Annotated in this window: 360 protein-coding genes, 1 tRNA gene, 16 pseudogenes and 1 riboswitch (1 of these 378 only partly in view); of the genes and pseudogenes, 156 read left to right on the forward strand and 221 right to left on the reverse strand. The window is 71.2% G+C overall.

Annotated features, from left to right (window positions below):
• Positions 1 to 166: 166 nt before the first annotated feature.
• Positions 167 to 1,420: a phosphodiester glycosidase family protein gene (locus LNW73_RS01775; RefSeq protein WP_250988568.1), complete on the forward strand. Its 1,254-nt coding sequence runs from the start codon at positions 167 to 169 to the stop codon at positions 1,418 to 1,420.
• 31 nt (positions 1,421 to 1,451) lie between these two features.
• Here the strand turns inward: LNW73_RS01775 and LNW73_RS01780 are convergent, their stop codons facing one another.
• From LNW73_RS01780 to LNW73_RS01810, 7 genes and pseudogenes are all read right to left on the reverse strand, one after another.
• Positions 1,452 to 2,882, reverse strand: a complete 1,431-nt coding sequence (locus tag LNW73_RS01780; protein ID WP_250988569.1) for a GH1 family beta-glucosidase — start codon at positions 2,880 to 2,882, stop codon at positions 1,452 to 1,454.
• A gap of 79 nt (positions 2,883 to 2,961) precedes the next feature.
• On the reverse strand, positions 2,962 to 3,891 hold the full coding sequence (locus LNW73_RS01785; RefSeq protein ID WP_250988570.1) for a carbohydrate ABC transporter permease: 930 nt from the start codon (positions 3,889 to 3,891) through the stop codon (positions 2,962 to 2,964).
• Positions 3,888 to 4,850, reverse strand: coding sequence for a carbohydrate ABC transporter permease (locus tag LNW73_RS01790; RefSeq protein ID WP_250988571.1), 963 nt, complete (start codon positions 4,848 to 4,850; stop codon positions 3,888 to 3,890). The genes LNW73_RS01785 and LNW73_RS01790 overlap by 4 nt, the downstream gene beginning before the upstream one ends.
• Positions 4,851 to 5,007: 157 nt before the next feature.
• Positions 5,008 to 6,318 carry an ABC transporter substrate-binding protein gene (locus tag LNW73_RS01795; RefSeq protein WP_250988572.1) on the reverse strand — a complete coding sequence of 437 codons (1,311 nt, stop codon included), beginning with the start codon at positions 6,316 to 6,318 and terminating at the stop codon, positions 5,008 to 5,010.
• 407 nt (positions 6,319 to 6,725) lie between these two features.
• A pseudogene (locus tag LNW73_RS01800) lies at positions 6,726 to 6,983 on the reverse strand (substrate-binding domain-containing protein); the annotation flags it as partial.
• 184 nt (positions 6,984 to 7,167) lie between these two features.
• A complete protein-coding gene (locus LNW73_RS01805) occupies positions 7,168 to 7,380 on the reverse strand; it encodes a hypothetical protein (RefSeq protein WP_250988573.1) in 213 nt (70 codons plus the stop codon).
• A gap of 73 nt (positions 7,381 to 7,453) precedes the next feature.
• Positions 7,454 to 7,840, reverse strand: a complete 387-nt coding sequence (locus LNW73_RS01810) for a hypothetical protein (RefSeq protein ID WP_250988574.1) — start codon at positions 7,838 to 7,840, stop codon at positions 7,454 to 7,456.
• 265 nt (positions 7,841 to 8,105) lie between these two features.
• Between LNW73_RS01810 and LNW73_RS01815 the strand changes: the two genes are divergently transcribed.
• The 3 genes from LNW73_RS01815 to LNW73_RS01825 all read left to right on the forward strand — a co-directional run bounded on the left by LNW73_RS01815 (position 8,106) and on the right by LNW73_RS01825 (position 9,791).
• Positions 8,106 to 8,309, forward strand: coding sequence for a hypothetical protein (locus LNW73_RS01815; RefSeq protein WP_250979052.1), 204 nt, complete (start codon positions 8,106 to 8,108; stop codon positions 8,307 to 8,309).
• A gap of 115 nt (positions 8,310 to 8,424) precedes the next feature.
• The gene (locus tag LNW73_RS01820; RefSeq protein WP_250988575.1) at positions 8,425 to 8,670 is read left to right on the forward strand and encodes a hypothetical protein; all 246 of its coding nucleotides are present in this window, start codon (positions 8,425 to 8,427) and stop codon (positions 8,668 to 8,670) included.
• A gap of 551 nt (positions 8,671 to 9,221) precedes the next feature.
• Positions 9,222 to 9,791: a TetR/AcrR family transcriptional regulator gene (locus tag LNW73_RS01825; protein WP_250988576.1), complete on the forward strand. Its 570-nt coding sequence runs from the start codon at positions 9,222 to 9,224 to the stop codon at positions 9,789 to 9,791.
• A 51-nt stretch (positions 9,792 to 9,842) separates the two neighbouring features.
• On the opposite strand, the gene LNW73_RS01830 is transcribed toward LNW73_RS01825, so the two are convergent.
• The 12 genes and pseudogenes from LNW73_RS01830 to LNW73_RS01885 form a co-directional block, all read right to left on the reverse strand.
• Positions 9,843 to 10,886 (reverse strand): alpha/beta fold hydrolase, encoded by a 1,044-nt coding sequence (locus LNW73_RS01830; RefSeq protein WP_250988577.1) that lies wholly within the window; start codon positions 10,884 to 10,886, stop codon positions 9,843 to 9,845.
• Positions 10,887 to 11,042: 156 nt separating this feature from the next.
• On the reverse strand, positions 11,043 to 11,843 hold the full coding sequence (locus LNW73_RS01835; protein ID WP_250988578.1) for an ABC transporter ATP-binding protein: 801 nt from the start codon (positions 11,841 to 11,843) through the stop codon (positions 11,043 to 11,045).
• The gene (locus LNW73_RS01840; RefSeq protein ID WP_250980432.1) at positions 11,840 to 12,805 is read right to left on the reverse strand and encodes a FecCD family ABC transporter permease; all 966 of its coding nucleotides are present in this window, start codon (positions 12,803 to 12,805) and stop codon (positions 11,840 to 11,842) included. The genes LNW73_RS01835 and LNW73_RS01840 overlap by 4 nt, the downstream gene beginning before the upstream one ends.
• Before the next feature lie 94 nt (positions 12,806 to 12,899).
• Positions 12,900 to 13,964 (reverse strand): ABC transporter substrate-binding protein, encoded by a 1,065-nt coding sequence (locus LNW73_RS01845; RefSeq protein ID WP_250988579.1) that lies wholly within the window; start codon positions 13,962 to 13,964, stop codon positions 12,900 to 12,902.
• A 90-nt stretch (positions 13,965 to 14,054) separates the two neighbouring features.
• On the reverse strand, positions 14,055 to 18,500 hold the full coding sequence (locus tag LNW73_RS01850; RefSeq protein WP_250988580.1) for an amino acid adenylation domain-containing protein: 4,446 nt from the start codon (positions 18,498 to 18,500) through the stop codon (positions 14,055 to 14,057).
• Positions 18,487 to 18,768, reverse strand: a complete 282-nt coding sequence (locus LNW73_RS01855; RefSeq protein ID WP_250988581.1) for a phosphopantetheine-binding protein — start codon at positions 18,766 to 18,768, stop codon at positions 18,487 to 18,489. The genes LNW73_RS01850 and LNW73_RS01855 overlap by 14 nt, the downstream gene beginning before the upstream one ends.
• A gap of 43 nt (positions 18,769 to 18,811) precedes the next feature.
• Complete coding sequence (locus LNW73_RS01860; RefSeq protein ID WP_250988582.1) at positions 18,812 to 20,419, reverse strand: long-chain-fatty-acid--CoA ligase; 1,608 nt, start codon at positions 20,417 to 20,419, stop codon at positions 18,812 to 18,814.
• Between the two features lie 72 nt (positions 20,420 to 20,491).
• Positions 20,492 to 21,025: a (2E)-enoyl-ACP glycyltransferase gene (gene scoD / locus LNW73_RS01865; protein ID WP_250988583.1), complete on the reverse strand. Its 534-nt coding sequence runs from the start codon at positions 21,023 to 21,025 to the stop codon at positions 20,492 to 20,494.
• 4 nt (positions 21,026 to 21,029) lie between these two features.
• Positions 21,030 to 21,923 (reverse strand): (3R)-3-[(carboxymethyl)amino]fatty acid oxygenase/decarboxylase, encoded by an 894-nt coding sequence (gene scoE / locus LNW73_RS01870; protein WP_250988584.1) that lies wholly within the window; start codon positions 21,921 to 21,923, stop codon positions 21,030 to 21,032.
• A 4-nt stretch (positions 21,924 to 21,927) separates the two neighbouring features.
• Positions 21,928 to 22,200, reverse strand: a complete 273-nt coding sequence (locus LNW73_RS01875) for an acyl carrier protein (protein WP_250992772.1) — start codon at positions 22,198 to 22,200, stop codon at positions 21,928 to 21,930.
• Positions 22,201 to 22,239: 39 nt separating this feature from the next.
• Positions 22,240 to 23,187, reverse strand: a pseudogene (locus LNW73_RS01880) (beta-ketoacyl-ACP synthase III); the annotation flags it as partial.
• 230 nt (positions 23,188 to 23,417) lie between these two features.
• Positions 23,418 to 24,869, reverse strand: coding sequence for an MFS transporter (locus tag LNW73_RS01885; protein ID WP_250988585.1), 1,452 nt, complete (start codon positions 24,867 to 24,869; stop codon positions 23,418 to 23,420).
• Positions 24,870 to 25,725: 856 nt separating this feature from the next.
• On the opposite strand from LNW73_RS01885, the gene LNW73_RS01890 reads away from it, so the two are divergent.
• Together LNW73_RS01890 and LNW73_RS01895 are read left to right on the forward strand one after the other, a co-directional pair.
• Positions 25,726 to 28,089, forward strand: a complete 2,364-nt coding sequence (locus LNW73_RS01890) for a heavy metal translocating P-type ATPase (RefSeq protein ID WP_250988586.1) — start codon at positions 25,726 to 25,728, stop codon at positions 28,087 to 28,089.
• A complete protein-coding gene (locus LNW73_RS01895) occupies positions 28,086 to 28,616 on the forward strand; it encodes a copper chaperone PCu(A)C (protein ID WP_250988587.1) in 531 nt (176 codons plus the stop codon). The genes LNW73_RS01890 and LNW73_RS01895 overlap by 4 nt, the downstream gene beginning before the upstream one ends.
• 32 nt (positions 28,617 to 28,648) lie before the next feature.
• Here the strand turns inward: LNW73_RS01895 and LNW73_RS01900 are convergent, their stop codons facing one another.
• From LNW73_RS01900 to LNW73_RS01910, 3 genes are all read right to left on the reverse strand, one after another.
• Positions 28,649 to 29,401 carry an aspartyl/asparaginyl beta-hydroxylase domain-containing protein gene (locus tag LNW73_RS01900; RefSeq protein WP_250988588.1) on the reverse strand — a complete coding sequence of 251 codons (753 nt, stop codon included), beginning with the start codon at positions 29,399 to 29,401 and terminating at the stop codon, positions 28,649 to 28,651.
• Entirely contained in the window at positions 29,398 to 30,144 is a 747-nt protein-coding gene (locus tag LNW73_RS01905; protein WP_250988589.1) for a sigma-70 family RNA polymerase sigma factor, read from the reverse strand. The genes LNW73_RS01900 and LNW73_RS01905 overlap by 4 nt, the downstream gene beginning before the upstream one ends.
• A 272-nt stretch (positions 30,145 to 30,416) precedes the next feature.
• Positions 30,417 to 31,151: a hypothetical protein gene (locus tag LNW73_RS01910; protein ID WP_250988590.1), complete on the reverse strand. Its 735-nt coding sequence runs from the start codon at positions 31,149 to 31,151 to the stop codon at positions 30,417 to 30,419.
• A 301-nt stretch (positions 31,152 to 31,452) separates the two neighbouring features.
• Here LNW73_RS01910 and LNW73_RS01915 point away from each other — a divergent pair, with 301 nt between their 5' ends.
• Positions 31,453 to 33,522, forward strand: coding sequence for a phosphocholine-specific phospholipase C (locus tag LNW73_RS01915; RefSeq protein ID WP_250988591.1), 2,070 nt, complete (start codon positions 31,453 to 31,455; stop codon positions 33,520 to 33,522).
• 26 nt (positions 33,523 to 33,548) lie between these two features.
• Here the strand turns inward: LNW73_RS01915 and LNW73_RS01920 are convergent, their stop codons facing one another.
• Positions 33,549 to 34,367 carry an AfsR/SARP family transcriptional regulator gene (locus LNW73_RS01920; RefSeq protein ID WP_308407627.1) on the reverse strand — a complete coding sequence of 273 codons (819 nt, stop codon included), beginning with the start codon at positions 34,365 to 34,367 and terminating at the stop codon, positions 33,549 to 33,551.
• 189 nt (positions 34,368 to 34,556) lie between these two features.
• On the opposite strand from LNW73_RS01920, the gene LNW73_RS01925 reads away from it, so the two are divergent.
• Positions 34,557 to 35,306, forward strand: a complete 750-nt coding sequence (locus tag LNW73_RS01925) for a peptidoglycan-binding protein (RefSeq protein WP_308407628.1) — start codon at positions 34,557 to 34,559, stop codon at positions 35,304 to 35,306.
• 114 nt (positions 35,307 to 35,420) lie between these two features.
• On the opposite strand, the gene LNW73_RS01930 is transcribed toward LNW73_RS01925, so the two are convergent.
• From LNW73_RS01930 to LNW73_RS01945, 4 genes are all read right to left on the reverse strand, one after another.
• On the reverse strand, positions 35,421 to 37,481 hold the full coding sequence (locus LNW73_RS01930; protein ID WP_250988594.1) for a restriction endonuclease: 2,061 nt from the start codon (positions 37,479 to 37,481) through the stop codon (positions 35,421 to 35,423).
• A gap of 124 nt (positions 37,482 to 37,605) precedes the next feature.
• Entirely contained in the window at positions 37,606 to 38,142 is a 537-nt protein-coding gene (locus tag LNW73_RS01935; RefSeq protein WP_250988595.1) for a flavin reductase family protein, read from the reverse strand.
• The gene (locus LNW73_RS01940) at positions 38,139 to 40,223 is read right to left on the reverse strand and encodes a tetratricopeptide repeat protein (RefSeq protein ID WP_250988596.1); all 2,085 of its coding nucleotides are present in this window, start codon (positions 40,221 to 40,223) and stop codon (positions 38,139 to 38,141) included. Before LNW73_RS01940 ends, LNW73_RS01935 begins: the two co-directional genes overlap by 4 nt.
• A 114-nt stretch (positions 40,224 to 40,337) precedes the next feature.
• Entirely contained in the window at positions 40,338 to 41,540 is a 1,203-nt protein-coding gene (locus tag LNW73_RS01945) for a hypothetical protein (RefSeq protein WP_250979031.1), read from the reverse strand.
• Between the two features lie 638 nt (positions 41,541 to 42,178).
• Here LNW73_RS01945 and LNW73_RS01950 point away from each other — a divergent pair.
• The 3 genes from LNW73_RS01950 (at position 42,179) to LNW73_RS01960 (ending at position 44,770) form a co-directional block, all read left to right on the forward strand.
• Entirely contained in the window at positions 42,179 to 42,595 is a 417-nt protein-coding gene (locus tag LNW73_RS01950; protein WP_138352587.1) for a helix-turn-helix domain-containing protein, read from the forward strand.
• Positions 42,596 to 42,758: 163 nt separating this feature from the next.
• Positions 42,759 to 43,337, forward strand: coding sequence for a ParH-like protein (locus tag LNW73_RS01955; protein ID WP_250979030.1), 579 nt, complete (start codon positions 42,759 to 42,761; stop codon positions 43,335 to 43,337).
• Positions 43,334 to 44,770, forward strand: a complete 1,437-nt coding sequence (locus LNW73_RS01960; RefSeq protein ID WP_250988597.1) for an MAB_1171c family putative transporter — start codon at positions 43,334 to 43,336, stop codon at positions 44,768 to 44,770. Before LNW73_RS01955 ends, LNW73_RS01960 begins: the two co-directional genes overlap by 4 nt.
• Before the next feature lie 76 nt (positions 44,771 to 44,846).
• Here LNW73_RS01960 and LNW73_RS01965 read toward each other — a convergent pair whose 3' ends face one another.
• From LNW73_RS01965 to LNW73_RS01980, 4 genes are all read right to left on the reverse strand, one after another.
• Positions 44,847 to 46,934 carry an APC family permease gene (locus LNW73_RS01965; RefSeq protein WP_250988598.1) on the reverse strand — a complete coding sequence of 696 codons (2,088 nt, stop codon included), beginning with the start codon at positions 46,932 to 46,934 and terminating at the stop codon, positions 44,847 to 44,849.
• 120 nt (positions 46,935 to 47,054) lie between these two features.
• Positions 47,055 to 47,462: a (2Fe-2S) ferredoxin domain-containing protein gene (locus LNW73_RS01970; protein ID WP_138352546.1), complete on the reverse strand. Its 408-nt coding sequence runs from the start codon at positions 47,460 to 47,462 to the stop codon at positions 47,055 to 47,057.
• Between the two features lie 111 nt (positions 47,463 to 47,573).
• Positions 47,574 to 48,356 (reverse strand): CbtA family protein, encoded by a 783-nt coding sequence (locus LNW73_RS01975; RefSeq protein ID WP_250979027.1) that lies wholly within the window; start codon positions 48,354 to 48,356, stop codon positions 47,574 to 47,576.
• A 15-nt stretch (positions 48,357 to 48,371) separates the two neighbouring features.
• Positions 48,372 to 48,593 carry a CbtB domain-containing protein gene (locus LNW73_RS01980; protein ID WP_138352543.1) on the reverse strand — a complete coding sequence of 74 codons (222 nt, stop codon included), beginning with the start codon at positions 48,591 to 48,593 and terminating at the stop codon, positions 48,372 to 48,374.
• A 264-nt stretch (positions 48,594 to 48,857) separates the two neighbouring features.
• Between LNW73_RS01980 and LNW73_RS01985 the strand changes: the two genes are divergently transcribed.
• The gene (locus LNW73_RS01985) at positions 48,858 to 49,430 is read left to right on the forward strand and encodes a histidine phosphatase family protein (protein ID WP_250988599.1); all 573 of its coding nucleotides are present in this window, start codon (positions 48,858 to 48,860) and stop codon (positions 49,428 to 49,430) included.
• A gap of 67 nt (positions 49,431 to 49,497) precedes the next feature.
• Here LNW73_RS01985 and LNW73_RS01990 read toward each other — a convergent pair whose 3' ends face one another.
• Positions 49,498 to 50,976: a hypothetical protein gene (locus tag LNW73_RS01990; RefSeq protein ID WP_250988600.1), complete on the reverse strand. Its 1,479-nt coding sequence runs from the start codon at positions 50,974 to 50,976 to the stop codon at positions 49,498 to 49,500.
• 102 nt (positions 50,977 to 51,078) lie between these two features.
• Positions 51,079 to 51,220: riboswitch (cobalamin riboswitch) on the reverse strand.
• Between the two features lie 303 nt (positions 51,221 to 51,523).
• Here LNW73_RS01990 and LNW73_RS01995 point away from each other — a divergent pair.
• The 7 genes and pseudogenes from LNW73_RS01995 to LNW73_RS02025 all read left to right on the forward strand — a co-directional run bounded on the left by LNW73_RS01995 (position 51,524) and on the right by LNW73_RS02025 (position 61,572).
• Entirely contained in the window at positions 51,524 to 54,292 is a 2,769-nt protein-coding gene (locus LNW73_RS01995; protein ID WP_250988601.1) for a prenyltransferase/squalene oxidase repeat-containing protein, read from the forward strand.
• Positions 54,292 to 55,272, forward strand: coding sequence for a hypothetical protein (locus LNW73_RS02000; protein WP_250988602.1), 981 nt, complete (start codon positions 54,292 to 54,294; stop codon positions 55,270 to 55,272). Before LNW73_RS01995 ends, LNW73_RS02000 begins: the two co-directional genes overlap by 1 nt.
• Positions 55,269 to 56,543: an energy-coupling factor transporter transmembrane component T gene (locus LNW73_RS02005; RefSeq protein ID WP_374118024.1), complete on the forward strand. Its 1,275-nt coding sequence runs from the start codon at positions 55,269 to 55,271 to the stop codon at positions 56,541 to 56,543. Before LNW73_RS02000 ends, LNW73_RS02005 begins: the two co-directional genes overlap by 4 nt.
• A pseudogene (locus LNW73_RS02010) lies at positions 56,540 to 58,230 on the forward strand (ABC transporter ATP-binding protein). The gene LNW73_RS02005 and the pseudogene LNW73_RS02010 overlap by 4 nt, the downstream one beginning before the upstream one ends.
• A gap of 56 nt (positions 58,231 to 58,286) precedes the next feature.
• Positions 58,287 to 59,075, forward strand: coding sequence for an ECF transporter S component (locus LNW73_RS02015; RefSeq protein ID WP_250980429.1), 789 nt, complete (start codon positions 58,287 to 58,289; stop codon positions 59,073 to 59,075).
• A gap of 165 nt (positions 59,076 to 59,240) precedes the next feature.
• Complete coding sequence (locus LNW73_RS02020; protein WP_250988603.1) at positions 59,241 to 60,632, forward strand: S53 family peptidase; 1,392 nt, start codon at positions 59,241 to 59,243, stop codon at positions 60,630 to 60,632.
• 181 nt (positions 60,633 to 60,813) lie between these two features.
• The gene (locus LNW73_RS02025) at positions 60,814 to 61,572 is read left to right on the forward strand and encodes an ANTAR domain-containing protein (protein WP_250988604.1); all 759 of its coding nucleotides are present in this window, start codon (positions 60,814 to 60,816) and stop codon (positions 61,570 to 61,572) included.
• 61 nt (positions 61,573 to 61,633) lie between these two features.
• Here the strand turns inward: LNW73_RS02025 and LNW73_RS02030 are convergent, their stop codons facing one another.
• Positions 61,634 to 62,611, reverse strand: coding sequence for a LuxR C-terminal-related transcriptional regulator (locus LNW73_RS02030; RefSeq protein ID WP_239069621.1), 978 nt, complete (start codon positions 62,609 to 62,611; stop codon positions 61,634 to 61,636).
• Positions 62,612 to 63,325: 714 nt separating this feature from the next.
• Here LNW73_RS02030 and LNW73_RS02035 point away from each other — a divergent pair.
• The gene (locus tag LNW73_RS02035) at positions 63,326 to 63,547 is read left to right on the forward strand and encodes a hypothetical protein (protein ID WP_138352537.1); all 222 of its coding nucleotides are present in this window, start codon (positions 63,326 to 63,328) and stop codon (positions 63,545 to 63,547) included.
• 40 nt (positions 63,548 to 63,587) lie between these two features.
• Positions 63,588 to 64,271, forward strand: a complete 684-nt coding sequence (locus LNW73_RS02040; protein ID WP_250988605.1) for a response regulator transcription factor — start codon at positions 63,588 to 63,590, stop codon at positions 64,269 to 64,271.
• Between the two features lie 23 nt (positions 64,272 to 64,294).
• On the opposite strand, the gene LNW73_RS02045 is transcribed toward LNW73_RS02040, so the two are convergent.
• The 8 genes from LNW73_RS02045 to LNW73_RS02080 form a co-directional block, all read right to left on the reverse strand.
• Positions 64,295 to 65,860, reverse strand: coding sequence for a SagB family peptide dehydrogenase (locus LNW73_RS02045; protein WP_250988606.1), 1,566 nt, complete (start codon positions 65,858 to 65,860; stop codon positions 64,295 to 64,297).
• 21 nt (positions 65,861 to 65,881) lie between these two features.
• The gene (locus tag LNW73_RS02050; RefSeq protein ID WP_250988607.1) at positions 65,882 to 68,212 is read right to left on the reverse strand and encodes a TOMM precursor leader peptide-binding protein; all 2,331 of its coding nucleotides are present in this window, start codon (positions 68,210 to 68,212) and stop codon (positions 65,882 to 65,884) included.
• 22 nt (positions 68,213 to 68,234) lie between these two features.
• A complete protein-coding gene (locus tag LNW73_RS02055) occupies positions 68,235 to 71,642 on the reverse strand; it encodes a type 2 lanthipeptide synthetase LanM (protein WP_250988608.1) in 3,408 nt (1,135 codons plus the stop codon).
• Position 71,643: 1 nt separating this feature from the next.
• Positions 71,644 to 73,935 carry an ATP-binding cassette domain-containing protein gene (locus LNW73_RS02060; RefSeq protein WP_250988609.1) on the reverse strand — a complete coding sequence of 764 codons (2,292 nt, stop codon included), beginning with the start codon at positions 73,933 to 73,935 and terminating at the stop codon, positions 71,644 to 71,646.
• On the reverse strand, positions 73,932 to 76,274 hold the full coding sequence (locus LNW73_RS02065) for an ATP-binding cassette domain-containing protein (RefSeq protein ID WP_250988610.1): 2,343 nt from the start codon (positions 76,272 to 76,274) through the stop codon (positions 73,932 to 73,934). The genes LNW73_RS02060 and LNW73_RS02065 overlap by 4 nt, the downstream gene beginning before the upstream one ends.
• Positions 76,271 to 77,131, reverse strand: coding sequence for an HlyD family efflux transporter periplasmic adaptor subunit (locus LNW73_RS02070; RefSeq protein ID WP_250988611.1), 861 nt, complete (start codon positions 77,129 to 77,131; stop codon positions 76,271 to 76,273). The genes LNW73_RS02065 and LNW73_RS02070 overlap by 4 nt, the downstream gene beginning before the upstream one ends.
• 5 nt (positions 77,132 to 77,136) lie before the next feature.
• Positions 77,137 to 78,372, reverse strand: a complete 1,236-nt coding sequence (locus LNW73_RS02075; RefSeq protein WP_250988612.1) for a cytochrome P450 — start codon at positions 78,370 to 78,372, stop codon at positions 77,137 to 77,139.
• Between the two features lie 233 nt (positions 78,373 to 78,605).
• Positions 78,606 to 78,767, reverse strand: a complete 162-nt coding sequence (locus tag LNW73_RS02080; RefSeq protein WP_164292920.1) for a hypothetical protein — start codon at positions 78,765 to 78,767, stop codon at positions 78,606 to 78,608.
• A 281-nt stretch (positions 78,768 to 79,048) separates the two neighbouring features.
• Between LNW73_RS02080 and LNW73_RS02085 the strand changes: the two genes are divergently transcribed.
• Both LNW73_RS02085 and LNW73_RS02090 read left to right on the forward strand, forming a co-directional pair.
• Positions 79,049 to 80,020, forward strand: a complete 972-nt coding sequence (locus LNW73_RS02085) for an ABC transporter ATP-binding protein (RefSeq protein WP_250988613.1) — start codon at positions 79,049 to 79,051, stop codon at positions 80,018 to 80,020.
• Positions 80,017 to 80,826, forward strand: coding sequence for an ABC transporter permease (locus LNW73_RS02090; RefSeq protein ID WP_250988614.1), 810 nt, complete (start codon positions 80,017 to 80,019; stop codon positions 80,824 to 80,826). The genes LNW73_RS02085 and LNW73_RS02090 overlap by 4 nt, the downstream gene beginning before the upstream one ends.
• 44 nt (positions 80,827 to 80,870) lie before the next feature.
• On the opposite strand, the gene LNW73_RS02095 is transcribed toward LNW73_RS02090, so the two are convergent.
• From LNW73_RS02095 to LNW73_RS02110, 4 genes are all read right to left on the reverse strand, one after another.
• Positions 80,871 to 81,884: an alpha/beta hydrolase gene (locus LNW73_RS02095; protein ID WP_250988615.1), complete on the reverse strand. Its 1,014-nt coding sequence runs from the start codon at positions 81,882 to 81,884 to the stop codon at positions 80,871 to 80,873.
• On the reverse strand, positions 81,884 to 86,311 hold the full coding sequence (locus tag LNW73_RS02100; RefSeq protein ID WP_250988616.1) for a type I polyketide synthase: 4,428 nt from the start codon (positions 86,309 to 86,311) through the stop codon (positions 81,884 to 81,886). The genes LNW73_RS02095 and LNW73_RS02100 overlap by 1 nt, the downstream gene beginning before the upstream one ends.
• A complete protein-coding gene (locus LNW73_RS02105; RefSeq protein WP_250988617.1) occupies positions 86,304 to 88,079 on the reverse strand; it encodes a fatty acyl-AMP ligase in 1,776 nt (591 codons plus the stop codon). Before LNW73_RS02105 ends, LNW73_RS02100 begins: the two co-directional genes overlap by 8 nt.
• 98 nt (positions 88,080 to 88,177) lie before the next feature.
• On the reverse strand, positions 88,178 to 89,725 hold the full coding sequence (locus LNW73_RS02110; protein ID WP_250988618.1) for an acyl-CoA carboxylase subunit beta: 1,548 nt from the start codon (positions 89,723 to 89,725) through the stop codon (positions 88,178 to 88,180).
• 228 nt (positions 89,726 to 89,953) lie between these two features.
• On the opposite strand from LNW73_RS02110, the gene LNW73_RS02115 reads away from it, so the two are divergent.
• The 3 genes from LNW73_RS02115 to LNW73_RS02125 all read left to right on the forward strand — a co-directional run bounded on the left by LNW73_RS02115 (position 89,954) and on the right by LNW73_RS02125 (position 93,614).
• Positions 89,954 to 91,390 carry an MFS transporter gene (locus tag LNW73_RS02115; protein WP_250988619.1) on the forward strand — a complete coding sequence of 479 codons (1,437 nt, stop codon included), beginning with the start codon at positions 89,954 to 89,956 and terminating at the stop codon, positions 91,388 to 91,390.
• Positions 91,391 to 91,496: 106 nt separating this feature from the next.
• Entirely contained in the window at positions 91,497 to 92,687 is a 1,191-nt protein-coding gene (locus LNW73_RS02120) for a PucR family transcriptional regulator (RefSeq protein ID WP_250988620.1), read from the forward strand.
• Positions 92,688 to 92,864: 177 nt separating this feature from the next.
• Positions 92,865 to 93,614: a DUF4232 domain-containing protein gene (locus LNW73_RS02125; RefSeq protein WP_250988621.1), complete on the forward strand. Its 750-nt coding sequence runs from the start codon at positions 92,865 to 92,867 to the stop codon at positions 93,612 to 93,614.
• A 48-nt stretch (positions 93,615 to 93,662) separates the two neighbouring features.
• Here the strand turns inward: LNW73_RS02125 and LNW73_RS02130 are convergent, their stop codons facing one another.
• The 19 genes and pseudogenes from LNW73_RS02130 to LNW73_RS02220 all read right to left on the reverse strand — a co-directional run bounded on the left by LNW73_RS02130 (position 93,663) and on the right by LNW73_RS02220 (position 115,603).
• Positions 93,663 to 94,523 (reverse strand): ABC transporter permease, encoded by an 861-nt coding sequence (locus tag LNW73_RS02130; protein ID WP_250979001.1) that lies wholly within the window; start codon positions 94,521 to 94,523, stop codon positions 93,663 to 93,665.
• On the reverse strand, positions 94,483 to 95,457 hold the full coding sequence (locus tag LNW73_RS02135) for an ATP-binding cassette domain-containing protein (protein WP_250988622.1): 975 nt from the start codon (positions 95,455 to 95,457) through the stop codon (positions 94,483 to 94,485). Before LNW73_RS02135 ends, LNW73_RS02130 begins: the two co-directional genes overlap by 41 nt.
• Positions 95,454 to 95,909: a MarR family winged helix-turn-helix transcriptional regulator gene (locus LNW73_RS02140; protein WP_250988623.1), complete on the reverse strand. Its 456-nt coding sequence runs from the start codon at positions 95,907 to 95,909 to the stop codon at positions 95,454 to 95,456. Before LNW73_RS02140 ends, LNW73_RS02135 begins: the two co-directional genes overlap by 4 nt.
• Positions 95,910 to 95,955: 46 nt before the next feature.
• A complete protein-coding gene (locus LNW73_RS02145) occupies positions 95,956 to 96,630 on the reverse strand; it encodes a class F sortase (RefSeq protein ID WP_250988624.1) in 675 nt (224 codons plus the stop codon).
• Positions 96,631 to 96,636: 6 nt separating this feature from the next.
• Positions 96,637 to 97,512 carry a DUF4397 domain-containing protein gene (locus LNW73_RS02150; RefSeq protein WP_250988625.1) on the reverse strand — a complete coding sequence of 292 codons (876 nt, stop codon included), beginning with the start codon at positions 97,510 to 97,512 and terminating at the stop codon, positions 96,637 to 96,639.
• A 123-nt stretch (positions 97,513 to 97,635) separates the two neighbouring features.
• Positions 97,636 to 98,511 (reverse strand): hypothetical protein, encoded by an 876-nt coding sequence (locus LNW73_RS02155; protein WP_250988626.1) that lies wholly within the window; start codon positions 98,509 to 98,511, stop codon positions 97,636 to 97,638.
• Between the two features lie 686 nt (positions 98,512 to 99,197).
• Positions 99,198 to 100,742: an ABC transporter substrate-binding protein gene (locus tag LNW73_RS02160; RefSeq protein ID WP_250988627.1), complete on the reverse strand. Its 1,545-nt coding sequence runs from the start codon at positions 100,740 to 100,742 to the stop codon at positions 99,198 to 99,200.
• Between the two features lie 40 nt (positions 100,743 to 100,782).
• Positions 100,783 to 101,784, reverse strand: a complete 1,002-nt coding sequence (locus LNW73_RS02165; protein WP_250988628.1) for an ABC transporter ATP-binding protein — start codon at positions 101,782 to 101,784, stop codon at positions 100,783 to 100,785.
• Positions 101,781 to 103,706, reverse strand: coding sequence for a dipeptide/oligopeptide/nickel ABC transporter permease/ATP-binding protein (locus tag LNW73_RS02170; RefSeq protein ID WP_250988629.1), 1,926 nt, complete (start codon positions 103,704 to 103,706; stop codon positions 101,781 to 101,783). Before LNW73_RS02170 ends, LNW73_RS02165 begins: the two co-directional genes overlap by 4 nt.
• Positions 103,703 to 104,650, reverse strand: coding sequence for an ABC transporter permease (locus LNW73_RS02175; RefSeq protein ID WP_250978993.1), 948 nt, complete (start codon positions 104,648 to 104,650; stop codon positions 103,703 to 103,705). Before LNW73_RS02175 ends, LNW73_RS02170 begins: the two co-directional genes overlap by 4 nt.
• Positions 104,651 to 104,997: 347 nt before the next feature.
• Complete coding sequence (locus LNW73_RS02180) at positions 104,998 to 105,825, reverse strand: PaaX family transcriptional regulator (RefSeq protein WP_250978992.1); 828 nt, start codon at positions 105,823 to 105,825, stop codon at positions 104,998 to 105,000.
• A gap of 130 nt (positions 105,826 to 105,955) precedes the next feature.
• Positions 105,956 to 106,696, reverse strand: a complete 741-nt coding sequence (locus LNW73_RS02185; protein ID WP_250992774.1) for a maleate cis-trans isomerase family protein — start codon at positions 106,694 to 106,696, stop codon at positions 105,956 to 105,958.
• A 98-nt stretch (positions 106,697 to 106,794) separates the two neighbouring features.
• The gene (locus LNW73_RS02190) at positions 106,795 to 107,700 is read right to left on the reverse strand and encodes a fumarylacetoacetate hydrolase family protein (RefSeq protein ID WP_250988630.1); all 906 of its coding nucleotides are present in this window, start codon (positions 107,698 to 107,700) and stop codon (positions 106,795 to 106,797) included.
• A 239-nt stretch (positions 107,701 to 107,939) separates the two neighbouring features.
• Entirely contained in the window at positions 107,940 to 109,052 is a 1,113-nt protein-coding gene (locus LNW73_RS02195) for a cupin domain-containing protein (protein WP_250988631.1), read from the reverse strand.
• Entirely contained in the window at positions 109,049 to 110,110 is a 1,062-nt protein-coding gene (locus LNW73_RS02200; RefSeq protein WP_250988632.1) for a carbon-nitrogen hydrolase family protein, read from the reverse strand. Before LNW73_RS02200 ends, LNW73_RS02195 begins: the two co-directional genes overlap by 4 nt.
• 64 nt (positions 110,111 to 110,174) lie before the next feature.
• Entirely contained in the window at positions 110,175 to 112,595 is a 2,421-nt protein-coding gene (locus LNW73_RS02205) for a bifunctional salicylyl-CoA 5-hydroxylase/oxidoreductase (protein ID WP_250988633.1), read from the reverse strand.
• Positions 112,596 to 112,716: 121 nt separating this feature from the next.
• Entirely contained in the window at positions 112,717 to 113,187 is a 471-nt protein-coding gene (locus tag LNW73_RS02210; protein ID WP_250992775.1) for an acyl-CoA thioesterase, read from the reverse strand.
• Positions 113,164 to 114,789 (reverse strand): annotated as a pseudogene (locus tag LNW73_RS02215) (AMP-binding protein); the annotation flags it as partial. The gene LNW73_RS02210 and the pseudogene LNW73_RS02215, both read right to left, overlap by 24 nt.
• Before the next feature lie 178 nt (positions 114,790 to 114,967).
• Positions 114,968 to 115,603, reverse strand: coding sequence for an ATP-binding protein (locus LNW73_RS02220; protein ID WP_250988634.1), 636 nt, complete (start codon positions 115,601 to 115,603; stop codon positions 114,968 to 114,970).
• A 403-nt stretch (positions 115,604 to 116,006) separates the two neighbouring features.
• Here LNW73_RS02220 and LNW73_RS02225 point away from each other — a divergent pair, with 403 nt between their 5' ends.
• Positions 116,007 to 116,957: an alpha/beta hydrolase fold domain-containing protein gene (locus LNW73_RS02225; protein ID WP_250988635.1), complete on the forward strand. Its 951-nt coding sequence runs from the start codon at positions 116,007 to 116,009 to the stop codon at positions 116,955 to 116,957.
• Positions 116,958 to 117,123: 166 nt separating this feature from the next.
• The gene (locus LNW73_RS02230; protein WP_250988636.1) at positions 117,124 to 117,822 is read left to right on the forward strand and encodes a phosphatase PAP2 family protein; all 699 of its coding nucleotides are present in this window, start codon (positions 117,124 to 117,126) and stop codon (positions 117,820 to 117,822) included.
• 13 nt (positions 117,823 to 117,835) lie between these two features.
• Here the strand turns inward: LNW73_RS02230 and LNW73_RS02235 are convergent, their stop codons facing one another.
• From LNW73_RS02235 to LNW73_RS02255, 5 genes are all read right to left on the reverse strand, one after another.
• Positions 117,836 to 118,849 carry a LacI family DNA-binding transcriptional regulator gene (locus LNW73_RS02235; protein ID WP_250988637.1) on the reverse strand — a complete coding sequence of 338 codons (1,014 nt, stop codon included), beginning with the start codon at positions 118,847 to 118,849 and terminating at the stop codon, positions 117,836 to 117,838.
• 87 nt (positions 118,850 to 118,936) lie between these two features.
• A complete protein-coding gene (locus LNW73_RS02240) occupies positions 118,937 to 120,469 on the reverse strand; it encodes a carboxylesterase/lipase family protein (RefSeq protein WP_250988638.1) in 1,533 nt (510 codons plus the stop codon).
• A gap of 201 nt (positions 120,470 to 120,670) precedes the next feature.
• Positions 120,671 to 121,690: a TolB family protein gene (locus LNW73_RS02245; protein ID WP_250988639.1), complete on the reverse strand. Its 1,020-nt coding sequence runs from the start codon at positions 121,688 to 121,690 to the stop codon at positions 120,671 to 120,673.
• Between the two features lie 88 nt (positions 121,691 to 121,778).
• Positions 121,779 to 123,086: an MFS transporter gene (locus LNW73_RS02250; protein WP_250988640.1), complete on the reverse strand. Its 1,308-nt coding sequence runs from the start codon at positions 123,084 to 123,086 to the stop codon at positions 121,779 to 121,781.
• A 164-nt stretch (positions 123,087 to 123,250) separates the two neighbouring features.
• Positions 123,251 to 124,168 carry a glycosyltransferase gene (locus tag LNW73_RS02255; protein WP_250988641.1) on the reverse strand — a complete coding sequence of 306 codons (918 nt, stop codon included), beginning with the start codon at positions 124,166 to 124,168 and terminating at the stop codon, positions 123,251 to 123,253.
• Positions 124,169 to 124,971: 803 nt separating this feature from the next.
• Here LNW73_RS02255 and LNW73_RS02260 point away from each other — a divergent pair.
• From LNW73_RS02260 to LNW73_RS02295, 8 genes are all read left to right on the forward strand, one after another.
• Complete coding sequence (locus tag LNW73_RS02260) at positions 124,972 to 126,072, forward strand: Gfo/Idh/MocA family protein (protein WP_250988642.1); 1,101 nt, start codon at positions 124,972 to 124,974, stop codon at positions 126,070 to 126,072.
• A 52-nt stretch (positions 126,073 to 126,124) separates the two neighbouring features.
• Positions 126,125 to 127,141 (forward strand): NAD-dependent epimerase/dehydratase family protein, encoded by a 1,017-nt coding sequence (locus LNW73_RS02265; protein WP_250988643.1) that lies wholly within the window; start codon positions 126,125 to 126,127, stop codon positions 127,139 to 127,141.
• Positions 127,138 to 128,325 carry a DegT/DnrJ/EryC1/StrS family aminotransferase gene (locus tag LNW73_RS02270; protein ID WP_250988644.1) on the forward strand — a complete coding sequence of 396 codons (1,188 nt, stop codon included), beginning with the start codon at positions 127,138 to 127,140 and terminating at the stop codon, positions 128,323 to 128,325. The genes LNW73_RS02265 and LNW73_RS02270 overlap by 4 nt, the downstream gene beginning before the upstream one ends.
• Positions 128,322 to 128,945 carry a PglD-related sugar-binding protein gene (locus LNW73_RS02275; protein ID WP_250988645.1) on the forward strand — a complete coding sequence of 208 codons (624 nt, stop codon included), beginning with the start codon at positions 128,322 to 128,324 and terminating at the stop codon, positions 128,943 to 128,945. Before LNW73_RS02270 ends, LNW73_RS02275 begins: the two co-directional genes overlap by 4 nt.
• A gap of 5 nt (positions 128,946 to 128,950) precedes the next feature.
• Complete coding sequence (locus LNW73_RS02280; RefSeq protein ID WP_250988646.1) at positions 128,951 to 129,124, forward strand: hypothetical protein; 174 nt, start codon at positions 128,951 to 128,953, stop codon at positions 129,122 to 129,124.
• Positions 129,121 to 130,236: a DegT/DnrJ/EryC1/StrS family aminotransferase gene (locus LNW73_RS02285; protein WP_250988647.1), complete on the forward strand. Its 1,116-nt coding sequence runs from the start codon at positions 129,121 to 129,123 to the stop codon at positions 130,234 to 130,236. Before LNW73_RS02280 ends, LNW73_RS02285 begins: the two co-directional genes overlap by 4 nt.
• Before the next feature lie 185 nt (positions 130,237 to 130,421).
• Positions 130,422 to 133,715: a DUF4082 domain-containing protein gene (locus LNW73_RS02290; protein WP_250988648.1), complete on the forward strand. Its 3,294-nt coding sequence runs from the start codon at positions 130,422 to 130,424 to the stop codon at positions 133,713 to 133,715.
• Between the two features lie 143 nt (positions 133,716 to 133,858).
• Entirely contained in the window at positions 133,859 to 134,905 is a 1,047-nt protein-coding gene (locus LNW73_RS02295; protein WP_250988649.1) for a glycosyltransferase family 2 protein, read from the forward strand.
• A gap of 38 nt (positions 134,906 to 134,943) precedes the next feature.
• Here the strand turns inward: LNW73_RS02295 and LNW73_RS02300 are convergent, their stop codons facing one another.
• Positions 134,944 to 135,627, reverse strand: coding sequence for a hypothetical protein (locus LNW73_RS02300; protein WP_250988650.1), 684 nt, complete (start codon positions 135,625 to 135,627; stop codon positions 134,944 to 134,946).
• A gap of 158 nt (positions 135,628 to 135,785) precedes the next feature.
• Here LNW73_RS02300 and LNW73_RS02305 point away from each other — a divergent pair, with 158 nt between their 5' ends.
• Both LNW73_RS02305 and LNW73_RS02310 read left to right on the forward strand, forming a co-directional pair.
• A complete protein-coding gene (locus LNW73_RS02305) occupies positions 135,786 to 137,849 on the forward strand; it encodes an O-antigen ligase family protein (protein WP_250988651.1) in 2,064 nt (687 codons plus the stop codon).
• Positions 137,849 to 138,805 (forward strand): glycosyltransferase family 2 protein, encoded by a 957-nt coding sequence (locus LNW73_RS02310; RefSeq protein ID WP_250988652.1) that lies wholly within the window; start codon positions 137,849 to 137,851, stop codon positions 138,803 to 138,805. Before LNW73_RS02305 ends, LNW73_RS02310 begins: the two co-directional genes overlap by 1 nt.
• Positions 138,806 to 138,818: 13 nt before the next feature.
• Here LNW73_RS02310 and LNW73_RS02315 read toward each other — a convergent pair whose 3' ends face one another.
• The 10 genes from LNW73_RS02315 to LNW73_RS02360 all read right to left on the reverse strand — a co-directional run bounded on the left by LNW73_RS02315 (position 138,819) and on the right by LNW73_RS02360 (position 150,268).
• Complete coding sequence (locus LNW73_RS02315; protein ID WP_250988653.1) at positions 138,819 to 139,640, reverse strand: glycosyltransferase family 2 protein; 822 nt, start codon at positions 139,638 to 139,640, stop codon at positions 138,819 to 138,821.
• The gene (locus LNW73_RS02320; RefSeq protein WP_250988654.1) at positions 139,637 to 140,848 is read right to left on the reverse strand and encodes an acyltransferase family protein; all 1,212 of its coding nucleotides are present in this window, start codon (positions 140,846 to 140,848) and stop codon (positions 139,637 to 139,639) included. The genes LNW73_RS02315 and LNW73_RS02320 overlap by 4 nt, the downstream gene beginning before the upstream one ends.
• 1 nt (position 140,849) lies before the next feature.
• Positions 140,850 to 141,740 carry a hypothetical protein gene (locus LNW73_RS02325; RefSeq protein WP_250988655.1) on the reverse strand — a complete coding sequence of 297 codons (891 nt, stop codon included), beginning with the start codon at positions 141,738 to 141,740 and terminating at the stop codon, positions 140,850 to 140,852.
• 329 nt (positions 141,741 to 142,069) lie between these two features.
• Positions 142,070 to 143,659: a lipopolysaccharide biosynthesis protein gene (locus LNW73_RS02330; RefSeq protein ID WP_250988656.1), complete on the reverse strand. Its 1,590-nt coding sequence runs from the start codon at positions 143,657 to 143,659 to the stop codon at positions 142,070 to 142,072.
• Between the two features lie 39 nt (positions 143,660 to 143,698).
• Positions 143,699 to 144,580, reverse strand: a complete 882-nt coding sequence (locus LNW73_RS02335; RefSeq protein WP_250988657.1) for a chain length determinant protein — start codon at positions 144,578 to 144,580, stop codon at positions 143,699 to 143,701.
• A gap of 199 nt (positions 144,581 to 144,779) precedes the next feature.
• On the reverse strand, positions 144,780 to 145,904 hold the full coding sequence (wecB, locus tag LNW73_RS02340; protein ID WP_250988658.1) for a non-hydrolyzing UDP-N-acetylglucosamine 2-epimerase: 1,125 nt from the start codon (positions 145,902 to 145,904) through the stop codon (positions 144,780 to 144,782).
• A gap of 4 nt (positions 145,905 to 145,908) precedes the next feature.
• On the reverse strand, positions 145,909 to 147,168 hold the full coding sequence (locus tag LNW73_RS02345) for a nucleotide sugar dehydrogenase (RefSeq protein ID WP_250988659.1): 1,260 nt from the start codon (positions 147,166 to 147,168) through the stop codon (positions 145,909 to 145,911).
• Entirely contained in the window at positions 147,168 to 147,935 is a 768-nt protein-coding gene (locus tag LNW73_RS02350; RefSeq protein ID WP_250978962.1) for a WecB/TagA/CpsF family glycosyltransferase, read from the reverse strand. Before LNW73_RS02350 ends, LNW73_RS02345 begins: the two co-directional genes overlap by 1 nt.
• Positions 147,932 to 149,095: a hypothetical protein gene (locus tag LNW73_RS02355; protein ID WP_250988660.1), complete on the reverse strand. Its 1,164-nt coding sequence runs from the start codon at positions 149,093 to 149,095 to the stop codon at positions 147,932 to 147,934. Before LNW73_RS02355 ends, LNW73_RS02350 begins: the two co-directional genes overlap by 4 nt.
• Positions 149,096 to 149,668: 573 nt before the next feature.
• Positions 149,669 to 150,268, reverse strand: a complete 600-nt coding sequence (locus LNW73_RS02360; protein WP_250978960.1) for an acyltransferase — start codon at positions 150,266 to 150,268, stop codon at positions 149,669 to 149,671.
• A 324-nt stretch (positions 150,269 to 150,592) separates the two neighbouring features.
• Here LNW73_RS02360 and LNW73_RS02365 point away from each other — a divergent pair, with 324 nt between their 5' ends.
• The 4 genes and pseudogenes from LNW73_RS02365 to LNW73_RS02385 all read left to right on the forward strand — a co-directional run.
• Entirely contained in the window at positions 150,593 to 153,490 is a 2,898-nt protein-coding gene (locus LNW73_RS02365) for a glycosyl hydrolase family 95 catalytic domain-containing protein (protein WP_308407629.1), read from the forward strand.
• 116 nt (positions 153,491 to 153,606) lie between these two features.
• Entirely contained in the window at positions 153,607 to 154,182 is a 576-nt protein-coding gene (locus tag LNW73_RS02375; protein WP_250978959.1) for a DUF421 domain-containing protein, read from the forward strand.
• A gap of 115 nt (positions 154,183 to 154,297) precedes the next feature.
• Positions 154,298 to 154,612 (forward strand): annotated as a pseudogene (locus LNW73_RS02380) (LysR family transcriptional regulator); the annotation flags it as partial.
• 218 nt (positions 154,613 to 154,830) lie between these two features.
• A pseudogene (locus tag LNW73_RS02385) lies at positions 154,831 to 155,151 on the forward strand (NAD(P)-dependent oxidoreductase); the annotation flags it as partial.
• Positions 155,152 to 155,223: 72 nt separating this feature from the next.
• Here LNW73_RS02385 and LNW73_RS02390 read toward each other — a convergent pair.
• Positions 155,224 to 157,443, reverse strand: coding sequence for an NADP-dependent isocitrate dehydrogenase (locus tag LNW73_RS02390; protein WP_250978958.1), 2,220 nt, complete (start codon positions 157,441 to 157,443; stop codon positions 155,224 to 155,226).
• A gap of 292 nt (positions 157,444 to 157,735) precedes the next feature.
• On the opposite strand from LNW73_RS02390, the gene LNW73_RS02395 reads away from it, so the two are divergent.
• The 3 genes from LNW73_RS02395 (at position 157,736) to LNW73_RS02405 (ending at position 161,835) form a co-directional block, all read left to right on the forward strand.
• Positions 157,736 to 158,554 carry a S1 family peptidase gene (locus tag LNW73_RS02395; RefSeq protein WP_250988661.1) on the forward strand — a complete coding sequence of 273 codons (819 nt, stop codon included), beginning with the start codon at positions 157,736 to 157,738 and terminating at the stop codon, positions 158,552 to 158,554.
• Between the two features lie 142 nt (positions 158,555 to 158,696).
• On the forward strand, positions 158,697 to 159,563 hold the full coding sequence (locus tag LNW73_RS02400) for an Fpg/Nei family DNA glycosylase (RefSeq protein WP_250988662.1): 867 nt from the start codon (positions 158,697 to 158,699) through the stop codon (positions 159,561 to 159,563).
• 193 nt (positions 159,564 to 159,756) lie between these two features.
• The gene (locus LNW73_RS02405) at positions 159,757 to 161,835 is read left to right on the forward strand and encodes an APC family permease (protein WP_250988663.1); all 2,079 of its coding nucleotides are present in this window, start codon (positions 159,757 to 159,759) and stop codon (positions 161,833 to 161,835) included.
• Here LNW73_RS02405 and LNW73_RS02410 read toward each other — a convergent pair.
• The 6 genes from LNW73_RS02410 to LNW73_RS02435 all read right to left on the reverse strand — a co-directional run bounded on the left by LNW73_RS02410 (position 161,787) and on the right by LNW73_RS02435 (position 169,442).
• Positions 161,787 to 162,500, reverse strand: a complete 714-nt coding sequence (locus LNW73_RS02410; protein ID WP_250988664.1) for a response regulator — start codon at positions 162,498 to 162,500, stop codon at positions 161,787 to 161,789. The genes LNW73_RS02405 and LNW73_RS02410 overlap by 49 nt on opposite strands.
• Before the next feature lie 142 nt (positions 162,501 to 162,642).
• On the reverse strand, positions 162,643 to 163,308 hold the full coding sequence (locus tag LNW73_RS02415) for a potassium-transporting ATPase subunit C (RefSeq protein WP_250988665.1): 666 nt from the start codon (positions 163,306 to 163,308) through the stop codon (positions 162,643 to 162,645).
• Between the two features lie 4 nt (positions 163,309 to 163,312).
• Positions 163,313 to 165,442: a potassium-transporting ATPase subunit KdpB gene (gene kdpB / locus LNW73_RS02420; RefSeq protein ID WP_250988666.1), complete on the reverse strand. Its 2,130-nt coding sequence runs from the start codon at positions 165,440 to 165,442 to the stop codon at positions 163,313 to 163,315.
• The gene (gene kdpA, locus LNW73_RS02425) at positions 165,439 to 167,103 is read right to left on the reverse strand and encodes a potassium-transporting ATPase subunit KdpA (RefSeq protein WP_250988667.1); all 1,665 of its coding nucleotides are present in this window, start codon (positions 167,101 to 167,103) and stop codon (positions 165,439 to 165,441) included. The genes kdpB and kdpA overlap by 4 nt, the downstream gene beginning before the upstream one ends.
• 8 nt (positions 167,104 to 167,111) lie before the next feature.
• On the reverse strand, positions 167,112 to 167,201 hold the full coding sequence (kdpF, locus tag LNW73_RS02430; RefSeq protein WP_078075662.1) for a K(+)-transporting ATPase subunit F: 90 nt from the start codon (positions 167,199 to 167,201) through the stop codon (positions 167,112 to 167,114).
• 387 nt (positions 167,202 to 167,588) lie between these two features.
• Positions 167,589 to 169,442, reverse strand: coding sequence for an APC family permease (locus tag LNW73_RS02435; protein WP_250988668.1), 1,854 nt, complete (start codon positions 169,440 to 169,442; stop codon positions 167,589 to 167,591).
• A gap of 303 nt (positions 169,443 to 169,745) precedes the next feature.
• On the opposite strand from LNW73_RS02435, the gene LNW73_RS02440 reads away from it, so the two are divergent.
• Together LNW73_RS02440 and LNW73_RS02445 are read left to right on the forward strand one after the other, a co-directional pair.
• Positions 169,746 to 170,306, forward strand: coding sequence for a hypothetical protein (locus LNW73_RS02440; protein ID WP_250988669.1), 561 nt, complete (start codon positions 169,746 to 169,748; stop codon positions 170,304 to 170,306).
• Between the two features lie 281 nt (positions 170,307 to 170,587).
• Positions 170,588 to 171,556 (forward strand): Ppx/GppA phosphatase family protein, encoded by a 969-nt coding sequence (locus tag LNW73_RS02445; protein ID WP_250988670.1) that lies wholly within the window; start codon positions 170,588 to 170,590, stop codon positions 171,554 to 171,556.
• A 3-nt stretch (positions 171,557 to 171,559) separates the two neighbouring features.
• On the opposite strand, the gene LNW73_RS02450 is transcribed toward LNW73_RS02445, so the two are convergent.
• On the reverse strand, positions 171,560 to 172,105 hold the full coding sequence (locus LNW73_RS02450) for a helix-turn-helix domain-containing protein (protein WP_250988671.1): 546 nt from the start codon (positions 172,103 to 172,105) through the stop codon (positions 171,560 to 171,562).
• 145 nt (positions 172,106 to 172,250) lie between these two features.
• On the opposite strand from LNW73_RS02450, the gene LNW73_RS02455 reads away from it, so the two are divergent.
• Positions 172,251 to 173,201, forward strand: a complete 951-nt coding sequence (locus LNW73_RS02455) for an alpha/beta fold hydrolase (RefSeq protein WP_250988672.1) — start codon at positions 172,251 to 172,253, stop codon at positions 173,199 to 173,201.
• A gap of 92 nt (positions 173,202 to 173,293) precedes the next feature.
• Here LNW73_RS02455 and LNW73_RS02460 read toward each other — a convergent pair whose 3' ends face one another.
• From LNW73_RS02460 to LNW73_RS02475, 4 genes are all read right to left on the reverse strand, one after another.
• Positions 173,294 to 174,085, reverse strand: a complete 792-nt coding sequence (locus LNW73_RS02460; RefSeq protein WP_250988673.1) for an ABC transporter permease — start codon at positions 174,083 to 174,085, stop codon at positions 173,294 to 173,296.
• A complete protein-coding gene (locus LNW73_RS02465) occupies positions 174,082 to 175,101 on the reverse strand; it encodes an ATP-binding cassette domain-containing protein (RefSeq protein WP_250988674.1) in 1,020 nt (339 codons plus the stop codon). Before LNW73_RS02465 ends, LNW73_RS02460 begins: the two co-directional genes overlap by 4 nt.
• Positions 175,102 to 175,201: 100 nt before the next feature.
• Positions 175,202 to 176,047, reverse strand: coding sequence for a DUF4097 family beta strand repeat-containing protein (locus tag LNW73_RS02470; RefSeq protein WP_250988675.1), 846 nt, complete (start codon positions 176,045 to 176,047; stop codon positions 175,202 to 175,204).
• Positions 176,048 to 176,130: 83 nt separating this feature from the next.
• The gene (locus tag LNW73_RS02475; protein WP_250988676.1) at positions 176,131 to 176,649 is read right to left on the reverse strand and encodes a hypothetical protein; all 519 of its coding nucleotides are present in this window, start codon (positions 176,647 to 176,649) and stop codon (positions 176,131 to 176,133) included.
• Positions 176,650 to 177,016: 367 nt separating this feature from the next.
• Between LNW73_RS02475 and LNW73_RS02480 the strand changes: the two genes are divergently transcribed.
• The 3 genes from LNW73_RS02480 (at position 177,017) to LNW73_RS02490 (ending at position 181,129) form a co-directional block, all read left to right on the forward strand.
• A complete protein-coding gene (locus LNW73_RS02480; protein ID WP_250988677.1) occupies positions 177,017 to 177,931 on the forward strand; it encodes a hypothetical protein in 915 nt (304 codons plus the stop codon).
• A 355-nt stretch (positions 177,932 to 178,286) separates the two neighbouring features.
• A complete protein-coding gene (locus LNW73_RS02485; RefSeq protein ID WP_250988678.1) occupies positions 178,287 to 180,041 on the forward strand; it encodes a serine/threonine-protein kinase in 1,755 nt (584 codons plus the stop codon).
• A 74-nt stretch (positions 180,042 to 180,115) separates the two neighbouring features.
• Positions 180,116 to 181,129 (forward strand): hypothetical protein, encoded by a 1,014-nt coding sequence (locus LNW73_RS02490; RefSeq protein WP_250988679.1) that lies wholly within the window; start codon positions 180,116 to 180,118, stop codon positions 181,127 to 181,129.
• Positions 181,130 to 181,174: 45 nt separating this feature from the next.
• On the opposite strand, the gene LNW73_RS02495 is transcribed toward LNW73_RS02490, so the two are convergent.
• Positions 181,175 to 181,684, reverse strand: coding sequence for a mycothiol transferase (locus LNW73_RS02495; protein ID WP_250978922.1), 510 nt, complete (start codon positions 181,682 to 181,684; stop codon positions 181,175 to 181,177).
• A 167-nt stretch (positions 181,685 to 181,851) separates the two neighbouring features.
• Here LNW73_RS02495 and LNW73_RS02500 point away from each other — a divergent pair, with 167 nt between their 5' ends.
• From LNW73_RS02500 to fusA, 3 genes are all read left to right on the forward strand, one after another.
• The gene (locus tag LNW73_RS02500) at positions 181,852 to 182,076 is read left to right on the forward strand and encodes a hypothetical protein (RefSeq protein WP_187145353.1); all 225 of its coding nucleotides are present in this window, start codon (positions 181,852 to 181,854) and stop codon (positions 182,074 to 182,076) included.
• Positions 182,077 to 182,156: 80 nt separating this feature from the next.
• Entirely contained in the window at positions 182,157 to 183,515 is a 1,359-nt protein-coding gene (locus tag LNW73_RS02505) for a hypothetical protein (RefSeq protein WP_250988680.1), read from the forward strand.
• A gap of 452 nt (positions 183,516 to 183,967) precedes the next feature.
• Positions 183,968 to 186,082, forward strand: a complete 2,115-nt coding sequence (fusA, locus tag LNW73_RS02510) for an elongation factor G (protein WP_250988681.1) — start codon at positions 183,968 to 183,970, stop codon at positions 186,080 to 186,082.
• 66 nt (positions 186,083 to 186,148) lie between these two features.
• Here the strand turns inward: fusA and LNW73_RS02515 are convergent, their stop codons facing one another.
• The 4 genes from LNW73_RS02515 to LNW73_RS02530 form a co-directional block, all read right to left on the reverse strand.
• Positions 186,149 to 187,051 (reverse strand): oxidoreductase, encoded by a 903-nt coding sequence (locus LNW73_RS02515; protein WP_250988682.1) that lies wholly within the window; start codon positions 187,049 to 187,051, stop codon positions 186,149 to 186,151.
• A gap of 290 nt (positions 187,052 to 187,341) precedes the next feature.
• Complete coding sequence (locus LNW73_RS02520) at positions 187,342 to 189,654, reverse strand: terpene synthase family protein (RefSeq protein WP_250988683.1); 2,313 nt, start codon at positions 189,652 to 189,654, stop codon at positions 187,342 to 187,344.
• A gap of 228 nt (positions 189,655 to 189,882) precedes the next feature.
• The gene (locus LNW73_RS02525; protein WP_250988684.1) at positions 189,883 to 192,273 is read right to left on the reverse strand and encodes a phosphoketolase family protein; all 2,391 of its coding nucleotides are present in this window, start codon (positions 192,271 to 192,273) and stop codon (positions 189,883 to 189,885) included.
• A 131-nt stretch (positions 192,274 to 192,404) separates the two neighbouring features.
• A complete protein-coding gene (locus tag LNW73_RS02530) occupies positions 192,405 to 192,896 on the reverse strand; it encodes a Crp/Fnr family transcriptional regulator (protein ID WP_250988685.1) in 492 nt (163 codons plus the stop codon).
• A 336-nt stretch (positions 192,897 to 193,232) separates the two neighbouring features.
• On the opposite strand from LNW73_RS02530, the gene LNW73_RS02535 reads away from it, so the two are divergent.
• On the forward strand, positions 193,233 to 193,655 hold the full coding sequence (locus LNW73_RS02535; protein WP_250988686.1) for a DUF1003 domain-containing protein: 423 nt from the start codon (positions 193,233 to 193,235) through the stop codon (positions 193,653 to 193,655).
• A 19-nt stretch (positions 193,656 to 193,674) separates the two neighbouring features.
• Here LNW73_RS02535 and LNW73_RS02540 read toward each other — a convergent pair whose 3' ends face one another.
• Entirely contained in the window at positions 193,675 to 194,484 is an 810-nt protein-coding gene (locus tag LNW73_RS02540) for a maleylpyruvate isomerase family mycothiol-dependent enzyme (RefSeq protein ID WP_250988687.1), read from the reverse strand.
• 358 nt (positions 194,485 to 194,842) lie between these two features.
• Here LNW73_RS02540 and LNW73_RS02545 point away from each other — a divergent pair, with 358 nt between their 5' ends.
• Positions 194,843 to 195,244, forward strand: a complete 402-nt coding sequence (locus LNW73_RS02545; RefSeq protein ID WP_250978913.1) for a hypothetical protein — start codon at positions 194,843 to 194,845, stop codon at positions 195,242 to 195,244.
• Between the two features lie 74 nt (positions 195,245 to 195,318).
• Positions 195,319 to 195,966, forward strand: coding sequence for a DUF1707 domain-containing protein (locus LNW73_RS02550; RefSeq protein WP_250988688.1), 648 nt, complete (start codon positions 195,319 to 195,321; stop codon positions 195,964 to 195,966).
• Positions 195,967 to 195,996: 30 nt separating this feature from the next.
• On the opposite strand, the gene LNW73_RS02555 is transcribed toward LNW73_RS02550, so the two are convergent.
• Positions 195,997 to 198,486 (reverse strand): SpoIIE family protein phosphatase, encoded by a 2,490-nt coding sequence (locus LNW73_RS02555; protein ID WP_250988689.1) that lies wholly within the window; start codon positions 198,484 to 198,486, stop codon positions 195,997 to 195,999.
• Between the two features lie 195 nt (positions 198,487 to 198,681).
• The gene (locus tag LNW73_RS02560; RefSeq protein ID WP_250988690.1) at positions 198,682 to 200,040 is read right to left on the reverse strand and encodes an FAD-dependent oxidoreductase; all 1,359 of its coding nucleotides are present in this window, start codon (positions 200,038 to 200,040) and stop codon (positions 198,682 to 198,684) included.
• Positions 200,041 to 200,204: 164 nt separating this feature from the next.
• Between LNW73_RS02560 and LNW73_RS02565 the strand changes: the two genes are divergently transcribed.
• A complete protein-coding gene (locus LNW73_RS02565) occupies positions 200,205 to 200,558 on the forward strand; it encodes an ArsR/SmtB family transcription factor (protein ID WP_250988691.1) in 354 nt (117 codons plus the stop codon).
• Positions 200,559 to 200,568: 10 nt separating this feature from the next.
• Here the strand turns inward: LNW73_RS02565 and LNW73_RS02570 are convergent, their stop codons facing one another.
• On the reverse strand, positions 200,569 to 201,330 hold the full coding sequence (locus tag LNW73_RS02570; RefSeq protein WP_250988692.1) for an SDR family oxidoreductase: 762 nt from the start codon (positions 201,328 to 201,330) through the stop codon (positions 200,569 to 200,571).
• A gap of 103 nt (positions 201,331 to 201,433) precedes the next feature.
• Between LNW73_RS02570 and LNW73_RS02575 the strand changes: the two genes are divergently transcribed.
• Positions 201,434 to 202,318, forward strand: coding sequence for a sigma-70 family RNA polymerase sigma factor (locus LNW73_RS02575; RefSeq protein ID WP_250988693.1), 885 nt, complete (start codon positions 201,434 to 201,436; stop codon positions 202,316 to 202,318).
• Positions 202,319 to 202,455: 137 nt separating this feature from the next.
• Here the strand turns inward: LNW73_RS02575 and lanL are convergent, their stop codons facing one another.
• Together lanL and LNW73_RS02585 are read right to left on the reverse strand one after the other, a co-directional pair.
• The gene (lanL, locus tag LNW73_RS02580; RefSeq protein WP_250988694.1) at positions 202,456 to 205,065 is read right to left on the reverse strand and encodes a class IV lanthionine synthetase LanL; all 2,610 of its coding nucleotides are present in this window, start codon (positions 205,063 to 205,065) and stop codon (positions 202,456 to 202,458) included.
• A 78-nt stretch (positions 205,066 to 205,143) separates the two neighbouring features.
• Entirely contained in the window at positions 205,144 to 205,299 is a 156-nt protein-coding gene (locus tag LNW73_RS02585) for an SflA family class IV lanthipeptide (RefSeq protein WP_250988695.1), read from the reverse strand.
• Between the two features lie 344 nt (positions 205,300 to 205,643).
• Between LNW73_RS02585 and LNW73_RS02590 the strand changes: the two genes are divergently transcribed.
• Positions 205,644 to 206,951, forward strand: a complete 1,308-nt coding sequence (locus tag LNW73_RS02590; RefSeq protein WP_250988696.1) for a serine hydrolase domain-containing protein — start codon at positions 205,644 to 205,646, stop codon at positions 206,949 to 206,951.
• Between the two features lie 81 nt (positions 206,952 to 207,032).
• Here the strand turns inward: LNW73_RS02590 and LNW73_RS02595 are convergent, their stop codons facing one another.
• The 4 genes from LNW73_RS02595 to LNW73_RS02610 all read right to left on the reverse strand — a co-directional run bounded on the left by LNW73_RS02595 (position 207,033) and on the right by LNW73_RS02610 (position 211,551).
• Positions 207,033 to 208,289 carry an MFS transporter gene (locus LNW73_RS02595; RefSeq protein WP_250988697.1) on the reverse strand — a complete coding sequence of 419 codons (1,257 nt, stop codon included), beginning with the start codon at positions 208,287 to 208,289 and terminating at the stop codon, positions 207,033 to 207,035.
• An 80-nt stretch (positions 208,290 to 208,369) separates the two neighbouring features.
• Complete coding sequence (locus tag LNW73_RS02600; RefSeq protein ID WP_250978903.1) at positions 208,370 to 209,608, reverse strand: cytochrome P450; 1,239 nt, start codon at positions 209,606 to 209,608, stop codon at positions 208,370 to 208,372.
• Between the two features lie 160 nt (positions 209,609 to 209,768).
• Entirely contained in the window at positions 209,769 to 210,968 is a 1,200-nt protein-coding gene (locus LNW73_RS02605) for a cytochrome P450 (protein WP_250988698.1), read from the reverse strand.
• A gap of 172 nt (positions 210,969 to 211,140) precedes the next feature.
• Positions 211,141 to 211,551 carry a Fur family transcriptional regulator gene (locus LNW73_RS02610; protein ID WP_250978901.1) on the reverse strand — a complete coding sequence of 137 codons (411 nt, stop codon included), beginning with the start codon at positions 211,549 to 211,551 and terminating at the stop codon, positions 211,141 to 211,143.
• 194 nt (positions 211,552 to 211,745) lie between these two features.
• Between LNW73_RS02610 and LNW73_RS02615 the strand changes: the two are divergent.
• The 3 genes and pseudogenes from LNW73_RS02615 to LNW73_RS02625 all read left to right on the forward strand — a co-directional run.
• A pseudogene (locus LNW73_RS02615) lies at positions 211,746 to 211,946 on the forward strand (transcriptional repressor); the annotation flags it as partial.
• Between the two features lie 76 nt (positions 211,947 to 212,022).
• Entirely contained in the window at positions 212,023 to 214,254 is a 2,232-nt protein-coding gene (gene katG, locus LNW73_RS02620; protein WP_250988699.1) for a catalase/peroxidase HPI, read from the forward strand.
• 310 nt (positions 214,255 to 214,564) lie between these two features.
• A complete protein-coding gene (locus LNW73_RS02625) occupies positions 214,565 to 215,335 on the forward strand; it encodes a transposase family protein (RefSeq protein ID WP_250988700.1) in 771 nt (256 codons plus the stop codon).
• Between the two features lie 122 nt (positions 215,336 to 215,457).
• Here LNW73_RS02625 and LNW73_RS02630 read toward each other — a convergent pair whose 3' ends face one another.
• The 3 genes from LNW73_RS02630 to LNW73_RS02640 form a co-directional block, all read right to left on the reverse strand.
• Positions 215,458 to 216,840, reverse strand: coding sequence for a VWA domain-containing protein (locus LNW73_RS02630; protein ID WP_250988701.1), 1,383 nt, complete (start codon positions 216,838 to 216,840; stop codon positions 215,458 to 215,460).
• A 103-nt stretch (positions 216,841 to 216,943) separates the two neighbouring features.
• Positions 216,944 to 218,644, reverse strand: coding sequence for an acyl-CoA dehydrogenase (locus tag LNW73_RS02635; RefSeq protein ID WP_250988702.1), 1,701 nt, complete (start codon positions 218,642 to 218,644; stop codon positions 216,944 to 216,946).
• A 22-nt stretch (positions 218,645 to 218,666) separates the two neighbouring features.
• A complete protein-coding gene (locus LNW73_RS02640; RefSeq protein ID WP_250988703.1) occupies positions 218,667 to 219,218 on the reverse strand; it encodes a PadR family transcriptional regulator in 552 nt (183 codons plus the stop codon).
• Between the two features lie 196 nt (positions 219,219 to 219,414).
• Between LNW73_RS02640 and LNW73_RS02645 the strand changes: the two genes are divergently transcribed.
• The 3 genes from LNW73_RS02645 (at position 219,415) to LNW73_RS02655 (ending at position 224,199) form a co-directional block, all read left to right on the forward strand.
• Positions 219,415 to 220,272, forward strand: coding sequence for a class I SAM-dependent methyltransferase (locus tag LNW73_RS02645; protein ID WP_250988704.1), 858 nt, complete (start codon positions 219,415 to 219,417; stop codon positions 220,270 to 220,272).
• A gap of 103 nt (positions 220,273 to 220,375) precedes the next feature.
• Positions 220,376 to 222,718: an FUSC family protein gene (locus tag LNW73_RS02650; RefSeq protein WP_250988705.1), complete on the forward strand. Its 2,343-nt coding sequence runs from the start codon at positions 220,376 to 220,378 to the stop codon at positions 222,716 to 222,718.
• A 266-nt stretch (positions 222,719 to 222,984) separates the two neighbouring features.
• Positions 222,985 to 224,199 (forward strand): acyl-CoA dehydrogenase family protein, encoded by a 1,215-nt coding sequence (locus LNW73_RS02655; protein WP_250992777.1) that lies wholly within the window; start codon positions 222,985 to 222,987, stop codon positions 224,197 to 224,199.
• 60 nt (positions 224,200 to 224,259) lie between these two features.
• Here LNW73_RS02655 and LNW73_RS02660 read toward each other — a convergent pair whose 3' ends face one another.
• Genes LNW73_RS02660 through LNW73_RS02680 form a run of 5 tightly spaced genes read right to left on the reverse strand, consistent with a single transcriptional unit; the run spans position 224,260 to position 227,953 of the window.
• Positions 224,260 to 224,820: a GAF domain-containing protein gene (locus LNW73_RS02660; RefSeq protein WP_250988706.1), complete on the reverse strand. Its 561-nt coding sequence runs from the start codon at positions 224,818 to 224,820 to the stop codon at positions 224,260 to 224,262.
• A gap of 25 nt (positions 224,821 to 224,845) precedes the next feature.
• Positions 224,846 to 225,439, reverse strand: a complete 594-nt coding sequence (locus tag LNW73_RS02665) for a GTP-binding protein (protein WP_250978893.1) — start codon at positions 225,437 to 225,439, stop codon at positions 224,846 to 224,848.
• The gene (locus LNW73_RS02670; RefSeq protein ID WP_250978892.1) at positions 225,414 to 225,794 is read right to left on the reverse strand and encodes a DUF742 domain-containing protein; all 381 of its coding nucleotides are present in this window, start codon (positions 225,792 to 225,794) and stop codon (positions 225,414 to 225,416) included. Before LNW73_RS02670 ends, LNW73_RS02665 begins: the two co-directional genes overlap by 26 nt.
• Positions 225,791 to 226,219, reverse strand: coding sequence for a roadblock/LC7 domain-containing protein (locus LNW73_RS02675; RefSeq protein ID WP_250978891.1), 429 nt, complete (start codon positions 226,217 to 226,219; stop codon positions 225,791 to 225,793). Before LNW73_RS02675 ends, LNW73_RS02670 begins: the two co-directional genes overlap by 4 nt.
• A gap of 36 nt (positions 226,220 to 226,255) precedes the next feature.
• The gene (locus tag LNW73_RS02680; RefSeq protein ID WP_250988707.1) at positions 226,256 to 227,953 is read right to left on the reverse strand and encodes a sensor histidine kinase; all 1,698 of its coding nucleotides are present in this window, start codon (positions 227,951 to 227,953) and stop codon (positions 226,256 to 226,258) included.
• 787 nt (positions 227,954 to 228,740) lie between these two features.
• Between LNW73_RS02680 and LNW73_RS02685 the strand changes: the two genes are divergently transcribed.
• Genes LNW73_RS02685 through LNW73_RS02705 form a run of 5 tightly spaced genes read left to right on the forward strand, consistent with a single transcriptional unit; the run spans position 228,741 to position 233,383 of the window.
• Positions 228,741 to 229,820 (forward strand): ABC transporter substrate-binding protein, encoded by a 1,080-nt coding sequence (locus LNW73_RS02685; protein ID WP_250988708.1) that lies wholly within the window; start codon positions 228,741 to 228,743, stop codon positions 229,818 to 229,820.
• Positions 229,821 to 229,825: 5 nt separating this feature from the next.
• Entirely contained in the window at positions 229,826 to 230,713 is an 888-nt protein-coding gene (locus tag LNW73_RS02690; protein ID WP_374118025.1) for an ABC transporter permease, read from the forward strand.
• Complete coding sequence (locus LNW73_RS02695; RefSeq protein WP_250988709.1) at positions 230,689 to 231,450, forward strand: ABC transporter ATP-binding protein; 762 nt, start codon at positions 230,689 to 230,691, stop codon at positions 231,448 to 231,450. Before LNW73_RS02690 ends, LNW73_RS02695 begins: the two co-directional genes overlap by 25 nt.
• Positions 231,450 to 232,043 carry a flavin reductase family protein gene (locus tag LNW73_RS02700; protein WP_250988710.1) on the forward strand — a complete coding sequence of 198 codons (594 nt, stop codon included), beginning with the start codon at positions 231,450 to 231,452 and terminating at the stop codon, positions 232,041 to 232,043. The genes LNW73_RS02695 and LNW73_RS02700 overlap by 1 nt, the downstream gene beginning before the upstream one ends.
• Positions 232,040 to 233,383 (forward strand): LLM class flavin-dependent oxidoreductase, encoded by a 1,344-nt coding sequence (locus LNW73_RS02705; RefSeq protein ID WP_250988711.1) that lies wholly within the window; start codon positions 232,040 to 232,042, stop codon positions 233,381 to 233,383. The genes LNW73_RS02700 and LNW73_RS02705 overlap by 4 nt, the downstream gene beginning before the upstream one ends.
• Positions 233,384 to 233,417: 34 nt before the next feature.
• Here the strand turns inward: LNW73_RS02705 and LNW73_RS02710 are convergent, their stop codons facing one another.
• Positions 233,418 to 233,846, reverse strand: coding sequence for a nucleoside deaminase (locus LNW73_RS02710; protein WP_250988712.1), 429 nt, complete (start codon positions 233,844 to 233,846; stop codon positions 233,418 to 233,420).
• Positions 233,843 to 234,705: pseudogene (locus LNW73_RS02715) on the reverse strand (LLM class flavin-dependent oxidoreductase). The gene LNW73_RS02710 and the pseudogene LNW73_RS02715 overlap by 4 nt, the downstream one beginning before the upstream one ends.
• 94 nt (positions 234,706 to 234,799) lie before the next feature.
• On the opposite strand from LNW73_RS02715, the gene LNW73_RS02720 reads away from it, so the two are divergent.
• Positions 234,800 to 235,267 carry an Lrp/AsnC family transcriptional regulator gene (locus LNW73_RS02720; RefSeq protein WP_250978884.1) on the forward strand — a complete coding sequence of 156 codons (468 nt, stop codon included), beginning with the start codon at positions 234,800 to 234,802 and terminating at the stop codon, positions 235,265 to 235,267.
• 139 nt (positions 235,268 to 235,406) lie between these two features.
• Positions 235,407 to 235,814, forward strand: a complete 408-nt coding sequence (locus LNW73_RS02725) for a DUF4440 domain-containing protein (RefSeq protein WP_374118026.1) — start codon at positions 235,407 to 235,409, stop codon at positions 235,812 to 235,814.
• 128 nt (positions 235,815 to 235,942) lie between these two features.
• On the opposite strand, the gene LNW73_RS02730 is transcribed toward LNW73_RS02725, so the two are convergent.
• Both LNW73_RS02730 and LNW73_RS02735 read right to left on the reverse strand, forming a co-directional pair.
• Complete coding sequence (locus LNW73_RS02730) at positions 235,943 to 236,422, reverse strand: iron chaperone (protein WP_250988713.1); 480 nt, start codon at positions 236,420 to 236,422, stop codon at positions 235,943 to 235,945.
• Positions 236,423 to 236,587: 165 nt separating this feature from the next.
• On the reverse strand, positions 236,588 to 237,043 hold the full coding sequence (locus LNW73_RS02735) for a carboxymuconolactone decarboxylase family protein (protein ID WP_250978881.1): 456 nt from the start codon (positions 237,041 to 237,043) through the stop codon (positions 236,588 to 236,590).
• A gap of 187 nt (positions 237,044 to 237,230) precedes the next feature.
• On the opposite strand from LNW73_RS02735, the gene LNW73_RS02740 reads away from it, so the two are divergent.
• The gene (locus LNW73_RS02740; RefSeq protein WP_250988714.1) at positions 237,231 to 239,681 is read left to right on the forward strand and encodes a tetratricopeptide repeat protein; all 2,451 of its coding nucleotides are present in this window, start codon (positions 237,231 to 237,233) and stop codon (positions 239,679 to 239,681) included.
• Positions 239,682 to 239,768: 87 nt separating this feature from the next.
• On the opposite strand, the gene LNW73_RS02745 is transcribed toward LNW73_RS02740, so the two are convergent.
• The 4 genes from LNW73_RS02745 to LNW73_RS02760 all read right to left on the reverse strand — a co-directional run bounded on the left by LNW73_RS02745 (position 239,769) and on the right by LNW73_RS02760 (position 248,205).
• The gene (locus LNW73_RS02745) at positions 239,769 to 244,019 is read right to left on the reverse strand and encodes a molybdopterin-dependent oxidoreductase (RefSeq protein ID WP_250988715.1); all 4,251 of its coding nucleotides are present in this window, start codon (positions 244,017 to 244,019) and stop codon (positions 239,769 to 239,771) included.
• Positions 244,020 to 244,326: 307 nt separating this feature from the next.
• Positions 244,327 to 246,330, reverse strand: coding sequence for an ATP-binding protein (locus tag LNW73_RS02750; RefSeq protein WP_250988716.1), 2,004 nt, complete (start codon positions 246,328 to 246,330; stop codon positions 244,327 to 244,329).
• Between the two features lie 133 nt (positions 246,331 to 246,463).
• The gene (locus LNW73_RS02755) at positions 246,464 to 246,856 is read right to left on the reverse strand and encodes a nuclear transport factor 2 family protein (protein ID WP_250988717.1); all 393 of its coding nucleotides are present in this window, start codon (positions 246,854 to 246,856) and stop codon (positions 246,464 to 246,466) included.
• Entirely contained in the window at positions 246,853 to 248,205 is a 1,353-nt protein-coding gene (locus LNW73_RS02760; protein WP_285390486.1) for a cytochrome P450, cyclodipeptide synthase-associated, read from the reverse strand. The genes LNW73_RS02755 and LNW73_RS02760 overlap by 4 nt, the downstream gene beginning before the upstream one ends.
• Positions 248,206 to 248,889: 684 nt before the next feature.
• Here LNW73_RS02760 and LNW73_RS02765 point away from each other — a divergent pair.
• The 3 genes from LNW73_RS02765 (at position 248,890) to LNW73_RS02775 (ending at position 253,411) form a co-directional block, all read left to right on the forward strand.
• The gene (locus LNW73_RS02765; RefSeq protein ID WP_250988718.1) at positions 248,890 to 250,359 is read left to right on the forward strand and encodes an MFS transporter; all 1,470 of its coding nucleotides are present in this window, start codon (positions 248,890 to 248,892) and stop codon (positions 250,357 to 250,359) included.
• An 80-nt stretch (positions 250,360 to 250,439) separates the two neighbouring features.
• The gene (locus LNW73_RS02770) at positions 250,440 to 251,804 is read left to right on the forward strand and encodes a carotenoid oxygenase family protein (protein ID WP_250988719.1); all 1,365 of its coding nucleotides are present in this window, start codon (positions 250,440 to 250,442) and stop codon (positions 251,802 to 251,804) included.
• 125 nt (positions 251,805 to 251,929) lie between these two features.
• The gene (locus LNW73_RS02775) at positions 251,930 to 253,411 is read left to right on the forward strand and encodes an alpha/beta fold hydrolase (protein ID WP_250988720.1); all 1,482 of its coding nucleotides are present in this window, start codon (positions 251,930 to 251,932) and stop codon (positions 253,409 to 253,411) included.
• Positions 253,412 to 253,547: 136 nt separating this feature from the next.
• On the opposite strand, the gene LNW73_RS02780 is transcribed toward LNW73_RS02775, so the two are convergent.
• The 6 genes from LNW73_RS02780 to LNW73_RS02805 form a co-directional block, all read right to left on the reverse strand.
• A complete protein-coding gene (locus LNW73_RS02780; RefSeq protein WP_250988721.1) occupies positions 253,548 to 255,698 on the reverse strand; it encodes a nuclease-related domain-containing DEAD/DEAH box helicase in 2,151 nt (716 codons plus the stop codon).
• Between the two features lie 107 nt (positions 255,699 to 255,805).
• Entirely contained in the window at positions 255,806 to 256,714 is a 909-nt protein-coding gene (locus LNW73_RS02785; RefSeq protein WP_250988722.1) for a hypothetical protein, read from the reverse strand.
• Positions 256,711 to 258,747 carry a hypothetical protein gene (locus tag LNW73_RS02790; RefSeq protein WP_250988723.1) on the reverse strand — a complete coding sequence of 679 codons (2,037 nt, stop codon included), beginning with the start codon at positions 258,745 to 258,747 and terminating at the stop codon, positions 256,711 to 256,713. Before LNW73_RS02790 ends, LNW73_RS02785 begins: the two co-directional genes overlap by 4 nt.
• Positions 258,744 to 259,652, reverse strand: a complete 909-nt coding sequence (locus tag LNW73_RS02795; RefSeq protein WP_250988724.1) for a hypothetical protein — start codon at positions 259,650 to 259,652, stop codon at positions 258,744 to 258,746. Before LNW73_RS02795 ends, LNW73_RS02790 begins: the two co-directional genes overlap by 4 nt.
• A gap of 210 nt (positions 259,653 to 259,862) precedes the next feature.
• On the reverse strand, positions 259,863 to 260,543 hold the full coding sequence (locus LNW73_RS02800) for a Crp/Fnr family transcriptional regulator (RefSeq protein WP_308407630.1): 681 nt from the start codon (positions 260,541 to 260,543) through the stop codon (positions 259,863 to 259,865).
• Positions 260,544 to 260,655: 112 nt separating this feature from the next.
• The gene (locus tag LNW73_RS02805; RefSeq protein WP_250988726.1) at positions 260,656 to 262,815 is read right to left on the reverse strand and encodes an MMPL family transporter; all 2,160 of its coding nucleotides are present in this window, start codon (positions 262,813 to 262,815) and stop codon (positions 260,656 to 260,658) included.
• A 407-nt stretch (positions 262,816 to 263,222) separates the two neighbouring features.
• On the opposite strand from LNW73_RS02805, the gene LNW73_RS02810 reads away from it, so the two are divergent.
• From LNW73_RS02810 to LNW73_RS02820, 3 genes are all read left to right on the forward strand, one after another.
• A complete protein-coding gene (locus tag LNW73_RS02810; protein WP_250988727.1) occupies positions 263,223 to 264,296 on the forward strand; it encodes an AI-2E family transporter in 1,074 nt (357 codons plus the stop codon).
• Positions 264,297 to 264,921: 625 nt separating this feature from the next.
• Positions 264,922 to 266,961, forward strand: coding sequence for a hypothetical protein (locus LNW73_RS02815; protein ID WP_250988728.1), 2,040 nt, complete (start codon positions 264,922 to 264,924; stop codon positions 266,959 to 266,961).
• 150 nt (positions 266,962 to 267,111) lie between these two features.
• The gene (locus LNW73_RS02820; protein WP_250988729.1) at positions 267,112 to 268,005 is read left to right on the forward strand and encodes an RICIN domain-containing protein; all 894 of its coding nucleotides are present in this window, start codon (positions 267,112 to 267,114) and stop codon (positions 268,003 to 268,005) included.
• A gap of 82 nt (positions 268,006 to 268,087) precedes the next feature.
• Here LNW73_RS02820 and LNW73_RS02825 read toward each other — a convergent pair whose 3' ends face one another.
• Genes LNW73_RS02825 through LNW73_RS02835 form a run of 3 tightly spaced genes read right to left on the reverse strand, consistent with a single transcriptional unit; the run spans position 268,088 to position 287,820 of the window.
• Positions 268,088 to 283,105: a hypothetical protein gene (locus tag LNW73_RS02825; protein ID WP_250993135.1), complete on the reverse strand. Its 15,018-nt coding sequence runs from the start codon at positions 283,103 to 283,105 to the stop codon at positions 268,088 to 268,090.
• Positions 283,106 to 283,141: 36 nt separating this feature from the next.
• Complete coding sequence (gene eccCa / locus LNW73_RS02830) at positions 283,142 to 287,308, reverse strand: type VII secretion protein EccCa (protein WP_250988730.1); 4,167 nt, start codon at positions 287,306 to 287,308, stop codon at positions 283,142 to 283,144.
• A 59-nt stretch (positions 287,309 to 287,367) separates the two neighbouring features.
• Positions 287,368 to 287,820, reverse strand: a complete 453-nt coding sequence (locus LNW73_RS02835; protein WP_250988731.1) for a WXG100 family type VII secretion target — start codon at positions 287,818 to 287,820, stop codon at positions 287,368 to 287,370.
• A gap of 193 nt (positions 287,821 to 288,013) precedes the next feature.
• Between LNW73_RS02835 and LNW73_RS02840 the strand changes: the two genes are divergently transcribed.
• Positions 288,014 to 288,628 carry a hypothetical protein gene (locus LNW73_RS02840; RefSeq protein ID WP_250988732.1) on the forward strand — a complete coding sequence of 205 codons (615 nt, stop codon included), beginning with the start codon at positions 288,014 to 288,016 and terminating at the stop codon, positions 288,626 to 288,628.
• Between the two features lie 22 nt (positions 288,629 to 288,650).
• Here LNW73_RS02840 and LNW73_RS02845 read toward each other — a convergent pair whose 3' ends face one another.
• The 6 genes from LNW73_RS02845 to LNW73_RS02870 form a co-directional block, all read right to left on the reverse strand.
• On the reverse strand, positions 288,651 to 288,974 hold the full coding sequence (locus LNW73_RS02845) for a WXG100 family type VII secretion target (protein ID WP_250988733.1): 324 nt from the start codon (positions 288,972 to 288,974) through the stop codon (positions 288,651 to 288,653).
• Positions 288,975 to 289,083: 109 nt separating this feature from the next.
• Complete coding sequence (locus LNW73_RS02850; protein WP_250988734.1) at positions 289,084 to 291,873, reverse strand: right-handed parallel beta-helix repeat-containing protein; 2,790 nt, start codon at positions 291,871 to 291,873, stop codon at positions 289,084 to 289,086.
• A 43-nt stretch (positions 291,874 to 291,916) separates the two neighbouring features.
• Positions 291,917 to 293,263, reverse strand: coding sequence for an EsaB/YukD family protein (locus tag LNW73_RS02855; protein ID WP_250988735.1), 1,347 nt, complete (start codon positions 293,261 to 293,263; stop codon positions 291,917 to 291,919).
• 108 nt (positions 293,264 to 293,371) lie between these two features.
• On the reverse strand, positions 293,372 to 293,686 hold the full coding sequence (locus LNW73_RS02860) for a WXG100 family type VII secretion target (protein WP_250978856.1): 315 nt from the start codon (positions 293,684 to 293,686) through the stop codon (positions 293,372 to 293,374).
• A gap of 49 nt (positions 293,687 to 293,735) precedes the next feature.
• Positions 293,736 to 294,068, reverse strand: coding sequence for a WXG100 family type VII secretion target (locus tag LNW73_RS02865; protein ID WP_250978855.1), 333 nt, complete (start codon positions 294,066 to 294,068; stop codon positions 293,736 to 293,738).
• Between the two features lie 361 nt (positions 294,069 to 294,429).
• Positions 294,430 to 295,605 (reverse strand): agmatine deiminase family protein, encoded by a 1,176-nt coding sequence (locus LNW73_RS02870; protein WP_308402069.1) that lies wholly within the window; start codon positions 295,603 to 295,605, stop codon positions 294,430 to 294,432.
• A 251-nt stretch (positions 295,606 to 295,856) separates the two neighbouring features.
• Here LNW73_RS02870 and LNW73_RS02875 point away from each other — a divergent pair, with 251 nt between their 5' ends.
• The gene (locus LNW73_RS02875) at positions 295,857 to 296,504 is read left to right on the forward strand and encodes a TetR/AcrR family transcriptional regulator (protein WP_250988736.1); all 648 of its coding nucleotides are present in this window, start codon (positions 295,857 to 295,859) and stop codon (positions 296,502 to 296,504) included.
• A 97-nt stretch (positions 296,505 to 296,601) separates the two neighbouring features.
• On the opposite strand, the gene LNW73_RS02880 is transcribed toward LNW73_RS02875, so the two are convergent.
• The 9 genes from LNW73_RS02880 to LNW73_RS02920 form a co-directional block, all read right to left on the reverse strand.
• Positions 296,602 to 297,471, reverse strand: coding sequence for an ABC transporter ATP-binding protein (locus LNW73_RS02880; RefSeq protein ID WP_374118027.1), 870 nt, complete (start codon positions 297,469 to 297,471; stop codon positions 296,602 to 296,604).
• On the reverse strand, positions 297,464 to 298,495 hold the full coding sequence (locus tag LNW73_RS02885; protein ID WP_250988738.1) for an ABC transporter ATP-binding protein: 1,032 nt from the start codon (positions 298,493 to 298,495) through the stop codon (positions 297,464 to 297,466). The genes LNW73_RS02880 and LNW73_RS02885 overlap by 8 nt, the downstream gene beginning before the upstream one ends.
• On the reverse strand, positions 298,492 to 299,346 hold the full coding sequence (locus LNW73_RS02890; protein WP_250988739.1) for an ABC transporter permease: 855 nt from the start codon (positions 299,344 to 299,346) through the stop codon (positions 298,492 to 298,494). Before LNW73_RS02890 ends, LNW73_RS02885 begins: the two co-directional genes overlap by 4 nt.
• Complete coding sequence (locus LNW73_RS02895; protein WP_250988740.1) at positions 299,343 to 300,302, reverse strand: ABC transporter permease; 960 nt, start codon at positions 300,300 to 300,302, stop codon at positions 299,343 to 299,345. The genes LNW73_RS02890 and LNW73_RS02895 overlap by 4 nt, the downstream gene beginning before the upstream one ends.
• The gene (locus LNW73_RS02900; RefSeq protein WP_250988741.1) at positions 300,299 to 301,966 is read right to left on the reverse strand and encodes an ABC transporter substrate-binding protein; all 1,668 of its coding nucleotides are present in this window, start codon (positions 301,964 to 301,966) and stop codon (positions 300,299 to 300,301) included. The genes LNW73_RS02895 and LNW73_RS02900 overlap by 4 nt, the downstream gene beginning before the upstream one ends.
• Before the next feature lie 127 nt (positions 301,967 to 302,093).
• Positions 302,094 to 303,182, reverse strand: a complete 1,089-nt coding sequence (locus LNW73_RS02905) for an agmatine deiminase family protein (RefSeq protein WP_250988742.1) — start codon at positions 303,180 to 303,182, stop codon at positions 302,094 to 302,096.
• Positions 303,183 to 303,291: 109 nt separating this feature from the next.
• Positions 303,292 to 305,040 carry an urease subunit alpha gene (locus LNW73_RS02910; RefSeq protein WP_250988743.1) on the reverse strand — a complete coding sequence of 583 codons (1,749 nt, stop codon included), beginning with the start codon at positions 305,038 to 305,040 and terminating at the stop codon, positions 303,292 to 303,294.
• The gene (gene ureA / locus LNW73_RS02915; protein ID WP_250988744.1) at positions 305,037 to 305,789 is read right to left on the reverse strand and encodes an urease subunit gamma; all 753 of its coding nucleotides are present in this window, start codon (positions 305,787 to 305,789) and stop codon (positions 305,037 to 305,039) included. Before ureA ends, LNW73_RS02910 begins: the two co-directional genes overlap by 4 nt.
• 431 nt (positions 305,790 to 306,220) lie before the next feature.
• Positions 306,221 to 306,802 carry a TetR/AcrR family transcriptional regulator gene (locus LNW73_RS02920; RefSeq protein ID WP_250988745.1) on the reverse strand — a complete coding sequence of 194 codons (582 nt, stop codon included), beginning with the start codon at positions 306,800 to 306,802 and terminating at the stop codon, positions 306,221 to 306,223.
• A gap of 259 nt (positions 306,803 to 307,061) precedes the next feature.
• Between LNW73_RS02920 and LNW73_RS02925 the strand changes: the two genes are divergently transcribed.
• Positions 307,062 to 307,688 carry a TetR/AcrR family transcriptional regulator gene (locus LNW73_RS02925; RefSeq protein ID WP_250988746.1) on the forward strand — a complete coding sequence of 209 codons (627 nt, stop codon included), beginning with the start codon at positions 307,062 to 307,064 and terminating at the stop codon, positions 307,686 to 307,688.
• A gap of 330 nt (positions 307,689 to 308,018) precedes the next feature.
• Here the strand turns inward: LNW73_RS02925 and LNW73_RS02935 are convergent.
• Both LNW73_RS02935 and LNW73_RS02940 read right to left on the reverse strand, forming a co-directional pair.
• Positions 308,019 to 308,210, reverse strand: a pseudogene (locus LNW73_RS02935) (acyl-CoA carboxylase epsilon subunit); the annotation flags it as partial.
• 8 nt (positions 308,211 to 308,218) lie between these two features.
• A pseudogene (locus LNW73_RS02940) lies at positions 308,219 to 309,574 on the reverse strand (acyl-CoA carboxylase subunit beta); the annotation flags it as partial.
• Between the two features lie 205 nt (positions 309,575 to 309,779).
• Between LNW73_RS02940 and LNW73_RS02945 the strand changes: the two are divergent.
• Entirely contained in the window at positions 309,780 to 310,364 is a 585-nt protein-coding gene (locus LNW73_RS02945) for a SigE family RNA polymerase sigma factor (protein WP_250978841.1), read from the forward strand.
• Positions 310,361 to 311,134, forward strand: a complete 774-nt coding sequence (locus tag LNW73_RS02950) for a hypothetical protein (RefSeq protein ID WP_250988748.1) — start codon at positions 310,361 to 310,363, stop codon at positions 311,132 to 311,134. Before LNW73_RS02945 ends, LNW73_RS02950 begins: the two co-directional genes overlap by 4 nt.
• A 91-nt stretch (positions 311,135 to 311,225) precedes the next feature.
• Here the strand turns inward: LNW73_RS02950 and LNW73_RS02955 are convergent, their stop codons facing one another.
• Both LNW73_RS02955 and fdxA read right to left on the reverse strand, forming a co-directional pair.
• Positions 311,226 to 311,879, reverse strand: a complete 654-nt coding sequence (locus tag LNW73_RS02955; RefSeq protein WP_250988749.1) for a hypothetical protein — start codon at positions 311,877 to 311,879, stop codon at positions 311,226 to 311,228.
• A 64-nt stretch (positions 311,880 to 311,943) separates the two neighbouring features.
• Positions 311,944 to 312,324 carry a ferredoxin gene (gene fdxA, locus LNW73_RS02960; protein WP_250988750.1) on the reverse strand — a complete coding sequence of 127 codons (381 nt, stop codon included), beginning with the start codon at positions 312,322 to 312,324 and terminating at the stop codon, positions 311,944 to 311,946.
• Between the two features lie 92 nt (positions 312,325 to 312,416).
• Between fdxA and soxR the strand changes: the two genes are divergently transcribed.
• Positions 312,417 to 312,881: a redox-sensitive transcriptional activator SoxR gene (gene soxR / locus LNW73_RS02965; protein WP_250978838.1), complete on the forward strand. Its 465-nt coding sequence runs from the start codon at positions 312,417 to 312,419 to the stop codon at positions 312,879 to 312,881.
• 218 nt (positions 312,882 to 313,099) lie between these two features.
• Here the strand turns inward: soxR and LNW73_RS02970 are convergent, their stop codons facing one another.
• The 6 genes from LNW73_RS02970 to LNW73_RS02995 all read right to left on the reverse strand — a co-directional run bounded on the left by LNW73_RS02970 (position 313,100) and on the right by LNW73_RS02995 (position 319,428).
• Positions 313,100 to 313,633, reverse strand: a complete 534-nt coding sequence (locus LNW73_RS02970) for a YbaK/EbsC family protein (RefSeq protein ID WP_250988751.1) — start codon at positions 313,631 to 313,633, stop codon at positions 313,100 to 313,102.
• Positions 313,634 to 313,790: 157 nt separating this feature from the next.
• On the reverse strand, positions 313,791 to 314,858 hold the full coding sequence (locus tag LNW73_RS02975; RefSeq protein WP_250988752.1) for an outer membrane protein assembly factor BamB family protein: 1,068 nt from the start codon (positions 314,856 to 314,858) through the stop codon (positions 313,791 to 313,793).
• A 251-nt stretch (positions 314,859 to 315,109) separates the two neighbouring features.
• Positions 315,110 to 315,943 carry a PIG-L family deacetylase gene (locus LNW73_RS02980; RefSeq protein ID WP_250988753.1) on the reverse strand — a complete coding sequence of 278 codons (834 nt, stop codon included), beginning with the start codon at positions 315,941 to 315,943 and terminating at the stop codon, positions 315,110 to 315,112.
• Positions 315,944 to 316,428: 485 nt separating this feature from the next.
• A complete protein-coding gene (locus tag LNW73_RS02985) occupies positions 316,429 to 318,435 on the reverse strand; it encodes a hypothetical protein (protein WP_250988754.1) in 2,007 nt (668 codons plus the stop codon).
• A gap of 152 nt (positions 318,436 to 318,587) precedes the next feature.
• Complete coding sequence (locus tag LNW73_RS02990) at positions 318,588 to 319,178, reverse strand: DUF4240 domain-containing protein (RefSeq protein ID WP_250992779.1); 591 nt, start codon at positions 319,176 to 319,178, stop codon at positions 318,588 to 318,590.
• 106 nt (positions 319,179 to 319,284) lie between these two features.
• Complete coding sequence (locus tag LNW73_RS02995) at positions 319,285 to 319,428, reverse strand: hypothetical protein (RefSeq protein ID WP_250988755.1); 144 nt, start codon at positions 319,426 to 319,428, stop codon at positions 319,285 to 319,287.
• A 232-nt stretch (positions 319,429 to 319,660) separates the two neighbouring features.
• Between LNW73_RS02995 and LNW73_RS03000 the strand changes: the two genes are divergently transcribed.
• The 14 genes from LNW73_RS03000 to LNW73_RS03065 are packed head-to-tail and all read left to right on the forward strand — an operon-like array spanning position 319,661 to position 335,059.
• The gene (locus tag LNW73_RS03000) at positions 319,661 to 320,638 is read left to right on the forward strand and encodes a hypothetical protein (RefSeq protein ID WP_250988756.1); all 978 of its coding nucleotides are present in this window, start codon (positions 319,661 to 319,663) and stop codon (positions 320,636 to 320,638) included.
• Positions 320,635 to 321,861, forward strand: a complete 1,227-nt coding sequence (locus LNW73_RS03005) for a hypothetical protein (protein WP_250978832.1) — start codon at positions 320,635 to 320,637, stop codon at positions 321,859 to 321,861. The genes LNW73_RS03000 and LNW73_RS03005 overlap by 4 nt, the downstream gene beginning before the upstream one ends.
• A gap of 23 nt (positions 321,862 to 321,884) precedes the next feature.
• On the forward strand, positions 321,885 to 322,334 hold the full coding sequence (locus tag LNW73_RS03010; RefSeq protein ID WP_250988757.1) for a hypothetical protein: 450 nt from the start codon (positions 321,885 to 321,887) through the stop codon (positions 322,332 to 322,334).
• 22 nt (positions 322,335 to 322,356) lie between these two features.
• Positions 322,357 to 322,680 carry a hypothetical protein gene (locus LNW73_RS03015; RefSeq protein ID WP_250988758.1) on the forward strand — a complete coding sequence of 108 codons (324 nt, stop codon included), beginning with the start codon at positions 322,357 to 322,359 and terminating at the stop codon, positions 322,678 to 322,680.
• 4 nt (positions 322,681 to 322,684) lie between these two features.
• Positions 322,685 to 325,909: a hypothetical protein gene (locus LNW73_RS03020; RefSeq protein ID WP_250988759.1), complete on the forward strand. Its 3,225-nt coding sequence runs from the start codon at positions 322,685 to 322,687 to the stop codon at positions 325,907 to 325,909.
• Complete coding sequence (locus LNW73_RS03025) at positions 325,906 to 327,357, forward strand: hypothetical protein (RefSeq protein ID WP_250988760.1); 1,452 nt, start codon at positions 325,906 to 325,908, stop codon at positions 327,355 to 327,357. The genes LNW73_RS03020 and LNW73_RS03025 overlap by 4 nt, the downstream gene beginning before the upstream one ends.
• Positions 327,357 to 327,848 (forward strand): hypothetical protein, encoded by a 492-nt coding sequence (locus LNW73_RS03030; protein ID WP_250978827.1) that lies wholly within the window; start codon positions 327,357 to 327,359, stop codon positions 327,846 to 327,848. Before LNW73_RS03025 ends, LNW73_RS03030 begins: the two co-directional genes overlap by 1 nt.
• The gene (locus LNW73_RS03035) at positions 327,845 to 328,387 is read left to right on the forward strand and encodes a hypothetical protein (RefSeq protein ID WP_250978826.1); all 543 of its coding nucleotides are present in this window, start codon (positions 327,845 to 327,847) and stop codon (positions 328,385 to 328,387) included. Before LNW73_RS03030 ends, LNW73_RS03035 begins: the two co-directional genes overlap by 4 nt.
• Complete coding sequence (locus tag LNW73_RS03040; RefSeq protein WP_250988761.1) at positions 328,371 to 330,380, forward strand: hypothetical protein; 2,010 nt, start codon at positions 328,371 to 328,373, stop codon at positions 330,378 to 330,380. The genes LNW73_RS03035 and LNW73_RS03040 overlap by 17 nt, the downstream gene beginning before the upstream one ends.
• The gene (locus LNW73_RS03045) at positions 330,380 to 330,880 is read left to right on the forward strand and encodes a hypothetical protein (protein WP_250988762.1); all 501 of its coding nucleotides are present in this window, start codon (positions 330,380 to 330,382) and stop codon (positions 330,878 to 330,880) included. Before LNW73_RS03040 ends, LNW73_RS03045 begins: the two co-directional genes overlap by 1 nt.
• The gene (locus tag LNW73_RS03050; protein ID WP_250988763.1) at positions 330,873 to 332,318 is read left to right on the forward strand and encodes a baseplate J/gp47 family protein; all 1,446 of its coding nucleotides are present in this window, start codon (positions 330,873 to 330,875) and stop codon (positions 332,316 to 332,318) included. The genes LNW73_RS03045 and LNW73_RS03050 overlap by 8 nt, the downstream gene beginning before the upstream one ends.
• A gap of 10 nt (positions 332,319 to 332,328) precedes the next feature.
• Entirely contained in the window at positions 332,329 to 334,326 is a 1,998-nt protein-coding gene (locus tag LNW73_RS03055; protein WP_250988764.1) for a hypothetical protein, read from the forward strand.
• Positions 334,263 to 334,706 carry a hypothetical protein gene (locus LNW73_RS03060; RefSeq protein WP_250988765.1) on the forward strand — a complete coding sequence of 148 codons (444 nt, stop codon included), beginning with the start codon at positions 334,263 to 334,265 and terminating at the stop codon, positions 334,704 to 334,706. The genes LNW73_RS03055 and LNW73_RS03060 overlap by 64 nt, the downstream gene beginning before the upstream one ends.
• On the forward strand, positions 334,703 to 335,059 hold the full coding sequence (locus tag LNW73_RS03065) for a hypothetical protein (protein ID WP_250988766.1): 357 nt from the start codon (positions 334,703 to 334,705) through the stop codon (positions 335,057 to 335,059). The genes LNW73_RS03060 and LNW73_RS03065 overlap by 4 nt, the downstream gene beginning before the upstream one ends.
• 62 nt (positions 335,060 to 335,121) lie before the next feature.
• Here the strand turns inward: LNW73_RS03065 and LNW73_RS35815 are convergent, their stop codons facing one another.
• Positions 335,122 to 335,250: a hypothetical protein gene (locus tag LNW73_RS35815; protein ID WP_285390505.1), complete on the reverse strand. Its 129-nt coding sequence runs from the start codon at positions 335,248 to 335,250 to the stop codon at positions 335,122 to 335,124.
• Positions 335,247 to 335,777, reverse strand: a complete 531-nt coding sequence (locus LNW73_RS03070; protein ID WP_250988767.1) for a hypothetical protein — start codon at positions 335,775 to 335,777, stop codon at positions 335,247 to 335,249. Before LNW73_RS03070 ends, LNW73_RS35815 begins: the two co-directional genes overlap by 4 nt.
• 186 nt (positions 335,778 to 335,963) lie before the next feature.
• Between LNW73_RS03070 and LNW73_RS03075 the strand changes: the two genes are divergently transcribed.
• The gene (locus tag LNW73_RS03075) at positions 335,964 to 337,760 is read left to right on the forward strand and encodes a beta-propeller fold lactonase family protein (RefSeq protein ID WP_250988768.1); all 1,797 of its coding nucleotides are present in this window, start codon (positions 335,964 to 335,966) and stop codon (positions 337,758 to 337,760) included.
• A gap of 212 nt (positions 337,761 to 337,972) precedes the next feature.
• Here the strand turns inward: LNW73_RS03075 and pdxR are convergent, their stop codons facing one another.
• Positions 337,973 to 339,397, reverse strand: coding sequence for a MocR-like pyridoxine biosynthesis transcription factor PdxR (gene pdxR / locus LNW73_RS03080; RefSeq protein WP_250988769.1), 1,425 nt, complete (start codon positions 339,395 to 339,397; stop codon positions 337,973 to 337,975).
• 82 nt (positions 339,398 to 339,479) lie between these two features.
• On the opposite strand from pdxR, the gene LNW73_RS03085 reads away from it, so the two are divergent.
• The 3 genes from LNW73_RS03085 (at position 339,480) to LNW73_RS03095 (ending at position 341,965) form a co-directional block, all read left to right on the forward strand.
• Complete coding sequence (locus LNW73_RS03085) at positions 339,480 to 340,052, forward strand: TIGR03086 family metal-binding protein (RefSeq protein WP_250988770.1); 573 nt, start codon at positions 339,480 to 339,482, stop codon at positions 340,050 to 340,052.
• Complete coding sequence (locus LNW73_RS03090; RefSeq protein WP_250988771.1) at positions 340,049 to 340,816, forward strand: SGNH/GDSL hydrolase family protein; 768 nt, start codon at positions 340,049 to 340,051, stop codon at positions 340,814 to 340,816. Before LNW73_RS03085 ends, LNW73_RS03090 begins: the two co-directional genes overlap by 4 nt.
• A 180-nt stretch (positions 340,817 to 340,996) precedes the next feature.
• Positions 340,997 to 341,965: a GlxA family transcriptional regulator gene (locus LNW73_RS03095; RefSeq protein ID WP_250988772.1), complete on the forward strand. Its 969-nt coding sequence runs from the start codon at positions 340,997 to 340,999 to the stop codon at positions 341,963 to 341,965.
• Positions 341,966 to 342,022: 57 nt separating this feature from the next.
• Here the strand turns inward: LNW73_RS03095 and LNW73_RS35820 are convergent, their stop codons facing one another.
• Positions 342,023 to 342,157, reverse strand: coding sequence for a hypothetical protein (locus tag LNW73_RS35820; protein WP_285390510.1), 135 nt, complete (start codon positions 342,155 to 342,157; stop codon positions 342,023 to 342,025).
• A 348-nt stretch (positions 342,158 to 342,505) separates the two neighbouring features.
• Positions 342,506 to 342,829: a hypothetical protein gene (locus LNW73_RS03100; RefSeq protein WP_250988773.1), complete on the reverse strand. Its 324-nt coding sequence runs from the start codon at positions 342,827 to 342,829 to the stop codon at positions 342,506 to 342,508.
• A 357-nt stretch (positions 342,830 to 343,186) separates the two neighbouring features.
• On the opposite strand from LNW73_RS03100, the gene LNW73_RS03105 reads away from it, so the two are divergent.
• From LNW73_RS03105 to LNW73_RS03120, 4 genes are all read left to right on the forward strand, one after another.
• Complete coding sequence (locus LNW73_RS03105; protein ID WP_250978811.1) at positions 343,187 to 343,975, forward strand: ferritin-like domain-containing protein; 789 nt, start codon at positions 343,187 to 343,189, stop codon at positions 343,973 to 343,975.
• Entirely contained in the window at positions 343,972 to 344,772 is an 801-nt protein-coding gene (locus tag LNW73_RS03110) for a ferritin-like domain-containing protein (protein ID WP_250988774.1), read from the forward strand. The genes LNW73_RS03105 and LNW73_RS03110 overlap by 4 nt, the downstream gene beginning before the upstream one ends.
• A gap of 72 nt (positions 344,773 to 344,844) precedes the next feature.
• On the forward strand, positions 344,845 to 345,297 hold the full coding sequence (locus LNW73_RS03115) for a cupredoxin domain-containing protein (protein WP_250988775.1): 453 nt from the start codon (positions 344,845 to 344,847) through the stop codon (positions 345,295 to 345,297).
• Positions 345,298 to 345,346: 49 nt separating this feature from the next.
• Positions 345,347 to 345,802: a hypothetical protein gene (locus LNW73_RS03120; RefSeq protein WP_250988776.1), complete on the forward strand. Its 456-nt coding sequence runs from the start codon at positions 345,347 to 345,349 to the stop codon at positions 345,800 to 345,802.
• Between the two features lie 187 nt (positions 345,803 to 345,989).
• On the opposite strand, the gene LNW73_RS03125 is transcribed toward LNW73_RS03120, so the two are convergent.
• The 4 genes from LNW73_RS03125 to LNW73_RS03140 form a co-directional block, all read right to left on the reverse strand.
• Positions 345,990 to 346,307 (reverse strand): hypothetical protein, encoded by a 318-nt coding sequence (locus tag LNW73_RS03125; protein WP_250988777.1) that lies wholly within the window; start codon positions 346,305 to 346,307, stop codon positions 345,990 to 345,992.
• A 47-nt stretch (positions 346,308 to 346,354) separates the two neighbouring features.
• Positions 346,355 to 348,163: a HoxN/HupN/NixA family nickel/cobalt transporter gene (locus LNW73_RS03130; RefSeq protein ID WP_250988778.1), complete on the reverse strand. Its 1,809-nt coding sequence runs from the start codon at positions 348,161 to 348,163 to the stop codon at positions 346,355 to 346,357.
• Positions 348,160 to 349,473 carry a tetratricopeptide repeat protein gene (locus tag LNW73_RS03135; RefSeq protein ID WP_250988779.1) on the reverse strand — a complete coding sequence of 438 codons (1,314 nt, stop codon included), beginning with the start codon at positions 349,471 to 349,473 and terminating at the stop codon, positions 348,160 to 348,162. Before LNW73_RS03135 ends, LNW73_RS03130 begins: the two co-directional genes overlap by 4 nt.
• 154 nt (positions 349,474 to 349,627) lie before the next feature.
• Complete coding sequence (locus tag LNW73_RS03140) at positions 349,628 to 351,028, reverse strand: DUF4331 domain-containing protein (protein ID WP_250988780.1); 1,401 nt, start codon at positions 351,026 to 351,028, stop codon at positions 349,628 to 349,630.
• Between the two features lie 404 nt (positions 351,029 to 351,432).
• On the opposite strand from LNW73_RS03140, the gene LNW73_RS03145 reads away from it, so the two are divergent.
• Positions 351,433 to 351,864: an SRPBCC family protein gene (locus tag LNW73_RS03145; RefSeq protein ID WP_250988781.1), complete on the forward strand. Its 432-nt coding sequence runs from the start codon at positions 351,433 to 351,435 to the stop codon at positions 351,862 to 351,864.
• Positions 351,865 to 352,274: 410 nt separating this feature from the next.
• Here the strand turns inward: LNW73_RS03145 and LNW73_RS03150 are convergent, their stop codons facing one another.
• Positions 352,275 to 352,820 (reverse strand): class F sortase, encoded by a 546-nt coding sequence (locus tag LNW73_RS03150; RefSeq protein WP_308407631.1) that lies wholly within the window; start codon positions 352,818 to 352,820, stop codon positions 352,275 to 352,277.
• A gap of 190 nt (positions 352,821 to 353,010) precedes the next feature.
• A complete protein-coding gene (locus LNW73_RS03155) occupies positions 353,011 to 353,799 on the reverse strand; it encodes a hypothetical protein (RefSeq protein ID WP_250988783.1) in 789 nt (262 codons plus the stop codon).
• A 325-nt stretch (positions 353,800 to 354,124) separates the two neighbouring features.
• Between LNW73_RS03155 and LNW73_RS03160 the strand changes: the two genes are divergently transcribed.
• Both LNW73_RS03160 and LNW73_RS03165 read left to right on the forward strand, forming a co-directional pair.
• Positions 354,125 to 354,610, forward strand: a complete 486-nt coding sequence (locus LNW73_RS03160; protein ID WP_250988784.1) for a hypothetical protein — start codon at positions 354,125 to 354,127, stop codon at positions 354,608 to 354,610.
• A 34-nt stretch (positions 354,611 to 354,644) separates the two neighbouring features.
• Positions 354,645 to 355,046 (forward strand): annotated as a pseudogene (locus tag LNW73_RS03165) (alpha/beta fold hydrolase); the annotation flags it as partial.
• A gap of 100 nt (positions 355,047 to 355,146) precedes the next feature.
• On the opposite strand, the gene LNW73_RS03170 reads toward LNW73_RS03165, so the two are convergent.
• From LNW73_RS03170 to LNW73_RS03185, 4 genes are all read right to left on the reverse strand, one after another.
• Positions 355,147 to 357,480: a cytochrome P450 gene (locus LNW73_RS03170; protein WP_250988785.1), complete on the reverse strand. Its 2,334-nt coding sequence runs from the start codon at positions 357,478 to 357,480 to the stop codon at positions 355,147 to 355,149.
• Between the two features lie 293 nt (positions 357,481 to 357,773).
• Positions 357,774 to 358,172, reverse strand: a complete 399-nt coding sequence (locus LNW73_RS03175; RefSeq protein ID WP_250988786.1) for a hypothetical protein — start codon at positions 358,170 to 358,172, stop codon at positions 357,774 to 357,776.
• Entirely contained in the window at positions 358,166 to 358,765 is a 600-nt protein-coding gene (locus tag LNW73_RS03180) for an LD-carboxypeptidase (protein ID WP_250988787.1), read from the reverse strand. The genes LNW73_RS03175 and LNW73_RS03180 overlap by 7 nt, the downstream gene beginning before the upstream one ends.
• 305 nt (positions 358,766 to 359,070) lie before the next feature.
• The gene (locus LNW73_RS03185) at positions 359,071 to 360,687 is read right to left on the reverse strand and encodes a M4 family metallopeptidase (protein ID WP_250988788.1); all 1,617 of its coding nucleotides are present in this window, start codon (positions 360,685 to 360,687) and stop codon (positions 359,071 to 359,073) included.
• A gap of 669 nt (positions 360,688 to 361,356) precedes the next feature.
• On the opposite strand from LNW73_RS03185, the gene LNW73_RS03190 reads away from it, so the two are divergent.
• Positions 361,357 to 362,856 (forward strand): FAD-dependent monooxygenase, encoded by a 1,500-nt coding sequence (locus LNW73_RS03190; protein ID WP_250988789.1) that lies wholly within the window; start codon positions 361,357 to 361,359, stop codon positions 362,854 to 362,856.
• A 433-nt stretch (positions 362,857 to 363,289) separates the two neighbouring features.
• Here the strand turns inward: LNW73_RS03190 and LNW73_RS03195 are convergent, their stop codons facing one another.
• Both LNW73_RS03195 and LNW73_RS03200 read right to left on the reverse strand, forming a co-directional pair.
• Positions 363,290 to 364,504, reverse strand: a complete 1,215-nt coding sequence (locus LNW73_RS03195; protein WP_250988790.1) for an alpha/beta hydrolase family protein — start codon at positions 364,502 to 364,504, stop codon at positions 363,290 to 363,292.
• Positions 364,505 to 364,610: 106 nt separating this feature from the next.
• Positions 364,611 to 365,027, reverse strand: a complete 417-nt coding sequence (locus LNW73_RS03200; protein WP_250988791.1) for a nuclear transport factor 2 family protein — start codon at positions 365,025 to 365,027, stop codon at positions 364,611 to 364,613.
• 135 nt (positions 365,028 to 365,162) lie between these two features.
• Between LNW73_RS03200 and LNW73_RS03205 the strand changes: the two genes are divergently transcribed.
• Positions 365,163 to 365,618, forward strand: coding sequence for a MarR family winged helix-turn-helix transcriptional regulator (locus tag LNW73_RS03205; protein WP_250988792.1), 456 nt, complete (start codon positions 365,163 to 365,165; stop codon positions 365,616 to 365,618).
• Between the two features lie 164 nt (positions 365,619 to 365,782).
• On the opposite strand, the gene LNW73_RS03210 is transcribed toward LNW73_RS03205, so the two are convergent.
• Complete coding sequence (locus tag LNW73_RS03210; protein WP_250988793.1) at positions 365,783 to 367,021, reverse strand: L,D-transpeptidase; 1,239 nt, start codon at positions 367,019 to 367,021, stop codon at positions 365,783 to 365,785.
• Between the two features lie 271 nt (positions 367,022 to 367,292).
• Between LNW73_RS03210 and LNW73_RS03215 the strand changes: the two genes are divergently transcribed.
• Positions 367,293 to 368,567 carry a transcriptional regulator gene (locus LNW73_RS03215; RefSeq protein ID WP_250988794.1) on the forward strand — a complete coding sequence of 425 codons (1,275 nt, stop codon included), beginning with the start codon at positions 367,293 to 367,295 and terminating at the stop codon, positions 368,565 to 368,567.
• A gap of 299 nt (positions 368,568 to 368,866) precedes the next feature.
• Here the strand turns inward: LNW73_RS03215 and LNW73_RS36240 are convergent, their stop codons facing one another.
• From LNW73_RS36240 to LNW73_RS03240, 5 genes are read right to left on the reverse strand one after another with little or no spacing between them, the layout of a single operon-like run.
• Positions 368,867 to 371,317 carry an ATP-binding protein gene (locus LNW73_RS36240; RefSeq protein ID WP_250988795.1) on the reverse strand — a complete coding sequence of 817 codons (2,451 nt, stop codon included), beginning with the start codon at positions 371,315 to 371,317 and terminating at the stop codon, positions 368,867 to 368,869.
• A complete protein-coding gene (locus LNW73_RS03225; protein ID WP_250988796.1) occupies positions 371,314 to 374,562 on the reverse strand; it encodes a hypothetical protein in 3,249 nt (1,082 codons plus the stop codon). Before LNW73_RS03225 ends, LNW73_RS36240 begins: the two co-directional genes overlap by 4 nt.
• Positions 374,559 to 378,275, reverse strand: a complete 3,717-nt coding sequence (locus LNW73_RS36245; RefSeq protein WP_250988797.1) for an AAA domain-containing protein — start codon at positions 378,273 to 378,275, stop codon at positions 374,559 to 374,561. The genes LNW73_RS03225 and LNW73_RS36245 overlap by 4 nt, the downstream gene beginning before the upstream one ends.
• Positions 378,276 to 378,312: 37 nt before the next feature.
• The gene (locus tag LNW73_RS36250; protein WP_250988798.1) at positions 378,313 to 382,440 is read right to left on the reverse strand and encodes an AAA family ATPase; all 4,128 of its coding nucleotides are present in this window, start codon (positions 382,438 to 382,440) and stop codon (positions 378,313 to 378,315) included.
• Positions 382,437 to 383,882: a lipase/acyltransferase domain-containing protein gene (locus LNW73_RS03240; protein ID WP_250988799.1), complete on the reverse strand. Its 1,446-nt coding sequence runs from the start codon at positions 383,880 to 383,882 to the stop codon at positions 382,437 to 382,439. The genes LNW73_RS36250 and LNW73_RS03240 overlap by 4 nt, the downstream gene beginning before the upstream one ends.
• 133 nt (positions 383,883 to 384,015) lie before the next feature.
• Here LNW73_RS03240 and LNW73_RS03245 point away from each other — a divergent pair, with 133 nt between their 5' ends.
• Positions 384,016 to 384,972, forward strand: coding sequence for a hypothetical protein (locus LNW73_RS03245; protein ID WP_250988800.1), 957 nt, complete (start codon positions 384,016 to 384,018; stop codon positions 384,970 to 384,972).
• A gap of 117 nt (positions 384,973 to 385,089) precedes the next feature.
• On the opposite strand, the gene LNW73_RS03250 is transcribed toward LNW73_RS03245, so the two are convergent.
• Entirely contained in the window at positions 385,090 to 385,701 is a 612-nt protein-coding gene (locus tag LNW73_RS03250) for a TetR-like C-terminal domain-containing protein (protein WP_250988801.1), read from the reverse strand.
• A gap of 113 nt (positions 385,702 to 385,814) precedes the next feature.
• On the opposite strand from LNW73_RS03250, the gene LNW73_RS03255 reads away from it, so the two are divergent.
• Positions 385,815 to 387,017, forward strand: a complete 1,203-nt coding sequence (locus tag LNW73_RS03255) for an alpha/beta hydrolase family protein (protein WP_250988802.1) — start codon at positions 385,815 to 385,817, stop codon at positions 387,015 to 387,017.
• A 32-nt stretch (positions 387,018 to 387,049) separates the two neighbouring features.
• Positions 387,050 to 387,376, forward strand: a pseudogene (locus LNW73_RS35840) (TMEM175 family protein); the annotation flags it as partial.
• A gap of 806 nt (positions 387,377 to 388,182) precedes the next feature.
• Here LNW73_RS35840 and LNW73_RS03265 read toward each other — a convergent pair.
• The 5 genes from LNW73_RS03265 to LNW73_RS03285 all read right to left on the reverse strand — a co-directional run bounded on the left by LNW73_RS03265 (position 388,183) and on the right by LNW73_RS03285 (position 392,011).
• Positions 388,183 to 388,683, reverse strand: a complete 501-nt coding sequence (locus tag LNW73_RS03265) for a hypothetical protein (protein ID WP_250988803.1) — start codon at positions 388,681 to 388,683, stop codon at positions 388,183 to 388,185.
• Positions 388,684 to 388,730: 47 nt separating this feature from the next.
• Complete coding sequence (locus LNW73_RS03270) at positions 388,731 to 389,993, reverse strand: outer membrane protein assembly factor BamB family protein (protein WP_250988804.1); 1,263 nt, start codon at positions 389,991 to 389,993, stop codon at positions 388,731 to 388,733.
• Between the two features lie 321 nt (positions 389,994 to 390,314).
• On the reverse strand, positions 390,315 to 390,842 hold the full coding sequence (locus LNW73_RS03275) for an SMI1/KNR4 family protein (RefSeq protein WP_250988805.1): 528 nt from the start codon (positions 390,840 to 390,842) through the stop codon (positions 390,315 to 390,317).
• Positions 390,843 to 391,052: 210 nt separating this feature from the next.
• Positions 391,053 to 391,127 (reverse strand) — tRNA-Trp (locus tag LNW73_RS03280).
• A gap of 224 nt (positions 391,128 to 391,351) precedes the next feature.
• On the reverse strand, positions 391,352 to 392,011 hold the full coding sequence (locus LNW73_RS03285; RefSeq protein WP_308407632.1) for a tetratricopeptide repeat protein: 660 nt from the start codon (positions 392,009 to 392,011) through the stop codon (positions 391,352 to 391,354).
• 265 nt (positions 392,012 to 392,276) lie between these two features.
• On the opposite strand from LNW73_RS03285, the pseudogene LNW73_RS03290 reads away from it, so the two are divergent.
• Positions 392,277 to 392,666: pseudogene (locus tag LNW73_RS03290) on the forward strand (NAD-dependent epimerase/dehydratase family protein); the annotation flags it as partial.
• Here LNW73_RS03290 and LNW73_RS03295 read toward each other — a convergent pair.
• Positions 392,567 to 392,860: a hypothetical protein gene (locus LNW73_RS03295; RefSeq protein WP_250988807.1), complete on the reverse strand. Its 294-nt coding sequence runs from the start codon at positions 392,858 to 392,860 to the stop codon at positions 392,567 to 392,569. The pseudogene LNW73_RS03290 and the gene LNW73_RS03295 sit on opposite strands and share 100 nt — an antisense overlap.
• A gap of 389 nt (positions 392,861 to 393,249) precedes the next feature.
• Entirely contained in the window at positions 393,250 to 394,140 is an 891-nt protein-coding gene (locus LNW73_RS03305) for a helix-turn-helix transcriptional regulator (RefSeq protein WP_250988808.1), read from the reverse strand.
• 299 nt (positions 394,141 to 394,439) lie between these two features.
• Here LNW73_RS03305 and LNW73_RS03310 point away from each other — a divergent pair, with 299 nt between their 5' ends.
• The 8 genes and pseudogenes from LNW73_RS03310 to LNW73_RS03345 all read left to right on the forward strand — a co-directional run bounded on the left by LNW73_RS03310 (position 394,440) and on the right by LNW73_RS03345 (position 400,266).
• Positions 394,440 to 394,811 carry a DUF2255 family protein gene (locus tag LNW73_RS03310; protein WP_250988809.1) on the forward strand — a complete coding sequence of 124 codons (372 nt, stop codon included), beginning with the start codon at positions 394,440 to 394,442 and terminating at the stop codon, positions 394,809 to 394,811.
• Positions 394,812 to 394,889: 78 nt separating this feature from the next.
• A complete protein-coding gene (locus tag LNW73_RS03315) occupies positions 394,890 to 395,927 on the forward strand; it encodes an alcohol dehydrogenase catalytic domain-containing protein (RefSeq protein WP_250988810.1) in 1,038 nt (345 codons plus the stop codon).
• Positions 395,924 to 396,724, forward strand: coding sequence for a carboxymuconolactone decarboxylase family protein (locus tag LNW73_RS03320; protein WP_250988811.1), 801 nt, complete (start codon positions 395,924 to 395,926; stop codon positions 396,722 to 396,724). Before LNW73_RS03315 ends, LNW73_RS03320 begins: the two co-directional genes overlap by 4 nt.
• Complete coding sequence (locus LNW73_RS03325) at positions 396,721 to 397,560, forward strand: SDR family oxidoreductase (protein ID WP_250988812.1); 840 nt, start codon at positions 396,721 to 396,723, stop codon at positions 397,558 to 397,560. The genes LNW73_RS03320 and LNW73_RS03325 overlap by 4 nt, the downstream gene beginning before the upstream one ends.
• 100 nt (positions 397,561 to 397,660) lie before the next feature.
• A pseudogene (locus tag LNW73_RS03330) lies at positions 397,661 to 398,282 on the forward strand (aldo/keto reductase).
• 81 nt (positions 398,283 to 398,363) lie between these two features.
• Complete coding sequence (locus LNW73_RS03335) at positions 398,364 to 399,341, forward strand: aldo/keto reductase (RefSeq protein WP_250988813.1); 978 nt, start codon at positions 398,364 to 398,366, stop codon at positions 399,339 to 399,341.
• A 47-nt stretch (positions 399,342 to 399,388) separates the two neighbouring features.
• Positions 399,389 to 399,808 carry a (R)-mandelonitrile lyase gene (locus LNW73_RS03340; RefSeq protein ID WP_250988814.1) on the forward strand — a complete coding sequence of 140 codons (420 nt, stop codon included), beginning with the start codon at positions 399,389 to 399,391 and terminating at the stop codon, positions 399,806 to 399,808.
• A gap of 20 nt (positions 399,809 to 399,828) precedes the next feature.
• Positions 399,829 to 400,266, forward strand: coding sequence for a hypothetical protein (locus LNW73_RS03345; RefSeq protein WP_250988815.1), 438 nt, complete (start codon positions 399,829 to 399,831; stop codon positions 400,264 to 400,266).
• Here LNW73_RS03345 and LNW73_RS03350 read toward each other — a convergent pair.
• Entirely contained in the window at positions 400,256 to 400,429 is a 174-nt protein-coding gene (locus tag LNW73_RS03350; RefSeq protein ID WP_250988816.1) for a CsbD family protein, read from the reverse strand. The genes LNW73_RS03345 and LNW73_RS03350 overlap by 11 nt on opposite strands.
• A 97-nt stretch (positions 400,430 to 400,526) precedes the next feature.
• The gene (locus LNW73_RS03355; protein ID WP_250988817.1) at positions 400,527 to 400,751 is read right to left on the reverse strand and encodes a DUF5133 domain-containing protein; all 225 of its coding nucleotides are present in this window, start codon (positions 400,749 to 400,751) and stop codon (positions 400,527 to 400,529) included.
• 433 nt (positions 400,752 to 401,184) lie between these two features.
• On the opposite strand from LNW73_RS03355, the gene LNW73_RS03360 reads away from it, so the two are divergent.
• The 4 genes from LNW73_RS03360 to LNW73_RS03375 all read left to right on the forward strand — a co-directional run bounded on the left by LNW73_RS03360 (position 401,185) and on the right by LNW73_RS03375 (position 405,965).
• Positions 401,185 to 402,048: an RNA polymerase sigma factor SigF gene (locus LNW73_RS03360; protein ID WP_250988818.1), complete on the forward strand. Its 864-nt coding sequence runs from the start codon at positions 401,185 to 401,187 to the stop codon at positions 402,046 to 402,048.
• Between the two features lie 642 nt (positions 402,049 to 402,690).
• A complete protein-coding gene (locus LNW73_RS03365; RefSeq protein WP_250988819.1) occupies positions 402,691 to 403,617 on the forward strand; it encodes a class I SAM-dependent methyltransferase in 927 nt (308 codons plus the stop codon).
• Positions 403,614 to 405,098, forward strand: a complete 1,485-nt coding sequence (locus LNW73_RS03370) for an MFS transporter (protein WP_250988820.1) — start codon at positions 403,614 to 403,616, stop codon at positions 405,096 to 405,098. Before LNW73_RS03365 ends, LNW73_RS03370 begins: the two co-directional genes overlap by 4 nt.
• A 39-nt stretch (positions 405,099 to 405,137) precedes the next feature.
• Positions 405,138 to 405,965 carry an SGNH/GDSL hydrolase family protein gene (locus LNW73_RS03375; protein WP_250988821.1) on the forward strand — a complete coding sequence of 276 codons (828 nt, stop codon included), beginning with the start codon at positions 405,138 to 405,140 and terminating at the stop codon, positions 405,963 to 405,965.
• Positions 405,966 to 406,436: 471 nt separating this feature from the next.
• On the opposite strand, the gene LNW73_RS03380 is transcribed toward LNW73_RS03375, so the two are convergent.
• Complete coding sequence (locus LNW73_RS03380) at positions 406,437 to 407,336, reverse strand: alpha/beta hydrolase (protein ID WP_250988822.1); 900 nt, start codon at positions 407,334 to 407,336, stop codon at positions 406,437 to 406,439.
• A gap of 80 nt (positions 407,337 to 407,416) precedes the next feature.
• On the opposite strand from LNW73_RS03380, the gene LNW73_RS03385 reads away from it, so the two are divergent.
• A complete protein-coding gene (locus LNW73_RS03385) occupies positions 407,417 to 407,869 on the forward strand; it encodes a MarR family winged helix-turn-helix transcriptional regulator (RefSeq protein ID WP_250988823.1) in 453 nt (150 codons plus the stop codon).
• A gap of 112 nt (positions 407,870 to 407,981) precedes the next feature.
• Here the strand turns inward: LNW73_RS03385 and LNW73_RS03390 are convergent, their stop codons facing one another.
• The 3 genes and pseudogenes from LNW73_RS03390 to LNW73_RS03400 form a co-directional block, all read right to left on the reverse strand.
• Positions 407,982 to 408,119 carry a hypothetical protein gene (locus tag LNW73_RS03390; protein ID WP_250988824.1) on the reverse strand — a complete coding sequence of 46 codons (138 nt, stop codon included), beginning with the start codon at positions 408,117 to 408,119 and terminating at the stop codon, positions 407,982 to 407,984.
• A 271-nt stretch (positions 408,120 to 408,390) separates the two neighbouring features.
• Complete coding sequence (locus tag LNW73_RS03395; RefSeq protein WP_250988825.1) at positions 408,391 to 408,747, reverse strand: hypothetical protein; 357 nt, start codon at positions 408,745 to 408,747, stop codon at positions 408,391 to 408,393.
• Positions 408,748 to 408,907: 160 nt separating this feature from the next.
• Positions 408,908 to 409,080 (reverse strand): annotated as a pseudogene (locus LNW73_RS03400) (transposase); the annotation flags it as partial.
• A gap of 383 nt (positions 409,081 to 409,463) precedes the next feature.
• Here LNW73_RS03400 and LNW73_RS03405 point away from each other — a divergent pair.
• Positions 409,464 to 409,700: a hypothetical protein gene (locus LNW73_RS03405; protein WP_250988827.1), complete on the forward strand. Its 237-nt coding sequence runs from the start codon at positions 409,464 to 409,466 to the stop codon at positions 409,698 to 409,700.
• Positions 409,701 to 410,007: 307 nt separating this feature from the next.
• A complete protein-coding gene (locus LNW73_RS03410; protein ID WP_250988828.1) occupies positions 410,008 to 410,295 on the forward strand; it encodes a hypothetical protein in 288 nt (95 codons plus the stop codon).
• Positions 410,296 to 410,713: 418 nt separating this feature from the next.
• Here LNW73_RS03410 and LNW73_RS03415 read toward each other — a convergent pair whose 3' ends face one another.
• The 3 genes from LNW73_RS03415 to LNW73_RS36605 all read right to left on the reverse strand — a co-directional run bounded on the left by LNW73_RS03415 (position 410,714) and on the right by LNW73_RS36605 (position 413,923).
• Positions 410,714 to 412,930: a SpoIIE family protein phosphatase gene (locus LNW73_RS03415; protein ID WP_250988829.1), complete on the reverse strand. Its 2,217-nt coding sequence runs from the start codon at positions 412,928 to 412,930 to the stop codon at positions 410,714 to 410,716.
• Positions 412,931 to 413,238: 308 nt separating this feature from the next.
• Positions 413,239 to 413,361, reverse strand: a complete 123-nt coding sequence (locus tag LNW73_RS35845; RefSeq protein WP_285390522.1) for a hypothetical protein — start codon at positions 413,359 to 413,361, stop codon at positions 413,239 to 413,241.
• A 46-nt stretch (positions 413,362 to 413,407) separates the two neighbouring features.
• Positions 413,408 to 413,923: an alcohol dehydrogenase catalytic domain-containing protein gene (locus tag LNW73_RS36605; protein ID WP_374118028.1), complete on the reverse strand. Its 516-nt coding sequence runs from the start codon at positions 413,921 to 413,923 to the stop codon at positions 413,408 to 413,410.
• A gap of 263 nt (positions 413,924 to 414,186) precedes the next feature.
• Between LNW73_RS36605 and LNW73_RS03420 the strand changes: the two genes are divergently transcribed.
• From LNW73_RS03420 to LNW73_RS03435, 4 genes are read left to right on the forward strand one after another with little or no spacing between them, the layout of a single operon-like run.
• A complete protein-coding gene (locus LNW73_RS03420; RefSeq protein ID WP_250988830.1) occupies positions 414,187 to 415,242 on the forward strand; it encodes an acyl-CoA dehydrogenase family protein in 1,056 nt (351 codons plus the stop codon).
• Positions 415,239 to 416,003 (forward strand): PIG-L deacetylase family protein, encoded by a 765-nt coding sequence (locus LNW73_RS03425; RefSeq protein WP_250988831.1) that lies wholly within the window; start codon positions 415,239 to 415,241, stop codon positions 416,001 to 416,003. Before LNW73_RS03420 ends, LNW73_RS03425 begins: the two co-directional genes overlap by 4 nt.
• Entirely contained in the window at positions 416,000 to 416,617 is a 618-nt protein-coding gene (locus LNW73_RS03430; protein ID WP_250988832.1) for a class I SAM-dependent methyltransferase, read from the forward strand. The genes LNW73_RS03425 and LNW73_RS03430 overlap by 4 nt, the downstream gene beginning before the upstream one ends.
• Positions 416,614 to 417,351, forward strand: coding sequence for a glycosyltransferase (locus tag LNW73_RS03435; RefSeq protein ID WP_250988833.1), 738 nt, complete (start codon positions 416,614 to 416,616; stop codon positions 417,349 to 417,351). Before LNW73_RS03430 ends, LNW73_RS03435 begins: the two co-directional genes overlap by 4 nt.
• Before the next feature lie 79 nt (positions 417,352 to 417,430).
• Here the strand turns inward: LNW73_RS03435 and LNW73_RS03440 are convergent, their stop codons facing one another.
• Both LNW73_RS03440 and LNW73_RS03445 read right to left on the reverse strand, forming a co-directional pair.
• A complete protein-coding gene (locus LNW73_RS03440) occupies positions 417,431 to 417,769 on the reverse strand; it encodes a PRC-barrel domain-containing protein (RefSeq protein WP_285392285.1) in 339 nt (112 codons plus the stop codon).
• Positions 417,770 to 418,151: 382 nt separating this feature from the next.
• Complete coding sequence (locus tag LNW73_RS03445) at positions 418,152 to 418,325, reverse strand: CsbD family protein (protein WP_250978703.1); 174 nt, start codon at positions 418,323 to 418,325, stop codon at positions 418,152 to 418,154.
• A 198-nt stretch (positions 418,326 to 418,523) separates the two neighbouring features.
• Between LNW73_RS03445 and LNW73_RS03450 the strand changes: the two genes are divergently transcribed.
• Positions 418,524 to 418,694: a hydrophobic protein gene (locus tag LNW73_RS03450; protein ID WP_138355290.1), complete on the forward strand. Its 171-nt coding sequence runs from the start codon at positions 418,524 to 418,526 to the stop codon at positions 418,692 to 418,694.
• A gap of 117 nt (positions 418,695 to 418,811) precedes the next feature.
• On the opposite strand, the pseudogene LNW73_RS03455 reads toward LNW73_RS03450, so the two are convergent.
• Positions 418,812 to 418,967 (reverse strand): annotated as a pseudogene (locus LNW73_RS03455) (DJ-1/PfpI family protein); the annotation flags it as partial.
• A 266-nt stretch (positions 418,968 to 419,233) separates the two neighbouring features.
• On the opposite strand from LNW73_RS03455, the gene LNW73_RS03460 reads away from it, so the two are divergent.
• Complete coding sequence (locus LNW73_RS03460) at positions 419,234 to 420,382, forward strand: lactonase family protein (protein WP_250988835.1); 1,149 nt, start codon at positions 419,234 to 419,236, stop codon at positions 420,380 to 420,382.
• 162 nt (positions 420,383 to 420,544) lie between these two features.
• Here the strand turns inward: LNW73_RS03460 and LNW73_RS03465 are convergent, their stop codons facing one another.
• From LNW73_RS03465 to LNW73_RS03495, 7 genes are all read right to left on the reverse strand, one after another.
• The gene (locus tag LNW73_RS03465) at positions 420,545 to 420,979 is read right to left on the reverse strand and encodes a class I SAM-dependent methyltransferase (RefSeq protein ID WP_308407775.1); all 435 of its coding nucleotides are present in this window, start codon (positions 420,977 to 420,979) and stop codon (positions 420,545 to 420,547) included.
• Complete coding sequence (locus tag LNW73_RS03470) at positions 420,915 to 421,610, reverse strand: class I SAM-dependent methyltransferase (RefSeq protein ID WP_250988836.1); 696 nt, start codon at positions 421,608 to 421,610, stop codon at positions 420,915 to 420,917. Before LNW73_RS03470 ends, LNW73_RS03465 begins: the two co-directional genes overlap by 65 nt.
• A gap of 164 nt (positions 421,611 to 421,774) precedes the next feature.
• Positions 421,775 to 422,767 (reverse strand): sigma-70 family RNA polymerase sigma factor, encoded by a 993-nt coding sequence (locus LNW73_RS03475; protein WP_250988837.1) that lies wholly within the window; start codon positions 422,765 to 422,767, stop codon positions 421,775 to 421,777.
• Between the two features lie 163 nt (positions 422,768 to 422,930).
• The gene (locus tag LNW73_RS03480) at positions 422,931 to 423,512 is read right to left on the reverse strand and encodes a hypothetical protein (RefSeq protein WP_250988838.1); all 582 of its coding nucleotides are present in this window, start codon (positions 423,510 to 423,512) and stop codon (positions 422,931 to 422,933) included.
• On the reverse strand, positions 423,509 to 424,960 hold the full coding sequence (locus LNW73_RS03485) for a molybdopterin-dependent oxidoreductase (RefSeq protein ID WP_374118029.1): 1,452 nt from the start codon (positions 424,958 to 424,960) through the stop codon (positions 423,509 to 423,511). The genes LNW73_RS03480 and LNW73_RS03485 overlap by 4 nt, the downstream gene beginning before the upstream one ends.
• A 157-nt stretch (positions 424,961 to 425,117) precedes the next feature.
• Positions 425,118 to 425,834 carry a flavodoxin family protein gene (locus tag LNW73_RS03490; protein WP_250988840.1) on the reverse strand — a complete coding sequence of 239 codons (717 nt, stop codon included), beginning with the start codon at positions 425,832 to 425,834 and terminating at the stop codon, positions 425,118 to 425,120.
• 127 nt (positions 425,835 to 425,961) lie between these two features.
• Entirely contained in the window at positions 425,962 to 426,558 is a 597-nt protein-coding gene (locus LNW73_RS03495) for a CGNR zinc finger domain-containing protein (RefSeq protein WP_250988841.1), read from the reverse strand.
• A gap of 109 nt (positions 426,559 to 426,667) precedes the next feature.
• Here LNW73_RS03495 and LNW73_RS03500 point away from each other — a divergent pair, with 109 nt between their 5' ends.
• Entirely contained in the window at positions 426,668 to 427,210 is a 543-nt protein-coding gene (locus LNW73_RS03500) for a carboxymuconolactone decarboxylase family protein (protein ID WP_250988842.1), read from the forward strand.
• A gap of 387 nt (positions 427,211 to 427,597) precedes the next feature.
• A complete protein-coding gene (locus LNW73_RS03505) occupies positions 427,598 to 427,924 on the forward strand; it encodes a nuclear transport factor 2 family protein (protein WP_250988843.1) in 327 nt (108 codons plus the stop codon).
• Between the two features lie 174 nt (positions 427,925 to 428,098).
• Here the strand turns inward: LNW73_RS03505 and LNW73_RS03510 are convergent, their stop codons facing one another.
• On the reverse strand, positions 428,099 to 429,841 hold the full coding sequence (locus tag LNW73_RS03510; RefSeq protein ID WP_250988844.1) for a hypothetical protein: 1,743 nt from the start codon (positions 429,839 to 429,841) through the stop codon (positions 428,099 to 428,101).
• A gap of 705 nt (positions 429,842 to 430,546) precedes the next feature.
• Here LNW73_RS03510 and LNW73_RS03515 point away from each other — a divergent pair.
• From LNW73_RS03515 to LNW73_RS03525, 3 genes are all read left to right on the forward strand, one after another.
• Positions 430,547 to 434,275, forward strand: a complete 3,729-nt coding sequence (locus LNW73_RS03515) for an nSTAND1 domain-containing NTPase (protein WP_250988845.1) — start codon at positions 430,547 to 430,549, stop codon at positions 434,273 to 434,275.
• A gap of 278 nt (positions 434,276 to 434,553) precedes the next feature.
• Positions 434,554 to 435,414, forward strand: a complete 861-nt coding sequence (locus LNW73_RS03520) for a C40 family peptidase (RefSeq protein WP_250988846.1) — start codon at positions 434,554 to 434,556, stop codon at positions 435,412 to 435,414.
• A gap of 59 nt (positions 435,415 to 435,473) precedes the next feature.
• A complete protein-coding gene (locus tag LNW73_RS03525; protein WP_250988847.1) occupies positions 435,474 to 435,854 on the forward strand; it encodes a hypothetical protein in 381 nt (126 codons plus the stop codon).
• Positions 435,855 to 436,322: 468 nt separating this feature from the next.
• On the opposite strand, the gene LNW73_RS03530 is transcribed toward LNW73_RS03525, so the two are convergent.
• Complete coding sequence (locus LNW73_RS03530; RefSeq protein WP_250988848.1) at positions 436,323 to 437,009, reverse strand: alpha/beta fold hydrolase; 687 nt, start codon at positions 437,007 to 437,009, stop codon at positions 436,323 to 436,325.
• 236 nt (positions 437,010 to 437,245) lie between these two features.
• Between LNW73_RS03530 and LNW73_RS03535 the strand changes: the two genes are divergently transcribed.
• From LNW73_RS03535 to LNW73_RS03545, 3 genes are read left to right on the forward strand one after another with little or no spacing between them, the layout of a single operon-like run.
• A complete protein-coding gene (locus LNW73_RS03535; RefSeq protein ID WP_250988849.1) occupies positions 437,246 to 437,608 on the forward strand; it encodes an ArsR/SmtB family transcription factor in 363 nt (120 codons plus the stop codon).
• Positions 437,605 to 438,138, forward strand: coding sequence for an SRPBCC family protein (locus tag LNW73_RS03540; RefSeq protein ID WP_250988850.1), 534 nt, complete (start codon positions 437,605 to 437,607; stop codon positions 438,136 to 438,138). Before LNW73_RS03535 ends, LNW73_RS03540 begins: the two co-directional genes overlap by 4 nt.
• A gap of 2 nt (positions 438,139 to 438,140) precedes the next feature.
• Positions 438,141 to 438,698, forward strand: coding sequence for a TIGR03086 family metal-binding protein (locus LNW73_RS03545; RefSeq protein ID WP_250988851.1), 558 nt, complete (start codon positions 438,141 to 438,143; stop codon positions 438,696 to 438,698).
• A 248-nt stretch (positions 438,699 to 438,946) separates the two neighbouring features.
• Here the strand turns inward: LNW73_RS03545 and LNW73_RS03550 are convergent, their stop codons facing one another.
• The 11 genes from LNW73_RS03550 to LNW73_RS03600 form a co-directional block, all read right to left on the reverse strand.
• The gene (locus LNW73_RS03550; protein WP_250988852.1) at positions 438,947 to 439,276 is read right to left on the reverse strand and encodes a hypothetical protein; all 330 of its coding nucleotides are present in this window, start codon (positions 439,274 to 439,276) and stop codon (positions 438,947 to 438,949) included.
• A 73-nt stretch (positions 439,277 to 439,349) separates the two neighbouring features.
• Positions 439,350 to 440,219: an IS5 family transposase gene (locus tag LNW73_RS03555; RefSeq protein WP_250988853.1), complete on the reverse strand. Its 870-nt coding sequence runs from the start codon at positions 440,217 to 440,219 to the stop codon at positions 439,350 to 439,352.
• Between the two features lie 54 nt (positions 440,220 to 440,273).
• Positions 440,274 to 441,479: an MFS transporter gene (locus LNW73_RS03560; RefSeq protein WP_250992781.1), complete on the reverse strand. Its 1,206-nt coding sequence runs from the start codon at positions 441,477 to 441,479 to the stop codon at positions 440,274 to 440,276.
• Positions 441,446 to 442,276, reverse strand: coding sequence for an NmrA family NAD(P)-binding protein (locus tag LNW73_RS03565; protein ID WP_250988854.1), 831 nt, complete (start codon positions 442,274 to 442,276; stop codon positions 441,446 to 441,448). The genes LNW73_RS03560 and LNW73_RS03565 overlap by 34 nt, the downstream gene beginning before the upstream one ends.
• Positions 442,273 to 442,914: a hypothetical protein gene (locus LNW73_RS03570; RefSeq protein WP_250988855.1), complete on the reverse strand. Its 642-nt coding sequence runs from the start codon at positions 442,912 to 442,914 to the stop codon at positions 442,273 to 442,275. The genes LNW73_RS03565 and LNW73_RS03570 overlap by 4 nt, the downstream gene beginning before the upstream one ends.
• The gene (locus LNW73_RS35850) at positions 442,911 to 443,837 is read right to left on the reverse strand and encodes a zinc-binding dehydrogenase (RefSeq protein ID WP_285390531.1); all 927 of its coding nucleotides are present in this window, start codon (positions 443,835 to 443,837) and stop codon (positions 442,911 to 442,913) included. Before LNW73_RS35850 ends, LNW73_RS03570 begins: the two co-directional genes overlap by 4 nt.
• A gap of 14 nt (positions 443,838 to 443,851) precedes the next feature.
• Positions 443,852 to 444,007 (reverse strand): hypothetical protein, encoded by a 156-nt coding sequence (locus LNW73_RS03580; protein ID WP_250988856.1) that lies wholly within the window; start codon positions 444,005 to 444,007, stop codon positions 443,852 to 443,854.
• A gap of 156 nt (positions 444,008 to 444,163) precedes the next feature.
• Positions 444,164 to 444,922, reverse strand: a complete 759-nt coding sequence (locus LNW73_RS03585) for an SDR family oxidoreductase (protein ID WP_250988857.1) — start codon at positions 444,920 to 444,922, stop codon at positions 444,164 to 444,166.
• Between the two features lie 79 nt (positions 444,923 to 445,001).
• Positions 445,002 to 445,919, reverse strand: a complete 918-nt coding sequence (locus tag LNW73_RS03590; protein WP_250988858.1) for a LysR substrate-binding domain-containing protein — start codon at positions 445,917 to 445,919, stop codon at positions 445,002 to 445,004.
• Between the two features lie 97 nt (positions 445,920 to 446,016).
• Positions 446,017 to 448,104 carry a BTAD domain-containing putative transcriptional regulator gene (locus LNW73_RS03595; RefSeq protein ID WP_250988859.1) on the reverse strand — a complete coding sequence of 696 codons (2,088 nt, stop codon included), beginning with the start codon at positions 448,102 to 448,104 and terminating at the stop codon, positions 446,017 to 446,019.
• Positions 448,104 to 448,382, reverse strand: a complete 279-nt coding sequence (locus LNW73_RS03600; RefSeq protein ID WP_250988860.1) for a hypothetical protein — start codon at positions 448,380 to 448,382, stop codon at positions 448,104 to 448,106. Before LNW73_RS03600 ends, LNW73_RS03595 begins: the two co-directional genes overlap by 1 nt.
• A gap of 176 nt (positions 448,383 to 448,558) precedes the next feature.
• Here LNW73_RS03600 and LNW73_RS03605 point away from each other — a divergent pair, with 176 nt between their 5' ends.
• Entirely contained in the window at positions 448,559 to 449,326 is a 768-nt protein-coding gene (locus LNW73_RS03605; RefSeq protein WP_250988861.1) for an SDR family oxidoreductase, read from the forward strand.
• A 195-nt stretch (positions 449,327 to 449,521) separates the two neighbouring features.
• Positions 449,522 to 450,184 carry a hypothetical protein gene (locus LNW73_RS03610; RefSeq protein ID WP_250988862.1) on the forward strand — a complete coding sequence of 221 codons (663 nt, stop codon included), beginning with the start codon at positions 449,522 to 449,524 and terminating at the stop codon, positions 450,182 to 450,184.
• A 296-nt stretch (positions 450,185 to 450,480) separates the two neighbouring features.
• On the opposite strand, the gene LNW73_RS03615 is transcribed toward LNW73_RS03610, so the two are convergent.
• Positions 450,481 to 451,323: an endo alpha-1,4 polygalactosaminidase gene (locus LNW73_RS03615; RefSeq protein ID WP_250988863.1), complete on the reverse strand. Its 843-nt coding sequence runs from the start codon at positions 451,321 to 451,323 to the stop codon at positions 450,481 to 450,483.
• A gap of 1,673 nt (positions 451,324 to 452,996) precedes the next feature.
• On the opposite strand from LNW73_RS03615, the gene LNW73_RS03620 reads away from it, so the two are divergent.
• The 7 genes from LNW73_RS03620 to LNW73_RS03650 form a co-directional block, all read left to right on the forward strand.
• A complete protein-coding gene (locus tag LNW73_RS03620; RefSeq protein WP_250988864.1) occupies positions 452,997 to 454,508 on the forward strand; it encodes an aldehyde dehydrogenase family protein in 1,512 nt (503 codons plus the stop codon).
• A 32-nt stretch (positions 454,509 to 454,540) separates the two neighbouring features.
• Positions 454,541 to 456,217, forward strand: coding sequence for an ABC transporter substrate-binding protein (locus LNW73_RS03625; RefSeq protein WP_250988865.1), 1,677 nt, complete (start codon positions 454,541 to 454,543; stop codon positions 456,215 to 456,217).
• Positions 456,214 to 457,158 carry an ABC transporter permease gene (locus LNW73_RS03630; protein ID WP_250988866.1) on the forward strand — a complete coding sequence of 315 codons (945 nt, stop codon included), beginning with the start codon at positions 456,214 to 456,216 and terminating at the stop codon, positions 457,156 to 457,158. The genes LNW73_RS03625 and LNW73_RS03630 overlap by 4 nt, the downstream gene beginning before the upstream one ends.
• Positions 457,143 to 458,063, forward strand: a complete 921-nt coding sequence (locus LNW73_RS03635; protein WP_250988867.1) for an ABC transporter permease — start codon at positions 457,143 to 457,145, stop codon at positions 458,061 to 458,063. Before LNW73_RS03630 ends, LNW73_RS03635 begins: the two co-directional genes overlap by 16 nt.
• Positions 458,060 to 459,058, forward strand: a complete 999-nt coding sequence (locus LNW73_RS03640) for an ABC transporter ATP-binding protein (RefSeq protein ID WP_250988868.1) — start codon at positions 458,060 to 458,062, stop codon at positions 459,056 to 459,058. Before LNW73_RS03635 ends, LNW73_RS03640 begins: the two co-directional genes overlap by 4 nt.
• Entirely contained in the window at positions 459,055 to 459,930 is an 876-nt protein-coding gene (locus LNW73_RS03645; protein ID WP_250988869.1) for an ABC transporter ATP-binding protein, read from the forward strand. Before LNW73_RS03640 ends, LNW73_RS03645 begins: the two co-directional genes overlap by 4 nt.
• Before the next feature lie 251 nt (positions 459,931 to 460,181).
• Positions 460,182 to 461,373: the 5' portion of a phytoene desaturase family protein gene (locus LNW73_RS03650; protein WP_250988870.1), read on the forward strand. Its footprint extends 383 nt past the window's final position; only the first 1,192 of its 1,575 coding nucleotides appear in the window; the start codon lies at positions 460,182 to 460,184; its stop codon lies beyond the right edge, outside the window.

Genomic DNA, 461,373 nt, shown 5'->3' on the forward strand with positions numbered 1-461,373 from the left:
GCACTTCGTGACTGGGCCGATCGTGGCCCGTCGCGGGCGGGCGGGTGTTTCTCCCCGCCGTTGCGGTTAGGCCGACCGGCGAAGGGTTAAAGCGTATTAAATTACTCATAACGTGACTGTTCCGGCGTGACGCAATCCGCACGGAACGGCCGGGAGAAGGAGCGTCATGACGCAAGGGGCGGGCGGACAGATCACGGACCTCCACGAAACGGCGGAGCACGGTGGCATCGCCGGTGACGACGTGGCCGAGAACGGTGGCAGGCGACGGCGTCTGCTGCCGTGGAAGCACCGGCGGGATCTGACGCCCGCCCAGCTGCGCCGGAGACAGGCCGTCACCCGGGGCGGCCTCGCCGTCGGGCTGGTGTGCGTCGGCACGGTGGGCTGGTCGGTGGGGCAGGCCCTCACCTACCCGGGCAAGGACAGCGTGATGGCGCGGCTCGCCGAATGGAGCCGCGACCACCGGATGGGCGTGGTCGTCGACAAGCTGGAGGACCTCCAGTACCAGCTCGACCCGCCGGAGGTCGGCGGCACCCTGCCGCCCGACGCGCTGGCCCGCATGAAGGCGACCACTCCCGCGACCGTCCATCAGCCCGGGCTGCCGCTGCGCGAGCCGATGGAGCCCGTCGTCAGCCCGGGGCTGCCGGGCGAGGGCGTCTGGCGCGCGGTCGCCAGCTCCCACGGGCTGCCGATCGTGCAGGCGACCTATGTGCGCCCCGACGACGCGCACACCTCGTACCAGGCGGCGATCGCCTGGATCAGCGCGAAGCACGCGCGCTTCCAGCTCCACCCGGGCTTCCGCGAGCCTGGCGGCACCTTCTCCGTTCCGCCGACCATTCCCCCTGGCCAGCGGACCGGACTCGTCGCGACCTGGAACGGTGGCTTCCGGGTCACCGACGGCGGGTCCAACGGCGGCTTCTACCTCAACGGCAGGACCGCCGGTGAGCTGCGGGACGGCGCCGCCTCCGAGGTCTTCTACCGCGACGGCTCCATCAGGATCGGAGTGTGGGGCCGCGACGTCTCCATGACTCCGGACGTCGTCGGCGTCCGGCAGTGCCTGGAGCTGATGGTCGACAGCGGCCAGGTCGTACCGGACATCGGCAACGACGCCAAGTGGGGCGTCACCGACCAGAGCAGGATGTACGTGGAGCGGTCCGGTGTCGGGGTCACCTCCTCGGGCGACATCATCATGGTCGTCGGACAGGCGCTGACCGCCCGCACGCTGGCGGATCTGATGCAGCGGGCCGGCGCGGTCCGCGCCATGCCGCTGGACATGAACCGCGCCTGGCCCTCCTTCATGGCCTACAACGGCAGCCGCGACCCGGCCAACCCCATCCCCACCAATCTCCTCGACTTCGAAAACCCGGCGGACCGCTACTACGTCAAGGCGACGCGTGACTTCGTGGCCGTCTACGGCAGGTAGTTCACGCCGTTCTGCCCCGCGCGGCCCCGCGTCAGCGGGCTGCCGATGCCTCCTCGTCCCCGTCGGCCGGCAGCCCGCCGGCGCGGATGACCTCGGCATACCATCGCGCGCTGTCCTTCAGGGTGCGCTGCTGGCTGGCGAAGTCGACGTGCACAATGCCGAAACGCTTGCTGTATCCGTACGCCCACTCGAAGTTGTCCAGCAGCGACCAGAGGAAGAAGCCGCGGATGTCCGCGCCTTCCGCGATGGCCCGGTGGACGGCGGCGAGGTGGGCGCTCAGATAGGAGATGCGCTCGGGGTCGTGGACGTCGCCCGACGGGTCCCGGTAGTCGTCGTACGCGGCGCCGTTCTCCGTGATGAGGACGGGCACGTCGGGCAGTTCCGCGCGCAGCCGGGTGAGGATCTCGTGCAGCCCGCTCGCGTCCACCGGCCAGTCCATGGCGGTACGCGGGCCCGGGGCGGCCACGAAGCGGGCGTGCTTCTCGGCCCCCGGCCAGGCCGACGGGATGGCGCTGGTGCCTGCGGCGACGACGGTGGGGGTGTAGTAGTTCAGGCCGAGCGAGTCGAGCGGCCGGGAGATCGCGGCGAGGTCACCGTCGCGTACGAAGTGCCAGTCGGTGAGCGCGGCGGTGTCGTCGAGCAGGTCCTGGGGGTAGCTGCCGTGGAACACCGGGTCGAGGAAGACCCGGTTGGCGAGCGCGTCGATACGGCGTGCCGCGTCCAGGTCTGCCGCCGACCGGGTCAGCGGCCGGACCGCGGCGAGGTTGAGCGTGAGGGAGACCTCCGCCGTCGGCGGCAGCAGGTCCCGCAGTACTCCGACGGCCCGGCCGTGCGCGAGGTTCAGATGGTGCGCGGCGCGCAGCGCGGCGGTGGGCTCGGCGCGGCCCGGCGCGTGCACGCCCTCCGCGTACCCCAGGAAGGCACTGCACCAGGGCTCGTTGAGGGTCGTCCAGGTCGGCACCCGGTCGCCGAGGGCGCCGGCGACGATCGCCGTGTAGTCGGCGAACCGCTCGGCGGTCTCGCGGACCGGCCAGCCGCCCGCGTCCTCCAGCTCCTGCGGCAGGTCCCAGTGGTACAGCGTCAGGACGGGCCGGATGCCCTTGCCCAGCAACTCGTCGACGAGGGAGCGGTAGAAGTCCAGGCCCTTCTGCAGGGCGGGGCCGCGCCCGGTGGGCTGGACGCGCGGCCACGACACCGACAGCCGGTAGTCGGTCAGGCCGAGGCCGGACATCAGGGCGACGTCCTCCGGCATCCGGTGGAAGTGGTCGGCGGCGATGTCACCGGTGTCGCCGTTGCGGACCCTGCCAGGGGTGTGGCTGAAGGTGTCCCAGATGGACGGGGTGCGGCCGTCCTCCCGGGCCGCGCCTTCGATCTGGTAGGCGGCGGTGGCCGCGCCCCATCGGAAACCCGGAGGGAAGGTGAGGGCGGTGGCGGCTTCCGGGCGCGCGTCGATGGCGGTCATCAGGAAAATCTCCCAACACGGTCGTGAGGATTCGGGGTGGTGGCACGGAGCGGAGCAGGGGGCAGCGGCGGTGGGCGGCTCACCCCTTGACGGCGCCGTGCATGATGCCGCCGACGATCTGCCGTCCCAGCAGCCCGAAGACCAGCAGTACGGGGAGGGTGCCGAGCAGCGTGCCGGCCATGATCACCGACTGGTCGTGCACGTATCCGCCGCCCAGCTGGCGCAGCGCGACCTGCACGGTGGGCTCCTGGGAGGTGAGGGCGATGACCGGCCAGAAGAACTCGTTCCAGGAGGCCATGAAGGTCAGCATGCCGAGCACCGCCATCCCGGGCCGGGCGATGGGCACGACGATGCTCCAGAAGATCCGCGCGGTGGACGCGCCGTCCACCCGGCCGGCCTCGATGAGCTCGTCCGGCAGCGCCTGCACCAGGTACTGCCGCATGAAGAACACCCCGAACGCCGAGACGAGGCCGGGCAGGATCACCGCCTGCAGCTGATTGATCCAGTGCAACTTGGCGATCAGCATGAACAGCGGGATGACGCCCAGCTGCGGCGGGATCATCATCGTGCCGACGGTGATCGCGAGCAGCGGGTTGCGGCCCCGGAAGCGCAGCTTGGCGAAGGCGAAACCGGCGAGCGTCGAGCACAGCACGGTTCCGACGGTCACCGAGCCCGACACGATGAAGGAGTTGAGCAGCGCCTTGCCGATGTCCGCCTGGTCCAGCACCTGCTGGAAGTTGTGCATCAGGTTCGGCCCCGGCAGCAACGAGGGCGGGCTCTGGGCCAGTTCGGCGTTGGACCGGGTCGCCGCGACGATGGTCCAGTAGAACGGGAAGGCGGAGAGCAGCGCGGCGACGATGAGGATCGCGTAGGCGAGCCGGCCCGCGTGGTGCTGGCGGCCGGCGCCGGTGGACCGGTGGCGCCGTGCGAGCCCGCGCCGTCCGGCGGCCGGGCGGTCCTGGTCGTCCTCGGAACCTGGGCGGCGCGCGGGTGCGGTGAGTGAGGTCATCGGCCGGCCTCCTTACGGGTGCGCCGGCGGGCGACGGCGGCGTTGACGCTGACCAGCAGCAGGATGAGGACGAACATGATCCAGGCGATGGCCGCGGCGCGGCCGAGGTGGAAGTAGCCCCAGCCCTGCTCGTACATGTAGAGGCCCAGCGTCTGGTACTGGTGCGAGATACCGCCGGAGATGCTGCCCTCGAACAGCAGCGGCTCGCCGAACAGCTGCGTCGCGCCGATCGTCGAGACGACGACGGTGAACAGGATGGTCGGACGCAGCCCGGGCAGCGTCACATGCAGGAACTGCCGCCAGCGCGACGCCCCGTCGATCTGCGCGGCCTCGTACAGTTCGCAGGGGATGGACTGCATGCCCGCGAGATAGATGAGCGCGTTGTAGCCGGTCCAGCGCCAGGTGACGATGGTGGACACGGCGATCTGCGAGGCCACCGTGCCGGACTGCCAGTCGACCGGCGAGAAGCCGACCAGTCCGAGAGCCCAGTTGATCAGACCGAAGTCGCGGCCGAAGAGCTGGGCGAAGACCAGGGTCGCCGCCGCGACGGACGTCGCGTACGGCAGCAGCACCGCGACCCGCAGGAACGTCCGGCCGCGCAGCTTGTAGTTGAGGAGATGGGCCAGCCCCAGGGCCATCAGCAGCTGCGGCACGGTGGAGAGGACGCCGATGCTGAAGGTGTTGCGCAGCGCGGTCCAGAAGTAGCTGTCGCTCAGCAGCGCGGTGTAGTTGTCGAGGCCGCGCCACTCCATCTGGTCCGGGGTCTGCAGCTCGACCCGGTACAGCGAGACATACGCGGTGTAGATCAGCGGGAAGAGCCCGAAGGCGGCGAAGAGGGTGAAGAACGGGGCTATGTAGACATACGGCGACACCCCGCGCAGCAGCCGGGTGCGACGCTCGGCGCGGGGCCGTGGCGGGGGTGCCGTCCGGGCGGGCGGCGTATCGACGGACACGGTCATGTGCCAGGCCTTCGTATCGGGGAACGGTGCTGTCGTACCGGGGACGGTGCTGTCGTACCGGGGAGCGGGTGACGGCGACGGGGTGGTGGTGCGCCGGGTCCGGGCGCGGGCGTCGGGAGGTGGATGCGTCCGGACCCGGCACGTCAGGCCGTCCGGGTCAGCCGAGGGCGTTCTTCACGCCCTTCTGCGCGTGGCTCCAGGCCTCGTCGGACGAGGTGCCCTTGCGCTCGACCTCACCCAGGGCGTTGGTGATCTGGGTGTTCACATCGTTGTCGCGCAGCCCCGGCACCTGGACCGGCGCCTGCTCGGCCGCCGTGCCGAAGACCGTGCCGATGGGCGCGTCGCTGAAGTAGGGGTCCTTCACGTCCTTCACCAGGTCGATCGCACCGAGGTTGGAGGGAAAGCTGCCCTGTTTGGTGAAGAGCTTGGCCTGCTGCTCCTTGGCGGTGATCCACTTGATGAAGACGAAGGCCTCCTTGGTGTGCTTGGCACCCTTGGGGATCGACAGGTACGAGCCGCCCCAGTTGCCCGCGCCGCCCGGCAGGGCCGCGACGTCCCACTTGCCCTTGCCGGCGTCGGCGGCCTGGCCCTTGATGTAGCCCAGCATCCAGGCGGGGCAGGCGATGGTGGCGAAGGAGCCGCTACTGAAGGCCTGGTTCCACTCGGGGGCCCACTGGGCGAGCTTGGCGCTCAGACCGTCCTGGGCTGCCTTCACCGAGGCGTTCCAGGCCGCCTTCACGGCGGGGTTGGAGTCGTAGATCAGCTTGCCGGACGCGTCGTAGTAGCGCTCCTTCTGCTGTCCGACCATCACCGAGTAGAGGCTGGCGATGCTGTCCATCCAGTGGCTCTTGGCCGGTGCCTTGGCGGCGTACTGCTTGCCCAGCGCGAGATAGCCGTCCCAGGTCGCCCACTGCTTCGCGAGCTCGACCCGGTCGGTGGGCAGCCCGGCGGCCTTGAACAGGTCGGAGCGGTAGCAGAGCGCCTCGGGTCCGGTGTCGGTACCGAGACCCAGCACCCGCCCGTCGGGCGCGGTCGCGGCCGACCACTTGGACTGCGAGAACTGCGCCTGCAGGTCCTTGGCGCCGAGAGCGCCCAGATCCTCGAACTTGTCGGCCTGCTGCCGGGTCACCGAGGCGATCCTGCCGACCTCGACCCCCTGCACGTCGGCGAGGCCGCCACCGCCGGCGAGACGGGTCTGCAGCGCCTTCCAGTAGTCGGCCTCGTTCTCGGTGTCGCTCTCCTTGATCGTCACATTCGGGTGGAGCTTCTGGTACTCGGCGTAGAGGCCGGCCTCCTTGTAGCCGAAGGTGCCGAAGAGGTCGACGGTGAGCGTGACCTTGCCCCCGTCGGCGCTGTCCGCGGAACTGCTCCCCGAAGAGCTGGATCCACAGGCGGCGAGCAGTGCCCCGGCCAGTGCGACCGCCCCGAATCGAATGGCGACGTGTCTGGCGGCTCGGGCAACGGGCATGGAAGCCTCCCATGGCTTCAGGACGGACGTGATGTCTTGAGAGCGCTCTCAAGCAATGGCCAGGAGAGTGCCCGGACATCGGGTCGGCGTCAAGAGTTGAAGCGGAAATGCCTCGCGGCGGCGCGGCGGGAATTCCTGACGGCCCGCCAGAACGGCGGTCCGAATCGCCTGCCCGAGGCGTTCCGACGGGGCGGTCGGCAGCGCCGGGGCGTGGGCCGCGGGCCCCGGAGGGCCACGCGGAACCGTCACAACCGGCGACGGACGCGCCCGTCGGAGCGGCTTCCCGCGGTCGGCCGCGGAGATCCGCGCCATCAGGCGTCCCGAGACGCGCCGGAGACGGTCGGCGTCAGGCCGAGACGCGCGTAAGCGCTCGGCGTCAGGCGGAGACGCGGCGTAGGCGCTCGGTGTCAGGCCGAGACGCGGCGGATGAGGCGGGTCGTGGTGATGACCGGGGACGGTTCCGCCGGCGTTCCGCTGCCGGGGGGCGAGGGGGCGAGGCCGCGGAGGAGCAGCCGCGCCATCAGGCGTCCCATCTCCTCGACGTCCTGCCGCACGGTCGTCAGCGGCGGGTCGGCGTACTCGCCCACCCGCGCCGTGTCGTCGAAGCCGACGACGGCCACATCGCGCGGCACCGAGCGCCCCCGCGCGCGCAGGACGCGCAGGGCGGGCCTACGGGTTCCCGTACGACGACATCAACGACCAGTCGTCCGTCCAGATCCTCAACAACGCGAACCCGCCGACCGCCCTGACACTCGGCATCGGCTGGTGAGCCACGCCCGGCGGTGCCCGGCCGGCCTCCGAAGCCGCCCGGTCACCGCCGGTCATCCGTCCCCGATCGAACGGCCCAGGTCAGGCGCCGTCACTCGGGGTGGGTGCGACGGAAGGGCGCTCGGGGGCGTCGTACGTGTCGTGCGCGTCAGGGACGGCGGGCTGCCGGGGCTCGGACTCCGGCGCGGCGGCACGGGTGACTTCGGAGCGCGGGACTTCGGCGCGGGTCACTTCGGCGCGGGTGACTTCGGCGCGCAGCATGGCGTTCAGGGCCGCGAAAGGGTCGATGGGCATGGGGGTCCTCCAGGACGAGAAGTGGGGTGTGCGTGCGGAGCGGAGCGGGGCCGGGAAGGGGCCCCTGGACCGGTCAGCAGCGCAGAACCACACAGCTCAGCCCCAGGAGGCCGGCTCCCGGGCGCCCGTCGCCCGGCACGGGGTCACGGCGCGGCAGCGCGGCCGGGGCCGGACGGATACCGCCGCGGGTCGCGTCCCGTACCGCACGCGACGACTCAGCGGCCCGCTGGGCCCGGGCCGCCCGTACGGTGGTGGCCGCCTCGTCCGGGTGCTCGTCGCCCGCGGTGGACAGCGGCTCCGAGACCGCTGTCGTGGATCGGGCTCCCCGGTCGGCCATCAGCTCCGGTGACAGCGCCCCGCCCAGCAGCAGGACCAGTGTGAGGAGCGCCAGCAGGGCGTCCAGGGCAGCGTCGGGCCCGCTGCGGCGCTGAGCGCGGCGGCACGGGAAAACGGCACCCATGGATCGGACCTCCTGGACACGGGTCCTATCCGCATTCGGTCCGCCGATCACCGGGAAGCGGCCCGCGTCCCCCGCTTGGCCTGCGGTTTCATTCGAACCGGTGAGCCGTGGCACACACCGGGTGACGGGCCCGTGCCCCGGCGGATACCCACGCGGAACGCTCCACGTGGGATGCTGGTGGGAGACGGCCGCCCTTTCAGGCCGCGATCGCCACCGTCTGGTCCATTCCGGGTGGCCCCGTTTTGCGAAACCCGACGAAGGTGCCATGACCACGCTGTTCTCCAACCCTGATCCCTCGATGCCGGTCGCGGCCCACACCTCGCCGATCCCGTCGACCGACCCCTTCCAGCAGGCCGACCTGGGTGACGAGCCCGACGATCTGGACGAGGACGAGGAAGAGACCGCTCCCCCGGCGCCGCCGGCCCAGGCCCGGCCCCGGCGTACGCCCAGGGCCGCCGCCAGGCGGTAGTCCGCTCGAAGAACCGGTGGTCCGCCGGCCGCTCGGAGCCGGGGACCGGTCGGCACGGTGTCCGGCGCGCCCGCGGAACCTACGGAGTGTCAGACCCACACGGCAGACTGTGCACATGGACGCCGAAGACGACGAACTCGCCATCCTGCAAGCCCTGCACGCGCACGCCCGTGCCGAGGACGAGGATCCGGGCCTGGTCGAGGACCTGATCGACCTCGTGCGGGGCTTCGGCTCGCTCGATGCCGCCGCCGAGGCGTCGGAGCAGGCCGAGCGCCGTACGGACACCCAGGCCCGGGAGCTGTCCGCGACGATCGACCTGTGGTGCAACCTGCCCGACGCCGACCGCAGCAGGCACCGGTAGCGGTGTGAATCCAGGGTCGGGCCTTCTGCCGGGCCCGCTCGGGACATGCGTCGGCCCCGCGCCCGAGGGGGATGGGCGCGGGGCCGACGGAGCCGGGTCAGCGCCCTCACAAACGCTGCCCGGCGGGGGCACGCCCGGGAACCAGTCGGGCGGTGCTGGTCCGCGCGCGGCCCGGCCGGTGTCCACGGCGGACGGGGGAAGACCGCCGGGATGTCGGTACGGGCCGCGCAGTTCCATGGTGGGGCCGCGGGCCCTCCTGCCCAACCCGCACTCTCCCCCTGACTGCTGCCCGCCCGACCCCTGATCATTCCCGGGGAGCGACGGGGCCTCTGGCGTGTCCCCATCCTGATGGAAACTTCAGTCATGGTCCCCGGGTCGCACCCTCCAGCCCGTTCGACGCAGGGTCCACGAGCGACGTCCGGACCTCGCTGCAACGCGAGAATCGGCGGTGCTCGCGGCATGGCCGGTCCGTACGAGGCAGCCCGAGGTCGCTGAAGTTCCGGTCAGGAAAGGGAGCCGGGTCACGGGCCGGGACCGGTAGGGTCTGGCCTGTGGCAGACCGTCGAACAGCAATCCTGGAAGCCGCCACACGCGTCATCGCGCGGCGTGGCGTGCGTGGCCTGCGCGTGGAAGAACTCGCGACCGAGGCGGGGGTGTCGACCTCGCTGATCTACTACCACTTCACCGACCGCGCCGGGGTCCTCCGCCGGACGCTGGAGTTCATCAGCGAGCGCGCCGAGCGCTACACCACCGACCGGCCGGCCGACGCCCAACCCCTCGATCCGCGCGAGGAGTTGCGGCAGACCCTGCTGCTGGAGTTCCAGGACACCCCCGCCGTACGGGAGAACAGCACCGCCTGGGGTGAGTTGCGGGCCAGCGCCGTCTTCGACCCCGAGCTGCGCGAGGACCTCGCCAAGGCCACGCTGGAGTGGGTGCAGGAGATCGCCGAGCTGCTCGGCCGCGCCCGCCCTTCCGGCACCGCCACCGGCTACGCCGCGTCCGCCGAGCGGCTGACCGCACTCCTGGAGGGCCTCAGCGTCCGCTGGCTGAGCGGCTCGCTCCCGCTGGCGCACGCGCGCGAGCTCATGGCGTCCGCCATCGAGGCGGAACTGCGCGAATGAACGGTACCGGCGGCGGGCGGCGGCCGGAAAGGTCGGGACCGGGCAACCGTTTCAGGTCGCGCTGCGTTCGCTCGCTTCCCTGATCTCCCGCCCGGTGAGGCGGTCGGCCGTGTTCCCCGCCGGACCGGCCTTCGCTTCCCCGCGGCGGCCGGCTCGCAGCAGGTCGCGCCACTGCTCACTGCTCAGACTGCCCGGCTCGGTCGTCGCGATGAAGTTCTCGACGAGCGCCAGGAAGCGGATGGGATCGGTGTGGAAGGGGAAGTGGCCCGCCCCTTCGAAGACCTCCAGCCGGCTGCCGGGCATCGCGCTGTGCGCGTCATGGGCGTGCCGTACCGGCAGCACGCTGTCCCGCGATCCCCACAGCAGCATGGTGGGCATGCCCCGCACCAGATAACAGCGGTCGAGCATGGTGACCACCTGGCCCCGCCAGTCGACCACCGCCCGCAGGGTCCTGATGAAGGCGCTGCGGGACGTCGCATCGGGCAGGGCGTCGACCAGGTTGAGCAGATCGGGCGCGTCCTGGCCCAGATCGGTGTCCAGGAACTTCATCAACTGGACGAAGGCGCGGGTCTGCAGGCCCATGGTGGGCAGCTTGAGCAACGAGAGCATCAGGTCCGCTCCCGGCAGCGAGACCGCGCGCAGGACGGGGTTGACCTCCCTGCCCACCCCACCGGTACTGACCAGCACCAGCCGCTCCGTGCGCTCGGGGAACTGGTACGCGAACTGCATCGCCACCCCGCCGCCGAGGGAGTGGCCGATCAGGGTGGCCCGCTCGATGCCGAGGACGCCGAGCAGATCCCGCATGCCGTTCGCGTAGGCGGCCACCGAGTAGTCGGCGCGGGGTTTGTCCGAGGCGCCGTGGCCGAGCAGGTCCGGGGCGATGACCGTGTTGTGGCGGGCCAGGCCGGGGATGAGGTCCGCCCAGGTGGCGGAGGAGTCGCCGATGCCGTGGATGAGCAGGATCGCCGGGCCCTCCCCGGCGATCCGGTAGGCCCTGCGGTAGCCGTGCACTACGTGGTGGCGCAGTTCGACGTCCGGGAGGGACACCGGGCGGAGTCTGCCCTCTCGGGGACTCGGCCTGGGGGTTCCGCTCATGGGCCCGCCTCCTGTTCACCGTGCGCTCATGTGCGTGCCGACCGGGCGTACCGCACCTGCACCGAGCCTAGGAACGCCCGCCGCGCGCGGGGTTTCCGGAAGGTTTCCCCGCCGCAACAACGCCCGCTCCCTCGGAGAGGCCCGCGGGAGAGCGGATCACCCGGCGGCGGCCCGTTCGACGAGTTGCAGCGCGAGCGGGTCGGCGGCGTAGACGATCCGCACGACGCCGTCGGCGTGCCGGTCCGCGCTCGCGGCTACGCCGAAGACGTCGCGCAGCACCGCCGGGGTGAGCACGTCCAGTACGGGGCCGGCCGCGACCACGGCGCCCTGCTGGAGGACGACGAGGTGGTCGCAGAGCCGGACGGCGAGGTCCAGGTCGTGCAGGACGGCCAGCGTGGTGGTGCCGATGGCGCGGATCAGGGAGAGCAGTTCGAAGCGGGCGCGGATGTCGAGGTGGTTGGTGAGTTCGTCGAGGACGAGCAGGTGCGGGCGCTGGGCCAGCGCGCGGGCCAGCAGCACCCGTTGCCGTTCGCCGCCGGAGAGCGAGGCGAAGTCACGGTCGGCCAGCGGGCGCGCGCCGCACTGGTCCAGCGCACGGTCGACCGCCTCGTGGTCCTCGGGGCCGTCCCGGCCGAGCAGTCCGTGGTGCGGTGTGCGGCCGAGCGCCACGATCTCCCGGACGCACAGCCCCGTCGCATGACCGACGTCCTGGAGGACCGCGGCGGTGCGGCGGGCGGCGGCGCGGGCGGGGAGCGTCCAGATGTCGTCCCCGTCGACCCGTACCGCCCCGCCCTCCGGCCGCAGTGAGCGGTAGACGGCGCGGAGCAGCGTGGACTTGCCGCTGCCGTTGGGCCCGACGAGTCCGACGATCTCGCCCGGGCCCACCTCCAGGCACACGTCCCGCAGGATGGGCCGGCGGTCCAGGGTGATGTCGAGCTGGTCGACGCTGAGTCTCATACGGAATCCAAGCTCTTGTTCCGGCGCAGCAGCCACAGGAAGAACGGTGCGCCGAAGAGGGCGGTGAGGATGCCGAGCGGCAGTTCGTTGGGCCGGTCCAGGGTGCGGGACAGGAGATCGACGACGACGAGGTAGATCGCACCGGTCACCGCGGCGAGCGGGAGCAGTCTGCGGTGGTCGGCGCCGACGGCGAGCCGCACCAGGTGCGGGATCATCAGGCCGACGAAGCCGATGCCGCCCGCGACCGCGATGATGGTGCCGGTCAGCAGCGAGGACAGCACCAGCAGCGCGGCCCGCAGCCGGTGCACCTCCACCCCGAGCGCGGTCGCTGACTCGTCCCCGGCCAGCAGCGCGTTCAGCTGCCTCCCGTACAGCGCGAGGACCACGGTCGTCCCGAGCACCGCGCCGCTCACCAGCGGCAGTTGGCTCCACTGCGCCCCGGCGACGCTGCCGAGCATCCAGAACATCACCGAGCGCAGCTCGTTGGGGGTGGCCCGCAGCTGCAGATAGCTGGTGGCCGCGAGGAACAGATAGCCGATGGCGACACCGGACAGCACCAGCCGGGTGGGCGCCAGCCGGCCGCCGCGCTGTCCGAGGAGGAAGACGAGCGCGACGGCCGCGACGGCCCCGGCGAACGCCGCCGAGGAGACGCCGAGGCCGCCGAGGGCGCCGGTGGTCAGTGTCATGACCAGTACGGCGCCCAGCGAGGCCCCGGAGGAGACCCCCAGGACATAGGGGTCGGCCAGCGGGTTGGCGACGACCGCCTGCAGCACGACTCCGGCGACGGCGAGGCCGCCGCCCGCGAGCGCGGCGAGCACCACCCGGGGGATGCGGAAGTTCCAGACGATCTGGTCCTGGACGGGATCGCCGGCGTAGGTGCCGCCGCCCAGGTGGGCGAGGACGATGTGCCAGATGTCCCCGAGGGGCACGTTCACGGCTCCGATGCCGACGGCCACCATCATCACCAGGACGAGCAGCGCGAGGAGGACGGGCAGGAGCACCAGGACGGACAGCGGGGAGCGGGGGCTGAGTGCGCGTGGGGTCATCTGCGGCGCGTCAGAGGGCGTCGGGGTGCAGCATCCGGGCGATGCGCTCGACGGCGAGGTCGTTGCTGGGCCCGAGATAGATGGAGTCCGACAGGACGGTGTATCTCTTGTCCCGGGCGGCGTTCCACTGCGGGAACTGCGCGAACAGCTTGCGCGCGTAGGCGTCGGGATCCGGGTCGTGATAGCTGACGACGACGAGTGCGTCCACCTGCGCGGCGGCGACCTTCTCCTTGCTCAGGTCGGCGAAGGAGTTGCTGGTGACGGAGGCGAACGCGTTGGATCCCGCGGCCTTGGCGAGGATGTCGTTCCAGATGCCGACGCCCGCGATCGAGCTGAACTCGTTCGCGCCCATCGACATGTTGGAGAAGATCACCATCACCTTCGACGGCTGCGCGGTGCCGGCCGACGCCTTGAGCTTGGTGGTGACCTTGGCGCTGATGGCGGCGATGCGCGCGCGGGAGTCCGCGATCAGCTTCTCGGCGCGGGCGCTGACGCCGAAGATCCTGCCGAGGTCGCGCAGCATCGAGTAGCTGTCGTCGATGGACGGCGGGCCCTTGACGGAGCTGGCGTCGTCGCAGCCCTTGACCGGCATGTAGGTGTGCGCGCCGATCGACGCGAGGTCCTTGCGGGTGGCGTAGCCGTTCTTGGGGTCGAAGCCGAACCCGGTGGTGGACAGCACGAAGTCCGGACGGAGGTTGAGCATCGCCTCGCGCGGGATGTCCTGGATGTCGTTGAGCTTCACTCCCCCGGTGGGCAGCTTCGCGATCGCCTGGACCCGCCCTGGCACCTCCGACATGCCGTAGGACTGGGCGTTGGCGACGATGCGGTCACCGAGCCCGAGCGCGAGCATCGAGGACACCTCGGCGACGGACGCGCCGTTCATGACGACGACGCGGCTCGGCGCCTTGGTGTACGTGGTGGTCTGCCCGCAGTCGGTGACGGTGACGGGATAGCCGGGCCCCGGTGGTTCCGCTTTCCCCGCGGTCGCCGCCGTCCCTGCCGAGGTGCCACAGGCGGCGGTGGCCAGACAGAGTGCTCCGACCGCGAATGCGGCGGTTTGCCGTTTCCATGACATGCGGGCTCCTCAGGGTGGTGCGGACTCCGCTTCAGTAGTCGGAGCGGAGTCCGCCCGGGTTCCCGGATGCCGGGAATGAGATCTTCCGGATCAGCGGCGGGTTTGTCGGGGGATGCGGTTCCGCCAGTGAACGGGCGGCGGCAGCGCCCCTGTCGCGACGCAGCGCTCCAGGTATTTGAAGACCAGCGCCCGGTCGATGGGCGGGCAGGAGATCCCGCTGCCGTCGAGCCCGCGCATCAGGTTGTCGGCGACGATCCGGCCGAGCCCCAGCTCGGGTTCCGCGCTCTCGGCCACCGTGTCGTCGTCACCGTTCCAGGAGTCGAAGAACGCCAGGGTGGTGGCGGCGACATCGGCGGCGCGGGGCAGTTCCGCCCGCCACCTCGCGAGCGGCATGCGTTCCACCGGATAGCCGAACTCCCGTGTCCAGGAGTAGACGTCGGCCAGCCGGACGGTCGGCACCGGCGCGTAGTTGTACACCGGCCGCCCGGCCGGAGCGGTCGCCGTCACAGCGGAGGACAGCCGTACGACGGCCTGGGCCACGTAGTCGACCGGCGTCCAGACCTCGGCCTCGAACAGGTCGGGCACGATGCCGGCCGGGATCCCGGCGCGCAGCACGCTCCACAGGAAGTCGCGCTCGTTGACGTAGCCGGTGCCGGCCGCGCCGACGACCCGGCCGAGCCGGTGCACGGTGACGGGCAGCCCGCGTTCCGCGGCCTGTTCGACCAGCCGCTCCGAGGCCCACTTGGACTGCTGGTAGCCGTGGACGAGGCCTGGATGCGGGGGCAGGAACGTCTCCGCGACCTCGGGGCTCGCTCCGGCGGGCGGCGCGACGGACAGCGTGGAGACGAGATGGAACGGTGTCGAACGGGCCGCCGCCATCCGCAACAGCTGCCGGGTGGACTCCACGTTGGGCCCGCGCAGGCTGCCGTACTCGCGCATGATGCTGACGGTCGCGGCGTTGTGGTAGATCGCGTCGCAGCCGGCCGCCAGCTCCGCGAACCGCGCCTCGGTGAGGCCGAGGAGCGGGCGGGCGAGATCGCCCGGCTCGGCGATGACGCGGCCCTCGGATCCGGGCGGGAGGGTCAGTTCCTGCTCCGCGAGCGCCCGGTGGATCCGGTCCTCGGCCGCCGCCCGGTCCCCGGCACGCACCAGGCAGACGACGTCCGCGTCGGTGGCCGTCAGCAGTTCGGTGAGCAGCTGGGCACCGACGAAGCCGGTCGCCCCGGTGAGCAGCACCCGGCGCGGCGGCGTCACGGCCACGGCGGCAGGCCCCGCGGTGGGCCCGTCGGCGGGACGGACGGTGATGTCGTCATCGAGGACGGAGTCGGCGAGCACGGCGTCCGGTAGCGATCCGCTCGAAGCAGCACCGGTTTCGCCCGGACCGCGCTGGTCGTCCAGATGACGGGCGAGTTCGGCGGCCGTGGGGTACGTGAAGAGCCAGGCGACGCGCACATCGGTCTCCAGCTCCACACCGAGCCGGTTGGCGACCTGGATCGCCTGCAGGGACTGGGCGCCGAGGTCGAAGAAGTCGTCCTGCGGGGCGATGTCCGCGGTGCCGAGGATCCGCGCCCAGGCGGCGATGATGACCTGTTCCGTACCGTTGGCGGTCGCGTCGGCGACCACGTCGGCGGCCGGCCGGGCGGGCTCTGCGACGGCCGGTGCCGCGAGCGCGTTGCGGTCGATCTTGCCCGCGCCGGTGCGGGGCAGCCGGTCGGTGAAGACGACGGCGGACGGGATCATCGCGGCGGGCAGGGTCGCCCGCAGATGCTCACGGACCTCGGCGGCGGCCGGTACCGGCCGGTCGGCGACGACATGCGCGACCAGTCGGCGCGTACCGTCCGGCAGCACCTGCCCGACGACCGCCGCCTCCCGTATCCCCTGATGCGTGAGCAGGACGGTCTCCACCTCGGCGGGCTGCACCCGGTGCCCACTGATCTTGAACTCGCCGTCGGCCCGCCCCACGAACCGGAGCTGGCCGTCCGCTCCGAGCCGTACGAGGTCGCCGGTCCGGTACGCACGCGGTCGGTCGGGCAGCTCCGGCAGCGGCTGGAACCGGGAGTCGTCGGCGCCCGCACCTCCCCGGTATCCCCGGGCGAGCGCGTCGCCGACGAGATACAGCTCGCCGGTGGAATCCGTGCTTCCGTCGTTCGCCGGCGACGTGACGACGACGGCTCTCGTGCCGGCCAGCGGGCGTCCGATCGGGACGTCCCCGCGCGCCAGTTCCGGCGCGTGCAGCTCCGCCACGGTGGCCACGACGGTCGTCTCCGTCGGCCCGTAGGTGTTGAACAGCCGCACCGAGGACCCGACCGCGTCGCGCCAGCGGTCCACCCGCTCCGGCAGCGCCGTCTCGCCGCCGATGATGACGGTGCGCAACCCGGGCGGCAGGTCCGCGGCCCCGGTCGAGACCGCGTACGCCAGCTCGTGCCAGTACGCCGTCGGCAGGTCGAGAACGGTGATCCCCAGCCGTTCGCACGACCGGGTCAGCACCGGAACGGACTCGGTCATCGCGTCGGTGCGCACCACGAGCGCGGCGCCGGCGCAGAGCGTCAGGAAGATCTCCTCCACGCTGGCGTCGAAGTGCAGCGGCGCGAACTGCAGGACGCGGTCGTCCGCGCCGATCCCGTACCGGTCGGTCGCCCCCGCCACGAAGTGGGCCAGCGCGGCATGGCTGATCTCCACGCCCTTGGGCCGGCCGGTGGAGCCGGAGGTGTGGATGACGTAGGCGAGCCGGTGCGGGTCGGGGTTCGGCGCGGCAGCGGTGGAACCCCCGGTGTCCACTCCGTCCAGCAGCAGCTGCGGCAGACCGCCGCCCGTGAACCGGTCGGCGTACCGCGCCGTCGTGATGACGGCCCGCGCCCCGGATTCGGCGCACAGCGTCTCGATCCGCGCGGCCGGGGCGCCGGGGTCCACCGGGCAGTACGCGGCGCCCGCGAGGAGGACTCCGAGGATGGCGGTGATCGCCTCGATGCCGCGGGGCAGCGCGACGATCACCAGGTCTCCGGGAGCGGTGCCCGAACCGGCCAGCCGCCCGGCCACACCGTGCGCGGCGGCCAGCAGTCCGGCGTAGCTGAGGGTGGCGCCGTCGAACTCGACGGCGGTCGCGTCCCCGTGGGTGGCGGCGTGCTCGGCCATCAGGTCGAGGACGGGACGCGCGGGGCGGGGCAGCGGCCCCCCGTCGAGGGTCACCGCGGTCCTGGCGGGCCGGGTGGTCCGGCGGGAGCCCGGTTCGCCCAGCGGGCGGTCCGGTGCGGCCGTCGCGTCGTTCAGCAGGGCCAGCACCGCGTACTGGTGCCGGGCGAGTTCGGGCTCGCTGTACAGCTCCGGGTGCGCGTCGAAGGCGAACCGCAGGCCCGCGCCCTCGGCCCGGTCGTAGACGTTGACGGACAGGTCGTCGACCGGTCCCGCCGACACGTTGTGGACGGTGCTGCGGTGCCCGGCGAAGCGCAGGTCGTACTCGAACGGCATGATGTTGACGCCGGGACCCGACAGACGGCGCTTTCCGCCGACCAGCTTGAGTTCCCTGCGCAGGTGCTCGTACCGGTAGCGCTGGTGCGGCAGCCCGGCGCGCAGCTCCGCCGAGACGCGGCCGGCCAGGTCGCGCAGCGTGTCGCCGTCGCCGACCGCGATCCGCAGCGGCAGGACGTTGCGGACCATGCACGGCACCCGCAGCGACACCGAGCCGAGCCGGCCCATCGCGGGCAGGCTCAGCACCACTTCGGGCTCGCCCGACACCTGGCCGAGGTACCCGGCGGTGACCGCGAGCACCACGTCGGACCAGGTGACGGAGAGCTCACGGGCGACCGCGCGCAGCGTTTCGGTCTCCGCCGCGCCGAGGTCGGTCACCCGGCGCCGGAAGGTGCGGGCGGGCAGTGCGGAACGGTCGGCGAGGCTGGGTACCGGCGGGCGGTCCGCGAACCGCCGGGTCCAGTAGGCCCCGTCGGTCGCGCGCCGCTTCGACGCCAGATAGGTCCGGTCCTCCTCGAAGACCGACTCCAGGGTGCCGAAGCCGCTCTCCCCCAGCGGTGTGCCCTGGGCCAGCGCCGTGTAGACGTCCGCGACCCGGCGGGCGACGAGCGACAGGCCGAACCCGTCGAGCGCGATGTGGTGCACGCGGTGGTACCAGAGGAATTCCGCCGGTCCGGTCTGCAGCAGCGCGTGCCCGAAGACGGGGTCGTGGGCGAGATCCACCGGGCGGGCCAGATCGCGCTCCATCCAGGCGGTGGCGGCGGCCCGCGGGTCCGGCTCGGCGGTCAGGTCCGCGGTGTGCAGGCGCCAGTCCACGGCCGGCACCGCGATCTCCCACGGCCGGCCGTCCACCTCGACGAACCGAACGTTGAGCGCCTCGACCTCGCCGACGACATGGTGCAGGGCCTTGTCGAACGCCGCCACGTCCACCGGCCCATGGATCTGTACGTATTCGGCGGTGTTGTACGCGGGGCTCTCCACGTCGAGCTGATGGCCGGTCCAGATGCCCTCCTGCGCGGTGAGCAGGGCCCGGCGGCCCGCGGGCGCGGTGCGGTGGTCAGGCGTCGGCACGTGCGCCTCCGGACTGCCGGTCCGACAGCAGCTGCCACCACTGGGCGAACGAGGTGCGCTCCGCCAGTTCGACGAAGCTGACCTCGGCCCCGGCCGCGCGCCAGCGCTCGGCGAGGGTGACGATGCGCAGCGAGTCCAGGCCGGCGTAGAGCGGGTTCTCCTCCAGGTCGACCTCGTCGGGCTGCTGGTGGAGGAACTCGGCCAGATCGGCACGGAAGTCCGCGAGTGTCAGGGGCGTTGAGGGCGTCAGGGGCTCAGGCACAGTCATGTGGTCTCTCTCGAAGTCACGCGGGGTGTCGCGGGCGGCGGGGTCAGTTGACCTTGCGCCCGGCGTCGTCCCAGAAGCGGTCACGCAGCTCCCGGCGCAGGATCTTGCCGCTCGGATTGCGGGGCACGTGGTCGATGAACTCGTAGGTGGCGGGCAGCTTGAACGCGGCCAGCCGTTCCACCAGGAAGCGGTGCAGATCCCGGGGTTTCGGCGGCTCCTGGCCCGGGACGGCGACGACGAAGGCCCGGACGCTCTCGCCCCAGCGCTCGTCCGGCGCTCCGACGATCACCGCTTCCGCGACACCCGGGTGTGCTTCCAGCGCCGACTCGATCTCGGCCGGGTAGACGTTCTCGCCGGCCACGATGACGGCGTCCTTGATGCGGTCGCTGATGAAGACATAGCCCTCGTCGTCCAGGTAACCGGCGTCCCCGGTGTGCACCCAGCCGTCGACGAGCGTCTCGCGGGTCTTGTCGGGCAGGCCCCAGTACTCCAGCATCCGGGCCGGAGTGGCCAGGCACACCTCGCCGACGACGCCGGGCGGCAGCGGTTCGCCCTTGTCGTCGATCACCTTGCAGCCGATGCCCGGGTACGGCCGTCCGGCGGCCTTCATCCGTGCCCCGCCGGGCACATGGGCGGCGGGCGGCAGACACACGGCCGTGTTGCCGGTCTCGGTCAGACCGTAGATCTGGGCGAAGTCGCTGCCGAACATCGTCAGGCTCTCCTCCAGCAGCGCCTCGGAGATCGGCGAACCGCCGTAGACGATCTTCCGGAGGGTGCCGAAGTCCCCCGGTGCCACTCCGGGTTCCGCGAGGATCATGCGCAGCATCGCGGGCACCACGCAGGCGGTGGTGATCCCGAGGTCGCGGATGAGGGCGACGGCGTCGGGTGCGGAGAAGGCGCGCATCACCACCACCGTGACCCCGGCGTTGAAGTTCTGGGTGGCCCACCACAGGCCGCCGACGTGGAATCCCGGTATGCCGACCAGGGCGATGTCGCCGGTCCGCCAGTCGATCCAGTCCAGACCCTCGCCGGCCAGCGCGTCCCGGACGGCGAAGAAGCTGCGGTGCGCGAGGACGACTCCCTTGGGCAGTCCGGTGGTTCCGCTGGTGTAGAGCTGGGCGATCGCGTCGTCAGGGCCCGATCCGGGGTGCAGATCGGTGTCCGGCCGCGCGTCCTTCCAGGACCGGTACTCCGGCCGGTCACCGTCGGGAGCACCGCCGAGCAGGACCACGGTTCCCGGCGGCTCGGTCGGCATGCGGTCGACGACCGGGGTGAACTCACTCTCCAGAAAGAGCAGTTCACTCGCCGAGTCCTGGAGGATGTGACTCACCTCGGGAGCGGTGAGCCGCCAGTTGACCGGCACCAGTACCGTCTCGCTCTTGGCGCACGCGAAGAGGATCACGTAGTAGTGCTCGGACTCCCGGCCGAGGTGCGCGACCCGCGCTCCCGGCGCGAGTCCCGCGGACCGGATCGCGTGGGCGACGCGGTTGCTCTCCCGGTGCAGCTCGCCGTAGGTGAGCGTACGGTCCTCGCAGCGTACGGCCGGGGTCTCCGGCCGTACGGCGGCGTGGAAGGCCGCGGTGTCCCACAGCGTCCGCAGGAACGGGTAGTACGGGCGTTCGTCGTCCTGCGGACGACCCACGGTGCTCACAGCCACTGTCCTTTCTGGGGCCGCGCGCCGCCGCTGGACAGGACGGCGGCGCGCGGCGGTTTCAGGGGGCCTTCAGGACGCGCCGACGGCGGCTTCGTCGAAGGCGTTGACGAAGGCGAGCTTCACCTCGCCGTCGCAGCGGCCGCCCGCCGCGTCCCAGTACCGGTAGGAGGTGTCCGCGATGATCAGCGGAGCGCCGCCGCCGGGTGAGCGCCGGTCCACCGCGAGGAACTCGAACTCCCCCGAGAAGGCACGGGCGTTGATGGGACGGCGGAAACTCCCGCCGAACCGGGCGATGAGGATGTCGGGCAGCTGATGCCGCCAGTAGTCCTCCAGCGTCCAGGAGCTGAATTCCGCCAGCAGCCCCTCCTTGACCGACTTGGCGACCACGTAATACATCATCTGGTTGTAACTGATGTTCACCTCGACCGCGTTGAGGTGCCCGGTGTCGTCGATGTAGCAGGACTCGTCGATGGAGAATTCACACACGGCCGACACCCGGCCGTTCTCCGCGGTGACCTCTGCGGACCGGAGATAGCAGCAATTCGCCTTGTAAGGCCGCAGCACCTGCGACAGGAGTTCGGTGTCGGTGACGTAGACGGTCATCGCGCTACGCCGCCGGGGACTCGGTGTCGTAGAGCTTGCGCTCGTCGTGCACCGTGACGCGGAAGGAGACGGTCGGCTCCGGAGTGGCGGTGTGCAGGGCACGGTGGATCAGGCTGCGGTTGTCCCACACCAGCAGGTCGCCCTGCTCGAAACTCTGCAGGTGGATACCGGGATGGGTGAACTCGTCGTCGAGCTGCCCGGTGGCCTCGAACAGCCGGCGCAGCAGCGTCTCGTCGAGCGGCACGCCGTTCGCGTCCTCCAGGCCGACGGTGAATCCCTCGCTGAGGTACAGCACCGTCTCGCCGGTGAACGGGTGGGTGAAGGTGGTGGGCTTCACCACCGGCGGGGTCTTGGTCTCGACCTCCTCCAGGATTTCGGAGATGGGCCGGTACACGTCGTGCGGCCGGATCTTGAAGTACTTCCGTACGGAATGCCGTGCGTAGGTGCCCTCGATGTCCTGCTTCAGATCCTCGGGCAGTGCCTCGTACGCCCGGCCCATGTCGATGAAATAGGTTCCGCGGCTCTTCTGCGGAATCACCTGCGGGTAGATGAGGGTGAGTCCGAACGGGTCCGGCATGAACATGTAGTCGGCGTGCCAGAACTTGCCGGTCTTCGGTACCCCGATCTGCTTTCCGTCCTTGGGGACGTTCGAGGAGACGAATATCTCCTCGACCTCGGGGTGCTGGTACATGGGCTCGTAGTACGTCTCGGGACGGCCCAGCCGCTTGCCGAGTTCGAGGAACTGTTTGGGCGACAGGTCCTGGCCCTTCAGCACCGCGATCTTGCGGGTGTAGACGGTCTGCTTGAGCGTCGCGATGTCCTCGTCGGAGGCGGCGGCGTGGTCGAAGCCCTCGATGCTCGCACCGAGCGTCTTGCCGGCCTGCGGAGTGATCTTCATGGGGTCAGCCCTTCGGGTGGTGGGTGGTCGAGGTGCCGATCGGGCCGTCGAGCTTGGCGTCGATCAGCCGTACGGCCTCGTCGAGGGTGAGGTCGCCGCGGAGTTCGTTGTCCGCCACCTCGATGCCGAGGTCACGCTCCAGGCGCATGCTGATCTCGACCATCGTCAGCGAGTCGACGTCGAGTTCGGCGAACGACGCCTCGGGGCGGACCCGTTCCGGGTCCGCGTCGTGCAGCTTCGCGATGATCGCGACCAACTGCTCGTAGGTGGTGCTCATGTGGGCTGTCTCCTCCGTTGTCCTTCGGGTACCGGAAGCGGTGAGGTCGGGCCACCGCAGCACGCAGGAGCCCCAGGTGAGGCCGCCTCCGAACGCGGTGAGCAGGATGCGCTGGCCCGGCTGGACGGCCTGCCGGTCGGCGGCGTCGGCGAGGGCGAGCGGTATCGAGGCGGCGCCGGTGTTGCCGACGGACTCGATGTTGGACACACAGGCGGTCCTGGCGAGGCCGAGCTCATCGGCCACCGAGTGCAGGATCCGCAGATTGGCCTGGTGGGGCACGAAGTGGTCGACGTCCTCGACCTTCCAGTCGGCGCGCTCCAGCACCGCGCGCGCCGAACCGGCCATACGGGTCACGGCGTGCCGGTAGACCTCCCGTCCACGCATCGCGAAGTGCTGGTCCGCGCGAGTGGCGTCGCCTGCGCGCTGCCGGGAGCCGCCGGCCGCGACGATGATGAGGTCCTCGCCGGCGCCGTCACTGCCGAGGTCGAAGTGGGTCACGGCGCCGAGCTCGTCCGCGTGCCCGGCGCGCAGCACCACCGCCCCCGCACCGTCGCCGAAGATGATCGCGTTCGCCCGGTCGTCGGGGTCCACGATGGCGGAGTACGTGTCCGCGCCGATCAGCAGCACCCGGCGTGCGACGCCGGCCGCGATGAGCCCGGCCGCGGACGCCAGCCCGTAGACGAAACCGGTGCACACCGCGCTGACGTCGAACGCGGCGACACCGTTCAGACCGAGCCGGTCGGCGACGACGGGCGCGGTGGCCGGGCAGGAGCGGTCCGGTGTGGTGGTGGCGACGATCACCGCGTCCACCGACTCGATGCCGGCCGACTCCAGCGCACGGCGGCCCGCCTCGACCGCCAGGTCGGAGGTGGCCTGCCCGGGGTCCGCGAAGTGCCGCCGGCCGATGCCGGTACGGGTTCTGATCCAGGCGTCGGTGGTGTCCAGCCGCTGCGACAGTTCTTCGTTGGTGACGACCCGGGGCGGCAGCCACCCGGCGAGTCCGCAGACGACGGCGACGGGCCGGGACCCGTCGGGCCGGTGGGCCGGGTGGGTCGGATCGGTGGGATCGGTGACGGTGTTCGGCAGGGTCGGAGCGTTCGGGCTGAGCACGACGGTTCTCCTCGGTATGCGTGCACTTGCGCGGCCACGGGGGGCCGGGAGGAAATCGGAGGCAGCAGGGCGGGGGCGGCAGTCGGCAACGCCACGCGTGACCAGGGTCAGGGAGCCGCAGGGGCCGGAGGGGCCGGGGTTAAGGGGCGCGGCACTCTGCGGAAGGCCAGCAGCACCACGGTGCCCAGACAGATGCCGGCCGCGATCACGTACACGGCCGTGCGGATGTCGCCCAGCAGGGCGAGCCGCAGCGCGTCGCCGGTGAGCCCGCCGTGCCGGCCGGTGTCGGCGACGGCCACCAGCACCGCGAGACCGACCGCACCACCGACCTGGAGGGTCGTGGACGCGAGACCGGACGCGACCCCCTGGTCCCCGGGCGCGACCCCGGTGGCCGCCGCGATCCACATCGCGGTCCAGCCGGCGCCCTGCCCGGCGCTCAGCAGCACGATCCCCGGCAGCACCCGCGCGTACGAGCCGTCGGCGGTCAGCCCCAGCGCGAGCAGCGCGGCACCGGCGGCGCCCAGCAGCAGTGCTCCCAGCAGGGTCTTCGTCATCCCGATCGCGCCGACCGCCAGCTCACCCGCCTTGGTGCCGGCCGCGACCACGAGCGCCGGTACGAGGAAGGCGAGTCCGGTCTCGAGGGCGCTGTAGCCGCGGACCGTCTGGAAGTACAGCGTCAGGAAGTACGGCAGTGAGCTGAAGGTGGCGCTGAACACCGCGGTCAGCCCCATGGCGGCGACCAGGCTCCGGTGGGCGAACAGCCGGGCCGGGGTGAGCGGATCGCGGGTGCGGGTCTCGATGACCGCGAAGGCCGCGAGCAGGGCGACGGAGGCCACCGAGCAGCCGAGGACGGAGAGGCTGGTCCAGCCGGCCTCGGGCGCGTGCACCAGGACGAAGACCAGCAGGGTGATGCCGCCGGTCGCCGCGAGCGCGCCAGCCACGTCGAACTCCCGCCGCTGACCCCGCACTTCGTCGACCGGGAACAGCATCCAGCCCGCCACGGCGATCGCCCCGGCCAGCGGCACGTTGACGTAGAAGACCGACGGCCAGCCGAACGCGTCGACGAGCACTCCGCCGAGCAGGGAGCCGAAGCAGAGTCCGCCCGCGCCCGCGGCGCCCCAGACGGCGAGCGCCCGGTTGCGGGCCGGTCCTTCGCTGAACAGCGTATTGATCAAAGAGAGAGTGGCGGGAAACAGCAGGGCCCCGCCGATGCCCTGGACGGCGCGGACGGCCACCAGGACGGTGGCGGATCCGGCCAGTCCGCCGACGAGCGAGGAGCCGGCGTACAGCAGCGCGGCGACGACGAAGACCCGGCGGCGGCCGACCAGGTCCGTGGTGCGGCCGCCCAGCAGCAGGAATCCGGCGGTGGCGACGACGTAGGCGCTGACCACCCACTGGAGGTCCTGGGCCGAGAAGCCGAGACCGCTGCCGATGCTCGGGAGCGCGACGTAGACGACGTTGAAGTCGAGAGCGATGACGAGCTGGGCGGTGGCCAGGACGAACAAGGACAGTCCGAGACGTTGGCGCGATGGAGCGGGTGGTGCCTTCAGTGCAGACATGCTCGGACGTTCCCCCTTGGAATCCGCCCCTGGTCGTATGCCCGTCATACGCCGGGAGCGGCGGCCCGTCCTGGATCCTGACCGAGGTGCCGGAAGGCGGCAAACGCCGTGCATTCGTTTTGGACTGTCCTGACGTCCTGTTGCGAATGCGGCTTCCTTATGATCCGGAGGATCCGCCGTTTCGGAGCAAGGGGATGTGCCGCCGATATCTGGCCAAAATAATGGGCACTCCGGAAGACGATGTCAACCCGGGCCACTGACCAAACCTGCTATTTTTGGCCATTCCTGGGACCCTGCACCGCACAGGAGATGGCGAATTCCGACCGTAACTCCCGCGACACCGTGTCGTTCTCACCACACCGGCCTTCAACAGGTGTTTTACAGTAGTCGGATGACGGAGCCGTTCAGTTCCCGGCCCCTTCGATATTTTTCATCACACCTTACTGAGTTGCCGATCGGGCTACCAGCCCCGAACAGCATGCAAACATTAGGGAGTGGCATTGACTCCCGTGGCAGAAACCCGCACTCCCTCGCGTTCCGCCAGCTCCTGGCGTATATCCAGGGCCGCGCCACCACCGGCCCTGCTCGGATTCCTGGTGTTGTTGGCCGTGTTGATGGCGGGCTCGTTCGCGGTCGGCCGGGCGGCCGGTCCCGTCTCCCCCGGAATCCACCGGACAGGCAATGACGCACCGGGTGTTCCGGGCGATCCGGCGCCGGATTCCGGGCCGGGATCCGGGCCGGGATCCGGGCCCGGTTCCGAGCCGGGAGCACCGTCGGAACCGGACAGCGACGGCGGTGGGATGCCGGGCATGGGCGGCATGGGGTCGCAGGGGCCCGAGCTCCCGGCGGCCGGACGATGACGGCCACCGGTCCGGTCACCACGGACCTGGTCGTCGGCGGTATGACGTGCGCGGCCTGCGTCGGCCGGGTGGAGAAGAAGCTCGCGAGGCTCCCGGACGTGACCGCCAGCGTGAATCTGGCCACCGGCCGGGCCCGGGTCACCCACCCGCCGGAGATGCCCGCCGAGCAGCTGATTTCAGCCGTCGAGCAGGCCGGCTACACCGCCGAACTGCCACGGCCGCCCGCACCGGCCGGCACCGGAACCACCGCGGCGGCCGACTGCGCCCGGCCCGATGGCGCCACGGCCCGTGACGCCGACCGGGACCGGTTGCTCGGCACCGCGGCGCTCGCGCTCCCCGTCATGCTGCTGTCCATGGTCCCGGCCTGGCAGTTCAACCACTGGCAGTGGCTGTGCTTCACCCTCGCCGCACCCGTCGCCGTATGGGGGGCCTGGCCCTTCCACCGGCTGGCCCTGCGGGGGCTGCGGCACTCGGCGGCCACCATGGACACACTGGTGTCCGTGGGGGTGGCCGCGTCCTTCCTCTGGTCCGTGTACGCGCTGTTCCTCGGCGGGGCCGGCGAACAGAACATGCGGATGCCGTTCAACTGGCTGCCGACGGCGGGCGACGGGGTCGCCCATGTGTACCTGGAGGCGGCGGTCGGCGTTCCGCTGTTCGTACTGACCGGGCGCTATCTGGAGGCACACGCGCGGCGCGGCACCGGCTCGGCGCTCCGCGCGCTGGCCGAACTCGGCGCCAAGGACGTCGAGTTGCGGGACCGCAACGGACACGGCGGCCCACGGATACCGATCGCCGAGCTGCGGGTGGGCCAGGAGTTCCTCGTCCGGCCCGGGGAGAAGGTCGCCACCGACGGTGTCGTGGTGGAGGGCAGTTCCGCGCTCGATCTCTCCCTGGTCACCGGTGAGAGCACACCGGTGGAGGTCGGGCCGGGCACCACGGTGGTGGGCGCTGCGGTCAACTCCGGCGGGCTGCTGGTGGTGCGGGCGACAGCCGTCGGCGCCGACACCCAACTCGACCGGATCACCCGTCTGGTGACCGACGCCCAGGCGGGCAAGGCCCGTATCCAGCGGCTCGCGGACTCCGTCGCGGGCGTGTTCGTCCCCGCCATCGTGACGGTCGCCGCCACCGTGCTCAGCTTCTGGCTGGGAGCGGGGGCCGGCGCGGAGGCCGCCGTGACCGCCGCCGTCGCCGTACTGGTCGTGGCCTGCCCGTGCGCGCTCGGCCTCGCCACCCCCACCGCCTTTCTCGCCGCCACCGGTCGCGGCGCCCAACTGGGCATCCTGGTCCGCGAGCCCGAGGCACTGGAGCGGCTGCGCCAGGTGGACACCGTCGTGTTCGACAAGACCGGCACGCTCACCACCGGCCGGATGGCCCTCGTCGAGACCACGACCGTTCCCGGAGGGCCGGCCGCGGCCGAGGTGCTGCGGCTGGCGGGCGCGGTGGAGCACGGCTCTGAGCACCCCATCGGGCGGGCGGTGGCCGCCGCCGCGCGCCGCCGCGCCGGAGAGGGCACCGCTCTCCCCGGGGCCGAGGACTTCCGGGCGCTGCCCGGCGTCGGTGTGTCCGGCCGGGTCGAGGGACGGGAGGTCCGGGTGATCGGCCCCCGCGGCCGATCCGCTCTCCCCGGTGTCCTGCGGCAGGCGCTCGACCGGGCGGAGCACGCCGCGCACACCGCCGTCGTCGTGGAGCTGGACGGCCGGGCGGTCGCCGTGCTGGCCGTCGGCGACACCGTCCGCCCTTCCAGCTATCGCGCCGTGCGCCATCTGCGGGAGCTCGGCATCGAATCCGTCCTGCTGACCGGCGACGGCCCCGCAGCGGCCAAGGCGGTCGCCGAGCAGGCCGGCATCACCCAGGTGCACGCGGGTGTCCTCCCGCAGGGCAAGGCGGAGATCATCACCGGACTGCAGGCCGCCGGGCGGCGGGTGGCGATGGTCGGTGACGGCGTCAACGACGCCGCGGCGCTGGCCGTCGCCGACCTCGGGATGGCGATGGGCGCGGGGACCGACGTGGCGATCGGCGCGGCCGACATCACGCTCGTCCGCGAGGACATGGAGGCGGTCGTGGAAGCGGTCCGGCTCACCCGCCGCACCCTGCGCACGATCCGCGCCAACCTCGGCTGGGCGTTCGGGTACAACCTCCTCACCGTGCCGCTCGCGGCCACCGGCTGGCTCGACCCGATGTTCGCGGCGCTGGCGATGTCGGCCAGCTCGGTGCTCGTCGTCGGCAACAGCCTGCGGCTGCTCGCTCCTTCGGCCGGCGGCGGACCCGGCCCGGGTTCCGGGCCGGGAGGCGGCGGGCGGTCCGGGCGTACGCCGGGCCGGCGGCAGGGCGGCGAACGGTCCCTGGCGGGTGCGCGATGAGTACGCCGATCCGCGACGACGACCGGCCCGCCTCCGGCACGGACGGCATCGTCCTGGAGGTGCCGGGTGCGGTGCGCGCCGCGCTGGTCCCGGTGGCCACCTGCGTGGCCGTGCTGGCGCTGCTCACCGCCTATACGACGACGGGCGCGGCCGGTGAACCCCCGGCCCGCATCACCGTCACCGACGCCCGGCTCTTCCGGCCCACCAACACCGAGGCGACCGCGGCCTTCTTCACCCTCCGCAACTCCGGCGGCACCGACGACATCCTGCTGTCGGTGGACTCCCCGGTCCTGGGGCCGGCGATGCTCACCCGCACGGTCGTCCGCGACGGAGCCGGCCGGATGACACCCGCCGGCCCGGTCGCGGTGCCCGCGCACCGCGTCGTGACCATGGATCCGGCCGGGCTCGACGTCATGATCCAGCGCCCGCCGCGGCTGCCGCTGGGCGAGCGGGTGCCGTTCGTCCTGCGCTTCCGGGACAGCGGGGTCATACGCGTCGAGGCCGTGGTCGTCCGTCCGGGAGCCTGACCCCGGACGGACGACGGCCCGTCAGCCCCCGGTCATCCCTCCCCCATCAGCTTCCGGATCTCGGTGATGAGGGCGACGAGCGCCGCCCGCTCCGGGACCGTGGTGTCGGGGTGCCAGAGGTCGATCAGCAGGGCGGTGCGCGGCCGGTTGCCGCGGTTCCACGCGTCGTGCTCGAAGGAGTAGTCGAACAGCAGGCACTTGCCCTCCTCCCAGCTCCTGGTCTCACCGGCGACCGTGATGCCGCAGCCCTCCGGGATGTCCACGGCGAGGTGCAGATTGATGCTGAAGTTCCACAGGTCGTGGTGCGGGGCAATCGACGCGCCTGGCAACAGCGTGGAGAAGTGGCTCTCCAGGAGCGGGCAGATCTTCCCGGTGTCGACCGCGTACTCCTCGAGCACCCCGAACGCCGTCGGCACGACGTCCGCCGACTCCCGAACCAGGTCTCCCTTGCGGTACAGATACAGCGCCTGCCAGTCCTCCTGGCGCGTCAGGTAGTGCTCGTAGTCGGAGAACGCGGCCCGGCGCTCGGACCAGGCCTCCGCCAGCTCGCTTCTTATGGCGGAGTGCGCGGCTTCGAGAGCGTGCACCACGGGGGCCAGCTCCTGGTGTTCGTACGGGTCGTGCCACGGGCGCTGCGAGATCCCGGGCATGATCCACTTGGCGCCCTTCTGCAGCGGGTGCCGGTCCTGCCGCCCCGGCTCCAGCATCTGCTCGACGCGCTCGATGGCCCCCGCCCCGTACTGCTCCCGCAGTGCGGCGAAGGCCTTCTCCATCTCGGGGGTCATGCGTGGCTCCAGACGTGCTGCGGTGTGATGTGGCGTGGACGGATGGGGTACTCGGCGGTCTCGTGCCCACGGTCGGGGTGCTCCGTGAAGGGGCGATCCGTGGCGTGGTGCTGCTCCGTGGCGTGCTGCCGGTGTGCGGCTCCCGGGCGCGGCGCCGTCTCCGCCGCCTTCAGCAGGACGACCAGGTCGTCGCGGGCGCGGGCGACGCGGGACCGTACGGTGCCGATCGGGCAGCCGGCCGTGGAGGCGGCCTCGGCGTAGGACAGGCCGAGCAGCTGGGTGAGGACGAACGCCTCCCGGCGTGGCGCCTGCAGGGTGTCGAGCAGTTCGAGCATCGCCACGCCCTCCTCGAAGCCCGGCACCCCGACGGGCTGGGTTCCCTCGGCGGCGCTGCGCCAGTCGACGGCGTCGGAGATTCGGGGCCGGGCGGCGGCGTGCCGGTAGCGGTCGATGACGGCCCGGCGGGCGATCGACAGCAGCCAGGTCCGCGCGCCCGAACGGCCGGCGAACCGCGGCAGGCCGCCCAGCGCCCGCAGGAACGTGTCCTGGGTCAGGTCGTCGGCGCCGTGCACATCGCCGCTCAGATGGGCGGTGAACCGCCAGACGTCGCTGTACGTCGCCTGTACGAATCGCTCGACCGCCACTGGATCACCGCCGCGCGCGGCGAGCGCCCACTCGGTGACCTGTTCGTCGTCCTTGCGAGCCGACGCCCTCGGGGCGCCCCTCACCAGGGCATGAGTCATCACAAAAGGTCCTTCTCGTGCTGCACGGCCGCACCACGGCGTGAAGCGGCCGTCGGCGAACGGCATCTCAGGACCGGCGGTGTCCGTCCGGACGGGCCCGGTCCGTGTCCCCCGGCCGCGGTCGGCGGGCGGTGGGAGAGATCCGTGTGGTCAGGGACCGGCCTGCGCGACGGCGCCGGCCGTGGGCGCGGCGGCGTACGGGCAGGCGGGTGCTCCGCCCGTCACCCGGGCGCGCGGCATTGGTCGGCCGGGCGCGCCGGGGACGAGCGGTGTCAGCAGTGCCGGACGGCTGCTGGTGGGCCCCTGCGGGACAGGACGTGGTGCAGCAGAACGCCGCGCAGCGCGTGCGCGGGAGCGTCGTCGGCGGTACGGCGCGGGCACGGCCGGCCGTCGTCCTGAGCGGTGCGGAAGAAGCGGCACAGCACGCGCCAGACGCGTCGCAACGGGGCGGCCACCAGGGCCGACAGGGCCCGTCCGAGACGGAAGGCGCCCGCCTCACCGCGCCACAGCCACAGTCCGCAGACCACGGCGGCGAGCAGGTGGGCGAGGAACATCGTGGTGGAGTCGTGGCCGCCGGACGACATGCCCATGAGGTCGGAGTCGGCGATCGGGTGACCGGCGGAACCGGACATACCCATGCCCATGTTCATGCTCATGTCCATGTCGCCGATGCGCATGACCGCGGACATCGCGGCGGAGCCGCTGTGCATGCCCGGCATGTCGTGGGACATGAGGCCGGCCGTTCCCCGGCCGAGTGGCTGGGTGAGCCCGAACAGGGTGTGCAGGCCGAGTTGGGCCAGGACGGTGGATCCGGTGACGACCAGAACGCCGCGTTCCCGCCCGGCCAGCCACCAGGCGGCCGAGGCCGTACCGGAGAAGGCCGCGCAGAGCGACCACCACGGAACGGGGACGCCGGAGGCCCAGGAGTGCCCGAGCGCTGCCATCAGCACGCAGACGGCCGCGAACATCGCGGCTCGTGCGGTGCGGGACGCCGGCCCGGTGGTCATGCGGCCATCGTGCCACCCCGGCCCGCCCGATGGGAGCGATATGGCCCCGGACCTGACCGTTTGTGATGTAGGTGATGAGAATCCGGCGGGTTCGGCGGTCTCCGGCCCGGGTGGTGCGGGGCCGGGGCGTCCTCTTGGTTTCGGTGCCGGTGAGTGCGAGCATGTCGCTCGCCCGCGAGTGATCGCGGTTGGCGGAGTGTTCACCGTGGTTCCATCCATCGGTCACGGAGGGTTCTCCACCACCTGAGGAGACTGTCAGCGCATCCGCACTGCCACGGACGACCCTGGAGGCCGGCCTCTCATGACCGCCATCGACCGCCGACGATTCATGCAGCTGGCCGGTGGCACCGCCGCCGCCTCCATGCTGTCGAACAGCATCGCCCGAGCCGCGGAGATCCCGGCGAACCGCCGCACCGGCTCGCTGCGCGACGTCGAGCACATCGTCGTCCTGATGCAGGAGAACCGATCCTTCGATCACTACTTCGGTACGCTGCGCGGCACCCGCGGGTTCGGTGACCCCCGGCCGGTGGTGCTGCCCAGCGGCAAGACGGTCTTCCACCAGTCCGACGGCACGAAGGACGTCCTGCCCTTCCACCCGGAGGCGGACAATCTCGGCCTGCAGTTCCTCCAGGACCTCAACCACGACTGGAACGGCGGCCACGCCGCCTTCAACCAGGGCAAGTACGACCGCTGGGTGCCGGCCAAGACCGCGACGACGATGGCCTACCTGACGCGCGAGGACATCCCCTTCCACTACGCGCTGGCCGACACGTTCACCATCTGCGACGCGTACCACTGCTCGCTGCTCGGCCCCACGGACCCCAACCGCTACTACATGTGGACCGGCTTCGTCGGCAACGACGGCACCGGCGGCGGACCCGTCATCACCAACGCCGAGGCCGGCTACTCCTGGACGACGTACCCCGAGCGCCTGGAGAAGGCCGGGGTCTCCTGGAAGATCTACCAGGACGTGGGCGACGGCCTCGACGCGGCCGGCGGCTGGGGCTGGATCGAGGACGCCTACCGGGGCAACTACGGCGACAACTCGCTGCTCTACTTCGACCAGTACCGCAACGCGAAGCCGGGCGACCCGCTCTACGACAAGGCCCGCACCGGCACCGACGCCAAGGCGGGCGAGGGCTTCTTCGACATCCTCAAGGCCGACGTGGCGGCCGACCGGCTGCCCGCGGTCTCCTGGATCGCGGCGCCCGAGGCCTTCACCGAGCACCCGAACTGGCCGGTCAACTACGGCGCCTGGTACATCTCCCAGGTGCTCGACGCGCTGACCTCCAACCCCGAGGTGTGGAGCAAGACCGCGGTCTTCATCACCTACGACGAGAACGACGGCTTCTTCGACCACGCCGTGCCGCCGTACCCGCCGTCCTCCCCGGCGCAGGGGAAGTCGACCGTGGACATCACGGGCGAGCTGTTCACGCCCACCGGAACCGACCACAGCGTGCCCGGCGCCTACGGCCTGGGGCAGCGGGTCCCGATGTTCGTGGTGTCCCCGTGGAGCAAGGGCGGCTGGGTCAACTCCCAGGTCTTCGACCACACCTCGATCATCCGGTTCATCGAGCAGCGCTTCGGCGTCCACGAGCCGAACATCTCGCCCTGGCGCCGGGCGGTCTGCGGCGACCTCACCACCGCGTTCCAGTTCGGCAGGACCGACACCAGGGTCCCGTCGCTCCCCGACACCGCCGGCTACGTCCCGCCGGACCGCGACCGGCACCCCGACTACGTGCCGGTGCCCCCGGCCAACCCGGTGCTGCCGAAGCAGGAACCCGGTCTGCGCCCGGCCCGCGCGCTGCCGTACGACCTGGCCGCCGACGCCGGGGTCGACGTCAAGGGCCACCGGCTGAAGATCGACTTCGCCAACCACGGCAAGGCCGGCGCGAACCTGTACGTCACCTCCGCCACCGCCACGGACGGCCCGTGGACGTACACCGTCGAGGCGGGACGGCGGCTGTCCGACAGCCTGGCCATCGCTCCTGCGGGGCACAGCGCCTACGACGTCACCGTGCACGGCCCCAACGGCTTCCTGCGGCAGTTCGCGGGCCACGCCGGCAGCCGGGGCCCTGAGGTCACCGCGGCCCATGACCGGAGCAGCGGCCAGGTGCGGCTGGTGCTCAGCAATCCGGGCACCACGACCGTCAAGCTCACCGTCAAGGACGGGTACGGGCACGAGCGCCCGGCCACGTACCGGCTGCGGCCCGGCGCGCGCGCCGTCCACATCGCGCACCCGCGGCACAGCCACGACTGGTACGACCTGACGGTCCGCTCCGACCAGGACGGCGCCTTCCTGCGCCGGCTGGCCGGCCATGTCGAGACCGGCAAGCCCGGTATGAGCGACCCGGCGATCGCCACTCGCTGAGCCGCCGTCCGGCCGTTCCTCCTCCGCTAGACGGTCAGGGGCGGCCTGACGAGCGCCGGGTCCTGGCGGAGGATCGACTGCTGGAGCCGGGCCAGTTCATGGCCCGGCTCCACTCCCAGTTCGTCGACGAGCATCTCCCGGGTCGTTCTGAACAGGGCGAGCGCCTCGGCCTGCCGGCCCGAGCGGTAGAGCGCCAGCATGAGGCCGGCGCGCGGCCCCTCCCGGAGCGGGCATTCGCGGATGACGCCCTTCAGCAGGGCGACGGCCTCCTCGTTCCGGCCGAGCGCCAGGGCGGCCGTCGCCTGGTACTCGGTCGCGGACGTCCGCAGCTCCTCCAGCCTCGCGATCTCCGCGGCGAGCGGTTCGTGTTCGGCGAGACCGGCCATCGCGGGGCCGCGCCACAGCCGCAGCGCCCTGGTCAGACAGCGGTACGCCTCCATGGCGCGACCCACCTCCAGCAGCGACCGGCCCTCCGACACGAGCCGCGCGAACCGGACTCCGTCGACCTGTTCGTCGGGAGCGTGCAGGGAGTACCCGCCGGGAACGCTGCGCACCAGGCGCACCGATCCGTCGGGCGGCCCTGGTTCCAGGAGTTTCCTGAACCGCGAGACATAGCTCTGAAGACTGTTGACGGCGCTGGGCGGCGCCTCGTCCCCCCATACACAGTCGATGAGCCGGGGCACCGGAACGAACGTGTTGCGGTGCATCAACAAAGCTGCCACGACAGCCTGTTGTCTACGCCCGCCCGGGCTGATCGAACGGTTTTCGTCGGCGATGGTGACAGGTCCGAGTAAGCGGAACTCCATGGTCTCCCCCCAGACCGATGGTGCGTCTTTCACGGTCATTGTTTAACACGCGCATCTCATGGATGAGAAGTAGGCCTGCTACGCACTTTGCACGCAGGTTGCACGAATTCTGCAAGGTCGCCCGAGGACTGTGTCTTTACCGGCTCCACGGTGGAGCCGACGGGGGTGATGCACATGTCCGCAGATCCATTGACGGCGCAAACGGTACAAGGAGATCCGGACGCGGTCATGCGGACCGCGGCCGGGCAGGTCGGCGTCCACGAGGGCCGTGATCACGGCGACTGGAACAACATCCAGCGGTACAGCGACGAGGTCCCCGGCCTGGAGTGGTCGCAGGGGCAGCCCTGGTGCGCGACCTTCGTCTCCTGGGTGGCGCTGCGCGCCGGCGCGGCCGCCCTGTTCCCGCGTACCGCGGCGTGCGCCACGGGCGTCGCGTGGTTCAGGGAGCGCCGGCGGTTCTCCGAGTATCCGGCGGTGGGAGCCCAGGTCTTCTACGGTGCCGGCGGTGCCGAGCACACGGGCGTGGTGGAGCGGTTCGATGCCACGCGCATCTACACGATCGAGGGCAACACCAACGTGAACGGCTCGGCCGAGGGCGACGGGGTCTACCGGCGGGTGCGCGAACGCGCCTCGCCCCGGGTGTACGGCTACGGCTACCCGAAGTACCCGGGCGGCATCGATTCCGCCGATCCGGCCTGGCCCCGTCCGGCGCCCACCCCGCACCCGCCCGCCCTGGAGCCGTTCCCCGGCACGCAGTGGTTCCACACCGCGCCGCACAGCCCGATCATCACGGCGATGGGCCGCCGGCTGGTGGCCGAAGGAGTGGCGCTGTACAGCCAGGGGCCGGGCCCGCGGTGGACCGATACCGACCGGCGTTCGTACGCGAAGTTCCAGCTGAAGATCGGTTATCGGGGTTCGGACGCCGACGGCTGGCCCGGCCCGGTTTCCTGGGCGAAGCTGCGCGTGCCGAATACCTGACCTTTCGCCCGGAATTCCCTCTTCGAATTTCCGTCCCACGTACATGAGTTCGCATTCCTGCGACAGTGGGGGAATTCCGCGCCGAAAGCCTTGTCGGTGTCCGGGTGGGATTCCCTAACCGACGTCGATGCCGTAGTCCCGGACCAGTGCTTCCAGCCCGCCCTCGTATCCCTTGCCGCCGATGACGAACTCCCAGTCGCCGCTGGCCCGGCGGCGGAAGGAGCCGAGGATCAGCGCGGTCTCGCCGGCCCGGCCGTCGGAGACCTCCAGCCGGTCGAGTTCGGCTCCCGATCCGTCCGACAGCCGGATGAAGGAGTCGGTGAAGCCGGCGAGGTCGGCGTGCGGATTGATCTCGGGGTCGATCGACACCGCCAGCACGAGCCGGTCCGCGCTCGGGGGAAGGGCGTCGAAGGCGACCCGGACGGCGGCCTTGTCCCGGGCGGGCCGGGACACCGCACGCACCGCTCCGTCGGGCGTCTGCGCGTTGTTGAAGAAGACGAAGTGGTCGTCGCTCAGTGCTCGGTTCCCCCGGCAGACGAGCGCGCACACGTCCAGCGCGACACCCCCCGACCAGGACATCCCCAGCAGGTTGTACTCGGTGTCGGGGACGGCCGCCGCGGCCGGTGGAGTGGTCCGCTGGGCCGGCACCGCCGGGCCGCCGCCGAGCCGCCCGCGCAGCCCGTGGCGGCCCAGCAGGTCGACGAGTTCGGGGCCGGAGATCAGCGTCAGCGGTTTGCCGCTGGCGAAGGTGTAGGAGCCGGGGCCGTAGCCCGAGGTCGTCACCAGGACGCCCTTGATCGCGCCCGCTCCCTGCACCGTTCCGAACAGATCGCGTACGGCGGTGGGCGGCACGGTGTGGCGGTAGCGCTTCACCTGCACGATGATCGTGCCGCCGCTGATGGGGTCGGGGTCCAGCGCCTCGACGTCGACGCCCCCGTCGTTGGAGCGCTGCGTCATGACCGCCTGCATGCCGCGGGCCCGGAACAGCTCGGCCACCAGCGACTCGAACTCGATCGGGTCCATCTCGAACAGGTCCGGGTCCTCGCCTCCCCCGTGCGAGACCGTGCCCCGGCCCAGGTCGCCCGGCACCGCACCGGGCCGCACCACGGTGCGCTGGTCGGGGCGTGCGGACAGCTTGCCGCCCAGGCCGTCGACGAGACAGTCCACCGCACTGACCTGGACGAGGTTCAGCCGCTCGAAGACCTGGCGGTCCGCCGCGACCGTGGCGAGGAAGAGCTGGGCCCGCAGTCCGGTCGAGGGGTCGTGGTCGTCCACGAAGCCGTTCAGCGTGACCGAGTCCAGGGTACCGAACTCGTCCGCCGCGAACAGTTCGCGCAGCGCCAGCAGCACGCACTGCGCCACCACGTCCCGGTAGACGGCCCGGCGCTGCCCCACCGGCCTGGCCGTCTCCTTGTCCTGGTCCGCACCGGGCATGTACCGCACCAGCTTGGCCTCCGGAACGATGTCGTAGCCCGGGAGTTCCCAGTTCAGCACGAGGCGGCGGGCGGGCGCGTCGTAGGCGCACGACACCTGGCGCGGGAAGCCCTCCGGCCAGGCCGTGGAGGCGTACAGCGCCGCGGAGAAGTACTCCACCACCGTCTCCGGGTCCCCCCGGCGCATACCGCTGACGTTCTCCGCGATACCGGCGTTGTGACGGCGGATCTCCGCGAGCTGGGCGGCCCGCCAGGCGTCGTACTGCCGCCCGTGCGAGGTGAGTTGCTGCTGCCGCTGTGCCTCGGCGGTCCGCGCGGCCGCCAGGTCGTGCTCGTACCGGGCCTGCGCCTCTTCCTGCGCCCGCCGGCCGGAGCCGAAACCCCAGCCGGACTGCGGGCGGTAGGCGCTCTGCTGCGGCACCGGGACGGGGACGGCGAGCCGGCCGGGGGCGAACGGCTCCAGCTGCTCGGACCGCAGCAGTGCCGAGGTGCGGAACGCCGGGGCCCGGCAGCCCGTCGCGAGCAGCCGGGTCAACGACTCGACCCGCGTGTCGAGTTCCTCGGTGCGCCGTCTGGCGTCCGCCTCGCGGCGCTGCCGGTACGCGGCCTGCTGTTCCCGGTTGCTGCGGGCGAGTTCCCGTTCGGCGTAGCGCTGTTCCCGCTGGTGCGCTTCCAACTGGCGCTGCCGCTGACGCTGCGCCTCGGCCCACACGCCCATCGACCGGTTGGAGCGACTACTCATCCGGGCACACGCCCTCCCCCCGGGTCGCTTCACGGACCCGGAACTGTGCACTGGCACACCCACCAGCAGTACGGCATTTCGCGGTGATCCGACTCTAGTCGGCGTCCGGCCGGTTGATACCTGTTCAGGTCGTTTCCGGGTCGGGACCGCGATGGAATCGGCCGTCGAGGAAGAGCAGCGGCGCGCCGGGTTCCGCGTGGTGGTCGAGCACCTCTCCGATGAGGACGAGATGGTCCCCGGCGGGGACGATGCGGTCGCGGCGGCAGATCAGGGTGCCGATCGTGCCGTCGAGGAGCGGTACCCCGTAGGGTCCCGGCCGGGTGGCGAGGCGTTCGAAGCGGTCGCCGGGGCCGGCGAAGCGGGCCGCCAGTTCGCGCTGGTCGGCGGCGAGCAGGTGCACGGCGAAGTGCGGGGCGGCGGTGAAGGCGGCCCGGTGGTTGGACGCGCGGTTGAGGCACCACAGGACCAGCGGCGGGTCGAGTGACAGGGAGGTGAAGGAGTTGACCGTCAGTCCGGCCGGGCGCCCTCGGCGGACGGTGGTGACGACCGCCACGCCGGTGGCGAAGCGGCCGAGCACCGACCGCAGCGGCCGCTGCCGCTCGCGTACCGCCTCGTCCGCCGTCACCGCTCCGTCCGTCGTCACCGCTCCGTCCGCGCTCATCGCGCGGCTGCCGCCTTGCGCCGGCAGGTGTCCAGCGCCTCCGTGATGTCGGAGTCGTCCGGTGCCAGCCCGGCGGCGATCTCCAGGTCGGCGAGGGCCTCTTCCCAGTGGCCGGTGTCCTGGTGGACGAAGGCGCGGTTGTAGCGCAGCGCGGGGTCGTCCGGCTGCAGTTCCACGGCGTGGCCGAGGTCGAGGGCCGCGGTGTCCAGTTCGCCCATGTCGTAGGCGAGGGCGGCGCGTCCCGACAGTGCCGTGATCATGTCCGGGTCGGCGGCGAGCGCACGGTCGAAGGCCGCCCGGGACTCCTCGAACTCCTCGCGCTCCGCGTGCACCTGGCCCAGGACCGCGTGCAGATAGGGGTTGTCGGGCTCGTGGCCGAGGCCGGTGTTCGCGTCCTGCTCGGCCGCGTCCAGCTCGCCCGCCTCCAGCAGCAGACCGGCCCGGTTGACGTACGCGTCGACGAATTCCGGGACGAGTTCGATGACATAGCTGAAGTCGGCGAGTGCGCCCTCGGTGTCGCCCTCGTTGAGCCGGAGGTCGCCGCGGTTGTAGTAGATCTCCGGGAACGGCGGGGAGAGCCGCATGGCCCTCGCGTAGTCCTCGAACGCCTCCTCGGGCCGGCCCAGCCGGCGCAGGATGTTGCCGCGTTCCAGGTAGTGCTCGGCGTGGTTGGGGTCCTCCCGGATGACGATCGCGTAGTCCGCGAGGGCCTCCTGGATGCGGCCGAGGCTGAGGTAGACCCGGGCCCTGTTGTTCTTGAGCACCGAGCGGTGCAGGACGTGCTCGTCCGGGCCGAGCAGCTCGTCGAGGCTGCTGATCGCCTCGTCGACCAGCCGCAGCGCCTCGGTCGGCTCACCGAGGTTGACCTCCACCAGGGCCAGGCCGTTCTTGTAGAAGGCGCTCTGGAAGGCCCGGTCGCCGCGGTTCTCGATGAGTGACGCGGTGGCGATGGCGGAGTTCAGCCAGGCCTTGGCCTTGAACTCGTCGCGGTCCTCGGGGTCGTTGTGCCGGGTGTAGAGCATGGCCGTGTTGTAGGCGGCGGCCATGTGGACGGCGGGCTTGACGGAGTTCAGCCGGGCCTGGTCGTCCAGCTTCTCGGCCTCGTAGGTGCGGCCGAGGATGGAGAGGGAGAGCGTCACGCCCTTGGTGAAGGCCCACCAGCGGTCGTGTTCCGTCCTGGGGTCGACGAGCGCCAGTCCGCGCCGGCCGTAGTCGACGCACGCCTCGTAGAAACCGTTGCACAGGCTGTGGTCCATGGCGTGGAAGACCGCGGGCACTCCCGCGCCGCCGGGGTCGGAGCCGTGCTCCAGGTGGTGGGCGATGGCGCCGAGCCGGAGCGACTCCTCGTCCCGTTCGGCGAGTTCGGCGGCGCGCCGGTCGTGCAGCAGCGCCCGCGCCGCGGGGTCGAGCGCCTCGTAGGCCGCGAGCGGCGCCGGCTCGTCGGTGGTGCAGTCCGAGGCGACATAGGCCCAGGCGTCGGCGGGCCCGTCCGCCGCGGCGGACGGGTGGACTTCGGTGACCTGGGCGCGGGCGGCGAGGACGGCGAGCAGGGCCTCGTCGGCGGGTCCGGTGCCGCCGCTGCGGACGACGACGGTCAGGTGCGCGGGGTCGATCCGGCGGACCAGTGCGGTGAGGAACTCCAGGTCGGTGGCCTCGGCCCGGTCGGCGTTCTCCACGACGAGGACGCGCGGCCCGTCGGCGGCCAGACCGTCGCGGACGAACTCCACCAGGCCGTTGGAGATGCGCGTGGTGCGCAGCCGGGCGTAGTAGCGGGTGCGCTCGGCCGGGAGCGCCATGGAGGTCAGCGTCTCGCGGGAGTTGGGGACGACGGAGCGGAGGTCCGGCGCGGCGGAGAGCAGTTCGATGTCGTAGCGCTCGACCAGCTTCCGGTCGCGGAGCAGGACGTCGGGCACCATGGCGCGTACGAGGGTCCCGGCCGCGGTGTACGGTCCGCGCAGTCCGCGGTGCGCGTTCACGACCATGACCGGTCCGGCCGGCAGGCCGAGCCGTCCCATGGCGGCCTCGCGGTCCCGGACCAGCCCGCCGCGAACCCAGTGGTGAGTGGGGACAACCTCGTTCATGCGGACTGCTCCTCTGCGTCGCGTCGTACGGCGTTCCGGTGGGCTGCGGCCGGGTTCCGGCCGCGGTTGGTTCGGGCGCGGTCCGGTCGGGCCGCCCCTGGTTCGGGCCGCGGTTCAGCCGGCGGTGGCGGGGGTGCGGCGGCGGTAGCCGCGGACGGCGAGGATGCCCGCGAGGATCAGCTCGCCGAAGTTGAGGATCAGGAAGACCGTCACGTCCAGGACGTTGAGCGGCGAGATGTCGGAGAAGAGCTTCCTGACGGCCATCTCGGTGATCCGGATCGCGGCGGGGACGACGGCGGTGACGAGCAGTCCGGTGAGGACCGCGTAGCCGGTGACCATCAGCCAGACGTACCAGCGGGCGACCTCACGGTCGCGCGGGGTCCAGGTCTCCGCGTCCACGATCTTGTCGCGCCGCCCGATCAAACCGTAGAGCCGGTTCTGCAGCATGCCCTTGGCGACGGTCTGCAGATCGTTGCAGCCCAGCACCGTGGTGGCGAGGTAGTACAGATCGGTGCGCAGGAAGAAGTAGAACTGCCAGGCGAACCGGAGCAGGGTGCCGAAGGCCATCGCGAGCAGGAAGCGGCCCAGGAATCCGGCGAAGCCGTCGGAGCCGGCCAGGGGCACCGCGGCGAGCGTCAGCCCGGTGACGACCAGGACGTCGACGAGCATGCCCGCGAGCATCGGCAGGTAGCGCTTGCGCCGGGGTACGGCGACGAGTCCGTCCAGCTTGGTCAGGAAGACGACGTAGTAGAAGCGCCGGCCGATGCTGAGGGAGGAGTTGAGGCCCAGTCTGCGTCCGGCCAGTGCGTGGTAGGACTCGTGCAGCAGGATCCACGGCGCCTGGCCGAGGACGTTGCCGAGGGCGAGCGCCACCAGGGACGAGCTGGTGAAGAAGATGTTGTGGTAGGTCGGGACCACGGCCGGTTCACGGAACATGGCGACGATGCCGGCGATGAACAGCAGTCCGTACAGCACCCAGGCCACGGGAGAGAAGAGCGCCCGGCCGAGCCGCTGCCAGCGCACCGCGCCCGCCTCGGCGACCTCCTCGCCGTCCGGCACGAGCAGTTCGAAGGCCTCGAGGACTTCGAGGAATTCCACCATGTCGACGGTCTCGCCGTACTGGGTGTTGTACCAGCGGGCGGCGTCGTTCGGGGTCTCCCCGGTCTCCAGGCGGCGCAGCAGCGCGGCGCCGTCGGCGGGGAAGAGGCCGTAGGAATCGATGTCGGCCCGTCCCACGGTGACCTCGTCGCCTTCCTCGAGGAAGGTCAGCGGGTACAGCCTCAGGGGTCGGTCGAGGTCCACTGCCGCGGCGTCCATCACTACCTCACTGTCGCTGGTCCGCAGAAGTGCCGGTCCGGGCCGCGGACACCGTGGCCCGGACCGGCTGGAGCTCCGCGAGCCGCGGCGGACCGGTCTCGACCGGCTCGCCGCGGCTCGGAAGTGATGGGTCAGGCGAGGACGGGCGTGCCACCGCAGTAGCAGGACGTCGCGGCGGAGGTCAGACGGACGGTGCCGGCCTTGCGGACAACGATCTTCTTCATGTTGTGCTCCTTTTCGGTGATGTGACGCATCGTCGGACGCGGTCGCGTCCGGCGCTCCCGGCAGCCGGGAGGGTCTGTGTGGCGCAAAGGAACAGAGACTGATGTGAATGAGTTTTGCTCCCTCATTCATCTCCGCTGACAGGCTGGCACGCGTCCCCCCGGCCGTCAACAGTCGGACACGGCGTACATCTGACAGGACGACAGATCGGATGTCAGGCCAACAATCGCTGGTTTCAAGCCAGTTGGGGACGCCCGTGAGACCCGGCGAACATGCACCCGGTCTCCACAGCCAAGGCGGTCAGAACCGGCGGGTCACCAACTAAGATGCGTGAGACGCAGAGCGGACCCCACCCGCGCTTACCACAGGCGATACGCAGGGCACTCGACCAAGGGAGGTATGCGGTGCCTGATCCGATGTCCGGCACCCCGACGCTCGCGGACAAGATCGACCGGCTGTTCGACGTCGTCCGCGGCCCGGACCACACGCCGTACACCCACGAGGAAGTGGCGCGGGCGTGCCGCGAGGCCACCGGGGAGAGCTTTTCAGCCACTTATTTGTGGCAACTGCGCACGGGCCGAAGGGACAATCCGACCAAACGTCACCTTGAAGCACTGGCTCAATTCTTCCAGGTGCCGCCGATGTATTTCTTCGACGACCAACAGAGCGCTCAGATCGCGCAGGAGCTCCAGCTCCTCGGGGCGCTGCGGGACGCAGGAGTACGCGAGGTGGCGTTGCGCGCGGTCAACCTGTCGCCCGAGGGCCTCGGCACCATCAGCGACATGATCGAAGTCATTGCCCGCAGAGAGGCGGGATTGCGCCGCGCCGACTGATATCCACTGGTCCACCCCTGGGCATAGGATCGCTCATCGCTCATCGCTCATATCGCTCATGAGCGGTTGCTGATCGTTGTGCGGTGCCTTGCCCGGGGAGGGTCTTATGGGGGACTACGCGGAACAGCAGAACAAATTGTTGTGGCGGCGATGTCGGCGAACCGTGGCGGCACTGCCACTGCCACGGCCGTTCGACGCCACCCGCTTCACCGACGCACTGGCGGAACAGCGGGGCCGGCCCCTGGTGCTGGTGCCCTTACCTCCACACGCGTGCACACCCTGCGGCATGCTGGTGACCACCGACCGGGCCGACTACATCGGCTATCCGACCAGCACCAGCGCCCTGCATCAACAGCACATACTGCTGCACGAGGTGGGACACCTCGTCTGCGGCCACACCGGCGTCGCGCACCTGGGCTCTTCCGCGTCCCGGGTGCTGCTGCCGCATCTGTCGGGCGAACTGGTCCGGCGGGTCCTGGGGCGCAGCGTCTACTCCGACGCCCAGGAGCAGGAGGCCGAACTCATCGCCTCGCTCGCCCTGCACCGGCCGGCCCGCAAGGTCAGGCGCTCACGCGACGCCTGGTTCCCCGCGGAGGGCAGCCTCGACATCGCCGAGGCGTTCGCCCGGCTCGGGCCGATCGTCGGACTGGCCGGCGCCGCCCCGATCCGGACCACCGCGGTCGTCGGCCCCTTGCGCACCCTTCCCGGTCGGACGTTTCCCGGTCCGGGGACCGTTAGGTGACCGACGCGGTCGCCTTGACCGGCTGCGTGATCGTCCTGGCGGGCGTCTGCTGGAAGCTCCTCACCACCCGGGGCGCTCCGGCCGGCACTCCCGTACGCCATCTGTTCGGCTGCGCGGTGTCCATGGGGAGCGCGCTCGCCGTCCTCGCCCCGGCGACGACCCGGCTGGCGGGCCGGGCGGGGCCGTTCGCGCTGTGGACCGCGCCCGCGGGGCAGTGCTGCAATCTGGCGGCGATGGCGTTCCTCGCGCTGGTCGCGCGCTCGGCGGGGACCGGGCCGCACAGCCGCACGGCGGTCCGCCGGCAGCTCACCGGCACGTCGGTGGTCATGGTCGCCAGCCTGGTCACGTATCTGTGTGCCGGGGTGACCCGCGACGGCCGGGACCTGGTCGCGGCCACCGGGCGCGAGGGGTTCCTGGCGGCGTACAACACCCTGCTCACCCTGCACACCGCCTGGTGCCTGGCGGTGTTCGTCGTGCTGATCCATCGCTGCACCCGGTACGTCCGGTCGCGGCTGCTGCGCGGCGGGCTCGGGCTGATCACCGCGAGCGCGGCCCTGGGGCTGCTGTGGACGGTGTGGAGTCTGGGCGATGTGCTCTCCGCGCTGGGATCCGGCCGTGAGGACGGCTGCGAGAGCACGGTCTCGGCGCTGGCCGGCATGGTCTGTCTGGCACTGGGGCTGGGCGGGACGATGTCCTCCGCGTGGGGGCCGCCCCTGGCGGCCCGCGTCCGGCGGGGACTGGTCCGGCTGCGGGCCTGGCACGGCTACCGCTGGATCGGCCCGCCCTGGAGCGCGGCGCACGACGCGGCCGCCGAGTTACGGGACCGGCTGCCGAACGGGCGGGCGCTGCCCACCCCGGCCGGCTGGCTGCGGGCCTGGCACGGCTACCGGCGGATCGGTCCGCTGTGGACCGCGATGCACACCGCGCTGCCGGAGATCGCACTGGCCGGGCCCGCTCTGCGGCTCGGCCGCATCCTGCCGCTCGGCGCCCAGTTCGCGCTGTACCGCCGCATCATCGAGATCCGGGACGGGCATCTGGCGCTGCGCCCGTACTTCCATCCGGAGGTCGCGGCCTGGACCGCCGAGGCGGAGGGCTCTGGCCTCGACGCGGCCTCGGAACGGCTGGCGCCCATCGTGGAGGCGGCGACCATCGCCGCGGCTCTGGAGGCCGCCCGCTCGGGACGCATATCCACCCCGGGCGGTTGTGAGGGGTACGTACCGCCGAAGGTCCGGGCGAGCGTCGAGGCCGAGACGGCCTGGCTCATGCAGGTCTCGGACGCCTTCATCGGCTCCCCCGCCGTCGAACGGGTCCGCTGCCGGGTCAGGGCCGGCCTGGTCGACGGCCGCGCGGTCGACGGATTCCCGGCCACCGGCGGCCCGGTGACGGCCCGCGCGGCGTTACAGGACCGGGGTGTGTCCATGCCCCCGGACTGAGGGGACTCCCCTGGACCGAGACGGCTCCCCGGACCGCGGCGACCCCCGGGCTGAGGGACTCCCCGGGACCCGCCGTTCAGCGCGGGTCGCCGGGGCGCGGCGGCTCCTCCCGTCCGCTCTCCGGTTTGCCCGCGGCGGCGCCGACACCGGCCCGGAGAACCGGGTCGGGTTCGCCGCGGCGGACGGAGCCGGGGGCGCGGCGGGTCGGGCGGTGCGGCCTGAGCTCGGTTGAACTGAGCTGCCAGGGAACGCTGATGACCATGACGCCGGGGGTGAAGAGCAGCCGGCTCTTCAGCCACAGCGCGGACTGGTTGTGCAGCCCGTTCTCCCACCAGTGCCCGACGACGTACTCGGGGATGAACACGCTGACGATGTCGCGCGGGCTGGCGCGGTTCAGCGACCGTACGTATCCCACGACCGGCCGGGTGATCTCCCGGTAGGGCGACGCCAGGGTCTTGAGCGGCACCTGCATGTCGAAGGTGTCCCACGCGGTCTGCAGCGCCTTCGTCTCGTCGCGGTCGACGTCGACGGTGAGGGCTTCGAGGGTGTCGGGGCGGCAGGCGCGGGCGTAGGCCAGGGCCCGCAGCGTCGGTTTGTGGATCTTGGAGACCAGTACGATGGCGTGCACCCGGGCCGGCAGCGCCAGTTCCTCCGCCGGTTCGGTGACCGCGAGCTCGGCGGCGGTTCTGTCGTAGTGCCGCCGGATGGCGCGCATGTTCACCCACAGGACCACCGCGGCGATCACCGCCAGATACGCGCCCTCGGTGAACTTGGTGATCAGCACGATCACCAGCACCAGACCGGTGACGAACGACCCGACGCCGTTGATCACCCGTGCCGTCCGGTGCCGGCGGCGCTGGGCCGGATCGGTCTCGGTGCGCAGGGCACGGTTCCAGTGCCGGACCATCCCGGTCTGCGACAGCGTGAACGAAGTGAACACGCCCAGGATGTACAGGTGGATCAGGTTGGTGACCGACGCGTGGAACGCCCACAGCAGAGCGCCGGCGACGACGGCCAGCGCGACGATGCCGTTGGAGAACGCGAGCCGGTCGCCGCGGGTGTGCAGCTGACGGGGCAGGTAGCGGTGCTGCGCCAGGATCGACGCCAGCAACGGGAAGCCGTTGAACGCGGTGTTGGCGGCCAGGACCAGAACGAGCGCGGTCACGGCCTGGATGAAGAAGAAGCCGAAGCTGTGGTCACCGCCGAAGATCGCGGAAGCCAGCTGGGCGATGACGGTGCGCTGCGGAGTGGTCGCGCAGTCGCCCGTGATGCCGGTCAGCCGGCAGGTGTCGTCGGTGATGTGGACGTCCGAGATCATCGCGAGGGCGGTGATGCCGGAGAACATCACCACCGCGATCACTCCCATCGCGGTCATCGTGGAGGCCGCGTTACGGGACTTGGGCTTGCGGAACGCCGGCACGCCGTTCGAGATCGCCTCGACACCGGTGAGGGCGGTGCAGCCGCTGGAGAACGCGCGCAGCCCCAGCATCAGCAGCGCGAACCCCGCGAGATTGGTGTCGCCCGGCTCCGGGGTGATGCCGTACGCGGCGGACTCCGCCACCGGGGCGTCGCCCACCAGCCAGCGGAACAGCCCCGTGGCGCACATGATCAGCACGCCCGCGATGAACAGATAGGTGGGAGCGGCGAACGCCCGCCCCGACTCCCGAGTCCCCCGCAGGTTGATCGCCGCCAGCAGCGCGACGAAGGCGACCGCCATCACGGTCCGGTACTCGTTGACGGACGGGATCGCGGAGATGATGTTGTCGACGCCGGAGGCGACGGACACCGCGACCGTCATCACATAGTCGACGAGCAGCGACGCGGCCACCACGAGCCCGGCGGACGGGCCCAGGTTGGTCGCGACCACCTCGTACGACCCGCCACCGGACGGGTAGGCGTGCACGACCTGCCGGTAGGACAGCACCACGACGGCCATGAGGCCGACGACCGCCATCCCCACCCACGTCGTCAGGTGCAGATACGCCAGCCCGCCGAGGGTGAGCACCAGCAGGATCTCCTGCGTGGCGTACGCGACGGACGACAACGGGTCCGACGCGAAGATCGGCAGCGCCAGCCGCTTCGGCAGCAGCGTCTCCTGCAACCCCTCGCTCGGCAACGCCGGGCCGATCACCAACCGTTTGACCGCATCCACGATTCTCGCCACGCGGGTGAGCGTAAGGGCAGGCCAGGAGTCTGGATCAGCGCCGCGCGGCGGCTCCGGCCCCCGTGGTCCGGGCGGCCCAGTGCCCGCCGCACCGCGGCGCGCCCGGCTCGCGACGCAAGGTCAGCGCCGCCGGCGCAGCGGGGTCGCGCGCCGCGGGCTCACGATCTGGAGGGCGAGGGAGGCGGGCGGTTCGGTCTCGCCGGGGCCGCCCGAGGCCACCCAGGCGAGGATGTCGTCGGTGGAGCCGTCGTCGGTGGCGAAGCCGATCCATACGGCCCGGCCGCCCTTGCGGCGTCCTTCGGCGGACGGCTGGACGACCACGATGTTCGCCTGGTCGCACGGGCCCAGACAGTCGGTGGTGCGCAGCGCGAGCCGGCCGCCGGAGTCCGCGGCCGCGGCGCTCAGCCGGTCCAACTGCCGCTGGTGGTCGGTGCCCGGGTGCTTGCTCGCATTGCCGCAGCAACACCCACGGCACACCACCAGGGTGCAGGGCCGTGCCGCGTACGGCGTGGGAAAGGGGGCGGTCACGCGGACTCCTTCGGCTCCGTGCCGGGTCCCGGCACAGCGCGGCGCGACCGACAGCCCGCCGGGGCGGACCCCGGCGGGCTGTCGGTCGTGTCGGGTGGGCGTCGGTCGGTGTCAGCCGGCGGAGGCGGCCGTCCGTGCCGCCGTCTTGCTCTCGCTGTTCGCCTCCGCGGCCTCGCTCTTGGCGGGCCGGGGGGTGAGTACGCGCTCGGCGAGGTAGCCGAACGTCAGGGCGAAGGCGGTCCACAGGGTGAGTTGGATGGCCACGGCCGCAAGGCGGAACTGCCACAGGAGCGTGGCGGAGAAGTCCGCGGGCACTTCGTTGATCGCGGGCAGGAAGGCGTAGGCCAGCCCGATGGCGACGAGATACGCGACACCGGCCACGACACTGGCGTACCAGGCGGTCAGTCGCGGTGCCAGGCGCTTGCCGAGGATGACGGCGGCCACCGCGAGCAGCACGCTCAGCGCGATCATGAGGAAGTACAGGGTGGTGCGTTTACCGATGGTCTCCGGGTCGCCGATCGACGGCGGGTTGGCCGGATACTTCAGGAACGGCACCACGTAGACGGTGAGCAGCGCCGCGCCCGAGATGAGCGCGGCGGTCGCCCGCGGGGTGAAGCGGCCGACGCGGCCCAGGGCGAAGCAGAACGCGAGGGCCGCGATCCCGCCCAGCGAGACGCCGAAGATCAGAACGCCGGTCGCCAGTCCCGCGGTGGACTGCAGGGAGCGGCTGACGATCTCCATCTCGTGTTCGTGGGAGTGGGAGTCCTCGAAGGCGATCGCCGCGTCGACCCTCGGTTCGCCCATGAGATAGGCGACGACGAGGGCGAGCAGACCGGCGACGAGCCCGGCGAGCATCCCCCGGACCAGCAGGGAGCGCACAGTGGTGGAGTTCATTGGAGCGGCTTCCGATCAGTGGCAGGGGAAGCCGAGCAGGTGGCGTCCGTCGTGGACCCACTCGTGAACGTCCGATCCGGCGACCAGGGACGTGGCGCCCTGCTCCGCACCGACGAAGTACAGCAGAACGAGCGCGAGCATGCCGAAGAAGACCGCCCAGGGCAGGATCGCCTTCAGCGGCAGCGGGGTGATGGGTAGAGCCGGACTGGCGGCCGCGGGTGCAGCGGACTGGGCCATGGCAGTGCCTCCTCGGGAACACGCGTCCCACTTGGTGGTGCTGTTGACGAAGGTGCCGGGTCTGACTTACCGGGGTGAGCCGGTTTCACAGTGGCGCGACCGTGCCGGATTTTCACCGTGCTTCCGTCACACCGTCGTCGGGTCGGGCTGAACCGTACCGTGAAGCGACACCCGCGGCCAAGGGCGTGCACGAAGGCGATACGCGCCAACCTGCGACGATGTGTTCCACTGCGGGGCCGGTGTGACAAGGGAGGGGTAGCGGGGATGACGGTGCGTGTGTTCTTGGTCTCGTCGGCGGAGAGCGAGGCCTTCGGGGAGGCGCGGTTCGACGACGGAACCAGCCCGCTGACCGACGCCGGAGCACGCCGGGCGCGCGCGGGCGCGGCCGAACTGCCGGGCGCGACCGCGTACTTGACCGCCGCGTCGGAACGCTGCCGGCGGACCGCGGAGCTCCTCGGCGTCACCGCGGGGGAGCAGCCGCCCTTGCGGGACTGGGACATGGGCCGCTGGCGGGGGCTCCGGCTGGACGAGGTCTCGGCCGCGGAGCCGGCGGCGGTGGCCGACTGGCTGTCGGACCCCGCCGCGGCCCCGCACGACGGCGAATCGCTGGCGGAGCTCTGCGAGCGGGTCGGCGGCTGGCTGGACGGCGGGGCGCCGGACGGCGGGCGGGTGCTCGCGGTCGTGGAGCCCGCGGTCGTGCGGGCCGCGGTCGTGCACGCCCTCGGCCTGCCGCCGCAGGCGTTCTGGCGCCTGGACGTCCTGCCGCTGACGGTCACCGAGCTCGTCGGCCGCGCCGGACGGTGGAACCTGCGGTGCGGGCGGCCGTTGGCGGGGTGACCGGCGCGCACGCACCGCGGGTCGCGGTCGTCAGGGGTTGAGTCGTCCTTGAGTCGTCAGGGCCTGATCAGCTGCCGTAGCGCAGCGAGATCGTGTCACCGACGTTCACGACGGTGGCCCGGGTCGCGGTGGCCGCCGCTGCGCCGTCGATGCTGACCTTCCAGGTGTTGGCGCTGGCGTTCGTCACACCGTTGACCTCGGTGACGGTCCCGGTGCCGGAGGTCGGCGTCCTGCTGGTCACGCAGCCGCCGGGGGTGGAGGACGCGAGCGCGGCGTCGAGGACCGCGCCGAGGGTCGAGGTGGTCCCGGTGGGCGTGATGGTCACCGAGCAGACCTTGAGCGCGCCGGCGCCGGTGTCGACGATCAGCGCGAGCTTGCTGGCCGTTCCGCTGGTGAAGGTCGTGGTGCCGACCCACTTCGGGGCGCCCACCGTGACCGGGGTCGGCGGCACGGCCGTGAAGCCGGCCCCGCCGACGGCACGCAGGGCGTCGATGGAGGAGTAGGCGGTCGGGGAGGTGTCGGCCGGCTGGTACTTGAAGCCGCCGCCGGGGTTGAACTGGTTGGCGAGGAGGAAGTCGATGGGCGTCTTGCCCGCCGCCGTGGTGAAGTCGGAGCCCTGGGCGTTGAATCCGCAGGCGTTGAGGCCCGAGACGGCCCAGCCGTTGGAGTCGGTGTTGGCGCCGAACATGGCGTTGAACGCGCCGGTGGCGTTGACCAGCTTGCTCTTGAGGAAGTTCTTGCCCGCCACGACGGCCGCGTCGGTGTTCGCGACGCCGCTGACGCACAGCGACGCGATCACGGCGCCGGTCATGTCGATGTCGCTGGCCGCCGCGAGCTGGGTCGGGTTGCCTGCGGCCTGGCTGAAGTTCCAGCCACCGTCGTTGTGTTCGTTGGCGCGCACCACGGTGATCGACGCGTTGAGCAGGCTCTGCGGCACACGCTGGACGCCGGCCTGCGTCCTGGCGCCGCCGAGGGCGAGCAGCCCGAACACCGTGCCGTTGAAGTTGGCGGGCGGACCGTAGGAGCCGGGTGAGGCGGTCTGCCAGTAGGAGACGACGTCGGCTATCAGGTTGCGTCCGACCGCGACCCGGGCCGGGTCGATGCCCGCCGCGTTGGCGTTGAGGGCGGCGCGCTGGTAGTCGGTGGCGACCGGTGAGGCGCTGGGCCAGGACGGGGCCGAGAGCTGGTTGCGGTAGACGGTGCGCGCGTTCTTGGTGAGGTCGCCGCCGGGCGTGACGTCGACCGCGGCGGTGCCGGCGGCGGCCAGCGCGCTGAACGCCCACTCGTTGGAGAGACCGCCCGGCGTGACGTAGCTGCCGTCGGCGGCCTGCAGCGACTTGAGGTAGTTGACCCCGTTGGTCTTCGAGGTGGTGATCTGCGCCGGGGTGGAGGTCGCCTCGGAGGGCGTCGAGGCGAGCAGGAGCGCCCCGACCGCCAGCGGCAGGCCGAGGGCGACGGTACGGCGTGACCGTCTGCCGAAGCGGGAGAGCGGGCCGGACGAGAAGGTGCGGGACGAGAAGGTGCCGGACGAGAGAGGGCCGGACATGTGTGGACTCCTTGGGTGGAGAGCGCCGAACGCGCCCCGCACCGAGGTGTCTGCACCCACCGCCGCCGGGGCGGCCGCCGCCCGATCGCGTGGACAGGCTTCCGCTGTTCTGCGACACCGGCGGGTACTCGGGCTCGGAGCGGTGATCACCGCCCACACCGTTGCGCGTCAGCCCTGGAGTCGCACCAGGTTCCCCCACGCGGTATCACCGTGACGGTAGCGCACCGGAAACGCGCCGGCGGCCTGTCGCCGTACGTGATTCACCGGACACGAGCGGGCGTTGACCGGCCGTGCGCCATCATGGTCTGATAAACCGCTTTACAACTTCAGACGCTTCAGAAGCCAGGGGAAGCCCGGTCGAATTCCGGCACTGACCCGCAACCGTAGATCCGCCGAAAGGCGGATGAGTCGGACTACCTGCACTGAAGCCGCATCATCACGAGCGCCGTCGAGGTCTACGGCGCGGATATCGCGGTGCCCCCTGGTCGCCCGGGGAGTGCCCGGCCTCCGTGCTCAGGCTTCCCGTCGGCCGACAGGGGAGCCACCGATGAACACCCACGCGGATCCGCGCGGACGCGGACGACGGGGCCTCGTGTCCCTGATCGTGTCCGCCTTCCTGGTACTGGCCACCGCCGGCGTCACGCTCGTGTCGTCCGGTTCGCCGGCCAGTGCCGATCCGGTCGGCGACTGTACGGCGACGAGCGGCGCCATCGTCGCGGTGGACTTCGGCCACTGGGGCGGCTCCGTCGTCCGCGGCTGCGACGCCCACCCCACCACCGGGATGAACCTGCTGCACAACGCCGGGTTCAGCACCACGGGCACCGTCCACGACGGACCCGGCTTCATCTGCCGCATCGGCACGGCCGGCTTCCACGGTGGGGACCAGTACCCGACGGCCGCGGAGGAGGGCTGCCGGACGACTCCGCTGCCCTCCGCCTACTGGTCGTACTGGATCGCCCCTCCGGGCCAGGACACCTGGACGTACAGCCCGCTGGGCGCGCTCGGCGATGTGCCGAAGGACGGCGAGGTCGAGGCCTGGGTGTTCGGCGCCACCGACGTCGGCGGCACCAGCGGACAGCCCGCGTTCACCCCGGACTCCGTCCGCGCGAAGAACCCCGGCGGCGGCACCCCGACCACCACGCCCCCCACCACCACTCCCACCACCTCGCCGTCGGGCTCGAACCCGCCGGCCGCCGAGGGTGCGGCCGCCGGAGCGCAGTGGCTCGTCGAGCACCTCACCGACGGCGACCACGTCCAGAACGAGGCCGCCGGCGAGATCGACTACGCACGGACCGTGGACACCGCGATCGCGCTGGCCGCGGCGGGCGGCCAGGATCCCGCACTGACCCGCATCGTCGCCTTCCTGTCCGCGCACGTCAGCGAGTACGCGTACGCCGACGGCCCGGCGGTCCCACCGCGCCCCGGCGCGATAGCCGGTCTCGCGCTCATCGCCGAGATCACCGGCGCCGATCCGCAGGCCTTCGGCGGGCACAACCTCCTCACCGCGCTGACCGACAACGTCTGCACCGCCGCCGGGAGCCTCGGCAACTGCTCGGCCGCGGGCGACTTCTACGGGGCGTACTCCCCGACCACCGACGCCCTCGCCGTCCTGGCGCTGGCGCGCGGCGGGGTCACACCCCCGGCCGTCTCCGTGGCCCGGGTGGAGCAGATGCAGTGCACCAACGGCGGCTTCGCCGGCTCCATGATCCTCCCCGGCGAGCGCTGCGACGCGGAGCCCGGCACCACCGGCAGCGTGATCGTGGCACTCGCCAGGGCGTCGGGCGCGGACGCGCCGGCGGTCACCAAGGCGGGTGCGTACCTGCTCGGCGCACAGCAGGCCGACGGCGGCTGGATCCCGTACGAGGGCGCTCCCGGCGCCGAGACCATCAGCACCGCGTTCGACACGCAGGCGCTGACCGTCCTCGGCCCGAAGGACCGGGCCGCCGCGGCGCGGAACTGGATCTCCGGCCGGCACACCGCCGACGGCGGCTTCAGCACCGACGCGACCGCCACCGAGGCGGATCTGTTCGCGACGACGCAGGCCGTCATCGCCCTGTCCGGCGCGAACCTCGGCACCCTGCACCACGACCCGGCGGGCACCACCCCGCCGACCACGCCGACCACGGCTCCGCCGGGCACCTCCCCCGACCTGGTCAAGGGCGTGGCGTACCTGGTCGCACCGGCGCGGCTGATCGACGGCCACTACTACGAGGCGTTCGCCGGTTCCGGATTCGCCGACTTCGGACTCACCATCGACGGCGCCTACGCGCTGGCGGCGGCCGGCGGCAACGACGCCGCGCTCCTCAAGGTCGTGGACTTCATCGACCGGCAGGGCAAGGACGGCTCGGGCCGGACCGTCAACGACTGGACCGGTATCGGGACGGAGTACGCCGGCGGCGGCTCCCTCGGCAAGGAGGCCCTGCTGGCCGAGGTGACCGGCCGTGACCCGCGGACGTTCGGCGGCCACGACCTGATCGCCGCGCTGGACAAGGCCGTCTGCGCGAAGGCCTCCGGCGGCACGGACCGCAGCTGCGCGGCAGCGGGCAACTACACCTACGCCACGTCGGTCTTCTCGCAGTCGCTCGGGATCATCGCGCAGCTGCGGGCCGGCGACAAGGTGAACGCGGCCACGCCGATCACGTACCTGGAGAGCCTGCAGAACGCCAAGGGCGCCTGGCCGAGCCTGATCCCGGCCACCGGCGACTCCGATGTGGACAGCACCGCGATGGCGGTCATGGCCCTGTCGATGGTCCCCGGTGACGCCGCCGCGGACGCGGTCGCCAAGGGCATCTCCTGGATCGCCACCCAGCAGAAGGCGGACGGCGGGTTCCCCGGAGCGGCCGGCGACTCCACCAACTCGGCGGCCCTGGCGATCCAGGCGCTGCGGCTGGGCAAGGGCTCCTCCACGACTCCGGCCGCCGACGCGCTCACCTTCCTTTCGAAGCGGCAGAACAAGGACGGCGGCTTCGACGTCGCCGCGGAGGGCCAGAAGGGCTCGGATCTGCGGGCCTCGACGCAGGCGGTCGGCGGCGCCACCGGTATCTCCTTCGGCAGCCTGCTGCGGGATCTGAGCAAGGTCCCCACCACGAGCCCCACCCCGTCCACCAGCGCTCCGGCCACCGGTACCGCCGGGGGCAACGGCGGTTCCGACGCGGGCGGTTCGGGTGACCGGTCGCCGGGACAGGGCGGGCTGGCCTCGACCGGGCTCGACGCACAGCGGCTCACGCTGCTGACACTGATGCTGCTGCTGGCCGGGAGCGGAGCCGTCGTCGTGGCCCGCCGCCGCCGGTCCGCGGCCGAGGGGAGTCACCGCTGATGCGCCACGTCATCCGGTTCCACCGGACGGACCGACCGGGCCGCCTCGGCCGTCTGCTGGGCGCCGTGGGCCTGACCCTCGCCGTCGCGCTCGCCGGGGTCGGGGTGTCCGCGGCCCCGGCGGCGGCGACCGCGCTGCCGATCGGGCAGTGCACCACGTCCTCCGGCGTGATCCTCGCCGTCGACTTCAGCCACTGGGGCGGGCCGCTGCTGCGCTCCTGCGGAACGACGCCCACCACCGGTTACACCCTGCTGAACCAGGGCGGCTGGCAGACGACCGGCACCGGACACGACGGTCCCGCGTTCATCTGCCGGATCGGGTACAGCGGTTACCAGGGCGGCACCCGCTACCCGACGCCGTCGCAGGACTCCTGCGTGCTCACCCCGCCGGCCAGCGCCTACTGGTCCTACTGGCACGCCGACCCCGGCCGGAACACCTGGTCGTACAGCCAGCTCGGCGCGATGAGCTACCACCCGGTGGCCGGCAGCGTGGATCTGTGGATCTTCGGTGGCACGGACATCGGCGGCACCCAGGGCCGTCCGACGTTCTCGCCGGACTCCGTCCGGGCCCACAACACTTCCCCGGCCGGCACCGCGACCAAGCCGCCGGCACCGTCCGGCGGCCAGGCGCCGCCGGCCACCCAGCCGGCAGGCCGGCCGTCCAACGGCGGTGGCGGCGGTACGACGACCGCCCCCGGCGGCGCGCCGAGCGGCGCCCCCGCGAGCGGCGCGCCCGGATCCCCGGCCGCCGGCACGCCGACGGACCCGGCCACGTCCGCCGGGACCGCCGCTCCCACCGGTCCGCCCTCCCCCGGTGCGACCCCGTCGGGCAGGGCCCCGCGGATGGTAGACGCCGAACCGACGGCGGCGGCCGGGCACTCGACCGGTTCGGTGGTGCCGGGCGTCATCACGGGGGCACTCGTGGTGCTGCTCGGCGGGACGACGGTGATCGTCGCCCGGCGTCGCCGACGAGCGCGATGAGCGGGGTCCCGCTCTCCGTGGAACCGTCCTCCGTGGAACCGTCCTCCGTGGAACCGTCCTCCGTGGAACCGTCCTCCGGCTCCGCCCCGCGCCGCGCGCCGGGCGGGGCCGGCCGGCGGCTGCCGCGCATGCTGCACCCGGTGGCGTGGTGGATCTGGGCGATCGGACTGGCCACCGCGGTCAGCAGGACCACCAATCCGCTGCTGCTCCTGCTGGTGCTGGCGGTGCTGGGTTTCGTGGTCACCGCCCGGCGCACCGAAGCGCCCTGGGCACGGGGCTTCCAGTACTACCTGTGGCTGGCGCTGACGGTGGTCGCGATCCGGGTGGTGTTCCGCTGTGTCTTCGCGAGCGGCATCACCCCCGCCGACCACCTGCTGTTCTCGCTCCCCCACATCCCGACCCCCGCCTGGTATGCCGGAATCCAGATCGGCGGCCCGGTCTCGCTGGAGGCCACGCTGTCCGCGGCCACGGACGGCCTGCGGCTCGCGTGTCTGCTGTGCTGCATCGGGGCCGCGAACACCCTGGCCAACCCGAAACGGGCGCTGCGGGTGCTGCCGGGCGCACTGTACGAGCTCGGGGTGGCGGTGACCGTGTCGATCAGCGTCGCCCCCCAACTCGTCGACAGCGTCCAGCGGGTGAGCCGGGCCCGGCGGCTGCGGGCCGGCCGGGCCAAGGGGTTCCGGGCGCTGCGCGGTATCGCCATTCCGGTGCTGGAGGACGCCCTGGAACGTTCGCTGCACCTGGCGGCGGCCATGGACTCCCGGGGCTACGGCCGCGCCGGCACGGCGACCCGCGCTTCGCGCCGGGCCACCGGGGCGCTGATGCTGCTGGGCATGTGCGGGCTGTGCGCGGGCGTCTACGGGCTGCTCGACGGGACCGCGCCGAAGGCGCTGGGGCTGCCCGCCCTGCTCGTCGGCTCCCTGCTGTGCTGCGCGGGCCTGGCACTGGGCGGCCGGCGGGTGCGGCGGACGAGCTACCGGCCCGACCCCTGGCGGCTCGCGGAATGGATCGTCGCGGGCTGCGGTCTGGCCTCCGCCGTCCTGCTGTTCACCACCGCCGGCTACAGCGCGGCCGAACTCAACCCGTCCCTCTACCCGTTGAGCTGGCCTACGCTGCCGGCCGTCCCCGCGGTCGCGGTCCTGATCGCCGGCGTCGCCGGGGTCGCGGCGCCACCGCCCGGCCGCGCCCCGGCCGGCCCCCGGACGACCGCCGCCGCCACGGAGCCGTCCCGGCGGACCGGCCGTGCCACTCCTACCGAGGTGACCCTGTGATCCGCTTCGACCAGGTCAGCGTCACGTACGACGGCGCGCCCGCCCCTGTCCTGCGGGAGGTGGACCTGCGGATCGAGGAGGGTGAACTCTGCCTCGTCGTCGGGCGGACGGGCGCGGGCAAGTCCACGCTGCTCGGCACCGTCAACGGTCTCGTGCCGCACTTCACCGGCGGCACCCTGGCCGGCCGGGTGACCGTCGGCGGCCGGGACACCGCGCACTTTCCGCCGCGTGAACTGGCGGACGTCGTCGGCGTCGTCGGGCAGGATCCGCTGGCCGGGTTCGTCACCGACACCGTCGAGGAGGAACTCGCCTACGCGATGGAGCAGTTGGCGGTTCCGGCGAACGTGATGCGCAAGCGGGTCGAGGAGACCCTGGATCTGCTGGGGCTCGCCGAGCTGCGGCACCGGTCCCTGCACGAGCTGTCCGGCGGCCAGCAGCAGCGTGTCGCGATCGGATCGGTGCTGACCGCACACCCCCGCATCCTGGTGCTGGACGAGCCCACGTCCGCGCTCGACCCCACCGCGGCGGAGGAGGTGCTGGCCGCGATCACCCGGCTGGTGCACGATCTGGGCGTCACCGTCGTGCTGGCCGAACACCGGCTGGAGCGCGTGGTGCAGTACGCGGACCGGGTCCTGCACCTGGCGGGCGACGGCACCGTCTCCGACGGGCTGCCCGCCGCGATGTTCCGCACCACCACCGTGGCGCCGCCCGTCGTGGAGCTGGGCCGGCTGGTCGACTGGCGGCCGCTGCCGCTGTCGGTACGCGACGCCCGCCGGGCCGCCGGGCCGCTGCGCGAGCGCTTGGACGGGATCACGGTCCCGCCGGCGAGATCGTCCGTGCCCGCGGGGTGGGGGAACGTCCCGCGCTCACCGCGCGCGGCGTCGTGGTGCGGTACGGCGACGTGGTGGCCGTCCACGAGGTCGATCTGGACCTGCTGAGCGGCCAGGTCACCGCTCTGATGGGACGCAACGGCTCCGGCAAGTCGTCCCTGCTGTGGGCGCTGCAGGGCTCGGGTCCCCGGCAGGTCGGCACCGTGGACGTCGCGGAGGCCCCGGCCGGCCGGGACACCCCGCCCGGCCGGCGCACCGGGTCCGGCAAGCGGGGACGCGACCCCAAGCACCTGTCCGCGGCGGCCGCACGGCGGCTGGTGGGGCTGGTCCCGCAGACGCCGACGGATCTGCTCTATCTGGAGTCGGTGGCCGGTGAACTGGCCCAGGCCGACCGTGAGTCGGCGGGCGCGTCCGTGCTGTCCGCCCGTGAGCTGCTGGACCGGCTCGCGCCGGGCATCGCGGACGACACGCACCCCCGCGACCTGTCGGAGGGGCAGAAGCTCTCCCTCGTGCTGGCGATCCAGCTGACGGCCGCGCCCCGGATCGTGCTCCTGGACGAGCCCACCCGGGGCCTCGACTACCAGGCCAAGAAGGCGCTGACCGGAATCGTGGACGCGCTGGCGGCCGAGGGGCGCAGCGTCGTCATCTCCACGCACGACGTGGAGTTCGTGGCGGCCGCCGCCGACCGGGTCGTGGTGCTCGCGGAGGGCGAGATCGTCGCGGACGGTCCGACCACCGAGGTGATCGTCGCGTCCCCGGCCTTCGCGCCGCAGACGGCGAAGATCCTCGCCCCGCTGGAGTACCTCACCGTGGGCCAGGTCGACGCGGCCCTCGCCGGTCCCGCGGTGACCTCGTGACGGCCGGCCCGCTGACCGCGGGCCCGCGGGCGGGCCGCCGCCGGGTCGCGGTCCGGATGCCCGCGCGGGCCGTCGTGGTCGTCACGCTGGCCGCCTTCGTCGGCCTGGTCGCGTTCCTGTGGCCGTTCGTCGTCGCGCCGGGGAAGTTCGGCTCCTCCTACGCCCCGCCGCTGATCTTCGGTGTGCTGCTGGTGCTGGTGCTGGCCGTGGTGCTCTCCGAGATCGCCGACGGCGGCATCAACTCCAAGGCGCTGGCGATGCTCGGGGTCCTGTCGGCCGTCAATGCCGCCCTGCGCCCGCTGGGCGCCGGTACGGCCGGCGTCGAGACCGTCTTCTTCGTCCTGGTGCTGGCCGGGCGGGTCTTCGGCCCCGGTTTCGGTTTCACCCTCGGCTGCACCTCGCTGTTCGCGTCGGCCCTGATCACCGGTGGTGTCGGGCCGTGGATGCCGTACCAGATGTTCGGCTGCGCCTTCGTGGGCATGCTCGCCGGGCTGCTGCCGAAGGCCGGCCGGCGCGTCGAGGTCCTGCTGCTCGCCGGGTACGGGGCGCTGTCGGGCTATCTCTTCGGCTTCCTGCTGAACCTGTCGTTCTGGCCCTTCTCGGTCGACCCCAACAGCTCGATCGCCTATCTGCCGGGACTGCCGTTCACCGAGCAGTGGCACCGCTACCTGGCCTTCGACCTCGCCACGTCGCTGGGCTGGGACACCGGCCGGGCCGTCACCAACTTCCTCTGCATCCTGGTCGCGGGACCCGCCGTCCTCACCACGTTCCGGCGCACCGCCCGGCGGGCCAACTTCGAGGCGCCCGTGCGCTTCGATCCGGTGGCGGACGACGGGGAGCGCTGAGACGCCAGGGGCAGCGGAGGCCGCCCGGGTAATGGCTCCGCAAAGTTATCGGCTCCCAGGTAAAGCCGTCGGCAGTAATCCGCCAACACGCTTGTCCTGCTCATGATGTACGGATGTGATCACGGCAGCCGCCCAGCGCGGCCCGACTCCACACAAGGAGGATCCATGCCCAGAGTTCGTCCGCGGCAGCGTGCCGTGGTCGCAGCGGCCGGGGCCACCGCCCTCACGGCCGCAGCGCTCATATCCGCCCCGCTGTCAGGGGCCGCCACCGCGGCGCCGGCCGCCAAGGCCCCGGTGGCCAGGGTGGTGCCGGCCGTTGAAGGGCACCAGCTGGTCCGCGCCGCCGACGGCCCGCTCAGCATCGAGCAGTGCCAGGCCAAGTGGGGGATCAACTGCTACACCCCGACCCAGTACCGGCAGGCGTACGACCTGAACCCGCTGTACCGGGCCGGCATCACCGGCAAGGGCCGCACGATCGTCATCGTGGACTCCTTCGGTTCGCCGACGATCCAGCACGACCTGGACGTGTACAGCCACCAGTTCGGCATCAAGAGCGCTCCGGTGCAGGTGGTCAAGTGGGGCAACGTCCCGCCGTGGGACGCCACCAACCCGGACATGACCGGCTGGGCGGGCGAGTCCACGCTGGACGTGGAGATGGCGCACGCCGTGGCGCCGGACGCGAAGATCATCCTCGTGGAGACGGCGGTCGCCGAGACCGAGGGCGTCGTCGGCCTGCCGGAGATGATGGACGCCGAGAAGTCACTGATCGACCGCGGCATCGGCGATGTCATCTCGCAGAGCTTCGGGGCGACCGAGAACACCTTCCCCGGCTTCGAGCAGGGCAACTTCTCGAGCATCGAGAAGCTGCGGTACGCGTTCAAGGCCGCGGCCAGGCACGGGGTGACCGTGCTGGGGTCCTCCGGTGACAGCGGTGCCACGGACTACATCGAGGACGGCAGCGCCGACTACCCCTACCAGGTCAACTCCTGGCCGTCGTCGGACCCGCTGGTCACCTCGATCGGCGGCACCCAGCTGCACCTGAACGACGCGGGCAACCGCACCGCGCCGGACAGTGTCTACAACGACTACGGCGCCAGCGGCGGCGGCCAGTCCCACGTCTTCGGCCGCCCCGCGTACCAGAACGGGGTGAAGGGCATCGTCGGCGACCACCGCGGCACGCCGGACATCTCGATGGCCGCGGCGGTCGACGGGGGCGCCTGGGTGTACTCCAGCTACGACCCGACGTCGGTCGGCTGGGGAGTCAACGGCGGTACGAGCGAGGCGAGTCCGCTCTTCGCGGGCATCGTGGCGCTGGCCGACCAGCTCGCCGGCCACCGGGTGGGCGACATCCACAGCGCGCTGTACACGCTGTCGAAGCAGGCCCCGCACAGCCCGTTCACCGGCGTCGTGGACGTCGCGGACGGTACGAACAACACGTATGACGGTGTCACCGGCTACACCGCGGTGAAGGGCTACGACATGGCAACCGGCGTCGGCACCCTCGACGCGGCCCGCTTCGTCCCGGCTCTGGCACTGCAGAGCTGGCTGCACCACTGACCGAACGGCACTTTCCGGCCGCCGTCGTACCTCCGGGTACGGCGGCGGCCGTCCGCATGCCGTGCCGGGCCGCGGGCAGCCGCCCGGTGAATGCCGTGGCGTGCGGGCCTCCGAGCTGGGACGCTGGCCGGGGGCGTGCGGATCCGGGGCCCTGAGCACCGCGAGGAAGGCGGCACGCATCATGTCCTCCACGCTGCGGGAGGTCCGGCTGGCCGATGCCTTCCTCGCTCTCTCCCAGGACCTCGACGACCGTCAGGACTGCGTCGGGCTCCTGCAGCGACTGGCCGACCACACCGTGGACCTGTTGGACCTCGACGCCGCCACCGTCCTCGCGCAGGGCCAGGGCCCGGCCGGTGACCACTCCCTGCACACCGCGGCGTCCGCCGCCGACCCGGCCGGCGCCGAGGCGGTGGGCCGGCTGGCACGGATCCAGCTCGACAAGGGCCAGGGGCCCGGCCACGACGTCCTGCGGTCCGGGACACGGCTGGCCGAGACACCGCTGAGCCGGCCCGTGCACCGCATCCGCTGGCCGCACTTCACCGGGCAGGCGCTGGCCTGCGGGTTCACCACACTCGCGGTGATCCCGCTGCGCCGCGCGGACCGCACCCAGGGCGCCGTGGCACTGTTCCACCGGCGGGCCGGCACGCTGACGCCCGCCGTCCTGGACCTCGGCCAGTCGCTCGCCGAAGCGGCCGCCATCACGCTCCGGCACCGCAGCGCCCTGGCCGAACAGCAGGCGCGGATCGGCCAGCTGCACAACGCGCTCGACAGCCGCATCGTGATCGAGCAGGCGAAGGGCATCCTCGCCGAACGCCACCACTGCAGCCCCGACGACGCCTTCGCCCTCCTGCGCGGGCACGCGCGCAGCCATCAGCTGCGGCTGGCCGAACTCGCCGAGCGCATCATCAACGAACCGGCGGGGCCGGAACCCGGACAGTGAGCGGCGCCGGCCGCGGTCACCCCGCTCTCACGTCCACCCCGCCGCGGTCACCCCGCCGCGGTCACTCGACGGGCACCGCGTTGATGTCGACCCCGAGCGGGGCGGGCGTGCGGGCGCCGAGCCAGCCCATCGCCGCGATCTGCACCCCGGCCTGGAAGCGGCTGCGGGCATCCACACGGGTCATGAGGTCCGCCATCATGCGACGGATCGTGCGCAGCGAGACGCCCAGCCGCTGCGCGGCACGTTCGTCGGTGAGACCGCACGCGAGCAGCCGCAGCAACTGCCGTTCCTGGACGGTGAGTCCGGCGGGATCACGGGTCGGTGTCTCGCCGAGCGCCCGCGCCTGGTCCCACACCTGCTCGAACAGGGCCCGCAGCGCCGCGATGACACCGGGGCTGTGCAGCAGCACCGCGCCCTTGCGCGGGTCCTCGGGATCGACGGGGACGACGGCCGTCCGGCCGTCGACGATGATCATGCGCAGTGGCAGGGTCGGCGTGGTGCGGACGCTGCCGCCCAGTTCGCTGAGCCAGCGCGCGTACTGCACCGTCGCCGGGTCGTTGCGCACGCTGTCGAGGTAGACGGTCCGCATCCGTACGCCGCGGTCCAGCGTCTCCTGGTCCAGGTCGCGGCTGGCCTCCATGACATGGGCCGGCTGCGGTCCGCCGGGAGCGAAGGAGAGCACCTCCCCCGCCGCGTCCGCCGCCAACTCCTCCAGCCGGACCCGCACTTCACTCAGGTCGCAGAGGATCTCGACACCGGAGGAGCTGCTGGCCGGCCGCGTCGTCGCGAACTCGGTGATCAGACTGGCCATCGCGTTGCGACTGCGGTCCATCTCGTTCTGCCTGCGCTGTGCCTCCGCTTCCTGCCGTGCGAGCATGGCGGCGAGCCCCAGCTCCGGATTGACGGCACGCCAGCGCCCGGTCGGTCCTGCCGGGCGGACCAGCGCGAGGTCGGCGAGCTGGTCCAGCGAACCGCGTATGGCTTCCACCGACTGCTCCAACAGGTCGGCCACGTCGGGGATGTCCAACTCGGGATGCATGAGCATCGTCCGATAGACCCCCTCGGCCACCGCGTCAAGAACTAGCCGTTCTCCCACCTGGTACCCCCCGAGCTCCCCTGGGTGGTCAGACTGCGACGCACCCGCCCGTGACAAAAACGCCGTCGAGGAACACCCCGCTGAAGGTGTTCGACGATCGACTCAGGGCGTCAGCGTAGCGGTGCAGCAACCTTAGGTGAGGGCTTCGGAAGCTCCGATTCTGCGGAAAACGCGTGGCCGGGCGGGGTGCGCGGACATATCGATCGCGAACGGCCCGCGGGCGCGCGGTAAAGACGCAGTTCAGAACGTTGTAAAGGGAACCCTTTCTACCGGTCCCGCAACCCCTGCCCACCGCCGGTGTCACCTTCCTGCCATGCGCCATTGACGGCCTGCTGTACGCAGGTTGGCGCGGGCGTGTGTGACAGATGATGTTCATGGGGTGCCAGTGATGCCAGGGATGGTTGAGGCGTCACGGCTGTTCGAACGGCCCGGCCGGTGGCCGGAGCTGGCCCGAGGGTGCCAGTGCAGCTTGGTGACAGCTCCGGCTACTGACAGCCGGGGCAGCCGGGGGCCACTCTCATGGTGTCGGAAGAACGGCACGGCAGCCGGACCTTCCGAAGCGCGGAACACCAGCACCACCCACCGGTTTCACACCGGTTCTGCCATGACCCCGGCGGGAGTCCGGGATCCCCACGAACGGAAGGCTCGGGCATTCCTATGCGCAAGCTCGCGGTATCCATCGCCTCTGTCGCTGTCATCCTCGGTGCGTCCGTCTCCGTGGGGAGCTCACTGGGCGCCGCGTCCCCCGCCACCGCTCCCGCCCACTCCGTCAGCGTCGTCGCCGACGGCCCCACGCCGGCTCCGACGCCCACCCCGGCGCCCACCCACCCGCCGGTCGAGCCCGACCCGACGCACCCGGACACCTGGGGCTGGGGCTGAGCAGCGGTTCGTATCCGGGGACGAAGGGAGTACGGGGAACATGACCACGGCACTCGACCGACCGCAGGACCTCCCGCCCACCCTGACCATGGCGGCCGCGACGACCGCGGTGACCACGACCACCAGCATCCTGCTCGCCGACGGGCACCACCTCTTCCGTTCGGGTCTGAGCGCCCTGCTCGACCGCGAACCGGACCTCACCGTCCGCTCCGAGGCGTGCGACGCGGAGAGCGCCGTGGCCCAGGCCACCGGGGACCGGCCCGACATCGCGGTCGTCGATCTCGAGGTGCCGGGAGCCGGCGGACTGCGGACGGCCGAACTGATCCGGTCGCTCTCCCCGCGAACGGCCGTCCTGCTGCTCGGTGCGGCGCCCCGGGCCGAGGAGGTGCAGCGCGCCTACGCCGACGGTGTGCACGGCATGCTCCGCAAGGACGTACGGCCCGAGCGGCTCATCAGCACCGTCCGCGAACTCGCCGCGGGACGACGGGTCTTCGACCCGGAGCTGGTGCTGGTGGCGATCCGGCCGGGGCCGGACACGCCGACCCGCCGGGAACTGGCGGTCCTGCGGCTGGTCGCCGCCGGCAGCACCATCGGCGAGGTCGCCGACCAGCTGTCGCTGTCCCCGGGGACGGTGCGCAACTACGTCTCGTCGGCCATCGCCAGGACCGGCGCCAGGAACCGCTGCGACGCCATACGGATCGCCCGCGAGAACGACTGGCTGTAGGTCGCGTCGCCGCGGTCCCGCGCTCAGCCCTGCTCCCGCATCGTGTCGACGATGTCGCAGAAGCCCTGGGGCAGACTGCCGGAACCCGATGCCGGGCGGCTGCCGATCAGGAACTCCCCCACCGAGGACTCCGACGTCCAGTCCAGACCCAGGGCGCGCGCCGCCGCGTCGGTGTCACCCGAACCGAGCCCGCACGGTGCCAGGCCCATCGCCGTCGCCACCAGGTACAGCGTCTGGTAGAGCACTCCCACGTGCTTGAGCGTCAGCGCGTACGCGATCTGGCTGTACTTCCACGACAGCCGGCCGAACCGCGAGGTCACCGTCAGCAGCACCTGCGGGTCCACCGTGCAGTTGGTCGCCCGCCAGGCCGCCGTCAGCAGTTCCCTGAACGCCGCCTCGTCAGCCGCGCCGTGCCAACGGCGCGGCTGCAGTCGGTGTGCGGCGGCGTCGTAGCGGTAGACCCCGGTGGGCAGCCCCTCGCAGGCGGCGACCGACAGATAGATCTCCAGCTCGCCGGTGGCGCCGCCGGCCGGGTAGGGGCGGTCGATCGCGTCGTACGAGTTCGGGGAGGACGGGTCGCGCGGGATCACCTGCCGGACCCGGGCCGCCCGGTAGAGCAGTTCCGCGATCTGCTCCAGCGTCACCGGGGTCTCCGCGTAGGTGCGGATCGACCGGCGCCCTTCCAGCACCTCGGTGAGCCGCGGGTCCCGGGCCGTCACCTCGTCCCAGTCCGGCACCGGCAGGTCGATGCCCGGCTCGTCCTCGTTGCTCCCGGCGCCCGGCAGGGCCGGCGGGTGCGGTACGTCCTGGTGGGCGAAGACGCCGCCGCTGGTGTAGTCGTGCCGGCCGGCCCGGCTGCGGGAGTGGAAGAGCAGGTCGTGGAAGTCCCACAGCGGCGGGTCCGCGGCCGGGAGCGCGGGCGCCGCGCCCACCGATGCGCCCGCGGCGGGCTCCATGAAACCGGTCCCCGCCAGCAGGGCGGCCAGCGCGGCCCCCGACTGTTCGGGCAGCCCGGCCAGCGCGGCGGCCTCGGCCACGGTGCGCGGCGTGGTCAGCGCCGCGACGAACGCCGCCGCGGCGGGCTGATGGAGCGTCACCCGGTAGGGCGCCAGCGGTGATTCCATGACGCAGCCCTGGCCGATCGTGCCCCCGCCGCCGTCGGCCGGTCCGTCGGGCAGTCTGCGCAGATACGCGAACCGGGACAGCACTACGGCGGTGCTGCCGAGGTCCGGTGCGCCGGGCGTGGCCGCCGAGCGGGCGATCGGCACGGCGGTGGCCAGCGGTCCGGTCAGCGGGTCGTCGAGGATGCTGGTCACCAGATAGGGGAACCGGCCCAGCAGGCTCAGCAGCCGGCCGGCCTCGCGGTCCACGGCCAGCGCGTCGGCGTCGACCGGGCCGGCGCCCAGCGCCAGCAGCCGGCGCACGGTCGGCGCGCCGAGCGCGTGGACGCGCTGGCGGCCCCAGGGGTGGGTGAGTTCGACGTCGTCGCCCTCCGCCGCCACTTTCACGTCCTGGCGGAGCGTCAGCAACCGCCGTACCCGGGACAGTTCGGCGTCAGCGGTGGTCAGCGGCTGTTCTGTGATGGTCATGGCGCGCCTTCCGTCCTGCGGTCAGATGAAGATTGCGGTCGGGTTGAGGTCGGCTTCCGCGGTGGGCGCGGCCTTCCAACCCAGCCGCACGGGAACGTCGTAGAGCCGGCCGGGCGCGAACCGGGCCCAGAAGTGCCGCATCCCGGGGACGATCACCTTGGCGACGGGCAGGCCCACGTCGGGGCGGGTCTGGTCCAGGACGAGCATCTCCATGCCGTGGTCCGCCACCAGGCGCTGCACCGTCTCGAGGTCCGTGCGCAGATCGTCGGCGGCCAGCGGGTCCCAGCGGCCGGCAGCGGCGGGAGCGTGGCCGTCGAGGGGCCGGAGGTACGGCTGGTTGGCCAGCGTCGCACTCTTCCACCAGGCCTTCTGCTCGTGGTCGGCGCCCGAGTACGCCGTCTCGCCGGGGCCGGCGTCGGCCACCGGTGACAGGAACTGGTTCATCTCGGTGAGGGCCCGGGTCAGTGCGATGTGCGGGTCGAGGTGGGCGCCGAAGGCGATCAGGATGTCTTCGGCGGGCTTGTCGGTCCGCCGGGAGAACGCGCCGACCACCGGGATCCCGAAGTCGGCCGTCAGGTCCAGGGCCCACATCTCACGGTTCAGGCCGGCGTAGACCTCGCGCATCCGGTCGATGTACGGGTCGCCGAAGGAGTCCAGGTCGACGGCCGGGCGCTGGACGCGGTTGTACCACCACAGGGCGACGGCGTCGCGTTCCACCAGCTCCAGGAAGCCCTGCAGCGTCGCGTCCTCGAACGAGGTGCCCGCGGCGGCCCCGTTGGAGTCGCCCATGGCGAAGAACGGGCCGTTGTGCCGGTAGCCGTAGTACAGCGACATGGTGGGCAGCCAGCGGGTGCGCTCCGACGTCAGCGACCAGGCGGGCGACCACTCGATGACCGCGTCGTCGCGGAACCGCTCGGGCACGGTGTTGAACATCGACTTCTTGGCGTTCCACACCTCCCGCTCGCCGAACTGCCGGTCGCTGAAGAGCAGGCTGGTGGACGGGTGCACGGCCTGCTCGCCGAGCTGCTCGTAGCTCGCGGTGCGGCGGGCCTCGTCGCCCTGGAAGACCCCGGAGTAGCGCTCCATCGCCTCGCCCATCGCGCTCGCCCGCGCCTGCGAGTCCGTCCGCCCCTTGCCGCAGCTGATGCTGCGCAAGCCGGTACGGAGCTGGCGCAGGTCGCCGACCTGGCGGGCGAGGTTCTGCCCCGCGACGTAGACCCGCAGACCGCCGGGCGTCCGTTCCGCCGGCACCAGGGTCGTCACCACACCGGTGACCGGGCTGAGCTGCGGCCGGTACTTCAGCAGCATGTCCTCGGGCGAGGCGGACCGGTGGCCGCCGTCGGCGGTGAACGCCTTGGCCCGGCTCTCGAACCGCACCGGTGCCAGCTGGCGGCGCTCCATCGTCGCGGCGTCGCCGCAGGACGGGCACTGCGGCCGGCGGACCAGCTCATGGCGTTCGGCCTCGGCGAGCACGGTGTCGAACGTCAGCACCTGGGCCTTCTCCGGGCGGACGCCCGCGGCCCACTTGGCCGCTTCCAGCGCGGCGAGCTGCACCCCGAGGGCGGCCGTGGGCGCCAGGTGCGCCCCGACGGTGGGTACCGGCTGGTCCCTGCCCAGCCGGTGCTGGAGGTAGCTGAGCGACTGCCGGTTGGCGGAGAGCCGGTGCGCGAGGCACTCCCAGCAGCCGGTCCCCGTGCCGGGTGCTCCGGCCGGGGCGCCGGCGGTCACCGGTTTGTCCGGGACGAAGACCGGTCCCGCCCAGACGATCGAACCGACCGGCCGGGCGAGCATCCACGGGGTGCCGGAGGCGAGGGCGGCCGCGTTCCGGCCCGCAAGGCCGGGGTTGAGGTAGTCGTCGGTCAGCGCGACGACGAGGTCGGCGCCCTCGGTGTCGGCGGGCGGCGCGTCCGCCGGTGCGAGCGCCACGTGCGCGGCGCCGGCCGCGAGCAGTGCGGCGACGAACGGCTCCGGTGCCACCTTCCCGTAGACCTCCACCCGCACCCGGGCGTCCCGCAGCGCGGCGACGGCCGTGTCGCCGTCGAGACCGGCCATCTCGAAGAATCCGGCGGCGGCCGGGTCGGTGGCCGGGTCGGAGGCGGCGGCCCAGCCCCCGGCGACCAGTTGGTCCAGAGCGGTGGTGACCCGGTCGGCGGGCACCGCGGGCGCCAGCTCCGCACCGATCTCGTGGGCGCTCCTGGTGCCGTCCAGAAGCGGCGCCAGCCGTTCGGCCAGCGAGCCGTTGACGACGCAGACGCCGCGTTCGGACACCAGGTAGACGGCTTCACCGTCGACGACGTAGGGGGTGTAGTGCCGCTTGAAGCCGATGCCGGGCGTCGGCCGGGTACTGGTCATGGTGACTCCGTAGTCCACGTCGTTAGCGAAGGGTGGCGAGCGGGGCGGTGGCCGGGTCGATCAGCCGCAGCAGGAGGAGGCCGACGGCGGCGCCGCCGTCCAGCGCGCCGAGGTTGACGCGGTCGTCGGCGGCGCGGTCCCCGAACCAGCTGCCGGTGGCGTGGTGCCGGCGCAGCAGTTCGGCGACGAGGACGCCGGCCGCTTCCCGGCCGTCGAAGAACGGTCCCGGCACCAGCGTCTCGGCGGTGCTGCCGGCGCGGTCGTCGTCCAGGGTGTGCAGCAGTCCGGCCTCGGCCGAGGTCAGTGCCTCGCCCGCGGCGGCGACCAGTTCGCGGGTACCGAGCGCCGCGATCTCGGCGGCGGTGACGGGCGGGGTGAGCCCGGCGAGGTCGCCGGGGTGGACGGCGCCGGTGCCCAGCGAGACGGCGGTGTCCAGGCAGGCCAGCCGCCCGCCGCGGGCGGTCGTCGTGAACCGGTGCGCGCGCAGCAGCGCACGGGCGGCGTCGGGATCGGCCAGCAGGCCGGGCGCTTCCGCGACGGTGCGGGCGAGGGCCGCGGCGATGCTGTCGGCGCCGGTCGGCACCAGGTCGAGGAAGGTCGCCGGGGTGGTGAAGCGGCCGGCCGGGGCGTCGCCCGCGAGGGCTCGCCGGGCGGCCTCGGCGAGGTCGCGGATCGCCGCGTCGGCGTCGGTGGCCGCGCCCGTCGTGCCGGCGCCCATGGAGCGGCGCAGCCGCAGCAGGTTCAGCAGCAGTCCGGCCGCGCCCAACGGGCTGTCCTGGTACGGGAGCCGGTCGGCGTCGCGGGCCGAGGACCGGCCTGCGGGCGCCGCCGCGAGGGCCGCGGCTCCCGGGACCAGCGCCCGCGCCACGTCGAGGAAGGCGGGCTCGGCGAGGGTTTCGGCGCCGCGGGCCAGTGCGTGGATGAGGGAGCCGGGCCCGGCGAGACCGCCGGGCACCGGGACCCCGGAGGCCAGCCGGGTGTCGCGGGCGAAGCCGAAGGAGGCCGGGTGGCGCGGGTTGATGAGGGCGGCCGCGGCCCAGAGCGTCTCGTGCGCCGCCTGCCGGAAGCGCGGCGACCCGGTCGCCGACCACAGTTCGGCGAGGAAGAGCGCCACGCCGACACCGCTGGTGACGAGGTCGACGCCGCTGAGCACCTCGACCTGCCGCAGCCCGGTCGCGGGGTACCAGCTGAGCCCGATCCAGCCGCCGCCCGCGGCGGTGCGCTGCCGGTCGGCGAGCATCCGGTCTCCCAGCCGCACGGCGTGGTCGAGGAGTTCACCGGAGGTCGGTACGGAGAGCGGGGCGGTCCTCGGGGAGGCGGTGGTGGCCGGCGGGAGCTGCGTCCCGGACCGTGCCGCGTCGATGCAGCCGGAGAGCACGGCGGTGTGCAGATCCAGGTCGAAGCGGTTGAGTTCGGTGATGCGGGCGTGCAGCCGGTCCCAGGCGGTGCTCTGGAAGTGGCCGGGGATCTCGTGGCCCTGGGCGGTGAACACCGAGGACGACGTGGTCAGCGAGCGGAAGAAGGGGATGTCCAGGACGCGGTAGGAGTCGAGTTCGCTGAGCACCACCTCCAGCAGGTCGCCGCGTGCGCTGTCGCCGGCGCGGGCGGCCACGGCGCCGCGCAGGGCGCCGGCGATCACGGTCTCGCGGGTGGCGCCGTCGGACAGGGCGAGCGGGCTGGTCGAGGTCCGCAGGATCTTGTAGCCGTCCCAGGTGTGCCGCCAGATGTAGCGCACCCAGACGCCCTTGAAGCCGGCCAGCGGGCCGTCGGGGGACGCCAGCCGGTCACGCATCCCGGCGAGGGTGCGGTGCATGTCGCGGTAGCCCGCGACGACCTCGTCCGCGTACTCCCACGGGTCGGCCTTCTCGCCGTCGTGCACCGGCCGGTACGGCGGCAGCGGCAGGGCGGGCTTGCCGGGTTCGATCTCCAGGTCGTCGGCGCGCGACAGGCAGCCGATGTCCACCACCGGGCGGTCCTTGGACGGCACCCACGGCTGTACGGCCATGGCCGTCCGCACGACGGTCGACTCCAGGACGTCCAGCAGCCCGCCCTGGCCGGCCGGCAGCGCCGGCGGGGTCTGGACCCGCGGGTAGAGCAGGCACTCCAGATCCGTGATGACCGGGTACTCACCGCTGGCCAGCAGGTTGTCGGACCACAGGTCGCGGCCTTCGAGCAGCTGCACCAGCCGGACGGTCATCCCGAGCCGGCGGTAGAAGCGGGCGAAGCCTTCGCGGTCGGTGCAAGGCAGCGCGGGAACGAGCTCCTCCCAGCCGTACGCGTCGCCGTGGTCGGGCTCGTGCTCGGTCACCGGGTCGGCGGCGGGACCGGTCGCGGCGCCGTCGTCCGGTGCGCTGTGGTCGCTGCGCACCAGCACGGTGCGGACGTGGAGTTCGGGTGACAGGCCCGCGGCGTTGAGGTCGCGCACCAGATCCATGTAGGCGGTGGCGTGCCGCAGGTCCTTCGGCTTGTAGACGACGCCATGGCCGTCCGCGAAGTGCAGCAGCGCGACGGACCGGCCGCCCGCGTGGCGGTCGCCCGCGTCACCGTGCACCGCGGCCAGCGCGCCCGGGTCCGCCCCGTCCCAGAGGCGGGTGCGCAGCAGTTCCCGGTCGGAGGCGAGCCGGGCGAACATCTCGGTGTAGACGTGCTGCCAGTGGCGGCAGGCGGTGCCGACGAGGAAGGCGAGCGCGGGCAGCCGCTCCAGCCGGGCCAGCCAGCCCTCCTGCGAGGCGTCGGGGCCGCCCTGCGCGTCCCAGTCACCGCCGCCGGGGTGTGCGGACGACGACTGGACCTCGTAGCGCATCGGCAGGTCCAGCGCCTCGGTCAGCCGCCGCACCAGGGTCTCCGCCAGGTCGGCCCGCGCGGAGTCGAGCACCTGGACGCCGAGCACGGACGCGGTGTCCGCGGTCCCTGTGAGGTCGTAGGGCAACAGCGCGCCGGCAGCGGTACGGAAGGACTCGGTGACGGCGCCCGGGGCGACGGTCTCGCTGGTGGGGGCGGCGGGCTGGGCGCGCAGGAAGCCGATGAGGGCGTGCGCCCAGTCCGGGACGACGGACGGGTCGCGCAGCGCGACCGGCCGCAGCCCGTCGCCGAGTTCACGGCCGGTGGCCGCCAGGTGGTCGAGCAGCACCCCGGCCGACGCCGGGTCGCCCGCCGCCCGACGCAGCCAGCCCGCGACGGCCGTGGAGCGGCTGTGCTGTTCGTCCTCGGCGGCGGCGAAGACGGGTGGTCTGGCGCCGTCCGGCGTCCCGTCGGCGGTGGTCGAGGCCGCCGCGCGCTCCGGGAAGGAGGCGGCCAGGGCGATCACGGCACGCAGCCGGTCGTCGCCGCGCGGGACGCCGGGCAGGAGCGTGCCGTCGCCCGCCGGGGACCCGGCGGCCGTTCCCGGCACGGCGGGGGTGGTGAGCCAGGCCTGCAGGTCGAGCGTCATCTCAGATCTCCTGGGGTCGGACGAGGCGGGTGAACAGGGGGTCGTGGTCGAGCAGTTCGTCGTAGGTCCCCGAGGCGGTGACCCGCCCGGCGTCCAGGACGTGGATACGGTCGGCCCGGCGGATGGTGCTGAGCCGGTGGGCGATGACGATGCGGGTGCGGTCGAGGGCGGCCACGGCGTCGGCGACGTGGGCCTGGGTGGCGTTGTCGAGGGCGGACGTCGCCTCGTCGAGCAGCAGCACGGCGGGGCGCCTGACCAGCGCGCGGGCGAGCAGGATGCGCTGGATCTGACCGCCCGAGAAGCCCTGGGCGTCCTCACCGATGCGGGTGCCCAGGCCCAGCGGCAGTGCCCGGAGTTCGGCGGCGATGCCGGCCTGTTCCGCGGCGGCCCAGACGTCGTCCTCGCTGACGTCGGGGTCGGTGCCGGCCAGGTTCTCCAGCAGGTTGCCGCGCAGCGTCCGCCCGTTCTGCAGGACGGTGCCCAACTGGCCGCGCACCAGGCGCAGATCGAGGGCGGCGAGGTCCTGTCCGTCGTACCGCACGGTTCCGGACTCGGGGACGTCGAAGCCCAGGATCAGCCGGATCAGGGTCGACTTGCCGGCGCCCGACGGTCCGACGACGGCGACGAACTCGCCCTCCTCGGCCCGCAGGCTGACCCGGTCCAGGGCCGGTACCGCCGCTCCCGGGTAGCGGAAGGTCACCTCTTCGAGGGCGACCGCGCCACCGAGCACGCCGGGGTCGCGGCGGTGCGGGCCCGAGGCGGGGACGGCGGGCGCCGCGAGCACCGGCCGGAGCCGGTCCAGCACAGGTGCGATGCCGTACGCGGTGGCCGCCGCGTGGGTCAGCTGGCCGAGTGCCAGCGCCACCTGTCCGGCCGCGATACCCGCCGCCATCAGATGCCCGGCGGAGACGCTCCCGGCGCCCCCGGCGGCGGCCGCCGCCAGCAGCACGGCGAGCAGCAGGGGTTGCAGGGCGGCGGTGACGGCGCCCGAGGCGGCGTCGGCGCGCATCGCGGCGGCGTCGGCGCGCTTCTGCCGGGCGAAGGGGCCGGCCCAGCGGGCGAAGGCCTGGATCTCGCGCCCCGCCGTCTGCAGCTTGTCGATGCCCAGCAGCAGCCCGTACAGCACGCCGTGCAGCCGGCCGTGCAGCGCGTACACCTCGGACTCGTACCGCTGCCTGCGCCGTCCCAGCAGGAGCAGGACGGTGACGGCGGCGACCGCGGCGAGCAGCAGCACACCGCCGAGCCGCAGATCCACGGTGAGCAGCAGCAGGAGTCCCGACAGCGAGAAGAACGCTCCCAGCACCGCGGAGACCAGCACTTCCGACAGCGCCTGCCGGGCCTCGGCGACCGCGTTGGCCCGGTGCACGAGGTCGCCGGTGGAGAAGTCCCGGAAGAACCGGGCGTCATGGGTGAGCAGCCGGTCCCACACGGCCGGTTCCAGCGCCGCCTGGATGCGTCCGGTCAGCCGGACGGCGGCGGTGTTGCGGACCAGCAGGAGCAGCAGTCCCGCTGCCGAGGCCGCGCCGAGCAGCAGCGCCAGCCAGCGCAGCGGGTGCCGGTCGGCGGCCAGCAGCCGCGGCATGAGCAGCCCGGCGCTCAGCGGTACGAGCAGCGTCAGAACGGCGGTGAGCAGCCCGGCGCCCGCGAGGACCACCAGGTCGCGACGGGTGCCGGGGGCGCCGAGCGCGAAGCGCAGCAGTGAACCGGGGGTCGGGGTGCCGGGCGGCAGCGGCCGGTAGAGCAGCAGTGCCTGGCGCGAGTAGGCGGGTCCCGCCGGCCGGCGCCGCGCACGGCCGGTGTCCGGGGCCGCCGGGTCGTACACCAGATGGCCCCGGCCGCGCGGCACGAGGGCGAGCGGGCGGCCGTCGTCGGAGGCGAACGCGATCATCGCACCGGCGGTGCCGCCGGGATCACCGTGAACGTCGCCGCCCTCCGAACTCTTCGTGCCCTTGGGCGCCTTGGCGGCCGGGAGGGTGACCTGCCGCCAGCGCACGCCCAGCCGCCGCAGGAGTGCGATCAGCGGGTCGCGGGCGGTGCGCACCGCGGCGGGCAGTTCGGCGGGCGCCTCGATCCCCAGGGCGGGGCCGAGGGCCGCGAGCACGGCGAGCGCGTGGGCGGCCGGGTCCGGCGGCGGGACGGCCACCGCGCGGGCCTCCCGGCCCGGACGGCGGGCCGCCGGGCCGAGCCCGTCGAGCGCGGCCGCGAGGGTCGCGCGGTTGGCCGCCGCCGTCGCGTTCAGTGCGGCCGTCGCGTCGGCGGTCCGGGTGCGCTCCGCCTGCTGAGTGGGCGTCATGACTGCTCCTGAACAGGACGGTTCGGGGTCGGGGCGACGGGGGCGGTGGCGTCCGTGGAGTCCTGGCCACCGGCCTCGGACAGCAGCGTCCGGTAGCGGCCGGGCATTGCGGCCAGTTCCGCCGGGGTGCCCTGCTGGACGATCCGGCCGCCCTCCAGGACGACCACCCGGTCGGCGGAGCGGACGGTGCTCAGCCGGTGGGCGAGCACCAGGCAGCTGGTACCGCGCCGCCGGAGGTGCGTGTTGACCAGGGCCTCGGTGCGGGCGTCCAGCGCGGAGGTCGCCTCGTCCAGCACCAGCAGCGGAGGGTCGAGGGCCAGCGCTCGGGCCAGCTCCAGCCGCTGCCGCTCTCCGCCGGAGAGGTTCCGCGCGTCCTCCTCGATCCGGCCGGCGTCCAGGCCGCCGCGGCCGCGGACCAGGTCGGCGGCCTCCGCGTCGGCGAGCGCCCGGTGCAGGGCCGTCTCGTCGGCCGCCGGGTTCCACAGCGTGAGGTTGTCGCGGATGGTGCCCTCGAAGAGCCGCAACCGCTGCTCCACATAGGCGACCTGGCTGGTCACGACGGCACGCGGCAGCGATTCGCGCGGCACACCGTCCAGCAGCACGTCGCCGGTCCAGGGCCGGAGCACTCCGGCGGCGAGCCGGGCCAGCGTGGACTTGCCGCTGCCGCTCGATCCGACGACCGCGACCCACTCCCCCGGCCGCACCGTCAGCGAGATGCCGTCCAGCGTGGCGGGCCGGTTGGGGTCGTACCCGAAGGACACGTCCCGCAGCTCCAGCAGGCCGCTGAGCGCGACGGGTCCGGCCGAGCCGTCCACCGGGTCCAGGACGGCCGTCAGATAGGGGTCGGGCTCGGAGAGCTCGACGTCGTCGAGGAGCGCGGACTGGGCTCGCGCCATCGTCAGCTCGGATCCCGTGCCGACGAGCTGGGTGACCGGCAGCAGGAACCCGTTGAGCAGCAGCAGGAAGGCGAGCAGGGTTCCGACGGTCACGCTGCCGCCGATCAGCAGCGCGGTCCCGGCCACCACGACGGCCGCGGTGCCCGCGGTGGTGAGCGCGGTCGGCAGCGAGAGCGGTACGAGGACGGCGGTGGCGACGTTCTGCGCGGTGTCCATGGCCCGCGCCTGCCAGCCCGACCAGGAGCGGAAGAACGAGTCCTCGGCCCCCTCCGCCTTCAGTGTCTCGATGGCGGAGATGCCGGCGAAGGCCACCCCGTCGCGCTTGTGCTGCTCGGAGTGGAGCTGGTGCAGCATGCCGCCGCGCCGCCGGTCGGCGAGTTTCAGGGCCGCGACGTCGATGACCGCGACCACCACCGGCACGAGTGCCAGCCGGGGCTGGAGCCAGATCAGGGCGGCGAGGTGCGCGGCGGCGGTGGCGGCCGAGGCGGCGGCGCCGGCGGCGCGGTAGGAGAGCAGCGCCGAGAGCCCGTCGTTGATCTGGACCCTGGTCACCAGACCGCCGAGCTGCCTGCGGTGGAAGAACGAACCGGGCAGCCGCAGCATGCGCCACAGGAATCCGGTGGAGGTGCGGGCCGCCATCGAGGCCAGCACCCGGTTGACGACGCTCTGCTGCAGCCAGGTGCCGAGCAGCACCGCGGCGGCCGAACCGCCGGTGGCCAGGACGAGCGGGAGTGCCCAGGCGCCGGTTCCGCCGAGCGTCGCCGAGGTGAGGTAGGCCCGCAGCAGGAACGCCGCGGCCATCGCGGGAACGGTGAGCAGCACCGCGACCAGCACGGCGACAAGCAGGGCGAACCCGTACGGCCGGACTCTCGTCAACAGCCCCCGCAGGAACGGGAACCGGGCGCCGCCGCGTTCGAAGTCGGGCCCCGGTTCGAAGCCGACCGCGATGCCCGCGAAGGAGTCCCAGAACTCCGCCGGAGTCGCCGAATGGCTGCCCAGCGAGGGATCGTTGACGCGGACGCGGCCCCGCTTGATGCCTTCGAAGACCGCGAAGTGCGGTCCGGTGACGAGCACCATCGACGGCACCGGCACGGCGTCCAGGCCCAGCAGCCGGTCGTCGCCGCGCACCACCCGGCGGCCCCGCGCCACCAGGCCGTAGCGGCCGGCGGCGCGGGCCACCGCGGCGGCGCTCACCCCGTCGCGGGAGACTCCGCAGGAGCGTGATGCCTCGTGCAGGGTCGTCCGGCGGCCGAACGCGCCGAGGACGATCGCGAGACAGGCGGCGCCGCAGTCCTGCTCCTCCATCTGCGGGACGACGGGCGTCCGTATGTGGCGGCGCCTGCGGGCCGCGCGGACAGTGCTGCCCTTTGGTGGCGGCCCCGGGGCGGCAGCCGCCGGCTCCTGGTTCTTCCGCTCCTCGGCGGTCCGGGTGTCGAGGCTCATCGCCCGGCCCCCGTACCCAGGATGACCTGGTAGGGACGGCGGGAGCCGAGATCGACGGAGACGTCCACGGATACCGGGCCGTACGTCGCGGGCAGCGCGCTGGACGCGGCGTCCGGTACGGCGGTGATCGTCCAGACCGGGTCGGCCCCCGTTCCCAGGTCGCTCCCGCCGAGCGGCAGTACGCCGTCGAGCGAGTCGGCGCGGGCGGGATACGGGTCCACGGCCGTGATGCGGGCGCGCACCGCGCCGGACGGCAGCGGCAGCAGTACGGACTGGCCGGGTCGCAGGTGTGCCAGGTCCCGGGCGGAACCGGTGTAGAGCCGCAAAGTGGCCGGTTCGCCGGCCGGGTCGAGCGCGAGCAGCGCGGCCCCGGCCGTCAGGGTGCCGCCGGGCGCTGTCAGCACCCCGGCGACCGTGCCGTCCGCGGGAGAGCGGAGCTCGGCGGTGCCGCCCGGGCCGGGTGCCGTGGTGCGCAGCAGCGCGAGGAGCTGCCCGCGGATGACCCGGTCCCCCGGGCGGACCCGCAGGTCGAGCACCGTACCGGCGACGTCGGCGCGGGCGAGGACCGGCGCGGGGCCGTGGGCCAGCACGCCGTGCAGGGAGAGGGTGTTCGGAAGTGACCCCCAGCCCACCCAGGCGCCGCCCGCCCCCAGGGCCAGTACCAGCGCGACGAGCGCGGAGCCGAGGCGGCTGCCGATGACCCGGACCGGGCGGTCGAGGCCCGGTTCGAGCTGTGCGGCGGCCGCCGCGGCGGCGATCGTCACCGCATGGGCGGACGGGCCCGTTCGCTCCGCTGACGCGGGCGGTTCTCCGTCGGGGACGGCCGGGACGGTCCTGCTTGGGATCGTTGTCGTCATCGCCGTCACACCCCCGCGCCGAGGGCGGTGAGCTGCCTGACCTCGACGGGCAGTTCCCGCAGCCCGCCGAAGACGAACTGCTCGCTCCAGCGGGCGGTGCTCTCGTCGAGCGGGGTGCTCAACTCCCGCTCGGCGCCGGCCGCCGCGAGCAGGGCCAGGACCGTTCCGCCGGCCATCAGCGACAGCGGAGCGCCCAGGCAGTGGTGCGGCCCGTGTCCGAAGGCCAGGTGTCGGCGCTCCGCCCGGGCCGGGTCGAATCGGTCGGGATCGGGGAACCGGCGCGGATCGCGGTTGGCGGCCGCGTACAGCAGCAGCACCACCCGTCCGGCGGGCAGCAGTGTGTCCCCGACCTGTACGTCGCCGCCCAGCCCGCGGGCGCTGGCCCGTACCGGGCTGCCCAGCCGCTGGCATTCGTCGAAGACGGCCTCGGCGGTGTGCGGTTCGGCGCGGATGCCGGCGGCCAGCGCGGGGTTCCGCAGCAACTGCCAGGCGGCGACCGCGAGTCCGGAGGTGAGGGTTTCCAGCCCGTTGGCGAACAGCATGACGACGAAGGCGAGCAGGTCCTCGTCGTCGAGCTGTCCCGCGTCCCTGGCCAGGACGAGACGGCTGATGAGGTCGCCGCCGGGGCGCGCCGCGCGGGCGGCGCACAGCTCTTCGACCCAGTCGCGGAAGCCCTCGAACTCGGCGTCCAGGGCGGCGGTCTGTTCGGCGTCGGCGAACGGGTCCAGGAGTGACCTGGCGACCAGTCCGGCCCAGCCGGTCACCCGCTCGCGCTCTTCGGGCGGTACGTCGAGGATCGCGCACGACACCGCGACCGGCAACGGCACGGCGAGGTCGGCGACCAGGTCGAAGGAGCCGCCGGCCAGCAGGGGCGCGAGCAGTTCCTCGGTGGTGGTCTCGATCCTGGCGCGGATCTCGGCGAGCCGGCGGGCGCTGAACGCGGCGGTCGCGAGGCGCTTCAGCCGGGTGTGGTCGGCGCCGTCCCGCATCGGCAGGGTACGGGCGAGCACCTGGGCGAGTGCGGAGGAACCGGGGCGGTCGAGCCCGATCGCGGCGGGGTCCACCGCGGTTCCGGGGTGCATCAGGACGGTGACGATCTCCTCGTAGCCGGAGATGACGTGGACGCGTCCCAGGTCCAGTACCGGGGCCTCGGTCAGCAGCCGCCGGTAGAGCCCGGCGGGGTCGCGTCGCGCGGCCGGGTCCTGGATGAACCGCGTGAGCTGGTGGCGGAGGCTTTCCATGCCCGGTTCTCCTTGTCGGTCCGTGGGTTGGTCGATGTATCGATGTGTCGTTGTGTCGTCAGGGATGGAGCCGGGTGCCGGACGAGGGGCGCCCCGGTGGGACCGTTCAGGTCCCACCGAGGCGCGGATTCCCGCGGCCGTGGCGGGCCGGCGGAGCGATGACGCCCGCCGGCCCGGCCTCAGTCGGCCGCTACTGCGTCAGACTCGGAGGCCTTGCCAACCGGACCGTGAGGTCAGTTGGAGACCGAGCTGAAGGACGAGACCGGGCAGGCCGCGGAGAGCAGCGAGCTGACGCTGATGCCGCCGGAGACGGTGTCCAGCTCCTCGACCTCGATGTCGAACTGCTCGGTCTCGGCGACAGCGGCGGTCTCGGTGATGTCCTTGTTGTCAGCCATGGCCGACTCCTCTCGTTTCACGGCGCCGGACCCTGGTGGGCCGGTCTGCCGATTCCCTCATCCCCTTCGGCTTCCGGTTTTCCCGGCCGCTTCCGGCGATGAGAGAAATATGCACCCGAGGGCCGTCCGCACATCAGTGGGAAATGTCAGAAACACCGCCTGCAAAATGTCATACCGCTTTCTTATGACGTTTTGCATGTTCGATGAACTCGCAGCTCAGGAAGGTAAAATGAATTCGTTCCCTCTTGCAGACCCTCTCTGATACCGCGCACCATGTGCGCATGAAAGAGATTCCTGAAGTCATAGAAGTAGTGGAATTGCGGCAGTCCTACGGGGACTACGAGGCAGTACGCGGAGCGTCTTTCACCGTCCGCCGCGGCGAGCTGTTCGCGCTGCTGGGAACGAACGGCGCCGGCAAGACCACGACCCTCGAGGTCGTCGAGGGCTACCGGCGGCCCACCGCGGGTTCCGTGCGGGTGCTGGGGCTGGATCCCTACGCGGACGGGCCCGCGCTCCGCCGCAGGACCGGGGTGATGCTCCAGGAGGGCGGGTTCTTCAAGGAGTTGACCGTCCGGGAGACGGTGGACGCCTGGCGCCGCTTCACCGGGCGGGCCCGCGCCACCGCCGACGTCCTCGGCCAGGTACGGCTGGACACCAAGGCGGGCACCCGCGTCGGCCAGCTCTCAGGGGGTGAGCGCCGCCGGCTGGACCTCGCGCTCGCCGTGCTCAACGACCCCGAGCTGCTCTTCCTCGACGAACCCACCACGGGCATGGATCCCGAGGCCCGCCGCAACACCTGGCAGCTCGTCAGAGAACTGCGGGCGGCCGGCACCACCGTGGTGCTGACCACGCACTACCTGGAGGAGGCCCAGCAACTCGCGGACCGGGTCGCCATCATGGACGCCGGCCGCATCACCGCCACCGGCACCGTCGCCGAGGTCCTCTCGGGGCAGCGCAGCCGGATCACCTTCCCGCTGCCGTTCGCCACCACCGCCTCGGACCTGCCGCGCCTTCCCGGCGCGGAGCTGGCCGTACGGGGTGACGCGGTGTCCTACGCCGTCGCCCGGACGGCGCCCGCGCTGGCCGTCCTGCACGAGTGGGCCGGCGCGCGCGGCGTCGAACTCGACGGCATCGAGGTACGGCACGCCTCGCTGGAGGACGTGTTCCTCGCCCTGGCGGGCGACCAGCGGACGGCGCCGGACGACCAGCGCACCGTCCGGCCCGACCTCCACAGCAAGGCGGCCGCCCGATGACCTGGACCCGCTACGCCCACGGCCAACTCCTGCTGTCCTGGAAGGTCTTCTGGCGCAACCGCCGCTCCACCTTCATCGGGTTCCTGCTCCCCGTCCTGCTGGATCTGTTCGTCGCGGCGCCCTTGCGCGACAAGGAGATCGGCGGGGTGAGCGCGGCCGGTTACGTCACCGTCGGCTTCATCGGGCTGGCGCTCGTCACGTCCTTCGTCAATCTCCTCAACGCGGTCGTCGCCCGCCGCGACGATCTGGTGCTCAAGCGGCTGCGCGGTACGGAGGTGCCCCCCAGCGCCGTGTTCGCCGGGCAGATCGGTGCGAGCGGCATCGTCGTCCTGCTGCAGGCCGTGGTGCTGGGCACCATCTCGGTGGGTCTGTTCCACGCGCCGCTGCCCGCCGACCCGGCGCTGCTGCTGCTCACCCTGGGCGCGGGCTATCTGCTGTTCGCCCTGCTCGCCGTGGCGCTGTCCGGGCTGACGCCGAGCGCCGAGACGTCCCCGCTGGTCGCCACGCCGGTCCTCATGCTGTGCATGTTCGGCGCGGGCGTCGCCACACCGCTGTCGTCGCTCCCCTCCTGGCTGCAGGGGCCGGCGCACGCCCTGCCGCTCACCCCGGTCGTGCAGGCTCTGCGGACCGCCTGGTTCGGCAAGAGCTTCGGTCAGGAGAGCTGGAACGGCGGCCCGCTGGCCGATCTCTCCTTCCTGCACACCTGGCAGTCCGCCGTCCCCGCGCTGCTGATCACCGCTCTGTGGACGGCCGGCGTGCTGCTGGCCGCCCGGCGCCTCTTCCGCTGGGAGCCCCGGCGCGCCTGACCCGGGTCACCGCGCGCCGGGATCCGGGTCGGGCGGTCAGCCGTTCACAGCCCCAGGGCCTGCGAGAGGAGCGGCCAGGACGTCTTGTACTCGTTGCGCCAGTAGGTCCAGCTGTGGGTGCCGCCGAGGTAGAAGTGGGTCTGGGCGGGGATGCCGAGCTGCTGCAGCCGGGCGGCGAAGCTCTGGGAGGCGGGCCACAGGGTGGTCTCCAGGGCCTCGGCGCTCAGCTCCCCGTTCCCGCCGACGACACCGGTGCCGGAGGACAGGTAGAGGCTGGTGCCGGTCAGCTTCGATGCCAGGGCGTAGGGGTTCTGGGCGTTCCACAGCGGGCTCTGGAAGATCGGGGAGCCCCACAGCGCCCACGGGAGAAGCCCTTCACGGCCTACGATCGCCTCGACGATGATCGGCATGCCCGGCATCGTCGTGTGCAGGACACCGCTGTACGAGGCCGCCGCCTTGAACGTTCCGGGGTGCCGGGCGGCGAACGCGATCGCGCCCCAACCCCCGGTGGACACCCCGCCGATGGCCCGTGTCGTCCCGGCCCGGTAGTTCTGCTGCAGCAGCTGCATCAACTCCGTGACCTGGAAGGTCTCGTAGTCCGGAGCACCCGAGCCGAAGTTCCACCAGCTGCTGGGGATACCGGTGGGCCCCGACGACGGCATGGCGACGATGACCTCCTTGTCCGCGGTGAACTGCTCGATGTCGGTCTCGCGGGTCCACGAGGTGTAGTCGTCGTGCGCGCCCTGGAGCAGATAGAGCACCGGCCAGGTGCGGGTGGCCTGGGCGGACCAGTCGGCGGGCAGCAGCAGCCGGGTCGCGACGGTGCCGCGGATCGCCGGGGAGTTGATCTGCAGATCGACGGTGCGGCCGTCGATCCAGTTCTCGGAGACGATGCCGGCCCCGTCCAGGGCGGTGCGGGCCGGAGCGGCCACCGTCGTGGAGGCAGCGGCGGCGGGGGCGAGAGCGGTGGGGCCGAGGGTCAGCGCGGCGGTCGCCGCGAGCATGGCCGCTCCGGTGACGGCGGCGCGGGACGTACGGCGACGGCGCTGTGTGTGCATCAGATCCCTCTTGTCGTGGGTGGGTTGAGATCGCGGGTGAGCAGCGCGGCGAGGTCGTCGACCGCGGGCGGATCGAGCAGGGAGAGGTGGTCTCCCTCGATCGGCGCGACGGAGAGGTCGGTGCAGGTCCCGTCCCAGCCGAGCGCCTCGTCGGTACGGGTGTAGCGCGCGTCCTGGACGGTGTGCGGCGCACTCCGTGTGGCGCGGTAGAGCAGCGTCCGGCCGGCGTACGGGCGCGGTGTGTGCCGTTCCCCGCTGCGCAGGTCCAGATACGAGGTCCGCTGGTGTTCCAGCACGGCCGCTGGCAGATCCGCCGCCTGCTCCAGGGCCTTGACGACCAGCTCGATCTGTCCGGCGTCGTCGAGCGTCGCGAGTTCGTCGTAGGGCAGCGGCAGCGGGCTGCCGTAGGTGCGCTCGACGTACGCGGCGAAGTCCGCGAAGCGGCGGCGGGCCTTCTCCGGAGGCGACAGCTCGGGGGCAGGCAGCGGCAGCACGCTGTCGATCAGGATCAGCGCGGGCACGGTTCCGTCGCCGTCGCCGACCAGCAGCCGTGCCGTCTCCTGGGCCACCACCCCGCCGTAGGACCAGCCGCCGAGCAGCCACGGCCCGCGCGGGCAGGTCTCGCGGACGACCCGCGCGTACGCCGCCGCCCGCTCGTGCACGGTGTCGGGTCCGGGCAGCCGCTCCAGTCCGTAGCAGGGTTGATCGTCGCCGAGTCGCTGGGCGAGGGCGCGGTAGACGGCGGTGGAGCCGCCCGCGGGATGGATCAGGAAGAGCGGCGGCCGGCTCCCGCCGGCCCGCAGGACGCGGAGCGGACCGCTGACCGGTGCCTCCAGACGCGGGCGCAGCAGACCGGCGACGGCGGCGACGGTGGAGGGCCCGGTCAGCAGGTCACTCGCCGGCACCTCCCAACCGGCGCGCTCCGACAGCTCCCGGGCCAGCTCCGCCAACCGCTCCCGGGGCAGCTCCCGCAGGCCGAGGTCGTCCTCGGCGCCGGGCGGCCGGCCGCCGGCGACGCTCTGCCAGGCCCGGGAGACCAGCCGCTCGGCGGCGTCCCGGGGAAGCACACCCGTGAAGGTGGGGGTCGTACTGTCGTCGACCGACTCCGTCAGCCACGCGGCGAGCGCGGCGACGGTGCCGTTGCGCAGCAGCACGCGCGGCTCGACGACCGTGCCGAAGTCGCGCTGGACGGCGGCCAGGATGCGGGTGGCCATGAGGGAGTCGAGGCCGAGTTCGGTGAGCGGCGTGCCGGGGTCGATGTGTTCCGGCGCGTATCCCATGACCTGGGCGACATGCTCCCGCAGCCGGTCGATGACGGTCCGGGGCCGGTCCGCCGGCTGGGCGGTGCCGGGCGTCGGCAGCGGTACCGGATCGGGCTCCTGCCGCTGTGCCGCCAGCCGCCCCTTCACCCAGTAGGGACGGTGCCGCCAGCCCGCGCTCGGTACGTCGACGATCCGGCCGCCCCCGTGCAGCGCCCCGGGGTCGACGGCCACGCCGCGGACCAGCTGCGCCGCCAGGCTGTGCCGGAACGAGAAGGCGTCGTCGGTGTTCCGGCGCAGGGTCGGGAACAGCGCGGCGTCCCCGGCACCCGAAACGGCACCCGAGGCGGCATCCGGAGCGGCATCCGCGGCGCTCAGCGTCTCGGCGAGCGGATGCAGTTGCGTGGGGTGCGGGGAGACCTCGACGAACAGCCGGTGCCCGTCCGCCGCCGCGGCGGCGACCGCCTGCGCGAAGCGCACGGGTCGGCGCAGCCCGGCCACCCAGTACCCCGTGTCGAAGACCGGCAGTTCGCGGGGCGAGTCCAGGACGGTGCTGTAGAAGGGAACGCCGGGCGGCAGGTGCGTCACCTCGCCGAGTTCTCCGGCCAGCGGGCCGAGCAGCGGGTCGACCTGCGGGGAGTGACCGGCAGCGGCGACCCCCAGCGATCGGGCGAGCCCGCCGTCCCGCTCCACCCGTCGGATCAGCCCGCCGATGTCGTCCGCCGTGCCGGTGACGACGCTCTGGCCGGGCGAGGAGTGCACGGCGACCAGCAGACTGGGCCACGTTCCGGTGTGCGCCCGTACCTGCGCGGCGGAGAGTTCCACCACGGCCATCGCCCCGCCCGACAGCCCGTCCAGCAGTCGGGAGCGGGTCGCGATGACGCGGGCCCCGGTCCCGGCGTCGAGCGCACCGGCGACCACGGCGGCGGCGACCTCGCCCATCGAGTGGCCGATGACGGCCGCCGGTTCGATCCCGTACGCGCGCCAGAGCCCGGCCAGGGCGACCTGGAGCCCGTACAGCACCGGTTGGACGACCGACGGGGACGACAGCTCCGCGTCCGGTGCCAGTCGCGCGCGCAGCGAGAGGCCCGCGTGCTCGAGCAGCAGGGGTTCCAGCCGGTCCACCGCCTCGGCGAACGCGGGTTCCGCCGCGAGCAGTCGGCGGGCCATGCCCGGCCACTGGGAGCCGTAGCCGGAGAACACCCAGACGGGGCTGGCGGTTTCGGTGGCCGGGCCGCCGGTGACGACCGCCGGATGGGGCCGGCCCTCGGCGAGGCAGGCGAACGCCGCCGCGGCGGCCTCGATGCTGCCCGCGACCACGGCCGCGCGGTACCGGCCGCGGCCGGTGCGGCCGTGCAGCGTTCGGGCGACGTCCTCGATCCTGACCCCACGGGCCGCGGGCGACGCGAGCCAGCGGCTCAGCCCCGCCGCGTCCTCGCGCAGCCGAGCGGCGGAGAGGGCGTCCAGGACGGTGATGGCCGGCGCTCCCCCGGGCGTCGGCGCCTTCCTCGGCGCGGGCCGGTACTCCTCCAGCACGACATGCGCGTTGGTGCCGCCGAACCCGAAGGCGGAGACGCCCGCGGTGGCCCGGCCCGAGTAACGCGGCCAGGGCTCCGGGGAGTCGACGACCCGCAGACCCAGCGCGTCGAAGTCGATGAGCGGGTTGGGGGTGCCGAAGTTGAGGTGCGCCGGGAGTTCGTCGTGGTGCAGCGCCAGCACCGTCTTGACCAGCCCGGTGATGCCGGCCGCGGCCTCCAGATGGCCGACGTTGGTCTTCGCCGAGCCGATGAGCAGCGGTTGGTCGGGTTCGCGGCCCCGGCCCAGCACCGCCCCCAGGGCGTGTGCCTCGATCGGGTCGCCGAGCGCGGTGCCGGTACCGTGCGCCTCGACGTAGTCGAGTTCGGTGCCCGCACCGGCGTGAGCCTGCTCCAGCAGGGCGCGCTGGGCCTCGGGGTTGGGGGCCAGCAGCCCGTTGGAGCGGCCGTCGGAGTTGACGGCGGTCGACCGGATGACGGCGAGGACGCGGTTCCCGTCCCGCTCGGCGTCCGCCAGCCGCCGGAGGACGACGACCGCGCAGCCCTCGCCGCGCACCATGCCGTCGGCCGCGGCGTCGAAGGTCTTGCACCGTCCGTCGGGCGCGAGCGCCCCCGCGCGCTGGAAGGCCAGGGTCAGCGCGGGCGACAGCAGCAGGTTCACACCGCCGGCGAGGGCCGTGTCGGTCTCACCGGACACCAGGCTGCGGACGGCGTGGTGCACGGCGACCAGCGACGAGGAGCAGGCGGTGTCCAGGGCGAGGCTGGGACCGCGCAGGTCCAGCGCGTACGAGAGGCGGTTCGCGGCGATGCTCAGGGCGGCGCCCGGCGGGGTCCACGCGTCGACCGCGTCCAGATCGGCGGTGGTGAGCTGGGCGTACTCGTTGCCGCTGATCCCGATGAACACGCCGGTGCGGGTCCCGGCCAGGCCGGGCGCGGGGACGGCGGCGTGGTCGAGGCTCTCCCGGGCCACTTCCAGCAGCAGCCGCTGCTGCGGGTCCATGAGGGTGGCCTCGTGCGGCGAGATGCCGAAGAACTCGGCGTCGAACCCCGCGACATCGGACAGGAACGCGCCATGCCGGCTGATGCCCTCGGGCGGCGCGCCGTCGGGGAGGAACGGGGCCCACCGCCCGTCGGGAAGCGTGCCCACGGCGTTGCCGCCGCCGCTGAGCAGCTCCCAGAAGCCGGCCGGGGAGGTGATGCCGCCCGGGAGCCGGCAGCCGATGCCGACGACGGCGACGGCGACGGCGACGGCGACGGCGACCGCACTCGACGCGCCGCCCGTCGGCTGTGCCGGGGCGGCACGCGGACTCGGCGCCGGGAGGCCGGCCTTCTCCTCGTCTCCGACCGAGTCTCCGACCGAGTCCCCGACCGCGGCTTCGACCACCGACAGCAGCCGACCCAGCGTCGGCGCCTCCCACAGCAGGGTCGCGGGCAGGTGAACGGCGGTGAGCGCGCGCAGTTCGGCGGTGAGGGCGATGGCGTCCCGTGAAGTGATGCCGAGTTCCGCGAACGGCCGGTCGTCGTCGATGCCGGCCGGGTCGAGCCCGTACCACTCGGAGAGCCGCGAGACGATCGCGCGGCGGAGTTCCCCGGCGATGCCGGACTCCCCCGCGCCACCGGCGCCGTCACTCACCTGCCGCCGCCTCCCCCTCGTACTCGCCCGCCAGATAGCGCTCGCGGCAGGCGGAGCGGGAGACCTTCCCGCTGGAGGTGCGCGGCACCGCGCCGGGCGGTACGAGGAGCAGCCGGGCCAGCCGTACCCCGTGCCGGGCGGAGACCCGGGCGCGGGCGGCGCGCTCCGCCGCCGCGCACAACTCGGCGGTGACGTCGAGGTCTCGGGCGTGCTCGGCGACGGCGACCACCTCGTCGGGCCGGCCGTCGCCGGTCACGGTGAACAGGGCGAGCCGGTCGCGCCGTACGCAGTCCAGCGAGGACTGGACGGTCTCCTCCAGGTCCTGCGGGTAATGGTTGCGGCCGTCCACGATCAGCAGGTCCTTCAGCCGCCCGGTGACCTGGAGCCGGCCCTCGTACAGCGCCCCGAGGTCGCCGGTACGCAGCCAGTCGCCCCGTTCACCGGGGATCCGGGAGGCGAAGGACGCCTGCGAGCGGCCGGTCCGCTTCCAGTAGCCCAGGCCGATGTTGGGGCCGCGCAACCGGATCTCACCGATCCGGTCCTCGGGCAGCACCAGGCCCGTCACCGGGTCCGTGATGCGCAGCTCCTGTCCCACCGGGGTTCCGCAGCCGACGAGTACGGTCGCCAGGGCGTCGTCGTCCGCGCACGGCCGGATGTGCCCCGCCGCGAGTGACTCGCGGTCGCAGACCAGCGTCCGGGGCAGGTCCGCCGGTGGTTCCGTGGTGACGAAGACGGTGGCCTCGGCCAAACCGTACGAGGGGCAGTGCGCCTCCGGCGCCAGTCCGGTGTGGGCGAAGGCGCGCTGGAAGCGTTCCACCGTGCCCTGCCGTACGGGTTCACTGCCGTTGATCATGACGCGGACGCGGTCGAGCCGCAGGGGCGCCGCCTGTTCCTCGTCGATGCGGGTGGCGCAGTAGTCGTAGGCGAAGTTGGGGGCGGCGCTGATGGTGCCCGGGTACGCGCCGAGCAGCCGCAGCCAGCGCACTGGCTGTTCCAGGAAGGAGGCCGGGTCCATCAGGACCGAGGACATGCCGGCCAGTACGGGCGCGGCGATGCTCAGCACCAGGCCCATGTCGTGGAAGAGCGGCAGCCAGCCGACGCTGGTGCTGCCGTCCGCCGTCACGCCGAACGCGACGACGGCCTGCCGGGCGTTGGCGACGACGTTGCCGTGGCTGATCATCACGCCTGCGGGGACCCGGGTGGAGCCCGAGGTGTACTGGAGGTAGGCGATGTCGTCCAGCTCGGGTACCGGCAACGGCCGGTCCGGATCGGGGGACGCGTCGGTGAGCGGGCCCGCACCGGCCGGCCGGTCGATGCGGACGACCGGGAGGTGCGGGATCCCGTGCTCGGCGGCGAACGCCGCGATGGCGGGGGCGGTCGGGGTGTCGGTCACGATGCAGGACGGTTCGCAGTCGTCGAGCACGGCGGCGAGCCGGCCCGCGTGCCCCGGCAGGTCCGGGCTGAACAGCGGGACGGCGATCACTCCCGCGTAGAGGCAGCCGAGGAAGGCCGCCACGTAGCCCAGGCCCTGGGGCAGCATCAGCGCGGCCCGCTCGCCGGGGCCCACGTCGGCCCGCAGCCGCCAGGCGATCGTGCGGGCCTGCTGGTCGAGCCGTTTCCAGGTCAGGCTGCGGTGCCGGCCCGGTGAGTCCGGGGTGGGGAAGTCGACGAAGGTGAAGGCCCGCTGGGCGCCGCGCTCGGTGGACCAGCGGCGCAGGGACTCGGTCAGCGGGGACTCGGTCGGCGGGAGAGGGCGGGCGGGGGGCATGGGACTCCAGAGGGGTGGGGGCGCGAGGGGGGCCGCTCTCGGAGGAGATGGTTCCGTGGGACCGGTGGGGGGATCCGCGGTACCGGGGGACGGGTCGTTCAGAGGGGGATGTTGCCGTGCTGGCGCTGCGGTGCGGGCCGGTATTTTCCGTGCAGCGACCGCAGTCCGCGGACGATCCGGCCGCGGGTCTCGTGCGGGAGGATGACGGCGTCGAGGTAGCCGCGCTCCGCGGCCAGGTACGGGGTGGCGTACTCGTTCTCGTACTCGGCGGTGAGCTGTTTGCGCAGCAGCTCCGGGTCCTCGGCGTCGCGCAGTTCCTTGCGGTGCAGGACGGCGACCGCGCCCTGCGCTCCCATGACGGCGATCTGCGCGGTCGGCCAGGCCAGGTTGAGATCGGCGCCGAGGTGCTTGGACCCCATGACGGCGTAGCCGCCGCCGTAGGCCTTGCGGACGACGACGGTGATGGCGGGCACGGTGGCCTCGGCGTACGCGTACAGCAGCTTGGCGCCCCGGCGGACGATGCCCTCGTGCTCCAGCCGCACGCCGGAGAGGTAGCCGGGCACGTCCACGAACGAGAGGATCGGGATGCCGAAGGCGTCGCAGAACCGCACGAACCTGGCGGCCTTCTCGGAGGCGTTGATGTCCAGGGCGCCGGCGGAGTGCAGCGGCTGGTTGGCGACGATGCCCACCGACGAGCCCTCGACCCGGCCGAAGGCGCAGATGATGTTCGGCGCGAACAGTTCCTGGATCTCCAGCAGTTCGCCGTCGTCCACGACGCGCCGCAGGATCTCCCGCATGTCGTAGGCGTGCCCGAGGTTGGCGGGGACGATCTCGTCGAGCTCCCGGTCCGTCGCGGTGATGCCGGGGTCGGAGTGCTGCCGGTAGCGCGGTGGTGCCTCACGGTTGTTGGCGGGCAGGTAGGAGAGCAGCCCGCGCACGAAGTCGAAGGCGTCCGCCTCGTCGTGGGCGAGGTAGTGGGCGGTGCCGTTGACGGCGGAGCTGGTGCGGGCGCCGCCCAGTTCCTCGGCCGTGGTCTCCTCCCCCGTCACCGAGTGGATGACGTCGGGGCCGGTGACGAACATGTGGGAGATGTCCTGCACCATGACGGTGAAGTCGGTGAGCGCCGGCGAGTACGCGGCGCCGCCCGCGCACGGGCCGAGGATCATGGACAGTTGGGGGATCACCCCGGAGACCATGACGTTGCGGTGGACGAGTTCCGCGTAGTGGGCGAGGGCGACGACCCCCTCCTGGATGCGCGCGCCGCCCGAGTCGTTGAGGCCGATCACGGGGCAGCCGACCTTCAGCGCGTGGTCCATGATCTTGAGGACCTTCTCGCCGAAGGCCTCCCCCATGCTTCCGCCGAACACGGTGGCGTCCTGCGCGAACACCGCGACCGGGCGGTCGTCGACGGTGCCGTGGCCGGTGACGACCCCGTCGCCGTCGGGGCGGGAGGCGTCCATGCCGTAGGCGGTGCAGCGGTGCCGGACGAAGGCGTCGGTCTCGGTGAAGGAGCCGGGGTCGAGCAGCAGGTCGATGCGCTCCCGTGCGGTGAGCCGGCCGCGGCTGTGCTGGCGCTCCACGGCCGCTGGTGAGCCTCCTCGCAGAACCTGGGCGCGACGGGACTCGAACTCGGCGAAACGGGTCATGCGCGGCTCTCCTTCCCGGAGGGGGGATCCGGAATTCTGGAGCGTCATGGGGGCAACAGGTTCCGCTTCCGGGTGCCGGGCCACTAGAGCGGGGGGTGACAGCCACCCGTCCGCCTTCTGTCACTCCGATGACAAGCCGAACGGCGGGTGCGGTGGTTAGGGTCGGACGGCCCCGAGCACAGGACCCGCCAGGTCCGGTTGCCCCTGACCCCGGGAGAGGAGCCGCCGGTGGACCGGGTCAGGACGCTGCCGATCATGCTGGGGATCGCGGTGACCGGGTTCATCACGACGCTGGACAACACCGTCGTCAACGTCGCACTGCCCTCCGTGCAACGGGCGTTGGGCCTCGATCTGCCGGATCTGGAGTGGGTGGGCACCAGTTACGTACTGAGCTTCGGCGCGCTGCTGCTGGCCGGCGGCCGGCTCGCCGACCTGCTGTCCTGCCGCCCGGTGCTGATCGCGGGGCTGACGGTCTTCACGGCCGCCTCGGTGGCGGGCGGCCTCGCGGCGAACGGCCCGACACTGATCGCGGCCAGGACCGTGCAGGGCGCCGGGGCCGCGCTGGTGATCCCCGCGACGCTGGCGGTGATCACCGGCCACCTGCCCGCGGCGCGCCGTTCGCTCGCGGTCGGGCTGTGGACCGGGGCGCTGGCGGTCGCCCTGGCCCTGGGGCCGGTGCTCGGCGGTTTCATCACCGAGCGCTGGGGCTGGCGGTGGGTGTTCTTCCTGAACGTGCCCTTCGGCGTCCTGGGGCTGCTGCTGGCCGGCGCGGTACCGGCGGGCGTACGCCGCCCGGGCCCGTCCGCGCTGCGCCGACTCGACGGGCCCGGGGTCGTGTTGTCGAGTGCGGCGCTGTATCTGCTGGCCTACGGACTGCTGGAGGGCGGGGCACACGGGTTCACCCGCTGGCCGGTGCCCCAGTGTCTGTTCGCGGCGGCGCTGACGGGCCGGTTGTTCGTGGCCCTGGAGATCCGCAGGGCGGCGCCGCTGCTCGAACTGGGCCTCTTCCGGGACCGTCTCCTCAGCGGCGGCACGGCCGCGCAGGTGCTCTGGGGCATCGGCGTCAACGGCGTGTTCTTCTTCACCACGCTGTATCTGCAGCAGGTGCTCGGGTTCTCCGCGACCAGGGCCGGTCTAGCCTTCCTGCCGCTGGCGCTCGCGCTGCTGGCGCTGACGCCGTTCGCGGAACGGCTCTGCGCGGCCTGGGGCGCGCACCGGGTGATCGCGGCCGGACTGGTGCTGGTGGCGTGGGGGCTGGTGCAGGTGTCCGCGACCGGTCTGCGGACGAGCTGGCTCGGCCTGCAGCCGGGGCTGTTGCTGATCGGCGCGGGCTCCGCCCTCACCACACCGCTGACGGTCCGCTCCCTCGCGTCGGTGCCGGCCTCCCACAACGGCATGGCGTCCGGGGTGGTCAGCGCGGCCCGGGAGATCTCCGGGGTCTTCGGCATCGCCCTGGTCGGCGTTGTCCTGACGCACACCCGGAGCGCGGAACTCGCCGCCGGTTCCGATCCGCGTACCGCGTTCCTCCACGGCTACGCGTCCGGCCTGCGACTCGCGGCCGGCTGTGTGCTGTGCGGCGCCCTGGTAACGTTCCTCGCCCTCCGCCGGCGGACACCGGCTGTGCCGGAAGGCCACCTCGTCGGGGACTCGTTGTCACTCAAGTGACAAGACATCAGAATCTGATGCTCCGTCAGGCACCGTGGCGGGCAGCGACGTCCGGGGAGTACCGTCGCAAGCAATCGAACCAATAAGCGGAAGGAACTCCGCCACGGTGCGACAGACCCAAGAACTGGCAGATGAGCCGTTCAGCCGGATCCCCCCGGAGCTCGCCCACCATCTCCGGCCCTTCCTCGACGCGATCCGGAAGGAGGTGGTCGCAGCCATCCAGGCCGAGATTCCCGAGTACGACCGCCCGACGAACGACACCTACACGAAAACCATCCACACCGGCGTGGAATTAGGTCTGAACCTCCTGCTGGACCGCCTCTCCACCCCGGGCATCAGCGCGCAGGAAGTCATCAACATCTACCGCGGCATCGGCCGCGGCGAGGCCAGGGAGGGCCGCAGCCTCGACTCCTTCCAGGGCGCGCTCCGCATCGGCGCCCGGATCTCCTGGCGCCGCATCGTCAGCCTCGCCGACGCCGACGTCCTGCCGCGTGAGGTCCTCGGCCTGCTGGGCGAGGCCGCGCTGGTCCATATCGACGAGATCGCCACGGCCACCTCCGCCGGGTACGCCGAGGCCCAGTTACATCTGGCGGGTGAGCTGCAACGCCGCCGGCTGCGGCTGTTCGACATGCTGATCGCCGAACAGCCCCCCACCGAGGAGGCCATCCGCGATCTCGCCCACGCCGCTCACTGGCCGGTCCCCACCTCCCTCGCCGTGGTCGTCGTGGACCACCACTGGGAACGCGACACCCTCTACCCGATCCTGCCGCCGGACTTCCTGGCCCGCTTCGACCAGCGGCCCGGCTGCATCGTCGTCCCCGACCCGGGCGGTCCCGGGCGCACCCGCGCCGTCGACTCGGCGCTGCACGGCCACCGCGCCGCACTCGGCCCCACCGTCCAACTGACCGAGGGCGCCCGGTCGCTGCGCTGGGCGATGGACGCGCTGACCCTGGCACGGCGCGACGTCCTGCCGGGCGACGAGGTCGTGCGCTGCTCCGAGAACCTCGCCACCATGCTGCTCTTCCAGGACGAGGCCCTGGTGGACGCCCTCGCCGAACGCCATCTCGGCCCGCTGGAACGGATGCGCCCGCCGTACCGGGCCCGCCTCGCCGACACCCTGCTCTGCTGGCTGCAGTGCAGCCGCAACGCCAACGAGGTGGCCGCCCGGCTCGGCATCCACCCGCAGACCGTCCGCTACCGGCTGCGCCAGCTCGACGAACTGTTCGGCGACCGGCTCCAGGACCCCGACGCCCGCTTCGAGATGGAACTGGCCCTGCGCGTCCAGCAGTTGCGCTGAGCGTTCCGCGTTGCCGGCCCGGTACGGAACAGCCGCTTCCGGCCGACCCGCGCCCTGACCGGTACGGCGATCCCGCGGCCGGTGGCGGTCCGCTGGAACCGTGGCCCGGGTTCCGCGCGTGAACGCACAGAGATCGTCGCGCCACCGCACGCAGAGAGTCGGGTACCCATGACCGCCATGCTGAATCGCCTGCCCCGCCACGGGGCCGCGATACTCGCCATCGCCGCACTGAGCACCGGCGCCGTCGCGTGCCAGACCTCGGCGGACGGCGCGCGATCCAGCGGACGCCCCAACCACGCCCCGAGCACCCCGGCCCCCGTCCCGACCACGGGCGCTCCGAAGGCGACCCCCTCCGCCGGGAGCGGCAGCGCCACCGACGGCGCCAAGAGCAGCGGCAACGATGCGACCGGCGGACCCCCGTCGTCCGACGGCGGCCTGCCGAACGCCGATACGTCCACCTCCGGTACGTCCACGGTCGTCGATCTCGCGTCCATCGCCCGCTGCCACACCGGCGACCTCAAGGCGGGCTTCGCCGCCGGCGGCGGCGCGGCCCCGGACATGAGCTCGACGGGCCAGACCCGGGCCTCGGTCTATTTCACCAACATCAGCCGCCACACCTGTTCGCTCATCGGCTTCCCCGGTGTCGACATCGTCGGCGACCGCGCGACCGACGGCACCTGGTCACTGATCCGCTCCTCGACGACGCCCACCAAGATCCTGCTCAAGCCCTCGGACACCACGAACTTCTCCATCACCATCCTCCCCACGACCGCCCCCGCCGCCGAGTCCTTCCAGCCGGCCCTGGTCCGCATCACGCCACCGGACGAGAAGACCCAGTTCGCGCTGAAGTGGCCCTGGGGCGGCTCGATCGTCCGCCAGGACGGCGCCACCCACCCGGGCACCTTCGTGAACCCCGTGGGCTCCTGACCCCTCGCTGCCGCCCGGGCGATGAACGCGCCGCGTCAGCCGTCGCGGTCAGCGGGCGAGGCGGCCCAGGAGGGACGAGGCCGCCGCGATGCCCAGGGCCGCGGCGACGATCAGGACGCCGTAGTCGAGGAGCAGGTGGGACGGGGTGCCGAGGAGGAGCCCGCGGAGCGCGTCGACCTGGTAGCTGAGGGGGTTGACCTTGCTGATCACCTGGAGCCAGCCCGGCATGATCGCCACCGGGTAGAGGGCGCTGGAGCCGAAGAAGAGCGGCATCGTGATGGCCTGGCCGATGCCCATCAGCCGGTCGCGGGTGAGCACGATGCCCGCGATGGTCATCGACAGGCAGGAGAAGAAGGCCGAGCCGAGGACCACCGCCACGGCCACCCCGAGCAGGCGCAGCGGGTTCCAGGTCATCGCCACCCCGAGCAGGGCGGCGATGACGATCACCACGACCGCCTGGATCAGCGCCTTCACCCCGGCCGCGAACGCCTTGCCGGTGATGAGGGCGGATCGCGGGGTCGGGGTGACGAGCAGTTTGGTGAGGATCCCGGCGTCGCGTTCCCAGATGATCATGATCCCGTAGAAGATCGCGATGAACATCGCGGACTGGGCGATGATGCCGGGCGCCAGGTAGTCGATGTAGGGGATGCCGCCGGTCGGGATGGCCTTGATCCGGGTGAACGTCTCACCGAAGATCAGCAGCCACAGGGCGGGCTGGATGGCCCGGGTGTACAGCTCGGTGCGGTCGTGACGCAGCTTCTGCAGTTCGACCACGCACATCGCGCCGACCCTGGCGGGCAGCACCCGCCAGCCGGTGCGGGCGCGCGGTGGGACCAGCAGCAGGTCCAGCCGGCCGGGGAGCGCGCTCTCAGCCGACACGGGACGCGGTGCGGCGGGTGCTGCGGACATCGCGGAAGTCTCCTCCCTGCTCGTCGAGGCCGCTGCCGGCGACGTCCCGGAAGACGTCCTCCAGCGTCGGCGCCGCGTCGCCGCCGCCGGATGCCCGGCGGCGGTCCCGCAGATCGGACCTGAGCTCGTCGGCCGTGCCGAGCGCGCGGATCCGGCCGCGGTGCATGAGAGCGACGCGGTCGCAGTACTGGTCGGCCTCGTCCATGTAGTGCGTGGTCACCAGGACGGTCATGCCCGTGGCGGCCCGTACCGCGTTGATGTGCTCCCACACGCTGGTGCGGGCGATCGGGTCGAGGCCGATCGTCGGCTCGTCAAGCATCAGCAGCCGCGGCGCGCTGACCAGGGCCTGGGCGAGTTCGAGGCGGCGGATCATGCCACCGGAGTACGTCTTGGCCAGTCGGTCGGCCGCGTCGGTGAGGTCGACCGCCGCCAGCGCCTGCCCGACGCGGGCGGCCCGTTCGCGGCGGGACACGTCGAAGACCCGGGCGAAGAGCGCCACGTTCTCACGGCCCGTCAGCCCGGAGTCGGCGGACAGCTGTTGGGGAACGTAGCCCAGCAGCCGGCGCACCGCCATCCGCTCCTTGGCGACGTCGTGCCCGAAGACCCGCACCATGCCGCCCGGTACCGGCAGCAGGGTGGTGATGCAGCGGATGGCGGTGGTCTTGCCGGCGCCGTTCGGACCGAGCAGCCCGAAGACTTCTCCTGCGCGGACCGACAGGTCGAGGCCGTCGACGGCCTTCGTCTCGCCGAAGGCGTACTCCAGCCCGCTGCAGGTGACGGCGTCGGGTTCGGCGGGACCGGGAGCGGGCGCCGCCCGATCCACGGCCGCCCGATCCACGGCCGCCCGATCCACGGCCGCCCGATCCACGGCCTCCTGATCCGCTGTCTCCCGATCCACGGCCTCCTGGCCGGCGGTTCCGGAATCGACGGTCATGTCCCCTCCGCTTCCTCGTGCAGGTTCTGGGCGAGTCTGCGCAGCGCCGGCAGCGCCGCCTCCAGTGCCGCCCGGTCGGCCGCGTCGAGCTGCGCCACCTGCTCGCGCACCAGCGCGTCGCGCCGGGACTTCCAGTCGCGCAGCCGCGTTCTGGCCGCGGGAGTGATCTGCAGCAGTGCCGAGCGGCGGTCGTCCGGGTCGGTCTCGCGGAGCAGATAGCCGTCCCGGACCAGCTGGTTGACGAGCGTGGAGACCGAATTGCCCGCGAGATAGAGCTCCTTGGCCGCGGCCGACACCCGGATGCCGGGACGGGCCGCGACCAGTTGCAGGAGTTCGACCTGCGCGCCGCGCAGCCGTGGGACGGTCAGCCCGCCGCGCAGCCGCCGCCGGATCAGCCGCTGCACACCGGCCAGCGCGTCCGCGAGGGCGTCGGGGAACTCCGCTGCGGTCATAGCGCAATTTTAGCTCGTAGTCAGAGCTATTTTCCAGAGGGCGTGGCTACGGGGTGCCGGCGAGGCGGGCGAAGACCACGATGTCGTCGGGATAGTGATGGCCGTCGAAGGCTCCGCCACAGGTGATGAGCCGGAGCTGCGCATCCGGCTGCGGCCCGTACACCTCGGCGGTGGGGAACCGGTCCTTCGCGAACCGGCGGACCGCGGTCACCCGGAAGCGGACGCTGCCGCCGTCGCCGAGACCCACGGTGATCACGTCGCCCGGCCGCAGCGACGACAGCCGGGCGAACACGGCGGGCCCGTCGACGGAGTCGACATGGCCCACCACGACCGCGGGGCCCACCTGTCCGGGGACGGGGCCGCCGTCGAACCAGCCCGCCCGCTCCGGCCGCACCGGCACCTGCAGCGCTCCGGTGGGCGACAGTCCGAGGGTCTCCAGGGCGGTGCGCACCTGGATGGCCGGGATGGACAGCGAGCTGGGGCGCGGCGCGACGGCCGGCGACGGTCCCGGCGGCGGTCCCTGCGGCGTCGTGCCGACCGGGTCGGGACCGGGCGCCGGGACAGCCATCCGGACCGCCCGGTCACCGCCGGCCGGCGCGTCGGCGCGCATCAGGTGCGGGCCGAGGCCCACCGCGCCGCCGACCGCCGACGCCGCTCCGAGCAGCGCCAGCGAACCGAGCGCGATCCGGTGCGGCGGGCGGGGCCTGGCATGGCGTCCCATCGGGGCTCAGGACCGCCGCAGGCGCCGCGCGGCGAAGAGGAACGCGCCGAGGCCCAGGACCAGGGCGGCGGCCCAGCCGGCCACCGCGGGCAGGCCGGAGGACGAACCGCCCGCGCCCGTCGCCGTGGCGGCGGGCTTGCTGAGACCGCCGAGTCCCGCTTCGACGCCGCCGCCCGGCTGGGTGGCGGGCCCGCTGGAGTCGGTCAGGTCGAGCAGCTTCGGTGCGGCGCCCGACGAGGAGAGCACCACCAGGGTGTGGGTGCTGCGGCCCGCGAGCTGCAGCGTACGGCTGGTGCTGGCCGAACCCGCGGTGACCTTCACTGCGGTGGCTCCGGCGCGCACCGTGCTGTACGGGGTCGAGGTGGGGAAGCGCAGCCGGCTCGGTCCGTTGTCCGCGACCTGGACGGCGACGGAGGGCTGGCTCAGCGACGCCTGGATCACCCGTATCCCGGCCCGGTCCTGCGGCGCGGAGAGCTGGTCGTCGAGAGTCCGCAGTTCGAGCGCGCTACCCGGGCCGAGGCCGGCCACCGTGTAGGCCTTCCCCTGTTCGACCCGCACGGTGGTGGAGATGACCGGAGCGACGGACGCCGCCGCACCCGCCACCCGCATCGCGACCGTGTACTGCCCGCCGGCCACGGTCTCGTACGGCGAGGCGTCACCGTACACGACGTTCTTCAGCACCAGCGCGGCCTTCGAGCCGCCGAACGGATACAGATAGACGTCCACGGCCGGAGCGCCCGGCGAGAAGTGGGCGAGCCGCAGCCAGCCGCCCGGCTGGGCGGGGGCCGCGTTCGCGGTCGCGGCGGCGGGACCGGCCAGCACGGCGGTGCACAGTGCGGCCGAGAGCAGGACGGCCGCGGGTCTGCGGACGGGAAGCGTCATACGAGGGGGCCTTTCTGGCATATGGACGGTCGGATGTGGTGGTCGGACGCGCTTCGTCGAATACGCGTAGCCGGAGGCGGGTCTTCGGAGGCGAGTCGTCGAGTACGCGTCGCCGGATGAGGTTCACGGAGCCGCGCCGTTCGGCGGGTTGACCGGCGCCGGCTGGGAGTAGAGCAGGGTGAGCACCGCCGGGGACCCCGCCTGCGCCGCGCGGCTCGCGGTCCGCAGCGGGCGGTACGGCGGCTGTTGGGCCGCGACGAGGGCCCGCAGGGTGGTCGCCGGTTCGGCGGACCCCATGGCGGAGACCGTGTCGATGGTGGAGATCTCCACCCCGTTGCGGGGGACGCCGGCGCCCGCTCCGGGCGCGGCCGGCCCGAAGGACTCGACGGTCAGGGTGTGTCCGCTGCTCAGCGTCGCGAGCAGCGCGCAGATCCGCATGTCCACCAGCCCCTGCTCCAGCGGGACGCGGGCCGCGGCGACGAAGGTGATGCGGCTGTTCGCCGCGAGCGCCCGGCCCGCGAGTCCGCGGTCGGTGAGATCGGCGGCCATCGCCCGTTCGTAGGAGGCCCGTCCGGCGTGGGCCACCGGCTGGATCGTGACCGTCTGGGTGCCGGAGCCGAACGCGGCGAGCGGCTGAGCGGCGGTCAGCGCGCCGACGGCGGGACCCAGCCGGGTCCGCAGTGTCGAGGTGAGGACCGCGACGTCCGCGCTCTGCAGCTCCAGCGCGCTGTCCTTCACCCACACCGTCGAGGAGGCGGGGAAGCCGAGCGCGGCGAGCGATCCGCACATGGCGGCGTCGCAGGCGACCACATGGCCGGGGCCGACGTTCCGGATGATCCACCGGGCCGTCTCGGCCCGGACGCCGGACGACGGTCCGGTGTCAGCGGGGCCGGACGGCTTGCCCGCGACGGGTACCGAGAGCGGCCGCGCATGGTCCGGCTGGCGGTTCACCGTGGCGAGCACGACGCCCGCGGCGATCAGCGCGACGGCGGTCGTCATCGCGGCCCCGACGAGGAACCGGCGGCCCGCCGAACTGTCCCCGGAATCCGGGGGGAAGGGACGTGGCCCCGGCAGCCATAATCGTTTCCGCAGGGCGGATCGGAGCCCCGGCCGGCGGGCCCGACCCCACCGCCCTTCGTCCTCGCCGGGCATCCGTACCGGTGTGGGCGAGGCGGGCGGCGGGGCCGCCAGGATCACTTCGTCGGGCCACGCGGAGGCGCCGTTGTCACGGCGTGCCGGTTCGGACCCCGGAGCCGTGCCCGGTGGCCGCGCCCGCCCGGCCGGCCGACGCGGTTCGAAGAAGTCCTGTGGCATGGCACTCGTTTGAGGGAGGGCGGCCGGGCTGGCTACCGCAGAGCTGATCCGACGGCTGTTCCGTTGGGCGCCGTACGTGCGCCGCCCGTTCGCCCCGGCGTGTTCGGGAGGGCACCTGCTGTCACTGCAAGCAGGTTCGAATATCAGCACAGTTGGCCGTTGCTGGCAAGGGTTGCCGCCCACCTCTCGGTCACCGGACCGCCACGCTGCGCCGACCTGCGCACGGGAGCACGAACTGATCAGAGACGATCAGGTGTGCGCCGCCCGCCGGGCCCCACGGCGAAGCGCGCCTCCCGTCTCCCGCCGGCCGGAACGGGCAGGCGGGAGACGGGAGGCGCGAGGCGGAAAGGGCGAGGAGGCCGGGGCGGGTACTACTTCGGCGCGGTGGCCCAGGCGAGGTCGGGAAGGTAGCTGGGCGCCACCGCGAATCCCTTCAGCTTCTTGCTGTTGAAGGCGTAGATCCCGTCGATCCGCAGCACCGAGACGAACCACGCCTGGTCGACGACCCTGCGCATGACGTTCTGGTAGAGCGCCGGCTGCTGCTCCTGGGGGGCGGCCGCGGCGGTGGCCAGCATGGCGGTCAGTGCGGGGTCCTGCGAGGCGAACGGGTTGAACGCGGTGGGGTGCGGCAGCATCCAGTCCAGCGACAGCGTGTAGGTGGAGGCGCCGCCGTAGCCGAACCCGAGCGCGGGGAACTTCTTGGAGGTGGCGTTGCCCAGCCACTGGCCGATGCTGGTGTCCGTGGTGACGGTGGCGGTGACGCCGATCTGCTTCCACTGCTGGACGACGGCCTGGGTGACCAGGTCGATGCCGAAGAAATTCTGGGTCTCCATGTGCAGCGGGAACCCGTTCGGGTATCCCGCGGCGGCGAGCAGCTGCTTGGCCTTCGCCGGGTCGTAGGAGTAGTGGTTGTCGTAGTCGGCGGCGAAACCGTCCAGGCCGGGGAGGGATATCTGGTCGGTGGCGTGGCCGTACTGCTGGAAGAGGGCCTTGGTGATGCTCTCGCGGTCCACCGCGTAGTTGAGGGCCTGCCGGACCCGGACGTCCTTGAGGGGCTTGGAGAGGGCTCCGTCACGGTCGACGAGGTCGATGCCGAGGAAGGCGTTGGGCGAACGGATCACGCTGAGGCCACCCGAGGTGGCGGTGTCGACCTGGTTGGCGGTGATGCCCAGGACGTCGGCCTGCCCGGTCTTCACGGCCTGGAGGGCCGAGTTGGGGTTGGCGACGATCTTGATGATCACCTTCTTCCAGTGGATCTTCGTCTTGTCCCAGTAGTTGGGGTTGGGGGTGTACGTGTAGTGGTCGCCGGTGGCCGTGTGGGCGGTGTCCAGGACGTACGGGCCCGCGCCGAAGGACTGGGTGCCCATCTTCCCGGCGTTCGCCAGGCCCGCGGGGCTGATCACCGAGCCGACGAGCAGGATCTGGTTGAGCAGCTGGGGCACGTTGGGGTGCGGGCTGGAGCAGTGGATCCGCACGGTGAACGGGCCGGTGGCGGTGACGGAGTCGATCGCCGAGGTCCAGGAGACGTTGAGCCCGTTCTTACGGGTGTAGTTCAGTGATGCCGCGACGGTCTGGGCGGTCATGGCCGTGCCGTCGGCGAACTTCACCCCGTCGCGCAGGGTGAAGTCGAACTCCCGGTTGCCGGTGCCGACATACCCCCACTTGGTGGCGAGCGCGGGACCGGTCTTCCCGTCCTGCCCCTGCCGCAGCACGGTGTCGTAGGCCAGGTTGACGAACCAGTTGTCGGAACCGACGTTGGCCTTCGCCGGGTCGAGGCTCGCCGGGGCGCTCGGGGAGATGACGGTCAGGGTGTCGCCCTGGCCGCCGGAGTCCTTCGACGACCCGCCGCACGCGGTGGCCGCGGCGGCGAGCACCACCAAGGTCGCCAGCCCGCTGATCATTCGTTGCCTGAACACGGCACTTCCTCTCCTGTGATTCCTGAATGTGCTGGAACGGTCAGCGGATGCAGGTCCGCGGCGCGATGGCAGGCGGCGGTCCGCCCCCGCCCGGCGCTTCGCCGCCGGGGACGGGCAGCAGCTCGGGGCGCAGGCTGTGGCAGATGTCGATCGCGTGCGGGCAGCGGTGCGCGAAGGCACAGCCGGTGGCCGCGGGCGGCTGGGTGGACAGGACGGTGGCGCCGGCCGCCTCCTTGTCGGCCCTGCGGGCCCGTTGCACCCGGGGATCGGGCTCGGGGACCGCCGCGAGCAGCGCCTGGGTGTAGGGGTGCACGGGATCGGCGTAGACGGCGTCGGCGGGCCCGGACTCCATGACCTGGCCGCGGTAGAGGACGACGATGCGGTGTGAGAGGTGCCGGACGACGGGGAGGTCGTGGGCGATGAACAGGTAACTGAGGGAGAGTTCGCTCTGCAGATCGGCCAGCAGGTTCATCACCTGGGCCTGGATGGACAGGTCGAGTGCGCTGACCGGTTCGTCGCAGATCACCAGGCGTGGCGAGAGCATCAGCGCGCGGGCGATGGCGATCCGCTGCCGCTGCCCGCCGGAGAACTGCCCGGGGTACCGGCTCGCGGTGTCGGCGGGCATCCCGACCCGCGCCAGCATCTCCGTGACCCGCTCCGCGGTCTCCGCCGCGCCGACCTTCCGGTGCACCAGCAGCGGTTCGGCGAGTGTCCGGCCGATGGTGCGGGCCGGATTGAGCGACGAGTACGGGTCCTGGAAGACCACTTGCAGCCGGGCGCTGAGCTCCCGCCGGACGCCCGGCCGGGCGCTGGTGATGTCGGTGCCCTCGAAGTGGATCCGGCCCGAGCGGACCGGGTTGAGCCCGAGCACGGCCCGGCCGATGGTCGACTTGCCCGAGCCGGACTCGCCGACCAGGCCGACGGTCTCCCCCGCCGCGATGCTCAGGGACACCGAGTCCACGGCACGGAACGGCGGGGTACGCCGGCCCTGGCGGAACTCGACGGTCAGATCCTGGATGTCGAGGATGGTCTGCGGAGTCATCTGGGGGTGCCCTCCACGAGGAGCTGCTGGGAATGGACGCACCGCGTGAGGCGGTCGGGTACGGGCCGGGTGAGGGCGACCGGCGCCGCCGCGCACGCGTCGGTGACGAGCGAGCACCGGGCGGCGAACCGGCAGCCCTGCGGCCAGTCGCGGGGGGCCGGCACCGTGCCGGGGATCGTCGGCAGCGGCTCTCCGCCGCCGGCCAGGTGCGGGTTGGCCGCCAGCAGGCCCGCGGTGTACGGATGGAGCGGCAGGGCGAACATCGACTCGACGTCCGCCTGCTCCACGACCTGCCCCGCGTACATCACGACCGACCGGTGGCAGAGGTCCGCCACCACTCCCCAGTCGTGGGTGACGATGAGCACGGCCATCCCCGTCCCGGCCTGCAGCCCGCGCAGCAGCGTCAGGATCTCGGCCTGGACGGTCACGTCCAGCGCGGTGGTCGGCTCGTCGGCGATCAGCAGCTTCGGGTCGCCCGCCAGGGCGAGCGCGATGGCGACGCGCTGGGCCATCCCGCCGGACAGCTGGTGCGGATAGCGGCCGGCCACCGCCGCCGGGTCGGGGATGTTCACCATGGTGAGCAGCTCGATCACCCGGCGGTGGGCCGCGGCGCGGGTCGTCCGCCGGTCCGTGCGGCTGTGCCGCCGTACGGCCTCGGCGAGTTGACGGCCGACCGGGAAGGTCGGGTCGAGGGCCACCATCGGTTCCTGGGACACATAGGCGATCCCGGAGCCACGGACCCGGGCCAGCTCGGCCGGGGATCCGGCCAGGTCGACCCCGTCGAACACCACCTGGCCGCCGGCGACCCGGCCGCCCCCGGGCACCAGGCCCAGGACGCCCAGCGCCGTCACCGACTTGCCGCACCCGGACTCGCCGACGACGCCCAGCGTCTCCCCCGCCATGACGTCGAAGGACACTCCCTGGACGACGGGGATGCCGCCGATCTCGACGGACAGGTTCCGGACCGACAGCAGCGCCCGCGCGTCCGGTTCGCCGCCGCCCTCCACCGGGGACCCGGTGGCCTCGGGGGCCCTCGCCGCCGGCACCGTGCGGCCCTGTGGAGCCGCCATCTTGGAGACCGACCAGCCCTCGATGGCCGCGTCGCGGATCGCGTCCCCCAGCAGACCCAGCGCGATCACGGTGATGACCAGCGGAATGCCCGCGGGGACCAGCATCCAGGGATCACGGTCGATGGCCTGGGAGGCGTCGGCGACGAGGCCGCCCCAGGACGGGTTGGGCGGCTGCGCCCCGAGGCCCAGAAAGCCCAGCCCCGCCTGGATGGTGACGACGATCGCGGAGAACAGCGCCGCCTGGACGATGACCATGCTGGTCATCCGCGGCAGCACGTGCCGGCGCAGGATCTGGGAGCGCGTCAGCCCCGCGACCTTCGCGGCGGCGACGTACAACTCCTCGCGAATGCCGAGGGTCTGCGAGCGGAGGATCCGGATCAGGCCCGGACTGCCGAGCACCCCGAAGGTGATCATCGCGGCGTGCAGGTTGCCGGGGAACACCGACAGGACGACCAGCACGATGATGATGCCCGGGAGCGCGAACATCAGGTCCGCGGTACGGGTGACCAGCCAGTCCACCCAGCCGCCGAGATACCCCGAGGCCAGCCCCAGGACGGTGCCGATCACCAGGTAGACCAGCAGCGACTCGGCCACCGCCAGCAGCGTGGAGCGGCCGCCGAACAACAGCCGGCTCAGCAGGTCCCGGCCCAGGTTGTCGGTGCCGAGCAGATGGCCGCCCGACGGGCCGGCCAGTACATGACCGAGATCCTGGTCCAGCGGCCCGCGCGGGGCGGTGAACGAGGCCCCGGCGGTGGCCGCGGTCAGCAGCACCAGCCAGCCGATGGCGGCCGCGCCCGACGGGCGGCGCACGACCCGGGCCAGCAGGCCCGGTCTCTTCGCGGCGGTGTTCATGCGGCACGCACCCGCGGGTCGAGGCGGCCGTAGGCCAGGTCCACCAGCAGGTTGACCAGGACCACCAGCACCGTGATGTACAAGACGGCTCCTTGGATGAGGGGGATGTCGTGCTGGATGGTGGCCTGTTGCGTCAGGCTGCCGAGGCCCGGCATGGCGAACACCGTCTCGACGAAGACGGCGGCGGAGAGCAGGCTGACCAGCACCACGCCCAGGACGGTCACCACCGGCAGCGCCGCGTTGCGCAGCACGTGCCGGTAGAGGATCGAGCGCGGTGAGAAGCCGTTGGCCTGCATCACCCGGATGAAGTCGCGGGTGGAAGTGTCCAGCACCGAGTCACGGGTCTGCTTGGCGATGATCGCCACCGCGCCCACCGACAGCGACATGACCGGAAGTACCAGCGAGCGCGCCCACTGCGCCGGGTCGTCGGCGAACGGTACGTAGCCCGTCACCGGGAACCAGCGCAACTGCACCGCCAGCACCGCGATCAGGACCAGCGCGAGCCAGAACGCCGGGACGGCCAGGCCGATGAGCGACAGCCCGTCCACGATCCTGACCAGGAAGCCGCCGCGCCGCGCGCTCAGCAGGCCCAGCGCCACGCCAAGGATCCCGGACACCACGGTGCCCGCGACGATCAGGGAGAGCGATACCGGCAGCCGGTTGTTCAGCACCGACGTGACCGGCTCGCCGCTGAACAGCGAGGAGCCGAGGTCGCCGTGGAACACCCGCACCAGCCAGTGCCAGTACTGCACCGGCAGCGGTTCGTCCAGGCCCAGTTGGCCGCGGACGGTCCGGTACTGCTCCTCGGTCGCGTGCTGCCCGACGATCGTCCGCGCCGGGTCCCCCGGCACCAGTGACACCAGCACGAACGTCAGGGCCGAGACCATGAACAGCAGCGGAGTCGACGACAGCAGCCGCCGGATCACCAGCCGGAATATTGCCATGCTCACCTCATCGGAAGTTGTACGAAGGGAGGATCTGGGGAGCGCTGAGGGCGCCTCGGCGGCGATGGCGAGAGAGATCCTGAATGCCGGGTCGCGGAACGGAGGGCGGTGGCGGGTTGCGCCGAATCCCCCGGCCGGGCCACCGCCACAGGCGGTGCGACTACGCGGCGGGCATGGCCGCTTGCGCGGCTCCAGCGAAGATTATCGAGCTGATTTAGCTACAGCCAGAAGAAGAACATACGAAATTTACACGTGTCAATAGACTGCACCGCACTACTGAAGATGGCGGGTTACACGTGATACCACAGGGTGGATTAACGGGGATTTCGCCCCGCGGGAAGCCCGGTCTACGGCGCTTCGGAACCCGTCACCTTGCGCACATGGCGCAGGCTCGGTTCGGCGAGCAGCTCGTGCAGTTGCTGGAAGACCCGGCGGGCCTCGACCGCGTTCCAGTCACCGGGAAGCAGCTCGGCGGGCAGGCCGGGGTCGAGATACGGAAGCCGGCGCCACTGCGTCAGCATCGGCACATAGGCGCGGAAGGCCTCGGTGGAATCGATGGCGGACTGCTCCGCCAGCCGGGCCGCGATGGGCGCGTACGTGCCGGTGAACGCCTCGTACTGCGCCTCGATGGCCGGGAAGTCCCACCAGGAGCTGACGGCGGTCCGCAGATCGCTGAACGCGGCGTAGTCGGCCGTGAAGAGATGGACGTAGTCGCTCAGCCCGAGGCGTTCGAGCGTGTTGCGCGCGTCCTCCAGCAGCCGGCCGGGCGCCAGCCACACGCCGGCCGCGGTGTTCCCGAAGCCCAGCCAGGTCAGCCGGGTGCGCAGCTGGTAGCGGTGGGCGCGCTCGGACTCGGGCACGGAGAAGACGGCCATCACCCAGCCGTCGCTGAGGTTCGCCGGTTCCAGGCTGCCGAAGATCCGCCGGTCGCCCTCGTCGAAGATCGCGTGCACGGCGGGGCTGAGCCGGTACCCGGTCGCTCCCTGCCGCTCGGGTTCGAGAATGCCCCGCTTCTTGAGCCGGGAGATCGCCGACCGCACCGCGGGGCCGTCCACGTCCAGTTCCGCCATCAGGACGATCAGGTCGGCAATGGAGATCCATCCGCCGAGATGCCGGACGAAGGCCCCGTAGACCGTGTTGATCAGGGAGCTGGGCCGGGTCGAGCTGTCCGACATGATCGCCTTCCGTCGTGTGCGGAGGCGATCCTACCGAGCCGTACGCCCTCGGCCCGTCCCCAGGGCACGTCCGGCCGGTCCGGCCGGACCGGACAGCGGGCCCACGGGCACCCGGCGGCGTCCCCGGCGGTCACCCGGCGGCCACCTCCTGCCCGAGGATCGGCACCTCGGCGTAGCCGCCCGACAGCAGGTGTCCCGCTCCGGGTGCGACCGCCGGCAGGTCCAGCGCGCGGAGCAGCTGGTGGGCGGTGCACACCGCCGCGGACACCACGGGCTTGCCGAGCAGCTGCTCGGCCTGGTCGATGGCGCCCAGCGAGGGCATCTGCACGCACGCGGAGAGCACGACGGCGTCGGCCTCCTCGTAGTCCAGCGCCCGCGCGATGTCCGGCAGCAGGGCCGGGTCGTGGGCCGCGACGTCGAGGTTGTCGGGGATCTCCAGCGCCTCGTAGTCGAGCACCTCGAAGCCCTCGTGGGTCAGGTACTCGACGACGGTCTGCGTGAGCGGGCGCATATAGGGGGCGACGAGCGCGATCTTCTTGGCGCCGAGGGTGCGCAGCCCGTGCACGAGGGCGCCGGCGCTGGTGACCACCGGGGCCGCTCCGCCGTTCTCGGCGGTGCGTTCGTGCAGCCGGCTCTCGGAGACGCGGTGGTAGCCCAGGCCCATGCTCATGATGGCCACCAGACAGGCGTAACCGAGCACGTCCACCCGGGCGTCGGAGAGCTCCAGGGCGCACCGGTCGGAGTCGGCGTCCATGGCCCTGAGCTGTTCCGGCGTGACGTGGGTCATCCGCATCCGGCTGGAATGGAAGGTGAACCGTTCCGGTGCGATGGTCTCCCGGGCGCGCAGGATGGCGGGCACTTCGGTTTCCATCGTGACGTTCGAACTCGGCACGATCTGGCCGATCCGGTAGCTGCGGTGGGACAAGGCGGTGCGCTCCTTCGGTGCGGGGGTTGGCTGATGACGGTGGGTCAACGGGCGTCGATCACCGGGTTCGAGAGCGTGCCGATGCCCTCGATCGTGGCCTCGACCAGGTCACCGGGCTGGAGGAACTCCGGCGGGACCATGCCGGCGCCGACGCCCGACGGGGAGCCGGTCGCGATGACGTCGCCGGGTTCCAGGGTCATGCCCGAGGTGATGTCCGCGATGAGCCGGGCGATCGGGAAGAGCATGTGCCGGGTGTTCGACTTCTGCTTGATCACGTCGTTGACCCGCAGCGACAGGTCCAGCGCCATCGGGTCCCCCACCGCGTCGGCGGTGACCACGGCCGGGCCGAACGGCGCGTAGGAGTCCTGGCCCTTGGAGAAGAACCACTGGCCGGAGCGGCGCTGGTCGCGGGCGCTGATGTCGTTGATGATGCTGTAGCCGAAGATGTGGTCCCAGGCGTCCGCCTCCGAGACGCGGAAGGCGGTGCGGCCGATGACGACGGCGAGTTCGCACTCCCAGTCCAGCTGTGTCGTCAGGTCCGCGTTGTGCAGGATCGGCCGGCCGGGGCCGGTGATCGCGGTGGCGGGCTTCCCGAACAGCACGGGCCGGTCGGGCAGTTCCTTCGCGGTGTCCAGCGTGCGGCTGGACTCCGCGACGTGCTCGACGTAGTTCAGTCCGACGCCGACGACCTTGCCCGGCCGCAGCGGGGCGCGGAGTTCGACGTCGGCGAGGGGGTGCACCGCGCCGGCCGGCCAGCCGGCCGGGTCGCCGCTCAGCAGCTCCCGGGCCGCGTCCAGGGCGGTGGATCCCGACCGGATGAAGGAGAGCAGGTCGGCGGGGAGCTCGGTCCCGGCGTGCCCGGCCAGTGCGGCGAGGTCGACCACCCGGTCGTCGAGCTGGGCGCCCAGCCGGTCGGGCGCGTCGTTGTGGGTGTACGTGATCAGGCGCATGGCTGCTCCTTGCGAGGGTGGGACGGGGTGCGTCGGGGTCGGGCGGGCGGGGGGTGAACCGGCGGTGTCCCCATCAGGAGGACACCGCCGGTCCTGGCCGGGGACGGTGTCGGCGCGACAGGAGTGTCCCCGGAGGCTCCGGCGCCGGAGCCGGTGTCAGGGCCGGCGGATCCGGCGGCGCGGGCCGTCCTGGGTGGCGGGCCCGTCGGGTGACGGGCGGGCCTGAGTGCCGAGTAGGCCTAAGTGACGGGCTGGTGGCCGTCGTTCGCGGTGTACGCCTCTTCGCGGTGGAACCCGAGCGAGCGCATCACCGGGAAGTCGTTGAACGAGAACAGGCAGGCGTCCTCGGACTGATCGAGGTTCTCGTGCTCGTGCCAGGCCCAGGACGGCACACAGAAGATGTCGCCCTGCTTCCACGCGAACCGCTGCCCGGCGATCACCGAGACTCCGTGGCCCTTGGCGGCCGTGTAGATGACGGATCCGGTGTGCCGGTGGGCCCGGGTCGCCTGGCCGGGGCGCAGCAGCTGCATATGGGCGCTCATGGTGGGCATCACGGATCCGCCGGTGAGCGGGTTGGTGTACTCCATGATCACGCCGTCGTACGGGGAGCCCGCCGTGGCCTTCGCCAGGTCGCGCAGCGCCGCGTAGGTCGGCTCCCAGGGGTAGGCCAGCAGCGGCGAGTACGGCCTCGTCCACTTCTCCACGCCGTAGGGCAGGAGGTTGCCGCCGTAGGTGAGAACGGAGGAGTTGATCACCTTTCCCGGCGTCTGGTAGAGGTCGGGGTGGACCTCGTAGAAGCCCGCGTCCAGGGCGTTGACCAGGGGGATGTCCAGGCCGTCCTGCCAGATGACGGGCGCGTCGTCGGAGTCGTTGCCGTGCTCGTGCCAGGTGCCGTTGGGGGTGATGGCGAAGTCGCGTGCGCCGACCTTCAGCTTCTGCCCGTCCACGATCGTCCAGGCGCCGGTGCCCTCCTGGACGAAGCGCAGCGCGGCGGCCTGGTGCCGGTGGGCGGTCATCGCCTCGCCGGGGCCCATGATCTGCAGCCCGGTGTAGAGCAGTCCCGCGGCGGCGCTGACGTCCCTGCGGCCGGGGTTGACGAGCATGACGACCCGCCGCCCGGCGTCGTCGGCCTTGACGAGGTCGAGCGCCTTGTGGACCAGCGGCCGCAGTTCCTCGTAACGCCACAGCACGGGCACGGACTTCGGCTGCGGGAACCACGGCTCGATCTCGTTGGCGACGGTCCACAGGGCGCCGGCCTCGAGGCCGGCGAGCTCGCCGTAGTACGCCGTCAGCTCGGGGGTGTCGGACACGCGGGCGCGTCCCAGCATGGTGTCGTCGTTCTCGGCGGTCATATCTCCTCCTTGAGGTCCTTGAGTGCCTTGAGGTCCTTGAGTGCCTTGAGTTCCGCGATGTCCTTGGCGTCCGGGCCGGGAGCCGCCGGTGCGGGGTCGGTCGCGAAGGTCACCGGCCGGCGTGGACGGTTGTCGACGTGGAGCTGGAAGACGTCGAAGCGGTTGTAGTGGCCGGTGATGTCGTGCATCTGCTTGGGCTGGATGCACTTGCCGAGGTCGATCTCGGCGTAGACGATGCCCTCGTCGTCGATCAGCGGTTCGGTGACCGGGCGGCCGTCGGGGCCGAAGATCCCGGACAGCGCGCTGCGCGGGCGGGCGAGCATCCGGCGCACCTCCTGGTCGTCGCCGGCGATGGTGTCCACGATCTCCGGGGAGATCGTGGAGCAGGCCACGACGGAGAACACCTTGCCCTCGAAGGAGTGCGCGGCGGTGCGGACCGCGATGGCGTCCGCCATGTCGTAGTCCTCGGGTGCCACCGGCAGGGCGATGTAGCTGGAGGCGTGGACGAGTTCGCCCTGCGCCAGCAGCGTGAAGCGGGCCAGCGTGTTGGTGTTCTCGCCGCAGGCCAGGACGCCGAGCGGGCCGATCGGGGTCCGGTGCACCTGCAGGGAACTGCCGTCGCCGCCGGTCCAGGTCAGCTTCTCCGCCCAGGTCGGCACCAGCTTGCGGTGCACGCCGAGCAGTTCGCCCTCGGTGCCGATGGTCAGCATCGTGTTGTAGAGGACGCCGAGGCTGTGCGCCCCGCGCTCGTTGACGCCGATGACGAGGACGATGCCGTACTGGCGGGCCGCCGCGCGCAGCGCGTCCACCTCCGGTCCCGGGATGTCGACCGACGAACGGTACAGGCGCTCGAACCACGGGGAGCCCTGGACCGGGTTCATCGTCCAGTTCCAGTACGGGTATCCGGGGAGGAAGACCTCGGGGAAGACGATCAGCGTGGCGCCGTTGCCGGCCGCCTCCCCGATGAGGGCGATCGCTTTGTCGACGGTCGCGCCGGCGTCCAGGTACACCGGGGACGCCTGGACCGCGGCGGCGGTGAAACGGGGCAGGTTCAGCATCCGGTCCTCCTTGCTTCTGCGGTGGTGGGCCCGGTCAGCGGCGCCCGGTTGGTGGTCGGCACGGTCAGCGGCCGCTCGTCGCGCCGGACAGGTCCGCGTCCGGCAGCCCGGCCCCCGGGCGCGGCAGCCAGCGCTGGTGCACGGGCACGGGCGCTTCACGCAGCAGCTGGAGCCGGGGCGGCACCCGGTCGGTGCGGGCGCCGGGCGGCTTGCCGCTGCCCGCCTTCCACGAGTGCGGCCACGTCGCTCCCGGCCCGGTGTAGTCCTGGGCCGCGGCGGCGTGCAGGGTCCACAGCGGGTCGTGGAGCTGGGCCCGGCCGACGGCGCACAGGTCGGCGCGGCCCGCCAGGATGATCGAGTTGACGTCGTCGTAGGTGGAGATGGCGCCCACGGCGATGGTCGGGATCCCGGTGGCGTTGCGCACCAGGTCGGCGAACGGCGTCTGGTAGCTGCGCCCGTAGCGCGGCCGCTCATGGGCGACGACCTCACCGGTGGAGACGTCGAGCGCGTCCGCCCCGGCGTCCGCGAGAGCGCGGCAGATCTCCACCACGTCGGCTTCGCTGGTGCCGCCCTCGGCCCAGTCCGCCGCGGAGATCCTGATGACCAGCGCCTTCCCCGCGGGCCATACGGCGCGCACCGCCCGCAGCACCTCCAGGGGGAAGCGCAGCCGTCCTTCCAGCGTGCCGCCGTAGGCGTCGGTGCGGAGGTTGGTCAGCGGGGAGAGGAAGCCGGACATCAGATGGCCGTGGCCGTACTGCAGCTCCAGGACGTCGAATCCGGCCCGGTGGGCGCGTTCCGCGGCGGCGGTGAAGTCCCGGGCGATCTCGTCCATGTCCGTGCGGGTGGCCTCGCGCGGCACCGGGTCCGCCTCGTTCCAGGGCAGCGCCGAGGCGGCGATGGTCGGCCAGCCGTCGTCGCCGAGGGGTCCCGAACCGCCGTCGGGGCGGGGCGTGGTGGTCGCGGCACGGCGTCCCGCGTGGGTGAGCTGGATGCCCAGGCAGGTGTCCGACTGCTGGTGGACGAAGTCGGTGATCCGCCGCCAGGCGGCCTCCTGCCCGTCGGTGTACAGCCCCGGGCAGCCGGGAGTGGCGCGCCCCTGCGGGCTGACGGCCGTCATCCCCGCGAAGACCAGGGCCGAGCCGCCGAGTGCCCGGGTGCTCAGGTGCACGAGGTCGAAGTCCCCCGGCACACCGTCGCGTGCGGTGTACAGCGCCGTGGGCGGCACGACCACCCGGTTGCGCAGGTGCAGTCCACCGAGCTGGAACGGCCGGAACATCGGCGGCACGGACACCGCCCCCGGCCGCACCGCCGCGGTCAGCGGTTCCTCCGCCTCGGCGAGCCAGGAGTCGACCGCCGCGGTGAACTCCCCGTCGCGCACCCGGAGGTTGTCGTAGGTGACGCGGCGGCTGCGGGTGAGCAGGTTGAACGCGAACTGGTGCGGGTCCTGGCCGGTGTACCGGCCGACGTTCTCGAACCACTCCAGGCTGGCCTGGGCCGCGCGCTGGGTGGATTCGACCACCGGCCGGCGCTCCGCCTCGTAGGCGCTCAGCGCCGCGGGGACGTCCGGGTGCTCATGCAGACAGGCGGCGAGGGCGAGCGCGTCCTCCATCGCCAGCTTGGTGCCGGAGCCGATCGAGAAGTGCGCGGTGTGCGCCGCGTCGCCCAGCAGGACGACGTTGCCGTGCTGCCAGGAGCGGTTGCGCACGGTCGTGAACCGCAGCCACTTCGAGTTGTTGGGCAGGAGCCGGTGCCCGTCGAGGTGGTCCGCGAGGAGTTCCTCGCAGAGCCGGATGCTCTCCTCGTCGCTGGTGCCGGGCGGCAGGTCACGGGCCGCGAACGTGTCGAAGCCCGCGCGCCGCCAGGCCGCCTCGTCGATCTCGACGATGAAGGTGCTGCGCTTCCCGTCGAACGGATAGGCATGGACCTGCAGGGTGCCGAAGTCCGCCTCGGCGACGATGAAGGTGAACGCCTCGAAGACCCGGTCGGTGCCCAGCCACATGTAGCGGGACCCGCGCTCGTCGAGATCCGGCCCGAAGCGGTCGGCGAAGTGCTCCCGGGTCGCCGACCGCACCCCGTCGGAGGCCACCACGAGGTCGTACTCCGCGGCGAGTTCGGCCGCCGGCGGCGCCTGGGTGCTGTAGCGGACGTCGACGCCGAGTGCGGCGCAGCGCTGCTGCAGGATCTGCAGCAGGCGCTTGCGTCCCAGGGCGGCGAAGCCGTGCCCGCCGGAGGTGAGGACCTGGCCGCCGTAACAGACGTCGATGTCGCTCCAGCGGGCGAACTCCTCCGACATGGCGGCGAAGATCTCGGGGTCGGCCTGCGCGATGCCGTCGAGCGTCTCGTCCGAGAACACCACCCCGAAGCCGAACGTGTCGTCAGCGGCGTTGCGCTCCCAGACGGTGACGTCCCATCGCGGAGAGAGCTGCTTGGCCAGGGCTGCGAAGTACAGCCCGCCGGGCCCTCCTCCGATGACTGCTACGCGCACGGGTCCTCCTCGTGGTTCTGCGACATAAGATATGCCGCATTTTCTGCGATCGTCAATATTGCAACATGGCGGGGACGCCGCCAGGGCCGTGACCGGTGCGGTCCCGCCCCGCTCGCGCCGGTCAGGCGAACAGCTCGGGAGCCTGTGCGCCCGCCGTCGACAGCAGCCGGCGGACGTCGTCGGGCCAGGGCTCGGATCCCTTGGCGCGCGCGGCGGAGTGGACGATCGTCATACGCCCGGTGGCGGCGACCCCGTCCCCGTCCGCCGTCCCGTCCTCGCTCTCACCGCGGACGGTGAAGGCGTAATGCAGCGAACTGGTACCCACCTTGGTGATCCGCAGCTCGGTGCGGACGGCCTGGCCGAACCACAGCCGCTCCCGGTAGTCCGCCTCGAAGTGCACCCGGGGGATGCTGCCGAAGAGATGGCCGAGGCCGAGCCTGCGCAGCAGGACCGCTTCGGCCGCCTCGACCCAGCGCACCACCGTGGAGTGGTGGTAGTGCCCGGCCGCGTCCGTGTCCGGCCACTCGACCCGCCGTTCGACGGTCACGCTGGGCAGGGCCGGCTCGCCGCCCGCCGCACCGTCCACCGCCATCCTGCGCAGTTCACCGCGGCGCAGCTTCCCGTTGCTGGTGCGCGGCAGCGCGGTGACGAACTCGATGGCGCGGGGGTACTTGTAGGGCGCGATGGTCCGCTTGACGTGGTCCTGCAGCGCCTTGACGGTGTCCGCGCCGGCCTCGACCCCGGGCCGCAGGACGACATAGGCCGTGACGACCATGCCCCGTCTGCCGTCCGGGGCGCCCACCACGCCGCACTCCTCGACGTCGGGATGGACGACGAGCGCCTTCTCCACCTCGGGACCCGCGATGTTGTAGCCGGACGAGACGATCATGTCGTCGCTGCGGGCCACGTACCAGAAGTACCCGTCGGCGTCCCGGATGTAGGTGTCGCCGGTGATGTTCCAGCCGTCCCTGACGTACTCCGACTGCCGTGGGTCCGACAGGTAACGGCAGCCGGTGGGGCCCTTGACGGCGAGCAGACCGGGCTGCCCGTCGGGGACCGCCGCCCCCGTCTCGTCGACGACGGCCGCCCGGTAGCCCGGAACCGGCTTGCCCGTCGCGCCGGGGCGTATGTCGCCGTCGGCGGCGGAGATGAACACGTGCAGCATCTCGGTCGCGCCGATGCCGTCGATGATGTGCAGTCCGGTGGTGGCGCGGAACTCCTCCCAGACGCTCGCGGGCAGCGCCTCGCCCGCGGAGACGCATCTGCGGACGCCGGCCAGCCGGTCCGCGACGCCTGCCGCCATGATCGCGCGGTAGGCGGTGGGTGCGGTGAAGAGCACCGTGACGCCGTGTTCGGCCACCAGGTCGGCCAGTTGGGTCGGCGTGGCCTGCTCGATCAGCAGGGTCGCCGCGCCGACGTGCAGCGGGAACACCACCAGCCCGCCCAGCCCGAAGGTGAACGCCAGCGGGGGCGTTCCGGTGAACACGTCGTCCTGCCGGGGCTGGAGGACATGCCGGGAGAACGTGTCGGCGTTGGCCAGCACGTCCCGGTGGAAGTGCATGGTCGCCTTGGGTCGTCCCGTCGTGCCGGAGGTGAAGGCGATCAGCGCCACATCGTCCGCGGCGGTGTCGACGTTCACGAACGAGCCGCTCTTCGTCTCGCTGCGGGCCGCCAGGTCGTCCGGCCCGGTGCCGCCGTAGGGGACGACGGTCAGGCCTGCGGCGGCGGCCGCGTCGAGCTCTTCGAGATAGCGGTGATCGCACAGGGCGGCGACCGGACGGCTGATGTCGTGCAGTTCGGCGAGTTCCGCGGCGCGCAGCAGCGGCATGGTGGTGACAGCGACGCCGCCGGCCTTCAGGACGCCGAACCAGGACGCGACCAGCCACGGATTGTTCGGGCCGCGCAGCAGCACGCGGTTCCCGGGCTGGAGGCCCAGGTCTTCGGTGAGCACCTGCGCCACCTGGTTGGCGCGCCGCAGGAGGTCCCCGTACGTCCATCGCCCGGTCGGAGTGAGCAGGCACGGCCGGTCGGGACCCCAGCGGGCGACGGCGTCGTCGAGCAGCGACTGCGCGCAGTTGAGCCGGGTCGGGTACGCCAACTCCGGTAGGTCGAAGCTGAGTTCGGGCCACTGGGCGAACGGTGGCAGCCGGTCGCGACAGAAGGTATCGGCATGCGCGGACGGAGAGAGCTCCATGGGGCGGCACCTCAATCTCGGGGCAGCGGGGAGAGTGGAGCCAGTATCTCGCCAAAATGACGACAGTCAATGATTCGCTATAAAGGTTCTCGTTAAGAACAGGTTTCGTCACGGACGGTGACGGAAGCGGTACCTCGCGACGGGCCAGGGCGGCCACCCGGAGCGGCCGGGGTGACCGTCACCGCGCGACGGGCACCCGCACCCGGACGGTCTTCCCGGCGCCACCGCCCGCGCCCCGCCCGCCGTACGGGAGCACCTCCACCGAGCCGCACGCCTCGTCGACCAGCAGGTTCACCATCAGCAGACCGCGCCCGCACTCCGCGTCCGGATCGACGTCCGCCCCGACGCGGGGCGGGCACGGTTCCCCGTCACTCACGTCCAGCCACAGCTGACCACCGCCGACGGCCGCGGTGACGCGCAGCCGCTCGGTGGACGGCCCGGCGTGCTGCACGGAGTTGGCGGCCAGTTCGGTGACGACCAGCAGAAGGGCGTCGACGACGTCGGAATGGATGCGCCAGTCCAGCAGGACACGGTGCAGCCGCCGGCGGATCCGCGGGACGGCCGCCACCTCGGGTGCCAGCACCCAGTGGACGAGCGCGCGGCCCGAAGGAGGCGGCGCGGACGGCCGGCGCCGCGACGGCCCGGCGCCGGCGGGCGCCGGCAGGACCGGCGGCGCGGACGACGTGGACGGCGCCGACGGCGTGGGCAGCGCCGACGGCGTGGGCAGCGCCGACGAAGTGGACCGCATCGGCGGAGTGGGCTCCGTCGGCGGGATGGACGGAGCGGAGACGGTGAACGCGGTGACGGTGAGCATCGCGGGACTCCCGGGGCGGGATGCGAGGCGAGGGGGGACGGACGCCTGTGTCGCTCGTGCAACGTCCTCCGGCTCCTGCGCCGCCTCTCGGATTCAACTGGACCGAAATTCTGGGGTCAGTGCCGGTACGGATCGTTGTTACACGTGTAACATGCTAGGCAGCCCTCCGCGCCGAGCGCAAGGCATTTCGGGCAAAAGTTGCAGGATGTTGTATTTCACCGGCGCCGTGAACCGCCGCGCACTCCCGTGCGCCGCGCCCTCATGGACCTCGTGGACCTCGTGGACTTCGTGGACGTCGTGGACCTCACCGCCGTGCGCGGCCGTCCGCGGTGGTCTCCGCCGAGCACACGGCCGTGCGCCGCCGCGGACACATGTCGATCGACCTGGATGGAAAGGGACCGGAATGACGCAGTCACCGCCAGCCCAACTCGACCTGGGGTGGCCCCCGCCGCCCTTCCTGGCCCCCGTTCCGCCCGTGGTGGGCGACGACGGCGTGACCCGGTTCGAGGGCGTCACCTACGCGACCTCGCCGGGGTACCGGCCGCGGCTGCTCGACGTCCAGGTGCCCGCGAGCGCGACGCCCCCGCCGGTCGTCCTCTGGATCCACGGCGGAGGCTGGATGGAGGGCGACCGGCGCTACCCGCCGCCCACCGTGCCCGTCGAGCTGCTGCACGGCTCGGTCCTCGGCGCCGGCTTCGCCCTCGTCTCCATCGACTACCGGCACAGCCTGGAGGCGCCGTTCCCGGCGCAGCTGCACGACGTCAAGGCGGCGATCCGCTACATCCGCCGCTTCGCCGGCAGCTTCGGCATCGACACCGACCGGATCGCCGTGTGGGGCGAGTCGGCCGGCGGTCATCTGGCGGCACTGGCCGGGCTCACCACCGCCGACGGGCCCGGTGGCGCCGCGATGGAGGGCACCGAGGGCGTCCTCGGTGAGCCGACGGCGGTACAGGCCGTCGTCGACTGGTACGGGGTCCACGAGATCGCCTCGCTGCTCGCCCACCCGATGCCGCCGTCACCGCCCGGCGCGGCCGAGTACCCCAACCCGTTCGCGGCGCTGCTCGGCGGCACCGAGGACGAGCGGACCGACCTGGCGCGGGCCGCCAGCCCCGTCACCTATGTCGGCGCGGGCGCCCCGCCCTTCCTGCTGATCCACGGGACCAAGGACGGCCTGGTGCCCTACAGCCAGAGCGAGCTCCTCGCCGCGGAACTGCGCACCGCGGGCTGCGAGGTCACCCTCACGCCGGTGGACGGCGCCGACCACATCTTCCTGGGCTCCCCGGACATCGTCTCGATCGTCGGCGACAGCGTCGCCTTCATCGCCGGCCGGTTGAACGGCCCGTTCCAGCCCTGACCCGGGCGGGACGCTTCCGCGAGCGGCGGCCGGACCCCCGGCCGCCGCTCGCGGCACGCCACCCCGGTCCTTCGTCCGCAGCGCATCCGTATCCGTTCATCCGTTTCCCCGTTCATCCGTTTCCCCGTCCGTCCGCCCCCGCGGACCGGGCCGCGAGAGGCACCACGTGACCGACACATCGACCGCCGTTCCCGAGCTCCCGACCGCCGCCGGGGACCGCCAGCTTCCCGCCGCTCCCCCGCGACCACGCGTGCTGCCCCTCGCGCTGGTCTGCGTGCTGGCCACCGCGCTGATCGGTTTCGCGACCCGCGCCGACGTCCGGCACCCCTTCTTCCAGGGGCTGGACGAGCGGTGGCTGGGCTGGATGGGAGGACCGCACCGAGGTCTCTACGAGGCGGTCGCCACGGTTCTGAACTGGTTCGGCGGACCGCTCGGCGTGGTGGTTCCGCTGGCGCTCCTGGTGGCGCTGCTCGTCCTGAGGCGCTGGTGGTCCGTGCTGTATCTGCTCACCACCTACCTCGCGGCGAACATGCTCGTCGTCCAGGTCCTCAAGCACGTGGTGGACCGGCCGCGGCCCGCCCACCCGCTCGTCAGGGTCGACCACGGCTCGTTCCCGTCCGGCCACGCCGCAGGCGCCGCGACCCTGGTGGTGATCGTCGGCGTCGTGCTGATCCCGCTCGCCCGGCGCCGGGCCTGGTGGCTGGCCGGCGGGCTGTTCGTCGCGCTGATGATGTGGAGCCGCACCTGGCTGCACGCGCACTGGCTCAGCGACACGGTCGCGGGCGCGCTGGCCGGTGCGGGTACGTCGCTGCTGCTCTGGTGGGCCTTCGCCCCGCTGCTCGCCCGGGAGCGGCGCGACAGCTGAACCGGGCGTGACGCTACGAGGACGCCCGGTGGATGAGGGTGACGTCCACCGGGTCGACGGGCTCCGCCGTTCCGTGCTCGATCAGCTGCTGGAGCGTCTCGGCGATGACGCCCGGCCCCGGCAGGTTGAGGCGGATGGAAGTGAGCGGCGGGCGCTGCAGCGAGGCCAGCACCAGATCGTCGGCACCGACCACCGCCACGTCCTCCGGGACGCTGATGCCCGCGTTCTGGAAGGCGTGCATCAGCAGCGCCGCGTACTCGTCGTTGTACGTGAAGACCGCGTCCAGACCCAGCCCCGGCCAGCGTTCCGCCAGCTGCGCTACGGAGTCCTGGGTGTACGCCACCTCCACCGCGGTCACCGTCGCCGTGCTCGACGCCGCGATCCGCTGCGCTCCGGCCAGCCTGGGTTCGGAGAAGGCGCTGAGCCCGCGCTCCTGCGGCATCAGCACGGCGATCCTGCGCCGCCCCCGCGCGACGAGGTGTTCGGCGGCGGCGGCGCCGATGTCCGCGTGGTCGAACGTGATGGTGTGCGCGCCGGCCAGCGGGCGGGCGGCGAACGCCAGCAGCCCGCGGATTCCGGCCCGTTGCAGAAGATCGGCCGCTTCCGGGGTGAAGGAGTCCTCGGAGAGCGCGAAGACCGCCGCCGGCCGCAGCTCGGCCCAGGCACGGGCGGCGGTGACGGCGTCGGGGAACCGGCCGGCGTGGAGCACGACGGTGTAGCCGCGCCGGTCGAGTTCGCTGTGCAGATCGTCCACCCAGTCGCTGACCAGCCGGCCGATCGCGGAGACCGATGACGGCATCAGCACCAGGTTGCTGCGTCCGGCACGCAGCGAACGCGCGGCGGCGTGCGGGACGTAGCCCAGCTGATCGGCGGCCGTCAGCACCCGGGCCCGGGTGCTCTCGCTGACCCGGTGCGCCTGGGTGTCGTTGAGCACGAAGGACACCGTGGCCCGGGACACCCCGGCAAGGCGCGCCACATCCGCGCTGGTGATCGTCCGTGGCGGCTGAGCGGGAGCGTCCTTGGCCATGACTTCCTTGATCAATTCACCGGTGGGGCGCTCATGGGCACACCGGCCCATGAGCACACTGGTTCAGAGATCAGGTTACACGCGTTATCAGTCGCGCGCCGAGCTGTGCAATCTGCGCGAGTCCCCCGCGAGGTCTTCGGTGGCCTTGGTCACCGAGTCGAACCGCATGGTCGTACGGGACTGCCCGTCGTAGCGCTCCCAGGCCGGCAGTGCCGGGTGGTTCGGGTCGCCGGTGCGGATGAAGGAGATCCACGCCTGGTGCATGGCCGAGGCGAGGCCGTCCCGGACCCCCGGCCGGATCCCCTCCAGGAAGGGCGCGTGCGACCACTGGTCGAAGTTGTTGAACGTGAAGGGCAGTTCCAGGCAGTGGGCGGCGCCGAGCCGGCCGTCGTGCGCGGGCGTCGGGAAGTCGAACTGGTAGACCCAGACCGGACGGCCCTGGGCGGCCCGGCGCTCGGCGAGTTCCACACTCGGTACGCGGAACAGCTCGTCGGAGATCAGATCCATCAGCACGTCCACGGGACGTGCGCCCGGCCGTACCGACTCGTAGGCCGCGTACGCCTCCGCCGCCCGGTCACCGAAAGTGTCCGCGGCCCTTTCGACGACCTGGTCCCGGGTGGCGGCGGCGTACCGCTCGTCGAGCCCGAACCCGAAGTTGGCCTCTTCCCTGGTCCAGCCGATCAGCACGTCGATGTCGGACCCGGCGCCCTCGAGCAGCGTCTCGACCGGATGCCGGGCCAGCGTCGCCTCGTCGATGACGGGCAGGAACGGTGTGGGCCAGTAGCCCCAGCGCATGGTGCGCCCGAACAGTTCCCCGCCCGCCTCGATGAGCCGCTGCCAGGGCACGGCCCGCAGCTCATCGATCTCCTTGGCGCCGAGGATCTCCTGGTAGACGGCGGTGCGCTCGGCGGATTCCGCGCGGGTGGGGATGTGCAGCCCGAACGGCGGACTCTGCAGGATGGCGCGCTGGAACAGGGTCCGGGCCTCCGGGTGGCCGGCGAGCGCCGCCGTGGAGACGGCGCCGCCGGACTGGCCCGCGACGGTGATGTTGCCGGGGTCGCCGCCGAACCCGGCGATGTTCTCGTGGACCCAGCGCAGCGCGGCGACCTGGTCGGTGAGCCAGAAGTTGGCGGGCTCCGCGTCGGCGTCCGCGCCGAAGGCGAGGTAGCCCAGCGGGCCGATCCGGTAGTTGATGGTCACCACGACGAGGTCGCCGTTGCGCGCGAACGTCTCACCGGAGTAGTGGGGCATCGAGCCGGATCCCGAGACGAAGCCGCCGCCGTGGATCCAGACCAGCACCGGCCGGCCCGCCGTGTCGGCGGACGGGGTCCAGACGTTGAGCGTCAGACAGTCCTCGTCGAAGGGCGGGAAGCCATGGCCGCCGAGGACCGGGTCGCCGCCCTCCAGGAACATCTGCGGGGCGCTGGGACCGTGCGCCGTGGCGTCCCGCGTCCCGCTCCAGCCCGGGTGCGGCCGTGCCGGGCGCCACCGCAGGTCGCCGACGGGCGGCTCGGCGTACGGCACCCCCTTGAACACCGCGACCGCGCCCTCCGTACGGCCGCGCAGCGTGCCCGCGGGCAGCTCCACCACGGGCGAATCCTGGTCTCCGGCACCAACCATCAGAGGCTTCCTTCCCTGGCGGCCGGCGATCACCGGCCGAGGCTCCGCAGCCGTGGCCCGGGACGCGAAGAGACACGTGTCACTCTACGCTGCGAAGGCGCCGCACACCCGGCCGATCTGCTCCCCTGAGGCTATGCCGCCATTTCGACGGTCGTCAACCATCCTGCATATCGTGAGGGGCGCCGCGGTGCTCCGCCGTGGTTACAGAGGTGCCGGGGAGGAAGCGCCGGGGATCAGCAGGCGGGGCTTCCCGGTGCCGTCGGCGGGAACGCTCCACAGGTCGGTGCTGCCGACCGCGCCATCGGTGGGAAGGGCGTAGGCGACCGTCCTGTCGTCGAGCCAGGTCGCCTGGTCGTCCACGCTGTGGTGCTCGGCGAGCGGCGTCTCGCGGAGCGTCTTCAGATCGAGGACGTACTCGCGCCAGAGCGCGGCACCGCGCAGCGCGCGCTTCTTGTAGGCGACGCGGGTGCCGTCCGGGGAGAGCGAAGGGCACTCGACGTTCTGCGTCACGGTGGTGACCGTGCGCCGGGAAACGGATCCCTTGACGAGATAGGTGCGGCCGCCGGTACCGAGCGTGGCGTAGAACGTCTCGTCGTCCGCCGCGAAGGTGACTCCCCAGAAGTTCACGTCCACGGCGTGGTAGTTCCTGCCGTCCAGCAGGATGGTGAACTCCTCCAGGTTGGGCGTGAGCTGCCAGGTCCGGGTGTCCAGGATCGCGGTGCGGGTGGAGAAGAACGCGGCGCCGTAGGACTCACCGCCGACGAAGACGGTCCAGGCGGCCAGATGACCGCTGGGCGAGACCCGCGCGCGGCTGGGAGTGCCCGCGAGCGGGAAGCTGCGCACCGTCTTCAGGTCCGCGTCCAGGATCAGCGCCCGGTTGTTCTGCGCGAGCGCGCCGGGAGTGGACTGGAGGCAGACGCCGGTGCCCGCGGCGGCGTAGAAGCGCTGGCACTTGACGCCGGAGGCGGTCCGTCCCGCCGCGGGATCGGTGGCCGGCACCGTGGCGAGATCGGTGAGGTGCGGACCCCGGGCACCGTTGAGGAACGCGAGCTTCCCCGACTGCGTCAGCGCCACCTTCCCCGCACTGACCGACGGGCCGCCCGCCTGGGGTTTGTTCTTCTCGTCCGCCCGGGAGGCGGCGTGCAGCACGAACCCGATTCCGAGGCCCGCGAGGAGCAGCACCGCCGTGACGAGTATGAGCAGGCGGCGCTTCGGCGTCATCGGGATCCTTGCGGGTGTCGGGACAGGAGGGGCGGCGGAGCAACAGCGGGGCTCGCGGCGGCGGACGGCGCCGGTACGGGCTCCGAGGTCATGATCGGCCACCGGACGGCCGCAGCACCACACCCGCGACGGCGGCGCAGCACAGCAGGCCCACCGCGGATCCGGCCAGCGCAGGACCGTCCCCCCAGACGGTCCAGGCCGCGCCGAAGACGATCGAGCAGCAGAACCGGGCCAGTGCCTGGCCGGTGCCGACCAGCGCGAGGCCGCTGGCCCGCAGTTGCTCGGGGACGATGGCGGAGACCGCGGCAGGCAGCACACCGTCGGTCGCGGCGTAGAACATGCCGTGCAGCGCGAGCACGAGATAGGGCAGCGCCGGCAGGTCGGGGGCCCAGAGCAGCAGCGTGTACGCGACGAGCAGCAGCGCGTGCCCCACGAGGAACACGACACGCCGCCCGACCCGGTCGGCCAGGGTGCCGACGGGCACCGCCAGCAGGAGGAACACCGCCGCGGTGCCGAGCGGCATCAGCGGGAACCACTGCTCGCTGATGCCGGTACGGCGCTGCAGCAGCAGATAGACGAAGGCGTCGCTGACGGTGGTGAGTCCGAGCAGGGCCGCGCAGGCGGCGAGCCCGCGCAGCCGCGGCAGGCGCAGGAGTCGCAGCGCCTCACGCAGGTCGACGGGCCGCTTCTCCGGGACCTCGGCCCCGGAGTCCCCGCTCGCGGCCTCCTCCGGTGCGCCGGGCGCGGCCCGCCCGGCGCGCACCTTCCCCGGAACGAACAGCACCAGCACCAGCACGCCGAGTACGGCCACACAGGCGCTGACGCCGAAGACCGCGTCGTACCCGTCGGTCGCCGCGCGCAGGATCAGGAACGCGGCGACGGGTCCGAGTACCGCGCCGGTGGTGTCCATCGCCCGGTGCACCCCGAAGGCCCGGCCCTGGAACTCCGCCGGCGTGGACAGGGAGATCATTGCGTCGCGCGGTGCGGTGCGCAGTCCCTTGCCGGTGCGTTCCAGCGCGAGCACGATGCCCAGCGGCCCCAGGCTGTGGACCAGGAGCAGCAGCGGTTTGCACACCGCGGACAGTCCGTAGCCGAGCCCGGCTATGAGTTTGTGGTTGCGCACCCGGTCGGCGAGGTGGCCGCCGGCCAGCTGGACCAGCGCGCTGACACCGTTGTAGACGCCGTCGAGCGTGCCGAATCCCAGCGGGCTGAGGCCGAGCCCCACGACGAGGTACAGCGGCAGGACGGCGGTGACCATCTCCGAGGAGATGTCGGTGATGAGGCTGACCGCGCCCAGCGCGAACACCACCGAGGAGACCCCCGGGAACCGGCGTCCACGCGTCCGACCCGGCGCGGTGGTTCCCTCGCTGGGGGCTGCGCGGTCCGCGAGATACATGCTCAGGAGCTCCAGTTGCCGGTGGTGGCGGAATCGGCGGAGGAGTTGCCGGCACAGCCGAGGCCGTCCATGGACTCGAACGTGCGAATGACACCTTAATGGCTGTATGTGATGGCGGAGGTGCTTCCCGGAGAACGAGGTATTGAACCGGCGTTAACGGCAGGTCAGCCCTGCCGGCTGCTCTCGTCCCGCAGCCAGGTTCCGAAGTCCTGCGACCTGATGGCCTTCCGTGATCCCCGACGGGCCACGACGGCGGCCGCGACGAAGACCACGACGCCGAGGACCAGCTTCGGCTCGGCCCGGAGGATCGCCCGCAGATCCGCCTTGCTCGTCCGCGCCGACGGTTGGCCCGCCGTCCCGGCCGCCGTCTCCCGGTCCTGACCGGGATGGTCCTGGCCGCCCGGCTCCGGCCCGTTCCGCTCCTGCCGCTGGTAGTGCTCCAACTGGGCGGACGAAGTCGCCGCCCGGATCCGCCGCTTGATCAGGTCGGACCAGGTACGCGGCGGATGGACGACGACCCGGGCGGTGCCGACCACGAGCCGTTCGTCCGGGGCGAAGGCGAGCGAGGCGGCCAGATCGTCGGCCATCAGCGGCGGCAGCGCCGCGATCCGGGCGTGCCCCGCCTCGGACACCGCGATGACGCCCCGGCCGAACAGCCCCTCGCGCACCGCGGGCAGCCGCTGCCACACCTGGTAGTACGCCCGGACCCGCCACGCGCAGCCGGCCAGCGGCACCTCGCGCTCGGGAGCGGTGGCCAGGATCGCCGAGGAGCCGTCCAGCGGGTGGGTCAGCGCCCGGACGTCCGAGGTCGCGATCACCACATCGGCGTCCACATAGAGCCGGGGGAAGCCGCGGGCGTGCTCGTCGCCGACCCGCAGCGCCTCGTGTTTGGAGGGCTCGGGTATCTCGACCACCCGGACGCCGGCGCCCCTGCGGCCCGCGACCTGCGCGGTGTCGTCCGTACAGCCGTTGCAGACCACCACGATGTCGATCTCGTCGGCGGAGGACTCCGCGAGAAGGGAGTCGAGGAGCCGGCCGATGACCCGGCTCTCGTTGTGGGCCGGGATCACGATGCTCGTCACCCGGGCAGTATGACCCCCATAACGAGACCGTTGCTGAGTGTTTCGTCCAACTGTCCCCCCGGCTGAGTCCGGTGGTCTAGATTGAGCGTCGGCGGACCGGTTTGGGCGGGGAAAGTGACCCCGGACGGACAGGTTCCGGCAAGGCTGTGGCCAATCCAGGGAAACTTGGGGGAGATTGGGTGCAGCAGAGGCTCCACCGGGCTCGGATGTGCATCACCGGTCCCGTCAGTACCGCACGCGCGTCAGGGTTTCGTCGTGGGGACGACACGGCGGCGCTCGTCACAACAGATCAGCACGGACTCCGGCTGCGGGGGACACATTGCAGCGGGCCGTCCGTCATCGTCCGGTCAGGTGTAGGACCCACGTACTCATGCTCGACCACCGGTGCCCGCACCGCTCTCCCGCCACTCGGGTTCGTGGCGGGGACGGCCGCGGCGTGCGGGCGGTCGGGCGGAGTACGTAGAGCACCGTGGTGGGGGGAGCATGACCGTTGAGCAGGTCACGCATGAGTCGCAGGTTGTGGAACGCGGGAGTCCGGAAATCCGCCGACGCTGTTCGGAACGGAAGCACCGGGACATCCCGCTGGTCGCGGACGGCCTCGCCGCCGCGGTCGCCGCGCCGGGCGGGCGTATGCCCCGCCATCGGCTGACAGCACGCCGGGCACCGGGCCGCGCCGGGAGCAGACCGCTCCGCGCCGGACCGCCGCCCGGCGCCGGCGATGTGTCCGCGGATCCCACGCACCCCACCCACACCCTCGAACTGTCGATGCGTCAGCCAACGTGCACGAAGGGACGACGAACACTGTGACGGACACTGTGAAGGGCGCTGTGAAGGACACCGGCGCTCCGGGGCGGGGACCGGCCGAACCACTGGGTGTCGCCGTGGTCGGTGCCGGCTACTGGGGGCCCAACCTGGTCCGCAACTTCCAGTCCAGCCCGCAGTTCCGGCTGCGCTGGCTCTGCGACCTCGACGTGGAGCGGGCCCAGCGGGTGCTCGGCGGGTACTCCACGGTCCAGGCGACCGCGGACTACGCGGCGGTCCTCGCCGACCCGGCCGTGGACGCCGTCGCCGTGGCCACGCCCGCCGGCACGCACCTGGACGTCGCGCTGGCGGCGCTGCGGGCGGGCAAGCACGTGCTCGTCGAGAAGCCGCTGGCCGCCACGTACGCGGACGGCCTGCGGCTGGTGAACGAGGCCGAGGAACGCGGTCTGACCCTGATGTGCGACCACACCTACTGCTACACGCCCGCGGTGGGTCACATACGGGACCAGGTCCGCTCCGGGGAGCTCGGCGAGATCCACTTCGTCGACTCGGTCCGGATCAACCTCGGGCTCGTCCAGAAGGACATCGACGTGATGTGGGACCTCGCTCCCCACGACCTGTCGATCCTCGACTTCATCCTCCCCGACCATGTCGAGCCGGTCGCGGTCGCCGCGCACGGAGCCGACCCGATAGGCGCCGGCCAGGCCTGTGTCGCCTATCTGACGCTGCAGCTCAACACGGGCGCCATCGCGCACGTGCACGTCAACTGGCTCTCCCCCACCAAGGTGCGGACCACCATGGTCGGCGGCTCGAAGCGCACCCTGATCTGGGACGACCTCAACCCCGCGCAGCGCGTGGCGATCTTCGACCGCGGTGTCGAGCTGTCCACTCCCCAGGAGATCGGCGCGGACGAGCGCCGGGACATGCTGATCTCCTACCGGTCCGGCGACATGGTGGCGCCCGCGATCGGTGAGAAGGAGGCGCTGCGCAGCATGGTCGACGAGTTCGCCGCGTCGATCCGCGAGCGCCGGGCCCCGCTGACCGACGGCCGGGCCGGCCTCCGCGTGCTGGACATCCTCGAGGCGGCCTCCCGGAGCCTGGAGTTCCGCGGTGCGGTCGTCGGGCTGCGCGCCGGCCGGTGAGAGTTCGGGCAGTTCCACGGCACACGATGACCGATTCAGTGGGGGAAGAGCGTTGAGCACCGTACGAGGCAAGAAGATTCTGGTCACCGGTGGGGCGGGGACCATCGGTTCCAACCTGGTCGACCTGCTGGTCGACAACGGGGCACGCGAGATCGTGGTGCTCGACAACTTCGTGCGCGGGCGGATGGCCAACCTGGCCCAGGCCCTGCCGAGCGGTGTCGTGCAGGTCGTCGAGGGCGACATCCGCGACGTGGCGACCGTACGCAAGGTCACCGAGGGCGCCGATCTGGTGTTCCATCTGGCGGCGATCCGCATCACCCAGTGCGCGGAGGAACCCCGGCTGGCGAACGAGGTCATGGTCGACGGCACGTTCAACGTCCTGGAGTCGGCGGCCGCGGCGGGGGTGGGCAAGGTGATCGCCTCCTCCTCGGCCTCGGTCTACGGCCTGGCCGAGGCCTTCCCGACCACCGAGCGCCACCACGCGTACAACAACGACACGTTCTACGGCGCGGCGAAGGCCTTCAACGAGGGCGTGCTGCGCAGCTTCCACGCGATGTACGGGCTGGACTACGTCGCGCTGCGCTACTTCAACGTGTACGGGCCCCGGATGGACATCCACGGCCTGTACACCGAGGTGCTCATCCGCTGGATGGAGCGGATCGTCGGCGGCGAGCCGCCGCTGATCCTCGGCGACGGCACCCAGACCATGGACTTCGTCCACGTCCGGGACATCGCCAGGGCCAACCTGCTGGCCGCCGAGTCGGACATCACCGACGAGGTGTTCAACGTCGCGAGCGGTACCGAGACGAGCCTGCGCGACCTCGCGCTGGCCCTGCTCGACGCGATGGGCGCCGATCTGGAACCCGAACACGGTCCCGCCCGCTCGGTGAACGGGGTCACCCGCCGCCTCGCGGACACCAGCCAGGCCGCGGAGCGGCTCGGCTTCACGGCGCAGATCGATCTGCGCTCGGGACTGCGGGACCTGGTGGACTGGTGGCAGTCGGAGCGCGCCGCCGACGCCAGGGCCGCGGCCGCCGGCACCGCTGCCGCCGCCCAGGTCGCACGATGAGCGCCCCGGTGGGTGCCGCCCCGGTGGATGCCGCGCCGGTGGATCCCGCACTCGCCCGTATCCCGGTGATGATGCCGTGGCTGGGCGAGGAGGAGGCCAAGGCGGCCGCCGACGCGGTCCTGTCCGGCTGGGTCGCCCAGGGACCCCGGGTCGCGGAGTTCGAGCGCGCCTTCGCGGAGCGGGTGGGCGCCGGGCACGCCATCGCGGTGAGCTCCTGCACCGCCGCCCTGCACCTGGCGCTGGTCGCGCTCGGCCTGGGCCCCGGTGACGAGGTCGTCGTTCCCTCGCTGTCCTTCATCGCCACGGCCAACGCCGTGCGCTACGTCGGTGCCGAGCCGGTCTTCGCGGATGTCGAGGAGGCCACCGGCAATCTGACGGCGGCCACCGTCGACGCGGTCAGGACCCCGCGCACCAAGGCGGTCCTCGCCGTGCACCAGGGCGGCGTGCCGGCGGATGTGCACGCCCTGCGGTCCGCCTGCGCCGGCTGGGACGTCGCACTGGTCGAGGACGCGGCCTGCGCCATCGGCTCGACCGTGGGCGGCAAGTCCGTCGGCGACGGCGCGCTGCTCGCGGCCTGGTCCTTCCACCCCCGCAAGGTGATCACCACCGGCGAGGGCGGCATGCTGACCACGGACGACGCCCAGTGGGCCGAGCGGCTGCGCCGGCTGCGCGAGCACGGGATGAACGCGTCGGCCGCGCAGCGGCACGCGAGCAGCAAACCGATCCTGGAGAGCTATCTCGAGGTCGGCTACAACTACCGGATGACCGACATCCAGGCCGCGGTCGGCCTGGTCCAGCTCGGCAAACTGGACGAGATCGTCGCCCGTCGGCGCGCCCTGGCGGCCCGCTACGAGGCGCTGCTGCAGGACGTTCCCGGGCTGTCCGCGGTGCGCGACCCCGCGTACGGGCAGGGCAACTTCCAGTCCTACTGGGTACTGCCGGCCGAGGACTTCCCGGTGGGCCGGGACGCGTTGCTCGCCGCGCTCTCCGACGCGGGTGTCTCGGCCCGGCGCGGCATCATGGCCTCGCATCTGGAACCCGCGTACGAGGGGCATCCGTCGGCGCCGCTGCCGGTCACCGAGCGGATCAGCCGTGACTCGCTCATCCTGCCGCTGTTCCACACCATGACCGAGGCCCAGCAGGACCGGGTGGTGGCCGTGCTCCGTGAGCAGGCGGGCGGATGAGCGGCCCCGCGAGACCGGGCCCCGTCAGATCCGGGTCCGGCACCTCGGATCTCGTGATCGTCGGCGCGGGCGGCTTCGCCCGTGAGACGGCGCAGGCGGTACGGGACGTCATCGCGGACGACGTGGCCCGGGGCCGCGCCCCGCGCTGGCGGCTGACCGGCCACCTGGACGACGATCCCGCGCTGCACGGCCGGGACGTCGACGGTGTGCCGGTGCTGGGCGGGTGCGAGCTGGTGCACGAACTGCCCGGCGCGCTGGTGGTGATCTGCGTCGGCAGTCCGCGGGACTACGCCGTACGGGCGCGCCTGGTGCGGCGGCTCGGGCTGCCCGCGGACCGCTACGCCACCGTGGTGCACCCCACCGCGGCGGTGTCGGGCTCCTCGGTCGTCGGACCGGGCTCGGTCCTCCTGGCGCACAGCGTCCTGACGGCCGCCGTGCTGGTCGGCGCGCATGTGGCGGTGATGCCGCACGCGGTCCTCACCCATGACGACGTCGTGGGGGACTTCGTGACGATCGCCTCAGGGGTCCGGCTCGGCGGGGGTACGCGGCTGGAGCGGGGGCCTATGTGGGCTCGGGGGCCCTGGTCCGCGAGTACACGACGGTCGGCGCGTGGTCGCTGATCGGGATGGGAAGCACGGTGCTCGGCGATGTACCGCCGGGCGAGGTCTGGATCGGCAGCCCGGCACGCCGGCTGCGCGAGGCGGTGGTCCCGGCGCTCGACGAGCTACGGGCCGAGGGTGCCGAGGGTAAGGACGCCGGCTCGGGGCCGGCGCCACGGATGGGGAGTCCAGTCACATGAACCAGATACCGCTTGTCGACCTCAAGGCGGCGCATGCCGAAGTCGCCGACGAAGTGCGCCAGGGATTCGACCGGGTCCTGGCCAACACCGCCTTCATCGGCGGTGACGAGGTCAGGGAGTTCGAGCGCGAGTACGCCGAATTCGCCGGCGTCGCGCACTGCATCGGTGTCGCCAACGGCACCGACGCCCTCGAACTGGCCCTGCGCGCGAGCGGGGTCGGCGTCGGTGACGAGGTGGTGCTGCCCGCGAACACCTTCATCGCCACGGCCGGCGCGATCGCCAGGATCGGTGCGAAGCCGGTGCTGGTGGACTGCCTTCCCGAGAGCTTCCTGATGGACGGCCAAGCCGCCCTGGACGCGGTCGGCGCGGCCACCCGCGCGGTGGTCCCGGTCCATCTGTACGGGCAGTCCGCCGAGGTGGCCGAACTGGCCGCAGCCGTACCGGCGCACGTCCGGATCGTCGAGGACGCGGCGCAGAGCCAGGGCGCCACCCGGGACGGCAGGGCCCCGGGCAGCGGTGGCATCGCCGCCACCAGCTTCTACCCGGGCAAGAACCTCGGCGCCTACGGTGACGCGGGCGCGGTGCTGACCGACGACGCGGAGCGGGCCGACCTGGTGCGGGCGCTCGCGAACCACGGCGGTGTCGCCAAGTATCGCCATGACGTGGCCGGTTTCAACAGCCGGCTGGACGGGCTGCAGGCCGTCGTCCTGCGGGCCAAACTGGCCCGGCTCGCCGACGGGAACGCGGCCCGGCGGGCCGCGGCGGCCCGGTACGACGCGCTGCTCGGCGACCTGGCGGCCGCCGGGCGCGTGGTGCTGCCGACGACGGTCGACGGCAATGTGCACGTGTGGCACCTGTACGTCGTACGGGTCGCCGGAGCGGACCGCGACGACGTCGTGGGCAAGCTCAACGCGGAGGGCATCGGCGCGGGGGTGCACTACCCGGCCGCGGTCCATCTCACCCCGGCCTTCGGTCATCTCGGCCACCGCCGCGGCGACTTCCCGAACGCCGAGGAGGCGGCGGACCGGATCCTCTCGCTGCCGCTCTTCCCGCAGATCACCGCCGATCAACAGCAACGGGTCGTGGACACTCTCACCGACGCCCTGCGCTGACGTTCTTCCGCACTCGCAGTTCGCTGTCGCCTGTCACCGCCGTGTGATCAGACACCGTTTCCCGTCTCACCCGCTCTAGCCTCGTCCCGCCTCACCGAGCCGGGTCACTGCACTGCCGCTGAGAGGTACAGATGTACAGAAGGAGCAGATTGCTCCGGGGCGGACTTTTCGCCCTGGCCACAGCCTTGATAACAGCCGTACTGCCGCTGGCCGTGGTCGCCAGCGCGGCTGATCCCTGCGGATCGGGTGGCAACCCCGTCGCGTGCGAGAACTCGAAGCCGGGCACTCCGATGTCCGACTGGTTCTCACCCAACGCGTACGGCAACGTCCAGGGGTTCTCCACCAGCCAGAGCGTCCAGGCCGGTGAGACCGTCCAGTTCAAGATCCAGTCGCCGACGCCCTACCATGTCTCGGTTCTCCGGCTCGGCTACTACGGGGGCGACGGCGCCCGCACGTTGTCGACCGCGGCCCAGGCCGCGGTGACCTATCCCGCCAACTTCACCAAGGACGGCACCGCCAACACCCCGATCGACACCACGGTGGTCGACGGAGTGCCGGACGGCAAGCCGCGCAACTGCACCAAGAAGCCGACCACCGGCCTGGTGGACTGCGGCAACTGGCCCGTCACGGCGAGCTGGACGGTGCCGAGTGACGCCGTCTCCGGTCTGTACATCGCCAACTTCGACCAGGCCGACGGCGAAGGCGTGATGCCGTACCCGTTCATCGTGCGCAACGACTCCAGCCACTCCGACATCGTCGTGCAGACCGATGACGAGACCTGGCAGGCGTACAACACGTGGGGCGGCCAGAGCCTCTACGACGGCGGCGGTCCCGCCCCGGACGGGCGTGCGTACGAGGTCAGTTACAACCGGCCGCTGAGCGTCGGCGGTGACAACGGGATCTACGGATCCGAGTACGAGATGATCTCGTGGCTGGAGCAGAACGGCTACGACGTCAGCTACATGAGCGGCCTGGATGTGTCGACCAGGGGCTCCCAGCTGCTGAACCACAAGATGTTCATGTCGTCGGGCCATGACGAGTACTGGACCCAGGACCAGTTCACGAATGTGCTGAACGCGCGGCACGCCGGGGTCCACCAGACGTACTTCAGCGGCAACGAGGTGTTCTGGAAGACCCGGTTCGCACCGAGCATCGACGGGGCCAACGTCGCCAACCGCACGCTGGTCTGCTACAAGGAGACCAAGCGGTTCCTGGCGCAGCCCGACGGCATCCCCGACCCCAGCGGCATCTGGACCGGGACCTGGATGGACCCCAACAGCACCGCCAACGGGCAGCCGTTCCAGCCGGAGAACATCCTCACCGGCTCGATGTTCACCGTGAACGGCTACCGCAGTGACGCGATCACCGTGCCGGGCACCTACAGCAAGCAGCGGCTCTGGCGCAACACCACGGTCGCGAACCTGACCCCGTCCCAGACCGCCACCTTCCCGACCGGAACGCTCGGCTACGAGTGGGACAGCGATCTGTCCAACAGCACCAGACCCGCCGGTCAGATCGCCATGTCGTCCACCACGGTGGACATCAATGACGGCAAGCTCCGCCTCGACTACGGCAACACGTACGGCAACGGCACCGCGACGCACAACCTCGTCGCCTTCCGTGACCAGACGTCGCACGCCCTGGTGTTCGGGGCCGGCACCGTGCAGTGGTCGTGGGGCCTGACCAACATCCCGACGAGCAACCCGGACGACGCGGTGGTGACCGCGGACAAGCGGATGCAGCAGGCCACCGTGAACATCCTGGCCGACATGGGTCTGCAGCCGAAGACCCTGCAGAGCGGTCTGGTCCTGGCGTCGGCCTCCACCGACACCGTCGGTCCGACCATCAGCGTGACCAGCCCGGCGGCCAATGTCACCGTGCCCGCGCTCAAGCCGCTCACCATCACCGGGACCGCGGCCGACTCCGGCGGTGTGGTGGCCCGGGTGGAGGTCTCCACCGACGGTGGAACCACCTGGAACCCGACCACGGGACTGACGTCCTGGAGCTACAGCTGGACCCCGACGAGCCCGGGCGCGGCGCAGATCAAGGTGCGGGCCGTGGACGACAGCGTCAACATCGGCGCCACCACCACGGTTCCGCTGACGGTCGGCCCGCAGCAGTGCCCCTGCACCGTGTGGCCGGCGGCGGCCGTTCCCGGCACCGTCAACGCCGGTGACGGGAGCTCGCTGGAGCTCGGTGTGAAGATCCGTTCCTCGGTGACCGGATCGATCACCGGTGTCCGGTTCTACAAGTCCCCGGCCAACACCGGGACCCACACCGGCAGCCTGTGGAGCGCCACCGGCCAGCGGCTGGCAACCGGCACCTTCACCAACGAGACGGCGTCCGGCTGGCAGCAGCTGAACTTCGCCTCACCGGTGCCCGTGAAGGCGAACACCACGTACGTCGCGTCGTACTTCGCGCCGAACGGCGGATACTCCTACGACAGCACCTTCACCGGGAACTCCGCGGGGCTGGCACCGCTCACGGCGCTGCAGAACGGCACCGACGGCGGCAACGGCGTGTACCACTACGGTGCGACGAGCGCCTTCCCGTCGACGGCCTCGACGGGCAGCAACTACTGGGTGGACGCGGTCCTGGACACCTCCGGCGCGAGCACCGTCCCGCCCGCGGTCAGCACGACCACACCGCAGTCCGCGGCGACCGGCGTGCCGATCACCTCACCGGTGAAGGCCATCTTCAGCGAGGGTATCGACGGCGACACCCTGACGTTCACGCTGAAGGACGCGGGCGGCGCCTCCGTCCCCGGGACCAAGGTGCTGACCGCCGCGAACAGCGCGACGTTCACCCCCTCCACCGAACTGGCGCTGAACACCACGTACACGGCGTCCGTGCAGGCCGAGGACCTGTGGGGCAACGCGATGGCGGCGCCGACGACGTGGAACTTCACCACCAGTCCGACACCACCGGTCGTCAACTGCCCCTGCACCCTGTGGCCCGGCAGCGCCGTACCGACCACGGCCAACACGACCGGAGACACCAACTCCCTCGAACTGGGGACCCGGTTCCAGTCGGCGGTGAACGGCTACATCACCGGCATCACCTTCTACAAGGGTCCGGGAAACACCGGCACGCACACCGGCACCCTGTGGTCCTCCACCGGCACGCTGCTCGCGACCGGAACCTTCGGCAGTGAGACCACGTCCGGGTGGCAGCAGCTGCTCTTCGCCACCCCGGTGCCCATCACCGCGGGTACCGGCTACGTGGCCTCCTACCACGCACCGAACGGCAACTACGCGGTCGACGGCGGCTACTTCAGCGGGGCGCACCAGTCCTATCCGCTGGTCGCACCGGCCGACGGCAGCGGTGGCTCCAACGGGCTCTACGCCTACGGGACCACCTCGTCGTTCCCGAACGGCTCCTACGGGTCCGCGAACTACTGGGTCGGCCCGATCTTCACCACGACGCCGCCGGCCCTGGCCCAGACGGACAGTTCCACGGAGGTGGTACCCGCCAAGTAGTCCCGAGCCGGTCCGGGGCGGCGCCCCGGACCGGTCCGTTCGACCGACGTTTCCACCCGTACCCACCGGTCCGGGTCGGGGGAGGCGGCCCGGTGGGTCCGGGCCGCCTCCCCCGAGGCCGACCGGGGATTGGCTTCCTAACGATGAGCACCGTCAGCGTCGTGATCCCCTGCTACAAGTACGGCCATTTCCTGGCCGACTGCGTGCGCAGCGTGCTGGACGAGCAGGAGGGCCTCGATGTCCGGGTGCTGATCATCGACGATGCCTCACCCGACGACTCCGCGCAGGCCGCGCACGCGCTGGCGGCCGCCGACCCGCGGATCGAGGTCCGGGTCCACGAGAAGAACAAGGGGCACATCGCCACCTACAACGAGGGCCTGCTGGAGTGGGCCGACGGCGACTACGTCGTCCTGCTCTCGGCGGACGACCGGCTGGTGCCCGGGGCGCTGGTGCGCGCGGCGGCGCTGCTGGACGCCCATCCGGAGGCGGGGTTCTGCTACGGCAGACCGCTGCGCTTCCAGCACGGCGGCCCGCTGCCCGCGGCCCGCACCCGGAGCACCGGTTCCGTCGTCTACCCCGGGCAGTGGTGGCTGGAGCGGCGCTTCCAGGAGGCCACCGGCTGCATCACCTCGCCCGAGGTGGTCGTCAGGACCAGCCTGCAGCGCAAGGTGGGCGGCTACGATCCGGCGCTCCCGCACGCGGGCGACATCGAGATGTGGATGCGGCTCGCGGCGCACGCCGACGTCGGCTACATCCAGGGAGCCGACCAGGCCTTCTACCGGGTGCACGGCAACAACATGTCCACCACGGACTTCGGCGGACAGCTCGACGACCTCCGCCAGCGTCTGGTCGCGTTCGACGCGGTGCTCGACAAGTGCGCCGACCTGCTGCCACGGGCCGACCGGCTGTCGGCCGCGGTGCACACCCGGCTCGCCCGCTTCGCGCTGCGCCGCGCCTACCGGGCCTACGACCGCGGGCGTACCGATGTGGTCCCCGTCGATGAACTCGTGGCGTTCGCCGGTGAGTGCCTGCCGGGTTACGAGAAGCTGCCCGAGTACCGGGCGCTGCGCCGGCGGCAGCGGATCGGCGCGCGGACGATGCCGTATCTGCAGCCTCTGGTGCTGTCGGCGGTGGCCGACCGCGGCCGTGAGTGGCTCTGGTGGCAGTCCTGGAAGCGCCGGGGCATCTGATGGTCCTGATGGTCCGCCGACGCCGGTTCCCGGCTGCCTCAGCGGGGCAGCGGAACCGCCTGGATCCGGTCCTCGGCCGGACGCGGCCGGGCGGTGTCCGCGCCGCGGCGCAGCCGCCTGCGGTTCAGGAACTGGTCGGTCCACAGGGCGGCCAGCACCCCGCCGACGGCGCCCAGCAGCGCCACCCCGGCGAGCCCCCGGCTCTTGGTGCCGAGTTCCGCGGCGGCGCTGGGCGGCACCAGGAGGTCCACGCTCATCCGCGACGCGGACGGGATCCCCTGCGCCGTCTGCATGTCCTGCAGGTGCTTGGTGTAGACCTCGATGATCTGCCGCACCGCCGCGTCCGCGGCGATCAGCTCCGGCTGTTCCGCCTGGACCTGCAACGAGGGGATCAGATAACGCGGAGTGGCACTCGTGCCGCTGTTGCGCGGAATCAGTTTGTACGTGCCGTGCACGCCGGCGGCAGCCAGTTCGGCCTCGCCCGCGGACGATTCCATCTGCTGGATGATCGCGTAGGAGACGGCGGCGAGCGGCGGCTGCAGATTCGCGAGCTGGTTCGGCTGGTTGTCGGTCACCGGCGGCTTGAGCACGACGACCGCCGAGCTCAGATACGACTGGGCGGGCCGGAGCACCTGATAGGCGCCGGCAGCGGTCAGCAGCACCGCCAGTACGAGTACGTACCAGCGGCGGAGCAGCGCACGGACGAGCTCGCCAGGCGACACGGGACTTCCTTCCGTCAGGACCGATACTCGCAGTTCACCGGGGAAGCCGCCACCGAATCGGGCACCCCGCGGACGGCACGGCGCCCGCGCCGGTACGACCTATGCTGGCCGGGGCCCCGGACCGGCCGGCGCCGCGCAGGGGTACCGGGGGTGGGTTCATGAGCCTCAGTGAGATCTGTGCCGTGCTGCGCAGGCGCTGGTACTTCATGGTGCCGATCACCCTGCTCAGTCTCTTCGCGGGCCTGTACCTGAACCGGACGGTCCCGGTGGCCTACCAGTCGCAGAGTTCCGTCGCCCTGCTCGACTCCAGGGGAGTCGCCAAACTGGCGCCGACCTTCGGCAACCCCATATCGAACGCCGGCGGTTCGCTGATCGTCACGGCGGACGTCCTGATCCGCACCCTGGCCTCGTCCGACTCGGCGCGCGACCTGAGCACCCGCGGTGTCACGGACCCGTACACGGTCGCCTTCGCGGCGAACACCTCAGGGCCGCTCATCACCCTGACCGTCACGGGCACCGACCGGGCGAAGGTGCTCAACGAGACCACCACCATCACGGACTTCGCCGGCGAAGCGCTCAAGGCCCTCCAGACCGAGGCCAAGGTGTCGCCGGCGTACTTCGTCCAGACCACGCCCGTCGTACTGCCGCAGGTACCGGTCTCGCAGCTCAAGAGCCGGTATCAGCAGGTCATGGGCGTCATCATCCTCGGCGTCGCCGCCGCGTTCGCGCTGTCCTTCGTGACCGAGAGCATCGCGTTGACCCGCCGCCGCAGGATCGCGGGGTCGGACATCGACCCCTGGCCCGCCAAGCGGGTTCCCAGGGGCCTTTGGGGCCGGCGGCTGGACGCCACCGCAATCCTCACCGGGTACATGGCGCTGGCCCTCTTCATCCCCTCGGACCTCGCGCTGCCCGCGCTCGGCGGCGTCGGCACCCCCGCCAACGTCTTCGCCCTGCTCGGGCTCTTCTGGTACCTGGCGGCCTGGCTCACCGGCCGGATCCGCCCGGCCCCGGGCACCCGGCTGCCGCGGGTGGCGATGTGCCTGCTCACCGTCGCGGTGTTGATGTCCTACCTCGCGAACGCGGGCCGCAGCAGTTCGCACAAGGAGATCCTGGCCGCCGACCGGGGACTCATCGGGCTCCTGGTGTGGGTGTCCCTGGTGGTCCTGGTCTCCGCCGGAATCCAGACCCGCGACCGCCTCGACGTCCTGATGCGCCGGGTCATCGTGATGGGAACCGTGGTGGCCGCGATCGGCTACTACGACTTCTTCACCGCGACCAACATCGCCGACCACATCAACGTCCCCGGTCTGAACACGAGCGTCGCCCAGATCACCGCCATGGACCGCGGCTCCTTCACCCGGCCGCGCTCCACCACCGCGCAGCCGCTGGAGTTCGGCGGGATGCTGGCCATCCTGGTCCCGTTCGCCATCCATCAGGCTTTCGATCCGGTGCGCAAGCACCTCAGCGTGTTCCGCCGCTGGGGGCCCGTCGCGATCATGGGCGGCGCCCTGCCGCTGACGGTGTCGAGGACGTCCATCATCGGCGCCCTGCTGGTCGCCCTCATCATGATGCCCCGCTGGACCCCGCAACGGCGCTGGAGCGCGATCGGCCTGCTGATCGGCTCGGTCGCCTGCTTCAAGGTGATCATCCCCGGGCTGATCGGGACCATCACCACCCTGTTCGCGACGTTCCTGAACAACTCCGACAGCAGCACCCAGGCCCGCACCGTGAAGTACAGCGCGATCGTTCCCTATCTCACCGAACGTCCGCTGTTCGGACGCGGCTTCGGGACGTTCATGCCCGACCTCTACTTCTTCACGGACAACCAGTACATGATGACCCTGGCCGAGATGGGCGCCCTGGGGCTGGTCGCGCTCCTGACCCTGTTCATCGCCGGGATCCACAACGGGGGCGCCATCCGCCGCCTCGCCCGGAACGAGTCCGACCGCGAGCTGGGGCAGGCGTTCTTCGCCTCGGCCGTGGTCGCCCTCGTCATCAGTGCGACGTTCGACGCCCTCGGCTTCCCCATGTTCGCGGGAATCTTCTTCCTGACCCTCGGCGCCGGCGGCAGCTACCTGGGCTTCATCCGGCGCGACGCGGAAGCCCGGGCGGCCGACGTGCCCGCCACGACCGCCGCCCCGCCCGTGACCCCGCCCACAATCGAACCGAGGACCGCCGCGCCCGTCCGGCGCGAAGCCGAATCCCAACTCGTGGAGTCCTGATGCCCCCCAAGAACGCGGCCGAGGGCACCGGCCCTGTCGCCGTCCTTGTCGTCACCTGGAACAGCGCCGCGGTGCTCCCGGAGTTCATCGCCTCGCTCCCGGCAGGCATGGCCGGGCTGGACTGGCGGCTCGTCGTCGCCGACAACGACTCGGCCGACGACACGGTGGCCGTGCTGAGCGCCCTCGCCCCCGACGCCACCGTCGTCCAGACCGGCCGCAACGCCGGGTACGCGGCGGGTGTGAACGCGGCGCTGGGCGCCGCCGCGCGGTGGGACGGCGGCTTCCGTGCCGCGCTGGTGTGCAACCCCGACATCCGCATGCGGCCGGGCTGCGCCAAGGTGCTGGTCGACGCGCTCGGCAGCGAGCTGCCCGACGGCGACCGCGTCGGCATCAGCGTGCCCCTGCTGTACGAGGAGGAGGACGGTGCGCCCCTGCAGTCGCTGCGCCGCGAGTCGAGCGTGACCCGGGCGCTCGGCGAGGCGGTGGTGGGCAACCGCAGGGCCGGCCGCTTCCCGCGATGGAGCGAAATGGTCACCGACCCCGCCGCGTACGAGGGCCCGACCCGGGCCGACTGGGCGACCGGGGCCCTGATGGCGCTGTCGAAGGACTGCCTGGACACCTGCGGTGCGTGGGACGAGTCGTTCTTCCTCTACTCCGAGGAGACCGAGTACTGCCTGCGGGCCGGGGACCACGGCTATGCGACCCGGCTGGAACCCACGGCCAGTGCGATGCACCTCGGCGGCGACTCCCAGGTCTCGCCGCGCCTGTGGACCCTGCTGACGCTCAACCGCGTCCGGCTCTACGGGCGCCGGCACGGCCCGGTGGCGACCACCGCCTTCCGGGCGGCGGTCCTGCTGCGGGAGACCTCGCGGGCAGCGCTCGGCCGGCCCGCGAGCAGGGCCGCCGCGGCCGCCCTGCTCAGTTCGTCCGCACTGCGCGCGACTCCCGGACCCTGAGGCCGGACAGGCCCTAGACGGGCGGCGCCGAGCCCTCCCACGCCGTGTAGAAGCTCGCCGGGTTCACCAGGTACCGGACGGTGGGGCACGGCACATGCCGCACCTCGTGCCGTCTGCTGTAGCGGCGGATGAGCTCCCAGTCCTCCCGCGGCAGCACCTCGGGCGTCCGGCGCAGCCGGCTGAAGTGCAACGAGCCGTTGCGGCGGGCCACGAAGGCGTTGGTGTCCAGGAAGGATTCCCGGGCCGACCTGCGGCGGTCGAAGGGCACCGACAGGATGTCCATCTCCGTCCCGTCGGGCAGGACGCGGCGCAGCGCGGTGTAGACGCCGTCGGGTCCGCCGGGCGCCTCCAGCACCGCCAGCGCCTGTTCCAGGTGGTCCGGCTCCCACAGGTTGTCGTCGTCCAGGAAGGCGACGTACCGCGAGCGGGTCAGCCGGATCCCGACATTGCGGACGATGCCCGCGGTGGCCGTGTTCCGGGACAGCGACACCGCGAACAGCCGCGGGTCGTCGGGCAGTTCGGGCAGCCCCGCGCAGTCGTCCACGACGATGACGACGTGGTCCCGTACGGTCTGGTCCAGCGCGGAACGTACCGCTTCGAGCAGTGCCTCCGGGCGCCGGTGGGTGGCGATCACGGTCGCGACCAGCGCTTCGGGAGCCTGCCCCAGGACAGCCGAAAGCCGGGCCGTCTCGGCGGTCTCCAAGCGGCGCAGCCGCAGGGCGGAGGGCGCCAGCACGAGCTTGTTCCTGGTCTCGAAGAGCACCAGCCAGCCGAAGGCCCACTTGAGCAGTTCCCAGGGGGCGCGGGCGATACGACGCATCGTGTCCTCTCTCATGTCGCCGTTCCGGGACGTGCGTGGTGTCCGCGGCGTCGCCCGGAGCCGCCGCTCAGCAGCAGGTGGAGCGGCCGTTCGACGATCCGCCACAGCAGCGCGGCAGCACACAGGGAGCCGGCCAGCATGGCCAGTTCCACCGCGATCACCTGCGCCGCCCCCCAGTCGGGGGCGCCCGCCGCCGGGACGTGCAGTGCCTTGCTCGCGAAGCGGATGACGAGTTGGTGCACCATGTAGAAGGCGAAGGAGACCTCGCCCAGCCAGACCGCCCGGCGGGTCGACCACAGCGTGCGCCGCCCCGCGAGGTCGGCGGTGGCGAGCGCCGGGATCAGCAGCGCCAACGGTACGACGGTGGCCGCGACGTAGCCGAAGCGCACCGGAAGATAGCCGACCGACACATACGCGGCGACCAGGAGCAGGCCGGCGGCCCAGATCGGGAAGCGGATCCACTGCCCGGTGCGGACGATCCGGGCGAGCACCATGCCGAGGCAGAACTCGCTGATCCGGGTGGCCGGCAGGACGTAGAGGAACCAGTACGCGGTCGGCTCCGACCAGCCCGCCGTGACCAGCGGGAGGCAGCAGGTCAGCACGGTCAACCCGGCCGCCAGCGGCCACAGCGCCCGCGGGCCGAGCCGGGTCAGGCCGCGCAGCAGCCAGGGGAAGAGCAGGTAGAAGAAGGCCTCGCAGGAGAGCGACCAGGAGACGGTGTTCAGCCCGAAGTAGACGTCCGGGTCACGGCTCCAGGACTGGACGAGCAGCAGGTTCGGGACGACGACGCCCGGCGAGCCGCCGCCGGTGGCCGATGCCGCTCCCCCGGCCACGGCGACCAGCGCGGCGAGCGCGGTGATCAGATGGTTCGGGTAGACCTTCGCGGCGCGTTTGCGCCAGCTCCGGCGGGCTCGCTCCCCCGGCCTGGCGGACCAGGTCAGCACGAAGCCGCTGAGGATGAAGAAGAAGGACACGCCGATCGCGCCGTGCCCGAACACCCGGCCCAGCAGCAGGTCGCCGCTGGACCCGGCCGGGAAGAGGTGGGCGACCTGCAGATGGAACCCGAACACCAGGAACGCCGCGGCGAACCGCAACCCGGTGAGCGAGGGCAGCCGCCCCCGCTCCGGGGTTTCCGCGGTCGGCGCCGCGGTCGGTTCCGTGGTCGGCGCCACCGCGATGGACCGCGGCGTCAGCCGGCCGGCGTCAGGCACGGCCTCGGTCATGTCATCCCCCAGTAGGTCCTGCTGCGGGCACGACCGGAGTGCCGTCCGACATCCGGTTCCCGCTCCAGACGTTCCCCGACCCGCCGGTGTTCCAGTGCGCGACCGCACCGTAGTGGCCGCTGCCGGGGTGGTACTCCGACGAGAAGACGTTGTTGACGACCTGGATCCCCTTCGCGCCGGCGCCCCCGCCGTACAGCGCGTAGGAGCCGCCGGCCAGCCAGTTGTTGTCCACGACGGTGCTCAGGACCGCGCCGGTGTCGTCGTACAGACCGATGCTCGCGGTCCCGCCCTTCTCGACGCCGACCGGGTTCAGCAGGGTGTTGTGCCGGATGATCAGCGGGGCGGAGCCGGCACCGTCGCTGATCACGGCATCGGTGTGGGCCCACTGGCCGGACGAGTTGATGAACGGGACGAGGCCGTGCACGTAGTTGTCGTGCAGGTTCCCCTGCCCCATGGACAGCGAGTTGCTGAACACCGAGATGTCGCACCATCCCACCTCGATGGAGCTGCCGCCCATGTTGGAGACCCCGTAGTCCTCGCCGCCGTTGTCCGGTCCCTTGCCGGGGATCCCGGTGATGGTCGAGTGCAGCACCCGCAGACCACTGAACTTCGGGCGGAGGTTCACACCCCACCAGTTGGTGGAGGTGATCCGGCTGTCGATGATCGTGACGTTGTTGGCGTAGATGTCGAGCGAGCCGGTGATGTCCCAGCCGCGGATCACCGTGCCGTCCTTGGTGATGCTCAGCGCGCCGGTGTTGTGCGGCTTGAGGGCGATGCGCGGCCCGGTGGTGGTCGCGTCGGGGAAGCCACAGGCGGTGGGCGACGCGCACGGCCCTGATGCCGGGAACTTCCCGGTGCCGGTGCTCGCGCCGCCGGTGGTGGGGGGATGCACCGTCGGGAGGGGTACGGGCGTGCCGCTGCCGGCTCCGGGCACGGTCGTGCTGCTGCCGGGCGTGGGCGTGGGCGGGGCGGCGTCATCGGGGGGAGGCGACCCTCCTGGACACGTCAACGCACTGTCCGGGCAGTCCGCGACCGAGTGCTCACCGGTGCTGGAGCGGGTCGCCAGAAACACGGTCAGTACGCCTGCCAGCAGGACCCCCGCCAGTAAAAGGAGCACTATGCGGCTTCGTCTTCGGAGCATGTGGCCCACCTCGTGGTCTCTCGTCGGTACACGGTGCCGGGCCAGTTGCCCTGGTGCATGTCGTCGGGTGGTTCATGGGTTCACGCGATCTTCCGGTGCCGGCCGCCGCTGGGCCGGGTGCCACGCAGGAAGTCGCGGCTGGGCAGTACGCACACGATGTAGCTGAGCAGCGCGGCGGTGCCGATGGCGAAGAGGGCGGGCTTGCTGTCGCCGATGCCCCGCTCCAGGCCGAGGATGACCGCGGCCATCACGGCCCCGCCGAGGAAGGGCCAGGCGCAGGCCCGGCCGATCGACCGCAGGCTGATGCCTCCCCGGCTGAGCGCGAAGAGGAACACCGGCACCACGAGGCCGCCCGCGACCAGGACATGGCCCTGCGCGACCCCGACGATGCCCTCGGCGCGGCCGGCGAAGATCAGCACCGGGATGAGGGCGACCAGCCACAGGCCCTGCACCATGATCAGCGAACGGCGCTGTCCGATGGCGACCAGGCAGTCGTACGCGAGCTCGCAGCCGATGCGCACCAGTCCGAGCACCATCAGCCAGGGCAGTGCCTTCGCGGCGGGAAGCCACTGGTCCCCGTAGACGAGTCCGACGATCGGGCCCGCGAGGACCCCCAGCAGCACGCACAGCGGGACCGTGCCGGTGATCAGGACGCCCAGCGCTCGGCTGAACCCCTGGGCGAGCGCCTGTGGCGAGTCGGCCAGCCGGGAGAACCCGGCGAAGGAGACCCGGCGCGCCGCCTCGGAGATGATCCGCACGGGCCAGCCCGACATGTTGAACGCGAGCACGTAAAAGCCCAGCGCCACCTTGCCGGTGGTCGAGCCGACCACCATCGTGTCCACGTTGACCACGCCGAGGGCCAGCATGCTGGCCCCGGCGAGCGGCAGCCCGAACCGGAGCAGCGCCCGCGCCTGCTCCGGGTCCCAGCCGAACCTCAGCGTCCCCGGGGCCGCCAGACAGCAGCCGATCAGAGCCGCGACGTTCCCCACCACCGCTCCCCAGGCGAAGCTCATCGCGCCCCAGCCCTCGAAGGCCAGCAGCAGGGTCACCGCCGTGCTCAGCACGAAGTTGAGGGCGTCGATGACCATCCGTTTGCCCTGCGCGAACTCACGGGTGAGGAAGCCGGCGGGCACCTGCGACAGCCCGTCGAGCACCACACAGATGCACATCACCCGCAGCACGCCCGAGGCTTCGGGCGAGCCCAGCAGCCGCGCCACGGTCGGAGCCGCGGTGAACAGCGCCACGTACAGCACACAGCTGGAGATCGCGCTCAGGGTCAGCACGGTCGGCGCGAACCGGCGGGCGTCGCCCTCCCAGCGCACGATGGCCAGCCCGACGCCGAGTTCGTTCGCGGACAGCAGGACCAGCAGCACCGTCTGGGCGATGCCGTACACGCCCCACGCCGCCGGCCCCAGGACGAAGCGCGCCAGGATGATCCCCGTCGCGAAGTTGCCCAGTCGCATGACGACGGTGTTGATCAGGCTCCACCGGGCGGCCGACCTGACCTTCTGGCCCAGCGACGGCGGGGCCGGGGCCGTTTCCAGGTCGGCTGCCGGCCCGAGGGCGGATTCCGTGCCGGGCCCGGCCCCGTCGAGCACCGGGGGGACGGATACGCCGGTCGTACCGGGCGTTTCGCCGGCCGTGGCGGCCGTTACGCGTGCCCTCTCCATGAGACGACTCCTTGTCGAGCGGCTCGCAGGATGCGCGGGTCACACAAACCGATGCGCTTCTGTCTCGGTTGCTTCGGAGTCGGACTCCTCGACGGGCTTCGACCACCGGGGCGCCGGCCGGACCGTCGGTGTTGCCGTGGATGGTGCCGCGGGCTGTCCGGCCGGCTCCCCCGCCGCCGTCTTCTGGACCGCGGCCGGTTGCGGCGCCGCCGGCTGAACGGCGGCCGGCGGAACGGGACCTGCGACCGGCGGTGCCGCCGGCTGCTCGTCCGTCCCGTCCTCGACGGCCAGCACGCTCGCGACCACCGGCTGCGAGGCGGGCCGCGGCCGCCGCCGGGCCTCGACGTAGAACGCGGCCACCATGCTGGACACGAACCCCAGCAGGCCGGCCATGATCAGGTATTGCAGCCGCTTCTTGGTCTCGGCCACCGGGTTCTGCGGGGGCACGACCGTCGTCATTCGGATCATGGCGTTCGGAGCCACCGACTGCTCTGTCTGGAACTGCTTCAACCGGGCCTCGGCGTACGTCGTCAGGATCTTGTCCGACTCCAGAACGCTCGCCGGGTCGGTACCCGTCACCGTGAGCCACATGAGCGGGCCCTGCGCGTTGTCGGCGATCTTCGCCTGGTAGACCCCGGTGAGGCCCTGCGCCCTGAGGTCCACGATCGAGGCATCGGAGTTCAGGTTGCGGGCGAGGCTGTCCGCCATCCCCGTGAGCGAGGTCTGCGTGCTCAGGAAGGGGTTGCCGTCGAAGGCGACGGTGGCCTTCTGCGAGTTGAGGAGCGCCACCGTGCTCTGCGACTGGTACGTGACCGGCACCATCAGATACACACCGGCCGTCAGAGCTGCGGTGAGCAGCAGTCCGGGCAGCAGCACGTACCAACGCCTGCGCATGACCCGGCAGATCTCTGCGAGATCCATGGTGTTCCCCCTCGCGGCCCACGTTCGTGGGTATCGCGCGCCGCGGCGGCCGCGGCACTGTCGTATCTGTTCCGGTCGCCGGCCCGCCCCCGTGCCGACTGTGATCGAGCATATGGTGCATCCGGACCGGGTGCGGCCTGTTCCGGCCCCACTTCGGGCGGCCGTCCCACCGGCCGCCCGACTCCCGTCCGGACCGTACCTAGTTGCCCGGGTCGTCCTGCACCCGCAGGTCGGTGGGTCTCAGCCGGCCGCTCGCGCCGCCCCCTCCCAGCAGGACCTCGGCGATGCGGTCGCTGGCGTGACCGTCCCACAGCTCCGGGCAGCGGGCCGCGGGCGGGTTGTCGAGCACCCGGTTCACCGTGGCGACGATCCGCTCGGGATCCCGGCCCGCCAGCACGTTGGTGCCCTGCTCGACGGTGATCGGGCGTTCCGTGTTGTCCCGCAGGGTCACGCACGGCACGCCCAGCGCGGTGGTCTCCTCCTGGATGCCGCCCGAATCGGTCAGGACGACACGGGCGGAGTCCTGCAGGGCGATGAAGTCGAGGTACCCGGCCGCCGGCACCAGCCGGATCCCGCCGGGCACGCCCAGTTCGGCCAGCCGCCCGGCCGCCCGCGGGTGCACGGGCAGCAGCAGCGGACAGCGGCCGGCGATCTCGCCGAGCGCCTTCAGCAGCGCGGTGAGCGACTCCGGGTCGTCCACGTTGGCCGGCCGGTGCAGGGTGACCAGCCCGTACTCGCCCCGGGTGAGCCCGTACCGCTCCAGGACGTCCGACTTCCTGGCCCGTTCCAGGTTGGCGAGCAGGGTGTCGATCATGACGTTGCCGACGACATGGATCTGGTCGTCCCGGTACCCCTCGGCGCGCAGGTTCACCGCGGCGTCGGGCGACGGGGCCAGCAGATAGTCGCTGACCCGGTCGGTGGCGACGCGGTTGACCTCCTCCGGCATGCTCCAGTCGCGGCTGCGCAGCCCGGCCTCGACATGGGCCAGCAGCGGGCCGGCCTTCGCCGTCACCAGGGCGCAGGCGAGGGTGGAGTTGATGTCCCCGACCACCACCACCGCGTCCGGTGCCACCTCGTCGAGCAGCGGCTCGAAGGCCGCCATCACCCGTCCGGTCTGCTCGGCGTGCGTGCCCGAGCCGACGCCGAGGAAGCGGTCGGGGGGACGGATGCCGAGGTCGCGGAAGAACACCTCGTTCATGGACTCGTCGTAGTGCTGTCCGGTGTGGACGAGAACCACCTCGGCGCCCCTGCGTTCCAGGGCGTCCATCACCGGTTTGATCTTCATGTAGTTGGGTCGCGCTCCGGCGACGCAGATGATCCTCATCGGGTCAGAGCACCTCGATCGTGGGTCCGGCGGACAGCTTGCGACGGCAGTCCAGGACGAAGGAGGCGTGCTCCGTGACGAGGTCGTAGTCGAAGGAGTCGTGGTCGGTGAGCAGGACGACCACATCGGCCGCCGCCAGCTCCTTCTGGGTCGGCTCGACCCGGACGAGCCGGGTGTCGACCGCCATGCTCTCCACCACGTGCGGGTCCGCCGCCCTGACCTTGGCGCCCATGTTGAGCAGCAGCTGGGAGATCCGCAGCGCCGGCGACTCACGGGCGTCGCCGGTGTTCTTCTTGTAGGCCAGTCCGAGCAGCAGGACGCGCGAGCCGTTCACCGAGCGGCGCTTGGTGTTGAGCACGTCGATGATCCGGCGCGTCACGTAGTCGGGCATGTGGCTGTTGATGTCGTTCGCCAGCTCGACGAAGCGGAAGCTCTGGCCGAGCTCACGCTGTACCCGCCAGGACAGGTACGAGGGGTCGATCGGCAGGCAGTGGCCGCCGACGCCGGGTCCCGGGGTGAACTTCATGAAGCCGAACGGCTTGCTGGACGCCGCTTCGATGGCCTGCCAGACGTCGATGTCGAGGTGGCGCGCGAACATCGCTATCTCGTTGACCAGCGCGATGTTCACATGCCGGAAGGTGTTCTCGAGCAGCTTGGCCAGTTCGGCCTCCTTCGGCGAGCCGACCGGCACCGTCGTGTCGACCAGGTCGTCGTAGAAGCTCTGCACGGCCTTCAGGGACGCCGCGTCGACTCCCGAGACCACCTTCGGCGTCTGCTGGAAGCCCCAGACGGGGTTTCCGGGGTCGATGCGCTCCGGGCTGTAGCCGAGATGGAAGTCGGCTCCGGCGGTCAGTCCCGAACCGTCCTCCAGGAGCGGTCCGAACAGCTCCTGGGTGGTGCCCGGATAGGTGGTCGACTCCAGGACGACCGTCGCCCCGGGGCGCAGATAGCGGGCCAGCGTGCGCGCCGACTCCTCGATGTAGCGCAGGTCCGGCACACCTTCGTGCAACGGGGTCGGCACGGTCACCACGGCGACGTCGAAGCCGCCGCAGTCCCGGGCCGACTCGCTCGCCCGGTACGCACCGCTCGCCGTGACGGCGCGCAGCCGCTCGGAGGAGACGTCCTCGACGTAGGACTCCCCCGCCGCCAGGCTCTTGACCCGCTGGGTGGCCACGTCGTAGCCGATCACCTCGTGACCGACCTCCGCGGCCCGAACGGCCAGTGGCAGCCCGACATATCCCTGTCCCACCACGACGACGCGCATCAGTATCTCCTGTTCGCGAAACCGGTTGCCGGTGTGCGGTGGATGAGCTCCCGCGCCGTCATGGCGAGGAAGAGAGCGTTGGTGGTGAAGTAGCGCTTGCCGAGCCGCCGCGGTTCCTGCAGCGTCCGGTAGAACCACTCGAGGCCCATCCGCTGCCAGACCTCGGGCGCTCGCTTGGTGATGCCGGCCAGGATGTCGAAGGAGCCGCCGACGCCGTGCACGACATGGGCGTCGGTCCGCTTGCCGTAGCCGGCGGTGAAGATCTCCTTCTTGGGCGACGTCATCCCGAGGAACAGCAGCTGTGCGCCGCTGTCGGCGATCGCGTCGGCGACGGCCTCCTGCTCGGAGTCGGCGAAGTAGCCGTTGCGGCTGCCGGCCACCCGCAGGGCGGGGAAGCGCAGACCGACCTGCCGCAGCATCATCTGCAGCACCTCCTCCTTGGCGCCGAGGAAGTAGACGGACATGTCCGCCTTCTCGGCCGCCGCGAGCAGGCGCATGAACAGGTCGATGCCCGCCACCCGCTCCGGCAGCGGTGCCCGCAGCACCTTGCCGGCCCAGACCACCGCCTGTCCGTCGGCGAGGACGAGGTCGCAGCCGGCCACCGCGTGGGCGAGTTGGGGATCGCGCCGCATGTTCACCAGCTTCGCGGCGTTGACCATCCCTATTTCGAGCTGTTCGCTGTTCCGCACCGCTTCGAGGCAGCGCTGAACGGTCTCATCCATCGTCATGGCGTCCAGTGCGACGCCGAACAAGATCTGCCGCTTCATCTCTGCGCTCCCCCGAGCCATGCGAACAGCATCCAGCCGAACTCGTACGGCCGGCACTCGCGGTCCACCGAGGCCGGGCGGAACACCCGGTCGAGCGGTGTGAGCCGTGCCGCCGGAGCGACGCGGGTGGTGAGCCCGCGGGCGGCGCGGACGGCCTTCTTCGGGTCGCCGCGGTAGACCTTGCGCCAGGTGACGCCGAGCTCGTCGAGGATCAACGGCTCGGCGCCGGCGGACCGGGTCAGCTCCGGTACCTCCGTCATCCAGCGCAGCCCGCTGCGGATCGACGCGGCGAAATCGGTGCCTCCCGCGTCGGCGAGGTCGAACAGCGCGGTCGGGGCCATCGCGTGCTGGTGGACGCTGTAGACGGGATAGCCCTCCACGACACCCGCCCGGCGCGCGTCGTAGTGCCACCACCACTGGCCGCCGTCGCCCTGCAGTGCGCAGATGCGGGTGGCGCACGCGTCGGACGCGGCGAGCGCCTCCGGGTCGTCACCGCTCGCATGGGCGCGGGCCAGCGCCTGCAACGGGTAGGTCTGGTCGGCGAAGCACGCCACATGCGACCGGTACCAGGGCACGAGGCCGGGTCCGGTGGCGTGCGGGAACAGCGGGCTGTTGCCGATCCTGGCGCGCAGCAGCCGGTCACGGGCGGCGGTGAGCCGGCCTTCGACGTCCACCGTGCCGCGGGCGGCCGCCAGGGCGGACAGCACCCAGGCCGCCTCGACCGTGTACTGGGGCCGGCCGGGCTCGTCGAGTGCGGCGACCCGTTCGAGCGCGTCCGACAGTTTCGGGTGGCCGGTCTCGGCGGCGGCCCAGGCGATGAGCGCCGCGTCCCCGAGGTTGCGCACCGCGGGCAGCCGCTGGACCAGCAGTCCGGTGAACTCCTCGGCGGTGTGCCCGCCGAGGACGGCGCGCTGCCGGTCCTCGGGCAGGAACCTGGCGCCCAGCGCGGTGATCGCCGCGTACCGGGTGCTCGTCCCGCGCTGCTCCAGGTGCCAGGAGCCGTCGGGAGCGGCGGTTCCCGCCCTGGTGAAGACGAAGGTGTCGCTGCCGGGGAGGTACATCCCGGGCAGTCCCGCCTCGGCCACCGCGAGGAGGCGTTCGGCGAGGGCGTGCAGCGGCTGGTCCGCGGCCGCCAGTGCTCCCAGTCGATCCGTGGTCATCGAACCCTCACCCCGATCACACACATGGCGGGGTGTTGCACGGTCGGTTCGGTGCGGATGATCGGTTCGGTGCGGATGAAACGTTCATGCCGTTGATCAGGCCGTCGGTCCTCCCGACGGCGCCCGCTGTGCACACCCGGCGAATCGGGTGCGTCGGCGAGACGTCTGCGCGGACCACGTATGTCCGAGCGGTGCGGCTCTGGCACACCTACCCCCCCTCTGGTCTCTCCTGGTTCAGACTTGCGGTTCTCGCTCCGCGGAGAGGGCCGTGCGTGACGCCGCCCGGTTCGGCCTCACGGCATCGCCCCCCGATGCCGTGCGCCGCTCGAACGTCGCACTACCTGCGTGCCCTTCCGACCACGTGTCGGAATCAGCCACGCCTGAACAGGCAGCATCCGTCGAAGCGGTTCTCACTTCGACCCAACTGCCACAGGTGCCCCCACCGCGTACAAACCCCCACTGCGCACCGCTTGTTGCGTGCTCAGCTCGCGCGTACATACACACGGTATGCCTACGGATGTTCGCTGATCGGCGTTTTGAGGAAATGGCGCCGCTCAACCTCTGTGTGCCTCGTCAGCCACGCTCGAAGAGCGCGCCGTCCTTCTCGTCGTGCAGCACGCCGGTGCTGGGACACTCCCAGACGCCCGGCTCGCCGTCGCGCTCCAGCAGCTTGACCCCGGCCCGGCCGACCCAGCCGATCCGTCGCGCCGGCACCCCCGCCACCAGGGCGAAGTCCGGTACGTCCCGGGTGACCACGGCCCCCGCCGCGACCAGTGCCCAGCGGCCGACCCGCACCGGTGCCACACACACCGAACGGGCGCCCAGCGAGGCGCCTTCCGAGACCTCCACACCGACGGGCTCCCAGTCCCCGCCGCGCTTCTGCTTGCCCTCCGGATCCACCGAACGCGGATAGAAGTCGTTGGTGAGCACGACGGCCGGGCCGACGAAGACGCCGTCGCCGAGCACTGCCGGCTCGTAGACCAGTGCGTAGTTCTGCAGCTTCACGTTGTCGCCGATCCGGACTCCCGGACCGACGTAGGCACCCCGGCCCACGATGCAACTGCGACCGAGCCGGGCCTGCTCACGGATCTGCGCCAGATCCCAGACGGTGGTCCCGTCGCCGAGTTCGGCCGTGTCGTCGACCTGGGAGGTGGGTTGAATCCTGACACTCACGGCGCTGTCCCCTAACGGCGGGCGAGGGTGCACAAGTTGTGCAGGTCGAGCATAGGGGCTGTGAAGAGATCAGCCCCCGTCAGTCAACGGACTGTTCACGGAATCGCCTTCGGGACCGCATTCGGGACCGGATCCGGCCAGGGCCGCCGCCGACGCCGGAACGGTGGCTTGGACTCTTCGACGGAGCTGCTGGACTCCCGGGTTGCCGACGTCACGGGTCTTGACATGCCCGAGCGCCGGAACGGGAGACTACGGCGTCAAACCTCCGATGACTTGATGGGCGGGGACTGAACCTGTCCGGTGTGTCCCAGGAAGGGAACCTCAATGTCCCGATCTCTCGACCCTCAGCACCGCTCCGAACACTCCGAACGTCCCGAAGGCCCCGAAGGTCCTGAACGCACCGCGGGAGGTTCGTCGCCGTCCCGCCGCGCGTTCCTCGGCGGCTCGGCCGGTGCGATTCTGGCCCTCGCCGGGCTGCCGCGGTTCACCGCGCACGCGGATCCGGCCATCGTCCGCCCGTCCGCGGCGTCGCTGGTGCCCGAGGCCGATGCCGTGGCGTTGTGGTACCCGGCTCCGGCGAGCGAGGCCACGATCATGGAACAGGGCCTGCCCATCGGCAACGGCCGGCTCGGCGCGATGGTCGGCGGCCATCCCTCGCGGGACTTCCTCTACCTCTCCGACGCCACCCTGTGGACGGGCGGCCCGAACGCGTCCCTGGGCTCCGACGGACAGTTCCCCTACGGCGCCGGCGATTTCGGCACCTTCGGGCTGCTGGCCAAGGCGTTCCTGAACCTCCCGGCGCACACCCCCGCCGCGGTGACCGACTACCGGCGCCGGCTCGACCTCAGCAACGGGCTCGTCACCACCACCTACCGGCTCGGCGGTGTCACGTACCGCCGTGAGGTGTACTCCAGCCACCCCGACGAGGTGATCGTGGTGCGGCTGACGCAGAGCGGCGGCGGCTCGTACACCGGTGGTCTGACGCTGAACGGGACCCGCGGCGAGGCCGTCACCGCCGACAGCGCGGCGGCCACCGCGTCGTTCGCCGGCACGCTCGCCAATGGCCTGAAGTACGCCACCGCCGTACGGGCCACCGGAACCGGTGGAACGCTCTCCGCGGCCGGCTCCGACGTCACGTTCTCCGGGTGTACCGAGGTGCTGCTCGTCATCAGTGGCGGCACCAACTACTCTCCCACCGCCGCCGGGTTCAAGGACCCGTCCGCCGATCCGAAGGCCATCGCGGCCACCCGTGCCGCCACCGCCGCCGGGCTCGGCGGCGCCGCGCTGCTGGCCACCCACACGACCGACTACCAGACGTTGTTCACCTCGATGACGGTCAGCCTCGGCACGTCCTCGGCCGCGCAGCGGGCGCTGGACACCGGCGCCCGGCTCACCGCCCGCGCGGCTTCCGGCGCCGCCCCCGACCCGGAGCTGGAGGCCTCCTACCTGCAGTTCGGCCGCTATCTGATGATCACCGGTTCGCGCGGCAGCGTTCCGCTGAACCTCCAGGGCCTGTGGCTGGACCGCAACGATCCGGACTGGATGGGCGACTACCACACCGATATCAACGTCCAGATGAACTACTGGCTGGCCGACCGGGCGGGCCTCGCCGGCTGCTTCGAGGCGTTCGCGGAGTACTGCCTCGGGCAGCTGCCGTACTGGCAGGACCGTACCCGGACGCTGTTCAACGACTCCCGCAACGGCTTCCGCAACAGCAACGGCAGGATCGCCGGCTGGACCACCGCCATCTCCACCAACGTCTGGGGCGGCCTCGGATGGTGGTGGCATCCGGCCGGCAACGCCTGGATCGGCAACTCGCTGTTCGAGCACTACGAGTACACCCAGGACGCCGGCTATCTGGCCAGGATCTACCCGCTGCTCAAGGGCGCCTGCGAGTTCTGGGAGGCGCGGCTGATCACCACCACCGTCACCGACCCGGCCACCGGGGCCTCCCGCCAGGTGCTCATCGACGACAGCGACTGGTCACCCGAGCAGGGGCCGACCAACGCGAAGGGGATCACCTACGCGCAGGAACTGGTCTGGCAGCTCTTCGAGAACTACCGCACCGCCTGCGCCGCCCTGGGCCGGGACGGCGCGTACGCCGCCACCGTCGCGGGGCTGCAGAGCCGGCTGTATCTGCCGCAGGTCAGCGCCACCACGGGCTGGCTGGAGGAGTGGATGAGCAACGACAACCTCGGGGAGACGACCCATCGCCATCTCTCCCCGCTGATCGGCCTGTTCCCCGGCGACCGCGTCAATCCCGCCACCAGCCCGGCCGCGCTGCTCACCGGCGTCACCGACCTGCTCACGGCCCGCGGCATGGAGAGCTTCGGCTGGGCCTGCGCCTGGCGGGCGCTGTGCTGGGCGCGGCTGCGCAACGCCGACAAGGCCTACCAGCTGGTGCTCACCGTGCTGAAGCCGTCGGTCGGCCACAGCAACGGTGCGGCGGCCAACATGTTCGACATGTACAGCATGGGCTCCCGGTCCACCTTCCAGATCGACGCCAACTTCGGTACGCCGAGCGCCATGATCGAGATGCTGGTCCAGTCCCGGCCCGGCACCGTCGAGCTGCTTCCCGCGCTGCCCGGCGCCTGGGCGGCGGCGGGCAGCGTCACCGGCATCGGCGTCCGCGGCGGCTTCACCGTCGGGTTCGCCTGGAGCACGGGCCAGGTCACGTCGATCACGCTGCACAGCGTGGGCGGCACCCGTACGACGGTCCGGGCCGGCGCCTGGAGCCAGGACGTCACGCTCTCCCCCGGTGGCACCACCACCCTGGTCCCCACCCCCGCGCCGACCGTCTTCACCCTGGTCAACCGCCGCAGTGGCAAGGCCATCGACGTGCCCGGCGGCTCCACCTCCACCGGTACGGCGCTCATCCAGTACGGCGCGCACGGCGGAACGAACCAGCAGTGGACGTTCACCGGAACGGGCGCCACCGGCAGTGAGCGGTTCCGGATCACCAATGTCCACTCCGGACTGGCGATGGACGTCAACGGCGGGTCGACGGCCGACGGCGCCACCATCATCCAGTGGACCCCGTCGGGCAGCACCAACCAGCAGTGGACGCTGGCCGACGCGGGCGGCGGCTACGTCAAGATCGTGAGCCTGCGCAGCGGCAAGCTCCTCGGGGTGGCCGGGGACTCCACCGCCGATCTGGCCGCCGTCGTGCAGCAGACCGACACCGGCAGCACGAGCCAGCAGTGGCGGCGGACGGCCGTGTGAGCGGCGGCGCGGCGCACGGGGGTGACCCGTGCGCCGGACCGCCGGCGCGTAGCGTGACCCTCTGCGTTGCCGGGCCGGCGGGTCCTGGCGAGCGTCACCGTCCCTGAGGAGTTGTCGTGTGGCATGACCTGATGTCCGTTCAGGTGCCGATCGCGGAGAAGATCGTCCGCACCGTCCTGGTCTACGCCCTGATCCTGATCCTGTTCCGGCTGGCCGGAAAACGGGGCCTGGCGAACCTGAACACCTTCGACTTCGTCGTGATCTTCCTGCTGTCCAACGTCGTGCAAAACGCGATCATCGGGGCGGACAACAGCCTGCTCGGCGGGGTGATCGGCGCGTTCACCCTGATCGCCGTCAACTCCGCGGTGAACCGCTGGCTGGCCGGCGACCCCCGCGCGGAACGGCTGCTGGAAGGAACCCCGACCACCGTCATCGAGGACGGCGAGCTCGTGCCGCAGGCCATGCGCGATCTGGCGCTGAGGTCCGCCGAGATCGAGCACGCGGTCCGGATGCAGAACGGCGAGGCCATCGCGGATGTGGCCTCGGGCCGGCTGGAACCGGACGGCCATCTGATCATCACCCTCAAGCCCGCCGAGCAGAACGCCACCCGCGGTGACGTCGAGGCGCTGCAGGCCCGCCTGACGGCGATCGAGAACCTGCTGAAGGACCTCGCCGCGGGCCGGCCCTCGTAGGTCGTGTCCTTGAAGTCCCGCCAGGGCACCATGAGGCCATGCTGCTGCGTCAACTGGAGTACTCGTCGCGCTGGCCCGGGAGCGGCACTTCGCCCGCGCGGCGGCGGCCTGCTACGTGTCCCAGCCGTCGTTGTCCGCCGGGATACGCCGGCTGGAGCATGAGCTGGACGTGCCCATCGTGCGGCGTGGTCAGCGCTTCGAGGGCCTGACACCCGAGGGGGAACGGGTGCTGCTGTGGGCGCACCGGATCCTGGCCGAACGGGACGCGCTGCGGCAGGAGCTGTCGGCGATGCGCGGCGGCCTCACCGGGACGCTGCGGCTGGGCGCCATCCCCACCGCGATGACGGTGGCGTCCCTGCTGACGACGCCGTTCTGCGAACAGCACCCGCGGGCCCGGATCTCCCTGGAGTCCCTGTCCTCGCGCAGCATCGGCCGCCGGCTGGAGGAGTTCGACCTCGACATCGCGCTGACCTATCTGGACGACGACAGTCTGCGGTCCCGCTGTACGAGGAGCGGTATCTGCTGCTCACCCCGAAGGACGGCCCGCTGGCGGAGCTCGTATCTGACCGCCGACCGCATCGCGCGGGCGAAGAACCTGAAGCTGGCGATCACCGCGGGCATCGGCTCCGACCATGTGGACCTGGACGCCGCGCGAAGATCTGCGACCGGGACGCGGTCGACCGCGCGCTGCGCGGCGGACAGCTCGCGGGGTACGCCGGTGACGTCCGGTACCCGCAGCCCGCGGGGCCCGAGCACCCCTGGCGCACCATGCCCCACCACGGCATGACCCCGCACATCTCCGGCTCCACGCTCTCCGCCCAGGCCCGGTACGCCGCGGGGACCCGCGAGATCCTCGAGTCCTGGTTCACCGGTGCGCCCATCCGCGACGAGTACCTCATCGTCGACAAGGGAGCGCCGGCCGGAACGGGCGCCCACTCCTACTCCACCAGCACGCCCGCCGCCCGCTGAGGCCCGGGAAACACGAAGGCCCGCCGGCCCGGGATCGCTCCCGGGCCGGCGGGCCCCGCCGTGCGTCGCTCGTCAGCCGAGGGTCGCGATGGCGTCGTTGAACGTCTTCGACGGACGCATCACGGCCGAGGCCTTGGCGTCGTCGGGACGGTAGTAGCTGCCGATGTCGGTCGGCGAGCCCTGGACGGCGATGAGCTCGTCGACGATGGTCCGCTCCTGCTCGGCCAGCGTCGTGGCCAGACCCGCGAACGCGCCGGCCAGCTGCGCGTCGTCGGTCTGCTTCGCCAGCTCCTGCGCCCAGTACAGCGCCAGGTAGAAGTGGCTGCCGCGGTTGTCGATGCCACCCAGCTTGCGGCTCGGCGACTTGTCCTCGTTGAGGAACGTGCCGGTCGCCCGGTCGAGGGTGTCGGCGAGGACCTGGGCGCGCGCGTTGCCCGTGGTCTGCGCCAGGTGCTCGAAGCTGACCGCGAGGGCGAGGAACTCACCCAGGCTGTCCCAGCGGAGGTAGTTCTCCTTGAGCAGCTGCTGGACGTGCTTGGGGGCGGAGCCGCCGGCGCCCGTCTCGAACAGGCCGCCGCCGTTGATCAGCGGGACGACGGAGAGCATCTTGGCGCTCGTGCCGAGCTCCAGGATCGGGAAGAGGTCCGTCAGGTAGTCGCGCAGCACGTTGCCGGTGACCGAGATGGTGTCCTCGCCGCGGCGGATGCGCTCCAGCGAGAACGCGGTCGCCTGCTCCGGGGTCTTGATCTCGATCTGCAGCCCGTCGGTGTCGTGCTCGGGCAGGTACGCCTTGACCTTGGCGATCAGGTTGGCGTCGTGCGCGCGGCCCTCGTCGAGCCAGAACACGGTCGGGTTGCCGGTGGCGCGGGCCCGCGTCACGGCGAGCTTCACCCAGTCGCGGATCGGCACGTCCTTGGTCTGGCACATGCGGAACACGTCGCCCGCGCCGACCGTCTGCTCGAGTACGGCGTTGCCGTCGGTGTCGACGACCCGGACGGTGCCGGTGGCCGGGATCTCGAAGGTCTTGTCGTGGCTGCCGTACTCCTCGGCCGCCTGCGCCATCAGACCGACGTTCGGGACGGAGCCCATGGTCGCCGGGTCGTAGGCGCCGTGCGCGCGGCAGTCGTCGATGACGACCTGGTAGATGCCGGCGTAGCTGCTGTCGGGGATGACGGCGAGGGTGTCGGCCTCCGAGCCGTCCGGGCCCCACATGTGGCCGGAGGTGCGGATCATGGCCGGCATCGAGGCGTCGACGATGACATCGCTCGGGACGTGCAGGTTGGTGATGCCCCGGTCGGAGTCCACCATGGCCAGCTCGGGGCCCTCGGCGATCTCGGCCTCGAAGGACGCCTTGATCTTCGCGCCCTCGGGCAGCGACTCCAGGCCCTTGAGGATGCCGCCGAGCCCGTCGTTCGGGCTCAGACCGGCCGCGGCCAGGGTCTGGCCGTACTCGGCGAACGTCTTCGGGAAGAAGGCCCGCACGACGTGGCCGAAGATGATCGGGTCGGAGACCTTCATCATCGTGGCCTTCAGGTGCACCGAGAACAGCACGCCCTCGGCCTTGGCCCGGGCGACCTGCGCGGTGAAGAACTCACGCAGCGCGGCGACCCGCATGACGGAAGCGTCCACGACCTCGCCGGCGAGCACGGGTACCGACTCGCGCAGCACCGTGGTGCTGCCGTCGTCGCCCACGAGCTCGATGCGCAGCGAACCGTCCGCGGCGATGACCGTGGACTTCTCGGTGGAGCGGAAGTCGTCGGCGGTCATGTGCGCGACGTTCGTCTTCGAGTCGGCCGTCCACGCGCCCATGCGGTGCGGGTGCGCCTTGGCGTAGTTCTTGACGGACGCGGGTGCGCGGCGGTCGGAGTTGCCCTCGCGGAGCACCGGGTTGACGGCGCTGCCCTTGACCTTGTCGTAGCGGGCGCGGACGTCCCGGTCCTCGTCGGTCTTCGGGTCGTCCGGGTAGTCCGGCAGCGCGTAGCCGATCGACTGCAGCTCGGCGATGGCCGCCTTGAGCTGCGGGATCGAGGCCGAGATGTTCGGCAGCTTGACGATGTTGGCTTCGGGGGTCTTGGCCAGCTTGCCGAGCTCGGCGAGCGCGTCGTCGACACGCTGGTTCTCCGCGAGACGCTCGGGGAAGCTGGCGATGATGCGGCCGCTGAGCGAGATGTCGCGGGTCTCGACGCGGACGCCCGCGGTCGAGGCATAAGCCTGGATCACCGGCAGGAGCGAATACGTCGCCAAGGCCGGGGCCTCGTCAGTGTGCGTATAGATAATGGTCGAGTCAGTCACCAGTACTCCGCTTCACGTCGACAAACGTCTCGACATCAAGATATCTCGTGAGCGCCGCTACCTGAAACCGACCCCCGGCGTCGGGCGGCGGCGCGCCCGCCGTGGCGACTTCCGGGACCGGACATCCGTGGCCGAAAAGGCGCACTTGCCGCAGGGTTCGCTCCGCCAGCACACTCACACCGGCACTCTTGCGGCATCCCCCACCCGAACCGGAAGTCCTGCGGTGCCTTCCGGATTCAAAGTTGTCATGCACCTGTCGCTACGTGCCTTCCCCCACACGAGAGGAAGAACGGTGAAGAACTTCCTGAAGCCACTCGGCCCGCAGCTCGGCCTGAAGCCCCTCAAAAGGTACGCGGCGCTCGGCGCGATCACCCTCGCCGTCTTCAGCCTGCAGCCCCTCAGCGCCCAGGCGACCGCCCCCAGCCCGGAGCCCGGGCCGTCCGTCGTCGGTGGCACCCGCGCGGCGCAGGGCGAGTTCCCCTGGATGGTCCGGCTGTCCATGGGCTGCGGCGGCGCGCTGTACACCCAGCAGATCGTCCTCACCGCCGCGCACTGCGTGAACGGCAGCGGCGCCAACACGTCCATCACCGCCACGGCGGGCGTCGTCGACCTGCAGAGCGGCAGCGCCCTCAAGGTGAAGTCCACCCGGGTGCTGCAGGCCCCCGGCTACAACGGCAGCGGGAAGGACTGGGCGCTGATCAAACTCGCCAAGCCCATCAACCTGCCGACCCTGAACATCGCCGGCACGACCGCGTACAACTCCGGCACGTTCGACATCGCGGGCTGGGGCGCCAGAAGTGAGGGCGGCGGCCAGCAGCGCTACCTCTACAAGGCCAAGGTCCCGTTCGTCAGCGACGCGTCCTGCAGCAGCTCCTACGGCGGCGACCTGATACCCGGCGAGGAGATCTGCGCCGGCCTCTCCCAGGGCGGCGTCGACACCTGCCAGGGCGACTCCGGCGGTCCGATGTTCCGCAAGGACAACAACAACCAGTGGATCCAGGTCGGCATCGTCAGCTGGGGCGAAGGCTGCGCGCGAGCCGGGTACCCGGGCGTCTACACCGAGGTGAGCACCTTCGCCTCCGCAATCCAGAGCGCCGCCGCCGGCCTCTGAGCATCCCCCCACGTACGGTCCGCCGCCCGCGCGAAGCCACGCGCGGGCGGCACCTGCGTTCCCCGGCCCGGCTCGCCGGGGCCGCCTGGGGTGCGGCTCGCCCTATCCGGCCGATCGGCCCGCGCCGGGGCAGACTGAGGACATGCCAGAACTGCCGGAGGTCGAGTCCCTCACCCGCTTCCTGGCCGAACACGTCGTCGGCCGTTCCGTCGCGCGGGTGTACCCGCTCGCCGTCCACGCGCTCAAGACCTACGACCCGCCGCCGAACGCGCTCGAAGGCCTCGTCTTCGAGAGCGTGACCCGGCACGGGAAGTTCCTCGACCTCCAGGCCGGGGACCTGCATCTGGTCATCCATCTCGCCCGCGCCGGCTGGGTGCGCTGGAACGACGCCCTGCCGGCGGAGCCGCCGCGCCCCGGCAAGGGCCCGCTCGCGCTGCGGGTGCGGCTCACCGAACCCGACGGCGCGGGGTTCGACGTCACCGAGGCCGGCACCAAGAAGCACCTCGCGGTCCACGTCGTACGGGATCCGCAGGACGTACCGGGTATCGCGCGGCTGGGGCCCGACCCCCTCTCGGCGGCCTTCACCCCGGAGGCCTTCGCCGGGCTGCTGAAGGACGACCGCCGCCAGATCAAGGGGCTCCTCCGCGACCAGAGCACGATCGCCGGGATCGGCAACGCCTACTCCGACGAGATCCTGCACACCGCCAAGATGTCGCCGTTCAAACTCGCGGCCAACCTCTCCGAGGACGAGGTGGCCCGGATCTACGCGGCGATCGGCTCGACCCTCGCCGACGCGATCGAACGGTCCGGCGGACTCGCCCTGCGCGATCTCAAGAGCGAGAAGAAGAGCGGGCTCCGGGTCCATGGGCGGAAGGGCGAACCCTGCCCGGTCTGCGGCGACACCATCCGCGAGGTGTCCTTCAGCGATTCCGCGCTGCAGTACTGCCCCACCTGCCAGACCGGCGGCAAACCCCTCGCGGACCGGCGGATGTCCCGGCTGCTGAAATAGCGGCCGCCGCCGTATGGATTTCGTTAAGACTGGTGCCCGGCGGCCGGGGCCGTCCCGAACGGCCGACAACACGCCGAGACGCGTATTCCCTTGCTCCGCAAGGCAGTTGGCGGCAGAACGGGCCGGATCGAGAGCCTCGTGACGCCCTCTCCAGCGCGATCCGGGCGGCCTGGCGGCCTTTACGCTCCCCCGCGTGGCGAGAATCGTGGATGGAATCAAGCGGGTAGTCATCGGGCGGGCGTTGCCGAGCGAGGGGTTGCAGGAGACGCTGCTGCCGAAGCGGCTGGCGCTGCCGATCTTCGCGTCGGACCCGCTGTCGTCCGTCGCGTACGCCACGCAGGAGATCCTGCTGGTGCTCACCCTGGGCGGGCTGGCCTTTCTCCACCTGACGACCTGGGTGGCGATAGCCGTGGTGGGACTGATGGCCGTCGTGGTCCTCTCCTACCGGCAGGTCGTGCACGCCTACCCCTCCGGTGGCGGATCGTACGAGGTGGTCGCCACCAACCTCGGCCCCTCCGCGGGGCTGGTCGTCGCCGCGTCACTGCTCGTCGACTACGTGATGACCGTCGCGGTGTCCGTCGCCTCCGGCGTCGACAACATCATCTCCGCGGTGCCCTCGCTCAACGACTACCGCACCGCCATGGCCGTGGGGTTCGTGGCCCTGCTGGCCGCCGTGAACCTGCGCGGCGTGCGCGAGTCCGGCCGGGCGTTCGCCGCCCCCACGTATCTGTTCGTCGCGGGCGTGCTGATCATGTGCGCCACGGGGCTGTTCCGCTGGCTGGTGGGCGACGCCCCGGTGGCGGAGTCCGCCGCCTACGGTGTCACCGCGGCTCCCGGTGACAGCAATCTGACCGGTCTGGCGCTGCTGATGCTGGGGCTGCGGGCGTTCTCCAGCGGCTGCACCGCCCTCACCGGTGTCGAGGCGATCTCGAACGGAGTGCCGGCGTTCCGCAAGCCCAAGTCCCGCAACGCGGCCTCCACGATGACCACGATGGGCCTGATCGCCGTCGTGATGTTCTCCGGCATCACCGCCCTCGCGATGATCGCCAAGGTACACATCACCGAGGACACCTGCCGCCTCACGGGCTTCGCCGGGGACTGCGCGACCACCCCGCAGCGCACCGTCATCGCCCAGCTGGCCGCCGCGATCTTCGGCGGTGACCACAGCTTCGGCTTCTTCTTCATCCAGGCCGCGACCGCGCTCGTTCTGGTCCTGGCCGCCAACACCGCGTTCAACGGCTTCCCGTTGCTGGCGTCGATCCTGGCGCAGCACCGCTACCTGCCCCGTCAGCTCCACACCCGCGGCGACCGGCTCGCGTTCTCCAACGGCATCGTCGCGCTGGCCGTCGTCGCCGGTGGCCTCCTCTGGGTGTTCGACGCGTCGGTCACCAACCTCATCCACCTGTACATCCTGGGCGTCTTCACCTCCTTCACGCTGTCGCAGACCGGCATGGTCCGGCACTGGAACCGTGCCCTGCGCGACGAGACCGATCCGGCCCAGCGCCGCCGGCACCGGACCGCCCGGCTGATCAACGGGCTCGGGGCGTTCGTCACCGGGTTGGTGCTGGTCATCGTGCTGCTGACGAAGTTCCTGCAGGGCGCCTATCTGGCGGTGATCGCCGCCGTGGCGTTGTGGCTGATGATGCGCGGCATCCGGCGGCACTACGACGGAACCGCCGCGGAACTGGCGGTCACCGACCCGGCGGACGAGACGGTGCTGCCCGCTCGCGTGCACGCAGTCGTGCTGGTCTCCAAGATCCACAAACCGACGCTGCGAGCCCTGGCCTACGCCCGCGCCTGCCGCCCCGACACCCTCGAAGCCCTCACCGTCGACGTCGACCGCGACGAGGCCAAGGTCCTCCAGGACCAGTGGGACACCTACGGGATCGAGGTGCCGCTGAAGACGCTGGCGTCGCCCTACCGGGAGGTGACCCGGCCGGTCGTGGAGTATGTACGGTCGCTGAACCGCACCAGCCCGCGCGATGTGATCAGCGTCTTCATCCCCGAGTACGTCGTCGGGCGCTGGTGGGAGAACCTGCTGCACAACCAGTCCGCGCTGTGGCTCAAGAGCCGGCTGCTGTTCACCCCGGGGGTCATGGTCATCAGCGTGCCCTGGCAGCTGAGCTCGTCCGAGCACCGGCCGCAGCGCCCGACCCGCCGCGCCCCTGGCTCCGTCCGCCGCGGCGAACCCGCCCCCGACGACGCGGCCCCGTCGGGAGATCGTCACCGTTCCTCCCACCCCCTTGACCCCGATGCGGTCTCGAAGCGGTAACCCATGCCGGGCAGCGTGATGAGGTGGCGGGGGTGCGCCGGATCCGCTTCGAGTTTGCGTCTGAGCTGGGCCATGTAGACGCGGAGGTAGTTGGTGCGGGTGATGTGGCCGGGGCCCCACACCTCCTGGAGCAGTTGCCGCTGGCTGACGAGCCGTCCCCGCGCCTGGATCAGGATCTCCAGCAGGTGCCATTCCGTGGGGGTGAGACGCAGGTCCCGCCCGGCGCGCCGGATCTTCTTGGCGAGCAGGTCGACGGTGAAGTCGGCGGTCTCGACGAGTGCCGGACCGTCGTAGCGTGCCACGGTCTGCTTCGAACGGATCGCTGCCCGCAGCCGCGCCATCAGCTCGTCCATGCTGAACGGCTTGGTGATGAAATCGTCCGCGCCCGCGTCGAGGGCCTCGACCTTCTCGTCGGAGGTGCTGCGGGCCGAGACCACGAGAATCGGTGCCCGGAACGAGCCGCGCAGTTCCCTGATCACGTCGATGCCGTTCATGTCGGGCAGGCCGAGATCCAGCAGGACGGCGTCGGGTGGCCGTGCGCCGGCGAGATGGAGGGCGGTTCCCCCGTCGGCTGCCGTGTCGACCTCGTACCTGCGTGCCGTCAGATTCATCTCGAGGGCCCGCACGAGCTGTGGTTCGTCCTCCACCACCAGCACCCGGGTCATCGGTGTGCCGCCTTCCTGTCGTGCGTGAGGGAGCGGGGGCGCGTCCGCCGGAACGCGGCCGGGTCTGCGGCCCGAGAGGAACTTCTCGGGCCGCAGACCTCCGACCGCGCCGGCCGTACCCGGCGTGTCCGCGGTAACGCGATCAATGCGCGATGAGCGCTTTGAGGGCGATGTTGAGCTGCAGGACGTTCACCCGCGGCTCACCGATGAAGCCGAGGATCCGGCCGTCGGTGTGGTCCTGCACCAGCTTCTCGACCTGCTGGGCGTCGAGCTTGTTGAGCGCGGCGACCCGGTGGACCTGGAGCTCGGCGTACTCGGGCGAGATCTGCGGGTCGAGGCCGGAGCCGGAGGAGGTGACGGCGTCGGCCGGCACGTCCGAGGGCTTGACCTTGAAGTCCGCCGTGGAGTTGTCCTTGACGACGGCGGCCTTGGCCTCCGTCACCCACTTGATCAGATCCGCGTTGTCGCCGGAGCGGTTGGTGGCTCCGGAGAGGATCAGCGAGTACTGGGTGTTGACGGAGTTGGTGCCCAGGCCGTTGGACGGCCGCGGCTGGAACCACTTCAGGTCGGGCGCGGGAGTCTCCTCGCCGTTCTTCAGCGGCAGGTTGTAGGTCTGCCCGATGAGGCTGGACCCGACGACCTTGCCGCCGTCCTTGATCTCCGAGCCGTTGGCCTTGTTGTTGAACAGGCCCTGGGCGATCCCGGTGATCAGAAGCGGGTAGAGCACGCCGCAGACCAGGGTCAGGACGAGCAGCGCGCGCACCCCGGCTCCGAACAACCGCACGGTGTTTCCAAAGGAGTTGTTCATGACGTCACCCGATGCCAGGGATGAGGGAGATGAGCAGGTCAATGATCTTGATGCCGATGAACGGGGCGATCAGGCCGCCGAGTCCGTAGACCGCGAGGTTGCGGCGGAGCATCCGGTCGGCGCCCATCGGCTTGTACCGCACGCCCCGCAGGGCCAGCGGCACCAGCGCGATGATGATCAGCGCGTTGAAGATGACGGCCGACAGGATCGCGGACTGCGGGCTGTGCAGGCTCATGATGTTGAGCTTGTCCAGGCCCGGGTACGCGACCGCGAACATGGCGGGGATGATCGCGAAGTACTTCGCGACGTCGTTGGCGATGGAGAACGTCGTCAGCGCGCCACGGGTGATCAGCAACTGCTTGCCGATCTCCACAATCTCGATGAGCTTGGTGGGGTTGGAGTCCAGGTCCACCATGTTCCCGGCCTCCTTGGCGGCCGAGGTACCGGTGTTCATGGCCACGCCCACGTCCGCCTGGGCGAGCGCGGGAGCGTCGTTGGTGCCGTCACCGGTCATCGCGACGAGCTTGCCGCCCGCCTGCTCCCGCTTGATCAGCGCCATCTTGTCCTCGGGAGTCGCCTCCGCGAGGAAGTCGTCGACACCCGCCTCCTCGGCGATCGCCTTGGCGGTCAGCGGGTTGTCGCCGGTGATCATGATGGTCTTGATGCCCATCCGGCGCAGTTCGTCGAACCGCTCCCGCATGCCGTCCTTGACGACGTCCTTGAGGTGGACGACGCCCAGCACGCGGGCGCCCTCGGCGTCCTCGACGGCGACGAGCAGCGGTGTACCGCCGGCCTGGGAGATCGCGTCGGTGAGCGTCCTGGCGTCCTCGGCGACGACTCCGCCGCGCTCGGCGACCCAGGCGATGACCGAACCGGCCGCGCCCTTGCGGACCTTGCGGCCGTCCACGTCCACACCCGACATGCGGGTCTGGGCGGTGAACGCGATCCAGTCGGCGCCCTTCAGCTCGCCCTGCTGCCGCTCGCGCAGCCCGTACTTCTCCTTCGCCAGGACGACGATGGAACGGCCTTCCGGCGTCTCGTCGGAGAGCGAGGAGAGCTGAGCGGCGTCGGCGAGCTCGGCGTCCGTGGTGCCCTGGACGGGTACGAACTCCGACGCCTGGCGGTTGCCGAGGGTGATGGTGCCGGTCTTGTCGAGCAGCAGCGTGGAGACGTCGCCCGCGGCCTCGACGGCCCGCCCGGACATCGCGAGCACGTTGCGCTGCACGAGCCGGTCCATACCGGCGATGCCGATGGCCGACAGCAGTGCGCCGATGGTGGTCGGGATGAGGCAGACCAGGAGCGCGACCAGCACGATCATCGACTGCTTCTGGCCGGCGTAGATCGCGAACGGCTGGAGCGTGACGACCGCCAGCAGGAAGACGATGGTGAGCGACGCGAGCAGGATGTTCAGCGCGATCTCGTTCGGCGTCTTCTGCCGCGAGGCACCTTCCACCAGGGCGATCATCCGGTCGATGAACGTCTCACCCGGCTTCGTCGTGATCTTGATGACGACGCGGTCGGAGAGCACCTTCGTGCCACCGGTCACCGCGCAGCGGTCACCGCCGGACTCCCGGATGACCGGGGCCGACTCGCCGGTGATGGCCGACTCGTCGACGCTCGCGACACCCTCGACGACGTCCCCGTCACCGGGGATGACGTCGCCGGCCTCGCAGACCACCAGGTCACCGATGCGCAGTTCGGCACCGGGAACGCTCTCCTCCACGCCGCCGTCGAGCCGCCGCGCGACGGTGTCGGTCTTCGCCTTGCGCAGGGTGTCGGCCTGCGCCTTGCCGCGGCCCTCGGCCACCGCCTCCGCCAGGTTGGCGAAGATCGTGGTGAGCCAGAGCCAGCCGGCGATGGCCCAGCCGAACCAGTCGCCCGGATCGGTGAACGCGAAGATCGTGCTCAGCACGGAGCCGATCTCGACCACGAACATCACGGGGGACTTGACCATCACCCGCGGGTCGAGCTTGCGGACCGCGTCCGGGAAGGACCGGATCAGCTGCTTGGGGTCGAACAGGCCCCCGCCGACGCGTGCGCTGTCGGTCTGGTGACCGGTGGGCACGTCCTGGTGCGGGGCACGGGTCGGAGTGACAGTGGACATCGAGTCCTCTTGCTTCAGACGAGTGGTCATGACCCCAGCCCCTCGGCGAGCGGCCCCAGCGCCAGCGCCGGGAAGTAGGTCAGGCCAGTGACGATGATGATCGTGCCGACCAGCAGCCCGGTGAAGAGCGGCTTGTGGGTGCCCAGGGTGCCCGCGGTGGCCGGGACCGGCTTCTGCTCGGCGAGCGAGCCGGCCAGTGCCAGCACGAACACCATCGGCAGGAAGCGGCCGAGCAGCATCGCGAGCCCGATCGTGGTGTTGAACCACTGGGTGTCGGCGTTGAGCCCGGCGAAGGCCGAGCCGTTGTTGTTGGCGCCCGAGGTGTACGCGTACAGGATCTCGGAGAAGCCGTGCGCGCCCGAGTTGGTCATCGAGTGGGCCGGGGTCGGCAGCGCCATGGCGGCGGCGGTGAAGCACAGCGCCAGTGCCGGGGTGATGAGGATGTAGCAGGCCGCGAACTTGATCTCGCGGGTGCCGATCTTCTTGCCCAGGTACTCGGGGGTGCGCCCCACCATCAGTCCCGCGATGAACACCGCGATGATGGCCATGATCAGCATGCCGTAGAGACCGGAGCCGACACCGCCGGGAGCGATCTCGCCGAGCTGCATGCCCAGCAGGGTGATGCCGCCGCCGAAGCCGGTGAACGAGGAGTGGAACGAGTTCACGGCGCCGGTCGAGGTGAGCGTGGTCGCCACCGCGAAGATCGACGAGCCGCCGACGCCGAACCGGGTCTCCTTGCCCTCCATCGCCCCACCGGCGATGTCGAAGGCCGGGCCGCCGTGGTGGAACTCGGTCCACATCATCAGTGCGGTGAAGCCGATCCAGATCGTCACCATCGTGGCGAGGATCGCGTAGCCCTGCTTGACGCTGCCGACCATCTTGCCGAAGGTGCGGGTGAGGGCGAACGGGATGACGAGGATCAGGAAGATCTCGAAGAGGTTCGAGATGCCGTTCGGGTTCTCGAAGGGGTGCGCCGAGTTGGCGTTGAAGTAGCCGCCACCGTTGGTGCCCAGCTCCTTGATGGCCTCCTGGGAGGCGACCGCGCCGCCGTTCCACTGCTGCGAGCCGCCCAGGAACTGGCCGACACCGTGGATGCCGGAGAAGTTCTGGATTGCGCCGCAGGCGACCAGCACGACCGCGCCGATCACCGCGATCGGGATCAGGATGCGTACGGTGCCGCGCACCAGGTCGGCCCAGAAGTTGCCGAGCTCGCCGGTGCGGGAGCGGGCGAAGCCGCGTACCAGCGCCACCGCCACGGCAAGGCCGACGGCCGCCGACACGAAGTTCTGCACCGCGAGGCCGCCGGTCTGTACGACGTGGCCCATGGCCTGCTCGCCGTAGTACGACTGCCAGTTGGTGTTCGACACGAAGGACGCGGCGGTGTTGAACGCCTGGTCCGGGTCGATCGAGGAGAAGCCGAGCGACCCGGGCAGACTGCCCTGGATCCGCTGCATCAGGTAGAGGAAGAGGACGCTCGCCGCGGAGAAGGCGAGGACGCCGCGCAGGTACGCGGGCCAGCGCATCTCGGTGGACGGGTTGGCGCCGATGGCCTTGTAGATCCACTTCTCGACGCGCAGGTGCTTGTCGGAGGAGTAGACGCCGGCCATGAAGTCGCCGAGCGGACGGTATGCCAGTGCCAGCGCGGCTATCAGCGCGAGCATCTGGAGCACACCGGCGAGGACGGGGCTCATATCTGGACTCAGAACCTCTCCGGGTACAGAAGGGCGAGGACGAGGTAGCCCAGGAGGGCGACGGCCACGACGAGGCCGACGATGTTTTCGGCGGTCACAGCTTTGCCACCCCCTTGGCGATGAGAGCCACCAACGCGAACACCGCGATCGTGGTGACGACGAAGGCCATGTCGGCCATCGTGTGCTCCTAGAAGAGTCGGAATCTCTGACCCCTTGAGCAAACCTCCTGAACAGCCCGCCGCGTCGTTCGTTGATGCGTCCCTTACGGCCACTGGCAGGCTTTTAACGCGTCCCATACGCACACCGTCCGACCTGCGGAAAAGCGGGTGTCCCCGGTTGTCGGGGACAGGTTCAGGACCCGGTGGCCCGTCGTGTTCCGGCCGTCCGCGGTGGGCGGGCACGGCTCCGCCCGGCCGCACGAGGGGGAGCTCGTGCGGCCGGGCGGCGAGGGTGGGTCCGATGGGCTCCGATCCGGGCCCGGTGGCTCACCGGTCGGACGGGGCCGCCAGGCGGAAGCGGAGCCGGCAGATGACGGCGTCGGTGTCCCGGCGCACGGCGTGGGCGACGACCGCGCCGCGCTGGTTCTGCAGAAGGCGCTGCCACAGGTGGGCGGGCTCCACCTCCGGGATGAGGACGGTGATCCGGGTGCCGGGCTGATCGGCGGCCATCCGACGGACGAGGGCGGCGACAGGGCGGCCGACGGAACGCGTGGGCGACGGCAGGTCGCGCAGTTCGACGCCGGGCGACCACAGCGCCCAGTCGCGGTGCAGGGCCTCGGTGCGCTCGCGGTCGTCGGGGTCGGTGACGGTGACCGCGATGACCTCGTCGCCCAGGGAGACGGCGGCGGTCAGCGCCTCGCTGGTGAGACGGGACAGCGACGCCACCGGGACGATGATCACCGACCGGTCGCGGTGCGGGGCGTCGGGGATGGAGCCCAGGGCCAGCCGGTCGGCGATCCGGACGTAGGCGCGGTGGACCGCCTCGAAGAGCAGGACGAGGAGCGGCAGTGCCAGCACGATCATCCAGGCGCCCTCGGTGAACTTGACCGACGTGGTGATCACCGCGGCGACACCGGTCAGCACGGCCCCGAACCCGTTCAGCGCCGCCTTCGCCCGCCACCCCGGCGATCGCTCCGCGCGCCAGTGGCGCACCATGCCGGTCTGACAGATGGTGAAGCCGACGAACACCCCGATCGCGAAGAGCGGCACGAGCGTGTTGGTGTCGCCGCCCGAGAACACCAGCAGCAGCGCGGAGACGGCGGCGAGCGCCAGCACGCCGTGGCGGTGGACCTGGCGGTCGGCCTTGAGGCCGAAGACGTGCGGGAGGAAGTTGTCCCGGGCCAGCAGGCCCATCAGTACGGGCAGCCCGCCGAAGGAGGTGTTCGCGGCGAGCGCCAGCAGCACGACGGTCGCGAACTGGACGACGTAGAAAGCCCAGTTGTGGCCGAGCGAGGCGTCGGCCAGCTGGGCGAGTACGGTCACGCCCTCGACCGGCTGGAGGTGGAAACGGCCGATGAGGACCGACAGGCCGATCAGCATGACGCCGAGCAGCCCGCCCAGCGCCACCTCGGTGCGCTGGGCGCGCCTGCGCGCCGGGGCGCGGAAGGACGGGACGGCGTTGGCGACGGCCTCGACACCGGTCAGGGCGGAGCAGCCCGTCGCGAACGCCTTCATCAGGAGCAGCGCGCCGACCGTGGTCGCGTTGGCGCCCAGCGCGGAGGCGTGGCCGGCCGCGGCCTCGGTACTGGCGGGGGCGTCACGGAACAGCCCGACGACGATGATCGTGAGGATGGAGCCGACGAAGACCGCGGTGGGGACGATGAACGCCCTGGCCGAGTCGACGATGCCGCGCAGGTTGACGGCGGTGACGAGGGCGAGGACCGCCAGGCAGATCCACACCCGGTCGCCGTACAGGGCGGGGAACGCCGAGGTGAGCGCGGCCACACCGGCGGTCACCGACACGGCCACGTTCAGGACGTAGTCCAGGATCAGGGAGGCCGCCGTCACCAGGCTGGTGCGCCGTCCCAGGTGCCGCTTGGCGACCGCGTACGAGCCGCCGCCGTCCGGGAAGGCCGCGATCACCTGGCGGTAGGAGGCGACGAGGACGGCCAGCAGGCCGGCTATCGCGAGGGTGACGGGAAGGGTGAACCCGAGCCCGTACCCGCCCGCCGCGGCCAGCACCAGAACGATCGCCTCGGGGCCGTACGCCACCGACGCCATCGCGTCCAGCGACAGCGCGGCCAGCCCTTGCAGCGCGGTCAGCTTGTGCTGCTCCTGAGCCGGGTCCGGGGGTTGCCCGTCGGACGCCTCAAGAGTCGGCTCGCTGGTCAGAACGGACATCGTGGTCGTACCTCCCTGGTGTGGATACCCAGCGTGGCGGCGGCTCCCGGGGCGGATGCGCCGTCCGTACGCGGTCCTGACGCCGGACGGCGGCATCTTGACGCCTTCCTGTCGGCGCCTTCGCCCCGCCGAGGTGGAGGCCAGGCGGCGCGGTACGGGATCGGCCCTTCGCTGAGTGTGTGAGACCCGGCCGGGCCGGTGACGTGACCGAGGTGCTTCCGTCCGGGCGATCGGCGTCAAAAATGCATCAGCGATCCGTCAATGCACCGTGTTTCGACGTGCGGCATGACTAGCGTCGGCCGTATGGGACGGCGAACCGCACGCACCGCTCCGCTGGGCGGGGCCTACTCCGCGGACTCGGGTTGGACGAGCGCCCGCGACCGCTTCTGGGCCGGAGAGCTCCGGTCGGCGGCGGGCTGCGCCGCCGCGCTCTTCGCCGTGCTGACGCTGACCGACGCCTGGAAAGGGCAGCTCACCGCGCCGCGCGCCGGGATCTGGGCGGCGCTGGCCGTCCTGCTGTTCGCCGTGCTCGCACCGGCGAGGGTGTCGGTGGACCAGGAGTGGCTGGTCTCGCGCGGACTGCTGCGCCGCCGCCGGGTCCGCACCGACCGCCTGGCGAGGGTCCGATGGCACGACGGCACCGCTCCCCGGCTCGTCCTGCGGGACACACTCGGTGGCGTCGTCGAGCTGAACGCACGGGTGCTCGTCGACAATCCGCTGCTGTGGATCGCACTGGACGCCGGCGTCCGCCACTCCCTCGGCACCGGAACCCTGCGGAGCGGGGCCGGTGATCTGCTGCGGGCGGCGGAACAGATCGACGGGGCCGCGGCGCGGGCCACCTTCCGCGCATCCGGGCTGGAGTAACGGGCGGCGTCGAACGCCGGAAGCGGAAGCGCGGCGCGGCCGCCAGGCGGCGCCGCAGGCTCGCGGGCTTCGCCTCATCACCGTCTTCCCGCTGCCCCGGATCGCGGCGTGAAGTGCCGCCCGGCCGCTACCGGGTACTCCCTCCGGAGAGCTCCACGCCCCTGGTCGGAGATCAACGTTGTGTCAGGAGCGACCCCGCACGGACATCCCGCCCCCTAGGATCGAACGCAATCGAACTGAGAAACGGGGGAATCAGTCGGATGGAAGGGGGACGCCCGGAAGTGGCCGCCGTACTGGATGTCGGGTGCCACAGCGCGTTGTTGGCGGTGGTCAGGCGGCGGCCCGGCGGGGGGTTGAAGCCGGTCTTCTCGTACAAGACGCGGCTGCGGTTGCACGAGGCGCTCGACCGGAAAGGCCGCATACGCGAGACGGGGATCACCAGCGTGGAGTGCGCGGTGGCCGAGGCGACGGCCGCCGCCCGGTTCGGCTGCCCGTCGGCGGTGTTCCCCTTCGCGACCTCGGTCATCCGGGACGCGCCCAACCGGGAAGAGGTGATCGCGCGGGTGGCCCGTGCCACCGGGACCCGACTGCGGGTGCTGCCCGGCGAGGAGGAAGCGCGGCTGGCCTATGTGGCGGCCCGGCAGTGGGCGGGCGCCAAGACCGGCCCGCTGCTGATGCTGGACATCGGCGGTGGCACCGTGGAGATCGCCTCGGGCCGGCGAGAGCAGCCCCGCAGCACGCTTTCGCTGCCGCTGGGCGCCCGCCGGATCACCCGGGACTGGTTCCCGGCCGGCACCCCCTCGTCGGCGGGACGTCTGCAGGAGATCCGGGAGTACCTCAGCCATGCCCTGGGTGCGGTGCCCGACCTGCCGGTGGCCGCACGGAACGGGCGCGTCGTCGCCTGCTCCAAGACCTTCGAGCAGCTCGCCGAACTGGCCGGCGCCCCCGCCCAGGACATCGACCCCCATGCCGGACAGCAGCTGACACTGCCCCAGTTGCGCCAATGGATCCCCGTGCTGGCCGCAGCGGACCCCGCCCAGCGCACCCACCTGCCGGGCATTTCCCGGCACCGCGCCGGACAGTCCCTGGCCGGCGCCCTGATCGCCGAGGCTCTGCTCTCCGCGTGCGAGGCCGAGAGCGTTGACATCTGCCCCTGGTCCACCCGGGAGGGACTCCTGCTGGAGCGCCTCGGCACGGCCTCGGCGGCGCCCCGGCACGACCTGCCGACAAACCTGCCGCTCGTCAGCTGACACCTAGTGTTCCGGTGCGGGCGGCTCCCCGATCGGGAACAGGACCGGGGAGAGCAGGTGCTGGGTGCGGTCCGGTGACGGCTCGTTGCCCAGCTGGGCCACGATCGCGGCGCGCATTCCACCGATCATCTCGGCGAGTTCGTCCTGGCTGAGCCACAGCGCGTGCTGCCGGTAGCCCACCGAGTCGGCGGCGGGGTCGGCGTGGTCCCGGTCGAGGTAGGCGTTGAACTCGGCGATCAGGGTGGCCATCGCAACGGCGAACGCCCGGCGGTGGTCGTCCACCGAGACCGACGCGGCCGCCTCGGCGCCGATCACCGCCCGCTCCCGGTGCAACCGGTACGTGCGTTCCACAGCGCCGCGCACCCGCTGCTCACCGTCCACCTCCAGCACTCCGCCGTCGGCGAGCAGGGCGACGTGCCGGTACACGGTGGCCTTCGAGACGTCGGTCAGGCGGGCGCACAACTGGCTGGTGGTGAGGGCCTGTCCGCCGGACAGGGCATGCACGATGCGCAGCCGCACCGGATGTACGAGGAGTTCCAACGTGTCCACGGTGGCATGATCTCATATGCGATACCGTTCGCAATGTTGAGAACGTAGGACGGACCCGGGTCGGCTCCTGCCTGCCTCCGTCGGCCTCCGTCGGCCTCTGTCGACCCGGGACGGTCCGGTATGCCCAGACGCCGAAGGAGCAGCGATGCACCGTCCCTCACCCGAAGTTCACCCCGGGACCACCGCCGACGCGGCGCCGTCCGGGCCGCCACTGGGACGCTTCCATGACGTGGACGGACGGCGGCTGGCGCTGCACCACTCGGGCACGGGCGGCCCGAGCGTGGTGCTCCTGCCCGGCGCCGGACTGGTGGGCCTGGACTTCCTGAACATCCAGCAGGGCGCGGCGGAACGCACCACGAGCGTGCTCTACGACCGCGCCGGAACCGGCTGGAGCGAGGACGCCGAGCTCCCCCGGACCCCCACCGACGTGACCGACGAACTCCGGCACCTCCTGCGCGCCGCCGGCATCCCCGCGCCCTACCTGCTGGCCGGCCACTCCCTGGGAGCGATGTACGCACGCCGCTACGCCCAGCGCTTCCCCGACGAGGTGGCCGGCCTGCTCCTGCTCGACCCCGGCCACGAGGACATGCTCTCCTATCTGCCGCGGCAGGTGGCCGAGATGAACGACCGGATGAAGCCCGACCTGGAGCAGCTGCCGGAACTGACGGATGAACAGATCCGGTCCGCCCGCGGCCAGTACACGCAGCTCTACGCGCAATGGCCGGATCCGCTGCGCGAGGCGCTCATCGAGCACCACCTCACCACCTGGCGGACCGGCATCCGCGAGACGCTCAACTTCGAGGACGAGGTCTACGACGAGCTGCGGAGCGGCGGACCGCTGCCCGACGTTCCGCTGACCGTACTCACCACCACGGGCAGCAACCCGTACTGGGCCCGCTTCATGTCCGACGAGCTCCAGCGCGAGGCACACGACGGCGTGCACGCCCTCCATGCGGCGCTGGCGGGATCCGTTCCGCGCGGCGAACACCGCGTCATCGACGGCGCGTCACACCAGTACGCCCATGTCACGCACCCTGACGCCGTACTGCGGGCCCTCCACGATCTCCTCGACGCGACGACGGACAGCGGAGCGTAGAAACGACCGGGCGGCGCACGCCGACGCGGGGTCGGAGTACGCCGCCCAGGGGCGGAAGGAGTTGCGGGAGGTGGCCCGCACTGTCATGGCGGTTACTTCGGGTCCTGGTTGAACTTCGAGGTCGACCAGAAGTATCCGAGCACGGTCAGGCCCAGGCTCCAGGCGACGCTGAGCCATCCGTTGTTGCCGATCCCGGTGCCGAGCAGCAGTCCGCGCAGGGTCTCGATGGCCGGGGTGAAGGGCTGGTACTCGGCGATCGGCCGGAACCAGCCCGGCATGGTGTCGATCGGGATGAAGGCGCTGGAGAAGAGGGGCAGCAGGATCATCGGCAGCGCGTTGTTGCTGGCTGCCTCGGCGTTCGGACTGATCAGACCCATGCCGACCGCGATCCAGGTGAGTGCCATGGCGAAGAGCACGAGCAGCCCGAACGCCGCCAGCCACTCCAGGACGGTGGCGTCCGTGGACCGGAAACCGATGGCCACGGCGACCGCGCCGACGAGCACCACGCTCATCACCGACTGCAACACGCTGCCGACGACATGCCCGACGAGCACCGAGCCGCGGTGGATCGCCATCGTGCGGAAGCGGGCGATGATGCCCTCGGTCATGTCGTTGGAGACCGACACCGCGGTCCCGACCACGGTGCCGCCGATCGTCATCAGCAGGATGCCCGGAACGATATAGGCGATGTAGTCGGAGCGGTCGGCACCGCCGCCACCGATCCCAGCACTCATCACGTCGCCGAAGATGTAGACGAAGAGCAGCAGCAACATGATCGGCGTGAGCAGCAGGTTCAGGGTGAGGGACGGGTAGCGCCGGGCGTGCAGGAGATTGCGGCGCAGCATCGTGTTCGAGTCGCGGACGGCGAGGGCGAAGGCGCTCATCGGACGGTCTCCTTGGGCTGGTTGGGCTGGTTGGGCTGGTTGGGGACGGTGCTTCCGCCGGTCAGGGCGAAGAAGACGTCGTCGAGGTCGGGGGTGTGCACCGTCAGCTCGTCCGCCTCGATCTCGGCGGCGTCGAGCCAGTCGAGGATGGCGCGCAGCTCGCGCTGGCTGCCGTCGCAGAGGATCTGCAGCGCCAGTGCCTCGTCGTCCCGGGTGACCTCGCGCAGCGCGACGGCGGCGGCCCGGTACGCGGCCGGGTCGGTGAAGCGCAGCCGCACATGGCCGCCGGGGATGAGCCGCTTCAGCTCCTCCGCGGTGCCTTCGGCGGCGATCTTCCCGTCGTTGAGCACGGCGATGCGGTCGGCGAGTTCGTCGGCCTCGTCCAGGTACTGGGTGGTGAGGAAGACGGTGACGCCGTCGGAGACCAGCTCGCGGATGATCCCCCACATGTTGTGGCGGCTCCGCGGGTCGAGGCCGGTGGTCGGCTCGTCGAGGAAGATGATCCGCGGATTGCCGACCAGCGTCATGGCGATGTCGAGGCGCCGCTTCATGCCGCCCGAGTAGGTGGAGGCGGGCTTCTTCGCGGCCTCGACGAGATCGAAGCGCTGCAGGAGTTCGGCGGCGACCTTCCGTCCCTCCTGCTTCGGCAGGTGGTGCAGGTCGGCCATGAGGAGCATGTTCTCCTCGCCGGTGATCAGGCCGTCGACCGCGGAGAACTGCCCGGTGACACCGATCGCGGCACGCACCGCCTGCGGGTCGGCGGCCAGGTCGTGGCCCGCGACCTGGGCCTGCCCGCCGCCGGCGGTGATGAGCGTGGAGAGGATCTTGACGGCGGTGGTCTTGCCGGCTCCGTTCGGGCCGAGCAGCGCGAAGACGGTGCCGGCCGGAATGCGCAGGTCGATCCCGTCGAGGACGAGCTTGTCGCCGTAGGACTTGCGCAGGCCGACGGCGGAGACGGCGGCGGACGGCTCCTGACCGTCACCACTACTGGGCATGGGCATGACAGATGAAGGCATGGGCCTCTCCCGATCGAAGGCTGGAACGGAGCAACTGGATGGGGCGACTGCAATGGAGTGACTGGAAGGGAGCGGCTGAAAGGGAGTGCGGGCCGGGCTCTCAGACGCGGGCGCGACGGACGTCGATGTTGCCCCAGCGGGTCCGGGCGCGGACCTCGACGGTGTCCTCGGTCTTCTCCGGAGGCTCGGAGGCGTCGAGCGCGTTCCGTACCTGCCCGCGGCCGGAGCTGACGTCGAGCCAGGCGGCGGTGCCCTCACGGATGCCGATGTCGATGGCGCCGTAGTTGGTCTCCAACTGGACGTTCCCGCGCGCGACTTCGGCGACGCGCAGGGTGCCGTTCGCGGTGGTGGCGGCGACCGAGCCCTCGGCGCGCTCGATGGTGATGTCACCGTTGGAGCCGCTGACCCGCAGGTCGCCGGTCGCGGTGCCGACGGTCGTGGTGCCGTGCGAGTTCTTCAGGACGGCCGTGCCGTTGACGGTGCCGACGCGCAGGCTGCCGGAACTGGTGGTGACCTCGGCGGAGCCCTCGACGTGGTCCACGGTGATGGACCCGTGGGACGCGGTCAGGTGCAGCGGCCCGGTCGTGTCGAGGCGGACATCACCGGACGAGGTCTTCACACGGACCTCGCCGAGCCGGCCCTCGCCCAGCACCTGGGTCCAGGAGCCGGTCATGTCGACGCGCGAGCCGGTGGGCAGTTCGACCGTCACGTCGACCGCGCCGGTGGCCCCGACGAGATAGCGCGTCTTGGGTGTCCTGATGGTCAGGACGCCGCCCGAGTAGGTGACCTCGGTCTGCTCGGCGGCCCGTACGTCCTTGTCCTTCTTCGGGTCGCGGGGAGTCACGTCCACGACGGTGTCGGCGCGGTCGGCCGCGGCGAACTGGATGGATCCCGCGTCCACGCGGGCGTTGACCGAGATCGGCTGGGGAGTGTCGAAAGCAGGCATGACTGTCCCGTCCTCTTGGGTCGTCTTGGGTTTTCGTGCGGGTATGCGTGCGGATACTCGTGCGGGTAGGCGTGCGGGTTCGGTCAGTGCACCCAGCCCGTGAAGCTCTGTCCGACGGTCCTGGTCTTCCCGGGGGTACGGGGGGTGGCGGCGTCGCCCGAGTCGACCGCGGCCGACACGACACGTACGAGCCATGCGTTGACCGAGAGGCCCTCCCGTGCCGCGGCGTCCTCGGCGCGGTTCTTGAGGTGGGCGGGCAGGCGCAGATTGACGCGCGCCGTGCCGCCCTCGTCCGTGTCGGCCGGGACCGGGGCCGGTGCGGGCGCCGGTGCGCCGAGGGGTTCGCTCCGGTCCTCGTGCTGCGGCAGCACCACCACGAAGTCGGGGTCGAGACCGCGCAGTCGTACGTCGACCGAGCCGGGGGCGAGTTCACGGGTGACCTCGGCCATGGCGGCGGACAGCACATTGAGCATGGTCAGACGGGTGGCCGACTCCAGCGGCGCGGTCAGCCGCTCGGCAAGCTCGCGGGCTTCGTCACCCCCGGCTTCGGCGGCCACCGCCAGTTCCCTGCGGAGCGTTTCGACGTACGGCGTGAGGTCCATGACGCAATAGTGGCACCACTATGGCGCCATTGGCAAGCGCATTGGCGTCACCTGTAGCGCGGGGCATGACCCAGAAGCGACAGACGGGTACGTCGTTGCAGGTCAAGGGCGCAAAAGAGGCAGCGAGAGCTTATGGCGCCAGGTTGTCGCCGGGTGGCGCCAAGCGGTGCCATCACCCAGTGGTGAACCACCCGGGCCGGCGTCGTGGCCCCATTCCGGCGCCTCGTCGGCCCGGACGTCTGCGTCCAGGACGTGTGCCCGGGAGGTGCACCCAGGACGGTCGAGGACCCATACTCACGCGCACACGACAGCGGAAGGCGGACCCGGACGGGATCCGCCCCCGGCATCGGTGCGCGACAATCGACGGGTGCCCGGCTACCCCTCCCTCACCGCACTCGACACGCTGCTCGCCGCACTGCCCGGCATAGGAGAAGCCCGCCGGCGCCAACTGGGCATGGTGCGGCGGGAACTCGCCGCGGCACTGGCCCGGGACGCGCTGCCGGTTGCGGCCCGGCGCAGCCTGCGACGGCTGCTGGAGACCGGGACGCTCGACAGCTACCTGCGCCTCGCCGAGTCCGGCGCGCTGCGCCACCGGCTCGTGGGCGGACGGCGCCCGCCGACCTCCCCGCCCACCAACCAGGCCCGCTACGACTGTCTGAACCTCGCCCGGCAGGCGCTGGGCCTGCCACGGCTGCCGCTCGGCGGCGGCACCCCCATCCTGCGGCCCACCCCCGAGTCAGGTCAGCTGGCCGCGCTGCGGCGGCAGCTCGACCGCGACCTCGCCGGCCACCTCTCCCCCGGCCGGATCCGGCTGACCGCCGTACTCGCCCTGCTGCTCGACACCCGCTCGCGGTCCGGCGAACTGGCCGGGCAGCGCGTCACGCATCTCACCGCCGACCAGACCCGCCCGCACACCGGAATCCACTCGCGGCGGCAACCGCAGCACGGCACCGGCGTCGCGACCGAGAGCGAGTGGCTGCCGCTGTCGGACCTGAGCCGGGCGGCACTCGACCGGTGGCTGCCACTGCGCGCCGATCTGATGAGCCACGCGCACGGCACCACTCGCCTGTGGGTCAGCCTCCGCATGAACCACGCGGGCACCCTGGACGACGACGGCCGGGCCACCCTGCGGCCGGCCGGGATGCCGCTGGAGGAGAACGGACTGGTCACCTCCTACCGTGCGGGGCGGTCCCGGTACGAGGAGCTGGGACGGCTCCTGCCCCCGAAGATGGAACAGCTGCGCCGGGCCGCCGAGGACCAACACGTCGCATCACAGCTGTAGTTCCGCGCCGCGGCTCTGCGCTGCAGTTCTACGCAGTGGCTCCGCGCTGAGGATCCTCCTGGGCGCGACCGTGAGTCCCCCTCTCCCCGCCGCCTGTTCTGTCTTTTCCTCGACGACAACAGAGAGCCACAGGGCTTGTTATTATCCCTGACGCACCGTCGACGGTGCCGGCACCAGCGGACCTGAGGGCGGATGCAGGCCGGATGGGCTGACGACGACCCGGCGGCCACCGCCCCTGACCTCACCCCCTACCCTGGAGCCCGCCACGTCGCGGATGCGGAAGACCGCCGGAAAACAGCCGGGAGACCGCCGGACGACGCGCGACGGAATTGAACCAGGATGGGACGGAGCAAGGGTGACGACGGGGGACACGAGCGGCGGCGAGCTGGTCGGTACGGTCATAGCCGGGCGTTACCGGGTGACGGCGCAGTTGGGCCGGGGCGGCATGGGCGTCGTCTGCCGCGCGGTGGACGAGGTGCTGGGCCGGGAGGTCGCGGTCAAGGTCCTGCGCGCGTACAACGACGCGTCAGGACCCGAACTGGCCGATCTCCGGGCCCGGATGCAGCGCGAGGCGCGGGCCGCCGCCCGTATCCGTCACAGCGGTGTCATCACCGTGCACGACGTGACCGAGGAGCAGGGCCTGCCGGTCATCGTCATGGAGTTGATCGAGGGTCCCTCGCTCGACGGCGTGCTGATGGAGAACGGCGCGATGGATCCCCGCGAGGCCGCCGCGATCGGCGCCAAGGTGATGCACGCGCTCGACGCGGCGCACCGGGCCGGGGTGCTGCACCGGGACGTCAAGCCCGGCAATGTGCTCCTCGACCGCAGCGGGCGGGTGGTGCTCACCGACTTCGGCATCGCCAGCGTGGAAGCCCCCGACGAGGGCGCGCTGACCAAGCTGACCCAGGACGGGGTCATCGTCGGTTCGCTCGACTTCCTGGCGCCGGAGCGCGCCAAGGGCCAGGAGCCCGGCCCCGCCTCGGACATCTGGGCGCTCGGCATGACGCTCTACGCGGCGGTGGAGGGCGGGTCGGCGTTCCGCCGGACCTCCGTCTGGTCCACGCTCAACGCGATCGTCGGGGAGCCACTGCCGGAACCCCGGCAGTCCGGTCCGCTGGCGCCGGTGCTCCTCGCCCTGATGGCCAAGGAACCGGCGGACCGCCCGTCCGCCGATCAGGCGCGCCGGATGCTGGAGGCGGTCGCCGCCGGGAGCGGCACGAGTGTGCCGCCCGCGTCCGTGGCCGGAGTTGCTCCGCTGCGCCGGCCGGTGCCTCCGGCGGGCGCGGGAGCAGGTAACGCGTCCGCCGGCCGGCCGGTCGCGCCCGCCGCCTCTCCCGCGGAGGCGGCGCCGCAGCCCGGAGTCGCCGGTTATCGGCCGTCCGCCGGCCTGGGCGGCTCGGGCGGTCCTCTCGTCTCCCCCGCCGGTGGCAGGGAACGGCGCACCGAGCCGCTCCCCTCGCGCCGTCGCAACCGCGGCCGGGTCACCGTCGCGGCGGCGGCCGCCGCCGTCGTCCTGGCCGGCGGCGGACTGGCGTACGCCCTGGTGGGAACGGGTGATTCGGGCGGTGGTGGCGGGTCGAAGAACCACGCCGCCGGCTCCAGCGGAACCCCCCAGGGCGAGGCCAACATCGCGGGCGAGAAGGCCGGTGGGAAGACCGGCAAGAAGGCCGGCTCGAAGTCCCCGGGAGCGTCCGCGTCCTCCCCTCGCACGTCCGGAAAGCCCGCGAAGCAGTCCGGCGGCGCGAGCCCGGGTGACGCCGGCAGCCCGTCCGCCTCCGGCAGCAAGGCCGGCGGCGCACCGTCGTCGCCGGCGGCCCCCACCACGTCGGCGAGCGCGGTGTCGAAGAGCTGCACCGGATGGACCCACCAGGACCCGCATCCCGGCACCTACGGCTACATGACCGGCAGCTTCCACCTCACGACCGGCCCGTACGCGGTATGCCCGGACGTCGCGGCGGTCACGTCGGGAGCGAAGGTCTTCTACCACTGCTTCATCCTCAACGCGTACGGCCACACCTGGACGTACGTGCGGATCGACGGCACCAAGACCGCGGGCTGGATGTCCAACGACAACCTCACCAAGCAGAAGGGCCCCGCCTACCACTGCTGAGCCCCCGCCGAGCTCCGTCCCCGCTCCCCTACCGGCCCGGTCGTACGGTCCGACCGGGCCGGTAGGGTGCGCGAGTGATATTCGCACGAGCCACTTTCACCGCCGCCGTCGCCGCCTTCGAGGCCGCGGTGCGCGCACAGGACTCCCGGGCGTCGGAGAAGTCCTTCGGGAAGCTGCAGCAGTCCTTCCAGCGGGCGGACGACGCCGAACTCGCCGCGGCCGCACCGCGGCTCGCCGCGCTCCTGCCCGACGTGCCGGCCGGTCCCCGTTCGGTGATCGCGGTCGTCGTGGGTGCCTGTGTGGAGCGCGGCGCCGATCCCGCCGGGTGCGCTCCGGCGGTCCTCACGGAGCTGGGGAAGGCACTCGCCGGCGCGGCGGAGTTCGTCGAGCGGTGGGACGCCACCGGCGGCGGCGACCTGCCGCACGCCGACGGGAGCGGCCCGGACGCCGCGGTGGTCGACCGGGTCGGTGCGGACGCCGCCCAGGCGTGGTGGTCGCTGCCGCAGTGGGAGATGGCCACGGTCGCCATGCTCAACCACCGGGCGGTACGGGCCCAGGTGAACGGACGTCAGGAGTTGGTCGCGGCCGCCCGCCGCCTCGCCGAGGCGAGCGGCGACGAGCTGAAGTGCCTCAGCTACGCGCTGCTCGTCCTCGACGACGAGCCGCTGGTGGTCCTGCACCGGGAGAGCCGGTCCGGCTACCGGATGCGGATGAGCGGGCTCGGCGACAACTTCCAGCTCCACACCCTGCTGGCCGCCGAACTGGTCGGCGCCGGGTACGTCCCCGGCGAGGCGCCCACCCCCGAGGCCGTCGCCGTGTGCCGGAACGCCCCGGGCCAGGTGCCCACGACCGGTGCGTTCAACCTGGCCGCACCTGACGGGACATGGATCTGGAACGAGGGCACGCCGTCCGACGTCCCGGTCGTGGACGGCGTGCGGCTCCTGGTGCTCGACCCGCCGCCGTACTCACGGGGGTGGCCCGCCGGCCGCTTCTTCCCCGGCATGCCCGGCGAGCTCGTGCTGGAAGGCGTGCTGGACGCGGCGGAGACCGAGAGCTGGTTCGCCAAGATCGCCGACGCCAAAAGCTGACTCACCTCTGGGGGACGGACCGGGCGGACACGGTGGCCCGGAAGGTCAGCGCCGCCGCAGCACGCCACGGATGAAGGCCGCCTGGCCCGCGTGCTGCAGGTCGTCGGAGATGACGCTCACGAGGCGTACTCCCTGCGTCACCGCCGGGGTCCAGGCCTCGTCCACGACGCGGTCGAGGTCGGCGTCACCGAGCCCTCGCACGTAGCCGACGGTGTGCTCGTGAACGGCGTCGTAGTAGCCCAGAAGCAGCGCCGGGGTGTCCACACGGACGGCGGCCACGTCGTCGGCGCGCTGGCCGTAACCGGTGGCTCCGGTGGAGAACGGCAGCTGGAAGCGGTCGAACCAGCCCTCGGCGGTCCAGATCTCCTCGGTGCCCGCCAGGTCGGCGACATGATCGTCCTGAATGCGCGTCAGATGCCACACCAGCCAGGCGATCGAGTTGGCCTCCCCGTCGAGCCGCACGGACAGCTCGTCCGCGCTGAGTCCTTCGACGGCGCCGTGGACGGTTTCCTGGACTCGGCCGAAGGCATCGGCCAGTAGCTCCGCGCTGTTCATCCGTGACTCCTCAGAAAGTGGCAACGTTCCGACCCTTCCGATTGTGCACGCCGCCCGGCGGGGTGGGCGGGAGCACGGGCGGCGGGGCGCCGGCCGGGCCGGTCCGGAAAAAATCACCGGAGTCGCCGCTGCGCTCTAATTCGAACACGTGCTTGAATTACCGGGTGATGTACTCCTTCCCCCACGACCTCCTGCAAGCACAGCGCGAGTGGTACGCCGTGTACGGCCAGCTCGCCGACCGCACCAGTAGCAGCACCGCCGCACAGACCACGGCGCTGCGCCGCCGTCTGCACCGGCTGTCCGTCCAGGTGTCCACGCATCCGTACTGGGAGGCACATACCGGTCGGGCGCCGGCGGCGCGCATGGCGCTGCGTGAACTGGCACGCTCCTAGGCACAGTTCGACGGGACTTCCCCGTGGCAGGTCCGCCCGTCAGTGGTATCAAGGGGCAGACGTTCAACGGAGGAGGGGCCATGCCGGGTTACGCCCGTCGGTACGTCGGAAACTTCGTGCTCGCCCTCTTCATCAATCTCTCGGTGCCGGTGGCCCTCCTCATCGCCGTGGCCGCAGCCGGCCCCGGAGTCGACGGGAGGTTGTCGGCCGCTTCCCTCGGCCTGGGGCTGCTCGGTGCCCTGTCCGTACCCTTCTCGGCGAAGCGTCTCGCGCGGGCGGACTTCCCACGGATCACCCGCGGGGACCTCCTCAAGGACGCGGGCCACCACGAGGACGATGCGTTCGCCCTGTGGGCGCCGCGCGCCGACGACAGCATCCGGCAAGGCCGGTTGGCCAGGGCCGATGTGCTGGAAGCGACGTTCGTGTCGTACACCCCCGACACGGAGGCGAGCTTCGTGCACTACGCCGGCGACGTCGACCCCACCGAGGTCAAGCCCCTGATCCGGCTGAAGCTCCTGGTGCGCGGTGACGGGATCGACTCCTTCGAGACCACCGACGACGTACGGGTACAACCGCTGTGTCTGGCCGCCGTCACCGCGGGACGCCTCGCCGTCTACGTCGATCCGGACAGCTGCACGGTGCGGGGCGTCGACTGGCCGCGCAGCGCCCTGCTGTCCGGTGCCAGAACCTGCAAGGTGCTCGGTCTCGACGGCCGGAGCGTCGATCTGACCGGCCGTCCCGACCTCCTGATGGAACAGATGCAGATCTCGCGCGCTGCCGGCGGGATCGCTCTGGTCGTCGACACGGTCGTTCTCCAGCGGCTCGAACCCGCGGTGGCGGCACGCATAGCGGGGCTGGCCGAGCGGGCATGCGCCACCGTGGCGGACCGGGTCCGCCCGGCCCCGCCGGGCGAGGGGCCGACCTGGGTGGTCGACGAACTCCCCGGTGAGAAGGGAGCGTTCGGCCAGGTCGGCAGGGGCTGGGCGCGCAGAGGAGGGCAGCTGGCCCGTGCCCGGTTCCTCGAGATCCGGGGCACGACGACCTTCCAGAGCGACGGCCCGGTGGTGAAGACGATCCTGCGCATCCGCCCTGAGGACGGCGGCGCCCCCTTCGACGTCCGGCGCAAGCTGACGGTGCCGATGAACTATCTGGCCCTGCTGCACCGTACGAAGGACGTCGTCGTCCGCGTCAGCCCGAACGGGAGGTCGCACGACATCGACTGGGAGCGCACCAACCTCCTCGCCGGGGTCAGCCCGGCCGTGGTGATCGGTCCCGACGGGCAGCGGTTCACCCTGACGGGACAGGCCGATCCGCTCTGGGCCGTGATGAAGCTGCTCGTGACCAACGCCGTCAGCAACCCCAGCGGCACTCTTGACCTGCGCGAGCACCGCCCCGAGGTGGCGGAGCAGGTCCTCGACGCCATCGGACGGACGGCCTAGTCCTCGTCCTCGTCCCGGCAGGTCCCGGCTTCCGGGCTGCTCACTTCCGAAATCCGGTTCCCCATCCGCACCCCGGTTCACTACACTCGCAACGAATCGCGCGCCGCCACGTCTTCGTCATCGCGGCGCGCACCGTGACACGTGAGGGGAGACCGGTCGTGCGTTACCGCACCGCTGTCGTTGTTCCCCAGTCACGGTACGAGGTGATCCTGGTGTCTTCGTGCCCCCAGTGCCGGCTGCGCGGCTGCCACTGGATGTCCGTGACGAACGCCTGACCCCTGCGCCGACCCCGCACTCGTCCCGCCCTGTGGTGAACCGCCGGGCGGGTACGTCCCGATGCGGTGTGCCGCGTCAGGGGGTTCCCTGCGGCCTGACCTGGCCGCAGCCGCAGGCCGTCTTCGTCCGGAATCGCGCCGACCCGTTCCAAGGATCACCCCGAAAGGCCATGGGCCGTGCGTACCGACCTGCATCGTCAACCCGTCAATCCGCTGACCGCCGTCCGTAATCTGGGCATCCTGGCCCACGTCGACGCTGGAAAGACCACCGTCACCGAACGGATCCTGTACTTCACCGGTGCCACCCACAAGCGGGGCGAGGTGCACGACGGGACGACCGTCACCGACTTCGACTCCCAGGAGCGCGACCGTGGCATCACCATCTTCGCCGCCGCGGTGAGTTGCGCGTGGGACGGACACCGGATCAACCTGATCGACACGCCCGGCCATGTGGACTTCTCCGACGAGGTCGAGCGTTCGCTCCGCGTCCTCGACGGCGCGGTCGCCGTGTTCGACGCCGTCGCCGGGGTCGAGCCGCAGAGCGAGTCGGTGTGGCGGCAGGCCGACCGGCACGGCGTACCGCGGATCGCGTTCGTCAACAAGCTGGACCGTGTCGGCGCCGATCTCGACGCGGCCGTCGAGTCGATCCGGGAGCGGCTGCATCCGGCTCCGCTGGTGGTCCAGCTGCCGATCGGTAAGGAGGACGGGTTCACCGGGGTGGTGGATCTGCTCCGCATGCGCGCGCTGGTCTGGGCCGGCGACGGTGACACGTTCGAGGAGGGCCCGGTACCCGAGGCCCTGCTCGAAGAGGCGCGCCGGCGCCGCCGGTTGCTCGAGGAGGCGGTGGCGGAACTCCACCCGCTCGCGTTGGAGGAGTTCTGTACCGAGTCGACGATCTCCGCGCCGACGCTGGCCGCGGCACTGCGCGACCTGACCCGTACCGGTGAGGGCGTTGTGGTGCTGTGCGGTGCGGCCTACCGCAACCGCGGTATCGAGCCGCTGCTCGACGCCGTCGGGGCCTATCTGCCGTCGCCGCTGGACGTCCCGGCGGTGCGCGGCACCCTGCGCGGCACGGAGGAGGAGCGGGCCGCCGATCCTTCGGCGCCGTTCGCGGCGCTGGTGTTCAAGGTGACGTCGACGTCCACCGGGCGGCTGACCTGTCTGCGGGTGTACTCGGGAACGATCCGGAAGGGAGACACGGTGATGGACGTGGGCGCGCGGCGCTCCGAGCGGATCAGCCGGATCCTCCGGGTGCAGGCCGACCGGCACGCGGAGCTGGACCAGGCGGTGGCCGGGGACATCGTCGCGGTGATCGGGCCGAAGGCCGCCCGTGCGGGAGCCACCCTGTGCGTACCCGAGGCTCCGCTGGTCCTCGAACCGCCGACGACGGCCGACCCGGTCGTCTCCGTAGCGGTCGAGGCGCGGAGGAGCACCGATACGGACCGGTTGGTGTCGGCGTTGGTGCGGCTGGTCGAGGAGGATCCCTCGCTGGTGGTCAGGACCGACACCGAGACGGGTCAGACGGTGCTGTCGGGCATGGGCGAGCTGCATCTGGAGGTCGCGGTGGAGAAGATCCGCCGCGCCCACGGTCTGGAGGTCGGCGTCGGCCGTCCGCAGGTGGCGTACCGGGAGACGGTCTCCCGCGGCGTCACCGGACTGCTGTACCGGCACGTCAAGCAGGACGGCGGCGCGGGCCAGTTCGCCCATGTCGTCCTCGACGTGGACCCGCTGGAAGCCGCTGATGCCGTCGGCGAGGAAGGCGGCGGCAGCGCGGTGGAGTTCGTGTTCCGGTCGGCCGTGGTCGGTGGACGGGTTCCGCAGGAGTACGTCCGGGCGGTGGAGGCGGGTTGCCGGGACGCTCTGATCGAGGGTCCCCTCGGCGGTCACCCGGTCACCGGAGTGCGGGTCACGCTGACCGACGGAGCCACCCATCCCAAGGACTCCTCGGAGATGGCGTTCCGTACGGCCGGCCGGCTCGCGCTCCGGGAGGCACTGCGCGCCAGCGCGATGGTGCTGCTGGAGCCGGTGGTCGAGGTCACGGTCACCGTGCCCGACGACCCCGTGGGCGGGGTACTCGGTGATCTGGCCGCACGGCGCGGCCGGGTCTCGGGCTCGACCACTCGGGCGGGCACGGCGGTGATCACCGCGGCCGTGCCGCTGGCCGAGCTGTTCGGCTACGCGACCCGACTGCGCAGCCGGACCCAGGGCCGGGGGACGTTCACCACCCGGCCCACCGGCTACGCCCCGGCCCCGGCTTCGGTCACGGCCTCGGCCTCGGTGGCCACCCGCTGAGCAGGTGGCTCAGGGTCGGCCCCGCTCGCGCACGCGAGCGGGGCCGGCACGCGGGACCGGGACCCGTTACGCCTCGGCGTCGGGCGCGTTGAGGAGCGTCATCTCCTGCTCCGTGAGACGCAGCGCGCCGGCGGCCACATTGGCGGTGAGGTGGTCCGGATTGCCGGTACCGGGAATGGCCAGCACATGCGAACCCTGCTGGAGCGTCCAGGCCAGCCGGACCTGCGCGGACGACCCGCCGTGCACATCCGCGACGGCGCGCACCTGGGCGTTCTCCGCACCGGTCGCTCCCGAATCGCGCCCTTCACCGGCGATGGCGAAGAACGGCACGAACGCGATCCCCTGCTCTCCGCAGAGGTTCAGGAATTCGTCGGCGCCCGGGCGCCGCGCGTCGATGCCGTAGCGGTTCTGGACGCAGACGACGGGTGCGACGGCCTGGGCCTCGGCGAGATGTTCGGCGCGGACGTTCGACAGGCCCAGATGACGGATGAGACCGGCGTCGCGGAGCTCGGCCAGCGCCCCGAAGTGCTCGGCGATCGGGCCGGGTGCGTTCATCCGCAGATTCACCACGTCGAGGTGGTCCCGTCCGAGCTGACGCAGATTCTCCTCCACCTGGCCGCGCAACTGCTCCGGCGTCGGCCAGGGCAGCCACGCGCCCGACGCGTCCCGGCTCGGACCGACCTTCGTGACGATGACCAGATCGTCCGGGTACGGGGCGAGCGCCCGATTGATCAGCTCATTGGCGGAGCGCAGCGACGAGAAGTAGAACGCGGCGGTGTCGATGTGGTTCACACCGAGCTCGATCGCCCGGCGCAGCACCGTGATCGACCGGTCCCGGTCGCTCGGCGTCCCGAGGTCGAACGCGGCACTCCCGGTCAGACGCATCGCGCCGAGTCCGATCCGGTTGACCGTCAGGTCACCGAGCTTCCAAGTACCTGCGGCCTCGGCGGTGATCGTCCGTGCGGGCAAGGGCGGTCCTCTCCATCGGTCTTCGTCCGGCGGTCCCGGCAGCACTGCGGAGATCGGATTATGAGGTCCCGGTCAGCGTGCCGGGAAGCCGGGAGAGGTGCGGTGATCATCACATCCGGAACGGGAATCCGCGGCCGGGGATCCGGGTTGAGAGTTGGGATGGCCAACGACAGCACGCTGCCGCCGGGGACGGCGCCTGGCATGACGCTCTACCGCGCAGGGCCGCTTCTCGGCAGTGTCGACACTGCCGAGAAGCGGCCCTGAAACCGTGCGGCGCCTCGGACTGCGTCTCAGACGGCGCCGCGTCGGGCGCCGCGGTCGTGGGCCTGCTCCGCGGGCGACGGGAAGAAGACCCGGGCGGCTGAGGTGCCCAGGCCACCCGGGGCGGCCCAGACGTGCCCTTCCGGAGAGGGCAGGGACGGGAGTGCCAAGGGCTCGGACGGGAGGGTGGTCCGGGGCGTGGGTGTGTGCGGAACGCCGCCGTAGGGCAGGGTGGTCGGCAGGTCGGCGTCGTAGTAGCGGCGCGCGCCCCGGTGCCAGTTGAGGATGCCGACGAGCCAGTCCTGCAGTTCCTTCATGTACTCGTCCATCGTCGCCCGGCCCTCGGCGTCCAGGTCGAAGTCGTCGTACAGCACGGGAAGTTCGTGCTCCATCGCGTGCTGGAACTGGGCGAGCCGGGACGACATCAGATCCGCGACGATCTTCAGTGCGGTCGGATAGTCGCAGTCGAAGAAGTTCTCGACGACGAGGATGAGGTTGTGGATCTCTCCCTCGTACTGGATCTCCTTCTGGTACGAGAAGACGTCGTTGATCAGGAATCCGTAGTCGGAGACGGCGTTCTCGATCGCGCGCAGCGTGCCGCTCTCATAGATGCCCGGCGGCAGCTTCTTGCCGTGCCGCATCCGGCTCAGACTCATGGTGAGGTCGGAGCCGAAGGTGAACCGGCGCATCTCCAGATAGTCGATGGGGTCGGGGATGCGGTTCTGGTGCTGGTTGTGGAGTTCCCACAGCCAGCTGTCCAGCATGACCTCGATGGTGCGCTGGAAGGCCCGGCGCTGGTCCATGTCCATGGGCACGACGGTGCGGCCCCACAGGTCCGCGAGGCCGCGTTCCATCGGGGTGACCGCCAGGGCGGCTCCGACGGCCGGTTCCTCAACGGTCATACAGGCCTTGAGACGGTCGGTGCACAGCTTCGCGCCGGCGAGGTCGTGGGTGCGGCCGAAGGCGAGCGGATACAGGTCGTCGCCGTAGGTCCCCCACGTCAGCCACTCCGCGCTGAGCTCCAGCTCCTCCCGCGTGGCGTCCGGATCGAGGCCGGCCGAGCAGAGGGCGAAGTCGTAGCCGGCGAGCTTGTCCTCGTCCCAGATGTCGGCGAGCAGGCCCATCCGCCCGGCCCAGGCGATGGATTCCTTCCGCGCGTGATCGAGGTGGGGACTGACCGCCAACGTGAACGGCAGGTCGAAGTCCGGCAGTTGAGAAGGGCCGACATGCCGGCGCGGCACGTTGCTGTGGCTCCGCAGCCGGGCCTTGGCAGGCCGGCCGAAAAGCGTCTTGATGTCCAGGACCGACAGGCCGACGGCTCCCCCGAACAGGGCGTTCGGGGTGGTGACCGCGCCTTCGTTCATATAGCGACTGGAGCGCAGATGCCACTCGTGGCCGCCGGACTGCCAGTCCTGCAGCCCCTTCACGTACGCGGCGACGGCCGCGCACTGCGCCGGATCCAGGCCCTTCTCGACGCAGAGCGCGGGGACTTCGGTCAGCGCGGTGTTCTCGAACTGCTGCAGCCGTGAGGTGAGCAGGTCGTTGACGGCCTCGGCCGCCTCCTGGGTCGTGCAGCCCAGGAACGTCTCCAACACCAGGACGCCGTTGCTGAGTTCGCCCTCCTCCTCCACCTCCCGCTGGTACGAGAAGAGGTCGTTCCGCAGGTGGACGCCGTCCGAGAAGGCGTCGGTGAGGACGCGCAGCGGACGGGTCCCCGCGACCGGGACCGGGAGCTCGGCGTTCGCCGCGAACTCGATGATCCCCGCGGACCAGGGCGCCCCGCCCACCTTCCGCCGCATCTCGATGTACTCGACGGGGTTGGCGATCCGCCCCGTGTCGATGTTGGCGAGTTCCCACAGGGACTCGTTGAGGAGGTTGCGCGTCGACTCCGCGAAGCGCTCGCGCCAGGCGTACGACATGCTCGGCACGGTGCGCGCCCACAGATCGGCGAGCCCGGCCTCCACCGGGTTCTGCGGCTCCGGGAAGCCGTCCGCCAGATCCATCGGCATGAACGCCGGCAGCCGGTCGAGATACTCCTTGCCGCCCTCCCGGTCCGGTGTCCGTTTGTAGAGCTCCAGGAAGTGGTCGTCGAAGAAGAACACCCACACGTACCAGTCGGTGACCAGCGACAACACATCGGCGTCACAGTCCGGGTGGGTGTACGAGCACAGCAGGGCGTAGTCGTGGGCGTCGAGGTCCTTCTGCTCCCAGATCCCTGAACCCTCCAACATGCCCATTCCCCGGGCCCACACCCTGGACTGCTCACGGGCCGCTTCCAGATGCGGGTTGAGCCGGGCCGGGTACGGCATGTAGAACTCGGGCAGGTCAAACGGCTGAGTCACTGGGCCGCCCCTCCAATTTTGCGCGCCAGTTGGTCAGGCCCAGTCATGCCCAAGTGGCCGGTGGCCATACGGAGTACCGCGTCGTCTCACACGAAAGTATGACGTTCCGCCAAAACACCCCGCCCGCGCGGCCGGTTCTGCAGATGGCACCGCGCGGACGTTCCGTGTGGGTGTTCCGTGTGGCCGTTCCGTGTGCGCGTTCCGGGTGGGCGTTCCGTGTGGCCGGTTTCAGCCGTTCCAGGTCCAGTCCGCGACCTCGGGCAGGTCCACCCCGTGTTCGCGGATCCAGGCGTGGTGGCGCAGTCGGACGTCCTCCATGTCCTGGCGGACGGTGGCGGCGCGGACGGCGAGGCCGGGGACGCGGTCGATGACGTCCATGACCAGGCGGTAGCGGTCGAGGTCGTTGCGGACCACCATGTCGAAGGGCGTGGTGGTGGTGCCCTCCTCCTTGTAGCCGCGCACATGCAGGTTCGCGTGCCCGGCGCGGCGGTAGGCCAGCCGGTGGATGAGCCACGGGTAGCCGTGGTACGCGAAGACGACCGGCCGGTCGCGGGTGAACAGGGCGTCGTACTCGGCGTCGTGCATCCCGTGCGGGTGCTCCTCCTTCGGCAGCAGCCGGGCCAGGTCGACCACGTTCACGACCCGCACCCTCAGCTCCGGCAGGTGCGTGCGCAGCAGCTGCGCGGCGGCCAGGACTTCCATCGTGGGCACGTCGCCGGCGCAGGCCAGCACCACGTCGGGCTCGCCGGCGCCGTCCTCGGTGCCGGCCCATTCCCAGACGCCGGCGCCGCGGGCGCAGTGCGCGCGGGCCTGGTCCAGGGTGAGCCAGTCGAAACAGGGCTGCTTGCCTGCGACGACGACGTTGACGTAGTCCCGGCTGCGCAGCACGTGGTCGGCCACCGCCAGCAGCGTGTTGGTGTCCGGGGGCAGATAGACCCGTACGACCTCGGGGCTCTTGTTCAGGACGTGGTCGATGAAGCCGGGGTCCTGGTGGGAGAAGCCGTTGTTGTCCTGCCGCCACACGTGCGAGGTGAGCAGGTAGTTCAGCGACGCGATGGGGCGGCGCCAGGGCAGCCGCCGCGAGACGCGCAGCCATTTGATGTGCTGGTTGACCATCGAGTCGACGATGTGGACGAACGCCTCGTAGCAGGAGAACAGACCGTGTCTGCCGGTCAGGAGATAGCCCTCCAGCCAGCCCTGGCAGGTGTGTTCCGACAGGATCTCCATGACCCTGCCGTGCCGGTCCAGGTCCTCGTCGACCTCCAGGGTCTCGCCCTGCCATGCCTTGCCGGTGGCCCGGTAGACGCTCTGCAGGCGGTTGGACGCGGTCTCGTCCGGGCCGACCAGCCGGAAGTCACGGCGCTCCGCGGTGTCCTCCATGATCGTCTCCACCAGGTCGCCCAGGACGCGGGTGGGCTCGTGGAGGGTCGCGCCGGGTTTGTCGACGGGGACGGCGTACCGCTCGAGCGCCGGGATCGGCAGGTCCCGCAGCAGCAGACCGCCGTTGGCGTGCGCGCTCGCACCGAGCCTTCGCTCGTCGACCGGCAGGCATTCCAGCACCTGATCACGCGGGCGGCCGTGCTCGTCGAACAGCTCGGCCGGCCGGTAGGACCGCAGCCAGGCCTCCAGCTGGCGCAGGTGCTCCGGATTGTCACGCACGTTGGACAGCGGGACCTGGTGGGCGCGCCAGGTGCCTTCGACGGGAAGCCCGTCGACCTCCGCGGGACCGGTCCAGCCCTTGGGGGTGCGCAGGACGATCATCGGCCAGCGGGCGCGCTCCGCACCGCCCTCCTCGCGGGCGGTGCGCTGGATGAGCGCGATACGGTCCAGCGCGGTGTCCATGGCGCGGGCCATGGCCTGGTGCACGAGCAGCGGGTCGTCCCCGGTGACGTGGATCGGTTCATGGCCCAGTCCGCGCATCAGGTCGTCGAGTTCGGACTCGGGGATCCGCGCCAGGACGGTCGGGTTGGCGATCTTGTAGCCGTTCAGATGCAGGATCGGCAGGACCGCTCCGTCGTTCACCGGGTCGAGGAACTTGTTGGAGTGCCACGAGGCGGCCAGCGGTCCCGTCTCGGCCTCCCCGTCACCGATGACACAGGCGACGAGCAGACCGGGATTGTCCAGCGCGGCACCGTAGGCGTGCGCGAGCGAGTAGCCCAGCTCCCCGCCCTCGTGGATCGATCCGGGGGTCTCCGGCGCCACATGGCTGGGGACCCCGCCGGGGAACGAGAACTGCCGGAACAGCTTCCCCATGCCCGCCGCGTCCCGGCCGATGTCCGGGTACGTCCGGCTGTAGGTCCCCTCCAGCCAGGTGTTCGCCAGCACCGCCGGCCCCCCGTGCCCCGGCCCCCACACACACAGCGTGTCCTGGTCGCGCGCCTTGATCACCCGGTTGAGATGGGTGTGGACGAGGTTGAGACCGGGCGAAGTGCCCCAGTGGCCCAGCAACCGGGGCTTGATGTGCTCCGGGAGCAGCGGTTCAGTGAGCAGCGGGTTGGCCATCAGGTAGATCTGGCCAACGGCCAGATAGTTCGCCGCCCGCCAATGCGCGTCCAGCGCCGCCACTTCGGCATCGTCAAGGTAACTGTCCTGGTGCGTCGATGAGCTGATGCCAGGCATATCCATCTCCTCCGCAAGCGCCGAACCGGCGTCGCTCCTACCCTGCGACGCGGTGCGACCCCGCCTCTTGGGCCGATAGGGGACATCCGGGGGGCCGAACGGCCCCCACTTCCAGCGGTGTCAGCGCGGTGTCAGCCGTCGTCTTCCAGACCGCCCACCGATACGGAGCTGTCGCGATACTCGCCGAACGGGCCGTACAGGTCGAGCAGCCGGGTGCGCGTGGAGTGCAGCCGGCCCCCGATGACCTCGGCGCAGAGCAGGACGAATTCGTGTCCCAGTCCGGGATCGGCCGCGCAGAGTTCACGGACTTCCGGCGCCGGGAACTCCCTGGCCCGCACGGCGGTGTGCGCCTGTGCGCCGAGCTGCCACCGGAACGGCGGGAACAGCCAGGACCAGCCGAGGAGTTCGCCCGCCGGGACGGTCTGCACGACGACCGCCTGCCGCCCGGGGACGTGCAGGTCCAGGGCCACCTCGCCGCGGTCCAGGATCCAGAACCGTTCGGCGGACCGGTCGGCGTCGAAGATCCGGGTGCCCGAGGGAAAGGCGACCGCTGTGGACAACGCCAGCAGTCGGTCACGGTGTGCGGTGGTGAGCCGGTCGAGAATGGAGTGTGTGGTGGACATCGCACTGTCCGTTTCCGCGGCTCCGCGGTCTTCGACGTGTGCAGACGTGGTCGCGCTTCGCCGCTTTGGTTGTCCGTGCTTCGGTTGTCGTGCTTCGGTTGTCCATCGATCCTGCCTGCCCTCCCATCCTCGCCCAGGCGGCGCTGACGCGCAGGGTCCCGAACGTCCTCAGTTGCCGGCAGGGTGGAGCGAACGTTCAGTGCGCGCCGGTCACCCTCGGTGACCGCTCCACGCCCGGCTCGGCGGGCAGCCGTGAGATGCGGGTCTGACACCATGCAGCGAGTTCACCCGGTGCCATGGCGCCGGTCGACGACCCCCAGAAGGCGGTAGATCCCGATGAGCAGGCCCGACGACCAGGCGCGGCACCATCCGGTTGTCGTCGCGCACCGCGCCAGCCGTTCTTCGGACCTTCAGCTGCGCATCGCCGATGCGATCACCAAGTTCGCCGGCTCGATGATGTTCGTCTATCTCCACGGCGTCGCGTTCGTGGTCTGGATGCTGGTCGTCGAGACCAACCCCTGGCCCACGTTGACGCTCGTCGTATCGCTCGAGGCGATCTTCCTGTCGACGTTCGTCATGATCGGACAGAACCGGCAGGCCGTGTTCCAGCAGGCCAAGGCGGATCATGACTTCGTCGAGCAGGAGCTGGAGCTCAAGACCAACACCGAGCTGACGCGGGCCATCCACGCCATGACCACGGAGATCCACCGCCGACTGGCATCGGGCGAGGCCGAGGCCGAGGCCGACCGCAACGCCTGACGTTCCGGGTCCGGGTGTCTCAGAACTCCGAGTTGGCGAACCAGTGCGCGAGCAGTTCCTCGTCGCCCTCGATCCCGAAGAGGTCCGCGGCACGGTCGAGCCGGCCGTAGAGGAGCAGCAGCAGATCCGCTGCGGCGCCCCGCACGGTGGCGTCGGCGGTGGGCGTCGCCGGCCCGGCGGGGTGCGGATCGATCCCGAAGCCGTCGGGCCGCAGGCGGACCAGCCAGTCACCGTTGCCGCTGACGTTGCCATTGCCGGCGCCACTGCCGCTGCCGCTGACGTCCGTGCACTGGAACCGGATGGTCTTCCCGTCGCCGCGCAGGTTGGACACCTTGGGCGCGAAGGACGCGGCGAACGGCAGATTGGTCAGGAACTCGTCGACGCCGTCGGCCGCCAGGTCGCGGTCGATCACCGGCCGCAGGTCCAGCGCGCGTTCCGCGTCGGTGCGGTGCACCAGCGTTTCGAAGAGCATCCGCCGCACCCAGAATCGGGCGTGGTGGTCGGCGCCCCACACCCACATCGGGGCATCGGGGTCGGTGGCCGCGAAGGCGTTCGCGGCCTCGGCCGCGCTCGCCGTCAGCCAGTCGGGGTAGCCGTCATCGGTCGGGGGCAGCCGCAGTTCGACGTCACGGCTTCGCGGTCGTTCCTGGACCTGCTGGCGCAGCAGGACGGAGAACCAGCGCTGCACGCTCCCGGTGTGCTTGACCAGGTCGGCGAGCGTCCAGCCAGGACAGCTCGGCACCGGGGTCGCCAGGTCGGCGCCCTTGACCGCCGCCACGAACCGATCGGTCTCGGTCGCGACGGCGACGCGGTGATCGGCCGAGGTCACTGTGTGTCCCGAATGATCCGACGTTGTGCTCACCGTGGCGTACCTCCGTGATGTGTCCGGCCCCGGAAGACGGCGGTCCGGGGAGCCGGGTTTCTCCTCGCAGCCTGCCACAGCACCGGCCGGGGGCGGCCGACCGCATCCAGGCCGTGCGGGCGGTCCGTGCCCGGGGCCTGGATGCGATCGCATCGCCCGAGGACCCCCCTATACAAAAGATTTACCGCCAATGGTATAGACAACAACTACTTTTGCCGTCCAGTATGGGCGGTATGTAGCGGGTCGTGGGACAGGTCCCAGCGCTGGACCCGGCCGCTCCGGCGATTCCGGTGAATCCGGCGCCCGGGTGAACGAGGAGGCGGTCATGTCCACGGCGGACACCTATCGGGGTCGGGCGCGGGCCGCTGCCTATCTGCGCTGCTACCCGTACGACCAGTGGCGGATGGCAGTCCATCTGCACGCCCTCGAAGAGCACGCCGACCGGCTCGGCCACCACGCCCCGGAGATCTTCCTCGACAACGGCGTCTCCTGCCGGGCGGTGCGGCCGGAGCTGAGCCTGCTGCTCGCCCGGGTCGCGGTGGGGACCATCGACACGGTGTTGATACCCGGTCGCTGGGTGTTCTCGCTCGACGACCGCACGGCGGACTCCGTCATGGACTTCGTCCGGGGGTGCGGCGCTGAGGTCGTCGAGCTTCCGCATCACCGGGACCTCTCTCCCTCGCCGTATCCCGCCCTCGCCGGCTACCGGGTCCAGCGAACGCTCTGAACGCCACCGAGTGAACCGCCGCCCCTCCGACCGGCTCCCGTGCCCCCTCGGCTGACACCCACTACAGTGTGGGCATGTCCGGTGAATTGGTGCCCGATCACGGCGAGCTGCGCGCGTCTCACGAAGACCGGGACCAGGTCGTGGAGCGGCTGCGCGTCGCCGCGGGAGACGGCCGGTTGACCGCCGAAGAGCTGGACGAACGGCTCGAAGTGGCGTTGACGGCGCGTACTTACCGAGAACTCGAAGCGGTGCTCACGGATCTGCCGGCGACCGGACCGTCGTGGGCGGGCGGTGTCCCCTCCCCCGCCCCGAAGGACAGGTCGCGGATCGCGGTCGACAGCGCGAGCGCGAAGCGCGAGGGCACGTGGGCGGTGCCCCGGCAGATGGAGATCGAGTCCAACAGCGGCTCCGTCGTTCTCGACTTCACCAGTGCCGTCATCGGGTCGCCCACCCTGGAGATCGAAGCGTCGGTGCGCAGCGGGTCGGTGACCCTGATAGTGCCGCCGGACGTTTTCGTGGACGTCGACGAGGTCTCGGTGAGCAGCGGCAGCGTGCGCCATCGGGCACACGTCTCCGCCGGGACGCCGATCCGGCTGCGTATCCATGTGACGGGGAAGGTGCGCAGCGGCAGCATCACGGTGCGACCGCCCAGGCCGCCCCGCCGCGGTTTCCTGCAGTGGCTGCTGCGCCGGCCCGCGCCGATGAAGTCGATCGCCCGCTGACGCAGGGCGTGACGGCGTTCGCACCGCGGACTACGGATCGGCCCGCTCCGCGCTGTCCGCGGGCGGCAGATCCTGTTCGGCCCAGATGGTCTTGCCCGTGGGCGTGTAGCGCGTTCCCCAGTGCTCGGTCATCTGGGCGATGAGGAAGAGGCCGCGGCCGCCTTCGTCATCGCTCGCCGCATGGCGCATATGGGGTGAGGTGTGCCCGGAGTCGGAGACCTCGCAGATGAGGGTCTGATCGCGGATGAGCCTCAGCAGGATGGGGCCCTCGGCGTAGCGGATGGCGTTGGTGACCAGCTCGCTGACGATCAGTTCGGTGGTGAACGAGACGTCGTCCAGGCCCCATTCGCCGAGCTGCCCGGTGGCCGCGGCGCGGGCGCGGCCGACCATGACCGGGTCGGCGGCCAGCTCCCACACGGCCACCCGGTACTTGTCGAGCCTTCGCGTGCGGACGAGGAGCAGGGCCGCGTCGTCGTCCGACGGACCGGGGAGCAGCGTCGAGACGGTCCGGTCGGCGAGCTCCTCCAGGGGGCGCCGGTGCTCGGCGAGGATTTCGTCGAGCCGGTCGAGCCCGGCGTCGATGTCGCGGTCGGAGGACTGGACCAGACCATTGGTGAAGAGTGCGATGAGGCTGCCTGCGGGCAGCTGCAGGTCCGTGCTCTCGAAGGGCAGGCCGCCGAGTCCCAGGGGCGGGCCCGCGGGGAGCTCCGGATAGCTGACGAGGCCGGTCTCCGCGTCGACCACGGCCGGCAGCGGGTGGCCCGCGCGCGCCATGCTGCACTGTCCGGTCACCGGGTCGTACACCGCGTACAGGCAGGTCGCGCCGAGGGCTTCGTCGTCCTCCGGCCCGCCACCCCGCACGCCCCTGACCGCGGCCCACTCCTTGGCGGACTGGCCGACCAGGTTGTCCAGCCGGGTCAGGAGTTCGTCCGGGGCGAGGTCGAGCTGGGCGAGGACCCGGACGCTGGTGCGCAGGCGCCCCATGGTGGCGGCGGCTCCCAGGCCGTGCCCGACCACATCCCCGACCACCAGGCCGACCCGTGTGCCCGACAGCGGAATGACGTCGAACCAGTCGCCGCCGACCCCGGCCCGGCTGTCGGCGGGCAGATAGCGGTACGCCAGCTCGACGGCCGTCTGCGGTGGCAGGCTCTGCGGGAGCAGGCTGCGTTGCAGCCGGAGGGCGGCCGTGTGCTCACGGGTGAACCGGCGGGCGTTGTCGATACAGACCGCGGTGCGCGCGACGAGCTCGTCGGCGAGGTCCAGCTCACCGTCGTCGAACGGGTCGGTGTACCGGTTCCGGAAGAACGTGACGAGTCCGATCGGGCTGCGCCCGGCCCGTAGCGGCACGGCGAGACACGAGCGGAGCAGCGGTTCCTGCGCTGCCTTCGCGTCCGGAGTCTCCTTCACGTCGTGCGCCGTGTGCTGCGGGTTCGGGCCGGTCTCCAGAATCTTCCGGCCCAGGGCCAGGCTGCGGGCCTGGGCCGATGCCGGTGGGTAGTCGACCAGCCGGCGTGTCGAATGTCGCGGGGCTCCCGCGCCCGTCGTCCCGCCGGCCCGTCCGGTGTCTCCCCACATCCGGACCAGCCGCCGTCCGGCGGTGGTCCCCGGCGTGGTCTGGTCCCCCTCCAGTACCGCCTCCAGCAGGTCCACGGTGATCGCGTCCGCGAACTGCGGGACGGCGACCTCGGCGAGTTCCCGCGCCGTGCGGCTCATGTCCAGGGTCGTACCGATGCGTGCTCCGGCGCGCACCAGGAGGGCCAGCCGCTGCTGGGCCCGGTAACGGTCGGTGATGTCCACCGACTCCTCGCACATGCCCAGGGATTTCCCCTGGGTGTCCTGAAGCCGGTAGTAGGAGCACGACCAGACGCGGTCGTGCTCCGGATCGACGGGCGCGCGGCCGCCGTAGTGCAGATCGATGACGGGCTCGCCGGTGGCGAACACCGTCCTCATGACCTGTTCCAGCGTGGGCGGATACCCCTCGGACAGAACCTCGCCGTCCAGGAGCATCTCGTCCGGGGACATGCCGACGTACTGCGTGGAGCCCATTTCGCGCTTCAGCTCGGCGTTGATCCACACCACCCGCATGTCGGCGCTGTAGATGGCGAGGCCGACGGAGGAGCGGGTGACGAGTCCCTGCAGCATCGCCTGCTGGGCCTCCCACTGGTCCAGCTCCTCCGAATCGGCGGCGACGAAGAGCCAGGCCGGCCCGGACCCTTCGGAGGACACCGGGACCATCGTCGTGGCGATCCGCAGCGAGCGGCCGTCCCGGTGGCGCAGATGGAGAACCGCGCTGCGGGTGCTCTGCTCCGCCCCCGGCGGGCCGGCGCGCCCGCCGGTGCCCGCACGGCGCGCCAGCAGGTCGTCAGCGGGGCGCCCGAGCACGTCGTGCGCCTCGTAGCCGAGCAGCTCCGCCGCCGCCGGGCTCCACCCGATGACCCGTCCTCGGGCGTCGAGAACCGCTGTGGCTGCTCTCGTGACGTCGAGGGGTCCACGGGAGTCCACCCCGTCAGCTCCGTCCATCGCACAGTTCCGCCTTAATCCACTACCTCATGGTGGGCCCGGAGCCCTGGCGCCACAACCGCTCTGCCACGCCCCGGACTCCCCCGTCGGGCGCCGGCCGGGTCCGCCCCACCCTCCGGTACACCCGAATGGCGCAACGATGAGCCCGGCGCCACCCACCAGGGCCGGCGGGGTACGGCCGCCGGGCCGCACCCGTCAGCAGCCGCCCGACGCGGTGCGTATGGGGGTGACGGTGCCGATCCGGAGGGTGGCCGGGGCCGAGCAGCAGCCTCCGCCGTCGGTGGCGGCCTCGGCTTCGTCGAAGAGACCCGCTCCGCCGCACACTCCGGTCTCGGGCAGCGTCAACTCGACGCGTTCGGCGGACTCGTGATCACCGGCGAGCGATGCGGCGATGGAGCGGACCTGCTCGTACCCGGTCATGGCCAGGAACGTCGGCGCGCGGCCGTAGGACTTCATACCGACCAGGTAGACGCCGGCCTCGGGGTGGGAGAGCTCCTTGACGCCATGCGGGTAGACGGTGCCGCACGAGTGGACGTTGGGGTCGATCAGCGGTGCCAGTGCGGCGGGCGCCTGGAGGCGCTCGTCCAGGCCGAGGCGCAGTTCGCCGACGAACGACAGGTCCGGGCGCAGACCGGTCAGGCCGATGATCTCGTCGACCGGGTCCAGACGGGTGCCGTCCTCCCCGACCAGCACGAGCCGCTCGCCGTCACGCTCCACAGCGGCCGTACGGAATCCGGTGACGGCCCCCGCGTGGCCGGCCTCGACGGCGGCCTTCGCGCGCAGACCGAGGGCGCCGCGGGCGGGGAGCTGATCGGCTTCGCCGCCGCCGAAGGTGCTGCCGCTGAGGCCACGGCGCAGAATCCAGACCGCGTGGGTACCGGGGACCTGCTCGGCGAGGTCCGCCAGATAGGCCAGGGCGGTGAAGGCGGAGGCACCGGAGCCGATCACGGCGGTGCGTCTGCCGGCGTACCGGGCGCGGACGGCCGGGTCGGCGAGGTCCGGCACGCGGTAGGCGATGCGGTCCGCGGCGGCGCGCTCGCCGAGCGCCGGCAGGCCGTCGCCGCCCAGCGGGGCGGGGGTCGACCAGGTGCCGGAGGCGTCGAGGACGGCGCGGGCGGTGATCCGCTCCTCGGCCCCGCCGGAACGGGTGATGTGGACGGTGAAGGGCTGCTCGGCACGGTCGGCGTCCACGACGCGATCCCGTCCGGCCCGGGACACGCCGGTCACCCGGGCGCCGTACCGGACCCGATCGCCCAGAGCGTCGGCCAGCGGCCGCAGGTAGCTCTCCACCCAGTCGGCGCCCGAGGGGTAGCCGGCCCCGTCGGGGCGGATCCAGCCGGTCGGGGTCAGCAGCTTCTCCGCGGCCGGGTCGACGACCTCGCTCCAGGTGGAGAAGAGCCGGACATGCCCCCACTCGCGCACCGCGCTGCCCGAGCCGGCCCCGGCTTCCAGCACCAACGGCTCCAGCCCGCGCTCCAGCAGCTGGGCGGCGGCTGCCAGCCCGATGGGACCGGCTCCGATGACGACGACGGGAAGAGCGGTGGTCGTACTCATGGTGGTTGAGCCTTTCGGGGCGGCAGGAGGGGGCGGGAGGGCGCTGGGCAGGAGAGGACATGGCCGGAAAGCCATGCGGCGGCAGCGACCCGACGCCCTTTGCTTTGACATCCATCGATACAGTGAAGCTTGTCACCGGCTTCGATGGGTGTCAACATAGACGCATGTCGAATTCAGAGGTTGTCGAGTTGCCGGTCCTGCGGCCGGCCGTGCCGTGCTGCCCGCCGCTGACGCAGCGGCCGCTGACCGTCCTCGAGGCCGAACTGACCGCGGCGATGTTCAAGGCTCTCGGCGATCCCGTCCGGCTGCGGCTGTTCTCCCTGGTCGCCTCGCACGACGGCGGGGAGGCCTGCGTCTGCGACATCTCGGACGTCGGCGTCTCGCAGCCCACGGTCAGCCACCATCTGAAGAAGCTGCGCGAGGCCGGGCTGCTCACCTCCGAGCGGCGTGGCACCTGGGTCTACTACCGCGTGGTCCCCGCGGTGCTCGCCGCCATGGCCGGTGTACTGACCGCGTGAGACCGGGGGGTCAGCCGACCCGCTCCGCCAGGAAGTCCTCCCAGGTCCGCTCGCCCACGGCGGCCCCGTCGAGCGACAGGTTCTCGGCGGCCCGGTAGGCGCGGCCGGCCTTTCCTGGCATCCGCACGGGCATCATCAGGCGGTGCTTGCCGCGTGCCCGCAGATAGCCGCGGCTCAGGTCGGCCATCCCGTACACCTTCGGCCCCGCCAGGTCGGGCACCAGCCCGGCCGGTTCGCCGAGGGTCAGCTCCACCAGCCGGGCCGCGACATCACGCGAGTCGACCGGCTGGAACCGCAGTCCGCCAGGGACCGGGATCACCGGCAGCTTCCCCATCTTCTCCACCACCGTCAGGACCAGGTCGTGGAACTGGGCCGCGCGCAGCGTCGTCCACGGGACGCCGGATTCGGCGACGGCCCGCTCCGCGCCCAACTTGGCCTGGAACCAGGCCAACGGCATCGTGTCCGTGCCGATCACGGAGACGTACACCACGTGTCGCACCCCGGCCCGCGACGCGGCCCGCATCAGATTCCGCGTCGCCTCGTCATCGCCCTTGGGCCCGCCCGCGAGGTGCAGGACCACGTCCACGCCGTCCACCGCGGCCTCGATTCCCTCGCCCTTGAGGAGGTCGCCGCTCACATACGCGACGCCGTCCACGGACTCACGGCGCTGCCGGCTGAGGACGCGAACCTCGCGCCCGGCCGCCCGCAGCAATGGGACGACGTGGCCCCCCAGAGTTCCCGTACCACCGGTGACCAGGATCGTCGACGTCATGGCTGCTCCCCATTCGTTCGGTCCGGGAGTCGGCCTCCCGGTACCTTCAACTCGGTTTCGTGGATCTACTGCCTTGACCCCCCGCGACGAAGGAATGTGACCGATGGACGAGAACGCATCGCTGATCGAGCGATTCGAGGAGGACCGGGTTCGTCTTCGGGCGGTGGCCTACCGGATGCTCGGCTCGGTGAGCGAGGCCGACGACGCCGTGCAGGAGACCTGGCTGCGGCTCAGTCGCACCGACGCCGACAGCGTGCAGAACCTCGGCGCCTGGCTGACGACCGTCGTGTCACGCGTGTGTCTGAACCTGCTGCGCTCGCGCGACCACCGCCGCGAGGAACCCCTCGAATTCCACGAGCCCGACCCGGCCCTCGGCCGGCCGGCGGGGATCGACCCCGAGCAGGAGGCATTGATGGCCGACTCCGTCGGTCTGGCCCTGCTGGTGGTGCTCGACACGCTGACGCCGCCCGAGCGCCTCGCCTTCGTGCTGCACGACATGTTCACCGTGCCCTTCGACGAGATCGCCCCGCTGATCGAACGCTCCCCTGCCGCGACGCGGCAGCTCGCGAGCCGGGCCCGCCGCCGGGTCAAGGGTGGCGTGGCAGTCCCCGACGCCGACCTGACCCGTCAACGCCGGGTCGTCGACGCCTTCCTGGCCGCCACCCGCGGCGGCGATTTCGACGCACTCGTCGCCCTGCTCCACCCGGACGTCGTACTGCGGGCCGACCGGTCCGTCGTCCCGACCCCCGAGCCCATCGTCTTCAGCGGCGCGCAGACCGTGGCCAAGGGCGCGATGGCCGCCATGGAACGTGCGCAGTCCACCGTGACGGCACTGGTCAACGGAACGGTCGGGCTCGCCATGGCACCGCTCGGACGGCTGTTCCTGGTGCTCGACTTCACGATCACCGACGACCGGATCACCGAGATCGACGTCATCGCCGACCCGGACGGCCTCCGCCAGGTCGACCTCGCCGTCCTCGACAACTGACCTCACTCACCACTCGACGCTCCACACTCCAGCACGGCCGGGAGCACGAACACGAGGTGCTCCCGGCACGAGCGCATGGGCGCATGGGCGCATGAGCGCATGACCGCACAGGCGCATGCGACGCATCCATGACCGTCTCAACCGCCGCAGACACGCTGCCCACCGCGGTCGCGCAGCCGGCGCAGGAAGGACAGCACTCCCGCACCGCCCGTCGCCCAGGCGGAGTCCGAGCCGACGAGGGTGTTGTCGGGCAGCAGCGGCCGGCGGGCGGTTCCGCCGCTGCGGGCCAGGATCAGCCCCGCCACGTCCTCCGCGTCCCGCCAGAAGCCGTCGTCGCCCGTGGCGAGGGCCGCGTCAACGAGCAGTTCGCCGACGCCGGCCAGGCCGCAGCACTGGGAGACCAGGCTCATCCGCGGCGCGAGCGCGCGGCACACCCGGGCACAGCGCAGGCCGAGTTCGAGAAGCTCCCTGTCCTCGTCCCGGCTGCCCGCTGTGATCAGGACGGTGCCTGTTCCCGCCATTCCGCGGCACCACGATCCGTAGCGCCGGGAGGCGCCGGGGCGTGCGGCGGCGGCGAGCAGGCCGGTGGTGTCCGCGGCGAGTTGAGCGAGGCCGGCCCTGGCCGCGGCGCCGGCGGCCCGGTCGGCGGTGGCGCGGTGGTAGGCGTACAGGAAGTGGACGACGCCCGCCCTGCCGTGAGCGAAGCCGTGGTCGTAGGCCGCGAGCGAGGGGGCCTGCGGCTGCTCCGATCCTCCTTCCCCGGACGGTCCGGTCCAGTTCGACAACTCCCGTGCGCACCGGCCCGCCGCGGCCAGGTGCGCGGCCGCCTCCTCCTGATGTCCCGCGGCGCGGGCCAGGTGCGCCAGGAGCAGGAGTCCCGTTCCGGTGCCTGCCGCGCCACCGATCTGGTCGCCGCTGCCGTCGTAGTGCGGCAGACCGGACGGATCCGCCGGCGCCGGGCCGCCGTGAGAGGACGGGAATGCGTCGGCGGCCGATGCCAGGAACAGCTCGACTCCGGTGCGGCCGGTGTACAGAGCGGCGGTCAGCGCAGCCACCTCGGGGTGTTCCGCCGTTCGGCGGGCCAGGTCGGCGACGGCCTGCGGTACGCCCGGGTGGTCGGTGTGGTGCAGGAGTTCCAGGCCCACTCCGGACGAGCCCGCGTAGAGCGTCACGGTCGACCCCGTATGGCGGCCGCCCGGCCCGGCGGGCGACCGGGAGGCGCGCACACAGCCGTCGACGGTGTGCGCGATCACGTCGTCCAGCAGCCCGGCGGTGATGCGGGGCGGGCCGGGCGGACGGCGCCCGCCGACCGGTTCCGGCAGGCCGGCCCGTAACCGTCCCGCGCAGGCCACTCGTTCCGCGGGATCGAGGCTGAGCAGCCCGGCGACCAGCGCGCGGACTTGACGGTGGGCGGCGCCGGGCAGCGCGCCGTCCAGACAGGCCAGTGTTCGGTCACGGTTGACGGCGTGGTCGGGGTCGACGACCACCGGGTCCATGCCGGTCAGCGCGTAGTGCAGGGTCGCGCCGAGTGCGTAGAGGTCGTCCGCGGGGTGGGGCGGGGCTCCGGCGCGGTAGACGGGGAGGGTGTAGCCGGGTGTCGCACCGGCCGGGCGCTGCGATCCCAGGGCGCTGATACCGAAGTCGACAAAACGACAGGTGCCGTCCGAGGCGATGACCACGTTGCCCGGTTTCAGATCGCACACCACCACCCCTCTGGCATGCACCGCGTCGAGCACGGCCAGCAACTGACGTGCCAGCATCGATATCTGACGCCCCGTGCGATGGGCGTCGGCACCGTAGGGCCCGTGCTCCAGCACGTCGCGACGCAGGTCACGGGGACCGCAGTCCGCGGTGACCAGGTACTCGTCCTCGCCGTGCCGCACGTGGTCGACGAAGCGAGGTACGCCGTCGAGGCCGTCCAGCGCCGCCAACACGGCACGTTCGTTGCGCAGCCGGCCGCGGGCGTCCACTCCGTGCTCGTCCTCACCGGTATACGCTCTGGCCTGCTTGACCACCACCCGGCCGCCGGTCACCGTGTCCAGGGCGCGGTAGACGTCCCCGTGCGGGGACCGCGCGATGCCTCCGGTGAGCCGGTATCTGCCACCGACAAGGCGTGCGGCCGGTCGCCCCGTGCCGGGCGCCGCCGCCCCGAACGGATCCTGCGTCCAGGGTGGTTGGCGGTACCGGGTGCTCGCGCGACCGGCGAAGCTCTGTCCGTCAGGACCGGTCATGACGAGCGCCGACTCGCCCGCCCCTGCCGCCCGGAAGGGGCCGTAACGGTAGTAGACCGGAGCGTCCGGCCGCACCCGGCGGTCGCTGAGCACCCGTGGTCCGCCCCGGCCGACCAGGACCTCGGCCAGTTCCCGTCCGAGCGCCGCCACGTCCTGCCCTCGGGGATAGACGGTGACCGCCTTCCCGATGAGGGCCTGGTCCCGCACCCCGGCGTTCAACTCCCCCAGCACCGCCGCGCTCCGCGCGAACTTGGCTTCGCAGGTGTAGCGCAGCAGCACCGGGACGAGGAGCTCCATGGTCCCGGCGAAGTCGTCGGACCGGGCGGAGACGTGCAGCTTCCAGCCGTGTTCCATCGCCGGCATGCGCGGATCGAACAGATAGCGCCAGACCTCGTCCGCGCCGCACCGACGCTCGTGGCCGGCCACGAGTGCGGCGAGGCGCTCCCCCAAGTCCGGCGCGGACCCGCCCGGGACCGCCACCGGGACCGACCCCGGCATCAGTCCGGGCCCCGGCATCAGTCCAGGGCCCGGCACCGACACCGGCCCCGGGACCGGCCTCAATGGATCGGTTCCGCCGACGGTGGACCGGCCGGGCTAGTCACATGCGAAACGCGTGGTCGCGGTGACCCAGGGATCGGCCAGGCACGCTTCGGCACCGCGGCCGGGATCCAGCTCGTCCTCGAACGCGATCCCCTCCGCTTCCACATCCAGCGGACCGGCGTCACGGATGTCCAGTTCCACAGGGCTCATATCGATCCTTTCGCGAAAGAGCGGGCATTTCATCTCACGAACCGAGCGACTTCACGGGCGTCCACGCCGTCCATGCCGTCCCGCCGCGCCGGAGAGCGCGCAGCCAGAGCGGCGGGTGGCGGGCTGTCGGACCGTCACAGTCTCCAGGACGTCCGCGAAGGAGGAACGTCGTAAACCAGCCGACTTACCGGCCGGAATCCACACAAGATCATCCGCAGTGGAACCAGGGGAACCAAACGCGGCGCCGGCCTCTCTTCGACGGCGAGAAGGTGCGCGGCATACGCGGGAAGCGAATCCGCGGCTGCGATGATCACCGGATCATCCGCGTCGGAACAAGGAGTGTCATGGTGCAAGGCAAGTTCGGCAGGCGCGCGGCGATGAGCGCTTCGGTGCTGGCTCTCGTCGTCGCCTCGGTCCCGGCCCTCGCGGCCCGGTCCGAGGCCCGGACCCTGGCGGGGACCGGAGCGGGCAGCGCCACTCGGCAGGCGCCGGACGACGGACTCGCGAAGCCGGACCTCGATGCCCTGCACAAGGTCTTCGAGCGGGTGATGGCCGGCGGCGCGCCGGGCGTGATGACCCGTATCGACAGCGGGACCACCGTCTACCAGGAGACCGCCGGGGTGGCCGACCGCTCCAACGGGCAGGCCATGAACACCGATGCGCGCTTCCGCATCGGCAGCATCACCAAGTCCTTCTCGACGGTGGTGCTGCTGCAGCTCGTCCAGGAGGGCAAGGTCGCGCTGGACGCGCCGGTCGACCAGTACCTGCCGGGTCTGCTGCCCGACCCGACGATCACGGTGCGGCACCTGCTGACCCACCGCAGCGGTCTGTGGGACTACACGAACGACATGTTCGCCAACACCGTCCCCGGGTTCGAGGCGGTCCGGAACAAGGTGTTCACCTACCAGGAGCTGGTGAAGCTCTCGCTCGCCCACCCGAGGACGGCCGAGCCGGGCGCGGCCTACCAGTACTCCAACACCAACTTCGTGATCGTCGGCGCCCTGATCGAGAAGGTCACCGGCAACCCGGTGGGCACCGAGTACCAGCGGCGCATCATCACTCCGCTGCAGCTGAACGACACCGTCTACGTGCACCCGAGCGCCACCATCCCCGGCCGCCACATCAAGGGCTATCTGACCCCCGACGAGGCGGGCGCGCCGCTGGTCGACTCGACCGACCAGACGGTGTCCTGGGCCCAGTCCGCCGGTGCGATGGTCTCGAACCCGCGGGACCTCAACCGCTTCTTCTCGTCCCTGCTGGGCGGCCGTCTGCTGAGCGCGGGCATGCTCACCGAGATGCTCCGGATGACCCCGAGCGACGACACCGGAACCCGCTTCTACGGGCTCGGCCTGCGCCAGCGCGACCTGTCCTGCGGGATCTCGGTCTACGGTCACACCGGCACCGTCCAGGGCTTCTACTCCTACGCCTTCACCACCCGCGACGGCCGCCGCAGCGTCAGCTCGATGGCCAACACCTCCAACAACGGCAACGTCAACACCATCCTCGGCGACACCCTCGAAGCGGCCTTCTGCGGCAAGCCCGCCGCCCCGAAGACTCCGGCCGCCCAGGGCCCGTCCGCGAAGCGGTCGGCGGCCGCCACCCCGAAGGCCCCGTTCTACGAGGACATCGCGCCGAACGTCGCCCGGCGCTGAGCACGTTCCGGCCGGTGGCCGTGCGACCCGGCGAGGGCGCGCGGCCACCGGCCGGGGAGCACCCGGCACGGCGGGGCCGGATCAGACGCCCGTCACGGCCCGCCGGCCGATCTCGGCGTCGTCCTCGTGCGGCGTACGGTCACCTCGCGGGAGCAGGAGCGGCGTCGCCAGCATCAGGAGTCCGGCGACCCCGATCGCGGTGCGCGGGCCGGTGACGGCGGCGAGCAGGCCCCACAGGGCGGTCAGCACGGCGATGGTGGCGTTGCTGGTGACCGACCACGCGGAGAGCGTGCGGGCGACCCGGTCCGTCGGGGTCTGTTCGAGCCGGTAGGTGGCGAACACCGGGTTGAACACGCCCATACAGGTGATCAGCCCGAGTTCGACGGCGATGACGAGCACCAGCCCGGTGACGCCGGGGCGGATGAAGACCAGCCCGGGCAGCCAGCAGGCGCGCAGCGTACCGGCGGTCAGCATGACCTTGTGCTGACCGAACCGCGTGACGAGCGGGCGGGCCAGCCGTGAGCCGATGAGACCGCCGACGCACGGTGCTCCGAACGCGAGGCCGTACTGCCACGGCGCGAACCCCAGATGACTGAGCATCAGGACGGCGAGCACCGGCGAAGTCGCCATGATCAGGCCGCTGACCAGGATCGTGTTGAAGAACAAGGGCCGCAGCGCCGGGTGGCCCAGGATGTACCGCCACCCTTCGAGCAGGTCGCCGGTCCGGAAGCGGGATGCCGCGGTTCGCGTGGGGTGCGGCTCCTTCCCGCCGATCGCGCGGATCCCGGCCGCCGAGAGCAGATAGCTGACCGCGTCGGCCACCACGGTCGTCACCGGGCCGAAGAGCCCGATCGCCGCCCCGCCGAGCGGCGGTCCGAGCGCGGTGGCGGTCCAGGCCGTGGACTCGAACCGGCCGTTGGCGACGAGCAGGTCCTCCGGCGGCACGAGAGCCTTCAGGCATGCGCCGGCGGCCGATCTGAAGGTGATGTTGGCCGCGGCGACGACGACCGACACGGCCAGCAGCTGGACGAAGGTGAGCCCGCCGAGCGCGTACGCGGCCGGGATGCTCATCAGCGCCGCGAACCGGGTCAGGTCCATCGACATCATCACCGGTCGTTTGCGGCGGAACTCCACCCAGGGGCCGAGCGGCACCGCGACCGCCGCCCCCACCGCCAGCCCCGCGGCCGCCAGCCCCGACACCGCGGCCGGTCCGGCGTGCAGCGCGAGGATCGCGATCAACGGGAACGCGTCGAGCGCGATCCAGCTGCCGAACGTGCTGACCGCGTACGACGCCCAGAGCCACTCGAACTGCCGCCCCAGTGATCTCCTGCCCAGCATCCCGAGCCCGCCCCCCGCCGTACCGCCCGAACGCACCTCGCGTTGACCAGTGCGATCCAAGCGGTCCAGGCACAGGCGGGTCAAACCACCGATCGTTCGGACGCCAGGTGGCCGCGGAACTCCTGAGGCACGGGGGCGAAGCGGTACGCCATGGTGATCGACTCGGGGTTCGGCACGGTGAGGCGGTAGCGGGTGCACATCAGATAGCACAGCGCCATCAGCTGGATCATGCCGATGTCGGCGCCGACGCAGTTCTTCGGCGCCCAGCCGAACGGTACGTAGTGGCCCTTGTCGACCGGTCCGTGCGGCGCGCCGGGCAGGAAGCGGTCCGGGTCGAATGTGTCGGCCTGCTGCCAGTACCGGGGGTCCCGGTGGATCATGTGCGGGCTCAGCAGGTAGCCCTGGTCCTTCTCCAGCCGGGTGGTACCGAGATCGAACGAGAACCGGGAGCGCCGCATGAGGAGCAGCGGCGGGCTCCACATGCGCAGCACCTCCTTGACGAACCGGTGGGTGACCGGTGCGGCCTTCGTCGGTGCGGCACAGAACCCGGCCGGGTCGACGGCCCGCAGTTCGGTGGCCAGCCGCCGCGCCCACTCCGGATTCCTGGCCAGCTCGTACAGCACGCTCGCGGCCGCCGCACCGGGCGGACCGCCGATCGCGGTGAGCACGGCGGTGACCACGTCCAGCGCGCGATCCATGCCGAGCTCCGGAAGCAGGTCGACGATCGGATCGGCGAGGTCCAGCTCCCGGGGGCGGCGGCCGTCGGCCCGCTCGCGCAGCACCCGCCGTACGACGCTGCCGGCCCGGACCTGCACGGCGACGAAACGCAGGTGGTGCCATGGTCCGGCGCCCGGTTGCCGGGCGATCAGGCGGAGCAGCTTCTGGTTGAGGTCCTCGCTGATGCGGGCGGCCTCGCGGGGGGTGAGGCCCGACAGGGCGACCGGCAGCATGGACTGCACGGCGACTTCCTGCGCGAGCATGACGAGGTCCACGTCGTCGCCGAGCCGCGCGTCGACGATCCGTTCCATCCGCGTGATCAGGTCGGCGTTGTGCTCGGCGGTGGTGAGCTTGTGCAGCTGGGCGAGCCACGCGCCGCGTACCCGGGTCCACCGCATCTGCGGGCTGTGGCGCCGCCGGATCTGATCGACGAGGCGGTCCGGCATGACGAGACGGTGCCAGTTCGCACCGCTCACCTGACGGGCCGCGTTCGGCTCGAAGACGGCGAGCAGATCGTCCTCCAAACGGAAGACGCCGCCTTCGGCAGCGCTGCGCAGGCGCAGGTCGTGCAGGAAGTCGGTGGCATGGTGCGGAGTCGTCATGGCTTCACCTCTCGCGGCGTGCGGGGCGCCGCCGGCCGGCGGCGCCCCGCACGCCCTGCCGATCAGATGTGGTGGTAGACGTACCAGTGCATGTACGAGGCGTAGCCGCGCCGGACGTTGAGAGCCGACAGGGCCGAGCGGTAGAGCTTCCTCATCGTGTTCACCTCCTCCCTGGGGAATCGACGCGGGCGTGGAGTTCCGCGGTGAAACGCGGAGGAGCCAGCGCGGGGCCCGGGCGGGGCCTGTCGCCGCCGGCTGTGACCGACAGCCGCCAGTCGCGGGTGATGATGCGGATCAGGTCCACGAGCAGCGTCATCGTGACGGTCGCGCCGGCACAGGTGTGCGGCCCGAATCCGAACGGCAGGTAGGCCGGGTCCGGTACGGACCGCGCCCAGCGGCGTGGCGTGAACTCGTCGGGGCGGGCCCAGTGCCGCGGGTGGCGGTGCACGAGGTAGGAGCACACGTCCACCTCGTCCCGCGGGCCGACCGTGACCCCGGCCAGCTCCTGCACGCGGTTCGGCTTACGGGCGAACAGCCACGCGACCGGACGGAGCCGCATCGCCTCCCGGACGATCCAGTCCGGCTCGTCGCTCTCGGTGCCGGGGTGTGTGCCGACGAGGAGGACCGCCCAGCCGAGGGCGAAGCCGATCGAGCCGACCGTGGCGAACAGGAACGACAGATAGACCTCGGCGAGTTGGCCGGGATCCGCCACCGGTCCGGCTCCGGCGATGGTCACGTCGAGGAGGTCGCGCGGCTCGCCGTCGCGAGGGCCCGCGCTCCGCCGGGCCTGGACCTCCCGGATCAGGACGCGCATCGCGCGGCGGCGGAACACGAGCCGCGACAGCGCGGAATGGCGCAGCCGTGCCCCGGACAGCACCGCGCGGGTGATGACGGCGTCGACGGCTTCGTGCAGCTCCGCAGGTGCCTCCGGGCACAGCAGGACGTCCCGCAGGTGTTCGCGGACCAGGAGATTGCCGGCGTCCGGCCAGTCGCTGGAGGGCGCCAGCCGTTCTTCGACCAGGAGCGGCAGCCGGTCCCGGTGGGCGTCGAGCCGGCTGCGCACCAGCGCGCGGGCCGCCCGGCCGATCTCGATCTGCGCGGCTCTGGGCCCGAAGACCCCGTCGCGGGTGTGGAAGAAATCGGACGTCTCCACGAACAGGCCCCGGCGGTTGCCCATCACCTCGCGGGCGGCCTCAGGTCCGGCCACGCAGAACCGGCCCGATGCGGAGGAGTGCCACACATCGTCGTTGGCGTCGAACTCCGCTTCCAGAAACGCCAGGGGGTCCCGGCGGTAGGCGGCTGCGTCATGGTGCGGCCCCGCCGCTCGACCGTTCGTTCCGCCGCCGGCCGCCGACACCATGGCACCCTCCTCGAACGGACGGGAGGCCACGGGAAACGATGGGCCTGCGTCCGGCCGCGGTGGATCCCGCGCCCCCTGATACCGGACCGCCGCGAGAAGCGTGCCTCGGCCGGCGGCACCCTGTCACGGCCTAATCCGGCCCAGTCGGTGTGGTCCGTCAGCCGGACAGGCCCTAGACGCAGGAGGGGCACAGTCCGCGGTAGGTGACCTCGACCTGGGACACGGCGAATCCGAAGCGTTCCTCCGCCGGGAGGGCGGCCAGCGGATCGCCGGTCGGGTGGACGTCGCGGATGGTGCCGCAGGTGGAGCACACCAGGTGCTGGTGCGGGTGGTGGGCGTTGGGGTCGTAGCGCTTGGCGCGGCCGTCGGTGGCGACCTCTATGACCTCGCCGAGGGACACCATCTCGCCGAGGGTGTTGTAGACGGTCGCCCGGGAGATCTCGGGCAGCCGCTGGGCCGCGCGGGCGTGCACCTCGTCGGCCGTGAGATGCACGTGGTCGCCGTCGAGGACCTCCGCAACGACACGTCGCTGGGACGTCATCCGCCAGCCACGGCCACGCAGTCGTTCCAGCAGGTCACTCATATCGGTTCACCTATTCAGGTTCGGTGGGATGCCCGAAGTTTACCGATGGATGTCCGGGTTCCGATTGGATGTGGGCCTGGCGTGCTTCTTGACTTGGAATCTGTCCATCGTAGGATCGGTTCCGGCAATAGCCAAGAGACAGGAAGCCTCCAGTACGGCAGGAGACAGAGACGTACGGGACCACCGCCGAGGAGCTGCGCGGTGCCGGCCTGCGGGTGACGGCCGCCCACGTCGCGCTGCCCGGGACCGTCCGGGACGGTGACCACCACGGCGTCGAGGCGATCGCCTCCGGGGTGCGTGATCGCGTGCGCCCTGTCTCCCCGCGCCTCGCTGGTGCGGGTCTCCAGGCACTCTCCGCGGCAGGACCCGTCCGCCGCGGCGAACCAGCCGTCCACCGGGGCCCGCGCCCCGGCTGTTCCCCCCGCCCACAGTTACAGAGCACCGTGATCACCCAGGTCCGGAAGGATTCCCATGACTGAGAACCATGACGCGATCGTCACAGACGCGAAGGCGGAGGGCGGGGGTGGCTGCCCGGTCGCGCACGAGCGCGCCCCGCACCCGACGCAGGGCGGCGGCAACCGCCAGTGGTGGCCGGAACGGCTCAACCTGAAGATCCTCGCCAAGAACCCCGCCGTGGCCAACCCGCTGGGCGAGGACTTCGACTACTCGGCGGCGTTCAGGACGCTCGACCTCGCGGCCGTGAAGCGGGACATCGGGGAGGTGCTGACCACCTCGCAGGACTGGTGGCCGGCCGACTACGGCAACTACGGACCGTTCATGATCCGTATGGCGTGGCACAGCGCGGGCACCTACCGCATCAGTGACGGCCGCGGCGGCGCCGGGGCCGGTCAGCAGCGGTTCGCCCCGCTGAACAGCTGGCCGGACAACGCGAACCTCGACAAGGCCCGCCGCCTGCTGTGGCCGGTCAAGAAGAAGTACGGCAAGAACCTCTCGTGGGCCGACCTCATCGTCCTCACCGGCAACGTCGCCCTGGAGACGATGGGCTTCGAGACCTTCGGCTTCGGCGGCGGGCGTGCGGACGTCTGGGAGCCCGACGAGGACGTCTACTGGGGTCCCGAGACCACCTGGCTCGACGACGAGCGCTACACCGGCGACCGTGAGCTGGAGAACCCCCTCGGCGCGGTCCAGATGGGCCTCATCTACGTCAACCCGGAAGGCCCCAACGGTAACCCGGACCCGCTCGCCGCGGCCCGCGACATCCGTGAGACGTTCCTGCGGATGGCGATGAACGACGAGGAGACGGTCGCCCTGATCGCGGGCGGTCACACCTTCGGCAAGACCCACGGCGCCGGCCCGGCGGACAGCGTCGGCGACGACCCCGAGGCCGCTCCGCTCGAGCAGCAGGGCCTCGGCTGGAAGAGCTCCTTCGGCACCGGCAAGGGTGGCGACGCGATCACCAGCGGTCTTGAGGGCGCCTGGACCAACACCCCGGTGAGCTGGGACAACAGCTTCTTCGAGATCCTGTTCGGCAACGAGTGGGAGCTGTCCAAGAGCCCTGCGGGCGCCCACCAGTGGAAGCCGAAGAACGGCGCGGGAGCGGGTACCGTCCCCGACGCGCACGACCCGTCGAAGAGCCACGCCCCGACGATGCTGACGACGGACCTCGCGCTCCGCATCGACCCGGCCTACGAGCAGATCTCGCGGCGCTTCCTGGAGAACCCCGCCGAGTTCGCGGACGCCTTCGCCCGCGCGTGGTTCAAGCTGACCCACCGCGACATGGGCCCGGTCGTGCGCTACCTCGGCCCGGAGGTCCCCACCGAGACGCTGCTGTGGCAGGACCCGCTTCCCGCGGTGACGCACGAGCTCGTCGACGCCGGGGACGTCGCCTCCCTCAAGGGGCAGATCCTCGCCTCCGGCCTGTCGGTGGCCCAGCTCGTGTCCGCCGCCTGGGCGTCGGCCGCGTCCTTCCGCGGCAGTGACAAGCGCGGCGGCGCCAACGGCGGGCGCGTCCGTCTCCAGCCGCAGAGCGGCTGGGAGGCCAACGACCCCGACGAGCTGGCGCAGGTGCTGCGCACGCTCGAAGGCGTCCAGCAGGCCTTCAACGCCACCCTGAGCGGCGGCAAGGCGATCTCGTTCGCCGACCTGATCGTGCTCGCGGGCGGTGCGGCCGTCGAGAAGGCCGCCAAGGACGCGGGCTTCGCCGTCGAGGTCCCGTTCACGGCGGGCCGCGCCGACGCGTCGCAGGAGCAGACCGACGTGGAGTCGTTCGCCGCGCTCGAGCCGGCCGCCGACGGGTTCCGCAACTACCTCGGGAAGGGCAACCGGCTGCCGGCCGAGTACCTGCTGATCGACCGGGCGAACCTGCTGACGGTGAGCGCCCCCGAGATGACGGCCCTCGTCGGTGGTCTCCGCGTCCTGGGCGCGAACCACCAGCAGTCGGCGCTCGGTGTCCTCACCACGACCCCCGGGACCCTGACGAACGACTTCTTCGTCAACCTGCTCGACCTGGGCACGACGTGGCAGCCGACGTCCGGGGACGCGAACACGTTCGAGGGCCGCGACGCCACCACGGGCGAGGTCAAGTGGACCGGCAGCCGGGCCGACCTCGTCTTCGGGTCGAACTCCGAGCTGCGCGCGCTCGCGGAGGTCTACGCGAGCGATGACGCGAAGGAGAAGTTCGTGAAGGACTTCGTCGCCGCGTGGGTCAAGGTCATGAACCTCGACCGGTTCGACCTCGTCTGATCACGGCCACCGATCACCACGGGTGATCACCGCGTCCGGGTCGGCCCGCACGGGCCGGCCCGGACGTTCCCGTTCTGCCGGCTTCCGGGCCTAGGCCGTGTCTGACAAATAGCGGCGTCCGCCCGGAGGGCGGGGCCCGGGGCGTCTGGTGCGTGCGATCGCAAGGCGGAGGGTCGTCCTCGTACCGGGGTACGTGGATGAGCCCGACAACGCAGCGAGCGTGCGTGCCAGGCGCCCCGGGCCAGGCGGGATTTGTCAGACACGGCCTAAAGCGTGTTGCAGAAGGCTGTGATCTGGGAATATCCGGTGTATGGCTGGGGTGTTGAGGGTCGAGCGGGTGTGGGTGGAGACGTTCACGGGGCTGCGGATGCGGCAGTTTGATGGTCTGTTGCGGGTGGTGCGGGAGCGGGGCGGCGATGGGCCGCGGATCGGTCGGCCGTGGTGTCTGCCCCTGGGCGAGCGGGTGCTGCTGGTCGCGGTGTACTACCGGACGAACCTCACGATGCGGCAGTTGGCGCCGCTGTTCGGGGTCTCGCCGGCCACCGTGTGCCGAGTCATCCAGCGGCTGGGCCCGCAGCTCGCGCTGGAGCCGATAGCCCGCCGGGACGAGGCCGTGGACCGGTTGTGGATCGTGGACGGCACCCTGATCCCGGTCCGCGACCGAACAGTGGCCGCCTCATCGCGAAACTATCGGTTCTCGGCGAACGTGCAGGTCATCATCGATGCGGACACGAGGCTGGTGGTGGCCGCGGCCCGTCCGGTTCCCGGCAACCGGGCCGATGCCCGGGTCTGGCGGGAGTCAGGTCTGTCCGCCCACTGCACGGGTGTGACGGTGCTCGGCGACGGCGCGTACATCAACACCGGACTCGTCGTCCCGCACCGCAAACGCCCGGGCCGGGCGCTACTGCCGGGCGAGGAAACGGACAATGCCGAGCACCGCAAAGTCCGCGCCCGCGTCGAGCACACCTTCGCCCGTATGAAGAACTACAAGATCCTCCGCGACTGCCGACAGCACGGCGACGGCCTCCACCACGCTGTCCAAGCCGTAGCCCACATGCACAACCTGGCCCTCGCCGCATGACCAAAGCCTCCGCAAACAAGGCCCTGACCTGCCCATACGCGGAGATCTGCAACACGCTTTAGGCCCTGTCTTCAAACTGGCGGCGTCCGCCCGCCGGGCAGGCGCCAGTTTGAAGACAGGGCCTAGCGCAGGATGCCGGCGGAGCAGGCCGCCTTCAGCCAGGACGGGAACTCCTGCAGCAGACGGTCGTACAGCTCCTCGTCCGAGACCTTGTCGATGTCGTCCACGGCGAAGAACCCGACGTTGTCGACCCTGCGGCCGGGCATGGTGTCGAACTTCTCCAGCACCCCGAAGTTGGCCCGGCCGAGCCCGACGAACTGCCAGAACACCGGCTCCTCCACGGCGGCGCGCAGCTCCTGCTCGATCTCGGCGTTGCGGTACACCCCGCCGTCCGAGAAGAACAGCACCAGCGTCGGCGCCTGCGCCGGGTTGTCGCGCACGAATCCGCGGACCTCGGCGATGACCTTCTGCTCCTCGTTCTGGATGCCGACCACGCGCATGTCGACCTGTCCCGGCCGCTGCCCCTTCGGCGGCTTCTTGCGGCCGAACAGGCTGATCTGGCCGACCCGCACATGGAGTTCGAGCCAGTCGGGCAGACCGCCGACGGTCAGGTCGGGCAGCCGGGCCGGCTGCGAGGCGAACGTCCAGGCCTGCATCTCGCCGTCGTCGTCGACCTGGGCGGCGACCGCGGCCATCCGCTCCACGACGCTGTGGACGGTGCCGCGCGAGTAGAGGCCGGCCATCGATCCCGAGGCGTCGAGGACCAGGACGACCCGGGCGACCACGCCTTCCGCGCCGTGCTTGCGCAGGCTGACGGCGACCTGCTGCTTGCGCAGCGAGAGCCGCTTGCGCATGTCGACGGGCAGGTTCTCCTCGCCCTTGGTGAGCCGGGCGGGCATGGCCGGGGCGGGGCCCGCCGGTGACGGCGAGGGCGGCGGCTGCACGACGGGCACGGGTGCCGGCGTCGCGGCCGGCGGCTCCTCGTCCACGCTGATCCCGAAGTCCTGCGCGAGGCCCGCGAGCCCCGACGCGTACCCCTGTCCCACCGCGCGGAACTTCCAGCCGTCCCCGCGCCGGTACAGCTCCCCGCCCAGGAAGGCCGTCTCGGTCGTGGCCGTCATGTCGAACCGCGCCAGCTCGGCGTCGGTCGCCAGGTCGAGGAGCCGCAGTCGCAGCCCCGGGACCTGGCCGAACGTGCCACCGTCGGCGGACGCGCCCAGCAGGACGCGTTCGATGCCGGGCTCGATCCGGCCCAGGTCCACGTCGATCACGTCCTCGCCGGACGCCGCCGAGCCCACGTGGCGCACCGCGCCCATGGGGTGTTCCGGCTGGTTGTAGAAGACGAAGTCGGCGTCGGACCGCACTCGCCCCGCCTCCGTGAGCAGCAGCGCGGAAGCGTCGACGTCCGGCACGCCCGGGCCCGCGCCCCAGGTCAGCACGGCCCGGACGGCGGTGGCGGCGACGGGGACGTTGGCGCCCTTACCGAGCGAAGGTGTCGAGGTCACGACGGCCAGTCTGCCGCACCGGCGGAAAAATACACCGGAGCCCGTCGGCTCCGGGCGACGCCGAAGGGGTGCCGCACCGGCGGCACCCCTTCGACGATCGGTCCTACGGCTGCATCTCGTACGCGCCGGACAGTGCCTCCACCTGGGTCCAGACCCGGGCCGCACGGCCGGCGTCCGAGACCGGGCGGCGGATGTGGGCCAGCGCCCAGGCGGCCTGCTCGTCGGTGGTCGAGCTCTTGCCGTGCAGGTCGGTGGCGTGGGTGGAGAAGTCGCGCACCAGGACGTCGAAGATCTCGTCCAGCAGATCGGCGTCCAGGCCGGTCAGCTCGGCCTGCTCGAGCACCAGCTGGCCGTAGACGACCAGGGCGAAGAGCTGGCCGATCTCCAGCAGGAAGTCCAGGTCCTGCTGCTGGGCCTCGCTCGGCGCGTGGGTGCGGAGCAGGGTGCAGAGGCCGTCCGCCTGCTCGCGGAAGCGGGCCACGTTGGGCAGGTGCGCGTGCGTGTCGTACGCGGTGCGCCAGTCGTGGAAGCGGATCGCGCCCAGGCCGCGGGCCGGGCCCTGCTGGAACAGGAAGGTGTCGTCGGCCGGGTCGAGACGGCTCGGCACGGCGGGGTACTCGGCCGGCGCGAACAGGTAGTTCGCCATGAACTTGAGGATCAGGGCGAGGTTGACGTGCACCGTCCCCTCCAGCTTCGGCAGACCGCGGATGTCGCGCGCGGCCTTGTCGAAGTAGGTGTCCGTCTCGAAGCCCTTGGCCGCGATGACGTCCCACATCAGGTCGATGACCTTCTCGCCCTCGGTGGTGACCTTCATCTTGGTCATCGGGTTGAAGAGCAGGTAGCGGCGGTCGTCGGGCGAGGCGGAGCGGAAGTAGTCGACGGCGCGGTCGCTGAAGAGCTTCATCGCGGTGAGGCGGGTGTACGCGTCGGTCAGCTCGCGCCGCACGTGCGGGAAGTCGGTGACCTTCCGGCCGTACAGCACCCGGTTGTCCGCGTGCGTGACGGCCTCGTACATCGCGTGCTCGCAGATGCCGATGGACGCGGTGCAGAGGTTGAACTTGCCGACGTTGACGGTGTTCAGCGCGGCGTCGAACGCGGCCTTGCCGGTGTGCAGCACGTCCTCGGCGCGCACCGGGTAGCTGTCGAGGCGGAACTCACTCACGTACATCTGCGAGTTCACCACGTTCTTCACGAGGTGGTACGCCTCGTGCCGGCTGTCGGCGGCGAAGAAGACATAGCCCTCGGGGCCTTCGACGTCCGAGCGGCGGCCGAAGACCGAGACCAGGCCGGCGACGTTGCCGTTGCCGATGTAGTACTTGGAGCCGCTCGCGGTGAAGCCGCCCTCACCGTCCGGGGTGAGGATCATGTCGGTCGAGTAGATGTCCGCGCCGTGCGTCCGCTCGGAGAGGCCGAAGGCCATGACATGGCCCTCGCTCAGCAGCTTCGCGGCGCGGGCCCGGGCGGCCTCGTTCCCGCTCTGCCAGACCGGTCCCAGGCCCAGGATGGTGACCTGCCAGGTGTACCAGTAGCCCAGACCGTAGAAGCCCAGGATCTCGTTCAGCTCGGCGATCCGCGCGGTGTCCCAGCGCTTCGAGTCGTCCGCGGAGGACGGGGTGAGGAATTCGGCGAAGAGCCCTTCCTTCGCGGCGAACTCCAGGAAGTCGCCGTACCAGGCGCGGTCGACGTAGGTGTCGATGAGTGCCTTCTTGCCGCGCGACTCGAACCAGTCGACGGTGGCGCGGAGCAGCTGTCGGGTGCGCTCGTCGAACTGTACGGGGTCGTAGGTACGCGGGTTGAAGAGCATGTCGACTCCAGGGGAATGAGGGTCAGTTGGCGATGCGGTGGAGCGTGGCGAGCACGTCGTCCAGCCAGGCGAGGGTCATCCGCTCGTACTCGATGCCGCCGCGCAGCACCACGTGCTGCAGCTCCTGCTGGGCGGAGGGCGAGGCCTGGTCGGGAAAGTCGCGCCGCTCGCCGGTGAGGTAGCGGGCCAGCAGCGCGGCATGGCTCTCGCGGTGCCGCTCGACCTCGGAGATGAGTGAGGTCAGTGCGGCCGGGTCGTCGAAGGCGGCGGCGCGGATCTTGACGGCGAGCTCGTGCCGGACGGTCTCCGGTTCGACGGGCTCGCGGAGCCAGGACGCCAGGGCGGCCCGGCCCGGCGCGGCGGCGGAGTACACCTTCTTGTCGGGGCGGCCGTCCTGGGCGACCTCCTCGACGGCGATCCAGCCGTCCGTCTCCATCCGCCGCAGCACCCGGTAGATCTGCTGGTGGGTGGCGGTCCAGAAGCGGCCGATGGAGCGGTCGAAGCGGCGCGCCAGCTCGTACCCGGAGCCGGGCTGCTCCAGCAGGGAGACGAGGATCGCGTGCTCTAGGGCCATGCCGTCATCCTGCTATGCAACGAGTTGCATAGGCAATGAGGCCCGGCCGGGTTGAGACACGGATCACGCGCCGGCCCCCGGCACGTCGGCGCTGCGCTCGCCGGGGCCGGTGCCGCGCGGGATGATGTGAGCCAGGAGACCGTCCACGTCGTGGGCCGCACCCCGGGCCTGCCGCACGCGATCTAACGAGGATCCGATGTCGCACTCCCCGTCCCCCTCCGCGGGCGGCAACGGCCACCCGGCCGGACCGCCCGCCACCGGCAGCTACGGCAGGGACCTCTTCCCGCCCGAGGTGCACGGCGAGGCGACCCGGATCGACTACGGCGCGCTGGCCTACGACGACGTGACGTTCCGGCGGCTGGAAGCCCTCGGGGCCGGGCCCGGGTGGGCCTGCCTGGACGCGGGCGCCGGAACGGGGACCATCACCCGCTGGCTGGCCGGGACGGCGGGCGTCGAGAGTGTGGTCGCCGTCGATCGCGACACGCGCTTTCTGGCGGTGCAGCCGGGAGGCCGCGTGCACACGGTCATCGCCGACCTCGCCGACCCGGAGCTGGCCGATCCGAACCTGGCACCGGGCCGGTTCGACCTGGTGCACTGCCGGTTCGTCCTCATGCACCTGCCCCGGCACGATGCGGTACTGGCGCGGCTCGCCGACTGGGTGGCCCCCGGAGGCTGGCTCGTCGTCAGCGACGCCGTCGACCTGACGACGGCCCGTTCCGCGCACGCGGCGTACCGCCGCACGATGGCCGCCATGTGGCACGCGCTGAGCGACACGATCGGCACCGACATCAGCTGGGTCACCGGCTATCCGGAGCTGCTGCGGTCCCATGGACTGTCCGACGTCGGAGCGGAGATCTACGTGCCGCCGCTGACCCCGGACGCACCGGTGACCGCCTTCTGGCGGGCCACCTGGGAACGGATGCGTCCCGGCCTGGAATCCAGCGGGCTGGTGGACGCGTCGACGGTGGACGAGGCGCTGGCGTATCTGGCGTCCCCGGAGCTGGCCGACCTCTCCCCCGGCATGATCACCACCTGGGGCCGCCGCCCGGCCTGACGCCGCCGCGTGGGGTTCAGGGAAGGCGGCGGTTCAGCGAATGCGGCGCCCCCGGGCCGATGCGATGCTGGAGAGGAGCACGCGGACCGACGGACGAGGCTCCATGGACGCTGAACCGGAGGACGGCGGGCCGGCCCCTCCCGCTCCCGGCCGGGTCTCGCGTCCGCGGGCGCTGCGCCTGGCCCTCGCCGGCTGGCGCACCAGCGGGGATCCGGTGCCGACCACGATCCGCCGTGCCGTACGGATCACTCTCGCCGCCTGCGCGGGCTTCTACACCTGCCTGTACGGCTTCCACCAGCCCGTGGCCGCGACCTATGCGCTCTTCTCCGTCGTCGCGATGGCCGGGCTCTCCCGGATTCCGGGCTCCGGCCGGCAGCGCGCCGCCACCATCGTGACCACCCTGCCGCTCGCCTGGCTGCTGGTGACGGCCGGCACGCTGCTGGCCGTCCGGACCTGGGCCGCCGTGGCCGGGATGGCGGTCATCGGCTTCGCGCTGGCCTTCTCCGCGGTGACAGGTCCGCGACTCGGCGGAGCGGTACCGGGGCTCCAACTCCTCTACATCCTGCCGTGCTTCCCACCCTTCGCACCGCAGATCCTGGACGAACGCCTGGCCGGTACGACCCTGGGCATCGCCGCGCTGGTCACGGCCGAGCACTTCCTGCTGCCCGACCCCGGCCGCCCGTCCTTTCCGCAGCTGCTGGCGACCGCCGCCGACGCGGCCGGCCGCTGCGCCGGTGAGCTGGCCCAGGCTCCCTGGACGCTGAGCGGGGCGGCGCGCCGGCAGGCCCGGGCGGCCGCCGAGGCGCTGCGTCCGGCCCGGATACCGGAGGCGGACCGCCCGGCCGGTCCCAGCGCGCGCCAGCGCGGCCTGGCCCACGCGGGCGCGGCCTCCCGTGAACTGCTGGCGCGGCTGCAGGACCTGGCCGTGCTGCGCGAACAGCCGGTCGCGCTGGGCACCTCGACCGTGCCGGGGCCGACCCTGCACCCGGGCGCCCTCGGGCAGCAGCTGCTGGAGGACGTGCGGGCGGAGGCCGCCGCGGCGGCCTCCGCGCTGCGCAGCGGTGTGGCCCCGCCGTCCCCGGCCGCGCTCAAGGAGTCGTTGCGGGCCTTCCGGAACGAACGGGCCGCCCGCTGCGAGGCGGGCGGCGACGGGACCTCGCCCGCGGTGCTGCGACGTCAGGCGGAGCTGATCGACGCGGCCGAGGCGGCCCTGACCACGCTGCGCGCAGTCGACGTCGCGTCGCGAGCGGCCGCGCCACCGGACCGGCACCGGACCGCCGGCCGACCGGCCCACCCGGAGCGGCCCGCCGCGGACGGTGAACGGGCACTCCCCGACAGCACCTTCTGGTACGCGCGGATGAGCCTTCCGGCGCTGCTGCGGCACCGGCTGGCCGGCCACCTCGGACGCCGCTCCGTCTACTTCCAGAACGCCGTGCGCACGAGCCTGGGCCTGGCCCTCGCCCGGACGGTCGCCGGCGTCATGTCCCTTCCGCACGGCTTCTGGGCGATGCTCGCCGCCCTGACCCTGACGCGCACCACCGCCCTGCAGACCCGTACCACCGTCCGCCAGGCGCTCACCGGCACGCTGCTGGGCGCGATGGCGGCCGCGGGGTTTCTCGTCCTTGTCGGCCGGGACTCCGGGGTGTATGCCGTCGCACTGCCGGTGATCATGCTGGCCACCTTCTGTCTCGGGCCGACCCTGGGCGTCGGCTGGGCCCAGGCCCTGTTCACGCTGACGGTCTCCACGGTGTTCGCCCAACTCGCCCCGGCCGGCTGGCATCTGGCCGAGGCCCGCTTCCTCGACGTCTTCACGGGCAGTCTGATCGGCCTGCTCTGCGGGCTGTTCGCGTGGCCCCGCGGGGGCCTGGACGAGCTGCGCCGTGACACCGGTTCGCTGCTGCGGACCGTCGCCGAGACCCTGACCTCCACCGTCACGGCCCTCAGCGGTGAGCGGGACGGACCGGCCCGCCGGGCACGCCGCGATCAGCCGATCCGGCACGCACTGGTCCTGATGGAGTCGTCCTACGCACAGGCCCAGAACGAGCCGGCCGTCCCGTGGGCGGATCACCTGGACTGGCAGGCCGCGATCATCGCCGGTCATCACGCCGTGCGCGGCGCGGAGCGGCTGCTGGACCACCGGGGCCCGCCCGGTACCCGCCTGGGGCCCGTCGCGAGCACACGGACCACGGGCTTCGCCGAGGACGTCGCCGCCCGCTATCTGCTGCTCGCCGACGAGCTGGACGACATCGGAGCGGGTGCCCCGGCCGGCCCGCCCGCTCCGCCGGCCCGGCGGCCGGCGGAGCGGACCGTCTTCGCCGACGCCCGTTCCGACACACCGCCCGCCGCGCTCCCCCTGCTCTTCGACACGGGAGCCTGGCTGCAGGGCCTCGACGCCGACCTCGGCCGCATCACCCCGGCACCCAGCAGATCCGCCGGCGTTTCGTGAGCGCTCGCCCAAATTGCCCATCGCCGATCGCCGGATCGAAACGAACTCATCGTTGACGACTGACGGCAACCAAAATCGCGCGAGAACGCACATCTTCCGGCGGACAGCAAGAGGTCGAGATCCAGCCAATCCAACAAACGATCTTGAATGGTGCGCCTGGGATATTCACCATGAACCTGTCGACCTGTTCAGGGGCAGCGTGGGCCTATGTAGATGACCTGTGCGCCGAACCCGCGGCTGGCAGGCGACACATGACGGAGGCTCAGTTGCACGGCTACTTCACCACGGAGCTGCACGAGCGCCTACGAGACGAAGTCCGGATGTTCGCCGAGACGGAAGTACGACCCCGGATACCGCAGATGGAGTCCTCCCGGGCCGTCCAGCACGGGCTGTCCCGGCTCATCGCCGCACAGGGCTGGATCGGGGTCACGATCGGGGCCCAGTACGGCGGGATGGGGCTGGGACACCTGGCGAAGACCGTCATCATCGAAGAGCTGTCGCGGGTCAACGGCGCCATGGGAGCGATGGTGCAGGCCTCCCAGCTCGGCGTGGCGAAGATCGTTCACTTCGGCAGCGAGGAGCAGAAGAAGCGCTGGCTGCCCGCGATCGCCGCCGGGGAGTGCCTGCCGACCATCGCGGTGACCGAGCCCGGGTCCGGCGGACACGTCCTGGGGATGACGGCGAGCGCGGAGCGTGACGGGGACTCCTACGTGCTCAACGGCCGCAAGGTCTTCGTCGGCAACAGCCACGTCGGTGATCTGCACGGCGTGGTCGCCCGCACCGGCAGCGGCTCCGGCGGGCTCTCGGCGTTCCTGGTGGAGGCCGGCCACCCGGGCCTCACGCTGGGCCTGCACCAAGAGGCGATGGGGCTGCACGGCTTCAGCTTCGGCGAGCTGACCTTCGACAACTGCCGTGTCCCCGCGGAGAATCTGCTCGGCTCCGAGGGCGACGGACTGGCGGTGGCGTACTCCTCCAGCGTGCTGTACGGACGGCCCAACCTGACCGCGGTCTCGCTCGGGATCCACCGCGCGCTGCTGGAGGAGACCGCCGCGTTCTGCACCGAGCGACATCGCTACGGAAAGCCGCTCCACGATGTGGGGCCGGTCAAGCTGAAATTGGGCCAGATGCAGTCGCGGATGATGACGGCGCGGCTGGCGGCCTATCACGCGGCGTATCTGCTGGACCTGGGACTGCCCTGCGACGCGGAACTGATGAACGCCAAGCTGATCAACGTCGAGTACGCGCTGGACTCGGCGCGCGCCGCGATGGAGGTGCACGCCGCCAGCGGGCTGTTCACCGACCGGCCGGTGGAGCGGTACATACGCGACGCGCACCACATCTTCGCCCCGGCCGGCACCTCCGACGTGCAGCTGCTGCGGCTGGGCGAAGTGGCGCTGGGGCTGGGCAAGGGCCAGTGGTCGCAGCGGTTCGCCGACCTGGTGCGGTCCCCCATGGCGTACGACGAGCAGCTGACCGGCTGACCGGGCCGACCGCTCGCCGGCCTCACCGCCCGCGCCTGCCTCACCGCCCTCACCGTCCGGCTACGCGAGGCCCGCTTCGCGCTGCTGGAGGAGTTCCACGGCCTCGGCCGCCAGGGCCTTGATCGTCTCCAGACCGCTCTGGCCCCAGGGCCGGGGCTCGATGTCGACGACGCAGATCGTGCCGAGGGTGGTGCCCGTCTGGTCGATCAGCGGGGCACCCAGGTAGGTGCGGATGCCCAGCTCGTCCACGACCCGGTTCCCGGCGAACCGGGGGTAGTCGCAGACGTCCTCGAGCACCAGCGACTTGCGCCGGTTGACGACGTGCGGGCAGAAGCCCTGGTCGTACGTCATCTCCCGGCCCGGTTCCGCGGCCGCTTCCGGGGCGGGGGCGTTCTGCGGCCCGGAGGGGGTGTGCAGTCCGGCGAAGTACTGCCGTCCGTCCATGAAGAGGTTGACCATGGCGTACGAGGCGCCGGTGGTCGCCGCGAGGCGGGCGGCGAACTCGTCGAGCTGTGCGTCGGGGCGGTCGGTCAGGCCCATCGCGCGCAGCCGCTCGTCGCGCTGCACCGCCTCGGTGTCCTCGGGGATCAGCAGGTGCCGCTCTGCGGGGTCGTAGATCATGACGGGCCTCCCTGGTCGGGCATGTCTAGTGGGCGGGCTGGTGTCGGGATGACGCGGTGTTCAGCAGGTGGCTGATGAGGTCGATGAGCACCCCGGTCGACGACCGGCTCTCGCGGGCGTCGCACATGACGACCGGCACGTGCGGGCTCAGGTCGAGCGCGGCCCGGACCTCGTCGGGTTCGTAGCTGTAGGCGCTGGCGAACTCGTTGACGGCCACGAGGAAGCGGATGCCGCGGCGTTCGAAGAAGTCGACGGCCGCGAAGCAGTCCGCGAGCCGCCGGGTGTCCGCCAGCACGACGGCGCCGAGCGCGCCGTCGGACAGCTCGTCCCACATGAACCAGAAGCGGTCCTGGCCGGGGGTGCCGAACAGGTACAGGATGTGCGCCGGGTCCAGGGTGATGCGTCCGAAGTCCATGGCGACCGTGGTGGTCGTCTTGTTCTCCACTCCGGCGAGGCTGTCGGTGGCGACACTGGCCGAGGTCAGGATCTCCTCGGTGCTGAGCGGCTCGATCTCGCTGACCGCGCCCACGAACGTGGTCTTGCCGACGCCGAAGCCGCCCGCGACCAGGATCTTCAGCGCGGTGGGAAACAGGTCACTGCTGTCGTCGGCGTAGGCCATCGAGCACTTCCTCCAGAACGGCTCGGTCGGTGAGATCGGCGGGTGGCAGCGGAGGCCGCGCGGTCAGGGCGCCCCAGTCGATGAGGTCGGACAGCACGATCTTGGTGATGGCGACGGGCAGCCGCAGCTGCGCCCCCACTTCCGCTACCGTGACCGGGCTCCGGCTCAGATCCAGCGCCCGGGCGTGGTCGGGCTCCAGGTGCGCCGAGGGGACGCTTCCGGTGGCGCGGACCATGGACAGCATGTCCAGCGCCGCGCTCGGGCGGGTGCGGCCGTTGCTGACGGTGTAGGGGCGAACTAAGCGGCCGGCATCGTCGTCGATCCAGGGCTCGTCCTGCTCTTCCGCCGCCGTCACCGTACAACGTCACCCGTAACGGCCGACGCGGCGCGGGCAGGCGTCTCGAGGTTCGGCCGGACCTGCTGGATCAGCCGGTTCATCTCGTACCCGAGGACGCCGGGGTCGGCGTCCCGGCCGGCCATGACGGCCAGGGCGCTGCCGGAGCCGGCCGCGGACACGAACAGCAGGGCGTCCTCCAGCTCGGCCACCACCTGGCGTACGTGCGGTCCGCCGCCGAGGCGGGCTCCCGCGCTGCCGGCCAGCGACCGCAACCCGGAGGCGACGGCGGCCAGATGGTCCGCGCTGTCGCCGTCGAGGCCGTGGACGGCCTTCTTGAGCCCGTCGGAGGAGAGCAGCACTGCGCTGCGGGTATGAGGGACGCGGCTGACCAGGTCGGTCAGCAGCCATGCGAGATCGCGGCCGGGGGGGACGTCGCTCACCATGGTGAAAGGACTCCTAGCGGGGAAGGTGACGCAGGATCAGGGGTTGGTGTCCGGTCGGCGCGGCAGCCGGTCGGGCTGCTCGGCGCCGGCCTCGGACTCACGTACCCCGATGCGGAATGCCGCCATCAGGTTCGGGTCGGGCTCGCCGCCCTCGTCGTCGCTGCGGGGCGCCGGGCCGTTCCGCAACTGGGGTGCGAGGTGGGACTGGCCGCGGCGCTGCGGCAACGAGGGCCGCCCTTCCGTGGCCGGGGGACGACCGGTCGGGACGGCACCGGTCGGCGCGGACGCGGTTGAGGCGGGCACGGTCGAGGCGGGGCGGGCCGGGTCTCCAGCGAATCCGCCGGAGGCGGGGTACGCCGCGGGTGCCCGGGCGGGCTCCGGCACGGCGGCCCGTACCTCGGCCGGCTGCTGGGGATGCACCGGCCGGCGGCTTTCCATGGAGCGGGCGGACACCGGCGGGCGGCTGTGGTCCACGGGCGCCGCGTCGATCGGCACGGCGGCGTGCGCTCCGGTCCTGGCCCCGATGCCCGCGGTGTGTGCCGAGGCGGCGGGTTGCCGCTGCGGGAGCGCCGGCTGCACCGGCGTCGCGGGCCGCGCCTGGACCCGTGCCGGCGGCTCCTGCTGCGCGGGCTCCGTTCCCACCAGGGCGTGCGGCAGGATCACGAAGGCCTGGATCCCGCCGAAGACGTTGCTGCGCAGCTGGACCGTGACGCCGTGGCGGCGGGCCAGGACGGCGACGACGTAGAGCCCGATCCGGCCGTCCTTGAGCAGTGTGTCCAGGTCGATGCGCTCCGGGTCGGCCAGGAGCGCGTTGTTGCCCTCCTGGGCGGCCAGGTCCAGGCCCAGGCCGCGGTCCTCGACCTCGATGACCAGACCGGCCGTGACCTTCTGCGCCCGCAGCAGTACCTGCGTCTCCGGAGGGGAGAACGTGGTGGCGTTCTCGATGAGCTCCGCGATCAGGTGCACCACGTCGGCCACGGCCCGGCCGTCGAGATTGCCGTCGATCGGCGGGACCAGCTTGACCCGGGCGTAGTGCTCCACCTCCGCGACGGCCGACCTGAGGACCTGCGTCAGCGGCACCGGCTTGCTCCACTGGCGGCGCGACACCGCGCCGCCGAGGACGGCGACGTTCTCCGCGTGCCGGCGGATACGGGTGGCGAGGTGATCGACCTGGAAGAGTCCGCGCAGCAGGTCCGGGTCCTCGACCTGGTGTTCCAGTTCGTCGAGCAGCTGGATGCCCCGGTGGACCAGCGACTGCAGCCGCCGGGCCAGGTTGACGAACACCACGACCTGCTGGTCCGCGGCGCTGGCCGGAGCGACCGGCAGGGCCGCCGCCTGGACCAGCGCGGCGCACGCGGCGTACTGGGCCTGGCGCAGTTCGTCCGTGAGAGCCGTGAAGCGGTCCCGGCCCGCCGTGTTCGCCGGCGCCGGGCCGTGGGACACCGGGGATTCGCCCCGCCGCACCTGGGCGAGCACGTTCTGCAGCTCTTCCCAGCCGCGCGAGTTGACCGCGCGGACCTCCTGCACCCGCCGGTCCACCGCGCGGTCGGCGGAGAGCGCCGCGGCCGATCCCACCGCGAGGATCACCACGGCGAGCACGACGGCTCCGGCGAGCACCACCGCGGCCAGGGATCTGGACGGTTCCACGACCAGCAGCCAGGCCGCGACACCTCCGCCGAGCAGGGCCATGAACAGGGCGGGCAGCACCGCTATCCACCGCAGTCCGGGGACCACGCGTTCCGGGGAACGGCGGCTGCGAGCCTGGGATCTGCCGTGGCGTCCGCTGTCCCGATGATCGGACCGCACGCTGGATGAAGGGAGTTCAGACATCAACGTCCTCAGCACAAGGAGGGTGACCGGTTGTCAACAACCATCACACTAGTAACAACTCGCCACATTCGTGGGGGAAGTCGGTACTTCCGGCCCACAAGATCGTTTATCTCGCCGGTCCGACCCTCCCACGCCCCCGAGAGCTCCAACAGCCTCCCATAGTCGGCGTGTTGGGCGCCAACTGAGACGGAGAGGCAACGCGTGGCCAAGACTGCGGCGGCGCCGGAGCGCGGGGCTCGAAGCTCCGTCGGGAGTTAATTCCAGGACGAGAAGAAACCTTGTCGCCCCTGACCGGGCCTGGTTAGGGTCGGGACATGAGATCGATTCGGCACCTCGGAGAGCAGGCGCGATGCGCCTGCCTCGGTGCGATGCGATGTAGTCGCCGCTGTCGGCTCATTTCCTGCTGAACTGGTTCCACCAGTCGCATTTCCGGCATATAGCCATGAGCTGCAATATTTCGCCATGCCGTCAGCAGGCTGGTGCGGCGCTCTCGCCCGGATCCTGAGACCCCTTCCGCCGGCCGCCCGCCGGCTCGATGCCGTGGTCTCCGCTCCAGGGCACGGGTGCCCCACCGGGCGACCACCTCGGTGACGACGGCGCAGCGCCGCGCCGCGTTCACCTCCCTTTCATCGTCTCGCCGCCGTGTGCCGCCGCGCGGTGTTCACCTGTGGCCGACCATAAGGATTCCCCCGTGCGCAGCAGAACCCGTCCTTCGGACCTTGTCCCCGGCCTCGACCGGCGACTCTTCCTGCAAGCCCTGCTCGGCACGGGCGCCGCCCTCGGGCTCAGCGCCTGCACCACCGCCGCGGCCAAGGGACCCACCCTCTCGTCGACCGCGCCGCTGCCGAGCGCGGTGCCGGCCGGCACCGCGCTGAGCATCGCTTCGTACACCGGACAGCAGGAACTGCAGCTCAAGCTCGCCGGGCTGCTGAAGAACCTGCCCTTCGACGTGTCCTCGTGGCCCAGCATCGGGGCCGGACCGGATGTGATCAACGCGTTCCGGGCGCACTCCCTGGAGGTGGGCAACAACGCCGGCATCCCGCCGATCCAGGCCCACTTCCAGGGCTTCGACGCCCGGATCGTCGCCGTGGACCTGACCCGTAAGCCCACCTACGTGTTCGCCACCAAGCCGCACAGCGACATCCGGTCCGTCGCCGACTTCGCGGGTAAGAAGCTGGCGTTCTCCCAGGGGCAGGCCCAGGGCGTGGTGCTGCTGCGCGCCCTGAAGAAGGCGGGCATCAAGGCGGCCGACGTCACGCTCGTCCCCCTGACCAGCAACCAGTTCCTCACCGCGCTGCAGGCCGGGCAGGTCGACATCGCCCCGCTCGCGATCTCCCAGGTGCCCGCCTATCTGACCCGGTACGGATCGGACGGCGCGCACACCGTCACCACCGACGTCGTGGACCTGCTCAACATCCTGTGGGCGCCCGCCTCGGTCCTGGCGGACTCCGCGAAGGCGGCCGCCATCGCCGCCTATGTCCCGCTCTGGGCCAAGGGTCTCGTCTGGGTGTACGAGAACCCGGGCACCTGGAACGAGGACTACTACGTCAAGACCCAGCACATCACCCTGGATCAGGCCAAGGGGATCACCTCCCTGAGCAACAAGCCGCTGCTGCCCCCGACCTGGGACGAGGCGATCGCCTGGGAGCAGGAGACGATCGATCTGCTCGCGGAAGGCGGCTTCGTCAAGTCCTTCAAGGCCGATGTGCTCTTCGACCGCCGGTTCGAGCCCATCGCGTCCAACGCCGTCGCCGCGCAGTACCGGAGTTGATTCCCGTGACGGACACCGTCTCCGAACAGCTCGCCCCGCCCGGCACCGCGGACGCGGTCGCCGCCGATCCGCCGACCACCGGCGCACCGACCACCGCCACGCCTGTGCGCCGCCGGGTGCGCCGGCTGGCTCCCGGCAAGCGGCTGCCCTACGCCCGTCTCCTCGGACCGGCGCTGCTTCTGGTGATCTGGTCGGTCGCCAACGTGACCGGCTCACTCGACCCGCGCACCCTGCCGGCACCCTGGACGGTCGTGCGCACCGGCGCCCATCTGTGGTCGTCCGGCACGCTCGGTACCGACATCACCGAGTCCTTGTGGCGCGCCGCCCAGGGCTTCGCCATCGGCCTGACCGCGGGCGTGGTGCTGGCCCTGCTCGCCGGGCTCAGCCGGATCGGCGAGGCCGTCATCGACGGCACGGTCCAGATCAACCGGTCCGTGCCGACGCTCGGGCTGATTCCCCTGTTCATCCTGTGGCTCGGCATCGGGGAGACCTTCAAGGTCGCGATCATCGCGATCGTGGTCTACATCCCGATCTACCTCAACCTGTACTCGGCGCTGTCGGGCATCGACCACCGGTTCGTCGAACTCGGCGAGGTGCTCCGGCTGAGCCGGTGGCAGTTCATCCGGCAGATCGTCATCCCCGGCGCCCTGCCCGGCTTCTTCGTCGGGCTGCGGCTCGGGGTGACCGGCTCCTGGCTCTCGCTGGTCGTGCTGGAGCAGATCAACGCCACCAACGGCCTGGGCTACATGATGTTCCAGGCGCAGAACTACGGCCAGACCGACGTGATCGTCCTCGGTCTGCTCATCTACGGCGTCTTCGGCTTCGCCTCCGACTCCGTCGTCCGCATCCTGGAACGGAGGGTGCTGTCATGGCGGCGCTCGTTGAACACCTGACCCCGCCCGCCGTCCACATCAGCGGGCTGACCCGTGGCTTCGGCGAGCGCGTGGTCCTGGACGGCATCGACCTGGACATCCCGCCGGGCCAGTTCGTCGCCCTGCTCGGGCACAGCGGCTCGGGCAAGAGCACCCTGCTGCGGGCCATCGCCGACCTCGACCACGACGTCACCGGCACCGGCGAACTCCGGGCGCCCGAGCGGCTCTCGGTCGTCTTCCAGGACTCCCGGCTGCTGCCCTGGCGCCGGGTCCTGGACAACGTCCTCCTCGGCGCGCGGGGCAAGGACTCGCGGGGCAAGGACCCCGCAGAACGCGGCCGCGGCGCGCTGGCCGAGGTCGGTCTGGCCGGACGCGAACGGGCCTGGCCCAGTCAGCTCTCCGGCGGGGAGCAGCAGCGCGCGGCGCTCGCCCGTTCGCTGGTCTGGGAGCCCGAACTGCTTCTCGCCGACGAGCCGTTCGGGGCCCTCGACGCGCTCACCCGGATCAGGATGCACACCCTGCTGCGCGAACTGTGGGAACGCCACCGGCCCTCCGTGCTCCTGGTGACCCATGACGTGGACGAGGCGATCGTGCTCGCCGACCGGGTCCTGGTGCTCGACCAGGGGCGCTTCGGCCTCGATCTGACCATCGACCTGCCGCATCCGCGCTCGTACCGCGACCCGCACCTGGGCGAGTACCGCGAGCGGCTCCTGGCCGCGCTGGGAGTCGAGGAGAACGGCGGGGTGAAGGAGACATGATGACCGACATCCTTTCGACCGAGACGGGACCGGTCACGACCACCGAGACGGGACCGGTCACGTCCACCGAGGCGGGTCCGGTCACGCCGGACCGGTTCCGGCAGGTGTTCCGGAGGCACCCGGCGGGCGTCGTCGTGATCACCACGGATGCCGGCCGCGGTCCCGCCGGATTCACCGCGACCTCACTCACGTCGCTCTCCCTGGAGCCCGCACTGGTGTCCTTCGGCATCGCGTCGACCGCGTCGAGCTGGCCGCACGTGCGGGACGCCGACACCGCCGTGGTGAACTTCCTCGGCGCCGAACAGGAGGCCGTCGCGCAGCGGTTCGCCACCAGTGGGATCGACCGCTTCGGCGGGCCGACCCGCTGGAGCCGACTGCCCGGTGGTGCACCGGTGCTCGACGAGGCGCCCGGGTGGTTGCAGGTCCGGATCGCGGACATCGTGACGGCGGGCGACCACCGCATCGTCATCGCCCGCGTCGAATCGTCCTGGCTCGCCGACCTCCACCGGCCGCTCGTCCACCACGACGGCCGCTACCACTCCCTGCCCTCCGCCCCGCACCCGGACCTTCTCCTTGGAGTCGACGCATCATGAGCAGCACCGACCGCAGCCTGCACTTCAATCTGTTCATCCATGACACCGGCCATCACGAGGCGTCCTGGCGGCTGCCCGAGTCCGAGCCGCTGGCACACATCGACGTCGCCTACCACCAGCGGCTCGCCCGGATCGCCGAGGACGCCGCGTTCGACTCGTTGTTCCTGGCGGACAGTCCCGCGCTGTGGGGCGACCCGGGCCGGCGGCCGAGCGGCCGGCTGGAGCCGACGGTGCTGCTGACCGCACTGGCCGCCGTGACCAGCCGGATCGGGCTGATCGCCACCGCGTCGACCAGCTACAACGAGCCGTACAACCTGGCGCGGCGGTTCTCCTCGCTGGACCACATCTCGGGCGGCCGGGCCGGCTGGAACATCGTCACCACCGCGGGCGACGCGGCGGCGCGCAACTTCGGCCTCGAAGCCCAGCCCGCGCACGCCGACCGCTACGAGCGGGCGGCCGAGTTCATCGAGGTCTCCACCAAGCTCTGGGACAGCTGGGAGGACGACGCGGTCGTGGCCGACAAGGACCGCGGGGTGCACGCCGAGTCGGACCGGGTGCACCGGTTCGGCCATGCCGGCAAGTACTTCCAGGTGGACGGTCCGCTGAACGTGCCGCGCTCACCGCAGGCTCATCCGCTGCTGGTGCAGGCCGGATCCAGCGAGGACGGCAAGGACTTCGCGGCACGCTATGCCGAGGCGGTGTTCACCGCCCAGCCGACCTTCGAGGAGGGCCAGGCGTTCTACGCGGACGTCAAGCGGCGGGCCGCGGCGGCCGGCCGGGACCCGGACGGTGTGAAGATCCTGCCGGGCATCGTGCCGGTCATCGGCGACACCGAGGCCGAGGCGCTGGAGCTGGACGCGGAACTGGGCCGGCTGATCCAGCCGGAGTACGCCAAACTCCAGCTCGCCACCCTGCTGGGGCTCGACCCGGACCGGTTCGCCCTCGACGAGGAACTGCCGGCCGACCTGCCCGACGAGGACGAGATCGAGGGCTCCAAGAGCCGCTACACGCTGGTCGTGGAGCTCGCGCGCCGGGAGCGGCTGACGGTACGGCAGCTCATCGGCCGGCTCGGCGGCGGGCGCGGCCACCGGACCTTCGCCGGCACGCCCGTGCAGGTGGCGGACACCATCGAGCACTGGTTCAGGAACGGGGCGGCCGACGGGTTCAACATCATGCCGGCCGTCCTGCCCTCAGGACTTGAGGTGTTCGTGCAGCGGGTGCTGCCGATCCTGCGGGAGCGCGGTCTGTTCCGCACCGAGTACACCGGCCGCACCCTGCGCGAGCACTACGGCCTGCCCCGGCCCGCCAACCAGTTCTCCTCGACCCTGGTGAACGCCTGACGGGCCGGCAGGCCGCGCTGCCGGACGCTCGCGGTCAGCGGTAGTACGGCTCGACGACCTCCCGCACCTCGTCGAGCAGCGCCGGGCCGTCCTGCGGGACGGGCGGCTGGCCGCTGCCCGGCCGGATGTCCAGGAGCTGTTCGTTGGACAGCGCGAACACCACCCGCCGCAGCCCCGCCCGCTGGATGACCGCCGCGCACATCTCGCACGGCTGGCAGCTGGTGTACATCGTGGTCTCCGCCGCGGTGGCCGCGTCCAGCTCCTTCGCGGCCCACCGCGCCAGTTTCAGCTCCGGGTGCGCGGTGATGTCCTGGTCGGTGAGCGTGGTGTTGTGCTCCTCGGCCAGCACCGTCCCGTCCGGCGCCGCCAGCAGCGACCCGAACGGCGGGTTGCCGTCGGCGCGTGCCTTGGCCGCGAGCGCGATGGCCCGCCGGAGGAGGGCGTGGTCGTCGGGTGTGGTCATGACGGCTCCGTTCTGGTGCGGGGCGGGTGGACGTGCGCGGCGACCCTGGCGAGTGCCTGCCAACTCCCCTGCGGTTGGCAGGTCTCGCCAGGGTCGCCGCCGTAGGTGTCGAGGACGACGGAGTCGGCTCCCAGCAGCCGTAGTTGTTCCAGGTCGTCCACGATCTGGTCGATCGTCCCCTCGCCGGCGAGGCGTTCCGGTCCGACGGCCGGTTCGGGGGTGATCTTCAGAGCGATGCGGGGGCGAAGGCGGGTACGGGGAGCTGTTGCCCGGCCGCGGCCGCCTGCAGCCTGCCGGCGGCTTCGCGCAGCCACGGCATGGTGCAGCGCAGCGGATGCCACGCGTCGCCCAGCCGCACGGCCCGGCGCAGGCCCGCGTCGCTGTTGCCGCCGACCCACACCGGGATCTTCCGGGTTCCGTAGGAGGCGGTGTCCGCCCAGGCCGTCCGGATGTCGCGCAGATGGTCGTCGGTGATGCGGCCACGTTGTTCGAACGGGATCCCGAGGGCGGCGAACTCCTGCCGCGCCCAGCCCACCCCCACCCCGAGAACCAGCCGGCCGTCGCTGAGCTCGTTCAGGTTGGCCGCCATCCGGGCGGTGAGCAGCGGGTGCCGGTACGGAACGATGAGGACCGTCGTGCCGAGCCGGATCCGGGTGGTGAGGCCGGCCAGCCAGGACAGGGTGGTGAAGGGCTCGTAGAAGGGTGCCGGGTAGCGCTCGGCGACGTCGGGCGTGATCGCCACGTGGTCCGAGAGCATCAGCAGGTCGAAGCCCAGGCCCTCCACGGTCTGTGCCCAGCTCCGCAGGAGTCCCGGGTCGGTGCCGGGGCCGAAATTGAGGATGTTGACGCCGATCTTCACAGACCTGAGCCTAGTCAGGGAGCCCGGGTCGCCAGAAGGGATTCCTCCCTGTTCAGCGGCGGTTCGCCCGTGGATTCGCCGGTAATCTGGGCGGATGACGGAGAGTCTTGACGAGACGGACTGGGCGATCCTGGCGGAGCTCCAGAAGGACGGCCGGATCGCCTTCACCGAACTGGCCCGGCGGGTGAACCTGAGCGCGTCGGCGACGACGGAGCGGGTGCGGCGGCTGGAGGCGGCCGAGGTGATCACGGGGTTCCGGGCCGAGGTGAACCTGGAGCGGACCGGGTACGGGGTGCTGGCGGTGATCCGGCTGAAATATCCGGGGACCCGGCACGAGCCGTTGCACCGGCTGATCGAGGAGCGCTCCGAGATCCTGGAGTGTCTGCGCACCACCGGCGACGACTGCTACGTCCTGAAGGTGGCGACCACATCGATGGCCGGCCTGGAGGAGATCGTCGACGCGCTGGCCCAGTTCGGCAGCACGACCACCAACCTCGTCCTCAGCAGCACACTGTCGTTCCGCGGCCCACGAGTGCCCCGGACGCGCACCCGGCCGTTCTGAGCGCGGCCGTTCTGAGCCCGGCCGTTCTGAGCGCGCATCCGGCCGTTCCGAGGATCGCCCCGGCTGCCAGGAGGGTTGCCGCCACGTGGGCGGTGGGCGACGATCAGGCGCCAAGCGTTTCACCGTGGGAGGGGTACCCGTGTCCGACGTCAAGGCCGAGCTCGACCAGTTGATGCGCGCCTTCCTCGGCGCGTTCACCAACACCGCCGGCAACCGGCCGAACGTCGACGTCGTCCGCGAGGTGTTCATCCCCCAGGGGATGATCATCAAGAATGTCGGGGCCGAGCCCGTGATCTACGACCTCGACGCGTTCATCGAGCCCCGGGAGAAGATCCTCACCGATGGGACGCTGACGGAGTTCTCCGAGTGGGAGGTCGCCGAGCGGACCGAGATCTTCGGGTCGATCGCGCACCGGTTCAGCGACTACCGCAAGTCCGGTTTCCTCAAGGGTGAGTGGTTCGAGGGCTCCGGCCACAAGACCACACAGTTCGTCCGGACACCTGCCGGCTGGCGAATGAGCTCGATGGCCTGGGACGACGTGGAGTAGCTGACGCCGCGCGCAAGGGCAGGCTCTCGCGAGGGGCGCCGTGCCGCTCGGCGGTGCCCGGCGTGGTTACTCCGTACGGGCTCCTGCCCTTATTCCAGAAGGGCCAGAACCAGACCTGCGGGCCTCCCTCAGCCGGCCGCCTGCTTCACGATCTCGCCGATCCGCGCCTCGTCGGTGGCGCTCAGCTCCCTCAGGGCGTAGGAAGTCGGCCACATGGCGCCGTCGTCGAGGTGCGCCTGGTCGCTGAAGCCGAAGGTCGCGTACCGCGAGTTGAACTTCTGCGCGCTCTGGAAGAAGCAGACGACCTTGCCGTCCCTGGCGTACGCGGGCATCCCGTACCAGAGCTTCGGTGCGAGGTCCGGCGCACTCGCCTTGACGACCGCGTGCATCCGTTCGGCCATCACCCGGTCCGAGTCCACCATTTCGGCGATCTTCGCGACCACGGCGGCTTCCTCCTCCGCGGCCTTTTCGGCGCGCGATCCGCGGCGGGCGGCGGCCTTGAGCTCCTTGGCGTGCTCCTTCATCGCGGCGCGCTCCTCGTCCGTGAATCCCTCGAAGGTCGAGGCGGCCGGGGTGTTCTTCTTGGCGGGCTGCTGGATGTCCGTCATGGCGGAATTCCTCCTGGTACGTAACGTGATGGATGGCATCGTCGTGCTGGGGAGCTGCCGCGGCGGCAGCTCCTCCGAAATTGGCGTTCACGGGGCGATGCGCCCCTGGTGGCCCCGGATCGGCCGGCCGGCGGGTCCTTGCCCGCCGGCCGGGGCGGGTGCCCGTCAGCCCCAGGCGCCGGCGATCTGGCGGGTCGTGGCGTTGAGGCGGTTGAACATGTTGGTGACGCCGATCATCAGGACGATCGCGGCCAGCTGCTTCTCGTCGAAGTAGGTGGCGGCCGTGTCCCAGACCTCGTCGCTCACCGGGTCGGAGGTGTCGGCCAGCCGCGTCGCGGCCTCGGCCAGCGCGAGGGCCGCCCGCTCCTCGTCGGTGAAGTACGGGGCTTCCCTCCAGGCGACGACCGTGGCCAGCCGCTCGTCGCTCACTCCGGCCTTGCGGGCCGACTTGGCGCCGCCGTCGACGCAGGCGCTGCAGCCGTTGATCTGGCTGACCCGCAGATGCACCAGCTCCAGCGTCTGGCCGTCCACCCCTCCGGAGTGCACCGCCTTGAAGAGCTGCTGGATGGGCTGCATCGCGTCGGACAGTACGGCGGCGGGGTTCTGCATACGGGACTGCATCTCGGTCTGCTCCTCGTGTCGTTCGGTACCCCGTTCTCCCCGGGGTGTGACTCCATAACAGCCGTTCCCGCCCGCCACGACGACGGCGATGGGACGCCCTGGGACAGCTGGAACAGCCTTGACCAGCGGAGAAACGGCCCGGAATACTTCGGCCGGAGCGGGACAGGGAGACGGGGGAATGGTGGACATGGAACAGCGAACAGCCAAGGCCGACCCACAGGACGAACTGTCCGCCCGACTGCGCATGCTGCAGGAGCTGTCCGGGCTCGGCGTCCGGGCTCTCGCGAAGGACGCCGGACTCAGCTCGTCATCGCTGTCGCGCTACCTCAGCGGACAGACCGTGCCACCCTGGCCTGCGGTGATCGCCCTTTGCCGGCTCGTCAAGCGCGACCCCCGCCCGCTGCGACCCCTGTGGGAACGGTCCTCGAACCCGTTGCCCGCGCCTCCGAAGGCCAGCCGGCTGGCCCAGCCGAAACCCCGCAACGATCTACCGCGTGACGTACCGGACTTCACCGGCCGTGAGACCCAACTCGCGGCCTTGCTCGCCGCGGTGGACAGTCACCAGGTGGTCGCCGTCGACGGCATGGCGGGCATCGGCAAGACCTGTCTGGCGGTGCACGCCGCGCACCGGCTCACCGACCGGTACCCGGACGCCCAGCTCTATGTGGACCTGCACGGATTCACCGAGGGCCGGGAGCCGTTCGATCCCGGTTCGGTACTGCGGATGCTGCTCGGCGCGCTCGGCGTCCCGTCCGAGAGGGTCCCGCAGGAGGGCGTGGAACAGCTGGCCGCCTGCTGGCGGTCGGAACTCGCCGGCCGGCGGGCCGTCGTGGTCCTCGACAACGCCGCCGACGCCGACCAGGTCCGCCCGCTGCTGCCCGGCGCCGGCCCCTCCGTCGCCCTGATCACGAGCCGCAACCGGCTGCTGGGCCTGGACGAGGTGCCCCCGGTCTCACTGGACGTGCTGAGCCCGCAGGAGAGCGCGGAGCTGCTGGCCCGGGCCAGCGGCGACCCCAGCGGCCCCGACGGCCGGCTGGCCCGCGATCCGCGGTCCGCCGCCGAGGTGCTGCGGCTGTGCGGCCATCTGCCGCTGGCCCTGCGGCTGGCGGCGGCCCGGCTGCGGCACCGGCCGGGCTGGACCGTCGGCGTCCTCGTCGAACGGCTGTCGGAGGGCGCGACCGAGTTCGACACCGCGTTCGCCATGTCCGTACGGCAGTTGGACCGCTCCAAGGCACGTCTGTTCCGGCTGCTGGGCCTGCTGCCGGGAACCGCCTTCGACGAGTACGTGGCGGCGGCCCTGGCGGACGTGCCGCTGAACAGCGCCCGGGAGATGCTGGAGGACCTGCTCGACGCACACCTGGTCCAGCAGCCCGCGACGGGCCGGTACCGGCTGCACGACCTGGTGCACCAGCACGCCCGACGGGCCTGCGAAGAGCAGGACTCACCGGCCGATCGGGAACGGGCGCTGGGCCGCTTCCTCGACTACTACGTGCACGCGGCGGCCGCCGCCGACGCCGCGCTGCCGGTCCTGTCGCCCGGCCGGCCGGCCTCCGCGGGCCGGCCCCCGGCCGCACTGCCGCGGTTCCCCGACAAGAACGCGGCTCTCGGCTGGCTCGTCTCGGAGTACGAAACGCTGATCGCCGTCTTCGAAACGGCGGTCGCCATCGGGGCCGATGTGCACGTGCGCGAGCTGCCGCGCTTCCTGCGGGCGTACTTCGCGCGGCGCTGCGGCACGACACACCTCAACTTCCTCTTCGAGCGGTCACTGGCCGCCGCGGAACGCCTGGGTGATCCGCTGCAACTGGCCGAGGCGCACAGCGACCTGGGCTTCGCGCGCTACAACGCGGGCCGGATGGCGGAGGCGGGCGCCGCGTACGAGGCGGCCGAACTGGGGCTGTCCCGGGCGGGGGACGTCCGTTCGGAGGCCGAACTGGCCATGCGCCGCGGCTATCTGAGATCGGACGAGGGGCATGTCGACGAGCCGCTCGAACTCTTCCGGCTGGCGGGGAAGTTGTACGAGGAGGCCGGCTGCCCGACGGGTTCGGCCCACGCGGCCGCGTCGGAGGCCTGGGCGATGCTGCAGCTGGGACACCGCGACCAGGCGGCGCAACGGGCCCGCGAGGTGCTCGACATTCCCCACGCGGACCCGTCCTGGCCGCCCACCCTGACGGCGCGGATCACCCTCGGCGTGGCCATCGCCGTCGATTCGCCTGACGAGGCGGCGGAACACCTGCACCAGGCGCTGGCACTGGCCCGCGAGGACGGGCACATGAACAACGAGGCCTGGTGCCTCAACTGCCTGGGCGTCGCGCTGCGGCAGATGGGCCGGTACGAGGAGGCGCTGGCCAGCCATCGGGAGGCGTTCGCGCTGTTGGACGAGCTGTTCGAGGACCACTGGAAGATCCATTTCCTCAACGGCTACGCCGAGACCTGCCGGCTCGCGGGCCTCCCCGACGAGGCCCTGCGGCTGCACCGGCAGGCGCTGGAGCTGGCCCCGAAACTGGGATTCCGGTCCGAGGAGGCGCTGGCCCACGAGGGGATCGCGATCGTGCTCGACGCAACGGATCCGACCGCGGCCGCCGAGCACCGCGCGGCGGGGCAGGCCGTCCTGCGGGAGCTCGATCCCGTGGCGTACTGATCGCGGGGCGGTGTCCGCAAGGGGGCGGCGGCCGGACGCCGGACGCCCACCCCAACGCCCGCCGCCCACCGCCCACCGCCCACGCCATCAGTAGACGTCGCGGACGTACCGCTTGTCGGACGCCAACCGCCGGACGTACGCGGCGGCCGACTCCTCGTCCAGGCCGCCGTGTACCGCGACGATCTCCCGCAGCGTCCGGTCGACGTCCTTGGCCATGCGGCCCGCGTCGCCGCAGACGTAGAAGTGGGCGCCGTCCTGGAGCCACCGCCACAGCCGCGGACCGTGCTCGCGCATCCGGTCTTGAACGTAGATCTTGTTGCGCTGGTCGCGTGAGAAGGCGACGTCGAGGCGGTCCAGCCGGCCGGAGGCGCGAAAGGCCTCCAGCTCCTGCTGGTAGTAGAAGTCGGTGGCCGCACGCTGCTCGCCGAAGAACAGCCAGTTGGGTCCGGTGTGACCACGGGCCTGCCGGTCCTCCAGGAAGCCGATGAACGGTGCGACGCCGGTGCCGGGACCCACCATGATCATGGGTGTGGCGGATCCGGCGGGCGGTCGGAAGTCCGGCGAGCGCTGGACGAACACCTGCACCGGACCGTCGTCGGCGCTGTCCGCCAGATACGTGGAACAGACGCCCGTCCGGTCCCGGCCGCGGTCGTTGGTGTAGCGGACGACGGACACCGTGAGGCGGACCTCACTGGGATGTGCCAGTGGGCTGGAGGAGATGGAGTACAGACGGGGCTGCAGTCGTTTGAGAACCGCGGCCCACTCGGCGGCGGAGGCCCGGACGGGGAAGGCGCCGACGACGTCGGCGGCCTGCCGGCCCCAGCTCCATTTCGCCAACTCGCCCGTGTTGTCGGGGCGCAGGAGCCGCTGGAGGTCGCGGTCGCCGGTGCGCGCGGTGACGAACTTGAGGAGGGCGGGGGTGATGCGGGTGATGTCGAAGCGGGTCCGCAGAGCTTCGCCGAGAGGGATGGCACCGCTGTCGGGGACGTCCACACTCTCGTCGGGGTCGAGGCCGGTGAGGGCGAGCCACTCGGCGACGAGTGCGGAGCCGTTCACCGGCCACACACCGAGGGCGTCGCCCGCCTCGTAGGCGAGTTCGGCGCCGCGTGTGTCGAAGGCGAACTGCCGTACCTCCTTCTGCGATCCGGGCAGACTGAGCAGGCGGTTCCCGATGAGCAGGGTCGCGAACGGGGACGCCTTGGAGAAGGCCGCGGGCGCGGCCGGCCGGGCCGTGGCGGAGGGTGCGACGGCGGTGGCGGGGGTGGTGGCCAGGGTGGTGGTGATCCGGTCGAGCCACTGCGCGGCGGCTTCGTCGTAGTCGGGTTCGCAGTCGGTACGCGGGTGCAGGCGGGTGGCGCCGAGTTCCGCGAGACGATCGTCCAGGCGGCGGCCGTGGCCGCAGAAGTCGTCGTAGCTGGAGTCGCCGAACGCCAGGACGGCGTACCGCACACCGTCCAGCCGGGCGGCATCGGGAGCGGTGAGACCCTGCCAGAAGGCGGCGCCGTTGTCGGGGGCGTCGCCGTCGCCGAAGGTGCTGGTGACGATCAGCAGGTCGGTGCCGGGCGTGAGCCGCTCGGGGGCCGCGTCGGCCATCGGGAGCAGGGTCGATACGCGTCCGGCCCCGGTGAGGTGGCCGACCGCGGTGGCGGCGAACTCCTCGGCGTTTCCGGTCTGCGAGGCCCACAGCACGAGCAGTTCCCGGGGCGGCGCGGCTTCGGGGGCCACGCCGGTGGCGGGGAGCACGGGAGCGGCAGGGGAGGCGGGGGCGGTGGAGGTGGTAGAGGTGGCAGGGGCGGCGGTTCGGGAGAACATGCCGGCCAGCACGCCGTCCACCCACAGAGCCGTCCCGGGGTCGAAGGGCGCGTCCGCGGGCAGCACCGGGACACCACCGGACGGCGCCAGGGCGACACCGGAGAGGAATCCGGACAGGTAGCGGCGCTCCTGTTCGCCCAGTACCGGCGCGGGGAGGTCGGTCAGACCGAACAGTGTGGTCAGCGCGGTCAGCGCGGGGACGGCCGCGGCCGGCTCGGGCGACTCGGGCGACTCGTCGCGGGTCGGCGGTGCGGCGGGCACCGCGTGCGACTGCTGCTCCTGGACCCCGCGGCCGACTCCGAGGCCGACCCCTGGGTCGGTCTTCCTGGGTGCCGGGGCCGCCACCACGCGCAGCGCCACGGCACAGGCCTTGAACTCGGGCTGGAACGAGATCGGGTCGACGGCGTCGTTCGTGACGGCGTTGATGCCGAGGTATTCGCCGAAGAGGTCGTTCCAGTGGAACGGCGCGAAGCAGTTCCCCGGGCGTACCCGGTCGGTGACGACGGCGGGCAGGACGGCACGACCACGGCGGGAGGCGACCTCGATGTGGTCGCCGTCCCGGGCGTCCATGGCGGCGGCGTCGTCGGGGTGCAGTTCGACGAACGGACCGGGGTTGAGCCGGTTGAGTCTGGCGACCCTTCCGGTCTTGGTGAGGGTGTGCCACTGGTGCTGGAGCCGCCCGGTGTTGAGGACGAACGGGTAGTCGTCGTCGGGGAGTTCGGCCGCCGGCAGGTGCGGGCGGGCGAAGAACTGCGCGCGGCCGGTGGGGGTGGGGAACGCCAGCCGGGGCCGGGTGCCGTCCGTGCGTTCCAGCAGGCTCTGGCTGACGCCGTCGTTGAGATAGCGGATCGGGTTGCGGTCGCCGCCGTCCGGGGACGGGGCCGGCCACTGCACCGGCGTCTCGCGCAGCCGCCGGTAGCTGACGCCGCGCAGATCCCAGCCGGTCTTCGGGTTCCAGGCCCGCTTGAGCTCCTCGAAGACGTCCTCGGCGCCCGCGTAGGTGAAGGCGTCGGCGAAACCCATCTCGCAGGCGACGCGGGCGATGAGCTGCCAGTCGGGCAGCGCCTGCCCTGGCGGGTCGACGACGCCCTGGACGAGGGTGAGGTTCCGCTCCGAGTTGATCATGATGCCGTCGGACTCGGCCCACAGCGTGGCGGGCAGCAGGACGTCGGCGTACGCGTTGGTCTCGGTCTCCGCGAACACGTCCTGCGTGATGACCAGTTCGGCGGCCTCCAGACCGGCGATGACGGTCCTGCGGTTGGCGACGGAGGCGACCGGGTTGGTGCAGATGATCCAGCACGCCTTGATGTCCCCGGCGGCCATCCGCTCGAACATCTCCACCGTGCCCCGCCCGACCGCGGTCCGCAGCGTGCCCGCCTCGACGCCCCACAGGTCCTCGATGAAGGCACGCTCCTCGTCCACGAGGACGGAGCGCTGGCCGGGCAGGCCCGGTCCCATGTAGCCCATCTCGCGGCCGCCCATCGCGTTGGGCTGGCCGGTGAGGGAGAACGGCCCGCTGCCGGGGCGGCAGATCGCCCCGGTGGCGAGGTGCAGGTTGACCAGGGCGTTGGTGTTCCAGGTGCCGTGCGTGGACTGGTTGAGCCCCATCGTCCAGCAGCTCATCCACTCCCCCGCCTCGCCGATCCACCGCGCGGCCCGCCGGATGTCCGCCTCCGGTATCCCGGTGATCTCGGCGACCTTCGCGGGCGGGTGGTCGGCCAGGAAGGAGGGCAGCTCCGCCCAGCCGTCGGTGAACTCCGCGATGAACGCCTCGTCCGTGTGGCCGTTCGCCACCAGCAGGTGCAGCAGTCCGTTCAGCAGGGCCAGGTCCGTGCCCGGCTTGATCTGCAGGAACAGGTCGGCCTTGGCGGCGGTGGCGGTGCGCCGTGGATCGACGACGATGAGCTTCGCCCCGGCCGACTTGACCCGGTCCATCATCCGCAGGAACAGGATCGGATGGCAGTCGGCCATGTTCGCGCCGATCACGAAGAACGCGTCCGCGTGGTCGAAGTCCTGGTACGAGCCGGGCGGGCCGTCCGCACCCAGCGACAGCTTGTAGCCGGAGCCTGCACTGGCCATGCACAGCCGGGAGTTGGACTCGATCCGGTTCGTCCGCACGAAGCCCTTGGCCAGCTTGTTCGCCAGGTACTGCGCCTCCAACGACATCTGCCCGGATACGTAGAACGACAGCGCGTCCGGCCCGTGCTCGTCCAGAATCGCGCGCAGCCGCCCGGCGACCGCCGTGATCGCCGCGTCCACGTCCGTCCGCACGGGCTCGGCACCGCGCTCGGCCCGGATCAGCGCCGTGCCGGCCCGCCCGGTGGCGGCCATCATGTCCGCGCTCGTCGAGCCCTTCGTGCAGAGCCGCCCGAAGTTCGCCGGGTGCTTCCTGTCACCGGAGACCTTGGCGACGGTCCGCCGGCCGGTGGAGGCGTCCCGCCCGATGTCGAGCACGACGCCGCAGCCGACCCCGCAGTACGAGCAGACCGCCCGCACACTGTCCGCCTCCGACCCTGGCGCCGTCACCGTCACTCCCTCCCCGGGGCTCGCAGCCCTCGCCCCGTGCCCGCCGGGCGTGGAGCGGCGGGTGTGGAGCGGCGGGCGGTGGGACGTTCCCACGGTCGCCACCCTAGGAAGGCGGCATTACCGGGTGGTCACGGCGCGTGGGTACAGGGGGTTAACCGGATCGCACAGGGCACTCCGCGCAGGTGTGAGCGCCAGGTTCCCGGCCGCGGGACGACCTCGGTCCTGGCGCGGCCGTCGACACCGCTGCACCGCGCCAGGTGTGTCGCACACGGACAGGTGAACCGGGTTCCTCAGCGCTTTCAGGTCACTAGGGGCGGGAGCCGTGCAGCTCCCATTCCCACAGGGCCTCGCACAGCAGGTCCAGGCCCTGGCGCAGGTGGCGCCGGTAGGTGCCGTACGGCAGGCTCAGGCGGCGGGCGGCGGCCTCCTGGGTGGGGGCGCCGGAGAAGTAACTCGCCGTCAGTGCGTCGCGGGCCCGCACTCCGCGCGGGTCGCGGGCGAGGTCGTCAACGGCCTGGCGCAGCAGGGCGCGCAATTCCTCGACGGGGTCCGTGAAGTCGGCCGCCAGGCGGGCGCGCATCAGGGCGCAGGCCGCGAAGGCGCCTGGGTCGCGCCAGTGCGACAGGGCTTCGCGCACGGCCTGGTCGAACGCGCTGCGCGAGCCGTGCGGTGGTCCGGACTCGGCGGGCGCGTCGGGAGCCGATATGAAGCGGCCGATCCAGGCCTCGACGGGCACCTGTCGCCAGTCGACGCCGAACAGCCCGTAGGTGTGCTCACCGACCAGCGGTCGCGCACCGGTGTCGGCGAGGCTGCCCCTGACGCGCTCGGCCCAGGCGTCGGCGTCGCGCCAGACGGCGAAGCCGTATGCGCGGCCGCGGGCGCGGGCGGCCTCCGCCTGGGCGCGGGAACTGCTCAGGTCGATGACGCGCGAGGGGACCTGGTACCGCTCGGGGTAGACCGAGAAGCGGCTCACGCCGATGTGATCGCCGGGGCTCACCGGCGCCGTGGCGTCGGTGTACGCCCAGGCGGCCGCGATCACGGGATCGGTGGCCAGGTCCTGGGGGTCGGGAGGGGCCGGCAGGGCGAGTCGGGCCGTGAACGCCACGATCCGGCCCGTGCTCACCAGACGGTAGACGCTGAAGGCCTGCGGCTGGCGCCGCGCCCAGTAGCGGACCAGATCCGCGGATTCCGGGCCCTCGGTCTCCTCGGCCATGCGCAGTACGGCGTCGAGGTCGTCCGGGTGCAGCGGACGGTCGTGCACCTCGTCCTCACGGGACCACGTGCGCAGTCGCGCGAGGATCTCCACCTCACGGAAGAGGTAGAAGAGTTCGTCGGTGACCGTCCAGACCCGCTCCTCGGGTGCCTCGCGCAGCAGGCGCATGTACTCCTCCGCCAGCCGCAGGCGCATCGTCACGTAGGCGTTGGGTGCCCGCCAGCGCAGGTCGGCGGCGAGGGTCTCGCGGGCGGCGTCGTGCGGGTGGAGCCCCCGGTGCGTGGACTCCATGAAGGGCAGCTCCCGCAGCCAGCCGAAGAGCAGATGGGCGTCCTCCTCGGGCAGTACCGCGGACAGCAGCTCCTCGGACGTCGAATGTGCCTGCGCCACCACCTCCAGGGCGCGGCGGTGCGCTGCCGTCGGCACCTCTCCGATCAGCCCCGCCAGCAGGGTGCGCAGGACGTCGGCCGAGGGCGCCCACGTCTCCTCCCTGTTCCAACCCGTCGAATCCGCTGCCGCGGCGAGGGACAGGGCCAGCGGGTTGCCTCCGGCGAAGCGGAGCACCAGGTCCCGCAGTTCGGGCCGGATCCGCGCCGCGACCAGCAGGCTCCGGGCCTGCTCCGCGGAGAACGGCTGCAGTTCGGTCACGTGCAGGAGCCCGGCCCAGGCGGGGTCGGAGCTCCACTGCGGCTGCGGTGCGAGCCGACCGCCCAGGACGACCAGGGCGCCGTCCGCGGCGCGCGGCAGGAAGTGGTGCCACAGCCAGCTCTCCAGCCACTGGCACTTCTCGAAGGAGTCCACGAACAGGACCGTTCCGGCGACGTCCAGGAACGGGGCGGCCGCGCGCTCGAAGTCGGCCGGATCCCGGCCGACGAAACGGCCGTCCAGTTCGACGAGCGGCCGGCCCGCCTTACGGGCGTGGTCCGCCAGGCGCCGCAGCAGCGTCGACTTCCCGATGCCACCCGGCCCGGACACGTAGAACGCGAACGGCGCCTGCGGATCGCAGGCCAAAGCCGCCGCGAAGCGAGCGAGTTCATCGTCCCGGCCGATGAAGGCCTGTACTCGCGCGCTGCTCAGTCTCTCTCCGATGGAGACCATGGCGGCTCCCCTCCGCTCGTCTCAGCTCCGGACAACGCAGCCCGGAAGTTCCCTCCGAACCTCGCGGTGACCGGCACCGGCACTGCCTCCGCCACCGGCGCGAGGCATGTGTGGCGGCGGTCCGGCCCGCCCGTCACTTGATGGTTCCCAGGTTTTGGTCGTCGTCGTGGCCCGTGACCAGAAGGGTGGTCTCCTCGACGCACTGGAATCGCCCGTCGGGGGCGAACCGGGCGAAGAGGTACACCTCGGTGCGTGAGGTGCGGCCGTTGTTCCTGGTGACGGTGACGGAATGGCGGTCCGCGTAGCGCGGACCGTCGCGGAATTCGTCGTGGACCTCGATGTGCCCGCTGAGCACCACGGAACGGAGACGGGTCATGTGCTGGGTGAAGCCGGCCCGGTCGCTCCACTCGCCGTTGGTGCGCTGGCGGTAGTCGGGCGTGAAGTGCCGGTCGATGGCTTCGTCGAGGTCGAGGCCCGGGGTGAACAGCAGGTCGTTGATGGCTCGGGTGATGTCGGTCGGAGTCATCGCTGTTCTCTCCCGGTGGGGGTGGTGGTCGTGCGCACGGCAGGCCCTGACTCCTGGAGCAAGGGAGGATAGGGCGCCGGCCGACCTGGTAGAGGGCAGGACGAGGGGCCGGGTTCCGCCCTGGCCGGTGCACCTTCGTGGACCGGTGTGAAGTCCAGCGACAGGGCGGCGGGACCGCGGGTGTACAGGCCGGTCTCGCGGTAGCGGAAGCCGGGGCTGTAGCGGACCTGGTCGAGCAGGGGGAGCAGTAGCGCGGCCACCGTCTCGATTTCGGCGCGGGCGAAGGCCGCGCCGACGCACTGGTGGAGTCCGGTGCCGAAGGCCAGGTGCTGGGCGGCGGCGGTGAAGGAGCGATCGGTGCCCAGGTCCTGGCGGTGGATGTCGAAGGTGTCCGGGGCACTGAAGGCGTCGGGGTCGCGGTTCGCCGCGCCGATCATGCAGAAGACGGTGGCCCCTGCCGGGACGACGGTGCCGGCGAACACCGCGTCCTTCTCCGCTTGGCGGGGAACGAGCTGGACGGGCGGGGTGTACCGCAGCGTCTCGGCGATCGCGGCCGACAGCAGGGCCGGGTCCTGGCGGACCTGCGCCAGCTGCTCGGGGTGGTCGACCAGATGCTTGAAGAGGAGCCCGAGGGTTTTGTCGGCGGGCTCGACGGCGGCGACCAGGACGTTGATGATCAGCGCGGTGACGTCGCGGTCGCTCATGGCGATGCCGTCGAACCCGGCCGTGCACAGCTTCGATATCAGGTCCTCGCCGGGGAGGCGGCGCCGCTGTTCGATGACGGGGGCGAGGTAGGCCTCCAACTGCTCGGCACAGTCCAGGCAGTGCCGACGGCGTTCGGGAGTGAGGCCCATGCTGGTGATGAACTCGCCGACCCCGTTGAGCCAGCCGGAGACCTGCTGCCAGTCCTGTTTGTCCAGGCCGAGGACATCGAGTGTCACATAGACGGCGAAGGGCTTGCCGAAATCGTTGACGAGGTCCATCCGTCCCCGGGGAAGAAAGGGCGCGACGAGCTCGGCGGCGTCGGCGTGGATGGCGCGGGTCTGCTCCTGCAGCGCCTGTCCGGTGAAGCCCCTGACGACGATCTTCCGCTTGGCGGTGTGCTCGGCCCCGGTCATCTGGGCGAGGACCGGTCCGCGCATCACCGGCTCGGCGCGCACCTGAAGTGTCTCGGTGGTGAACGCCTCGTGATCGGTCAGCACCCGCTTCACGTCCCGATGGCGGGAGAGGAAGTAGCTGTCGATGGCCGGCTCGTAGTGCACCGGTGACCGGTCCCTCAGCCCGGCGAAGTACCGGTAGGGATCGGCGGCGAAGTCCTCGGACAAGACGCTGAAGCGAGGATCAACCATGGGCACGGCGGCCTTTCAAGGGGAACGGGCGCGGAGGGAACGCTGCGGCAGCGGCAGGCGATTCGGTGGTGGCAGGCGCTTCGGTGGTGGCGGTGGTGGCGATGGCGGTCAACAACTCTGATCGAGATGTGGGATTCGCCGGGAAGTGAATCCGGCCGATGAAGATCCGCTGACCGAGTTCTCAGGCCGTCGGTAAGCGCCACGTGATGCGCCGACGCTGGCGACGGGGAGCGGAACGGGGACCGGGACCGGAGTGGTCGTCCGCAGACGCGTACGTCATGCGCGGACGGCGGAGCACCGCCTGCCGACCCACGGCCGGGCAGGCAACTCGCACTCTGGACAACGCTGTCGGCCCCTACGTCGGGACGGTCGATGAGGTCTACCGTCGGGATGACTCGACGCCGACCCACCCATGGAAATTGTTGGGTGGACTATAACCCGGAGATCCGCCGGGACGTGAGGCTCTGGGATCGCGGCAGGTCAGGCCCCTGACGATGGGCTGATCAGCCGACCGTTCACCGGCGGGAACGGGTGGACAGGTGCGGACAGGAGTGGACAGTGCCCGCCCCTGCCGGGCCTGGAATGTGGACAGCGCCCGGCACGAAGCTCTGCGTCATGAACCTCCGACGCACACAAAAGGGCCGGACGCCCCCAACCCCTCGGTCCCGTCCTCGGCCGGCGGCCGTGCTCGCGGCGCTCGCCGCGGCCCAGTTCACCGTCATGCTCGCCACGTCGATCGTGAACGTGGCGCTGCCCCAGATCCGCGCGGGGGTGGGCCTGTCGGACGGCGGCACCACGTGGGTGGTCAACTCCTACGGCCTGGCGTTCGGGGCGCTGCTCCTGGCGGGCGGGCGGGCGGCCGACCTGCTCGGGCGCCGCCGGGTGCTGATCGCCGGCCTCACGCTGTTCGCGGTGTCCTCGCTGGCGGCAGGAGTGGCCGCCTCCCCCGGCGTCCTGATCACCGCCCGCGCCGTTCAGGGCCTCGGCGCCGCCGCCATCGCCCCGGCCGCGCTCGCTCTGACGATGGACCTGTTCCCGTCCGGCCCCGGGCGTGGCCGGGCGTTGGGGGTGTGGGGCGCGGTCTCCGGTGCGGGAGGGGCGGGCGGCGTCCTGCTGGGCGGTGTGCTCACCCAGGCCTGGGGCTGGCCCTGGATCTTCTACGCCGTCGCCCTCGGGGCGGCGCTGGTCCTGGTCGCCGTGGCGGCCCTCGTGCCGCGGGAGGCGGCCGGGCACAAGGCCGGCCAGAAGGCCGGGCGGTTCGACCTGTTGGGGACCGCCACCGTCACACTCGCCCTGACCTGCCTGGTCTGGGGGCTGACCACCGCACGCGGCGCCGGCTGGACGGACGGCCGGGTGCTCGGCACCCTCCTCGGCGCCGCCGTGTTGCTCGCGGCCTTCGCCGTGATCGAGCTTCGCCGACCGAACGCGCTGATCCCACCGCGGCTGTTCACCACCGGCCGCGTCGCGTCGGGCAACCTGCTGATGGCGCTGCTGGGATCCGTGTGGATCGCCCTGTTCTTCTTCCTGCCGCTCTACCAGCAACTGGTGCTCGGATCGAGCCCCTTGGTCACCGGTGCGGGCCAACTCCCGCTCGCCGGCGCCAACATGCTCGGCGCCGCCATGGCGCCCCGCATCTCCCGGCGCATCGGCGGCACCGCGACCGTGACCGCGGCCCTGCTCACCGAGGCCGCCGGACTGCTGTGGCTGTCACGGATCAGCGCCGACGGGAGCTACCTCGGCGACGTCCTCGGTCCGAGCATCCTGATCGGCCTCGGTCTGAGCATCGCCTTCGTCCAGCTCACCGCGTTCGCCGTGGACGGCGTCCCGCGACAGGACGCGGGCCTGGCCGGCGGACTCGTGAACACCACCCGCCAGGTCGGCGGTGCGATCGGCCTCGCCGCCCTGACCACCCTGGCCGGTTCCGTCACCGCCCACGCGGCCACGCACCAACCCCACCTGGAAGCCCTCACCGCCGGCTACCGCGCTGTCTTCACCGTCGCCGCCGCGGTCCTCGCCGCAACGGCCCTCCTCGCGGTGCTCCTCACCCGCTGCATCAGCCCGCGGAGCACGACCCCCAGCACCACAACCGGCACCACAGCGGGCACCGCGACCGCCACCGCGGCCGGCCCGGCCACCGACCCGCGACCCGCCTGAGCCGCGCCACCCAACCCTCAGCACCCCACATCTCACGTCTCACGTCTCACGTCTCACGTCCACGGAAAGAGGTTCCTGCCATGACTGCTGCGAAGCCCTACCTGACCGGCCACTACGCCCCCGTCGCCGACGAGATCACCGCCACCGAGCTCACCGTCGAGGGCCACCTGCCCCCCGAGCTGACCGGCCGGCTGATCCGTAACGGCCACAACCCCAAGCCCGGCATCACTCCGACCCACTGGTTCAAGGGCAGCGGCATGGTGCACGGCATCCGGCTCCGCGAGGGCCGCGCCGAGTGGTATCGCAACCGGTGGGTGCACACCCCGGCCCTCGACGGCGCCCCCTACATGACCGACAAGGGGCCCGACCTGACCGCGAGCACCGCCGGCACCCATGTCATCGAGCACGGCGGCCGGCTGCTGGCCCTCTGCGAGGCCAACCTCCCCTTCGAGCTCACCCGGGACCTGGAGACGGTCGGCGCCCATGACTTCAACGGCCGGCTGAAGACCGCCATGACCGCGCACCCCAAGGTCGATCCGGTGACCGGAGAACTCCACTTCTTCGCCTCCTCGCCCTTCCCGCCGTTCCTGACGTACTACGTCGCCGACGCCAAGGGCGAGATCGTCCACAGCGCCGAGATCCCGGGAGCGACCGCCTCCCTCAAGCACGACTTCGCCATCACGCGCCGCCACGTGGTCTTCATCGAGGGCAACGTCACGTTCGACCCCGCCGAGCACTCCGGCATCCCCTACGGCTGGAGCGACCAGCAGCCCGCCCGGATCGGCGTCATGCCCCGCGGAGGCGAGGGCGACCGGCAGATCCGCTGGTTCTCCATCGAGCCCGGCAACATGCTGCACGCGAGCAACGCGTACGAGGACGGCCAGGGGCGCATCGTGCTGGAAGGCCCCACCGTGGACCGCGAGGGCTTCCGGCTCTCGTGGAACTGGTGGGTCGGCGCGCCCGGCCGCGGCACCGAGCCCAACGCCCGCTCCTACACCCGCCGCTGGGTGATCGACCTGGCGGCCGGCACCGTCGACGAGCAGATCATCGACGATCTCGCGGTGGAGTTCCCGACCCTCAACGAGGACTACCTGGGCGCCGAGAACCGCTACCAGTACGCGGTGTCCTTCCCGGACCAGGAAGGCTTCGGCGGCTACGGCGTCGTCAAGTACGACCGCACCACCGGCGCCCGCCGCATCCACCAGATCGGCGACGCCCGGCTGCCGAGCGAGGCGGTGTTCGTCCCCGCGACCGGCGCCACCAACGAGGACGACGGCTATCTGCTCACCGTCGTCTCCGACCTGAAGCAGGACGCCTCACAGCTGCTGGTCCTGGACGCCTCCGGCCTCGACCGGATCGCCACCGTCCATCTGCCGCGCCGCGTGACCGCCGGCATCCACGGCTCCTGGATCCCCGACAGCGCCCTGGACGGAAGCGAAAGCTGACCCCGCTTCCCCCCGGAACACCCCGAACCACGTCTCCATCACCGTCTCGAGCAACGTCTCAAGCCACGTCTCGAACAAGGCCTCGGACCCGCACAGGCCGAGACCCACGACCAAGGAAAGTCGACATGACAAGAATCCGGAAGAACGCAGGCTGGATCGCCGCGGCCCTCTCCGCGCTCGTGGCCACCATCGCCGTACCGGCGCTCGCGCAGACCGAGGACGCCGGCTACCGCACCCCCGCCAACAGCATCGACTGGCACGCCTGCGCCGACACCGACTTCGCGCACATGCAGTGCGGGTCGATGCAGGTTCCGGTGGACTGGTCGCACCCCGGCGCCGGCAGCACCACCCTCGCCCTGGTCCGCCGCGCGGCGGACGACCAGGCGCACCGCCAGGGCACCCTGCTCCTGAACGACGGAGCCGGCGGCTCCTCCATCGAGCAGCTGCGGCTGGCGATGCACATCCACCTCCCGGCCTTCGCCGGCGCCATGACCCAGAACTTCGACCTGGTCGCCGTGGACCCGCGAGGTGTGGGGCACAGTACGCCGATCCTCTGCGCGGAACCCCTCAAGCCCGCCGGGGTCAGCCACTTCCCGCAGAACCAGGCCGCGTTCAACGCGCTCGTGTCCCATAACCGGGCCTTCGCCGAGGACTGCCAACGCCGCAACGGCCAGCTCATCGAGCACGTCGACCAGACCAGCACCGCGCGGGACTTCGAGGCGGTCCGGATCGGGCTGGGCGAGAAGCAGCTGAACTGGTACGGCATCCACTACAGCACGCTCCTCGGACGCACCTACGCCAAGCTCTTCCCCGGCCGGCTGCGCACCATGGTCCTCGACACCGCCCTGGACGACACCGGCTCGCCGCTCACCCGGGTCACCCAGGAGGCGGCCACCGCCGAGACGGCCTTCAACCGCTTCACCACCTGGTGCGCCACGTCGAAGGACTGCGCCCTGCACGGCAAGGACGTCGCGGCCGAGTACGACGCCCTCGTCGCCCGCGCCGACCGCACCCCGATCCCGACCGGGGGCGCGTCCCATCAGCCGCTGACCGGTGAGGACATCCGCGAGGCCAGCCAGGACTACCTGACCCTGTCCGGTCAGGCCTGGCCGGACTTCGCGAAGGCCATCGTCAAGGCCCAGGCGGGCGACCCGATGGACTTCACCCACGACCCGGACGACACCCTCGACCCGGTCCAGGTGCAGGTGCCGGCCTGCCTCGACGACACCCGCCCGGTGCACACCCTCGCCCAGCTCGCCCAGCTGGGGAAGGAACTCGCCCGGGTGTCCCCGCACCTCGGCGGCGCCGTGCGCTCCTACAAGGCCATCGCCGGCTGCCTCGGCTGGCCCACTCCGGCCCAGCCCGTCAAGGCGGGCGCCCCGGTCCACGGCGCACCGCCCGCACTGATCCTCCAGTCCACCCACCAGGCCCTCGCCCCCTTCCGTGCGGGCGCGGCCATGGCCGCCCAACTCCCGGGCAGCGTCGTCCTGGGCCATGAAGGCGACGACTACAGCATGTTCCTGGTCTCCAAGTGCGTCCTGGAAGCCACCAACCACTACCTGACCACCCGCACCCTCCCCGCCCCCGGCACGATCTGCACCGACTGAGAGCCACCGCCTTGCCAGAAGTGACCGTCCGGCGCCCGCGCCGGACGGTCACCCAGTTCCTCGCCGCACTCCGAACGGTGGTCTCACCACTCGGAGTGCGGCGAAGGGCCAGTGGATCGCACCGCCGGAGTGAGGCCTACTCCGGTTTCTCCGGGCGGACGCTGCCTATCCAGAGGGTGTCACGGGCGCGGGTCATGGCGACGAAGAGTTGTCTGCGGGCGAGTTCTCCGCGCTCGCGAGCGGTCTCCTCCTTCTCCTCGAGTTCACGGAGAGCGGCGTCGTGCTGGGGGAGATACACGTGCTTGAACTCCAGACCCTTGGCGCGCCGATAGCTTCCGAGTTTCACGGCCTCGACCGTGTGTCCGTCGTAGCGCTCCAGGAGGCAAACCGGAATTCCCGCCTGTCCGAGGAGCCGCTGGTAGTGGGAGACAGCGCGCAAGGACGGACAGAGCACCGCCATATCACCCCAGTCTTCACGAGTTCCCTGCAGCTGATTCGGGTTGGACGTTGCAGCATCCCGCGGGGTGTCACCGGGACGGAGGGCGTCGAGAAGGGCTCGATCGTGGTCGGTGATCGTGTGCTTCACGATGCGGATCACCCGGCCGTCGTGGTAGGTCAGGTCGACATCCCGGCGTCCTGGGATGTGCGTGCCGTCAATGTCTTCGAAGGCATCCTCGGCGACGATGTTCAGGGCTGCGTCCAGAATCTCCTTGGCGTTCCGGTAGTTGGTTCGCAGGACCTGCCCACGGTCGCCGCGGATGTCGACGCCGGCGTCGGACAGCCGGAATCCGCCGGGGTAGACGGCTTGCTGACCATCGCCGACAAGGAGCAGACCGTTGGGGGCGTCGCCGACCAGGGCGTGCAGGAGTTGCACGCCGACGAGGGTGAGATCCTGGACCTCGTCCACGATGACTGCTCCGTACGGTGAGCGGTCCGGGTGGGCGCGGGCCTCTGCGTGGGCGAGGGTGAGGATGTCGTTGAAGTCATGTACCCCGCGCTCGGTGCGGTTGTGCTCGTAGGCCTCGAACAGGGCCCACACCGCTTCGCGGTGGGTGCGCCGCAGCCCGGCCAGGCGGCGGCGTCTCGGTAATACCGCGTATTCGTTGAAGTCGGTGATGCCACGGCCTTTGATGACGTAGTCGATCTCTTCCTGCCAATACCGGTGCGCGGGGTCGATTTCTGTGAGGCAGCTGTCGCGGCCGACGTTCTTCCACGCATGGCTGAAGGCCGTCTCGGCCTTGTCGCCGTGCAGGCGGGTCGGGATACCACGCTCGTGGAGGAATTCCTGTGCCCAGGCGTGCAGACTGTGGAAGTGGACGCGGTCGGCCACCGCTGGAGCCATGGTCTGTAGGAATGTGCTCTGCACCCGGGGCAGGTTGTTGGCGAAGGTGACGTACAGGATCTGTCCGGTGGTCCGCTGCGCGAGGTAGGCGGCACGGTGCAGCGCGACCACCGTCTTGCCGGTGCCGGCAGGGCCGCTGATCCGGGCGGGCCCGGCCCACCTGCGACGTACGAGCGCGATCTGGTCGGGGTGCAGGAACGTCATCCACTGCTCGATCGGAGCCCGCCGCGCAGCCTCCATGGCAGCCTCACGCAATCCATCCGCATCGAATAGCCCGTCGGCAACTGGGGCCGGCGCCATGGGCTGCCGGGGAATCGCCGCAGCGTCCGTTCCGGATCGGGCGTCCGCGTCGACGGCGGATCCCTCGTAGGCGGGAAAGACGTGTTCGAGGTGATCAGCGATGGCGCGGATCATCGCGGAACGCAGCCTGTGTTTTTCGGACAGCAGCGCCGGCCCTACCTCGTACTCCCCCAGTAGCCGGATCCGACCCAGCGCGCTGTTCACCCGCCGACCCGCAAAGACCATCAGGGGCTGCACCGCGACCGGTGACAGACCGAGCGACGCCACGGCGTGCTCGGTTGTCCTCGTTACGGCCAACAGCTTGCCCACATCGCTGTCCCGGGATTCGCCGCCGGCACTCAGGCGGCCGTCAGTGACGTCGGGCGCGGAGCGCCAGTTCTTGACGTCGATGACGAAGACACCACCGGGGCCGACCAGCAGCATGTCGACGTTGCCGGACCGGGTCCCGGGCCAGCGCCGATCCACCAGCAGGCGCCAACCGCGTTCGGTGAGCACCAGCAACTGAGCGGCGACCCGGCGCTCGCCTTCGCTCCCCGCCTCCCAACGACGGGCCTGCCGCCGCGCGGCCTGCCATTGCTCGCGCAACTCGCGCTCGTGCCGCCGGGCCTCCTGGGCCCTGCGCGACGCCGATCCACCCGCTGCCATACCTGCCCCCTCGCACGCGGAGTGACGATCGTAGGACGCTACGCATACGTCGCGACAGACAGCACCGCACCCTGCTGGCCGATTCCGGAGCGCGTACCGTCCTCCCGTCACTGGAAGTCCTCGTAAAGGCCGTTCTCGTTCCCCGCACCACGTGTGTCGGTGATCCGGTGCAGAATCTCGTCCCCCTGCGGTACTCCCACGTCGCTGAGAACGCGTGCCAGATTGACGCCGACGAAACTCCGGTCCTCCGGTGTCAGTGACTGAAGCGTCGTGGCGAGGACGCGTTCCCAACTGTCGCGGTCGGAGAGCAGATTGCGGTGGGTCACCGTCCAGTCGAGTACCTCTCTCGCCTGTTCCGGCTGATGCAGCAACCAGAGGGCCGCCAAGCCCACGGGGCCACCTGCGACAACCTCCCGGTAGAAGCGGTACGCCTCGCGGTGTGCTTCGCCGAACCCTGCCGGCAGGAGGGGTTCCGCACCGGTGCCGGGCGTGGGGAGGAGCGCGGCTGGTGGGTCAAGGAACCAGTAGATGAGGCCGAAGCCGTCGATCGCCTGTGCCAGCCCGGGCGGTGTGACCTCGGTCGTGCCGATGTGCGGCGGTGGCTTTCGCCAGGGGTCGGCGCTGCCGGGCAGGGTGGCGTTCTCGCTGATGTGACCGACCACCAGGTGCCGGGCCCGTTCCTCGGTGATCTGGCTTCGTGCGGCGACGACCGGATCGCTGATCCTCCACACCACCCCGTAGCGGGCAGGAGGCCTCGGCGGTCGGCGTGGGATATCGACCTGGATCCGCCGCTCCGCGACCGAGACCCACACGATGTCGGAGAAGTCCCCCTGCCGCACTGCGCGCGCTGTCGGGCGCGGGTAGCCCCAGTTGTCGACGCCGCCGGGCGGCAGCAAGGCGTCGTCCCCGTCGTGCGCGAGGAACACCAGGGCTCGGTCTGCCGAGGAACCGAGATGGTGGCGAAGCAGCTGCCAGGTGGGCGAGGAGTCCAGGGGCGTGATGACCGGAGCGGTCATGGGGTGAACCCTTCTGCTGGTGGGGATGTACGAGCGCGATGGCGACGCAGGACGAATCGCAGGACGCCGCGGTGGCTCCGTGCCGCGGCGGAGAGTGCGACGAGGAATTGCGGAAGAGCGGACCGCTGCCGTTGCTCCGGATTCCTCTCGATCAATGACAGGCCCGCCGCCATCGTGTCGTGGGTGACGGGGTCGTCCAGAGCCGTGACGACGAGGGCGAAAGCCGCCTCGCGGTGGTTCGCGAGCAGGTCGGCGAGACGCAGGCGCCGTACGCCCGGCGCGCTGGGGCGGGGGAAGGTCGTCAGACACATGGATTCGATGACGTGCACCGCCATGGCGTGGCGTTGTGTGCCCGGATCGGCCTCCTGCCACTCCCGCAGGCAATCAAGGACGAGGGTGTGATTGACATCCTCGGAGAGAAGGGTGCTCAGAGCGAAGGACACCGCAGTGCGCAATCTGTCCGCCAGGTCCTTGTCCGGTTCGTCGAGTACGGCATCCAGGAGTTTGAGGGCGGTGCTGGGACGGGCCAGCCCAAAACTGCCCGCACAGGTCTCGGCCACGGTGCAGCGGAGGGGTACGAGACGTACACGGCTCCACTGCCGTAGTTGCTCCCGTACGGCTCCGGTGAGGGCTGGGTCCTGAACCATCTCCCCGAGCGCGTAAGCCACCAGACGGCGCCGCCAGCGCATGTCCGACTCGGCGAAGGGCCGCAGTTGGCGCAGGGTGTTCGGGCCGGTCGCATGAGCCAAGACCCTTCCGATGGCCTGACCCGCCGCCAACTCGATGCCGGGGTGGTGAGGAGTCTCTTCCAGGGCTCTCCACAGCAGGCGCGCCATACCCTCGTAGTCCAGCCACAGGCAACGGAGCAGGGCGTCCGAACGATGCCGGCCGGAGAAGACGACCGGCTGGACCGGGTAACGCTGCGCAGCTCCAAAACGAGACGGTAGGAGACAGGCGCCGACGGCTTCCAGTCGGTCCTCGAAGGCCGGCCCGAGGACGTTGCGGCTCTGCGGTCGATCCGTGGCGGGCATCGGGCCGTCGCGTTCGTCGATGTGGGGGCGCAGGATCGCGCTGAACTCCTCGATGACCGTGCGATCCTGTTCGGCCAGCAACGAGATCGACGCCATGAGGGAGAGATTGCCGGCCTGGTGACATGATTCCGCCAGGGCTCTGCGAGCCGCCGCGGGACTGCCGGTCTGCAGGTCGTGGAGTACGGATGCGGCGGGTTTCCCATTCGCCACGAGATCGCGGAGCCCCTGCGCTGTGTCGACACCGTCCTGTGGCAGCGGGTGGGCGTGCAGGTGGCTGGCGAAGCTTGCGGAGGCGAGGTGTCTCAGCGCCTCGGTGCTCTGGTCCGGGGTGAGTTCACCGTCCTTGACCATGATGTTCAGGCGCTTGGTGACTACATCGGCCGGCTTCGGCGGACGATGCACGACCTGCCAGGGCGTCGTACCGCCTTGAAGCGCCGTCTCTGCCCGTACCGTAATGACCAGATGAGCACCCAGGCGGCGCAGCGCAGCGGCCAGCTCCATGAGCAAGACTTCGCTGAGCGAGGTGGCGGCCGCCGGGGACAGACTCTGCAGCAGATAGCCGCGCCCTTCCTTGGGGCTCCAGCGCCTGAGGTCGTCCGGAGAGTCCAAGCCAGTGATCCCGTCGACTCCGTGCCGTTCTGCCAGCAGTGCGAATGCGGTGGTGCTCGCGCCTGCGCCGCCGCCGGCCCTCAGCACGAGGATGTGGCTGTCCAGAATCTTCCGGCACTGCGCGTAAGCCAGTGGTTCGACGAATCCGCGCAAGCGCGCTTGAACGTCGGCCGCAGGGTAGGGGCCCTCGCGCAGACGGGGTTTGACGATGCTGTCCGTGGCGTCCTCATCGGGCGGAGCACCCGTGATCACGATGACGTCACCCGTGATTCCGCCCATCACCGCCAGTCCCCGGTCCAGCCGCTGTTGGTTGTCGCGGTAGGAGTTCCCCGGGTCGCGGGCGTCAGCGCGCTGGCCGGGTGGGTCGGGAGCCGTGTCGGCGTCGGCGCTCACCGCTGCTCCCCGCGCTCGCCGACATGCTTGTCGCCCGCCACGTTGTCGCCGCCGCCCCAGTGCTGGTTGGTGCCGCGGTACGAGGTCGAGGAGCCGGTGTATTTGATATCTCGTCCGACGTTCCCCATCACGGCTGCGCCCTCGCCCACGCGCTGCGTGTTGCCGCTGTAGTGCGTTTCGGGTCGAGTCGCCGGGTCCTGTGCCTGGTCGGCAGACGCGTCGGCCTGCTCTGCGAATTCCTCGCGCGGTCGCACACCGGCCTGGATGAGGTTCCCGGAGGGCGACGGGACGTACAGCCATGCCCGCTGCGAGAAGTTCTTCCCCTCCACCGTGGCCGGGACCTCCACACACCGGTCGGGGTGCAGTCCGGTGTACGCGCCGAGCACGGCATCCTCGTACACGCGCTGGGAGATGATCGCCACCAGGTGCGTGACCTCTTCGCTGGCCGCCGCCAGGATGGCCTTGACCGGTCGGGAGTCCAGAAGGCGGTGCGTGTCGTTGCGGGCCGTACCGTTGCCGTCGCCGGGGTTGTCCGCGTCCGGCAGCGGCCCGACGTGGACGCTGGCCCGGAGCCGGATACGGGGGCCTACGCACTGCTTGTTGTACGCGCCGAGGATGTCGTCCAACACTCCCAGGAACGGCCAGAGGACGAAGGGCAGCAACGCCGGGTCGAAGCCGAAAACCACTCCGTCCCCGGTATTGGCCGGAAACCGCTTGGAGTCGCGCAGCTCGTGGAGCCCGGCACGTTCCAGTGCCTGGTCGACGAGTTCCGGGATCAGCTGGCTCACCGGACCGTGCTGCACGGCGGGAAGGCCGGTGAAATCCTTTGCGTCGACGGCGAACAGCGCCCGGTAGGGAGGAAGCGGTCGGCTCTCGGCGTACGGTGCGGGAACGGGCGTGGACATGCGTGATCTCCTCGTGGACGGTGGGGCGGTGACGAAGCCGGCTTCCGGCTTGATTCGAGGTTCCGCCGGGTGGGTCCGTCCAAGTGCACAGCGCAGGGCACTGAGGGGGTGTCCCACGTCACAGCGCGGGCAGGTTCAAACGGCGATTCCCGCTCACCGCACGGATGGGTACGTTCAGCGGGTCGGCAACAAGGGCGGCGCGAGCGGGACCTACAGCGCGGTCATCGCCCAGTCCCGCAGTGCCTGCATGTCCTTGATGACGATCACCTTGCGGGCCGTCTCCACCGCGCCGGACTCCCGCAGTCGCTGCAGTCCGGTGATGACCGCGTTGCGGGTCACTCCGGTTGCCTGGGCGATCTCCTCCTGGCTCAGGCCGGTCAGCCGTACGTCGCCCGATTCGGTTCCGAGCGCCTTGAGTTCCGCCAGTCGCAGGAGCGCCCGCGCCAACCGGACGACCAGCGGAAGGGTCAGCAATTCGGTGCGGTGTGTGTCGGATTCTCGCAACCGGGACAGTGCCTGGCGCATCAAGTCCATGACGAGTCCACGCTCTTCGATGAATCGCAGGAACCGCTCTGCTTCCAGGACGACGGCCGTGCACGGGGTGAGAGCGACCACCTCCGCCGTGCGCGGGGTGCCGTCAAAGACCGACACCTCGCCCAGCAGGTCCCCCGGTCCCCGGAAGGCCAGCCAGCTCACGACTCCGTCCGGTTCCCGGCGCACGACCTTGGCGAGGCCGGCAGTGAGGGCGAGCAGGTGCGTTCCCGCTGACCCCTGCCTCAGCATGACGCTGCGCTCACGAAAGGTGCGGGTCGCTCCCTGCCCCCGTAGCTCATGCCATGCCTCGTCCGACAGCACCCGTCGCCTTCCCCCGCCCACCCCGTACGCGACCACCTCGCCCCCGGCCGACTCACGAGTTCTACAACTGTCCGACCACATCTGAGGCTAGTCGGGCAACTTTGTCCGGTAACGGCTGCTGCAAACGGAGGACGCATGGGCTGGCGGTTCAGCCCCTGGGTGGTTGCGGCTCGGGCTGGGGCCCGGGGGCGGGCTGTTCGGGGTGGGGGTAGGACGGTTGTACGCGGAGGGGGCGGGCTGCCCATTTGGGCAGGTACCAGTTCCATTTGCCGAAGAGGGAGACGAGGGACGGAACGAGCAGCATCCGCACGATGGTCGCGTCGATCAGGATGCCCAGGCCGAGGCCGGTCGCCAGGGTTTTGAGATCGGTGCCGGGGCCGGAGGCGAGCGCGGCGAAGGCGAGGAAGAGGATGAGTGCGGCGCTGGTGACGAGCCGGCCGGTGCGGCCGATGCCCTCGATGACCGCTTCGTCGGTCGAGTGGCCGGCGTCGTACTCCTCGCGGATGCGGGAGAGGATGAACACCTCGTAGTCCATGGACAGTCCGAACAGGAACGCGAAGATCATGATCGGGATCCAGAACGTGACGGCTCCGGTGGCGGCGATGCCGAAGATCGCGTTGGAACCGTGACCGTTCTGCCAGAAGAGCACCATCAGGCCCAGGGTCGCCGCCAGGGAGATCAGATTGAGCAGCACCGCCTTCAGCGGCAGCAGCAGGGAGCGGAAGGCGCGCACGAGCAGGATGTACGTGAGCAGCGCGATGATGGTGAGCATCAGGGGGAAGTTGCCGTAGACGGCGTGCAGGAAGTCGATCTGGGCTGCCCCGATGCCGGCGACACCGCTGACGCCGGGGAAGTTCGCCGCGGTGCTCTTGACCCGTTTGACGACGTCGACGCTCTTCGAGTTCACCGTCTCGTGGTCCGGGATGACGACGACGATGCTCTGTCCGTCCCGGTTGCCGGCGGGCCCGGCCGGCACGAGGACACTGCTCACCCCGTCGATCTTGGCCAGCTCGGCGGCGACCGGTTTCGCCTGGTCGGTGCGGACCAGGACCTCCATCGGGGTCAGCGCGCCGGTCGGGACGCCGCCGCGCTCCAGGGTCTGCAGGGTGTCGTAGGCCGAGCCGTTCTTGGCCAGCGATTCCGAGGAGGCCAGGCCGATCTTGATGCCGAAGAAGACGCCGACCAGGACCCCGAGCGCGGCCAACGCGGCGCCGGCGGCGATCCAGCGGCGCCGTACCACGGCGGCGGTCCAGCGGCTCCAGAACCGGCTCGCCCGGTTCTCGTGCCGGATCTTCGGCCAGTCGACCTTCGGCCCGATGCCGCCCAGGATCGCGGGGGTCAGGGTGAGCGTCGTCATCACGCTCGCGAGCGGGATGAGCGCCCCGCCGTAGCCCATGCTGCGGAGGAACGGGACCGGCAGGACGACGAGGGCGAGCAGGCCGATGGCCACCGTCACACCGCTGAACACCACCGCATGACCGGCCCGTTCCATCGCGACCACGACGGCCTCGTGATTGTCCCGGCCGCGGTCGCGTTCCTCGCGCCAGCGGGTGACGAACAGCAGCGAGTAGTCGATCGCCACGCCCAGGCCGATGAGGGCGACCAGGAACTGCACGATGAAGGACACATCGGTGGCGTAGGTGAGCGGCAGCAGCATCACGAAGGTCGCGAGGATCGACACCGCGGCCACCAGCAGCGGCAGGAAGGCGAGGAACGAGGCGAAGACGAAGGCGAGCACGGCGAGGGCTCCGACGGCACCGAGGAGCGTCTCCCCGAGCACCCCCGGCCCGCCGCCGTCATTGCCCCCGGAGGCCAGCACGTCCTGGCCCGTCACCCCGACCGTGGCGCCGGACGGCAGGGCCTTCTGTACCGCCGCTTGGATCGGATCGGTCAGCAGCTTCTGACTCGGCGACGGGTTGAACCGGTAGAAGACCATCGCATAGGCGGTCCGGTCGTCCTTCGTCCTGAACGCCTTGTCGCCGGTGTTCGCCTCGTCGATCACCCGCACGTTCGGGACCGCGGTGCCCGCCGCCGCGAAGGCGCGGCCGACCTCGGCCTCGTGGCCGGTGATCGTCTGCCCTGCCGGGAGCGTGACCGAGACCAGATACGGACTCGTGTCGCCGCCGCTGCCGAAGGCGTGCTCGATCTTGTGCGCCGTCACGGTGCCGGGCTGACCCGGCAGCGAGAAGTCGATCGTCAGCCGATCCGTCGTCCGGCCCGCCAGCAGCACGCCGGCGACCAGCACGAGACCCCAGAACGCCACGACCGCCCTGCGATGCCGCAGCACGAATTCGGCCCACCGACGCATGCCCGGTCCTCCCGCACGCCGTAAGGTGCCCGAGCTCAGCCCTCGGTCCCTTTCCTCTGTTATCAGACAGATTTGCACACTTTGAACCACACGGCAGAGCCTGCGGGCCGAATGACTGTTCCCGTGACGCCTTCCCCGTCGGCCTACGCCACACGGTCGGCGCGCCTTCGGGCGAATGTCGGGCCGTTGGCGTGGCAGGGCGGGGCTCCGGTGGTACGAGCCTGGAGATGTCCAGGCCATCGCATCCGCAGTCCGGCAGTCCGGACCCCGTCGCGCCGTCCGCCGGGCGCGGGCACCGGATCCGTAAGGCGTCGCGCCAAGCGCTGCGCGGCTTCGCCCCTCCTCCGGCCGGCAACCCGGTCGGCCGGCGCCCGGCGTCAGGCTCCGGGCCTGGTGGTGAGCCGCGAGTGTTCCCCGCTCTGCTGACGGCTGCCGCGTACGCCTGGCGGATCCTCGTGGTGGGCGCCCTCGTGTACGCGGTCTTCTCCGTGCTCGGGCGGTTCCACGAGATCACCGTGGCGGTCTTCCTCGGCCTGGTCATCACGGCGATGCTCCGGCCGGTGACCGACCTCCTGGAGCGCTTCCTGCCACGACCGCTCGCCGTCGCCGTGACCCTGCTCGGCAGTATCGTCCTCGCCCTCGGCGTCCTGGCCCTGGTCGGCGGGGCGGTGGCGGGAGAGCGCGCCGGGCTGGACCGGGAGTTCCGGGCGGGCGTCGACAGGATCGAGCTCTGGCTCCAGCGGCCGCCGTTCCGGCTCAACCCGGCGGCACTCACCGATGTCCAGTCCCGGATCGGCCAGTTCCTGTCCAGCCACCGGTCCACCCTCATCAGTACCGCGGTCAGTGGCGCCGGCCGGCTGGTCGAGGTCCTCACCGTGTTCGCGCTGGCCCTGTTCTCCTCGGTCTTCTTCATCCACTCCGGTGACCGGCAGTGGGGGTGGTTCTGCGATCAGCTTCCGCCGGCTGCCCGGGAACGGGTGATGACCGGGGGCCGCGCGGCCTGGCGGACCTTTACCGGCTACACCCACGGCATCGTGCTGGTGGCCGCGATCAACGCGATCCTGGTCGGCGTGGCCCTTTTCGTCCTCGGCGTGCCGCTCGCGCTCCCGCTGGCCCTGCTGGAGTTCTTCGCCGCGTTCATTCCGCTGATCGGCTCCCCCATCGCGCTCGCCGTCGCCGCCGTGGTGGCCCTGGCGGCCAAGGGCCCGTTGATCGCGGCCATGGTCGTCGCCCTCATCGTGATCATCGGGCAGATCGAGGGCCATCTGCTGCACCCGATCGTGATGAGCTGGGCCGTCCGGCTGCATCCGGTGGTGGTCGCGTTCTCGGTCATCGGCGGCGCCGTCGCGGCCGGCGTCATGGGCGCCGTGGTGGCCGTACCGCTGGTGTCCGTCCTCTGGTCGGTCCATCAGGCGCTGCGCCCGGCGGGCGAACCGGGTCCGCCGCGGAACCCGGCCCCCGACGGAGGGCGGGAATCCTGAGTTCCCGCGGGTCGGTGCGCCCGCCGATCCAGCGGACGACGTGCCGGCGCGCCGCCGGTTCCTTCCACGGTTCCACGGGCGGTTGACGCGACCGCACGGCGCTTCCCCCATCGGGGTCGTCAGACGGGGTGCCGAACCAGGCGGCGAGCGCTTCGCCACGACGGGAAGCCGTGAACATTACTTACGCAATCCTGACGGATTCCTGCCCGTTTCCGCGCTACGGATCACCCGCGGAATCCATTCCTCCGCGGCGGCGCAGCTGCCGGCCGGAGTGAAGAAACCTCAGTTCAGGCGGGGTTGGGGCAATGGTGGGGCGGTGGCACCGCAACACAGCCCGGGTGCGCGGAAACGGGCGCGTGACGGGCCGATCGTGCCCGTTCCGGCGCTTGGCAGCCCATCGGGCGCGGGCGATGCCGGCGCCGCGGTCACCGGCACTACGTACCATCTTCGACCATACGTACGGTGTGCGTGATCCACACGCACACCGGGCACCGGATGTGCCGGACCGACAGGCCGTGCACCCACACCCTCGCTGGACGTATCGATGACGCGGAGACCGACCCGGCCGACCACCGGGACGGAGCCGTCGTCACACAGGAAAGGACTGCAGGTACACACCATGCAGATGTCTCCCACAGCCCTGCCGGTGGAATCGCACGGGGACGTGCCGGCAGTGTCCTGGAGCAAGGTCTTCACCGGCCGGGTGGCCGAACTGCGGCTGCTGGGGGAGCTGATGCTCAGCGATGGGCGCGGCTGCTTCGTCGTGTGGCTGCACGGCATGGCGGGCGTCGGGAAGAGCACCCTGCTGCGCCGGTTCGCCGAGGAGGCCGAGGCGCACGGCCGGGTCACCCGCAGTGTCGATCTGCGGCACTCGGACCCGACGCCGGAGGCGTTCCTGGCCGCGCTGGAGGCGCAGGGCGGGCCGGCGGGCGCGCAGGTGCTGCTGATCGACTCCGCGGAGTCGCTGGGCCCGCTGGAGCGGTGGCTGCGCGACGTGTTCCTGCCCGGCCTGCCGTCGCGCCCGCTGCTCGTCGTCGGCAGCCGGCTGCCGCCGTCCGCCGAGTGGCGCACCGATCCGCAGTGGTGGCACGCGCTGCGCAGCGTGCGGCTGACCGGGATGAACGATGCGGAGGCCGCGCTGCTGCTGCGCAACCGGGACGTCGACGAGGCCGAGGTCCCGGGCATCGTGCGTGCCGCGCACGGACTGCCGCTCGCGCTGGCGCTGTTCGCCGACGCGCGGGGACAGTCCATGGGTGCCCTGGAACAGCGCTGCTTCTGGGAACTGCGCGACTCCCCCGACCTGGTGGCCGAACTCCTGCGTCTGATGCTGCGCGAGAGCCTGTCGCTGTCCCGGATCGACGCCCTGCACGTGCTGGCGCTGGCCCGGGTCACCACCGAGGAGTCGGTACGGCACGCGCTGGAGGTGCCGCCGGCCACGGCGCACGAGCTGTACACCTGGCTGTGCGGCCTGTCGTTCGTGCACAGCACCGCGGAGGGACTGGTGCCGCACGAGTTGATGCGGGAGGCGCTGCTGGCCGATCTGCGGTGGCGCGGACCGGAGAAGTACGAGTCGCTGTTCGGCCGGCTGCACGGCCAGTTGACCGAGCGGCTCGGACAACGGGCCGGCGACCGCTGGGCGTCCGGTGCGGGGCTGGCCTATCTGGGCCGGACGAACCGGGTGGCGCGGGAGGCGGTGGACTGGCGGGGCGCGGACCGGATCCGGTGGCGCGCCGCCCGCCGGGAGGACCTGGACGGGGCGGTGGCCGCGATCGGGAAGGAGCACGGTGTCGCGGCCGGCGCGCTGGCCCTGCGGTGGTGGGAGTACCAGCCGGCCGCCTTCACCGTCGCCGAGGACGGCCGCCGGCTCGTCGGCGTGCTCGTCGCACCCCTTCTCGAGCCGGGCGCCACGCGGCTGCCGGACGACCCGGTGGCGCGTGCCGCCCTGGAGCGTGCGGACGGCCGGTCGCCGCTGCGGCGTACCGAGCGGCTGCTGCTGGCCCGCTGGAGCACCGGCAGCGCGGCGGCCGTCTGTTCGGCGCTGACCACGCTGTGGGCGACCACGCCCGGCCTGGCCGTGAGCTGGACCTGTACGGGCGGGGAGCAGTCGGCGCTCGCGTCGCTGCTCGCCCTGTACGGGCAGCAGCGGACGGCGCCCGCCGACGGACCCGACGGCGAGCGGGTGCTCCCCTTCGTACAGGACTGGCGCGGCGCACCGTTCGACCGCTGGGCCGCGACGCTCCGCTTCCGGCTGCTGAGCGATGAGCCCGCGTGCGCGCTGGCGCCGACCGCCGCGCTGGTGGAATCCACCATGCCGTGGCCGGAGTTCGTCGACGCCGTCAAGCACGCCTACCGTAGTGTGCGGGACCCCCGGCTGCTCGCGGAGAGCGCGCTGCTCGGCACCCGGCTGGTGGCGCCCGGCGCGGACACGACAGCGCTGCGCGAGGTGCTGACCGAGACGGTGGCCCAACTGCGCGCGTATCCAGGGCAGCGGCAGTTGGGCGATGTGCTGGAGATCACCTATCTGGGCGGGCCGCGCAGCCAGCAGGCCGCGGCCAGCAGGGCCGCGCTGTCCTTCAGCACCTACCGGCGCCGGCTCTCCACGGCGCTGACGAAGGCGGCGGAACTGCTGCGGGAGCGCGAGCTGTACGGGCCGGTGCCGCGGTGAGGCGGTCCGAGCACTGCTCACCTCGTGCTCATCCCGTGCTCACCCCGCTCGGGGAACGGCCGTCACCGGACCCCCGGTGGTTGACTGGCAGGCCCGGGGCAGGGCCGGACGGATGCATATGAACGATTTCTCGCGAGTTGGGGACGGGCGTTGAGTGAGACCGAGCAGGACGACGCGAAACGGCGGCAGCGGGCGCGGTTCGTCGACGCGCTGACGAGCACCGCCCAACAGCCGGGCGAGCGCTCCCGGCTGGGCATCCGGGTCGCCGGTGCCACCGCGGTGCTGGCGCTGGTGGCGGGCGGCACGCTGGGAATGGGTGCCTGGCGCAGCTATCAGGCGGACGCCGACGCCAAGGAGCAGAAGCTGGCCTTCGAACAGGCGGCGGCGCTCAAGAAGATCCCGCAGTCCCCGGCCCGGCCGGCCACTCCAAAGCCCACGAAGCCGGCAGAGCCGGCGCAGCCCACCGGCCGTGCGGAGGCCCCGGCCCCCTATGCCGTTCCGGCCGCCCCTCCTGCGAAGCCTTCGAAGGAGGGCAAGCCCCAGGCCGAGAAGAAGGCAGCGCCCCGCCCCATGGTGCTCTCCGACCGGTCAGGGGTGCTGCTGAGCAACGCGGCCACCGGCATGTGCGCCGACCTTCCGGGCACCGGCCCCGGGCAGTACCAAATGATGCTCATCCAGAGCCACTGCGACGGCACCGGCGCGGACAATCAGCAGTGGAACATGCAGGTCCACCGCGGCGACACGGGTCCTGGCGGCGCCTCGCTCGTCCTCTTCGTCAACGCCAAGGACGGCCTGTGCATAGACGTGCCGGAGCGCGTGCCGAAGCCTGCGCGCACCCAGATCCAGGAGGCGAACTGCCATTCCACCGTGGAGGACAACGAGTTGTGGTGGCTCGACCCGGTCGGTGACGGCACCGTCAGGATCCGCAACTACATGAGCAACCAGCTGTGTCTCGCGATCTGGGGCGACAGCCCGAAGACCGCGAGTTGGGTGTGGATGGACCGGTGCGACGCGGACCGCGACAGCCTCTGGCGGCTGATCTGACCTGCCCGAGCAGGCAGGCAGGCAGGCACCGGACCATGCGCGACGGCCCCGGCGGAATCCTCCGCCGGGGCCGTCGTACGTCTCAGCTGCCCGCACCACCGGGCGGCGAGGAGAGCGAGTCGAGCGGGAACCGGGCGCCGCCGGTCCCCTCCCGGCACCGGTCGGCGGCCAGCGCCCCGGCCAGACCGGGCAGTTGCGCCCACGCGCCCTGCTGCAGCCGCTGCTGGTCGACCTGCTCCTGACGCGTGTTCCGCAGCTCTTCCCCGAGCCGCCGGTGCGTCTGCTGCCACTCGTCCCGGGCAGCGGCGGCCCAGGTGACCGCGGCGGCAGCGGTCTGCTCCTCGTCGAGGGCCGCGCTCAACCGTTCCCCGGCGGCGGTCAGCCGCTCCTGGAGCTCCGCGACCGTGCCGGCCGCGTGCTCGGCGGTCTCCCGCGCCGCCTCGGCCACCCCGCGCGCGATGTCCCGTTCCACCCGGGCCGTGTCCCGCGCGGCCTCCGCGGCGGACACGGCCTCCGGGCCGGGACCGGCCTGCGGCCCCGCCGTCCCGTCCGCGCCGGAGGCCGCCGGCCGGCTCCTCCCGGCCTCCTCGCGGGCCCGACGCGCCGCCTGCTCCGCCGCCTCCCGGGCCCGGTGCAGCGCCTGTTCCGCCTCCGCGAGCCGCTCCTCGGCCCGCGTGACGGCCTCGTCCCGCCGGTCCGCCGCCCGTTGGGCCTCGGCCCGGAACCGCTCGGCCTCGGCCATCCGGTCGGCGAGGGACTGCCAGGCGGTCCGTGCCGCGGTGAGCGCCCCGGCCGCGGTGGTGTGCGCGGCGGTCGCGGCGGTCAACGCCGCTTGCGTCGTGGCCAGTTCCTCGGCGGCATGGGATTCGCGCGGACGCAGCTCGGCCTCGTGGCCGGCCGCGTCCGCTTCCGCGGCGGCCGCGTCGGTGGCGGTGACCACCGCCGTACGCAGCCGGTTCCAGGTGTCGGTGGTGGCCGGGGTGAGGTCGGCGAGCCTTCCGTCGGCGGTGAACGGCCAGAACCTCAGTCCCGTTCTGCCGCGCAGCACCAGTTCCACCGGACGGCCCGCCGCCTGGGCGGTCCGCGAGCCCACGTACAGGGCGCGGGACAGCCGGCGGCCGGCCGGGTCGGCACCGAGGTCGAGCCAGAGCTGGGCTCCGCTCTCCCCGCCCGACAGCTCCCCGGCCAGCACCGCGGGCAGTTCGGTGACCGGGTGCCTCGTCCAGTCCCGCAGCACGGCGTCCGGCTGCCGGGCGAGCATCGACGGAAGGTCGTAGACCCGTGAGGCGGTGCGCGGCCCGATCACCCCGTGGCCGAGCAGGTCCCGCTCGAAGAGCCGGACGACGGCGCTGCCGGTGACGTACCGGGTGCCTTCCGGTCCGGTGACCGTGACCACCGCGTCCACCATCGTCTCGTAACTGCGGGTGTTGGCTCCCGTCGCGGAGCGGGCGGGGTTACCGGTCTTGAACCGGTCCCGCTGCGCGGCCGAGACCGAGGAACCACTGGTGCGGGTGACCGGCTGCCGGGTCAGCAGCGGGGTGGTGAAGCCGACCACGTGCCGGTTCGACCGGTTGCCGCTCTGGGTGAACTGGTAGCCGATGCCTGCCGCCGAGCCCACGGCCGAGGAGCTGCTGGAGGAGCTCGCGGGGCGCCGCAGCCGGTCCACGGCGACGTCCTCGGCGTCGGTGACCGGCCGCGGGTTGTGCAGCGTCACGTGGAGTACGGGGGTCTCCTCGGGATCGCTCCCGGTGGGCCAGGCCCCGGGCATCGTGGAGGCCGGTCCGGCCGTGGCGGACAGGTCGACGCTGATCCGCCCGGCCTGCACGAGTTCCCCGAACCGGGCCGCCGCGGCATCCGGCGGTGTGTCCGCCGACCAGTCCAGGGCGCCCGCGATACCCGGCGCCACCGTCCGCAAGGCCTCGGCGAGCTGCGGCAGGCCGTTGAATCCGAGCACCGGTGTCGGACCGGTGGGCAGCAGTGCGGGCCCGGCGGTGAAGGGCCGCCCGTCGACCGGCAGCGGTCCGTGCGGCACGGCCGCCCGGGGATCGGTGTGCGTGATGCGGGGCCGCACCGGCGGATCGTGCGGGCGCGGTGCGACGGCTTCAGCGGCGATGAACCGGAGGGCCACCGCCGCCGGGACCCGGACCTCGCGGGCGGGCCGGCCGCGCACCATCCGGGCCAGCCGCTGCGCGAGCCCGCTGCCGTCCCGTGCGGTCAGGGACACCCAGCCGTTCTCCAGGAAGCCGCCGACCATGTCCGGCGGCCAGTCCCAGATCAGTTCGGAGCGGACGGAGCCGGTGAAGGTGTACCCGATGTCGTCGAAGTCGGCGGAGTTGCCGGTCCGCGTCCAGTGCCGGTCGTCGGCGGAGGAGTCGGTGCGCGAGGTGCGGCCGCGGGTCACGGAGGCGGACAGCACCGGGCCGGTCCGGTCGGTGCGGCCCGCACTCGCGCCCGGGCGGGCGTACCGGGAGATCGGGGTGGCCGTCACCTGGAGCGTCCGGCTGATCCCCTGGGACTCCGCGCTGTTGTCCGGCGCGTGGATGCCCACCACCTCCACGCCGGCCCCGCCGCCCGCGGGGCGCCCGAGCATCCGGCGCAGGGCCGGGGTCTGGGCTTCGGGGCGGGCGTTCAGGGTGACCTCCACCAGCCGGGTGCCGCCCATCGTGGCGTACCGGAACCACAGCCGGACCGTGCCCCGCGCGGGCAGCGCGCGCACCGCGGCCGGCGCGGTCAGGTCGGCGATGCGAGTGGCCACCCCCGGCAGGTACGCGGCGTTTCCCGGACGGGTCACGCCGGGCGCTTCCCGCTCCACCAGCGCCAGCAGCTCGCGGTGCAGCCGGTCGCGGCTCTCGTTGCGCCGCACCGGGTCGTCGAGCTGGGTGACGGACAGCACGCTGCCGGCTCCGAGCTCGCGGGTGCGGGCGAAGTGGTCAGGCAGCGGCACCGTGGGGGCCGGCAGCACCGGCCGGGGCAGGCCGGGCACGTGCGCGAACCAGCGTGCGAAACGGCCCAGTTGGCTGGTGGCCAGGGTGAACTGCACGGCACGGGGCAGGTCGATGGCGACCGTGATGCCGTCCCGGCTGCCCAGACCCACGAAGTTGCCGAAGAAGTTCCGGGTGCCGTGCCGCAGCGTCACCAGCAGGGTGGCGTCGGCGGTGATCAGATGCTGGTCGCCGGACTCCACCGGCACCCGCACGACCGAGGTGCCCGCGGAGCGCTCGCTCACGGCCTCGGTACGGCTGCTGCCCGCGACCCGCAGGCCCGGGTTGGCCTGCGAGGCCCGCGGCGGCGGGCCGCCGACGGGCGGGGTGGGCACCGCCTGGAGCGCGGTGAGTCCTCCCCCGAACTGATGGGACGTGGCGACGGAGCGCTGCTGGGCGGACGCGTCGCTCACGGTCAGGTCGGTCTTGCCCTGGCTGCGGAAGGAGCCGCCGTGCGTGGCGTGGTGCAGGTAGCCGGTGATCTCCAGGGACAGTTCCTGGTCGGCGCCGAGTCCGGGCAGGACCAGGCCCTCGATGAGATAGGAGCCGTTGAAGATCTGCTGCGCGCGGGCGAGCAGGTTGGCGACCCGCACGTGCTGGTTCAGGACCTCGCCGGCGAAAGCGCCCTGGTTCCCGGCGGCGGGGCCGGCCAGGTACTCGCCCAGCCAGGTGCCGGGTGCCGTCACCAGGTCGGGCATCCGGCCGCTGAACGTGTGGAGTCGGCGGCCCAACGCGCCGGCGGGCGGGTGGCCAGGGTAGGTACCGGTGACGAGCTGCCGGAACGCCTCCCGCAGGGCGGCGCTGCCGCGGAAGGTGTCCACGAGCGCATCGTCGGGGAGCCGGATCAGCCCCGGCTGCGGCTGTCCTGCGGCGTCCGTGAGGCCGGACCGCACGGTGTCGTCCTGCGGTCCGCCGTCGGTGCGCGGCGTGCGGATGACGTCCAGGGTGGGCGGCGGCACGATCCGGCCCTGCGCCGGGAGCGTGCGGTGCTGCGGCACGGCCAGCGTGACGTGGCCTGCGACGGTCGGCTGCCTCGCCGGGGCGGCCGGGAGGCCCAGCGGCCCGGTCGGCGCGGGCCGGGCCTCGCCGGGCGCGGCAGGCGAAGCCGGATCGGAAGCGGGATCGGCGAAGCGCACCAGCGGGTCCTCGGCGGCGCCCTCGTAGAGGTTCAGCGCGAACCGGGCCGGGACGGCGAAGAGTTCGGTGCTGCCGCTGACCGTGCTGGTGAGCTGGTCCGTCACCGCGGATCCGGCGGTCGCGGAACTCGAGCGCTGCGCGCCCCGGACGTACTCGCCGGTGGAGTCCAGCGCCCAACCGCCGTCCGCCAGTGCCCAGCGGGGACCGCCCCCGCCACCCACCGTGCCGCCGACCTGGGTGCCGCTCTGCCGGGTGCCGCGCGCCTCGTGGGAGCTGAATCCCGTGATCCGGACGTCCGGCAGATGCCGGGTGTGCACGGCGGGCGGTGTGCCCACCTCACCGGGGCGTGGGGTCCGGTCCCGGGCGGCGGTGAAGCGCAGTTGGACGCGGCGGCTGCCGCTCAGGTGGCCCGGCAGCTCGAACCAGACGGGCCGGCCGCCCTCGACGGCGTCCGGCAGAGCGGCGGCCTGGCCCAGCCTGGAGCGCAGTTGCTCGAACCGCCGCAGATTGGCCAGCTGGGACTGCACCCGCGGCTCGTTCACCGTGTAGCCGTGTTCCCGCGGCGGCAGGAATCCCTCCTGTCGCAGCCATTCCTCCGCCCTCCGGAACATCTGCTCCGTGCCGTTGACGGCGACGGGCACGGCGGAGAAGCCGATGCTTTCGAGGTGTTCCAGGTGGCCGGGGAGCCCGCGCAGCTCGTTCGGCCCGGGAGCCCGGCCGTTGGCGACACCGCGCGGCAGCAGCCGCAGCTGGACGCCCTCCCGCCACGGACCGTAGGAGCGGGTGATCTCGCCGCCGCCCGGGCGGACGAGCGTGATCCGGTACGTGACGTCCCCCGGGATCAGCAGATGGTTGCTGTCCGTGTAGAGGCCGTGCATCAACGATGCCTTGTTGCTGGTGTTCAGCGCGTCGTTGGACTGCCAGGAGACGCCGGCCTTGGCGTAGACGCCACCGCCCGTGCGGGTGGCGGCGGACGGGTGGCCGGGCGCGTGGTCGGACGTGAACGACGGCCCGCCGCTGCCGTCGAGCCCGATGCCGTTGGTGAGCCGCGCCGAGCGGTCCACGCCGGAGGAGTAGGTGAGCCAGGACTCCAGCCGGAACTGGCCGTCCGGGGTCTGGGCACTCGCGTCCCCCGGCCGCACGGTGGCGGCGAGCCGGAGCACGCCGAGCGCGTTGCCGCTGTCGTCCAGCAGCACGGGCGAGTACACGCCGCGGTCCCGCTGCATCGGGAGGGAGGCGCGCAGCATCCTTTCGGCGAGGAACTCCTCCAGCTCGCGCCGGGAGTCCGCGCCCAGGTTGTGCAGGGCGGCGAAGGCGTCGTCGTCGAGCACCTGGTCCAGCAGCCTGCCCGGTTCGGCGACGGCGTCCACGCCCCACAGGGGGAGGTCGTCCAGCCCGGCGGGCTCCGGCAGCGGGCCGCCGGCGCCGCCGTGGTCGAAGGCCCGGTGCTCGGAGAACCAGACGGTCAGCGGCCCGTGGCCCCGCTCGGCGCCCCAGGTGTCCCCCGGCGCGTTCCGGTCGGTGTCCACCCGTACCTGCCACCGGCCGGTGAAGTCGACGGCGTGCTCGGGGTCGTTGGCGCGCTCCATGGTCGTGGTGGTGACGCCCTCGCTGACCGTGGTGGACTGCGTGAGTTGATGGTGCGTCAGGTTCAGGGTGAGCGCCCCGTCGAACCAGCGCAGTGGCCCGGCGGGTCCGTTGTAGATCCCGGTCCACGGGATCGGGACCGTCCGCAGCGTGCCGGAGCTCTCGCCCGCGGAGGAGGCCTGTCCGCCGTCGCCCTGTCGCTCCGACTTCGTCGTGCGCGGTACCTCGCCCAGGGTTCCCTGGCGCGTGGCATGCCGCGGATCGGTCAGGCGCAGCCGGACGTCGACGGTGTGCTCCGTGCCGTCCACGGTGACCGTGACGCGATGCCCGCGCGAGCTCCGCACATAAGCCAGATGCATGGCGATCTCGGGAGAGCTGAGCTGCTCGGCGAGCTGCCCTCGCACCGCTGCCTCGGCGGCGCCGGGCGCCACGCCCAGGGCGGTCAGCACCTGCTGGTGGAGCGCGGCGAGTACGTCCTCGGGAACGGGCTCGTGGGGCACCAGCCCGACGAGGCCGTCGTGCCGGGCGCCGTAGTCGCGGACGTAGGGCGACAGGGCGCGGGGCGCGGCGGCGGCGCTCTCTGGGGCCACGGGGGCTCTTCCGGACCCGGACCCGGACCCGGAGCCCGACCCGGACCCGGACCCGGAGCCCGACCCGGAGCCGGACCCGGAGCCCGACCCGCCACCGCTGCCGCTGCTGCTACCGCTGCCGACTGCTGTGGCTTCGCGGGAGCTGTCTTCGCCGGGATCGTGGGCGGCGGGGACGAGGGCGTTCTCGGGGGCGGGCGCGGCGGTTGTCGTGGTGGTGGGGGCCGGCGAGGTCTCCGGTACGGGAGGCGGGTTCTCCGTCGCGGCGGCGGCCGGAGTGGGCGTCACCGGCCGGGGGTCGGGGCCGAAGAAGACCGCGGGCCGCGCCGGGCTGGAGGCTGCGGCCTGACTGGCCACGGGGGTGGCCGGGGGCGACCCGACGGCGCTCCGGGCCGTTCCCGGGGTCACGGTCGATGGCGCGGCGGAGGACGTACCGCCCCGGGTGGACCCTGAGGTCTCGTCCGCGCTCTCCTGGCGGGGGCGCCGGGCCTGCTCGGCCGCGGTTACGGGTTCGGTCGCCACCCAGCGGGCGGTGTAGGGCCCGGGCCGCTCCTGCTGGAGGAGGACGACAGGGCGTCCGTCGGCGGGTCCGACCGTCCAGGGGGCGCCGGACGGCGACAGTACGGTGATCCGCAGCCGCAGCCCGGGCGCCGCGACCGCGAGGGTCAGCCAGTCCGAGGAGGCCGGGCCGCTCCCGGTCCGCACCCCGCGGACGATCTCGTCCGCACTGCCCCCGGCAGCCGTTCCGGGCAGCAGCGGTGCGCCGTCCGGCCCGTTCGGCACCGTCCCCGGGGACAACAGCCCGCGCGCGGCGGGCTCCCTGCCCAGGTCGGCCGCGAGCGCGTCGGCGAGTTGGGCGCGCAGCTCCGCCGGAGCGGCGGGGCGGCTCTGACCGACGACCTGCCCGCTCTCCTTCGGCGCTACGGCGATCAGCGCGTTCGCCAGCGCGTCTCCGTCGGCGGGGATGTACACCGGGAAGAGTCCGTGCTCGGCGAGTTGGGCCTCCACGCCTGCCGGTTGGTGCTCCGAGGCGGCGGGTGTCTCCGTCGTGGGGGGCACGTGAGTGACCGGTGTCTGGGTGGCCGGGGTCTGGGTGGCCGGCTCTTCCAGCATGGTCGCGGTCGTCGGGGGCGCCGGGCGCGCCGTTGCGGACGACGTGCCTGCGGCGGCGGGGGCCGGCTGTGCCACCGGGCCGCCGACCGGAGGGAGTCCGCGTTGCCGGCGGGCGTCGTTGTAGAGCTCGAGGGACAGCTCCGCCAGAGTGTTGTGCTCCTCCTCGATGGTGTCCTCGGTCGACTGGGCCGACGCGTAGGGCCGGGTCTCCACCCGGACGACCGACGGCACGATACGCGGATTCCCGCTCCCGTCCTCCGGGTTACTGTCCAGCACACCGAAATGGGAACGGATCCTCAGCGCCTGATACTGACTGATGACCTGAGCAGGGGCCGCGAGGAGCAGGTTGTCGAGGTAGTGCTGGATCGTCGCCTCCTTGTGGAAGCGCAGCGGCCGGTTCAGCAGACCTTCGGTCGTTCCCATGTCGGCGCGGAGGGTTCCCTCGAACTCGCCCGCGAGCCAACCGGCGTCGCTCTCCAGGAACGCGCGCGGCACCTCACCCAGCCCGGCCCGGACCGCCTGCAGGGACTCCCTGGAGGCGGCCGCCGTGAAGTCCTTCGCCCGGGGACGCCCCGGTTCGGTGTCCCGAACCGCCGCTGCGACCTGTGTGTACGCAAGGACAAGGGCACCCACGGCCTCATCGGCGTCCCACCCATCCACCTGACCCGCCAGATCGGGGCGCGCGGCCAGCCACTGCTGGAAGCGGGGAACGACAGCACGCCCGAAGCGCAGCGCCCCCTGCAGATCCTGGTGGGCGATCTGCACCGGCTCGGACTCACGCCGCATGCGAGCGCCGACGTGCTCGAGGAACCGGATCACCCCGCTCAGCGGAGTCGTCGCGGTGTGGTGCACGAGGATCGTCTCCCCGGCGTTGGCCCCCTCACCCCGCACCGGCAGATCCTCCGCATCCACCGCGACCTGGAAGCCCTCCGACGCCGGGAAGATCCGCCCCAGAGTGGCACCCGAAGGTGCCGACGCGAGCAGCACCCGCACCCTGCGGAACGCGGCCAACACCTCCGACCGCTCAGCCCGCCCGTCGAAGTGCCCCCGCACCAGCCCACGCGCCGGCCTGGACACCACCTCCAGAACAGCCATGGCGCCCACCCGGTCCAAGGTGATGGCCAACCGCCCGGGAAGCACCACGACATCGCCGTAGGACAACAGGTCCTCCCCCGCGGGCACCCCCACCCGGAACCGGTGCAGCTCCGCCTCGAAACCACTCGCGGGCGCAAAACCCTCCACCTCGACCGAAGCGGTCGCGCCGGCAACGGACGCGGACGCGGTCGCCGACTGCCCGGCCGACACTGCGGCACCCCGCGCCGAGGCGGCTTCCCGTGCCGCGCCCTGCGCGGAGCTCTCACCGTGCGCCGCGGGCCGACGGGACGCGTCGAGCCGGCCCTGGACGGCGGCCTGCAGCTGCGCGACCGCCGGCCAGCGGCTGCTCGCCGGCGACTTGCCCGCCTGCCACGTCTGGACAGCGGCGAGCACCCGGTTCAGGGCCGGGGCGCCGGGGTCGTGCTGCAGTTGCCGTACCGCCTTGTCGATGGCCCGCAGGGGGCCGGACCGGATCTGGTTGGGTACCGCCGACATCTGCTCCCAGTCCCGGATCGGGTCCCCGGTCCCGGTCCCCGGCGCCGGACGGACCTCTTCCGGGGCGAGGGGCGCGGAGGACCCCTGGTCCGGGACGGAGCTCTCCTGTGTGTCCGTGACCGGCGGCATCGGGGTATGGGGCTGAGGCCGCAGTTCCTGCTCGGCCCGGTCCCACAGCGCCCGGAAGCCGGCCCAGGTCTCGTTCTCGGCCTGCACCGCGGTGACGGGGTTCGCCCGGGCCCTCTTCTCCTGCGGCGGACCGTAGAGCCGCTCCAGCAGGGGCAGCAGGCCGGGCTCGTACGTCCGCACCCAGTCCGCGCCGTTGTTACGGAGTGCCCCGGTGTACGGGTCGGTGCCGGTGTTCGTGCCCAGGTAGGCGTTGCTGAGCTGGGCGAAGTACTCGTGCTCGTCGCGGGAGGAGTAATTGGCACCGGCGCGGACGCCGGAGGGGTCGCGCAGCGGACCGTCCGGCCAGTGCGCGGCCGTGCCCTGGTCCACCGTGGCCCGGTAGGCGCCCGCGATGATCGCACGGTCCGCCGCGCTCAGACCACGCTCATGGATCGCGTGCGCGAACTCGTGGGTGGTCGTGGAGTAGCCGTCCGGGTAGACACCGTCGCCCGGCACCCCGGTGGTCTCGCCCAGCAGGTTCTCCTCGGTGGCCGCGACCTGGCCGTTGTGGAGGATGCCGCGCAGGGATTCGAGGGGCCGTCCCTCGATGCGGGTGCCGCGCAGTGCGGCGAACGGGCCGAGCGCGGTCATCGGGACGTCCCGGGGGACGACGATGATCCGGGTGCCTCCGGTCAGCAGGCGCGCGGCCACCTTGGGGTCGGCGAGCATGCCGGCGATCCGGTCCTGCGCCTCCTGCCGGGCGGAGACCGGCTGTTCGACCCCCTCGGGCACCCGTACCAGGAGCTGGGCGGCCGTGTCCGCGAAGGCGGCGGGCGGCAGGTGGTCCCGCAGGCCGGTGACCAGTCCTTCGTCGGCGGCCAGCACGTCCAGCTGGGCCGCTGGCAGCAGCGTTAGTTCCCGGGACCGTTCCTCGGCCGTCATCCCGGGCAGCCGGGTGGCGAGGTCGGAGAGGGGAGCCGGGAGCGCGCGGGCGGATGTCTCCGTCGTGGGCGGCACGTGGGTGGCGGGCTGTTCCAGCACGGTCGTGGTCGTCGGGGGCGCCGGTCGCGCCGTTCCTGACGACGTGCCCGCGGCGGGGGCCGGTTGTGCCAGCGGGCCGCCGACCGGAGGGAGTCCGTGTTGCCGGCGGGCGTCGTTGTAGAGCTCGAGGGACAGCTCCGCCAGAGTGTTGTGCTCCTGCTCGATGGTGTCCTCGGTCGACTGGGCCGACGCATAGGGCCGGGTCTCCACCCGGACGACCGACGGCACGATACGCGGAGTCCCGCTCCCGTCCTCCGGGTTGCTGTCCAGCACACCGAAGTGGGAACGGATCCTCAGCGCCTGATACTGGTCGACGAGCCGCTCCGGAACCGCGCGGAGCAGGTTGTCGAGGTAGTTCCCGATCGTCGCCTCGTTGTAGAAGTGCAGCGGCCGGTTCAGCAAACCCTCGGTCGTTCCTATGTCGGCGCGAAGAGTGCGCTCGAACTCGCCCGCGAGCCAACCGGCGTCGCTCTCCAGGAACACCCTCGGCACCACGCCCAGCCCGGCCCGGACCGCCTGCAAGGACTCCCGGGAAGCGCCCGCCGTGAAGTCCTTCGCCCGGGCACGCCCCGGCTCGGTGTCCCGAACCGCCGCAGCGACCTGCGTGTACCCGAGGACCAGTGCGCCGGACACCTCATCGGCGTCCCACGCATTCACCTGCCCCGCCAGATCCGGCCGCCCGGCCAGCCACTGCTGGAAGCGGGGAACGACAGCACGCCCGAAGCGCAGCGCCCCCTGCAGATCCTGGTGGGCGATCTGCACCGGCTCGGACTCACGCCGCATGCGAACGCCGACATGCTCGAGGAACCGGATCACCCCGCTCAGCGGAGTCGTCGCGGTGTGATGGACCAGAATCGTCTCCCCAGCGTTGGCCCGGCCACCCCGCACCGGCAGATCCTCCGCATCCACCGCGACCTGGAAACCCTCCGACGCCGAGAAGATCCGCCCCAGCGTCGCACCCGGCACCGCTGCATCCAGCAGCACCCGCACCCTACGGAACGCAGCCAACACCTCCGACCGCTCGGCCCGACCGTCGGAATGTCCCCGAACGAGTCCACGCGCCGGATCGGACACCACCTCCAGGACGGCCGTGTCTCCTACCCGGTCCAAGGTGATCTTCAGCAGCCCGGGAAGCACCACGACATCGCCGTAGGACAACAGGTCCTCCCCCGCGGGCACCCCCACCCGGAACCGATGCAGCTCCGCCTCGAAACCACTCGCAGGCGCAAAACCCTCCACCTCGACCGGACGCGGCCCCGCAGGGACCACCGCCGGTGCCGGGCCCGCGTGCCCCTGCGCGGACGACCCGGCCTGCACGGAGGATCCGGCCGGTGCGCTGGGACCGGCCTGCGCGCCGGGGCGCGGCGGGTTCACCGCATCCAGCCGACCGCGCACTGCGGCCTCGAGCTGCCCGACCGCCGCCCAACGACTGCTCGCCGGCGACTTCTCGTTCTGCCACGTCCGGACAGCGGCGAGCACCTGCTCCAGATCACGCCGGCCGGCGGCCGGGCCCAGCCGCCGCACCGCTTCGTCGATACCGCGCAGCGCGCCGGAGCGCCGCTGCCCGGAAACGGCCGAGATCTGCTCCCAGTCCCGGACCGGGTCCACGCTCGCCCGACCGGACGGCGGTGCCAGGTGGGTGCCCTGCGGGAGCTGCACCGATGCCTGCTCGACGGGGGGCGGGACGAGGGAGCCCAACAGGGCTGTCGCGGGCAGATGTCCGCCCCGCAGGTGCTCGGCCGCGACCAGCTCGATGACCTCCTCCACCCGTGGCACCACACCCAGCGGGTTGTCGCCCGGCGCCACGTGACCGATCCGGTCCAGCACCGCGTCCGCGGCCCATTGGAGGGAGGTTTCCCGCCGCTCCTCAGGCACTGAGGAGTCGTCGAGCCGCGCCCGCGCCGTGTCGATGTCGAACCGCGCCGCGCCCGGGTGACGGGAGGCCGAGGTGCCCCCGGACGAGGTGCCGTCCGTCGCCGGTGCCGACGGCTCCACGGGTCCGGACGAGGTACTGCCCGAAGTACTGCCCGAGGTGGCCGTGGCCCCCGAACCGGACGGTGCCGCAATGGGGTTGGCGGGCCGCGCACCTGCCACGGTGGGCGCCCCACCAGTTCCTGCGGTCGGTACGGTGGGGATGGTGGGGGCCGTGGCTGCGGTGGGTGCGATGGGTGCGGTAGGTGCGCTAGGTGCGACGGCACCGGCCGGAGCGGTCGTGACCGGCACGGACGCCGCCGGAGACACCGGGGCGACCGGAGACACGGGAGTGACCGGGGCGACCGGGGCGACCGGCGGAACTGTGCCCTCGCTGCTGTCCGGGCCGCTCGCGGTGTTGGCGGCGGGAGGGGTCGCCGAGGACTGCGCTCCGCGCTGCGTGGTACCACCGGATTCGGTCGGTGCAGACGATCCCAACGGCGCGGTCCCGGACGGGGACACCGAAGTGGTCCCGTCGTCCCCGGGCCGCGTCACGGAGGCAGGGCGGCCCGTGTCGGCGCCCGGCTGCTCGGCCGGACGTCCGCCCGGAACCGGCAGGCCGCTCTGTGGGACGGGGGCACCTTCCGTGTCGCCCCCGCGCGCGCCGCCGGCCGGTGCCGACGGCTCCGGCAGGCCGGGCTGCGTCGGAGTCGGGCGCGCTCCGCCGTTCCCCTCGGAAGCGCCCTCGGTCCGGGCCGGGCCGGAGGACGTGGCCCCGGACGGGCCCGGATCGGGTGTGCCCTGGGCGGCCTTCGGCGCGGAGGTCTCCGCGGGCCCCGCGGCAGCGGACGAGGATGAGGACGAAGGTCCGCCGTCCCCAGTGGTTCTGTCGCCTGCCCCGGGGCCGGGCCGGGAGCCGGGCGGCTGCGTCTCGACGTAGGTGCTGCTGCCCTCGTTGGCGCGGAGGTTCCCGCCGCCCTCCCCGGTTCCGCGGCTACCGCCGGGCGTGCCGCCGGAGGTGTCGCCGAGGGTGGCCGGGCGGTCGTAGCCGGGTCCCGAACGCGTCGGGGGCTTGGCGCCACCGCTGTCGGGGATCCCCTCCCCGGGACGGTTCCCGCCGCTCGGGCGCGGCTGCGCGGTGCCGTGCGGGTCGGCCGGTGGTGTGCCGAGGTTCTGCCCGCGGCCCTCGAACGGGTCCGCGGGCGTCGGGGCACCGGACTGCTGCGTGCTGCCAGCGGCCTCAGCGGGCGGGCGATTGGTGTCCGTCGCGGGGTAGTCGTAGCCCCGGCCGCCGGCGGACGTGTCCGCCGCCCCAGGGCCGCCGGACGACGAGCCCTTGGCGGGCTGCGGTTCGGGGGTGCCGTGCGGGTTCCCCTGCGGACCGCCCAACCGCTGTCCTGGGCCGGCGAACACGTCGGAACCGGCCGGGTTGGCCGGCTTCACCGCGGCGGGCGGCTGCCCCCCACCACTGGGCTCCGGAGTCCCGTGCGGGTTCGCCTGCGGACCACCCAACCGCTGACCCGCCCCCGCGAACGGATCCGTCCCACCGGAACCACTCGGCTTCGGGCTTCCCTCCTCAGGCGCCGGCTTCGGCTCCGGCGTCCCGTGCGGATTCGCCTGCGGACCGCCCAACCGCTGGCCCGGGCCGGCGAACACGTCAGAGCCGGCCGGATTGGCCGGCTTCACCGCGGTCGGCGCCTGCCCACCACCACTCGGCTCCGGCGTTCCGTGCGGATTCCTCGGCGCACCGCCCAACCGCTGACCCGGCCCCGCGAACACCTCAGAGCCGGCCGGGTTCGCCGGCTTGCCCGTGACCGGCGGCTGCCCGCCACCACTCGGCTCCGCTGTCCCGTGCGGGTTCGCCTGCGGACCACCCAACCGCTGACCCGGCCCCGCGAACACCTCGGAACCGGCCGGGTTGCCCGGACGGGACTCCGGGCTCGCCGGGGAACCGCCGGAATGCTGCGGGGTGGCTGCGCCCAGCTCCGGGCTGTGGGGAGCCGGGGAGCCGCCGGTCCCGCCGGCGTTGGAGCGCCCGCCGACCGGCGGCGGTGTGCTGGTGGCGGGGCTCTCGCTCCGCGCACCGGGGTTGGGCGCGGTGACGCCATCGGTGTGGCCCGCGCCGGGTCCGCTGTTGGTGGGATGCGACGGGTTGGCGGACACGCCGCCGCCCTTCAGGTCGAGCGGGCCGGGGGCGAGGGCGCCGTCCCCCTTGCCCAGGGCGCCGGGGCTGGGGGCCGCGTGGTCGCCGCCGGACAGCCGCGGCGGCGGGGTGACGTGCGGGCCGCCGCCGATCATCGCGGGGTTGGAGCCGAGCCCGGGGGTCGCCTCTCCTCGGGGAGTGGGCGTCGGGACGCCGCCCTCGGGGGCCCGGGCGGGGGTGGTCGGGCTCGGCTTGTAGCGGAAGCCGGAGAAGGCGCCGAAGCCGCCGCCCAGGATCGCGCCCAGGCCCATGCTCCACGCTTCGGCGCCCCAGTCGACGTCATAGTCGGTGCCCGCGATGGCGGCGCCCGCCTCCCCTACGGCGACGTCGATGCCGAGGTTGAGGGCGGCGCCGGTCGCGGCGCCGCCGAGGCCGCCGGCGATCGCGGTGCCGACGGTGCCCAGGCGGGCGGCCAGCTGGGCGAGCACCGGGATCAGCCGGCTCAGCAGTGAGCTGATCATCGTCAACAGGCCACTGAGCAGCGGCCCGACGAACAGGAAGGCCAGGCCGAGGAGGGCGCCGATGAGGTTGGCCCACATGGAGGCGTTGATCTTCTTCGCGTACTCGTCGGCGGCCTTGTGCAGCTCGTCCGCGTAGCGCTGGATGGTCTGGCCGATCGTCCAGGCGGTCTCGGCGGCTTCGTCGATGGTCTTGCCGAGAGCCTCGTCCCATGCCCGGTGCGCCTGGTCGCCGGCGGCGCCGGTCATGCCGAGGCCGCCCAGGTGGCCGCCGACGGCGACCCTGCGCTCGTGGAGCTCGTCGCCGAGCCGGATCCACGCGTTGGCCAGCTCGATCATGTCGTCGATGCTGATGGTGTCGAGTACGGAATCCGCGCTTGCCATGATGTGGGCCGCCCTCCCTGGGCGCTGTGCTGCTGTCTAGGCTCGGGTGTTGACGGTCCGGGCCGTTTCGGAACCGGGGACGGCCGGTACGGGACCGGCAACGGCCGGTACGGAGCCGCCGGAGGCGGCCGGGGGCGCGTCGCGTTCGTCCAGCGCGATCTGCACGAGCATCGGTTCGGCGCTGCGCCGCACCAGCAGACCCCGGCCGGGCTTACGGGGGCGGGCTCGCTGGTCGCCGATGAGTGCGCCTTCGCGGTGGTCGCCGGAGAGCAGCAGGCCGTCGGTGCCGATCTCCTTGAGCTTGCTGAGCAGCGGGTCCGACATGAGGGCGCGGCCGGCGCCGCCGACGCGGCGGGCCAGCACCAGGTGGAAGCCCAGTTCGTCGGCCTGCGGGATGAACTCGGCCAGGGCGGCGAGCGGTCCGCGGCCCATGCTGCCGGAGGCGAGGTCGTAGTCGTCGGCCACGACGTAGAGCTCCGGTCCCTGCCACCAGTCGCGCTCGGCGAGCTGGGCGGTGGTGAGATCGGCCGGGGGGATACGCGAGCGCAGCATCTCGGCGAGGGCCTGCGCCTGCGCGGTGACCAGGTCGGCGTTGCCGCCGCGGGCGCCGATGTATTCCTCGGGCACCAGGTCCAGCAGGCTGTGCCGGTGGTCGACGACCATGAAGCGCACCTCGCGCGCGGAGTACCGGGCGGCCATGCCGCGCATCCAGCTGCGCAGGAAGGCGGTCTTGCCGGAGCCGGAGTCGCCGAAGACGGTGAAGTGCGGGGCGCCGGAGGTCAGGTCGAGGCCGACGGTGCGCAGGTCGGACTCGCGCAGCCCGATGGGGACCTCGTGCTCGCCGAGGCCGGCCCCGTGGCTCTCCCAGCGCTCGGCGGGTGACGGCTGGGCGGCGGTCGCCAGTTCGCGGACGGTGATCCGCTCCGGCAGCACGCGCAGCGCCGGGGCCGCCGACTTCCGCCAGCGCTCGGCGATCCGGCGGACCAGCGCCTGCTCGGCGTCGGCGAGCCCGTCCATGCCGTCCGCGCCGTCGAGCCGGGGCAGCGCGACGTGGTAGGTGAGGCCGGGCGAGGCGAGTCCGCGCCCGGGGATGCTCTGTCCCAGTCCGCGGGCGGCGGGGCGGCTGATCTCGGACTCGGACGGGTCGTTGAGGCGCAGTTCGAGACGGCCGGGGATGTTGTCGCGCAGGTTGACGCGGATCTCCGCCCAGCGGTTGGCGGTCAGCCACAGGTGGACGCCGACGCCGAGGCCGCGGGTGGCGATCTCGGTGAGGGTCTCCACGGCGCTCTCGTCCGCGGCGTGCAGGGCGGCCCAGTTGTCGACGACGAGCACGATGTCCGCGGCGCGCACGCCCTCGGGCAGCTCGCCCCGGACGCGCCGGGTGCGCAGGTCGGCGGCGGACTGGATGCGCAGGTCGCGGAACATCTGCTCGCGTGCGGTGACCAGGCGGCCGACCTCGGCCAGCACCCGGCCCACCCGTTCCTCGTCGCGGCGCCCGGCGACGCCGGCCACGTGGGGTGCGTCGGCCAGCCCGTGCAGCGCGCCACCGCCCATGTCGACGGCGTAGAACTGCAGCTCGTCGGGGGTGTGGGTGAGCATGGCGCTGAGCATCGCGGTGCGCAGGAAGGTGGACTTGCCGCTCTGCGGTGCCCCGACCAGGGCCAGGTGCCCCTGCCGTCCGGTCAGGTCCAGCACCAGGGGGCGCTGTTCCTGGCGGGCGGGCACGTCGAGGACGCCGACGGGGACCTTCAGCTCTCCCGCGAAGGGCCACTGGGCGCAGCGCAGGCCGAGGTCCGGGTCCGCCTCGGGCTCGCCGAGCAGCGGGTCGAGGGGGAAGTGCGCCGGCAGTGGCGGCAGCCACACCTGGTGTCCCGGGGTGTCCTTGTTCAGCAGGCGTTCGACGGCGATCTGGAGTTCGGTGTCGCCCGCGTCCGGGTCCCACTCCCAGGCGGCCGGCTCGCTCTCCTCGGCGGTGAGCGGGGCGAGGTCGCCGAGCACCGCGTAGGGCACCGGTTCCACGGCGGGGCCCGGCGCCTCGGAGTCGTGTTCGCGGTAGGGCGCGGAGACGTGGGCGACGCGGAAGCGCTCGTAGACGGACTCGTCCACCTTGAGGTAGGCGGAGCCGGGGATGGCGGGCAGCGTGTAGGCGTCGGAGGTGCCGATGACGGCGCGGGACTCGGCGGCGCTGAAGGTGCGCAGGCAGATCCGGTACGACAGATGCGACTCCAGGCCGCGCAGCCGGCCTTCCTCCAGCCGCTGGGTGGCCAGCAGCAGGTGCATGCCCAGGGAGCGGCCGACGCGGCCGATCTGCACGAACAGGTCGATGAAGTCAGGGCGCTGGGAGAGGAGTTCGCCGAACTCGTCCACGACGATCAGCAGGTACGGCAGCGGCTCCAGCGGTTTGCCGTGCACATCGGTGCCGCCGGCGGCCTGGCGGAGCTGGTACTCGCGCACCGAGTCGACGTTGCCGGCCTCGCGCAGCATCCGCTGGCGGCGCTGCTGTTCGCCCTGCAGGGCCTGCCGCATCCGGTCGACCAGTGCGAGATCGTCCGCGAGGTTGGTGATCAGGCCGGAGACGTGCGGCAGTTCGGTGACGCCCGCGAAGGTGGCGCCGCCCTTGAAGTCGACCAGGACGAAGGCCAGGTGCTCGGGCGCGTGCACCATGGCCATGCCGGTGACCAGGGTGCGCAGCAGTTCGCTCTTGCCGGACCCGGTGGCGCCGACGACCAGGCCGTGCGGGCCGATGCCGCCCTGTGCGGACTCCTTGAGGTCCAGGGAGAGGGGTTCGCCGGTGCCGGTCACCCCGATCGGGATGCTGAGCAGGTCCTTGCGGTCCGGGGCGCGCCGGGAGGTGGCCGGGTCGAAGGCCGCGATGTCGGGGAAGCCGAGCATGCCGGAGAGGGAGACGTGCTCGGAGAGCACCTGGTCGCGCTCGCCGGACAGCCGGAGCGGGGCCAGCGAGCGGGCGGTCGCCTCCCGGACGGCGGGCACGGTCTCGTCGGCCACGGCCTTCTCGACCGGCGCGTGCAGGCCGGGGGCGCGGCCTTCCAGGACGAGGCCGCCGCGCGCGTCGGTGCGGGCGCGTACGTCCACCCGGCCCGGTTCCGAGCCCTCCTCCTCGACCAGGCACACCACGTGCAGGCCCAGTTCGGGCCCGGCCTCGGTGAGCAGGTCGGACAGCAGCGCCGCACGGGTCCAGGGCGCCTGGGGGTCGTAGTCGTCGAGGAAGACGACGAGGTGGCGGCGGGCGCCGGTGTCCCGCTGGGTGACGATGCGGCTGCTCCGCTCGGCACGCGCGGCGACGGCCTGGTCCAGCGTGCTCTGCAGGTGGTCCTGGAGCCCGGCCAGGTCATCGGCCAGCAGCGGGACGAGCTCCTGCTCGCGCAACCGCGCGTCCTGGTCCGGCTGCTGGGCGTGCGGCAGCCATTTCACCCAGTCCCAGGCGGAGTCGCCGCCGGTGACGACGGCGACGCGCACGTCGTCGGGGGCGTGCAGCACCGACAGCTGGAGCAGCAGCGACTGGGCGAGCTCGCGGGTGCGCGGGCGCGGGCCGAGCAGGCTGACGACGCCGGCGCCGCGCAGGTCCAGCCAGGCGGCCTGGTCCTCGACGGTGCCATGGGTGCGGACGAGTTCGGCGGCGGCGTGCTGGGAGCGGGTGTCCACTTCGACGGTGGGGTCGTTCTGGGCCGGCATGTGCAGCCCGTGCGCGGCGGGTGCCGCGCCGACGCCCACCCGCAGCCGCAGGAAGTCCGCGTCGCCGGGCCGGCGTTCCCACACCCGGCGGCGGCGGGTGGCGATGGCCCACAAGCGGTCGGGGTGCGGGTGGAGCCAGGCGTCCGCCGCGCGCTGGGCGGCGCCGTCGTGCATCGCCTGCTTGCGGACGCCCGCCAGGTACTCCGAGTAGCGCTCGCGCTGCCGGTACTGGTTGCGTCGCCGGCTGCCGCGCAGCTGCATGCGCACGCCGATGGTGATGCCGACCGACACCACGACGAAGGCGATGCCGAGCAGGATCATCCACGCCTTGCCGTAGGCGACCATGTAGGCGGCCATGCTGATGCTGGACAGCAGCGGCAGCAGGATCATCAGCCAGCCCGCCGCCCCTTGCTGCTGCGGGCGTTGGGGCGGGGTGGCCAGTGTCGTCCTGCCGTCCGGCATCGGCGGGGGCGTCATGCGGACGGGGCGGTGGAAGGGTATGCGACTCACGGGGGCTGCCTACTGACGGGGCTGAGGGGGCCGGCGGGCGAAGGGGGGCGGGGCGGCGGTCAGCCGAAGGTCATGGTGATCGCCGTCTTGTTGGTGTCGGTGACCGGCTCGGGCGGGGTGTCCTTGGGCGGATCGCTCTTGCCGTCACCGGGCGCCAGGGCCTGGCGGAACTCCGAGAACGCCTTGGCGATGGCGTCCTCGGCCGTGCTGAAGTTGCCTGAGGCCATGCCGACGCCGTCGGCGAGGGTGGTCAGGACGCCCTTCTTCGGGTCGTCCTTGGTACCGAACAGTTCGGTGGTCACCCGCACCCAGTCCTGGGCGACCTCGTCGGCGTCCCTGGCGGACCGGCCCTCCCAGGTGAGCCGGAGCCCGTCGAGCGTCGCCTTGACCCGGGTGAGGCTGTCGGCGACGTCCTGCGCGAGGTTCTTCAGCTGGGTGGCGGTGGTGTGCATGCCGCTCGGGGAGACGTCGATGACGGAGACGTCGTAGTCGGCCTGGCCGTGGTCAGCCATGGGTCACCTTCCTCTGAAGTCCCGCGAGGGCGCGGGGTGTTGTGGTGAACGGCGCGGTCCCGCCGCGATGCTGACAATTCCTCATATAAGTGGTAAACCTGGCGGAGGTTCCATGGGGCCACTGCCGCCCCGTACACCGCGCCGCCCGGCCGACGGACCGCGAAGCCGGCGCGACGCTGCCGAGGGAGACACCGTGACCGACCCGATCAACTCGCAGTACGACACGACGCCACTGCCCGCCGCGGAAGGGGGCGACGACCAGAGTGAGCCGGGGGCGGACCACGGCAAGGACCTCAGCGGTCTGGTGCCGAACGACAAGGTCGCCTGGGGCGAGCCGCCGTCCTTCAACGACGACCCGCAGAAGATCCCGTCCGACTCCGGCACCGAGGGCCCCACCCCCGGGGACCCGTCCGGGGACCTGAGGATCGACCTGAGCGCCATGCGCACCACGGAGCGGTCGCTGCTCACCGAGAGCCGCGCCGCGGTGGCCACGTACGAGGAGGTCCGCGCCAAGGTCCTGGCGAAGAAGGACACCGTCTTCGGCCAGGGCGCGAAGTCGCAGGGGTACTACTCGAACCGGCTGAACCATGACGGCTACATCTATGTCAACGGCAAGGACAACCCGTTCGCGCCGGCCGGCGAGCAGTTCGCCGCCGACATGAACCCGGCGATGGAGCGGGCGCTGCTGCAGGCGGGCATGGCGCTGGAGAAGCTGGGCGAGTACATCGCCCTCATCAACCACTCCGGTCAGGTCTACGCGCACACCGACCGGGAGTGCCGCTTCCCGGACCCGCCCGCGACACACTGAGACGGCCGCCGCGGACCTCGGCTCAGGCACTCCGCTGCCCGTCGCTGAGGTTCGCGTAGTTGGCGGTCTCCGCCTTGTGGTAGTTCCAGTAGCTGGTGGTCATCCGGGAGACGATGTCCGCCAGCAGGTGCTCCAGGTCGTGCTGCGCCGTGTGGAACCAGGACGTGATCTCGTCGAACGTGGCGTAGGACGGGCTGGACCAGTCGGTGCCGACCTCCTTCATCCTGGAGTCGACCGAGGCCATGGTCGTGGAGATGGCCGCGGCCTCGCGTTTGACCGCGCCGATCGCGTCATGCAGTGCCGCGAGGTCGGCCTGCCACTGCTCTGGAGTCGGTTGTTCCGCCATCTGCGGGGCACCTGCCTTTCACCACGTCCGAAGTCCCATCACGCCGCACGTCCGCGGTCCGGTCCCGCCGTACGGTCGGTACGGTCGTCCCGTTCCGCGCCGCCGGCGGTCACGACGCCTCCCCCGGCGGGAGGTCCGCGGGCAGCAGCGCGGTGAGCAGCTCCGGGCCCGCCGCGGCCAGGTCGGCGGTGCTCAGGCACAGCTCGGCCACCCGCTGTGCGTGCCGTTCGGTCATCAGCTGGAAGACCTGCCGGGCGCTGCGCCCGTTGCCGAACTGCTCCCCGCGCGGCAGGGTCTCGAAGTAGCCGTGCAGTGCCTCGGTGGTCTCGGGCACGACGGTGTACTCGTGGCTGTCGGCCTGGTGCTCCACGATCCGCACCAGTTCCGCGGAGGAGTAGTCCTCGAAGCGGAGGGTGCGGGTGAAGCGGGAGGCCAGGCCCGCGTTGGACTCCAGCAGCCGGTTCATCCCACCCGGGTAGCCCGCCACGATGACGACCACCTCGTCACGGTGGTCCTCCATCAGCTTCACCAGCGTCGAGACGGCCTCCGCGCCGAAGTCCATCTGGTTTCCCTGCGGCACCAGTGAGTACGCCTCGTCGATGAAGAGCACCCCGCCCAGCGCCCGCCGGAAGACGGCGGTGGTTCTGGGCGCGGTGTGTCCGACGTACTCGCCGACCAGGTCGCCCCGGTCCGCCTCCACCAGGTGGCCGCGGCTGAGCAGTCCGAGGGCGGCCAGGAAGCCGCCGTAGAGCCGGGCGACGGTGGTCTTGCCGGTACCGGGGTTGCCGGCGAAGACCAGGTGGCGGTTGAGCGGCGGCGCCGAGAGCCCCGCGGCCTGCCGGATGGTGACCATCTGCATCAGCTTCGTGAGGGTCACCACGTCGCGCTTGACCCCGTCGAGACCGACGAGCCGGTCCAACTCCACGTGCAGGGCGGCGAGTTTCTCCCCGGCCTGTCCGGCGTCGTCGCCGGACGCGTCCTGGTCACGCGCACCGCCACCGGCCGCCCCGCCGGCCGGACCCGCGGCGTGCGCGACGGCGGGCACAGCGGTGCGCCGCTCCCGCTCCCCCGCGGGCGCCAGCGTGGGCAGTACCGGCTCGGAGACGCCCTCCACCCGGCAGTCCTCGGCCGTCACCTCCGCCTCCTCGTCCCGCAGCAGGTCCTGTTCCGTCCCGTCGACGGTGCAGCGGCGCAGCAGGACGCGGGAGCGGGCTCCCGCGTAGACGGCGGGGAAGCGGCTGCCGGTGAAGCGGCAGTCCTCGTAGCGGCCTTCGCCGCCCTCTTCGACGAACAGCCCGTTCTTGGCGGCCGATGCGACCGTCGTGCCGTGCATCCGGGGCCGGGCTCCGGCCCGGACGACGATGCCGCTGCCCGCCGTGTCGCGGATCGCGCCGCCGTCCACCACGGCCGTGCTGCCCTCCTCCAGCAGCAGACCGGCGGTGCCGCTGGCGGTGATCGTCACGTTCTCCAGCCGGGCTCCGGTGTCCCGGCCGATCCGCACCCCGGTCTCCGCGGTGCCGGTGATCTCGCAGTCGGCCAGCAGCGGACGGTGCGAGGTGCGCAGCCGCACCCCTTCCCTGGTGCCGCTGATCCGGCAGCCGCGCAGCGCGGCGTCGCCGCCCTCCACGGACACCCCGGCCAGCTCGGCGCCGGTCACCTCGCAGTCGTCCGCGAGCAGTTCGGCCCGCTCGGTCACCCGCATCCCGTACTCGGCGCTGTCGGTGACGGTGCAGCCGCGCACCCGGGCGCGGGCTCCGCCGCCCAGGTGCAGGGCGCTGTAGGCGGTGTCGCGCACGGTGCAGCCGGTGAGCGACACGTCGGCCTCGTCGACCGCGTACAGCCCGTTGGCCGCGGTGCGGGCGAAGGTGGAGTCGTGCGCGGTGACCGTGCCCGAGCCGCTGACGACGAGCGCGGTGTCCTCGCAGTCCACCGCCCGCACCGCCGTCAGCTCCGCGGCGGCCTGGGCGGTGACCAGCACCGCGGCGCCCGAGGTGTGGTGCACATGGCACGCGTCCAGCAGGACGGCGCTGCCGCCGTCCGCCAGCACTCCGGCCCCGGCGGTGCGGAAGATCTCGCAACCGCGCAGCCGCACACCCTGGGTACCGCGGGTGGTGCGGGGCTCGACCCCACGGGGGAGGGCCGAGCCCCTGCTCTGGGGGTGCGGGTCGCTCTCCCGCACCGGGTTGTCGTCGGCCGTACCGCGGCCCGCCGTGCCGCGCAGCCAGACGCCCGGGCCGCCCGTCCCGTGCAGCCGGCACTCGCGGAGCGTGGCGCCCGCGTGTCCCTCCGCGAAGACGGCGGCGCCACCGCTGCCGCGTATCTCGCAGCGGGTCAGGGTCACGTGGGCGCCGGCGGTCAGCACGACGCCGCGCCCGGTCACTCCGTCCAGCACCGCGTCGGTCAGCTCGGCCCGCGCCTCGTCGCCGGCCACCAGACCGTCCCCGTCGCAGCCACCGACGGTCAGGCCCTCCAGCGTCGTGCGGCTGGTGCCGGTGAGCCAGAGGGCCGCGCCCTCGGTCCGCAGCACCGAGCAGCCGGTCAGCAGCGGTGCCGCCGCTCCGGTGACCTCGACGCGGCCGCCGGTGATCTCGCAGTCCCGCAGCACCGGTTCGCCGCCGCGCAGCAGCACGGCCGCCTCGCGGGGCGCGGTGCCGGACAGGACGAAGCCGCGCAGTTCGGCGCGGCCGGCGTGCACGGTCACGGCCGGGCCCCGGGCGGCGACCAGCCGCACCTCGCCCTTGGCGACCAGGCTGACGTCCTTGTCGAGCACGACGCTCTCGATGTACGTGCCGGCCTGGACGGTGATCAGGGCGCCCGGCCGGGCTCCCCGCACCGCCGCACCGATGGTGCGGTGCGCGCCCCAACTGCCGGGCGCCACCCGCTGTGCGGCCGCCTTCACCGCGGGCCTCCCGCCGTGCCCCGGGCCCGCACGCGGCGGCCGGTCACAGACCGCTCCCCAGGTTGGCCAGCCAGCCGTAGAGGCCGAAGACGCCGACGGCCAGCGGCAGACCGGCTACCGCGAGGAAGGTGGCCACCGCCGACGGCCATGTGGGGCGCTCCTGCTCGACGGGGCGCAGCGCGGCACCGAAGGCGAGGAACAGACCGCAGCCGACCAGCACCAGACCGGCGGCGAACGCGGCGAGCGGCCCGGCGGCGCGGGAGTCGAAGAGGTACTCGGGCAGCCGGATCGCCAGCGCCAGCAACCCGGCGACTCCGGCTCCCAGTTGGGGCAGCACGGCGGCCGGCAGCCGCACCGAGCCTGCCTGGAGCAGCAGCCCGACGCTCACCACGGCGACCAGGGCGAGCGCGTACACACCCCGGGAGGCGCTCAGGACCAGCAGCGCGGTGGTGAGCACCGTCGCGGTCAGCACGCTGAGCAGAATCAGCAGCGCGTTGCCGCGGCGCACGACGGCGGCCACGTCCGCACTGGCCATGGCCGGCCTGCCGGTGTCCGGTCCGGTGGGAACGAGTACCGCGATCTGGCTGGTCACCCGGGGCAGCAGACCGGCCACCAGGTACAGCGTCAGGGCCAGCACGGCGGCCGAGCCGGTGCGGCCCGCGTGCAGCGCGGTCAGCGGCACCACGCACAACGCGGTGATGGCCGTGACCAGTTGGAGGACGACGGTGGACGGCGCCGGCAGCGCCACCAGCCCGGCGAGCGCGCCGAGCCCGGCGCCGGCCGCGACCAGCACCGGGGTGGCCACCGGCCCGTGCAGGGGCGCGCCCAGTCCGGCGCAGGCCAGCAGCGGGCAGGCCGCCAGCGCCAGGAGCTGGCGTACCGCGCCCGGCAGCGGCCAGTTCTTGCGGGTCGCGTACCAGGCGAGCAGCGCCGACGCCAGCGCGGCGAAGACGAAGAGCGGCACGGCGGGACCGGCCGACCGGCGCGCCCCCAGCCATCCCGCGGCGACGACGGTCACCAGCAGGCCTGCCCCCAGCACCGCCTGGGCGCGAAGCCGGGCGCTCCACACACCGCCCTGCTCACGCGCCGCGGTGACCTGTTCGTCCAGGTCGGTGACGGTCAGCTCGCCCCACTCGCCGTCCCGGTGGTCGCGCAGGTAGAGCGTGGCACCGTCCACGATGCCCGCGGCCGCCAGCGAGTCGCCGGGGGCCAGCGGGGAACCCCCGGACTCGGCCAGCGACCAGACGGGAGGCATCGCTTCGGACTCGGGCTGACCGCACAGCGCGGCGAGCCGAGGGGCGTACTCGGCGATCGGGGCCTGCGCCGGGAGGGCGAGGTCGACGCGCCTGCGTTCACCGACCACGGTGACCCGGCAGCGTTCATCGGGCACGGACGATTCCTTCGGTGGTGTCGGTGGTATCGGTGGAGTCAGGGCTTCAGGGCTTCGGGACGGCGGGGCCGTGGGGGCCGTGCCGGGATCCGCATGCCGCAGGGGAGGTCAGTGCCGCCAGGTGGAGATGTTCGACCACTCGGCGTCGCTGTAGTTGTTCCAGTTCACGTGCATGGCCTGGGCGATCCGGCCGAGCACCCCGTCGGGTCCGAACAGGCCGTCGGCCGCCAGGTCCCACTCGTTCTGCATGTCCTGGTAGTACGTGGCGGCCTGACTCTCCCGCCAGGCGTCCGCCAGCGGTGCCAACTGGGACTTGAGGGCCTGGAGTTCGCCGGAGACCTCGCCGGCTCTGGCGTTCAGCCAGCCGCCTGCCGCGGCGAGGCCTTCGCCCACGTAGATCGGAGTGCCGTCGACATCGGGCATGAATGGCTCCTAGTGAGTGCGCCGGGATGGGCGGCGGAACACGTGACGGTCAGGAGAAGTTGGTGCCGGTCGCCGACTTCGGCACGTCGTCGCCGAGCGCGATCAGGTTGTTCACGTTCTGCTGCTCGGAGTCCTTGTAGTTGACGTAGTTGCCCTGCAGCCCCTTGGAGATCCCCTCCAGGGCGTCGTGGAGCATCCGCGCGTAGATGTCGTACTCGGCCATCAGCGTCTGGAACTGGTTGTGGGCGATGCCCTGCCAACTCGCCTCCAGACTGGTCACGTACGACTTCAGTTCGCTCAACTGCCCGGAGATCTCGCCCGCCGTGGACGAGGTGTTACTGGAGGCGTTGGCCAGGTATTCCGGTGTCACCCTGTAGGTCACACCGCCGACGCTCACAGAAGGCTGGTCAGCCATGGCGGGGTCCGCCCCTCTCGCTCGACACCTCCGCAGTCAAACACCACCGCGGCCCCGTCCGGGTGGTCGCGAACCCAAGTGAGCAGCGATTGAACAGGTTCTGACCCGAGGAGGAGATCGCGCACCCACAGCGCGCCCTCCGGGTCGAGGCCGGCCACACTGCCCCCAGCCCCGCGAGCTCTCCTCCGGAGGTCGGACGGTACACAGCCGTTCGGCCCGGCTCCTGTCGGGAGCCGGGCCGGTGGGTGGAGGGCGGGTCACGCCGGGATGGGGAGGATGACGGGCGTCGGGCTGCCGATGCCGGGCCGTTCGGTGTACCGCGGGCCGGTTACGGCACCGGCTGCTGCTGGGTGACGCAGTGGATACCGCCGCCGCCGGTGCCGAGGCGGTCGATGTTGAGCTGTTCGATGACACGGCCGGGGAACAGGCGGGCCAGGGTGGCCTTGGCCGCGGTGTCCGCCCGGGTGTCGCCGAACTGACCGCTGATGACGGCTCCGTTGCAGACGTAGTAGTTGGCGAAGGAGGCGAGGAACTCCGGGTTGGTGGAGCGGATCTTGTTGTAGTCGGGACCCTGCAGCTTCTCGACGGTCATGGGGGCGCCGCCCGCGGTCGTGGCCGCGGACAGGACCTGGTACTGCTGGCGCGCGTCCTTGGCGTACGCGTCGTTGTCCGAGGCCAGCGGCATCTGGACGACGGCCCTCCCGGGGGCGAGGAAGCGGGAGGTCGCGTCGACGTGGTCGTCGGTGATGTCCTTGCCGGTGACGCCGTCGAACCAGATGACCTTGGAGGCGCCGTAGGCGGTGCGCAGCGCCGTCTCGACCTGTGACTGCGACATGTTGGGGTTGCGGTTGCGGTTCACCAGACTGCTGCGGGTGGCCATCAGGGTGCCCGCGCCGTCCTGTTCGACCGCGCCGCCCTCGGCCACCAGGCCGGCCGCGGTGAACGGGGTGCCGACGTACGCGGCGATCCGGCCGGCGACCAGAGCGTCCTTGGAATGGGTCTGCTTGTTGCCCCAGCCGTTGAAGTTCAGGCCGACCGCGTCCAGGCCGCCGGCCCCGTCGGAGCGGAAGATCGGGCCGGTGTCGCGCATCCAGCAGTCGTCGACGGGGATGGTGGTGACGACGGTGACGGTCGAGCCGCACAGGGAGCGGGCCTTGGCGGCACTGGCGGAGTTGGCACAGAGGTAGACCGGCTCGTACTTGGCGATGGTGCGGGCGATGAGCGCGATGTCCGTCTGGACGCCGTTGAGCGTGCTGCCCCAGATGGAGGTGCTGTCCGGCCAGGCCATCCAGGTGCGGGTGTGACGGACGTCCTCACCCGGTACCCGGAACGCGGCCGCGGCGGGGCGGGCCGCCGCCCCCGCCCGTCCCTCGACCGCCGTGAGGGCGGCGGCAGCGGCGGTGAGGCCGGCCGCCGCGAGGAAGGTGCGCCTGCCCATCCCGCCGGGTGGGTTGGCTGCGTGATCGTCGCCCGCGCCGGGTGGGTTCGCTGCGTGGTCGTTCATGAGGGGTCTCCTTCGGTGGGTCAACTCCCCGCGCCGACTCCGGGGTTGACTGGAAAGCTAAAACTGACCAAGCGCTCGGTCAATAGTTTGGACGAGGTCATTCCGGTGGATCTTCCGGTGGATCTCCCATGGATCTCCCATGGATCTCCGATGGATCTCCGGTCGTTCAGGGAGCGGGCCAGAGGAGGGATCACCGGGTGGATCAGGGAAGCCGCAGGTGGCCGTGCCCCCAGGCTCGTTAGAGTGACGCCATGGCAGATTCCGCGAAGGACTCCCCGGACCTGTCCGCTCCCCTCGCCCCCGCGCGACGGCCGCGGGTCTCGGCCAAGGGCGAGCAGACCCGGGCACGGCTGATCTCCGCCGCGCGGACCCTGCTGGCGGGCGAGATGAGCGAGCGGTTCACCACCCGCAACGTGGCGGCGCTGAGCGGCGTCACGCACGGGATGTGCCACTACCACTTCCAGGACAGGACCGATCTCGTCCTGGCGGTCGTCACGGACATCCGCCCGGAGTGGATCCTCCCCCTCGAGGAGGCCGTCTCCGGACCCGGCTCGTTCGCGGAACGGGCCGAGCGGGTGGTCGAGCTGCTCGCGCGGTCCGAGGGTACGGAACTCTCCCACCTCCACTCGGCGTTGCACTGGCACGCCCTGAACGACCCTCGGGTCCGGGAGCGCTTGGAAGGTGAGTACCGGCGCTGGCGCGCCTGCTTCGTCGCGCTGTTCGAGGTCCTGGCCGAGGAACGGGCCGCCGACCTCGATGCGCTCCTGCTGGGCGAGGCCGTGGCCGCCGCGGTGGACGGCCTGGCCGCCGCGGAGTCGCTGGGCTCCGATGTCGACTCGGGTCCGGTGCTGCGCACCCTGATCAGCACGCTCGCCGCCGGAGCCGGCCCCCGGACCTGACTCACGCCGCCCGGCACCGGCCACACCCCCCGGATCCTCCCCGGACGCCCGGCGCCGACTACAGCCCTTGAACCTGACCCGGGACGCCCGGCGCCCGCTACAGCATCGGCTCCAGCGCCCGCCGGGCCGCGGCGATCGCCTTCGGGTCCCAGCCCGGTCGGGGCACGGACTCCAGCAGCAGCCGGGTGTACGGATGTTCAGGTGCGGCGAGCACCTCCTCCGTACGGCCCTGTTCGACCACGACCCCGTGGCGCATGACGACGATCTCGTCCGTGACGCAGCGGACGACCCCGAGGTCGTGGGTGATGAAGAGGTAGCCGATCCCGGTCTGCTCCCTGATGTCCGCCAGCAGGTTGAGGATCTGCGCCTGTACGGAGACGTCGAGCGCGGCGACGGCCTCGTCCAGGATGAGGACGGCCGGTTCCACGGCCAGGGCCCGGGCGATGGCGACACGCTGGCGCTGGCCGCCCGACAGACGCCGCGGCAGGGCGTCGGCGGCCCGGGTGCCCAGGCCCACCTGGTCGAGCAGTTCCCGCACGCGCTTCGCATGGTCGCGGCCGGGGAAGTGCAGACTCAGGGTTTCGCGCAGCACCCCTTCGACACTGATGCGCGGGTCGAGGGAGAGATAGGGGTCCTGGAAGACCATCTGGACCTCGCGGGCGCGGGCCAGCCGCGCGGCCCGGCCCCGGGTACCCCCGCTGCGCGACCGCCCGCGGATGCGGACGTCGCCTTCGTCGGCGTGCTCCAGGCCGACGACGATGCGGGCGATGGTCGTCTTGCCGGACCCGGACTCCCCCACGATGCCCAGCGATCCGCCCTCGGGCAGCGCGAAGGACACGTCGTCCACCGCGCGGACGGCTCCGAAGCAGCGGCGCAGCCCGGCGACCTCCAGTACGTTCCGGGATACGGTTCCAGGCACGTTCGCCGGTGCGTTCCCGGGCGCCTTCCCAAGTGCGTTCTCAGGCATCGACGGCGCTCCCTTCGAGCAGGTCGCTGTGGTGGCAGGCGGCGCGGTGGTCCGGTCGGTCCGGGGCTGCCGTGGGCAGCGGGGCGCGCTGGTCGCAGACTTCCGTCGCGAGCGGACATCGGGCCGCGAAGGCGCAGCCCCGCAGCGGCTCCCGCAGGTCCGGCGGCTGACCCTCGATGGCGGCGAGCCTGCCCCGGGGGCCTTCCATCCGCGGGGTGGAGGCGAGGAGAGCCGCCGTGTAGGGGTGCCGCGGGCGGGCGAAGAGGGCTTCGGCCGGACCGCTCTCGGCGATCCGGCCGGCATACATGACGTAGACGCGGTCGCTGATGGCGGCGGCGAGTTCCAGATCGTGGGTGACGAACAGCAGGCCGGTGCCGAAGCGTTCGCGGAGCGCGGTCAGGAGGGCGATCACCTCGGCCTGGCTGGTGACGTCCAGTGCCGTGGTGGGCTCGTCGGCCAGCAGGAGCGCGGGGTCCCCCATCAGGGCCGCCGCGATCACGACACGCTGGAGCATGCCGCCGGAGACCTGGCCGGGGTACTTGCGCAGGACGGACTCGTCCAGGCCCACGGCCCGCAGGAGTTCGACCGCCCGGTCGGCTGCCTGCGTCCGGTTCATGGCCCCGGTGAGGGTGACGCTCTCGGTGAGGAAGTCGCCGATGCGGCGCAGCGGGTTGACGGTGGCGCGGGGGTCCTGGAAGACCATGGAGACCATGCCGGAGCGCACGTCGCGCAGCCGGTCGGCGTCCATGGTGAGCACGTCCTCGCCATCGACCCGTACCGCGCCCTCCGTGACCGCGCCGGGTGGCAGCAGGCGCAGCGCGCTGCGGGTGGTGAGCGTCTTGCCGGAACCGGACTCGCCGACCAGGGCGACGGTCTCACCGGCGGCGACGGTGAGGTCGACGCCGTCGAGAACGGGCCGGGCGGCGCCGGGCAGAGTGACCCTCAGCCCCTGGATGTCGAGCGTGGGCGTGGATCCCGTCGGTCGCGTCGGTCGCGTCGATTGCGTAGGTCGCGTCGATCTCATCGGTCTCTCCTGGCTACGCGGTCGGCCCAGCGCTCGCCCACCACGTTGAAGGCGACCACGGTCAGCACGATGAAGACGCAGGGCAGGATCGCGGACAGCGGATAGCCGTACTGGATGGCGGTCTGCCCGTCGAAGACCATGCGGCCCCAGTCGGGGGTGAGTGCGGGCACGCCTAGCCCGAGGAACGACAGCCCCGCGAGGTCCATCAGGGCGTAGCCGAAGTTGATGGTGGACTGGGCGAGGACGACGGGGGCGATGTTGGGCAGGATGTGGCGCAGGCAGATCTGTACCGCCGAGTGCCCCTGGACCCGGTAGGCGCTCACATAGGGGCGGGCGCGCTCGGCCAGCACCAGTGAACGGGTGAGGCGGCTGACGTAGGGCAGGTAGGCGACGGCGAGCGCGATGACGGGGGCGAGCAGCCCTTCGCCGTACATAGAGATGATCAGGATGGCCAGCAGCATGCCGGGAAAGGCGAAGACCAGCTCCGTGCTCCGGGAGAGGACGGAGTCCAGCCAGCCGCCCCGCCAGGCGGCGGCCATGCCGACGGCGATGCCGGCGACGGTGGAGAAGACGACGACGCCCAGCGGGCCGAGCAGGGAGGTGCTCGCGCCGAGCAGCAGCCGGGAGAGGGTGTCACGGCCGGCGGCGTCCACGCCGAGCGGATGCGCGGCCGAGGGTCCGGCGAGCGCGTTGCCCAGGTCGACGGCGTTTGGGTCGTACGGCGCCACCCACGGCGCGAGCAGCGCGGCGAGGACGACGAGGGCGACGAGCCCCAGACAGATGACGTGGAGCGGGGAACCGGTGGCGCGGATCCGTGCCAGGCCGGGGCGGCGCGTCAGGACGGCGGTCATGCGGCGGCCCCTCTCGTTCCGAGGGTGATCCGGGGGTCGACCAGGGGCAGCAGCAGGTCCACGATCAGGTTCACGACCATGAAGAGAGCGACGATGATCAGGGAGATCGCCTGGACGGTCGGGAAGTCCTTGGTGGTGGTGGACAGTTCGAGGAGCTGGCCGATCCCGCCGATGCTGAAGGCGGTCTCGACCAGGATGGTGCACACCAGCAAGGTGGAGACGATCAGTCCGCCGGTGGTCAGGATCGTCCCGAGCGAGTTGTGGAAGACATGGCGGCGGATGACCTGGCGCTCGGGGACACCGCGGCTGCGGGCCACGGTGACGTGCTCGCTCTCGAGGGCTTCGAGCATGGCTGAGCGGGTGACCCGGGCGAGCATGCCGATCAGGTAGAGCGCCAGGGCGATCGCGGGGAGCGTGAGGTGCCAGAGCATGTCCCCCAGCCCGTCGCCGGCGCCGCTGCTGGGGAACCAGCCGAGCTGGACGGCGAACAGCCCCTGGAGCAGGACCGCGGCGACGAAGGACGGAGTGCCGACGGCGAACGTCGTGGTGACCAGGACGGTGGAGTCCGTGGCCCCGCCCCGGACGGCGGCGATCCGGCCCAGCAGCAGACCGACGGCCACGACCACGACGAGAGACATGGCAACCAGCAGCAGTGTCACCGGAAGCCGGTCCGCCAGGAGCCGCGAGACATCCGTGCGGTAGGTGATCGACCGCCCGAAGTCGCCCTGCAGCATGTCCCCGAGCCAGCGGAAGTACCGGACGAGGAAGGGGTCGTTCAGGTGGTACTGGGCGTTGATCGAGGCGAGCGCCTCAGGAGAGGCCGACCGGCCGGCGAGCAGGAAGCTCGCCGGACTGCCAGGCGCCAGGTACATGGCGCCGAAGACCACGAACGAGGCGACGAGGAGGGTGGCGGCCATCTCCGCCACCCGTCGTGCGGCGAAGCGGACGAAGCTCACTGTGCGGCCCCCACGTCGGCGGCCCACGGGTAGTACATGTACGAGATCGTGGTGGGCGCTCCGGTGATCCGCTTGTTCAGGAACATCGCGGTCGGCCACTCCGCGACGGGGATCCACAGGAGCTGCTCGGAGGCCAGGTGCTGGAGTTTCGCCTCGATGTCCAGCCGCTCCGGGACCGGGTAGACGGCGGCGGCCTGGTCGACGAGCCGGTCGTACTGGGGGTCGCTGTAGCCGGCGAAGTTCATGTAGGCGCCGGTCTTGAAGTTCGACAGCAGGTCGAGGGGGTCGGTGATGGAGTCGTAGTAGGTGAGCGGGAACATGTCGATGCCCTTGCGCGCCTCGGGGTCGGTGAACAGCGCGGTGAAGGCGTTGGGGGCGATGGTCTTGAGCCGGATGTCCAGTCCGATGCGGGTGCCGGCCGCCTGCACCGCGGTGGCGAGCAGGGAGACGTCCTGGCCTATGGCGCTGGTGGCCATCGTGAGGGACTTTCCGGTGGCTCCGGCCTCCTTGATCAGGGCCTTGGCCTGTTCGATGTCCTGGCCGGTGGGCGGCAGCCCGTCGAAGGCCGCCTTCCGGGTGGCCTCGGGGGCGGCGGCCCAGGCGGCCCGGGTGGTGAGGGAGTTGGTGACCGTTCCGGCGCCAGCGAGTCCGGCCTTGACGAATCCGGTGCGGTCGATCGCCAGGGAGAGCGCCCGGCGGACGCGGAGGTCGCCGAGGGGGCCCTTCATGTTGGTGACGTTGACGTTGACGGTGCTCAGGCCCTCGCCGAAGTAGAGGGTGCCCGTGCCGCTCTCCCGCAGCCGGGCGTAGCTCTCGGTGGGGATCAGGTAGCCGCCGTCGACCTCCCCGCTGAGCATGGCGTTGGTGCGGGCGGACGGGTCGGTCAGGACGCGGAAGACGGCCTTCTTCGCCTTGGCCTTGGTGCCCCAGTAGCCGTCGAAGCGGTCGAGTTCGATCGACTGGCCCTTGTTCCACGTGCCGAGTCGGAAGGGGCCCGTGCAGGCGAGCCCGCCGGTGGTGCCGTAGTTCTTGCCCGCCGCCTCGACGCCGGCCTTGGAGGCCACGACTCCGGCGGCGGTCGCCATGTACTGCGGGAACTGGGAGTCGGGCTTCTTGAGCTTGACGGTGACCTGGAGCGGGCCGCTCTTGGTGATGGCGGAGACGTTCTGGAAGACCTGGGCCCAGGCCGCGGCGTTGTCGGGGTCCATCTGCCGGCCGAGGCTGAAGACCACGTCGTCGGCGGTCATCACCTTGCCGTCGTGGAAGCGCACCCCGGGGCGCAGGTCGTAGACCCAGGTGGTGGGATCGGGGTTGGACGCGTTCTGCGCGAGGCCCGGCGCGGTGGTGAGCGCCGGGGTCCAGCGCATCAGGCTCTCGCAGACGTTGGACAGGATGGTGTTCTGCGGGTAGTCGAAGGCCACCGTGTAGTCGAGGGTGGGCGGTTCGGCGTAGACGGCCCAGCTGAAGGAGTCGATGTCACCGCGGGCCGGGGGCGTGGTCGCGGAGAGTTTGAGGGCCGCTGCGTCGCCGCCGTTGCCCTTGGGAGGGCCCGCGCAGGCCGCGAGCAGGGCGAGGGACGTCAGGACGGCGATGGTGAGCGCCGCGGTGCCGCGGCCGGGCCGGCGGTGCGGGCGTCTGCTGGTGCGGGGTGGGGAGGTGGTCATCGTCGCGCTCTCTTTTCCGTGAGGAATGCCGGGGGAAAGGCCGGGGAGGAGCGGGCGGACCGCCGGGGCGGACCGTCGGGAACGGTCGGTGCCCGTAGCGGCCCGCCGGGAACGGTCGGTGCCCGGGTCAGCCGGCGGTGTTCGGGGAGGAGCGGACGACGGGGATCTGCTGGGTGATGCAGTGGACCCCGCCACCGCCGAACGCGATGACGGGCGTCCGCACCCCGACGACCTTGCGGCCGGGGTAGGCCGAGGCGATGACGGCGAGGGCGTCCTCGTCCTGGGGCAGCCCGGCCACCGGGACGACGACACCGCTGTTGGCCACGTAGTAGTTCAGGTACGACACCTCGACCTCGCCCTCGGCCAGGTCGGCGAAGGCCGTCTGCGGCACGTCGACGATCTCCAGTCGGCGGCCCCGGGCGTCCGTGACGGCCTCGAGCACCGCACGGTTGGCACGCATCCGGGCGTAGTCGGGGTGGTCGGGGTCGGACGGCAGGGAGACAACGACCTTGCCGGGCGCGGCGAAGGCGCAGGAGCCGTCGACGTGGCCGTCGGTCTCGGTGTCCAGCAGACCGCCGTACGGCAGCCAGATGACCTTGGTGACACCGAGCCGGGACGTCAGCTCCGCCTCGATCTCGTCACGGCTCAGACCGGGGTTGCGGTTGGGGTGCAGCAGACACTGCTCCGTCGTGATCAGCGTGCCCTCGCCGTCCACGGTGATCGCTCCGCCTTCGAGGATCATGTCGGAGGCGATCCGGTCGACCCCCAGGTGCTCCAGCAGGAGGGCGCTGACGCGGTCGTCGGCGTCGAACGGGTGGTGCTTGCCGCCCCAGGCGTTGAAGCGGAAGTCCACGCCGGCGCGGTTGCCGTCCGCGTCGAGGACGAACAGCGGAGCGGAGTCGCGGAACCAGGAGTCGTCGAGCGGCAGCTCGATCACCGTGATGCCGGTGGCACCCGTGGCTTCGGTGGTACCCGTGGCACCGGTGGTACCCGTGGCACCGGTGGCGCTGTCCCCGCAGCGGGCGCGGGCCTCGTCACCGTGGCCGGGCGGAGCGACCATCGTCACCGGCTCGAAGGCGGCGATGGCGCGGGCGACATTGGCGTACTCCTCCTTCGCCTCGTCCAGCACGCTTCCCCACAGCTCCTCGCGCGTGGGCCAGGCCATCAGGCAGCCCTCGTGCTCGGACCACTCGGCGGGCATACGGTATTCAGCCATCAGACGTCTCGATTCTTTCGTTTGCAGAGTCTCCCCCCGACTGAAAATTCAGTCAAGAGTGGAGACCTGGGTCGACCTGGGTCGGTGGAGGAGGGGGCTGGAGGCGCCCTCAGAGGAAATAGAGGCGGTTGAGTGGGACCTGCTGTGCCGGTTCCGAGCGCAGCGGCTCGCCGTCGAGCGTGACGAGACCGGTCCGGGGGTTCACATCGACGTCCCCCAGGCGGGCATTGCCCACCATGTCCCGCGGACCGATGCCGCGGGTGCCCCGTACGGCGACCCGGCGGCGCCGGGTGCCCAAGGTGTCGTACGGGGCGCCGAACGAGCCCGATTCGGCCGCGGCGCGGCTGACGAACGCCACCGAGAGGTCCGCGGGGGCGGCGCCGTGGGCGCCGAACAGGGGACCCAGTACGAGCGGCTCGCAGTTGTCGGTGGCCGCGTTCGGGTCGCCGGTGACGCCGTAGGCGGGGAAGCCGGACTTGAGGACCATCTGCGGCTTGGCACCGAAGAACTGCGGGCGCCACAGCACGATGTCGGCGAGCTTGCCGACCTCGAGGGAGCCGATCTCGTGGGCCAGGCCGTGGGCGATGGCGGGGTTGATGGTGAGCTTGGCGATGTAACGCAACACGCGCGCGTTGTCGTCGGCCTCGCCGTCGCCGTCCAGGGGGCCGAGCTCCGCCTTCATCTTGGCGGCCATCTGGAAGGTGCGGCGGACGGTCTCGCCCGCGCGGCCCATGCCCTGCGCGTCGGATGAGGTGATGCCGATGACGCCCAGGTCGTGCAGCACGTCCTCGGCGCCCATCGTCCCGGCGCGGATCCGGTCACGGGCCATGGCCGCGTCGCCGGGCAGGTCGGTCTTGAGGTCGTGGACGGAGACGATCATGCCGTAGTGCTCGGCGACCGCGTCCCGCCCGAACGGCAGCGTGGGGTTGGTGGACGAGCCGATGACGTTCCGCACGCCCGCCATCTTCAGCACGTTGGGCACATGCCCGCCGCCACAGCCCTCGATGTGGAAGGCGTGGATCGTGCGGCCGTCCAGCACGGAGAGGGTGTCCTCCACGGACAGGCACTCGTTCAGGCCGTCGCTGTGCAGCGCCACCTGGACGTCGTGCTCCTCGGCGACGCGCAGCGCGGTGTCCAGGGCTCGGGTGTGCGCGCCCATGTCCTCATGAACCTTGAAGCCGCACGCACCGCCCTCGGCGAGCGCCTCGACCAGCGGAGCCGGATCGGAGGACGAACCGCGGGCCAGGAAGCCGATGTTGACCGGCCACGCGTCGAACGCATTGAACCCGTGCTTGAGGGCCCAGGGCGAATTCACCCCCACGCCCCAACTCGGGCCGATCTCCTGGCCGATGATCGTGGTGACGCCGGAGGCGAGTGAGGCCTCCATGATGCGCGGCGAGAGCAGATGGACATGGGTGTCCACGGAACCGGCGGTCGCGATCAGGCCTTCGCCGGAGACGATGCTGGTTCCGGTGCCGACGACGACATCGACCCCGTCGAGGGTGTCGGGGTTGCCGGCCCGGCCGATCGAGCAGATCCGGCCTTCGCGGATGCCGATGGACACCTTGCGGATGCCGAGTACCGCGTCGATCACGACGACGTTGCTGATCACGACGTCACAGGTGTCGCGGACGGCCGCCGCCTTGAGGTGCATACCGTCACGGGCGGTCTTACCGAAACCGGCCAGGAACTCGTCACCGGGCAACTGCGCGTCGGACTCGACACGGACGACGAGCCCCGAATCGCCCAGCCGCACCCGGTCCCCGGCACGGGGACCGTGCACCGCGGCGTACTCGTGCGGGTCGATGTGCCGGCTGCCGGGGGCGCAGTGGTCGCTGTGCCGGGTCGGTCTGCTCATACCGGGGTTCCTTCCGGGCTTTCTTCCGGGGTTCGATCCGGGGTAGCTTCCCGGGTTCCTCCCGGGATGGCTGCACCGAGGTAGCCGCAGGCCGCGGCCCGGCGCAGGGCTTCTTCCTTCGCGCCAGGGGCGTCGAGCGGCCCGTCGACCAGGCCGGCGAAGCCGATCGCGACCCGGGCGCCGCCCATGGGAACGAGACCCACCTCGACGGTGGAGCCGGCGTCGAGACGGACGGAGGATCCTGCGGCGACGGCCAGGTGCATGCCGTACGCGGCGGCCCGGTCGAAGTCCAGCCGCGGGTTGGCCTCGAAGAAGTGGAAGTGCGAGGTCACGCTGACCGGGACCGTCGCGGTGTTGTGCACGGCGAGGATCCGGACCGGCGCGAGGGCCTCGACGGTGTCCGCTGCGGGCAGTACGGCGCCCGGCGCACTGTCGTCGCGAGGGTGCTCCCCGAAGGGGTCGCTGATCGCCGCGAGCCGGGTGCCGTCCTCGAAGACCGCCTCGACCATCACCTCGGTCACGATGTCGACGACGCCCGGCAGGACGTCGTCCGGGCCGAGGACACCACGCCCGCGGGCGAGGGCGTCGGCAAGACGGACGCCGTCGCGCGCCGCCTCGCACACCGTGTCGGCGATCACGGCGGTCGCCTCCGGGACGTTGAGCCGCAGGCCACGCGCGTGGCGGGCCCGGGCGAGTTGGGCGGCGGTGAACAGCAGCAGCCGGTCACGTTCGGTGGGCGTCAGGGGCATGACGCCCACCGGGCGTCCGCCCGGACGGCCGGGCGGACGCCCGGGCCGGTCGAAACCTTCATGATCATGACTTCCTCCGGAAGGCGGACGAGCGGACGAGGTGGGCCGGGCCCGCCGTCCGGATGCACAGGCGCCGGGAGCACGGGTGCACGGAGCGGGAGCGGGGGCACGGAGGGGACCTCGGCGACGCGGTGACGGGCAAGAGCCGGGGTGCGGCCCAGAGGTAGCCCGGGGCCCGCGGGGAGAGCGAGCCGACCGAGGTGGGGCCTTGTCGGGCCGTCGGTGGCTCGATTCTCACTCTGGCATTGACTGAAAGTTCAGTCAATAGATGGGGCGGCGCAACGTCCTGTCCCACGCAAGGACGGGGCCGGAACGTAGTGCTGGGATCCGGTGGGGCCCGCACGGACCGGTGGGACCCGCGCGGACCTGCGTCAGTTCTGCCGGAGCCCGGCCAGTTCGGCGTCGATCGCGCCGCGCATGAGTTCCTGCGCGTGACCGATCGGGGTGCCGCCGCTGAGCCAGCGCATGCTGAGCCCCTCGAGGAGCGCGGTGATCCGTTCGGCGGCGGCCGCCAGCGACGAGGCCGGCGCCATCGGCTGCACCTGACCCAGCATCGCGGCGACCTCCTGGACCCACACCAGGGTGGCCCTCGCGAGATCTTCGCGCAGGACCTCGTCGAAGACGGCGCTCGCCCGCAGTTCACCCCAGGCCGAGCTGTTCTCCCGCACCTCCGCGGTGTCCTGGAGTTCCAGCAGCAGGGTCTGCTCCAGCTCCTCCCGAGGGGCGAGCGGCGGGTCTTCCGGGGCGCGGTCGGTGGTGTAGCGCTCGGCGCGGTCGTTGATGAACTCGAGCGTCGCGCGCAGGACCCCCGTACGGTCCTTGAAGTGGTAATAGATCAGAGCGGTGGAGATGCCGGCCTCTGCCGCGAGTTCCTCCACGCGGAGCCCGCGGACACCGCGCCGGGCGATCACCCGGGCGGCCGCTTCGAGGATCTGAGTGCTGCGAGAGGCCATGACCCGCACTTTACCGGGGCCTTCCCGGGCAGCCGCACACGGTCCGTCACCGGGCGTGCGGTCCGGTGCCGGTGCCGCATCCGCGGCGGACGGGGCTTCCTGCGGGCTCGTTCGCGGTCGCGTCGGCGGCACGGCGGACAGGTGCGCTTCCATGAGGCCTCCCTAAGGGGATGGAGCGGAATGAGACGGCATCCTTGCGTTAACTGAAAATTCAGTCAACCCTTGGGTCGGTATTGCCACGACCAGGAGGGATCACAGAGTGACCGACCGCAGACGAGCAATCCTCGCGGGAGCCGCGCGCGTCATCGCACGGCAGGGTGTCCGGGGGCTGCGGGTGGCGGATCTGGCGGCCGAGGCCGGCGTGTCCACCGCCCTGATCTACTACCACTTCAAGGACCGGCCCGGCATCCTGCGACACGCCCTGGCCTTCATCGGGGACCGTGCGGACCGCTACACCGCATACACCGCATACACCGCCTCCAGCGCGACGGGCGGCGTCCAGGCTCCCGCCCCGCCGTCCGACCCGCGGCAACTCCTGCAGCAGACACTCCTGTTGGAGTTCCAGGAGCTGCCCGAGGTCCGCGAGAACAGTACGGCCTGGGGCGAGCTGCGGGCCCACGCGGTCTTCGATCCGGAGCTGCGCGACGACCTCGCCGCGGCGGGCGCGGCCTGGGTGGCGGAGGTCGCGGGCCACCTCGCCGCACTCTGCCCGGCCGCGGCGCCCGGCGCCGTCACGGCCGCGGCGGAGCGGCTGACCGCCCTGCTGGAGGGACTGAGCGTCCGCTGGCTCAGCGGCCTGCTCCCCCTCGAACACGCCCGCAGCCTGCTGCGCGGGGCGATCGGAGTGGAAATCGGGCGCTTGGGTTCCCTTTCCACGGTGAATTGACTGAATTTCCAGTCAGTGCCACAGTTGGCGACACGCGGCCGCATCACTCTCCGTGCGGAGCGGCCGTTCACGGCGCAGAGCGCGCACTCTTGTCCGTAGGGCCCGATGTGTCGACCTGCGCCGGCTCTCTGTCGCGCCTGTCCTGGCCGGATGCCCGGTCGCGATCGACACGATCGCCTCAGGTGGCGGCGGCATCCACTGCTCAACGCACGACCAGCCAGGCAAACCCGCCGCCTGACCACACGCGGCGCCGGGGTCGCCAGGTTCTAACATCGGGACGGTTCTGTCGTCCGGGATGGTTCTATCGTCCGGACATCCAGGAGCCCGGTGGGAAACGCGTCGCGTCGGCACGTGCCCAGCGGGCCGCGGCGTCGTGGGCGTGTGGGTTGGCCGGGGTGGTGGGGGCACGGGTCGACAGGCGGCCAGGACTGCGGCGACCGCGGCGATCTCCTCGGTGGTGGGCTGCCCCTTGATGACCCTCAGCAGGGCAGGGCCCAGCGGACCGTCGAAGGGGGGCGCCATGGCCGGCGTCACAGCGGGGGGTTTCCGTGTTTGCGGGTGGGCAGGGTGGCGTGTTTCCGGTTCAGCATGGCGAGTGAGCGGATGAGCACGGTGCGGGTTTCGGCGGGATCGATCACATCGTCGACCAGGCCGCGTTCCGCCGCGTAGTAGGGTGCATCAGTTCGGCCTTGTATTCCTTGACCAGTCGCCCGCGCATCTCCGCGGGATCGTCGGCGGCGGCGATGCGGCGCCGGAACACGACATTGGCCGCGCCCCTCCGCCCCCATGACCGCGATTTCGTTCGCGGGCCACGCATAGGAGAGATCGGAGCCGATGGAACGCGAATCCATGACGATGTAAGCGCCGCCGTAGGCCTTTCGCAGGATCAACTGAATGCGCGGGACCGTGGCGTTGCAATAGGCGTAGAGCAGTTTGGCACCGTGCCGGATGATTCCGCCGTGTTCCTGGCTCACGCCGGGCAGAAAGCCCGGCACGTCCACCAGGGTCACCAGCGGGACGTTGAACGCGTCGCACATCTGGACGAACCGGGCGGCCTTTTCGGAGGAGTGGATGTCCAGTACCCCGGCGAAGGACTGCGGCTGGTTGGCGACGATGCCGACGACCTGGCCGCCCAGGCGGGCGAAGGTGCAGATGATGCTCGTGGCCCAGCGGGCGTGGATCTCCATGAGCTCGCCGTCGTCGACGATCTCCTCGATGACCCGGCGCATGTCGTACGGACGGCTGCCGTCGAGCGGCACCAGGTCGAGGAGCTCCTCGCACCGCCGGTCCGCGGAGTCGTCACCGGCCGCGAAGGGCGGCATCTCACGGTTGTTGGCGGGGAGGAGGGAGAGCAGATAGCGGACTTCCCTGAGACAGGTCTGCTCGTCGTCGTACGCGAAGTGTGCGACGCCGGACGTCTCGGCGTGGACATCGGCACCGCCGAGGCCGTTCTGGGTGACCTCCTCGCCGGTGACCGCACGCACCACGTCGGGCCCGGTGATGAACATCTGGGAGGTCTCCCGGACCATGAAGACGAAGTCGGTCAGCGCCGGGGAATAGGCGGCGCCGCCCGCACAGGGGCCCAGCATCACGCTGATCTGCGGGATCACCCCCGAGGCACGGGTGTTGCGCTCGAAGATGCCGCCGTAACCCGCGAGAGCCGAGACGCCCTCCTGGATCCTGGCCCCCGCGCCGTCGTTCAGCGACACCAGGGGCGCCCCGGCGGCCAGCGCCAGGTCCATGATCTTGTGGATCTTCTGGGCGTGGGCCTCCCCCAGCGCCCCTCCGAAGATCCGGAAGTCATGGGCGAAGGTGAAGACGGTACGCCCGTCGACCAGTCCCCAGCCGGTGACCACTCCATCGGTTTGACAGCCCGCCGATCGCCGGCGGTGACCCCCCGCGCGCCGGTGCGGGCCAGATCCCTATGTGCCGCTGGTCGTGGTGCGGGTGAAGAACACCTCCCTCACCGGCCCGAGCTCACTGGCCGCCGAGGACGCGCTCCGGGGTGACGTACGACGAGACCGAGGCCTTCCTGTGCGATCTGCGGCGACCGGGCAACCTTTTGCGGCGTCGGGGGACTCTAAGGGGGTCATGAGCATCTTCAACGTGAGAGCGCGTGGCACGGCACCCCCCGAAGCCGCTGCGGACCCGGTCGAGGGGGTCGAGGGGATACCGGAGTTCGAGATGCTGGCGGCGCGGCGGTGGCCATCGCTCGTCCGGGCCGGCTATCTGCTGACCGGCGATGTCAACGCGGGGCAGGATCTGGCACAGACCGCTCTGGCGTCCTGCTACGCCCATTGGGGCAAGGTGTCGCGGGCGCGGGACGTGGACGCCTATCTGCATCGTGTGCTGGTCAATGCGCATCGCACCCGGATGCGTCGGCGTCGGGTGCGGGAAGTGGCGTGGGACCGCCGCGCCGAGGCGAGTGCGGCCGCCTCGGTGGACTTCGCACCCGCCGCCGCGTGGCGGGTGACGGTCAACCAGGCGCTGGCGGCGCTTCCGCCGCGGCAGCGCGCGGTTCTGGTGCTGCGTTTCTGGTCGGACTTGACCGAAGCCCAGGTCGCCGCGGCGATGGGCTGCTCGGTGGGCACCGTGAAGAGCCAGACCTCCAAGGCGCTGGCCAAGCTCCGGCTCGATCCCGCACTGCGGCCCGACCTTTCGGAAGGACAGTCATGAACGACCGTACGAGTCTGGACGAGTCCGGTCTGAAGGCGGTGTTCGAGCGGCTGTCGCAGGAGAGTGACGTGGGCCGGGTACCGTTGGGCGCCATCGTGACGTCCGGCCGGCGGCAACGTCGGACGCGGCGGGCACTGCTGGGGCTCACCGCGGTGGCTGTCGCGACGGTGCTCGGCGGAGGCAGTTGGCTGGCGGCGCAGCCGAACTCCGCGGGCACCACGGCCACACCGATGTCCCCACCGGCCGCGACCTCGAAGGATCCGGCGGCCCCCCGACCGGGCGTCACGACGACGAAGCCCCCGCGCACGCCGAACGATCCGCCCTTCCCGATCTTCCGCACCTTCCCCGAGCATTCCGGCAAGATCGCGGGCGTCCCCTGGAAGCTGGGGTTGGTGCACGCCGGCGGTGGCACCTCCTGCACCGCGGTCGTGGCAGCGACCGGCTCGGATTCCGGCACAGCCGGCATGTTCGGCTGCGACCAGCAGCCGGTCGGTTCGGGCGGCGGCGTCAGCACCACCGACTACACGATCGACGCGCCGTCAGGGCACGGCTCCGTGGGATGGGTGATCATCGGGCAGGTCAGTACGAATGTGAAGTCGGTGGACTGTGTCTGGAAGGGCGTGTCCTACAGCTCCCCGGCCTTCCAGCTCCCGGGCCTGACCCAGACCTACTTCGCCCTGGGGCTGCCGGGCTCCCCCGGCACCGACCACTCCTCCCAGATCAAACTGCGTGACGCCCAGGGCAAGGAAATCGGCACAGCTCCCTTCTGACCCGGCCGACCGGGTCTGTGGACACCCGCCCCGCCCTCCCGCGGCCGAGCTTCGGCGTGGACGGCGGGTGTCCGCAGTTTCCCGGAGACCCTCAGCCCAGGCGCTGCTTCACCGCCGCCACGTCGGGCCCGGCGTCGGCCGCCGGGATCTTCCAGCGGTACGAGGCCTTGGTGGAGTCGGTGTAGACGAGTGTGCCGCCCTTGGCCTGTTCCGGGGTGAGATCGAAGATCTCGGCACGGTTCTGGCGAGCCCCCGGCTCGATCCGGCCGAGGCTGTCGTACCCAGCGATGCTGACCTTGAAGGCGTTGCCCTTGCCCTCGGAGACGGTCTGCCCGTTCGAGCCGATCCACTGCCAGCCGCCGACCGTGCCGTCCGTGGTCTCCTCGTCGGCCGCGTTCGCGGAGAGCGACGCGTCCAGGGTCGTGATGACGACGAAGGTGCCGTACCGCGAGGTCTGCCCGTCACCTGCCCTGGCATGGACGACATTCGTCGGCGTGATCTCCACGATGCCGACGAACTTGGCCCCCACCGTCCGTGCCGACGTTCCGAGCGCCTGCGCGGCGCTGCCGTTGTCGGTGGGGGTACTGGGACTGACGGTGGCTGACGGCAACGGAGTGGCCGGCTGCCCGGCGGACGGCGTGGCCGTCGGCGTCGGCTTCGGGTCCGCATCGCCGCCGGTCGTGCCGTTGCACGCCGTCAGTGCGAGGCAGGCGGTGGCCGCCGTCGCGAGCAGGATCTTACGCATGGTCCCCCCAGGTGTTGGTGCCTGGCGAGAACGTACCGCGACCGCGGCACCGCACAGCGTGATGTCACGAAGCCGGGTCCAACGGCGGACCGTTGTGACGAACCCCCGACATCCGCACCGGGCCGGGGGCACCCTGAGGCGGCAGCGCCGCCACGATCGGATGGTCCCGCCCGATCGGGCCGAGCTTCGCGCTGCCGCCGGGGGTGCCGAGGTCGGAGAAGAACTCGGCGTTCACGGTGGCGAAGTGCTGCCATTCCCGCGGGATGTCGTCCTCGGAGAAGATCGCCTCGACGGGGCACACCGGCTCGCAGGCGCCGCAGTCGATGCACTCGTCCGGCTGGATGTAGAGCATGCGATCCCCCTCGTAGATGCAGTCGAGAGGGCACTCATCGATGCATGCTCTGTCCTTGACATCCGCACAGGGCAAAGCGATCACAAACGTCATCGAACTGCCATCCTCTGGTCGTTTCTGCTTGCCGTTCTGACGCAGCCGACCGTATGACCTCAAGTAATCTTGAGGTCAAGAGGAGGCTGTGCATGCAGAGTCACCGTTCCAGCGAGGCCCGGCCCAGCCCGGACGACTGGCTGAGCATCGGCGAAGTGAGCGCCAGGACCGGGGCCGCTGTCTCCGCCCTGCGGTTCTACGAAGAACTCGGCCTGATCGCGTCCGAACGCGACGGTCGCAACCAGCGCCGCTACCCGCGCCACATGCTTCGCCGTGTCGCCCTGATCTCGGTCGCAAAACGGATCGGCATCCCGTTGCAGGACCTCCTGGAGGCATTCGCCGACGTGCCGCTCGACCGGCCGCCGAGCCACCAGGAGTGGCAACGCGCCTCGCGTGGCTGGAAACGCCGGTTGGAGGAGCGCCGGCAGACGATCGAGCGACTCGAGGCCGAACTCACCGGGTGCATCGGCTGCGGATGTCTCTCGATGAAGGCATGCGCCCTGCTGAACCCCGGTGACACGCTCGCCGACGATGGCGTCGGGCCCCGACGGCTGTAAGAAGTGGACCATCCGGCCGGCGAGTTCAGCACGGTCGCCGCACCGGCCGGAGAAGCGGTGTTCAGGCGTCCGGTACTCGTACCCACGGCGCCGCCATCGCGGCAGGCGGTGGTCCTTTCGGACGGATGCCGACCCGGCGGGCATCCGCACGTCCTGGCGGCCGGTGCGGCGCCTGCCGCTGCGCCCCCATGGGGCGGGACACAACGGCAGGCCGGGGCTCAGTCGGCGAGGGCAACAGCGTTCTCCGCGATGGACTCGGTGCGGGGCACTGCGATCCGCAGGTAGTCGCGCACGTCCAGCGCCACGGACAGGTTCAGATCGGCTGCGTTGAAGAAGATCTCTTCGTGTTCCAGCAGGGCCGGGTCGACGACGAGTTCCAGCGCCGGATCGAAGGTGAAAGGCACGATGGCGCCGCTGACACAACCGGAGAGGCGCTCAGCGGTGGCGCGGTCGGCGAAGGACGCCTGCCGCGCCGCCCACAGCTGCTGGATCCTGTCCAGGTCGACCCGGCGGTCACCGGGCACCACGGCCAGGACGTAGTGAGAACTCTTCTTGGTCACCTTCACTCGCACGACGATGCACTTCGCCGCCTGCCCTATCGGGTGCCCGCGCAGGGCGCTCACCACGTCCGTTCTGCCTTCCGGCGCGTGCTCTATCTGCCGGAAGCGGGCGCGGTGGCGGGTGAGGAGGTCGAGGAGATGAGCACGCGCCGTGGGGTCGGCGGGCGCGGCTTGGATCAGTGTGTCGCTCATCCCCGAACCATGGCGGAATCCGATTGGTTGTCGGCAAAGCCGAAGGCGCGTGGGCGCAACGGTCCGATCGGGCGGACGGCTGCGGGGTCGCTGCGGCCCCCCGGCAACGGCGAGCGTGTACGAGCTCTCCCCCGCTCGCCTGCGCGTCCTGCGGCTGTCAGCGCAAGGGGAACATCTGTAGCGGATGCCATTTCCCGTCCCCCCATGGCGACACGTGGACCAGACGGTGATGGGCGTCGAGGTAGTACCGGCCACGCATTCCCGCCTCGTACCCGGCCAGCCGTCGCACCGCCAGGACCGCTCCCGTCGCGCCGTCGAGCAGGTGCACACGGACGAGACCGTTCGGTCGGCTCACCACCACGACGTCACCGTCGACGGCGAAGACATTGACGACCAGCCCCTGCGACCGCCGGGTCCAGTGGGGCGCCCCGCCGTCCAAGGCGAACGCGGTCAGATCATCGCCGCAGAGCTCCGCCGGACGCACCACGGCAACCAGCAGTTCGCCCACCGAGGCCACCCGCTCCCCCACGTGCAGTCCATCCACCGGTCCGTACGCGGTGATACGCAGCTCGCCGTGCTCGGAGACCGGTATCCGCCCGGCCGTGCGCCCGTCCTCGGCGTCGAGGACCAGCACCTCCTCCAGCCCGCCGCTGCCCCGGCCTCGGCACAGGACGGCGAGCGGATCTTCCTGCAGGACGTGGACCGTGTCCACGGGTCCGCGCGTGGACGGAGCGGTCTCCCAACGGATGGTGCCTTCGGCGGCGTCGAGACACCGGACGGTGAGGTGGCCGTCGTCCAGCCCGATCTGGATGATGCCGTCCCGGCAGACGGAGAGCTGGACGTCGCCCGCTGCTGACACTGCGGTCGGGGGCCAGACGGGACGTCCGCTGTTCAGCGCGTAGGCCTGGAGCCCGTCCGTCAGGAGGACGGCGCGGTTCGGGGCGACCGCGACGGCTCCGCGGAGATGGTACTCGAGCGGGCTCCGGCTCCAGGATCCGCCGCTGAGGTCGAAGGGAACGGACCACAGGGCCGTGCCGTCCTCGACGCCGACGGCGGTGACAGTGCAGTCGACGGCCTCGTCACCCGAGCCGGCGTCCGAGCTGCCGTCCGCGCTGCCGTCCGCGTGGACGGCCAGGCCCACCCCGCTCACAGCCGTCCTGCTCATGGCCAGCAGCGCCGTGCGGCCGGGAGCGATCCACGACCAGACGGCCTCCCCGGTGCCCACGTCGTAAGCGTGCAACCCGTCCGCCTGCCCGCGCACCACCAGACCGGCCGTGCACCAGCTCCCCACGGCGTTCTGACTGCCCGACGCGCCGGAAACCCCCGGTACCCGCCAGGCGGGCCGCACCTGCCGCAGCCGTCTCTTCGCGATCCGTACCATCCCCAACCCCCCGGGTGATTGCCCTGGCCGGCGGACTCATGTGACCAGCCGCTCACCGAACGACGTACCGGCCGGGTCCCGGCCGGACGGGCGGATCAGCGCAAACCGGCGAAGAGATCGTTCTCGGGTACGGCCGTGCCGGTGGCGCCCTTGACCCGTACGAAGGTCTCGATGCCCAGCAACTCGCCGAACCTCTCCTTGCCCATCTTGAGGAAGAAGATGTTCTCGCCCTGACTGGCGTGCGCGGCCAGCGCATCGAACTTCTGACCGCTGAACGCGGTGGTGTCCACCCACGTGGAGATCTCATCGTCGGGCAGGCCGATCTCGGCCATCGCGGCGGCCTCAGCGGGATCCGGCTCCGACATGTCCTCATCGAACTCGCGCACGAGCTCCCCGAAGCGCTGCATCATCGAGCGGGGCATCGTCGTCCAGTACACCTTCGGTGTCAGCCCGGTCATCTCCAGCGCCGCCATCGTGATGCGGTGGGCCTGGATGTGGTCGGGGTGGCCGTAGAAGCCGTTCTCGTCGTAGGTGACGACCACATCAGGTCGATAGTGCCGCATGAGTTCCGCGAGCCGGGCGGCGCCTTCCTCCACGGGGGTCTGCCAGAAGGATCCCGGGGCCTTGTTGCTCGGCCAGCCCATCATCCCGGAGTCGGCATAGTCCAGCATCTCCAGATCGCTGACCTTCAGGACGTCACAGCTCGCCTCGAGTTCCTGACGGCGCATCGCGACGACGGCCGCCGGATCGTGCCCGTCCTCACCCGGCTTGCCACCCCCCGGTCCATCACCACAACCGCCGTCGGTACAGGTCACAAGAACCGTGCGGATGCCTTCCGCCGCGTACCGCGCGAGGACACCTCCGGTTCCGGTGGCCTCGTCGTCGGGGTGGGCGTGTACTGCCATCAGCGTCAACGGCCGGTCGGTCATCAAACAGTCCTTCTGCAGAAAGAGAGCGCGCGGCAGGCCTACCGCGAACCGAGGGCCCGGATGCGGGTGGAGCGGCTGACCTTGCGGTCTCCGTGTTCCCCGCCCGTGCGGCACCGGTCCCTCGGTCATGCAACCGTGCTGACCGGCCCGGATGTTCCCGGCGCGGCCGCCTGGCTCCGATTCGCAGCATCCGGCGGACCGCGACGCGTGAGGAGTGCGCCGATACGGTTGCGCTGAAACCGCTGCCCGCACCGCGATGACTTCCTGGCCGCGTGCGGGTCTCCATCGCAGTCGCTCACGTCCGCCGACTGGGGCGGGACCACCATCTCCGCCGGAGCCTGATCGGCGACCGGTCGGGCGCACTCGTCGGTGGCCGCCATGGGGCCCCGCCCGCTCGGCGTCGGCCCGCTCACCGGCCCGGGCCGGCGGGCGTGGCGCTCGGTGCCGGAGGCCCGCGCCGGCGGTGCGGGCCTCCGGTGTGACGGTCAGGTGGTGCGGTAGGCGATGTGGAGGGTGTTGCCGGTGCCGCCGGCGAGGGCGGGTTCCGACATGGTGGACGCGTCGGGGACGTACTGGGTGAACCCGGTCCACGTCGTGCCGTTGAGGGAGTTGAGGTAGATCGCGGAGTTCAGGCCGCGGACCGCGCAGTACAGGACTCCGTTGCGGACGGTCAGTGCGGGGGCGCTGTCGGTGGTGCCGCCGAGGTTCGTCGCCGCGGACCAGCTGGTGCCGTCGTGGCTCAGGACCCAGGTCTCGCCGCCGAAGCCGGCGCAGGCCAGGTAGAGCTTGTCGCCCAGGGTGGTCAGGGCCGGGGCGTGGAAGGTCTGCAGGTTCGCGACCCGTCCGAAGCCGCCCCATTGGGAGTTGCTGCCGAGCCAGGCGAGGTAGACGTAGGCGTCGCCGGCCCAGCCGCGGACCGCGCAGTGCATGGTGCCGTTGCGGCTGGCCAGGGCTGCGGCCGCCGAGCTGGCCCCGGTGAGTTTGGCGGGTGCGCCCCAGGTGGAGCCGTTGAGTCGCGAGACGTAGATCTCGCCCTTTTCTCCTCCGCTGGACACGAACAGGGTGCCCGCGTTCACCGCCAGGACCGGCGGGGTCCAGCTCGTCAGGCCGGGCACGAACCCGTAACCCTGCCAGGCGCCGCCGCTGACCCGGCCGATGTGGACGCCGCCGTTGAGTCCGCGCGACGCGACGTGCAGGTCGCCGTTGTGGACGGCGAGGGAGGGGCCCCAGTCGGTGTGCCCGGGAAGCCGGATGGTGGTGCCCCACTGGTTGTTCGCGGGGGAGATCAGTTTGATGTCACCGGGGGCGTCGGCGGGGGGCGGGGTGCCGATCCACTTGAGCTGGAGGCGGTGGCGGCCCTCGGCGTCACCGCCGTTGAAGACCCAGCCGGTCGAGCCGGCGCCGCCGGAGGTCACCAACTGGCGCAGCGCGGACTGCGTGAAGACCAGGGTGCGTTCCTGGATGAGGTCGTCGTTGTTGCGGAACAGGTCGATCAGCCAGGCGATGATCCGGGCGACGATCGCGGTGATCTGGGCGTAGTCGAGGAAGTCGCCGTACTGCGGTGCCAGGTAGCCGTAGATCTCCATGGTGTCGACGAACTTCTGCAGTTCGGCGCTGATGGCCCGCAGCTTGTCCCTCAGCTGGTTCCTCCACGGCTCGCCGCCGTCGTCCTCCTCCCAACAGGAGATGTTGCACACCAGCGTGGTGTCCACGCGGCCGTTGTAGAGCGTGGTGTTGGCGCCGAAGTCGTGCCATTCGCCCTTGTCGACGTTCGTGAACACCCGGCTGAGGAGTTCCTGCCGGGCGCTGAACGCGCCCACCGAGCTCGCCCCCCAGTAGATCTCGTCGGACGCGGACCATTCGTTGGACTCGTCCTCGCACAGGAACGAGTACATGTCGACCCGGGCGACGAACGAGGCGTTGACGCCCGGCTCCTGCTCCGGGGGCGCGGACGCGGTCACCAGCGTCGCCCCGTAGCCATAGGCGGCCTGGCCGGCGTTGAACTCCGCGGTGTCGAACGTGTCGCCCTCCTGCGGGGAGGTGTTCAGGTCGATGACGCTGACGTTGGCCTGGCCCAGGATCTCCTCCCGCAGCGCGGGAAGGTCCTTGACCAGATCTTCCATCGAGTAGCCGTCAGCCACGGTACGGACGGTGAGCACCTGCGGCAGCACCGCGGCCGTGCTGCGCGCGGTGTTCTCCTCCCGGTACACCCGCCCGAAGTCGTGGACCTCCTCCTCCGACAGCAGCAGCCGCAGCGGTGCGACCATCCGCGCCTCCAGGTCCGTCAGCTCCAGCCCGGCCTCCAGCCGGGCCGCCGCGTGCAGCATCACCCCTAACAACAGGTTCGATCCCTGGGACGGCTGGGTGCGCTGGGCGGCGCGTGTGCCCACCGGGCTGCCCTGCAACTGCCCCCGCAGCCGCTCCAACCGCTCTGCCTGCGTGGTTCCGAACTCGAACGACTCCACGAGCGTCTCCCCTGACTCGGCGATCACGGCCTGGACGGCGAGCGAGGCCGTGCCTGCGATCCTTCCGCAACGACCACGGGTAGCGACAGGATGTTTACAGCCAGTGATCGGGGGCTGGTTGTTCGTCGACCGGCCGAACCGGTCGGGATCGGAGGGTCACCAGGGCGGGACCCACCCGTTCAGCCGGTACCGACCGCAAACAAACGGCCCAGCCGCGGCAACCCGAGCGCCGTCTCCTCGCCTCCACGGACGTCCTCGCGCCCATCGGCCGGATCCCGATCGCCCTGGTCGTTCAGCCGCTGGGTCTCCACCGCGTCATCAAACGCGTCCTCACAACCCTCCCCACCTTCGGCGCCGCCTGCTGCCCGCTCATAGGCCTCCAGCGCGACGTAGTCGAGCAACTCCCAGTCCGGCCAGTCATCGTTCCAGTCGGCGCGCGGGCGGGCGGCCAGACGCTGGACCTCGGGTGCGTCGGCGAGGGCGTCGGGATCGACCAGCGCCCGTTCGAACGTTTCCCGCCCCAGGCCGACCATCCACAGACCGAAGTAACAGAAGCCGTCGTCGGAGCACCGGCCACCGAGGATGCGCGCGGCCGCAGCCCACAGATCCTCTGTGGAGGCGTCCTGGGTCACCTGGTCCAGACACACCTGGAAGCGCACGATCTCCTCAAGTGACTTGCGCGCCAACGCGCCACGGAGCCAGGCGAGCCGCTCGTCGCGGTCCCGAAACCGCCGTCGGCACTCCTCTATGAGCGCCCAGAAAGCATCCATGTCCACGGAAGCACTCTGCCACCCGCCTCTGACACGGCAGGGATCCTCGCCCCGCGCCAACCGCGCCAACCGCACCGAACGCGCCAACTACGGCCCATGGCCGAGGTCAGCGCGATGTCGCGCCGCCGACCCGGTCGAAGGTCGGCCGGTACGGAAGGGACGGAAGGTAGGCCGCCCATTCATCGCGGTTCAGGCCGCGTCCGACCACGGTGCAGACGCGGGTCGTGGCCGCGCCGGATCGAGCGCCCATCGCATGATCCTGCCGTCCGCGCCGCGGGAACACGGACCGGACTCCGGGTCCCCCGCGGGGCTCCGGAACACCGAGCCCGGTCGGCGAGGTCCTACCCCCAACGGTGTGAACTGCTCGCACCCTGCGCATCAAACGCGGGTGCTCCAGGTAATCCCTGATGTGTTGGTCCCGGCGCGATGAGCGGTCTCCGGTCCGCAGGAGCGCGGAGCCCTGCCGTTGACGAGGGAGAGGCATGCAGTTCCGCGACCGCACTCTTTTGCGCCTCCTCGATCCCGTCGAGCGCGCCGCCGTGCTGACCCCTCGACTCGGCGACCGGCTGCTGGCCGCGGCGTTCGTCCCGTCGGACGCCACGGCCGGTCCGGTGAGCGCTGTCGTCGCCCGCCAGGTGACGCTGCTGCCCTCCGACTGGAACCCGCACCAGGTGGACGCGCAGGTGCACGACGTCCAGTCCAGCCGCCAGTGGCGGATGTCGGCCACGGTCCCCCTCGGACCCCCCTCCCCCGGGGCGGACGCCCGGCTGGACCTCACGCTCGTGGCCGGTCTGCAGGGCGTGGCGACCTCCGTCACCGGCGTGGAGGCGGAGCCTCTGGACGGGATCGCGGACGTCACCGCCGTCGACGCCGAGATCGTCCGCCAGGACGGGTCACTGCCGCCCGAGGGGAACGCGCGACAGGCCCGGCGGCTGACCGTGTTACGGGCCCTGCTCGGTGCCCGGTTCGAGACCGCCGACGCGGCTCCCCTCGAAGCGCTCCTCGATCAGCGCGGGCTGACGACCTTCGAGAGTCTTCAGGCGTATCTGAGCCCGCCGAACGCCGCGCAGCGGCTGCGGCTGGCGGTGGTCGAGGAGGCGGCGCCGCCCGTACCCGACGCGGCCTTCAAACTGATCTGCCTCGTGTACGTCCACGCCCAGCCGTTCGACGATCTGGCGGGCCGACTCGCCGACGTGCAGCTCGCCAGGGCGCGGGGCGCCGACAACGCCGACATGCCGCGGCCGCCGGCCGGGATGACCGTGCGCGCCGCGCTGCCGGCGCTCCTGCTCTTCCCGGAGGCCGCGCTGGACGACTCCGGCCTGCCCCTGCCGGCCGGCCCGGCCCCGCCGACCGGCGCCGACGCCCTGCGGGAGGCCCGCCTCACCGAGCTCACCGCCCGGCTGCGCGAGGTCGGGGTCGTGCCCGTCCCGTTGTCCCCACTGCCAGGAGAGGCGCCATGACCGTCACCACCGTCACCGCGGAGTATCCCTACATCAAGGTCACCATCGATACGCGTGGCCTGCAGCCGCTGGCCAGACGCGCGGTGGGCAACATCGCCATCGTCGGCTCGAAGGGCGGCTTCGGATCGGCCGAGGCCAACGTCCCCGTGCAGATCGGCAGCGCGGCAGAGGCCCGCGACATGCTGGCCAAGACCGACGGCACCGGAGCGATCACCAACGGCGGCAAGGACGTGGGTCCGCTCTACCGCGCCGTCCTGGCGGCCCTGCTGCAGAACCCCGCGCCGACCCGGGTGTACGCCGTCCCCACCGCGGACACCCCCGTGGAGGGCGGCGCGGCGGACACCACCACACCGGACTACAGCGCCGCGCTCACCGCGGCCGAGGCGCTGTCGGTGCAGTTCGTCTGCCTGGCGGGCGAGACCAGCGCAACGCAGCTGGCGAAGCTCAAGGACCACGTGGAGACGGTGAGCAAGGCGGGTGACGCGCGGATGGGCGTGGCCATGGTCGACCCGATGCTCACCACGAGCGCGGAACATACCTTCGCCTCAGCCGCCCAGACCGCTTACGGAACGCTCAAGAGCGACTCCGGCCGGATGATCCTGGTCGCCGCGCGAGTACGGAAGGGGGCGGACGGCGAACCGCCCGTGGACGTCGCCGCGGCGGCCACCGGCGCCATCGCCGGATACCCTCCGGAGTCCAGCGTGCTGATGAAGCAGGTCAGCGGCGTACGGATCCCGCTGGCCCAGCAGTTCGGCGGCTCGGAGATCAAGCAGCTGGCCGAGGCGTACATCATCCCGCTGATCGACCCCGAGCTGATCCCCGGCGAGGGGCTCTACTTCGGTTCCGGGCGCACCTTCAACACCGGAGGTTCCGCGCCGCTGTACGTCGACACCGTCCGGGTCGTCGATCAGATCGACTTCATGCTGAAGGCCGGGCTGATCGGTTCGATCGGCGAGACCCGCATCGACCGCCTCGGCCTGCAGGGGCTCCGCTCGCGGATCGACGGCATCCTCGGTCCGCTGGTCACCTCCGGAGTCATCGCCGCGTACGGGATCGACATCCCGTTGCTGCCCATCCTGGAGACCGAGGAGGCGACCCGCTCGCCGGGACAGGCGTCGACGCTGACGGCAGCCCGTACCGAGCGCGTCGTCGAGGTGCTCCTGTCGGTCACCTACGCCGGCTCCATCCACTTCCTCGACATCCAACTCGCGCTCAAGGCCTGATCCGATCCCCGACGGAGGACGCCGTGCCCAACTGGACGAACACTCGCCTGGCCGTGGTTGTCGACGAGGACACCGCCCACCCGCTGACCCCCATCGACTCCTTCACCCCCACGTTCAACCTCAACACCGAGGTGGTGCACTCGATCGAGGCCACTCACATCGGCTACATCGCCAACCCGGCGAACTTCACCTTCACCCTGACGGTCAAGGCGATCGGCGGCGCGGCCGCCAAGCTGACCCGGCTCGCGATGGACGGCACCGACTTCTCGATCGGCCTGTACCAGGCAACCGGCGGCGCCGGTGAGTGGGACTTCCAGCATGTGCTGTTCCGGAAGTGCCGCATCACCACGGCCAATCCCTCCAACGCCGTGATCAACGGCGCGCCCGCGGCCACGTTCAGCGGTGTGGCACGCGCCGCCGAGGTCAACGACGGTGCCGTTCCCGTGTTGCAGCAGCCGAAGTTCACCACGTGACCGGGGCGGAGGCGGAGACGGCATGACCGGCATTCCCGAACACCCTGACGGCGCGTCGGCGGGCAGCGGCGGCACGGAGGACGGTGACACCGACCGCCCCCTGGGCGGCTGGGTGCGCCGCAGCGGAATCGCCCTGGTGCGGCGGGACGAGATGGTGGTGCCGTTCGAGGGTTCCGAGGCGGAGATCGTGCTGGCGGAACAGGACAGCAGGCGCGACATCCACGTCCATCTGCCGGTGACCGTCGAGATCGCCGGGGGGCCCGACCCGCGCGAGATGCACGCCGCGGTCGACGAGGCGCTGCGGCGGGTCCGGCACGCGATGGACGCCCATTCGGCGTCGGGGTGAGCGGATGGCTCTGCATGTGCACCTCCCGATCCGGGTGCGGCTCACCGGCCGGATCACCCCGCGTGAACTCGCGCTGCTGGAACGGGCCGTCGGCGACGCGACGGAGACGGCGCTGCTGACCGCCCGCCGCGAGGTGCTCGACGCCCGCGGCACCGGACGGCGGCTCGTCCTGGACCGGCCGGCCGCGGACTTCGTCGGACCGCCCCTCGACCTGGGGCTGCGCGAGCGCGTCCGTGAGACCGTCGAGCGCGGTCTGACCGCGGGCATCGCGGCTGCCGGGCTGTCGCGGCCGGCAGCACCCGCCCGGGCCCGCACCGGGTCCGGCGCGACCGAGCCCTTCGATGCCGCGCGCGCCCGGACCGCGCACCCGGTCGCCGAGCCCGACGGCGAGACCCTGGGCCCCGGCACGGACGGGGAGGCGCAGGCCGGCACCTACCTGCTGCCGTTCTACGACAAGGGCGGTGCCCCGGTGCCGGTCCCGCTCGCCGCCCCGCGCCCGGCCCCGGCGCGAAGCGTCCGGCGGCCCGCGACCGGGGGTGCGGTCACGCTGGCCGGCGCCCTGCACATCGCCTGGGACGCGCACCTCGACCGTGCCGGGCCGGTGTGGCCGCCGGGCGCCCATGGCTACCCGGGTTATGCCGGTCCCGTCGTCATCGACGGTGTGGAGCGCCGCGTCCTCGTGTGGATCAACGAGGTCGACCGGTTGCAGCCGGACGGGACGGTGCTGCCGAAGGACTACGGATTCCGCTGGCGGGACTTCCGGCTCCTGCAGCTGGGCGGCGCCGATCAGCGCCGCCCGACCTTCCGGCTGGGCACCCCGGCCTTCGGCCTGGCGGCCGGTGAGTTGATCCGCACCGACCGTACGCCGACGATCGCCGTCATCGAGCAGACGATCGCGGAACTGCTGGACCTGGAGCGGGCTCCGTCGAACCACCCGCTGCGGGACGGCGCGAACCGGCGCCGCTACGCCGAGCAGCTGGCGACCGGACTGCCGTCCTCGTACGTCATCTGCTCCGTCGTCGGGGTGAGGCGGCAGTTCGCGCTGATGCCCGGCGACATCGATTCGCCGATCCGGTTCGTGACGGCACAGGCCGGGCAGTCCGGCGGCCCGCAGCCGGCGGGCGCGGGGGCGGGGCGGCCCGGGGCCGGATCGAAGCCCAGGCCGAAGCCCAAGTCGAAGCCGAAGCCCAAGGTCAGGGCCAAGGCCCAGGGCAAGCCGAAGGCCGGGGCGAAGCCGGGCGGACCGCCGGGCGATCCTGCGCACCACGGCGTGAAGGGCGCGGCGACCGAACCGGGCAAAGGTGACGACCAGCCGCCCGGGGGTCCGCTCGGCCGCCCGCTGGAGGCGGACAGCAGTGGTGTGTGGCCGGTCATCACGCTCGCCGACGAGCCGCTGCGGTGCGGCTCCCACAACGGCGAACCCGCACTGCTCTCGCTGCGCCAGGGAGGCGAGGCACTGGCCGCCGACATGCTCAGGATCGCCCGGCTGCTCGACGTGCCCCAGTGTGCACACGCCGGCATGTTCGCGCTGAACTGCGCCCGGGTCATCTCCTCCAGCGCCCGCGACGTCGGCCTGGCCTCGGTGCACAGCACCGTCACCACCCAGGTCACGGTGCGCGCCGACCGGGGCGGCAACAACGGCCTCCTCGATGTGCGTCCCGGCCCGGCTCCCGAACTGGACTATCTGCACCAGCTCGCCCAACTCGTGTCCCTCATCGATGACTTGGCCCACAGTGTGGTGGCGGCCTATCTGCACCACGACAACGCCGCGCTGATCGCGCCCGACGCCGGACAGGCCGGGCGGCAGGCGGCGTCCTGGGCACTCCGGTTTCTCGAGGAGATGTCGGAAGCGCTGTCGACCGCGTGCATGCATCTGTACGCGGAGACCTGCCGGGTCCTGCTGCTCCAGCAGTTGCGGTCGTCGCGCGCGGCCATCACGCAGTACGCCGGTCCCCGGGCGAAGGAGACCCAGGAGCACTTCGAGCAGGTCCTGAACGTACTCGGCGGGAGCGCCGTCCAGTTGATCGTGCTGCGGCGGGCCGTCCGGCACGCCGAGAAGCTCGGGGTGACCGGGACATTGCGCGAGGTGCTGTCCCGCCAGGTGACCGTGCACGGTGCCGGCTACGCCGAGTACGACCATCAGGAGCCTGCTCCGATCGACTCGGTGAGCGCCCGTACTCTGGCCGAACTGGACGACGCCCGGATCGAGCGGATCGGTACCGAGTACTGGGCCTTCCATGCCGGCCGGCACTGGACGGTGCGCCAGATCGAGACGGGCATCGACGCACGGCGGGCGGTGCTCAACCAGATCGACCCGCTGTTCCTCCAGGTCGGCGACCTCGAAAGGCTGTTCCGCGAGAGCACCACCGACCCTGGTCGCGCCGGCGCCTATCTCATCGGGCTGCTCGCCGAGATGGCGAAGGCCAACGAGGAGATGCTCACACGGGCCTCCGAGCCGAAGGACGGCGCGTTCTTCGCCTTGGAGGTGTCGCAGTGGGTCGAGCGGAAGGGCGGCAGGGACGAACGCGGCCTGTGGTTCGAGCTGCACGGCATCCACGCCCTCGCCGACGACCAGCTGCGGGAGTACGCGGGTCATCTCGCGGTCTACTCGGACGGGGTGAACCGGGCGATCCTGCGCAAAGCCGGGGTCGACCAGCTCGAGCACCTCTTCGCCACTGCGGGGGTCGTGGTGCTCGGCCTGCTGTGCGCCCCGCTGGGGGCGGCCGTCGCCGGTCTCGTCACCGGTGTCGTCGGCGCCTCCTTCGCCGTCGAGGAGCTCATCAGCGCCCAGGACCAGAAGCGGACCTACCGTTCGGTGCTCGATCCCGAGGCCCTGGTGCACTGGCAGGACGTCGAGATGGCGGAGCTGATGGCCTGGATCGGGATCGCGTTCTCGGTCTTCGACATCGGCCATGCGGCCGGCGGCGCCAAGGCGATCGCCGGCGGGGCGCTGAAGGAGCTGCGGCAGGCAGGACAGCAGGGGGTACGGGTCGCCGCGCAGTCCGCTCTGCGCAGCACCCGCAAGTCCATCCTGGAGAACCTGAGCGAGGAATTGCTCAGACACGCCGTGCAGCAGGCCGTCACGCAGGCCGCCGTGGTGCTGGTCATGGAGACCCTGGTGCCCCTTCTGATCAGGCCGGTGGCCGAGTCGCTGATGCGCGAGTCCGCGCGGCTGCACGGCACCGGGGCGCAGCTCGAAGCGGCCCTCGCGGCGCTGGAGGCACCGTGAGAATCCAGAACACCCGGCCGCCGGCGGGGCGCTGGCTCGGCGAACTGCGCGTGTGGGGCCAGGACCGTCCGGACATGCGCAGGGTCACCCGCGCCCTGGGACTGATGTACGGGCCCGAGGAGGCCACGAGGATCTCGGCGGCACTGGTCGAACGGGCGTTGATGCGCGTGCTCGAGGTCCACGACCAGCGGTTGGTGGCGGGCTGCACGCTCCTCGAAGAGGCGGTGAACAGGCTCCTCGACGACCGGGAGGCACTGAGCAGCGGTGGCGCGCTCCGGTCCGCGGAACAGCGGCTGGCCGATCTGCGCACGCTGGAGCGGCAGTTGGGCGGGCTGAAGCGGTTCGAGGAGAACGTGCGGGAGATCATCGACAGTGACGGGCACTCCATGCAGACTTCGCTGCGCAACCAGATGGAGGCCGAACTGGGGCTGACCCGGTCGGCCGCTCCGGTGGCCGACCGCGGGACGGCGCCGGCGCCCGCGGGGCCGCCGCGGCTCCGGTCCGGAACGCGCCCCCAGGTCGCCGCCGCGGTCGAGGAGTTGTTCACCGCGCTCGACGAGGCCCGGCCGCTGCCCGTGGCGCCGCGGCACCCCGGGGCTCCGTGGCGGGAGGAGCCGCTCAGCGCCCACGAACTCGCCGGGACCCAGTCGGAGCGGGTGAACCGGGCGGCCGAGCGCCTGGTCGGCCTGTACGGAGGCGGGGAGGGCGACGGTATCGCCGACGCCGTACGCCTGCTCCTGGCCGGTGCCGACAACCCGGCGGAGCGCAACAGGATGGTCATCGCGGTCCTGGTCGCCCATGGCCGGCTGACACCCAACGCCAGGGTGCCGTCGACCGGCCCCCACGTCGATGCCGGCATCTTCCAGGAGACGGTGACCGGGGCGTCGTACGAGTGGACCGGGCACTTGCGGAAACCGGTCCGCGGATTCACCACCATCGGTGTCGACGGCCTGGTGGCGGGCCGGGTGCGCGATGCCAAGCACACCAATGTGCCGGTGACGGAGGCGGGGAGCATCCGGGGCCGGGTGGCGGCTCCGAAGGTGGAACCGGAGCCCGGTGACCTCCGGGCGGTACAGCCCGGGAAGGGCCGGGGTGCGGCGAAGCCCCGGAAGAATCCCCGGAAGGTGTCCGACGAGGTGCAGGGCGGGCTGCCGCTGCGCCACCGGCCCTGGGAGGAGCTCACCACGCCAGATCTGATCACCGCGATGCGCACGTCGGAACCCGTGACCCTGCGCGAGCAGATCATCGTCTTCGAGGAGCGGATCGGCATCGAACTCACCGTCGAGCTGACGCGCCAGCTGGAGTTCGCCCGGGAGAACGGTCTGCGTGGGGTGGAGTGGGTCGTCAACTCCCGGGACCTCGCCCGGGTGTACGAGCTGATCTGGATCACGCAGGTCCGGCCCGAGGTGCCGGGTGTGTCCGCGACCTTCCTCGTGGTGGGTGAGTGATGGCCGGGTCGGTACTGGACGAGTTCCAGCGGCTGCCCTCCGCCATCCTCACCGACGGGCTGCTGCCCGTCCCGCTGTTCGCGGTGTCCCGGCTGACGCTGTCCGAGCGGTACACGCTGCCGCCGATCGGCACCCAGGCGTTCCGCGCCGCGGTCGGCAACGCCACCGAGAACGTCTCTCTCTCGGCGCTGCTCATCGGCCCCCAGCGGTTCGCCTGGAAGCAGGGCCTGGAGCTGTTGGCGAACTTCTCCAAGCGCGGCGGGGCGCTCGGTTCGTACTCCGGTGGCAGGCTGTCCGGCCTCATCCTCGTCACCCGCATGGTGGTGAAGATGAACATGCAGGTCACCGAGTTGTCCTTCACCGCATCCGCGCAGCGCATCGACACCGTGGAGGTCTCGCTCTCGCTCCAGCACGTGCCGCGCCCCGGCCCACTCGATCTGCTGGTCGACACGGCCGCCATGGCGGCCATGACCTGTACGGAGTTCCTGTGACCGCCGTGCTCCCCGCCGCGTACCAGCCGCTGCCGTTCGCCCCGGCCCGCGGGGTGCCGCAGCGGCTCCAGGTGCAGGTGGCGGGCCGGGCGCTCACCGTGATCCTCGTCGCGATGACGGCCGACCTCGTCGGTCTGCTGTACACCGCCCGCACCCAGGTCCTGGTGGACGGGGCCGCGGACAGCGCGCCGCGTGCCACGTCCGTGGGCGCCGATCCGCGGGCGGGCTTCACCGCCGGCCCACCGGGCGCACTCGACACCGCCGCGGTGCGGCCGTACCTGATCGTGGCCGACTCCGGGCGGCTGATCGGTTCGGCTCCGGTCATCGTCGGCCGCCCGATGCCGTTCGGCAGCACGGAGAGTTCAGGGCTCCGGGTCGAGGTGCTGGTCGCCGAACTGAGGCTCGCCGCCGGTTCGCTGATCGGGCCTGCCGACGTCGGCGCCCGGATCGTGGCCGGCATCCGCGACAGCAGCGCCGGCGGTCTTCGCCATCTGCACCCGGCGCCGCCGAAAGGGAATCCCTATGACCTCCTTGTCTAGCGTGACCTCGGGCGCCGTGAGCGCCGCCTCGAACGGCGCACCCGTCGTCGGCTTCCTCGCCGGCTGGGCGCTGGAGTTCCGCAAGGACGACGGTCACGGGCTCCCCGACCCGGACGCCGACCCGGTGCTGGTGTCCCACGCCGACTGCGACGCGGAGATCAAGGTCGACGCCGACGACCAACTGCGCGCCGCGACCTTCGACATCACCCTGGACGGCCTGCTCGACAAGGTCTACGCCGCGATCGCCGCGGAGTCGCATGTGCATGTGGTGATCCGGCTCGGCTGGCAGGACCTGGGCAAGGGCTTCGGAGCGGCCTTGGCGGGCGCCGTCGCGCCGTTCGGCATCGGCGGCCGGGACGACGACGGCCTGCACGAGGTGCTGGCCGGGCGGCTGCTGTCGGTGGAGCGCAGCCACGGCGAGTTCCGCTACCGCACACGGCTGCAGGGCATCGACGCCGCCTTCTTCCGGATGCAGCGCCAGGCCCCGCGCGACGCCGCCGTCCCGGCGGGCAGCACGGCCTTCGACTACGCCCGGCAGCTGTGCCAGGACACGGCGGTCGCGGTGACCGTGGTTCAGGAGGGCACCGCCACCGCGATCGACGGGAAGCTGGACACCAGCGCCGACCGCTCGGTCGTGACGGCGCTGCAGAAGGTCGCGCAGCTGGCGCACGGCGACGACCGCCGGTTCGTGGTCCCCATGTTCCTGCGCGACGGGGTGCTGCACGTGGGGCGTTGGAAGGCACCGGTGCTCAAGGGGGGCAGCTGGGAGCTGAGCCCGGCCACCGGGCTGGTCGACGGCCGGCCGGTGGCGGAGACGGGTCCCGGTGCCGCGCTGCCCGAGGCTCCGTTCGCCGCTCCGAAGGTGCGGCGCTTCGACCTCACCCTGCTGGGCCGTCCCGACATCGCCGTCGGTGACAAGGTGAGCGCGGCGCTGCCCGATCCGGCGTCGGCCGGCGCCGCCGGCACGGTGAGCGGTTCGGCGATCGGCCCCGCGGGCGACCTGGCGGCAGGCGTCGCCGCGGTGTTCCGCGCCGGCATGGACACGGCGCTCACCGACTACGGGGTCGTCGGCGTACGCCACCAGCTCGGACCCGCCGAGGGCTTCGTCACCCGGCTCACCGTGGCGCTCCCGGCCGAGGACGACCGGACCACCGCAGCGCCGGAGTCGGGCAGTACCGACGAGGCGACCCGGCTCGCGGCTGCCCTGGCCGAGCAGCACCGGCGGACCGCCCTGGAACGGCGCACCCACGAGGTCGGGCTGGTACGCCGTCAGGACGTCACCCCCGCCTCGGCGGACGGGCACGGGACTGCCGCCCAGACCCTGTGCGTCGACGAGGGCCTCGCCGACGCACCGTCACCGAACGTGCCCACCACCGCGGGCGCGGCGGCGGACCCGACCCGGCTGATCGGCAAGCCCTACCTCACCCCGTTCGCCTTCGGCGGGACGGGGCTCGTGGTGCCGCACTACCCCGGCATGCGGGTGGTCAGCCTGCACTACCGCGAGGAACAGCAGAACGCCGTCGTCACGGGATGTCTGTGGGAAGACGGCCAGGCGCCGGAATCGCACGTCGGCGACTGGTGGCTGTGCCTGCCGGCGAATCTCGCCGGGGCGGGGGCGGGGGCGGGGGCGGGGGCTGGGGCCGCCGGGCCCCCGAGCGGACCCGCGAGCCACGATCTCATCAGCGGTGACGGCGGCCGGGTGATCGAGGTGCGCGGCCTGCGGATCAGCGTGGGCGCCGATCTGATGACGCCGGTCGGCACGCGTCCGCAGGATGCCGCGGACGACCGGGTCGTCATCGAGCACGCCAAGGCCGGCGCGCGGATCGGCATCGACGCGTCCGGCACCATCGAGATCGCCTCCGGCTCCGACGCCACCGCCGCGAGGATCACCATCGGTTCGGGCGGCGACATCGAGATCTCGACCCCCGGGAACCTTCTCCTGAAGGGCGACAAGATCACTCTCCAATCGAACACCACGGTGGAGGTGCCCTGATGCCGCAGAACCCCGCTCCTGCTCCCGCCCCTGCTCCCGCCCCGGCCTCCGCTCCGCATGCCGTCCCGCCGGAGCGGACCGTCCTGGGCTACGGCCTCGCCCTCCAGCCCACCGGTCCCGACAGCATCGGCCACGACCTGACGTTCGTGGACAACGGTGCCGGCCGTGATCTGGCCCTGGTGTCCGGCGCCGACAACCTGGCGCAGAATCTCGCCGTCGCCCTGCTGACCGCTCCCGGCTCCGACCCGTTCAACGTCGGCTTCGGCTTCGACGGACTGAGCGTTCTCACCCAGGACCTGACGCCGCCGATGGTGCAGGAAATGCTCCGGCTGTCCGTACTGCGCACGGTGACGGCCGACAGCCGCGTGGCCGACGTCGTGGATCTCACCCTGACCGAGACCGCCCCCGGCAGTCGCCGCTGGCAGGTGGACGCCAGCGTGCGGACGGTACTCGGCAGCGTCCTGGACACGACGATCGGAGAGGTGGTGGCTGATGACTGACCTGGACGGGACCGCCGGTCTCGAGGAGCTGGCCAGGACCAGCGGCTCGGGCAAGCCCTTCGGGATCACCGCGGAGGGCTTCGTGCCCAAACCGCTGGCCCGGCTGCTCGAAGAGAAGCAGGCCGCCGCCCGCGTCCTGTTCGGCACGGACGTCGACCTGACGGCCGGCAGCGCCCTGCGCAAGGTGCTGGAAATCATCGCCCTGGAAGAGGCGCGGGCCTGGGTGCACCTGGGGCTGGCCTACGACGACAGCCGGCTGAGTACGGCGGTCGGTGACGCCCTGTCCCGGCTGGGCGCCGAGATCGGCGTACCGAGACCGCACCTGCGCGCCACCGGCCGGGTCGCCTTCAGCATCTCGGTGCCGCTGCCCGCCGGGACCACCGAGGTGTCTCTCCCGCGGGGCACCCGGCTGCTCAGTCCCGGCGGCCACGACTACTTCACGAGCGAGGACGTGACGCTGACCGGCGCCGCCAAGCAGGCCGATGTCGCGGTCACGGCCTTCGAGCCGGGTCCCGGTCTCAACATCGATCCGCAGGTACCGGACGCGACCGGCGACACCTTCCCTGGCAAGCTCGACCGCTTCAACCCCCTCGATCCGGCAGCCGCCCTGGCGGCCGAGCTCGCCGCGGCGGCAGGACACGACGTCCTGGGGATCGACCACCGCTTCCCGACCACCGGCGGTGAGCTCTTCTGGAGCGACGCCCGTTACCGCGACCTGCTGCTCGCCTACCCGCGCAGCCTGTGGACGCCCGATGCCGTGCGGATCGCGGTGTCCCTCGTGCCCGGTGTGCGGCAGGTCCTGATCAAGGACCCGTACGGCGGTCTGGACATCAACCAGGCGGTGTTCGGCAGCTTCTCCTTCCTGGAGCGGCTGTTCTCGCAGGAGCGCAGCCTGGGCGACCCGTACTTCTTCACCGTGCTCGTCGCCCCCGAGGAGGGCGCGTTCTGGGAAGGGCCCGGCCAGCTCCGGGAGCAGGTGGCGGCAGCGGTCGAACAGGTGCGTCCGATCGGCATCTCGCCCCACATCGAGAAGGTCGGACAGGTCGGGATCGGCTTCCGCTGCCGGATCAGTGTGGACGGCCTGCCGGTCCCGGTCGGCGACCCGGCCGCGATGAACGCCGCACCGGAGGCGGTGGCCCTCAAGGCGCGCATTCTGGACCGGGTGCGCAGGCGCCTGCAGACCCTCGCGGTCGGCGAACCCGTCAGGTACAGCGAGGTGCTGTGGGCGGTCATGGAGGAGCAGGGCGTCACCGACGCCCGCGCGCTGCGGCTGCGCCGGTACCCGCCGCCGCTGCCGGCCGTGTCGCTGACCGGTCCTGGGGACGGCACGGAGTCCGGTCCCCACGAGTACGGCGCCGAGGAGGACGCGGCGGTGGGACCCGCCGAGATCGCCCTGCTCGTCGACTCGCTGGCCGACATCGAGATCACCATCGGATGAGGACACACCCATGACCGCCCTCGGCACGGAGCCCGCGCCGCTGACCGCTTCGGGCCTCGAAGCGGCCCTCGCCGCCCTGCCGCCCGTCTACGCCGCCGCGGCGCGCATGCGGACCCTGCCGCTGGCCGCGGGCGCCTTCACCGTGGCCGGGCCGTGCCGCGAACCGGTGCTGCTGCTGCGGCTGCGGGTCCCCCTGGCCGACCGTGCCGTGGTCGTCCGCCCGCCCCCGGACCGAACGGGGGAGGTCGCATGGACGGTGGTGTTCGCCCCGTTCTCAGGGGCCGGCACCCTGCTGCCCGGCTGTCTGCCGCCGTCCGGTGCGAACGGAGCAGGGGCCGCCGGCGACCTGACGGTCACGGTCGACGTACACGTCGTGGCAGCCCCGGAATGCCACACGGACATCCCGGCCGGCACCGCGCTCGGCCCCGCGCTGGGCGAGGACGACGCCGCAGCGCTCGTGGAAGGTGTCCTGCTGGAAGGGCTGCTCGCCCGTCTCGCCTACCTGTCCACGATGGAGAAGCAGCGGATGATCCGCCAGGCCCGTGAGATCGCCGCCTGCCGGCACGTCGACCTCGCCTTCGGCGGAGCCCTCGACGCCTTGGGCAGGGACCTCGCCGTGCCACGGCGGCCGTCGGAGGACGACGCGTTCTACCGCAGCAGGCTGGCGATGTTCACCTCGTGGCGGCTGCCCACCAGGGGCGGCCTCACCGACGCGCTGAACGGACCCGGCGCGGACACCGCACCCAACAAGGGCCTGCCGTCCCTCGTCGGCGTGACCGCTCGCTTCCGGCTGGTCGAGGAGCAGAACACCCTGTCGCTGTCCACGTGTCTGGTCGACAGCGGCACCGGCGGACCGGCGTTGCGCGACCGCTTCCACAGAGTCCTGCGCGCTAGGTATCTGCTCGACCTGGACGGGCCCGTGCCCCTGGGGCTCCCGTCGGGCCGCTTCGAGGAGCTGCGGCGGATCCTCGACGTGCTGAGCGCCGAACTCACCCGCCCGGCCGGAGCACGCCGGCCCCGCTACCTGGCTCCCACACTCGCCGCCGACCTGTCCCGGCTGGTGCAGCTCGTACGCGCCCTCGGCGACAGCGGCCCGCTGACGCTGCACCGAGCCCATGTCGAGGAACCCGACCCGCTGCACGAACTGGGCCTCGGGGTGACCCTCGACCGGTTCGGGAAGTCCCGGCTGGACGCGTTGGCCGCTGCCGTCCCGGGGCTGGCGAGCGGGACCGGGGAGCTCGCCGCCCTGGCCCGCAGTCTGGAACCGCGGATGTCCGACGCCGACCCGCTCGGACGGTGGCTGATCGAACCGTGCGGGCTGCGTACCGTGCACCCGCTCGACGCGACCACCGTGTATCTCTCCGCCCTGCCGACCGCAGGACTGGCCGTCGAGGCCCCGCCGAGCGTGACCGTCGGCTCCCCGGTGACCTTCCAGGCGCGCTATGTCGCCAGCGGCACGGCCGGCGGCCTGCATGTGCTGGCAGCCGAGGCGGTCGAGCTCACCGGGCGCCGCTTCGAGGAGCGCCACCTCGGCACCGTGCAGGCGCTGGTCGCCGACGGCGTGTACGCCGTCCTGCAGACCGTGGCCGGTCGGACCGGCAGCAACCCGCCGTCGCTGCTGGCCCCGCTGATCGAGGGCAAGCTGCTCGCGGACGACAGCGCCGCTTTCGCCGGAGCCGTCCTGGAGGTGGCCGACCTCGACCAGGTGGTCGCGTACCCGTTCGCTCCGGCCGATATCGGCGGCCCGGGCGGCGGGACCGCGCTGCGGGACGCCGTCGCCGCGCGGATGACGGCCATGACCGACAGCGGCTTCTACGCGGTGCGCGGCATCTGGGACGATGCGGGCCGGCGGTTGGTGGTGCTGGCGGCGGTCTGCGCCCTGCCCGACGTCCCCGCAGAGCCGGGGAACCCCCGCCCGCGGAGTTCCGCTGGCACACGGCGGAGGTGCCGGCACCGCTCGCACCTGCCGCACCGGACGATCCGCCGCGGCTTCCTCCGCTCACGCTGAGCAACGACAGCAACGGACGGGTACGGGCCCGGGCCGAGCGGGACGGCCTGACCCTCGTCGTCTGCCTGGGATACGCCCGGCGGGGCCTTGCCGACCCCTACGAAGTCCGGGTCGAGCTGCCGGACGGCGAACGTCTCGACCCCGAGCAGTACGGCTACGTCATGAACCTGCTCGACAGCCTGTGCCCGCTGGGCATCGAGATCAACACCTCCGAGCTGCGCCGCAACCACCTCGCCGCGGCGGACGGTACGCCGGTCGCTCCGCTGCCGGCCGCGGACGCGTCCCGTACCTACCACCGTTACCGGCGCCGGCGCACTGTCGGCGGCACGGATACCGATCGCACCGCGCGTGCGACGAGCGACCTGGACGGCCGGCGGTGACGACGCTCCCGGTCGCCTGCTCGGGCGATGTCACCGCGGCCGCGGGCGCGCTCCCCTTCGCCGGGGCGACGGTCGGAAAGTGGACTGCGGGAACGGTGGAGGAGACGGCCGCGACCAGCCTGAAGGTCGACGACGCCTTCGTCCTCCACACGGCCACCTGCACGTTCTCCTTCGCCGGTTCCTCCCCGCCGTCCCCGACCCCGGTGACGGGCACGGCGACGGTCACGCTCTCGGCGACGGCGCCCGGCCTGGTGGCGAACGGTCAACGCGTCCTGCGGGCAGGCGATTCCGCGACGGACCCGTACGGAAACACCCTGCTGGCCGACTCGTCACGCCGTCTGCACTCGTCGTAGGAGCGGTCCGGTTCCGAAGGCCGCGGAGAAACGCCGATCACCCCGGAGTTCCTGGCGCACCGTCAGGAACCGCTGTAGAGCACCTGAAAACCGGAGAGGGTGACGGTGTCGCCGCCCTGAGCGCCGCTGAGCTTGGCGGTGATGTAGCAGACCGTCCCCGGGTCGACCACGGCGTCTCCGGTCGGAGTCACCGGATTGGCCGGGAAAACGCCGCCGGTCGGCAGCCCCGAGACGGTGATCTTGGCCACGACCCGCGGATTCGACCCGTCGAGGCGCTGGCAGTGCACTTCCAATGCCAGCAGGCCCGATCCGATGTTGCTGCCCCCGCCTTGAAGCCGGTGATGACGCTGCCGGCCGGGAGCGCCACGGTCACCAGGCCCTGGGCGGTCGCCGCGCCCGCCGGTTTGGCCGCCGATCCGGGGGTCGACGTGACGTCCCAGGCCTGCTGGCCGGCGATGCTCGCCAGCATCGGGATGACGGTGACGGAGCGGTTGACCGCCTGCGGCTGACCCAGCGCATCGACCTTCGCCTGCAGCGCGTTGACGGCACCGGCTGCCGTCGCGAACAGCTGATCGATGGCCGTCAGGTCCTTCTGGAGCGCCTCGAACAGGGCGTTGAAACCATTCGGCCCCCCGGCGGCGACCCGATCAACCGTGTCGACCCAGGTGGGGTGCCGGAACTCGTAGTCGAACGGCAGCGAAACGGGGGTACTGGTCATGGCGCACCTTCCTCGGTTCCCATCGTCTCCTGGGCTCCGCGCCTCGTCCAATTGCGGGGAAGTCCTGGCCAGAGGATGCTGGAAGTGGACTCGGGCACCCGCCCCGTTGGCCGGCGCCCGGCCATCCGGGGTGCCGCGTCACAGCGCCCGGCCGATCGGGGAATACCAACAGAGCAGGTGCGTGCCGTGGCTACATCACTGTCCGCTGCCGCCGCCTCTGTCGCCGGATCGATTCCGGTGGGTGCGGCGCCCTACGGAATCGCGCTGTCCCCTGACAACAGCCACGCGTACGTGGCGGACAGCGGCAACGGCAAGGTGTCGGTCGTCGACACGAAGACGCGGCAGGTGACCTCCGAGATCACCGTGGGAGACGTTCCCCGCGGGGTGGCGGTCTCCGCGGACGGCAACCACGCCTATGTCGCCAACGCCGGCGACGGGTCGGTATCCGTCATCGACACCACCAGCGGCAGGGTCACCGCCACCATCGCCGTGGGCGCCGCTCCGGTGGGAGTCGCGGTGGCTCCCGACGGCCTGCACGCCTACGTGACCAACACCGGTGACGATTCCGTGTCGGTCATCGACACGGCCACCGGTCAGGTGACCGCGACTCCGCAGGTGGGTTCGGCACCGTTCGGAATAGCGGTCTCCCCCGATGGCGGCCACGTGTACGTGGCCAACACGGGTGACGATTTCGTGTCCGTCATCGACACGGCCACCAGTCAGGTGACCGCCACACCTCACGTGGGTCCCGCGCCCTTCGGAGTCGCGGTCTCCCCCGACGGTCGGCACATGTGCGTCACCAGCAGCAGTTCCGACACCGTCTCGGTCCTCGACACGGCCACCGCCCACGTGACCGGGCCGATCCCGGCAGGAGCCGGTCCGCGCGGGGTGGTCGTGTCCCCCGACGGCCGCACCGCCTATCTCGCCGACAGCGGCTCGGACACCGTCACGGTCGTCGACATGGTCACCGCACAGCCGACCCGCACCATCCCGGCCGGCACCGGCCCCTTCGCGATCGCCCAGTCCTCCGACGGCCGCCGCGTCTACGCGACCAACACCGGCGCGAACACCGTGACGGTCCTGGAAACAAGCCCGAACACGGTGATCGACACCATCACCCTGGCGGGGTCCCCGACCGGCGCCGCCATCACTCCGGACGGCGGTCATCTCTACGTCACCAGTGGGTACACGGTCTCCGTCATCGACACCGTCACCCATCAAATAATCGCCACCCCGTACGTCGGGCGCGAACCACTCGGCGTGGCGATAACGCCCAACGGCCGACGGGTCTACGTGGCCAACAGCGGCGACGACACGGTCTCCGTCATCGACACGAACAGCAATACGGTGTTCGCGACAATACCCATAGCCCCTGCCCCACCTGTCAGTAACACACCCACCGGGATCGCGATCACCCCTGACGGCCGCCAGGCCTATGTCACCAACTACAACGGGGAGTCGGTGAACGTGATCGACGTCAACGCCAACACAGCGGCCACGCAACTGTTCTCCGAAGGCTTCCCGTTGGGCGTGGCGGTGCACCCCGACGGCGACCGGGTGTACGTCGTCAACAACAACGAGCCCCCGGTGGTGATCGACACCCACACCAACCAGATCACCGGCACGTTGTACGCCCCCGGCAGTCTCTACGGAATCGCGATCGCGCCCGACGGCAGGCGCGCCTACATCACCAACGCCGCATCCGACATACTGATGGTGATCGACACCAGCACGGATCGGACGATCGCGAGAATCCCGATCGGAGGGGTCCCGCTGTGCGCCGCGGTGTCTCCCGACAGCCGACGTGTCTACGTGACCAGCCAGACGGACAACACGGTTTCCGTGCTCGACACCGAGCTCGGCGAAGTGGTCGCCACCATCCCTGTCGGGATCCTGCCGTCGCCCATCGTGATCTCCCCCGACGGCCGACGCTGCTACGTAGGCAACATCCAGTCCAACACCGTGTCCGTGCTCGACATCTGAGAGCCGCCGTCGTGGACGGGTCACTGCGACTGGTTGCCGGCAGGCCGTCCGCTCTCTGACGATATTTCGTCCGCCGGCAGGGCATCTGGCACGACGTCACCACCTATGCCACGGTCGCCCCCGAATGGAAACGCCAAGCCACCGAGAGCGAACTCGCCATCCTCGACGCCACCCACCAACTGGAACGAGCCTGAGCCGGCCCCCGGGATGCTTCAGAAGGAGGCATCACTGTCGCGGATGGCGAGTGCCAACTGACGGAGGCCGTCGTCGATGGCCTCGAGTGGGATCGCGCCGTATCCGAGGACCAGACCGGACCGGCCGCCGGCGCTCCCGAAGCCGGACAGGCCCAGGACTCCCACTCCCCGGGCGGCGGCCCGGCGGGCGATCGTCCGGTCGTCGGTGTCCAGCGGTAGCAGTGCGCTCAGGTGCAGGCCCGCGGCGGAGGGGACGATGTCCAGGAGATCGGTGAAGTCCCGGGCCAGGACGGCGCCGACGCGGGCGTGGCGGGCCCGGTAGGCGTGGCGCATCCGGCGTATGTGCGCGGCCAGCAGCCCCTCTTCGAGAAAGGCCGCGAGGGCCGCCTGCTGGGGCCAGGAGGTGTTCCAGTCGGTCACGTACTTGGCGGTGCGGAACGCCCTGCGCAGCGAGGGCGGAGCGACCAGGAACCCGAGGCGCAGGGTGGGGAGCATCACCTTGGAGAACGTACCGACGTACAGGACACGGCCGTGGGTGTCGAGGCTGCGCAGCGGCTCCGTCGGGGTGCCGCCGAAACAGAACTCGCTGTCGTAGTCGTCCTCCACGATGACCGCGTCGTGCTCGTCGGCCCAGGCGAGAAGCTCCAGTTTCCTGGCGAGCGACATCGGCATGCCGAGCGGGAACTGGTGGGACGGGGTCACGTACACCAGCGCGGTCTCGGGCGGGAGGGCGTCGATGATCAGCCCTTCGCCGTCCACCGGCGTGCGGGCGATGCGAGCACCGTGGGAGGCGAACATGTGCCGGGCCGGCGGGTAGCCGGGATCTTCCAGGGCGACGGTCCGGCCGGGCGCGACCAGGACGCGGGCGATCAGGTCGAAGGCCTGCTGGGCGCCCGCGGTGACGGCGATGTCGGCGGGTTCGGTGCGGACGGCGCGGGACAGGCCGATGTGCCGGGCGATCTGGGTGCGCAGACCGCTGTGTCCTGCCGGGTCTCCGTATATCGCGTTGCCCGACCGGTTGGCGCGGAGTTCGCGGCTGAGCAGTCGCCGCCAGCTCTCGTACGGGAACAGCCGGACGTCGGGGTGCCCCGGCCGGAAGTCGAAGGCGTACCGGGTGCGCGTCAGGTCGGGTGGTTCGGGCAGCTCGTCCCAGACCGGCAGGGGCCGCAGCGGGCTCGGGGTGGTCGGCGAGGCGGCGGTGGTGATCCCCGGCGAGACGAACGTTCCGGCTCCCTTCCGGGCCTGGACGAATCCCTCGGCGGTGAGCCGGTCATAGGCGCCACTGACGGTGTTGCGGGACACCCGGAGGCGGGCGGCGAGCTCCCGGGTCGGCGGCACGGGGTCGCCCGGACGCAGCCGTCCGTCGAGGACAGCGGCTCTGACCTGCCGGTAGATCTGCCCGATCAGGTCGTGCCGGCCGGCGAGGCTGATGTGCAGTTCCACCGGGCCCATCGTAATTGGCTCCCTCCGGATGGTCGGGTTTTGGCCCTTCAGGGCGGGCGCGGCTGTTCCTAGGATCGCGATCATGCAACTCATCGAACTGGACCGGCGGGCGCTCGACGCCGCGCGGTGGATCCTGTCCCCTGTGACGGCGGCCGATCTGGACCGCCCGACGCCGTGCGCGGACTGGACACTGCGGGAACTTCTCGTCCATCTGGTGAGCGAGAACCAGGGATTCGCGTCAGCGGTGCAGGGCGGCACCGACCGGGCCGTATGGACCGGCGGAACCCTCGACCCCGACCCGATCCAGGCTTTCGCGGCGTCCGCGGCCCTGGTCACCGAGGCGTTCGCGGCCGACAACGTGCTGGGCCGGACGGTCGAGGTGCGGGAGTTCGGCGTCCTTCCCGGGAAGGTCGCGGTGATGATGCATGTGATCGACACCGTGGCGCACAGCTGGGATGTGGCCAGCGCGCTCGGACAGGTGTGGGAACTCGACGACGATCTCGTCGGGGCCGCGTTGGAGATGCTGCTGAAGTTCCCGTTGACGCGCGGGCCCGGCCAGGCCTTCGGCGAAGAGTTCGCGGTGTCCGGCGAAGCCTCGGTGGCCGATCGGTTTCTCGCCTTCACCGGCCGCGATCCCCGGTGGGACCGGCGATGAGCCGTTGGGAGAGTCTCGTCGTGGTGGGCGACAGCTTCGCCGAGGGCGTCGGTGATCCGCTGCCCGACGGCACGGTCCGTGGCTGGTCCGATCTGACCGCCATCGGACTCGCCACCCGTGCGCCGGGGTTCCGTTACGCCAACCTGGCCGTGCGGGGCCGCAGGCTCGACCAGATCGTGGCCGAGCAGATCCCGGCGGCGACCGGGATGCGGCCGGATCTGATCTGCTTCTCCGCGGGCGGCAACGACGCGCTGCGCCCGGGGTTCGACGTGGACGACCTGATGGCCAGGTTCGACCGGGCGGTCGGCACGTTGACGGAGGCGGGAGCCGAGGTGGTGCTGTTCCGGTTCCCCGACCAGAGCGTGCGGCTGCCGCTACCGGGGCTGTTGCGGCCTCGGATCATCGCCATGAACGACGCGGTATCCGGCTTGGCCGGCCGGCACGGTGCTCATGTCGTGGACCTGTTCGGGGACGCGGCGTTCGGCCTTCCCGGCCTCTGGTGCCAGGACCGGCTCCACCTGAGTCCATCAGGTCACCGCAGGGTCGCTGATCAGATCCTGGCCACCTTGGGCGTCGCTCCCGTGCCGGAGTCGGTCCGTGCCGGGACCGTTGCGCGGCGACGGCGGCGGGACGACGCCCGGTGGGCGCAGTCCCACCTCGGACCGTGGCTCCGGAGGCGGTTGACCGGTGGTTCCTCCGGTGACGGGGTCGGTGCCAAGCGGCCTCGGCTCACCCCGGTGACTCGGCATTCCCTGCCGCAGTAGCGCGGGGTGGGAGTTCATTACCTGTGTCGGTGACGAAGCCGGTGACGAAGCCGGTGACGGCGGGCCGGGCCACCGTCGCCCCACCGCGCCGCGATGGAGCGACGGCTCGACCATCCCCATGGCACGAAAGGTGGGATATGTGACGTTGCGGACATCCGCGGAAGTTGTCAGGCTGGCTGTATGAGAACGCGCACCGTACTCATCGTGCTCTTCGAGGGCATGGACGCACTCGACGTGGTCAGCCCCATCGAAATCCTCTCCGCTGCCAACCTCTTCGCCGACCGGACGAGGGCCGGCAGTGTCGCGTACCGCGTCCGGACCGCGAGCCTGGGTGGCACCCCGGTCCACAGTCCCAGCGGCCTGACGCTCGTGCCGGACACCGATCTGCACACCGCCACCACACCGCACACGCTCATCGTGCCCGGGCCCCACAGCGGCGACGGCACCACCACCGTCGACCCGGAGGTGGTGAGCTGGCTTCGGCAGAACGCGAAACGCTCCCAGCGGATCGTCTCCATCTGCACCGGAGCCTTCCTGCTGGCCGAGGCGGGACTCCTCACCGGCAAGAGGGTCACCACCCACTGGAGCCAGGCCGACGAGCTGGCCCAGGCCTATCCCGGGACCGAGGTGGACGCCGACCCGATCTTCATCCGGGACGGCCGGATCTCCACCTCCGCCGGCGGCACCAGCGGGATGGACCTCATGCTCGCCCTCATCGAGGAGGACCTCGGACGGGACGCCGCCCTGACCCTCGCCCGCCACCTGGTCGTCTTCCTCCGCCGACCCGGCACCCAGCGACAGTTCAGTACCCACCTGCAGGCGCAACTCTCCGACCGACAGTCCCTGCGCGATGTCCAGGACTGGATCGCCGTCCACCCGGACGCGGACCTCTCGGTGGAAACGCTCGCGCAGCGCGCCAACCTCTCCCCCCGCCAGTTCGCCCGCGCCTTCACCGCCGAGACCGGCACCTCCCCGGGCCGCTACGTGGACCAGACCCGGCTGGAGACCGCCCGGCGCCTGCTGGAGGACACCCAGGACAGCGTCGAACACATCGCCCGGGTCAGCGGCTACCCCAGCACCGAGGCCATGCGCCGCGCCTTCCACCGCGCCCTCAGCATCTCCCCCGCCCAGTACCGCCAACGCTTCTGACCGCCTTGCCCCAGCCCCGGTAGACACCCAGGGAGGCCGTCCGGCAATGTGCTCGACTCAGGCGTGGGTGGAGCGGCGCCGGTCGGGAGTGAGCAGGTAGGCGATCGCCATGTCGCCGAGCTCGTCGGCGTAGCGGCGCCTGGCGACTTCGCCGGTGGCGGGATCGGGGCGCTCAGCGTCTTCCCCGGACACCGCGGACTGCGCACCCGCATCGCGGGAGCCCTGCTGTTCTCCCTGGTGACAGGCTCAGGCGCCGGACTGCCGGCCCTCACCCTGGCCGTCTGGGTCGGCATCGGTGTCGCCCTCGCTCTCCTCGCCGACCGACGCGGCAGGCGTCCCACTACCGCCCGCTCCGAATCCGGAGCTCGGAACCCGACGTCGTAACGGGTTCTGCTGTTACAGGGACAGGCGGTGGACGCTGCCGGCGACCAGGACCCCGGTGGCTTCGTGCGGAGTCGCGAGGCCGCTGCCGGAATCCAGCCGGCCGAAACGGGATCCCTCCCGGCCGAGGAGTATGTGTTTGCGTGTACCTCTGACGTACTAGGAAGTCGGCACGTCGGGGGGAGTCAGCAGCCGTACGCAGCGGGCCGTCTCGTCGAGCGCGTCGGCCAGGTGCCGCAGCGTCCGAGCGTCATCGAGGTCCGCGTTCACGTACCGGTACGCGATCTGCTGGTAGATCGTAATGACCTCCCTGATGGTGGTCAGCACCCCGGGGAAGGGGCCGGCGAACGGAAGGCCGTTGTGCGTCGCGAGGGGCTGCGCACTGCGTTCCAGTTCCCGCAACAGCCCATCCCCTCGCTCCACGAGCTGGACCAGGCGGACCCGCGGATCGGAGTCTGTACAGCCGACGACAGGTTGATGCATCCCGGCAGAGTAGTGGGGCCTTCGGCGACCGCCTGACGGGCGGAGATCGTCCGAGGGCAAGGGCGCCGGTCGAAATGCCAGGGCAGCACGGGCGTGCATCTCTTGCCCACAGCCAGGCGGATGACACGGGTTACGTGCGCTCATGCGGTTGACGACCTCCCACACCGGCCGCGCCTGGTGTAGCTCGTCGGGGCTGCCACGACTGGGTCCGTTCGGGTTCCCAGGGAGCCCGCCGTTCACCCTTGGGGGTGAACCGAGCCGCTGTACGGATGATCCGAGCAATCCGCCGGGGCCACGGCACCGAAGGGGCAGTGGACGTGCCTGCGACGGAGTGGGCGCCGAGAGAGATGGGGCGTGATGGGCGTACAGCGCATCGACACCCGACTGCTGGAAGAGCTCACCGAGCAATCCGAAGACCTCAACAGCGACGCACTGCGCATCACCGGCAGCGCGTTGGACGACTTCACCGAGGCCACCGCGCCCCGGTCGCGCCACTGGTGGCAGCGGTCGGGGACGCTGGCCGGTGTGGCGGGGGCAGCGGCAGTGCTGTCGTCCGTGCGGGCCGCGGCGGCAACCACCGCGGACGACATCATGGCGCTGCAGACCGCGGCCTCCCTGGAGAACCTGGCCATCAGCGTCTACCAGACCGCTGCGGGGCTGCCGTTCATCAAGGACGGGAACAAGACCGTCGCGGCCTTCATCGCCAAGACCACCACCCAGCACCAGGCCCACGCCAAGGCGTTCAACGCCGCCGCCACCCAGGCGGGCGGCAAGGCCCAGACCGGCCCGGACCCCAAGTACGCGGCCGTGGTCAAGGAAGCCCTGCCCACCATCAAGACTCCGGCCGACGTGGTCGCGCTGGCGATCACGCTGGAGAACGTCGCCGCCCAGACCTACACCAAGAACGTCGGCCAGGTCAGCGACGCACAACTGCGCAAGCTCTTCGCCTCGGTCGCCCCGGTCGAGGCCCAGCACCGCGCGACGCTGCTGGCCGTTCAGGCGCTGCTGGCCGGGAATCTTCCCGACCTCATCGCCATCCCGACGGACGCGGCCAAGCTGCCCGCCGCCGCGGGCAGCGTCGGGTTCCCCGACGCCTTCTACCCGACCAAGGACGCCTCGCCGATCTCCGAAGGAGCCGTGAAGTGAGCACTGCACGCAACGGCTGGGAACTGCAGATCAGCGAGCAGCAACTCGCCCGTCTGACCCACGACATGGACCAGGCTCATCGGGAGACGCTGCCCGCGATGCGGGCCGGCGCCGTCGATCTGGCGGAGGAGATCCGCACGGCGGAGCGAACGAATCTGGGGCGGCGCCGCTTCCTGCTCGGAGCCGGAGGTGTCGCGGCGGCGATGGCCCTGGCCGCCTGCTCCAGCAGCGACAAGACGTCGGACGCGTCGGCGTCGCCGTCGTCCTCCGGAGCGGCGTCGGGCAGCGGCCAGTACACCGGGGACCTGAAGGTCGTCGCACTGGCCACCGCACTGGAGAACCAGGCCGTGGGCGCCTACCAAGCGACCCTGGCCGCGGCCAAGGCGGGCAAGCTCGGCACCGTACCGCCCGCGGTGGCGACCTTCGTCACCACCGCGATGGCCCAGCACGCCGACCACGCGAAGGCCTGGAACGCGGTCCTGACCGGCGCCGGCAAGCCCGCCATCACCAATGTGCCGCTGTCCAACCAGGCCGACGTCACCGCCGCGCTCGGCAAGGCGACGGATGTCGGCTCCGTCGCCAAGCTGGCTCTGCAACTGGAGGACCAGGCCGCGCAGACGTACCTGTTCGCGACCTACAACGTCATCAGCCCTGCCGGGATCAGCACCGCGGCCACCATCGCCCCCGTCGAGGCGATGCACGCCGCGATCCTGCACTACGTGCTCGGTCAGTACCCCGTCCCGGACGACTTCCTGCCCGTGGACAAGGCCGCCAGCACCACCCTGCTGACGGTCTGATGATGCATGGTGCGCCCCGGGCTCCCAGCGTGTCGGAGTCCGGGGCGCACCACTCCTTGGTATCGCTATCCCATGTCAGTCATTGCCGTCGATGGATTGGGCCCGCAGATGAACGTCAACGCCAACCGAGTACGTCCCCGTCGCGGACGCCTGGCCGCCGCGAGTGCCATCTGCGCGCTGCTCGCTCTGACGGGCTGTTCCAGTTCCAGCTCCGGCGGCTCGTCCTCCTCCACCACGCCGGCCTCGTCACCGGCGGGCACCGCGTCCGGAGCAGCGGCACGCATCGTCATCAAGGACTTCCTGTTCAACCCGGCCTCGCTGACCGTCGCACCGGGCACGGTGGTCACCGTCCTCAACGAGGACAAGACCCCGCACACCGCCACGGCCACCGACTCCAAGGCCTTCGACACCGGCACCATCGCCGGCGGCAAGTCCGCAACGTTCAAAGCCCCCGCGACGGCGGGGAGCTACAGCTACATCTGCAACATCCACCAGTACATGAAGGGCACTCTCACCGTCCGCTGAGGTATCCCAACCCCGTCGGCCGTCGCCGCAGACAACGAAGGAACCGGCCATGACACCTGCCACAACGTCCCTCAGCGCCCTCCGGACCGCGCGCGGGGCGTGCCGGGTCGCAGCCGCGGTGGGCTTGGCCGTCGACGCGTACGTCCACGCCAAGCTTGCTGACCAGTACGACGCGGTCAGTGCGACCATCAGCCAGGGCACCCTGTTCCGCGTCGAAGCGGGCCTGGCATCCCTGGCAGCCCTGCTGGTCCTCGCCTGGCGCCGCCCACTGGGTGACGCCTTCGCCTGGCTCGTCGCGGCGGGCGGCCTCGCCGCGCTCGTGCTCTACCGCTATGTCGACGTCGGTGCTCTGGGCCCGCTGCCCGACATGTACGAACCCATCTGGTCCGACGACAAGAAGCTCAGTGCTGCTGCGCAAGTTCTCGCCGTCATCGCCACCACCGCACTTCTCATCACGCGGCGTACGCGTCCTGCCGAAACTGGTAGCTCGCCCGTCGGAACCTGAGACCCACTCCGCCGCCATGTACCCGATGGCAGAGTGTCCGGCACGCTGGAACAGTCCGCACGGCTGAGGCGGGCCCCGAGCCGATGCCTCGCCGCCCTAGCCGCACCGGCGGCCAGGAGACTATCCCGGTCAGCCTGCAGGTGCTTTCGCCCTTCCTGGAGACCGCGGAGCCGGAACCGCTCACGGGTCAGGGCTTGGTGAGATCGGTGTAGAGCTGAGCCCAGGCGGTGTCCTGCTCGGTGGCGGGCTTGGCGTCGCAGAAGGGCAGCGTTCCCTTGGCGGTGTAGTACTTCATCATGGCGAGGACGGCCAAGGTCTTGGCATCGCTTCCCCCGGTGTAGTCCTGGCTGGGCAGCACGCCCTGGTGGGCACGGCAGGCAGGTTTCTTGCTGTCGGAGGTGGTGTCGAGTGCGCCGGTGCGCGCCGCGGAGGAACCACAGGCGGTGAGCGCGAGCGCGCCGAGCACGAACAGGGTGGCCCAGCGGGTGCGGACACGTGATGCCATGGTCGTCTTCCTGCCTTCCGGAGTGATGGGGAAGCAATGGTGGCCGTTCACAGCGGCATGGCTCGCAGTGCGGTGCCCACCCCGACGGCCAGGATGAGCAGTGCGGTGCCCAGTGGGGTGATCCGCGCGCCCCACGTCGCGAACCGGCCCGCAGTTCCGCCGTTCAGGGCCGGGATCCGGTCGCGCAGTTTGAGCAGGAACAGACCGGCTGCGGCCAGGGTGACGGCCATGCCCAGGCCGTAGCAGATGACGAGGGCAACGCCGAAAGCCGTTCTGCCCAGGGCGATGGAGCCCAGCAGAACGACCAGGGCGGATGGGCTGGGGACGAGCCCACCGGCGATACCGATACCGATCAGGCCGCCCTTCTTGCGGGTGGTCGACTTCCCGTGATGATGGTGGCCGAACAGCCCATGGCTGTGCCCGTGCCCGTGTCCATGTGCATGTTTCTCATGGCTGTGCCCGTGTGCGTCACCGTGGCTGTGATGGCGGCTCTGCGCCATGACATGGTGCTGGTGCTGGTGCTGGTCAGGGGTGGTGGGCGAGGCGGAATGGCCATGCTGGGCAAGGGAGTTGGCGCCCGTGGAGTGCGGCGCCTCCGTCATGGTGTCGGCCGCAACGACGGTTCCGCTTGCAACAGTGACTGCGGCAAGTTGATCAACCGCGAGGGGCATGGCGACGACGGCCGATGCGCTGGGGGTATGCGCATGAACGTGATCGTGATCGCCGTGTGAGTGGCTGTGGTGTGTGTGCTCCTGGTGCGCGGTTTCCGTCTCCTCGCGGTTGCGCAGGTTGCGCAGGGCGGCGGGGACGAGCCAGATGCCGGCGGCGATGATGACCAGTCCGCTGATGGTGCCGAGCCAGGCGAGTGCTTGTTCGCCGACGAGTGCGGAGGACACGCTCAAGGCGGTACCCAGGACCAGGACGGACGCGGTGTGGGTGAGGGTCACGGTCGTGGCGACCGTGACCGCGTCGCGCGGGCGGCCCTGCCGGCCCGCGAGGTAGGCGGCCATGATGGTCTTGCCGTGTCCGGGCAGTGCCGCGTGCCCCGCACCCAGTACGAGAGCCAGCAGCACGGCGAGCAGCCCGACGGGAAGGGTGAGTCGGTCTCTGTCGGTGAGGGAGCCCAGATGGGCGTCGAGGGCCGCGTACCAGCTTCCCAGCAGGCCCGTGCCGGGTGCGGTGGCTGCCGCCGCCCCGGGACCGTTGCCGAGGGTGATGCGGGTGTGGCGGGTGTCGGGCGGATTGGACAGCAGATCAGCGGGGTACTTCCGCAGCTCGTTCGAAATAGAGGTCGCCGGTACGTCAGAGGAGCCGATCTGCGCTCCCTCGCCCCTTGCGGTGATCTCGTGCCAGCCGATCCGAGCGGAGTCCACCCCGGTGGAGAGGTCTACGAGCCCTGACGTCCCCAGGTCCGCCGGCGCCGTCAGCCGGCATTCGAGCCGGCCGGTGTCGAGACCGGCCTGTCCCCGTACGAGCCGGTAGTTGGACGATCGGACCTGGAAGTGCAGCGTGTCTGCCCGTGCCGCGCTGTTGCCCTGCGGGCTCGTGGTGGCGGTGATGCCGTGGGCAAGCAGGGCACAGGCTGTCCGGGCATGGGATGCGGCCTCCCCGGCGCCGAGTCGGCCGTCATGGTCGGTGTCCAGACCGGGCATGGCCTGGAGGGTGGGGATCTCGGCGGTGTCCACCACGGCCAGGTCGTCCACGTGGTCGGGGTGAAGCGTCAGCCCGTCGTAGCGGTTGACCGTGAAGTTCCCCAGCGGATGCGCGGACGCGGCGGGTGCGGCCAGGGACAGCAGCATCGGGATGCCGACGAGGAGCAGGGCGACTTGTCGCGTGCGCGCGAAGAGGCGGATCATCGTTGTCCTTGGAGGCGGGCCAGGCGCGCTCGTGCGTCGCGTGCGCGCAGGGGTGAGAAGGCGGGGTTGGCTGCCAGGGCAGCCGTCAGGTCGGTGCGTGCGGCCTGGTCGTCGCCGACCGTCTGCTCGATGACGCCGCGGTGGTAGCGCAGGGTGGCGTCGCGCCAGCCGAGCCGGTTGGCTTCCCGGGCCAGGGGCAGCGCTTCTTCGTCGCGGCCGGCCCGGTGCAGGGCCCAGCTCAGTGCGTCGGCGACCAGCACACTGTGCCGGCGGCCCCATTCGGCGGTGAGCAAGGTGACGGCGAGTTCCGGGTTGCCGTGGTCGGCCTGGTACTGGCCGAGGTTCAGGTCGTCGACGACACCGTTGGCGGCGAACAGCTTCTGCTCGGCTTCCAGGACGCTGTACTGCGCACGAGCCTCCGCGGTACGGCCCAGGGACTCGAGCAGTTCGCCGAGTTCGAGCACGTACTGAGGTTGGGGAACGCGGGCGATCGCCGCCTGGTAGTCGGTGACGGCTTTGGCCGTTTGGCCCAGCGCGGCTTCGGCGCGGGCTACTCCCGCGAGGGCGGCGGTGTAGGTCGGGTCCAGGGCCAGCGCCTTGCGGTAGTGCTCCAACGCCACTGTGGTGGCACCGGTGTTGAAGGCCAATTCGCCCAGGTAGTGCTGGCAGAAGGCCTGGTCGGCCGGGTTGGAGGCGTCCTCCAGTCCACGCTGGAGGGCTTGCGCTGCCTCATCGGTCCGGCCGTGCAGTTCCAGCGTGTAGGAGGCGCGGGTGAAGGACGCGGTCGAGGGGTGCAGATCCAGCATCCGCTGAACGGCGGCCTGGGCTCCGGCGTCGTCGCCGAGTTGGGTCAGGGCATCGGCCAGTGCCCCGTAGGCGGCCCATGCGTACGGGTCCCCGGCGACGGCCTGATCGGCCCACGTGCGAGCCTGGGTGAACTGGTGCCGGGCGTTCGCGAGTCCGGCCATGCCGGTCTGCGCGGCCGTGTTGACGACCGGCTGCAACGTCAGCGAGCGCCGCAGCGCCGCTTCCGCCTTGGGGTACAGCGTCGGGTCGACCGTGAGCCGGGCCTGCTCGACGTATGCGGAGCCCAGTTGCGCCCAGGATGCGGCGTCGGCCGGCTGCCGGCGCAGCTTGTCCTGGAGCTTGCTCACCACCGCGCCGATCGACAGCGCGGTATGGGCCGAGCCGGCCGCCGGGGCGGGCGCCGCTGCGGGAGGAGGGGGGTTGGAGTTGTGTTCCAGCGCCGCGAATCCGGTCAGGCCGGCACACAGCGCGGCGGCGGTGGCGATCAGGGCGAGGCGGCGCATGAACGACATCCCTCTCTGGACGATGGACGATGGAGGACGGGCGTGCTGAGCCGTGGACGAACCGATGGGCGTACGCGTTCGTCAACGACGGGGTCCGGTGGACCGGTGCGGGCAGATGGTGTCGGCCCGCACCGGCCTGTGGGGCTGGCCGGGGTTAGCCGGCCTGGTTGACCGAACCGGTGTACGGCAGAGCGACGTACGGGAACGTGGTCCCGAACGGAACGCCCGGCCCGTTGACGCCGTCACCGGCGGCCAGCGCCTGGATCAGGTGACCGGGAGTGGCTCCTTCGAGCGCCTGGATGGCGATGTCGATGACGTCGTCACCCATGCGGCGGCCGTTGGGGAAGCCCTGGAAGTCACCGTTGAGCACGCCGAGCCGGTCCGGGTTGGCCGTCACCGGCGTCGACATGTTCAGCCGCAGTTCCTCGGCGGGAACGAACCGCTTCTTGTTGATGTCAAGGTTCATCAACTGCGAGTTCAGGTCCACGGCCAGCGGTCCGTTGGCCGCCTTCGCGATGCCCGTCAGGAAGATCTCCTGCAGGTCCTTGCGCGGGGTGGCGGGCGCCGGGATGCCGTAGATGCCCTGGATGAGCTTGGGCAGCTCCGGGTCGAGGACCTTCGCGACGACCTTCGGCTGGTTGTGGTCCTCCGACGGCGGCAGCGCGTTGAAGGCGTTCTTCAGCCCGGCCGGCACCACCGCCTCGTTGACCAGCGGGTTGCCCAGACGTGAGACCTGCACGTACTTACCCGTGGGGGTCTGCTTGCCGGGGCTGAGCTGCATCGTGCGCCGCTCGGTGGAGCTCCACACGCCGATGACCGGGTTGCGCTTGGCGTTGCCCTTGAAGGCGAGCTTGGACTTGGGCACCTGAATGGACAACGTGTTGACGTTGTAGCCGTTCAGGGTGTTGTGCCCGGTCTCGGAGAGATCGCCGCCGTAGAGCAGGTCGAAGACCCGCAGATCCAGGAAGAACGGGTCCGCGGCCTGTGTGGCGACGGTCTGACCGCCGCCGGGCAGCTTTTGCGTCGCCTGGTTGCGGAGCCTGCCGTAGTTCGGCATGGACGCCTTGCCGACGTTGGACGGCGTGGCGATGCCGTCCGCGACGAGCGTGACCGGCTTCTTGCCCGCGCGGATCTCCTGCAGGCTGTAGTGCTGGCGGAACAGCAGCGTCTTGTCGTTGAGGTTGTTCACGACGCCGTTGTTGTACAGGAACGTCTTCTCGCCGCGCCGGTCCTCGTTGCGGAACGTCCACCGGTAGGTCAGGTCCGGCTTGCCGGTGCCCTGGCTGTCGATGTTGATGTCGTAGTGCGCGTCCTCAGCGAACGGATAGAAGTTCGGTCCGCCGTTCGGCTCCTGGAACGGGATCCAGTTCGCCGTGAGCGTCACCGTGTCGGACTTGCCCTTGTCCGGGCTGGTGAACGCGTACAGGTCGGTGTTGTCGACCTGCGGGTCGGCCGCGATCAGCGGTGCTTCCCGGTGGCTGGACGCCTGACCGACACCGGAACCCGGGCCCGCCAGTGCGGCACCGGCGACTGCCGAACCGAGGGCCAGCAGCATCGCTGCCGACTTCCACCGACCGCTTGCGGCCAGTGATTTTCTTGAGGTCATGAGGATCTTTTCTCTGCGGATGAAGGGATGGTCGTGGAGGACTGGGCCTCCGGACCCTCTTCGAATCCACACAGCGCCGCGGATTGGCCTGACGCGGCAACGCAACCCGAATGGGCTACCTTTCCAGCCATTCAGGCCAGGCCGCCAAGAATCCGCTGATCGGACTGCGCGGGTAGCGACCAGCCGCTTCCATGAGGGCCGGCACGCCTCCATCACCCGGCGGACGATCGGACCACGCGTTCACACACGAATAGCTTGGTTGCTCCGGGGCATCTGCATCTGCAACCACTATTCATGGCACGGCCGACCTCCGTCGGCTGTGCCGAGTTGCTACTCGCGAAGTTGGGTTTCTCATGGTCACCGTGGAGCGCACATTCACCGTCGCACAGCAGCTTGAGGTGGTGGTGGACTACCTCAAGGACTTTTCGAGGGCCGAAGCGTGGGATCCGGGCACCCGCTTCTGCCTGCGCCTGGACGACGGTCCGGTGCGTGAAGGGTCGCGGTGGCGCAACGTGTCGGTTTTCAAGAACCGCGAGACGGAACTGGCCTACCGCCTCGTCCGCCTGGAGCCGGCCCGCCTCACGTTCGTCGGCGAGAACAAGACAGCGACCTCGACCGACGACCTCACCTTCCGGGCAGTACCGGAAGGTACCGCCATCACCTACCACGCACACATCACGTTCCACGGGCTCGCCAAGCTGGCCGATCCCTTCCTGCGTGGTGAATTCGAACGGCTCGGCGATGAGGTGAGCCGCCGGATGCCGCAAGTGATCGACGCTCTTTGACCGTCAGGCGTCAGTGGATTCGCCGTCGTCCAGAGGAACGGTTCGGTTCGGTGCGGTTCTGGACCGGACCGGACCCGACCGACCGGTTAATGGGCGGATCCGCCGTATTCCGCGTGCTGGGGATGAACCGCGTGCTCTCGCTCCTCCGGACACGTGGGGGTGGGGAACGCCGTGCGGCGGATGCGTGCGGCGGCCTCGGCTATGACCTTGTCGAACTCGTCTCTGGTCATGACACTCAGCCTTTCTGCGGATACCGGCAAAGGGACCGACCGGTTGCTCCGGCGGGATGGCCCGCGCGGGGGACCGGAATCCTGTCTCCGGTGCGCCCCCTCAATAGGTATTCGTTGCCCACTCAAGACCGGCTTGGTGGCCCGACGTTTCGCTGTCCGGTGGCCGTGACCGTGGCCGTGTTACCCGGCGGTGTCGGTGAGGGTGCCGAACGCGACGATGTTGCCGAGGTAGGTGCGGGTCTTGGGATCCCAGTTGCCGCAGGTGATGAGGCGGATCTGCGGACGGTCCGCGGTGCTGGAGTAGATGTCCAGGGTGGGGAAATCGTCCTTGGGGAAGGCCCGCACGGAGTCGGTGGTGAAGGCGGCGGTGGTGCCGTCGCTCCGGGTGACGCTGATGCGGGTGCCTGCGGTGAGGGCGCCGAGCCGGTAGAAGACGGCGGGCCCGGTCTCCTTGGAGTCGACGTGGCCGAGAATGACGGATGCGCCGAGCTGTCCGGGGGTGGGTGAGTCCTTGTACCAGCCGGCCTTCAGCGGCTTCCAGGGGACCTGGACGGTTCCGTCGGTGTTGCGGCCCAGGGCCAGCAGCGTGGTGTGGACGCCGATGGCGGGGATGTCCAGGGACACCGGCACGGAAGCCGGGAGGACGTGTCCGGCTGAGGAGTGCGGCACCGGTGTGCCGGGGGGCTGGGGTGGTGTGGGGTGCGCCGTGGTGGCCGGGGCCGCCACGGCTGGGGGCTGGGGTGGCGGGGCGCTGCTGCTGGGTGCGCCGGTAAGGGCGACGGCGGCACCGGCTGCGGCCAGGGCCAGTGCCGCGGTGAGTCCGATGATGGTGCGGCGGCGGGTGCCGCCCCCGCCGGACGGGGGGCGGCTGCTTCGGGGTGCGGCTCGGGCGTGGTGCCGGGCCCGGTCCCGTCGGTCATCGCTGGGCTGCGGCGTTCCTGCGCCGCAGGATCAGAGTGCCGGCCAGTGCCGCGACCGCTGCGGCGCCCAGGCCGGTGGCGATCAGATCGGCGCTGTTGCTGCCGTTGGACGCCTGAGATGCCTGGGTGGCTCCGTCACCGGTTCCCGCTCCGCCGGTGGGCATGGAGTTCAGGGCGCCGCAGATGGCGGGCGCGGTGGCTTCCTGGGGGAGCTTCGGGTCCAGCTCGCTGGCGCCCAGGACGTTGTCGTACTTGCCGTTGTGGTTGTAGTCGATGCCGTGCACCACGATCACGGCGTTGTTGGCCCGCACTGCGGCCGCCACGTCCGGTGTCACGGTGATCGTGCGGGTGTAGTGGAACGAGCCGGTGGACGGGAAGCGGTCGATGGCCAGCGCGCTGTTCGGGCTGGTGTCGCCCTTGGTGGTCAGGGACGTGCCGATCTTGCCGTAGGCGGGCAGACCGTCGGTGGTACTGATCGCCTTGTGCCCGTTGTGGTCATGGGCCGCGTCTGCCTTCGGGCATTCGCCCGAGCCCTTGATGTGGATGTGCTGGGCGTGCGGGGAGGCGTCGAGCAGCTGGTTGGCGGTCACCGAGACGGTGGCCTGGTTGCCCGACAGGGTGACGGTGGCGGTGCCGGATCCGTCGACCATGTTGGTGGCGACCGGGTCGAGGGTGGCCTGATAGTTCGCACCGCCGCTGGAGTCCTGTGCGGACGCCATCGCGGGCAGCGCCAGCGGTACGGCGAACGCGGCTATACCGACCAGGGGCAGGAGAGTCTTGTTCATGGCTTGCTCCAAACGGAGCCCCGCGGCAGTCCGGTGCCGTATGGCAGGAGGGGCTCCTGTGCCATTGGGAGGAACAGCGACCGAAGGGGCTTTACCAAGGCCGCCGGGATCAACTCACACCCTTGATTCGGAGCAGACCCGGCTACCGGATGGGTGCGAAAGAGCGGCGGACCATCAGCCGTCATGATCAGTGCGGCCGGCCTGGAGAAACCCGCAGTGCCGCCGCCATAACCAGTTGACGTCGATGCCCGGGAACATCAGCCTGGTAAGCGTGAGGACGCGCAAGATCCCGACCGTGACTGTCCGCGAGGTGACCTCCGCTGGCATGCCCCCCGTCCCCGGGAGCCAAAGCACCAGGACCCCGCTCGAGGATGACGGTCGCGGCCCCCGCCCGTTCAGCATCGAGGCCGGGCACTACCAGCACATCGTGCTCAACACGGTGAGCGGTGAGCTCTCCTTCCATTGCGCGGACCACCGCCGCAGCAGCCAGGAGGACGGCTACTACCCGGGAACCCTGTTCGCTCCTGATCACAGCGGCGGCGTCCCCAAAGTCCTGTACTGGAACATCGACTCCGGAGTGAGCGAGCGGCCGCACCACGACGTGTCCGAGGCGAACGCATTCGCCATCGAGGTCGCCCCGCTCGCACAGATCCTTCTCGACCACTTGGTCCTGGTTCCTGAAACGAACACGCTCGGCTGGTCCGCCGAGGCGGTCTCCGCCGGCCTCGATATCGGCCGGGCCTGCACCCGCCACCGCTTGGGCCCCAAAGGACGCCGGGCCTGGATCGACAACAGCTTCTGGGACTGTTGATCCGCGAAACCCGTGCTGGGGCTCTGGACAGCCGATCGTCTTCAGTCACGGTTGGCCGCTGTCATCGGACGACTGGGACGCCCAGATGCTGTTCTTTCTGCAGCACGGCTATCGGGTCATAGCCCATGACCGTCGTGGGCACGGACGCTCCACCCAGACCGGCAACGGCCACGACATGGACCACTACGCCGACGACCTCGCCGCCGTGACCGCACATCTCGATCTGCACGGCGCCGTGCCCGTCGGGCACTCCACCGGTGGCGGCGAGGTCGCGCACGACATCGCCCGGCACGGCGAGAGCCGGGTCGCCAAAGCGGTGCTGATCAGCGCGGTGCCCCCGCTGATGGTGCAGACCGACGCCAATCCCGGCGGACTGCCGAAGAGCGCCTTCGACGACATGCAGGCTCAGCTGGCCGCCAACCGTCCGGAGTTCTACCGGGTGCCTTGAGCAATGCCTTCAAGTGAACGACCGGCATGGTTCCGCGCCTCCCCGTCACACGATCCGAGCGAGCGGTGTCCGGGACCGACCCCTGTGGTCACTGCGGGCCGGTGCTGTAGCGGCCGGATCGCGGGGCCCAGTCGTAGGGGCCGCGCATGACCGTGTGCAGGGCGTCCCGGAGGTAGCGGTCCAGGGCCGTACGGTCCTGGGCGCCGAGGCGGGCCGTGCCGTCGAGGGTGGGCAGTTCGCCTTCGAGGTCGCGGAAGCGGGCGATGCGCGTGTGCAGCATGCCGAGCACGCCGGCGCAGGCGTCGTCGTGATCCGCCCCGTCCGCGCGCCGGAGGATCAGCAGGAGGTTGTGCGGGTCCGAGCCGGCGTCTTCCTTGGCCAGCGAGTAGAGGTCGTTGTGGAGGGAGTCGATCTCGGCGGCCAGGGTGCGCAGAACGGCAAGGGTGTCCGAGGCGAACAGGTCGGCGGACAGTTCGTAGTGGCCGATCCGCTCGGCGAGGTCGAGTGTGGGCTGCACGCCGATGGTGTCGCGGCGCAGCCGCAGGTACTCGTCCACGGTCAGCGGGGTTCCCGAGTGCCGGTTGGCGGCTTCCTCGACGTGCCCGTACAGGTACGCCCGCCAGTGTGCGGCGGCCCGCTCGCGCCAGGACGGTGACATGCCCTCACAGCTGCGCAGCCAGAGGTCGTGGAAGGCGCGGACGAGGGGCGGGGCGTCGGGGGCGGGCGGCGCGTCCAGGGCGTCGGCGACCGCGTCGACCAGGGCACGGGCCTGCCCGGGTTCGTCGCCTGCCGGGCCGTCGAAGGCGTCGTCGAAGCAGAAGAACCAGCTCATCTGGTCGACCCCCAGGGCCAGATCCGGCCCGGTCGCGGCCGGGTGGAAGCGGGCCGCGAGTTCGGCGTAGTGGCCGCGGGCGTGGCGCTCGGCGGCGCGGTCGGTGGGGAGCAGGCCGAAGGACCGGGGCCACTGCAGGTGTTCGGCGGCCGCGCGTGCGGCGTCCGGGCTGATCCGCGCGGGGAAGGGGAAGCGGACGCCGGCGTCTCCCCGTGGGCCGGCGCCGCGGGTCTGCGTGGCGCGGGGCCGAGGCGACATCAGCAGAAGGCTCGGGACCAGTACGGCGCCGGGCACCTCGCGCGGCGGCCGCTCGGAGAGCGGGACCAGTCGCCAGCGGGCGGCGACGGTGGCGACGACCGTGGCCATCTCCGTGAGGGCGAAGTGGTCGCCGATGCACTTGCGCGGACCGGCGCCGAACGGCAGGAAGGCCCAGCCGCGCGGGTCGGCGGTCAGCCACCGGTCCGGGTCGAACTCCATCGGGTTCGGGTACAGGCCGGGGTCACGGTGGAGGGTGAGCGGGCTGAACAGGAGCTCGGTCCCCTCCGGGATCTCCACTCCACTGAGGACGACACCGGGGCGGGCGGGCCGGCGCATCAGGATCCAGGCCGGACTGCGCAGCCGGAGCGTCTCCCGGACCAGGTTCTGGGTGAAGACGAGCTTCGGCAGGTCCTCGAAGGTGACCGGTCGCGATCCGAGGACGTCGTCGAGTTCGGCGTGGAGCCTGCGCTCGATCTCGGGACGTGCACCGACCTCGTGGAAGAGCCAGGTCAGGCTGGTCGAGGCGGTTTCGATCCCGGCGGCCATGACGGTCATGACCTCGTCGTGGAGCTGGTCCGGACTCATGGGCTCGCCCGTGTCGGCGTCGCGGGCGGCCATCAGCATGCCGAGGAGGTCGGCGCGGGGCCGGTCGTCGTCGAGGCGTTCGCGGATCAGCCGGTCGACGACCTTGCGCAACTGGGTGCCCGATTCCCGGAAGCGGCGGTTGCCCGCGGTGGGGAGCCGGTCCAGCCAGTCGACCGGTGAGACGACACGGCGCATCAACTCGTGGACGTACGTGGGCAGCCAGCGCCGGATGAGGTGCACCTCCTCGTTGCCCAGGGCGCTGCCGAAGAGGGCCTTCGCGACGGCTTCGCTGCCGATCGCGTACATCTCGGAGGCCACGTCGATCGTGCTGTGCGGTGTCCAGGCTTCGGAGTAGGTGGTGGCGCTCAGGCGCATGACGCCGGTGTAGGCGTTGAGCTTCTCGCGGTGGAACGCCGGGATCATCAGGCGGCGCTGACGGCGGTGGAAGTCCCCCTCGGAGTTGGGCAGTCCGTTGCCGAGGAAGGGGCGGGACTTCTGGAAGTAGCGGCCCTTCTCGTAGGAGACCGCGTCGGTGACGAGCATCTCCCGCAGCAGTGCGGGTGAGTTCACCGCGTACACGGACAGGGTGCCGAGCCGGATCTCCACCAGGTCGCCCAGGGGGCGGATCGACTGCAGTACGCCGATCGGGTCGCGCAGCAGGGCCAGCGAGTGCCCCACCAGGGGCAGACACCCCGGAACGGTGGCGACCGTACGGGGCGGCAGGTATGCGGGGGCGTCCGTTGTCACGTTCTCGTCCTTGGGGGTGCGCGTTCCCGCGACGGATCGAAGGCTCCGGCACGGTGGTTGCGGGCGAGCGGGCACTCCAGCGGCCCGTGGTCAGGTTCCGCCGCCCGCGGAGCCAGGCTAGGTTCACCGACCATCGGAAATGAATGCGTCACCGTCCGGGCTTCCTGCGTGAGAGTCCGCCACCTGCGGGAGGTCTCCTCGCCCATGCGTGACCCCGTGTCCGCCCCGGGGGGCTCTCGGAGTAGCCGTATCTGATCGTGGATCCGTGACGGTCGACGGGTGGTGGGGCCGTCTCAGCGTTCCGCGACCGCCGACTCGAGCAAGGACAGGGTCCGGTTGTCGGCGTCCACGTCTGCGCGGACGCCGAGGGGCAGCGGCAGGTTCGGCGAGGTGTGGCCGAAGTCGACCTGGGCGAGGACAGGGATGTCACGCTCCGCCAGGACGTCGAGCACAACCTCGCGCAGACCGACCTGGTCTCCGCCAACGCCCTCGTAGGGCGTGACCTCACTCGGGATGCCGACCACCATGCCCGCGATCCGGTCCAGCACCCCGGACAGCCGCAAGGTATGCAGGTCGCACCAGATCCGCGTGACGGGCCGCTGCACCTCTTCCCAGAACAGGACGGCGCCGTCGAACCGTTCGGGGGCCAGCGCGAAGGGGGTCGCCTGCAACTGGACCAGGCGGTTCAGCAAGCCGCCGACCAGTGGTCCCTGCGCGCGGCCCGGGTGCCAGGTTTCCCAGGTCCCCCTGCCGGCAGCAGGCCGGGTGCCTCGGCCTTGGTCAGCACACAGGCGTAGAGGTCGACGAGTTCGGACCGACGGGCCTCGTCGCCCAGCGTGTACCAATCGCTGCCGAAACCGTGGGTGGCGATGTCGGCGTGGAAGCCGACGAGGCCGGTCCTGGCGTACAACGCCATGTGCAGCAGCGAGATGTCGCTGTAGCCGAGGATCGGCTTCGGGTCGGCCCGGACCGCATCCAGATCGATCAAATCGAGATAGCCGATGGTCGCCTGTCCACCGGTGTGCGCGACGATGGCCCGCACCTCCGGGTCCCGGAGCAGCGCATTGAGCTCGGCGGCCTGCTCCGCCGGAGCGCCCGCCGCCCACCAGCGGCTCCGCGAGGGGTCGACCATCGGGCTGACCCGCACGCGGAAACCCATCCGCTCCAATATCGCCACACCGCGAGCGAGCAGCGGCTCCTCACCGGGCTCGAGCTGACCTGAGGGCGCGGCGACGACCACGAGATCGCCGGAACTCAGCGCACGCGGACGACGGACCGTAGGCATAGGGCCTCCTTCTTGATCGACAACGGCGGACAACCACGCAGGTGCCGCTGGTATTCCGCCTCCTCGAAGCGATCAGCCAGGACCCGGAATCCCGACAGGAGGCCAACGGTCGCCGGCCACCTCCACGCTGACATGACGGTGGCCCAGGGATGCCTGGTGCCGAGGCGCGTTCACCGGCACACCCCGACGACGCCCTCAACGGCACCTGCCAGTCCATCGGCGCCGGGACGACGGAGGAATGGCGGCGCCCCGCTGCCGACCGGTGAAGGAGGGCAACGGGGCGCCGAAGGAAACGTGATGATGCGTCAGCTCACGCGGGCGCCGACGTTGACGGCCGCCCACGCGTTGGCGACCGTGTTGTACGACGCGCTGCCGGCACCGAACAGGTCGGTCGCGGCCTTGAGGGTGGCCACGCGGGCACCCGCGTAGTCGGTACTCGAGGTCATGTAGGTGCTCAGTGCCTTGTACCAGACCTTCGAGGCGTTGTCCCGGCCGATTCCGGCGACGGGCTTGTTGTCGGAGGTCGGGCTGTCGTACGTGACGCCGTTGATGGTCTTGGCGCCGCTGCCCTCGGAGAGCAGGTAGAAGAAGTGGTTGGCGGGACCGGAGGAGTAGTGGACGTCCAGGCCACCGACGTCGGCGGACCAGGCGTCGGGCGAGGTGCCGTCGCGCGAGGGCTTGTCCTGGTAGCGCAGCGGGGTGCCGTCGCCGTTCAGGTCGAGTTGCTCGCCGATGAGGTAGTTGCCGGGGTTCTTGGCGTTGTTGGCGTAGAACTCGACGGAGGTGCCCATGATGTCCGAGGTGGCCTCGTTGAGGCCACCGGACTCGCCGCTGTATTCGAGCTTCGCGGTGGCCGCGGTGACGCCGTGACTCATCTCGTGCCCGGCGACGTCGAGCGCGGTCAGCGGCTTCTTGTCGCCGGCACCGTCGCCGTACGTCATGCAGAAGCAGCCGTCGTCCCAGAAGGCGTTGGAGTACGAGCTGCCGTAGTGCGTACGGGAGTACGCGCCGACACCGTCGTTACGGATGCCGTTGCGGCCCATCACGGTCTTGTAGAAGTCCCAGGTCTCCTGGGCTCCGTAGGCCGCGTCGACGCCCGCGGTCTCCGCGTTGGCGACGGTGCCGTCGCCCCAGGCATCCGTGGACTTGGTGAACAGCGTCCCGGTGCCCGAGGTGCCGTGCTTGAGGTCGTAGGTCTTGTGGCCGCCACGCGTGGCGTCGGCCATCGTGAACGTCGCACCGGCCGCCGTGGTGCCGATGGTGACCGTGCCGCTGTACTCGCTGGTGCCGGTGCCGGTCTCGATGCCCTGGTACTGGAAGAGCTTCGCCCCGGTCCTGGCGTCCGTGATGACATGCAGCTCACTCGGGGTGCCGTCGTGCTGCAGGCCCTTGGTGACGGTCTCCCAGGCGAGTGCGGGCGTGCCCTTGCCCGCCCAGACGACCTGGCGCGCGCCGGCCGCCGGTGCGAGCCGGGCAGCGGTGGTCGTGGCGACCGCGATGGCCGCGTTGTTCGCCTTGTCGACGCCGATGGTGGCACCGCTCGCGTCGGCGTGTACGACGAGGTCGCCGCCGAGTACCGGCAGTCCGGCGTAAGTACGCTGGTAGCGGGTGTGGACAGTGCCGTTGGCGTCCTTGGTGACATCGGACGCGATCAGCTTCTCCTGCGCACCCAGGTGCAGCGACCGCGCGGTGGCGGCGCTGTTGCCGGAAGCCGCCGCGAGCAGCGCGCCGCGCTGCGCGGCGGAGACTGTCACGGGCTGGGCGGCGGCGGATGGAGTCGCAAAGGTCTTCGCCTGGGCAGACCGGCCGTTGTCTTCGGTCTGTGCGGTGGCGGAACCGGTCTGGAAGCCGACGCCGATCAGCGCGGCGAGAGCCGCTGCTGTGGTCAGCGAGCTCTTCGAGAGTATGCGGGGGCGACTCATTGATGCTCCTTGTGTGGGGGTAGCCGTCGTGCGGAGCACGGCCGAACAAGGCGTAATAGGCGGGACAAGCGGTGCACGTGGGTAACGAGTCATCGCTTGGTGCCTGTGGGGCGAGCGTGTCAGCACCTACAGCCATCTGTCATGGCCGCGGCAAACAGTTGGCTTGATTCCGCTTACGACGCGCAGGGTTGGGGTCCTCGTCGGGTCCACTCCGTGCCTCACGGTGTCGGACCAGGTCAACGGATGTGCCACAGCCCGCTGTCACCGCACGGATTCCGGCCCGGACGCTCGACCCGCCGGCCCGGCCGCGGAAGTCGCTGGCCTGGAATCGCGCCTGGAAATGACCCGCCCACAGAAACGCCAGCCCCATGACCGGCCTGAACGTCTCCGCCGCCGACCCTCAGAGCCCGCGGCAGCACGGCACCGGCGAGGGCGCGGCATCCCGGTGGCCTGCCGGTACAGCCGGGATCTTGACGCTGTCCTCATTTTGTGGCTGATCAGCGGTCCGTAGACCATCACCCGGGTGATGGGTCCACACGCTGCGTGGAGAGGTCGGCGCGGATTCCCATCCCCCTGTTGAAGCGCGACAGAACCCGCTTCTTTCGCGTGCCGGGCACCACCCGTCGGCCGGCTCCGGTTCGGCGGAGGAAAGACGTCAAGGAGTATGAGATGAGCCTGCCCGCAACTACTACACCCACCACCGAAGTTCTGATCGCCGGAGCCGGGCCCACCGGCCTGGTGCTCGCCTGCGACCTCGCCCGGCGCGGGATCGCCTGCCGCGTCGTGGAGCGGGAGAGCCGCGGCTTTCCCGGCTCGCGCGGCTCCGGCCTCCAGCCGCGCTCTCTGGAGGTCTTCGACGACCTGGGCGTCATCGACGCGATTCGCGTCGCAGGAGGCCCCATTCAGCGCCTTCAGAGCTGGGCCGGCACCACACGTGTCGCCGAGTGGGACACGTTCGAGCGCGCCGAGCCCTCGCCCCACGTCCCGTACGGCGAGATCTGGATGCTCCCACAGTGGCGCACCGTCGAGATCCTCCATGCGCGCCTCGAAGAGCTGGGCGGCAGCGTCGAGTTCGGCTGCGAGCTGTCCGGCTTCGAGCAGGACGCGGACGGGGTGACGGCGCGGCTGCGCGGGCCGGACGGCACCGGGTCGGCCGTACGGGCCGCCTTTCTGGTCGCGGCCGATGGCGGGCGCAGCACGGTCCGCAAGGCCCTCGGGGTGGGCTTCCCCGTCACCGACCTCGTCACCGACCCGACGCTGATCGCGGACGTCCTCATCGGCGGAGTCGACCGCGCGCACTGGCACGTGTGGCCCACCGCGCCGGGCGGACGCGTCGCGCTCCGCCCGCTCGAAGGGTCGGACTCCTTCCAACTGCTCGCCCACTTCGGCGGCGCGGGACCGGACTTCACGCCCGACGCCACGCCCGAGGCCCTCCAGCAGCTGCTCGTGGAGCGCACCGGCCACGCGGAAGTGCGGGTGCACGAGGTGGGGTGGTCCTCGGTGCTGCGCATCAAGGCCGGGGTCGCCGACCGCTTCCGCATCGGCCGCGTCCTGCTCGCGGGCGATGCCGCGCACATTCACTCCCCGACGGGCGGCCAGGGCCTCAACACCAGCATCCAGGACGCGTACAACCTCGGCTGGAAGCTCGGCGCTGCGCTGCGCGGCGCGTCCGACGCGCTCCTCGACAGCTACGAGGCCGAGCGGCGGCCGGTCGCGCAGCATGTGCTCGCCCTCACCACCCAGGTCTTCGAGCAGGACCGTGTGGACAAGGACCGTGGCTTCTCCCAGCGCGGCGGCGAAACCTTCCAACTGGGCCTCGGCTACCGCGAGGGCCCCCTGACCCGCGAGTGCCGCGAGGGCCTGGCCGACGACGCCATGCGCGCCGGAGACCGCGCCCCCGACGCCCCCTGTGGGCCCATCCGTCTCTTCGACCTCTTCCGCGGCCCGCACGCCACTCTCCTCGCCTTCGGCGGGACCGACGCCCCGGCCTCCGAACGCTACAAACTGGTCCGGGTCGGCCGGCCCGGCGAGCAGGGCGACGTCATCGACGTGGACGGGCACGCACACAAGGCGTACGCGGCCCGGGGACTCTTTCTCGTCCGGCCCGACGGGTATGTGGCACTCGCCACGGAGGACCCGGCGGACCTGGCCTCGTACGAGGTCTACTAGCCTCAATCCTTCGTAGCGGTCCGTCGTTGTGTCCAGCGGGTCGATTCGCTTGGTCCAGCTGCGGTGGGCAGTTTGACGATCCGTCAGTCGCGTCGGGTGGCGCACCATCGGCGGAAGAACGCATGGACCCCCGGTCCCACGGTGCGAAGTCGGCGGGCATCGCCCGCCACTTGATGCCGTTGTCGACGAGGTAGCGGATCGCGTTCAGTATCGCCCCGTGGCAGCCGGTGGCAGTACGTCTCCGGCTGCCCGCCCCGGCCGCGCATCCAGCCCGGCACCGGCAGCAGCCCGGCCGGCCCGTCGCCCACTCCGCAGGCCGAGTTGCGGCAGGGCGAGGAGCACGTCGCAGTTGCCGAAGCCCGCCCGTAACGGGTCCGGCGGCGGCCCACCGGGCGGTCGAGGCCGACCGGGAGGGCCATCCGGCGACCACCACTCACGTCGTGAGGGTGTCGTCGAGCCAGTCGTAGATGCGGGCGAGGGACAGGCGCATGGCGCCGGGGTGGCAGTGTGCGCCGGCGCCTTCCTCGGCGGTGAAGACCATGAGGGTTTTGGGGCAGGTCAGGTGGTCGTAGAGCTGCTCGGGCTGGCCCTTGAAGAACTCGTCCTCGGCGGCGTCGCAGACCAGGGTGGGGCACTGGATCTGCTCGGCGATGCCGTGGTCGAGGGTGTAGTCGAGATAGGAGGCACTGAAAGCCCGGGGCGTGTCGACACCCATGACGTACATGCCGTGGTTGATCGCCCAACGGGCGGTGGCATCCTGGACCATGATCTGCTCGAAGACGGCGTCGAGTTCAGGGGCGCCGTCCGCGCGCAGGAGTTGTTCGGCGGCGTTACGGTCGCCGGGGATGTTGCGGACGGATATCTGGCCGAGGTCGTAGACGCCGTCGACGGCGATCACCGCGGCCAGCCGGTGTTCGAACGCCGCCGCCCTGGGGGCGAGCACGCCACCCATGCTGGAACCCAGCAGCGCGATACGGCTGTTGTCGACCTCGGGGAGGGACTCGGCGAAGTCGACGACGGGGGTGATGACGTTCTCCCAGTCGGGACGGAACACCATGCCCTGGTGGTGGCGGGGTCCGGGCTGTCCGGGGCCGTCGAAGGTCAGGACGGTGTAGCCGCGCTCCACGGCCGCCAGCGCGCCGCTGAAGTGGAGTTCCTCGGCGGTGCCGTCGAAGCCGGAGTGCATGATCAGGGTCGGCCGGGGTGCGCCGGTGGTGTCGGCCCGGTAGAGGTAGCCCGGCAGCGTCGTGCCCTCGTACGGGATACGGACCGGCTCGATGCGCGGGGTGTACAGGGCGGCGGCCGCCTGGAAGCAGGCCACGCTGCGGTCGTAGGCGTGGTCGTGACGCGGGTCGCACGGGTGACCGTGCAGGAAGAACTCCGCCGAACGGTAATAGTTCGACGCCCGCAGGAACCCGTCCCGGGCACTGACCCGGTGACCGGCATCCAGCGCCTTCCGCGCCTCGCCGGCCACCCGGTCGGCCGTCGCGAGCCACTCGGTGTGCCAGCTGTCGTAATCACCCTCGACGATGCGCTCACCCGTAGAGACGACCTCCCCGAAATCAGCGCCACCATAGGCGATATGGCTCATCGAACGCAGGGTCTCGTACCAGAACTGCGGGTTGCTCGGGAACAGCAACTGCTTCATCACGGGCTCCTCGGAGGTGTGGGAATGAGCGCGGCCGGACGGGGGCGGCGGCTGGGTTGCGGTCGGCCTCGGAGCCGTCCGACGCCGGGGATCGGCACGAGGGGGTTCAGCGGGCGCTGCCGAGGTCGCGGTCCGCCTCGGAGCCTTCGAGCAGCAAGGTGGTCTCCTCGATCCGGCGGAAGCGGCCGTCGGGCGCGAACTCGGCGAACACGTAGACCTCCATGCGGACCGTGGAGCCGTCCGTCTTGATGACCTCCATGGTGTGGCGGTCGGCGTACCGGTCGCCGTCCGCGAGTTCGTCGTGGACCTCGACCGAGCCGCCGGCCACGACCGTGCGCAGGTGGGCGATGTGGGCGAGGAACTCGGTGCGGTCCGCCCAGCTGCCGTCGGTGCGCTGGCGGTAGTCGGGGGCGAAGTGCCGCTCGGCGGCCTCGTCCAGGTCCAGGCCCGGGGTGAGGAGCAGGTCGGTGAGGGCGGTGCGGATGTCGGTGCGGATCTCGGTGCGCATGTCGGTGCGGTTCATGGGATTTCCTCCGGTGTGGTGGTGGCGGCCCGTAGGACAAGTACGGCGAGTACGGCGAGTACAGGAGATGCGTGCCTCAAGCACGCTTATGACTATAGCAGGAAAAGCGTGCGTTGCGCACGCTAATCTGGGGCGGTGACGAACACGACCGGCGACGACATCGCCCACACCCTCGGGCTGCTCCTGCGGCGCAGCACCCGCACCCGTCTCCACACCCGCCTCACCGACGGCCTGGAGGAGGCGCTTGACGACCTCACCTACCCGGTCCTCAGCGGCCTGGCCCGCACCGGCCCGTGCAGCGCCGCCGACCTCGGCCGCGAGGTCGGACTGGACCGCACCACCGTCAGCCGGCGCGCCGACCGACTGGAGCGGTCCGGCCTCCTCGAGCGGCACCCGGACCCGGACGACAGCCGCGCCACCCTGCTCAGCCTCACCGACGACGGCCACGCCATCGTGGCCGTCACCCGGCGGCGACTCGCGGACGCCATCGAGGACTCACTCGCCAGCTGGCCGCAGGACGACGCCCGCACCTTCGCCCGCCTCCTGCGCCGCTTCGTCGAAGAGGGACCCTTCGCCACCGACCACGACTGACCGTCACGGGCCCGGCGGGCGAGGGCCCGGCGGGCACGGTTCGCGGTGAGGCCTCTCCTGCCCACGGGCACCGGTTCGGCGACCGCCCGTCCTGTTCGTCACGGGTGGTTCGGTCGATGCGGTCGGTGCGGGTGGTTCGGTCGGTGCGGTCGGTGCGGGCGGGCCTACCACCTCGCCCAGGGGAGGTTCCAGCCGCCGAGCCCGTTGTCGGGGGCGACCGCCTTCTCCTTCGAGTTCACGACCTTGACCACGTCGCCGATGAGCGAGCTGTTGAAGAACGCGCCCGCGACGGAGTTGTCGCCGCCGCCCTCCACGTCCTTGAGCGAGACGCAGCCGTGGCTGGTGTTGGCCTTGCCGAACGGGTCGCCCTTGTACCAGTAGTTGCCGTGGAGGTAGGTGCCGCTGCTGGTCAGCCGCATCGCGTGCGGGACGGCGGGGATGTCGTACTCGTCGCCGAGTCCGACAGTCCGGGAGTTCATGTGGGTGACCTTCTCCTTGGACATGATCACCATGGTGCCGCCCCACGTCGGGTGCTTCTCGTCGCCGAGCGTGGCGGGCACGGTGGTGGCCTTGCCGTTCCGGACGATCGTGAGCTGGTGCGTGGCGGCGTTCGCGGTGGACACCTGCGACCGGCCGATGGTGAACGGCTCGTCCCTGTCCACGTCGCCGTAGACGCCCGGCGAGACCTCGACGTTCTTCAGCCGGTAGTGGATGGTGACCTTGGTGCCCGGCTTCCAGTACTCGGCCGGGCGGAAGTCCAGCCGGTCGTTACCGAACCAGTGGCCCTTCACCTCGGTGCCGTTGTCGGTCGCGAAGGTGATGCCCTTGGCGACGGCGTCCTTGTTCACGATCTTCCTGCTGAACTCCACCGTGACGATCATGCCCACGCCGTAGGTCCGGCCGTCGCCGATGTTGTCGTTGGTGGAGACCTGCTTGTCGGGCGCGCGTGTGGTGAACGCCGTGGTGGCGGCGGCCGCGAGGCCGTCGGCGTCCGTCGCCTGAGCATTCACCGTGTACGCCGTGCCGGGTGCGAGCGCGGCGGCGGGCTTCCAGCCGGTGCCGTCCGGGGTGAGCGAGCCGGGCACGCGCTTGCCGTTCTTGTCGGTCACGTCCACGGTGGTGAGCCTCCCGTGGGAGACGGACACCTGAAGCGCGTTCGGGGCGACGCCCTGGGCGCCGTCCTTCGGCTCGACGTCCAGCACCGCGGCCGACGTCTTCGGCACGGCCCCGGCCCTGGTCGTGGCGGCAGGGTCCGTCGCGCGGGAGGCCTCGGCGCCCTCGCCGTGGTGCCCGCCGCAGGCCGCGGTCATCAGCAGGATGCCGCCCATCGTCAGCGCCACAGCGCCGCGGTGGAATCGGTCGCCGGTACGTATCGCGCTCCGGGCCGCCTGAACAGTGCTCACTATTGCTCCTTCTCGGTGATCACCGAGAGCCTGTCGGCCGCTTCGTCCCAGCAGCAAGGGCCGGCGTCCGATCTGGGACGCAGGGACGCCTCTACCGGCTTTGAGCTGGGAAGACGTAACCTTCCTGGGACGCGTCCATGGGACGGAGGAACGTGTGGCCGGCGGCGGGGAACCGCGGGAGCGGGAGCGGCGTGCCGAACCCGACCGCCGACGGCGGCCGGAGACGGCGGGGCGCGATCATTGCGGGGCGCAAGAGCGGGGTGGAGGAACGGTGTCAGAGGGGTTCGGGGAGTTGAGGGAGCGGGACGGGATCGCGCGGCTGCTCGGGGAGCTGAAGAGCCGGTCGGGGCTCAGTTACGGCGCGCTGGCGAAGAGGCTGCATCTGAGCACCTCGACGCTCCACCGCTACTGCACCGGCGACGTGGTGCCGACGGAGTTCGCCCCGCTGGACCACCTCGCGCGGCTGTGCAGGGCGACTCCGGAAGAGCTCGTCGAGCTGTACCGGCTGTGGGTCGTCGCCCACGCGGCGCGGGGAAGCAAGACATCAGCCGGGCCCGAACCGTCAAGTCCGACCGGTCCGACGGGTCCGACGGAGGCGACCGGTCCGACGGAGGCGCAGGTGGGGGCCGAGGCGCAGGCGGGGGCGGAGGCGGAGGCGACACCGGATGGGAGAGGTGACGAGGCCGGACCGGTCCTCGCCGCCCGCGCCGAACCCGACCCTGTCCCCGGGGCGGCGCCGCGGCGGTGGCGGGTCCGGCATCGAGGGATCCTGGCCGCGGCTGCGGTCGCCGTGGTGCTGGCCACCATCGGGGCCGTCGCCACGGGGCTGGAGTCGTCCGCCGGATCTCCGGCCCCGGGCGGCCCCGACTCGCCGTCCTCCCCCGCGCTCGCATCCGCCGGCACGGGCGCGGGCTCGCCGGGGCCGACCGGCGGGACGGACACGAGCGCTCCGATCAAGGTTTCGGTCAAGCCTTCCGGGTGGGACACCCCGTGCGATCAGTATCTGGTCGACCGCCCGCCGTCCGAAGTCCCTCGCCCGCCCCAGGTGCCGGACGTGGCGGGCTGGGTCTCCCGGCTCGGCGGGGTTCCCGGCCGCTACCTGTCGATCGAGATCGTCGTGCAGGGCACCGGCAGGGACACCGTGGTGCTGTCGGGCCTCAACGTCCGGGTCGCCCGGATCGCGGCTCCCCTCGCCTGGAACGCCTATTCCATGGGCGAGGGCTGCGGCGGTGGAGTCGACGTCCATTCCTACGACCTCGATCTCGACGCGGCCCGCCCGCGGCCGGTCGTGATCGAGGGCAGCACCGGCCTGCCGCTGAAGGTGAGCGAGGGCGACCCGGAGGTCATCGAGATCACCGCCCGGACCACCTCCCACGACGTGTCCTGGTACCTGGAGCTGGAGTGGTCCAGCGGCGACCGGACGGGGACGCTCCCCGTCGACCTCGGCCACGGCACGCCGTTCCGCACCAGCGCGGTGAAGGGCCGGCCGCTGTACGTCCACCCGATCGGCGGACAAGCCTGGGAGCCGAGCCCGTTTCAGCAGTGACAGCGACGCGGCGCCCGACGTCCCGGCGCTCCAGGTCCGGCCCCGGAACGACCGCTGCTCACCGGCGGGAACGGCTCGAGCCGGGAACTCCCCGCCGCCGGTCAGAACGCGGTGCGACGGTGCCTCCTGGGTCCCGCCGGCACGCTGGTCGGCGTAGCGGCCTGCGCGGGCGAGCCTGCGCCGGGGGCGGGCGTAGCGAACCGCAATGCCGATGTCCGGGTCGGTGGAGTCGAGGTCGGCGATGGCGAGCGCGGCCCGGTTGTCGGCCGGGGCGCGGTGGAGCGAGCGGCCGCCAGGCGTCAGGCCATCGGCAGGACCAGGCGGAAGTGTGCGCCCCGCAGAACCGGGTGACTGTTGGCACGGGCGTGCAGGGTGAGATCGCCCTCAGCTTCCAGAGCAACCTGCCGAGCGCGGTACAGTCCCCGCCCGCGGCCCTCCCCGCGGGTCGACTTCAGGTCACGGAAGACCAGATGCTCACGCCCTTCGGGGAAGCCGATACCGGGGCCGCTGTCCAACACGTCGACAAGCCAGTCGTCCTCCCCCTGCGGCTCGACCGAGACGGACACGGCGCCGGTACCGGACCCGGCCAGCGCGTCCGCCGAGTTTGCGAGCAGTTCGTACAGCAGGACCTGGGCGGCGCGGGCGCTGACCCGGGCCACCGCGGTCGGCGGTGTGCGGATGGCCACCGTCCAGCCCGGATAGGCACTCTCCCATTTCGCTCCCAAGGAGTGGAGCAGCGGAGTCCGGTCGGTCTGTCCGTCGATCTGCGAAGCGCTCGCCGAGAGGTCGTTCGTCTGCGCTGTGAGCCGGATCCACCGTGGATCGACCGGATCGATCTCCCCGTTCTTCTCCAGCAGGGCGAGGACGTCCTCGTAGTCGGGACTGAGCGCGTGTCGCCGCAGCTGCCACTCCCAGGACCGGCGGGTGCGCTCGGCGCTGGACCCGCCCTCCTCGGGACGGGTCCGCCACTCGGCGAGAGTCTCGACGAGTCGCTCCTCCGCGAACGAGCCGAGCACCAGCAGGACCCCGCACGAGCGAAACCGCACGCGCTCCGTGGAGGCATCGACGGCCAGTCGCAGTCGTGCGAGCTGCGCCAGACCACCCCTCAGCTCCTCCTCCTGCGGGATCTCCCCATGCGTCTGCTCCTGGTCGTCCGGCTCGGCCTCGGCCGAGGCCTGGTGGACGGTGGACAGCACGCCGGACGCGGTCACCTCGTTCCCGGGTTCCTCCGTCTCCTGCCTGGAGGACTCCCCGGAGGCCGCCGCTGCCGCGAGCGCGGCCCAGAAGGCGATGCGGGCGACCGGCACCGCTTCCAACGGGCGCAGCACCGCACGCTCGATCGACGCGACGAACTCACGGTCGTGTCGCCAGCTCGTGAGCCATGGCCGGGAGCCGGCCTGCGGGCGCTCCTGCCGCTCGGCGAGAGCCCTGAGGAAGAGCTGGAGCAGTTCCGGGTCGGAACCCGTCTCGTAGGCCAACCCGTCGGCAACGGTCGCACCACCGAGACCGGTGAGGTCGACGATCCAGCGCAGCATCGTCCAGCGTGTCGCGTCGCCCACCCCGAGGTACTCGTCCAGTTGCTCGGGAGTCTCGCCCACGAAGGTCGATAGTGGCCACTGCGGTCCGAGGATGCGTAGCAGCGCGGCGGCCCGTCCGGTTCGAAGGTTGACGAGTTGCAGCAGCGACCGCAGATCGAGCACGGCACCCTGGCCACGACCGGACCGCCGCGCCATGTCGGGACCCACTGCGGCGAACGGACGAAGTCCTGCGAGTTCCTCGGGGTGCCGGGTGCCGGGGCCTCCGACGAACAGGTCGACCGAGCCTTGGGGGCGAAACCGCTGGAGTTCCCGGGAAGCGAAGACCGAGGGGAGGAGCGTCAGGAATTCGTCACCGACCGGGTCGAGCCGCCCGCTCCACAGCGACTCGGCGTGCAGGAATTCGTCCAGGGCCTGCACGAACTCCACGGCGATGTCGTGCCCCCTGGTGGGGAGACCGGAGAAGGCACGGATCAGAGCCTTCGAAGCCTCGTCGATGTCCAACCAGGCTCTGAAGGCATTCGGGCAACGCTTACCGGGGTCGAGGTGCCAGTCCAGGACCTCGGAAGGGCTGGTGTCTCCCCAGGCCCAGTAGGGCAACGGTGGAACCGCCTCCGGGCCCTCGTCCTCCGCCCCCTGTTCGATCATCCTGGCGGCGGCACGGAGAAATCCGGCTTGGACCAAGGCGTCGAACCGATCGCCCCAGGGCGTTCCGTGCCGCTCCGTCGGGACTCTGGCCTTCAGTTCCTCCCCGCCCTCGGCCACCGCACGGTCCAGGTTCTGCTCCACCTCGCGTAGCCGTCCGAGCGCCTCGGGCAGGGAATGTCGGCTCAGCTCCAGCAGCGGGGACTTCTCGAGGCCTGTCGGAATCGGTAGACCCGCGTCGTTCGCCTGCTGCGACAGTTCGCTCGCCTTGCGCTGGACGTCCTGGAGCGCCTCTGACCAGCGCGCCTTGAGAAGCTTGCGCCGCAAGTTCCGGAGTCTGCGCGACGCGGGGCATTCCTCCAGCAGATGGACGGCCATGCCGAAGTCGCCCGCCTCCAACAGGCTCAGGAAGACGGTCTGTTCGTCATCGTCGTTCGCCAGTCCGCCCAGCACGGCGTCGATGGCGTCGACCTCCTGCGGACTCTCCTCGTCGTGCAGGGCGGTGACCAGTCGGCGGAACCGGAAGCGCTCCGGCCATACGCGGAGGATCTCGTCCATCGCGTCGCTCACCGATGCTCCTTCGACCACTGGGCGGCCGGGCTCAGTCGGTGCAGGACCGCGGACAAGGGGTGGCGGTACGGGTCGGGGAAGGCATCCGCCTCGCTGGAGAGCGCGTTCCAATGGAGCGCGACGTCCGCGGCGAAGTCCCGCCAGCCGCGCTCGATCTCAGGAACGCCACCGCCGCGGGCTTCTCCATGGTACGTAAGCCTTTTCGCGTCCAGAACGAGATTCTCGATGCGCCGGAAGTAGGGGCGCTGCTTGCGCCATTCAACCGGCTGCCCACCTGCGTCCGAGACCAGTCGGTCCATGTGCTCCTGCAGGTCGAGGTGGAGCCACGGGGCGAGTTCGGTCCGGGTCAGAACATCCCCCCGTGCGGCCCTCTCCACGTGCGTGAGCAAACCGTCGGAACTGAACAGGCCGTCGTGGATGACAAATCCCGAGGTGAAGGTGAACCGCTGCCGCCTGCGCCGGATCTGGTCCAAGAGCTCGGCGATGTCTCCCCACTGTGCCTCCACCTCCGCGGCTGACGGCGCACTGCTCAGCTGGGCTCTGAAGAGGTCCAGAGGCAGGGCCCGTGCGGTCCCCCGCGCGTGGGCCACGGCGTTCTCGGCGAACTCCCGCCAAACCCGGGGAAGAGCGTCGCCGACCGCGGCCACCACCGCCTCCCCGTCCTGTCCGCCCCAGAACAGGGCTTCTGCCAGACCGCCAACCGCGCCCACCGCGTTGGCAATGTCGCTCTCCAGGGCGACCACCGCCTCCCCCAGCTGGGCGCCCAGCGGACCCAGCTCGACAGGAACGGCGGCGGTACAAAGGGGCGACGTCAGCCCGCTGCCCACTTCGGGCAGGAGACGACCGATCAGGGACGCCTCCACAAAGTGGTGGCGCCCCCAGGCGTCGCCGACCAGCCAGCCGGCCCAGCGGTCCCTTTGCGTGTCGGGGATACGGTCCCGCAGCCGGAGAAGGGTCGCGGCGCCGCGCCGCAGGTCGCTCGCGGGAATCCCCTGGTCCTGCCAGACCTCCAGGAGGGTCCACGGCTCGGCCAGCCCGGACATCACCTCGGTGAGGACCTCGCCGTACCGGTTCCTCGGTGCCTGTCTGACCCTCACCAGCGCCCCACAGGCCGCGGCGACGGCGCCTGTTCCGGTCCCAGTCCGTTCCAGGCCGGATCCGATACCTTCTGACCGAGGGGAGCGGGACCGCGCCATGCCGAGGATGGACGCGATATCGGCGGCGAACGCTCCACTCTGCACCCGGATTCCCAGCTCCCCGCTGCTTTCCGGCCGCCCCTCAACGTGCACCCTGGCATGGCCGAGAGGCGCGAAGCTTCCGATCTGGACCGTGTCATCGGCGATGACGACCCGAGCCGCGGCGGCGGTACGCCGGACAACGAGGTTCGATCGGTTCGAACCCGCGAGGGTGGCGAAGGACTTCACGGCGTCGGTGTCGTGGATGGGGGGATGGACCACGTGGACGTCGGCGCCTTCGGCAGCCCGTTCCCGCAGCGCGGTGGCGACCCGCTCGGTGGCCGCCTGGGGGCTGATCCGGTCGTCGGCCAGGACGAGCCGCGTGGAGGCCCCGTGCAGCGCCTGCCACAGGAAGTCGTCATGTGCCCCGTCCTCCACCAGCGTCACACTCGGATCCTCCTGGACGACCGCCCGAACCACCGCGAGCAGCGCCTCGTGGTGTTCGCGCCAGCTCTCCAGCCAGATCCGCCGCATCTCCGGGCTGTCGTCGGCCGGTTGGGGTGGGGCCGGCACCGGCACGAACCCCGACACGGGTGCCGGCGGGTCCTCGGCGAGAGCGTTGAAGTCCTGGCTCCTCGAATGGATCTGCATCGCCTCCTGCCCGGGGTACCAGGACCGCTGGAGCCGCCGCAACAGCGCGGCGATGCACTGGGGTACCGCTGTGCCATGTTCGGACGGCTCGACCAGGATGCCGAGGCTCCGGTCCTCCGACCTGACCGAGACCTCCAGCAGGCTGTGGGAGGAGACCAGTGCGCGGAGGTTGTCCTGGACCACGACGCAGCCGCTGGTCCGGGCGCTCCGCTGGGACAGAAGGACCTGGGACTTGTAGCGGAACGCCAGCTCGCTGAAGGCGGTGCGCACCTCGGGAGGGAGTGAGTCGCTGGGTGTCCGCCCCCAGCTGATGACCAGCCGGATTCCCCGGTCCAGTGCCGAACGCAACTCCCCGAGCAGCGGATTCAGCGCCGCATAGTGGATGGTGGGGGTGACGATGACCACTTGAGAGCGGGCTTGGGCGAGTAGATCGCGGAGGGCCCACAGGTGTCCCTGGGCGTCCTGGACGGGGGTGAGCCGGGCCCGGGCCTGCCGCAGTGCCTCCGTCCTGTCCTGGATCTGGCGTGCGGTGAACTCCATCTCCCTCGGCAGATCCTCCTCGCCACCGTCGCTCTGGAGCGAGTCGGTACCGGCGAGCCGGCCGATCGCGTCGTCAAGTCTGCGGAAGAGTTTGGACATTCCGTCCTGCGCCACCAGCACCCGCTCCGCCGCGCCACGCAGTTCCTGGACCAGGGGGAAGTCCGGCCGTTCGTCGCCGAGTGCCGCAAAGTACTCATGGATGCGCTCGCCCGCCAGCACGCTCCAGGTGCGGATCTCGGTCTCGTCGAGAAGCACGTTCAGACGGTCGGTGTCCTCGTCGATCTGGATGCGCGCGCTGACGGTGAGCCAGCGGATGTCGTCCGCGGGGCGCAGGAGGGGATTCCCGAACCCGACACTGAGGATGCGGCGCCGGTAGCCCGCGTTCCGGTCCCGGGCCGTCGCCACCTGCACCGCGGCGAGCAGTTCCCCGGGGGGCAGGTCGTGCGCCCTGATGCTCTCGTTGACCGGGGCGCGCAGCGTGCCGTAGGGCGGCGAGTGAGTGCCGTCCTTGTCCGGGAAGAAGCTCCCGGAGACGGGCTCGTACAGGTAGTCGCGTGTCTCGGTGACGGCGCTTGCCTCCTTGAGGGGAGAGCCCGAAGCGGCATTCATGGTTTCCATCACCGAGTCGCCGAGATCGAACCGACCGCTCACCAGGTCGACCGAGAGCAAGCCTCTCCCCCAGAGAGAGGCGACCACGTCCAGGGCCACCCGGTACGGAAGGACGAACAACTCGGCGAGGCCCTCGACCGTGGTGACCTCAGCTGCGACGGCCTTCATCACCAGGTCCTCCAGGACGCTCCTGCCGTCCTCCGGACAGACCACCACCTTGAGGGTCAATCTCCGGCAGGGCAGGGCTATCTGGACCAGGTTCCTGCTCATTCCATCACCTCGCTCGCCGGCACCACGACGCCGTACCTGTCGATGACGTCAGCGATCTGGCGCCAGTCCTCGCCACCGTGCGCGGTGAAGTGCTGCCGGTCTCCCACGATGACCAGGAGCCGTTTGGCACGGGACAGCAGCACGTTGATCAGTTCGGGTTGGCTGACGTGGCCGACCCTGTTGACCGTGCTCGGCTGTGTGACCAGAGCCTCCGGCCCTGGTGCGGAGCGCGGTCCGCTCCGCACCAGGGACACGATCACCCGGTCTGCCTCCGCTCCCTGGAAGGAGTGGACCGTGTGCTCGCGGCCCGCCAGAGCAGGCCGCTCGGCGAGCAGCGCGACCTGGGCCGCGTAGGGGGTGAGGACCACAAGGCTGTTGTCGGCCTTGAGGTCTTCGGGCGGCGCCGACACCGGGGTGAGGGACAGTGCCAGCCGCTCCACCAGATCGACCTCGCCGGTATTGAACCACCGCGGCTGCTCTTCGAAGCCTTCGCAGTCGGCCGTGTCGATCCACACCAGGGGTCGCGCCATCAGGAACTCGGGGTAGACCACGCCGTGCGGCATCACCTTGGTGGTCGTGAGGAAGCTCAACGGCAGGCCATCGGCGTCGACCTTACGGGGGACCGCCGGGTAGAAGGTGCGGCTGACAGGTTCGGCGATGGTCTTGACCATGCGGAACTGCTTCTCGAGCCGTCCTACCGCCGAGTCGGCGGCCGTGTAGTCGGAGGCGGTCTTCCCATCGAAGAAGTGCTCGAACATGCGCAGCGCCCTGCGGTGGAACTCCTGATTCTCGAACTCCGTCTTCGCCGGGCTGTCCTGGTGCTTGTCGAGGGAGGTGAGGAAGGTGTCGAACGCGTCCTGGCGGTGTGGGCCGAGCTGCCGATGGTCGCCGATCAGCGTCCAGCGCACGCCGAGGACGAGCGGAACGACGATCTCCGTGGGCCAGGCCTTGGCCGCCTCCTCGACGATCACCCAGTCGAACAGGTCCTTGGGGTTCCACCGGCCCTCGTTGATGGTCGCCGCGATGTTGCAGGTGGCCAGGACCACGCTCGCCCCCGCCCGTACGCGCTCGGTGAGTTCCATCAGGTCGGAGCCGACGTGGCCCAGCCACTCCCCGGCGAGTTTCCGCAGTTCCCCGGTCAGCGGTGGCAGGTCGTCGAGGGCGATGCCGCGCTTGCGGGCCAGTCGCAGCGTCCCCGCGTCGTAGGGCCGGTCCTGGTATGGCGGCTCCTCCTCACTCCCTCGTTCCAGCCTCGCGCCCAGGACCGCTGTGACCGTGTTGGCGACATCTGCCGTGAGGTTCGGCAGGGTGTGCCTCTTGACCACTTCGTCGGTCACCTTCTGAGCGTCCCCCAACGAGGTCTCCCGGAGGATCAGCGAATGGGGCCCCTGACCGTCGATGAGCTTTCGGGCCAACCCGTCGAGGGTTTGGTTCGACTGGGAGCTGACCAGGATGCGCGCGCCCTTCTCCGCCTCCAGGTTCTTCTTGATGGCCGCTACCGTCAGCGTTGACTTGCCCGCGCCCGGCGGCCCCTGCAGGGCGTAGAAGGGATGCGTTCCCAGCATGGTCGCCATGGTCTTCCGGGACTCCAGGCTGAGCTTGCGCTCCTCAGGGATGGTCGGCTCGAGCCACCGTCCCCTCCCCAGGTCGAAGGACCGCGGAGCGCGCAGCGCCTCGACCAGCATCGGCTGGGCCTTGAGCAGGGTGAGCGCACGCTCCTGGCGGTTGAGCTGCGGCGTGGTGCCACCATCGCCGTGGGGGCGAATCCACCCTGTCTCAGGGATCTCCGCACCGGGCGGAGCCTGCACTCGGATCGCGCTCTCGTTCACCCACCGCAAGAAGCCGGCCGTCACCGTCGAGCTCCGGCTGAAGTACGGATGCCGGCCGGATCTGGGGACGAGGTCCACCTGGGTGAAGCCCTTCTCGCTGTCGAGGGCGTGGACGAAGTCGCCGAGCGGAGGCCGTCGGCGGGGGTCCCCGCAGTAGGCGGTCAGCAGCCAGTCGCTGTGCCTGCGGTAGTCGTCCGCCTCGCTGTCGAGTTCGAGGACCACCTGCCCGCGCGCGTTGGGCCCGACCCGCCGGAAGGCGTAGCAGCGGGAGTCGACCTCGGCCCGCTGGTAGTCGAGGAGGAACTGGAGCGAGCGGAGATACATGGCGTTCGGGCCATCGGATCCCAGGTGGTCCCGGACCGCCTCCTCCAGGTGGGTCCACTTGGGGCGACCGACGAGCACTCCGGTCAGGTCCTGCCCCGGCCGGAAGGGCACCAGCTGAATGCTCTCCACCTTGCGCCGTCGCTTGGCGTAGACGAGCTCCTTGGTGATGTCCTTCTCCCGCAGGTACTTGATCACCAGGACCTCGTGGTAGAGCCTTCGCTTCCCGGTCATCGCCTGGTAGTCGTGCAGGACGGCGCAGAACCACACGGCCCGTTCGCCCACCAGCACCCACTCGGCCTCCCGCAGGCGGTCCACCGGGCCGCTCGCGTAACCCAGCGCACCGTTCGGGGCGTGGACCAGCTCGGCGGAGGTGAGCTCCTTCTCCAGGAAGGCCTGCAACTCCTCCCGGCCCGCCTTGCCGGTCGGACTGTGCTGGATCCACTGCCTCTCCTGGTGGAGCATCTCGCTCTCCTCGGGCATGAACGCCACGAGGCGCGGCACCGTCGCCGTCTCGGCGATCCAGTGCGCCCGGATCGTCTCCCAGTGCGTCTCCAGATGCTTCGTCGCCTCGAAGGAGGTGAACCGCGTCCGCGGAAAGGGGTCGAGCATCCGCCGCAGCGTATGAACGAGAGCGTCGGGCAGGCCCGACGTGCCGAGGTACCCGGCCATCGCCACGTGCAGATCGTGCAGAGCCGCGGCACGCTGCGGCCCCTGTGCCGCCTCCAGGCCGGCATACGGGCCAGGCAGCACCGCGTCGATCGGTCCGCAGAACCACTCCCAGGCGATCACGCCGAGACCGAAGACGTCCGTGCTCACCCAGTCGCGACGGATGCCGGCCCGCTCCTCGAACAGGTATGCGTGCAACTCCGGTGCCAGATAGGCGTGATGCCGCGCCTGCGTAACCCCTGGCGGCGGTGTCGTGTAGAACTGACGAGCGCTGTCCGCCGCGTCCCCGGTTTCTCTCGCACCCACATTCCGGATCACGTTGCCGATCAGGGTGCTCATCTCGAAACGCGAGAGGGTGATGGCCACGTCGTAGGGGTCGTCGGGGTCCAACTGTTGGACGTTGAGAGCGGCGGCGGTGAGGTTCCGGTGCATGATCCCCGCACCGTGCAACTCGCTGAGAGCATCAAGCAGCAGGCTGAAGTGGTCGAGCGCCTTCAGCGGCGCGCCCTGGAACATGCTGATGCTGTCGTCCATGGTGATCGGCATCCCCCGCTCCCGCGTGAGGGTGAAGGCCACCCGCTCGGCGGGGACGAACTTGCCCAGGACGATCCGCGGGAGCGCGGGGTGGTTGAGGGCGCCCACCCGGAGCAGATTGCGGGCCGCGTGCTCCCAGAGTTCTCCGGCGAACTTGTGGATGTCGCAGAAGATGGTCAGTTGGAAGAGGTCGTAGCGTGTGTCGTCGTCGCCGTTGGGCTGCAGCGTCGCTCGCACCAGCCGGTCGGTGACCACGACCACGGGGTCACCGACGCAGCTGTAGCCGCCGAACGGAGCACCGTCCCGGCAGAAGAGCCGGTCGATGAGATTCCTGTGCTCGTCAAGACTGGCCGTGGTCACCGGTCCATTCTGGCCAGAGGCCGGAAGGCTTGTCAGTTCAACCGCCGGAAAGGAGCTCCCGGTTGAGCGTGAGGACGAGGGCGCCCTCCGCGGTCCCCACCGCCAGATCGCCGCCCCCGAGGTCGGCCAGGGCCTGGGTCCGCACCCCCAGCCGGATGGTGTGCAGCAGCCGCAGCGCCCCCAGGCCCCACAGGTCCAGTCCGCCGCCCGAGCCACCGGCGATGAGGATCCCCGGCGCGCCGCCGGCGCCCCCGATCACGGCGAGCGCCCGGACCTGTCCGGCCCCTCCCCCTCGTGCCGGTAACCGGCCGTGGCCGGTTACCGGGTCGAACACGCGAAGGTCGGTACCGTTCCGGCAGGCGATGGCGAACTCGGCACTTCGGGCCCGGCGCGGCAGGGCCGCCAACGCGGTGAAGGGGCCCGGAAGTCCGGTGTCGGACCGTGACAGCAGTGCACCGGTACGGGCATCGAACGAGCAGAGCTCCCCGTACGCCGTCAGAGCGGCGAGGACGCTTGTCCCGGTCGGCCCCGGAACCGCCGCCACCAGCCGGAATCCCGAACCCGCCCGGCGAAGCGAGGCGGGCAGGCACACGTCACGGGGGGCTTCGCTTCCGATGGGGCTGTACACCCGGATGCGACCGTCAGCCCCCACATCGGCGAGGAACTCCTCGTCACGACCGCCCCCGACCGCCGTCATGGAGACTCCACCGCCGCCCGGGACGCTCCGGAACCCGGACCGGAGACGTCCGTCGTACGCGTCTCGCCACTCGACCCCGTCCCCGGCGCCGATCCCCAGGACCGCTTGCCCGCCCGGCTCCGTCACCCGGGCCATTGCCCTGACCTCCCCCGGTCCGAAGTCGCCGGCACGCGGGACATACGGTCCCCTCGCGTCCCAGAGCCTGACGCTGCCGTCCTGGCCCGCCGTGGCGAGCAGCACTGCGTCATCCGGTCCTACGACACCGGTCACCGCGTTCACCGGGCCCCGGTGGCCGGTGAGTCGATGTAGTTCCGGCCGCTCGCCGAAGGGGTCCCAGATCCTCAGCGTGCCGTCCTTCCCGCCGCTGGCGAGGAGGGTGGCCGCGCCCGGTCGCGTGACGGCGGCGACCGCGTTCACCGCACCATCGTGGCCGGTGAGCGGCTCGCCGACAGGGGTGCCGGAGTCGGGGTTCCACAGCCGCACGCTCCCGTCCTCGCCCGCGGTGGCCACCAGCGGCTCGCCGCCCGGACCGACCAGGGCCGCGACTGCGTTGAGCGCGACCTGGTCGGCACGCCAAGCCCGCACCGAATTCCGCCGCCCCGGCCGCCAGACCATCACCGACCCCCCGGCGTCCACGGAGACCAGCCGTTCACCGGCCACGCCCACGCCCCGGCCCGTGCGGTAAACCGCCATGCCCTGGACCGGTCCCCCGTGCCCCACGCCTGTGCGACCGATCGCCTCGCCGGTGCCCGGGTCGACCCACTCGATCCGGCCCTGCCGGTCACCGATCGCCAGCACCCCGCCGACCGGGACCATGGCGCTGACGGTGTCGGTGGCGAGCTGGACCGGACCCACGGGCCGCTCGCCGATCCCCAGGTCCCACTGGTGCAGGACGCTGTCCTCCCCCGCGGCGGCGAGGATGCTTTCCCGCTCCGCCGACCCGAGGGCGGCCAGCGCCGACTGGCCCGCGGAGTTCCCCCCCATCCTGAGCGGGGGAAGCGCCTCCCGTCCGGTGGCGAGGTCCCACGCACAGACGAGGCCCGCGTCACCCGCGGCGACGACCAGCCGACGTCCGGCGGCCCCGAACAGCGGAATGAGCGAGCGCATCGGGTGGCTCAGACGCGTGAGGATGACGTGGGGGACGTGCGAGGGAACTGCCGCCCACCGCACGGACCAGGTGTCCGTCGGACGAACGGGAACTCTGCGGGGCTCGAGGGCCGCACAGGCGTCGGGAGTCTCGGAAGGCGGGCCGCCGGCGAGGGTTCCGCCCATGCCGAGTTCCCGTAGGCCGCGCCGGTCGGCGTTTTCGCCGGGCAGCGCAAGGTGGGCCGTGGCCAGGGTTCCCGCCACCGGGAGCGGAAGTGCACCCAACCGCACCCCGAACCGCAGGACCGCTCCCGCGACGGCCGCCGGATCGAGGAGGTCGAGGACGTCAGGGCTCGCGGCGAGCGTCTGCCAGCCCTGGGCGCCGCCGGCGGCGGCGTGGTCGGCGAGATGACGAATGAGGTAGGGATGCGGCCGCCAGGACGCGACTTCGTCCCCTGCCGCCCCGATCGTCAGTTCCACGAGTGCCGCCGTGACTTCGGCGTGCGCGGCCTCGATCGCGTGCGGAGCGCTGTCACCGAGAAGGATCTCCCGAAAGGCGCCGTGCGCCATCCGGTACACGGCCTGGCCGTCCTCGGCGTCCAGCATGATGTACGGGGCCGCGGCGACGGCCACCTCCGCAAGGAGCCGGGCATCCACCCGTGACCCGCCCAGGGCGGAGGCCGCCGTCGCCCAGATCCGCTCCGCTCGCGGAAGCCCGCGTCCCTGGGTGAAGGCGAGGGCTCGCAGCGCCGCGCGGCTTCCGGGAAGCACGCCTTCCAGCCGGTCGACCACTCCGCCGAACAGTGAGCGGTGGTCCCGGCCGACCAGTTCGGCGAGGTCCTGTCGGTTCTCGTCCGCCAGCAGCTCCGGTTGGGCGATGATCTCGTGGACGACCAGGACGGTGTGCAGGAAGTCCCGTTCGCTCCCGGACGCCGGGGTCGCGCCGATCAAGGCGACCGTCCGGGGCACCGCCTCATCGAGCTCCACCTCGGCCGTGGAGAACCTTGCCCGCTCGAACAGGAGGCGGTGGCGCACGAACTCGGCCAGGTCCTGCGGATCCCGTGCCAGGCGATGCACCGTCACCTCGTCCTTCCCTCGGCCCAGGGCGTCCAGCAGGTCCTCGGCCGGTGAGGGCGGGCGATCGAGTCCGTCCGTGGTGGAGGGCCGGGTACCGACGACGACTCGGATGCCCGGTCGAGCCCCCAGTGCCCGCAGCAGATGCGCCATGCGCCCTGGGTCCACGGCCGCGTCCAGTGCGTCGGCGACCACGGTCGCCTTGCGTTCCGGAGCACGGTCGATGCGGTCCAGGAGGTCTTCGACGCGGGGGTCGTCGCTTACCGACCAGGCCGGGGCGTCGACGCCGAACTGCCCGGCCAGACTGTCGACGACCTGGGACATCGAGGCTCCGGTGAGGTTCAGGGCCACGTCGGCACGAGGCGCCCTCACGGAAGCGCGGCGGAGGAGGTCGGCGAGGAACGCCGACTTCCCGCAGCCGGGCGGCCCGGTGACCACCAACAGACCCTGTTCGCTCTCCTCCAGCCACCGGATCACCACTCCGCGGCTCCCCGCCCGGCCGACGAAGAAGGGAGAGAATTCCCCGCCGGGTGCGCTCAGCCCGGAGGATGACACCCCCGCCGGCGGACCGGTGAGAGCGGTTTCGACAGCGGCTGCCGGTCGGGACAGGTCGTCCAAGGTCATGGTCACCGGCGGGACCGGCGGCGACGCGCGCACCAACCGCCCGCCTCCGATCCTCTTCGAGAGGACACTTCCCGGAACCAGCAGGTCTTCGATGCGCTGGCCCAGATCCCGCAGGCTGATGTACGAGTCATTGCCGTTCACGTCGCGGAATACCCTGGCCAGGACCGCACGGAACGCCGCGAGATATCCCTTGCCGTGCTTCGCCCCGGAGCCGATGAGCAGGATGCGGTCCGCAGCGCCCCGGCGCAACAGCTCCGCCTGGAGGTGGTCGACGAACAGGGCGGCCCCACAGGCCTCCACCATGACCACGACCCAGTAGGGGTCGTCCTGGCGGTAACGGTCGATCAGGTGCCTCGCCATGGCTGCCGGAGTGTACTCGTCGTCGTGGTCGCTGGACTCGTCCCCCGCCACCACCAGGTTCGCCTCCTGGTCGTTGCCGTTGCCGTGTCCCACCCACAGCAGCACAGAGTTGCGCGGGTTCTCCTCCCGGGACCATGAGCCCAGCCGTGCGCTGACCGCCGATTGCGTCCGCCGCGGCGTCTGCCAGGGGACCGGCTCCCCTCCCCAGGGTTTCAGTAATTCCGCGATGGCCTCGATTTCGGCGGTCGCTTCGAGGTCTGCGCAGTCGGCGTAGGTGTCCATCGGCAGCCCGACGATGTCGAAGCCCTGGCTCGGGCCGGTCACACCGCCATGACCAGTCGGGTGACGGGGTCGCTGCCGCTGCTGGCCCCGACCCGGTAGAGGCCCGGTGACGTGAGCGTTATCCGGGCGCTCCACTGGTCCTCCTGGCCTCGAACCCGTGCCATGGAGGACCCCATCATCCTCGCGCGCGACGGGCTGATGGCATAAGGGTCCTCGACCGTGAAGGTGACATTCCTGTGCCGCCGGGTCTGGGCCAGAATGTCGAAGGGGACGCCGACATCGACCTGGTCGGGGACCTCCAACCCGAGCTCGTCCCCGGCCAGATGGGACCCGTCGTGAGCCGCGCCGGTGAGCATTCCGCAGGCGATGTCGATGACCGAGCCCGTTCTCGGCAGCGCCGTGTGCTGCTGTGCCACCGCGATCGTCGGCACCTTCCCGTGGGAGGTGGCGTAGCGGAAGACCGTGCCGTCCCCCTTGTGATCCTTCATGACCGGCACCCCGGTCCCCGGGTGGCGGACCAGAGTGTCGTCGCTGTGCCGGCTGAAGCCCACGGAAAGGAACTCGGCCACCCCCGCACTGATCCGCAGGGACTGCAGGGTCTGCTGGGTGGTTCCCTGGATGATCCGGTGGCCTGGAAGCACTGCTGTCCGCAACCGGGCGTGCAGATCGAACGAACGCTGCGCCAACTCGCGGTCCCCGCCGACCGACTCCACGGCAGCCGCGTCAAGGGCGACCACGTCGTCGTCCACGACCAGGCAGCGGTAACTCGGCAACAGGTCGTGAATTCCCGGCAGGGTCCGGGCGAGCCGCCGGAGGTTCTCCTTCGGCAGACCGGGCAGTCCTCGCCCCTCGCTGAGGACCTGAACCGCCTTGACCGCACCGTGAAACGGGGAACCAAGAGTGAGGACGGCACGCACGTCCGCCATCGCCCCGGGTATGAGCGAAGCCGCGGCGGCCACCAGCCCGCCCATGGAATGGGCGATGAGAACCACTCCCGCGGGCCTTCCATCTGGCACGAACGCCCGCGCCGCCCTGGACTGCGGATGCTCGCGCCAGGCGGCGAGGTGGCATTCCACGGCCTGGGCCAATCGTTGGGCGTTGTATTCCGTCGGCAGACGCCAGTCGTACCCGAACTCTGCGATCGCATCAGGGTGGACGACCACGTTCCGCAGTCTCTTCAACAGCCGGTCGTAGGGCTCCACACCGCCCAGAAGCGGTGCCCAGGAAGGCGTTCTGATGATGCCCCGGGGCACTACCCGCCCGAACTCGCCCTCGCGTTCCGCCGGGCTGAGGGCGAGTGCGTCCATCCCGCCCTCGAGATCCCACCGGCCGGCGTACTCGGCGGCTTTGCCCATTCCCCAGAGCACTTTGCCGGTGGCGGCCTCCACCAGCCTGGTTCCCATGATTCCCGGGATGACAAGAACGGCATCGTGCGTGGCATCGGAGCGTGCGCGCGATGAACCGATGCCGCCGAGCGACTTCATGCGCCGACTATATGCAAGGCGCACCTCCGCAAGGGAGTTGTTGGACATCTTCGGCACGCATCAACCCTCCGGGCGCTTCCTCCAGACGCTAGCCTGACGGCGGGCGAACGGGGGCGACAGCGTGGGGAGTGCCATGATCCGCGATGACCGCTGGATGCTGGCGCTGGTCTGCGTCTGCTATCTGACGATTGTGTACATCACGAGCAGGGGCCTGATCGCGGCTCCGCGCTATCGACTCCTCGAAGCACGTATACGGGACTGCCGCGCCCGAGCCTCCGTTCTGGCCGGCCCGGCGGCCGGAGACTCCGAGAGGTCCGCGTCACTGGCGGCCCTGAGCAGCCGACTGGACGATCTGGAACTGGGAAGGGCGGTGGTCTGGAGGCTGGCCCAGAGCTCCTGGGTGGTCGCCATTCCGCTTTCCAAACTGGCGGCGGCCTGGCGGGTCCTGCACAGTGCTGAACGACGGCTGCTCCGGCTGGAGACGCCTGCGGAACGCGCCTCCTCACTTCAGTTCACGCGCCTGGTCCTGCTCGACTCCCAGCGTGCGGGAGACACCGATCTCGCCGCCCAACTCGCGGCACACCCACCGGACTCTCCGCAGGCCGAGGCTCTCCTGCTGGCCGTCAACGAACTTCTGCACCAGCGCGAGGACAGTGCGGCGGAACTCGAGTACGAACAGCAACGCATCGCCCTGTGGCTGGCGATGACGGGCCTCGGTGCGCTGCTGCTGGTCGGTCTGGTGCTGGGACACACGACCACCATGCTCTTCGGTGCGCTCGGCGGCTTCCTCTCCCCCGTCATCGGTGTGCTGCGCTCACAGCGGCACTCGTCCTGGGGCGTCCTGGTCCTCGCGCCCGTCGGCGGGGCGCTGGCCGCCACCGGCGGTCTGCTTCTGGTCAGAATGCTGGCCGACCCCCGGCTCAGTGTCCTCGGCACGGTCTTCCTGGACAGCTCGTGGAACTCGCCCGATCAGCCGGTCGCCATGGCGACCGCCCTGCTCTTCGGTTTCTCAGGAACCTTGTTCTCTCGCCTGGCCCTGACGGCGACCGGGCAGATCGCCGCCCCGCCCGACCCGCCCCCGCACCAGTAGGCCAAAGGGTCGTTCTCTCCCGATGTCTCATCCCGGAATCAGCTTTCTACGGGGTGCTTCGACCACCGGCCACCGACCACGCCCGCAATCAACCGAAGACCATTTACGGGACAGCCCTCAGGCGATGATGGCGGCAAGGATCTTGTCGGTCAGCCTGTCCAGGTAGTCGGGCGCGGTCGGTGCGTGCACCACCGCCAGCCGCCAGTAGAGCGGGCCGGCCAGCAGGTCCAGTGCGAGCTCGCGATCGACGTCGGCGGGCAACTCGCCGCGCTCGATCGCCCGTTCCAGCATGCCGACCGCCCTGGCCCGGCGGGGATCGCGCACCGCGGCGAGGAGGGCCTGTGCCAGTTCGGGGTTGCGGGTGCTCTCCGCGAGCAGGTCGGGGGCGATCCTCGCGGGGAGCCGGTGGCGCAGCGCCGCGGCGGCGTCGGTGACGAACGCGAGTACGTCCCCGCGCAGGGTGCCACTGTCGCTGATCCCCACCGCGCTCGACACGACCTGCGAGATCAGGGCGATGGTCATCGCCAGTTTGGACGGCCAGCGCCGGTAGATGGCGGCCTTGCCCGCTCCGGCGCGCTTGGCGACAGCCTCCAGGGAGAGCTTGGCGTAACCGACCTGGGCCAGCTCCTCGAAGAAGGCGGCCGCGATCGCCTCGGTCACCGAGTCCTGGAGGACCGGTCCTCCAGGGAGCCTGCGTTCGGGGGTCTGCGGTGCGGGTGGGCTCGACATGCTCCGAAACTATCACGAGACGGAACGGTTGCGTCTCGACTGAGCGCCCGCTAGTGTCTCTCCCATAGCCGAGACGCATCCGTTCCGTCTCGCCAAGGTTCCGGGAGTGCACCATGAAGTTCCTGTTCGACGACGAGTCGTTCTCCTTCGAGACGCTGCGAGCGGCGGGCTTCGCCAACGACGGCGGCTCCGACCTGGGCGAGATCCTGGCCACCGCCCGCAACATCGCCGAGGGCGACGAGGATGCCTGGCTGCGGGAGTGGAAGAACACCGCGCAGCGCGTCCACGCCATCGGCAGCAGCGCCCTGGCGGCCGGGAACCGGGTCAGTGCCCGCGAGGCCCTGCTGCGCGCCTCGAACTACTACCGCACCGCCGAGTTCTACCGCCGCGACGACCCCGCCAACGACCCCGAGGTCAAGCTCCTGTCAGGCCTCTCCCGCGAGACCTTCGCCCAAGCCGCCGCCCTCATGGACACCCCCGTCGAGGCCGTGCGCATCCCCTACCAGGACACCAGCCTGCCCGGCTACCTCTTCCTCGTCGACGACTCGGGCACCCCCCGCCCCACCGTCATCTTCACCAGCGGCTTCGACTCCACCCTGGAGGAGATCTACTTCGTCGTCGCCGCCGCCGCGCTGCGCCGCGGTTACAACGTGCTGGCCTACGACGGCCCCGGCCAGGGCGCGGCACTGCGCCAACAGGCACTGGTCTTCCGCCCCGACTGGGAGGCCGTGGTGACCCCGGTGGTCGACTACGCCCTGACCCGCCCCGAGATCGCTCCCGACCGGATCGTCCTGATGGGCTACAGCCTCGGCGGCTACCTCACCGCCCGCGCCGCCGCCCACGAACACCGCCTGGCCGCCCTGGTCCTGGACGACGGCCTCTACAGCTACCACGACGCCAACACCCAGATCATGCCCCCCTTCCTGCGCGAGTGGGTCGAGACCGGGCGCGACGACCTCGCCAACCCCGTGGCCGGCCTGCTCATGGCGAGCAGCACCCAGGCCCGCTGGGCGCTGCGCAACGGGGTGTGGACCTTCGGCGCCACCTCGGTGGCGGACTACATCCGCCGCACGACCGACTACACGCTCGACGGCGTCGCCCACCTCATCGACTGCCCCACCCTCATCCTGGACGCCGAGAACGACCAGTTCTTCCGCGGCCAGCCCCAGCGCGTCGCGGCCGCCCTGACCTGCCCGTACACCCTGATCACCCTCCCCGAGGCCGAAGGCGCCGGCGAGCACTGCCACATGGGAGCGATGTCCCGCTTCCAGCAGATCACCTTCGACTGGCTCGACACCACCCTGTCCACCAACTGACCGACAGCGCCGACCACGGGGGACACAACGACATGGACCACGCAGCACGACCAGGACAAACGCCAGAACGGCTCGGCTTCTTCACCGACGCGGTCTTCGCCATCGCCATGACCCTGCTGGTCATCGAGATCCCCCGCCCCGAGGGAAAGGATTTCGACACCACCGACGGCAACTCCAAGTCCCAGGCCGCCGCCCACCTGTGGCACTTCCTCGTCCACGAGGCGGGCTCCTTCTACTCCTACCTGCTGGCCTTCCTCGTCCTGTGGATCATCTGGCGCCAGCACCACACCATGCTCGACCGGATCAGCCACGTCCCCGGCCCGATGATGGTGCTCCACTTCCCCCTGCTGCTGCTGACCGGCTTCCTGCCGTTCGCCACCACGATCGTGGGCCACTACCCGGACAACCCCCTGGCCGCCCTGCTCTTCGGCCTGGTCGTCCTCCTCCTCATGCTCTGCCGCTCAGGCATCCAGAGCCAGGCGAACCGCCACGGCGTCCTGTCCTCACCCGCCCAGGAACCGGCCCAACGGCTCGACAGCGCCATCTCCTGGCTGGTCACCGCCTACTGGGGCCTGACGCTCCTCCTCGCCTGGTGGACCCCATGGGTCCAACTCCTCTGGTTCCTCTCCGGCGCCATAGCCCAGGCCATCACTCCCTTCCTGCGCCCCCACCTCGCCAAAACCCGGCCCCACCCCACCCCACCGCCCTCACCACCGGATAGCTCCCGCCACCCAGGCGACCGCAATCGGAAGGCAGCAATCGGCAGTGAGCACACTGTCCCGCCGAGTTCACGGCGGACCTGGCGACTTCTCCGCAAACTCCGCTGCAGCACCACCCGCATCACCGGCATCACCGGCATCACCGGCATCGTCCAGGCAATCCTGACCCTGCACCTCGCCACGTCAGCCTGAGGCTGGAAGAGGCTCCGTGAGCAAGGTCCGCGACTCCGCACTGAAGTCGATCAGCGAGGCAATTGACCACCACAGCCGGCCCCTGGACCTCGTCGAACCACTGACCGCGGGCATGCCGACGAGATGCGCGAAGAGGCCCGGCGTGCGGCAGCCGAGATCACCGAAGCCGAGCCGGAGAGCCCCAACCCCACCTCTTGACCATGGCTCGCCAAGTCGGAGGGCCCATGCAGACCCCTTGACCATTGCTCCGGCTCTCATGGCTGAACGGGATTCTCCATGTTGTGAGCTGCCAGCACTGCTCCGATGCTGAAATAGACGGCATAGAAGAGGAAGCCGCTGTAGGAGGAGAATCGGATCCACGCGCCGGTGGAGGATCGCGGGGTTGCCAGGGCGACGAACGTGCCGTAGAGGGCGAAGACGAACAGTATGAAGGCGAGAGGCATCAGCCAGAAAAGCACGCTGGGGTTGTCCGAGGACGCGATCGTCTGGTGGTCGTTGATCCACTGCCAGTTCGGGTTGGCCTTCCACACGGTGATGAAGGCCGCTACGAGCGCCAGCGAGGGTGCCGCGATCAGATCGGTGTACCAGGCATCGTCACCTGACAGTCTTGCTTCTCTGAGCTTGCGTTTCCAGGCGATCACCGCGGCGAACAGGACAACGATGAGCGCCAGGAAGCCCACCAGGGCCATCGCCAGGATCATGGCCAAGCCCATGGCCATCCAGTAGGCCATGCCCATGACGGCGATCGTCGTCACAACACCTTTCCCGCTCACCACTGCTCCTTCGATGGATCGGTATGAGGTCAGCGCGAGGCGGCGGTGCCTGTGGCGGCGTCCAATGCGTAGAGTTTTCCGTCCTGGCTGCCGATGACGAGCAGACCACCGGCGAGGACCGGCGAGGACTCGTAGATGTCGCCCCCGGTGGCGAACGCCCATTTCCGTTGGCCGGAGGCGGCATCAAGGGCGTAGATGCGGCCGTCATTGCTGCCCACGTACACCACACCGTTCACGGCCAGCGGGGATGAGTAGACACCGCCACTGCCTGTCTGGAACGTCCACTCCTGCTTTCCTGTGGCGGAGTTCAACGCATAGACCTTGCTGTCCCCGGCCCCGATGAACACCGTCCCGTTCGCGACGGCAGGATGGGAGTCGATCGGTCCGGGGGTGTGGAAGGACCACTTCAGCTTTCCGGTGCTTTCGTCGATCGCGAAGACCATTCCCGCATATGAGGCCGCATAGACGACTCCGCCGACGACGGTCGGCTGTGAGTCGATCTGGCTCTGACCGGTCGGCTCGGCTGTATCAGCGCCACGAGAGTCAAACACCCACTTCTGCGACCCGGTGGCGGCGTTGAGCGCATAGACCTTGCCCGACTGATCGGGCAGGAACAACGTGCCATCGGCTGCGGTGACGGGCCCGGCGGCTGATGCGGCGTCATTGAACTGCCATTTGCGCTTCCCGGTGGCGCCGTCGAGAGCAAGCACCTGCCCGGACTGCTCCCCGCCTACATACACCACTCCGTCCGCCGCGACGGGAGCTGTGAGCGGCGGCGGGCCGGCGGACGCGGTCCACTCGACCGTGCCATCGGCCGCGTTCAGCGCTATGACCTGCGTCAGTCCTTGCAGGTAGACCGCATTGCCGTCCAGTGCGGCAGGAGCAGCAGCTTCCGTGTCCAGGGCGACCGACGCGCTCCTCCACCTCTGTGCTCCGGTGGCAGCATCGAGGGCATAGACGCGGCTGTCGATGTAGTCGACCGCATAGACCGTGGCACCCCGAACCGTGGCGTAGGCGATTGGCGGGTCGGCTGTGCCGGCGGCGGGAACAGTGGTGTTCAGGGCCAGGGTCCAAGGCGTCCCATGGCGATTGCCGGCCGGGGCGGATGGCGTCTGCCGCGACTGCGAGGACGTCTGACTCGCGGGAGCCGATGACGTTGCGGTGCCTTGGGGAACAGTCGTTGGTGTACTACAGGCGGCCGCGGACAGCGTTACGAGAGCGGCTGCACCGACGGAAGCCCACCGCCTTGATCCCGTTTCTCGTGTGCGCTTCTTCGGCTTGCAGTGCCGCATAGCAGTCCCCCCGCTCTCGGCCCGCGCGCAGGATACGGTGTTGCCCCGATGTCATTGGCCGCATCCATGGACAGTTCCGGCAACGAGGATGCTACGAGACAGAGCCGCTTCTCCGTGCTCTTTCCGGAAAATCACAGCATCTTGCAGCACAGCTCACCTTTGGACCTCGTCGAACCACCGGGACGACCGTCATGCCGACGATGGAGCGCGAGCTCCTCGACCACGTCCTCTAGGCGAATTTGAGCAGTCCAACCGAAGATGTGCCTCCCAGAGGCCCGTGCGGGATCCCTGTCGCCAACTGGGTTCGAGGCTCGACCTCGCTCAGCGGCAGAGCTTCATCATCGAGTCGTCGAAATCCGGGAACTCCTGGGCCGCCTGCTCGATCACGACCGCAGCCGACTGCTCTCGTTCCGGAGCGAATCGCTTGGCGAGAGCCGCAAATGCCTCGTTGGGCTGCGGAGTCCAGTCGGGCTCGTAGTCGGTGGCAGCCTCCCAGGGGCCGAAGCCCCCGGCGAGCAGCCACAGGAAGTCACCCAGGCTGCGGGCCACGACGCCGGTCTCGCCCTCGGAGCCGAGGAACACGACGGGCTGGTCCACGAGCGGCCGGTCAGGGCGTACCAGCCAGAACGCCGCATACCCGCCCGAACCGTCCTGGCCGAAGACGCGGAAGGCCTCGCCAGTGAGCTCCGGGTTGCCGGTCCAGGCCCGGAACCAGTCGGTGGTGTCCTCAGCGGTCAAGAGGCCCGGAAAGGGCTCGAAGTCGATCCCTTCGCCGTCGTTGTATTCGAAGGGAAGCGCAAGGGCAGCGGCAAGCCCGGCGGGAAGCTGTCGATCGTCGTTGGATGGCACGCCGACAGGCTAGTTCCCACCCATGACAACGGTCGCTTCGCCATGAGTCACAAGCCACGATGTGCGAACTCGCAACGCGCTACCCCTCTACGCGCAGGACCAATGGGCTCCTGCTCACTGGAGGCCGGCGGACGCCATCTGCATCAACGGAGTCGTTACAGCAAGGTCGGTGGACCCTTGCTGGGTGAGCCAATATCACTACGAGGCGGGCGAAGTCGGCCGGATTCGAACCGGCGTCCTCGCGGTTTTGGAGACCGCGCGCGACGACCTCTGCGCTACGGCTTCGCCCGGTCGGGATTCTAGACCATCGTGCTGCAGCAGCCCGCCCTCGTCCACCAGCTACAGGCCACGGGCTTGAGCCTGATCGACCAGCCGGCCGATCAGCCGCTGGTCCACCAAGTCCGCATCCCCGCCCCCGGGCTCGTCCGCCCGGCTCCCCATCGGCGTTGGTGATGCCGATCGAGACGGAGTCGCCTGTTGGTGGCGGTGCTGCGATGCCGGTGTCCTTCTCATTGCGGGATGGTGGAGCGGGCCCGGGCCAGGTCCGCGTCGTGGGTGCCGAAGATGTGCTCGGCGGCGGTGAGGTTGTCCTGCAACAGCTTCAGGGCTTCGGGGTGTTGGCCGGCGGCGGCCAGACGCTCTGCCAGGGACAGGCGGCCTTTGACGGACAGTGGATGGCCGGTGCCCAGATGCCTCTCACAGTCGGTGACGGTGGCCGGCCCCTGTTCGCTGAACCGGGCGAGATGACCGCTGTCGATATAGAACTCCATGATGCGCGCCCGGCTGTTCAGCGTCTCCATGTGTTCGTCGCCCAGGATCCGACCTTGGTCGGCGATGGCCTGCTCCAGCCGGAGAAGGCATTCGTCGTCCTGCCCCAGGAGATACAGCGGGATGCTGAGAGCCACCGCACTCTGCAGCGTACGGGGGTCGTCGTCGCCCAGAACCAAAGCCCTCTGGCGGTGTACATGGCGTAACAGCCGCTCGGCCTCGCGCAGCTGACCCAAGCGCTGCAAGGTGTCGCCCTGTTGGTGCCGGGCGGCCAGAGTCTCGGGATGGTCCTCGCCGTGCATACGCTGGGAGATATCCCCTGCCAAGGTGGCCAGGGCCAACGCGGCGGCGTAGTCGCCCACCTCGTGGATGTGCCGGGCGGTGCGTAAAGCCAGCTGCACGGTCGTGGACGTCGTGGCCTGTCCGGTTCGGTGCAGGAGGGCAGTGGCGTGCGGGACGAGGAACCGCAGGAGCTCGGAGCCTGCCTGCGCCTGCCCCGATCAGGTCGGCGCGGATGGTCCGGCGATCGCGCAGGATCTGCGGGGCCCGGTCGGCCAGGGCGATGCGGACGGAATCCGGCCCCGGCCACGGCGTGACCTCCGCGCCACCCGCACTGGCGGGTGCGGGTGCGTAGTGATGGTGGTGATCCCCCGGCTGGTGCACACGACACTGCGGCCGTTCAACACCTTCGGGCCGCGGCAGTCCATGCGCGCGGTGATCCCGACGGTGATCGCGCAGGTGGCCGCGGGGGAACGGACCATCACGCTCGGCGACCTGCGGCCGACCCGCGACTTCAGCTACGCGGGCATGGCGGTCTTCCACGCCGAGTACGCCGAGTACGCCGTGCCGACGGCCCAGTTCTGCCCGACCGCCCGCCGGCTCCGCCTCACCTCGATGCTCAAGCACCGGAACCTCGACGCGTGGCGAGAGCCCTGCTGGAGGACGGGCGTCGTTCGTCAGGCGTTGCAGGTGAGTGCCGCGGTGGACTTCCAGAGGGTCGGGCTGATCCGGAAGGCGACCGGAGCAAGGGTCAGCGAGCACTGGGCGGTGGTGTAGCCCGCTGCCGTGGCCTGGGCGCGGGTGCTGTTGTAGGCGGCGAGGTTCGAGGCGAAGGGGCTGCCGCTGTAAGCGGTTCCGACGAAGACCTGGCTGGTGACGGCGGTCTGGGCGCCGGCCGGCAGGGCGCCGACGGTCAGCAGGAGGGCGCCGGCGGCAAGGGTGGTTCCGAGTGCGCGCTTGAGGACGGTCATGGATGAGGCCCTTCTGGGGAGGGTGGTTCCTCGTCCGAGGAGCCACGACGTCGAGGATCCGTCCCCGACTTCGAGGATCTGTGGAGCCTCGGTGCAGATCGGATCTTGTCGTGGCGGTGGGGTGCGAACAAGGGCGGTACTCGCCTTCCGCGCGCGGGCCGGCCGGTAACCGTCGGCGCCGGGCCGATCGCGCCGGCCGCGTGCTCATGTGCCCGCACGAGCGTGGAGTCCACCGAGACCGCCCGGTTCAGATCCTCATCGGCGTCCGCCTGGGCCCCTCGCCACGGTTCACGCGCTGAACAGACCGCCATGCGCTACGTCACCGCCGCCTACCCGGGACCGCCCAGCTGCCCTGATGAAGCCCTGGCCGAGGGGCGTGTCCCGCTGGGTCACCTCTCCTGCTGGGGCGGCGCCGGCTCGGCGGTGTGGGGGGCGGTCATGTCGAGCAGGAGCATGGCGTCGTGGTCGGGTGTGCCGGGTTCGGCGGTGTAGACGCCGAGACGGTGGCCGGGGGTGCCTTCCAGGGCCATGCCCTGGAAGTTGAGGGTGATCTTGCCGACCTGGGGGTGCTGGAAGGTCTTGGTGGTGATCTTGCGGCCCGTGACGTCGTAGCGCTCCCACAGCCCGGCGAAGTCCGGGCTCTTCAGGAGCAGCTCGCCGACGAGCTGGGTGAGGTCGGGGGCGTCGGGGTCGGTGCCGGCCAAGGCCCGCAGGCGGGAGACGCAGTGCCGGATCTGGTTGTCCCAGTCGGGAAAGACCTCGCGAGCGGCCGGGTGGAGGAAGAGGTAGCGGCCGAGGTTGCGCTGGGTGGCGGGCCAGTCCTCCAGGCCCGGGTACAGGGCCAGCCCGCCGGGGTTGTGCGCGAGAACGTCCATGCTGCGGCTGACGACGTAGGCCGGGCTCGGGCGCACGGCCTCCAGTAGCAGTCGCAGGTGCGGGCGCACGGTGCGGCTGGGAGCGGGGGCGGCCTGCGGTGCGTAGCGGGCGGCGCGTACGGCGAGGTCGCGCAGGTGCTGGTGCTCGGCGTCGTCGAGCTGCAGGGCGCGGGCGAGGGCATCGATCACGGCGGGGCTGGGGCGGGTTTCCTTGCCGCGTTCCATGCGGGTGTAGTAGTCGATGCTGATCCCGGCGAGCGTGGCCAGTTCCTCGCGGCGCAACCCGGGCGTGCGGCGCACGCCCGGCCCGGGGGTGAGGCCGGCGGACCGAGGGCTGGTCTGGGTGCGGCGAGCGCGCAGGAAGCGTGCCAGTTCCTCGCCGCTGCTGTGCTGCTCGGGTGCCATATCGCCAGTGTCCCTCTGCCGTCGGCGCGACGTGCCCGTCGAGGGGGGCCCTGTCATACCCCCGCTGGTTACCCCCTGGCATACCTCGGTCTGCCTGGAGCCGACGTGAAGGGGCACGGTTGAGCATGTCGCTTCATGTTCAAGAGCGCGAGCACACGTCCGTTCGCCTACGGGGCTGCCCGGGCGGCGGGCTTCCCGATGGCGGGCCGCTTACGGGCGGGCAACGGTGGACGTGGTGGACGGCGACTCGGCCGGGCGGATCCCTGGCTCCCGGTTTTGGACAGCGGAAGGGAAGGACCATGGCGAACTGGAACGACGCGGATCTGGAGAGGATCGCCGCGGCTGAGGAGCTGGACCTGGCATCCGAACGGTCCAACGGCACCCTGCGCGATCCGGTGACGATGTGGGTGGTCCGCTCCGGCGACCGGCTGTACGTCCGCTCGGTCAAAGGCTCCGACGGCCCCTGGTACCGGGGGGTGCAGTCCCGCCACCAGGGCCGTATCGAGGCCGGCGGCGTGCGGGTGGACGTCACCTTCCACCAGTCCGGCCCCGGTGAGTACGCGAGTGTGGACGCCGCCTACCGGAAGAAGTACGGGAACTACACGAGCATCGTCGAGCACGTCCTGACCGACCAGGCACGCACCTCGACCCTCCGGCTCGAACCGCGCTGATGCCGTCGGTCGCCCGGGGCATTGCGGCGGCAACTCCAGCTCACGGAACTTCTGCATCGACGAAAGGCAAAATCCTCCATGCGTGCCACCTTCATGTACGGACCTGGCGACGTCCGGTTCGAGAACGTCCCCGACCCGGGGATCGTCGAACCCACGGACGCGATCGTCAGGATCACCCTGGCCTGCGTCTGCGGCTCCGACCTGCACCCCTATCGCTCCATGGACAAGACCGACGAGGGTGTGCCGATGGGGCACGAATTCCTCGGCATCGTCGAGGAGACCGGCTCCCAGGTCACCGGTCTCAAGCCCGGCGACTCCGTCGTCTCCCCCTTCGCCTTCGCCGACAACACCTGCCCGATCTGCCGCGACGGCTTCCACACCGCCTGCCCGCACGGCGGCTGGTTCGGCGCCGGCGGCGTCGGAGGCGCGCAGGCCGAGGCCATTCGCGTGCCGCAGGCCGACGGCACCCTGGTGAAGATCCCCGCGGACGTGGACAAGGCGCTGCTGCCCTCACTGCTCGCCCTGAGCGACGTCTACCTCACCGGTTACCACGCCGCGCACATGGGCAAGGTCGAGCGCGGTAGGACCGTCACCGTCATCGGCGACGGCGCGGTGGGCCTGTCCGCCGTGCTGGCCTCCCGCCGCATGGGCGCCGAGAAGATCATCCTCATGGGTCGGCACACCTCCCGCACCGACCTCGGTAAGGAGTGGGGCGCCACCGATGTGGTCGCCGAGCGCGGCGAGGAGGGCATCGCCAAGGTGATGGAGCTGACCGGCGGCGAGGGTTCCCACGTGGTGCTGGAGGCGGTCGGCCTGATGCCCGCCTACGAGCAGGCGTACGGGATAGTCCGGCCCGGCGGGATCATCTCCCGCGTCGGCGTGCCGCAGTACGAGGACGCGCCCGTCGGCTTCGGCTCCCTGTTCGGCAAGAACGCCGGCCTGACCGGCGGCCCCGCCCCGGTGCGCGCCTACATCGAGCAGACCATCCCCGACGTCCTGGAAGGCCGCATCGACCCGGGCCGAGTCTTCGACGCCGAGGTCGGCCTCGACCAGGTCGCCGACGCCTACCAGGCCATGAACGACCGCAGCCGCCTGAAGGTACTGGTGCGCCCGTGACCGCTCACCAGCCCAACCCTGCCGCCACCGCCGCGCACGAGCGGCTCTTCCCCGGCCATGTCTCCACGCTCGCCGTCACCGACCCGCAGCTGATCGAGTACTTCGACAACTTCGCCTTCGACGAGGTCGTGCGGCACACCGGTGAGGTCGACGAGCGGACCCGGCTGATGACGCAGCTCGCCGCGATGATCTCCGTCGGTGCGGTGGCCGAGTACCGGGTGATGCTCGGCGCCGCCCTCACCATCGGTGTCACGCCGGTGGAGGCCAAGGAGATCGTGTACCAGGCGGTGCCGTACGTAGGGATGGCCCGCGTCTTCGACTTCTTGCACGCCACCAACGGCGTCCTCACCGATCGTGGCATCGAGCTGCCCCTGGAAGGCCGGTCCACCACCGGTCCGGACACCCGAATGGAGCAAGGGCTGGCGATGCAGAAGCAGATCGTCGGCGAAAAGGCCGTGGACGGCATGTACGCGAACGCTCCTGCGGATGAGCAGCACATCCAGCAGTTCCTGAGCGGCAACTGCTTCGGCGACCACTACACCCGCACCGGCATCGACGTGCCCGACCGAGAATTGCTCACCTTCGCGATGCTCGCCGCACTCGGCGGAGCGGACGCCCAGGTCAAGGGCCACGTCACCGCCAACCTCAATGTCGGCAACAGCCGGGCCACCCTGATCGCCGTTCTGACCGGCCTGCTGCCGTTCATCGGCTATCCCCGCACCCTCAACGCCCTGGCCGCCGTGGACACCGCGGCACCGGCCGCTGAAGCCACCACTACGAAGGAAGATCGCGCATGACCGCCCGCACCTGGCTCATCACCGGCGTCAGCAGCGGCTTCGGCCACGCCCTGACCACTCAGCTCCTGGAGCGTGGCGACCGCGTCATCGGCACCGTCCGCGACACGGGAAAAGTGGCCGACCTGGTCACGCAGTACCCAGACCATTTCCGGGCCGAGATCCTCGATGTCACCGACACCGCCGCCGTACGCGCGGTAGTGGACGGGGCGTTCGCAGCCGGCCGCGTCGACGTGATCGTCTCCAACGCCGGATACGGCCTGTTCGGGGCCGCCGAGGAAATCACCGACGCCCAGGTCGACCACATCATCGCCACCAACCTCACCGGCTCCATCACCTTCATCCGGGCGGCACTGCCGCACCTGCGTGCGCAGGGCGGCGGCCGGATCGTGCAGATGTCCACCTACGGCGGGCAGGTCGCTTTCCCCGGTAACTCCATGTACCACGCCACCAAGTGGGGCATCGAAGGGTTCGCCGAGTCCGTGGCACAGGAGGTCGCCCCGTTCGGGATCGGCGTCACGATCGTCGAACCGGGCGGTGCCCGCACCGAGTTCCGGACCGGCAGCGCCCAGATCGCCGACCCCATGGGCGCCTATGACGGCAACCCCGCCCACGCCTTCCAGGCCATGCTCGACCCCGCGGCCGCCCCGGCCCCCGGGGACCCGCAGCGCATGGCCGCGCGCATCATCGAGTCCGCCGACACCGATCCCGCACCGCTGCGGATGGTGCTCGGCTCCCAGGCGCTGGACTCCACGCTCGGGGTGCTGCGCAAGCGGATCGACGGCTTCGAGGCCCAGCGCGACCTGGCAGCGTCCACGGATTTCCCCGCCGGCGAATGACCACTCCGAGGGACTCAAGCGGAAGCAGACCAAACGCGCTCGGCCACCGCGAACACCCCTTCCGACCGCGTCCACGCACCCGAACAGCAAGGAAGACCCCGTGCAGACTGTCACCCTGAACAATGGCATCGAGATGCCGATCCTCGGGTTCGGCGTCTACCAGATCCCGGCAGAGCAGACCGAGCAGGCTGTCGCCGACGCCCGACGTCTACGGCCAGTGGCGCGCGATGGAGGCCGCCAACAGCGAGGGACTGGCCGAGGCGATCGGCGTCGCCAACTTCTACCCCGATCGGCTCCTGGACCTCATCCTCAACAACGAGGTCGCCCCGGCGGTCAACCAGATCGAGACCCACCCCTTCTTCCAGCGCACCACCGACCACGACCTGATGCGTGAGCACGGCGTCCAGCACCAGTCCTGGGGCGGCTTCGCCGAAGGCAGGAACGGCCTGTTCACCCACCCCGTGCTCAGCGAGATCGGCACGGCGCACGACGAGTCCGCAGCCCAGGTCGTCCTTCGCTGGTTGATCCAGCGGAGCATCGTCACGATCCCCAAGTCGGTCGACCCCGACCGCATGGCGCAGAACTTCAACGTCTTCGACTTCGCACTCACCGACGAGCAGATGGCGCAGATCGCCACCCTCGACACCGGCACCACGCTGTTCTTCGACCACCACGACCCCGAGATGGTCGCCTGGCTCAGCAAGCGCCGCCTGGACAGCTGAGCGCCAGACGCTGCAGGAGCTACTGGGGTCACCGTCGCGGCGGCCACCGCGAGTTCACCCCGACAGGAGAATCACGCAACCATGAAACACATCAAGCTGGGTGACCTGGAGGTCTCCCGGATCGGTCTGGGCGCGATGGGCATGTCCCACGGCCTGACCGGTGCCGGAAGCGACGACGCGGAATCCATCCGCACGATCCACCGCGCCATCGACCTCGGCGTCACCCTCATCGACACTGCCGAGATCTACGGCCCCTACATCAACGAAGACCTCGTCGGACAGGCCCTCAAGGGCCGCCGTGACCAGGTCGTGCTCGCCACCAAGTTCGGGATGATCGACCATGGCGGGGCCGGCGCCTGGAACCTCAACTCCAGCCCCGCCAACATCCGCAGTTCCGTCGAGGGATCCCTCAAGCGACTGGGGACCGATCACATCGATCTGTACTACCAGCATCGCGTCGACCCGGACACGCCCATCGAAGAAACCGCCGGCGCCGTCGCCGAGCTGGTCCAGCAGGGCAAGGTCCGCCACTTCGGCCTGTCCGAGGCCGGCCCGGCCACCATCCGCCGAGCCCACGCCGTCCACCCCGTCACCGCCGTGCAGTCCGAGTACTCGCTGTGGACCCGCGGCGTCGAGGATCATGTCCTGCCCGTCCTCCGGGAACTGGGCATTGGCTTGGTGCCGTTCTCCCCGCTCGGACACGGCTTCCTCACCGGTACCGTCCGAGACGAGACGGACTTCGCAGAGGGCGACTTCCGGCGCGGCAACCCGCGCTTCACCGGCGAGAACTTCCAGCGCAACCTGGCGCTCGCCGACGAAGTCCAGGCCATCGCCGCCGAGGTCGGCGCGACATCAGCGCAGGTCGCCATCGCCTGGCTCCTCGCCCAGGGCCACGACATCGCCCCCATCCCCGGCACCAAGCGCGTCACCCGCGTCGAGGAGAACACCGCCGCCGACAGCCTCCAGCTCCGCCCCGAGGTCCTGGCTGAGCTCTCCAGCCTCCCCCCGGCCGCCGGCGACACCCACACCGAGTCCGGCCTGGCCATGCTGGAACGCTGACCCAGCTTCTGCCGCACCCCCGCCCACACGAAAGCAAGGAGCATCCCGTGGAGTTCGTCAAACCGCAGCCCACCGGCAAAGGGCCGGAGAACTGGTTCAACGGAGATGTCTGGTTCGACGTCATCCACGCCGGCAAGGAACCCTCCCGCCTGCGCGCCAACATGGTGCGCTTCGCTCCCGGCGCCCGCACCGCCTGGCACCACCACGCGGTGGGGCAGACCCTGCACGTTGTGTCCGGCGTCGCCCTGGTCGGCACCCGCGACGGGGTCGTCCTCGAGACCCACCCCGGCGAGACGGTGACCTGCCCGCCCGGCGAGGAGCACTGGCACGGGGCCACCGAGGACCGCTTCATGCAGCACCTCGCCCTGTGGGACGGCACCGCACCCGACGACGAACGGCCCGAGACCACCTGGCTCGAACACATCACCGACGAGCAGTACAACGCCCCGCGCACCCGCGCGCACTGACCCCCGCGCGCGGAGCCGCCGTGGTCCTCGACCACGTCGGCGGCTCCACCTTCGCCGCATGTCTTCCCGCCACCCGCGTCGACGGCGCCGTGGTCAACATCGGTCGCCTCGGCACGGCCGAATCCACCACCGACCTCGACGCCCTGTCCTGCCGCCACCTGCGCGTCGCGGGAATGTCCCTCGGCTTCACCGGGCCCGCCGAACTCGGTGCCGTCATCGCCGCCGACGGCGCGCACCCGTTCCCGGGCGGCTTTGGAGACCTTGATGCTCGTGTCGTCCGCCATAAGAAGACGCTACCGCCGGTAGAGGAAGTCTCCGAGGGCGCACGATCCCCGTGTCTGCCCGGGGACCGTCGTCCCTTCTGGACGTCCGCTACCAGCGGCAAGAGGACAGCGCGGGGCCGCAGCCGAATCGGCTGCGGCCCGGGGCGTGGGTGCGTGGCGGCGGTCAGTGCTTGAAGGCGTCCTTGATGTGCTCGCCGGCCTGCTTCACATCACCCTTGGCCTGATCGGCCTTGCCCTCGGCTTCGAGGCGTTCGTTGCCGACGGCCTTGCCGACAACTTCCTTGATCTTGCCCTTGGCCTTGTCCGCGGTGTTCTCAGCCTTGTCTTCGGTTCCCATGAGGCCCTCCACGATCGGTGCGAGTGGTGCACTCGCCCGCCTACCCAGGCCGCCGCAGGCAATACCTGTCCTCCGCGGAGCTGGGTGGGGGCCGCAGTCAGGCCGCGGTCGTCATCTGGTCCGCAGAGGTACCGCAGTGGCGGCGCGCGATGCGCAGCGCGTCCGTGATGTTCCGGGTGCCGGTGGAGACACACAGCGTGTAGGTCGTGTCGTCCAGCCGGCGGCGCTCTTCGGGCGTCGCGGCGCCGGCGGCTTCCCGTGTCTGCAGTTGCTCGTAGCGGTCGATCAGCTGCTGCAGCGTGGCGGGGTGAGGCATCAGCATGACGGTGTCTCCTTCAGCGCCGGGTTGTTCGCTCATCAGGTGGGTGCCTGGCTCGGGTGCGGGCGGGGGCCAACGCGTCGTTGCGTGGCTGCCGCGTGACGATCCCTGGCGGGATGGCTGTCGTGAACGCATAGCTTCCGGTTCGCGACCATCCAGCCGGCAGGGTGACCCTCCGCCCTCCGATCTGCGCACAGAACGATAACCACAGCATGCGAGATTGTCTATTGTCTCCACAGCAGTTTTTCATGCATCATGGGATCACTTAGTCGTTACGTCGTGCGACGCAGGAGTCACGGGGCCCTACCTGTGGGCCCGTCGCCGGGTCCTCGCGGACGGCGGGCGCAGGAAGACAAAGGGATAGGTGTGCGGTCCGGCGTTGGGGGTATGTGGCGCCCAGTTGCTGAACCGACCAACCAGATGATGAGGAGCAGTCATGACGATCGCCATGGGGGCGCAGGCCGCCGTTACCGCTCCGGCGTCGTCCCTCGAGCCGCTGCCGTGGATCGAGGACGCGGGCAAGGTCGCCCCCGCCGACGCCCGGGAGCTGTCGAAGCTGTTCTTCGACCGCCTGCAGTCGTTGGAGGAGGGCACCCGGGAGTACCAGTACGCCCGCAACACCCTCATCGAGCTGAACATGGCCGTGGTCGCGTTCGTCGCGCGGCGTTTCCGCAACCGCTCGGAGCCGCGTGAGGAGATCATCCAGGTCGGCATGATCGGCCTGATCAAGGCCATCGACCGGTTCGAACTCTCCCGCGAGGTCGAGTTCACGACCTTCGCCATCCCCTACATCTCCGGCGAGATCAAGCGGTTCTTCCGCGACACCAGCTGGGCCGTCCACGTCCCCCGGCGCCTGCAGGAACTGCGCCTCGAGCTCGCCAAGGCCGCCGAGACGCTGTCGGAGCGGCTGGAGCGGGACCCCACCACCGCGGAGCTCGCGGCGTTCCTGGAGATCACGCCGGAGGAGGTCACCGAGGGCCTGGTCGCGTCCAACGGCTACACCGCGGGCACCCTGGACCTGCCCCTCAGCGGCGACGACAGCGGCGACGACGACCGGGCCCTGGCCGACCGGATCGGCGACATCGACCCCGCGATGGAGGGCGTGGAGAACCTCCTCACCCTCAAACCGCTCATCGCCGCCCTGCCCGAACGCGACCGCCAGATCCTCAACATGCGCTTCGGCCAGGAAATGACCCAAGCCCAGATCGGCGCCGAACTCGGCGTCAGCCAGATGCACGTCTCCCGGCTCCTCAACCGCACCCTCACCCACCTGCGCAACCACCTCACCGCCCCTGCCTGAACGCGCAGAGCGGGCCATGCTGCTGCAGGAGCCCCACCGTGGTGAGCACCAACGGCACCCTGCCGGTGAGCCGTCGTCGCCTACGTACCGACGTTCCTCCGCTGCCTAGGGCCTGTCCGGTCGATCATGGGCGGCCCAGGCGTCGTCTGGTGCGGTGCCTCGCAAGGCGCCGGAGCGCCCGCATACCGGTTGTATTCGGGCGTTTCGGCAACGCCGCGAGGGGCCGTGCCAGGCGGCGAAGAGGTCGTTCGTGATCGGCCGGACAGGCCCTAGTGCTCACGGGTCAGCTCGGCCATGGCCCGCACCCGGTCGGCCGGCGCGCAGGCCGACTCCGGTGAACAACCGGACAATCCGATGCCGGCTACAACGTCACTCGGCTGGCCTGGATCCTGCGCGACCTCCCCGCCAACTCGTCTGCCCGGTCCGCGTCGCCACTCTTTCGAGTGGACCGATTTGCATGATCACTTTACGTCGGGCAATGATCACGCTTCGTGAAGATCGATTCCGGGGCCGGCCCCTCTTGGCACCTCGAACTCCGGTCCCCCTCCGGCAGGGTGGAGAGTCATCAGCTCATCGCGATGCCGGTGCGGGTACCGGGTCCTCCCTTCCCCGGGACATCGACCCGATGCATTCAGGAGCGGCATGACCACCACCACCCACGCGCCCGCTGCCCGGTCCGGCACGAGCGCCGCGGACATCGCATTCCACTACGACGTCAGCAACGAGTTCTACGCCCTCTGGCTCGACCGTACGATGAGTTACTCGGCTGGCCTGTGGGACGGCGTCGACGGTGACCCTGCCGACGCGGACACCCTGGCCCGCGCCCAACGCGCCAAGCTCGACCACCACCTGGACCTGGCAGGCGCGACGGACGGCAGCGGGGGATTCCAGCTGCTCGACGTCGGCTGTGGCTGGGGCGGTATGACGGCCCACGCTGTCGGATCGGGGCGGGTACAGCAGGCCACCGGGCTCACGCTCTCACCCGCTCAGCACGCCCACATGACCGAGTTGCGTATGCCGGGCGTCGTGCCCCTTCTCGAGAGCTGGGACGCACACAGCACCGAGCGGCCGTACGACGGAATCGTTTCGGTGGGGGCCTTCGAGCACTTCGCCACCGACGGGATGAGCGCGCAGCAGCGCCTCGCCGTCTACGGCGCGTATTTCGAGAAGTGCCACGGCTGGCTGAAGCCCGCGGGGCAGATGTCCCTGCAGACCATCGCGTACGACGACGAGACCGGGCCGGACGGGCCGGTAGGCCGGTTCGTGGCCGCGAACATCTTTCCCGGAATGACGCTGCCCCGGCTGGCCGAGATCACCGCGGCCTGCGACCGGTACTTCTCGGTCACCGTGTTGACCGCCTCACCTGACGACTACGCGCGGACGCTGAACAGTTGGTCGGCGCGGCTCCTGCGGGCGCGCAGTCAGGCGGAGGAGCTGGTGGGGCCGGAGGGCTTCAGGCGGTACCGGCTCTATCTGAGGGCGTCGGAGAGCACGTTCCTGCGGCGCGCTGCCACGCTGTACCGGATCGGGTTCCGGCGGCGTGACGAGCCGCTGCCGAGGCCCGCGTGACCCGGCGCGGGGCGTGGGCGGCGACGGCGGTCGTCTGCTCGGCGCTGTTCCTGATCGGCCTGGACTTCACCGTACTGAACGTGGCGATCCCCGGGCTCCAGCGGGACCTCGGCCCGTCGATGGCCGAGACCCAGTGGCTCGTCGATGGGTACGCCCTCACCCTCGGCGCCTGTGTGCTGGCCGCCGGCACGCTGAGCGACTCGTACGGCAGGAGGCGGGCCTTCCTCACCGGGCTGGCCCTCTGCGCCGTCGCCTCCGCGGGCGGGGCGCTGGCCGACAGCGCAGCGCAGGTGGTGGCGGCCCGGTGCGGGATGGGTCTGGGCGCGGCACTGTTCATGCCCGCGACGCTGGCCACCATCGCGCATGTGTTCCGGGGGGCCGCCGCCGACCGCCGCCGGGCGATGTCGCTGTGGGCCGCCGTGGCCGGGATCGGCACGCTCACCGGACCGGTGGCCGGCGGCTGGCTGGTGGAGGACGCCTCGTGGCGGGCGGCCTTCTGGCTCAACGTGCCGGTGGCCCTCGCCGTGTTCGCGGCGGCGGTGGTGTTCGTTCCCGAATCAACCGGTCCGCAGCCGCGGCCGCTCGACCGGGCGGGAGCCCTGCTGTCCTCGGGCGCGCTGCTGGCACTGGTGTGGGGCATCATCGAGGCGCCCGGGCGGGGCTGGCTCAGCCGGCCTGTACTGGCCGCGTTCGTAACGGCAGCCGTGCTGCTGGTGTTGTTCGCCTGGTGGCAGCGGCGCTGCCCGACGCCCATGCTGCCGCTCAGCGTGGCACGGAACGGCGCGGTGCGGGCGGCCGCGGTGGCTCTCGCGTTGATGTCGTTCGCGGTGTTCGGCGCGATGTTCATCCTCACGCTGTACCTCCAGCAGGTGCGGGGGCTGGGCCCGTGGCAGGCAGGGCTCCGCATCACTCCCCTGTCCGTCGGTCTGGCCATCGGTGCGGGTGCGGCGGCCCTGGTGTCCAAACGGTACGGCCCCCGCACAGCCGTCACCGCGGGCCTCGTGCTGATCGCGGCGGGGTGCGCCGTCCTGGCCGGCGACACCCAGGTGCTGGCCTTCGAGGGGTTCGCCGGGTTCGGTGCGGGACTGGTGGCACCCAGCGCCACGGAGACCCTGATGGCCTCGGTTCCGGAGGAGTCCTCCGGCCTCGGCTCAGCCCTCAACGATGCTTCCCGGCAAGTCGGTTCCACGCTGGGCGTGGCTGTCCTCGGCTCAGTCCTGGTCACCGTGTCGACGGGGCACTCCGCGCCCGTCACCGCCACCGGCGACGCGTTCGTGCGAGGCATGACGGCGGCGGCCTGGACCGCGGCGGCGGTGACCCTGGCAGGCGCAGGCCTCGCATGGTTCCGCCTGCCGGGGGCCGACGGCGCGCCGGGCCGGGCCGCCGAGGACGCCGCCTGGAAAACCTCGGCGGGATCCGCCTCGGTCCCGGACCCGCAGCCGGTCCACGGCCTGGCGCCCAAAACCGTCCACCACCCGTAACCGCACGAGCATCCATACGACCGAGGGACGTCCATAGCCATGCCCGCTGTCTCCACCCCCAGGCCCGCCCCGGGCGTCCGGCGGCGCGTCGCCGCCAACGCCGCCCGCCTCTACACCCGGCTGCTGATGAAGCATCCGCCCCAACGCCACGTCACCCCGTCGCCCGACGGACGGTACGGGCCCGACCACGGCGAGCCGCTGCCCCTGCTGCTGCTCGGCGACTCCCTGGCCCGCGGAGTGGGAGCCCGGGCCGCCGAGGAAACCCTCGGCGCCCGACTGGCCCACGCCCTGAGCGAAACCACCGGCTCCCCGGTGCTCCTGCGCGTCGTGGCCAGGCCCGGCAGCACCACCGCCGGCCTGCACCACCAGCTCGACCGCATCGGCACCGTCGAGCGCGGCATCGCCGTACTGATCATCGGCAGCAACGACACCCTGATCCCCACCCCCATCGGCCGCGCCGCCCGTCATTTCGAGCGAGCAGTCGAACGGTTGCGGGCAGCCGGCCGTCAGGTCGTCGTCATGCCCTGCCCCGACCCCGGCAACGCCCCGGGTTTCCGCGCGCCGGTCCGCTGGGCAGCGTCACACCGCGCTCGCAGGCTTGCGCGCATGCAGTGCCGCACCGCCGAGCGCCACGGCGCGCTCACCGCCGCGTCTTCGGTCGACGACTTCCGCATCCGGGCCGCCGAGCTCCTCGGCCCGGACAGGGTCCATCCCTCGCCCCTCGGCTATGCCGAGCACGCAGTACGCGTACTGCCCACCCTCCTCGAGGCGGCGGCAGCCCATCGTTCGACCGAGCAGGCGTCCGGAGCCGCGGCCTCCCCTGGTGCCCGGACGGTCCCCACCACCGCTCGCGCCACCGTCACCTGACGCCGCCCCGGGTACACCACACCGGTCCTCACCGACGGCTCGATGCTCGTGACAGGCTTCGAGCCGAACTTCAGTCAGGCGGCGGACAGTCCCAACTCCTCAGCGTCATCCGCCAGTCCCGACCAGGCGAGCCGGCCATGAGAACGCCTCCCCTGCGGCTACCCCTGGGCGCCAACGCCGACGACCGTATCCGCACCCCCGCTCGGGGCGATGAGCGCCAGGTGTGTACCACCCGTCAGCACCTCCGCACGGCAGGCCGAACGCGACCGCAAGCCGTGGACTGATTCGCAGCAGGCCGGATTTTGAGGCATCGACCGGAGGCGCGAAGGTCTGAACAGGTGCTCCAACAGATGACGCCGCCGTCGTCATTCAGCTGCCACGGTCACGAGCCGTGGGACGGGCCCTGGCCGTGCTGGGAGCGTGAGTCACTAACGTGCGAGCGACTGCTATGGCGCAGTGTTGAGGAACGGTTCAGGTGCGGGCCAGTGCGGTGGTGATGAAGTGGGCGGCGCGGTCCAGGGCCGCGTCGGCCTCGTCCAGCATGCCCTCGAAGGCCTGGAAGACGTGGGGGACGTCGGCGGTGATGTCGAGCTGGACGTCGACCCCGGCCGCGGCCGCCCGGACGGCGAACCGGGTGGAGTCGTCCAGCAGGACCTCGTTGGAGCCGGCCTGGAGCAGCAGCGGTGGCAGTCCGGTCAGGTCGGCGTGGAGGGCCGGGCTCAGCAGGGGCTGGTCGGGGTCCTGTCCGGCCAGGTAGTGGGCGAAGACGGTGGTCAGGTCCGCGCGGGTGAAGAGCGGGTCGGCGTCGTGCTTGGTGGTCATGCTCTCGCCCGAGCGAGTGGCGTCCAGGCCCGGGGAGAAGGCGACCGCGGCGGCCGGCATCGGCAGTCCGGCGTCGCGGGCGGTGAGCAGGGTGGTGATGCTGAGACCGCCGCCGGCCGACTCCCCGGCCAGGACGATCTGCTCGGCCGGAACGCCTTGGTCCAGCAGGTCGCGGTAGGCGGCGAGGCCGTCCTCGACGGCGGCGGGGAAGGGGTGCTCGGGGGCGAGCCGGTAGTCGACCGAGACGGCGCGGACGCCAGTGCGGCGCACCAGCGCTGCGGTGAGTTGCAGGGCCGTGGCGGGTGAGCCGAGGACCCAGCATCCGCCGTGGAAGTAGAGGATCGTCCCGGTGGCGGGGCTGCCCTCGGGCTCGACGGTCAGGGCGGGACGCCCGCCGAGGACGGAGGGGGTGACGGTCACCCCGGCCGGGGCCGGGCCCGAGGTCATCTGGGTTTCGAAGTCCTTGCGCAGTTGCTCCGGCGGGAGGCTGCCGTCGAACGGTGCCTGCCGCATCAGGGCGTCGACTGTCGCGCGCTGGGCCTTGCTCATGCGATCCTCCTGATGAAGTGCTGTTCTTCACTAGGAACTATATTCCTAGGAATATCCTTCTCGCGAATCTGGAGCAGAGTGTGACCGACCTCACGCAGGTGTTCATGGACCTCGTCCGCTGCGAAACCAGGCTCTACAACGCACTGGGCGAACGCCTGCGCGCCGAGCACGGTCTGACGATGGGCCAGTTCGAGTTCCTGCGCATCATCGACAGTCGGGACGCCTGCCGGGTCAACGACCTGGCCGAGGAGGCCGCCATCACCGTCGGGGCAACCAGCAAGGCGGTGGACCGCTTGGAGGCCGCCGGCTGGGTGGTCCGGCGACCCAATCCCAGCAACCGCCGTTCCTCCCTGCTGGAACTGACCCCCGACGGCGGCAAGCTGCTGGCCGCCGCCACGCCCACCTTCGAGGACGGGCTGCGCTCCTGGCTCGCCGAGCCGCTGGCGGCCGGCTCGCTGAAGCAGTTGGCATCCACCCTCGCCCTGCTGCGCAGGACGCTGGAGGACGCCTCGGCGGGAATGCCCGCCGGCTAGGAGCGTGTCCCAGCAATGGGCTACTGCCCGTGTTTCGTGATCATTCGTGCGGGAGGATGGCGGTGTGCGTGGTGGGCGGGTCGTCCGTGCCGCCGCACCGTCGCGGACGGCGTCAGGCCAGTGGCATCGGCGGTGCTGTCCGGTCCGGCGACGGTCCCGGTGACGCGGCGGCACGGACGTCGGCCTCGATGTCGGCCTCGACGTCGGCGGTGGTGCGTTCGACGAGGTTCCGGCGGCCGATGTGGGCCATCAGGGCGGCGTAGGGGTTCGGGGTCGCGATGTAAGGAGATTGGCGGCGGTGCGGGCCTTTCTCCAGAAATCGGGAAACAGCACGCATATGATCCGGCGTGACGACCGACATATCGCTCCCACCGGCCCGCGCGCACTGTTCGCACGCGAGCCGACGAACGTCGAACCTTCATGAATCGGCCGCCCGCTGCGGTCCCGACCGGACCTGTCCCCCGACGAGATCGGCCTGGCCCGACTCTCGGCCTCGCACAGCCTCGGGCCGGCCAGCGGGATCATTCGGCCGGTGACTCGACGGCCTGCGCGATTTCCGCCAACCTCACCGTGAAGTTCCATTCTGCCCGTTCATCCGAGGAAACACCTGGGGGCAGGCCGTCGAACCGATCGTAGTAATGGAAGACCACAGACAGGACCAGGAACCGTCGACCCGGCATGACCTCGCTGATCTCCCCCACCTTCATGCCGTTCTCCTGCGCCTGCGCGTAGGTGCCGACGAACGACCCCGCCGCCGTACTGGCGGTCATTCGCTCGTCGGTGAAGGTCAGGCCCGAGGCCGCCATCACCGCATCCTCCTCGGCCGCGACCCGCCGCTTGTCCTCGGCCCACTTCTGCTCCCACATCTCAGCACTCACGCCGTTCGCTCCCAGGGTTCGCGTCTTCCGGCCTCCGACCTGAATCGATGGAAACGCACCGGCATGCGAAAGGCAACGATGGAGAGGAGCGTCTTTTTCTTTGCGCAAGCGCGGTGTTGGCTACTGTTCCTGGTGGTCGGTGACGCCGTCGCCGCAGTAGCCGGCGGGTGGCCCGGCGGAAGCGGGAGTTGGGCTCTCGATCATCTTGGTGGTGCAGACGATCTTGCGGAGCTCGGGTGGGAAGCGCAGCAACATCACGAAGTGTTCCCAGCTGCGGCGCCGAACTGCCACCAGGGCCGGGCGTTTGGTACCCCAGACGTCCTCGAACTCGGATTGATCCCGGACCCGGCCCAGCTGGGCCGCTCTCACCAACTCCGCCCCGTTCGTTGGATGTTCGCGCTCTCGTGGGGGCGCTCGTCCTTGATCCCCATGAGTGATCCGTCCCGGCAGAGACCACGTCTCATGCCATCCAGGTCACACCGGGGCGTACCTGTTCCACGAGCACCACCATGACGACCGCTCCGGCTCCGTGACATCCCGTCCGTGAGAGGCCCGTGAGAGGCAAACGATGGAACAGCACGGGAGCGATGCCCTACAACGCGACCGTCCGACGTCTTGTCGGTCACCAGCCGGGTGGGCGACAGTCTGTCGTGACGCAAGGGGGAGCGATTGCATGGCGTTTGACCTTGGGCGCTCTGGAGGTTGGACGGAGGGGCGTGGTGTCACAAGCCGGTTCTCCTGATCTCGTCCTGGGCTGTGCGGAGCCGTTTCAGGACACCCGCGACATGATGCTCGACGGCGCGTGGGACAGAACAGAATCTGCGCGATGCCGGCATTGCGGCACCGTGCGCGAGGAGTTCGGCGATCTGCTCGTCGCGCCGCCTGAACGCCACCACGGAGCCTGGGCCGGCCGCTCGGTGCTGTGGTGTCAGGGCTCCCTCCACGACACGTAGATCACCCGCAGCCCGCGACCGACAAGGCCCTGCCAACACGGCTCCCGTCGGCGACGCGGACCCCTGATCTCACCCCCCGCGAGGTAGCCCAAACCTCCTGGGATCAGTGTGGAATGCGAGCCGACTCCCCGCCCCGCACCTGGCGCGATCGGGCACAAGTTGCGTGGCCCCGGGGATCGTGACCATAGTTTTTCTATGCACTCCCGGCGATAACACGCAACTGATTATGGGAGAGAGGTTCAACATGTCCGCATGCGAGACCAGTCACTGGACATTGGACTGCGGGGAAGGTCACTCGTGCTACCTCGTGGAGTACTCCGACACCGGCGAACTCGCGGGCTGGGGATGTGGCAGCGATTTGGTGAAGGGCAGGCCGCGGCTCCGCGAAAACCAGGAGACATATCTCGACCGCGCGGTGGTGCTTCAGTTCTGCGTTAGCGACATGCCGCGTGCACAGTTGGCTGAGGCACTGGACGACTTGGTAGAGGTAGAACTTGTGGTGCCGAAGGGGAAGCACGGGGAGAGGGTCTCCCATTGCGCCACGGGGACCCTGGACGAAATCATCCGCGACCTCGGTCTGTCCATGCGGGACTGAGGCGTAACTCAGGCTGGGCGCCTCGGTGGTCACGGCCAGGTCGGCTCCCTGGGCGACATACCATCCCGGATGAGCCGGGCCACGTCCTCCGGGGTACGCCGCCACCCGCAACGGCCCGATCCTCGAATACCCGGGGCCACCGCCGCCGTGGGCATCGCGCAATTCGCCGCATCGGTGCCGCAGGATCTCCGCGTCCTGGTCCCGATCGGCCATCGGCAGCAGACGCAGCATCGCGAACGCGTTCGTCACGGCCACGTGAGCCAGCCGCAGCAGCGCAATTGATCATCATGCCGGGGCGCTCCCCAACCGCGCGAGAGCATTCGTCCGAACGCCAGCGGACCCCGCTCCTGGGCTACCTTCCCCACCTGCTCTCACCAGGGCGGATGAGGTTCTCGGCAGGGGCAAGGGCCGAGGGCTGCTACGGCACCCGCGACTGAGCGCAGCACCGTCTTGCGGTCAGGATGAGGACGGCCTGATCGTCCTCGATGTCGCGGCCGCCGGTGAAGGCATGGACGGCGCGGGTGAGGGCTTCAAGGACTGCGGGAGCACGGTCCAGGGACGGTGTGAGGGCCTTGGCGAGGCGGTCTTCGCCGAATTGCTCGCCGGCGATGTCACGGGCTTCGGTGATGCCGTCGGTGTAGAGGACCAGACTTTCGCCGGGGGTGAGGCGGATACGGCGGGTGGACAGCTCTGGGCTGTTCACGACGCCCAGGAGAGAGCCGCTGCTCTCGACGGGGCGGGCGCCGGCCGCGGTGAGGTGCACAGGGAGGGTGTGGCCGGCGCGGACGAGGTCGATGTCCAGTCCGCCATCCGTGGGGGTGAACTGGCCGTAGGTGAGAGTGACGAAACCGGTGCCGTGGCTGCCGTGCCGGTTGGTCAGCGCGCGGTTGACGGCTTGGACGACGGCCTGCGGGTCGGGCAGGAAGGGGGCGACAGCGCGGGCGGTGTGGCGGACCAGGGCGGTGGTGGTGGCGGCCAGGGCGCCACGGCCGCAGACGTCGCCGAGCATGAAGGCCCAGCGGCCGTCGTCGAGGGGGAAGACGTCGTAGAAGTCTCCGCCGATCTCCAGCCCTTCGCCGGCGGGATGGTAGTAGGTGGCCAGTTCCGCGCCGGGTAGCCCTGGCAGGTCCGGCAGGAGAAGGCCCGCCTGCAGGTCGCGGGCGAGGGCGACGCGCTGGGTGTATTGGCGGGCGTTGTGAGCGGCGGTGGCGGCGCGGCGGGCGAGTTCTTCGGCCAGGGCCACGGCATGCCCGTCGAAGACGTGGCTTCCGGTGTTCAGCAGAGTCAGGGCGCCGAGGGTCTGTCCGCGGTCGGTCAGGGGCACGCACACGTAGCCGGTGACGTCCAGTTCCTCCCACGGGCCGGGGCCGGTGGGGGTGCGGCGAGCGACCTCGGTCAACGCGGAGGTCAGGACACGGGCGACGGCGTCGTCGTCGTGGTAGACCGGGATATGCGAGGCGAGCAGTTGTCGCTCGTCCTCGGTGGGGGCGGCGGTAGCGATACGGCGCACCCGCCCGCCGTCGACGATGTCGACGGCACACAGCGGAGCCAGGTTCGGCGCGCACAGGGCCGCCAGGCGCTGAAACGTCTGCGCGTGATCCAAGTCGGCGCTCAGCTCCGCGCTGGCGTGAAGCAGGAACGCCAGGTCGTCCCGGGCCGCCTTCTCCCGGGCTTCGGCGGCCAGACGGGCCTGCTCGGCGTGGTGGCGCTCGATGGCCAGTGCCGCGGTACCGGCAAAGACACCGGCGAGCGCGAGATCCGCTTCATCGGGGGCGCGGGGGGTGCGGTGGTACATCGCGAAGGTGCCCAGCAGCTGTCCGTCACGAGCAAGGATGGGGGTGGACCAGCAGGCGGCGAGCTGAGCGCGATCGGCCAGGTCGCGGAAGTCGTCCCAGAACGGATCGGTGGCGATGTCGGAGACGATGACACTCTGCCGGCGGTGAGCGGCCGTACCGCAGGAGCCGACACCGTCGCCGGTGGCGATGCCGTCGATGGCCCGGTTGTAGAAGTCCGGCAGGCTCGGAGCGGTACCGTGCCGCAGGTGTCGGCCATCGGCATCAGCGAGCAGCACGGAGACCAGCACCCCTGGAGACAGGTCCTCGAGAACCTTCGCCATGCCCTCCAGAACATCTCCCAGCGGGGCCTGGCGGGCAATCTGCTCCAGCAGGGCACGATGCTCGGCTGTCAGGCGCTGGGCGTGCTTGACCTGGGTGGTCTCCACCCCGATCATCCGCACCCCCATGACGTTGCCACCCGTGTCACGGCGCGGCTCATAGGTGAAGTCGAAGAACGCCTCCCGCACCGGCCGGTCACCCCCCAACAGCACCCGCGCGTCCCGGCCGATGTGGGGTCGGCCGGTGCGGTAGACACGGTCGAGCAACGTGATGAAGCCCTGCTCAGCCAGTTCAGGCATCAACTCCCCGATGGGCAGCCCGGTACGGGAGCGCGCGGACCGGCCGACGGCGGTGAAGAACGCCGGGTTCGCCGCCTCCAGCAGGTGCGCGGGTCCGGCCGTCGAGGCGAACAAGGCTGTCGACTCACCGAAAAGCGCCCGCAGGTCCTCCTCTGCGGTGGGCCGTGTGGCGTCGATCTGCGACGAGATGCCCGGCCGTTGCGGGGTAGTGGCCTCGTGCACCTGCACCACACTCTCAAAGTCCAGTTCCCCCGTGAAGGTGGAACACCGCTGCCCGTGCGACCGTCATGACGTCCACCGAGAGCACCTGCCGTCTACCTCCTGCCCACTCACAGGGAACGCAAGGGACTGATCGTGAAAGTCTTCTTCATACGAGACGGCCAGACCCCCTGCGGAGGCGTCGCGTAGTTGCCCCGCGGCCGCCGCCCCGTCGTCAGCGACATCGGTGATGGTGCGCGCGAGCGCGTTCTCGTGCGGTGCGTCCCGGAGGAACAGGGCGTGGGCCAGGCAGGCGGATCGCGTGAGGGTGCCTAGGTGGCGGTGGCCGCGGTGGGGTCTTCCACGTTGTCCTGGCACAGGTCGGTGAGGGCGAGGACGATGCGTCCTGGGGTGCTCTGCTGGACCGTGATCGTCAGCGGCCCGGTGGTGTTCATACGCGGTCCTCGTTCGTGCGGCTGTGCGTAGGTCTGCTGGTGGTCGTCACCGCGGATCGGCTGGCATCGATGATGGCCAGCGTGCGCGCGGTGGTGCCGGAGCAGCCGAGCACCGCGGCTTCGGCGAAGGAGACGGACGGGGCGATCGGGACGGGCAGCGAGCCTCGGCCGGGAAGTACGGAGCCGGTCCGCTGTCACTGTCGAAGCCGTGCTCGGCCGCGTGAGCGGGGCACAGGGTGTCCATCCCGGCCTGGCACGCAGGGCATTGGCCGCAGCCGCCGTAGTAGAGGGCCAGCACCCGGTCCCCGGTCGGACCCGCGTTCCGGGGCCCTTCGAAGACCTCGCCGGCGATCTCATGGCCGAGGACGCTCCGCAGCGGCGACGTGCCGGCTGAGGCATGGGCCCAGACGGCGTCGGACTGGGACGGCGAAGGCTCCCGTACGTTACTACCACACACGCAACATATTTTCGTGTGAGCTCGCAACAGATATTCTATGTCGCATGTGGCAGGGAGGGCGTCAGGCGGTGCTGCGAGGGCCGCCGCGACACGAAGGAGACACACCGCTTACACATCAGCGTCGCGGGTAGTCGGCGAATGACCACTCACCACCCCGGAATGCAACCGTCCGGCGGCCGGGTCAGAGTGGGATGGTGCCCCGGATCCTGCCGGACAGCGATCCGGGCCCAGAAAGCGTTGTGCCGCCCCGGCTGCCGCCGGAGCGTGCCGCCTGTCCGCCGCGCCACACGCAATTCGCCATGCGCCCTACGACCACTCGCCAGCTACCGGCCGTCGGTGGCGTACGGCCCCGACGTCGAGGAGTACTGATGCCGGAAACGACCTACCCAGCGGCTGCGGCGCCAGCCGCCGGCCCGCCGTCGCACGGTGCGGCCCCGTCCGGGTTCACGCCCCAAGCGGCGCGGCAGGAGGCGGCACGGGGCTTCTCCCGGCTGGTCGAATCACTCGCGGCGGGAGATCTTGAGTTTCCGTTGCCCGGCTCGGGACGTACCGGTGAGCGCTTCGCCGCCCTGCGCTCCGTCGCCGAGCAGGACCTGTGCCTGGCACGACTGGCCGAAGGGCACGCGGACGCGCTGGCCATCCTCGCCGAGCTGGCCGGCCCGGTGGTCGGTCCGGGGGAACGGTGGGGGGTCTGGGCCGCGGAGCCGCCGGGCGGGGGCGTGACGGCTGCCCGGGTCGGCGAGGGCTGGGAGCTCAACGGCCTCAAGCAGTACTGCTCCGGGGCGCACAGCTGCACGCACGCCCTGGTAACCGCCACGGCCGGGGACGGCCGCCGGCTCTTCGCGGTGGAAGTACGGGCTCCCGGCTGCAGTCCGGTCGAGGACTCGTGGCCGGCCATCGGCATGGCCGGCAGCGACACCCCTGACGTGAGCTTCCACGCGGTCCCCGCGGTGGCGGTCGGCAAGGCCGATGAGTATCTGACGCGGCCGGGCTTCCAGCACGGCGGCATCGGCGTGGCCGCCTGCTGGTACGGCGGTGCCCGCGCGGTGGCCGCGACACTGCGCCAAGCAGCGGCCCGGCGCGGGCCGGATCCACACACCGACGCGCACCTCGGACACATCGACATGCAGCTGCACGCCGCCCGGACGGTGCTGGACTCGGCCGCGGCCGAGATCGACCAGGATCCGCTGGATCTCGCGGGCGGAGCCAGGGTGCGCAGTCTGCGGGTACGGGCCTTGGTCGAGGCGGTCTGCACCGAGGTACTGACCCGGGTGGGCCGGGCCACCGGAGCCGGGCCGCTCTGCCACGACGTACGCCATGCCCGGAACGTCTCCGACCTCACCGTGTACATCCGCCAGCACCATGCCGAGCGAAACCTGGCCGAACTCGGTGCGCTCATCGCACGTCCGGAGACGTCCTCGTGACGGCACCTGGCGGCCAGGCCGCCGTGCACGCGATCGACGCGCCGGGGACCGATGAAGCTCTCTGGCGGACCTGGCCGGTTCTGCGCTCCTTGCCGACCCTGGACCTGCCGGCGCGGGGCCGTGTCGTGATCGTGGCCGCTCATCCGGACGACGAGGTGCTGGGCTTTGGCGGATCGATCAGTCTGTTGGCCTCCGCCGGGGTGGAGTTGACGGTGGTGTCCGTCACCGATGGGGAGCGGTCGCATCCGGACAGCCGCGTCGTCAGCGGGGCCGCGCTGGCCGCGATCCGTGCCGTCGAGACCCGGGAAGCGCTGGATGAGCTGGGAGCGGACCGAGCCCGAGTGATCCGGCTCGGGATACCCGACACTGACGTGGCCGGCCATGAGGTCCTACTGGCCGCCGAACTGACTGACATTTTGAGTGGTGCGGCACTGTGCGTGGCGCCCTGGACCGGCGACCTGCACGCCGATCATGAGGCGGCCGGGCGGGCAGCTCTCCGGGCGGCCGGTGCGGCGGGTGTGCCCTGTCTGCTGTATCCCGTATGGATGTGGCACTGGGCCCGGCCGGACGATCCGCGCGTGCCGTGGGACAGCGCCGCCCGCATCGGCCTGCCGCCGGCGACCGTGGCCCGCAAGGCGGCCGCGGTGGAGCGGTTCGCCAGCCAGATCCGCCCTCTGGGACCCGGTCCGGGGGACGCGGCCATTCTGCCGCCCGACGAGACGGCCCACCATCTGCGCGACTTGGAGGTTGTTTTCCGTTGAGTACCGCGGCGTCCTACTTCGATGACATGTACCGCGGCTCGCAGGACCCGTGGAGTCTGGCGAGCCGCTGGTACGAGCAGCGCAAGTATGCCCTCACCGTGGCCGCGCTCCCTCAGCCCCGGTACCGGTCGGCCTTCGAACCCGCCTGTTCCGTCGGAGAGTTGACGGCCCGGTTGGCGGAGCGGTGCGACGAGCTCCTGGCCTGTGACCGGGTGGAGAGCGCGGTCGCGTCCGCTGTGCGGCGGACGGCGCACCTGCCTCAGGTGTCCGTCCGGCACCTGACCCTTCCCGACCAGTGGCCCGACGGAACCTTCGACCTCATCGTGCTGTCGGAACTCCTCTACTACTTCGACGCCGATGACCTGACCCGGCTGCTGGACCGGACCGTCAGGACTCTGGAGCCGGGCGGAACGCTCGTCACCGTCCACTGGAACCACCCGGTGGCGGAGCACTTGCGGACCGGCGATGACCTGGCCCTGATCCTTGCCGGTATCCCGGAGTTGGCACTCGTGACCGATCACCGGGAGGACGACTTCATCCTGCAGGTCTTCGGCCGGGTGCACACCGACGGCCGCCGTCCTGCGTCGCCCGCCGCGCGCGAGGGCCTGGTGTGAACGTCACCGCGATCGCCGTCGTCATTCCGGCGCACAACGAACAGGTGCTGCTCCCCCGCGCCCTCAACGCGCTGGAGGTGGCCCGCCGCCACCCCGCCCTCGCCGGAGTGCGGCTCGTGACCGTAGTGGCGGCCGACAGCTGCCGCGACAGTACAGCGGCGCTGGCCCGCCGGGCGGGAGCGGAGGTCGTGGAGCTGACTGGCCGGAACCCCGGTGCGGCACGTGCGGCAGGGGTCGCGCACGCGCTGACCCTGCTCGGCGCTCCGCTCGCGGAGACCTGGATCGCGACGACCGACGCCGACAGCGCCGTTCCACCCGACTGGCTCGCCCGGCAGGCCGCGCATGCGGGCGAGGGCTGGGAGGCAGTGGTCGGCACCGTTCGGGTGGAGAGCTGGCCGCCGCACACCGCAGCCGTCGCCGGCCGGTTCGGGGAGCTGTACGAGGCCTCCCGGCCCACAGACGGACTGCCCTGGGAACATCCACACGTCCACGGCGCCAACCTGGGCGTCGCCGCCGGCGCATACCGGCAGGTCGGGGGATTCCCGCCCCTGACCGTGGGCGAGGACCGAGGTCTCGTCGCCGCTCTCGAAGACGGCGCGCACCGGGTACTGCGTACCGCAGACTGCAGCGTGGTGACATCGGCCCGCCTGCGCGCCCGGGCCAGGGGCGGCTTCGGCGACCACCTGATCGGCCTTTCGATGTCGGAGGCGACCGAGGCCGAATCGGCCGGCTGACGCCTCCCACGAGCGCGCCCCGCCTCCCAAGGTCTGAAATCTTGGGAGGCGGGGCGCGCTCGTGCGCTGCTACCTACGCTCAGGCCCGGTGGGCACCGTAGTAGCCCTCAACCTGCTGGTGATAGCCCGCGTCGCCGGCGTGCTTGTCCTTGTCGAACTCCGGAGAGTTCTTGATCTCGTCCTTGTCGCGGGCAACGTAGATCTTCCGCTCGGCGATGTCGATGGACTGAATCGTCCCCGCCGGGAGAAGAACGTGCTTGCCGAAGATCCACACACCGGTGTCGACCACGATGTACGCGGAGCCGACTTCATCGGAATGCTTGTCGACCTTGCCGATGCTGCCGTTGGTCGCCTCGACCTTGAACCCGGTCAGATCCGTACCGGCCTGATAGCCGGACGCTGCCGGGTATCCCCACATGTTGCCAGTCACAAGAAACCCTTCCGTCGTCGTGCGGTGTTACGAGAGATCCCTTCCGGCAATTCAGCGGGAATCCCTCAAAAGGTGCCTGCCCTGCACCCTCCGGCAGACACTCGCTTGCTCCATACATGGACAATATGGCGTGAATCGCTCCCATTGGACGGCAGTGACACCCGAAGTCACGCGGTCCGTCAACGGAGTCCTTGGAGGCGGGAGGGCCCGTGCCGTGGCGCCCGGACTCTCCAGGCCTTGGAGAACGTACTGGCCGGAACAGAAGGTGCTACCAGACGCTGAAGCTCTTCCGGCCGCGCGAGGGCCGCAGCCATGGATGGCTGCGGCCCGGGAGCGCAGAACAACCAGTTAGTGCTTGAAGGCGCCCCAGTCAGTGCTTGAAGGCGTCCTTGATGTGCTCGCCGGCCTGCTTCACATCGCCCTTGGCCTGGTCGGCCTTGCCTTCGGCTTCGAGGCGCTCGTTGCCGACGGTCTTACCGGCAGCTTCCTTGACCTTGCCCTTGGCCTTGTCCGCAGTGTTCTCGGCCTTGTCTTCGGTGCCCATGAGGTTTCCTCCAAGATCGGTGCGGATGGTGCATCTGGCCGCCTACCCAGGCAGGCCACGTCAATACCAGGCGATACCGGACTCATCAGGAGTCACCCGGTGGTCCGCCCGGCGACGAAGGGTGCCGCGCAATCGGCGGAAAATTGTATGACTGAGCAGTCAGTCCCGGGGTATCCGCTGGTCAGGAGGTTGATAACCATGGGTCCGTTGCTTCTGGTTCTACTGCTCGCTCTGATTCTGTTCGGCGCTGGTTTCGCACTGAAGATCCTGTGGTGGGTCGCCGTCGTCGTACTGGTGGTCTGGCTGCTGGGCTTCGTCATGCGCGGCACGGGTGCCTCCGGCAGCCGCGGTCGCTGGTACCGCTGGTAGGCGGCTGCGTCGCACGTCATCGTCAGGCCCCGGCCCCGCCGGGGCCTGACGCATGTCCACCCGGCGGAGCCATCCGAATCAGCGGCAGGTTGCTCCCGGAGCCGTTCCCGCGGTCGACCCCGATCGGATGAAGAGCGGATCGGGGTCGACCGCGACCCGCGGGTGCTCGGCGGCCAGTCGGGCGGCGGTGAGCCAGTGCGTCGTGGCGGGCCTGCCGTCGAGCAGCCCCGCCGCGGCCAGCAGGTGCGCACCCGCGCAGATCGACCCGACCCGGCCGGTACGCGTCGGGCGGCCCGTCGGCGGCCGTTACGGGTATACGCGAAGAGCCTCCGGGATTTCCGACATACCGTCATATAAGGTCACTTCCAAGAGCATCGACGCAGGCGTCTCCCCTCCACGGAGAGCCCGCACCACCGTCGGTGCTCTCTCCACGCAACGACCCGGGGCCCCTCACGACACCAGGCTTCCGGACGCGACCGCAACGGTCCCGTCCCCGCACGTCGGCCCAGGTGCCCCCGTTCCCCGAGAGGCAACCACCCGTGCAGAGAATCACCCGTCTCGGCGCCGCAGTCGCCACCGCGCTCGCCGCCACCGCCCTGTTCGCACCGTCCGTCCCCTCCGCTGCCGCAGCCGCCGGCGACCGGCCCGAGCACCACGCGGACCACGCCGTCTTCGTCCAGACCGACAACCCGGCGGGCAACCAGATCGTCGCCTACCACCGCGGCGACGACGGCCGGCTGACCCAGGCGGCCGTCTACGACACCGAGGGTCTCGGCGGCATCCTGGACGGCTCGGTCGTCGACCACCTGGCCTCACAGGGATCGCTGACGTACGACCGGAAGCACGGCCTGCTCTACGCCGTCAACGCCGGCAGCAACACCGTCTCCGTCTTCTCCGTCCACGGCGAGCACATCCGCCTCTGCCAGGTCATCGCCTCCGGCGGCCGGTTCCCGGTCAGCGTCGCGGTCCACGAGAACGTCGTCTACGTGCTCAACGCGCTCGACGGCGGCTCCGTCCAGGGCTACACCGTCGTCGACGGACAACTGTCCAAGCAGCCGCGCTGGAACCGCCACCTCGGGCTGGACCCCAACGCCACCCCGCAGTTCACCCACACCCCCGCCCAGGTCGGCTTCACCGGCGCCGGCAACCAACTGGTCGTCACGACCAAGGCCAACGGCAACAGCATCGACGTCTTCAACCTCGACCGCACCGGCGCACCGGCGGCCAAGCCGGTGGTCACCACCGACCCCGGCGCCGTACCCTTCGGGTTCGTCCAGAACGGCCGGCACGGCCTGTTCGTCACGGAAGCCGGGCCCAACGCCGTGGCGACGTTCACCATCAACGCCAACGGCACCGCGACGAAGACCGCGTCGTCGGCCACCGGCCAGTCGGCCACCTGCTGGATCGCCGCCGCCGGCCGCTTCCTCTACGCCTCCAACGCGGGCAGCTCCAACCTCAGCGGCTACCACGTCGGCAAGAACAGCCGGCTGACCTCACTGGGGACGACCGCGACCAACCCGGGCACCGTCGACGCCGCCGCCACCGAGGACGGCCGCTTCCTCTACGTCCAGACCGGTGCCAACGGCATCCTCGACGCATTCCGGGTCACCACCGACGGCTCACTGACCGCGCTGGGCTCCGAGACCGTTCCCGGAGCGGCCGGCGGCGAGGGCATCGTCGCACTCTGACCCTGCCGTACCCAGTGGGAAGCCGCGACCACCCCGTGCTGCGGGGAGTCGCGGCTCTCCCACACCCGGCCCGGGGCGCACGATGGATCACGGCGACGACATCGGCTTCCGTCACCCGGCCGGTCAGCGCAACGCCGATTCGCGTCGCGTGTGCCCTGGCCGTCAGCGGCGTGCCAGGTAGTAGATGTTGAGGATGTCGCCCTCGACCCGCTGCGTGTCGACCTGGTTGAACCCGGCTTCGGTGAGCATCCGCCGCGCGGTCTCCTCGCCCCACACGGTTCCCAGGCCCTCGCCGCCTTCGCTGAGCGAGACGCTCATGCAGTAGAACGTCGAGAAGGTGTAGAGCGCCGGGCCCAGCGGGTGGTCGGTGTTCTCCTCCAGTCGGCTGGACGCGGCGATGTCGCCCATCAGGAACACCCCGTCGTCGTTCAGTGCGCCGGCGATCGCGGCGAGCGTCCGGGTGGGCCGGGCGAGGTCGTGGATGACGTCGAATGCCGTGATCAGGTCGTAGGAGCCGGTCAGCGCGGCGCAGTCACCGACCTGGAACTCCGCATTGGCCAGGCCCAGCTCGGCGGCCTCGGCGCGTGCGGCGGTGATGCCGTCGTCTGGACATGTCCAGCCCGTGGAAGCGGCTCGCGGGGAACGCGGTGGCCAGCACGTTGACCGCGTGGCCCTGGCCGCAGCCGATGTCCAGCGCGTCGATGCCCGCGCGCAGGCGCTCGGGCAGGCCCGGCACGAGCGGGATGATCCCGTTCACCAACGCCAGGTCGTAGACCTCCCCGGACTCCTCGGCCTGGAGAGCCTGGAACCGGGGGTAGGCCGAGTAAGGGACGCCGCCCCCGGTGCGGAAGGCCTCCAGCACCTGCTGCTCGACCTCGCCCATCATGCCGAAGTCCTGCGCGATGCGGGCCAGATTGTCGGGCCCGGCCGCCCGCGTGAGGGAAGCGGCGTGCTCCGGCGGCAGGACGTAGGTGCCGTGCTCCGGCACGTAGTCGACCACGCGGCCGACCACCATCGCGCCCAGCCACTCCCGCACATAGCGCTCGTTCAGCCCGGCCGCCCGAGCGATCTCCTCACTCGTGGCCGCCGGCATCCCGGCCATGGTGTCGAACAGACCACTCTCGTGCCCCAGGCCCGCCATCAACCCCAGACAGGCGTCATTCACCACCTGGATCATGCGGCCCGCGAACGCCTCCTGCTTCACCGCGTCCAGCTCTGCCACAGACATCCTTCCTCCTCGCCATCGGGCCGGAGCGGGAGGCGGGGCGCATCGCCAACCGCGCTCGCGGCAGGCGCCTGGCTGGTCGTGGCCTACCACAACAGTCCGGCCGTCGTGCCGAACTGACGCATGACCCCCGCGGGTTCGCGCTGAGCACACCGCGCCCCGTCCAGTCAGGACGGGGTGCGGTCCCCCGCCGGAGACTCCGGGTCGGCCAGCTCCTCCGCCAGCCCGAAGGCAGCGAACACCTCGGCGTCCTGGAACACCGTGTTGCGGCTGATCCCGGCCGACGTGACGGTGAACACCTGCAGGGTGTGCAGGTGGTAGCCACCGCCCTCGACCCGCCAGTACGCCGCCAGCGCGGGCTGGCCGTTGGCTGCGGTCCGCACCATCCGCCAGTCCCTGCACATCGAGAAGACCCAGTCCATGAACGTGCCGTAGTGCTCACGACCGATGAACCAGTTGACCATCGGCGGCATCTCCAGCAGCACGTCGTGCGTCAGCAGTTGCTTGATCGCTGCCACGTCGGCACGCTCGAACGCCTCGACGAACCGGTCGATCCGCGCGCGCACCTCCTGCTCCGGCGGTTCGGCGACCCCGTCCTCAGGGACACCGGCCGCGCGCAGTTGCCCCCGGGCGCGCTGCAGAGCGCTGTTGACCGCCGCCGTCGACATACCCAGGATCTCGGCCGACTCCGCCGCGGAGAAGTCCAGGACATCGCGCAGGATCAGCGCGGCCCGCTGCCGCGCCGAAAGGTGCTGGACCGCCGCGACGAACGCCAGCCGCAGCGAACCGCGGTCCACCGCGGCCTTCACCGGGTCCGCCCCGAACAGCGCGTCCGGAAGGGGCTGCAGCCACGTCACCTCACCACGCACCAACGGCGCGGACGGATCCTCACTGCGGGCCACCAGCCCCGACGGCAGGGGACGCCGGCCCCGACCCTCGAGCGCGGTCAGGCACACATTCGTCGCGATCCGGTACAACCACGTGCGGACCGACGCCCGATCCCGGTCGTACCGGTCCCTCGCCCGCCACGCCCGCAGGTACGTCTCCTGGACCAGATCCTCGGCATCATGGACCGATCCCAGCATCCGATAGCAGTGCGCCAGCAGCTCCGACCGGTACACGTTGATCCGCTGGTCGAAGTCCTCTGCGACGGGCGCCATCGTCCCCTGCCTCTCCGGTGCCACAACTGCAGCTGCAGCGACCCTATCGCCATGACCACAGACGCACCCCGACCTCCGCCAAGCCGCACCCCGACCCAACATCGGCCGACCGGGAAACGCCGCTCGGGCCGATGCCCACCAAGATCAGTGGAGCAGCGGCTTCTCAGGCGTCATTGTCCGGTGCCTGCTGTTCAGGCGGGGCCTGGTGGCCAGGCCCTGCGGAGGGGGCAGGATCTGACGGTCCACCTGTTCCCTTCGTTCGCGTACGCGGCTGGGGGCGGGGGGTACGGTGGCGCCGCATGGAGGTGATCAGGCAGAGGGCGGAGGCGGCGAAGAGGGCGGCGGTGATGAGCAGCCAGCGGCCGAGGAACACGTCGGAGGGCAGGCTCGTTGCCGCGTGGTAGCCGGGGACCTTGTTGAGGATCAGGGGGTACCAGGTGATCAGCAGGAGCAGAGCGACGAAGGTCGGCACGCGCAGGTAGTTGATCCACGTCGTCGGGGGCCGGTCGTGTTTCCCGGCACCGCCGCGGGAGCCGACGAGGGCTTGGGCTGCGCGGTCGGTGAGGGTGTAGAGCGGGAGCAGCACCAGGTCATGGATGAGGGCCGCGCCCACGAACCAGATCGCGATGCGGAGCGTGTCGCCTTTGAGGAGCCGGGTCCCGGCGTACGCGGTGAGGGCGAAGGAGCACAGGACGAGCAGCAGGTGCAGGGGGGAGGCGCCGTAGCGGGCGCGGAGGCTTTTCACAGCGTGCCTCCGAAAGTGAGTCGGGTGACCCATTTGGTGTTGTGCACACCGGGGTTGGCGGGGACGATGATGCGGGCGGGGTAGCCGTGGTCCGGGGTGAGGTCCGCTCCGTTGACCCGCAGTGCCAGCAGCGAGCGGGAGTCGCGGACCTGGTTGTCCCGCAGCACCGTCGAGCGGAACGCGCCGCCGCGCTGCACGGATTCCACCGCGACGCCCGGCGGGCTCGTGTGCAGGCCTACAAGGGCGGCCAGGTCGGCAAGCCGCACGCCGGACCAGTCCTGGTCGTCGGTGGACCATCCCTCCACACACGCGATCGGCAGCGAGGCTCCGTGCTGCGGCAACGCCAGGACCTGGGCCCGGGTGAGGACGATCTGACGGGTGCCGGCGCGCACGGTCAGTCGCCACTCCGGCCCGATGTCACGGGCCCGGATGCCGACGTAGGCCGCCGTCTTGTTGATCTGGAACCCGCCAGGGCCCCAGCCGGGGTTGGGGCCGCCGTGTGGGGCGAGCAGTGCGGTGCGGCGCCAGGGTCCGCCGATGCTCTGCCCGGCCGTGACGACCAGCAGGGCCGCGGATCCCAGACCCACCATGCCCAGCGCGCCGCGTCGCGACATCGTCGGCGGGGCCGGCCGCGGTGAGACCAGACCCGTCTCGTCCGCGGGTTCGGGCTCGGTCCGCTCCAGCGGGGTGCGCAACTCGGTGCGCAGCCGACGGCTGCGCAGGGCGCGGACCATGGTCGGAAGGCGGAAGGCGATGTGGACGACGAACGCGCCGATGAACACCCATGCTCCGTAGAAGTGCAGGGTGTAGAAGGAGCCCGGGAAGATGTAGTGCAGCTGGATGTTGAGAACGCCCGTGATGAACTCGAACAGCGCGCCGCCCACCAGGAGCAGCAGCGACAATCGCTCCAGCGCATGACTGACCGAGCGCACCGGCGGCCAGGAGAACAGCTTCGGGATCACCGACCACAACTTGGCCAGCAGGATCGGGATCAGCACCACCCCCAGCGTGACGTGCACGCCTTGCAGGAGGCGGTAGAGCCAGTACGGGTGGGTGGGCCAGGAGAACAGGTAGAACCCCAGGATGCCCTTGTCCGGGGTCTGGTCATTGACCGGAGACAAGTCCGGGTTGTACGCGGCGTAGGACAGCAGCCCGGTCACGAACAACACCGAGATACCCACGAGCAGAATCAGCCCGAACACCGATGTCAGCCACGGACCGCGCAACGGGCTGCGCCAGAACCCCGGCCGGGCAGGACCCGGCGGCGGGCCGGCCGCGAGCAGCGCCCGCAATCGGCCGGGCTGCTCGGGCGTCGGCTCCGGGGCGTCGGCGGGAGTAGGGGCGAGGGCTTCGCCATCGTGCCGGCTGACAGGCTCGGATGAGGTGGGTTCAGCAGCCGACTGCTCAGAAGCACCGTCTCCAGATGTGCTTGATCCGCTCCCCGGCATCTGTGGACCCTGAGGAAGCTGCGCTTCCGGCTCATCGTCCATCGCCGCCCCTTCCGAATCGCTCAGGTCATCCACGTCCGCGCCCGGTGGGCCGCGAAGTGCGCAGGCCCGGAAGTGACCGCTTCTCCCCGGAGGCTGATCTCACATCCCGCTTCGGTCAGCGGTGTTCGGGGTTCTCGAAGTCGAAGCGGCAGCCCGCGTCCCACTCGGAGCGCTGGTTTCCGTGTGTGGGAATACCGCCCGCGTCCTTGAGCATCCGCGCCAGGTGCAGGAGGTTCCACGTCATGAACGTGGTGTTGCGGTTGGTGAACTCGTTGGCCGGGCCGCCCGATCCCTCGTCCAGGTAGGACGGGCCGGGGCCGGCCTCGCCGATCCACCCGGCGTCCGCCTGCGGCGGGATCGTGTAACCGAGGTGCTGCAGGCTGTAGAGGACGTTCATCGCACAGTGCTTGACGCCGTCCTCATTGCCGGTGATCAGACAGCCGCCCACCCGGCCGTAGTACGCGTACTGTCCCACCTCGTTCAGCAGCGACGAGCAGGCGTACAGCCGCTCGATGACCTGCTTCATCACCGAGGAGTTGTCCCCCAGCCAGATCGGCCCGGCCAGCACGAGGATGTCCGCGGCCATCACCTGGCTGTACAGGACCGGCCACTCGTCGCTCTCCCAGCCGTGTTCGGTCATATCGGGCCAGACACCGGTGGCGATGTCGTGGTCGACAGCGCGGACGACGTCGACCGCGACGCCCTGTCGCTCCAGGATGCCGCGGCTGACGTCGATCAGACCCTCGGTGTTGCTGCGCTCGGGGGAGCGCTTGAGCGTGCAGTTGATGACCAGGGCTCGCAGATCGGAGTAGGACGGCGCAGTGTCCGGCATACGTGTGCCTTCCGCTCTCGGATGGGCAGCGTTCAGAACCACTCCACCAGGCAGAACCCTCCTACGCCAAGCACGGATAGGCCGGACGCGTGAGAGAACCCGTATCTGCGGGCGGATCGCCTGCGGCTCATCGGGCCGCCTTCGTCCGCTCGTAGTGGCGGGCCGCGCGGGCCCTGGTCCCGCATCCGGCTGAACACCACTCGCGACGGGGGTGGTCCTTGACGAAATACAGGACACATCCGGGCGCCTGGCACGCCCGCAGGTCGCCGATCCGGTCACCGCCGAAGAGATCCACTGCTCGCTGCGCGATCTCAGCCAGCCCGGCCACAACGGACGTCGTCGCACTGCGGGCACGAACGGACGGGCCATCGGCCCATGAGAGTTCCCGCCATCGAGCAGCCGCACGGACCTGCCGGTTGATCACCTCCACCGCTTGGCGCGGGGGTGTCCCGCCGCGGACCGCCGCCTCCGCGAGAACACGGATCGCGTCGCGCAGGGCCCGCGTGGCGCGCAGCTCTTCGGAGCCGGCGGCCAGCAGGTCCGCGTCCGCGCACTGCTCCGCGAACCGTCCCCGGTTGTCCCGGAACCATGCCGCGACGTGCTCGACGGTCTGCAGCCCGTCGACCAGGCGCCCCCTGACCGCATAGGTGGCATTGGCCAGCTCGATGGGCAGCGGCTCCCCCAGCGCGGGCGCACCGCCTCCAGCCAAGTCCTCAATCTTCATAACCTCACGGTAACACTGGCTTGTATCCGTGAGAAATGTATGACTACTGTTCTCACGGTTGATCGAAGCATCAACCGTGAGAACTGTTGCCGTTCCGCTGGAGGAAACCATGTCCCGACTCCCGATCATCGAGCCCGCCCACGCCCAGGGCGCAGCCGCCGACCTGCTGGCCACGGTCCAGAAGACGCTCGGCGTCACGCCGAACATGACCAAGGCCATGGCCAACAGCCCCGCCGTCCTCAAGGGCTACCTGGAGTTCTCGGGCGCCCTCGCCACCGGCGAACTCCCCGCAACGGTCCGCGAGAGCATCGCGCTCGCCGTGGCCCAGGAGAACGCCTGCGACTACTGCCTCTCGGCCCACACCTACATCGCCACCAACCTCGCGGGGCTCACCACGGAGCAGGCGGAATCAGCGCGCAGAGCACAGTCCGCCGACCCCAGGTGCGACGCCGCCCTCAAGCTCGCCACCACCCTCGTGCGAACCCGCGGGGATGTGACCGACACCGACCTCAAGACCGCCCGCGAAGCCGGTCTGAGCGACGGCGATATCGCCGAGGTCATCGCGCACGTGGCTCTCAACATCCTCACCAACTACTTCAACAAGGCAGCCGCTGTCGACATCGACTGGCCGCAGGTCAGTCACCTCTACTGACCTACGTCGCCATCCACCGGAGCGGGAAGAGTGGGAGCCCACTTCTGGCGACCGCCAGGAGGAGTCCTCCGTTCAAGAACGCCGTGACGTTCCTGACCTCCCGCACCGAAGTGGACGCCGCCCGGATCGCGGCGGTCGCCGCCCCCGGCGCTCGTTGCAGAGGAACGCCAGCCGGATCAGGTCACGGAGCCCAAGTGGTCGGCTTGGGAAGCCCTCCGGGGGTGTCTGTGTGGTCAGGTCGAGTGGGCGGGTGGCGAAGCGGTGCAGACCGCACGGTGGCTGCGGGCAGATGCCGGACGGGAGGTCGTGCGAGGTGGGAATGAGCCGATCGGCAGGTGGTCCCGGTCTTCCCTGGACGAGCGAGGGAACACTCTGCATGATCAACTGATGACCACCCCAGAGACCATCGTCGAACGCCAGCTCACCGCCTACAACAGCCATGACCTCGAAGCCTTCGCGGCGACGTACGCCCCCGACGTCCGCATCAACCGCCGCAGCGGCGACCACCTGCTCGGGCGCGACGCCGTGCGGGAGGCGTACGCCGACATGTTCGCCAAGGGCCGCTGCCGGGCCGAGATCGTCGGCCGACTCACCGAGGGCGACTGGGTGGTGGACCACGAGATCGCCCACGGCATCACGGACGACCCGCTCCGCGTGCTGGTCGCCTACCGGGTCCGCGACGGCCTGATCGACCACGTCGACTTCCTCGGCTGACCACCGGACCTCCCTGACCGAACGAACCGTCAGAGGGTTCGGTACCGCTTGGGGGAGCAAGGGCGGTATTCGGGGCTTCAGGGCACGTGCCGGACGGTCGTCCACGGTGCGGGAGTCGGGTTTCCGTCCTCCGGGCTTGAGCACGGAAACCCGACGTGGCAGCAGCTTCCGCTGTTACAGGGGCAGGCGGTAGACGCTACCGCCGTGGAGGCCGGCGTACAGGGAGGGCTCCTGGGGGTCGACTGCGAGGGCGCGTACGTCCAGGTTCGGCAGGTTGCCGGTGACGCTGTGCCAGGTGCTGCCGTTGTCCAGGGAGCGCAGGACGCCTCGACCTGCTGCGATCTCCGTTCCCGGGTACCAGACGCTGGCGGTGGCCGCGAACAGGGTCTCGTTGTGCTGGGCGAGCGCGACAACGCGGATGGGGCGTCCGTCGCCCTCGATGACGGAGGGGGTGAAGGTGGCGCCGTCGTCGTCGCTGTGGCGGATGGTGTCGCCCCCGATGAGCAGGCGGCTGCCGGCGACGAGGACCGTGGTGGCTTCGTGCGGGGTCGCGAGTTCAGCGGTCTCGCCGAAATCGCTGGAGCGGTAGAGGCCGTTGGTGTGGGAGGCCATCCAGATGCGGTCGCCGTTGGCCGGGTCCGCTGCGAAGTCGAGGTAGAAGCGGCCGTGATCGTGCTCCGTCCAGGAGTCACCGGCATCGGACGTCGTACGCACCCCGAGGACCTCTTGGCCGCTGCCGGAATCCAGCCGGCCGAAGGCGTGCAGGACGCGGTCCGGGTTCTGGGGGTCGATGTGGACGGCGAAGATGGCGTCCGGCCACGAGCCCTGCTCCTGCCACGTTTTGCCCGCGTCCCGGCTGCGGTCGGTGGCGCAGCTCAGGTTGACCCTTCGGGTCCTCCACACCAGCGACGGATCTGCTCCCCACGTGCGGATGTCGACGATATGGTTCCCGCTGATGAACAGCCCGTCCGGTGCTTCCCAGTTGGGGCTGGTGATGGGCAGGGGCGTGCGGAGGATGCCCGTCTCGGTGCCGGCCAGGATCGCCTCGTCGGAAACAGCCAGCGTGGTGACCGCGGCCGCGGGGACGCCCACCCGGGTATAGCTGGACCAGTCGCTCGTGCGGTAGAGGCCATGGACACGGTCCGCGGCAAGCCACCGGCCCTCGGGCAGCCGGCAGAACGCGGATACCGTGTCCGCCGGCGGGCGGACCTCCCGGAACCGCCCGTTGCCGGTGTACAGCCGTGCGCCGCCGATCGCCTGGTGCAGAACCTCAGCAGGGCCTGTCCCGGATTCGCTGACCGCGACGGTTCCCCCGGAGAGGTCCTGGATCGGATCGCCCCAGGTGTCGCCGGCGTCTGTGCTGATGACCAGTCTGCTCACGTTGTCCAGAACAACCGCCGCGATCGTGTCACCGGCCGCATCCCAGGAGACAAGGAGTCCAGCTTCCGGGGCGAAGACGACCTTCGGAGGCTGCGGCTCACCGACCGCATCGCGGACGGCGCAGAGAACCCCTTCCTGCTGAGGCTGGAAGATGAGGTCGTCCCCCACGAAGGCGAGCTTGGCGATGTCACGGTCGCCGGCGAGGTCTTCGGAGCGCCAGGTGTCACCGCCGTCCCGGCTGACCCAAGCAGCACCGCCGTGCGTGACCGCCACGAGGAACTTCCCGTTGCGATGTGCGGAGATCGACTGGAAGGACTCGCCCGCCGGCAGTCCGGTCTTCAGCAACTCCCAGGACGAGCCCTTGTCATCGGTACGGAAGACGCTGCTCTCGTGTGCCCCGGACAGGGCTTCGGTGGACAGCCACCACCGTCCCGGCTCCGCGTGGCTGCCGGCGAGGCAGCTCGCCACCGGGTAGCGGGTGGGCGGCTTGACGGCCTGCCAGGTGCTCCCGCCGTCCTCACTCCAGAAACCGCCCACCGTGGCGGGAGAGGAGACCAGAACCGTGGAGGCACCCCCGGGCCCGGAAATGCACTCGACTGTCGCAGCCGACAGATAGGGACCGGCAGCCTTCCACAGTTGGTTCTGCGTAGCCGCACTCGCAGACATCACTTCTCCCTGCCTTGTTGGCCAAGAGGACCCCGGGGCGCCGAAGACCCACAGCCGAAAGTAGCCAGCTGAACTCCCTACGTAGTCCAATTCCGATTTTCCGGCCACCCCGATCGCACAAAATGCCCTGAAGACGCGGGCGTTGCACCGGTCTCGGCCGGGACGACGACCAAGGTCCCGGGCTGCACCAGGAGGCGATCCCATGACGCTCCGCAACCAAATCCCAACCAGCCGGGTGACTTGTGCGAGCGACCATCCGGGGAAGCGAGTCGTTTCCAGGCTCGCGGAGCTCTCAGAGTTGTCCATTCCTGCGAGTGGTGCGGCCGGCGTAGGACTTCGAGGCTGTGGCTGCCGGCAGGGGCGGTCATCACCAAGCGGGTCTGCTGGCGGTCCGGGGTGCGCAGTGTCTGCCGGCTGCCCGGAGAAACCGGGTGCACCCGAGGCCGCGCCGCGCCGAGGGGGCCTTGCGTCGCGGGATGCCAGTGGGGCTCCGACCGGCTTGCTCCCCGGTACTGAGAATGGCAGGATGCGCTCAGCCCTGGCTCCCCGGGCGGCCGATGCGGAATGGTGCGCCCCGTGGCTACGGAAGATGAGACGGCGGGCGGGTTCGCCGCCGAACTGCGGCGCCTGCGGGGACTGCAGGGCATGTCGCTGACAGGGCTGGCGCGGTCGATCCACTACAGCAAGGGCTACCTCAGCAAGATCGAGACCGGCGGCAAGCCACCCACCCTCGACATCGCCCGACGCTGCGACGACGTGCTGAAGGCGGACGGCGCGCTCGTGCGGCTGGTCCAGTCGCACGAACACGCACCCACCGCTCAGGACAGTGACACGGACGAGGCCTGCCCCTATCGGGGGCTCGCCGCGTTCGGACCGCAGGACGCCGAGTGGTTCTTCGGCCGCGAGGCGGCGACGGCCGAGCTGGTCGGGCAGTTGGCCGAACGGATCGGCGACGGCCCCCTCGCTGTGGTCGCACCCTCCGGCGCGGGGAAGTCCTCGCTCCTGCGGGCAGGTCTCCTGCCCGCACTGCGGCACGGTGCGCTGCCGACCGTCGGATCGGACTCCTGGCCGGTGGTGGTGTGCACACCTACGGAGCATCCGCTGAAGGAACTTCTGCGGTGTGTGGACGCCGCGTTGGGGACCACCGCCGCCGAAATCGCTCCCGAGGAAGTGGCCGCCCTGCCACGGATGCTCCTCGACGCGGTGCGGGGAGCGCCCGACCGCCCCGGACTGGTGCTGCTGATCGACCAGTTCGAGGAGGTGTTCACCCTGTGCTCGGACGACGCGGAGCGACGGGACTACATCTCCGTGCTGAGCGGGCTGTCCAGGGCCGCGGAGCTTCCCGTGGTCGTCGTCCTCGGCATGCGCGCCGACTTCTGCGGCCACTGCCTCGACCATCCGGAGCTGGTGGAGGTCTTCACGCACGGCCTGTTCGCACTCGGCACGATGACCGCTGCCGAGCTCCGCGAGTCGATCGTCCGGCCTGCCGAACGGGCCGGTCTGACCGTCGAGCCAGGCCTTGTGGAACTGCTGCTGAGCGACCTCGGCACCCGGTCCGGGATGGGTGCCGGGTCGCTGCCGCTGCTCGCCCACGCCTTGTACGTCACGTGGCGTGAGCGGACCAGCCGTACCCTGACCGTCGCCGGCTACCTGGCGACCGGCGGTATCCACGGGGCGGTCGCTCGCACCGCCGAGTCCGTGTTCACGCGGCTCGGCTCAACGGAACAGGTCATGGCCCGACACCTCCTGCTGCGCCTCGTGCAGGTCGGCGACGCCGGTGCCGAGACTCGCCGTCCAGCTGAACGCAAGCTCCTGATACCGCAGTTGCCCGATCCTGCCTCCGGCGCTCTGGCACTCGACGCGCTCATACGCGCGCGGCTGGTCACCGCGCACAGCGCCACCGTCGAGATCACCCACGAGGCCCTGCTGCACGCCTGGCCCAGGCTGCGCGGCTGGATCGACGCCGACCGGGCGGGCCTGGTGATGCGGCAGCAACTCGGCGTGGCAGCCGCCGAGTGGGCCGGTGCCGCGCACGACCCGAGCCTGCTGTACCGGGGGGCCAGGCTCGCCGCCGCAGTCGATTGGGTGGAGCAGTCGGCCGGACGGGCCGAACCGGGCCCGGACGAGGCCTCGTTCCTGGCCGCGAGCCAAACCGAGGAACGGCGCAGGAAGCTGATCGCGCTGCGGCAGATCCGCGTCCGGCGCGCCCTGCTGGTCACCCTCGCAGCACTCCTCGCGGTGGCGCTCGTGGCGGGTGCACTCGCCTTCCAGCAACGTTCACAGGCGGTCGCGCAGCGCCAGGTGGCGCAGTCGCAGGCCATGGCCGTGCGGTCCGCCTCGCTCGCGAGCGGGCAGCCGGAGGCATCCATGCTCCTTGCTGCCGAGGCGTACCGGACCGCGCCGACCACCGAGGCGCGGGGCGCCCTGCTGAGCACCCAGGCCCAGTACTTCGACGGGCGGCTCTCGGGGCACTCGGGCCCGGTCAACGCAGTGGCGTTCAGCCCCGATGGGCACACCCTCGCCTCAGCGAGTTCGGACGGCACGGTACGCCTGTGGGACGTGGCCCGGCGCCGGGAGATCGCCACACTGTCCGGGCACACCCGTCCGGTTGTGTCGGTGGCCTTCGCCCCCGATGGGCACACCCTCGCCTCCGCGAGTTCGGACGGCACGGTACGGCTGTGGGACGCGGTGCGCCACCGCGCGCTCAACACGCTGACCGGGCACAGCGGTCCGGTGCGGTCGGTCGCCTTCAGCCCGGACGGACACACGCTCGCCTCGGGCGGCGCTGACCGCACCGTCAGGCTCTGGGACCTGCCGGGTGGCAGCCCGCGGGCCGTGCTCACCGGCCACAGCGACGAGGTGAAGGGCGTCGCGTTCAGCCCCGACGGGACGGCCGTCGCCTCCGCAGGCGCCGACCACACGGTGCGCCTGTGGGAGTCGTCCGACGGCACCCCACGCGCCACCCTCACCGGCCACACCGATGCCGTGCTCGCAGTGGCGTTCAGGCCGGACGGGCACATCCTCGCGTCGGGCGGTGCGGACCGTACCGTCAGGCTCTGGGACCTGCCGGGCGGTAGCCAACAAGCCGTGCTCACCGGCCACAGCGACGATGTGAACGCGGTGGGGTTCACCCGAGAGGGCAACACCCTCATCAGCACCAGCGGGGACGGCACGGCCAAACTGTGGGACACCGCGAGCCGCCGCCTGACCACCACGCTGTCGGGCCACACCGACTACGTCCAGGCGGTCGCCGCCGGACCGGACGGCCGACTGGCCACCGCAGGATTCGACCAGTCAATCGTGCTGTGGGACCTGCACCGGTCCGTGCTCGCCAGCCGCCCGTTCGCCGAGACCTGGCAGTCCGCGTTCTCCCCGGACGGGCGGTTGCTGGCATCGGCGGGCGCGGACCACACCGTACGACTGTGGGACGTCGCCCACCGCACACTCGAAGCCACCCTCAACGGACACGACGGAGCAGTATTCGGCGTCGCCTTCTCACCGGACGGACGACTACTGGCATCGGCAGGCGCCGACCACACCGTACGACTGTGGGACGTCGCCCACCGCACACTCGAAGCCACCCTCAACGGACACGACGGAGCAGTATTCGGCGTCGCCTTCTCACCGGACGGACGACTGCTGGCATCGGCAGGCGCCGACCACACCGTGAAGTTGTGGGACGTCCCCCGCCGCGCTCTGCGGACCACCCTCACCGGCCATACCGACTTCGTGAACGCCGTCGCCTTCAGCCCGGACGGCCGCACCCTGGCGACCGGGAGCGACGACCTGACGGTGCGGCTGTGGGACGCCGTCGAGGGGCGGAGCCGCGCCGTCCTCACCGGGCACACCGGCTCGGTTCGCGGTGTCGCCTTCGCCCCGGACGGCCGGACGCTGGCCAGCTGCGGCAACGACGGCACCGTACGCCTGTGGGATCCGGTGCGCGGGGCGCTCCGCAACTCCCTTCGCGGACACACCGGTTCGGTACGTTCCGTCGCATTCTCCCCCGACGGAGAACTCCTCGCCAGCAGTGGCAGCGACCAGACCGTACGCCTGTGGGATCCCGCTACCGGACAGCCGTACGCCACCTTGAGCGGGCACACCGGCGCCGTGTGGAGCGTCGCCTTCGACCCCCGCGACCCGGGATCGCTCGTGAGCAGCAGCCTCGACGGAACCGTGCGGCTGTGGGTGACGGACACCCGGAAGCGGAATGACGAAGTGTGCCGGATGACCGGGGACATCGGCGGCGAGCGCTGGGCGAAGCTCCTTCCCGACCTGCCCTACCGGAGGGTCTGCGACCCGACCTGACTCGCCCGCCCACCTCACTGTTTCCCTGCCCGTTTCCCGTTTCCCACGCCACAGGAAACACCTGGACCCTCGACAACGCCCCGTTGCGCACCACAGTCTCGGATCACCGCGACCGGCACCCAGTGCCCACGCGGAATCCCATCGACCGTACGACGCACACCGAACGGGGACTGTCGATGCCACGCACCACCTCACGACCATCCGGGGCAGGACCACCCTCGGGACCGCCCGCCGCGCAACCGCTCGCCCGGAGACTGACCAACTCCGGAGCAAGGGCCTTGCGACGGGCCGGCTCGGCCCTGAGAACGGCCACCGTCGCCGTCGTCGCTCTGACGGCATGCGCGGTCGGTCCGCTGACACAGGCCGCTCAAGCCGCACCGTCCGCCGGCCCCGCCTGCGGCGTGCTCGCACAGGGCGCCTCCGCGGTCGCCCAGAGCGCGATACAGGCGGCCTGCGGGCAGATCGGCGTCTGGTACACCTGGGCCGGGGGCCACGGTCCCCAGCCGGGAGCCACCTACGGGCAGGTCGACCCCTCCGATCCGGAGCGCAGCGCACACGACCCCGAGCGGCTGGGGTTCGACTGCTCAGGGCTCGTCCGGTACGCGTACGCCAAGGCGACCGGGCAGGACATCCTGAGCGGCAGCGCCAACACCCAGTACCACACCTCGCACGCTTCAGCACGGTTCACCGCCGACCAGGGCACGGGACCGCTGCTCCCCGGAGACCTGCTGGTCTGGGGCGGCGAGAACAGCATCCACCACATAGCGATCTACCTGGGCGCCGGAAAGATGGTCGAGGCGCAGCAGTCCGACACCCGCATCATGGTCAGCGACGTACGGCTCAACGGCGAATACCACGGTGCGGTGCGCATCGACGGCGGCCCGGCCCAGGGCGGCGACTTCTCCACCTGGAGCACAGGGGTGTGGACCCACACCCAACCGTCCACGACCAGCCCCCGGGTTCACCAGTTCGCCGGCCCGACCTCGGTCCGCATCGGCTGCCAGAAGCACGCCCAGCCGGTGACCGCTGAGGGCACCACCAACGACGCCTGGTCCTACCTGCCCGACTACGAGGCGTGGATCACCAATATCTACATCAAGGGCCCGGCCTGGCTGCCCGGTGTGCCCACCTGCCCCTGACCCGGGCCGTCACTCACGGCTCCGATCATCAAGCACCTGACATCACATAGGAGTTCACCATGAACATGCGCAAGAAGCTCGCCGCCCAGGTCGCCGCGACCACTCTGCTGGCCGGTCTGGTCACGGTCGGCATGGGTGCGACCTCCGCCCAGGCGTCCGGCTCCACGGTCCACGGCTGCGCGTCCGGCAACGTGTGCATCTACCCGCAGGACGCAGGCTGGAACAACGACCAGCCGTCCTACCAGTTCGCGAGCCGCGGGGCCCACAACCTCTCCGGCCAGGAGGGCTACCACTACGTGTTCAACAACCAGACGGAAGGCTGGACCGCGCACCTCATGACGGGCTATAACGGCACCGGAACGAACGCCTTGACGATCTCCCAGGACTGGGCCGCGAACTGGAACCTCTCGCCGATCAACTCGATCACGCTCCAGCCGTAGGCGCACACCGCCCAGCCGGGGCCGGGCCTCCCCTGGGAGGTCCGGCCCTGGCGCCGCCCCCGCCCGCCGCACGGCCCTGGCGCAACCGTCGGTATCCTGTGGTGGAATGCGGCGCGCGGCGACAACTTCACCACCGGCAACTACGCCGAAGAGCAGAGCGCGCGTCTCGCCGGTTACAGCTACGCCGGGATCTCGACATACATCTGCCCGTACCGGGCGAGCGGCACCTTGCCGCCGTACCAGTTCTGGAGCAACGCCCGGCAGGACAACTTCGTCACGGCCACCCAGGCGGGCATCTACGCGGCTCGCCGTCGCTGAACTCCACCAAGCGCTGGACGACGTCGGCCTCCCGCAGATCGTGGTCACCACCCGGCTGATCGGCGATCAGAAAGAAGCCGAGGACAGCGGATTCACCGGGTCCCCGACCGCATACCGCGCGGGGAACATCACGCCGCTTCGGCGCCGGCTCTATGCCTCGAGGGTCTTCGCGGCGTCGCGGATGACGTCGAGGACGAAATCGGGGTGCGAGAGCATGGGCACGTGGCTGCTGTCGACGGCGTAGGTCTTCGCGCCGATGCGCTCGGCGGCGGCCCGCTCCAGGTCCGGGTTCACGGTGCGATCGTTGTTCGCGACGATGTACCAACTCGGCTTCGTACGCCAGGCGGTGCCGGGAACCTGCTGGTTGAACAGATCCGGGACGGGCACGGCGCCCGTCGCGAGGACGAGCTTCTGCTCGGCCGCCGGCAGATCGCCGCAGAAGTCGCCGACACCCGACTCGAGGAGCCAGATGCGGCCGTCGGCGATGTCGATGTGCTCGAAGACGGGCGTGCTGGCGAACTTGTCCTGTTGGTCCTGCGAGGTCTCGTCCTCGTCGGGGGCGAGCGCGGCGATGTAGACCAGAGCGCCCACGCGGTCGTGAATGCCGGCCTTGGTGATCAGGGTGCCGCCGTAGGAGTGACCGACGAGCACGACCGGGCCGTGCACGTGGTTGATGGCGCGGGTCACACACGCGACGTCGCCCTCAAGTGAATCGAGGCCGTGCTGCGAGCTGAAGACCTCGTGCCCTTCCGCCTGGAGCGTGGGAATGAGCTTGGTGAAGCACGACCCGTCGGCCCAGAGTCCGTGGGCGAAGACGATGCTCGCCTTGCTGGCCATGATTTCCTCTTTCCCAGACACCAAGCCACAATGGCAAAACTACAATGCGTATACACTCTATTACTCTTCGCACACAGCCGCGACCGCCCCTCGGTCCGAGACCATTCGGCAATCCCGCCCCCTCCCCCGCCCTCGCCGCGCTCGGACGGCACGCCGCTATTCAACCGATTGGTTGACGAGCCCGGACTCCGGCTCTATGGTTATTTAACCAATTGGTTGAGTACAAGGGGTGCTAGGTGACCGACGACCGGCTGTCGCTGGTGTTCTCCGCACTGGCCGACCCCACGCGGCGCGACATCGTGGCCCGGCTCGCCGCCGGGGACGCCACGGTCAACGAGCTGGCCGAGCCGTACGACGTCACGGTGCAGGCCGTGTCCAAGCACATCAAGGTTCTGGAGGACGCAGGTCTGGTCAGTCGCAGCAGAGACGCCCAGCGGCGCCCCTGCCACCTCGAGACAAAGGTCTTCGACCTGATGACGAAGTGGATCGAGCGCTATCGGCGCGAGGCGGAGGACCGTTTCCGCCGACTCGACGCCCTTCTCGAACAGATGGGCGAGCAGCCGGCGACGGGCACCCCGACGAAAGAGGCGGCATCATGAGCACCACCGACACGCACCACGGCAACGAGACGCGGATCGTGGCCGACCCGGATCTGCCCACCATCCTGATCATCCGAGAGTTCGACGCGCCGCCGGATCGTGTGTTCCGGGCGTACACCGACCCCGATCTGGTCGTCCAGTGGCTCGGCCCTCGCCGGCTCACGATGCGGATCGACCAGTACGACGCGCGCAGCGGTGGCTCCTATCGCTATGTGCATCGCGCCGACGACGGAACCGAGTACGGCTTCCACGGTGTGTTCCACGAGGTGCGCCCCAACGAACGCATCGTGCAGACCTTCACCTACGAGGGCTTCCCGGACGGCGTCAGCCTGGAGACGGCCGTCTTCGAGGACCTCGGTGGCCGCACCCTGGTCACCGGCAAATCGCTCATGGACTCCATCGAAGCCCGCGATTCGATGCTCAAGAGCGGCATGGATCACGGCGTCCGCGAAGGCCACGAGCGACTTGACGAGCTGCTCGGCGGCCAACCGAGCAACGGCGTCGACCGAGACACCGAGACGGGATCTTGATCATGACGAGAACAGCAGCCGATGAGCACCGCACCGTGGCACGCGTATTCACCGACCGCGTACGCGGCACGGATCCCGAGGCATGGGACAACCCGGCGCCGTGCGAGGGGTGGGCTGCGAGGGACGTCGTCCGTCACCTCGTCGAGTGGTTCCCCGCCTTCCTGAAAGCCGGCGCCGGAGTCGAACTGCCGAAAGGGCCCTCGGTGGACGACGACCCGGTGGCCGCCTGGGCGATGCACCGCGATGGAGTGCAGGCCCTCCTCGACGATCCGGCCACCGCACACAAGCTGCTGTCGAACCCGCACATCGGAGAGATCCCACTGGCCCAGGCGGTCGACCAGTTCTACACCTCTGATGTCTTCATGCACACCTGGGACCTGGCCCGGGCCACCGGCCAGGACGAACACCTCGATCCCGCCAAATGCGCCCAGTTGCTCGACGGGATGCTGCCGCTCGACGACGTGCTCCGAGCGAGCGGGCAGTACGGGCCGCGGGTAGAGGTGCCAGAGGGAGCCGATGTCCGCACTCGCTTGCTCGCGTTCATCGGCCGCAAGCCCTGACGAGCCGGAAGACACCATCGGCGGGGCCAGCGCAGGCCATCGCTGGTGCGGTGCACGTACGCCCGCACGGCGTCGGCGTCAGGGTGTTCCGCCGCCCCTCGCACCGGCTTGAACTGGGTGCAGTCCGCTCGCTGCCCTGGCGTGACTACTAGGCCGTGTCTGACAAATCCCTCCCCCAGCTACCGCTGGGAGATGCCCCCAGCCCGGGGCGCCTGGCGGGATTTGTCAGACACGGCCTAGGCCGTGTTTTAGAAGTTGTCGGCGTGATGGGTGGGGCTTGTGGGAAAGCGTCGGGCGGCGATCCAGATGGTGAGGTCGTAGGCGATTCGGTCGATGCTGGTCTCCGTGATGACGTCATGTTCGCGGCGGGTGATGTCGCGGCGGACGACTTCATAGCCACCTTCGTCGAGGACCGCGACGGAGGTGAACCAGGCGGGGTCGTCTTCGTCGGGTTGGATGACGATGAAGGTGTTGTTCGAGCCGTTGAGGTCGTCGATCAGCATGAACAGGGCGTCCTCGGACGGGTCGTCGATGTGGTCGCCGCTCTCACTGTCGGCGCGGTAATACGCAGCCCCCATCGCCACTGTCTCCCCTCAATCCGCTGACCTGACCGCGGCCAGAATGACATGCAGGACTGACACCTCTGACGGGTCACAGCCATTCGTTGATCGCGGCGATGAGGACAGTTGCTTCGAAGCGGACCGCTAGCTTGTCGAACCGAGTGGCCACCGCCCGATTTCGTTTGAGCCGGTTGATGCCGCACTCGACTGCGTGCCGGGCTTTGTAATCCTCGCGATCGAAGGCCGGAGGCCGACCGCCGGCCGTCCCGCGGCGCTTGCGGTGACCGGTCTGGTCGGCTGGTTCCGGGATCGTGCAGCGGATCCCGCGCCGACGCAGATACGCACGGTTCGCGCGTGACGAATAGGCCTTGTCTCCCCGCACTCGCAGCGGACGGACCCGGGGCCGGCCCAGTCCGAGGCGAGGAACACGAATGGCTTCCAACACGGCCCTGAACTGCGGACTGTCTCCGCGCTGTCCGGCTGTCACCAGCAGCGATAACGGTCTCTGCCCTTGTTCGCAGGCCAGGTGAATCTTCGTGGTCCACCCTCCGCGCGAACGGCCCAGGCCGTGGTCGTCCAGTTCGGCCTGGCTGCCGCCCGGCGGCTCCTTCTGAGCCTGCCCATCGCGCCGGGCACCGGCCGCGTGTTGATGGGCCCGACAGATCGTGGAGTCGACGCTGACCTCCCATGTGATCAGCCCGGAAGCGTCCGCCCGAGCCTGCAGCCCGGTCAGCACCATGGCCCATGTCCCGTCACGTTGCCAACGGCGGAAGAGTCCGTAGACCGTCTGCCACGGACCGTATCCCGCCGGCAGATCCCGCCACGGGGCGCCGGTCCGCACCCGCCAGCGGATTCCGTCAATCAACCGCCTCCGACACACCGACGGCCTACCCAACACGGCGACCGGCAACAACGGCCCAAGCGCCGCCCACTGATCATCAGAAAGATCCCCTCGCCCCACACCGAGATCATCACGGAGCGAGGCGAGATGCGGACCCCAGATCTAAAACACGGCCTAGTCCCGTAGGCGGATCAGTCCATCCTGGAGCTGTGGGTTGCGGCGTGTTCGCCAGGTGGTCAGGGCGGCGTACAGCGCGGTCAGGCCGGTGATCGCTGCGAGGGCGGCGAAGCCGAAGCGGGTATCGCTGTGGTCGGTGAGCGTCGCGACGGCGAGCATGACCAGGATGGTCGAGGTGAGTCCGATCGCGTTCGCCCGGCCGAAGGCCCGGCCCACCTGGTCGTACGGGGCCGCCTCCAGCAACAGGGCCCGGCTGGCTATCCGGGCCTGGCCAAAGCTCCAGGCACCGAGGAAGACCGTCACGGTGAGCACAGCCGGGCCGAAGTGGGGCTGCAGCGCCAGCATCGTGTCATTGACCAGGTAGCCGACCAGCGCGATGCGCAGGTCGGGAAAACGATTGATCCGGCCGTAGGCGACGGCGGCGAGCAGGAACCCGGTACCGCCGACGGCATCGACGATCCCCAGCAGACCCGGCCCGTCGGCCAGTTCCTTGAGCACGAGGATCGGCAGCAGCGCGTTGAAGACAGTCACGACGATGTTGCCCTGGGCGTACAGCAGGATGAGCGGCCCGACCGGCATGCGCGAGCCATCGCCGCCCACCGGCTCGCCGGACGCGGTGGACAGCGGCTTTGCGGGCCGCCTGCCGACTTGGTGGACGAAGAGCCCGGAGACCGCGAAGGTAGCCGCGTTGAAAGTGAACAACAGGTCGGGTCCGAGGCCTTGCACGGCCCATCCCCCGACCGAGGCCGAGAGGAGCGAGCCGGCCTGGAGCGCGATCTCATACCGGGCGTTGAACCGGCGGAGTTCACCGGATGGCACTCGTTCCTTGATCAGAGCCGCGCTCGTCGGCATGAACAGCGCGCTGACCACGGCGAGTGCGAAGTTCGAGCCGTACACGATGTGGCTGCTGTGGCCGCCCAGCGGAAGTGCGAGGGCGGCCACAGCGCTGGTCAGGTCGCAGCCGAGCCAGAGCCTGCGCCGGTCGAACCGGTCGGCGAGCCGGCCGAACCACGGGGAGAGCACCGCCTGGGGAAGCGCGACCGCGATGAACAGCCAGCCGACCGCGAGCATCGTCCCGTTCGCCCGGACGAGCAGCAGCGTGGAGGCGATCAGCTGGATGTTGTTCCCGAGCGAGGTGACGAACGTCGCCGGGACCAGCAGCCGCGCACTCAGGAGAACGCTCCGGCGTGGGCGGTCGCCCAGTCCTCGAAGGTGCGCGCGGGGCGGCCGGTGACGACCTCGACCGTCGGCAGGACCGGGGCGTCGTCGAAGTCTCCGTCGGAGAAGAACCGGAAGAAGGCGTCGACGTACCGTTCCGGGACCGTACGGCTCATCTCGGCCCGTGCCTCGGCGTCGGGCTGGGCACGGAACGTCAACGGGCGGCCGAGGACCCTGGCGAGGGTCGCCAGGCGGTCGGCCGGGCGCAGGGCCTCGGGGCCGCTGATCTGGAGGTGCCTGCCGTGGTACTCCGGGTCGGTCAGCACCGCCGCCGCGACCGAGGCGATGTCGTACGGGTCGATGACGGCGATCCCGACCTCGGCGAAGGGCGCATGGACCTCGTCGCCGTCGCGGAGTTGCGGGACCCACTCGAAGGTGTTCGACATGAAGCCGCTGGAACGGAGGATCGTCCAGCCGACTCCGGACCCGCGGACTGCCGCCTCGGAGTCCTGGTGCATCGCGACGACAGCGTTCGCCGGGTCGCCGCCTGCCACCGACCGGGACGACAGCAGGACGACGTGTCCGGCCCCGGCCGAGCGGATCCGGGCCAGAACGCCGCGCATGTCGGCGAACCCGCCGAGGAGGAAGACGCTCTCCACTCCGTCGAGCGCACCGGTCAGGGTCTCGGCGCGGTTCAGGTCCCCGGTCACGACCTCCACGCCCGGCCGGGCCTCGAACGCCTCCGTGTCGCGGATCAGCGCACGCACCGGCCGTCCCGCCGCGGCGAGCACGCCGACCAGCTCCCCGCCGACATTGCCGGAAGCCCCCGTCACCAGGATCATTTCTCAGCCTTTCCGTTGTTCTCGAAGTCCAGGGCCAGATAGCGGGAGTCCTGGTACCGGCAGAAGAGGGTCATGCAGACCACGGCCGCGGGGACGCCCAGCGGCACCATGAACGCGGTGTGCTCCCGCCCCGAGATCGACACCGCGACAAGGACCGCGCCCGCCCCGGCGACGATGCTGTTGATGGAGGCGACCATGCTCGCGGTGGTGGACAGTCCCAGCAGCCGGCTCCGCCGGGTGCCGAGCGAGGCGAGCGCCTCGGCGCGCTCGTCGTGGCGGGTCCCGCCGCCCCACTCGGTGAAGAAGTACGGCGCCCGGGGATCCAGTTCACGGTAGTACTCGCGGATCCGGGCGATCCCCGCGAGGTACCGGAGGTTCTGTACACCCGTGTCGACCAGCCGTACCGAAGTGAAGAAGCCGAGGATCAGCAGTGCCGGGATCACCGTCGCCACGAACGGCACGAACATGTGCGGAGACTGGGCGGCGAAACCGGTCGCTACCAGCGAACTGGAGAGCGCCGCCAGATAGAGCGAAGCCCGGCCGGTGGACTCGCTGACCGTGGTGGAAGCCGCCGACTGCAGGACGAAATGCTCGGTCACCAGGGCCGACATGAACGCGGCCTGATTGTCGTCGCTCATCGGGCCGGCACGTCGAAGACGGCCTTGCCCCGCAACGTACGGCCGGTCAGCGCGTCTGCGGCCTCGGCAAACCGCTCCCACAAGCCGTGCCAGCCGATGGCTGCCCGGAGCCGCCCTTCCGCGACCAGCTTCAGCAGGACCTTGAGCTGCTGCTGCCGGTCGGTGATTCCGCCGCCGTTGAAGACCGAGGTGATCGAGGTCGGATCCTTACGGCCCAGCGTCGACCCGGCAGGGAAGAGCGCGGCCTGCCCGGAGGCCCAGCCGACGCTCTGCGCGTTCCCTCCCGAGGCCAGCAGCGCGTACGCCTCGACCAGTTGAGGCCCGCCCACCATGTCGATGATCACGTCGACCGGCTCCGCCACCGCGTCCAGGCCGAGAACGACTTCGGCCGCGCCCAGCTCTGGCAGGCCCGTGCCGGAGGTGCGGGAGCCGACCGAGGCGATCACATGCGCGCCGCCGATCGCGGCGAGTTGCACTGCGAACGAGCCGACTCCCCCGGACGCCCCGGTCACCAGGACCCGCCGTCCGGCGATCGGGCCGGCCTGCCAGACCGCGCGCAGCGCCGTACCTGCCGCCACCGGTAGGGTCGCCGCGACCGCCAGGTCCACCGACTCCGGCACCACCGCCACATCGGCACTGTCGACCGCGCGGAGCTCAGCCCAGCCGCCGCCTTCAGCGAAGGAGACAACCCGGCTGCCGACCGCGGGTCCGCTGCCGTCGGCGGCCGCCGCGACCACGATGCCCGCAGCATCGAACCCGGGAACCGCCCCCGGTTCCGACAGCCCGGCGAACCGCAGTTCGGCAGCGTTCAGCGAGGAGTTCAGGACCTCGATCAGGACCTGTCCGGGGCCCTGCGCCGGGGCCGGTGCCTCGCCGAACCGGATCTTCGAGTGACCGGCCGGATCAACGATCAGGGCGCGCATGGAACGGTCCTCCTTCATGGGTTCCTCAGCCAGGAGCCGAGGAGCCGGGTGGGGGCGGGCATTACGGTGCAGGTCATCGCGAGGGTGCGGAGGCTGGTGACGGCCGGATTCCCCCGGAGCAGGAACCGGTCCGCCGGGATCACCGAGCCGACGAGGACGGCCAGGACCACGACCGGGCTTCTGATGGCCGGGGAAGCCTGCGGCCGCAGCGAGCATCGTCGTGACGACCTGCTCGTAGTCGGCCTCACATCCGGGCTTGGGTCGGGTGGTGACCTGGGCGGTGACCCCTGATCCGGACATGAACGTGCGCTCCTGGAAGCAGGTGGTCAGAACATCGCGCCGTTGGCGCGCACGGTCTGGCCGGAGACCCAGCCGGCCTCGGCGCCGACCAGCCAGCCGACGACGGGCGCGACGTCCTCGGGCAGGCCGAGGCGGTTGCGGGGGCTGTGATGGGTGGCGGCCTCGATCGACTCGGGCGTCTCCGCGCCCCGGTAGAACGAGTCGTCGATCGGGCCGGGAGCGACCGCGTTGACCGTGATGCCGCGCACCCCGAGTTCCTTGGCTGCGGCGAGCACCATGCGCTCGACGGCGGCCTTCGAACCCGAGTACAGCCCGTACGGGCCGGTCATGATCGATGTCAGCGTGGTGGAGAGCACCACGTAGCGCCCGCCGTCGGAGAGAGCGTTGGCTGCGGCCCGCAGCGTGTTGAACGCGCTCCGGGTGTTCAGATTGATCAGATGGTCGAAGTCCTCGTCGGTGAAGTCGGCGAGCGGCTTCTTGATGACCGCGCCCGGCGTGTGGACGACGATGTCGATCCGGCCATGGCGGGCCGCAACGTCGAAGAACAGTTTGTCGACGTCGGCCGAGGATGTGGCGTCGGAACGGACCGCCTCGGCCGTCACGCCGTGCTTTTCCAGGACGGTGACGGTGTCGAGAGCAGCCTGCTCGTTGCCGAGATAGCTGATCACGGTGGTGGCGCCGCGGGAGGCGAGGTTCTCGGCGAACGCCGCTCCCTGGTTGCGCGAGCCGCCGACCACGAGAGCGACTTTCCCTTCGAGGTCACGTATCGATACGGGTGGGGGCATGGGCTCGTCCTTTGCCAGGCTTGAGGGGAACAGGATCCAGTGTGGATTTCGGCCGATCGCCGGGTCCAATACGCATCAGCTATCGACTGATGCCCGAAGGCTCTGTCGGGATCAGCCAGGACTGGGCGCTCGCGGTCGCCAGGACCGTCTGGAGCAGGGCCAGCCCGGCCGGACACAGGTCGTCGGGACGCCAGAAGATGTCAAGGTCGATCGGTGGCAGATCCTCGTGGAGCGGCACCGAGACGAGATGCCCCGGCAGATGCGGAGCCACCGATCTCGGAACGAGGGTGAACCCCTCACGGCCTCGGAGCGGGGTCCGCCGCAATCCTGGCAGTGGATGCTCCCAGAGCGGGAAGTCCGCCTCGGCGGCGCCGAGCGCCTCCACCACCTGGTCGTAGTAGCCCGGAGCGAGATGCCGCGCGAAGAAACAGAACGTCTCGCCGTGCAGGTCGTCGAGCGAGATGGCGGGAACAGCGGCCAGCCGATGCCCGACGTCCACGATCGCCACCAGCGGCTCACGACGCAGGACGGCCCTGAGCAGGCCGTCACGCTGGACCATGCCGTACGACAGAGCCAGGTCCAGTCTGCGATCTCGCAGCGCCAACTCCAGATCGGGCGTCCAGGCCTCGCGTGCGTCCACCTGGATGCCTGGATGGCTGTCGTGGACGGCCGCCAGCAGCCTCGGCACGGTGTCATAGCCCGCGACCCCGACGTAGCCGAGCCGGGCATGCCGGGTGCCGGCTGCCCTCAACGTGCGTTCCACCAGCCCGTCGGCCTCGGCCAGCAGCAGCCGGGCCGACTCCACGAAGACCTCTCCCGGCACCGTCGGCCTTGTCGGCCGTCGGTCGAACAACCGTACCCCTATGGCACGTTCCAGATCCCGGATCTGCCGACTCAACGACGGCTGCGCGAGATGCAGCCGTGCGGCCGCCCGCTGAAACCCTCCCTCGTCCGCCACCGCGATCACGTACCGGAGCACCCTCAGATCCACCTGCATACTTCATCCCCTCGATCAATGGAGAAGGACCGTCCCGCGGGTCCCACCCCGGTGGAGAGGGTCGTGGAGACGCCTGGCAAACCGCTGGTAGCGCATGTCAGCCATTCAGGTCGCCCTGGCCGCGGGCGAGTTCGGCCTGGGCCTGGCGGAACCGGGCCAGGGCCGAACGGCTCGGGCAGACCCCGGCCGGGGCAGGCGGAGGATCTTCGTCCACCAGGTCCAGGACCCGGTGGAGCCACAGGTCCGCCTCGGCACGGCACCCTCGGAGCAGCCAGTACCAGACGAGCGCTCCGCAGAGCCTCAGGGCCCGTTCGACGTCACCGGCCGAGATCGCCCAGTCGAGGGCCGCCACGCAGTTGTCGTTCTCGACGGTCAGCCGGGCGATCCAGTCGGCCTGTTCCGAGGTGCGCAGCATGGGTTCGGCTCGCTCCACCAGGTCCAGGAAGTAGTCGGCGTGAGTCCTCGCCACCGCGGTGCTCTCCCCCGCCGCCTCCAGTTCCTCGGCGGCGTACGCCCTGATCGTCTCCAGCATCCAGTAGCGCTCACCGTCGGTCTCCACCAGGGACTTGTCCACCAGCGAGGTGAGCGATTCGAGCACGTCGCCGCCGCAGACCCGCTCGGCGCTGTCCATGGTCGCGGTTCCGGAGAAGACCGAGAGCCTGCGGGCGAGCTCGCGCTCAGGGCCGGTGAGTGACTCCCAGCGCCAGGCGACGACGGCGCGGAGAGTCTGGTGCCGGGGCAGCACCGCCCGGCTGCCGCCGGTCAGCAACCGGAACCGGTCATCGAGCCGGGCCGCGATCCGAGCCGGGCTCAGCGCCCGCAGCCGGGCGGCGGCGAGTTCGATGGCGAGCGGCAGACCGTCCAGCCGACGGCAGATCGCGCAGACGTCCGCGCAGTTGTCCTTGTCGAGGACGAAGCCGGGCCGGACGGCCACGGCCCGGTCGGTGAGCAGCCGTACGGCCGGGAACCCGGCCGCCTCGGCCACGGTGGCGTCGGCCGGCGGAAGCGCCAGCGGCGGCACCGGACAGAGCATCTCGCCGTCCACCCCGAGGGGTTCCCTGCTCGTGCAGAGCACCGTCAACTCAGGACAGCGGGCGAGGATCCCGTCGATCAGCGGGGCCACCGCCTGCAGCAGATGCTCGCAGTTGTCGACGATGAGCAGCAACCGCTTGCCCGTCAGTACCGCCACGAGCTGGTCGGACGGGTCGCCTTCGAGGATGTCGCGGACACCGAGGGCCGACAGTATCGCGCTGCCCACCGACGCGCCGTCAGTCACCGGGGCGAGCTCGACCAGCCAACTCCCGCTGGGCCAGCGGTCGGCCAGCCGGATCGCCGCCTCGCAGGCCAGCCGGGTCTTTCCAACTCCGCCAGGGCCCACCAAGGTGACCAACCGGGTGACGTCGAGCAGCGCACCGGTCCGGACGACCTCGGCGTCCATCCCGACGAAGCTGGTCAGCCTGCTCCGCAGATTGGTCGGCGGACCGACGGGGAGCATCGTGCTGCGAAGGGCCTCGGCCAGAGCGGGCGACGGATCGACTCCCAGCTCCCCGGCGAGCAGGTCGCGGGTCCGTTCGAAGGTCTCTGTCGCCTCGGATCGCAGCCCTGCCGCCGCCTGGGCCCGGATCAGCCGGGCCGCGAGGGACTCGCGCAGTGGCTGCGCGGCGGCGGCTGCCGCGAGTTCCCGGACGAGCTCAGCGGCCCGGCCGAGAGCCAGGTAGGCGTCCGCCCTGGCCTCCACGGAGTCGAGCCGCTGGTCCTCGAGGAACCGGAGCTCCGAGGGGGCGGGGCCGCGCCAGAGTTCGAGCGCCTCGTCGAGCAGGGCCGCCGCAGAGTTGGCGTCGCCACGCCGCAGGGCCACTCGGCCCTGGGCGGCGAGCCGGGTGAAGCGCTGGACGTCGACGTCCTCCGGCTCGATCGCCAGGGCGTACCCGAAAGAGCCCGCCACGATCGGAAGCTCCGGGCCGAGGGCGGCGCGCAGCCGTTTCACCAGCGTCTGCAGCGCGTTGGCCGCGTTCGCCGGAGTCCGTTCACCCCAGAGTGCGTCGACCAATTGGTCGGCGGGGACCGTCCTTCCCGGTTCCACGGCGAGGAGGGTCAGCAACGTTCGGACCAGCGGACCTCCGACGTTGACCGGCGTTCCGTCGGCGCGCAGGACCCTGACCGGGCCCAGCAGTGCGACCCACATCAGACGTCACCCGGCTGGTGCACCTTGACCGACAGGAGCACGGCGAAAATACCACCGAGGAGAAGCGCCGGACCGTGGATGTTCTCGGCGGCGGTCAACCCGACCGCGGCCACGGCAAAGAGCGCGGTGCCCGTACGCCACCAGCCGCCGTGCAGGCCGGCCGGGGTCCGCTGGAGATCCTCGAGGACTCCGTGCCCCGAGGACTGCACGAGATCGACCCCGAGAGTACTCAGGAACACCGCTGTGGTCAGCGTCGGAAAGCGCTCGAAGATCGACATGCGGCAAGTATCAAGTCAGAACGGAGGCCTGCGGCAGAGCCGACCGGTCCTGCTCTCGCCAGTACAAATGTCCCGTCGACGAGAGACTCCTGAGGCATCGACCGGTAGCCCACAGGTCTTGGACCGGGTAACGCCGCTGACCGAAGAATCGGACCGACTGAAAAGGGGACTTCACCATGAGCTGTACCACCCTGTCCGGCAGGACGGCCGTCATCACCGGCGCGGCGAGCGGCATGGGCGCCGCCGCGGCGCTGCTCCTCGCCGAGCACGGCGCGAGCGTGGCTCTCCTGGCCCGCCGCGAGGAACGCCTCAAGGAACTCGCGGACCGGATCGATGCCGCAGGCGGCCGCGCGCTCGCGTTGCCCGTCGACGTCACCGATCGGGACGCCGTCACCGGCGTGGCCCGACGGGCCAGAGCGGAGCTGGGACGGGTCGATCTGGTGGTCAACGCGGCCGGGGTGATGCTGCCCAACCCGATCGAGCACGGCAGGGCCGACGAGTGGGCCCGAATGATCGACACCAATGTGACCGGTGTCCTGAACGTCATCGAGGCCTTCACCGCCGACCTGATCTCGGCAGCGGCGGACGGGCACACCGCTGACCTGATCAATATCTCCTCGATCGGGGCCCATGTGGCCTTCCCCGGCTACGCGGTCTACGGTGCGACCAAGGCCGCCCTCACTCAGCTGTCGGCCTCGCTGAGAACCGAGTTCGGCCCCCGTGACGTCCGTGTCACGAACATCGAGCCCGGCCTCACCGACACCGAACTCGGAAACCACATCGACAACCCCGGGCTCGGCTCGGACGGCCAGCTCGGCGAGCTCTTCGACCTCATCGGCCCGCTCACCGCCGAACAGATCGCCGACCTCGTCGCCTACGTCGCCAGCCGCCCCCGCACGGTCAACCTCCGCCAGATCGTCGTCCTGCCGACTCGCCAGGCCTGAGGAGCTCTCAGGGTTACCGGGGGTGCGACCAGGCGCCACCGACGGCTTCGCCACACACCGGAAACAGCCCGGTCTCGAGCCTTTCGATCTCCGATCGTGCCGCCCTCCAAGGACTCCGCCCGTGAGCCCCGGCCCGCGGTTCCTTTCGGCCCTGGCTGATGCAAGAATCAGATGTTTTTCAAGATCGGGGGACAAGTGGACGTCATCATTTTCAATCTCACCACCGCGGCACTGATGGTGCTCATGTTCCGCTGCGGGCTGGCGCTGCTCGGCGAACGGCCGTGGGAGGGCCGGCCGGTGCCATGGGCGGCCGTCACGGTGACCACGGTGGCCGTCGGAGCAGTGATACTGCAGCAGGTTTGGAGCGGGGCAATGGATGCCCTCGACGCCGATCCTGCCAAGAGCGGGTGGTGGCGCGTCGTGACGTCGGTGTTCATGCAGAACGGCGGCATCGGCGGAACGGCCTGGAACCTCGCCACCCTCGCCGTCATCGCGGCCTTCGCGCAGTGGTACTGGAAGTGGCCGATCGCGACCGCGCTGTTCTTCGCGGGCATCCTGCTGCCGTCCTGGATCGACGGGCTCTTCGGCGAAGAACGCGGCACCGACCCGAGGAACTTCGCCGGCAGCTCAGGCGCGACCTACTTCCTCGGCTCGACCCTTGCCGCCGCCCTGCTGCAGCACGCCGCGGATCGCAATCAGCGGTTGCTCGCGCTCGCTGTCCCGGCCCTGGGCCTCGCGATGTGGTTCGGGCAGGACAACGGCCACGGCCTGGTCTCCGCCTACGGCTTCGTTCTCGGACTGGCCGTCCTGCTCGTCTCCCGCCGACTCGCCGCTCGTGTGCTCGTCGGATCCGCCTGAGGCCGCTCCGCTGATCCCCAGTTGCCGGGCCAGTAGCGGGCCGCACAGGGCCGTCAGCGCGGTGACCTTACTGGTCCGGAGTTCCTCCAACTGGACCGCGCGGGCGACGAATTCGGCGTCCGCTGTCCACCAGGACCGCCGGGGCCCCTCCGATACGGCGGCCAGGGCCTGGTCAAGGCCGGGCCGCGCGGTCCACCGGTCGCGCGCCGGGTGGTCGGGCCGTGCGGGCGCGTGACCGTCTCCGGTTCACGCGCCCGCACGGCCCATCCGTCTCCCGACCGGCCGGAAGTCCCCGGTCAGCAGGTCTTGCGCACGTACCCGCTGCTATGCGCGGGAACGACTTCAACGTCCCGTCGGACCACGCTCGCCTGGGCACCGTAGACGCAGGCGTTCTTCAGGCCGGCGCTCGTGTACTCGATGAAGATGGCGTTGTTCCCGAAGGCGGAGATGTACTTGCCGCACTCCTTCCACTTCGGGTCACCGCACTCTTCGGCGATGGCGAAGTCGAGTCCGTTGGCGGCGTGGTTGGCCGCCAGTTCGACGGTGTTCTTCTGGGCGACGGCCAGCCCCTTGGAATGGCCGTGCTGCGACAGCAGTCGGATGTACGACTGGGCGTGGCTGGCCGTGATCTTGCCGCCGACCACGTCGCGGGTGAAGGTGTCGTAGTTGTCGAGCTCGACGGCGTTGAAGCCCTTCGAGGCGCACTGGTCGATGAATCCGTTGATTTTGGCGGCGATCCGCTGACGCTTGGCGCCGGTGGTGATGTCGAGGATGGCCTCGTTCCAGTCCGGGTCGATGACCGGACCCTTGGAATTGGACAGCAGGAGGTCGGGCGCCCAGTCCTGCGGGCCGTCGGCGTCACCCTTCTCCTGGGTCTGGAAGGCGTTGACGTAACAGATGTTGTAGAGCCCCTTCGCCGGGGAGTCCTTCACGTCGCGGCTGACGACCTTCACACCGGCGGGCGGGGTGTACGCCCCGCCGATCTGGTAGTCGAAGGGTGCGTGCACCGGGGGAAGCGCGACGGTCGGGGTGGCCTGGGCCCGAATGGAGCCGAGACTGACGGCGGTGGCTCCGAGGGCGGTTGCCACCGCGAGGCCGGCGACGATCGCAGTGGTTCTGGAACGACGGTGGGAACGCATCAATGATCTCCATTGGGGACTTGACGATGGGTGAGGGGTGGACGGGGTCCGGTGCGGCGGCTCAGGTGCACGCGGTCGTCCATTGACGACGACCGGCTCCTGTCCCGCGCCCCGGGCGCCGTGAGCAGGCGCTCGACGGCACGAATGGGGGGCTGATCCGGGGTGGGGTCGGGATGGGGAGGGAGCGCTGTTCGGGTGACCCGCCCGGCCGGCCGGGTCAACCGAGGACGGCGGCTCGCATGGTGAGGCTCATTTCTCTTCCAGTCGTTCGGAAGTGACGGGAGTGAATCGCGGCCTGCTGAGAGGGTCCGGGAGGGCGGCCGGGGCCCGAGCAACCGGGGGAACCGCTTCGGGGAACGGCCGCCACTCCATCGACACCGGCCCGGGGACGCAGTGGGGGGAGTCCGCACAGGCTGTGGCGATCTCCCACCGCGGGGGGTGGGAGCGATCCCGCACATCGTAGGAGTCGCCTTCCGCTCCGCCAAGGCAGTGTGTGCCGAAGTGGCGTCCTCCCCTCTCCTCTTCGCTACTGAGCGCGACACCCGGCCGGCTCCCAGGTCCGCCACCCCGGTGACGCGCACGGCCTGCCGGCCATCGGAAGACGGCGATTCGCACCGGTCCGCCGCCGTGGCCGGCGAGCGACCCGGCCGCATCACAGAGCCGTGGCCTGTAGGAACGTCGCCTGTCACCGCCCCGGATGGCGAGGGTCCGCGCTGTGCCGACGCGACCGTTCGTGGCGCCGCGCTGTCGCGTCACAGCCCGTGACGACCCCGATCGAGCCCGTTGAAGCCCGCTCGGAAGTGTGCACGCCGGATGCTCGCATCGGGGGTGCGGGCAACCGTGGTGGTGCTCAACGCCGGCTGTGCCGGTCGGCATTTGACGATCGCTCACTTCACCGAACGGTCCTCGCTCCCGGGACGGAACGGCGTCGGATGCTCTGCAGTGATCCACACCTTGACCTTCTCGAGGATCGCCGCACGATTGGCCGGGGTGCGTATGTCGAGCATGTACTCTCCCGGCCGGCCGGGGTCCTCCCGAGTCGGCGAACAGGGGCAGCGTGCATGCCATGGCCACGAGGGTGACCAGCGAAAGGCATCTGCGCAGAATGGGATTGGCGTGGTCGACGGACATACGCGATCTCCGGGAGATCGTGAGTGAGTCCCCGCCTCGGAATACCCGTCAAGGATCCTGGCGGCTCGGGCCGGGCTTCGGACAGGAACACCCGCTACCGGCTGGGCACACCTCTTCAGCTCGGAGGGGCTGAGCCTCTGGCTCGCCGCTGAAGTCAAGGGCCGTGACGGCGACGAGTCAATGATCGCGATTGATGTACGCGTGCGCGGTGCGCTGCCGCCACCCCGTGGCAGGTTTTAGGGTGATTCCCTAGGGTTTACGTCGGCGCAGGGGCGTAGAACTGACGGTGGAAGGGCCTGAGGGTCGCCCGCGCCGTTCGGATGGAACCGCCCGGCGCGTCACTGCCGACCACCTCGACCGCCGGTCGGCACCCGCCACGCGGCGCCCTCAGATGCTGATTCCAGAGTCAGTAATTGGCCTCTCTCTATTGACTCTCGAATCAGTAGCGGCCTACCGTTCGAAACCAGCCAGGCGCATGCCGTCCTTTCGGTCCCCGCGCGCGGTTGCCCACCGAACCCCAGTCGCCTTTGAGGAGCACGACCATGGGTCATCCGGTCACCCACCACATCAGAAGCCGCCTCGACACCGAGCGCCGGCACTTCTGGATCGGCGGTGCGTGGCAGCCCCCCGCCTGCGGGCCCGGCGGGCCGCACACGGTGGTGGCCGACCCGACCGGCCGCGAGGCGGTGGGCCGCGTACCGCAGGGTACGCCGGAGGACGTGTCCGCGGCGGTGGCCGCCGCCCGTGCGGCGTTCCCGGCGTGGTCCGCGGCGGACGCCGGTACCCGGCGGGAGCTGCTCGCAGCGGTGGCCAGGGGGATTCTGGACCGCGAGGCGGAGTTCGCCGCGGTGATCAGCGCCGAGATGGGTGCTCCGGTCGACAACGCCCTGCACGTGCAGACGCGTCTGGCGGCCGAGGTGTTCCGTTCCTACGCCGACCTCCTCGCCGACCACGCGTGGGAACAGCGCATCGGAACGTCCCAGATCGTCCAGGAGCCGGTGGGCGTCGTCGCCGCCATCACCCCGTGGAACTATCCGCTCTACCTCATCGCGGCCAAGGTCGCCGCGGCGCTGGCCGCCGGTTGCACGGTCGTCCTCAAGCCGAGCTGCGACGCTCCGCTGAACGCCTTTCTGCTCGCCGGGATCTTCGCCGAGGTCTGTCCCGCGCTCGGTGTTCCCGGCGGGGTGTTCAACCTCGTCACCGGGTCCGGGGCGGTGGTGGGAGCGGCGCTCTCCTCCCACTCCGACGTCGACGCGGTGTCGTTCACCGGGTCCACCGGGGCGGGCCGTTCGGTCGCCGCTTCCGCGGCGGGCACCGTCAAGCGCGTCGGTCTGGAGCTCGGCGGGAAGTCCGCCCGGGTGATCCTCGTCGACGAACCGGACGGCACGACGGTCCAGGACCTCGAGGGCGCGGTACGGATGGCGCTCTCCGACGCCTTCTACAACTCGGGGCAGACCTGCACCGCCTGCAGCCGCGTGCTGGTTCCCGACGCGGTGTACGACCGGGCGGTCGCCCTCGCCGCCGAGGAGGCCGGGCGCTGGGAACTCGGCGACCCGGCTGTCGCCGGTGACCATCTCGGCCCGGTCGCCACCCCCCGGCAGTACGCCGGTGTACTGGCCCACATCGAGCAGGGGGTGGCGGAAGGGGCCCGCCTGGTGATCGGCGGAAAGGCGCCGCCGGACCGTACGCCCGCCGGCCTGGGCGCGGGCCACTGGATCCTCCCCACGGTCTTCGCCGACGTCACCAACGACATGGTGATCGCCCGTGAGGAGATCTTCGGCCCGGTGGTGTGCTTCCTGCGCTACCGGGACGAACAGGAGGCCGTCCGGATCGCCAACGACTCGATCTACGGACTCGCGGGAGCCGTGTGGTGCACGGACCGGCTCCGCGCGGAGCGGTTCGCCCGGCAGATCCGGGCCGGACTGGTGACCGTGAATTCCGGGCAGTTCAACGTGCTCGCCCCCACCGGCGGCTACAAGCAGTCCGGGATCGGCCGCGAACTGGGTACGGCGGGCCTGCACGAATTCACGGAGACGAAGACCATCCAATGGTGACGGAATCGGCTCGGTTCCACGAGAGGACACCCATGGCCGGACCACACGACGAACCGACCCGGCGGCTGGTCCTGGCCGCCGGAGCCGCAGGAGCCGCCACCGTACTGCTGAGCGGCTGCGGCGGCGATCCGCCCCCGCCCGCCTCCGCGAGGATCCCGGCCGACGTGCGGCGGTGGGCCCCGGGGCCGGGCGATCCGGCCGGAGCGCGGCGCGGCGGCAAGGTGATCACGGCCTGGTCGGACGAGGCGCAGTCCTACGATCCGGCGGTCGGCTGGGACCTGCACAGCTGGGAGGCCATCTCGACGGTGCTGTACGCCCCGCTCTACCAGTTCGCCGGCCAGTACGACGGCCCCGCCCCGCACGCCGCGGCCGGACCGCCGGAGGTGTCCGCCGACGGCAGGGTGTACACCATCCCGCTGCGAGCGGACGTGCGCTTCCACAACGGCCGTCCGGTGGTCGCCGCGGACTACATCTACACCTGGACGCGGCTGATGGACCCCGAGCTCGCCTCCTGGGCGTCGAGCTACCTCTTCGGGATCGAGGGCGCCGAGGCGGTCAACGGCAAGAAGGCCCAGCAGATCCGCGGGCTCAGCGCCCCGGACCCCCACACCCTGCGGGTCCAGCTCACCGAGCCCGACGTGCTCTTTCCCGCGCTGCTGTGCATGCCGTACACCGCCGCCCTCCCGGGTGAGGAGGTCCGCCGCCTCGGCGCCGAGTTCGGCCGCACCCCGGTCGGCAGCGGCCCGATGCGCATCACCCGCTACGACAGCAAGGCCCGGCGAGCGGTCTTCGAGCCCTTCGACCGGTACTTCTGGCCCGGCACCCCGATCATCGACACCCTGGAGTACCGGTGGGGCATCGGCTACCCCCTGCAGACGCTGCAGATCATCGGGGGCAGGGTCGACGTGCTCGGAGAGGGGCTGGTGGCCAGCCAGGCGGCCAGATTCACCGCCGACGCGACCATGCGCGAGCGTTTCGTGCAACCCGTCCCGGTCAACGGAACGCAGTGGCTCTCGGTCAACCTCAAGCGCAGGGAACTGCGCGACCCGCGCGTCCGGCAGGCCCTGAACTGGGCGGTCGACAGGGAGCAGCTCATGCGGCTCACCTTCGGCCTGTCGGACCCGTGGGGCTCGCCCTTCCCGAAGAAGCTGGACCGCTACCGGCGCACGGCGAAGCCGTACACCCACGATCCGGAACGGGCCCGCGCCCTGCTCCGGCAGGCGGGGATCGGCAAGCTCCGGCTGAATTTCCTGCACGGCACCCAGGATCCCTGGCCGCTGCTCGGGCAGGTCCTCCAGCAGCAGTTCGAGGCGGTGGGCGTGGAGATCGGCCTGAACGCCATGAGCCAGCCCGCCTTCGAGCTGGCCACCTCCAAGGGTGAGGGCGATCTCTACGGTTCGCACCTGTACATCACCCTGAACAGCGCCCTCGAACTCGTCTCCTCCAACTTCACCTCGGACGCCGCCTACAACTACGGCGGGTACGCGAACCCCCGCGTGGACGCGCTCACCGTCAAAGCGCGGAAGGCGCGCTCCGTGGAGGCCGCCAACTCGCTCCTCGCCGAGGTCGAGGACGAACTCGTCCGCGACGCGTCCGGAGTCTTCGTCGGGAGCATGAACTTCCTCGCCGCACGCGCGCCGGAGATCCGCAATTACCAGATGCGCGGTGAGACCGGCACCTACTACGACCGGCTGTGGGTGAAACGATGAGCACTCTTCCGATCCGCACGCAGCCGCCCGCCCGCACCGGGGCACTCCCTCCCGGACACGGCGGCGCTCCAGGGGCCACGTCCGCCGCGCCCCGCACCACCCGGGTGAAGGGGAGCCGGCTGTGGCTCACCGGCCTGTGCCTGCTCGGTGCGCTGTGCCTGCTGGCACTGCTCGCCCCGCTGGCCGGATCGCCCTACACGATCCACACCGACAGCCTCACCGCCAACGGCCTGCCCAGCGGCCTCGGTGCGCCCGGTCACCCACTGGGCACCGACGCGATCGGCCGCGACATGCTCGCCCGGACGCTGTACGGGCTGCGGGCCACTTTGACGATCGCCCTGATCGCCAACATCACCTCCGTCGGCCTGGGCGCCCTGGTCGGACTCGTCGCCGGCTTCTACCGGGGGTGGATCGAGCAGGGCCTGATGCGCCTCGTCGACGTCTTCCTGTCCATTCCCACCGTGCTGTCCGGCCTGGCGCTGGCGAGCATCGTCGGTCGCGGCACCACCGGCATCATCATCGTCGTCACCGCCCTGTACTGGGCCTGGACCGCGCGACTGGTCCACGGCGAGACGGTGCGGCTGCGCAGCCGCGGGTACGTCGAGGCAGCTCTCGCCCACGGGGTGAGCCGGCACACCACACTGCGCCGCCACGTGCTGCCGCACCTGTCCACCATCCTGCTCAACGTCGCGGCACTCAACGGGGCGGCCGTCGTGGTCGTCGGAGCGGGACTGTCGTACCTGGGTGCCGGCATCCAGCCGCCGACCCCGGAGCTCGGCAACATGCTCGCCGACGGCTCCGACAGCATGACCTACGCCCCGCACACCCTGTTCGTCCCCCTCGTCCTCGTCATCGCGACGGTCCTGACGTTCGTTCTGATCGCCGAGGGGCTCAACCGCCGCAACCCACTCTCGGAGCGACGCTCATGGCTCGACGCATAGGCATACGCATCCTGCTGGGCCTGCTCACCGTCACGGCGGTGGTCCTGCTCACCTTCGTCCTGCAGTACGTCGTCCCCGGCGACCCCGCCCGCAGCATCGCCGGGCCGAAGGCCAGCCCGGAGGTCCTCGCCGAGATCCGCGACCGGCTCCGCCTCGACACCCCGCTCTGGTCCCAACTCGGCCACTACCTCAGTTCGGTGGCCACCGGCGACCTGGGCACCTCCTACTCCAACAAGCGGCCGGTCCTCTCCCTGATCCTCGAACGGCTCCCCGCCACCGCGGTCCTCGCCGCCGCCGCGCTCCTGGTCGAGCTCGTCCTGGGCGGCCTGTGGGGACTGTGGGAGGCCCTGCGGCCCCGGCGCAGCTGGCTGCTGGTGACCGTCAACGTCGGCCTGCTGTCGATGCCGGTGTTCTCGCTGGGCTTCCTGCTGCTGCTCCTCTTCGGTTACCAGGTGCCGATCTTCCCGATCGACGGCGGCACCGGCGTGCCACAGATCGTGCTCCCGGCGCTGACGCTCGGAATCCTGGGCGCCCCCTACTACGCGAACGTCGTCCGCGACAGCACCCGCGAGGCCCTCTCCTCCGCCTATGTCCGCACGGCCGTGGCCAAGGGACTCAGCCGCCGGCGCATCGTCGTCCGCCATGTGCTGCGCAACACCGCGTCGCCGGTGCTGACCCTGCTCGGCATGGATGTGGCGGTCTTCCTCTCCGGTGTCGTCTTCGTCGAGACGATCTTCGGCTGGCCCGGCATCGGCCAGATGCAGACCGAGGCGTTCGCCGCCCTCGACCGTCCGCTGCTCACCGGCACGGTGATCGTCGCCGCGACTCTGGTCGTGACGGCGAACCTGCTGGTCGACCTCATCAGGACCGCCATCGATCCCCGCGCCGCATCGGAGACGCCATGACCACCACCTCGGAGGCAACCGCCGTCCGCAGTCTCGGCAGCGAGGTCACGATCGACGGCCTCAGCGTCGCCTACGGGGACTTCCACGCCCTGCGGGACGTCTCGCTCCAGGTGCCGGCCGGTACCACCACCGCCCTGGTCGGCGAGTCCGGGTCCGGCAAGTCCACGCTGGCCCTGGCCGCAGGGCGCATCCTGCCGGCGGGCGCGCGGATCACCGGGGGTTCCGTCCGGGTCGGGGACGTCGAGCTGACGGCCCTCGGCGGCAAGGCCCTGCGCGAGGCGAGGGGCCGCACCGCGGCCTATCTGGCCCAGGACGCCTCCGCAGCCCTCAACCCCGTGATGCGCGTGGGCCGGCAGATCGCGGAGGTCCACCAGGTCCGCAACGGGGCGGGGCGCGCCGAAGCCGCTGTGCTGGCCCGCCGGGGCCTGGAGGACGTCGGTATCCCCGACCCCGACCGGGTGGCCCGGCTCTACCCCCACGCGCTCTCCGGGGGCATGCGCCAGCGCGTGATCATCGCGATGGCCCTCGCCTTCCACCCGCAACTGCTGATCGCCGACGAGCCGACGACCGCGCTGGACGTGACGGTGCAGGCCGAGATCCTCGGTCTGGTGAGCCGACTCCAGCAGGAGTACGGACTCACGGTCCTGTGGATCACCCACGACATGTCGGTCGTCGCGGAGATCGCCGACCACGTCGCCGTGCTCTACGGCGGCCGGCTGGTCGAGCACACCGATGTGCTCACCCTCTTCGAGGGCGCCCGCCACCCGTACACCGAGGCGTTGCTCCAGTGTTTCCGCAGCGGTCGCGATGCCGGGCCGAAGGAGCCCTTCACCACGATCTCGGGCAGTCCGCCGGTCGGCGGCGCTCCGCCGGGCTGCCCCTTCCACACCCGCTGCCCGCTGGCCGACAGCCGCTGCGGCACCGACCTCCCCGAGCCGCGCCGACTGGCCGCGGACCATGTCGCCGCCTGCCACCGGCTGGAGGTCGTCCGATGACGGGAACCGAACCGCTGGAGGGAGCCGCACCGGCGGTGGGCGCGCCTTTGCTGGAGGCGACGGGCATCACCAAACGGTACGGCCAGTACACCGCCCTCGACGCGGTGGACCTGCGGATCGAGGCGGGCCGCACGGTGAGCGTCGTGGGGGAATCAGGCTCGGGGAAATCCACGCTGGCGCGGGTCATCATCGGCCTGGAACGCCCGGACAGCGGCTCCGTGCGCTTCCGCGGCGAGCCGGTCCGGGGCCGCCGGGCCCGGCGCGCGTTCCGCCACAGCGTCGGGATGGTCTTCCAGGACCCCTACGAGTCGATCGATCCCCGGCTGACGATCGGTGAGGTCGTCGCGGAGCCGCTGCGCGCCCACGGGCTCTACCGGCGGGACGGCGCCGCGCGGGTGCGCGAACTGCTGGACTCCGTCGGCATGGAGGGAGTCGATCCCGACGCCTACCCGCACCGGTTCTCCGGCGGCCAGCGGCAGCGCGTCTGCATCGCACGCGCCGTGGCCACCGACCCGGAACTGGTCATCTGCGACGAGCCCACCTCCGCGCTCGACGTGTCCGTCCAGGCACAGATCCTCAACCTGCTGCTGGACCTGCAACGGCGGCGCGGGCTGTCGTACCTGTTCATCACACACGACCTCGAGGTGGTCCGCCGGATCAGCGACGAGGTCGACGTGCTGCTGCGCGGCACCGTCGTGGAACGGGGCACCGCGGAACAGGTCACCAGCCGTCCCCAGCACGAGTACACCCGGCGCCTGCTGGGCGCGGTGCCGGCCATCTCGCCCCGGCAGCGGCGCATCGGGGCGCCCCTGCTCTCCGACGCCCCGGCCGAACCGGAGAGCAGGGAGAGCACGGAGCACACCTCGGCGTGACGCGCGGCGGGTACCAAAGGCGCACCACGAGGAAGGAATCCACTGTTCTTGACTGCTGAGTCAGTCAATATCATGTGACATCTTCTCATCCAACGAAGATATTCACGCTCAACAACCGAGCGCTTCGATGGCCTTTGAACTGGCATTATCGAGCACTCGCGCATTCATCGCGACAAACTCCATCCTGCTCCACGAGTCAGGATGGAGAAGAATCCATTGCAGTATGCGAAGGGAACGTGTTACCAAGAGTCATGCCAGTACAAGCCGAAGTCTCCAGAGACGTCTACGACGTCGTCATCGTCGGTGGTGGTCACAACGGGCTCGTCGCCGCCACCTACCTCGCACGGGCCGGACGCTCCGTACTCGTCCTGGAACGCCTTGACGTCACGGGCGGCGCAGCCGTCTCGACCCGGGCGTTTCCCGGTGTGGACGCGCGCCTGTCCCGCTACTCCTACCTCGTCTCGCTCCTGCCGTCGAAGATCGTCGACGACCTCGGGCTGAATTTCGCCGTGCGGAAGCGTTCGGTCTCCTCGTACACCCCCACGGTGCGCGACGGCCGGGCCACCGGACTGTTCGTCGGCGGAGGCAGGGAACGCACGCGCGCCTCCTTCCGCGCCCTCACGGGATCCGACGCCGACTACGCGGCGTGGGAGGACTTCTACGCGACGACCAGGAACGTCGCCGGCAGCATCTTCCCCACCCTCACCGAGCCGCTGCCCACCCGTGCCGCGCTGCGCGCCCGGATCGGTGACGACGCCACCTGGAACATGCTCTTCGAACAGCCGCTGGGCGTGACGATCGAGGAGCGCTTCCGCGACGACCTGGTGCGCGGTGTGGTGCTGACGGACGCCCTCATCGGCACGTTCAGCACCGCGCACGACGAGTCGCTCGCGCAGAACATCTGCTTCCTCTACCACGTCATCGGCGGAGGCACGGGAGACTGGGACGTCCCGATCGGCGGCATGGGGGCGTTCACCGACGCGTTGGCCCTGGCCGCCCGCGCCGCCGGGGCCGAGATCGTCACCGGCCACGAGGCACTGCGCATCGAGCCCGGCGAACCGCACTCCGTGGTCGCCTACCGGACCGAGGCCGGCGAGGGCAGCGTCGCGGCCCGCAAGGTCCTGGTGAACGCCTCCCCCGAGGTCCTCGCCGAACTCATCGGCGACGAGCCGGCCGGCGAACGGGCCGAGGGCGCCCAGCTCAAGGTGAACATGCTGCTGCGCCGGCTGCCGCGGCTGCGCGACACCTCCATCGACCCGCGCGAGGCGTTCTCCGGCACCTTCCACATCGCTGAGGGCTACGGTCAGCTGGAGACGGCCTACCGGGAGGCCGCCGGGGGCGCGCTGCCGTCCGCGCCGCCCTCGGAGATCTACTGTCACTCGCTCACCGACCCGACCATCCTCGCCCCGGAACTGGTCGAGCGCGGCTACCAGACGCTGACGA

It is taken from the genome of Streptomyces sp. RKAG337, assembly GCF_023701715.1.
In the GTDB taxonomy this organism is placed as follows: domain Bacteria; phylum Actinomycetota; class Actinomycetes; order Streptomycetales; family Streptomycetaceae; genus Actinacidiphila.

Coding starts and splice junctions, on each gene's coding strand:
- LNW73_RS02365 (WP_308407629.1), top strand. CDS start 150,593: ATGTCCCGATCTCTCGACCCTCAGCACCGCTCCGAACACTCCGAACGT.
- LNW73_RS03005 (WP_250978832.1), top strand. CDS start 320,635: ATGACCGTCACCACCGTCACCGCGGAGTATCCCTACATCAAGGTCACC.
- LNW73_RS03505 (WP_250988843.1), top strand. CDS start 427,598: ATGACCACCCCAGAGACCATCGTCGAACGCCAGCTCACCGCCTACAAC.
- LNW73_RS02785 (WP_250988722.1), bottom strand. CDS start 256,714: ATGACCGCTCCGGTCATCACGCCCCTGGACTCCTCGCCCACCTGGCAG.
- LNW73_RS03630 (WP_250988866.1), top strand. CDS start 456,214: ATGAGCACTCTTCCGATCCGCACGCAGCCGCCCGCCCGCACCGGGGCA.
- LNW73_RS02055 (WP_250988608.1), bottom strand. CDS start 71,642: ATGACGCTCGACCTGCAGGCCTGGCTCACCACCCCCGCCGTGCCGGGA.
- LNW73_RS02900 (WP_250988741.1), bottom strand. CDS start 301,966: ATGACCACCTCCCCACCCCGCACCAGCAGACGCCCGCACCGCCGGCCC.
- LNW73_RS02735 (WP_250978881.1), bottom strand. CDS start 237,043: ATGCAGTCCCGTATGCAGAACCCCGCCGCCGTACTGTCCGACGCGATG.
- LNW73_RS03540 (WP_250988850.1), top strand. CDS start 437,605: ATGAGCACCACCGACACGCACCACGGCAACGAGACGCGGATCGTGGCC.
- LNW73_RS02945 (WP_250978841.1), top strand. CDS start 309,780: ATGAGCATCTTCAACGTGAGAGCGCGTGGCACGGCACCCCCCGAAGCC.
- LNW73_RS02860 (WP_250978856.1), bottom strand. CDS start 293,686: ATGCCCGATGTCGACGGCACTCCGATCTACGTGGGCGAAGGCCTCGCC.
- LNW73_RS01810 (WP_250988574.1), bottom strand. CDS start 7,840: ATGGGTGCCGTTTTCCCGTGCCGCCGCGCTCAGCGCCGCAGCGGGCCC.
- LNW73_RS03225 (WP_250988796.1), bottom strand. CDS start 374,562: ATGAGCAGGAACCTGGTCCAGATAGCCCTGCCCTGCCGGAGATTGACC.
- LNW73_RS03130 (WP_250988778.1), bottom strand. CDS start 348,163: ATGATCCGCCTCTTCGCGCGCACGCGACAAGTCGCCCTGCTCCTCGTC.
- LNW73_RS02415 (WP_250988665.1), bottom strand. CDS start 163,308: ATGAACAACTCCTTTGGAAACACCGTGCGGTTGTTCGGAGCCGGGGTG.
- LNW73_RS02185 (WP_250992774.1), bottom strand. CDS start 106,696: ATGGAAACCGAAGTGCCCGCCATCCTGCGCGCCCGGGAGACCATCGCA.
- LNW73_RS01790 (WP_250988571.1), bottom strand. CDS start 4,850: ATGACCGTGTCCGTCGATACGCCGCCCGCCCGGACGGCACCCCCGCCA.
- LNW73_RS01845 (WP_250988579.1), bottom strand. CDS start 13,964: ATGTCATGGAAACGGCAAACCGCCGCATTCGCGGTCGGAGCACTCTGT.
- LNW73_RS03100 (WP_250988773.1), bottom strand. CDS start 342,829: ATGCATCAACCTGTCGTCGGCTGTACAGACTCCGATCCGCGGGTCCGC.
- LNW73_RS02330 (WP_250988656.1), bottom strand. CDS start 143,659: ATGGAGAGGGCACGCGTAACGGCCGCCACGGCCGGCGAAACGCCCGGT.
- LNW73_RS02815 (WP_250988728.1), top strand. CDS start 264,922: ATGTCTCCCACAGCCCTGCCGGTGGAATCGCACGGGGACGTGCCGGCA.
- LNW73_RS01835 (WP_250988578.1), bottom strand. CDS start 11,843: ATGAGACTCAGCGTCGACCAGCTCGACATCACCCTGGACCGCCGGCCC.
- LNW73_RS02095 (WP_250988615.1), bottom strand. CDS start 81,884: ATGCACACACAGCGCCGTCGCCGTACGTCCCGCGCCGCCGTCACCGGA.
- LNW73_RS02350 (WP_250978962.1), bottom strand. CDS start 147,935: ATGAAGCGGCAGATCTTGTTCGGCGTCGCACTGGACGCCATGACGATG.
- LNW73_RS03335 (WP_250988813.1), top strand. CDS start 398,364: ATGAAACACATCAAGCTGGGTGACCTGGAGGTCTCCCGGATCGGTCTG.
- LNW73_RS02625 (WP_250988700.1), top strand. CDS start 214,565: ATGGCTGGGGTGTTGAGGGTCGAGCGGGTGTGGGTGGAGACGTTCACG.
- LNW73_RS03640 (WP_250988868.1), top strand. CDS start 458,060: ATGACCACCACCTCGGAGGCAACCGCCGTCCGCAGTCTCGGCAGCGAG.
- LNW73_RS02560 (WP_250988690.1), bottom strand. CDS start 200,040: ATGAGTACGACCACCGCTCTTCCCGTCGTCGTCATCGGAGCCGGTCCC.
- LNW73_RS02105 (WP_250988617.1), bottom strand. CDS start 88,079: ATGCCCCCCGCCCGCCCTCTCCCGCCGACCGAGTCCCCGCTGACCGAG.
- LNW73_RS02505 (WP_250988680.1), top strand. CDS start 182,157: ATGCCGGGTTACGCCCGTCGGTACGTCGGAAACTTCGTGCTCGCCCTC.
- LNW73_RS02880 (WP_374118027.1), bottom strand. CDS start 297,471: ATGCCTGAGAACGCACTTGGGAAGGCGCCCGGGAACGCACCGGCGAAC.
- LNW73_RS03570 (WP_250988855.1), bottom strand. CDS start 442,914: ATGAGCGACGACAATCAGGCCGCGTTCATGTCGGCCCTGGTGACCGAG.
- LNW73_RS02575 (WP_250988693.1), top strand. CDS start 201,434: ATGGACGAGAACGCATCGCTGATCGAGCGATTCGAGGAGGACCGGGTT.
- LNW73_RS02660 (WP_250988706.1), bottom strand. CDS start 224,820: ATGATCTACGACCCCGCAGAGCGGCACCTGCTGATCCCCGAGGACACC.
- LNW73_RS03295 (WP_250988807.1), bottom strand. CDS start 392,860: ATGACCGTCCTCAAGCGCGCACTCGGAACCACCCTTGCCGCCGGCGCC.
- LNW73_RS03120 (WP_250988776.1), top strand. CDS start 345,347: ATGACACCTGCCACAACGTCCCTCAGCGCCCTCCGGACCGCGCGCGGG.
- LNW73_RS02345 (WP_250988659.1), bottom strand. CDS start 147,168: ATGCGCGTCGTCGTGGTGGGACAGGGATATGTCGGGCTGCCACTGGCC.
- LNW73_RS02535 (WP_250988686.1), top strand. CDS start 193,233: ATGAGCAGGCCCGACGACCAGGCGCGGCACCATCCGGTTGTCGTCGCG.
- LNW73_RS02890 (WP_250988739.1), bottom strand. CDS start 299,346: ATGACCGCCGTCCTGACGCGCCGCCCCGGCCTGGCACGGATCCGCGCC.
- LNW73_RS02280 (WP_250988646.1), top strand. CDS start 128,951: ATGGGAAGCACGGTGCTCGGCGATGTACCGCCGGGCGAGGTCTGGATC.
- LNW73_RS02910 (WP_250988743.1), bottom strand. CDS start 305,040: ATGAGCAGACCGACCCGGCACAGCGACCACTGCGCCCCCGGCAGCCGG.
- LNW73_RS01885 (WP_250988585.1), bottom strand. CDS start 24,869: ATGTCTGCACTGAAGGCACCACCCGCTCCATCGCGCCAACGTCTCGGA.
- LNW73_RS03030 (WP_250978827.1), top strand. CDS start 327,357: ATGGCCGGGTCGGTACTGGACGAGTTCCAGCGGCTGCCCTCCGCCATC.
- LNW73_RS02845 (WP_250988733.1), bottom strand. CDS start 288,974: ATGGCGGAACAACCGACTCCAGAGCAGTGGCAGGCCGACCTCGCGGCA.
- LNW73_RS01985 (WP_250988599.1), top strand. CDS start 48,858: ATGACGGTGCGTGTGTTCTTGGTCTCGTCGGCGGAGAGCGAGGCCTTC.
- LNW73_RS02595 (WP_250988697.1), bottom strand. CDS start 208,289: ATGCTGGGCAGGAGATCACTGGGGCGGCAGTTCGAGTGGCTCTGGGCG.
- LNW73_RS02190 (WP_250988630.1), bottom strand. CDS start 107,700: ATGCGCCTGATCACGTACACCCACAACGACGCGCCCGACCGGCTGGGC.
- LNW73_RS02470 (WP_250988675.1), bottom strand. CDS start 176,047: ATGCCTGCTTTCGACACTCCCCAGCCGATCTCGGTCAACGCCCGCGTG.
- LNW73_RS35845 (WP_285390522.1), bottom strand. CDS start 413,361: ATGAACACCACCGGGCCGCTGACGATCACGGTCCAGCAGAGCACCCCA.
- LNW73_RS02285 (WP_250988647.1), top strand. CDS start 129,121: ATGAACCAGATACCGCTTGTCGACCTCAAGGCGGCGCATGCCGAAGTC.
- LNW73_RS03200 (WP_250988791.1), bottom strand. CDS start 365,027: ATGAACCGCACCGACATGCGCACCGAGATCCGCACCGACATCCGCACC.
- LNW73_RS02130 (WP_250979001.1), bottom strand. CDS start 94,523: ATGTCCGCAGCACCCGCCGCACCGCGTCCCGTGTCGGCTGAGAGCGCG.
- LNW73_RS35850 (WP_285390531.1), bottom strand. CDS start 443,837: ATGCGCGCCCTGATCGTTGATCCGGCCGGTCACTCGAAGATCCGGTTC.
- LNW73_RS02305 (WP_250988651.1), top strand. CDS start 135,786: ATGAGCCTCAGTGAGATCTGTGCCGTGCTGCGCAGGCGCTGGTACTTC.
- LNW73_RS02155 (WP_250988626.1), bottom strand. CDS start 98,511: ATGACGACCGCCGTCGCGCTGATCGCCGCGGGCGTCGTGCTCGCCACG.
- LNW73_RS02320 (WP_250988654.1), bottom strand. CDS start 140,848: ATGACCGAGGCCGTGCCTGACGCCGGCCGGCTGACGCCGCGGTCCATC.
- LNW73_RS02460 (WP_250988673.1), bottom strand. CDS start 174,085: ATGAGCGCCTTCGCCCTCGCCGTCCGCGACTCGAACACGATGCTGCGC.
- LNW73_RS02220 (WP_250988634.1), bottom strand. CDS start 115,603: ATGCTCACCGTCACCGCGTTCACCGTCTCCGCTCCGTCCATCCCGCCG.
- LNW73_RS02315 (WP_250988653.1), bottom strand. CDS start 139,640: ATGAGAGAGGACACGATGCGTCGTATCGCCCGCGCCCCCTGGGAACTG.
- LNW73_RS03050 (WP_250988763.1), top strand. CDS start 330,873: ATGACTGACCTGGACGGGACCGCCGGTCTCGAGGAGCTGGCCAGGACC.
- LNW73_RS02135 (WP_250988622.1), bottom strand. CDS start 95,457: ATGACCGTCGATTCCGGAACCGCCGGCCAGGAGGCCGTGGATCGGGAG.
- LNW73_RS02665 (WP_250978893.1), bottom strand. CDS start 225,439: ATGGCCTACGCCGACGACAGCAGTGACCTGTTTCCCACCGCGCTGAAG.
- LNW73_RS03185 (WP_250988788.1), bottom strand. CDS start 360,687: ATGAGTCGCCCCCGCATACTCTCGAAGAGCTCGCTGACCACAGCAGCG.
- LNW73_RS02050 (WP_250988607.1), bottom strand. CDS start 68,212: ATGACCAGTACCCGGCCGACGCCCGGCATCGGCTTCAAGCGGCACTAC.
- LNW73_RS02825 (WP_250993135.1), bottom strand. CDS start 283,105: ATGGCAAGCGCGGATTCCGTACTCGACACCATCAGCATCGACGACATG.
- LNW73_RS03625 (WP_250988865.1), top strand. CDS start 454,541: ATGGCCGGACCACACGACGAACCGACCCGGCGGCTGGTCCTGGCCGCC.
- LNW73_RS01950 (WP_138352587.1), top strand. CDS start 42,179: ATGTCCGGCACCCCGACGCTCGCGGACAAGATCGACCGGCTGTTCGAC.
- LNW73_RS02780 (WP_250988721.1), bottom strand. CDS start 255,698: ATGGCAGCGGGTGGATCGGCGTCGCGCAGGGCCCAGGAGGCCCGGCGG.
- LNW73_RS03015 (WP_250988758.1), top strand. CDS start 322,357: ATGACCGGCATTCCCGAACACCCTGACGGCGCGTCGGCGGGCAGCGGC.
- LNW73_RS02585 (WP_250988695.1), bottom strand. CDS start 205,299: ATGAGCCCTGTGGAACTGGACATCCGTGACGCCGGTCCGCTGGATGTG.
- LNW73_RS03085 (WP_250988770.1), top strand. CDS start 339,480: ATGCAACTCATCGAACTGGACCGGCGGGCGCTCGACGCCGCGCGGTGG.
- LNW73_RS03380 (WP_250988822.1), bottom strand. CDS start 407,336: ATGAGCAAGGCCCAGCGCGCGACAGTCGACGCCCTGATGCGGCAGGCA.
- LNW73_RS03180 (WP_250988787.1), bottom strand. CDS start 358,765: ATGCCTACGGTCCGTCGTCCGCGTGCGCTGAGTTCCGGCGATCTCGTG.
- LNW73_RS02605 (WP_250988698.1), bottom strand. CDS start 210,968: ATGGTGTCGGCGGCCGGCGGCGGAACGAACGGTCGAGCGGCGGGGCCG.
- LNW73_RS01895 (WP_250988587.1), top strand. CDS start 28,086: ATGAGTACGCCGATCCGCGACGACGACCGGCCCGCCTCCGGCACGGAC.
- LNW73_RS03305 (WP_250988808.1), bottom strand. CDS start 394,140: ATGGCACCCGAGCAGCACAGCAGCGGCGAGGAACTGGCACGCTTCCTG.
- LNW73_RS02775 (WP_250988720.1), top strand. CDS start 251,930: ATGACAAGAATCCGGAAGAACGCAGGCTGGATCGCCGCGGCCCTCTCC.
- LNW73_RS02335 (WP_250988657.1), bottom strand. CDS start 144,580: ATGGATCTCGCAGAGATCTGCCGGGTCATGCGCAGGCGTTGGTACGTG.
- LNW73_RS01920 (WP_308407627.1), bottom strand. CDS start 34,367: ATGACCGTGAAAGACGCACCATCGGTCTGGGGGGAGACCATGGAGTTC.
- LNW73_RS03095 (WP_250988772.1), top strand. CDS start 340,997: ATGAGAACGCGCACCGTACTCATCGTGCTCTTCGAGGGCATGGACGCA.
- LNW73_RS02875 (WP_250988736.1), top strand. CDS start 295,857: ATGGCAGATTCCGCGAAGGACTCCCCGGACCTGTCCGCTCCCCTCGCC.
- LNW73_RS02795 (WP_250988724.1), bottom strand. CDS start 259,652: ATGTCCACGCCCGTTCCCGCACCGTACGCCGAGAGCCGACCGCTTCCT.
- LNW73_RS02610 (WP_250978901.1), bottom strand. CDS start 211,551: ATGAGTGACCTGCTGGAACGACTGCGTGGCCGTGGCTGGCGGATGACG.
- LNW73_RS02720 (WP_250978884.1), top strand. CDS start 234,800: ATGACGGAGAGTCTTGACGAGACGGACTGGGCGATCCTGGCGGAGCTC.
- LNW73_RS02455 (WP_250988672.1), top strand. CDS start 172,251: ATGCACCGTCCCTCACCCGAAGTTCACCCCGGGACCACCGCCGACGCG.
- LNW73_RS03145 (WP_250988781.1), top strand. CDS start 351,433: ATGGTCACCGTGGAGCGCACATTCACCGTCGCACAGCAGCTTGAGGTG.
- LNW73_RS01935 (WP_250988595.1), bottom strand. CDS start 38,142: ATGAGCGCGGACGGAGCGGTGACGACGGACGGAGCGGTGACGGCGGAC.
- soxR (WP_250978838.1), top strand. CDS start 312,417: ATGCAGAGTCACCGTTCCAGCGAGGCCCGGCCCAGCCCGGACGACTGG.
- LNW73_RS03545 (WP_250988851.1), top strand. CDS start 438,141: ATGACGAGAACAGCAGCCGATGAGCACCGCACCGTGGCACGCGTATTC.
- LNW73_RS03250 (WP_250988801.1), bottom strand. CDS start 385,701: ATGTCGAGCCCACCCGCACCGCAGACCCCCGAACGCAGGCTCCCTGGA.
- LNW73_RS02675 (WP_250978891.1), bottom strand. CDS start 226,219: ATGGTGAGCGACGTCCCCCCCGGCCGCGATCTCGCATGGCTGCTGACC.
- LNW73_RS02140 (WP_250988623.1), bottom strand. CDS start 95,909: ATGACCGCAGCGGAGTTCCCCGACGCCCTCGCGGACGCGCTGGCCGGT.
- LNW73_RS02045 (WP_250988606.1), bottom strand. CDS start 65,860: ATGACCATCACAGAACAGCCGCTGACCACCGCTGACGCCGAACTGTCC.
- LNW73_RS02710 (WP_250988712.1), bottom strand. CDS start 233,846: ATGACCACACCCGACGACCACGCCCTCCTCCGGCGGGCCATCGCGCTC.
- LNW73_RS02995 (WP_250988755.1), bottom strand. CDS start 319,428: ATGGGCGCTCGATCCGGCGCGGCCACGACCCGCGTCTGCACCGTGGTC.
- LNW73_RS03115 (WP_250988775.1), top strand. CDS start 344,845: ATGTCAGTCATTGCCGTCGATGGATTGGGCCCGCAGATGAACGTCAAC.
- LNW73_RS03585 (WP_250988857.1), bottom strand. CDS start 444,922: ATGCCCCCACCCGTATCGATACGTGACCTCGAAGGGAAAGTCGCTCTC.
- LNW73_RS03245 (WP_250988800.1), top strand. CDS start 384,016: ATGATCCGCGATGACCGCTGGATGCTGGCGCTGGTCTGCGTCTGCTAT.
- LNW73_RS03645 (WP_250988869.1), top strand. CDS start 459,055: ATGACGGGAACCGAACCGCTGGAGGGAGCCGCACCGGCGGTGGGCGCG.
- kdpB (WP_250988666.1), bottom strand. CDS start 165,442: ATGACCACTCGTCTGAAGCAAGAGGACTCGATGTCCACTGTCACTCCG.
- LNW73_RS03495 (WP_250988841.1), bottom strand. CDS start 426,558: ATGAAGATTGAGGACTTGGCTGGAGGCGGTGCGCCCGCGCTGGGGGAG.
- LNW73_RS03000 (WP_250988756.1), top strand. CDS start 319,661: ATGCAGTTCCGCGACCGCACTCTTTTGCGCCTCCTCGATCCCGTCGAG.
- LNW73_RS01975 (WP_250979027.1), bottom strand. CDS start 48,356: ATGAACTCCACCACTGTGCGCTCCCTGCTGGTCCGGGGGATGCTCGCC.
- LNW73_RS02640 (WP_250988703.1), bottom strand. CDS start 219,218: ATGGCCCTAGAGCACGCGATCCTCGTCTCCCTGCTGGAGCAGCCCGGC.
- LNW73_RS02075 (WP_250988612.1), bottom strand. CDS start 78,372: ATGGAAAGCCTCCGCCACCAGCTCACGCGGTTCATCCAGGACCCGGCC.
- LNW73_RS03315 (WP_250988810.1), top strand. CDS start 394,890: ATGCGTGCCACCTTCATGTACGGACCTGGCGACGTCCGGTTCGAGAAC.
- katG (WP_250988699.1), top strand. CDS start 212,023: ATGACTGAGAACCATGACGCGATCGTCACAGACGCGAAGGCGGAGGGC.
- LNW73_RS03355 (WP_250988817.1), bottom strand. CDS start 400,751: ATGCTGATGCCTCACCCCGCCACGCTGCAGCAGCTGATCGACCGCTAC.
- LNW73_RS03020 (WP_250988759.1), top strand. CDS start 322,685: ATGGCTCTGCATGTGCACCTCCCGATCCGGGTGCGGCTCACCGGCCGG.
- LNW73_RS02355 (WP_250988660.1), bottom strand. CDS start 149,095: ATGACCACGGATCGACTGGGAGCACTGGCGGCCGCGGACCAGCCGCTG.
- LNW73_RS03270 (WP_250988804.1), bottom strand. CDS start 389,993: ATGCGGCACTGCAAGCCGAAGAAGCGCACACGAGAAACGGGATCAAGG.
- LNW73_RS02435 (WP_250988668.1), bottom strand. CDS start 169,442: ATGTCCGTTCTGACCAGCGAGCCGACTCTTGAGGCGTCCGACGGGCAA.
- LNW73_RS03135 (WP_250988779.1), bottom strand. CDS start 349,473: ATGCGCCGCCTCGCCCTGATCGCCACCGCCGCCGCGCTGTGTGCCGGC.
- LNW73_RS02410 (WP_250988664.1), bottom strand. CDS start 162,500: ATGACCCGGGTGCTGGTGGTGGAGGACGAACCACAGCTCGTGCGGGCC.
- LNW73_RS01815 (WP_250979052.1), top strand. CDS start 8,106: ATGACCACGCTGTTCTCCAACCCTGATCCCTCGATGCCGGTCGCGGCC.
- LNW73_RS02080 (WP_164292920.1), bottom strand. CDS start 78,767: ATGGCTGACAACAAGGACATCACCGAGACCGCCGCTGTCGCCGAGACC.
- LNW73_RS03040 (WP_250988761.1), top strand. CDS start 328,371: ATGACCTCCTTGTCTAGCGTGACCTCGGGCGCCGTGAGCGCCGCCTCG.
- LNW73_RS02170 (WP_250988629.1), bottom strand. CDS start 103,706: ATGAACACCGCCGCGAAGAGACCGGGCCTGCTGGCCCGGGTCGTGCGC.
- LNW73_RS03055 (WP_250988764.1), top strand. CDS start 332,329: ATGACCGCCCTCGGCACGGAGCCCGCGCCGCTGACCGCTTCGGGCCTC.
- LNW73_RS01890 (WP_250988586.1), top strand. CDS start 25,726: ATGACGGCCACCGGTCCGGTCACCACGGACCTGGTCGTCGGCGGTATG.
- LNW73_RS02030 (WP_239069621.1), bottom strand. CDS start 62,611: ATGCATCCCGAGTTGGACATCCCCGACGTGGCCGACCTGTTGGAGCAG.
- LNW73_RS03070 (WP_250988767.1), bottom strand. CDS start 335,777: ATGACCAGTACCCCCGTTTCGCTGCCGTTCGACTACGAGTTCCGGCAC.
- LNW73_RS02760 (WP_285390486.1), bottom strand. CDS start 248,205: ATGGTTGATCCTCGCTTCAGCGTCTTGTCCGAGGACTTCGCCGCCGAT.
- LNW73_RS02650 (WP_250988705.1), top strand. CDS start 220,376: ATGGACGCTGAACCGGAGGACGGCGGGCCGGCCCCTCCCGCTCCCGGC.
- LNW73_RS03420 (WP_250988830.1), top strand. CDS start 414,187: ATGCCGGAAACGACCTACCCAGCGGCTGCGGCGCCAGCCGCCGGCCCG.
- LNW73_RS02310 (WP_250988652.1), top strand. CDS start 137,849: ATGCCCCCCAAGAACGCGGCCGAGGGCACCGGCCCTGTCGCCGTCCTT.
- LNW73_RS02440 (WP_250988669.1), top strand. CDS start 169,746: ATGGGACGGCGAACCGCACGCACCGCTCCGCTGGGCGGGGCCTACTCC.
- LNW73_RS03195 (WP_250988790.1), bottom strand. CDS start 364,504: ATGAAGCAGTTGCTGTTCCCGAGCAACCCGCAGTTCTGGTACGAGACC.
- scoE (WP_250988584.1), bottom strand. CDS start 21,923: ATGAAGATCACTCCGCAGGCCGGCAAGACGCTCGGTGCGAGCATCGAG.
- LNW73_RS03635 (WP_250988867.1), top strand. CDS start 457,143: ATGGCTCGACGCATAGGCATACGCATCCTGCTGGGCCTGCTCACCGTC.
- LNW73_RS01820 (WP_250988575.1), top strand. CDS start 8,425: ATGGACGCCGAAGACGACGAACTCGCCATCCTGCAAGCCCTGCACGCG.
- LNW73_RS01945 (WP_250979031.1), bottom strand. CDS start 41,540: ATGGACGCCGCGGCAGTGGACCTCGACCGACCCCTGAGGCTGTACCCG.
- LNW73_RS02200 (WP_250988632.1), bottom strand. CDS start 110,110: ATGCTGAACCTGCCCCGTTTCACCGCCGCCGCGGTCCAGGCGTCCCCG.
- LNW73_RS02980 (WP_250988753.1), bottom strand. CDS start 315,943: ATGACCGACCGGCCGTTGACGCTGATGGCAGTACACGCCCACCCCGAC.
- LNW73_RS01990 (WP_250988600.1), bottom strand. CDS start 50,976: ATGTCCGGCCCTCTCTCGTCCGGCACCTTCTCGTCCCGCACCTTCTCG.
- LNW73_RS03240 (WP_250988799.1), bottom strand. CDS start 383,882: ATGAAGTCGCTCGGCGGCATCGGTTCATCGCGCGCACGCTCCGATGCC.
- LNW73_RS02465 (WP_250988674.1), bottom strand. CDS start 175,101: ATGCCTTCATCTGTCATGCCCATGCCCAGTAGTGGTGACGGTCAGGAG.
- kdpA (WP_250988667.1), bottom strand. CDS start 167,103: ATGAGCCCCGTCCTCGCCGGTGTGCTCCAGATGCTCGCGCTGATAGCC.
- LNW73_RS01785 (WP_250988570.1), bottom strand. CDS start 3,891: ATGACCTCACTCACCGCACCCGCGCGCCGCCCAGGTTCCGAGGACGAC.
- LNW73_RS02250 (WP_250988640.1), bottom strand. CDS start 123,086: ATGTATCTCGCGGACCGCGCAGCCCCCAGCGAGGGAACCACCGCGCCG.
- LNW73_RS02590 (WP_250988696.1), top strand. CDS start 205,644: ATGGTGCAAGGCAAGTTCGGCAGGCGCGCGGCGATGAGCGCTTCGGTG.
- LNW73_RS03440 (WP_285392285.1), bottom strand. CDS start 417,769: ATGTGGGGATACCCGGCAGCGTCCGGCTATCAGGCCGGTACGGATCTG.
- LNW73_RS02025 (WP_250988604.1), top strand. CDS start 60,814: ATGTCCTCCACGCTGCGGGAGGTCCGGCTGGCCGATGCCTTCCTCGCT.
- LNW73_RS02090 (WP_250988614.1), top strand. CDS start 80,017: ATGACCTGGACCCGCTACGCCCACGGCCAACTCCTGCTGTCCTGGAAG.
- LNW73_RS02600 (WP_250978903.1), bottom strand. CDS start 209,608: ATGACGACTCCGCACCATGCCACCGACTTCCTGCACGACCTGCGCCTG.
- LNW73_RS03590 (WP_250988858.1), bottom strand. CDS start 445,919: ATGCAGGTGGATCTGAGGGTGCTCCGGTACGTGATCGCGGTGGCGGAC.
- LNW73_RS03390 (WP_250988824.1), bottom strand. CDS start 408,119: ATGGCCCACATCGGCCGCCGGAACCTCGTCGAACGCACCACCGCCGAC.
- LNW73_RS03550 (WP_250988852.1), bottom strand. CDS start 439,276: ATGGGGGCTGCGTATTACCGCGCCGACAGTGAGAGCGGCGACCACATC.
- LNW73_RS02550 (WP_250988688.1), top strand. CDS start 195,319: ATGTCCGGTGAATTGGTGCCCGATCACGGCGAGCTGCGCGCGTCTCAC.
- LNW73_RS02555 (WP_250988689.1), bottom strand. CDS start 198,486: ATGGACGGAGCTGACGGGGTGGACTCCCGTGGACCCCTCGACGTCACG.
- LNW73_RS02990 (WP_250992779.1), bottom strand. CDS start 319,178: ATGGATGCTTTCTGGGCGCTCATAGAGGAGTGCCGACGGCGGTTTCGG.
- LNW73_RS02805 (WP_250988726.1), bottom strand. CDS start 262,815: ATGCGTCGGTGGGCCGAATTCGTGCTGCGGCATCGCAGGGCGGTCGTG.
- LNW73_RS01795 (WP_250988572.1), bottom strand. CDS start 6,318: ATGCCCGTTGCCCGAGCCGCCAGACACGTCGCCATTCGATTCGGGGCG.
- LNW73_RS03350 (WP_250988816.1), bottom strand. CDS start 400,429: ATGGGAACCGAAGACAAGGCTGAGAACACCGCGGACAAGGCCAAGGGC.
- LNW73_RS03090 (WP_250988771.1), top strand. CDS start 340,049: ATGAGCCGTTGGGAGAGTCTCGTCGTGGTGGGCGACAGCTTCGCCGAG.
- LNW73_RS02700 (WP_250988710.1), top strand. CDS start 231,450: ATGACCGACATCCTTTCGACCGAGACGGGACCGGTCACGACCACCGAG.
- LNW73_RS02500 (WP_187145353.1), top strand. CDS start 181,852: ATGTACTCCTTCCCCCACGACCTCCTGCAAGCACAGCGCGAGTGGTAC.
- LNW73_RS03105 (WP_250978811.1), top strand. CDS start 343,187: ATGGGCGTACAGCGCATCGACACCCGACTGCTGGAAGAGCTCACCGAG.
- LNW73_RS03565 (WP_250988854.1), bottom strand. CDS start 442,276: ATGATCCTGGTGACGGGGGCTTCCGGCAATGTCGGCGGGGAGCTGGTC.
- LNW73_RS01905 (WP_250988589.1), bottom strand. CDS start 30,144: ATGACTCATGCCCTGGTGAGGGGCGCCCCGAGGGCGTCGGCTCGCAAG.
- LNW73_RS02695 (WP_250988709.1), top strand. CDS start 230,689: ATGGCGGCGCTCGTTGAACACCTGACCCCGCCCGCCGTCCACATCAGC.
- LNW73_RS03160 (WP_250988784.1), top strand. CDS start 354,125: ATGCCCCCCGTCCCCGGGAGCCAAAGCACCAGGACCCCGCTCGAGGAT.
- scoD (WP_250988583.1), bottom strand. CDS start 21,025: ATGACCGTCTACGTCACCGACACCGAACTCCTGTCGCAGGTGCTGCGG.
- LNW73_RS03360 (WP_250988818.1), top strand. CDS start 401,185: ATGACGATCGCCATGGGGGCGCAGGCCGCCGTTACCGCTCCGGCGTCG.
- LNW73_RS02645 (WP_250988704.1), top strand. CDS start 219,415: ATGTCGCACTCCCCGTCCCCCTCCGCGGGCGGCAACGGCCACCCGGCC.
- LNW73_RS02035 (WP_138352537.1), top strand. CDS start 63,326: ATGCGCAAGCTCGCGGTATCCATCGCCTCTGTCGCTGTCATCCTCGGT.
- LNW73_RS02040 (WP_250988605.1), top strand. CDS start 63,588: ATGACCACGGCACTCGACCGACCGCAGGACCTCCCGCCCACCCTGACC.
- LNW73_RS02905 (WP_250988742.1), bottom strand. CDS start 303,182: ATGGCTGAATACCGTATGCCCGCCGAGTGGTCCGAGCACGAGGGCTGC.
- LNW73_RS02210 (WP_250992775.1), bottom strand. CDS start 113,187: ATGGCGGTGGACGGTGCGGCGGGCGGCGAGCCGGCCCTGCCCAGCGTG.
- LNW73_RS02085 (WP_250988613.1), top strand. CDS start 79,049: ATGAAAGAGATTCCTGAAGTCATAGAAGTAGTGGAATTGCGGCAGTCC.
- LNW73_RS03470 (WP_250988836.1), bottom strand. CDS start 421,610: ATGTCTGTGGCAGAGCTGGACGCGGTGAAGCAGGAGGCGTTCGCGGGC.
- LNW73_RS03485 (WP_374118029.1), bottom strand. CDS start 424,960: ATGCCGGGGAGCGGATCAAGCACATCTGGAGACGGTGCTTCTGAGCAG.
- LNW73_RS02245 (WP_250988639.1), bottom strand. CDS start 121,690: ATGACGCCGAAGCGCCGCCTGCTCATACTCGTCACGGCGGTGCTGCTC.
- LNW73_RS02270 (WP_250988644.1), top strand. CDS start 127,138: ATGAGCGCCCCGGTGGGTGCCGCCCCGGTGGATGCCGCGCCGGTGGAT.
- LNW73_RS02525 (WP_250988684.1), bottom strand. CDS start 192,273: ATGCCTGGCATCAGCTCATCGACGCACCAGGACAGTTACCTTGACGAT.
- LNW73_RS03445 (WP_250978703.1), bottom strand. CDS start 418,325: ATGGGCACCGAAGACAAGGCCGAGAACACTGCGGACAAGGCCAAGGGC.
- LNW73_RS02955 (WP_250988749.1), bottom strand. CDS start 311,879: ATGCGTAAGATCCTGCTCGCGACGGCGGCCACCGCCTGCCTCGCACTG.
- LNW73_RS03595 (WP_250988859.1), bottom strand. CDS start 448,104: ATGTGGGTCGCACTGCTGGGCCCGGTCAGGGTCCTGCGCGCCGACGGA.
- LNW73_RS02225 (WP_250988635.1), top strand. CDS start 116,007: ATGACGCAGTCACCGCCAGCCCAACTCGACCTGGGGTGGCCCCCGCCG.
- LNW73_RS02235 (WP_250988637.1), bottom strand. CDS start 118,849: ATGGCCAAGGACGCTCCCGCTCAGCCGCCACGGACGATCACCAGCGCG.
- LNW73_RS03615 (WP_250988863.1), bottom strand. CDS start 451,323: ATGCGTTCCCACCGTCGTTCCAGAACCACTGCGATCGTCGCCGGCCTC.
- ureA (WP_250988744.1), bottom strand. CDS start 305,789: ATGCCCCTGACGCCCACCGAACGTGACCGGCTGCTGCTGTTCACCGCC.
- LNW73_RS02885 (WP_250988738.1), bottom strand. CDS start 298,495: ATGAGATCGACGCGACCTACGCAATCGACGCGACCGACGCGACCGACG.
- LNW73_RS03530 (WP_250988848.1), bottom strand. CDS start 437,009: ATGGCCAGCAAGGCGAGCATCGTCTTCGCCCACGGACTCTGGGCCGAC.
- LNW73_RS02070 (WP_250988611.1), bottom strand. CDS start 77,131: ATGACGACAACGATCCCAAGCAGGACCGTCCCGGCCGTCCCCGACGGA.
- LNW73_RS02730 (WP_250988713.1), bottom strand. CDS start 236,422: ATGACGGACATCCAGCAGCCCGCCAAGAAGAACACCCCGGCCGCCTCG.
- LNW73_RS02475 (WP_250988676.1), bottom strand. CDS start 176,649: ATGGACCTCACGCCGTACGTCGAAACGCTCCGCAGGGAACTGGCGGTG.
- LNW73_RS03475 (WP_250988837.1), bottom strand. CDS start 422,767: ATGGCGCCCGTCGCAGAGGACTTCGACCAGCGGATCAACGTGTACCGG.
- LNW73_RS03255 (WP_250988802.1), top strand. CDS start 385,815: ATGAAGTTCCTGTTCGACGACGAGTCGTTCTCCTTCGAGACGCTGCGA.
- LNW73_RS02165 (WP_250988628.1), bottom strand. CDS start 101,784: ATGACTCCGCAGACCATCCTCGACATCCAGGATCTGACCGTCGAGTTC.
- LNW73_RS03525 (WP_250988847.1), top strand. CDS start 435,474: ATGAACATGCGCAAGAAGCTCGCCGCCCAGGTCGCCGCGACCACTCTG.
- LNW73_RS01780 (WP_250988569.1), bottom strand. CDS start 2,882: ATGACCGCCATCGACGCGCGCCCGGAAGCCGCCACCGCCCTCACCTTC.
- LNW73_RS03325 (WP_250988812.1), top strand. CDS start 396,721: ATGACCGCCCGCACCTGGCTCATCACCGGCGTCAGCAGCGGCTTCGGC.
- LNW73_RS03140 (WP_250988780.1), bottom strand. CDS start 351,028: ATGCTGCTGGCCCTCGGTTCGGCAGTCGCCGGTGCCGCACTGGCGGGC.
- LNW73_RS03365 (WP_250988819.1), top strand. CDS start 402,691: ATGACCACCACCACCCACGCGCCCGCTGCCCGGTCCGGCACGAGCGCC.
- LNW73_RS02240 (WP_250988638.1), bottom strand. CDS start 120,469: ATGGTTGGTGCCGGAGACCAGGATTCGCCCGTGGTGGAGCTGCCCGCG.
- LNW73_RS02125 (WP_250988621.1), top strand. CDS start 92,865: ATGCTGAATCGCCTGCCCCGCCACGGGGCCGCGATACTCGCCATCGCC.
- LNW73_RS02495 (WP_250978922.1), bottom strand. CDS start 181,684: ATGAACAGCGCGGAGCTACTGGCCGATGCCTTCGGCCGAGTCCAGGAA.
- LNW73_RS01855 (WP_250988581.1), bottom strand. CDS start 18,768: ATGACTGTGCCTGAGCCCCTGACGCCCTCAACGCCCCTGACACTCGCG.
- LNW73_RS02705 (WP_250988711.1), top strand. CDS start 232,040: ATGAGCAGCACCGACCGCAGCCTGCACTTCAATCTGTTCATCCATGAC.
- LNW73_RS02770 (WP_250988719.1), top strand. CDS start 250,440: ATGACTGCTGCGAAGCCCTACCTGACCGGCCACTACGCCCCCGTCGCC.
- LNW73_RS03620 (WP_250988864.1), top strand. CDS start 452,997: ATGGGTCATCCGGTCACCCACCACATCAGAAGCCGCCTCGACACCGAG.
- LNW73_RS02635 (WP_250988702.1), bottom strand. CDS start 218,644: ATGCTCTTCAACCCGCGTACCTACGACCCCGTACAGTTCGACGAGCGC.
- LNW73_RS02175 (WP_250978993.1), bottom strand. CDS start 104,650: ATGGCAATATTCCGGCTGGTGATCCGGCGGCTGCTGTCGTCGACTCCG.
- LNW73_RS02145 (WP_250988624.1), bottom strand. CDS start 96,630: ATGGGACGCCATGCCAGGCCCCGCCCGCCGCACCGGATCGCGCTCGGT.
- LNW73_RS02275 (WP_250988645.1), top strand. CDS start 128,322: ATGAGCGGCCCCGCGAGACCGGGCCCCGTCAGATCCGGGTCCGGCACC.
- LNW73_RS03190 (WP_250988789.1), top strand. CDS start 361,357: ATGAGCCTGCCCGCAACTACTACACCCACCACCGAAGTTCTGATCGCC.
- LNW73_RS01875 (WP_250992772.1), bottom strand. CDS start 22,200: ATGAGCACCACCTACGAGCAGTTGGTCGCGATCATCGCGAAGCTGCAC.
- LNW73_RS03375 (WP_250988821.1), top strand. CDS start 405,138: ATGCCCGCTGTCTCCACCCCCAGGCCCGCCCCGGGCGTCCGGCGGCGC.
- LNW73_RS02950 (WP_250988748.1), top strand. CDS start 310,361: ATGAACGACCGTACGAGTCTGGACGAGTCCGGTCTGAAGGCGGTGTTC.
- LNW73_RS01930 (WP_250988594.1), bottom strand. CDS start 37,481: ATGAGTAGTCGCTCCAACCGGTCGATGGGCGTGTGGGCCGAGGCGCAG.
- LNW73_RS01910 (WP_250988590.1), bottom strand. CDS start 31,151: ATGACCACCGGGCCGGCGTCCCGCACCGCACGAGCCGCGATGTTCGCG.
- LNW73_RS02970 (WP_250988751.1), bottom strand. CDS start 313,633: ATGAGCGACACACTGATCCAAGCCGCGCCCGCCGACCCCACGGCGCGT.
- LNW73_RS02400 (WP_250988662.1), top strand. CDS start 158,697: ATGCCAGAACTGCCGGAGGTCGAGTCCCTCACCCGCTTCCTGGCCGAA.
- LNW73_RS02530 (WP_250988685.1), bottom strand. CDS start 192,896: ATGTCCACCACACACTCCATTCTCGACCGGCTCACCACCGCACACCGT.
- LNW73_RS02195 (WP_250988631.1), bottom strand. CDS start 109,052: ATGACCGCCGAGAACGACGACACCATGCTGGGACGCGCCCGCGTGTCC.
- LNW73_RS01915 (WP_250988591.1), top strand. CDS start 31,453: ATGACCGCCATCGACCGCCGACGATTCATGCAGCTGGCCGGTGGCACC.
- lanL (WP_250988694.1), bottom strand. CDS start 205,065: ATGCCGGGGCCCGGACTGATGCCGGGGTCGGTCCCGGTGGCGGTCCCG.
- LNW73_RS01900 (WP_250988588.1), bottom strand. CDS start 29,401: ATGACCCCCGAGATGGAGAAGGCCTTCGCCGCACTGCGGGAGCAGTAC.
- LNW73_RS02005 (WP_374118024.1), top strand. CDS start 55,269: ATGAGCGGGGTCCCGCTCTCCGTGGAACCGTCCTCCGTGGAACCGTCC.
- LNW73_RS01995 (WP_250988601.1), top strand. CDS start 51,524: ATGAACACCCACGCGGATCCGCGCGGACGCGGACGACGGGGCCTCGTG.
- LNW73_RS01805 (WP_250988573.1), bottom strand. CDS start 7,380: ATGCCCATCGACCCTTTCGCGGCCCTGAACGCCATGCTGCGCGCCGAA.
- LNW73_RS01980 (WP_138352543.1), bottom strand. CDS start 48,593: ATGGCCCAGTCCGCTGCACCCGCGGCCGCCAGTCCGGCTCTACCCATC.
- LNW73_RS02740 (WP_250988714.1), top strand. CDS start 237,231: ATGGAACAGCGAACAGCCAAGGCCGACCCACAGGACGAACTGTCCGCC.
- LNW73_RS03310 (WP_250988809.1), top strand. CDS start 394,440: ATGGCGAACTGGAACGACGCGGATCTGGAGAGGATCGCCGCGGCTGAG.
- LNW73_RS02295 (WP_250988649.1), top strand. CDS start 133,859: ATGAGCACCGTCAGCGTCGTGATCCCCTGCTACAAGTACGGCCATTTC.
- LNW73_RS02060 (WP_250988609.1), bottom strand. CDS start 73,935: ATGACGCCCACTCAGCAGGCGGAGCGCACCCGGACCGCCGACGCGACG.
- LNW73_RS02065 (WP_250988610.1), bottom strand. CDS start 76,274: ATGAGCCTCGACACCCGGACCGCCGAGGAGCGGAAGAACCAGGAGCCG.
- LNW73_RS02755 (WP_250988717.1), bottom strand. CDS start 246,856: ATGACTCCGACCGACATCACCCGAGCCATCAACGACCTGCTGTTCACC.
- LNW73_RS01925 (WP_308407628.1), top strand. CDS start 34,557: ATGCGGACCGCGGCCGGGCAGGTCGGCGTCCACGAGGGCCGTGATCAC.
- LNW73_RS02565 (WP_250988691.1), top strand. CDS start 200,205: ATGTCGAATTCAGAGGTTGTCGAGTTGCCGGTCCTGCGGCCGGCCGTG.
- LNW73_RS02110 (WP_250988618.1), bottom strand. CDS start 89,725: ATGACCCGTTTCGCCGAGTTCGAGTCCCGTCGCGCCCAGGTTCTGCGA.
- LNW73_RS01775 (WP_250988568.1), top strand. CDS start 167: ATGACGCAAGGGGCGGGCGGACAGATCACGGACCTCCACGAAACGGCG.
- fdxA (WP_250988750.1), bottom strand. CDS start 312,324: ATGACGTTTGTGATCGCTTTGCCCTGTGCGGATGTCAAGGACAGAGCA.
- LNW73_RS03125 (WP_250988777.1), bottom strand. CDS start 346,307: ATGGCATCACGTGTCCGCACCCGCTGGGCCACCCTGTTCGTGCTCGGC.
- LNW73_RS01830 (WP_250988577.1), bottom strand. CDS start 10,886: ATGAGCGGAACCCCCAGGCCGAGTCCCCGAGAGGGCAGACTCCGCCCG.
- LNW73_RS03045 (WP_250988762.1), top strand. CDS start 330,380: ATGCCGCAGAACCCCGCTCCTGCTCCCGCCCCTGCTCCCGCCCCGGCC.
- LNW73_RS02545 (WP_250978913.1), top strand. CDS start 194,843: ATGTCCACGGCGGACACCTATCGGGGTCGGGCGCGGGCCGCTGCCTAT.
- LNW73_RS02180 (WP_250978992.1), bottom strand. CDS start 105,825: ATGTCGGACAGCTCGACCCGGCCCAGCTCCCTGATCAACACGGTCTAC.
- LNW73_RS03605 (WP_250988861.1), top strand. CDS start 448,559: ATGAGCTGTACCACCCTGTCCGGCAGGACGGCCGTCATCACCGGCGCG.
- LNW73_RS02750 (WP_250988716.1), bottom strand. CDS start 246,330: ATGGTCTCCATCGGAGAGAGACTGAGCAGCGCGCGAGTACAGGCCTTC.
- wecB (WP_250988658.1), bottom strand. CDS start 145,904: ATGAGGATCATCTGCGTCGCCGGAGCGCGACCCAACTACATGAAGATC.
- LNW73_RS03155 (WP_250988783.1), bottom strand. CDS start 353,799: ATGAACAAGACTCTCCTGCCCCTGGTCGGTATAGCCGCGTTCGCCGTA.
- LNW73_RS03490 (WP_250988840.1), bottom strand. CDS start 425,834: ATGCCGGACACTGCGCCGTCCTACTCCGATCTGCGAGCCCTGGTCATC.
- LNW73_RS03450 (WP_138355290.1), top strand. CDS start 418,524: ATGGGTCCGTTGCTTCTGGTTCTACTGCTCGCTCTGATTCTGTTCGGC.
- LNW73_RS02835 (WP_250988731.1), bottom strand. CDS start 287,820: ATGGCTGACCACGGCCAGGCCGACTACGACGTCTCCGTCATCGACGTC.
- LNW73_RS02020 (WP_250988603.1), top strand. CDS start 59,241: ATGCCCAGAGTTCGTCCGCGGCAGCGTGCCGTGGTCGCAGCGGCCGGG.
- LNW73_RS02870 (WP_308402069.1), bottom strand. CDS start 295,605: ATGAACGACCACGCAGCGAACCCACCCGGCGCGGGCGACGATCACGCA.
- LNW73_RS03600 (WP_250988860.1), bottom strand. CDS start 448,382: ATGTCGATCTTCGAGCGCTTTCCGACGCTGACCACAGCGGTGTTCCTG.
- LNW73_RS02015 (WP_250980429.1), top strand. CDS start 58,287: ATGCCCGCGCGGGCCGTCGTGGTCGTCACGCTGGCCGCCTTCGTCGGC.
- LNW73_RS02920 (WP_250988745.1), bottom strand. CDS start 306,802: ATGGCCTCTCGCAGCACTCAGATCCTCGAAGCGGCCGCCCGGGTGATC.
- LNW73_RS02000 (WP_250988602.1), top strand. CDS start 54,292: ATGCGCCACGTCATCCGGTTCCACCGGACGGACCGACCGGGCCGCCTC.
- LNW73_RS03500 (WP_250988842.1), top strand. CDS start 426,668: ATGTCCCGACTCCCGATCATCGAGCCCGCCCACGCCCAGGGCGCAGCC.
- LNW73_RS02570 (WP_250988692.1), bottom strand. CDS start 201,330: ATGACGTCGACGATCCTGGTCACCGGTGGTACGGGAACTCTGGGGGGC.
- LNW73_RS02150 (WP_250988625.1), bottom strand. CDS start 97,512: ATGACGCTTCCCGTCCGCAGACCCGCGGCCGTCCTGCTCTCGGCCGCA.
- LNW73_RS01840 (WP_250980432.1), bottom strand. CDS start 12,805: ATGATGGTGGCCGTCGGCATCGGAGCCGTGAACGTGCCCCTCGGGGAC.
- LNW73_RS01940 (WP_250988596.1), bottom strand. CDS start 40,223: ATGAACGAGGTTGTCCCCACTCACCACTGGGTTCGCGGCGGGCTGGTC.